Origin of the sequence: Pseudomonas sp. Tri1, from assembly GCF_017968885.1 — a bacterium.
In the GTDB taxonomy this organism is placed as follows: Bacteria; Pseudomonadota; Gammaproteobacteria; order Pseudomonadales; family Pseudomonadaceae; genus Aquipseudomonas.
In genome coordinates this window covers 5377636-5839008 of the sequence record NZ_CP072913.1, presented here as the reverse complement: position 1 = coordinate 5839008, position 461373 = coordinate 5377636, and the positions used below count along the sequence as shown (strand labels likewise).

The following is a 461373-nucleotide window of genomic DNA, read 5'->3' as shown; positions in this document are numbered from 1 at the left end:
TGACCGGCATCAGCAACGCCATGCTGCGCAGCGCACCGTCGGCGGAAAAGGTGATGAACGAGGTCAACGAGTTCGTCGGCATCACGCCGCTGCTGGCCCACAACGCCGCGTTCGACCAGAAGTTCTGGGACTTCGAACTGGGACGAATCAAGCGCACCCGACTACAGAATTTCGCCTGCTCTTTGCTACTGGCTCGGCGCCTGATGCCGACGGCGCCGAACCACAAGCTCGGCACGCTCAACGCGTTCGCCGGCCTGCCCCATACCGGCCAGGCTCACCGGGCCATGGCCGATGCTGAAATGGCCGCCAACCTCACCGCGCACCTGGCCGCGGAACTGCGGCAAAAGCACGGGTTGCGGGAGTTGTCCCATGATTTGCTGTGCAGCTTGCAGAAAGTGCCGGCGGCGAAGATCAATGAGCACCTCAAGCGGCATCGCGGGTTCTAGGCTCGCCGAAAAACAACTGTGGGAGCGAGCTTGCTCGCGATAGCGTCGGATCGGTCAGCCTCTCTGTTGACTGACACTCCGCCATCGCGAGCAAGCTCGCTCCCACAGGGTGGGTCTGTGTTGAGTGGATTATTTGCCGTTGCCTTCCAACTGCCCCAACGGCACGCGCTTTTCAATGGCGCTGGACAGCACGATCGAGGTCTTGCTGAAGCCGAACTTGGCGATGCGGTTGATCAGCTCTTCCAGTTCCGGCATTGAGCCGACCGCTGCTTGCATGATCACGCACGGGTCGCCTGTCACTCGATGGCATTCGGTCAATTGCGGGATTTTGCACAGTTCGTCGTAGGTCTTCTGGTTGCCATGCTGGTTCATCCGCAGTTCGATGACGCACTGTATCGGCAGGCCGATTTTCGCCATGTCGACTTTCGCCTGATAGCCGGTGATCACACCGCTGGTTTCCAGTTTGCTGACTCGCTCGGCCACGGCCGGGGCCGACAGGTTCACTTTGCGGGCCAGTTCGGCGTAGGACGCCCGACCATTTTCCAACAGGGCGCTGAGCAGCATGCGGTCGTATTTATCCACGGTTTGGCTTCCTGTTGGGGTAACTTTCGAAAAAGCGATTTATAGCGCTGATCTCCGTGTTTTGAAAAGTGTATGGGTCGGATAAACAGGTTTTGTAACTTATTTTCCGCCTGTTGCCTTTCTAGAATAATGCCTCTCATTGTCCTGACTTCGAGCCGACCATGCCTGGCCCACGCCGTTTCCCTTTGCCATTGATCGCTGCCTTTTTCGCCTTGTACGTCATCTGGGGGTCGACCTATCTGGTGATTCGCATCGGTGTCGAGCATTGGCCGCCGCTGTTGCTGGCGGGGATTCGTTTCGTGCTGGCCGGCTCGCTGATGTACGGCTTCCTGCGCTGGCGCGGGGCGCCGGCGCCGACCTGGGCGCAATGGAAGGCCGGGGCCATCATTGGTGTGCTGCTGCTCAGTTTCGGTAATGGTGCGGTCAGCGTTGCCGAGCACACGGGCGTGGCGTCTGGGGTGGCGGCGTTGGCCGTGGCGACGGTGCCCTTGTTTACCTTGCTCTGCGGCTATTTCTGGGGCGCGCGTAATACCCGCCTGGAATGGGCGGGGATTGTGCTGGGGCTGATTGGCATTGCCATGCTCAACCTTGGCTCCAACCTGCAATCGAGCCCGCTGGGTGCGACCTTGCTGGTGTTCGCGGCGGCGTCCTGGGCCTTTGGTTCGGTGCTGAGCAAGCACTTGCCGTTGCCGGCGGGGGCGATGGCCAGTGCCGTGGAAATGCTGGTTGGCGGCGTGGTGCTGTTGATCGGCAGCGTGGCCAGCGGCGAGCATCTGGACAGTGTCCCGCCGTTGGAAGGTTGGTTCGCCCTGGCTTACCTGACTTGTTTCGGCTCGATCGTCGCTTTCAACGCCTACATGTACCTGCTCAAGCATGTACGTCCGGCGGCGGCCACCAGTTATGCCTACGTCAACCCGGCGGTAGCGGTGTTGTTGGGGATCGTATTCGCCGGTGAAACCATCGGCATTGAAGAGGCCTCGGCGATGCTGGTGATCATCAGCGCTGTGGTGTTGATCGGGTTGCCCCAATGGCGCAAACCGATGCCCGCGCCGGCCGAATCCTGAATTAGGGTAAACTGCCGCGCATTGCACACCTTGCGCTGATTTTTCCTACGGTACTTCCATGACTTTCGCCACCCTTGGCCTGATCGAACCCTTGCTGCGCGCCCTTGAGACGCTCGGTTACCAGACCCCGACCCCGGTGCAGGCCCAAGCCATGCCGGCGGTGCTGGCCGGTCGCGACCTGATGGCCGCCGCCCAGACCGGCACCGGCAAGACTGCCGGTTTTGCCGTGCCGCTGTTGCAGCTGCTGACCACCGAAGGGCCGAAGGTCGCTGCCAACTCGGTGCGGGCGCTGATCCTGGTGCCGACCCGCGAGCTGGCCGAACAGGTTCATGAAAGCGTGCGCCAGTACGCGCAAAACCTGCCGCTGAGCACGTATGCCGTGTATGGCGGCGTCAGCATCAACCCGCAAATGATGAAACTGCGCAAAGGTGTCGATCTATTGGTCGCCACACCGGGGCGCCTGCTCGATCTGTTCCGGCAGAACGCGCTGAAGTTCAACCAGTTGCAGACTCTGGTGCTGGACGAAGCCGACCGCATGCTCGACCTGGGTTTCTCCGAAGAGCTGGCCAATATCTACAAGGCTCTGCCGAAAAAGCGTCAGACGCTGCTGTTTTCGGCAACGTTCTCCGATGCGATCCGCCTGCTGGCCGGGCAGATGCTCAACGACCCACTGAGCATTGAAGTGAGCCCGCGCAACGTCGCCGCCAACACCGTCAAACAATGGGTGGTAACGGTGGACAAGAAGCGCAAGCCGGAACTGTTCGTTCACTTGATGCGCAAGGGTAAGTGGAAGCAGGTGCTGGTGTTCGCCAAGACCCGCAACGGCGTCGATGCACTGGTGGAAAAACTCCAGGGCATGGGCATCAACGCCGACGGTATCCACGGTGACAAACCCCAGGCCACCCGCCAGCGGGCACTGGACCGTTTCAAGGCCAGTGAAGTGCAGATCCTGGTGGCCACCGACGTCGCCGCCCGTGGGTTGGACATCGAGGATTTGCCGTTGGTGGTGAACTTCGACCTGCCGATTGTCGCCGAGGACTACATTCACCGCATCGGCCGTACCGGCCGGGCGGGCGCTACGGGGCAGGCGATTTCTTTGGTCTGCGCCGACGAAGTGAATCTGCTGTCAGCCATCGAAACCCTGACCCGTCAGACGTTGCCCCGGCAGATGGAACAGGACTTCGAGCCTGAGCATCGGGTGCCGGACACTGACGCCAGCGGCCAGGTCATCAAGAAACCGAAAAAGCCGAAGAAACCGAAAACCTCAGGCAGTGGCGGCAAGCGCAACCTGGGCAAGTGGGTGGACAGCGGCGACGCGGGGCCTGTGGAGCCCTCGGTCAAGCCGGTGCGCAAGGTGCCGGTGTTCAATACTGGGCCACGCAAGCGTAAGCCTTGATGATTCGCGGCGTCTGATACATCGCTATCGCGAGCAAGCTCGCTCCCACAGGGGTTCTCAGGTGTGCACAGATCCGGTGTCCACTACAGACTCCTGTGGGAGCGCGCTTGCTCGCGATGGGCACGCCTGGGTCTTCAATCCAGGCGCCGCAACCACTCCAGCATACCTAGCCCCGCCGCGCGGCCGCTGGCGAAGCAGGCCGTGAGCAGGTAGCCGCCGGTCGGCGCTTCCCAATCGAGCATTTCCCCGGCGCAGAACACGCCGGGTAGTTGCTTGAGCATCAAGCGTTCGTCCAAGGCGTCGAAGGTCACGCCACCGGCGCTGCTGATGGCTTCGTCCAGGGGGCGGGTTTTCACCACGGTGATAGGCAAGGCCTTGATCGCCAGGGCCAGGCGCGCCGGGTCAGTGAAACAATCGGCGGGCGTGAGTTCGCGCAGCAGCGCGGCCTTGACCCCGTCGATGCCCAACTGGCTTTGCAAGTGCTTGGCCATCGAGCGTGAACCGCGGGGCTTGTTCAGCGCTTGCTGGACTTTGTCCACAGGTCGCCCTGGCAGCAGGTCCAGGTGGATCGTTGCGCTGCCGTGTTGGTTGATGGCCTCGCGAATCGCTGCCGACAGCGCGTAGATCAGGCTGCCTTCGATGCCGGTGGCGGTGATCACGCATTCGCCGAGGCGCGGTGCATCGTCGTCCAGGCCGATGGCGATGTTCTTCAACGGGGCACCGGCGAATTTGCTGACCATCAAATCGCTCCAGGCCTGCACGTCGAACCCGCAATTGCTCGGCTGCAGTGGTGCAAGGACTACACCGCGCTGTTCCAGCGGCAGCATCCAGGCGCCGTCGGAGCCCAGTCGCGCCCAACTGCCACCGCCCAGTGCTAGCAGTGTCGCGTCGGGGCGTAGCGTTTTCTCACCTTCCGGACTCGCTATTCGCAAGCTGCCATCGGGGTTCCAACCGAGCCAGCGGTGACGTGTGTGGATCAGCACGCCGGCATCACGCAGGCGCTTGAGCCAGGCGCGCAGCAGCGGGGCGGCTTTCATGTCGGTAGGAAAGACCCGCCCGGAGCTGCCGACGAAAGTGTCGATGGCCAGCCCGTGAATCCATTCGCACAATTGCTCGGCGCCGAATGCCCGCAGCAACGGAGCGATGTTTGGCGCGCGTTCGCCGTAGCGGGACAGAAATGCCGGGAAGGCTTCGGAGTGGGTGATGTTCATGCCGCCGACACCGGCCAGCAGGAATTTCCTGCCCACTGAAGGCATACCGTCGTACAGGTCGACCTGGATCCCGGCCTGGCTCAACACCTCGGCCGCCATCAGGCCGGCGGGGCCGCCGCCGATGATGGTGATGCTTGGGGTGTGGGGTTGGGTGGTCGAGGTCATGGCGTGGGCTGCGGAAGCGGGATTAAGCGCGGCATTCTATCAGCACAGAATTCCTGTGGGAGCGAGCATGCGCGCGATAGCCGTGTGTCAGTTGGTATTGATCTAGCCGATCCACCGCAGTCACGAGCAAGCTCGCTCCCACAGGGTATGGGGTGTTTTTGAAGTGTGTGATCAAAAAACAGTCAGACCTCTGCAGGCTACATGCGGCATGGCCTGTAAGCCGTTTCACTCAGGTTATCCACAGGCCGGCCCACAGGCATTGTGGGTAACGCGCCCAGCGTTCAATGACAACCTGATGACGCCCAGACCTTTTGTGCGCTGTGGTGCAGGATCCCGTGGCGGCGGGCCAGGGCCTTGCGGTCCTTGCTGTAGCCGCCGCCGATCACGCCGACCACCGGGATATCCCGTCCCAGGCAATGGCGCATGACGCTCTCATCCCGGGCGGCGAGGCCTTCGTCGGTCAGCTTCAGGTAACCGAGGGCATCGTCCTTGTGGACATCGACACCGGCGTCATACAGCACCAGGTCAGGCTGGTAGAGCGGCAGCAGGTAGTTGAGCGCATCGTCCACCACTTTTAAATAAGCGGCATCTTCCATGCCCATCGGCAAGGGGATGTCCCAGTCGCTTTGCGCCTTGCGCGCAGGAAAATTCTTTTCGCAGTGCAAGGAAACTGTCACGGCGTCCGGAGTGTCATGGAGTATTCGGGCGGTGCCGTCGCCTTGATGCACATCACAGTCGAAAATAAGCACCCGCGAGACCCGGCCGCTGGCCAGGAAATATCGGCTGATCACCGCCAGGTCGTTGAAAATGCAAAATCCGGCCGGGTGGTCGTAATGGGCGTGATGGGTGCCGCCGGCCAAGTGACAGGCCAGCCCGTGTTCGAGGGCCTGTTCAGCCGCCAGCAGCGAGCCGCCCACGGCGCGTACCGTTCGGCGGGCCAGGGCTTCGCTCCAGGGCAGGCCAAGCCGCCGCTGGTCCTCACGACACAACTCGCCGCCCATATAGCGTTCGATATAGGCGCGGTCATGGGCCAGGGCGAGGATGTCTGGCGGGCACAGTGCCGGGCGCAGCAGGTCGGCGTCGCGGGTCAGGCCGCTGTCCACCAGGTGATCGCGCAGCAGGCGGAACTTGTCCATGGGGAAACGGTGTTCCGCCGGGAATTCGGGGCTGTAGTCTTCGTGATAGATCAGTGGCAGCGGCATGGTGTTTTCAGTGGTGATTATGTGACGGATCCTACCAGCGTTGTAGACTCTGGGGCATGGAAGGGGAGTGAAGATGGAGCCGATACTGGAACTGGAAAGCGCGCGGCTGCTGTTGCGGCAGTGGCGTGACGAGGACTTGCCGGAATTTGCCGCCATGTCTGCCGATCCGCAGGTGATGCGATATTTCCCGGCTCCCTTGAGTCGGCTGGAAAGCGCCGCCTTGATCGGCCGCGTGCGTGGGCATTTTGCCGAGCATGGTTTTGGGTTGTGGGCACTGGAGCGCAAGGACACCGGGGCGTTCATTGGCTTTACCGGGCTGGGCGTGGTCGGGTTCGATGCACCGTTCACACCGGCCATCGAGATCGGCTGGCGTCTGGCGCGGGAGCACTGGGGGCTGGGCTATGCCAGTGAGGCGGCGTGGACCGCGTTGCGCTGTGCCTTCGACCAGTTGTTGCTGGACGAAGTGGTGGCGTTCACCGCTGTGGATAACCTGCCGTCGCAAAAAGTCATGCAGGCGATCGGCATGCACCACGCTGCGGCTGACGACTTTGAACACCCAAAGCTCGCGGTCGGGCATCCATTGCGTCACCATGTGCTCTATCGCATCAACCGTGAACAGTGGCTACAGACCCTGCACGGTTAGCCGACACGGACGTTTACAATGCCCGCCACAATGGCCCGGGCCAACAATCGATCCACCGCCGCAGCGCAGACTGCGCGGTGTTGCGCTGTGTGAGGAAAGTCTGAATGAGCCACGTGTTGGAAGATCTGGTCGACCTGCTGACCCTGGAACCGATCGAAGAGAACCTGTTTCGCGGTCGCAGCCAGGACCTGGGGTTCCGTCAGTTGTTCGGTGGCCAGGTGCTGGGCCAGTCGTTGTCGGCGGCCAGCCAGACCGTGGAAGAGGCGCGCCATGTGCATTCGATGCACGGTTATTTCCTGCGTCCGGGTGACGCCGCACTGCCGGTGGTCTACCAGGTGGACCGGGTGCGTGATGGCGGCAGTTTCAGCACCCGCCGCGTGACGGCGATCCAGAAGGGCAATCCGATTTTTACCTGCAGTGCATCGTTCCAGTACGACGAACAGGGCTTTGAGCACCAGAGCAGCATGCCGCAAGTTGTCGGGCCGGAGAACCTGCCATCCGAGCTGGAGCTGACCCAGCAACGCGCGCACCTGTTGCCCGAGCACATGCGTGAAAAGCTGCTGTGCGCCAAGCCGATCGAGGTGCGCCCGGTCACCGAAAAAGACCCTTACAACCCGCAACCGGCCGATCCGATCAAATACGTGTGGTTCCGCGCCGATGGCGCCCTGGCGGATTCGCCGGCCTTGCACAAATACCTGCTGGCCTACGCCTCGGACTTCGGCCTGTTGACCACTTCGCTGTTGCCCCACGGCAAATCGGTGTGGCACAAGGATATGCAGGTCGCCAGCCTCGACCACGCCTTGTGGTTCCACGCCGACCTGCGCGCCGATGACTGGTTGCTCTACGCCATGGATAGCCCATGGGCCGGCAATTCCCGCGGGTTCTCCCGGGGCAGCGTGTTCAATCGTGCCGGGCAACTGGTGGCGTCGGTGACCCAGGAAGGCCTGATCCGCCATCGCAAGGACTGGGCATGAGCCTGGCCGAAGTACGGCACTGGGTATTCGACATGGACGGCACGCTGACCATCGCCGTGCATGATTTCGCGGCGATCCGCGTGGCCCTGGCGATTCCGGCCGAAGACGACATCCTCACCCACCTGGCGGCGTTGCCAGCGGATGAAGCCGCAGCCAAGCATGCCTGGCTGCTGGAGCACGAGCGGGACCTGGCGCTGGGCTCCAAGCCTGCACCGGGGGCGGTCGAGTTGGTGCGCGAGCTGGCGGCACGTGGTGTTCGCTTGGGGATCCTGACCCGCAACGCCCGCGAGCTGGCCCACGTGACCCTTGAGGCCATCGGCCTGGCGGACTGTTTCGCCGTGGAGGATGTGCTGGGCCGCGACGAAGCTCCGCCCAAGCCCCATCCCGGTGGTTTGTTGAAGCTGGCCGAGGCCTGGAGCGTGGCACCGGAGGCGATGGTGATGGTCGGCGACTACCGCTTCGACCTGGACTGCGGTCGCGCGGCCGGGGCGCGGACGGTGTTGGTGAATCTGCCGGACAATCCGTGGCCGGAGTTGACGGATTGGCATGCGCGCGATTGTGTCGAGTTGCGGCGGATGCTTTCTGCTTGAGATTGATATCGGCTCGCTAGCCGTTATCGCAAGCAAGCTCGCTCCCACCGTGGATTGGTGGCGACTCAGATTTTTTAATCGGCAGCGAACCCCTGTGGGAGCGAGCTTGCTCGCGATAGGGCCCCCTCACGCGCTACAAAATTCACTGACCAAACAACACCTTCAACCCCTCAGGCGAAGTCAACATCCCATCCCCGTTATGCCCCACCCCCGGCACTTCGATCAGCCGCTGGTTCAACCCAACAGGATGGCGCCGGGTCAGGTAGTCAAAAAAGAAATGACCACGCAATAACCGATACGGCCCCTGGGTTTGCGCTTCACAGCCTTTATCCAGGGCCGGATGTTCCGGGTCGATGTCTTGTTGTCCGAGCAAATAGACGATGTCGCGCTTGATGTAGTTGTTTTCCAGCTGCGCGGGTGTTTGCCCGGCTGCATAGGTGGGCAGACCCTGCAGACCGTACTTCCAATGATTGAAGCCTGGACAACTGGCAGGGTCGAAAGCCATGGGCCGTTGTGCATCGAAGTAGGCATAGGACGACGGGTTGGCGATGACAAAGCGTGGCTCGATCCGATATTGGCCGTGGGCGAGCAGGGCATAGCGCTGCACGACCTGGGCGCCGCCGGAATGGCCGGCGATGATGATCTGCTTCACTTCGGGAAACTGCTGCCGGTCGCTGACTCGCGCAATGATGTCGTCGAGGACCTGAAAGGAACTGACTGGATTCGGCCCTGTGGATAAGCCGCCGGCCATCCAGTCGTTGCCTTGCCAGCGCAGCAGGTCATTGGGCAATTGATGGCGCGCCACGTCCTGTTCGTTGAGAAATTGCGGGGCGATGATCAGGGTCGTGGCCAGTTGCCCGGCCTGGCCTGCGGCCTTTTCTGCGCTGTGCAGGTAGGTGTCGGCATTACGCAGCCGACCATGGACAATAATCAGCACGCGCTGGATAGACGTGGGGGGCGGGCTTACGTCGACGGCCATGGCGCCGCCCTTGAACTGCAGGCGCCCTTGGGCGACAACGTTCACGCCGTGTTCGTTTGCCTGGGCGACGGTGCAGCACAGCGCCAGCCCCATCAACGCCGCCCACTTCATCTACAGGTTTTTCGCCGCGAACGTGTCGCACTGGTTGACCTGGCCCTGGGCGAAGCCGGTCTTGAACCAGCGCACCCGCTGCGCCGACGTGCCATGGGTAAAGGAATCCGGTACCACGCGGCCCTGGCCTTGTTGCTGCAAGCGGTCATCGCCGATGGCGTTGGCGGCGTTCAAGGCCTCCTCAATGTCCCCCGGCTCCAGCCAGTTCAGGCGTTTTTGCGCGTGGTTGGCCCACACGCCCGCCAGGCAATCGGCCTGCAATTCCTGGCGGACCAGCAAGCCGCCGTCACCTTCCATCTGCCGGCCTTGTTGGCGGGCTTCCTGGATTTTTGCCGACACACCGAGCAGGGTCTGCACATGGTGCCCGACTTCATGGGCGATGACGTAGGCCTGGGCGAAGTCCCCGGCGGCAGAGAAACGCTGGGACATTTCCTTGAAGAAACTCATGTCCAGGTAGACCTGCCGATCAGCCGGGCAATAGAACGGGCCGGTCGCCGAAGAGGCTAGGCCACAGGCCGAGTTGACCCGGCCGCTGAACAGCACCAGCTTCGGCTGCTGGTACTGGCGCCCGGCTTGCTGGAAGACCTGGCCCCAGGTGTCTTCGGTGTCGCCGAGGATCGAGCGCACGAATTCGGCCTGCTCATCGTTGGCCGGTGGCGCCTGGCGGGTTTGTGAGGAGGCGGGCGCAGAGCTCTGGTCCATCTGCCCGGCCAGTTGCCCGAGGATCTGCATCGGGTCCTGGCCGGTGATCCAGCCGATGCCGACGATCAGGATGATGGCCGTCAGGCTCAAACCCTTGCCGCCGCCGAAGCGCATCCCACCGCCGCCGCCACCGTCGCCGCGGGCGTCCACCACGTTGTCACTGCGGCGACCTTTTTTCCATAACATGTGGGGAATCCTCTGATTGACAGTGTGAAGAGTGCTGCCGATGTTGCGGTGAGTCTAGCTTTTGGGAAGCCTGGATGCGCGTAGTGCTTGAGCTTTCAGGCAATCACCGCGGCTTTTGGTTCATCGACCCATGAAGGGTTTCCAGTTCCAGAATTTGCATTAAACTCTGCATATTTTAGAATCGACTAACATTTCATTTGGATTTCCCATGGCCGGCAGTCAAATCGAACGGGTCTTCAACGTGCTGGAAAGCCTGGCCAGCGATCCCCACGGCTGGCCGCTGCAAGGGCTGGCCGAGCAGTTGCAAATTCCCAAGAGCGCCACTCACCGCCTGCTCGCCGAGCTGATGCGTCTGGGCTATGTACGTCAGAATCCGGAGAACCTGCGTTATCACTTGTCGACCCGCTTGGTCGCCATGGGTTTTCGCTACCTGTCGCGCAGTGGTGCGGACATCGTTCAGCCGGTGCTCGATCGCCTGGCGCGGGACACTGGGGAACTGGTGCGCCTGGGCGTCATCGAGGGGGACCGCCAGACCTGGATCGCCAAGTCCCAGGGCGCGCGCTCCGGCTTGCGCTACGACCCGGACATGGGCCGCGAGGCTCCGTTGTTCTATACCGCCTCGGGGCATGCCTGGCTGGCGTGCATGAGCGACAGTGAGGCGTTGGCCCTGGTTGAGCGGCAGGTGAACCAGGTGCCCACCCAGGAACTGGGGCCGAACGCGCCACGCGACACGGTTGAATTGCTCCAATACCTGCGACAGGCCCGTGAGCAAGGCTATGCCTGCGTCGAGGAAAGCTCGGCGGTCGGCACCTCGGCCATTGCCGCCGTGGTGCGACATCCACTGGACGGTCGGGTCGTCGGCGTCCTCAGCGTTGCCGGGCCCAGCGCGCGAATGCCCCGGGCGCGCTTGCATGAGCTGGCACCGACCTTGCTGGCGTTTGCCGAGGAGCTGTCCCAAGCCAGTCAGGCATCGGAGCTGTTCAGCTGAATCCGTGGTCGCAGATATTGGCTCTTACCTACACACGCAACGCAGGATTCCTACATGACCGTCAGCACCCCGCTTTCCGGCGTCAATCAGGCCTTCAAGGGCATCCTGCTTATTCTCTGCGCGACATTCCTGTTCTCCAGTCATGACGCCCTGTCGAAATATCTCTCGGGTTTCTATCCGATCATCATGGTGGTGTGGGCTCGATACGTGGTGCACACGTTGCTGATGGCCGGTATTTTCCTGCCGCGCTCGGGACTGCGGGTCCTGCGGACCAAACGCCCTCTGTGGCAGCTGGCACGGGCACTGTGTCTGCTGGGCACCAGCCTGTTCTTTACCACGGCCCTGATGTATATCCCGTTGGCCGAGGCGACTGCGGTCAACTTCTTGGCCCCGGTGCTGGTCACCGCGCTGTCGGTGCCATTGTTGGGCGAGCACGTGACGCGTGGCCAATGGATCGCGGTGATCTTCGGTTTTATCGGGGTGTTGATCATCGTCCATCCCGGCGGGGATCTGTTCACGCCGGCGGTGTTGTTGCCGTTCTGCTCGGCGCTGTTTTTCTGCTTCTACCAGTTGCTCACGCGCAAGCTCAGTGAGATCGACAGTCCGACCACCAGCAACTTCTTCGCGGGCCTGTGCAACACGTTGGTGATGAGCGCACTGGTGCCGTTCTTCTGGCAAGTGCCGAGCCTGTTGCACGGGGCGATGATGCTGGCGCTGGGGGCCTGCGGGATGACGGCGCATTTGATGCTGACCCAGGCCTTCCGTTTTGCCGCCCCGGCACTGCTCGCGCCGTTCGGGTACTGCCAGATTGTGTTTGCCGGGCTGCTGGGTTGGTTGCTGTTCAGCCACACGCCGACGTTGACCACGGTGGTGGGTATCGCTCTGATTTGCTTGAGTGGGCTGGCGGCAGCGTGGCAACAGCGGCGGAGCTGATGTGGCCCCCTGTGGCGAGGGGATAAATCCCGTCGCCACAAAGGTGTTCGACTTGATTGCTCGAAACTGGCCCGGTATCAGTTTTCCAGCGTAGGCACCTTGCGCGGCGCCATGAAGTACAGCCAGGTCAGGGCGATGAAGTACATCGCCGGGATCAGGGTGAACAACACGGTGTAGTTGTTATTGGTGATCGTGAGGATGTGGCCCACCAACTGGGTCATGAACATCCCGCCGATGGCTGCGCACATGCCGCCGAAGCCGAACACTGTGCTCATCATGTGTTTGGGCGTGTAGTCCATCACCAGGCTCCAGATGTTCGCGGTCCAGGCCTGGTGCGCGCCGATGGCCAGGGAAATGGCAAACACCGCCATCCACAGGTTGCTTGCGCCGGCGGCCATGATCACGCCGATGATGCAGCAGGCGAACAGCAGCATGGACACCAGTCGCGCTTTGATTGGGTTGAGGCCGCGGCCGATCAGGAATGAAGACAGGATGCCGCCGCCCACACTGCCGAAGTCAGCGGTGAGGTAAATGATGATCAACGGGATGCCCATCTGGGTCACGTTGATGCCCAGGTTGTATTGCTGGTTCAGGAACGGCGGCAGCCAATACAGGTAGAACCAGAACACCGGGGCCGTGATCGAGTAGGCCAGGGCGAACGCCCAAGTGCCACGCATGCGCAGGATCCGGGAGAAAGGCACGCGGACCTGGTCCGGTTCGTCCTGGGCCTGGATGTAATCCAGTTCCGACTGTTTGACGCTGGGGTGATCTTCCGGGTTGAAGTATTTCAGGCCCCAGAACAGCAGCCAGACTCCGCCCAGCGCAGACATGCACAGGAACGCCGCCTGCCAGCCCCACACGTGCAGGATCAGTGGCAGTAGCATCGGGGTGAACATCGCGCCGACGTTGGTCCCTGCGTTGAAAATGCCAGTGGCTACCGCCCGTTCACCGGCCGGAAACCACAGCCGCGTGGTCTTCACGCAGGCCGGGTAGTTGGCCGCTTCGGTCAGGCCCAGGATAAAGCGGCAGACCATGAAACCCACCGCCGAGGTGGCCAGGCCGTGGGCGCCGGTCGCCAGGCTCCAGAGCAACACTGCGCAAAAGAACACGCGCTTGACGCCAATCCGGTCGATCAGCCGACCCTGCAGGATGAAGCCGACGGCATAGCCGACCTGGAACCAGAAGTTGATGTTGGCGTAATCCATCGCCGTCCAGCTCATCTCCTTGGCAAGAATCGGCTGCATCACGCCCAAGGCGGCGCGGTCGATGTAGTTCAGGGTGGTGGCAAAAAACACCAGGGCGAGCATGCCCCAGCGGGTCTTGCCTACGGCCATGGCGCCGCGGATCTTGTCACCGATGCCACTGGTCGAAACACCCAGGCCGGGGGTCAGGCGGGAGCTTTGGGAAGGAATCATAGCGGGTACCCGTTTTGAAATTCTTATGGTTGGTCTGGGTCTGTCCATTGATGCCGGCGGCCAGGGCCTGCGTCAATGTGGGAGCGATGGTGCGCAGTGAGCAAAAAATCGTCAATTCGGCAATCGGCATTTTGTTCGATAATCGCCCAAAAAACTAACCGAATGGTACATATTAAATTGCTCAAAGAAATCGGCAGCCCAATAATCGGCTGACTCTTTCAAAAAACGGCGCACCTTTTGTAGCCGATGCCTGTCCCGGGAGCCGAAGTCATGCAGCGTTCCATTGCCACCGTATCCTTGAGCGGTACCCTGCCGGAAAAACTCGAGGCCATTGCCGCCGCTGGTTTCGACGGAGTGGAGATCTTCGAGAACGACCTTCTCTACTACGATGGCAGCCCTCGGGAAATCAGGCAGATGTGTGCTGACCTAGGCATCGCCATCACGTTGTTCCAGCCGTTTCGTGACTTTGAAGGCTGCCGCCGCGACCGCCTGGCGCGCAACCTGGAGCGAGCCGAGCGCAAGTTCGACCTGATGCAGGAGCTGGGCACCGACCTGGTGCTGGTGTGCAGCAATGCCTCGGCCGACAGCGTCGGTGATGAACAGATTCTGATCGATGACTTGCGGTTGCTGGCCGAACGGGCCGGTGCACGGGGCTTGCGCATCGGTTATGAGGCGCTGGCCTGGGGCCGGCACGTGAATACTTATCAACAGGTCTGGAACATCGTGCGTCAGGCCGATCATCCCAGCCTCGGCGTATTGCTCGACAGCTTCCACACCTTGTCCCTCAAGGGCGATCCGAGTGCGATTGCCGAGATCCCCGGCGAGAAGATTTTCTTCGTGCAAATGGCCGACGCACCGATCCTGGCGATGGATGTGCTGGAGTGGAGCCGGCATTTCCGTTGCTTCCCCGGGCAGGGCGAGTTCGACTTGCCGGGTTTCCTGGCACCGATCATCAAGAGTGGCTACACCGGGCCATTGTCGCTGGAAATCTTCAACGACGGCTTCCGCGCCGCGCCGCCACGGGCCAATGCCGCCGACGGTCTGCGCTCGCTGCTGTACCTGGAAGAAAAGACCCGCCAGCGCCTGGCCGAAGAAGCGCCGTCCACCCGCAATGCCGATATCCTCTTCGCCACACCGCCGGCCAGTGAATACAACGGCATCGAGTTTCTCGAGTTCGCCGTGGACGATAACCTCGGCGCCAAGCTGTCCCACTGGCTGGAACGGCTGGGGTTCGTCAAGGCCGGTCAGCATCGTTCCAAGAACGTGAGCCTGCTGCGCCAGGGCGACATCAACCTGATCCTCAATAGTGAGCCGTACTCCTTCGCCCACAGCTTCTTCGAAGCTCATGGACCGTCGCTGTGCGCCACTGCCGTGCGGGTGAAAAACAGTGCCAGCGCCTTGGAGCGAGCCGTTGCCTACAAGGGCCAGCCCTATCGCGGGCTGGTGGGCCCCAACGAACTGGAACTGGCGGCGGTGCGCGCCCCGGATGGCAGCCTGATCTACCTGGTGGACCAGCAGGCCGATGTCTATGGCACCGATTTCAATTTGCAGCCCGGTGCCGTCATCGGCGCCGGGCTCAAGCGCATCGACCACATGGCGATGGCGCTGCCGGCCGACAGCCTTGATAGTTGGGTGCTGTTCTACAAGAGCTTGCTGGATTTCGAGGCCGACGACGAAGTGGTGTTGCCCGATCCTTATGGCCTGGTAAAAAGCCGCGCCCTGCGCAGCCGCTGCAGTTCGATCCGGCTGCCGTTGAACATTTCCGAGAACCGCAACACTGCGATATCACACGCCCTGTCGAGTTATCGAGGTTCGGGGGTGCATCACATTGCCTTCGATTGCGATGACATCTTTGCCCAGGTCAGCCGCGCCAAGGAGGCCGGTGTGCCGTTGCTGGACATTCCGCTCAACTATTATGACGACCTGGCGGCGCGGTTCGATTTCGACGATGAGTTTCTCAGTGAGCTGGCGTATTTCAACGTGCTGTACGACCGTGATGCCCAGGGTGGCGAGTTGTTCCACGTTTACACCGAGCCGTTCGAGGGGCGGTTTTTCTTTGAGATCATCCAGCGCAAGAACGGCTACGCCGGTTACGGCGCGGCCAACGTCGCGGTGCGACTGGCGGCCATGGCCAAGTCGCGCAGCGGTGGCTTGCGGCATGCCAAGTTGTAGGGAAATCGTAAATGCGGCGGTAATGGGCAATGCCGTGGCTTCCTTCACTGCACGGTGCGGCCCATAATCGCCGATCTGTGCAGTGATGGCCGTGAGCCCCGCAATGACTATGAATTCAGAGCTTTCCGCTGCCCTCGACGAACCCGTCGCCGCGCCGCGCAAGAGTCGCAAGAACAACCCGGAGAAAACCCGGGAGAACATTCTTCAGGAAGCCATCGTCGAGTTCGTCCAGCAGGGCCTGTCCGGCGCCCGGGTCGACGCCATCGCCGAGCGCATCCACACCTCCAAGCGCATGATCTACTACTACTTCGGCAGCAAGGAGCAGTTGTACGTCGAGGTGTTGGAAAAACTCTACGGGGATATCCGCAATACCGAGAGCCGCCTGCACTTGGCCGAGCTGGCGCCGGTCGATGCGATCCGGCGCCTGGTGGAGTTCACCTTCGACCACCACGACCGCAATGTGGATTTTGTGCGCATCGTCTGCATCGAGAACATCCACAACGCCGAATACGTGAAGCAGTCAGGCGCGATCAAGGCGATGACCAATACCATCCTCGATTCCTTGGGCGTGATCTTGCGTCGAGGCGCCGAAGAGGGCGTGTTCCGTCCCGATCTCCAACCGCTGGACGTGCACTTGCTCATCAGTTCTTTCTGCTTTTACCGTGTGTCCAACCGCCAGACGTTCGGTGAGATCTTTCAGATCGACCTGTCGGACGAAGCGATCAAACAGCGGCATCGCGAGATGGTTTGTGAGTCGGTGTTGCGGTATCTACAGCCCTGACCCTGAAACCTTTGTGGGAGCGAGCTTGCTCGCGATAGCAGTCTGTCAGTCACATCAATACTGGCTGATCCACCGCTATCGCGAGCAAGCTCGCTCCCACAAGGAATTATCACCAGGTTTTAGTGATTCATGCTCTGGAAATGCTCGAGCATCCGCTGCGCATCCGGCGCCACGCCGCTGAACAGTTCGAACGCCTTCACCGCCTGGAACACCGCCATGTTGCCGCCATCCAGCGTGCGGCAACCGAGGGCGCGGGCGTTGCGCAGCAGTTCGGTTTCCAGTGGGAAGTAGACGATTTCCGCGACCCACAACTCGCCCCGCAACAGTTCGACCGGCACCGGCATGCCTGGCAGTTTCGCCATGCCCATGGGCGTGGTGTTCACCAGGCCATCGGCATCGGCCATGGCGCTGGCCAAGTCATGCCCGGCCCGGGCCCGGCCTGCGCCGAAGTGTTGGTTCAGGTTGTTCGCCAGGGCCTCGGCGCGGCTGACTTCGACATCAAAAATGCTCAGCGTCTGTACGCCTTCTGCCAGTAGCGCGTGGGCAACCGCCGCGCCAGCACCCCCGGCGCCCATCTGGACTACGTGCCGGCGGGAAACATTGCCCAGCCCGCGACGAAAACCTTCGGCGAATCCCAGGCAGTCGGTGTTGTGGCCGATGCGTTTGCCATCCTTGAGCACCACGGTATTCACGGCGCCAATGCCTCGGGCCTCGGCTGACAGCTCGTCCAGCAGCGGGATGATCGCCTGTTTGCAGGGAAAGGTGATGTTCAGGCCGGTGAAGTTCATGTGCTCGGCGGCCTTGAGCAAATCGGGCAGGGCGCCGCTGTCGAGTTTCAATGCATCGAGGTCGATCAGCCGATAGAGGTAACGCATGCCTTGGGCATCGCCTTCATGCTCATGCAGCGCCGGTGTGCGAGACGCCTGGATGCCCGCGCCGATCAGGCCGGCCAGCACAGTGATATTCGACATGCTCATCAACCCTTTAACCGCTGACTGAAATGTTCCAGGGCCAGGCGATAACCATGGCTGCCAAACCCACATATCACGCCGATGGCGACGGATGAGACAAAGGAGTGATGGCGAAAGGTTTCCCGGGCGTGGACGTTGGACAGGTGAACTTCGATGACGGGGACCTCGCTGGCCACCAAGGCGTCGCGGATCGCCACTGAGGTGTGGGTCCAGGCCGCTGGGTTAATGACGATGCCGGCACATCGGCCGCGTGCGCCATGCACCCAGTCCAGCAATTCGCTTTCCTGGTTGGTCTGGCGAAACTCCACCGCCAGGCCGAATTCTTCAGCGGCGCGGCCGCACAGTGCGGAGATGTCCGCCAGGGTTTCGTGACCATAAGTCGCCGGCTCGCGGGTACCGAGCAGGTTCAGGTTCGGGCCGTTGAGCACCAGAACGATCGGAGGCATCGCAATTTCTCCACATTTTTATTGTTGGCGTCGGCCAGGTTTCGGCCGGTGGAGATAAATTGTACTAGATGGTTAATTTGGTCAAATAAAGCCGCCGTCGCTGGCTAATAAGTGTTCGATGATCGAACACCACCTTGGTCGGGAGGTAAGGGAGGGTAATTGTGGTAAGGGGATAAATCCCCTCGCCACAGATGAAACACAGGGAGTGTTGCAGCGTTCAGCGCCGCGTCAGCAATACCCCGGACTCCATGTGATGGGTCCAAGGGAATTGATCGAACATCGCGCAGCGGGTGATGCGATGGGTGTCGTGCAGTTGCGCGATGTTGGCGGCGAGGGTTTGCGGGTTGCACGAGATGTAGAGGATGTTCTCGAAGCGCCGGGTCAGCTCGCAGGTGTCCGGGTCCATGCCGGCGCGGGGCGGGTCGACGAAGACGCTGCCGAATTCGTAGCTTTTCAGGTCAATGCCGTGCAGGCGGCGGAATGGCCGGACTTCGTTCAAGGCCTCGGTCAGTTCCTCAGCGGACAAGCGCACCAGCGTGACGTTATCCACCGCATTCTCGCTGAGGTTGCTCAGCGCAGCATTCACCGAGGTCTTGCTGATCTCGGTGGCCAACACTTTGCGCACACGGGTGGCCAGGGGCAGGGTGAAGTTGCCATTGCCGCAGTACAACTCCAGCAGATCGTCGTTGCGATCGCCCAGCGCTTCATAGGCCCAGTTGAGCATCTTCTGGTTCACCGCGCCGTTGGGCTGGGTGAAGGCGCCTTCGGGTTGGCGATAGCTGAAGGTGCGGCCGCCGACGTCGAGTTTCTCCACTACGTAGTCATGGCCGATTACTTCGCGCTTGCCCTTGGAACGACCGATGATGCTCACGCCCAGGTCGCTCGCCAGTTTCGTGGCCGCTGCGTGCCAGTGTTCATCCAGCGGGCGGTGATAGCACAGGGTGATCATCGCATCGCCGGCCAGGGTGGTCAGGAACTCCACCTGGAACAGCTTGTGGCTCAACGGCGCGCTGGCCTGCCAGGCCGCCTTGAGTTGCGGCATCAATTGGTTGATGCGCAGGCTGGCGATGGGAAACTCTTCAATGAGGATCGGTGTGCGCTTGTCGTCCTGGGAGAACATCGCGTAATGCCGTTCGCCGGCCTCGCGCCATAGGCGGAATTCGGCGCGCAGGCGGAAGTGCTCCAGTGCTGAGTCGAATACAGCGGGCTCAGGAGCATCGAACGGGGCCAGCAGGTCACGCAAGCGGGTGACCTTGTCCTGGAGCTGGGCGGCGTAGGCTTGGGAATCAAAAGTCATGCGTTGAACCAACCCAACTTGATCACGAACAGAATCGACAGGATGACCAGCGCCGGGTTCAGCTCACGGCCACGGCCGGACACCAGTTTAATGGCGGTCCAGGCGATGAAACCGAAGGCGATGCCGTTGGCGATGGAATAAGTGAATGGCATCGCCAGGGCAGTCACCACCACGGGGGCGGCGACAGTGATGTCGTCCCAATCGATTTCCGCCAGGCCCGAGGTCATCAGCACGGCGACGAACAACAGGGCTGGGGCGGTGGCGAAGGGCGGGACGCTGGCGGCCAGTGGCGAGAAGAACAGTGCCAGCAGGAACAGGATCGCCACCACGATGGCGGTCAGGCCGGTACGGCCGCCGGCACTGACGCCTGCCGCCGACTCGATGTAGCTGGTGGTGGTGGAGGTGCCCAGCAGCGAACCGGCCATGGCGGCGGTGCTGTCGGCGATCAGCGCGCGGCCCATTTTCGGCATGTGGCCGTCCTTGCCCATCAGCCCGGCGCGCTTGGCGACGCCTATCAGGGTGCCAGAGTTGTCGAACAGGTCGACGAACAGGAAGGCGAAGATCACGCTCACCAGGCCGATGTCCAGGGCGCCCTTGATGTCCAGTTGCAGGAACGTTGGGGCCAGGGACGGCGGCATGGATATCACGCCGCCGAACGGGGTGAAGCCCATCAGGATCGAAACAATGGTGACCGCCAGGATGCCGATCAGCACCGCGCCGCGCACTTTCAGCGCTTCGAGGGCGACGATCAGGACGAAGCCGAGGGTTGCGAGAATCGGCGCCGGTTGCTTCAGGTCGCCGAGGCCGACCATGGTCGCCGGGTTTTTCACCACGATGCCGGCGTTATTGAGGGCGATCAGTGCCAGGAACAAGCCGATACCGGCAGCGATGGCCGAGCGCAGGGGCAGCGGGATGCTGTTGATGATCCACTCGCGGATGCGAAAGATCGACAGCATGAAGAACAGTACGGCGGAAATGAACACCGCGCCCAGCGCCACTTGCCAGGTATGGCCCATGTGCAGGACCACGGTGTAGGTGAAGAAGGCATTCAGGCCCATGCCTGGCGCGAGGGCGATCGGGTAGTTGGCGATCAGGCCCATGACGGTGGACCCGATGGCTGCCGCCAGGCAGGTGGCGACGAACACCGCGCCCTTGTCCATGCCGGTTTCGCCGAGGATGCTCGGGTTGACGAACAGAATGTAGGCCATGGCCAGGAAGGTCGTGACGCCCGCCAGGATCTCGGTCCGCACGTTGGTATTGTGTGCCTTGAGTTGAAACAGCCTTTCCAGCATGTCTGCTCCCCGTGGCGCGCCGGGCGCCGTGAATGTATCGACCTCAACAGCAAAGCACAGGTCGCCAGCGGCGCCCGGGAATTTTCTGTGGGTCGGAAAAAGCCGCGCATCATACCAGCAGCATGGCGTTGTGGCTGCGATCGTCGTCGATGTTTTGCCGGCGCGCCAAGTGGGCCATACTGCGCGCGGTTTCGGGAGGTCTCTATGTTTCGCATGAATAAACACGTGGTGACGGCGTTGGGTTGCGCACTGGGCCTGTGGTGGCCCGGGCAGGCCGTCAATGCCGCGTCGGCGCCGCCCTTGAGCGAGGTCAAGGTGCTCAAGGTCGAATCGCCGGCCTGTGGCTTCGAGGACATCGCCCAAGGACAGGCGCAGACCCGTTGCGATCACCGTGGGCCGAACATCAAGGTCTACGTGTTGGAGATCGGTTATGGCCGTGAGCCCCAGGTCACGCTGGACGGTTTCGAGGTCGACGGCACCCGCTCGCCGGTGTGTGCATACAGCAATGGCAACCTCAACGATTGTTCGGCCAAGACCAAGATCGTCGGCTATCTGTACATCTTCGATCTGAAGGGCAAGCAGGAAGGCACCTTCAGCTTCAGCAACATCTCGATCAATGCACCGGGCAACCGGATGTCGACCCAGCTGTACATTAAATAGCCTGTCGGCATGACAAGCCGAACGCGATCCGGCAAACCTGACTAGGCTTCAGTAACCACCCAGTGGAGAGCGCCCATGATGCCTGGAACCAAAATGCCAAGAGCCCTGATTGCCGTCGCCGAAGGTGTCGATGACTTGCAGACGGTCACTCTGGTCGATGTGCTGCGTCGAGCACAGATCGAAGTGGTGCTGGCGAGCATCGAAGGACGGCGGATGCTCACCTGTGCCCGCGGCACGCGCCTGACCGCCGATGGCATGCTGGTGGACATGCTCGTGCAGGATTTCGACCTGATCGTCTTGCCTGGTGGCATTATCGGCGCCCAACATCTGGCGGCCCATCAACCGTTGCAGCAATTGATCAAGAACCAGGCTGGCACCGGACGTTTTTTTGCCGCCATCGCTGAAGCCCCGGCCCTGGTGCTCCAGGCGTTCGGCGTACTGCGCCAGCGCCGCATGACTTGCCTGCCCGCCGTGAGCCAGCAGTTGTCCGGTTGCAACTTCGTGGATCAACCGGTGGTGGTGGATGGCAACTGCATCACAGCCCAAGGCTCGGCCGCCGCCCTGGCGTTTGCCTTGACGCTGGTGGAGCAACTCTGTGGCAAGGGCGTGAGAAACGTAGTGGCGGCGGAGTTGTTGGCCTGACACGCTTCACTGTGGCGAGGGAGCTTGCTCCCGCTCGGCTACGCAGCAGACGTAGGCATCTTGCGTCGTTAACTTGCCTTGAACGCTCACCCCACCCAGAAGTCGTACCCCTTATGACGGCGGTTTCCCAAAACGCCGCGAGTACGACCAACCGTGAGGTGTTCCATGAGCGCGACCCTGTCCGAAGCGACGCCGGCATCCTACGCCCGTCATCCTATCCGTCTGACACTCAATGGCCTGGTGCGTGATCTGCAGGTGCTGCCCTGGACCACGCTGCTGGACCTGCTGCGTGAGCAATTGGACCTGGTGGGCAGCAAGAAAGGCTGTGACCACGGTCAATGTGGCGCCTGTACGGTGCTGCGCGATGGCAAACGGATCAACGCCTGTCTGACGTTGGCGGTGATGTGCGACGGCGCCGAGTTGACCACCATTGAAGGCCTGGCCAGCCATGGGCAATTGCATCCCATGCAGCAGGCGTTCATCACGCATGACGCGTTCCAGTGCGGTTATTGCACACCGGGGCAAATCTGTTCGGCGGTGGGGTTGGTCAACGAAGGCAGGGCGCAGACCCGCGCTCAGATCAGCGAGTTGATGAGCGGCAACCTGTGCCGCTGTGGGGCCTACACCAATATTTGTGATGCCGTCGAAGCGGCATTGCCGCTCTGCCAGCAACCGGGAGGTGATCAATGAATCCCTTCCAGTACAGCAAGCCCGCCACCGTACAGGCCGCCGTCGACTTGTCGAGCCCGGTTTCACGCTTCATTGCCGGCGGCACTAACCTGCTGGACCTGATGAAAGAAAACCTCACGCGCCCCGAGCACCTGATCGACATTACCGGGCTGCCCCTGGCGGACCTCAGCGAGACCCCATCCGGCGGGGTGATGATCGGCGCCTTGGTGAGCAATGCCGACCTGGCTTGGCACCCCTGGATCGAGCGCCGCTATCCGCTGCTGTCCCAGGCGATCCTGGCCGGTGCCTCGCCGCAATTGCGCAACATGGCCAGCACCGGCGGCAATCTGCTGCAACGCACTCGCTGTTATTACTTCTATGACGCCAACGTCGCGTGCAACAAACGCCAGCCTGGCAGTGGCTGCCCGGCTCGGGATGGCTTGAACCGGATCCATGCGATTTTCGGCGCCAGCGATCAATGTGTCGCGACTCACCCCTCCGATATGTGCGTGGCCCTGGCCGCGCTGGAAGCGGTGGTCCATGTGCTGGGCCGAGGCGGGGCGCGGACCATCGAGTTTGCCGATTTTCATCGTCTGCCCGGTGATGCTCCGCAGCGGGATAACCAATTGGCCGATGATGAGTTGATCACCGCCATCGAGTTGCCGGCCCGCGGTTTCGCCGAACATAGTCACTACTTGAAGATTCGAGATCGGGCCTCCTACGCCTTTGCCCTGGTGTCGGTGGCGGCGGCGCTGGAGCTGGACGGGGCAGTGATCCGCCAGGCGCGCCTGGCCCTGGGCGGCGTGGCCCACAAACCCTGGCGCGACCGGGCCGTGGAGAGTTGGCTGACCGGCCAGACCGTCAGCCGCGAGACGTTCGCCGCTGCCGCCGATGCGCTGCTGCAAAGCGCCGAGCCGCTGGCGCACAACGGTTTCAAGGTCAGACTGGCGCGCCGGGCGATTGTCCGTGCGTTGAGCGATGCCGCACTGGGTGCTGCGCAGGGAGGGCAAGCCTGATGAACGCTTCGAGCAAATCCATAGGGCAGCCACTGGACCGGGTCGATGGCCTGCTCAAGGTCACGGGCCAGGCCCGTTATGCCGCTGAATATCCCGAGGACGGCCTGCTACATGGCAGCGTCGTGTCTGGCACGATCGCCCGTGGCCGCGTGCTGCGCATCGATGCTTCGCGAGCCTTGGCGTTGCCCGGTGTAGTTGCGGTGATCGACCATACCAACCGGCCCAGGATCGCCAGCTACGATGAACCTTACCAAGATGCTGACGCTGCGGACGGTTCGCCGTTCCGGCCGCTGTACGACGACCAGGTCCTCTACAGCGGCCAGCCCCTGGCCTTGGTCGTGGCGGACAATCTTGAGCTGGCCCGCCATGCCGGCTCACTGATCGAAATCGAATATGAAGCCCAGGACCATCAGACCGATCTGGCCATCCTGCAAAACGAAGCCCATCGCGCTCCGGCCGAACTGCCCAAGCCCCGTGGGAATTTTCAGGGTGAGTACGCCAGCGCGGCGCTCAGCGTGGATGTGTCCTACAGCACACCGATTGAACACCACAACCCGATGGAGCCGCATGCTTCTACCGTGTTGTTTCAACCCGACGGCAGCTTGCACATCCACGACAAGACTCAAGGCACGCAAAACTGCCAGGCCTATGTGCAAAAAGTGTTCGGGCTCGAGAAAGAGCAGGTGCGCGTGTTCGCCGCATATGTCGGCGGCGCCTTTGGTTCCGGACTGCGGCCACAATATCAATTGCCTTTGGCCGTGATGGCGGCACTGGCGCTCAAGCGCTCCGTGCGGGTCAGCCTGACGCGCCAGCAGATGTTTACCTTCGGCTATCGACCGCGCACCTTGCAGCGTTTGCAACTGGGGGCGGCGGCCAACGGGCGGTTACTGGCCGTGGCCCATACGGCTGTCGCCCAGACTTCGCGCTTCGAAGATTTCACCGAACATGTGGTGGAGTGGAGCGGCATGCTCTATCACTGCGACAACGTGGCGCTGACCTACAAGTTGGTGCCGCTGGACGTCTACACGCCGCTGGACATGCGCGCGCCTGGCGCAGCCCTGGGCCTGATTGGGCTGGAATGCGCCATGGATGAACTGGCCTGCGCCCTGGCGATCGATCCGGTGCAACTGCGGTTGATCAACTACGCCGAGCGTAACGAGAACGAAGGCAAGCCGTATTCCAGCAAGCAATTGCGTGAGTGTTACGCCCAGGGCGCCCGCCGTTTCGGTTGGGACAAGCGCAACCCGGAACCGCGCAGCATGCGTGAGGGCCGGCAACTGGTGGGCTGGGGCATGGCCGGTGGCGTGTGGGAAGCCATGCAGCAGAAGGCCAGCGCCAAGGCTTCGCTGGGGGCTGACGGCAAGCTGACCGTCAGCAGCGCCACCACTGACATCGGTACTGGGACCTACACAGTCATGACCCAGATCGCCGCCGAGGCGTCGGGTGTTTCTCTTGAAGACGTCAGCTTTGTCCTCGGTGATTCGTCGTTGCCTACAGCACCGCTGCAGGGCGGTTCGTTCACCGTCTCATCGGTGGGCACTGCTGTGCAGCAGGCCTGTGAAGCCCTGAAGGAAAAGCTGTTGGCCGTGGCCCGGCAGACGTGCCCGGCCTTCAGTGGCGCGACCCTTGAGCAAGTGACGTTTGCCGATGGCCAACTGCGGTTGGGCGAGGTGAGCGTCGCTTTGGCCGAGTTGGGGCAAAAAAGTGGCGAGACACCGCTGCAGGCCCAGGTCACTGCAGAGCCGGACGAAAAGCGCCAGGCCTACGCCGCCGCCACCCACTCGGCGGTGTTCGTTGAGGTTTGGGTGGATGAAGACCTGGGCACGGTGAAGGTCAATCGGGTGGTCAGCGCCATTGCCGCCGGGCGGGTGATCAACCCGAAAACCGCTCGCAGCCAGATTCTCGGTGGTGTGGTCTGGGGCATCGGCATGGCCCTGCACGAAGAAACCCTGACCGACCATGGGCTGGGCCGCCACATGAACCACAGCCTGGCCGAGTACCATCTGCCGGTTAACGCCGACATTGGCGATATTGACGTGGTTTTTGTCGATGAACACGATGAAATCGTCAACGCCCTCGGGTCCAAGGGCGTTGGTGAAATCGGTATCGTCGGTGTGGCAGCGGCGGTGGCCAATGCGATCTATCACGCCACCGGCAAACGGGTTCGGGACTTTCCGATCACCCTCGACAAGTTGCTCTAGGCTTTTGCGGTTTCCGCCGGTTCGTGCATCCGGTCGCGGTTGGCCAGGGTCGGGAACAGTTTGATCCAGGCCCCGGTTACCAGCAGCGTGCCAACTCCGCCCATGACCACCGCCGGCACGGTGCCGAACCAGTGGGCGGTCAGGCCGGATTCGAACTCGCCCAACTGGTTCGAGGCGCCGATGAACAGCCCGTTCACCGCGCTGACTCGACCGCGCATTCCATCCGGTGTTTCCAACTGCACGAAGGAGGCGCGGATGACCATGCTGATCATGTCCGCCGCGCCCAGTACCACCAACACCGCGAGGGAAAACCAGAACGAAGTGGAGAGGCCGAACGCAATAGTGGCGACGCCGAACACGCCCACGGCGGTAAACATCACCCGGCCCACCTTGCGCTCCACGGCAAATCGCGCCAGCCACAGCGACATCAGCAAGGCCCCGACCGCGGGCGCCGACCGCAACAGGCCCAGGCCCCAGGGGCCGGTGAGCAGGATGTCCTTGGCGAACACCGGCAGCAGCGCCGTCGCACCGCCGAGCAACACCGCGAACAGGTCCAGGGAGATTGCCCCGAGAATGTCCGGACGGCTGCGAATGAAGCGAATCCCGGCCAGCAACGAGTCCATCGTGGCCTTGCCTTTGTTCAGGGGCGTCTGCCGGGCGGGCAGGTTGAGCATCAGGCAGCAAGCGATGAGGTAGAGCAGCACGGTTGGCCCATAGACCCAGGTGCTGCCGAAGGCGTAGAGCAAGCCGCCGAGGGCCGGGGCGACAATGGTGGCTGACTGCTGGGCCGACTGCGCGGCGGCCACGGCCCGGGGAAACAGTGCCGACGGTACGATGCTCGGCAGCAGCGCCTGGGTGGTCGGCATTTCGAAGGAACGGGCGGCGCCCAGCAGGAAGGCGAGGATGAAGATCATCTCCCGCGTGACATGGTCGGTGGCGCTGCCGATCGCCAGCGACAGAGCAATCAACGCCTGTAACGACTGGCAGATGGCCGCGACCTTGCGCCGGTCATAACGGTCGGCCACGTGCCCGGTATGCAGCATGAACAGCACCCGGGGCGCGAACTCCACCAGGCCCACAAGGCCCAGGTCCAAGACGTTGCCGGTCAGTTGATAGAGGTTCCAGCCGATGGCCACGGTGAGCATCTGGAAGCCGCTGGCGGTGAATATCCGGGCCAGCCAGAAGGCGATGAACGGGCGGTGGTGACGGAGCAGCAGCGGTGCTTGGCTGGGCATCTATGACGGGTCCGGAGATGAAGGCAACGAGATTATCACCGAGCTGTAACAGGAAGTTGCGCTACCGGAAAAAATAGTTAGCCAAACATCGATCTCGGGCCAGGTCATCCCGTGGCGAGAGGATTTATCCCTCTGTGGGAGCAAGGCTTGCCCGCGATGAGGGCGACGCGGTCTTTCAGAGATCGGGGAGATCTGTTTCGCGAGCAAGCCTTGCTCCCACAGATCGGGGATAAATCCCCTCGCCATAAAAGTCTTCACTTATGTCCTGAGCCTCTGAGACAACCTGTCACGCGACAAAAGACCACGCCGTTCATCGGCAATAAAGCGGCTACTCTTTGATCATTGCTTGATCCAGATCAACACACTTTCGCAGTGTTGGACTGGCGGCCATCCGGCCAGAGTCCTGCGTTGTGACGGTTTTAAAAAGAACGATTTGAAAAGCATCGCACTCCATATCCCTGGGGATTGTGATGCAGGCCCCGCCCGCAGCCGGTTTTACCTGACAGAGGAAGACTTATGTTCGGTTTGGAGGCGCTCGATCTCGCCCGAATCCAGTTCGCGTTCACCATCTCGTTCCACATCCTGTTCCCGGCCATCACCATTGGCCTGGCGAGTTACCTGGCGGTGCTCGAAGGCCTGTGGCTCAAGACCCGCGACGACACCTACCGCGACCTGTATCACTTCTGGTCGAAGATCTTTGCCGTCAACTTCGGCATGGGGGTGGTGTCTGGATTGGTCATGGCCTATCAGTTCGGCACCAACTGGAGCCGTTTTTCGGACTTCGCCGGGGCGGTGACCGGGCCACTGCTGACCTACGAAGTGCTCACGGCGTTCTTCCTCGAGGCGGGTTTCCTGGGCGTGATGCTGTTCGGCTGGAATCGCGTTGGCCGTGGCCTGCACTTCTTCTCCACGGTGATGGTGGCGATCGGTACGCTGATCTCGACCTTCTGGATCCTGTCTTCCAACAGCTGGATGCAGACCCCGCAGGGCTACGAAATCATTGATGGCCGGGTGATCCCGGTGGACTGGCTGGCGGTAGTGTTCAACCCCTCATTCCCCTATCGCTTGCTGCACATGTCCACGGCGGCGTTCGTCGCGACGGCGTTCTTTGTGGGCTCGTCAGCGGCCTGGCATCTGTTGCGCGGTCGCGATACCCCGGCCATCCGCCGCATGCTGTCGATGGCGATGTGGATGGCCTTGCTGGTGGCACCGATCCAGGCAGTCATCGGCGACTTCCATGGTCTTAACACCCTCAAGCATCAACCGGCGAAAATCGCGGCCATCGAAGGTCACTGGGAGAACGTCGGCAATGAGCCGACCCCGCTGATCCTGTTCGGCCTGCCGGATATGAAGGCGGAGAAGACCCGCTTCGCCGTGGAAATTCCTTACCTGGGAAGCTTGATCCTGACCCACAGCCTGGACAAACAGGTGCCGGCCCTCAAGGAGTTCCCGCCTGAGGACCGACCGAATTCGACCATCGTGTTCTGGTCGTTCCGGGTCATGGTGGGCCTGGGCCTGCTGATGATCTTCACCGGCCTGTGCAGCCTCTGGCTGCGTCGCAAGGATCGGATCTATCAGTCCCGACCGTTCCTCTACATGGTGCTGTGGATGGGGCCGTCCGGGCTGATTGCGATCCTGGCGGGCTGGTTCACCACTGAAATCGGTCGTCAGCCTTGGGTGGTCTACGGCCTGATGCGTACCGCCGATGCTTCCTCCGGGCACAGTTTTGCGCAAATGAGCATCACCCTGGTGCTGTTCGTCGTGGTGTATTTCGCGCTGTTCGGTGCCGGCTTGAGCTACATGATGCGCCTGGTGCGCAAGGGGCCGCAGGCCCACGAAGCCGAGCCGACCGATGGCGGCCCAGGCCAGAAGCGCACGCCGGCCCGGCCATTGTCGGCCGCCGACGACAGCGAAGGCGTGGACCAAACCGACCGCTCGAACAAGGGGAATTGAGTCATGGGTATTGATCTTCCGCTGATCTGGGCCGTGGTCATCATCTTCGGCATCATGATGTACGTGGTCATGGACGGCTTCGACCTGGGGATCGGCATTCTCTTCCCCTTCGTCAAGGGCGAGCGCGACCGAGACGTGATGATGAACACCGTGGCGCCGGTCTGGGACGGTAACGAAACCTGGCTGGTGCTCGGTGGCGCCGGTTTGTTCGGGGCGTTTCCGCTGGCTTATTCGGTGGTGCTTTCGGCGCTGTACCTGCCGTTGATCCTGATGCTCATCGGCCTGATCTTCCGGGGCGTGGCCTTCGAGTTCCGCTTCAAGGCCAAGGCTGAGAAGCGGCACCTGTGGGACAAGGCGTTCATCGGTGGCTCGCTGACAGCCACCTTCTTCCAGGGGGTGGCGCTGGGAGCGTTCATCGATGGCTTCGAGGTGGTCAATCGCCAGTTCGCTGGGGGCTCCTTGGACTGGTTCACGCCGTTCACGATGTTCTGCGGCCTGGCGTTGATCGCGGCCTATGCCTTGCTCGGCTGTACCTGGCTGATCATGAAGACCGAAGGCAGGTTGCAGGAACAGATGCATGACCTGGCCAGGCCGCTGGCGTTCGTGGTGCTGGCGGTGATCGGTATCGTCAGCATCTGGACACCGCTGGCCCATGCCGATATCGCGGCCCGCTGGTTCACCCTGCCGAACCTGTTCTGGTTCCTGCCGGTGCCGATCCTGGTGCTGGTGACCATGTACGGGTTGTTCCGCGCGGTGGCGCGCAACGCCAATTACACCCCCTTCATCCTGACGCTGGTGCTGATCTTCCTCGGTTACAGCGGCCTGGGTATCAGCCTGTGGCCGAATATCGTGCCGCCATCGATCTCGATCTGGGATGCCTCGTCACCGCCCCAGAGCCAGGGCTTCATGTTGGTCGGCACGCTGTTCATCATCCCGTTGATCCTGGTGTACACCTTCTGGAGCTACTACGTGTTCCGCGGCAAGGTGACCCATGACGATGGCTACCATTGATCGACCTGCGAGGTGTTGAGCATGGCCAGACCTGATTTGAAAGACATCGAAGCCGCCGAGCGCAAGCCGCTCTGGCAGCGGCTCGGCTGGCTGGTGGTGATCTGGACCGGCAGTGTGCTGGCACTGTTTGTCGTCGCCAGCCTGATGCGGATGTTCATGAATGCCGCAGGCCTGACCACCCACTGATTTCCCTGTGGGAGCAAGCGTTGCTCCCACAGGGGACAGTTCATTTCCGGGCTTTGAGAATCACGAATTTCGGCGTGGCGGCCACTTGCTCGACACCGCGGAACAATCGCGCCAGTTTGCTGTGATAGCCCAGGTGCCGGTTACCGACGATATAGAGCGCGCCGCCGACCACCAATGCTTCGCGAGCCTGCTGGAACATCCGCCAGGCCAGGAAATCACCCACCACTTGCTGTTGGTGGAAGGGTGGGTTGCACAGCACTACATCCAGGGACTGCGGTTCCTGCCCGACCAGGCCGTCAGCGGCCCGTACGGTCACCTCGCGCTCGCCCAGGGCAGCTTGCCAGTTCTCGGCCGCTGACTGCACGGCCATGTACGACTCGTCCACCAGGGTGTAGCGGGCCTCGGGGTTTTGCAGGGCGCTGGCGATTGCCAGCACGCCGTTGCCGCAACCCAGGTCCGCGACCCGGGCCGCCCCCAGGTTTTTTGGCAAATGCGGCAGGAATGCCCGGGTGCCGATGTCCAGCCCTTCACGACAGAACACATTGGCGTGGTTGAGCAGTTCGATCTTTGGCTCGTCCAGCCAATAACGCGTGGGGTAGGGCGATACGACGGGCGGCTTGGCTTGCGGCGTGGCGATCAACAGGCGGGCCTTTTTCACCGCCAGGGAGGCTTGTACCGGGCCGATGTAACGCTCCATCAGGTCGCCGGCGGCCCGGGGCAGATGCTTGACCATTGCACCGGCAATCACCTGGGCGCCGGGCGCCAGTTGGTCTTGCAGGCGAATCAGTTGCTCTTCCAGCAAGGCCAGGGTTTTCGGCACTTTGATCAGCACGCGATCGAAGGGCCCGGCCAGTGGCGCGCTGGCCGGCACCGTTGGCACCGCGTCGAAGGACCGGCCATTGCGCACCAGGTTTTTCTCCAGCGCTTGCAGGGCCAGGAATGAGTCGCTGCTGCTGATGACGTCAACCTTGCCGGCCAGGCTCGCGGCCAGGGCACCGAAGCCGTCGTTGAGCACCAGCACTCGCGCACCCACGGCCGGGTGTTGTTCGGCCAGATACGCGAGCAGGTATTCGTCGGCTGCATCGAAGGCTTGCAGGGGTTCGTTCTGCTGCTCGGGTTGGCGGATCAGGTCAAGTTGGGCGAAGGGGCTGTCGAGCAAGGGCATGGCTGGGACTCTGGAAATCAACGAATGTCCCGCTGCCTGGGTGTAGGTGTCTGGGCGGGACCGCCTGAATGAACTGCGTCGCGTGCAAGAAGCGGCATCATTCAAGTGGAGCCGTAAATGGTACGTTTTTTTGCGCTGCTTTACTCGCGGGTTTTCAAGATTGGCAATACGGGTCCACTGTTCAGATCACGTGAATATGGGCCGCCTTGGCGACTGCAGAAATTTTGTTGCTGACGTTCAGTTTTCGCATGCAACTGCAGACATGGAAATTCACGGTGCGCTCCGAGAGACAGAGGATCCTGCCCACTTCCGATGCGGTCTTCCCTTCCGCGGACCATCTCAACACTTCGATCTCTCGAGGTGACAGATGATATTTATGCGTGTCTGCGGCGGTGTCGGATAGTTTTTTACTCGCCAGTGCATGCAGCTTTCGACTGGCGAAGATGGCGTAGCCGAGGTTTCCATAATGCTCCTCGATATCGATGGCGCGATGAGTGCGAGCGAGGCTGAACAGGCTGTAATGGGCACCTTGCTCATCATGAACGGCTTGGGTCCAACCATATTTGAGCCCCTGTCGATTAAGTTCGCGCCATAACTTGGGGGCCTGGGCAAAAACGTTTTCATCCCACAGGATGGGGAGAAGGGATTGATTGCAATGTGCTATTACTGGGTCATTCGAAGCATAGCCGTTCTGTTCATAAAACCTGTCCCATCCATACGGGTAGTTGTTCAGGTTCACCTTGTTGGTGTGGTTGTCGGGGCTCCCGAGATAGGCTGCAAATGCGCAATATTCAAACCCCTGATTGTTAAAGAAATTCAGGGCCAACCGATAGGCTGTCTGCAGGTCTTTTTCACAGGATAACTTCCTCAGTTGCAAGTCCTTCCACTTGTCCATCGCTCTCTCCTGGGTTGATTCGTCCATGCGGATCCAATCCATGATGCGAACTTTCAGTGTAGGACTATTCCTAACTTGTAGTTAGATTTTTTGTTTTTGCTTACAGTCGAGTCATCACAGGAACAGTTTGTTTAATTGTTTATTTTTACAAGCATCTTAGACTTGTATAATTCCAGTGAAAGATTTCAGGCGAGTGAGGTGGGCACTTATGACTAAATGCCACTACTCGCTATTGGTGGTTTAGCGGCTCAGTTTGCGGGACACTGTGAGCCTTGTCCCAGTGGAGTGGCTCATGACCGATAGCGCAGAGAAGTTCACCCGCCAAACCCTGCTCGACGTTCAGCCATTGACGTCTCATTTGTTTACTTTGCGTACCACCCGCGATCGCGGCTTTCGTTTTCGCGCCGGTCAGTTCGCCCGGTTGGGCGTCGTCAAGGCGGATGGGAGCACCGTCTGGCGAGCGTATTCCATGGTGTCTTCGCCCTTCGACGAATTCCTTGAGTTTTTTTCCATCGTGGTTCCGGATGGCGAATTCACCAGTGAGCTTAGCCGCCTGAAGCCAGGCGACAGTCTGTTGGTGGATCGCCAGGCTTTTGGCTACCTGACGCTGGATCGTTTCGTTGACGGGCGCGACTTGTGGCTGCTGTCCACGGGCACGGGTGTCGCGCCGTTTCTGTCGATTCTCCAGGATTTTGAAGTCTGGGAAAAATTCGAGCGGATCATCCTGGTGTACAGCGTGCGCGAGGCGCAGGAGCTGGCGTATCAAGACCTGATCAAAGGGTTGACCCAACGCGATTACCTGGCCGAGTACGCCCATAAGTTTCGTTTCATCGCGACCGTGACCCGTGAGCAACACCCCGGTGCGCTCAGCGGACGCATCACCACTTTGATCGAGAATGGTGAGTTGGAGCGGGTGGCTGGCGTCGAGCTGACGCCAGAGCATTCGCGGGTGATGCTATGCGGCAACCCGCAAATGATCGATGACACCCGCAAGCTGCTCAAGACCAGGGGCCTTCAATTGAGCCTCACCCGTCGGCCAGGCCAGGTGGCGGTGGAAAACTATTGGTAAAGCTCAATCAATCAGGCACAGCCCTTGTGGCGAGGGTGTCAGTGTCCGACTGGCATTGATGCGCCCCTCAAGGCCGCTCGTTCTGGGCCTTGAGCAGGTCGCGAATTTCCGTCAGCAGCAGTTCTTCCTTGGTCGGAACGGGCGGCGCGCTCGGGGCTACGGCCTCTTCACGCTTTAGGCGGTTGATGGCCTTCACACCCATGAAAATGGCGAATGCTACGATGATGAAGTCTATGGTGCTCTGGATGAATTTGCCGTAGGCCAGCACGACGGCTGGCGCGTCACCTTGGGCGGCCTTGAGTGTGATGGCCAGGTCACTGAAGTCCACCCCGCCAATCAGCAGGCCAATCGGCGGCATGACCACGTCGCCAACGAACGACGAAACAATTTTGCCGAAAGCGGCACCGATGATAATCCCGACGGCCATGTCGACGACATTGCCTTTGACCGCGAAGGCCTTGAACTCGCTTAGCACGCCCATGTGTTGTTCCTTGTGACAGAAAGTGGATGCTGGCAGTGTAAATCAGCCTGGCGTGTCGCGCTCGAAACGCCTGCTTACAAAGCTCCAGTTATCGACCCGGTCCCTGATGAAAAGTTTACAAAGTGCCACCAATCGCGCGCGATACGCGGTTTCAGAGCAATCCCCCACAACGTTTTTTCTATCGTGGCGGTACGGCATTTCTATTTAGGTTTTCCTTTTTCGGGCACTAGCCTCTGGATGGCGCACATGGATGCGCCCTATAACATCAGAGGAACATGCTTATGAACATCTCCCTTGGCTGCGGGACTTTTCCCCACCGCCGCGCTCTCGTTGTGCTGACCGCCAGCCTGCTGTCCTTATCCGTTAACGCGGCCACCCTGACCCGAGACAATGGGGCTGCCGTCGGCGACAACCAGAATTCGCAAACGGCCGGCCCCAACGGTCCGACCCTGCTGCAAGATGTGCAGTTGATCCAGAAGCTCCAGCGCTTTGACCGCGAACGCATCCCGGAGCGCGTGGTGCACGCCCGCGGTACCGGCGCCCATGGCACCTTCACGGTTTCCGACGACCTCAGCGATCTGACCAAGGCCAAGGTCTTCGCCGCTGGCCAGGTCACGCCAGTGTTCGTACGGTTTTCTGCCGTGGTGCACGGCAATCATTCACCGGAAACCCTGCGCGACCCCCGCGGCTTTGCCACAAAGTTCTACACGGCGGACGGTAACTGGGACCTGGTGGGTAACAACTTCCCGACCTTTTTCATCCGCGATGCCATCAAGTTCCCCGACATGGTTCATGCATTCAAGCCAGACCCGCGAACCAACCTGGACGATGACTCGCGTCGTTTCGACTTCTTTTCCCATGTTCCAGAGTCGACCCGCACCCTGACGGAGCTGTATTCCAACTCCGGTACGCCGGCCAGTTATCGTGAAATGGACGGTAACGGCGTGCATGCTTACAAGTTGGTTAATGCCAAGGGCGAAGTTCACTATGTGAAGTTTCATTGGAAAAGTTTACAGGGCCTGAAAAATCTCGATCCGAAAGAAGTTGTGAAAGTTCAGGGGCAAGATTACAGCCATATGACAAATGACTTGGTCAGTCATATTAATAAGGGCGACTTCCCGAAGTGGGACTTGTACGTTCAAGTTTTGAACCCGCAGGACCTTGCCAAGTTTGATTTCGATCCACTGGACGCGACCAAAATCTGGCCAGGTGTGCCTGAGCGCAAAGTCGGGCAAATGGTCTTGAATCGCAACCCGGCGAATGTCTTCCAGGAAACCGAACAGGTGGCGATGGCGCCGGCCAATCTGGTACCGGGCATCGAGCCTTCGGAGGATCGTTTGCTCCAGGGGCGAGTGTTTTCCTACGCCGATACGCAAATGTACCGGATAGGCGCCAATGCCCTGCAACTGCCGATCAACGCGCCCAAGGTGGCGGTGAACAACGGTAACCAGGACGGTGCGATGAACCCAGGCAGCACCAGCACCGGCGTGAATTACCAGCCGAGCCGCCTGACGCCGCGCGAAGAACCGCAAGCGGCGCGCTATAGCCAGGCCGCGCTGACCGGCAGCACCCAGCAGGCGAAGATCCAGCGCGAGCAGAACTTCAAGCAGGCCGGTGACCTGTACCGCTCGTTCAACCAGAAGGAGCGCAATGACCTGATCGAAAGCTTCGGCGGCTCTTTGGCGACCACCGATGACGAGAGCAAGCACATCATCCTGTCGTTCCTCTACAAGGCTGACCCTGAGTACGGCACTGGCGTGGCCCGTGTCGCCAAGGGCGATCTGGCCCGGGTCAAGGCGCTGGCGGAAAAACTGAGCGACTGATCCACCTGTGGGAGCGAGCTTGCTCGCGATTCAGGCGACTCGGTCTGGCTGTACACCGCAGCGTCTGCATCGCGAGCAAGCTCGCTCCCACAGTCTTGAGTCATGGGAGACGTCATGATGGGTAAATTCTTTTTATCGATGCTCGCAACCTGGTCAATGAGTGTACTGGCCGATCAGCCAATACCCCCCGACCCGGCTGCTGTACAAGAACAGTTGCAAAACTATTATTTCGACGCCGCCCGCCGGGGCGACGTGCCGATGCTCGATACTTTCATCAAGGCCGGTTACTCGCTCAACACCCAGGATGAAAAGGGCTATACCGCGCTGATCCTGGCCGCTTATCACGGTCACGGCCCTGCGGTGGAGCGACTGCTGGCCGCCGGCGCCGATGCCTGTGCCCAGGACAAGCGTGGCAACACGGCGCTGATGGGCGCCATTTTCAAGGGTGAAGTGCAGATTGCCCGCCGTTTGTTGTCCACCGATTGCAGTCCGGACCAACGCAATGGTGCCGGGCAGACCGCGGCGATGTATGCCGGTCTGTTCAAGCGTGATGAATTGCTCGATGCCTTGAAGGCCAAGGGCGCCGACTTGCAGGCCAAGGATCCGTTGGGCAATACCGCAGAGGGGCTGGCCAAGGGTGAAATCAGAATGCCGGCCCCTCAGTGAACCTTGGCTGGGCTATCATCGCGGTTTTGACCCGGAGTTCAGATGGCCAAGGCAAAGCGCATGTACGGCTGCACCGAGTGCGGCTCGACCTTTCCCAAATGGGCCGGCCAGTGCAGCGAATGCGGGGCCTGGAATACCCTGACCGAAACCATGGTGGAAAGCGGCGGTGCGGCGGCGCCCACCGGTCGCACGGGCTGGGCCGGCCAGCAGGCACAGATCAAGACCCTGGCCGAAGTCAGCGTTGAAGAAATCCCACGCTTTTCCACCGCGTCCGGTGAGCTGGACCGCGTGTTGGGCGGCGGCCTGGTGGACGGCTCGGTGGTGCTGATCGGCGGCGACCCAGGCATCGGCAAATCCACCATCCTGCTGCAGACCTTGTGCAACCTCGCCACCCGCATGCCGGCGCTATATGTCACCGGTGAGGAATCCCAACAGCAAGTCGCCATGCGCGCCCGACGACTGGGGCTGCCCCAGGACCAACTACGGGTCATGACCGAGACCTGCATCGAAACCATCATCGCCACGGCGCGCCTGGAAAAACCCAAGGTCATGGTGATCGACTCGATCCAGACGATTTTCACTGAACAACTGCAATCGGCGCCGGGCGGCGTGTCTCAAGTGCGCGAAAGTGCGGCGTTGCTGGTGCGTTATGCCAAGCAGAGCGGTACGGCGATTTTCCTGGTGGGCCACGTCACCAAGGAAGGCGCGCTGGCGGGCCCGCGGGTGCTGGAGCACATGGTCGACACCGTGTTGTATTTCGAGGGCGAATCCGATGGGCGCCTGCGTTTGTTACGAGCCGTGAAGAACCGCTTTGGCGCCGTTAACGAGCTGGGTGTGTTCGGCATGACTGACAGAGGCCTGAAAGAAGTCTCCAATCCTTCGGCGATTTTTCTGACGCGTGCCCAGGAAGAAGTACCGGGCAGCGTGGTCATGGCCACCTGGGAAGGCACGCGCCCGATGCTGGTGGAAGTTCAGGCCCTGGTGGACGACAGTCACTTGGCGAATCCGCGCCGGGTCACCTTGGGGCTGGATCAGAATCGGCTTGCCATGTTGCTGGCTGTCCTGCATCGACACGGTGGGATTCCGACTCACGACCAGGACGTTTTCCTCAACGTGGTCGGCGGGGTCAAGGTGCTGGAAACCGCGTCCGACCTGGCGTTGATGGCGGCGGTCATGTCCAGCCTGCGCAATCGTCCGTTGCCCCATGATCTGCTGGTGTTCGGCGAAGTGGGGCTGTCGGGCGAGGTGCGGCCGGTGCCCAGTGGCCAGGAGCGACTCAAGGAGGCGGCCAAGCATGGTTTCAAGCGCGCCATCGTGCCCAAGGGCAACGCGCCGAAGGAAGCACCGCCGGGGTTGCAGATCATTGCCGTGACGCGCCTGGAGCAGGCGTTGGATGCGTTGTTCGAGTGATGCCGCGGTCCTGTGGCGAGGGGATAGATCCCCTCGCCACAAAGGGATCGGCGTTGATTCAGATCTGGATCAACGCCGCCAGCTCCCGCTCCAGCTCATCATGATCGGCCAGGTTCAGCTCCACCAATCGGCGCAGGTGGGCGATGGAGTCCAGGTCGACATGCTCGCAGACAAAGCCCAGGTGGCCGTGGTCGTCGTGGGCCAACCGAACCTCCATCTGCACTTCCACCTCATTGCTCAGGTGAATGTCGGCAATGAAGGTTTTTTCGGGATTCCCCAGCCAGGGTTCGGGTTTTTTGATCAGCAAGCCCTTGAGGGACAGGTCCAGCAGCTCTACCGGCCATTTGTATGGGGTCTGGCTCAGTTCGGTCCTGGCATGAAATTCGATTCGTACGAAGCGGCGACGATCGCTCATTACGCGTTCCCTCTGAAGATTCACTGACTATAGACCCTGCTGGCGCATCATCGTCACCATTCGGCCGCTGGTAGACGAATGTCAGGTATGGCCTTTGCTCGTGTTAGCGCTAAACTCCGATAGCTACCTTCTTGTCCACCCTGGCTGGAATATAAAAATGAAAAACAATAATAGCCTGCTGCGCCATCTACCCTGGCTACTGCTGGCCGTCGTAGGAGCGTGCGCCCTGGGCGTCGTGGCCTTGCGCCGAGGCGAGGCAATCAACGCCCTCTGGATCGTCGTCGCAGCCGTGGCCATCTACCTGGTCGCCTACCGCTACTACAGCCTCTTCATCGCCAACAACGTGATGCAACTCGATGCGCGTCGGGCCACCCCCGCCGTGCTCAACAACGATGGCCTGGACTATGTCCCGACCAACAAACACATTCTCTTCGGCCACCACTTCGCGGCCATTGCCGGTGCGGGGCCGCTGGTCGGGCCGGTGCTGGCGGCGCAGATGGGCTACCTGCCCGGCACGCTCTGGCTGATCGCCGGCGTGGTGCTGGCCGGTGCGGTGCAGGACTTCATGGTCCTGTTCCTGTCCACCCGCCGCAACGGGCGCTCCCTGGGCGACATGGTCCGTGAAGAAATGGGCCGCATCCCCGGCACCATCGCGCTGTTCGGCTGTTTCCTGATCATGATCATCATCCTCGCGGTGCTGGCGCTGATCGTGGTCAAGGCCCTGGCCGAGAGCCCATGGGGCATCTTCACCGTGATGGCGACCATCCCGATCGCGATGTTCATGGGCATCTACATGCGCTACATCCGTCCGGGCCGCATCGGGGAAATCTCGCTCATCGGCGTGCTGTTGCTGCTGGGTTCGATCTGGCTGGGCGGGCAGATCGCCGCCGACCCGGTCTGGGCCAAGGCTTTCTCCTTCACCGGGATCCAGATCACCTGGATGCTGATCGGCTACGGCTTTGTCGCGGCAGTGCTGCCGGTGTGGCTGATCCTGGCCCCGCGGGACTACCTGTCGACATTTCTCAAGATCGGTACCATCGTCGCCCTGGCGATCGGCATCCTGGTCACCATGCCCGAGCTGAAAATGCCGGCGCTGACCCAGTTCACCGACGGCACCGGGCCGGTGTGGAAGGGCGGGCTGTTCCCGTTCCTGTTCATCACCATCGCCTGCGGCGCGGTCTCGGGGTTCCATGCGCTGATCTCGTCGGGCACCACGCCCAAGCTCCTGGATAACGAAGTCAATGCCCGCTACATCGGTTACGGCGGCATGCTGATGGAGTCCTTCGTGGCGATCATGGCCATGGTCGCCGCTTCGGTGATCGAGCCGGGTGTGTACTTCGCCATGAACAGCCCGGCGGCCATCGTCGGCGGCGACGTGGTGGCCGTGGCGCAGACCGTCAGCAGTTGGGGCTTTGCCATCACGCCTGAGGCGCTGCAAGCGGTGGCCAAGGACATCGGTGAAACCACCGTGCTGGCCCGTGCCGGCGGTGCGCCGACCCTGGCGGTCGGGATCGCGCAGATCCTGCACTCGGTGCTGCCAGGTGAGAACACCATGGCGTTCTGGTACCACTTCGCGATCCTGTTCGAAGCGCTGTTCATCCTTACCGCAGTGGACGCCGGCACCCGTGCCGGGCGGTTCATGCTGCAGGATTTGCTCGGCTCGTTCGTGCCTTCGCTCAAGCGCACCGAATCCTGGCCGGCCAACCTGATCGCCACCGCCGGTTGTGTGGCGATGTGGGGCTACCTTTTGTACCAGGGCGTGATCGATCCGCTGGGCGGCATCAACACCTTGTGGCCGCTGTTCGGCATCTCCAACCAGATGCTGGCCGGTATCGCCCTGATGCTCGCCACCGTGGTGCTGATCAAGATGAAGCGCCAGCGCTACGTCTGGGTGACCATGCTGCCAGCGGCCTGGCTGCTGATCTGCACCACCACGGCAGGCCTGATCAAGCTGTTCGACGCCAACCCGGCGATCGGCTTTTTGGCCCTGGCCCGCAAATACAACGATGCCCTGGCCGCCGGCCAGATCCTGGCCCCGGCCAAGAGCATCGAGCAGATGCAGCACGTGGTGTTCAACGCCTACACCAACGCAACGCTGACGGTGTTGTTCCTGTTCGTGGTCTTCAGCATCCTGTTCTACGCGCTCAAGGTTGGCATCGCCGCCTGGGGCACCAAGGAACGCACGGATAAAGAAGCGCCATTCCAGGCCGTGCCGGACGCCTGAAACGAGGATTGCAACGATGTTCAATGACTTGAGTCGCCTCGGTAAATACCTCGGTCAGGCCGCGCGCCTGATGGTCGGCATGCCCGACTACGACAACTACGTCGAGCACATGCAAACCAAGCACCCGGACAAACCGCTGATGGACTACGAGGCGTTCTTCCGCGAACGCCAGGAGGCCCGTTACGGTGGCAAGGGTGGGCCCAAGTGCTGTTGAAGCACCGCTTGGGTTGAGGTAACTCCTGTGGGAGCGGGCTTGCTCGCGAAGGCGTAGTGTCAGTTGCGATCATGTCGGCTGACCTACCGCTATCGCGAGCAAGCTCGCTCCCACAGTTGTTTTTGGGTGGTCTCAGGATTTGCATACGCCACAGAACCCCTTGTGGGAGCGAGCTTGCTCGCGATGGCGTCGGGTCAGGAGCATCGATGTCGGCTGACCTACCGCTTTCGCGAGCAAGCCCGCTCCCACAGGGGTTTGTGCTTTTCTTTAATTTCGAAACAGGAGAACCATGTTGTCCTCTCCCATCCCGGTCACCATCCTCAGCGGCTTCCTCGGCGCCGGCAAGACCACGTTGTTGCGCCATCTGCTCAAGGCCGAGCATGGCCTGAAAATCGCCGTGATCGAGAACGAATTCAGCGATGCCGGCATCGACACGCAACTGCTCGGCGACGAGCCGGTGCAAGTCATGACCCTGGCCAACGGCTGTGTGTGCTGCACCATCCATACCGACCTGACCAAGGCCCTTTACCTGCTGCTGGAGCGGCTGGACAGTGGTGAGATCGCTTTCGATCGCCTGGTCATCGAGTGCACCGGCCTGGCTGACCCGGCCCCGGTAGCACAGACGTTTTTCATCGACGAGGACCTGCGCGAGCGCTACATCCTCGATGGGATCCTGACCCTGGTGGACGCCGCTCACGCCGATGTCCACCTGGCCCAGGCCATCGCCCAGGCTCAGGTGGGGTTCGCCGATCGCCTGCTTTTGAGCAAGACCGACCTGGTGGACGCCGCCCAGGTCGAGGCCCTTGGCGAGCGCCTGACGCGCATCAACCGACGGGCGCCGATCAGGGTGGTTGAACACGGCAAGATCGATCTGGCCGAACTGCTCGATATCCGTGGTTTCAATCTCAATGCCGACCTGGGCGCGGGGTTCAGTTTGCGCCCGGTCGGCAAGGCAACCCCAGGTGACCGCATCAGCAGCCTCGTGCTGCGCACCGACAAACCGCTGGATATCGACAAGCTCAGCGAGTTCATGAACCAGTTGCTGGAAGCGCATGGCAAGCAGTTGCTGCGCTACAAGGGCGTGTTGAACATCGCCAATGAACCCCGGCGATTGGTGTTCCAGGGCGTGCTCAAGCTGTACGGTTTCGATTGGGACACTGAATGGGCCCCGGATGAGCCTCGGGAAAGCGTTATCGTATTTATCGCCGACGAGCTGCCCGAGGAAAAAATCCGCGCAGGCTTCGACGCCATCCTACTTTGACGACGCTTTGCCTGCGACCATCGACAATGTGCGGCTAAAGAGCATCTCATGGCGAGGGAGCTTGCTTCCGCTGGGAGGCGTAGCCGCCCTCGCTTTTTGGCGGTTGCTGCGCAACCGAGCGGGAGCAAGCTCCCTCGCCACAACAGCTATCTGATCGTCAGCTTTTGCTCCAGATGGTCCAGGTGCTCGTCCATCAGCCGCACTGCCTCATTAGCATTACCGCCTTCCACGGCCTCGACGATCGCCAGATGCTCCTGCCAGGCGCAATGCCTGCGGGACTTTATCTCGTGCCGCGCCAGGGCCAGCGAGGTCAATGGCACCAGGCTGCCGAGGAATTGCGCCAATGGCGCGTTACCGGCCATGGCCGCCAAGTGCAGGTGAAACTCGCCGGACAGGCGTATCGCCGGGCCGCGCTCGCCGCGATCCAGGCAGCGCTGTTCCTGTTCCACCAGCTCTCGCAGGCGCCGTAGATCCTGCGGTTGCGGTGCCTTGCAGGCCAGGCGCACCAGGGTCTGTTCGGCCAGGCGACGGGCGTGCAGGATCTGCCGCGTCTGTTCCAGGTCCGGCGCTGCGACTTGTGGTCGATGGTTCGGGCGCAGGATCACCACTTGCTGGTGAGACAGGCGCGCCAGGACGCGGCGAATGATGCTGCGGCTGACACCGAATACATCCCCCAGGCTTTCCTCGGTGAAACGGCTGGCCGGAGCAATGCGTTGTTCGAGGATGGCATCGAAGATCCGCGGGTAGATATCGTCCACCGACGGTTTGCCGATCCGGCCGGGCAGAGGCAGGCCGGCGAGCACGTTGCAGTTATGTTGATGGGAAACGAGATTGTTCATGGCAGTCTCCGCGGGCCCTGGCTCAAGTGCCGAGGCTGTCGTCCGGAATATTCAGTTCGATGCCCATGCGCTGGCCTTCCCTGAGAATGTGCCGACGCATTTCAGCGCTGGCCTGGGCGCTGTTCTTGCCACGGATGGCGCGCACCACGGCTTCGTTCTCTTCCAGGCGTTCGGCCAGGTGCTCGGGCGAATTACGCAGTACATCAGCGCTTTGCTTGAGCGCGTTGCTGGTCTGCTGGACCACGTTCTGGAAGATTGGGTTGGAGGTCAGGGCAAACAGCTCTTCATGAAAAGCGATGTAGGCGTTGGCGCAGGCGTCGCTGTCGTTGGCTTCCAGGGCTTCGCGCATGTCCATGAGGGTCAGGCGCAACTGGCCGACTTCCTTGCTGCTGATGGACTGGGCCACAAGGCCGACGATGAAGGGCTCCAGGGTGTAGCGCAGTTGCAGCACATCTTCCAGGCTCGCACCGGCCATGGCACTGCTTTCACCGGCCGTATCGCTGAACGTGGCCTCCAGCACCACGACGCCCTTGCCGGGCATCGAGCGCACCAGTCCCAGGGTCTCCAGCACAATCACCGCTTCACGCAGACTTGGCCGGCTGATACCCAGTTGCTCGGCCAGTTCACGCTGACCGGGCAGCATGTCGCCCGAACGCCATTGGCCCCGGGCCAGGGCGGCACGGAGTTTCTCCACCACGGAATTGACGACGGTTGATGAACTGATCACATGTCACTCCTTGAAAATCACTTAGGCGGTGCCGGTTCGCGGGCCGGCACTGCGGTCTTTCAGAATTGCTGATGATGGGCGCTGCCCACCGGTTTTCTCGATTGAAAGGCATAACCTTGTTGGCCCGACAGTACTTTGCGCGCCCGAGGGACATCGATGTCTTTTTCCCAGCGGGCAATCGCCACGGTGGCCACGCAGTTGCCGATCAGGTTGGTCAGTGCGCGACCGATGCCCATGAACCAGTCCACGGCCAGCACCAGCACCAGGCCGACCACCGGGATCGCCGGGATCGCTGTCAGTGTGGCGGCCAGGATCACCAGCGCCGAGCCGGGAATCCCGTGAGCGCCCTTGGAGGTGATCAGCGACACCAGCAGGATGGTCAACAGATCGCTCAGGGCCAGGGGCGTACCGGTCGCGTTGGCAATGAAGACAATCGCCAAGGTCAGATAAATCGAAAAACCGTCGAGGTTGAACGAATAACCGGTGGGAATGACCAAGCCCACGGTGGAGCTGCCGATCCCGAGGTGTTCGAGCTTGCGCATGATCTGTGGCAGCACGGCGTCGGACGAAGCGGTGCCGAGGACGATGAGCAGCTCTTCGCGCAGGTATTTGAGGAACGGCAGCATCGGCAGGCCCGACGCGCGCATGACCAGGCCCAGGATCACCGCGACAAAAGCGATGCAGGTCAGGTAGAACAGCCCGACGAGGCTGCCCAAGTGCTGCAACGAGTCCAGGCCGTATTTGCTGGTGGTGAAGGCAATGGCGCCGAACACGCCGATAGGGGCCAGGCGCACGATCATGCCCATGATGCGAAAAATCACGTGGCTGAGTTCGTTGATCAACCGCGAAATGCCGGAAGCCGCGTCGCCCACCAGATTCAACGCACTGCCGAACAGTACCGAGAACAGCAACACCTGCAGGATGTTGTTATCGGCGAACGCACCGATCACCGAAGTCGGAATCAGGTTCATGAGGAACTGAGTGGTGGTGACCATGTGTTGGCCACGCTGAGCGATATCCCCCATGTCTGCGCTGGAAAACTGCTCCAGATGAATGTTCGCGCCGCTGCCGATGCCGGTGCTGAAGGCCAGCACCAGGCCGAGGACCAGGGCGATGGTGGTGAGCACTTCGAAGTAAATCACCGACTTGAGACCAATGCGTCCGACCTTCTTCAGGTCGCCGGCACCGGAGATACCGCTGACCACCACGCAGAACACGATCAGGCCGATGAGCATCTTGATCAGCTTGATAAAGCCGTCGCCGAGGGGTTTGAGCTGTGCAGAGTATTCGGGAAGGGTAAGCCCGCAGACGATGCCGAGCACCAGTCCGAGGACAACTTGAAGGAAGATCGACCGCGAGCACCATTTGAGCATGGGAGGGATTCCTGGTTCGGTGTCCTTGTTCGTCGGCGCTGGGCCGTTGGCGTCAGGACTTCATTATTGTGGTCTTACCGGTTTGTCCAGTGCAGGCGCAGTCTAGGCGCGGTTTTTCAGGGGATGCAAGCTGAATTGCGGGGTTTTGGCTTTACCGGTCTTACCAGTGGTGACGAAACCCCTGTGCTTGAGCCTTTTCTTCCAATTTAAAAATTTTGCAGCCGGTCAACCTGACGCAGCCCCTGGGGCGAGGGGACAAACCTCTCGTCACAGGGGCTACCTGGTTTCATGTTTTTGGGCGGGCCCTACACTCCTTCACGCAGGCTCAAGATGAAAGTTATCTTTGACTTTTCTTCGGTCTCGGCAAGATAAATATAAGGCGACCCGCGCATTCTTAATCCACCGACATATTTATTAGTCGCGGTCATGAGCGAGATGGGGGTGTGCTGGGTGTTGATACTTTTTCGTGTGATGATGTTTTGTTGATGATCGATAAGGAGGAAACGCGTCGGATTAACAGTGTTTGAATTCTGTGCGCCAAGCACTTCAAGCCAGCTCTTGCTAATCAGTTTGTTATGGTATTCCCCGGGGTTTTTCAGGGTCAGGATGTAGCCATTGGGCGTAGGCTGGAAATGCAGCATCAATGGGGTGCAGTCCACGCCCTGGGCTTCGGCGCGCATGCCGAGCAGGTGTGAGTGATCATGGGTTTGCGGTTTGCCGGTAAAGAATCCACCGCTGAATGAACTGACGGTCGCCATCGCGGGTTTGCCATGCAGCGTTTCAAGTAGATTTACGTGGGCGTCAAACATATTAAGTGTTGCATGAAAAGATTGTTCACTGTCCATGTGATAATTGAATCCTGTATTGAGTTGTGAGGTGGAGCGAGCTGGATATTATTGATTTATTGATTGTCGGTGGTGTTATCTGTATTGCAGAAAGTTAAGTGCGGTGGCGAGCGTTGCATGGGATTGCGGGTAACTTGGTTAATTGGCCTTGTCTGGTTGACGACTAATAAAAAAGGCCCGCATCTTTCGATGCGGGCCTTTTTAACTACGGTCTGGCGGGCTGATTAAGCGCCGTATACCGGCAACTTCTTGCAGATAGCCTTGACCTTCTCACGAACAGCGTCGATCACAGCTTCGTTGTTCAGGTCAGCCAGGATGTCGCAGATCCAGCCGGCCAGTTCCTTGCACTCGGCTTCCTTGAAACCGCGGGTGGTTACGGCTGGGGTGCCGAAGCGCAGGCCCGAGGTAACGAACGGAGAGCGTGGGTCGTTTGGCACCGAGTTCTTGTTCACGGTGATGAACGCCTTGCCCAGCGCCGCGTCAGCGTCTTTACCGGAGATGTCCTGTTTGATCAGGGACAGCAGGAACAGGTGGTTCTCGGTACCGCCGGAGACCACGTCGAAGCCGCGTTCGATGAACACGCCGGCCATGGCCTTGGCGTTTTTCACCACTTGCTGTTGGTAAGCCTTGAACTCAGGTTGCAGGGCTTCCTTGAAGCAGATCGCCTTGGCGGCGATCACGTGTTCCAGTGGGCCGCCCTGGGCACCCGGGAAGACAGCGGAGTTCAGCTTCTTCTCGATGTCGGCATTGGCGCGAGCCAGGATCAGGCCGCCACGTGGGCCGCGCAGGGTTTTGTGGGTGGTGGTGGTGACCACGTCGGCGAATGGCACCGGGTTCGGGTAGACGCCGGCGGCGACCAGGCCCGCAACGTGAGCCATGTCCACGAACAGGTAGGCACCGACCTTGTCGGCGATTTCGCGGAAGCGTGGGAAGTCGAGGATCTGCGAGTAGGCAGAGAAACCGGCCACGATCATCTTCGGCTTGTGTTCCAGAGCCAGGCGCTCGACTTCGTCGTAGTCGATCAGGCCATTGCCATCGATGCCGTACTGGATAGCGTTGTACAGCTTGCCGGAGGAGGAAACGCTGGCGCCGTGGGTCAGGTGACCGCCGTGGGCCAGGCTCATGCCCAGGATGGTGTCACCGGCCGACAGCAGCGCCAGGTAGACAGCGGCGTTGGCTTGGGAACCGGCGTGGGGCTGGACGTTGGCGTAGTCGGCACCGAACAGCTCCTTGGCACGGTCGATGGCCAGTTGCTCGACCACATCGACGAACTCGCAGCCGCCGTAGTAGCGCTTGCCTGGGTAGCCTTCGGCGTATTTGTTGGTCAGTACCGAGCCTTGAGCTTCCATCACCGCAGGGCTGGTGTAGTTTTCCGAAGCGATCAGCTCAATGTGCTCTTCCTGGCGCTGAGCTTCTTGCTCCATGGCGGCAAAGAGATCGGCGTCGTACTTGGCAATAGTCAAATCACGGCTGAACATGGCGGTCCTCAAGGATCGGGGGCAGAAAAGGGGGGCATTCTAACCCAACCGGTTTTGGAAGGCATATGAAAGGACATCATGTCGCGGACGAATGGGGTTCAAGCAGGGCTCGGTGTCACCTGTACCGGCCTCATCGCGAGCTTGCTCGCTCCTACAGGGGGGCTGTGGCGTCTGTGGATTCCAAGGGCAACCAAAAACAATTGTGGGAGCGAGCAAGCTCGCGATGAGGCCAGTCCAGGCAGCACAAATTTCAGTCGAGCATGAACAACGCATCATTGCTGAACTGCGCTTCAAACCGATTAGCCGGCATCGGCCGGCCGAACAGGTAGCCCTGGACCTCGTCGCAGCCGTGCTCGCGCAGAAAGTCCAATTGCTCGTGGGTCTCGACGCCTTCGGCGATCACTGCCAGGTTGAGGCTATGGGCCATGGCGATGATTGCCCGGGCGATCTGGGCGTCCTGCTCGCCGGAGGGCAGGCCGTCGACAAAGGTGCGGTCGATCTTCAGCACATCGATGGGGAATTGCTTGAGGTAGTTGAGCGACGAATAACCGGTGCCGAAGTCATCCACCGCAATGCTCAACCCGAGGTTTTTCAAGCCGTCGAGGATCTGCATCGCCTCGCTGACTTCACGCATCAGGATACTTTCGGTCAGTTCCAGCTCCAGGCAGGCTGGCGGCAGACCGGTGCTGCGCAGGATATTGGCGATGCGCGTGCCGAGCTGGCCGTCGGAAAACTGTCGGGCGGAAATGTTGACCGAGACCTTCGGCACCCGGACCTTGGCCTGGTGCCAGGTCCTGAGTTGGCGACAGGCCTCGCTGATGACCCAGTCGCCGACGTCCACCACCAGCCCGAGTTCTTCGAGCACCGGAATGAAGTCCCCCGGCGGCACCAGTCCGCGTCGTGGATGACGCCAGCGCAGCAGGGCCTCGGTGCCGGTCAAACGTTTGCCATCACCGCTGAACTGCGGCTGGTAATACAGCACGAACTCGTTCTGCTCCAGGGCATGGCGCAGGTCGCTTTCCAGCTCCAGGCGCTCCAGGGCGCTGGCGTTCATGTCGGCCTGGTAGAACTGGAAGTTGTTCTTGCCTCGCTCCTTGGCGTGGTACATGGCGGTGTCGGCGTTTTTCATCAACTGGCTCAGCTCGTTGCCGTCCTGGGGGCTCAGGGCGATACCGATACTGGCGGTGACGAAGAACTCCCGACCTTCGAGCACGAAGGGTCGGACCAGGCTGGCGAGGATCTGTTCGGCCACGGTAATGGCCCGGTTCAATGCCATTTCCCGACTGGCGCGCGGTTGCAGCAGCAGGGTGAATTCGTCGCCGCCCATGCGCGCCACGGTGTCGTCGTCGGCCACGCAGCCGAGCAGGCGCGTGGCCATCTCCTTGAGCATCCGGTCGCCGGCGGCATGGCCCAGGGAGTCGTTGATCGGTTTGAAACGGTCCAGGTCGAGGAACATCAACACGACCCAAGTCTTCTGCCGCTCGGCCGATTGCAGCGCGGTGTGCAGGCGGTCCTGGAACAGCGTGCGGTTGGGCAGGTGGGTCAGGGCGTCGTAGTAGGCCAGGCGATGGATCCGTTGCTCGCTGGCCTTGCGCTCGCTGATGTCGCTGAAAAAACACACATAGCTGGCCAGGTCGCCTTCGTCGTCCAGCACCGCTGTGATGCCGACCCAAGCCGGGTAATGTTCGCCATTGCGGCGCTTGAGCCAGACTTCGCCCTCCCAGGTGCTGTGCTGTTGCAGCTGCTTGAGCACGTAGCGCAAGTGGGCTTCCTGCTGCTCGTCCACGGTCAGCATGTTGGGCAGTTGGTCCAGCACTTGCGACACTGCATAACCACTGACGCGGCTGAAGGCTTCGTTGGCCTGGACGATGTAGCCGGCCGGGTCGGTGATCAGGATCGCCGAGGTCGAATGTTCGAACACCGTGGCGGCCATGCGCAGGTCTTTTTCGGCGCGTCGCTGCTGGCTGATATCGCGACCCACGCCGAGCACGCCTTCGAACGCGCCGTTTTCATCCCACACCAGCACCAGTCGCAGTTCGATGGGGATCTTGCGCCCGTCGGCGCGCAGACAGTCGAACAGGAACAGCTGGGTTTGCATCTGGTTGCGCAGCTCGGCCAATTGTTCGGGCTTGTCGAGGGCCTTGCTGACCCGGTCCATCAGGGTGTAGATGCCGGTCAGCTGCTGTGGATTGGCGATGGTCGATTGCCAGCCGTTCTGGAAGATCCAATCGGCGGTGTAGCCCAGCACTGCCTGTACCGACGGGCTGACATAGTTGAGCGAGAGCTTGTTGTCGGTGGAGAAAATCACATCGCTGATGCTTTCAGCGAGCATCCGGTAGCGTTGTTCGCTGTCACGCAGCGATTCACTGGCCTCGATCTGCTCGGTGATGTCCTTGGCGACGCCGATGATCCGTGTCACCTGGTCGTAGCGGTCCCGGGCCAGGGCCTGTTCACGGATGTCGAAACGCCGCCATTTGCCATTGCGATGACGAAAGCGCAGCTGGCATTGCAGCAGTTGCGCGTAACCGGCCCGGCGTTGTTCCTGGCGCAGGCAATGGTAATGATCGGCGTCTTCGCTGTGCAGCAGGATTTCCCAGAAGTACTCGCCCATCTGTTGCAGCTCGGTGCGGTCGTACCCCAGGGTCTGGCCCAGGTGATGGTTGCTGAAGATCATCCGCTGGCTGATGACGTCCTGCACGTAGAGATGATCCGGTACGGTGCGCACCACGTCGGACCAGAAGCCTTCTCGTTCAAGCAGCGAGAGCTCGATCAGCTTGCGGCTGGTGATGTCGCTGATGCTGAGGATGACGGCGTTATAGTCTTGCTGTCTTTCCGGCAGGCGCAGTACCAGCCACAGGTGCTGATCACGGCCATGGGCGTCCTGGAGCCTGATTTCCAGCTCCAGTTGCTTGTGTTGGTCGAGCAGTGCTTCGAGCAGCTTCGAACCAACGGGGTTGTGGTCCTGCGCACCCTTGCCGACCAGCAGTTGCCAGGCCTGATCGCAGGAGTCGACGTTGAGCAGCTTCAACGCCATCTGGTTGACTTCGGTGACGTGAACTTCCTGGCGCAATTGCTCGATTTGATGAGAGGTTTTCATCCAGGCGCGCAATTGATCGCCATTGTGCAAGCCGGCCCGCTCAAAAAAGGCCTTGAGCCCCGACAGATCGAGCACGCACAGGGCCACGCCAGTGCCTTCGAAAATATCCTGGTAGCGACGACGACCTTCGTGCAGTTGGCGCTGGCGCCGGCGCATGCTCAGCAGGGCAATCACCGGCAACAACGAAAACGCCAGGCCCAGCAGGCATTTGCCGACGAAGGCCGGCAGCAGTTGTTCGATCACCTGGCGACGGTCGAACAGCCCGCGCAGCTGCCAGTCGCTGCTGCTCAAGGGCACGGTCAGCACGGTGTTGTTCAGGTCATCCGGCGATAGACGGGTAGCGCTGGCCGAGGGCAGCCCTTCGTCGCGACTGATGATCTGCTGGTTGAGGCGGTTTTCCACCAGCCACAGCGGGCGCAAGCCGACATCGACCTGTTTGGTCAGGGTCGAGAAAAAGCTTGGGTTCAGGCGCAGGGCCCAATAGCCGCGGGTGCTGCCGGTGGCCTGGTGCAACAGCAGGTGCACCACGGAACCGTCTTCTGCATTGCTGAAATAGTGCGCCTGGGCATGACTTCGGCGTACCAGTTCACCCAGGTAGTCAGCGTCCTGGCTCTGGGCATCGCTGTCACTGAGTACTTTGCCGGAGGGGCTCAGCAATGCCAGGCTACGCAGCTCGGGCAACGATTGCTGGAGTTTGCGCAACAGGGCCTGCTGTTCGTCGGCCGTTTGCGGTTGTTCGACGATGGGTAGCAGGTTGAGGGCGATTTGCGCGTTCAGGGCCATGTTCAGGCTGACTTGCGCGGCCAGATCGGCGGTGTAGTCGATAGTGTATTGGCGCTGTTGCTGCTGGGTTTCGCGCAGTTGGTCGAGTAACTGCCAGAAGAGTAATCCGAGCAACAGCAGCACCAGCGTGGCCAGTGCGCCTTTCAATGTCCCGCGCAGGGGGGAGCCGGGCACAGCAGCCGGTGCGCGTGGGGACAGGGTCGGCGTGACTTTGGACAAGCTGTAATCCTGCAGTTTGCTGGACTGGCGCGACGTGCACTATAAGCCGGACGCCCGAAGGGCGGCTAGCATGCCTTGACTTGTGGCAAAGTGCCAGTCCCTGGCGGCTGGACCTTGACGGACGGTTGAGGTAGCTTTGCCGGTCAAACAAGAGCGCTCCGGCTCCAGACTCCCAGGCTTTAACTGCCCGCAGGCATTGATGACCATCAAGTGCCTGCGCTGTGCATGGCCTGGCTCGTTCTTTTCACCTGTCACTGACGCTAGGTTCACCATGGCTCAATACGTCTTCACCATGCATCGGCTGAGCAAAGTTGTTCCGCCGAAGCGGGAAATCCTGAAAAATATTTCACTCTCGTTCTTCCCCGGCGCCAAGATCGGCGTGCTGGGTCTCAACGGTTCGGGTAAGTCCACGTTGCTGAAAATCATGGCCGGCGTCGATAACGAATTCGACGGCGAAGCCCGTCCGATGCCGGACCTGAACATCGGCTACCTGCCTCAAGAGCCTCAGTTGGACCCGACCAAGACCGTGCGTGAAGTGGTCGAGGAAGCGGTCAGCGTGATCAAGGACGCCCAGGCGCGCCTGGATGAGGTCTACGCTGCCTACGCCGAGCCGGATGCCGATTTCGACAAGTTGGCCGCCGAACAGGCCAAGCTCGAAGCCATCCTGCAGGCCAGCGATGGCCACAACCTGGACCGCCAGTTGGAAGTCGCCGCCGATGCGCTGCGCCTGCCGGCCTGGGACGCTAAGGTCGAACACCTGTCCGGCGGTGAAAAACGCCGTGTGGCCCTGTGCCGGCTGCTGCTGTCCGCCCCGGACATGCTGCTGCTCGACGAACCGACCAACCACCTGGACGCCGACTCCGTCGCCTGGCTCGAACACTTCCTGCACGATTTCCCGGGTACCGTGGTCGCGATTACGCACGACCGTTACTTCCTCGATAACGTCGCCGGCTGGATCCTGGAACTGGACCGCGGTGCGGGTATCCCGTACGAAGGCAACTATTCGGGCTGGCTGGAAGCCAAGTCCGATCGTCTGGCCCAGGAATCCAAGCAGCAGTCGGCCCATGAAAAAGCCATGAAGGAAGAACTGGAGTGGGTGCGCAAAGGCGCCAAGGCCCGCCAGTCCAAATCCAAGGCGCGTCTGCAGCGCTTCGAGGAAATGCAGTCCCAGGAATTCCAGAAGCGCAGCGAAACCAACGAGATCTACATTCCGGCCGGTCCGCGCCTGGGTGACAAGGTCATCGAGTTCAAGAACGTCACCAAGGGCTATGGCGATCGCGTGCTGATCGACAACCTGTCGTTCTCCATGCCCAAAGGCGCCATCGTCGGTGTGATCGGTGGTAACGGCGCGGGTAAATCCACGCTGTTCCGCATGCTGATGGGCAAGGAAACACCGGATTCGGGCAGCATCGAAATCGGTGAAACCGTGCAATTGGCCTGCGTCGACCAGAGCCGCGAAGACCTGGACGGCAGCAAGACCGTGTTCCAGCAGATCTCCGACGGTTCCGACCAGATCCGCATCGGCAACTATGAAATTCCGTCGCGCACCTATGTGGGCCGCTTCAACTTCAAGGGCGGCGACCAGCAGAAGTTCGTCAAGGACCTGTCCGGTGGTGAGCGCGGTCGCTTGCACCTGGCGTTGACCTTGAAGGAGGGTGGCAACGTCCTGCTGCTCGATGAACCGTCCAACGACCTCGACGTCGAAACCCTGCGTTCCCTGGAAGAAGCCCTGCTGGACTTCCCGGGCGCCGCCATTGTGATCTCCCACGATCGGTGGTTCCTTGACCGCGTGGCGACCCACATCCTGGCGTACGAAGACGACTCGCAAGCGGTGTTCTTCGAAGGTAACTACACCGAGTACGAAGCCGATCGCAAGAAACGCCTCGGCGAAGCGGCTGCCCAACCGCACCGTGTACGGCACAAGAAACTGGCCTGATTCGCGGTCAGTTGCATAAAAAACGGAGCCTTCGAAAGGCTCCGTTTTTTTATGCATGCAAATCCATTGTGGGAGCTGTCTATGCTGGTGTCGCGAAATCGAGCGAGAGAATGTTGGGAAGCGTCGGATCCATCTGGTACAGCAAGGCATAGCCCGCCCCTGCGATTCCAGTCAGCAGACTGACATCGGGCACCCGATCACTGTCGAGAGAGGGCCCTTCGAAAAATTGCCGGGAGACTTCGTCCAGTGCCTCTCTGACTCTGTTCATACCCTCGGGGTTATCTGAATGCCGATACAGGTCATACAGGCAGAGCAGATTGCCGAAGTCGCCATGGCACAGGTTGTAGCCCTCGCCAAACCCGTGTTGCCAGAGATTGTTCTCGCATCGCTGTATATCGTCGAGCACGGTCTGCCTGGTCGCTTCGTCCAGGGCGTCCCCCATCGACTCCATGAGCTGTCGTCTGGCGATGAGGATGCCTCCGTCGCCGTGGCACCACTTGGACGTATGGTCCGCCGGCCCGAGGTTGCGCAGGTCCAGCCAGAAACCATCCCGACTCAAGCGGTTTTCCCCCACGAGTACCTGGATGGCCAAAGGCACCAGCGTCGCATCGCCGGTCACGTCATAGGCTTTGCACAGGGCATGGATGACGCCCGAGAGGCCGTGGGACAAGCCTGTCAGAATGACAGAGCGGTCATCGCGTCGTAGAAGCTGGCCGTCTTCAATCAGGATTTGGTCTTTTATGTAGTCGACCATGCGTTGTATGGCCGGCAACACGTCCTCCTGTGCCGATAACGCATGGATATTGGCCAGTAGTGTCACCGCACCACAACAACCTCCCAGGAAGTCGAAATCATAGTGTTCAGGAGGCACTTCAATCAGCTGGGTCAGCAGGCCGGCAATTTTTTCATCGTGACTGGCGTCTCCAGTGACCTGGCGACGATTGATGAGCAGATAGATGTAAGACCCCAGCCCGTGATACGCACTGACCGTCAAATCGGTTTTGAAAAAGCCGAAGCGTTGTTCCAGTGAGTCCAGAACCTGATCCATGCACGATAGAAAGCGCGGTTTGCCGCTCACTTTAAACAGGCTCAGGTAAAACAACCCAATCCCGGCAATACCGGAGTACAGCCCGTGATCCATTGGCGAGGGGTATTTTCTCTGAGTCGTGGGGTGCATATGGAAAGACAGCCAGCTTACATCCTCTGCTGCGCCCACTATCGCGAGTTCCTCGAGGCGTGAACTGATGCTCAGAATCGCGTCGAGGGGCTTCTTTTCAAGGTTCGCCAGCGTTTGCTTGATTAGCGATGGTGGATGTCCATTCGGTTCTGGGAACAAACAGATTTCGAGCAAGGTGCGTTGCAAGGCCCAGTCTTTGTGGGACAGGTTGGCTATTTTCTGTAGGCAGCTTTCCAGCGGGGGCTCCACGGCCGCCATCGGTATTGTTTCACCCTGTGCGCTCGTAAAATAGTTGGCGTTCAGCGGCATGGTAAAGCACGGAATGCTGGATCTTTGCAGGTCGGCTATTTCATAGCGGGGAATGCCCTTTTCCCGATAGGGTTCTTTCAAATCTTTCCACAAGGTCGCGAGCAGGAGTTCTCTGTCGAGCATGTTCTGCATGAAGCGCGGGTGACGGATCAGCCCGATGAAGTCAGCGTAGCGTTGAGAGTTTTTCAGCAACACCCGGGTCGACAGTTCGCCTGCGGCTTGTTCAAGCTTCTGCATGATCGCGTGCCGGTGAACCATGAGTCTGCCATAGGCATATTCAAAGCCTTGGAGAAGCTCTGCTTTATAAGCTTGGGGCCCCTTGCGCTCACTCTGCAAAAGCGGCAAGTGTTTTTGCATCAGGTGGTGTTCGAATTCGACTTTACGCAGATGATAAAAACCACCGTCGAAAACCAGGGAATGGCGGGTTGAGATGAATAAGGCTTGCCGGGTCAGACCACTTTGGTCGTTATTGAGTTGCTGTGAAAAGGGTACGAAGCCGCTGGAACATATCGACCGCTGGACCAATTTAAAGCTATTGGACAGTGCGCAGCCAGCGGGCAGGTCAGTGAGCAGGTCGCTGGTGGAAGCCGTGAACAAGCACTCGAGGTCAATCATGACCGGACTGTTGCCGCACGCGATAATGTTTTCGTAGTGAAAGTCGATCCCATTCAATGCATGGATGACGGCTATTTGTGCCCCCATTTTTTCATAGAACAGTCCAACGTCCGCTTCGCTGTCACAAGGTAGGTTGTCGATTTTCTCTACCCAGCTATGTCGCTCGCGGCTGAGGATCCGTGGGGTGTGGATAGAAAAACAATCCGCGCCTGTCCACTCACGCAACTGTCCAAGAAGACGATAGAAAAAAATCGCCTCCCGGTTTGCTCTTGGCTTGTAGACCAATGAAGTCGTGCTGATCTTGACTTGGCAGACCGTTTCGCCGCGACCATGGGGGTCACCCAGGCCAAGCTCGATAGCCTCGATTTTCCGGGACGGAATCGAAAATTCCCGCACCAGCGCTTCAGCATCGTCGGCGAAGTTGTGAATGACTGCATAAAGGTAATGGAGGGTGTCTTCCAGCAGATCAAACAGCAGTGTCGCTAGAACTGGGTAGGATTCGAAAAATGTCAGCAGCGGCAACGTGCGCAGATGCTCATTGAATCCGTTCAAGTCAATGTCATCACCGTTCGCAATCCGTGTATTCAAATAATGGACCAGGCTCTGCTCCGCCGTGCGTTCAACCCGGGCCAGGACATAGCGTTCAAGGCTTGCAAACAACGCGGGTTCATCAATGTGCGTTGACGCATTCAAATAGCGCTCATCTGCCTTGAAGGCGTCGACGAAATAAAGAAAAAAACGATAGCTGAACCAATAAAAATTATCCGTGCCGCCTGAGCTTTCTTTTGTTTCGACATTAATGCTGTCGAGGCGAGCAAGCTTATCCTTGAGGGCATTCAAGGCGGTTTCGCCAGCGGCGGGCAAGCACTGCTGGTTGATAGGTTCCTTGATATAAGAGACCAGCTGCTCCCTGTTCAACCCAAAGTGATTCAGCAAGGTTTGGTCGTCAGCATGCAGACGAGTCAGGTTGTTTTCAAAAAGGGCGATGTCGCCGTCGGAAGAATATCTGCACTTCCCACGCTGATCCAACTTCAAAGCGTTAACAAGCATGCCGTAGCTCCTGGCATGGATAGAGCAGGCGATGCCTGCTCTATGTTTAAAAGTGTTGCCTGTATGGTGATAAGTTAACCGGGATTAACACATGATTGTTGAGCATTCAATGGCGGTGCACGTTCCAAAGGTATTGCATTCCATTGTTGTTGCCAGCATTCCGCCGATGTTGTTGGCGGGCGCTTGGTAAGCGTCGAATTCGAGATAGAAGTCACCGGACATGTTCAGGATTTTTTCGCTCATGGTATTTCCTCATCAATGATAGGCGATGCCTGCTCTATGTTTATAGATGTTGCCTGTTTCGATGATTAGTTAACCGGAGTTAACAGCCGAGTGTCGAACATTCAATGACGGTGCAGCCGCCAAAGGTGTAACATTCCATCGAGGTTACCAGCATTTCCCCGATGTTGCTGGCGGGCGCTTGGTAGGCGTCGAATTCGAGATAGAAGTCACCGGACATGTTCAGGATTTTTTCGCTCATGGTATTGCCTCATCAATTATGAAACATCACGTACAGTGACTTGTGGTCAATCGGAAGCCAGTCATTGCGCCCGAACTGTAGGATGTGAAATGAAGTTTTTTATGAATGGGATTAGGGATGTCAAAGTCGTGTTACATGGTGACTTTGAAAGGGTAGGGGTTAGCACAAAAGAGCGGTGCACTCGGTGGTGCCGCACTCGACAATGGTCAGCGCTGCTGACTCAATGCCAAGGCTGTTAACTTGTTGGTAGGACTTGAAGTCACCGTCGAAGTCACCTGACATTGCCAGTATTTGTTCGCTCATTATGTTTCTCCTCTACTGTTGTCACGCACCTGTTTTGGTGCGGAAAAAACAGTAGCATGCTCCTGGTTTAACACCAACTTGTCGTTATGACCTTATGTTGCGGTTACATGTTGCTACAGGCATGTAATCTGCTGTCGTCAGGCTCTAGTGCTAGAGGACTTAAACCCTTTATCCAATACTGTTGACGAGGCGAAGAGTTTGAAGTGTTCTATCGCTGCACTTAACAAGCGTCGCTCAAGCAGGCTCTATCGCAATGATTTCAATGGCGAGATTCCCCACCGGTCGTTCCCAGATCACCTCATCCCCGACCTTGGCCCCTAACAACGCTCGCCCCAGCGGCGAGCCCCAGTTGATCAGCCCACTGGCCGCATCGGCCTGGTCTTCACCTACCAATTGCACCCGTTGCTCGTGCTCTTGCTCATCGACAAAGGACACCCAATGACCGATCCGCACTTGGTCGGATGACGTGGGCATAACCACTTGCGCACTTTGCAGGCGCTGATTGAAATAGCGCAGATCCCGTTCAATGTCCGCGATGCGCTGTTTGTCTGCCTGGTCCCCTCTGGCCGTCTGCTGGCTGTGCAGCGTCTGCAATTGGGCAACCCGCGCCTGCAATTGGGCGAGTCCGGCGGCGGTGACGTAATTGGCTTGTGCGCTGACCTGGCGTTCGACCGGCTGATCGGCCTGGGCTGCGGCGTTGTCTTCGTTGACGAAGGCGCGACTCATGGAATTGCTCCTCTGGTTGGAGTTTGGGCCATGGTCGCAGGCTTTTGGTTTCAACGAATGTCCATGCGCGACTCACTGCGAGCGATAAGCCCGCGCGGCGCCCTGGTCCTTCTGTTGCTGCCAGGCCCGTTCGCGCTCGTCCCAGTGACGTTCACGGTAGGCGTCACGCTCCTCGCTCTCGCGCATGGCCTGGCATTGGCGAAAACCATCGCTCCAGCCTTCAGCGTAGCGTGCATCCTTGAGGTAGCGCGGCACGTCTTTCCTGAACTGGCCGGTCATCACTCCAGCGGCTTGCCGGCCACTGCTGCAGCCGTCGTCGTAGCCGTCGGCGAACGCCGGTGGATAACCGCGGGCGATCAGGTCTTCATGGGTGGTTTCACAGCCGCCGAGCAACATCAACACACCCAGTACCACTGCCGCGCGCCTCATTTTCTACCGTCCTGCCGCATCCACTTATACAAGAAGTCTAGAAGCGGATTCGTCAGGCCGATGTGAAAGCGTTGTGATCAATCTGTTCGTGGCTTTGCGCGTGCGCACATGTCTTGATCAATAGTGATACCACTTCACCTCGAGCATCACCTCGTTCTCCGGCGAGGCCAGTTGGCTGAACTCCCGCTGGGCACTCAAGCGCAAGCCGAGGTTGCGGGACAACTCCCACTGTTGATTCAGGCTCAGGCTACGACGCACTTCGCCGTTGACGAAATAATCACCCTTGGCTTCCAGGCTCAGGTTGCCCAGCGGGTTTTTCCACAGCACGCCGCTGTTGAAGCCCGCGGCCGGGGCGATGAACTGGGCGAAGTCGTTGTTGTGCTCGACGCGCACCGTGCCCAGGGCAAAGCCCAGCACATCTTCGCCCAGCGCCCAGGTACCACCGGCGCCGCCGTTGACGTGGCTGACCAAGGTTTCATCGTCGTGTCTGCCCGGCACCCGCTCCAGGCCGCCGGTGACCTGCCAGGACAGCGGTTGCAGCAGCTCGTTGCGCGGGGTCAGGGAGCGAATGGTTGCCAGGTCCAGTTGCTGCACTTGCCAGTCATTGCCTTCGTACTGGCGCAGTTTCAGTTGCAGGATCTCGATCTGCGCGCCCAGTGGGAAGCTCTCGCCGTTGTCGTTGAGGTCGTGGTAGGCCATGCGCAAGCCATACTCGCCAAACGCCCGGTCGCCTCGCGTGCCGAGGCCGGCCTGCCAGGTGCGCGACTCATGGCCATTCTCGGGCAGGCCAGGTTGCGGGATGTCCAGTTCTGGCGCGGGGTTCTGGTTGATCGCCCGCAACAATTCGAAGCTGCGCTGGGAGCGTTGCGGATCGCGCTCCTGGCCGTTGGCGCGATAGCGCTCCAGGCGATAGGCCGCATCGATGATCAGGGCCTGGCGTTCGCGCGCCAGCGCCTTGAATCCGGGCGTTTGCAGTTGCTGCTGGTCGGCGCTGACTTTCAGCACCCATTGCTGTTCGTCGTCGTTGAGCGGCTCGGCGCGGCTGAGCAGTTCCCGTTCACGGGACGGCCGATAGTCGATGCTTTCCACCAGACCGGCTTCTTTCACGGCTTTGACGGTGTCGGTGGGAATGGCTGTCAGCGGGAATTGTTCGGTCAGGTGCAGGCTGGGACGGGCCACTTGCAGCAGTTCGAGCAGGCGATAGGAGCAGTTTTCGTCGAAGAAAAAATAGTCGAACTGAATCTGCTTGAGTTCCCAGACGTGCTCGACCATGCGCTCGGTTTCCGCCTGGCTCAGGTTCAGGCGGTATTCCCACAGGTCGCGGTTCTCCAGGCTGCGGTACTCGGAGAGTTTTTCCTGGTAAGGCACCAGGGCGAACAGGCCCGGATAGCCGCCCATGAGGCCTTTCCAGGCGTAGAGGATGCTGTTGTCCGAGCCTTCGATGTAGGCGCCGAAATTGATCGCATAGCTGAGCAGGGCGGTCTTGTCGGCCTGCACGTCGGCCTGATCGATGCGTAGCAAGGTGTGACCGAACATCGAGGACGGGCTGTTGAGGTACGCCGCGGGGAAAATCATCACCGCGCTGTGGGGCGACACGTCCTTGAACCATTGGTTGAATTCGCTGCAGTTGACCGCTGGCAGATCCGTCAGTTTTAGCTGCGCTTTGAGCCAGCGCGTGCGCGCCGGGTACACGCACTGGGCGTGTTGTTGGCCGGCGCTGGCCGGGCCGTACAAGGCGTTCAGCGTGGCGCTCAGTTCACGGTCGGGGTGTTCGTTGCCGTCGGGGGCGAGGAAGAATTTCTTGTCGCTGACATAGCTGCGCCAGCCACCCAGCTTGGCGGTTTCGTAATGGCCCAGGGAAATCCAGAAGCGGTCATTGGCCAGTTGCTGCAAACGTTGAGGGTCGACATGAGGCGCGGCGGACAGCGGGGCGCAGACACAGAGCGCCAGCCAGGCAAGGCGTTTGAGCATAGTCGGCTACTTGGAAAGTCGAAAATAAAGACCGCAAGGGGGCCCGAAAAAGAAAAACCCGCTCCCCGGAAGGAGCGAGTGGTGTCGAGCTTAAGCTTGAGTGGCGTACTTGGCCAGGCGAGGGTCGCTTTTCAGTACGGCCAGGGTGTTGGTATGCACGTCTTCGGCGGTCACGTCAGCCTTGCTGAAGATCTGCTGGAAGTGCTCGTGAGTGACGGCGGAGAAGTGCGCACGGTCTTCCGGCGCCACGCCGAGCACCACGGCGTAGGTGGTCAGCGCTTCGCCCTGACCCTTGGCCATGTCCTCGGACAGCTCGTTCATCATGCCATTCATGGCCAGCCAGGACTTGCCACCGTAGGTCAGTGCCGCGTTGGTCGAGCAACCGTTGGTGCCGGACGTCATGCCGAAGGTAGCGTTACCGGAGGTGCCGTTGGTGGTGGATGCCAGGAAGTGAGCCGGGGTGCCACGCTGACCTTCAAACAGCATGTTGCCCCAGCCGCAATCCGGGCCGCCCGGCGCCTGGGCCATGGCGTTGATGGATACAGCGGTGAAGAGAGTACCGAGAAGAATCCGTTTCATAGCTATGTTCTCTTTATGTGCATACCAATGGACAGGGTCTGGCACCTCGTTCCTGTTGGGCTAGGCGCCAGTGGGCCGGTTATTGTTCCAGCCGCGCAATTTGGAGTTTAGGCACGATCCAGGGGTTCCGTGACATTTTGCAAAAACTATCCGGCAAGTCATGAATCCACGAAGCCCGGCTCGGGGTTCACGCCTTGACTATGCTTTGGTCTGAGGCGCTCCTTGCCAGTCAGGTACAGGCAGCGCCAGAATGCCGCTATCTGCCCCGCCTGATGTAAGGAAGCCCGATGCCTGATCCTGTTGCTGCCAGCTTGCGTCTAGCGCCCGAAGCGCTGACCCGTCCGTTTTCCGCTGAACAGTTCAGCTTCTCTACCACCAATGATCTGGAGCCCTTCCGCGGTGTGCTTGGCCAGGAACGTGCGGTCGAAGCATTGCAGTTCGGCGTGGCCATGCCGCGCCCCGGTTACAACGTATTCGTGATGGGAGAGCCTGGCACTGGCCGGTTTTCGTTCGTCAAACGTTACCTCAAGGCTGAAGGCAAGCGCCTGCAGACCCCGGCCGACTGGGTCTACGTCAACAATTTCGATGAGCCCCGCGAACCCCGTGCCCTGGAGCTGCCATCGGGCACTGCCGGTGCTTTCATCGCTGACATCAACGGCCTGATCGACAACCTGCTGGCGACCTTCCCGGCAGTGTTCGAGCACCCGTCCTACCAGCAGAAAAAAAGCGCCATCGACCGTGCCTTCAACCAGCGCTACGACCGTGCCCTCGATGTGATCGAGCGCCTGGCACTGGAGAAGGATGTCGCGCTGTACCGTGACAGCAGCAACATCGCCTTCACACCGATGAGCGAAGGCAAGGCCCTGGATGAGGCGGAGTTCGCCCAGTTGCCAGAGGCCGAGCGCGAGCGTTTCCATGAGGACATTTCCGGCCTTGAAGAGCGCCTGAACGAAGAACTCGCCAGCCTGCCGCAGTGGAAGCGCGAGTCGAGCAACCAGTTGCGCCAGCTCAACGAAGAAACCATTACCTTGGCCCTGCAGCCTCTTTTGGCACCGCTGTCGGAAAAGTACGCGGAAAACGCGGCGGTCTGCGGTTACCTGCAGGCCATGCAGGTTTATCTGCTCAAGACCGTGGTCGAGCAACTGGTGGACGACAGCAAGACCGACGCTATCGCTCGCAAGCTGCTGGAGGAGCAATATGCTCCGAGCCTGGTGGTCGGGCATCCGTTCAGTGGTGGCGCCCCGGTGGTGTTCGAGCCGCACCCGACCTACGACAACCTGTTCGGTCGTATCGAATACAGCACTGACCAGGGCGCGCTCTACACCACCTATCGGCAGCTGCGGCCGGGCGCCCTGCACCGGGCCAACGGCGGTTTTCTGATTCTCGAAGCGGAAAAAATGCTCGGTGAGCCGTTCGTGTGGGATGCGCTCAAGCGTGCTCTGCAATCGCGCAAGCTGAAAATGGAATCGCCGCTCGGTGAACTGGGGCGCGTAGCCACGGTAACCCTGACGCCGCAGCACATCCCGCTGCAGGTCAAGGTTGTGATCATCGGGGCGCGCCAGCTCTACTACGCCTTGCAGGACCTGGATCCGGACTTCCAGGAAATGTTTCGCGTGCTGGTGGATTTCGACGAAGACATCCCGATGGGCGATGAGAGCCTGGAGCAGTTCGCCCAGTTGCTCAAGACCCGTACCTCTGAAGAGGGCATGGCCCCGCTGACCGCCGATGCGGTGGCGCGCCTGGCCACTTACAGTGCCAGGCTGGCCGAACACCAGGGGCGCTTGTCGGCGCGTATCGGCGACCTGTTCCAACTGGTCAGCGAGGCGGATTTCATTCGCCAGTTGGCCGGTGACGAAATGACCGACGCCGGCCACATCGAGCGCGCGCTCAAGGCCAAGGCCACGCGCACCGGGCGTGTCTCGGCGCGGATCCTCGACGACATGTTGGCGGGGATCATCCTGATCGACACCGACGGCGCGGCCGTGGGCAAGTGCAACGGCTTGACCGTGCTGGAAGTGGGCGACTCGGCGTTCGGGGTCCCGGCGCGGATCTCCGCCACGGTGTATCCGGGCGGCAGCGGTATCGTCGACATTGAGCGGGAGGTCAACCTGGGCCAACCGATCCACTCCAAGGGCGTGATGATTCTCACGGGTTACCTGGGCAGTCGTTATGCCCAGGAGTTCCCGCTGGCGATCTCCGCCAGCATTGCCCTGGAGCAGTCCTACGGTTATGTGGACGGCGATAGCGCGTCCCTGGGCGAGGCGTGCACGCTGATTTCGGCCTTGTCGAAAACGCCGTTGAAGCAATGCTTCGCCATTACCGGTTCGATCAACCAGTTCGGTGAAGTGCAGGCGGTGGGCGGGGTCAACGAGAAGATCGAAGGCTTCTTCCGCCTCTGCGAAGCCCGCGGGTTGACCGGTGAGCAGGGGGCAATCATTCCCCAGGCCAACGTCGCGACACTGATGCTCGACGAGAAGGTGCTGGCTGCCGTGCGCGCCGGGCAGTTCCACGTCTATGCCGTGCGCCAGGCCGACGAAGCCTTGAGCCTGCTGGTGGGCGAGCCTGCCGGTGAGCCGAATGAAAACGGCGAATTCCCCGAGGGCAGCGTCAACGCCCGGGTGGTGGAGCGGCTGCGGGTGATTGCGGAGATGATCAGCGAAGACGACATCAAGGAAGCGGAAAAGGAACTGGCGCAGCAGGCGTTGGCGGAGGCCAAGCCGGCTTGATGCTTTCCTGATTGCTGTGGGAGCGAGCTTGCTCGCGATAGCGGAGTTTCAGTCACTTTTTTCTCGACTGTCATACCGCTATCGCGAGCAAGCTCGCTTCCACATTGTTTCGGGGTTGAGTTAATAAGTGCCACCACTTTGGCGTCAATATTCACACTATGACCATTCGGCGCATTCTGGTCTCGCTTTCCCTTGAGGCCGGAACTTTTCTTCTATCCTCAGTTCAAGGATAACGAGAGTCATCATTGGATCGAAACAGCCCTCCCTGGGCTGAATACCGGATCTACCGAGGGGCGCCGCCATGTCGCGCAACCTTTGCCTCACTCGTCAATGCCTGGGCCTTGTCACCCGTATCGAATGCGCCATTCGCCCGCTGGCGGGTGATACCGGCATGTGGACCTTGCTCTTCGCCGCCGGAATGGCCGGTGAACAACCTTCCGCGATCAAGGCCCAGGGCCCGTTTCCTGGCCCGAACGCCGCTGAATCCATCCTCGACACCATCGTTCAGAGCCTGACATTGCACGGCTATGAACTGGCCGACGACCCGCAAATCTGGTGCCTGCACATGCAAGCCCAATTGCGTGAAATCAATGGCGGCCGGTGCCGTAGCGTTGATGGTTTCGAGTTTCGTCCACTGCATTGACGCGGCATCTTCGGACGGGCATGTGCAGTAAAGTTTTGAAACAAGGGTCGGAGCCAAGGATCGGCCCGGCGTTTGTGGGGTTGGTCGTGGCTGATATACTCGCCGCGATTTTTCAGCCCTGGTGTGAGATTCAATGGAACGCTTTATCGAAAACGCAATGTACGCCTCCCGTTGGCTGCTGGCGCCGATCTACTTCGGGCTGTCCCTGGGCTTGCTGGCCCTGGCGCTGAAATTCTTCCAGGAAGTCTTTCACGTCATTCCCAACGTGTTTTCCATGGCCGAATCCGATCTGATCCTGGTGCTGCTGTCGCTGATCGACATGGCGCTGGTGGGCGGCCTGTTGGTGATGGTGATGATTTCCGGCTACGAGAACTTCGTCTCGCAATTGGACATCGATTCCGACAAGGAAAAGCTCAACTGGCTGGGCACCATGGACTCTTCATCGCTGAAGATGAAAGTCGCGGCCTCGATCGTGGCCATTTCCTCCATTCACCTGCTGCGCATTTTCATGGATGCCAAGAACGTCGATCCCGAGCACCTGAAGTGGTATGTGATCATTCACATGACGTTCGTGGTGTCGGCATTTGCCATGGGCTACCTGGATAAACTGACCAAGCATTGAGGTCGTTTCATCGCCCTGGCGTAGCGTCCGCCTGTCGAGAAGCAGGCGGGCGTTATCGTTTCTGGCGGCGGCGCTCGATGCGGGGCTCGTCACCCGCCCCGGCATCTGTGCTAGTCTGCTCGCCCTTTTGGTTCCGGGCGCTCCGGGAGGCGCTGTGTCATCCACGGCAATTTCCCGAGCCGTCCGCACAGCGGAGCAGCATCATGTCCGAAGTTAACCTGTCCACCGACGAAACCCGCGTCAGCTACGGCATTGGCCGCCAGCTGGGCGACCAACTGCGCGACAACCCGCCACCGGGCGTGAGCCTGGACGCGATCCTGGCCGGTCTGACCGACGCCTTCGCCGGCAAGCCGAGCCGTGTGGGCCAGGACGAGATGTCCGCCAGCTTCAAGGTCATCCGCGAAATCATGCAGGCCGAAGCCGCTGCCAAGGCTGAAGCCGCTGCTGGCGAAGGCCGTGCATTCCTGGCCGAAAACGCTAAGCGTGAAGGCATCACCACCCTGGCTTCCGGCCTGCAATTCGAAGTGCTGACCCAGGGCGAAGGCGCCAAGCCGACCCGTGAAGACCAGGTGCGTACCCACTACCACGGCACCCTGATCGACGGCACTGTGTTCGACAGCTCCTACGATCGTGGCCAGCCTGCCGAATTCCCGGTGGGCGGCGTGATTCCAGGCTGGACCGAAGCACTGCAACTGATGAACGCCGGCAGCAAATGGCGCCTGTACGTACCGAGCGAACTGGCTTACGGCGCTCAAGGCGTTGGCAGCATCCCGCCGCACAGCGTACTGGTGTTTGACGTCGAGCTGTTGGACGTTCTGTAAGACCCTAAATACCTGTGGGAGCGAGCTTGCTCGCGATGGCGGACTTACATTCAACATCCCAGTTGATTGTCACACCGCTATCGCGAGCAAGCTCGCTCCCACAGGGTTTGGTGCTTCATCCGTGAAACCTGCCATTGAAATCGCTCGTCGGGCGCAACGCCCGGGCGTAGCAGAACAGGAACAGATTACGCACCAGCTCCTTGAGTACCAACGGTTCGCTGGAATTGAGACTGTTGAGGTCCAGATCCCCTTGGTCCTGCAGCTCGCTCAAGGCTTCTTCTTCAAGCACCGCACAGACTTCCCCGGTTTCCCGATGCAGGATCCTGAGATAGGGATGTGGGCGGTCCAGCCAGGCATCGATCAAATAAGTCATGGTTCTCATCTCCTTGATGGGGTTCGATGAGAATAATTCTTATTCGCTAAATAGCAAGTCTCTATTGGTGTTCCGATTGGTTTTCTGACGATGGGTCGTGGCAGCCCAAGATGGCTGGCGCGTGGGGATAGGGCAAAAAAGCGAGGAGGGCCAAGCACCATCCCACGCAGCGCGTGGGATGGGAAATAGCGGCCTCAGACCTTTCTGACAAACTCGGATTTGAGCTTCATCGGGCCAATGCCGTCGATCTTGCAGTCGATGTCGTGATCGCCATCGCACAGGCGGATGTTTTTCACCTTGGTGCCGACCTTGACTACCAGTGAGGTGCCCTTGACCTTGAGGTCCTTGATCACGGTGATGGTGTCGCCGTCCTGCAGGACGTTGCCGACCGAATCTTTCTTCACGGTGTCATCGGACGCCGTTTCGACTTCGCCATTGGCAGACCATTCGTGGGCACACTCCGGGCAGACCAGTTGAGTACCGTCTTCGTAGGTGTATTCGGAATTGCATTTCGGGCAGGGAGGCAACGTGCTCACTAAGGTTCCTTGGGTATCAGGAGGGCAAAAGGGCGCACATTATATAGGGTTTTGTTACTGAAAAGGATGGCTGCCGCCGGAGCATTGTGGAGAGGGGAGAAATCCCCTCTTCACAAAAAAGCCTCTGGTGATCGACTTAATGGGTACGCGCCACCGCAAACTCGCTCAATTCCACCAGCGCATCGCGGTATTCGCTGGCCGGCAGGGCGTCGAGGCATTTGATCGCGCGGGCGACATAGTCACGGGCCAGTTTCGCGGTGTAGTCCAGCGAGCCGGACGCTTCAACCGCTTCACGAATGCTTTCCAGGTTCTCGATCCCGCCTTTCTGGATCGCCTGGCGGACCAGGGCCGCCTGTTCAGGCGTGCCTTCGCGCATGGTGTAGATCAATGGCAGGGTAGGCTTGCCTTCGGCCAGGTCGTCACCGACGTTCTTGCCCAGGGTCTCGGCGTCGCCCTTGTAGTCCAGCAGGTCGTCCACCAACTGGAAGGCCACGCCCAGGTGATCGCCAAAGGTGCGCAGCGCTTCGCTCTGCTCGGCAGTGGCGCCGGCCAGCGCGGCGGCGCTGTGGGTCGAGGCTTCGAAGAGCATCGCGGTTTTGCCACGAATGACTTCCATGTAGGTTTCTTCGGTGGTGCTGGCGTCGCGCACCTTGGACAACTGCAGCACTTCGCCTTCGGCGATGATGCGAGTAGCCTGGGACAGGATCTTCATCACTTGCATCGAGCCCAGTTCGACCATCATTTCGAACGAGCGCGAATACAGGAAGTCGCCCACCAGCACGCTTGGGGCGTTGCCCCACATGGCATTGGCAGTCGAGCGGCCACGGCGCATGCCAGACATGTCGACCACGTCGTCATGCAGCAGGGTCGCGGTGTGCAGGAATTCGATGGTGGCGGCCAGAAGGCGCAGGTCGTCGCCTTCGCGGCCCAGGGCCTTGCCACACAACAGCACCAATAAAGGACGCAGGCGCTTGCCACCCGCTGACGTGATGTAGTCGCCGATTTTCGATACCAGAGGCACTCGGGAAGTCAGCTGCTTCTTGATGATGCCGTCGACGGCGCTAAAATCGTCCGCCACCGCGCGGTAGAAAGCTTGGGGTTGCATCAGCGACAGGTGCTCCAGAAGGGTTGCGCGGCATGCTAGGACCCCCACCCAGGCCTGTCAAGGCGCGATGGACGGCTACTTGCAAGGCTGTTGCGCCTTGCGTACAATCGCGCACCCTGAACTTCCTGGGCAGCACCTGCCTTACGCAATTGCATCCGGGCCTTCCAGCCCATGCAGCCATGCCAGCCAATACCTCTTCTTATAAAGCGCTGGGTGAGCAGGATTATCGGAGAAATACCATGTCGTACGCAGTAATTGTTACTGGTGGCAAGCAATACAAGGTCGCCCCAGGTGAATACCTGAAGATCGAAAAACTGGAAATCGCTACCGGCGAATCCGTGACTTTTGATCGCGTTCTGTTGGTCGCCAATGGCGATGACGTGAATATCGGCGCTCCAGTCGTTGCTGGCGCTACCGTTGTGGCTGAAGTGATCTCCCAAGGTCGTCACGATAAAGTCCGCATCATCAAGTTCCGTCGCCGTAAGCACCACATGAAGCGTATGGGCCACCGCCAGTGGTACACCGAGATCAAAATCACCGGTATTCAGGCTTAATTTCAGCCTAATTCCTCACTAGGAGAATTGAACTCATGGCACACAAAAAAGCTGGTGGTAGTACCCGTAACGGTCGCGACTCAGAAGCCAAACGCCTTGGCGTGAAGATGTATGGCGGCCAGGCTATCAAAGCAGGCAACATCATCGTGCGTCAGCGCGGCACCCAATTCCACGCTGGCTACGGCGTGGGCATGGGTAAAGATCACACCCTCTTCGCTAAAGTCGAAGGCGTGATCAAGTTCGAAGTAAAAGGCGCCTTCGGTCGTCGTTACGTAAGCGTTATCGCAGCTTAATTGCGAGACCGCTGGAAAAGCCCTGTCTTGCGACGGGGCTTTTTCGTTTGTGGGGTGAGTCTCTTGCAAAACTGTTTGTATGGGCTGTCGGCGCTGCGGTTGGGGCGTGTCATCAGGTCGCTGCGCTCATTTTTGCAAGAGTCTTATGTCTTGTTTTTTTGGCTCGTCCGTATGGCGAGAGGCGTGTGTCATGAAGTTTGTTGATGAAGTATCGATTCGAGTAAAGGCTGGCGACGGCGGCAATGGTTGCATGAGTTTCCGTCGGGAAAAGTTCATTGAAAACGGTGGCCCGAACGGTGGTGACGGTGGCGACGGCGGCTCGATCTACATGCTCGCCGACGAAAACCTCAACACCCTGGTGGACTACCGTTACACCCGGCACTTCGATGCCGAGCGTGGCTCCAACGGCGGCAGCACCGACTGCACCGGCAAAAAAGGTGAGGATCTGGTCCTGCGCGTGCCAGTCGGCACCACGGTGATCGACTCCGCCACCCAGGAAGTCATTGGCGACCTGACCAAGGCTGGCCAGCGTCTGCTGGTTGCCCATGGCGGCTGGCACGGCCTGGGCAACACCCGTTTCAAATCCAGTACCAACCGTGCGCCACGCCAGACCACGCCAGGCAAGCCGGGCGAGCAGCGTGACCTCAAGCTGGAAATGAAAGTGCTGGCCGATGTGGGCCTGCTGGGTTTGCCGAATGCCGGTAAAAGTACCTTCATTCGCTCGGTGTCGGCGGCTAAGCCGAAAGTCGCCGATTACCCGTTCACCACCCTGGTGCCGAACCTGGGCGTGGTCAGCGTCGACCGCTGGAAGAGCTTCGTGGTCGCGGACATCCCGGGGCTGATCGAAGGCGCTTCCGATGGCGCTGGCCTGGGGATTCGCTTCCTCAAGCACTTGTCCCGTACTCGCCTGTTGCTGCACCTCGTGGACATGGCGCCGCTGGATGAGACTGATGCCGCCGATGCCGCTGAAGTCATCGTCAGCGAGCTGACCAAGTTCAGCCCGGCCCTGGCCGAGCGTGACCGTTGGCTGGTGCTGAACAAGTGCGACCAGATCCTCGAAGAGGAGCATGACGAGCGGGTCAAGGAAATCGTCGATCGCCTGGAGTGGGAAGGTCCGGTCTATGTGATCTCGGCCATTGCCAAAGAAGGCACCGAGCGTCTGTGCCACGACATCATGCGTTATCTGGAAGATCGTGCCGATCGCCTGGCCAACGATCCGGCCTACAAGGAAGAGCTGGCTGAGCTCGACCAGCGCATCGAAGACGAGGCGCGTGCCCAGTTGCAGGCGCTGGATGACCAGCGCGCCCTGCGTCGCAGCGGCGTGAAGTCGGTCCATGACATCGGTGACGACGATTGGGACGAGGAAGATGTGGATGACGAAGACGGTCCGGAAATCATCTACGTTCGCGACTGATCGTGTGCTGATGTCGCTCGGTTGAAGCCAGGACCTGTGGGAGCGAGCTTGCTCGCGATAGCGGTGTGATAGCCGGTATCAATATTGCTGGCCCAATGCAATCGCGAGCAAGCTCGCTCCCACAGGTTTAAGTGTTTCAACGCGGTGTTATCATCGCAGCCAGCCGGTTTCCAAGGCGCCGCTCATTCGAGCGGCGTTTTGGTATCTGTAAAACGCAAATACGAATAATCCCATGGGCGGCGCTGGGTCGCGCCGTTCGCTGGCAAAGGTTGAAGATGATGCGGAGCAAGGTGACGGGTGCGCGGCGCTGGGTCGTGAAGATCGGCAGCGCACTGCTGACAGCGGATGGCAAGGGCCTGGATCGCCAGGCAATGGCGGTGTGGGTCGAGCAGATGGTGGCCTTGCATGAGGCTGGCGTCGAGCTGGTACTGGTCTCTTCGGGGGCTGTGGCAGCCGGTATGAGCCGTTTGGGCTGGACGTCGCGACCCAGCGCGATGCACGAATTGCAGGCCGCTGCCGCTATCGGCCAGATGGGCCTGGTGCAGGCTTGGGAATCGAGCTTTGCCGAGCACGGTCGCCATACGGCGCAGATCCTGCTGACCCACGACGACCTGTCCGATCGCAAGCGCTACCTCAACGCCCGCAGCACCTTGCGCGCGCTGGTGGAGCTCAAGGTCATCCCGGTGATCAACGAGAACGACACGGTGGTCACCGACGAAATCCGCTTTGGCGATAACGACACCCTGGCCGCGCTGGTGGCGAACCTGGTGGAAGCTGACCTGCTGGTGATTCTCACGGATCGCGACGGCATGTTCGACGCCGATCCGCGCAACAACCCCGACGCCAAGCTGATCTACGAAGCCCGTGCCGATGACCCGGCGCTGGATGCGGTGGCGGGTGGTACCGGTGGTGCGCTGGGCCGTGGCGGCATGCAGACCAAGTTGCGTGCGGCGCGTCTGGCGGCGCGCTCCGGGGCGCACACCATCATTGTCGGTGGTCGCTTGGAGCGTGTGCTGGATCGCCTGAAGGCCGGCGAGCGCATCGGCACCTTGCTCTCCCCTGAGCGCGGCATGCTGGCGGCGCGCAAGCAATGGCTGGCCGGGCACCTGCAAACCCGTGGCACCCTGGTGCTGGACGCAGGTGCGGTGGCGGCCTTGTCCCAAGGCAACAAAAGCCTGTTGCCGGTGGGCGTGAAGCTGGTCCAGGGCAGTTTCCGTCGTGGCGAAATGGTGGTGTGCGTGGCGCCGGATGGTCGCGAGATCGCCCGCGGCCTGGCTAACTACAGCGCGCTCGAAGCGCAGAAAATCATTGGTCAGTCGTCTGATGCGATTGTCGGTCTGTTGGGTTACATGGCTGAGCCTGAGTTGGTTCACCGTGACAACCTGATTCTCGTCTAAGGAAAAATCATGGGTTTGGCAAAAGGATTGATCGGCTTGCTGCTGGCATTGCCGCTGCTGGCTTCGGCCGAAGAAATCGGCCAGGTATCGACGGTGTTCAAGTTTGTCGGGCCGAACGACCGGATCGTGGTCGAGGCGTTCGATGATCCCAAGGTGGACGGTGTGACCTGCTATCTGTCGCGAGCCAAGACCGGCGGCGTGAAGGGCGGTCTGGGCCTGGCCGAGGATCGCGCCGAGGCGTCCATCGCCTGTCGCCAGGTCGGGCCCATCAGCTTCAAGGGTGAACTCAAGGACGGCGAAGAGGTGTTCAGGGAGCGCACTTCGCTGGTGTTCAAGACCATGCAGGTGGTGCGTTTCCTCGACAAGAAACGCAACACGCTGGTGTACCTGGTCTATAGCGACCGCGTGATCGAAGGCAGCCCGCAGAATGCGGTGACAGCCATTCCGATCTTGCCGTGGCGTTAAGTCTCGAATAATGGGCGAGCCGATCGGCTCGCTTTTTTAATTTTCATGGATTTGTTGTGCTTTTGGCGCGAAGGGATTCGTATGCGTTCGTTTTTGCTGCTGTTTGTATTGGGTTGTTCCGTTTGCGCCGGGGCGTTGGCCGAGCCGTTTTATGGCGCAAAGCCGCTGGCGCATCCGGTGATAAAAACTTCCCAGGAAAGTGGGGCGACGCTGGCGTTTATCCGCGAGACGGAGGGTGTCGTCGGTTATTCATGCCTGTGCGATTCGCCGGACGGTGTCCCGCAAGTGCTCGACACTTATGGTGATGCGAGCATCGAGTCGGTGTTTTACGCCAGTCTCGACAGTGATCTGCAGACGTTGATCGTGCTGTCCCGGGCCAAGGGGCGGTCTGCACTTCACGGTTATCGCTTCGTGCCGTCCGTTGGCGGGTATCGCCGGCTCGAGACGCTGCAGCCGGTGTTGGATCGTATTGCCGCTGATCACAAGGTTCTCACTGCCGCGCTGGTCCAGAAAGAACTGGGCAAATTGCCGCCTTACGATTACAGCGCTGTGTTGCCCAAGACCGGTATTGCCGAATTCGACACGCTGGCGCCTGCGAGTGGCACGCTGGTGGGCTATTTCGGTGTCGACGGTGTCCCGGCTTCGGTGGGGCAGCCGGCGGAGGATCCTCATCGCGACACCTACAAGAAGACTTTCCAGCAGCGCGAAGGGCGCTGGCTCACGCTGACTTATGAGCGCGTGCCTCCCCAGGACGAGGATGTTGGTTCTGCCTACCGTGTCAGCAGAATGGCTTGGGAGACCAATCCAAAGGTCTATCAGGGCTCCGAGGATGGGGCGTGGGTGGCCTTGGGCGATGGGCGGCTCTGGGCGCGGGGCTCGTATGTCCAGGGTAAGAGATCGGGTCAGTGGACTGAATTCGACGAGTCGGGCTACGAGTCCACTGGCGCCTATGTAGATGGATTGCGCCAGGGGCCGTGGGTTGTCAGTGATGGGGGCACGGTTTCCAGGGGCATGATCGTCGACGATTTCTATGAGGGGCGCTGGACGATCGAGGGGCGCGACGATGAAGGGGCGATGTCCGGCTTCGATACTTACAAGCATGGTGATTTTGACGGGCCTTCCGAGCGTGTGCGTCAGGGTGAGGTCATCCAGCGTGGCGATTTTGTGGCGGGAATGCAGCACGGGAACTGGATAATGCCCTGGGGTGAGGGGCGTTATGTGCGCGGTGTCCGGGAAGGTCGTTGGAAGCTGAATGTAGAAGGTGGTGGTGTCCAGACCGTGGATTTCGTTGCTGATAAGAAGCAGGGCGAATTGCGTGAAGTGGATGCCGCGGGTGTCTTGCGGCTCGTCGAGCATTACCGTGCAGGCGTGCTGGATGGCTTGAAAGAAACCTACGCGGCCAATGGCAAGCTCACCTATTCGGCCAACTATGCCAATGGCCAGATCGAAGGGCGCGCCCTGACCTACAGTGATGACGGCGCGGTGATGCTTTCGGATATCTCGTGGCGGCATGGTTCGAAAGAGGGCCCGTTTCGCCTCTATCACCCCAATGGTCAGCCCGATACGGTGGCAACCTACGAGGGCGATGAGCCCATTGGTAATCTGCAATCCTTTGATGCGAATGGCGTGCTGATCGCTGACAGGAACTACTGCCATGTGCCTGATGGCAAGTACACCAGCATCAAGCGCTGCGGCAAGCAGCGAGGGGCTTTCAATAACGGCCATTTCGACTCTGAGAGCGAGTACCTGTTCGGAAACGAGCAAAGTGCTCGCCACACCCAGGATGGGCGTAACGTCCGGGAGGTGTTGCTGGAGCCTGATGATCGCGTCATTCACAGGGAGTACTACCCCGACGGTCAGTTAAAGTTCTCCGAGGCCAAGCAGGGCTTTCGTCTGATAACGGTCGAGGGGAGGGAATACAAGGATTACTCATACGCCAAGCGTGAAGGTGAGACGATCTACTATTACCCGACGGGCGTGGTTGAGCGTCGCATGAACTTCAAGGATGACAAGATAGTGGGGTGTTACACCGGCTACGATGAGGCCGGTGTACAGAATTTCCCACCACCTGGCGGCTGCCCTCCACCCAAGCCAGTGGTTTTCAATTTTGGTGAGTAGGCTTCCGCAGGGGATGTGTGCTGGGCGCGGGGCTTATGCCCGCTGAAGATCCAGTGTGGGAGATTCTATGTTGCAGGGGAACCCTGCAACCGTGAATTTGGTTGGTATTCGCTCTGATTTTTCATCAGGGCGAATGCTACCCGACACAACTTGCGGGCGAGGATAACCAAGGCCTGAGTTCTGGCCAGGCCTCGTGCCAAGAAGGCCTCATAGTAAGGTTTCCAGGCAGGAGACCGACAGGCCGCCATCGCGGCGTTGTGCGCCAGGCGTCGTAGCTCCCCGTCCCCTTTTTTGCTCAAGTGACGAGGACTGTGCTTCTTCCCTGAGTCTTTTGGACGCAAATCCATCCCCAAGAAAGCAATGAATGCATCGCCACTGACAAAGTGACCGCGCATGAATGCGGTCGCCAAGCCAATGGCCGTCAGTTCACCAATCCCTTCAATGGCTTTGCAGCGGTTGATGTTTTCAGTGATCCCTACCGCTTGGCTGGCCTCACGCATTAGCTTCTGAATGGCCTGATCGGACTCTTTGAAGACCTCCAACTGCCGGGCCAAGATGTCCTTTAGGCACGGTTCGTTCGAAAAACTCAGCACGATACTGACGCGGGCCTTGATGAGTGCCGCACGTTTTCTAAGCAGGTTTTTTAACACTTTGTAGGCTTCTGGAGGTGGGCTCCAGATACGCAGCCTTGCTTGCTCGTTCGTTAGATAACGAGCCAGCAAACGCGCATCACAAGGATCAGTTTTAGCCCGCAGCCCAATACTTTCACGGTAATGGGCCACCCGATAAGGATCCACAACGTAAACATGAAACCCCATTCCATGGGCCAGCTCAGCTGTGTCCAGGTGATAAAAACTGGTGGCTTCCAGCGCAATCGAGCTTTGGGCTGGTAGCGTTTTGAGCCACCGGCCAAGAGCTTCTCGATTGTTGGCGATGGCTTGAGTGATTTTCAGGTCTTCGCGGTAAACGACGATTTCGGCCTTCGCTACATCGATACCAATAACCGTTGGTGAGTTAAGGATTGTCATGACGAATCCTCGGAGCTAGGGTTTAGGTGCTTGTCGGGGTCTACCTTTGCGCTGGCTTGCCTCTATCGTCGGTTTTACCGATGAATTCCTTATCGGCGCTTTAGGTAGAAAGGGCGGAACGAGAAGTCTCCCACGGTCCGTACTGGCTAGAGTCGGAATCGAGCTTTTAGTCCCGCCCACCCCTTCAAGTCTAAACATACAAGCGAGCTTGCTCGCGATGACGGCAGTGCGGTCACCATTTCCGTCATCTGATCCACCGCCATCGCGAGCAAGCTCGCTCCCACAGGGGAGGGGTGCTCTGGCGTGGGGTAAATCCCAGGCAATAAAAAACCGACCCTAAGGTCGGTTTTTTAACGAGCGCGTCGCTTAGGCAGCAGCGGCAACGTTCAAGGCCTTTACGTGGCCATTCAGGCGGCTCTTATGGCGAGCAGCCTTGTTCTTGTGGATGATGCCTTTATCGGCCATACGGTCGATAACTGGCACAGCCAGAACGTAAGCAGCTTGGGCTTTTTCAGCGTCTTTTGCGTCGATGGCCTTAACTACGTTCTTGATGTAGGTACGGACCATGGAACGCAGGCTGGCGTTGTGGCTGCGACGCTTCTCAGCCTGTTTTGCACGTTTTTTGGCGGAAGGTGTGTTGGCCACCGTCGAGCTCCTCGAAAGACTTTTTAGGAAATAGCAAACAAAATAGGCCGCGAATCATGCCGATGAGTTGAGGTCTTGTCAAGGGCGGGTGACGCGTTCCGCTGAATGGCAGGTGCAGCGCACCGAAGGATTTCTTTCCGGCGTGCGACCTGTAAACTCGCGGGCTTTGGCTCTGTACTGTTTAGCGGCGCGGAGTATCGCATAAGTGGGCGCGTTGTTCGCCTGCTGTTTATCGACAGGCAAAAACTCTTTTCATGAATCTGCTCAAATCATTGGCTGCCGTCAGCTCTATCACGATGCTTTCCCGTGTCCTGGGGTTTGTTCGCGACACGCTGATAGCGCGGATATTCGGTGCCGGAATGGCCACCGACGCCTTTTTCATTGCCTTCAAGTTGCCCAACCTGTTGCGCCGGATCTTCGCCGAAGGTGCTTTTTCCCAGGCTTTTGTGCCAATCCTGGCGGAATATAAAAGCCAGAAGGGCGACGAGGCGACCCGCACGTTCATCGCCTACGTCACAGGGCTGCTGACCTTGGTGCTGGCGTTGGTCACGGCCGCCGGCATGCTCGCCGCGCCGTGGGTGATCTGGGCCACGGCCCCGGGTTTCACCGATACGCCGGAAAAATTCCAGCTCACCTCGGACCTGCTGCGGGTGACCTTTCCTTATATATTGCTGATCTCCCTGTCGTCCCTGGCCGGGGCAATTCTCAATACCTGGAACCGTTTTTCCGTGCCGGCCTTTGTGCCGACCCTGCTCAACGTCAGCATGATCGTGTTTGCGGTGTTCCTCACGCCATACTTCGACCCTCCCGTGATGGCTCTCGGCTGGGCGGTATTGGTCGGTGGCCTGGCGCAGTTGCTGTACCAACTGCCGCACCTGAAAAAGATCGGCATGCTGGTGCTGCCGCGGCTGAATCTGCGCGACAGCGGTGTATGGCGGGTGATGAAGCAGATGCTGCCGGCGATCCTCGGGGTGTCTGTGAGTCAGATTTCCCTGATTATCAACACCATTTTCGCTTCGTTCCTGGTGGCCGGCTCGGTGTCGTGGATGTACTACGCCGACCGCCTGATGGAGTTGCCGTCCGGCGTGCTGGGCGTGGCCCTGGGCACGATCCTGCTGCCAACCCTGGCCAAGACCTACGCCAGCCAGGACCGCCAGGAATACTCGCGCATCCTCGACTGGGGCTTGCGCCTGTGCTTCGTGCTGGTCTTGCCCTGTTCCCTCGCGCTGGGAATCCTGGCTGAGCCGCTGACGGTTTCGCTGTTCCAATACGGTCAATTCAATGCGTTCGACGCCTTGATGACCCAGCGTGCGCTGATCGCATACTCGGTGGGCTTGCTCGGGATCATCGTGATCAAGGTGCTGGCGCCAGGCTTCTACGCCCAGCAAAACATTCGCACGCCGGTGAAAATCGCCATTTTTACCTTGGTGATGACCCAACTGTTCAACCTGTTGCTGATCGGTCCGCTGGCGCACGCCGGCCTGGCCTTGGCGATCAGTGCCGGCGCCTGTCTCAACGCCGGGTTGCTGTTTTACCAACTGCGCAAACAGAAGATGTATCAGCCGCAGCCGGGCTGGGGCAAGTTCGGCCTCAAGCTGCTGGTGGCCGTGGCGGTGATGTCGGCAGTCCTGCTTGGCGCGATGCATTTCATGCCGGCCTGGGGCGAAGGGCAGATGCTCGCGCGTTTCCTGCGTCTGGGCGTGCTGGTCGCCGCCGGCGTGGTGGCATATTTCGGTATGTTGCTGTTGATGGGTTTCCGCCTGCGCGACTTCAATCGCAAGGCCTTGAGCTGAGGGTTTGCCTTCGAGAATCCCTGGCCGGGCAGCGGTTTTGTCGGTTCGATCACTTTGGCTTGCGGTGTTGCCTGTCGTTGGCCGCCGGGTGTGGTTATAATCGGCCACTTTATGAGCAAGAAGCGCGTTATGCAGCTGGTTCGAGGCCTCCACAACCTGCGCCCCCAACATCGGGGCTGTGTCGCCACTATTGGCAACTTTGACGGTGTTCACCGTGGCCACCAGGCTATCCTGGCGCGGCTGCGCGAGCGTGCGCTGGAATTGGGCGTGCCGAGCTGCGTGGTGATCTTCGAGCCGCAGCCCCGGGAATGTTTCGACCCTGCCACCGCCCCGGCCCGTCTGGCCCGTTTGCGCGATAAGCTGCAACTGCTGGCCGCCGAAGGCATCGACCGGGTCCTGTGCCTGGCCTTCAACCGGCGCCTGAGCAAGCTCAGCGCCGCCGCGTTCGTCGAGACCATCCTGGTGGACGGTCTGGGTGTGAAGCATCTGGAAGTGGGCGACGATTTTCGTTTCGGCTGTGACCGGGTAGGGGATTTCAACTACTTGCAACAGGCCGGTATCGCCCAGGGTTTCACTGTCGAGGCGGCGCAGACTGTCGAGATCGACGGCTTGCGCGTCAGCAGCACCCAGGTCCGCAATGCCCTGGCAGCTGGCGACTTCGAATTGGCCGAGCGCTTGCTCGGCCGGCCGTACCGGATTGCCGGGCGGATCCTGCACGGGCAGAAACTGGCGCGCCAATTGGGCACGCCGACGGCCAACGTGCAACTCAAGCGTCGTCGTGTACCGTTGACCGGGGTGTTCCTGGTGAGTGTCGAGATCGACGGCAAGACCTGGCCCGGTGTCGCCAATATCGGCGTACGGCCCACGGTCCAAGGGGATGGCAAGGCCCACCTCGAAGTACATGTTCTGGATTTTGCCGGCGATCTGTATGACCGGCGTTTGACGGTGGTTTTCCACCAAAAGCTGCGTGAAGAGCAGCGTTTTGCCTCTCTGGAGGCGCTCAAGACGGCGATCAATGCAGATATCGCCGCCGCCCGTGCCCTTGTCGCAACCAGCGCCAATCGCTAATGAAGAGCCTTAAATGACCGACTATAAAGCCACGCTAAACCTTCCGGACACCGCCTTCCCAATGAAGGCCGGCCTGCCTCAGCGCGAACCACAGATTCTGCAGCGTTGGGACAGCATTGGCCTGTACGGAAAGTTGCGCGAAATTGGCAAGGATCGTCCGAAGTTCGTCCTGCACGACGGCCCTCCGTACGCCAATGGCACCATTCACATCGGTCACGCGCTGAACAAGATTCTCAAGGACATGATCATCCGCTCCAAGACCCTGTCGGGTTTTGATGCGCCGTATGTCCCGGGTTGGGACTGCCATGGCCTGCCGATCGAGCACAAGGTCGAAGTGACCCACGGCAAGAACCTGGGCGCGGACAAGACCCGCGAGCTGTGCCGTGCCTACGCCACCGAGCAGATCGAAGGGCAGAAGTCCGAATTCATTCGCCTTGGCGTGCTGGGCGACTTCGCCAATCCGTACAAGACCATGGACTTCAAGAACGAAGCCGGCGAAATCCGTGCCCTGGCGAAAATCGTCGAGGGCGGCTTCGTGTTCAAGGGCCTCAAGCCGGTGAACTGGTGCTTCGATTGCGGTTCGGCCCTGGCCGAGGCGGAAGTCGAGTACGAAAACAAGAAGTCCTCGACCATCGACGTCGCGTTCCCGATTGCCGATGAAGACAAGCTCGCCGCCGCTTTCGGCCTGGGCAAGCTGGCCAAACCGGCCGCGATCGTGATCTGGACCACCACCCCGTGGACCATCCCGGCCAACCAGGCGCTGAACGTCCACCCGGAGTTCAACTACGCCCTGGTCGACGTCGGCGACAAGCTGCTGGTGCTGGCCGAAGAGCTGGTCGAATCCTGCCTGGCCCGCTACAGCCTCGAAGGTTCGGTGGTTGCCACCGCGCCAGGTTCGGCGCTGGAGCTGATCAATTTCCGTCACCCGTTCTATGATCGCCTGTCGCCGGTGTACCTGGCCGACTACGTGGAACTGGGTGCGGGCACTGGCGTGGTTCACTCCGCGCCGGCCTATGGCGTTGACGACTTCGTGACCTGCAAGAAATACGGCATGGTCAACGACGACATCCTCAACCCGGTGCAGAGCAATGGCGTGTACGTGCCGTCGCTGGAATTCTTCGGCGGCCAGTTCATCTGGAAAGCCAACCCGGCCATCGTCGACAAGCTGACCGAAGTCGGCGCGCTGTTGCACACCACCGTCATCGAACACAGCTACATGCACTGCTGGCGCCACAAGACCCCGCTGATCTACCGCGCCACCGCGCAGTGGTTCATCGGCATGGACAAGCAGCCCACCACTGGCGACACCCTGCGCCAGCGATCCCTCAAGGCCATCGAAGACACTAAATTCGTGCCGGCCTGGGGCCAGGCGCGCCTGCACTCGATGATCGCCAACCGTCCCGACTGGTGCATCTCCCGCCAGCGCAACTGGGGCGTGCCGATCCCGTTTTTCCTGAACAAGGAAAGCGGCGAGCTGCACCCACGCACCGTTGAGCTGATGGAAGCAGTGGCCAAGCGCGTCGAAGTCGAAGGCATCGAAGCCTGGTTCAAGATGGATGCCGCTGAGCTTTTGGGCGACGAAGCGCCGCTGTACGACAAGATCAGCGACACCCTGGACGTCTGGTTCGACTCTGGCACCACCCATTGGCACGTGCTGCGCGGTTCGCACCCGATGGGCCACGAGAGCGGCCCGCGTGCCGACCTGTACCTGGAAGGTTCGGACCAGCACCGTGGCTGGTTCCATTCCTCGTTGCTGACCGGTTGCGCCATCGACGACCACGCGCCGTACCGCGAGCTGCTGACCCACGGCTTCACCGTCGATGAGTCCGGCCGCAAGATGTCCAAGTCCCTGGGCAACGTGATCGCGCCGCAGAAGGTCAACGACACCCTGGGCGCCGACATCATGCGCCTGTGGGTTGCCTCCACCGATTATTCCGGCGAGATGGCTGTTTCCGAGCAGATCCTGCAGCGCAGCGCGGACGCCTACCGGCGGATCCGTAACACCGCGCGCTTCCTGCTTTCCAACCTGACCGGCTTCAACCCGGCCACCGATCTGCTGCCGGCCGAAGAAATGCTCGCGCTGGACCGTTGGGCCGTGGACCGTACCCTGCTGCTGCAGCGCGAGTTGCAGGAACACTACGGCGAATACCGCTTCTGGAACGTCTATTCCAAGATCCACAACTTCTGTGTGCAGGAGCTGGGTGGTTTCTACCTCGACATCATCAAGGATCGCCAGTACACCACCGGCGCCAACAGCAAGGCGCGCCGTTCGTGCCAGACCGCGCTGTTCCACATCAGCGAGGCGCTGGTGCGCTGGATCGCGCCGATCCTGGCGTTCACCGCCGACGAGTTGTGGCAGTACCTGCCGGGCGAGCGCAACGAATCGGTGATGCTCAACACCTGGTACGAAGGCCTCACCGAGTTGCCGCAAGGCTTTGAGCTGGACCGGGCCTATTGGGACCGGATCATGGCGGTCAAGGCGGCGGTCAACAAGGAAATGGAGATCCAGCGCGCGGCCAAGGCCGTCGGTGGCAACCTGCAGGCCGAAGTGACCCTCTACGCCGAAGAAGCCCTGGGCTGCGACCTGGCCAAACTGGGCAACGAGCTGCGCTTCGTGCTGATCACCTCCACTGCCAGTGTTGCACCTTTCGTGCAGGCACCGGCCGATGCGGTGGTCACTGAAGTCAGCGGCCTGAAGCTCAAGATCGTCAAGTCGAACCACACCAAGTGCGCCCGTTGCTGGCACTGCCGCGAAGACGTCGGCGTGAACCCGGAACATCCGGAAATCTGCGGTCGTTGCGTCGATAACATCAGCGGCAGCGGTGAGGTTCGTCACTATGCCTAACGTGGCGAGCCGTTTCGGACGGCTGGGCTGGTTGTGGTTGAGCGTGTTGGTCCTGGTCATCGACCAGGCCAGCAAGTACTACTTCGAGCACTCGCTGACCATGTACCAGCAGATCGTGGTCATCCCTGACTACTTCAGCTGGACCCTGGCCTACAACACGGGGGCGGCGTTCAGTTTCCTGGCCGACAGTTCGGGCTGGCAGCGCTGGCTGTTCGCCCTGATCGCGGTTGTGGTCAGCGCCGTGCTGGTAGTCTGGCTCAAGCGCCTGGGCCGCGATGAAACCTGGCTGGCCGTGGCGCTGGCGTTGGTGCTCGGTGGCGCGTTGGGCAATCTCTATGATCGGATTGCCCTGGGCCACGTCATCGATTTCATCCTGGTGCATTGGCAGAACCGCTGGTATTTCCCGGCGTTCAACTTTGCCGACAGCGCTATCACCGTGGGCGCCGTGATGCTCGCCCTGGATATGTTCAAGAGCAAGAAAACCGGAGAAGCCGTCCATGACTGAGCAGCGTATCGCTCAAAACACTGAAGTGAAGCTTCACTTCGCCCTGCACCTGGAAAACGGCGACACTGTCGACAGCACTTTCGACAAAGCCCCGGCGGTATTCAAGGTCGGCGACGGTAACCTGTTGCCCGGCTTCGAAGCAGCGATTTTCGGTTTCAAGGCCGGCGACAAGCGCACCGTGGTCGTTCCACCGGAAAACGCCTTTGGTCAGCCCAACCCACAAAACGTGCAGACCATGCCACGCTCCCAGTTCCAGGACATGGAGCTGTCCGAGGGCCTGCTGGTGATCTTCAACGACGCTGCCAACACCGAGCTGCCAGGTGTGGTGAAGACTTACGACGACGCCCAGGTGACCGTGGACTTCAACCATCCGCTGGCGGGCAAGACCTTGAGCTTCGAAGTGGAAATCCTCGAGGTCAAGGCGCTTTAAGGTTTAACGGGCAGTGGCTGCCCCCACAATTCCTGTGGGAGCGAGCCTGCTCGCGATAGCTGAGTCCCAGCCACCGTCGAGTTGACTGATCCACCGCATCGCGAGCAGGCTCGCTCCCACAGACACGAGGCACAGCATGCAAATCAAACTCGCCAACCCCCGTGGCTTCTGCGCCGGTGTGGACCGGGCGATCGAAATCGTCAACCGCGCCCTGGAAGTCTTCGGGCCGCCGATCTATGTGCGCCACGAAGTGGTCCACAACAAATTCGTCGTCGAAGACCTGCGTAGCCGCGGAGCGATCTTTGTCGAGGAGCTGGACCAGGTCCCGGACGACGTCATCGTGATTTTCAGCGCCCACGGGGTTTCCCAAGCGGTGCGCACCGAAGCCGCCGGCCGTGGCCTGAAGGTGTTCGACGCCACTTGCCCACTGGTGACCAAGGTGCATATCGAGGTCGCGCGCTACAGCCGTGACGGTCGCGAATGCATCCTGATCGGCCACGAGGGGCATCCGGAAGTCGAAGGCACCATGGGCCAGTACGACGCCAGGAATGGCGGGGCGATCTACCTGGTCGAGGACGAGGCTGACGTCGCGGCCTTGCAGGTCCGTAACCCCGAGAGCCTGGCTTTTGTCACCCAGACCACCCTGTCCATGGACGACACGAGTCGGGTGATCGACGCACTGCGTGCTCGCTTCCCGGCCATCGGCGGGCCACGCAAGGACGACATCTGCTACGCCACCCAGAACCGTCAGGACGCGGTCAAGCAACTGGCCAACGAATGCGATGTGGTCCTGGTGGTCGGCAGCCCGAACAGCTCCAACTCCAATCGCTTGCGTGAGCTGGCCGAGCGCATGGACACGCCGGCTTATCTGATTGACGGCGCCGAGGACATGCAGCGTAGCTGGTTCGACAGCGTCGAGCGTATCGGCATCACCGCCGGTGCCTCCGCGCCGGAAGTGCTGGTGCGTGGCGTGATCCAGCAATTGCAGGCCTGGGGCGCAACCGGTGCCGATGAATTGGCCGGTCGCGAGGAGAACATCACTTTCTCGATGCCCAAAGAGCTACGCGTCCGTTCCCTGCTTTAAGTCCTTTTCGCATGCGGCCTGCTCGGCTTTTTCGCTGCGTAGGCTGATGCGTCCGGTGCGCGCCAGCACCACCTGATGGTGACTGAGTGGCTCGCGTTTGGCGCACACGTGTAGCGTGCCGGCCTGGAAGGCGCCGCTGGGCAGTAGTGCCTCCCCCAGGCTGCTGAACCGCACCGACCGCTTCACCGGCCAGTTGCCAATCACCCGGGCGCGACTACTGCGTTCCATCAGCAATGTTTTCTCTTTGTCGTCCAGCGTGATCCGCCAGCCCCGGCCCCAATCGTTGTCTATCCCTCTGATCACGACGGTTCGGTTGCGCGCGATGGCTTCGCTGCGAGCGCTGCGCAAGCCGCTGGCCAATAGCAGCGCGGCGTCTTTGCGTTCAGTGGATTCGACCAGCGCTTTGTAGCCGGAGCCGGCCCACGACAGAACAATTGCCGCAATCGCCAGTCCCATGAGCAGCTCGATCAGGCTGAAGCCCTGTTGGTGCATGACATCTCCTCCCTGAAGCGTGTTAAGCGGCGCGATCCGTGCGCCGTATTCCAAAACAACCGTACACGCGGCGGTGGTTTGTTCTAGCGTGTACAAGCAGGTATAGCCGACGGCAACGGAGGGCACCGATGGATCTTCGTACAAAAGGTTTCACGCTGATTGAGGTGGTGGTGGCCCTCGGCGTGATGCTGATCCTGATCACCCTGGCGGTGCCGGCGTTTACCGGATCGATGCAGAGCACCAAGGCCGATACCGAGATCAGCGATCTGCGCCGGGCGCTGAACTTTGCCCGAATGGAAGCGATCGACCGTGGTGTCACCATTCGGATTCGCCCCACGACCCAGGGCGGTGCCTGGAGCGGTGAATTGATGGTGTATGACAACACTGGCAATCCGACCACCCCGACCAATGTATTGCGGGTTGTTCCAGCGATGGGCAGCGGCGTCACTCTGACGCTAACCTCAGAGGTGACCAACATGGATTTCAACAGCCTTGGCGGGTTGTCGGCCCCGGCTACGCCAGTGAGCTTCAATTATGTAAGGGGGGCGCAGAGTCGGACGCTGAGTGTTTGCCTCAATGGAAGAATCGTTTTGGGTGGAAGTTGCGGATGAAGGATTGCAGTAACAAGGCACAGGGGGGCATGACGCTGATCGAAGTGCTGGTGGCGGTGCTGATCCTCGGCGTGGGTTTGCTGGGGGCGGCGATGATTCAGCTCAATGCCCTCAAGTACACCGACAGTTCGCGCATGACCAGCCAGGCCAGTTTCATCGCCTATGACATTCTGGACCGCATCCGCGCCAACTCCGGTGCCGACTACACCGTCACGCCGCCCAGTTCGCCGAACCTCAACGTTGCTCGCGACCAGGACCTCTACGATTTCAAGACCAACATCATTGCCTTCGGCGGCGCCACGGCCACCGGCACCATTCGGCTGAACCAGCGGGTCTACACCATCACCATTTCCTGGGACGACGACCGCGCCGCCAACACGTCCGACGCGGCCGAGGCGCGACGCAGCTTCGTGCTGACCAGTCGTGTCGCTGTCGACCCGGTGGGGACACCGCCTTGAACAAGTATTGCCGGGGATTCGGCCTGATTGAATTGATGATCGCGCTGGTGCTCAGCCTGATCGTCGTGCTGGGCGTGGTGCAGATTTTCATTGCGGCCAAGAACACCTACATCAGCCAGGGGGCGGCGGCGGTGATGCAGGAGGACGCCCGGTTCGCCTTGAGCAAAATGGTCCAGGAACTGCGCATGGTGGGCATGTTCGGTTGCCTGGGGACCATTACCGATGCTTCCTCGGCGGGGGACTTCAATGCCAGCCAGATCACGCCGATCCGCTGGGACAACACCAACCTGAAACTGACCCTGGTGACAACGGATGTCGGCGGTGGTGGTGGCGTACCGACCTGGACCGTCGTCTCCGATTGCCGCACCTCGGCAACCGCCTACACCGGAGTACGGGTACCTGCGGCCGGGCAGACGGCGTTTCCGATACGACGGCTGATCTACAGCTTCAGCAATAACCAGTTGCTGATGGGCACTGGTGCCGGTAACCCGACCCTGGCGGTGCTGGTGGACAACGTCCGAACCTTCAACGTGACTTTCGGCGTAGCCAGCAGCGCGACGGACATCGCGGCGTCGAGCTACAGCAGCAATCCAACTGACCCTGCACTGATTCGCAGCGTGCGCCTGACCCTGACGCTCTTTGATCCGAAGAACGCCGTGCGCGAGCAGACCTTCAACGTGGTTGCCGCTTTGCGCAACCGGCTTTTGTGAGGGGGCGACCGATGAATCCGAACGCCATTGCACACCGCCAGCGCGGCATGGCCTTGCTGGTCAGCCTGGTTTTCCTGCTGCTCCTGACCCTGATTGGCCTGTCGTCGATGCAGAGCGCCACGCTCCAGGAAAAGATGACCAGCAGCGTCATGCTGCGTAACCAGTCTTTCCAGATCGCCGAGGCGGCGTTGAGGATCGGTGAGAGCGCGGTGCAGGTCGAGACCTATTCCTTGCCCGTCTGTACCAGCACGGCCCAATGCGCGCCGCCGCCTGAATCGGCGACCGTTACGGCGGCAGGACGCTATTCATCCTCTGGGGTGACCTGGGTCGCCGCTGGTGGTGGGTTTTATGGCGTGCAGAACATCGGCACCACGCTCGCAGCGGTCAATGTGCCGGTCAATACTTCGGCGACGCTGTACCGGATCACAGCGGTGGCGGTGGTGGGCAACAACCAGCGCAGCGTGGTGGAGAGCATCTATGCGAAATACTGAGGCTCGCCGAGGCTGGAGAGCGATGGTGTGGGGGGCGTTGCTCAGCCTTTACCTGATGACCCCGGCCTATGCGTTCACGCCTTCGGACTCGCCGTTACTGAGTGCCGCCGCCGTTACCCCGAACGTGATGCTGCTGATCGATGACTCGGGGAGTATGAATAATATTATCTGGGCGGCGGGGTTTGATCCGAATGTCTCGCGCCCAGCTGTCAATAACTGTAACTCCAGCAACAGCTGTTCCGGCGGTGTGACGCTGGATCCAGACGATGGCAACGTTCTGTTGGTCAGCCTGTTCCGTGGAGGTTGCACGAGCGGTTGGTATGGTTTCTACCGGGGTAGCCTAGGCCGTGTCTGCCTGCGCTTGCCGGACCCGGTGGGCGGTGGCAACACCCGCTATACCACCAAATACCTGGCGTATCTGCTGACCTTGGCCAACGGCTCGAACCGGGACTTCACCACCGGTACGATTCCCAATGATTATCGAATCAACGTGGCGCGGGATGTGTCCAATGACCTGGTCACTAATAACCGCGCCTTGCGCATTGGCCTCGCGACTTTTAATCCACCCAACAGCAGCAACTCCGGACCTGGGGGCTACATCGCCCGTTCGGTCAGTGACCTTTCGCCGGTCAGCGGCAGCGTGACCCAGACCCAGGCCAACAGCAACTACACTGCCCTGATCAATGCGATCAACGGTTTGGGCGCTGTGGCGAATACGCCGCTGGCCGAGAGCTACTACGAAGTCACCCGTTATTTCAGGGGGATGGCACCGTACTACAACAGCACGCCGACCACCTATACCAGCCCGATCCAGTACCGTTGCCAGAAAAACTTCGGCGTGGTGATCACTGACGGGTTGCCCACCTATGACCGCACGTTTCCCACCAACGATCCGCTGGGCGGCTCCCGCCTGCCGAACTGGGATAGCGGTATCAGCGGCAGCAATAGCGATGGCGCCGATCTCAATGGTGATGGTGAGGGTGACACGCTGTACCTGGACGACATCGCCAAGTTCGCCTTCGACATCGACATGCGCTCCACTGGCACCGACGCCACCGGCCAGAGTTGGAACGCGACGGATTTTCCCCGGCAGTACCTCAATACCTACACTGTGGGTTTTACCGCCACCAACCAGATGCTGTCCGACGCCGCCCGCTATGGCACAGGCAAGTATTACCAGGCGACCGACAGCGAGGGTTTGAACGATGCCCTGTCATCAGCCCTGAGCGACATCACCTCCAAGGCCGGGTCCGGAGGTGCTGGCACCACCAACGCCGCCACGGTGTCCAGCACCTCCAGTTATTATCAGACCACCTATGACCCCAAGGACTGGCGCGGCACCATCCGGGCGTTCGGTTTCACCGCGGCAGGCACGGTCAACAGGGCTGCGGCGCAATGGACCACCGACACGGCCATCGTGCCCGGCGCCACGGCGCCGATTTATCAGTCGTGGAATACCGTGACCAATGCGCCTGTGACCCTGGCCTACGCTAATTTGTCACCCGCCCAGCAAACCAGCCTCAACCAGAACCTGCCCACGGGGATTACCGGCAACGATCTGGTGGAATGGAGCAAGGGCGTCAATAAAACCGGCTTGAAGGTGCGCAGTGTGTTGTTGGGGGACATCATCAACTCGCCACTGGTGCTGGCATCGCCTAATGAGCAGACCGCCGCGGATTTGCTCAACGACACCAGCTACAGCGCGTATCTGACGACCAAGGCGACGAACATGAGCGCCAACCTGGTGGTGAACGCCAACGATGGTTTTTTCAGTGTCATCAACAGCGCCAACGGTACGCGGCGTTACGCCTATATGCCGTCGAGCGTGCTGCCCTCGCTGGTGAACATTGCCGACACCAATTACGTCAATGGCGTGAGCCACAAGTTTTTGGTGGACGGCCAGATCGGCGTATTCGACACGCAGTCGGGGAGCGCTTGGAAGACGGTGGCGGTGGGCGGCACTGGCGCCGGAGGCAAGACGTTTTTCGCGGTCCAGTTGTTCGATGCGGCGGCGGGCAATGCACTTCGGGCGCTGTGGGAAATCAGCGCACCGGCCGTTGCCAACACGGCCAACGTCTTCAATGATCTGGGCTACGCCTACGCCCGCCCCGAAGTCGCCCGCCTGGCGGATGGACGCTGGGCGGCGTTCATCTCTAATGGCTACGGCAGCAACAGCGGCGTGGCGGCGCTGTACGTGGTGGATATCCGCGACGGTTCGTTGATCCGCAAAATCGTCATCAACAGCAGCGACACCAATAACGGCCTGTCGTCGGTCAAGCTGCGGGTCAACTCCCAGAATGTCGTCCAGGCAGCGTACGGGGGCGACTTGAGAGGGCGGATGTGGAAGTTCGACCTCAGTGGTACTTCCCCGACCACATGGGGCGTAGCGTTTTCCGGCCAGCCGTTGTTCACCACGTCCGGTGGCGCGACCCAGCCGATCACCGTTCAACCGTTGCTGGCAGCCAATCCCCAGGGCGGTACCCAGGTGTTTTTCGGCACCGGCAAGTTCAACGAAACGGCGGATAAACTCAACAAGGACCTGCAAGGGTTCTACTCGATATGGGACGCCACCGGCGGTGCCGGGCAAATCACCGTGTCGAACCTGCAGGCCCAGTCGATCACGGGGGTGTTCTCAGGCAGTACGGGGCAGTTCGTGACCACCAGCCAGACCGACGTGGCTTATCCTTCGAAAAAGGGCTGGTACCTGCCCTTGGTGTACAACAACGTGCTGACCGGAGAGCGGGTGATCAACCCGGCCAATCTGGTGAGCGGGCGGGTGGTCTTTACCACCGCTGCCGTCGACACCACCGACCCTTGCGCCAGCTTCGGTACCGGCAAACTGATCGAGTTGGATGCGTTCAACGGTAAGATGCTCAATTATGCGGTGCTCGATACCAACGGTGACGGCACGATCAACAGCTCCGATACGATTTCCAGCGGGGTGGTCTTCACGGGCGGTATCCCGACCTTGAGCGCCGTGGTTAGCGCCAGCGGGGCCACCAACATGATCGTCAATGACTCCAGCGGCAACATCACCGAGCTGCTGGAAAAATCCGTGGGCGGTAGCCGTCGCATCATGTGGCGACAAATACAGTGAGAGGTAAGGCATGCGCAGATCCAACCGGGGTTTCACCTTGATCGAAATCATGATCGTGATTGCGATCATCGGTATCGTGATCACCGTCGGCTATCCGAGCCTGACCGAATACATGAAGAAGGGGCGGCGTACTGAAATCGCTGGGTTGCTGTCGCAGCAGGCGCAGATTCTCGAGCGTTATTACTCGAAGAATAACGTCTACACCAACGCGACCGGTCTGAGCGGCGGCAACGATTTCTATACCATTACCCAGACACTGGCGGACCAGAGCTTCACGCTGACCGCCGTGCGCAAGAGCGGTTCGTCCATGGCCACGGACAAGTGCGGTGATTTCACCATCAACAATACTGGCGTACGGGGCATGATCAACGCCGCCGCCGGGCTGACCGCCAAGGATTGCTGGGGTCGCTGAGTTTCTTTGTTCGGGCGCACCCTTGCGCCCTTTGTCTTATGAGTCGAATCAGAACATGACCAGGCAACAGCAAGTGGTGATTGTCGGCGGCGGAGTCATTGGCCTGCTGACTGCGTTCAATCTGGCGTCCGAAGGGCAGCGTGTGGTGCTGCTGGACCGTTCCAGTGTCGGCCAGGAATCGTCCTGGGCTGGCGGCGGTATCGTGTCTCCTCTGTATCCGTGGCGCTATAGCCCGGCGGTCACAGCGTTGGCCCATTGGTCGCAGGATTTTTATCCACAACTGGGCGAGCGTTTGTTCGCGGCGACCGGGGTCGATCCGCAAGTGCATGTCACCGGGTTGTACTGGCTGGATCTGGACGACCAGGAAGAAGCGCTGGCCTGGGCCGAGCGGGAAGGGCGTCCGCTGCGGGCTGTGGATATCTGCGCTGTCCATGAGGCGGTGCCGGTGCTGGGCACGGGGTTTTCCCGGGCGATCTACATGGCTGACGTGGCCAATGTGCGTAATCCCCGACTGGTCAAATCTCTCAAGGCAGCGTTGCAGGCGCTACCCAATGTCACACTTCATGAGCACTGCGAAGTCAGTGGGTTCATCCGTGATGGCGGGCGAGTGGTGGGTGTGCACAGTTCGGCCGGTGAAATTCGTGGCGATGAGGTGGTACTGGCCGCCGGTGCCTGGAGCGGCGAGTTGCTCAAGACATTGGGCTTGAAGTTGCCGGTCGAGCCGGTCAAGGGCCAGATGATTTTGTACAAGTGCGCGTCGGATTTTCTGTCGAGCATGGTTTTGGCCAAAGGGCGTTATGCGATTCCGCGTCGTGATGGGCACATTCTGGTTGGCAGTACGCTGGAGCGTGAGGGGTTCGACAAGACTCCGACCGATGCTGCGCTGGAGAGCCTGAAGGCTTCGGCGGTGGCACTCATTCCGGAGCTGGCCGATGCTGAGGTGGTCGGGCACTGGGCTGGGCTGCGGCCTGGATCGCCTGAAGGCATTCCTTATATCGGCGAGGTGCCGGGGTTTGCGGGGCTGTGGTTGAACTGTGGGCATTATCGCAATGGGTTGGTGTTGGCGCCGGCGTCGTGTCGGTTGTTTACGGATTTGATGCTGGGGCTTGAGCCGGTGATTGATCCTGTGCCTTATGCGCCGGCGGGGCGCTTATAACGTTCGGTTTTGATACTGCTCCTTTACTCCGATCCAACTGTGGGAGCGAGCTTGCTCGCGATGGCGGCCTGACAGCAGGCCTTGTTGATCGAGTACATATCCATTGCTGCGGTAACGGCTACTTAGGGTTCCGCTCTTACAGCGGGTCACTTTTGGAAGAGCGCCAAAAGTAACCAAAAACGCTTTGCCCCACCACTCGGTGCCTCGCCTAGGCTCGGCATGCCCGAACGAAGGCATTGCTCCGTGGGCCGCCGCGAAGGGCCATCCATGGCCCAGCGCGGCTACCTCGGCATCCATGCCGAGGTGCCCACTGCGCAATACCTTCGTTCGGCCATCGTGGTTAACGGGGCGCCGAGATCAACGTCCACCGCGAGGCGGCCTAGTAGCCGACCTGGTTCTCCTGGTCGTACACCCGTCAAATCTGTGGGAGCAAAGCTTGCTCGCGAAGACGGCGGTACATCCAAGGCTGATGCAAGCTGATCCACCGCCATCGCGAGCAAGTTTTACTCCCACAGGGATTTGCAGTGGCCGAAAATCTGTAGATTGTCACCGACCCAGTGTGGGAGCGAGCTTGCTCGCGAAGGCGGCGTTATAGCCGACCTGTTTCTCCAGCTGTGCCCCCGAACCAATTGTGGGGCTGTTCGCGAAGGTGACAGTACAGTCGATGAATATGTTGAATGCTCCAGCCTCTTCGCGAGCAGGCTGGCTCCCACAGGAGAAACGCGGTCTCACCAAGAGTCAGGTCGGCTATAAGGCCGCCTCGCGGAGGACGTAGATTTTGGCGCCCCGTTAACCACGCTGGCCGAACGCAGGCATTGCGCAGTGGGCATCCCGGCATGGATGCCGGGATAGCCGCGCTGGGCCATGGATGGCCCTTCGCGGCGGGCCCACGGAGCAATGCCGGAGTGAGGGCATGCCGAGCCTAAGCGAGGCACCGAGTGGTGGGGCATAAAGCGTTTTGCTTACTTTTGCGCTTCTCAAAAGTGAGCCGCCGTAAGGGCGGAACCGCCAGCAGCCGTTATCGAAGAAACGGATATACACACCGCCCTTACAGCTGACCAGACTTTGTGGGAATGGTCGGACAAGGTCCTAATTCAAACCGAATTTTCCGACGAGTTCCGGCGGTTGCCGGGTGGGAAGGGCTCTGGCTAACCTTCTCCTGTCGCTGCCAATTCAGCGACCGGGCGTCGCGGCCCGAAAACTTGGTAATCCATTCCCCCTTTGGAGTACCGCAATGTGTGACAAACCTTCATCACCTTCAGAAACCAATAACGCTTCTTATGACACCGGCCTTAACTCGAAAGAACTCGATGAAGCCGCCAAACGCGCCCTCGACTATTACCTCGGCCCAAAGCCTGAAGCCAAAAAGAAACCCGCCTCAAACCAGCTATTCACTGTCGTGGACAGCATCGACACCGAATGCCTCCTCACCAACCTCAGCGAAACCCTGGCCTCCGCTAACGCAACGGTCAGCGACCTGGCCTTCGAGCTCGAAGGCTCGCGGCGACATGTTGCCTTGGGGGTACAGCAGTTGATTGAGCTGAGCGAGTTGTTGGCCAATCGAGTACTGGATAAACAGGTGCCGGTGGCGCAAGGCTAGAAGAGTTGCCAAGGCAAACACAGAACCTGTGGCAAGGGAGCTAGCCCCCTCGTCACAGGGGTTAGCGTGGCTTCAACGCCGCGGCTCAATCCAACCCCAACTTCTTCAACCGATACCGCATCGACCGAAACGACAACTTCAACCGCTGCGCCGCCGCCGTGCGGTTCCAGCGGGTTTGTTCCAGGGCCTGGAGGATGAGCTTGCGCTCGACGTCTTCCAGGTAATCCTCCAGGTTGTCGACCTGCATCAAATCCGGGTTGCCCGCCTCGCTGGCGCTGTTGCCCTCGGCCAGGCGCAGGTCGACGGCTTCGATCTGTTGCTGTTCGCAAAGGGTGTAGGCACGTTCGAGCATGTTTTCCAGTTCGCGCACGTTGCCCGGGAAGCGGTAATTCCTGAGGGCGTCCAACGCTTGGGGATGCAACCTGGCCGGTGGGCTGCCGGTGTTGGCTGCCAGGCGCTGGAGCATGTGGTTGGCCAGCGGCTCGATATCTTCACGGCGCTCACGCAACGGCGGGACCCGCAGTTCGATGACGTTCAGCCGATAGTACAGGTCCTGGCGAAAGCGCCCGGCGGCCACTTCGCCGTCCAGGTCCTTGTGGGTGGCGCAGAGGATGCGTACATCCACCACTTCTTCCTGCTGGCCGCCCACGGCGCGTACGGCCTTTTCCTGGATCGCTCGCAACAGTTTGACTTGCATCGCCAGGGGCAGATCGGCCACTTCATCGAGGAACAGCGTTCCGCCGTGGGCGGCCTGGAACAGCCCGGGTTTGTCTTCGATGGCGCCGCTGAAGCTGCCTTTTCGATGGCCGAAAAACTCGCTTTCCATCAGCTCGCTGGGAATTGCCCCGCAGTTGACTGGCACAAACCCCTGGCTGGAGCGGGGGCCTTGTTCATGGATCAACCGGGCGACCAGTTCCTTGCCGCAGCCTGACTCGCCGCTGATGTACACCGGTGCCTGGCTGCGGGCGAGCTTTTCGATCTGTTTGCGCACGCTGCGCATCGGTGGAGAGTCGCCCAGCAGGCAGCGCTCGATGGTGGCGACCGGCGTGGCGACCGGCGGTAGGCGCAAGGCGCTGGTGACCAGTTCTCGCAGCCGGCCCAGGTCGACCGGTTTGGTCAGGAAGTCGAAGGCCCCGGCCTTGAGGGCGTCGATGGCGGTTTCCAGGCTGCCATAGGCGGTGATCATCGCCACGGGGAGTTGGGGGTAACGTTGCTGGATATGTTGAACCAGTTCCAGGCCAGTGCCATCGGGCAGGCGCATGTCGGTCAGGCACAGGTCGAAGGCTTCGTCCGTCAGCAGGGCTTGGGCCTCGGCAAGGTTCTTGGCGCTGCGGGTGTCGAGTTTCATCCGGCCCAGGGTAATGTCCAGGAGTTCGCGGATGTCCGGTTCGTCATCGACGATCAGGATTCGTTGCCGTGAGCGAATATTCAAATCTGTTTCCGTCCGTGAGCAAAAGTGATGCGAAAGCAGCCGCCGCCTTGGCGTGGTTTGAAGTCTAGGCGGGCCTGGTTGCTTTCGCACAGCTCACGGGACAGATAGAGCCCAAGGCCGGTGCCCTGGCTGCTGGTGGTAAAGAAGGGTTCGAACAGATGCGCCTGTTGCTCTGGCGTCACACCAGGACCGTTATCGATGATGTCCAGGGTGGACAGCTGGCTGTGGGGATCGATAAACAGTTTCAGCCAGGCCTCGGCCTGTTCATGGGCCATTGCACTGTGGCGCCAGGCGTTGCGCAGCAGGTTGTCGAGCACTTGGGTGAGTTGGTCGGGGTCCATCAGCGTGGTGTAGTCGCCTGGGTCGATGCTCAAGTGCAACTGCTGGTGCTCGGCAGCGTTTTCGCGGGCCTGACGGACAAACTGCTCGAGCCAGGCCCGCAGGTCCAGGCGTTGGGGCGTGGTCTGCTGGCGGCGGGACAGTTGCAAGACGTTTTCAATGACGCGATTCATTCGTTGGGAGTGATCTTGAATAATCTGCGTCAGACGTCGATCCGCGTCGTTCAGTTCCTCGGATTCGCGCAGCAATTGCGCTGCATGGCTGATCGCCCCCAAGGGGTTGCGGATTTCATGGGCGATGCCCGCGGTGAGGCGCCCGAGGGAGGCGAGTTTCAGTTGCTGGGCCTGCTGGGCAACCTGGGCCAGGTCTTCAAGGAATACCAGGATCTGCTGCTGATCGTGATGCCCCAGGGCGATGAAGCTCGGTTGCAGGGTCAGGCCTGTGCCAGCCACGGTCAGGCTGGGTGGGCGCAGGCTGGGGTTGTTCAACCACAATTGCAGGCGTTCGACCAGGGCGGTGCAATAGTCATCGATCCGCTGGCCGACCAGGTCATGCATGTCTAGCAGGTTCAAAGCGCTTTCGTTGGCCAATTGCACGCGCCGCTCGCGGTCGAGGACCAGGATGCCGGTGCGCATGCGTTGCAGGATCAGTGCATTGAGCGCTTCGAGGCCGATCACTTCGCTGGCCCGTTGCTCGGCCAGGGTTTCACTGGCTTCCAGTCGCCGGGTCAGGCCTTGTACCAGCAGGGCGGCGGCAAAACACAGTGCTCCCAGGGTGCCAGCTTGCAGATAGCTGCTGGGACGGTTTGAGTCGCTCAGGCCGAGGAAGAACGTCGACCCGACGATACCGATCGTGGCGACAGCGGCGATCAACAGGCCGACCCGGCCTCGCAATAGCGTATTGCCGATGGCTACCGAGACGATGAGCAGGTTGCCGATGGCACTGGGCACACCGCCTGCGGCGAAGAACAGCCACGAAAGCAGTAGTACGTCGGTGAGTGCCAGGCCGAACAGTCGGGCAGGGCGGCGAGTGTTCTCAAGGAACACCACCAGCAGGATGTTCAGCACCAGGTACAACCAGCTACCGCTGTGCAGCAGGTCGTCGTTGGCGAACTCCAGCAGGCGATTGTCCAGTTTGCTGGAGATCAACAGCACCAGGGTGATGCCGATGCTCAGGCGATACAGGTGATAGAGGCGCAGCAGGCGCTGCGCCTGTTTGACGCGGGGGCTCGAGGCCTCAGCGATCACGACTGCCCGGGCCTTGCTCGAGATGAGCCTGGCTGCAGTACCACTGTTGTTCGAGAGCCAGGGCCCGGTCACGTGGCAGGTGTACGCCGCAATGGGCGCAACGAACCATGGGCGGTGCGTCTTGTTCCTGGGTAGGACGTGAGGTGCGACCGTTGTTTTTCATCCCGCGAAAGATCCATATGGCGGAGGCAACGACGGCGAACAGAATCAATAGACGAAGCATGATGGGCGGCTTTTTGGCGAGTGATCAGGCAGTTTAGCCAAGGACTGGAACGGCGCACAGCGCAATAAAAGCCAGGCACAAAAAAGGGAGACCGCTGGGTCTCCCTTTTTGCTGATGGCTTGGCCTCAGTCGAACAGGCCGAAGGTCAGGTGGCTGAACCAGGAGCGGTCGCCGGACTCTTTCTCAGGCTCTTCTTCTTCGATCACGTCGCCATTTTCGTCCTTGGGCTTGAGCTCGTTCGGAATGGCTTCCTTGGCATCCTGGAACTGACGCTGCACGTCCTGGTTGGCGCGGGTTTCGCCCGGCGGCAGGGGTGGGCGGGATTCGATCAGGCCCAGGGTCGCCTTGCTCAACCACGAACGGTTGTCGGCTTCGTCGACCCGTGGGGTGAACTGGCCATCAACCAGGGAAGGGTGATCCGGGTAGTTCAGCTTGAGGGTTTCCAGGCTGGTGGCCGCCAACTCGTCCAGGTGCAGGCGCTGGTACGCTTCGGTCATTACTGCCAGGCCGTCGCCCACCGAAGGGGTTTCCTGGAAGTTCTCTACCACGTAGCGGCCACGGTTGGCGGCGGCGACGTAGGCCTGACGGGTCAGGTAGTAGTCGGCCACGTGGATTTCGTAGGACGCCAGCAGGTTGCGCAGGTAGATCATGCGCTGCTTGGCATCCGGCGAGTAGCGGCTGTTGGGGAAGCGGCTGGTCAGCTGGGCGAACTCATTGTAGGAGTCGCGCGCGGCACCCGGGTCACGCTTGGTCATGTCCAGCGGCAGGAAACGCGCCAGCAGGCCAACGTCCTGGTCGAAGGAGGTCAGGCCCTTGAGGTAATAGGCGTAATCGACGTTCGGGTGCTGCGGGTGCAGGCGAATGAAACGCTCGGCGGCGGATTTTGCAGCTTCCGGCTCGGCGTTCTTGTAGTTGGCGTAGATCAGCTCCAGTTGGGCCTGATCGGCGTAGCGACCGAACGGATACCGCGACTCCAGGGCCTTGAGCTTGGCCGTGGCGCTGGTATAGCTGTTGTTGTCCAGGTCGTTCTGCGCCTGTTGGTACAGCTCGACTTCGCTCAGGTTTTCGTCTACGACTTCCTTCGACGAGCAAGCAGCAGTCAATGCGAGGATGGCGATCAGCAGCAGGTGTTTCACTTGCATGGCGGCTTGCGTCCCTATGACGGCCGCTGTCTTGGGCGGGGCCGTCCTGTTATGATGAGCGCCCCGTTGAAAAGCCTCGGGGCAAAAGACGCCGTATTTAACCACAAGCGCGCAGCCGAAACCAAAGGCTGTGCCGACGCCCAGTCCGAGCATGTCCGATAAAATAGAACTTCGCGCAGAGGTGCCGTCCGAATTGGGCGGCCAACGCCTCGATCAAGTCGCCGCACAACTCTTCGCCGAGCACTCTCGCTCGCGCCTTTCCGCCTGGATCAAGGACGGCCGCCTGACTGTGGATGGGGCGGTGATCCGCCCGCGCGACATCGTCCACGGCGGCGCCATTCTCGAGCTGACTGCCGAACAGGAGGCCCAGGGAGAATGGGTCGCCCAGGACATTGCCCTGGACATCGTCTACGAAGACGATGACATCCTGGTGATCAACAAGCCAGCGGGCCTGGTGGTGCATCCGGCCGCCGGTCATGCCGACGGCACCCTGCTCAATGCCTTGTTGCACCACGTCCCGGACATCATCAACGTGCCGCGTGCCGGCATCGTCCACCGCCTGGACAAGGACACTACCGGTCTGATGGTGGTGGCCAAGACCATCCAGGCGCAGACACAACTGGTCACTCAGTTGCAAAGCCGCAGCGTCAGCCGTATCTATGAGTGCATCGTGATCGGCGTGGTCACCGCCGGTGGCAAGATCAACGCCCCCATCGGTCGGCACGGCCAGCAGCGCCAGCGCATGGCGGTGATGGAGGGTGGCAAGCAGGCGGTCAGCCATTACCGCGTGCTCGAACGCTTCCGCTCCCACACTCACGTGCGGGTCAAGCTGGAAACCGGCCGTACCCACCAGATCCGTGTGCACATGGCCCACATCAACTTCCCGTTGGTGGGTGACCCGGCCTACGGCGGTCGCTTCCGCATTCCGCCGGCTGCCAGCCAGACCATGGTCGAATCGCTGAAGAATTTCCCGCGCCAGGCGCTGCACGCGCGTTTCCTGGAGCTGGACCATCCGACCACCGGCAAGCGCATGAGCTGGGAGTCGCCGTTGCCGGATGACTTTGTCTGGCTGCTGACGCTGCTCAAGCAGGACCGCGAGGCGTTCATCGGATGAGTGACTGGCTGATACCCGACTGGCCCGCGCCGGCCTGGGTAAAGGCCTGTGTTACCACCCGTGCGGGCGGCGTCAGCCTGGCGCCGTTCGACAGCCTGAACCTGGGCGATCATGTGGGTGACGACCCTGGGGCCGTCGCCGAAAACCGTCGCCGCCTCACCGATCGATTCGCCATGCGTCCGGCCTGGTTGCAGCAGGTCCATGGGGTTGCCGTGGTCGAAGCCGACCCGACCCAGGTGGCCACCGCCGATGCCAGCTGGACCGCCACGCCGGGTATCGCCTGCACAGCGATGACGGCGGACTGCCTGCCCGTGCTGTTCTGCAACCGTGCCGGCACCCGCGTCGCGGCGGCCCATGCGGGTTGGCGGGGGCTGGCCAACGGCGTGCTGGAGGCCACTCTCGACAACCTTGAAGTGCCTGTGGGTGAAGTCCTTGCCTGGCTCGGTCCGGCCATTGGTCCGCAAGCCTTCGAGGTCGGGCCTGAGGTGCGCGAAGCTTTCATTGCGCAACTGCCTCAGGCGGCACAAGCCTTTGTACCGAGCCACAACGTTGGCAAGTTCCTGGCTGACATCTATGCGCTGGCCCGTCTGCGGCTGGCGGCACGCGGTGTCACGGCCGTGTACGGTGGCGGTCTTTGTACCGTGACGGATCCGCGCTTCTTTTCCTACCGCCGCAATCCGCGCACCGGTCGCTTCGCCTCCCTGATCTGGATTGATCGCTAGACTTCTCTGATCTGTATCAAGGGCGCCCGGCTTGAATCTTCCAGAATCGACCACATCTATAACGGTATCTGGCAGGTTTCTTCATTCAGGATGTGTCCAAGGTCCGGCCTGCTCATTAGGAAGGTGACCCATGCGTATTGATCGTTTAACCAGCAAATTACAGTTGGCCCTGTCCGATGCCCAGTCGTTGGCTGTCGGTCTGGACCATCCCGGTATTGAACCGGCGCATTTGATGCAGGCCATGCTCGAGCAGCAGGGCGGCTCCATCAAGCCACTGCTGATGCAGGTGGGCTTCGACGTGAGCAGCCTGCGTAAAGAGTTGGCCAAAGAACTCGACCAACTGCCCAAGATCCAGAATCCGACCGGGGACGTGAACATGTCCCAGGATCTGGCGCGGCTGCTCAACCAGGCCGACCGTCTGGCCCAGCAGAAGGGTGATCAGTTCATTTCCAGCGAGCTGGTGCTGCTCGCCGCCATGGACGAGAACAGTAAGCTCGGCAAATTGCTGCTTGGCCAAGGCGTGAGCAAGAAAGCCCTGGAAAACGCCATCAACAACCTGCGTGGCGGCGAAGCGGTAAACGACGCCAATCACGAGGAATCCCGCCAGGCGCTGGACAAATACACCGTCGACCTGACCAAGCGTGCCGAAGAGGGCAAGCTCGACCCGGTGATTGGCCGCGATGACGAGATTCGCCGCACGATCCAAGTGCTGCAACGCCGTACCAAGAACAACCCGGTGCTGATCGGTGAGCCTGGCGTGGGTAAAACCGCCATCGCCGAAGGCCTGGCCCAACGCATCATCAACGGCGAAGTGCCGGACGGCCTCAAGGGTAAGCGCCTGCTGTCCCTGGACATGGGGTCGTTGATCGCTGGCGCCAAGTACCGTGGCGAGTTCGAAGAGCGGCTCAAGGCCCTGCTCAATGAATTGTCCAAGCAGGAAGGGCAGATCATCCTGTTCATCGACGAATTGCACACCATGGTCGGTGCGGGCAAGGGCGAAGGCTCGATGGACGCCGGTAACATGCTCAAGCCCGCGCTGGCCCGTGGCGAGTTGCACTGCGTCGGCGCGACCACGCTCAATGAGTACCGCCAATATATAGAGAAGGACGCGGCGCTGGAGCGGCGCTTCCAGAAAGTGCTGGTGGAAGAACCGAGCGAAGAAGACACCATCGCGATCCTGCGCGGCCTTAAAGAACGCTACGAAGTTCACCACAAGGTGGCGATCACCGATGGCGCGATCATCGCGGCGGCCAAGCTCAGCCATCGCTACATCACCGACCGCCAGTTGCCGGACAAGGCCATCGACCTGATCGACGAAGCGGCCAGTCGCATCCGCATGGAAATCGACTCCAAGCCGGAGGTACTCGATCGATTGGAGCGGCGCCTGATTCAACTCAAGGTCGAGTCCCAGGCCCTGAAGAAAGAAAGCGACGAAGCGGCGAAGAAACGCCTGGAAAGGTTGCAGGAAGAGATTGTTCGCCATGAGCGCGAGTATTCCGACCTCGAGGAAATCTGGAACTCGGAGAAAGCCGAAGTCCAGGGTTCGGCGCAGATCCAGCAAAAGATCGAACAGTCCCGCCAGGAACTGGAAGCGGCCCGCCGCAAAGGCGACCTCAACCGCATGGCCGAGCTGCAGTACGGGGTGATCCCGGACCTGGAGCGCAGCCTGCAAATGGTCGACCAGCACGGCAAGAGCGAAAACCAGTTGCTGCGCAGCAAGGTCACCGAGGAAGAAATTGCCGAAGTGGTCTCCAAGTGGACCGGCATTCCGGTGTCGAAAATGCTCGAAGGCGAGCGTGACAAGCTGCTGAAAATGGAAAGCCTGCTGCACCAGCGTGTGATTGGCCAGGAAGAAGCGGTGGTGGCGGTGTCCAACGCCGTGCGCCGCTCGCGTGCCGGGCTGTCGGATCCTAACCGGCCGAGTGGCTCGTTCATGTTCCTTGGCCCGACCGGTGTCGGTAAAACCGAGCTGTGCAAGGCCTTGGCCGAGTTTCTCTTCGACACCGAAGAGGCCATGGTGCGTATCGACATGTCCGAGTTCATGGAGAAGCATTCCGTGGCACGGTTGATCGGTGCGCCACCGGGTTATGTCGGTTATGAAGAAGGCGGCTACTTGACCGAGGCTGTGCGGCGCAAACCGTACTCGGTAATCCTGCTCGATGAGGTCGAGAAGGCCCACCCGGATGTGTTCAACATTCTGCTGCAGGTGTTGGAGGATGGTCGCCTGACCGACAGCCATGGGCGTACGGTGGACTTCCGCAACACGGTGATTGTGATGACCTCCAACCTGGGCTCGACGCAGATCCAGGAACTGGTCGGTGATCGCGAGGCGCAACGCGCTGCGGTGATGGACGCGATTTCCACCCACTTCCGGCCTGAGTTCATCAACCGGGTGGATGAAGTGGTGATCTTCGAGCCGCTGGCCCGTGATCAGATTGCCGGCATTACCGAGATCCAGCTGGGTCGTCTGCGCAGCCGCCTCACCGAGCGCGAGCTGAAGCTGCAGTTGAGCGACGAAGCCTTGGACAAGTTGATCGCAGTGGGTTACGACCCGGTCTATGGCGCACGACCGCTGAAGCGGGCGATCCAGCGCTGGATCGAAAACCCGCTGGCGCAGTTGATTCTGTCCGGTCGCTTCATGCCAGGCGAAACCGTGACGGGCACTGTGGAGAACGACGAAATCGTCTTCAACTGAAAGCCCGCGTATCGGGTGATTGGAATGGCCTCGCACTGCGAGGCCATTTTTTTCATCAGGCCGTTGAACTCAAAGGAAAAGGCTTGTAAAGTGCGCCCCGCAGTACGTCACCCCCTAGGGTCACTTCTCTTTGGGAAGCAACCCGAAACAAGTTGCAAATCATTGTCTTGAAAGCAATTTAAGGGGTTGACAGAGGTTTTTAAGATTGTAGAATAGCGCGCCTCAGACACACGAACGCAGCGATGCGTAAGGGTAGAAGAGGTTGAAGCTAGCTTCAACGTTGTAACTTGAAATATCAGTTCCGTGATAGCTCAGTCGGTAGAGCAAATGACTGTTAATCATTGGGTCCCAGGTTCGAGTCCTGGTCACGGAGCCATTTCAATCGGGGTATAGCGCAGTCCGGTAGCGCGCCTGCTTTGGGAGCAGGATGTCAGGAGTTCGAATCCCCTTACCCCGACCATTTTTGGGTCGTTAGCTCAGTTGGTAGAGCAGTTGGCTTTTAACCAATTGGTCGTAGGTTCGAATCCCACACGACCCACCATTTTTGAAACCAGTTCGCTGGAATCGAATCTTAAGATCAGAGGCCAAAAGCGCTGATCGAGAAGGCGACTTGCGAAGGTCGCCTTTTTTTTACCGGGGTATAGCGCAGTCCGGTAGCGCGCCTGCTTTGGGAGCAGGATGTCAGGAGTTCGAATCCCCTTACCCCGACCATATTGAAAATCCTCGTATCGAAAGATACGGGGATTTTTTTTGCCTGCGAAAAAGCAAATGGTGTTAAGTCATCGTACAAGTTGCCGATAACCCGCCAACAGGGGCCTAGCCCCACCTCAGGCCAACAATAAAAAAGGCACCTCGTTATGTTTCTTCGTCAGCTGAATATCGCCCCGCGCGCGGCGCTGGGTTTTGCCTTGATCGCCGTGCTGGTGGCGTTGCTCGGGGTGTTTGCGCTGGGGCAGATGTCGAGTATCCGCGACAGCGAAGTGGCGGTGGAAACCCAGTGGCTGCCGAGCATTCGCGGTGGTGATGAGATCCGCGAGTGGATGTTGCGCATCCGCACGATTTCCTTGCGCATGGCCCTGGATCAGGATCCGAAGAACATCCCGGTATACCGTGGGCAAATGGACACTCGCGACAAGGAGCTGAGCGAAAAAATCGCCAGTTACGAAAAGCTGGTCGTCACGCCTGAAGGCAAGGCGCTTTATGACCAGTTCAAGCAGACCTTCGCCGCTTACCGTACGGGCATCGCCCAATCCTTCACCCTCGCAGAACAAGGGCGCCGGGACGAGCTGATCAAGCTGCTGCTGGTGGACATGAAGACCGTGGTGGATGGTTCCGGCAAACAGCTCAACGACTTGGCGGAGCTGTTCTCCAAGCAAGTCTCCATCGAGAGCCAGAAATCCCAGGAGCATTACGTCAATTCCCGGATGATCGTCAGCCTGTTCGTGGTGCTCGCCGCCCTGGCTACGGTTGCCCTGGCCATGCTGCTCACCCGTAGCATCGTCAAGCCCTTGGGCGAGGCGCTGGGTGCCGCAGAGAGCGTGGCCAAAGGTGACCTGACCCGTGCGATCGAGACCCATGGCAGCGATGAAGTGAGCCGCTTGCTCAAGGCGCTGGCGACCATGCAGCAGAACCTGCGTGAAACCTTGCAGGGCATTAGTGGCTCGGCTGCGCAGCTGGCGACCGCTGCCGATGAGTTGAACGCAGTCACCGTCGATAGCACCCATAGCTTGCAACAGCAAAACAACGAAATCGAACAGGCCGCCACTGCTGTCACTGAGATGACCACTGCCGTGGAGGAAGTTGCGCGCAATGCGGTTTCCACCTCCGATGCCACGCGTCAGTCCAGTGAGTCGGCGTCTATCGGGCAGCAGCGGGTCAGTGACACGGTCGATGCCATTGGCGCCCTGGCCAGCGATGTACAGGTGACTGGTGGTCTGGTGCAGTCCCTGGCCAACCAGTCGCAGGATATCGGCAAGGTATTGGATGTGATTCGGGCCATCGCCGAGCAGACCAACTTGCTGGCCCTCAACGCGGCCATCGAGGCGGCCCGGGCTGGGGAAAGCGGTCGTGGGTTTGCGGTGGTGGCCGATGAGGTGCGGGCGCTGGCATATCGCACGCAGCAATCGACCCAGGAAATCGAGCAGATGGTCCAGGGCATGCGCAGCGGCGCCACCCAGGCGCTGGACTCCATGCAGGCCAGCTCCAGTCGCGCCGCCAGCACCCTGGCGATGGCGGAGCGGGCAGGGGAGGCGCTACAGACCATCACGGCGTCGGTCAACGAGATTCACGAACGCAACCTGGTGATCGCCAGCGCCGCCGAAGAGCAGGCCCAGGTGGCCCGTGAGGTGGATCGCAACTTGGTGAACATTCGGGATTTGTCCGTGCGCTCGGCCACCGGTGCGAACCAGACCAGCGCGTCCAGCCATGAGTTGTCGCAACTGGCGAATTCGTTGCGCACGATGGTGCAGCGGTTTCAGGTGTGACTGAGGGTTAAGTACTGGCTGTGCTGCCCTCATCGCGAGCAAGCTCGCTCCCACAGTTGATCGCGGTCATTCTGTGGGAGCGAGCTTGCTCGCGATAGCGATGGATCATTCGGCATCAATGCCGCTGGTTCACCGCAATCACTGGCAGGCCCGGTTTCCTCAGTGCAACTTCAGCCTTGGCTCAGTCCCACGCCCGATCTTGCTGCCCAGCATCAACATCGCCGTGCGGAACATGCCGTACAGCGCCATCTGGTGCATGCGGTACAGCGACACATAGAACATCCGCGCCAGCCAGCCTTCGAGCATCACGCTGCCGGTCAGGTTGCCCATCAGGTTGCCCACCGCCGAAAAACGCGACAGCGAGATCAGTGAGCCGTAGTCGGTGTATTTGTATTCGGGCAGGGCCTTGCCTTCGATTCGCAGCTTCACCGATTTGGCCAGCAACGAGGCCTGCTGGTGCGCCGCTTGGGCACGCGGTGGAACATTACGCTCGCTGCCCGGTTGCGGGCAGGCGGCGCAGTCACCGAAGGCAAAGATGTTCTCGTCGCGGGTGGTTTGCAGGGTAGGCAACACTTGCAATTGGTTGATTCGGTTGGTTTCCAGCCCGTCGATGTCCTTGAGGAAGTCTGGTGCGCGAATCCCGGCGGCCCAGACTTTCAGGCTCGCGTCGATCACTTTGCCATCTGCCGTAATCAGGCTGTCGGCGGTCACCTGGCTGACGGCGGCGTTGGTCATGACATTGACCCCGAGTTTTTCCAAGGTCTTGTGCACCGGCCCGCCGATGCGCTCCGGCAGTGCTGGCAAGACGCGTGGGCCCGCCTCGATCAGGGTGATGTGCATGTTTTCCGGCTTGATGCGGTCCAGGCCGTAGGCGTGCAGTTCATGGGCGGCATTATGCAGCTCGGCCGCCAGTTCGACCCCGGTCGCACCGGCGCCGACGATAGCGACGCTGATGCGCTCAACGACATCGGTCTGCCCGGCGTGGGCACGCAGATAGTGGTGAAGCAGCTGCTGATGGAAGCGCTCGGCTTGCTTGCGGGTGTCGAGGAACAGGCAATGCTGCGCCGCGCCTTCGGTGCCGAAGTCGTTGGTGGTGCTGCCGACGGCAATCACCAGGGTGTCGTAGCCCAGTTCCCGGGCCGGCAACAATTCGACGCCGGCCTCGTCATAGGTGGCGGCCAGTTGGATTCTCTTGCGCTCGCGATCCAGGCCACTCATGCGTCCCAGCTGGAACTCGAAGTGGTTCCATTTGGCCTGGGCGACATAGTTGAGTTCGTCTTCGGAAGAGTTCAGGGAGCCGGCGGCCACTTCGTGCAGCAGCGGTTTCCAGATGTGGGTCAGGTTCGCGTCGACCAGCATCACACTGGCCGTACCGCGCTTGCCCAGAGTCTTACCCAGACGGGTAGCCAACTCCAGACCGCCGGCGCCGCCGCCAACGATGACAATACGATGAGTCATGGGGATATCTCGCAAGGCTAAAGGAAATCGGTGCCGTTACCCGAGCGAGTGCAATGCAACTCATAGCGTCAGGTAACTGATCAATCGGCTCAACAGGCCCAGGCCAATCGTGATGGCCAGTACCACCACCAGGAGCATCCACGGCCGGAAGGGTCGGCGCTCGACTCGGTGCTGGGACAGTTGCAGGTACTCTTCGACATGCTTCTGGTCTTCTGGGTTCAGGCGGCTGGTCATAAAGGCCTCGTCAGGTAGACGTTGCGAAATGTGTAGACGCTACAGCGTCAGGCTATCCGGCATTGAAAGCAGCGTAGCCGCTCGCCGGAACAGGTTCGACACGCAGGCTGTCGTCCAGGCGAATGATTCCACTTTTTAACACCCGTGCAGTGATTCCGCCATGGCCGCGCACGGCCTGGAACGTCCCTTCGCCGAGGTTGCGCTCCAGTCGCGCACACGGCTGGCACCAGCCGGTGGTTTCGAAGATCGCCTGGCCGATGCGAAAGCGCCGGCCCTTGAGGCTGAACAGGTTGATGCCGCTGATCACAAGGTTGCGTCGCAGTTCTTGCGGCAACACCGGTTGATCCGCCGGGCGGCCCATCAAGGCGCTGATCACGGCCAGGTGTTCCCACTGAATCAAGGTGACTTGCCGCGCATTGCGCACGCCGGGGCGGGCATGATCACCCGTCAGGCCGGCTTCCAGGCGGGCCTCCACGGCGTCCAGTTCAACCATTGGCGCATGGCCCTGGGGGCGCACGCCGATCCAGCGTACACGGCCTTGCTGGGGCACCGCGGCAATCAGTTCTTGCAGGGGGCTCACAGGCTGATCCCGACATCGAACACAATGCTGCGCCCCAGGTTACTGCGCAGAAAATCCGGCGCGTCGGGATGGGCGAACAATACCCGGGCAAACGTCGGCCCCACCAGCGACAGCGAACGCCAACCCTGGCGCAGGTATTCGGTCGGCGGTGGGAAATGACTGTTGAGGTCCAGCACTTCACGCTTGAGGCTGGCGAAGGCGATGATGTCCAGATCGCCCAGGTCCATGCCGCGCTCGGTGTAGTTGTGGGCTTTCTTGCGTAAGGTCGGGGCCAGCCGCATCAGGAACTCGTTGGCCGGGATCCGCCTAGGCTTGGCTTCGCGGCGCACCAGTTGGCTGAGGGAGAACGCGCTGCGGCGACGTTGCAGTTCGTCGCGCCATTCGTCATTGAGGCGACGACCTTCGTCGAGGACGAAAAACACCTCGAAGTTGGCGTCGCGAAACAAGACGTCCGGCGGCTCCCCGGCAGGGGCGAATTCGTCGGCGCGATAGGGCACGTTCAGCCCTTGCAGCAGGCGCTGGCAGACCCAACGCTCACGCTCCCATTTGCGTGCATTGGAGAGAAAGGCGTTGGCTTGCTCGGCCGCGATGGTCAGCAGGCGTAAATAATCGGAGTCATCCATGAGCCCAAGCTTAGCGTCCAAATGTGATCAAAAAAAATAAAGCTTGCCGTGAAGGGGCAAATTTTCGATCAGGTAGGGCCCGCTAACCCGTCCTGCTCAACCTGGCGCACCAACCAGGCGCAGAACAGCTCCAGTTTCTTGCTGTGTTGGGCACTTCGCTTCGCGATATAGGCGTAGCGGCTTGGGTGGAATCCGAACGGTGCCACCAGGCGGCCCAGGCGAATGTCGTCGGCCACCAGATGCCACGGGGCGACGCAAATCCCCAAGCCGGCAATGGCTGCCTCCAACGTAAAGTAATAGTGCTCGTATTCCAGTCCGGCCGGCGGAGTGCCCCGATATCCAATCGCATCTCCCCAATTTGTCCAGGCATCCGGGCGGGTTTTCGTATGCAGGAGGGGATGGCTGAAAATCGAGTTCAAGTCAGTTAATTGAATGCGCGCGGATAATGTGGGCGACAAAACGATGCCCAAGCGTTCAGGAAACAGCAGGACGGTGTTTTTTTGTTCTGCAACGACACCTTGTTCAGCGGTGATCATGACGTCGTATCGGTCCCGGCCCGGATCGGTCCCGTGGACCGGGGAGCTCAGGCGAATCTTGATGTCGGGGTAAGTCGTATTGAAGTCGAAAAGGCGGGGTATCAGCCACTTGACCGTAAATGTGCTGAAGCAGGACACGTCCAAGGTGCCGGTCGCCGTGTCTCGGACCCTGCCCACCGCAGCCTCGATATGATCCAGCGCGGCTGTCAAATCCGGTAGGAGTTCTTTTCCGGCAGCGGTGAGCTGCGGTTTGTTTTTTGGGCCTTCAAACAGGTCCACGCCAAGACTCAGCTCCAGCTGGCGTACCTGGCGACTCACCGCGCCAGGCGTGACAGACAGCTCCTCGGCGGCAGCCGTCATTTTTCCCAGTCGAGCAGCAGCCTCGAAGGTACGCAGTGCATTCAGTGGAGGGAGTCGACGTCTCATAAAGTGACTTTAACTCAATTAGATGGGGCGCATAAATCGATATCAGGCAGCGCCTGGATTTTGCAGAATTCCCTGGTTCCCCAAGTATCTGCTGACTGCTCAGGATCGGCAGGATTGCGGAGTACTCCAAATCAAATTGAGAGCCCCTCACATGCCATTCGTTCGTACAGCCGTTATCAAAGGTACCAGCCAGCAGCAACGCCAGCGCATTGTGGACGCGATACACCAAGCGTTGGTCGAGAGCATTGGTATGCCCGAGGACGAATTGTTCAACCTGGTCGCGGACTATGATCCGGAGCAGTTTTTCTACAGCCGCACGTTTAATGGCGTGGCTCGTTCGGACAATTTGATCGTGATTGAGATTACGATGCGCAGAGGCCGCAGTGATGCGATGAAACGGGAACTCTACAAAAAAATTGCTGACAATCTGGGTGTCCAGGCTAAGGTTCGTCCGCAAGACGTTTTCATCTTCATGCATGAGAATGACTATTCGGATTGGTCGGTGGGCTTTGGTCAGTTTGCAATGGCATTGGTACAGCAGGCAGGGAGTGTCGCTACGGAGTAGCGAACGAACTGCGTTTTGAGGTCCGTCGCTCGATTAAGCGCAGTGCCGTTTTCAAGTTCTCGCAGGAGTCGTCCATGATCGGTGCCGAACTGCTCTCACCGCAGACCCTGGCATGCGGCTGGCTGATTTATGTGCCGGTGTTGGTCTGGGCGGTGTCGAGGGCGCCGTGGGTCGAGTTGTTCACCGACAGTCGTCGCCAGCACTTGCTGTTTGGCACGGTGTTGGCGCTATTCCTGTTGTGGCTGGTACGGCGGGATTTCGACACGGGCGTTTCGTATCACTTTATCGGCATGACCGCCGTGACCCTGCTGCTGGATTGGCCGTTGGCGATCCTCGGCGGCCTTTTCGCCCAGCTTGCGCTGGTGCTGCTGGGCCGCCAGGACATGGCAGCGGTGGGCGTCAACGGCGTGTTGCTGATTCTGTTGCCGGTGCTGGTCACCGAGTGCTGCGCGATCCTGGTGGAGCGCGCGCAACCGCGCAATCTGTTTGTGTATATCTTCTGCTCGGGGTTTCTCGCCGCCGCGCTTTCGGCGTTGTTGTGCCTGCTGCTGGGGCTCGGTCTGTTGTGGTACGACGGCGTGTTCGCCATGCCTTACTGGCTGGAGGACTTCGTCGGCTACCTCTGGCTGATCATTTTCCCCGAGGCCTTCATCAACGGCATGGTGGTCAGTGCGCTGGTGGTGTTCAGCCCAGAATGGCTGGAGACGTTCAACCGCACGCGCTATCTGTCGGCCCCCTGGAAGGATGACGACAAGCCTTGATTCACATCAAGGCTGCACCCGCGCAGGCCCTTCATGCTCTGGAAAACTTCCAGGAGTACAACCATGAGTGTTTATGAATGGGCGAGGCAAGAGATCAAGCGTAGTCACGATGCCGCAATGGAGATCGGCTTCGACCCGGGCTTGAGTCTGCGTGCCTTGCTCAGTGCGATCGTGCAACAGAGCAAGACAGTGCGCAGCCCTGAAGACCTGGCCGATGAGTTGAGTTTCCTGGCGGAAAACCTCGACGATGAACAGGACTACGGTTTCATGCGGCCTTAGGGGGGCTCAATTAGTTTCCCCACCGGAAACTAATTGAGAACGCCCCCTAATGATGTGAGCGAGGCTCGAAATCTTCACTGAACAGCTCATCCTCGGCATCGGGGCTGACCGGGATCTTGTGTTCTTCCGACGCCCAGGCGCCCAGGTCGATCAGTTTGCAGCGATCGGAGCAGAATGGCCGGAATTTGCTTTCCGGGCTCCATTCCACAGGGGCGCCGCAGGTTGGGCAATCAACGGTTGGGGTTTGGCTCATGACTGGCCTCCACGCAAAGTAAGGTAAAAGTGATGCAGGCGCTCGACCTCGCTGTGTAGCCAGGCGAGGTCGCGGTCGTTGACCACCACGTCGTCGGCATGGCTCAGGCGATCCTGGCGGCTGGACTGGGCCTTGAGGATCGCCTGGACCTGTTGTTCGCTGATCTGGTCGCGCTGCAAGGTGCGTTCGATCTGTAGTTGTTCCGGCACATCGATCACCAGGATCCGTTGCGTCATGGCGTACTGCCCCGACTCGATCAACAGCGGCGATACCAGAATCGCGTAGGGCGATTGTGCCTGGGCCAGATGATGGGCGATCTCTTCGGCGATCAATGGATGCAAGAGCGCCTCGAGCCAACGGCGCTCCTCGGCATTTTCGAAAATCAGTTTGCGCAGGGCCGCCCGGTCCAGCGTGCCGTCGGCCTGCAATACGCCAGGGCCGAAGTGTTCCGCTATCTCAGCCAGCGCCGGGCGCCCTGGTTCGACCACCCAGCGCGCCGCGTGATCGGCGTCGATGACATGCACGCCCAGGTCGATGAAGTGCTGGGCCGCCGCGCTCTTGCCGCTGCCGATGCCACCGGTCAGGCCGAGAATCCAGGGTTTTTTCACGGAGCTATTCATAAACATCGACATTAGAAACCGACAGACCGCCAATAGAAGTCGGTTATTTGACCACCCCAGAGCAAGGCAATCCAGCCAGCAATTGCCAGATAGGGTCCGAAGGGGATCTGCGTCGATCCCGGAGCGTCACGCAGGCGCAGCACAATAACCCCGACAACGGCCCCCACCAGCGACGACAGCAGCAAGGTCAGTGGCAGGATCTGCCAGCCACCCCAGGCCCCCAGCATCGCCAGCAGCTTGAAATCCCCGTAGCCCATGCCTTCCTTGCCGGTGATCAATTTGAATACCCAGAACACCGACCACAGCGCCAGATAGCCGGCTACCGCGCCCCACATCGCCTGATTCAAGGAAACGAACAGCCCGAAGCTGTTGACGATCAAACCCAGCCACAACAACGGCAGCACCAGGGTATCGGGCAGTAATTGATGTTCGGCATCGATCAGGCTCATGCCCAGCAGGCCCCAGCTCAATACCATCACCATCACGGCCTGCCAGCCAAAGCCGAAGTGCCAGGCGACGAACGCTGACAAGGCGCCGCAGGCCAGTTCGGTCAGCGGGTAGCGCCTGCCAATGGGGGCGGCGCAGTTGGAACAGCGACCGCGCAATATCAGGTAGCTCAGCAACGGGATGTTTTCCCAGGCGCGGATGCGATGGCCGCAGTGGGGGCACTGGGAATGGGGCAGCATCAGGTTGTAGACCGGGCCGGGGGCTTCGGCCGGCAGGCCCAGCAGGTCGTGGGCTTGCAGGCGCCATTCGCGGGTGAGCATCTTTGGCAGGCGCCACACCAGGACATTGAGGAAACTGCCGACGATCAATCCAAGCAATAACGCAGTGAGCACGAAGGCCAGGGGATACAGCACGAAGAAGTCAGTCAGGGGCATGTCAGATCGCTGAGCCGAGTTGAAAGATGGGCAGGTACATGGCAACCACCAGGCCACCGACGACCACCCCCAGGACCACCATGATGAAGGGTTCCATCAGGCTGGTGAGGTTGTCCACCAGATTGTCCACTTCGGCCTCATAAAAACTCGCCACCTTGTCGAGCATGTCATCCAGCGCACCGGATTCTTCACCGATGGCGGTCATCTGGATCGCCAGGTTCGGAAAGATCCCTGAGGTACGCATGGAGAAATTCAACTGCATGCCGGTCGAGACGTCTTGCTTGATGCGCTGCACCGCGCGCTTGAACACCACATTGCCGGTGGCGCCCGAGACCGAGTCCAGGGCTTCCACCAGCGGCACGCCGGCGGCGAATGTGGTGGAGAGCGTGCGGGCGTACCGGGCCACGGCGGATTTGTACATCAGGGTGCCTATCAGAGGCAGCTTGAGCAGCCATTTATCGCGCCAGTCGCGAAAGGCCTCGGAGCGCCTGAGGGCGTATTTCACCGCAAAAAAACTACCCACCAGCCCGCCGAGCAGCATCCACCACCATTGCTGCATGAACTCCGAAAGGCCGATGACCATCACCGTGAAGGCCGGCAACTGCGCACCGAACCCGGAGAACACCGACTCGAACTGCGGCACCACCTTGACCAGCAGGATCCCCGTGACCACCGCGGCGACGAGAACGACGGCCGCTGGATAGGTCATGGCTTTCTTGATCTTGGCCTTGAGCGCTTCGCTCTTTTCCTTGTAAGTCGCGACCCGGTCCAGCAGTGTGTCCAGGGCGCCGGCCTGTTCACCGGCGTCCACCAGGTTGCAGTACAGGTCGTCGAAATATTGCGGGCACTTGCGCAGCGATGCGGCGAAGCTGTTGCCAGCGGCGACTTCCTGTTTCACCTCTTCCACCAGCTTGCGCATGTTGGCGTTGTCGAAGCCTTCGCCAATGATGTCGAACGCTTGCAACAGAGGTACGCCGGCCTTGAGCATCGTGGCCATCTGGCGGGTGAAGAGGGCGATATCCAACGGCTTGATGCGTTTGCCCTTGCTGAAAATCGAGGTGGACTTCTTGCGTACCTTCTCCGGGTTGATGCCCTGTTTACGCAATTGAGCCTTGATCAGGGCCGGGCTCTGACCGGTCAGCTCGCCGCTCATTTTTGTGCCTTTGCGGTCTTTGCCTTCCCAAGTGTAGACATCGGTTTTGACTGCTTTGACCGCCATGTTCAATCCTTGGTGACCCGGTTGATTTCCTCGAGGCTGGTCATGCCCTGCATCACCTTGAGCAGCCCCGATGTGCGCAGGTCATTGAAACCGTCCTTGCGCATTTGCAGGTCGATTTCCAGCGAGTTGCCCTCGGCCATGATCAACCGTTGCAGCTCAGGTGTGTTCTTGACCACTTCATAAACCCCCACGCGCCCTTTGTAACCGTGGTTGCACTGTTCGCATCCAACCGGCTCATAGATCGTGAATGTGCCGATGCGTTCCCGGGGGAAACCTTCCTTGAGCAGGGTCTCCTCAGGCACCTCGATGGTTCTCTTGCAGTGGTTGCACAGCTTGCGCGCCAGCCGTTGGGCGATGATCAGGTGTACAGCGGTGGCGATATTGAAGCCCGGAATGCCCATGTTCTGCAGGCGAATCAAGGTTTCGGCGGCGCTGTTGGTGTGCAGCGTGGAGAGCACCAGGTGCCCGGTCTGTGCTGCCTTGATGGCGATTTCGGCGGTTTCCAGGTCGCGGATCTCGCCGACCATGATCACATCCGGGTCCTGGCGCAGGAACGAGCGTAGGGCTTGAGCGAAATCCAGCCCCTGGCGTGGGTTCACGTTGACCTGGTTGATGCCTTCCATGTTGATCTCCACCGGGTCTTCGGCGGTGGAAATGTTGATGTCCACGGTGTTGAGGATATTCAGACCGGTGTACAGCGACACGGTCTTGCCCGAGCCGGTCGGCCCGGTCACCAGGATCAAGCCTTGTGGTTGTTTGAGGGCCGCCATGTACAGGTCTTTCTGATCCGGTTCGTAGCCCAGGGCATCGATGCCCATTTGTGCGCTGGACGGGTCGAGAATCCGGATCACCACTTTTTCGCCCCAGAGGGTGGGCAGGGTGTTGACCCGGAAATCGATCGATTTGCTTTTCGACAGGCGCATTTTCAGGCGCCCGTCCTGGGGTTTGCGCCGTTCGGAGATATCGAGGCTGGCCATCACCTTGAGGCGTGCGGCGATACGGGTGGCCAACTGGATCGGTGGCCGGGCCACCTCCCGCAACATGCCATCGGTACGCACCCGCACCCGGTAGATTTTTTCATAGGGCTCGAAGTGCAAATCGGAGGAGCCGCCCTTGATCGCGTCCAGCAGCATCTTGTTGACGAACCGCACCACCGGCGCGTCGTCGGTGTCCTGGCCAGCGATGGAATCCTGCTTGTGCTCGTCGATCGACTCGATGTCCAGGCCATCGAGGTCGACATCACCCATACCTTCCAGGCCCGTGCTGCTGGATTCGAAGAACTTCTCGATGGCGTCGCTGAGCTTGTCGTCCTCCACCAGGATGGCTTCGGTGGTCAGGCCGGTGCTGAACTGGATGTCATTGATGGCCTGGTGGTTGGTCGGGTCGGAGATGCCCACGAACAATTTATTGCCACGCCGCCACAGTGGCAGGGCGTGGTGCTGGCGCACCAGTTTTTCGCTGACCAGGCCCGTGGGTTGGGTCTCTTTGTCCAGGCTGTTGAGGTCCAGCAGGGCGACGCCAAAATGCTCCGAGGCGATCTCCGCCACCTGGCGGCTCTGGACCAGTTTGTTCTGTACCAGATAACTGACCAGGGGCGTGCGACTGTGCTGGGCCTGTTGGTACGCCTGCTGCGCACTTTGCTCGGTGAGCAGTTCGGCCAGCACCAATTGCTTGGTCAGGCCGCTGAGGGCGATGTCATTCATGGGAATCCCGACGGCGAACAGTTCATGACTTATAGCCTAGTCAAGCGTAAGCGCCTAACCAGCAAGCAAGGGTGACAAAAAACGTCAGATAGTGCGGTTGTTGGGGTAGGACGCAGGGTTTTTTAAGACTCAAACCTGCTGCTGGCTGGGCTGTGAGGGTTGGCATGTGCCGTGCAGTGGCTGCTTCAGGTCATGAGATTTCGCCTCATGCTATGGAGATATCTATGAATAAGCACAAGGGTTTTACGCTGATCGAGCTGCTGATCGTCGTGGCGATCATCGGCATTCTGGCAACGTTTGCGTTGCCGCAATATTCCAAGTACCAGGCGCGAGCCAAGGCTACGGCCGGGCTTGGGGAAATTTCTGCGTTGAAGGTACCGTACGAGGACATGATGAATCAGGGAACTAACCCAACAGCGGACAACATGAACATCACGACGCCTACCAGCAACTGCGCAATAGCAGTCACGGGTACTGCTTCGGCAGGCACAGGCACCATCGTTTGTACCCTCTCAAATGCTCCTGCTGCTGTAGCGGGTAAGACGATCACCCTTAGCCGAGACGCCGCCGGTGCCTGGACATGCGCATCTAACGCTGCCAAGGAATTCCTGCCGGCTGGCTGCCCTGGCGTCTGATACGTGACGAGGTGAGGGGGCTTGCTCCCTCACTAAAAGAAAATCTTCGTAATTCATAAGCTTAGCGGGAAGCCAAAACCCGCAAGTTGCATGTCCAGAATCACCGCTTCATGCATTTTGCATGATTGTGAAAATCGCCGCTTCGCTTAACCAATTGATTTAAAACAAATTAATGGTTTTTCAAAAACTGGCACAGCCTTCGCACTACTCCTGATAACCCTGCCGGGATGCACGTCCGGCAGTTTTTGAGAAAAACAGGAGTTACTCGTATGAAGAAGTTCGCTATCACTGCCGCCGCTGCAACCGCACTGACCTTGACCATGGCTAGCGCATTCGCCGAGACCACTCAAGCGACTCAGGCGCCGATGATGCTGGCTGCTGGCGAAGTGACAGAGGCCAAAGAGGACGTTTCCGATACCTGGATCACCACCAAGGTCAAAGCTGACCTGGTCACCGAAAAAGGCATTCCAGGCACTGATATCAAAGTCGAAACCAACAAAGGTGTTGTGTCCCTATCTTCGATGACCAAAGTCACTGATGCACAAAAAGACACCGCTGTGGCGATCGCCAAGAAAATCAAAGGCGTCAAGGCCGTATCGGCTGACGGCCTGAAAGCCGAGTAAGGCTAAGACTTCTCGCCTGGGCTGGGAGAAGGCGCGGCAAGCGGGCCAGGATATACGTTTGCCGTCGCTTTGGAGTTCATGCGAAAGGCCACATGGATGTGGCCGTTACAGGCCTCCGGCATTCGTGCCGGGGGCCTGTTCTATTGCGGGATTAATCTGTGGGGCAGCGTTTGCGCCCGAATCAGAAGCGAGTCGCCGCCATCGCGAGCAAGCTCGCTTGTATGTTTAGACTTGAAGGGGTGGGCGGGACTAAAAGCTCGATTCCGACTCTAGCCAGTACGGACCGTGGGAGACTTCTCGTTCCGCCCTTTCTACCTAAAGCGCCGATAAGGAATTCATCGGTAAAACCGACGATAGAGGCAAGCCAGCGCAAAGGTAGACCCCGACAAGCACCTAAACCCTAGCTCCGAGGATTCGTCATGACAATCCTTAACTCACCAACGGTTATTGGTATCGATGTAGCGAAGGCCGAAATCGTCGTTTACCGCGAAGACCTGAAAATCACTCAAGCCATCGCCAACAATCGCGAAGCTCTTGGCCGGTGGCTCAAAACGCTACCAGCCCAAAGCTCGATTGCGCTGGAAGCCACCAGTTTTTATCACCTGGACACAGCTGAGCTGGCCCATGGAATGGGGTTTCATGTTTACGTTGTGGATCCTTATCGGGTGGCCCATTACCGTGAAAGTATTGGGCTGCGGGCTAAAACTGATCCTTGTGATGCGCGTTTGCTGGCTCGTTATCTAACGAACGAGCAAGCAAGGCTGCGTATCTGGAGCCCACCTCCAGAAGCCTACAAAGTGTTAAAAAACCTGCTTAGAAAACGTGCGGCACTCATCAAGGCCCGTGTCAGTATCGTGCTGAGTTTTTCGAACGAACCGTGCCTAAAGGACATCTTGGCCCGGCAGTTGGAGGTCTTCAAAGAGTCCGATCAGGCCATTCAGAAGCTAATGCGTGAGGCCAGCCAAGCGGTAGGGATCACTGAAAACATCAACCGCTGCAAAGCCATTGAAGGGATTGGTGAACTGACGGCCATTGGCTTGGCGACCGCATTCATGCGCGGTCACTTTGTCAGTGGCGATGCATTCATTGCTTTCTTGGGGATGGATTTGCGTCCAAAAGACTCAGGGAAGAAGCACAGTCCTCGTCACTTGAGCAAAAAAGGGGACGGGGAGCTACGACGCCTGGCGCACAACGCCGCGATGGCGGCCTGTCGGTCTCCTGCCTGGAAACCTTACTATGAGGCCTTCTTGGCACGAGGCCTGGCCAGAACTCAGGCCTTGGTTATCCTTGCCCGCAAGTTGTGTCGGGTAGCATTCGCCCTGATGAAAAATCAGAGCGAATACCAACCAAATTCACGGTTGCAGGGTTCCCCTGCAACATAGAATCTCCCACATTATTCAGGGTGATCCCCAAATCGATGTTCACCGTGTCCCCCCTGTGGGAGCGAGCTTGCTCGCGATGGCGGCGGCACATTCAACACAAGCTCAGCGCCCGCGCTTGCTGGTGATTTGCACCAGCCGATTCCCCTCGAAACGCAGGTACTGGTACATGCCGCTGTTGGGGCCGTAGGTCCATTCTTCCACCGGGTATTCTTCCCGGCGATTGACACTGCGTTTATAGCCCAGGTCATCCCGCGCTACCGGCTCCCCGCACTTTTGCAGCACTTCGCTCGAGCGGTCTCCGACGCTGATCAACTGGCTGCCGCAGCGCAGCGTATCGGCTGCCGCCATTTGGCCAGCGGCCAGCAATAAAGCCAGGCTGAGGCCGTACAGGTACTTCATCTTATTCGGCATCCAGATGCATAGGCGTGATCACACTGCCGTCGCTCTCGGCCTGGCCGAGGCTGGCGTCGATGAAATACACACGGTCGTCGGCCAACTGCCCTTTGTCTACCAGGAAGTCCTTGATGCTGCTAGCCCGCTCCTGCCCCAGTTGGCGCAAGAGCACGTCACTGCCGCTCCAGAACTTGATCACGCCCTCGCGCAGTTTCTCGATTCGTGCCTTTTTATCCAATTGCGTCCATTCGGCGGGCGGCTGGGTCTTGAGGCGGGTGCGGTAGATGCCTTCGAGCAGCGGTGGCTTTTCATCCTCGGGCACCTGTATCAGCGAGGCCTGAGCCGGTACTTTGTCGCCCCGACGTTGCAGCATCTTGTAGTAGTTGTACTGGTATTCACGTTCCAGGCGCTGGGCGGCGAGCAACGGGCCATCGCTGCTCTCGGCGGCAGTCCCTTCGATCTCCAGGCGCAGCTCGGGACGTTTACCCAGGGCCTCGGACAGCTTGAGCAGTACACCTTCGTTTTCTTTGCTCAGATCGCTGGAACCCGGAGCGAACGACACACTGCCCAAGTCTTCCGAACCGCCACCGGCCACCAACCCACCGATGAGTTTGAACGGCGCCTGGGCCGCTCGTACCACCAGGTTGCGCAGGGTCTGCCAGATGATCGGCATGACGCTGAATTGCGGATCGTTGAGATCACCGGAAACCGGTAGTTCGATGGAAATCCTGCCGTCTGAATCCTTCAGCAATGCAACGGCCAATTTGAGTGGCAGGCTCACGGCATCCGGGCTGTCGACTTTTTCCCCCAGTTGCAGTTGCTCGACCACCACCTTGTTCTCCGCCTGGAGCTTGCCCTGGGTGATCCGGTAATGCAGGTCGAGATTGAGCCGGCCCTTGCGGATGCGATAGCCGGCGAACTTGCCAGAGTAGGGCGTCAGGGTGGTCAGCTCGACCCGTTTGAAGCTGGTGGCGATGTCGAGGCTGGCCATTGGGTCGAAGGGGTTGACTGCCCCCTTGATGGTGACCGGTGCATAGCGATCGACCTTGCCCTTGATGTCCACGCTGGCCGGTTTGGCCTGGCGGCTGTCGATGGTGCCGATCTGACCGTTGAGCTGTTGGATGGCGGTGGCGAAGTTGGGGGTCAGGCTGAAGTCGGCGAAGTTGGCCGAGCCGTCGTTGATGGCGATGCCTCCGATGTGGATACCCAGCGGTTTCTCCTGGGAGGCCGATTTTGCCGCGGTTTTCTTCGTGCCGCTGTCGGCCGGTTGCGGGATCAGCAGGTCATCGACGTTGGTGGTGCGGTCGTCGTTGATCATGAAGCGCGCGTACGGCTGGAACAGGTTGACCTTGTCGATGGACAGGCTGTCACCGTGCTGGTAGTTGAGGCCCTCGAGGACCAGGCTCTGCCACTTGAGGAAATCTCGGGTCTTGAGGGTGTCGAGGGTGTGTAGCTGATCGACCTGGGCGCGACCGGTAACGGCGAATGCCAGCGGCTCGGTGCTTTTGAGATCTACCGCCAGATCGCTGCCGAGCATCCCGGAGCGCAATTCCAAGCGAATGAACGGGTTGATATACGACTGGGCCACCCGCAGGTCGACATCCTGGGTCTTGACCTTGAGCCGGGCGGTGATCGGGTTCAGGTTGACCTCGCCGTCGGCCAGGATCTTGCCTTGTTTACCCAGCCCGGTGTCCAGCTTGAGGGTAAAGGGTGAGCCGTTGAGGGTGTCGTAGTTCTGCAGGTCGAGGTTCAGCGGGCCGACCTCAAGTGCTACGGCGGGCTGGGCCTGACGGTCAGCCAGATGCACTTGGTAATTGCGCAGTTGCACATCCTTCAACACCACCTGCCACGGTTTGCTGGGCGCCTGGGGGGCCGGCTTCGGCGAATCGGCGGCAGCCGGGGCTGAGGCAGGCTCGGCCTTTACCTGGGGTTTGGCTGGCTGGCTGGCGAAGAGTTTCTGCCAGTCCAACTGCCCGTCCGCCTCGCGCGCGGCCCAGGTTTCCAGTTTCTGGCTGCGGATCTTGCCCACGATGACTTGCTGCTTGGCCAGGTCCACCGTGGTTTCACTGACATCCAGGCGTTCGAGTTTTACCAGTGGACGGCCATCGGGGGCCTTGATGGCGAAAGGTGCGACACTGACGGCGACGTTGTTGAGCAGCAGCTCGGTGCCCTTGGCCAGGTTGAGCTTGTAGTCGGTGCTGAGATTCAGGATGCCGTTTTCCAGTACCAGGGGTACCGCATCGCGGACATAGGGCCACCAGGCTTTCATCTGGCCGCCGGTGACTTTGAGTGTGCCTTGGGAGGCAATCGGCGTGAGGCTGAAATTGCCGCTCCAGTCGATATGCCCGCCTTCGGGGCCGGCGGCCACCAGGGTCATGTCGGCATTGTCGTCGGGCAGGGTGCTGAGGTTTTTCAGCTCGAAATCGAGGGTGTCGTAAAGAAATTCGATGGGTTCACTGGGGCGCAGGTCCTGGAAGTGCAAATAACCGCCGGCCAGCTTGATCCGATCGACCCGCAGCGGGAAGGGGTGGGCTTCGGGATCGGCGGGCGTCGGTTCGCTGGCCGGCAGCTTGAACAGGCCCAGCAGGTTCAACTGACCGTCCTTGGTGAACACGACTTCGGTCTTTGGCTTGTCCAGTTCGATGTCGACCAGGTGCAGGGCGCCGGACCACAGACTATCGAGTTGCAAGTTGGCGTAGAGCCGTTCGAAGCCGACCTGCTCCTTGCCCGGTTCGCCGATATTCAAACCCCAGAGGGTGACTTCCAGGCTGAAGGGATTGAGTTCTATACGCTGGATCTGGGCCGGCACCGTCGCAAGGGCGGCCAATTGCTGGTTGGCGATGCGCAAGGCGATGCCCGGCACTATCAGGAAACCCAACAGGCTGTAGAGGGCCAGTGCGGTCAACAGAGCGCCGATAGCGCGAATCAATCCTTTGGGCATGTGCGGCTTCATCTTGGTGTGAATTCGGAATGCCTTGGAGTATGGCATGCGTTTACGGTTCCGAAGCCACTGTGATTTATGAGATTTGTCTGTTTTCTGCGTGAGAATTGCGGTGCGCGTTTAGAGCTGGAGGATCAATGTCTTGAGCGGTGGCTGCTGATCCAGGGAGGGGAAATCACGGCCGGGTGTCAACACGCTCCATTCGCGCACCGGGCGGCCGGCCTTTTGCGCGCAACGCAACACCTGCTCGCGCCAGTCGTCCATGGGCACTTTTGCCAGGTTGTTGCAGCAAATCAGCACGCCATTGTCGGCGGTGGTGAGCAGCGCCGGTTTCAGCAGGCTTTGGTAGTCGCGCAACAGGTCGACGGTGCCGAAAGCACTCTTGGCCCAGGCCGGCGGGTCGAGCAGTACCAGGTCGTATTGACGTTGCTCCAGGCGCGTATAAGCCGGCAGTTTCTGCCCGCGTCGCTGGCTGATAGGCAGACCGGCCAGTTGGCGGATCGCCGGGAAGTAATCCGATTGCACGAATTCCATGGGTGGCAAAGCGGGGTTGAGCAGGCCGTTCTCGCGACCCACCGCCAGGTTGCCTTCGGCGAAGTCCAGGTTGCACACCTCGCGCGCTCCACCGGCCGCAGCGCTCAAGCCAACGCCGCAGGTGTAGGCGAACAGGTTCAGTACGCTTTTGTCACGGCTGTGTTCCTTGACCCAGCCCCGGGCGTTGCGCAGGTCGAGGAACAGCAGCGGATCCTGCCCGGTATGGCGCCCGCGCACGCGATAGTTCAGGCCCCATTCATGGCCGATCAGGTCTTGCAGGGCGGCTTCGTCAGCTTGGTACACCGTGTCCTGGCGGTCGATGCGCGAATTGCCCCGGGCGCGGTCGTTATAGACCAGCAGGGTGTCCTGGCCCAGGCGTTCGTTGACGATGCCGTGCAGTTGCAACAAGGCATCGCGTTCCAGGGACTGATGGAAACTCTGCACCAACAGTTGCGGGCCGTAGCGGTCGACGGTCAGCCCGGGAGCGCCTTCCTGGCTGCCGTGGAACAGGCGATAGCAATCGGTGCCTTGCTGATGCAACTGGCCAAGCAGGTCCTGGCGTTGGTCGAGGGCGGCGCGCAGCGCCTGATTCAAGGAAGACATGCCGGGCGCGCCTTAGAGAAATGAGGCGCGGGAGTTTAGCAGTTATGGACCAGACGCCCATCTGCGGCGAGGGATTTATCTGTGACGAGGGGATAAATCCCCTCGCCACAGGGACTCGGTGCCTTAGGGGTACCGAGTCGTTTGGCTCAGCGATTCAGGCGCTTGTCGATCAAGCCCTCCACCACGCTCGGATCGGCCAATGTCGAGGTATCACCAAGGCTGTCGAGTTCGTTGCAGGCAATCTTGCGCAGGATCCGCCGCATGATCTTGCCTGAACGGGTCTTGGGCAGCGCCGGCGCCCACTGGATCAGATCGGGTTTGGCGAAGCTGCCGATTTCCTTGCTGACGTGGGCCAGCAATTCTTTCTTCAACTCGTCGTTGGCCTCCACACCGTTCATCGGCGTGACAAAAGCATAGATGCCCTGGCCCTTGAGGTCGTGGGGGTAGCCGACGACCGCCGCTTCGGCGATGTTGTCATGCAACACCAGGGCGCTTTCCACCTCGGCGGTGCCGATACGGTGCCCGGAGACGTTGATCACATCGTCGATGCGCCCGGTGATCCAGTAGTCGCCGTCTTCATCGCGGCGTGCACCGTCGCCGGTGAAGTAATAGCCGGGGTAGGGCTTGAAGTAGGTGTCGACCATGCGCTGATGGTCGCCGTAGACGCTGCGAATCTGCCCCGGCCAGCTGGACTTGATCGCTAGCACGCCGCTGCCGGTGCCGCTGATTTCCTTGCCCGTTTCATCCAGCAAGACCGGTTGTACGCCGAACATCGGCCGGGTCGCGCAGCCGGGCTTGAGCCGTGGCGCACTCACCAGCGGGCTGAGCATGATGCCGCCGGTTTCGGTCTGCCACCAGGTATCGACAATCGGGCAGCGCTGTTCGCCGACCACGTTGAAGTACCATTCCCACGCTTCCGGGTTGATCGGCTCACCGACACTGCCGAGCAATCGCAGGCTTTTGCGCGACGTTTCCTGCAACGGTCCGGAACCTTCGCGCATCAGCGCCCGCAGGGCCGTCGGCGCGGTATAGAAGATGTTGACCTGATGTTTGTCGATCACCTGCCAGAAGCGCGAACTGCTGGGGTAGCTCGGCACGCCTTCGAAGATCAGGGTGGTGGCGCCGTTGGCCAACGGACCATAGACGATGTAGCTGTGGCCGGTGACCCAGCCGACGTCGGCGGTGCACCAGAACACTTCGTCATCGCGGTAATCGAGCACGTACTTGAATGTCATCGCCGCTTGCAGCAGGTAACCGCCGGTGGTGTGCAGCACGCCCTTGGGTTTGCCGGTGCTACCGGAGGTGTAGAGGATGAACAATGGGTCTTCGGCGTCCATCGGTTCGGGTGGGCAGTCGTCGCTCATCTCGTGCATGGCCTGGTGGTACCACAGGTCACGCCCTTCAACCCAGCCCACCTCGCCTTGGGTGCGCTCGACCACCAGCACGGTGCTGACGTTCGGGCAGCTCTCCAGCGCTTTGTCGACGTTGCGCTTGAGCGGTACGAAGCGCCCACCGCGCACGCCTTCGTCGGCGGTGATCACGGTGCGGCAATCGGCATCGAGGATTCGGTCGCGCAGCGAATCCGGCGAAAAACCGCCGAACACCACCGAATGCACTGCACCGATGCGGGTGCAGGCGAGCATGGCGTAGGCGGCTTCTGGAATCATCGGCATGTAGATGCAGACCCGGTCGCCTTTCTTCACCCCACGGTTTTTCAGCACGTTGGCCAGGCGGCAAACATGGTTGTGAAGTTTTTTGTAGGTGATTTCTGCCGATTCGGTGGGGTTGTCGCCTTCCCAGATGATTGCCGTCTGGTCACCACGTGTTTGCAGGTGACGGTCGATGCAATTGGCGCTGACGTTCAGCTTGCCGCCGGCGAACCAGGTGGCGTCACCCATCTTCAGGTCATACCGTTGGACAGTTTGCCAAGGCGTCATCCAGTCGAGAAAGCGCGTGGCCTGTCCGGCCCAGAAGGCGCTGGGGTGCTCGATGGATTCTTTGTAGAGCCGCTGGTACTCGTCCTGACTCAGTTGCGCAGCCCGGCGGACGGCATCGGCTTGGGGGTACTGGCTGATATCGAACATGACGGTTCCTTATTCTTGTTTTTGCGACAAGTCATAAAGATGCGCCCAGTGGCCGGAGGGTTCAAGTCATGTACAAAGCAACTGTGGGAGCGGGCTTGCTCGCGATAGAGGTTTGTCAGTCAACATAGGTATCAACTGATCTACCGCCATCGCGAGCAAGCTCGCTCCCACAGGGGTAATGCAAAGCCTAAGGGTCAGCCGCGATGACGCCCACGGAAGTAGTTGATCAAACCTTGGGTCGAAGCATCTTCGGCCGGGCTTTCTTCACTGCCCACCAGCCGGTTGTAGACGCCCTTGCCCAGCTCCTTGCCCAGCTCCACGCCCCATTGGTCGAAGGCGTTGATGCCCCAGACCACGCTTTGCACGAACACCTTGTGTTCATACAGTGCCACCAGCGCGCCAAGGCGCCGTGGGCTGATGCGTTCGACCACCAGCGTGTTGCTCGGACGATTGCCCGGGATCACCTTGTGCGACGCCAGTTTCTGCACCTCTTCTTCACTGGCGCCCTTGTCCCGCAGTTCGGCTTCGGCTTCGGCGCGGGTCTTGCCCAGCATCAGCGCCTGGCTCTGGGACAGGCAGTTGGCGTACAGCCACTGGTGATGGTCGGAAACCGGGTTGAAGCTGACGATAGGCACGATGAAGTCGGCCGGGATCAACTGGGTGCCCTGGTGCAGCAACTGATGGTAGGCGTGTTGACCGTTGCAACCGACGCCGCCCCAGATCACCGGGCCCGTATCGGTAGACACGGGCGTGCCGTCCTGGCGCACGCTCTTGCCGTTGGATTCCATGTCCAGTTGCTGCAAGTGTTTGGTGATGTTGCGCAGGTAGTGGTCGTACGGCAGGATCGCGTGGCTTTGCGCACCCCAGAAGTTGCCGTACCACACGCCCAGCAGTGCCAGCAGTACCGGCATGTTCTGCTCGAACGGCGCGCTTTGGAAATGCTGGTCCATGGAATAGGCCCCGGAGAGCAATTCCTTGAAGTTCGACATGCCGATGGCCAGGGCGATTGGCAGGCCAATGGCCGACCACAGCGAGTAACGCCCGCCGACCCAGTCCCACATCGGGAAGATGTTTTCTTCGCGAATGCCGAAGGCCACGGCGGCAGCGTTGTTGCTCGATACCGCGATGAAATGGCGATACAGCTCCGCTTCGGAGCCGCCCTGGGCCAGGTACCAGGCACGGGCAGCCTGGGCGTTCTTCAGGGTTTCGAGGGTGTTGAAGGATTTCGACGAGACAATGAACAGCGTGGTCTCGGCGCGCAGCTTCATCGTCAGTTCGTGGAACTCGCTGCCGTCGATGTTCGCCAGGTAATGGCAGCGCACGCCTTTATGCGCGTAGGACAACAGCGCTTCGGACACCAGCTCCGGGCCGAGGAAGGAGCCACCGATGCCGATGTTCACCACATCGGTGATCGGCTTTTCGGTGTAGCCGCGCCACAGGCCGTCGTGAATGCGGCCCACCAGGTCAGTGATCTGGTTCAGCACTTTGTGCACGTCCGGCATCACGTTGACGCCGTTCACCAGCAACTTGTCGCCCACCGGCCGACGCAGGGCGGTGTGCAGGGCTGGGCGGTTTTCGGAGGCGTTGACGATTTCACCTTCGAACAGCGACTTGATCGCGCCCTTGAGGTCGACTTCGTTGGCCAGGCCCACCAGCAGGTCGCGGGTCTGGGCGTTGATCAGGTTTTTTGAATAGTCGAGAAACAAGCCGCAGCTCGACAGGGTGAATTGACTGAAACGCTGCGGATCGGCATTGAACGCTTCGCGCATGCTGAAATCCTGCATGGCTTTGCGGTGGTCATTCAGCGCTTGCCAGGCAGGCAGAGCGGTCACGTCATGAGGGGTTCGGTAATACGCCATCGCTGCGGGTTTCCTTTTTACTTGAACGACCTTTTGTACACTAAAAATTCCGGCCCGGCCCAAGGTGGGCGTCCGGACAACTGCGTCGACACGATCTCTGGGCGCAGGGCGACTACAGTAAACCTCGCGTTGCGATCTGTCTTGACTTTGTCAGACCGGTTGCCGGTACTTTTTTATACAAATGGGCCGGGAATGGTCCGACAGACGGAAGGTCGGTGGATGACAATGATCAACTGTGGGAGCGAGCCTGCTCGCGATAGCGGTGTACCTGCCAGGCCATGTATCGACTGATCGACCGCATCGCGAGCGGCTCGCTCCCACAAGGTAAGGGGGACTCAGGCAACCTGAACCGGGATGGCATTGCTGGTGTGGCTCAGTTCGTTGCCCGGAGCCATGTACAGCATGCGGGGCTTGAAGTTGACCAGTTCGGCTTCGCTGTAATGAGCGTAGGCGCAGATGATGACGCGGTCACCGACCTTGGCCTTGTGCGCGGCGGCACCGTTGACCGAGATCATCCGCGAACCTTCCTCGCCACGGATGGCGTAGGTGGTGAAACGCTCGCCGTTGTCGACGTTGTAGATCTGGATCTGTTCGTATTCACGGATACCCGACAGGTCCAGCCATTCACCATCGATGGCGCAGGAGCCTTCGTAATCGAGCACGGCGTGAGTGACTTCGGCGCGGTGCAGCTTGGCCTTGAGCATGATGGCGTGCATGAGTGTTTCCTCTGGTCGGGTCCGAACGGCGGGCAGTTTGCCCGAAGGCTACCGAAGCGGCAATAACACCGCAGTACCCTTGTGGGAGCGGGCTTGCTCGCGAAGGCGTCGACACATCCAACGTCAATGTGACAGATACACCGCTTTCGCGAGCAAGCCCGCTCACACAGGGGGTGGGGTGTTCAGGCGGGCGCGTCGAGGTCCAGGTGCAGGTTGTCGATCAACCGCGTTGTACCCAGGAATGCCGCCACCAGTATCACCAGGTCACGATCCTCGGCTGTGGCCGGGCGCAAGGTCCGGGCATGGCGGATTTCCAGGTAATCGGGGCGCAGGCCGGCGGCGTCCAGTTGCTTGAGCTGCTCGGCAATCAACGCCGGGAAATCCCGTTGTCCCTGGCGGATCGCCTCGGCGATCTGGTTCAGGCTGCGGTATATCGCGGGTGCGACGGCGCGCTGCTCAGGGCTGAGGAAACCGTTGCGCGACGACAGCGCCAGGCCGTCCTCGGCGCGCACGGTGGGTTCGCCGATGATCTGGATCGGCATGTTCAGGTCATGGACCAGCGCACGGATCACCGCCAGTTGCTGGAAGTCTTTCTGGCCGAACACCGCCAGGTCAGGCTGGACCATGTTGAACAGCTTGCTGACCACCGTCGCCACGCCCTCGAAATGCCCGGGCCGGCTAGCGCCGCACAGGCCTTCGGACAATTGCGGGACGCTGACCCGCGTCTGCCCGGCCATGCCGTCGGGGTACATCTCTTCGACGCTGGGGGCAAACAGCAGGTGGCAACCGGCCTGGAGCAGTTTCTCCTGGTCGGCCGCCAGGGTGCGGGGGTATTTGTCCAGGTCTTCGCCGGCACCGAATTGCAGTGGGTTGACGAAAATGCTCGCCACCACGAAGTCGGCTCGTTGCGCGGCTTTGGTGACCAGCGCCATATGGCCGCTGTGCAGGTTGCCCATGGTTGGTACGAAGGCGATGCGTTTGCCTTCGCTACGGGCGCGGGCCACGGCGGCCCGCAGTTCACGCACGGTTTTGACGGTGTTCATGCAGAGAATCCGTGTTCAACGCCTGGAAAGGTCGCTGCTTTGACTTCAGCGACGTAGACGCTCAAGGCCGCCTGAATAGAGGTTTGCCCGGCCATGAAGTTCTTCACGAACTTGGGTACTCGGCCGGTGATCGACAGTCCGAGCATGTCGTGCAGCACCAGTACCTGGCCGTCGGTGGCGTTGCCGGCGCCGATCCCTATCACCGGTATTTTTACCGCTTGGGTGATTTCTTCAGCCAGTTCGCTGGGTACGCATTCGAGCAGCAACATCGCGGCACCGGCCTGTTCCAGGGCAATGGCGTCGGCGCGCATCTGCCGTGCCTGGTTCTCATTGCGCCCCTGGACTTTGTAACCACCGAGAATGTTTACCGACTGTGGGGTCAAGCCCATGTGCGCGCACACTGGGATGCCGCGTTCGGCCAACAGCCGAATCGAATCGGCCAGCCACAACGCGCCTTCGACTTTGACCATGTGGGCACCGGCCTGCATCAGCATGGCGCTGTTGGTCATGGTTTGTTCGAGGGTGGCGTAAGCCATGAACGGCAGGTCAGCGAGGATCAGCGCATCGGTGTTACCGCGTTTGACGGCGGCTACATGGTAGGCCATCTCGGCAGTGGTCACCGGCAGCGTGCTGTCGTGACCTTGCAGCACCATGCCGAGGGAATCGCCCACCAGCAGCACTTCGACACCCGCCTCGTTGCAGGCGTGGGCGAAGGTTGCGTCATAGCAGGTCAGCATGGCGATTTTCTCACCTTTTTGCTTGAGACCTTGCAGCGTGGTCAGGGTAATAGCTGGCATGAAAAAGTCCTCATTAGGCGCTCTTGAGCTACTGCGAGTAACGCGCATGAATCGTCATCTATACAGGCGCACCCTCTATGTGTGGTGCTTGTAAGGCCTGGATTGCGCCCTTTAAACGCCGCGTTGGCGGCAGCGGGACGCCTATAGTCGTGAGGAGCTCTCGGGAAGTCAATTGGATGTGTTACCGCTGAGTGTTACCGAGGTTACTGATGCGTTTCAGCTTGGATGAGCGTCCCAGAATGACTGTCTGGTGCTGGAACCTGTGGGAGCGAGCTTGCTCGCGATCGCGGTATGTCAGTCGCATGGGGGGCAACTGATCCACCGCCATCGTGAGCAAGCCGCTCCCACAGGGGGCTTGCATCAGTTAGGCGGCAGGCGTTCCAAGCCGACAAACGGGCACGCCGCAAGCAGGTCCTCGAGCAGGCGTCCATCGGCCAGATGCAGGTTGGCGGGGGCCAGTTCTGCGAGGGGGTAGAGTACGAAGGCGCGCGCCTGCATGTGGTAGTGCGGGACCTTGAGGCGGGGTACGTCGATCAGATGGTCGCCAAACAGCAGAATGTCCAGGTCCAGCGTGCGCGGCCCCCAGCGTTCCAGGCGTTCGCGGCCTTGCCCGGTTTCGATGGCTTGCAGCGCATCGAGCAAGTCCAGCGGCGCCAGCCGGCTGTCCAGCGCAGCCACCGCATTGGTATAGCGTGGCTGGCCGGGCAACAGGGAATCACTCTGGTAGAACGCTGAAACGCCTACCAGCTGGGTATCGGGCAATTGCGCCAGCGCCTGGACGGCACTGCGCAATTGTTCAGCGGGTTCGGCCAGATTGCTGCCCATGCCGATGTAGATGCGCTCCATCTATCACTCGCCCGAAGCGCTCGGCACACCGGCGCGCTTACGCTTGGCGCCACTGCTGCGCCGCCGCTTGCGCGGGCCGGTGGTCCCGTCATCCTTGCCGCTGAGCTCGCGAATCATGTCGCGACGCTCGCTCTCGTTGGCGTCCTGGTAATCGGTCCACCATTCACCCAGGCCGTCGGTCTGTTCGCCGGCGCTTTCGCGTAACAGCAGGAAGTCGTAGCCGGCACGGAAACGTGGGTTGTCCAGCAACAGGTCGGCACGTTTGCCGCTGCGCCGTGGCAGGCGTTCCTGCATGTCCCAGATCTCGCGGATCGGCATCGTGAAGCGTTTTGGAATCGCGATGCGCTGGCATTGTTCGCTGATCAGCTCGTGGGCGGCTTCCTGCATCGCCGGGATCGGCGGCATGCCACGTTCCTGCAGGCGCAGTACCCGGGCCGGCAGGGCAGGCCAGAGCAGGGCGGCAAACAGGAAGGCCGGGGTTACCGGCTTGTTCTGCTTGATGCGCAGGTCGGTGTTGATCAGCGCTTCGCTGATCAGGGTGTGGGTGTACGTCGGGTTGTGCTCCAGCGCCTCGGCACTGGCGGGGAACAGCGGGTCGAACAGTTGCAGGTCCACCAGCATCTCGAAGGTGTCCGCCGCGTTGCCCGACAGGAACAGCTTGAGCACCTCTTCAAACAGGCGAGCCGAAGGAATTTCCCGCAGCATCGGGGCCAATTCGCGAATCGGCAAGGCGCTGTGCTTTTCGATGCCGAAATCCAGCTTGGCGGCGAAACGCACTGCCCGCAGCATCCGTACCGGGTCTTCCTGGTAGCGTTGTTTAGGGTCGCCAATCAGGCGGATCAAGCGATTGCGGATGTCATGTACGCCGTTGGCGTAATCGAGGATGCGCTCGCTGACCGGATCGTAATACAAGGCATTGATGGTGAAGTCGCGGCGTTGCGCGTCTTCTTCCAGCGTACCGTAGACGTTATCGCGCAGGATGCGCCCGCTCTCATTGCGAGAAGATTGGTTGCTGTCTTCTTCGTCATCGTTTTGCGGGTGGTTGGCGCGGAACGTCGCCACTTCGATGATTTCGCGACCGAAGTGGATGTGGACCAGCTTGAAGCGCCGGCCAATGATCCGTGCGTTGCGAAATTCGGCCCGTATCTGTTCCGGCGTGGCGCTGGTGGCGACGTCGAAATCCTTGGGCGTGATGTTGAGCAGCATGTCGCGCACGCAACCACCGACCAGGTAAGCCTGGTAACCGGCGTTCTGCAGGCGTTCGACGATGTTCACCGCATAACGGCTGAACTGGGCCTTTTGCAGCGAATGCTGGCTGCTGTTGAGCACTTCAGGCGTGCTGCGAATGTGTTGCGTACGACGCAAGGGGGAACGGAATGACTGGAACAGCTTCTTCAGCATGGGATGCACTGTTTGAAGGAATATTCGGCCAAAAACGAAGAATGACCGCATGATGGGCGGGGATTCTAGCATTTAGTCGAGGGATGGTGTAGGACGGAGCAGTTTTGAGCTGCAAGCTTCAAGCGACAAGCTCTGTAGGCTTCAAGGAAGGGAATGACAGAAACCACAAGGGGAGCCGAAGCTCCCCCAGAATTAGTTACGTGCTCTATTTTTATTATTGATTTCGGGCTTCTTGTTTTTGTTGAGTGCCCGCGCCACAAGGTTTTTTCCTTCGTGACCCTCCCAATCGGGAGTCAAGAGCAAACGGATTGCTTTGGTCGCTGTGTTGCAGTGATCAATCGATCCAACCAGTTCAGGCACCTGTCTTGAGACAGTTTTTATTGTTCTCGGCCTGGTTGTGGGGCAAGCCCCAAATACAACGCCTCTCCAAAAGAATCAGTTAGCTGCGCCTCTCGCCGTCTTGTTTTTATTGTGCGTGAGTCGATTCGTCTTATTTTTATTGTCTTTTGCATTGCTTGTTATTGTTCTTGTACCAAAGCTATAGCAGGGGGCGTGCCAACTTTTGCTAAACCCCGGAAACCGGGGGTTCTAAGGATAGAGTGGTTTTTTCAGGCCGAAAAAAAGCCGGGGTTTCGTTACCGTAAACCCCGGCTTCTGTTACGTGAAAAAGCTGAGGTAACAGTTTTTTCACATTCATGGCTATTCGAGCCGTTCCTCCTGTGGGGTGAGCAAGCGCGCTCCCACAAATCAGCTTTCGCTGGCTACCCCGGTCTTGCGCCGTGGGATGCCCAGGCGCTGGCGGCGTTCCCACAGGCACTTGCGGCTCACGCCGAGCTTGCGGGCCAGCTCGGTCTCGGTCATGTGATCCTGATGTTCGAGGACGAAATGCTGGAAGTAGTCCTCCAGGGACAGGTCTTCGGTAGGCTCGTGGCTGGTGTTGTTGGCAGCGCCGCCTTGTTGTGGGGCCAGGCCGATGAACTCTTCGTCGTCCAGGTCACTCAGTTCGATGTCGATGCCCAGCAGGTCCGCAGAGATTTCCGGGCTTTCACACAGGATCACTGCCCGCTCGACCGCGTTTTCCAGCTCTCGAACGTTACCCGGCCAGGCGTAATGACGAATGGCCTGTTCGGCGTCCGGGGCGAACTTGAGGTCGGTGCGGTTGACCCGCGCGCTCTGGCGGGCGAGGAACGCCTGGGCGATTTCGTTGACGTCCGCGCCGCGCTCGCGCAGGGGCGGCAGTTTCAAGGCGATGACGTGCAGGCGGTAATACAGGTCTTCGCGGAACTGGCCGATCTTGGCCAGGCTCTTGAGGTCACGGTGGGTCGCCGCGATCAGGCGTACGTCGACTTTCTGCGACTGTACCGACCCGACTCGGCGGATCTCGCCTTCCTGCAGCACGCGCAGCAAACGCGCTTGGGCTTCCAGCGGCAGTTCGCCGATTTCGTCGAGGAACAGTGTGCCACCGTCCGCCGCTTCCACTAATCCGGCACGCCCGGCGCTGGCGCCGGTGAACGCGCCTTTCTCGTGACCGAACAGCTCGGACTCGATCAGGCTTTCCGGGATCGCCGCGCAGTTCACCGAGATCATCGGCGCCTTGGCCCGGCGAGAGAGGTTATGCAGGGCGCGGGCTACCAGTTCCTTACCGGTACCGGACTCGCCCTGGATCAGGACATTGGAGTCGGTCGGCGCCACTTTGCGGATCTTGCTGTACAGGTCCTGCATGGGCGGGCAGGAACCGATGATACCGATTTCGCCGTTATGGTTGCTGGCGCCGGCTTTCGCCGCGGCGGAAGTCTTGCCCGCGGGCTCCGACGCAGTGCCGGCTGCTGTCTGTCGATCGCGCAGGATACGGGCCACGGCCTGGAGCATCTCGTCGTGGTCGAACGGTTTGGCGATGTAGTCCACGGCGCCCATTTTCATGGAGTCGACCGCCGAGCGCAGGCTGGCGTAACTGGTCATGATCAGTACCGGCGTGCCCTGGCCGAGCTTGATCAGCTCGGTGCCGGGAGCGCCAGGCAGGCGCAGGTCGCTGACGATCAGGTCAAACGTTGGGATGCTGAAACGCTCTTGTGCTTCCTGCACTGAACCGGCTTCGCTGACCTGGTACTGGTTGCGTTCCAGCAGGCGGCGCAAGGCGGAGCGGATAATTGTTTCGTCTTCGACGATCAAAATGTGCGGCATTGATTCGATTCTCTCGACGGTCTCAGTTCACAGCGGACGTCGCTTCGACATGACGCGGCAAGGTCACCCGGATACGGGTGCCGCGTTGGCTTTGTACATCGGCCGGGCTGTCGATGGTGATTTGTCCATAATGCTCTTCAACGATGGAATAGACCAGTGCGAGGCCCAGACCGGTGCCTTCGCCAGGATCCTTGGTGGTGAAGAAAGGTTCGAACAATCGGTCCATGATGTTCTGTGGGATACCGCTGCCTTCGTCCTCGACGATCAGGTCGACCGTGTGTTCGAAGGCTTCGCTCTTGACCCGCACCGCGCTGCCGGCCGGTGAGGCGTCCCGCGCGTTGGATAGCAGGTTGATCAACACCTGGGCGAGCCGTTGGGGGTCGCCATCGACCCAATGATCCGGGTCGCACAGGTTGAAGAATTGCACTTCGAAATTGCGCCGGTTCAGTGCCAGCAGACCAATGGCATCCTGGGCCACTTCGGCCAGACAGACGGGCTCATCATTATGCTGGTGACCGCCGGCATGGGCGAAGCTCATCAGCGACTGGACGATGCGCGACACGCGCTTGGTCTGTTCGAGGATCTGGCCACTGATTTCCGTCAGTTCGCCGTCGTCCTCGCGCTCTTCGCGCAGGTTCTGCGCCAGGCAGGCGATGCCGGTGATCGGGTTGCCGATCTCGTGGGCCACCCCGGCGGCCAGTCGGCCAATGCTCGCCAGCCGTTCGGAGTGGACCAGCTTGTCTTCGAGCATCTGGGTGTCGGTCAGGTCTTCCACCAGCAGCACCAGGCCGCTGTTACCCGGCGCCAGCGGCTCGTCGATCGCGGCCTTGTGCAGGTTCAGCCAGCGGGTCTGGCCGTCGAGGGCCAGGTGCTGTTTGTGCAGGTGCTCGTCCGGCAGGTCGATGAAACCCTGCAGCAGGCCTTTCCACGGCTCGCCCAAGGTACTCAGGCGGGAGCCGACCACGCGCTGGGCGGCGATCCCGGTCAGCTCTTCCATGGCTTTGTTCCACATCAGGATTTCCTGATCCTTGGCCAGGGAGCACACGCCCATCGGCAACTCCTGCAAGGTCTGGCGATGATAACGGCGCAGAGCGTCCAGCTCGGCGGCCAGGCCGGTGAGGCGCGAGTGATAGTCCTCGAGGCGGCTTTCGATGAAGTGGATATCTTCAGTGACGTAGTTCTCGCCACCGGCCTTGTAGGGCAAGAATGTCTCGACCATATCCTGGGCCACGCTGGGGCCCATAAGGCCGGACAGGTTGGCTTCGATGCGGTCCCGCAGGCGACGCAAGGCATAGGGACGGCGCTCATCAAAGGGCAGATAGAGGTCGCGCAGGGCCTGTTCGACTTCCTTTTGCGCGGCCTTGGCGCCCAGGGGTTTGGCCAGCTGTGTGGCGAACTCCTGGGGCGAGGCAGCGTGAAGCTCTCGGCGCTGCGGGCGGCGTACGTTGTCTACGGCACAGGCTTCGGCGGCGCTGGCTTCTTCGCTGCTGGCGTTGGTGAACAGTGAAATCAGGGTGAACATCAGCACGTTCGCCGCCAGCGAGGCGATGGCTGCCATGTGCCAACTGGTGTCGTCGAGCACATAGATCATGTTCAGCAGCGGAATATAGAAACCCTGCAAGTTGCCCAGCAGCGGTAACAGCATGGCTACCAGCCACACCAGGATCCCTGCCAGCAAACCGGCGATAAAGCCGCGGCGGTTGGCGGTCGGCCAATACAGCACCGACAGCACGCCGGGCAGGAACTGCAGGGTGGCGACGAAGGCGACGATGCCCAGGTTGGCTAGGTCCTGGCCTTCGCCGAGCATCAGGTAGAAACCGTAGCCGGCCATGATGATCGCGACGATCAGTGCGCGACGGGTCCATTTCAACCAACGGTAGATATTGCCTTCCGCCGGCGGCTGATAGAGCGGCAGCACCAAATGGTTGAGGGCCATCCCCGACAGCGCCAGCGTGGTGACGATGATCAGGCCACTGGCCGCCGACAGGCCGCCGACATAAGCCAGCAATGCCAGGGCCTTGCTGTTGGCGGCGATGCCGATGCCCAGGGTGAAATACTCTGGATTGGTGTTGGCCCCCAGCTTCAAGCCCGCCCACAGGATCAGCGGTACCGCCAGGCTCATCAGCAGCAGGAACAGCGGCAGCCCCCAGCTCGCGCTGACCAGCGAACGCGGGTTGAGGTTTTCGGTAAAGGTCATGTGGTACATGTGCGGCATCACGATTGCCGAAGCGAAGAACACCAGCAACAGCGTGCGCCATGGGCCTTCCTGCAAGGGTGTGTGCAGGGCGGCCAGGGCTGTCTGGTTCTGCAGCAGCCACACTTCCAGCTGTTGCGGGCCATCGAACACGCCGTACAGGGCATAGAGCCCGACACCACCGATGGCGATCAGCTTGATCACCGATTCGAAGGCAATGGCGAACACCAGACCTTCGTGTTTCTCCCGTGTGGCGATGTGCCGGGAACCGAAGAAAATCGTGAACAGGATGATCAATACGCAGAAGCTCAGTGCCACGCGGTGCTGCACCGGCTCTCGGGTCAGGATGCCGATGGAATCGGCCACGGCCTGGATTTGCAGGGCCAGCAGCGGCAACACGCCGACCAGCATGAAGATGGTGGTCAGCGCGCCGGCCCAGGTACTGCGGAAACGAAAGGCGAACAGGTCGGCCAGGGACGACAGTTGATAGGTGCGGGTGATTTTCAGGATCGGGTAGAGCAACACGGGTGCGAGCAGGAACGCGCCCGAGACACCGAGGTAACTGGACAGGAAACCATAGCCGTACTGATAGGCCAGCCCGACGGTGCCATAGAACGCCCATGCGCTGGCATAGACACCCAACGACAGGGTGTAGGTCAGCGGGTGGCGGATGATCGCCCGGGGAATCATGCCCCGTTCGCTGATCCAGGCCACGCCGAACAGTACAGCCAGGTAGGCTGCGCTGATCAGGACCATCTGGGTCAGGCTAAAGCTCATCGGCATCTTTTTGGCTCTGCAGGATGAAGGTCACGACGATCAGGATCAGCCAGAGCAGGTACGGCCGATACCAGGCACCCGTGGCATCGATCCACCAATCCATGATGGCCGGGGAGAACAGATAAATCCCCACTACCAGGAGCAGGACCAAGCGATAGATATACATCCCGGCCTCTCTTATTTATGCGCGTGCCCGAAAACGTGCGGCGATGGTAACGGATGGGCGCCAAGCTGCAAGGCCCGTCAACGTATTTGCGCTTCGGGCAGGCTCAGTGTGCGCGGGATCTTTGTTACATCCCAGTGGCGAATACCCCACTCGAGCAATTGCGGTGGGCTGGCATCGACCAGCTCAGGGCCCGGTTGCTGGCCCAGCGCGCGCAGGGCCCGCAACAACAATGGCGAGGCCTGATCAGCCGCCAGCGGTGGCGAGCGATAGGACTTGCCCAGTTTGTGCCCGTCGGGTTGGGTGATCAACGGCACGTGCAGGTAACGCGGTTGCGGCAGCCCGAGCAGCTCTTGCAGGTAGAGTTGGCGTGGCGTGGAATCCAGCAGGTCGGCACCGCGCACGATATCGGTCACCCCTTGCCAGGCGTCGTCCAGTACTACCGCCAGCTGATAAGCGTAGAGCCCGTCGCGACGGCGAATCACGAAGTCACCGACCTCACGTCCCAGGTGCTGGCGGAACTGGCCCTGTACGCGGTCGGTGAAGTGGTATTCGAGTTCAGGGACACGTAGGCGAATGGCGGCGTTTTCAGCGCCATGCCCGGCGTTGCGGCACAGCCCCGGGTAGATGCCGTGGTACGCCTCCAGCTGTTTGCGCGAGCAGGTGCACGCATAGGCCAGGCCCTGGCTGAGCAGTCGGTTGATGACTTGGTCGTAGGCCTCATGGCGCTCGCTCTGGCGGACCATCTCGCCATCCCATTCAAACCCGTAGCTTTCCAGTGCCTTCAAAATCGCCGTTTGCGCGCCAGGTTCTTCCCTTGGCGGGTCGAGGTCTTCCATGCGCAACAACCAGCGCCCTCCCACCGCCCGGGCATCCAGGTACGACGCCAGCGCGGCGACCAGTGAACCGAAGTGCAGGTGGCCGCTGGGTGTGGGGGCGAAGCGGCCGATGTAGGGGGCGGTGGCAGTCATGGGGAGAATGTTACTGAGTCTGAGCGGTAGGGATATAGCGTTTGCTGACGAAACCTGATCCCTGTGGGAGCGAGCTTGCTCGCGATAGCGGTGGGTCAGCTTGCACCCGTATTGAATATGCCGCCGTCATCGCGAGCAAGCTCGTTCCCAAAAGGGTATTGGGCGTACAGAGGGTGCCAGAAACAAAAAACGGAGCGTGTGAACGCTCCGTTTTCGTTACAGCCCGGGCAATTACTTGCCGACCTGTTTTTCCTTGATTTCCGCCAGGGTCTTGCAGTCGACACACATGTCGGCGGTCGGACGGGCTTCCAGCCGCTTGACGCCGATCTCGACGCCACAGGACTCGCACCAACCGTATTCTTCGTCTTCGATCAGTTGCAGGGTCTTGTCGATTTTCTTGATGAGCTTGCGCTCACGATCACGGGCGCGCAGTTCGAGGCTGAATTCCTCTTCCTGGCTGGCACGGTCGGCCGGGTCAGGGAAGTTGGCCGCTTCGTCTTTCATGTGATCCACGGTGCGGTCGACTTCCTGCATCAAGTCCTGTTTCCACTTATTCAGGATCTTGGTGAAGTGCGCGCGCATGGGGGCGCCCATGTACTCTTCGCCAGCTTGCGGGACGTAAGGCTCAAACCCGCTGAGCGTCTGATTTTGATTTTGCTTTGCTTGGGTGGGCATGAATGGACCGCCTCTACTCTTGTAATCCACTACGCAGGATTGCTCCATCACCGACACCTGCCGGCCCTGCGGCTGCAAGCGGGCGAACTTACCAGATCAAATCGGGCCGCGCTACTCCCGGTTGTCGAGCCTGCAGCGGCCGGGGACTTTGCAAAGCGTGGTCGGGTTCGGTTCGGTGCGGATGTAAACCTGCTCAATGCTTGATTCTAGTCAAGCCTGGGCCAATCGCCGGAGTCATTTCCTGCAATCCGAGGGCTCTGACCGCTTCAGGTTCGCGCTCGTTCCCGCACGGGTTCCTGAGTTGGGTAGAATCGGTTCTTTTTCTTACGTAAGGAAGGCCAATGGCTCAGCCCTACAGTGCGCGCAGCCGCGCTATCGAACCTTTTCATGTGATGGCGTTGCTGGCCCGTGCCAATGAATTGCAGGCTGCGGGGCACGACGTCATTCACCTGGAGATCGGCGAGCCGGATTTCACCACGGCTGAGCCGATCATCCAGGCCGGCCAGGCGGCGCTGGCGGCGGGCAAGACCCGTTACACCGCCGCCCGTGGCATTCCTGAGTTGCGCGAGGCCATCGCCGGTTTCTACGCCCAGCGCTACGGCGTGGACATCGATCCGCGGCGCATCCTGGTCACCCCGGGCGGGTCCGGTGCGTTGCTGCTGGCCAGCGCGTTGCTGGTGGACCCGGGCAAGCATTGGCTGTTGGCCGACCCTGGCTATCCGTGCAACCGTCATTTCCTGCGGTTGGTAGAGGGCGCGGCGCAATTGGTGCCGGTAGGCCCTGAGGTGCGTTACCAGCTGACTCCGGAGTTGGTGGACCGCCATTGGGACCAGGACAGCGTCGGCGCGTTGGTGGCGTCGCCGGCCAACCCGACTGGGACGATCCTCTCCCGAGACGAGTTGGCCGGGTTGTCCAAGGCAATCAAGCGGCACAATGGTCATCTGGTGGTGGATGAGATCTACCACGGCTTGACCTATGGCACCGACGCCGCCAGCGTGCTGGAAGTCGACGACGATGCCTTTGTCCTGAACAGTTTTTCCAAGTATTTCGGCATGACCGGCTGGCGGCTGGGCTGGCTGGTGGCGCCTTCGGCAGCCGTCGGCGAGCTGGAAAAACTCGCGCAGAATCTCTACATCAGTGCGCCGAGCATGGCCCAGTACGCGGCGCTGGCCTGTTTCGAACCCGCCACCATCGCGATCTTCGAGCAGCGTCGGGCCGAGTTCGCGCTGCGCCGCGACTTTCTGCTGCCTGCCTTGCGTGAACTGGGCTTCGGTATCGCGGTGGAACCGCAAGGGGCGTTTTATCTCTACGCCGATATCAGCGCGTTCGGCGGTGATGCCTTCGCGTTCTGCCAGCATTTCCTGGAAACCGAACACGTGGCGTTTACGCCGGGTCTGGATTTCGGCCGCTATCAGGCCGGCCATCATGTACGTTTTGCCTACACCCAGAGCCTGCCGCGGCTACAGGAAGCGGTGGAGCGAATCGCACGTGGACTGCGGAGTTGGCAAGGCTGATGCGTTTTTCCCCTGCTTTGGAAGAAGGTCGGCTGATTCGACGTTATAAGCGTTTTCTCGCCGATATCGAGACCGTTCATGGCGAATTGCTGACCATTCATTGCCCGAACACTGGTTCGATGCTCAATTGCATGGCGCCGGGCGCACGTGTCTGGTTCAGTCGCTCCAGCGACCCCAAGCGCAAGCTGCCCGGTACCTGGGAAATCGGCGAAACCCCTCAGGGGCGCTTGGCCTGCATCAATACCGCGCGGGCCAATGCCTTGATCGAAGAGGCCCTGCGGGCCGGGGTCATCAGCGAACTGAACGGGTTTACCGGGCTCAAGCGTGAAGTGGCTTATGGTCAGGAAAACAGTCGGATCGATTTCAGGCTGGACTACGAAAACAGCTCGGCCTGGGTCGAAGTCAAAAGCGTCACACTGGGTTTCGATGGCACGAACGTCGCGGCATTTCCCGATGCGGTGACCCTACGTGGGGCCAAGCATCTGCGCGAACTCGCTTGCCTGGCCCGCGAGGGCGTGCGGGCGGTGCAGCTGTATTGCGTGAACCTGAGTGGCATTGACGCGGTACGCCCGGCGCAGGAAATCGACCCAGTGTATGCGGCCGCCTTGCACGATGCGGTGGCGGCCGGGGTGGAGGTGCTGGCCTATGGGGTCACGCTGACGCCGGATGAGATGTGGGTGGCCCATTCGTTGCCGGTGCAGCTCGAACCGCTACAGTGCCACCCAGATGCCTTGCTCATCCTCCCTGCTGTCTAACGCAGCAAGGAACTGACCGGCGCAGGGACCGGCCACGCATTCTCCGCTCTCGATCAGAAACAGTGCGCCGTGGGTGGCGCACTGGATCAGACTGGCGCTGGGGTCGAGAAACTGGTCGGGTTGCCATTCCAGCGGCACGCTGCGATGCGGGCAGCGGTTAAGGTACGCATAAACCTGGCCCGCGCGGCGCACCGCCAGCACCTTGCGCCCATCGATGTCGAAACCGCGACTGCCGTTGTCGGGCAATTGGGTGGCGGTACAAAGAAACTTCATGTGTGTCTCGATATTTGTCGGAGTGAACCCGTTATGGGAGCGAGCTTGCTCGCGATGACGACGACACATTCAACATCTCAGTGACTGACACGCCGCTATCGTGAGCAAGGTTTCGTATGGCAAAAGGTTCATGCTTGACGGTCAAATGAAAACAATTATCAAATGGCCGCTCCTGCGCAGGTGACTGAGGATACTTGGCCTGGCGAGTCCATGCCCGGTCCTGCGAACAACTTCTTTGAGGAAACGGCCTGATGCGCCTGAATATCCGCATTGTTGCGCTCTGTATCGCACTGCTGGCCAACCAGGGAGTCGCTGCGGCCGATTTGCCGCAACGCTGGGTCAGCGTCGGCGGCGCCTTGTCGGAGTGGGTCAGTGCGTTGGGTGGCGAGTCGAAACTGGTGGGGGTGGATACCACCAGCCAGCATCCCGAATCCTTGCGGGCCCTGCCCAGTATCGGTTATCAGCGACAGTTGTCGGCGGAGGGTGTGCTGAGCCTGCGCCCGCAGATTCTGGTGGGCACCGAAGAAATGGGGCCACCACCGGTCCTGGCGCAGGTTCGCAGCGCCGGGGTACAAGTCGAACTGTTCTCGGCCACGCCGGACCTGCCGACCCTGCAAGGCAATCTGCGGCACCTGGGTCAATTGCTGGGCAGCGAGGCCCTGGCTGCGCGGCTGTTCGAGCGCTATCAGCAGCAGCTCGCTCAACAAAACGCCCGGGTGAGTGAAATCCAGCTCAAGCAAAAGGCTCCTGGGGTTTTGCTGTTGGTCGGGGGCGCGGGTGGCAAACCCCTGGTTGCCGGCAAGGGCACCGCCGCCGACTGGCTGTTGCAGCAGGCTGGTGGTCATAACCTGGCGACTCACAACGGTTACAAGCCATTCTCCATGGAAAACCTCGCCGGCCTGAATCCTGAAGTGCTGGTCTTCGCCGACCGCGCCTTGAAGGGGGAAGAGGCACGCGCGGCGTTGTTCAAGGACAACCCGATCCTTGCCTCGACCCGGGCGGCCAGGGATGGGCGAGTCATGGAGCTTGACCCGACGCTGCTGTTGGGTGGGCTGGGGCCGCGGTTACCGCAAAGCCTGGTGGAACTGACGGATGGGTTCTATCCGACCGCACCGGCCAAGGCACCATGAGGCCGGTGGTCAAGCCGCGGTCCTTATTCATTGGCTTGAGCGTGATGTGCCTGTTGGCAATCTGGTTATCCCTGGCCTTGGGGCCGGTGAGTTTGCCGCTGTTCGACACCGCGCGCGCGGCTTTGCGCCTGTTGGGGTTGCCGGTGAGCGCCGAGGGTTTGGAGCAGGCCGAACTGATCCTTGGCCAGATTCGTTTGCCGCGCACTTTGCTCGGGCTGGCGGTGGGTGGGGTGCTGGCGTTGTCCGGTGTGGCGATGCAGGGCCTGTTCCGCAACCCGCTGGCCGACCCGGGGTTGGTGGGCGTGTCCAGCGGCGCGGCGCTGGGCGCGGCTTTCGCGATTGTCGCGGGTTCAGCGTTGGGCGGGTTGCCCGAAGCTTTCGGCCCTTATGTGTTGTCGTTGTGTGCGTTTCTTGGTGGGCTTGGGGTCACGGCGCTGGTCTATCGCCTCGGCCGACGTAATGGCCAGACCCACGTCGCGACCATGCTCCTGGCCGGTATTGCCCTGACGGCGTTGTCCGGTTCGGCGGTCGGCCTGTTCACCTACCTGGCGGACGACGCGACCCTGCGCACACTGACGTTCTGGAACCTGGGCAGTCTCAATGGGGCCAGCTATGCACGGCTGTGGCCATTGCTGCTGGTCAGCGCTGGCGTGGCGCTATGGTTGCCACGTCGGGCCCGGGCGCTCAATGCGCTGCTGTTGGGAGAATCCGAGGCGGCCCATCTGGGCATCGACGTCGAAGGCCTCAAGCGTGAACTGGTGTTCTGTACCGCTCTGGGTGTTGGCGCGGCGGTGGCGGCAGCGGGCATGATCGGTTTTGTCGGGTTGGTGGTGCCGCATCTGGTGCGTCTGGTGGCTGGCCCCGACCATCGGGTACTGCTGCCGGCGTCAGTGCTGGCAGGGGCAAGCCTGCTGTTGTTGGCCGACTTGGTGGCGCGCTTGGCATTGGCGCCGGCGGAGTTGCCGATCGGTATCGTCACGGCCTTTATCGGGGCGCCTTTCTTTCTTTATTTGCTGCTGCGAGGGCGCGCCTGATGTTGCAAGCGCAGAACCTGCACATTCAACGTGGTCGAAAAGCCGTGCTGGCGGCGGTCGATCTGGTCCTTCATCCCGGCGAAGTGCTCGGCGTGCTTGGGCCTAACGGTGCGGGTAAAAGTACCTTGCTGGCGGGGCTTTGCGGCGAATTACGCCCGGCCCAGGGGCAGGTTTTGCTCGATGATCGACCTCTGAGTCAGTGGGAGGGCGCCGAGCGTGCCCGTCGCCTGGCGGTGTTGCCGCAATCTTCGACCCTGGATTTTGCCTTTCGTGTCGAGGAGGTGGTCGGCATGGGGCGCCTGCCGCATCAGAGTGGTCGCGTGCGTGATGGACAAATCGTCGAGTTGGCGTTGCAAGCCGCGGACGCGACGCATCTGCACGGGCGCAGTTATCTGGCCCTGTCGGGTGGCGAGCGTCAGCGGGTGCATCTGGCGCGGGTATTGGCACAACTGTGGCCGGGTGAAGCGGGACAAACGTTGTTGCTGGACGAGCCAACCTCGATGCTCGACCCGCTGCATCAGCACACCATCCTGCAGGCGGTGCGCGAGTTCGCCGATCGTGGCGCTGCGGTGCTGGTGATCCTGCATGACCTGAACCTGGCGGCGCGTTACTGTGATCGCCTGTTGCTGCTCGCGTCCGGTCGGCCGGTGGCCCTGGACACGCCGCAGCAGGTGCTGCGCCCGGAACCGCTCAAGGCCGTGTTTGGCCTGGAAGTGCTGGTGCAACCCCATCCGGAGCGAGGGCATCCGTTGATCATTGCCCGTTGAGGGCGTCTTGAGGATGTACACGTGCGGCTGATCCTGATTTTGGCATTGAGTGTCCTGACGGCTTGTCAGAGCATCGCACCGCCGCCGGCCGGTGGGCAGATCCGTGATTTGCACAATGGCCAGGCCCTTACGCCGCAAGCGTTGGTCGAGCGCTTGGCGAAGGCACAGCGGTTGGTGGTGGGCGAGCAGCACGACAATCGAGATCACCACGCCCTGCAGCTATGGTTGCTGCAAACCTTGGCCGGGCAGCGGGCCCAAGGCAGCTTGTTGCTGGAAATGCTCACCCCATCCCAGCAGCCGCGGGTCGATGCGTTGCGCCAGTTACCCGCCTTGCCCAAGGACCTGCCTGGCGCACTGGACTGGTCGCCGGGCTGGGACTGGAGCCTGTATGGACCCGTCGTCGAGTTCGCCCTGGCGCAACCTTACCCCTTGCTGGCGGCCAATCTGGATGCCGTCGAGATCCAGCGCTTCTACCGGCAAGCACCGGCGTTGAGCGGGGGACGCACGAATGCGGCGGCGGTGAAGGATGAGCTGCTGGGGCAGATCCGCGAATCCCACTGCGGCCTGCTGCCGGAAGCGCAAATGCCGGCGATGCTGGCCGTCCAGCAGCAGCGTGACCGGCGCATGGCTGAACGTTTGCTGGGCGCGCCGACACCGGCGGTGTTGTTCGCTGGCGCTTGGCATGGCCGAAAGGATGTCGGCGTACCGCTGCATGCGCTGGATCTTGGCGCCAGCGAAGCTCCGATCGTCTTGATGCTGGCCGAGGAGGGCAGCGACGTGACATCAACCATGGCTGATTACGTGTGGTACACCCCGGCCACGCCGCCTCAGGATTACTGCGCACAGATGCGTGAATCCATCAAAACCCCGTAGGAGCCTGCGATCTTTTGATTTTGATCTTTCGCTCTTGACTCAATTGACGGTGGAAAGATCGCAGCCTCGTTGCACGGCAGCTCCTACCATGGCGTGGCGTCGGAGCTGTTTTTTTGCAGGCAAAAAAAGACCCGGCAAAAGCCGGGTCAAATAACCGTGATTAGCCTGATGAGGAGATATCTGAGAGTCCGAACCAAGGGCTTTTCAAATATCGACCAGTCTCGCGACCGGATGTGGTAATCATAGCGATTCTCATTACCATGTCAAACATTGTTTTTCGATCCGCTGAAATAACCTGACCGGTTATGACGCCATTCGATAAAACAAGGGGGCAGTCAGGCTTTATGACGCGTTGAAATAGCGTCCAGCTGCTTATTCAGGGCTTCCTTGCGTTCGGCAGGGATATCGTTCCAGTGCACATCCATCAACGCGCCTTCGATGGCGTACAACAACACCTTGGAAGCCCGGAAACCGCGCGTGCGCACGGCCCGATAAGCGTCTACCGCACCAAGCCGGCGTAGATCCGAGGCACTGTGAATACCGACGGCGTGCAGCCACTGGGCTGATGTCTTGCCCAGATTCTTCAGGTGTTGCAATTCATCATTCATCGAGCCTCCTTGCGACGGCCGACTGGTGCATTGGGCAAGCTTCTGAGCAGTGTAGCGGTCAGTAGGAAAAGCGTGATTCTTTGGTGTGAATCGACGCAAAAGCTTCTAATGCATTACGCACGATAGAGGGAAATATGCAGCAAGGTGCATCGTCCAGCGCGAGCGGGGGCGCTGGAGCTCAGTTCGGTCTGTGGTGGGTTCGCGGCATATTGGCTAGCCCGTTCTCCACAGTGTCAGCGGGTGCGGTAGCGCAGGCGGGTGCCGAAATTCATCGACATCAGGATCTCGTCGGCAGACAGCTCAGGCGGAAAGTAGGCGCCGGATATTTGCGCGTGGGCCAAGCTCGCGCCTTCCAGTGACGACTTGCGGAAATCGATGCCGCGTAAGTCGGCGGAGCGAAAGTAAGCGTCGCTGAAATCAACGTCGTCGGCGTTCAGTTCCCGCAGATCGAGGCCGCGAAAATCGCCGCCGCGCATGTCCACCGGACCTTGAGGGCGCTCACTGTTGAAACCTGCGATATCGTCTTTGCGCAGCAAGGCATAAAGCGGGGTATTGAGAAGCTTGGGAAGGCTCATTTCATATCACCTGTTGGTTTTATGACGCCAGTATAGTGCCACTATTTAGCGGTCGTGAAGCCGAGGATTGCTTCACGACCGAAATAATTCCTACAGGCCTGGCAGGCGTTGACGGATCTGCGCGACCACGATATCGAGCGTGCCGCTTTCGTTGGTCTGGACCCGTTTGCTGCAGAGGATTTCCGCCGGGGTGAGAGCTTCGCGGTTGGCCTGTTGCGCCGCGATAACGGCCAGGTTCGCGTCCGAGGGGTCCTTCTGGTCGGCCTGACGCTGCGCCAGCCTGGCTTCGATGACTGCTTGCGGTGCGTTGCAGTCAAGGATCAGGAACGGTGCACCCGTGGCTTCGGCGACTTTCGCTGCCGCGTCGCGCTGGTCACGCTTGAGGTAAGTGGCATCGACCACCACCGGGAACCCGGCGCGCAGGATCACGTCGGCGATTTCGTGCAGGCGGGCGTAGGTGGCGTTGCTGGCATCGCTGCTATAGATGCCGGCCTGTGGATCATTGGGAACTTGCTGCTCGCCGAACAGGCGCTTGCGCTCTACGTCCGAACGCAGGCGAATCGCCCCCAGCGCTTCCACCAGGCGCATGGCAACGTGGCTTTTGCCGACGGCCGAAACACCGTGGGTAATAGCCAGGAAGCGCGACGGAATGGTGCTGTAGCTTTCGGCCAGGTTGGCGTAATTACGGTATTGGCGCAGGGTGGTGGCGCGCTGCACTGGATCGGCTTCGGCCGGCATGCTGAACAGCGCGACCTTGGCGCGGACCAGGGCGCGATAGGCTTTATAGAAGTTCAGCAGTTCCAGGCCCCGGTAGTCGCCGGTCAGCTCCAGGTATTGGCTGACGAATCGCCGCGCCAGCGACTTGAGGCCACGGTCCTCCAGGTCCATCGCCAGGAACGCGGTGTCGGCGTAGACGTCGGTGAAGCGGAACGGTTCGTTGAATTCGATGCAGTCGAAAATCACCACCTTGCCGTCGATCAGCGTGATGTTACCCAGGTGGATATCGCCATGGCATTCGCGGATGAAGCCTTCGGCCTTGCGCTGGGTGAACAGCGGCTTGAGACGATCAAAGCTGCTCTCGGCCCAGGCTTGCAGGGCTTCGAGTTGCAACAGGTCAGCCTTGTCGCTGAGGAACGGGCGGATCTGCTCGAAGTTCTGCCGCACGGGAGCCATCACGCTGTCCGGAGTACCAGCTGCGTTCTCAGCCGGCACTTGAGGCGTGGAGAGGTGGAACTGGGCAATCTGCGCGGCCATTTCGTCGATGTGCGCGGTGGTCAGTTCGCCGTTGGCTTGTAGCGTGCTGAGCAGTTGGCTCTGTGGGAACTGACGCATCTTCAGGGCGTATTCGATGGCCGGGCCATCGCCTGCCAATTGGGGTGCTTCGGCACTGCCGGTAATCGGCAGGACTTCCAGGTACAGGTCCTGGGTCAGGCGTTGGTTCAGACGCAGCTCTTCGCCACAGAAATGTTTGCGCGCCTCGAGGCTGGTGAAATCGAGGAAGCCGAAATTCACCGGCTTTTTGAATTTGTAGGCGTAAGGCCCGGTGAGCAATACCCAGGAAATATGAGTTTCGATGACCTGGAACCCTTCGACGGGATGCGGGTAGAGGGCCGGGTTTTGCAGGGCAGCGATCAGGGATTGGCTCACGGGCGGTCCTTCAGAGACTGGAAAATTCAAGGCCGTCATTATGGCCGCAAGCCGCGTTAACGCAAACCTCGTCGGGCTCATGTTGAACCGCAGCAAAGTGCGTATAATCCGCCGCCATGACTCGTACCCGATCCTCCCGTACCCCCAAGAAACCACCCGCCAGCCGTCTGCGGCCCTGGCTGGGCTGGGCCCTTAAACTTAGTCTGGTGGGCCTTGTCGTGCTCGCCGGTTTTGCGGTCTACCTCGATGCGGTGGTCCAGGAGAAGTTCTCCGGCAAGCGCTGGACGATCCCGGCCAAGGTCTACGCCAGGCCGCTGGAGCTGTTCGTCGGACAAAAGCTGAGCAAGGATGATTTCCTGACCGAGCTCGATGCCTTGGGTTATCGCCGTGAAAGCGTGGCCAATGGTCCGGGTGCGGCCTCGATCAATGGTAATACCGTCGACCTCAATACCCGCGGTTTCCAGTTCTACGAGGGCATGGAACAGGCGCAACCGGTGCGGGTGCGTTTCTCCGGCGACTATGTGGCTGCACTGACCGGCGCCAACAATGCGAGCCTGTCGGTGGTGCGCCTCGAGCCGCTGCTCATTGGTGGCCTGTATCCCAAGAACCTTGAAGACCGGATCCTGATCAAGATCGATCAGGTGCCGCCGTTCCTGCTCGATACGCTGATCGCCGTCGAAGACCGCGACTTCTATCATCACTTCGGCGTCTCGCCCAAGTCGATTGCCCGGGCTATCTGGGTCAACACGTCCTCGGGCCATATGCGCCAGGGTGGCAGTACCTTGACCCAGCAGTTGGTCAAGAACTTCTACCTGACCAACGAGCGCAGCCTCACCCGCAAGCTCACCGAAGCCATGATGGCGTTGCTGTTGGAGTTGCACTACGACAAGCAGGAGATCCTGGAGGCCTACCTCAACGAGGTATTTATCGGCCAGGACGGTCAGCGGGCGGTGCACGGCTTCGGCCTCGCCAGCCAGTTCTTCTTCAGCCAGCCGTTGTCCGAACTCAAGCTGCATCAGGTGGCGTTGCTGGTGGGCATGGTCAAGGGACCTTCTTCCTACAACCCGCGGCGTAATCCGGAGCGTGCCCTCGAGCGGCGCAACCTGGTTCTCGACCTGCTGCAACAACAAGGCGTGGCCACCGCAGAGCAAGTCGAAGCGGCGAAGAAGATGCCATTGGGCGTGACCAAACGCGGCAGCCTGGCGGACAGTTCGTTCCCTGGCTTCATGGACCTGGTCAAGCGCCAGTTGCGTGAAGACTACCGCGATGAAGACTTGACTGAAGAAGGCTTGCGCATTTTCACCAGCTTCGACCCGATCCTGCAGATGAAGGCCGAAGCGTCGGTCGAGGATACCTTCAAGCGGCTGGGCGGGCGCAAGGGCGCCGACGAAGTTGAAGCCGCCATGGTGGTGACCAACCCGGAAACCGGCGAAGTCCAGGCCATGATCGGCAGCCGCCAGGCCAGCTTCGCTGGCTTCAACCGGGCGCTGGATGCGGTGCGGCCGATCGGTTCCCTGATCAAGCCGGCGGTGTACCTCACCGCCCTGGAGAAACCGAGCCAGTACACGCTGACCAGTTGGTTGTCGGACGAGACCTTCTCGGTCAAGGGCGCGGATGGCCAAGTCTGGAAGCCGCAGAACTATGATCGCCGCTCCCACGGTACGGTGTTCCTGTACCAGGGCCTGGCGCATTCCTACAACCTCTCGACGGCTCGCCTTGGGTTGGAAGTCGGCGTCCCGAACGTGCTCAAGACCTTGGCGCGCCTGGGGGTAAGCCGCGAATTCCCGGCTTTCCCGTCAATGTTGCTGGGGGCTGGCGGCCTCACGCCAATCGAAGTGGCCGCCATGTACCAGACGCTGGCCAACGGCGGTTTCAATACGCCGATGCGCGGGATTCGCAGTGTGCTGACCGCCGATGGCGAACCGCTCAAGCGTTATCCGTTCCAGATCCAGCAGCGTTTTGATCCGGCTTCTATTTATCTGATCCAGAGCGCCATGCAGCGGGTCATGCGTGAAGGTACCGGCAGCTCGGTTTATAACGTGTTGCCCAAGACCCTGAACCTGGCGGGCAAGACCGGCACCAGTAACGATTCGCGCGACAGTTGGTTTGCCGGTTTCAGTCAGGATCTGCTGGCGGTGGTCTGGCTTGGGCGTGATGACAACGGCAAGACCCCGTTCACCGGTGCCACTGGCGCGTTGCAGGTCTGGACCAGTTTCATGCGCAAGGCCGACCCGTTGCCACTGGACATGCCGCAACCGGACAATATCGTTCAGGCCTGGGTCGATTCGCGTACAGGCCAAGGCTCCGATGCCAATTGCCCGGGCGCGGTACAGATGCCGTATATTCGCGGCAGCGAACCACCACCCGGTGCGGCCTGTGGCGGCACGAATCCCGCCGAATCGGTGATGGATTGGGTCAAAGATTGGATGCGTTAAGCAAAGAGGGTTTCAAGTGAACAAGTGGTTGATTCCAGCGGTAACTGCCGTGGCTTTGCTCAGTGGCTGTTCCACCGTACAGCGTGGTTCGATTCCGGTCGTTGACTCCGGCACCGCCGTTTCCAACAGCGAGCGGATCTCGGCCAACGGTGGTTTCCGGCAAACGACGGTGAAGCGGCCGGTGCAGGGCCAGGCCCAGGCGATTCCCCAGGGCGACAGCGGTGTCGTCGTGATGGTACCGGGGGGTGGCGCCACGACCTCGGCACCGATCAGCAGTACGCCGATCACGCCAGGTCCCATCACGCCTGGCCCTATCGAGACCTCGCCGATCGATCAGGGTAGTTACAGCATGCCTTCGACGCCGAGCAGTATTCCGCCGGCCAGTGCGGGTGGTTTGTCCGCCGATGAGCAACTGGACGGTCCGGTGCTGGCCCTGCTTACCACGGCACAACAGCAGCAGGCCGGAGGGGACCTCAACGGTGCTTCTTCGAGCTTGGAGCGTGCCCAGCGGGTAGCGCCGCGCGAGCCGCAGGTGCTTTATCGCTTGGCCCAGGTGCGCATGGCCCAGGGGGATGCGCCGCAAGCCGAACAGCTCGCCCGTCGTGGCCTGACATTTACCAGTGGGCGTCCGGCACTTCAGGCCAGCCTGTGGGAATTGATCGCCCAGGCTCGTGAGAAGCAAGGCGATTCTGCGGGTGCGGCGCTGGCACGCCAGAAGGCCAAGGTTTCGCTCTGATGGATACGCGTTTTCCCCTGATAGCCGATCAGTTGCTGCTGATCGAACGGGAGCTGCGGGTTCAGGGCTGGTGGAGCAGCGTTTCGCCTTCGGCCGAGGCCTTGGCCAGTGTCGAGCCGTTCGCGGTCGACACCTTGGACTTCGAGCAATGGCTGCAATGGATTTTCCTGCCGCGGATGAAAGCCATCCTGGAAAATGACCTGCCGCTGCCCAACGCCTCGGGCATCCTGGCCATGGCTGAAATGGTCTATGCCCAGCGGCCAGGGCAGGGTATGGAGTTGCAGCGGCTGTTGGCGCAGTTCGATCAGATGATCAGCAGCGTCGGCTGACCGACGTTACTGGCAGTGCTCTTCGATCTGCTTGCGCGTTTCATCGATGCGCTGGCGTCGCTCTTCGTCAGATAGGCGGCGCATTTCCCCCTCAACGTCCTCGCGAACTCTTGGGTTGTTTTGCAACTGCGCCAGGTTGGTCCTGGCCTGTTCGCAAAATGCCTTGAGCTGAGCTTCCTGCTCGGCAATCTGTTTCTTCACCTCTTTATCGATCGCCTTCTGGTCGCCTATGGGCCCACCAGAAGGCGGTGCTGGCGGTTTGGCGACGGACGGTGAAGACTTGATCACGGTCGAGGCCTCGGTGCCCTCGGGTGGCTGGGCCCCGAAGTGGGTCACGCCCTGGGCGTCGACCCATTTGTAGACCTGGCCGGCCATGCACATCGGGCTCAGGCCAACCATCAGGCTGGCCGTCAAGAAGAACATTCGCATGCTGTTTCCTTGTCATGGGTTGCGCAATTGAAGCTAACACAGTTGCCGTTTAAAGGTTTTTTCTTGCGTTCTCATGCGGTTACTTCGAATAAAGCACATTGACGACTTGACTTGCACAGGGCGAAACAGAAGAATCCAAAGTCCGCTGTAGAGGGACTGCCAGAAGCAGACCCACTCGGCAGATCATGAGGCGCACATCCGCGCCGACCTGTTACACCCGCAACGCGTTACCTCGCGCTGGGTGGGAAAGGCCCGCAACACTTGGGACGATCCCAATACTTGCTCAGTCAGTGCTGACGTAGTCGGCGACCACCGTCGCTCATGCTCTGCCGAGAAGTAAACCTATTAAGACCCGTCCCTGTTGAGGGGCGGTATTCTGGCGTTTTAGAGGTGAACAACGTGGAGCTTTTATCTGGCGGTGAGATGCTCGTCCGCTTTTTGCGTGACGAAGGCGTCAAATATATCTACGGGTACCCGGGTGGTGCTCTTCTTCATGTCTATGATGCTCTGTTCAAAGAACCGGAAGTGACCCACATTCTGGTTCGTCACGAGCAAGCAGCGACCCATATGGCTGACGGCTATGCCCGTGCCACCGGCAAGGCCGGCGTGGTACTGGTGACTTCCGGTCCAGGCGCCACGAACGCCATCACCGGTATCGCCACGGCGTACATGGACTCCATCCCGATGGTGATCATCTCCGGCCAGGTGCCTAGCACCATGGTCGGCACCGATGCATTCCAGGAAACCGACATGATCGGTATCTCCCGGCCGATCGTGAAGCACAGCTTCATGATCAAGCACGCATCGGAAATCCCGGAAGTCATGAAGAAGGCCTTCTACCTGGCTGAATCCGGTCGTCCGGGCCCGGTCGTGGTCGATGTTCCAAAAGACATGACCAACCCGGCCGAGAAGTTCGAATACATCTTCCCGAAAAAAGCCAAGCTGCGTTCCTACAGCCCGGCCGTACGCGGCCACTCCGGGCAAATCCGCAAGGCAGCCGAAATGCTCTTGGCGGCCAAGCGCCCGGTGCTTTACTCGGGTGGTGGCGTGATCCTCGGCGGTGGCTCTGCGCCGCTGACTGAACTGGCAAAGATGCTCAACCTGCCAGTGACCAATACTCTGATGGGCCTGGGTGCCTATCCGGGCACTGATCGTCAGTTCATTGGCATGCTCGGCATGCACGGCAGCTACACCGCCAACCTGGCGATGCACCATGCCGATGTGATCCTGGCGGTCGGCGCGCGTTTCGACGACCGTGTCATCAACGGGCCGGCGAAGTTCAGCCCTAACGCCAAGATCATCCACATCGATATCGACCCGGCGTCCATCTCCAAGACCATCAAGGCAGACGTGCCGATTGTCGGTCCTGTTGAGAGTGTACTGACCGAAATGGTCGCCATCCTCAAGGAAATCGGCGAGGCTCCGAACAAAGAGTCCGTGGCCAGTTGGTGGAAGCAGATTGATGAGTGGCGCGGTGATCGCGGCCTGTTCCCCTATGACAAGGGCGATGGCAGCGTAATCAAACCGCAGACCGTGATCGAAACCCTGTGCGAAGTGACCAAGGGCGATGCCTTTGTGACCTCCGACGTGGGCCAGCACCAGATGTTCGCCGCGCAGTACTACAAGTTCGACAAACCCAACCGCTGGATCAACTCCGGTGGCCTGGGCACCATGGGCTTCGGTTTCCCGGCGGCCATGGGTATCAAGTTGAGCTTCCCGGATGCCGACGTTGCCTGCGTCACGGGCGAGGGCAGCATCCAGATGAACATCCAGGAACTGTCCACCTGCCTGCAATACGGATTGCCGGTGAAGATCGTGATCCTGAACAACGGTGTGTTGGGTATGGTTCGCCAGTGGCAAGACATGAGCTACGGCAGCCGCCACTCGCACTCCTACATGGAATCGCTGCCTGATTTCGTCAAGCTGGCAGAGGCTTACGGTCACGTCGGCGTACGCATCACCGAATCGAAAGATTTGAAGTCGAAGATGGAGGAGGCGTTCGCCATGAAGGATCGCCTGGTGGTGATCGATATTGCGGTCGACACCAGTGAGCACGTCTACCCGATGCAAATCAAAGACGGCTCCATGCGCGATATGTGGCTGAGCAAGACGGAGCGTACCTAATCATGCGACATATTATTTCCCTGCTTCTGGAAAACGAACCGGGTGCTCTGTCTCGTGTTGTGGGCCTGTTTTCGCAGCGCAACTACAACATCGAAAGCCTGACCGTGGCGCCAACCGAAGACCCGACCCTGTCGCGTCTGACGCTGACCACTGTGGGTCACGATGAAGTCATCGAGCAGATCACCAAAAACCTGAACAAGCTGATCGAGGTGGTCAAGCTGGTGGACCTGTCGGAAAGCGCTCACATCGAGCGCGAGCTGATGCTGGTCAAGGTCAAGGCCACCGGCGCCCAGCGCGCCGAGATCAAACGCACTACCGATATTTATCGTGGGCAGATCGTCGATGTCAGCGCCAGCGTCTATACCGTTCAGTTGACCGGTACCAGCGACAAGCTCGACAGCTTCATTCAATCGATCGGCACTGCCTCGATTCTGGAAACCGTACGCAGTGGCGTCACCGGGATTGCCCGTGGCGACAAAGTACTGAGCATCTAACCAAATTAGCGAATGGCCTGAACGGCCGGATATAGGGGAAATTCATGAAAGTTTTCTACGATAAAGACTGCGACCTGTCGATCATCCAGGGTAAGAAAGTCGCCATCATCGGCTACGGTTCCCAAGGTCACGCCCAGGCGTGCAACCTGAAGGACTCCGGTGTTGACGTGACCGTAGGCCTGCGTAAAGGCTCTGCCACCGTAGCCAAGGCCGAGGCCCATGGCCTGAAAGTCACCGACGTGGCTTCTGCCGTTGCTGCAGCCGACCTGGTCATGATCCTGACCCCGGACGAGTTCCAGTCTGCCCTGTACAAAAACGAAATCGAGCCGAACATCAAGAAAGGCGCCACCCTGGCCTTCTCCCACGGCTTCGCGATCCACTACAACCAGGTTGTGCCACGCGCCGACCTCGACGTGATCATGATCGCGCCGAAGGCTCCAGGCCACACCGTACGTTCCGAGTTCGTGAAGGGCGGTGGTATCCCTGACTTGATCGCGATCTACCAGGATGCGTCCGGCAACGCCAAGAACGTGGCTCTGTCCTACGCTGCTGGCGTTGGTGGTGGTCGTACCGGCATCATCGAAACCACCTTCAAGGACGAGACCGAAACCGACCTGTTCGGCGAACAAGCCGTTCTGTGCGGCGGTACCGTCGAGCTGGTCAAAGCCGGTTTCGAAACCCTGGTTGAAGCGGGCTACGCGCCAGAAATGGCCTACTTCGAATGCCTGCACGAACTGAAGCTGATCGTTGACCTCATGTACGAAGGCGGTATCGCCAACATGAACTACTCGATCTCCAACAACGCCGAATACGGCGAGTACGTGACCGGTCCGGAAGTGATCAACGCCGAGTCCCGCCAGGCTATGCGCAACGCCCTGAAACGTATCCAGGACGGCGAATACGCCAAGATGTTCATCAGCGAAGGCGCCACTGGCTATCCTTCGATGACCGCCAAGCGTCGTAACAACGCCGCCCACGGTATCGAAATCATCGGCGAGCAACTGCGCTCCATGATGCCGTGGATCGGTGCCAACAAGATCGTCGACAAAGCCAAGAACTAAGTCGCGAGCCTGATCGAAAAACGCGGCCTTGGCCGCGTTTTTTCGTTTGGGCGGTGGCTTCTGGTATAAAGCTGCATCGTTTGCGGCCGAACCGTCGTCCCAGACACCTGTCGAATTTTTTCACACCGTTGCAAGGTACTGTCCATGAGCGAACGTCCCGACGAGCCAAACCAGGCTCCTGACGCTGAAAGCCTGCTACCCATCGATGAGCACGTCGAAGAAGGCCATGACGCTGAAGGCCGTAAGGTCCGGCATCGTGGCATCTATCTGCTGCCGAATCTGTTCACCACCGCGAACCTGTTCGCCGGTTTCTATTCCATCATCAGTTCCATGAGCGCCCAGGCCGCCTTGAGCGCTGGCGACAGTGCCGGGGCGAGTCGTTACTTCGCCTTCGCTGCCATTGCGATCTTTGTCGCCATGGTGCTTGACGGTCTGGACGGCCGCGTGGCCCGCATGACCAATACCCAAAGCGCGTTCGGCGCCGAATATGATTCGCTGTCCGACATGGTCGCCTTTGGCGTGGCGCCGGCCTTGCTGGCATTCGGCTGGGCGCTGGGGGATATGGGCAAGGTCGGCTGGATGGTCGCCTTCATCTACGTGGCGGGTGCGGCACTGCGTCTGGCGCGTTTCAATACGCAAGTAGGCAAGGCTGACAAGCGCTACTTCATTGGCTTGGCCAGCCCGGCTGCGGCAGGTGTGGTGGCGGGTGTGGTCTGGGCATTCAGCGACTATGGCATCCAGGGTTCGAAAATGTCCTTCCTGGTGGCGCTATTGGTTGCGGCGGCCGGGATGCTGATGGTCAGCAACATCAAGTACAACAGCTTCAAGGAGTTGGATCTGAAGGGGCGCGTGCCGTTCGTTGCGATTCTGGCGGTGGTGCTGGTGTTCGCGGTGGTCTTCAGTGATCCGCCACGTATTCTGTTGCTGGTGTTCCTCGCCTACGCTGCATCGGGTCCGGTTCAATACCTGTTGCGCCTGCGTCGCCACAAAAGCGCCGAGTGATGTAATTTCCCCCATACTCCGCAGTCTATTGGTGCACCTACCCTCCAATACTGCGGAGTTGCCATGCTGATCAAGATCCCCAAGTCGTCCGACTGCAGTGAATCGGACGTCACGCCTGAATCCTTCTATTTATCGCGTCGTCAAATGCTGGGTGCGACGATGGCTGGCCTCGCCGTAGGCAGCCTGCCGCGTTGGGCCGGTGCTGCCGATGCGGCGCGTTATGCTGATGTCGAGCCTGGCAAGGCGCCATCCTGGTTTGCCGAGAAATTGCCGGCCACCCAATGGGGGGCGGTCACGGTCAAGAATGAGCCCATCACTCCGTTCAAAGACGCCACTCATTACAACAACTTCTATGAGTTCGGGACTGACAAGGGGGATCCGGCGGCGAATGCCGGATCCTTGAAAACCGAACCTTGGAGTGTGGTGGTGGACGGGGAGGTGGGTAAGCCAGGGCGCTATGGGTTGGAAGACTTCATGAAGCCCTATCAGTTGGAGGAGCGTATCTATCGTCTGCGTTGTGTCGAAGCCTGGTCGATGGTCATTCCTTGGCTCGGCTTTCCCATTTCCGCGCTGCTCAAGCAGATTGAGCCGACCTCCAAAGCGAAGTACATCCGCTTCGAAACCTTGCAAGACCCCAAGACCATGCCGGGGCAGCGGTCTGGCTTTGCCTTGATCGACTGGCCTTATGTCGAGGGCTTGCGACTGGATGAGGCGATGAACCCGCTGGCTATCCTGGCGGTAGGGATGTACGGACGGGAGTTGCCCAATCAGAACGGCGCGCCGTTGCGATTGGTGGTGCCGTGGAAATACGGTTTTAAAAGTGTGAAGTCGATTGTGCGTATCAGCCTGGTGAGCGAGCAGCCGAAGACGACCTGGCAAAGCATTGCGTCCGACGAGTACGGTTTCTATGCCAACGTCAATCCGACGGTCGACCACCCGCGCTGGACCCAGGCACATGAGCGCCGTTTGCCGAGTGGGCTTTTCAGCCCTAATGTGCGCGATACGTTGATGTTCAACGGCTATCAGGATGAAGTCGCTTCTTTATATGCAGGGATGGACTTGAGGAAGGACTACTGATGCGTTTCCCAGCATGGCGGGTCGGCGTCTTTCTCGCTGCGGCGGTCTGGCCGTTGCTCTGGCTTTACCAGGCATTGACGAGCTCGTTGGGGCCAGATCCCGGCAAGGTGCTGGTGGATCGGCTTGGGTTAGGGACTTTGATCCTATTGTTGATCACTCTGAGTATGACTCCGCTGCAAAAACTGACGGGGTGGGCAGGGTGGATCGCGGTCCGGCGCCAGTTGGGGTTGTGGTGCTTTACTTATGTGGTGCTGCATTTGAGTGGGTATGCGGCGTTCATCCTGGGGTTCGACTGGTCGCAACTGGGCGTTGAATTGAGCAAACGGCCTTACATTATTGTCGGGGCGCTTGGGTTTCTCGGCTTGTTAGCGCTGGCGATCACCTCCAATCGCTACAGTCAGAGGCGACTCGGCACGCGCTGGAAGAAGCTGCATCGCCTGGTTTATCTGATCCTGGGGCTTGGGCTACTGCATATGTTGTGGATCGTGCGGGCGGATCTGAAGGAGTGGTCGATTTACGCCTTTATAGGCGTCGTATTATTGATGTTGAGAGTTCCGCCGGTGATGCGCCGGATCCCGCGATTAATGGGTAAGAAAACTTCTTGTGCGACAAAAGCGTAATTAAGGGTTGACGGCAAATTCTGGACGTCTATAATTCGCCCCACTTCCGACGCAGTCGAAACGGAAAACTCCTTGAGTTTCAATGAGTTAACCATGTTTTGAAGGTGCCGGGCTTCAGTTCATCGAAGCCAGGAAGCAGTTGATAAGGTAGTGTTTATTTGGCCTTGTCAGCGATTCGATCTTCTCGGTCGAAAGCGGAGAAAAAGAGGTGTTGACAGCAGCGAGTAACGCTGTAGAATTCGCCTCCCGCTAACGAGAGATCGGAAGCGCAAGTGGTTGAAGTTGTTGATGTTTCCCAAGCGAAACTTTGGAAACTTCTTAAAATAACCGCTTGACAGATACACCGGGCGCTGTAGAATGCGCGCCTCGGTTGAGACGAAAGCTCTTAACCAACCGCTCTTTAACAACTGAATCAAGCAATTCGTGTGGGTGCTTGTGGGGTCAGACTGCTAGTCAACAGATTATCAGCATCACAAGTTACTCCGCGAGAAATCAAAGATGTAACCAACGATTGCTGAGCCAAGTTTAGGGTTTTCTCAAAACCCAAAGATGTTTGAACTGAAGAGTTTGATCATGGCTCAGATTGAACGCTGGCGGCAGGCCTAACACATGCAAGTCGAGCGGTAGAGAGGTGCTTGCACCTCTTGAGAGCGGCGGACGGGTGAGTAATGCCTAGGAATCTGCCTGGTAGTGGGGGATAACGCTCGGAAACGGACGCTAATACCGCATACGTCCTACGGGAGAAAGCAGGGGACCTTCGGGCCTTGCGCTATCAGATGAGCCTAGGTCGGATTAGCTAGTTGGTGGGGTAATGGCTCACCAAGGCGACGATCCGTAACTGGTCTGAGAGGATGATCAGTCACACTGGAACTGAGACACGGTCCAGACTCCTACGGGAGGCAGCAGTGGGGAATATTGGACAATGGGCGAAAGCCTGATCCAGCCATGCCGCGTGTGTGAAGAAGGTCTTCGGATTGTAAAGCACTTTAAGTTGGGAGGAAGGGCAGTTACTTAATACGTGACTGTCTTGACGTTACCGACAGAATAAGCACCGGCTAACTCTGTGCCAGCAGCCGCGGTAATACAGAGGGTGCAAGCGTTAATCGGAATTACTGGGCGTAAAGCGCGCGTAGGTGGTTCGTTAAGTTGGATGTGAAATCCCCGGGCTCAACCTGGGAACTGCATTCAAAACTGTCGAGCTAGAGTATGGTAGAGGGTGGTGGAATTTCCTGTGTAGCGGTGAAATGCGTAGATATAGGAAGGAACACCAGTGGCGAAGGCGACCACCTGGACTGATACTGACACTGAGGTGCGAAAGCGTGGGGAGCAAACAGGATTAGATACCCTGGTAGTCCACGCCGTAAACGATGTCAACTAGCCGTTGGGAGCCTTGAGCTCTTAGTGGCGCAGCTAACGCATTAAGTTGACCGCCTGGGGAGTACGGCCGCAAGGTTAAAACTCAAATGAATTGACGGGGGCCCGCACAAGCGGTGGAGCATGTGGTTTAATTCGAAGCAACGCGAAGAACCTTACCAGGCCTTGACATCCAATGAACTTTCCAGAGATGGATTGGTGCCTTCGGGAACATTGAGACAGGTGCTGCATGGCTGTCGTCAGCTCGTGTCGTGAGATGTTGGGTTAAGTCCCGTAACGAGCGCAACCCTTGTCCTTAGTTACCAGCACGTTATGGTGGGCACTCTAAGGAGACTGCCGGTGACAAACCGGAGGAAGGTGGGGATGACGTCAAGTCATCATGGCCCTTACGGCCTGGGCTACACACGTGCTACAATGGTCGGTACAGAGGGTTGCCAAGCCGCGAGGTGGAGCTAATCCCACAAAACCGATCGTAGTCCGGATCGCAGTCTGCAACTCGACTGCGTGAAGTCGGAATCGCTAGTAATCGCGAATCAGAATGTCGCGGTGAATACGTTCCCGGGCCTTGTACACACCGCCCGTCACACCATGGGAGTGGGTTGCACCAGAAGTAGCTAGTCTAACCTTCGGGGGGACGGTTACCACGGTGTGATTCATGACTGGGGTGAAGTCGTAACAAGGTAGCCGTAGGGGAACCTGCGGCTGGATCACCTCCTTAATCGACGACCGCAGCTGCTCCATGAGCTCCCACACGAATTGCTTGATTCATTGAAGAAGACGATAGAAGCAGCTTTAAGCTCCAAGCTGATAGCTCACGCTAACAGTTACAAGCTCGAAATTGGGTCTGTAGCTCAGTTGGTTAGAGCGCACCCCTGATAAGGGTGAGGTCGGCAGTTCGAATCTGCCCAGACCCACCAATTTTGTTATGGGGCCATAGCTCAGCTGGGAGAGCGCCTGCCTTGCACGCAGGAGGTCAGCGGTTCGATCCCGCTTGGCTCCACCATAAACTGCTTCTGAAAGCTTAGAAATGAGCATTCCATCAAGGCGATGGTGAATGTTGATTTCTAGTCTTTTGATTAGATCGTTCTTTAAAAATTTGGGTATGTGATAGAAAGATAGACTGAACGTTACTTTCACTGGTAACGGATCAGGCTAAGGTAAAATTTGTGAGTTGCTCTTTGAGCATGCATGCGAATTTTCGGCGAATGTCGTCTTCACAGTATAACCAGATTGCTTGGGGTTATATGGTCAAGTGAAGAAGCGCATACGGTGGATGCCTTGGCAGTCAGAGGCGATGAAAGACGTGGTAGCCTGCGAAAAGCTTCGGGGAGTCGGCAAACAGACTTTGATCCGGAGATGTCTGAATGGGGGAACCCAGCCATCATAAGATGGTTATCTTGTACTGAATACATAGGTGCAAGAGGCGAACCAGGGGAACTGAAACATCTAAGTACCCTGAGGAAAAGAAATCAACCGAGATTCCCTTAGTAGTGGCGAGCGAACGGGGACTAGCCCTTAAGCTTATTTGATTTTAGCGGAACGCTCTGGAAAGTGCGGCCATAGTGGGTGATAGCCCTGTACGCGAAAGGATCTTAGAAGTGAAATCGAGTAGGACGGAGCACGAGAAACTTTGTCTGAATATGGGGGGACCATCCTCCAAGGCTAAATACTACTGACTGACCGATAGTGAACTAGTACCGTGAGGGAAAGGCGAAAAGAACCCCGGAGAGGGGAGTGAAATAGATCCTGAAACCGTATGCGTACAAGCAGTGGGAGCCCACTTTGTTGGGTGACTGCGTACCTTTTGTATAATGGGTCAGCGACTTATTTTCAGTGGCGAGCTTAACCGAATAGGGGAGGCGTAGCGAAAGCGAGTCTTAATAGGGCGTCTAGTCGCTGGGAATAGACCCGAAACCGGGCGATCTATCCATGGGCAGGTTGAAGGTTGGGTAACACTAACTGGAGGACCGAACCGACTACCGTTGAAAAGTTAGCGGATGACCTGTGGATCGGAGTGAAAGGCTAATCAAGCTCGGAGATAGCTGGTTCTCCTCGAAAGCTATTTAGGTAGCGCCTCATGTATCACTGTAGGGGGTAGAGCACTGTTTCGGCTAGGGGGTCATCCCGACTTACCAAACCGATGCAAACTCCGAATACCTACAAGTGCCGAGCATGGGAGACACACGGCGGGTGCTAACGTCCGTCGTGAAAAGGGAAACAACCCAGACCGTCAGCTAAGGTCCCAAAGTTATGGTTAAGTGGGAAACGATGTGGGAAGGCTTAGACAGCTAGGAGGTTGGCTTAGAAGCAGCCACCCTTTAAAGAAAGCGTAATAGCTCACTAGTCGAGTCGGCCTGCGCGGAAGATGTAACGGGGCTCAAACCATACACCGAAGCTACGGGTATCACGCAAGTGATGCGGTAGAGGAGCGTTCTGTAAGCCTGTGAAGGTGAGTTGAGAAGCTTGCTGGAGGTATCAGAAGTGCGAATGCTGACATGAGTAACGACAATGGGTGTGAAAAACACCCACGCCGAAAGACCAAGGTTTCCTGCGCAACGTTAATCGACGCAGGGTTAGTCGGTCCCTAAGGCGAGGCTGAAAAGCGTAGTCGATGGAAAACAGGTTAATATTCCTGTACTTCTGGTTATTGCGATGGAGGGACGGAGAAGGCTAGGCCAGCTTGGCGTTGGTTGTCCAAGTTTAAGGTGGTAGGCTGAGATCTTAGGTAAATCCGGGATCTTAAGGCCGAGAGCTGATGACGAGTTACCCTTTGGGTGACGAAGTGGTTGATGCCATGCTTCCAAGAAAAGCTTCTAAGCTTCAGGTAACCAGGAACCGTACCCCAAACCGACACAGGTGGTTGGGTAGAGAATACCAAGGCGCTTGAGAGAACTCGGGTGAAGGAACTAGGCAAAATGGCACCGTAACTTCGGGAGAAGGTGCGCCGGTGAGGGTGAAGCATTTACTGCGTAAGCCCACGCCGGTCGAAGATACCAGGCCGCTGCGACTGTTTATTAAAAACACAGCACTCTGCAAACACGAAAGTGGACGTATAGGGTGTGACGCCTGCCCGGTGCCGGAAGGTTAATTGATGGGGTTAGCTAACGCGAAGCTCTTGATCGAAGCCCCGGTAAACGGCGGCCGTAACTATAACGGTCCTAAGGTAGCGAAATTCCTTGTCGGGTAAGTTCCGACCTGCACGAATGGCGTAACGATGGCGGCGCTGTCTCCACCCGAGACTCAGTGAAATTGAAATCGCTGTGAAGATGCAGTGTATCCGCGGCTAGACGGAAAGACCCCGTGAACCTTTACTATAGCTTTGCACTGGACTTTGAATTTGCTTGTGTAGGATAGGTGGGAGGCTTTGAAGCGTGGACGCCAGTTCGCGTGGAGCCATCCTTGAAATACCACCCTGGCAACTTTGAGGTTCTAACTCAGGTCCGTTATCCGGATCGAGGACAGTGTATGGTGGGTAGTTTGACTGGGGCGGTCTCCTCCTAAAGAGTAACGGAGGAGTACGAAGGTGCGCTCAGACCGGTCGGAAATCGGTCGTAGAGTATAAAGGCAAAAGCGCGCTTGACTGCGAGACAGACACGTCGAGCAGGTACGAAAGTAGGTCTTAGTGATCCGGTGGTTCTGTATGGAAGGGCCATCGCTCAACGGATAAAAGGTACTCCGGGGATAACAGGCTGATACCGCCCAAGAGTTCATATCGACGGCGGTGTTTGGCACCTCGATGTCGGCTCATCACATCCTGGGGCTGAAGCCGGTCCCAAGGGTATGGCTGTTCGCCATTTAAAGTGGTACGCGAGCTGGGTTTAGAACGTCGTGAGACAGTTCGGTCCCTATCTGCCGTGGACGTTTGAGATTTGAGAGGGGCTGCTCCTAGTACGAGAGGACCGGAGTGGACGAACCTCTGGTGTTCCGGTTGTCACGCCAGTGGCATTGCCGGGTAGCTATGTTCGGGAAAGATAACCGCTGAAAGCATCTAAGCGGGAAACTTGCCTCAAGATGAGATCTCACTGGGACCTTGAGTCCCCTGAAGGGCCGTCGAAGACTACGACGTTGATAGGCAGGGTGTGTAAGCGCTGTGAGGCGTTGAGCTAACCTGTACTAATTGCCCGTGAGGCTTGACCATATAACACCCAAGCAATTTGCTGACCCGAAAGGGCACCAGATTGCGGTGTGTGAAGACGACATGAACCGAAAGTTCGCAGCAAACACACAAACTATCGCATACCCATTCGCTGGAACGTGACCGTAAGGCACGCGCTGGCTACCGAATTTCTTGACGACCATAGAGCATTGGAACCACCTGATCCCATCCCGAACTCAGCAGTGAAACGATGCATCGCCGATGGTAGTGTGGGGTTTCCCCATGTGAGAGTAGGTCATCGTCAAGATTAAATTCCGAAACCCCTATCTGCTGACGCAGGTAGGGGTTTTGTTTTGCCCGCAATAAAAGCACGCGAAAGCTTGATAAATTTGCACAGTTATTTTCGAGCTGGAGCACTAGAATAGCCCCAACTTAGCTGAGCCAGAGCTCTTTTATGTCCGATCCGTCAGACACTCATCGATTGTCAGATTTACCTCTGAATGATCTGGTGGCATGTCATGAGTGCGACCTGTTGATGCGCAAGCCACAACTGGCCCACGGCGAAAAAGCCGAGTGCCCCCGTTGCGGGTATGAGCTCTACGCCCATCGGCACAACGTGGTCGAACGCAGTCTTGCCTTGGTCATCGCCGCTCTGCTGTTATATGTGCCGGCTAACTTTTTACCCATCATGCAACTCAATTTGCTCGGGCAGTCTTCCCAGGACACCGTCTGGAGTGGTGTGATCGGTCTGTTCGATACCGGCATGCAAGGCATATCGGCAGTGGTGTTCCTTTGCAGCATGGGCATTCCGTTACTCAAGCTGCTTTGCCAACTGGCCGTGTTACTGACCATCCGTTGGAACATCGGCCGTAGCTACGGGTTATTGCTGTATCGCATTTACCACCATTTACGAGACTGGGGAATGCTCGAGGTCTACCTCATGGGCGTCCTGGTAGCCATCGTCAAGTTGGCAGATATGGCGGCTATTACCGTAGGTCTTGGCCTGGTGTGTTTCATCAGTTTGTTGCTGGTTCAGGTCTGGCTGGAGGTCGTCATGTCGCCGCACCAGATCTGGCAGGCGTTATCAGGAGAGGATGCCCATGCGGGCGATTGATGCGGGCATTCTGATCTGTACTGAATGCCATGAGCTGAACCGACAGGACGCAGACGCAGACAGACAAACCTGTACTCGTTGCGGCGCACTGGTTCATCCCCGTCGCCCGGACAGCTTGATGCGCACCTGGGCATTGTTGATCACTGCGGCGATTCTCTACATTCCGGCCAACATGTTACCGATCATGACTATCAACTCGTTGGGCCAGGGCGCTCCGAGTACCATCATGTCCGGGGTCATCGAGTTGGTCCAGCACGGCATGATTCCTATTGCCGCTGTGGTGTTTATTGCCAGTATCGTGGTGCCCACGTTCAAATTGGTGGGCATTGCGTTGTTGCTGTTTTCCGTTCAGCGACATCAGCCCATGTCTGCCCGACAACGTATCTTCATGTACCGCTTTATTGAGTTCATTGGCCGCTGGTCGATGCTGGATATTTTCGTGATCGCCATTTTGGTGGCTGTGGTGAATTTCGGACGGCTCGCCAGTGTCGAAGCCGGTCTCGGCGCGATCGCGTTTGCCAGCGTAGTGATTTTGACAATGATTGCCGCAGTAACCTTCGATCCCCGACTGATTTGGGATAACACGGAGTCGGATAACGACCATGACTGATTTGCCTACCGCTAAAACCCGACCGGCTTCGAACTGGTCGGCCATCTGGGTTCTACCGCTGATTGCCTTGATCATCGGTGGCTGGCTCGGCTGGCGGGCTTACACCGAAACCGGGATCGAGATCAGCGTGCGCTTTGAGAGCGGTGAAGGCATTCAGGTCAACAAGACTGAAGTCGTCTACAAAGGCATGCCAGTCGGCAAAGTAAAGGCTCTCACGCTCGATGACGAAGGCAGCTCCAAGGGCGTGGTTGCGACCATCGAGATGAATAAGGAGGTCGAGCAATACCTCAAGACCGGAACGCGTTTCTGGCTGGTCAAGCCGAGCGTGAGCCTGGCCGGGATCACCGGCCTGGAAACCCTGGTGTCGGGTAACTACGTGGCGATTAGTCCAGGTGAAGGAGAATCGACCCGTAAATTCAAAGCCCTGGCCGAAGAGCCGCCGCTGTCGGACGCCAAGCCGGGTCTACACCTGACCCTCAAGGCTGACCGGCTGGGCTCCCTCAACCGTGGCAGCCCGGTATTCTACAAACAGATTCAGGTCGGCCAGGTGAAGAGTTACCTGCTGTCCGAAGACCAGAGCAAGGTCGAGATCAAAGTCTTTATCGAACCGACCTACGCCAACCTGGTGCGCAAGCACACGCGTTTCTGGAACGCCAGTGGCATCAGCATCGATGCCAACCTGTCGGGCGTCAAAGTGCGCAGTGAATCCCTGGCCAGTATCGTGGCCGGCGGCATTGCTTTCGCTACGCCAGAAAGCCGCAAAGACAGCCCGCCAACGGACCCGAGCCTGCCGTTTCGTTTGTACGAGGACTTTGATGCGGCCGCTGCCGGTATCCGTGTGAAGGTCAAACTCAGCGACTTCGAAGGATTGCAGTCCGGTCGTACACCGGTGATGTACAAAGGTATCCAGGTCGGCAGCCTGAAGACCCTCAAGGTCGATCCGGACCTGTCCAGCGCTACCGCTGAATTGACCCTGGACCCATTGGCCGAGGACTACCTGGTGACCGGCACTCAGTTCTGGGTCGTCAAGCCATCGATTTCCCTGGCGGGCATTACCGGTCTGGAAGCGCTGGTCAAGGGTAACTACATTGCCGTGCGTCCAGGTGATAAAGGCGGTGCGCCACAACGGGAGTTTGAAGCCAGGGCGAAGGCGCCGCCGCTGGACTTGCGTTCACCAGGCCTGCACCTGGTCTTGCTCACCGAAAATCTCGGGTCACTGGAGGTCGGCAGTCCGATTCTCTACAAGCAGGTCAAGGTCGGATCGGTGCAGAGCTACCAGTTCTCCCGCAAGAAAAAGCAGTTGATCATCGGCGTTCACATCGAGAAGGAATACGAAGGGTTGGTCAACGGCTCGACGCGGTTCTGGAACGCCAGTGGCATTACCCTCACCGGAGGTTTGACGGGCGGGATCCAGGTCAAGAGTGAGTCCTTGCAAAGCCTGATGGCCGGTGGCATCTCCTTCGAGACACCGGAGCCCAATGTGCCGTTGAAAAGGCGCATCCCCCGGTTCCGCTTGTTCGAGGACCGCGAGGCTGCGCAACAGAAGGGCACTTTGGTGACGATCAAGGTCGATCGCGCCGACGGTTTGCGCAGCGGTACGCCAATCCGTTTCAAGGGGCTGGATGTCGGCAAGATCGAGGATGTGGACCTCAGTGGCGATCTGCAATCGGTGCTGCTCACCGCGCGGATCACCGAAGTGCCAGAGCGCATTGCCCGGGTCGGTTCGCAGTTTTGGGTGGTCAAGCCTGAGTTGGGGTTGATCAAGACGTCCAACCTGGAGACGTTGGTGACCGGCCAGTACATTGAAGTGCAGCCCTCGGCGAAAAACCTCGGGCCGCAGAAAAACTTCGTGGCCCTGGCCAGTCCTCCGGAAAGCGCTGCGCCCGAAGCAGGTTTGAGCCTGGTGTTGAGCGCAGCACGCCGTGGTTCCTTGAAGACCGGCGTGCCGGTGACCTACCGCGAGATTACCGTGGGCAAGGTCACCGGTTATGAACTGGGCCAGACGGCGGATCGGGTGCTGATCCATATCCTGATCGAGCCTAAATATGCGCCATTGGTGCGCAGCGGCACGCGATTCTGGAATACCAGCGGTTTCGGTCTGGACTTCGGCTTGTTCAAAGGGGCAACGGTGCGGACCGAGTCCTTGGAAACACTGATTCAGGGTGGCATTGCCTTCGCAACGCCGGATGGCGAAAAAATGGGCGCTGCTGCGCGGCCTCAGCAGACCTTCCCACTGTTCGATAAGTTTGAGGATGAGTGGCTGACCTGGGCGCCGAAAATCAGCCTCGGCAAGTAACCGTTATTTTGTGCTGCCCAGCGGGAGCAAGCTCCCTCGCCACAGGTTGTGCATAACCACAAAAAAGGCCGCGATCCAATGATCGCGGCCTTTTTCATGTCCGGTAATTCACCTCATACCGGATCCAGCTCCGGCTCATCAGCCTGTACATTCACCGTAGCTCTCACTGCATCGTGACGACGGATGTATTTCCAGTCCGCTTCGTCGATGTAGATGCCGTTCGGGCCGCTGCCGCCTTCCAGGTCGATGGCGACACTGGCGCAGACTTGCGGCTTCACGCTGGCCAGGATCGGCACGAAGCCCAGTTGCAGGCTGGTTTCCAGCAGCGCGGCCTGGTTTTTCTCGTCGATGTCCGCCGCTTCGTCGAGGTAGTACGGCAGGCGCACGCGGCCGGCTTGTTCGCGGTCCATCAGGTGCAGCAACAAATACATGTTGGTCAGCGCCTTGATGGTCATGGTGGTGCCGTTGGAGGCCGCGCCGTCGATGTCGGTGTGGATCACGGGCTGGCCGTTGACCTTGGTGATCTCGAACGCGAGTTCGAACAGGTCCTTGAGACCGAGCTGGTTGTGGTTCGCCGCCACCAGCCGCGCCAGGTATTCCTTGGCTTCTTCGTTCTTGTTGTCCTGCTCGGCGCTCTGGCTGAGGTCGAACACCGACAGCGTCTCGCCTTCTTCGTACTGGCCGGCGCTGTGGATGATCTGGTCGATGTGCTTGAGCGCTTCCTTGTTCGGCGCCAGGACGATCCGGAAGCTCTGCAGGTTGGACACCTGCCGCTTGTTGATCTCGCGGTTGAACAGCGCCAGTTGGTGCTCGAGGCTGTCGTAGTCGCTACGGATGTTGCGCAGGGTCCGGGCGATATCGGTCACGGCCGCACGGCGCGCCTTGCCCAGGGTCAGGGCTTCATCGGTGCGGTGGGCATAGGCGTTGATCAGCAACTGCAGACGCCGCTCCATGTCGTCCTCGCTGTCGAACTTGGCCACGCCCTTGAGGCGCACCTGGGCATACAGCGCTTCGATCTGGCCATCGACCCGCAACAGGCCTTGCCAACTGTCCTGGTAGTCATTGAGCAACGGCAGCAAGTTGTCCATGGAATCGTCGACCGGGTCCATGAACGGCGTGCCGAACGGTAGGTCGGCCGGCAGCAATTGGCGACGGCGCAGGGCATCGTCGAGGGTGCGTTGCTTGGCCTCCATGTCGGCGATCTGCCGGCCCACCAGTTGCAGCTTGGCCGACAGTTGCTGGACGCGCTCGGTGAAGGCATCGCTGGAGCGCTTGAGTTCGTCCTGGGCGGCTTCCATCTGTGCCAGTTGTTCGAGCTTCTCGCCTTCTTCGGCGCTCAAGGTCTGGCTGCGGCGGAAGTCTTCCAGGGCTTTTTGCGCATCCAGCACTTGTTGGTACAGGGCTTCGGTCTGGGTTTTGCTCGCGGCGCGGTCGGCGGCCACGGCTTGCTGGGTCTTGAGCTGCTTGAGTTCTTTTTCCAGGCGCTCTTTCTGGTCCCGCAACGCGGCACGGTCAGCCAGGGCTTGCAGGGCAGGCGGTTCGATGTGGGACAGGTCGATGGACAGGCCCGGCACTTCGAAACGTTCACCCTTGAAGCCGTCGAGGATCAGCTCCATGGATTTGACCCACTCGCCATTCTCGTCCAGCGCGATGCCGTGTTCACCCAGTGGCAGGCTGAACAGGGCGCTGTTGAACAGGCGCATCAGGCGCTCGACGTCCTGCTGCGAGAACTCTTCGCGCAGGCGGGCGTAGCTGTTGTTGTCGGCATGATCGAGTTGCTGCTTGACCGACTTCAGACGTTTTTCCAGATCCCGCAGGCGCTCTTCCAGGTCTTCGGCGCTGAACTGCCGGGACTGGGCCAGGGCACCGGCCAGTTCGTCGTGGGCGTCCTTGGCGGCGAGCAGTTGTTGCTCCAGGACCTTGACGTCATCCACCAGGGCAAAGCGGTTCTTGAGCACCGACAGCTCGCCGATCCAGCGCTGGATGCCGCTGATTTCCCGCTCCAGACGCATCAGCTCTTGAGTGCCGCCGCGCTGGTCGTTCTGCAGCGAATCCTGTTCGTTGCGATAGTGTTCGGCCTGGATGGTCAGCTCTTCCTTGCGCGCACTGGCGTAGTCCGACCAAGTGCCCAGCAACGAATCGAGCAACGGCGAGAGGCGATGCAGTTTGCCGCGCAGAATGTCGCGCTGCTTCACGCCATTGGCCAGGGCTTCCACCAGCGGGCCGGCGGCGACCAGGGAGTTGTAGTCCTGTTCCATGCGTCGTACGTCGCGGAAGGCTTCTTCGCACGCCGCAATGTAATCCACGCTGCCGGAGCGCAGGCTGTGCTCGAACGCGTCGAGGAACAGTTGCTTGAGTTTGGCCGCAGTGATTTCACGCATGTGCAGCAGGTTGATGAACAGCGCGCGGAAGGTCTTGAGGCTTTGTTCGCTGGTGGAGCGCAGCGGGATCAGCGTCAGGTCGAGCGGAATGGACGTATGACCGCCTACTAACAGCCGCCGCAGTTCATCCGGTTTGAGTTCGTAGGCTTTGAGGCCTTCGCGCTCCAGGTTGGTGAACAGTTCTTTCTGACGCAGGCAGGTGTCGTCTTTCTGGTAGTGGGCCAGGTCCAGTTTGCCGGCGTAGGCGAAGAACTGGTGACCGAAACCGCCGCCGGGGCCGCGACCGACCACGCCGATCACGTGCGGGCCGTGGGGCAGGGCGACTTCCACCAGGATGTAGCTGGTGTCCGAGGCAAAGTAGAAACGCCGGGATTGTTCCAGGCTGTACTTGCCAAAGCTCATGTCCGACATACGCGCCAGGATCGGGAACTGCAAGGCGTTGATCGAGGCGGATTTACCGAGGTTGTTCGCGCCGTACACCGACAGCGGTTCTTCCAGCGGGAACAGGCCGAGGCTGTAGCCGGCGGTGTTCAAAAGGGCAAAGCGGCGGATGCCGTAGCGTTCCTTGCTCATGCGTCGGTCTCCTGTTCTTCGGCGATGGCACGGGCCAGCGCGTCTTCTTCGCTTTCACCCTCGAATTCACTCAAGTCCAGCGGGTCATCGGTTTGCAGCAGCTTCTCGTCGCTGTCTTCGTCGATCAGCACCGGCGCCGGCAACGGCAGCACGCTGTGCAGGCTGGCGGCCAGGTCGCGGTCCTGCTGGACCGACAGGCAAACATCGAGGAAGCGGTGCATCGGCGGCAGGAAGCGATACACGCCGTTCTCTTCGCTGGCAAAACCCAGTTGGGTCATGCGCCGCATGATTTTTTCTTCCAGCTCTTCCTGGGTCTGTACTTCGGCCTGGATGAACAGGTCGCGGTACTTTTCCAGCAGCGAAGGCAGCTCATCGCGGCCCAGGCTGCCCCCGTCGAGCACGGCGATCGGGTCGCGGCCCTGGTCGGCCAGGTGTTCGACAAGGATGAAGGTGAACAGGGCCAGGCGCTGAGCGGTCTTGTTCACCGCGGCGGCGGCCAGGTCCGGGACGAAGTAGTAGAAGCCACGGGTGTCGCACACCAGCTCAAAACCCAGGGCCTTGAACAGCGTGCGGTACTGGTCCTGGAAGTTGGACAGTTGCGCGTACAGCTCCGGGTCGCGGCGGCTGACGTGGTAACCCTTGAACAGCTCGCGGAAGATCGGCGCCAGCTGGGACAGTTCGGATAAATCAAGATGCATGGGGGATGCTCGCAGAATCCTCGGCAGCGCTGTCGCGGGCCGAGAGCAGGGCGAAGGAGCGCAGGCTGACCTGATGCTCGTGAGTATGGTATTCGCGGCGTTCCAGACGCTCGCGTTTGAAGCGTTTTTCCCGCGACAGGCGCGAGAACCAGTACAGCAATTCGTCGGTGGCGCCGTCCGGTTCCTGCTCCAGCAGCCAGGTCATCAGGTCCGGCATCGGCAGGGCGTCTTCGCAACGCTCGACCATCTCGCGCACGGTACGCGGCGCACGCGGTGCTTCGCCGCCCTTGTGGGTCTTGTGGGACTTGGGGAAGCGCGCCGGTTTCGGCTCGAAACGGGCCAGAGCGTAGACATAGGCTTCGACTTGGCTCGCACTGCCCAGGAAGGTGCTTTGCGGCCGGGTGAACAGCGGCATCGCGGCCTGTGGCACGGCATCGATGCCTTTGCGGCGAATGGCGGCCAGGGCCAGGGCGGCGCCACGGGTCACGGCGTTGTGGCGGCGGGCTTCTTCGCGCAGCGGCAGGAGCAATTCACGGGCGTGGCGCAGGGTCAGTTGGGCACTGGTCTGCATCTCGAGGATGCGCGCGTGGGTGCGCAGCAGCATGTCGTCGTCCACCAGGTGGCCGAGGCGCTGCTGTTCGGTGAGCATGCGCAACAACACGTTCTCGACCTTGCGCACGCCCTGCTCGAACGCGCCGTCGGCGTTCACCAATTGGATCATCGGCTCGACGTATTCGTCCCAGGTCGCCAGCACTTCGGCGTAACGCTGGCGCAGCGGGATCTGCCGGTCGCTGGTCTTGGCCCGTTCGGCGACGGCCACCAGGGCCTGTTCGTCGTTGGCGAGTTTCTTGAGCACGTCGCGTACGCGCATGTCCAGCAGGCGCAGTTGGCGAGCCAGGTCGTTGCCGTCGCGAATGTCGAAAGCGTCCTGGATATAGCCGGCCAGGCGCTCGAGGTGGCGCAGGTAGGCTTCGATCTCCAGGCACAGGCCCAGGCGATGTTCGCGGCGCAGGTAGGCGAGGAAGTCATGGATCTGGGCGTTGAGCTCGAAGCGGTTCGGGCTTTTCGCCACCGGCACGAGGATGTCCAGGCGGATCCACACGTCCAGCAGGTTGGTGATGTCCTGGGGCGTGCTGTCCAGTTGTTGGGCGGCCAGCTGTGAACGCAATTCGTTGAGGCTCAGGGTGCCCTGGTCGAAGTGCTCGCACAAAGGTTCCAGCAATGCCCAGTGTTCAGCGAGGGCGCGCAAGACGCGCTTGGGTTCGATCATCGCAATGGCCGTCGGGTTGGCAATTAAAAGCGGCGATTGTACTGCATCGGGCCGCTTGCGATTCACCCCTTGGACGGACTGTCGTTCGCTATCGACCAACTATTGGCTCAACAGGGGAGCGATCCGTCTCGAAGGGCGGTAGAATCCCTCCCACTTTCAGTTATCCACAAGTGGCCGACCTTTGCTTATCGAGTCCCGTCGCCGCGCTTATCTGAGCGCCATGCAGGTGGTCAGCTGGCTGCCGCGTACCGAATTGCCGTTCGCCGCCCCGTCGCGGCCCGAGCTGCTGGAAACGCCCGAGCCCGAGTACATCGCGCCGGTCGTGACGCAGCCCGTGGCCAAGAGCGTTGCCGAGCCGGTGGCGCCGGTGGTCGAGCGACCGAAAATAGACGTGCCGCGTCCAAGCCTGGCCTCGACCCGTACTAACGCCAAACCGGTGGAGGACACCGTTGAAGCGCCGGCTGCGGTCAAGGTGCCCTATGTCGCGCCGCCGCGTTTCGCCCTGCAGTTGCTGCGGGCCGGGCGTTGTTTATTACTGGTGGAGCTGCCCACGGGCGATCCCTTCCAGAGCCGCGACCCGGCGTATCTGCTGCTCAAGGACATGCTGCGCGCTGCCGGCCTGCCAGACAGCCCGCAAATCATCGGCGAGCCGGTGCGCTGGCCGCTGTTGTCCCGCGGCACGATGGACCAGGGGCCGGAAGCGGCGCGGGATTTCGTCCAGGGTTTTGTTTCGGCGCGGCTCGAAGATGAACCCTGTGCGTGCCTGTGGTTGATCGGCTTGCCGGCGGTGAAGTTTGCCGGCGAGGCGGATGCCGAAGCGTTCAATCGTGAATTGCAGGTCGAAGGCCTGGGCTCGGCCTGGGCATTGCCCGGGCTGGAATTGTTAATGGAAACGCCACAGCGCAAGGCTGATGTCTGGCAAGCCATGCGCCGGCTGATGGCGCGCTGGAAAGAATCGAATGAGTGACGCTGTATCGTTCCGCCCGATGACCGAGGCGGATCTCGACGCTGTGCTGAAGATCGAATACGCCGCCTACAGCCACCCCTGGACCCGGGGAATCTTTCTCGACGGGCTGGGCAAATACCAGATATGGCTGATGTTCGAAGGCCAGCAGCAAGTGGGCCATGGCGTGGTGCAGATCATCCTGGATGAGGCGCACTTGCTCAATATCACCGTCAAGCCGGAAAACCAGGGCCGTGGCCTGGGCCTGCGCCTGCTGGAGCACCTCATGTCCATTGCCTACAAGGCCGAGGCCCGGGAATGCTTCCTGGAAGTGCGCGACAGCAACCGCACGGCGTTCCGGCTGTATGAGCGCTATGGCTTCAATGAAATTGGCCGGCGCCGGGATTACTACCCGGCGGTGGGCGGGCGTGAAGATGCGGTGGTCATGGCGTGTACCTTGGTGGACTGAACTGCCTACCGAGGTTGACCGCAACGCCGCCATCGCGAGCAAGCTCGCTCCCACAGGGGGCGACGGCGGTGCACATCAGATTTGCGCTCGAACACAAAACCATGTGGGAGCGAGCTTGCTCGCGATGACGGCGTCACATTCAACATCAATGCAACCTGGCCCACCGCTATCGCGACCAGGCTCGCCCCCATAAGAGATCAGCTGCGCTTGCCATCCAGTGGATCGAGATCCGCCATTTCCGCTTCATCCAGCCCATCGCCCCCACCAATATCATTTTCATCCACCACGCTCAGGTCCCAGTCCGCCCGTTCGTCGCCGCCGGCTTCGTGGGCGTCCCGCGCGCCGTCCTCGCGAATGAGCGTTTCCGGGCTCATGTCGTCGTCGGTCGGTTCGTGATCATCCGTCGAAGCCCCTGTCATGCCCGCCTCGCGCACACGTTCAGGCGGCATCAACTGTTCGCGTTCGTTGTCCGGCAGTTCGTCGCCGATTTTCGCGCTGGGCTCATCCTCCTCGAATTCCAGCTCATGCATCGAGCCCATACGGTCCTCGTTGTCGTCGATGGGTTCCGGTTGCGCCGCATCGAAGGGGCGTCGTGAATCATTCATGGCAATTCCTCATACTGTGGGCCTTACTGGGTGGACCCGCAGCCGTGCCGAGAATTCCAACGGCATCATCGAAGTGACCTCGACAGGCGGTCGATTGTCAAAGTTGCGCACTATTCTCGAGGGCTAGAAGCATGAACGAATTACAAGATCTGATTGATAACAACGCGCGCTGGGCCGATGCGATCAAGCAGGAAGATCCTGACTTCTTCTCCAAGCTGGCTCGTCAGCAAACCCCGGAGTATCTGTGGATCGGCTGTTCCGATGCGCGGGTGCCGGCCAACGAGATTGTCGGCATGCTGCCGGGCGATCTGTTTGTACACCGCAATGTGGCCAACGTAGTGCTGCACACGGACCTCAACTGCCTGTCGGTGATCCAGTACGCGGTGGACGTGCTCAAGGTCAAACACATTCTGGTCACCGGCCATTATGGCTGTGGCGGTGTGCGGGCCTCGATGCAGGACCGGCAACTGGGCCTGATCGACGGCTGGTTGCGCTCGATTCGCGACCTGTACTACGAGCATCGCGAGGCGTTGGGCCAATTGCCGACCGAAGAGGAACGCGTAGACCGCCTGTGCGAACTCAACGTGATCCAGCAGGTGGCCAACGTCGGCCATACCAGTATTGTGCAGAACGCTTGGCACCGTGGACAGAAACTGTCGATTCATGGCTGCATCTACGGCATCAAGGACGGACGCTGGAAGAGCCTGGACACCACGATCAGTGGTTTCGAGCAATTGCCGCCGCAGTATCGGCTGCGTCCGGTCGACGCGTCCTGAGTGCAATAACCTCAAGGACTATGCGTTGCCCCGCGTCAGCCCAGGCTGACGCGGGGACACCCTGAGTTTTTACGCCGCCTCGGCCGGCAACGGCATGGGCACTTTCAGTTGTGGAAGTTGCGACTTGATCGCCGGCGTTTCGCATTTTTTCGCCGCGTCAGCCGGGGAAAGGTTGCGAACCGAGGTGTAGAACAACTCGCAGGTCTGTTCCTTTTGCGTCACCTGCCAAGTCTGGGTGCATTGGTTCAGCAGTGTGCTCGGATCGCTGCCCGGCTTGCTGCCCATGCCGGCCTGCCAGCACGCCGCACTCAGGTCCTGGCCCATGACTTTCAAGCCAGCGGCATCTGCCTTGGCTTCGTCACCGTCGTAGTTGTCCTTGTCAGCGGCGTACCAGATATAGCTCGGGTGGTTGGAGCCCAGCACCGGGACCTTCGCACCTCCAGTCGGCGTGATGGTCGCCAGGCCGAGCACACCCACGGTCTGGCCATACTGGGTCTTGATCCAGTTCCTCACGGGAGCGCCGAAGGCCACCATCGGCAACGTGGCCCCGCTTGTGCCTTGGGTGATCTGCTTGACCATGGTGGTCTGGTAGTCGTTGAAATAATCGTAGAGTCCTTCCAGCGTGCTGCCAGCATTGGACGGGGCCGCGATTGGCGCGATATCGATGATGGTCTGGTAGGCGGGCGTCTGTTCAGCGGCGATACCGTTGACGGTCAGCAGCGTGGCCCAGCGATCGGTGGTCGCCGACTCCAGGTAATCCTGGGCCTGGGTCAGGGAGTAATCCGGCGGGAAGTGCAGCAACTCGACACTTTTGCGGTTTTCCAGGGCCATGCCCAGCGGCAGGAACAGGTACCAGTTGTAGGACCATTTCTTGTCGGTGTTGAGTTTGCTGGCGCCGTTGTACGCCAGGTCCCCGGCGTCGAGCAGTGCCTTCAGCGGTTGGCCGTAGCTCTTCGGTACGCCGTCGATGCTGGCATAAACCTTATCGTTATCGATTTTGACCTGGACCTTGGCTGTGTCATAGCCGTCGCGCTGTACGCTTTGGGTCAGGTAATGCTCGACGGTCTGCTCCAGGGTCCAGTCGCGAAAGCAAATCACGTTGCAGTTGTTGGGGTAGGCGAAGAGGCGAGTGACGCGTTCAGTGCTGCCAAGTTGTACGTCAATGTCGGCGGCTTGAGCGGTGCTGCTCAAGGCCAGGGCGGCAAGAGGAAGTACTGCGAATTTGAACATGCTCAGATCCTTTTCAGCGTGAGGGACCCTTGAAACAGGGCGCCCCCATACTGAAACAGACCGGGCCGAAGAAAAAGTGGGCCGACGGAAATATCGGCGCTTTTTTATGGCTTTATGGCATCACTGGCGGTAAATAGCTCAACGTCTTCCCCAACGCCCACAGCAGCGCCAGCACCAGTGGTGTATGCACCAGCAATTGCACGAAGGAAAACCCGATCAAATCCCTGGCCTTCAGCCCCAACACACCCAACAGCGGTAGCATGTAGAACGGGTTGATGAGGTTGGGCAGCGCTTCGGCGGCGTTATAGATCTGTACCGCCCAACCCAAGTGATAATTCAGGTCGTTGGCCACTTGCATGACATAGGGGGCTTCGATGATCCACTTGCCGCCGCCCGACGGAATAAAGAAGCCCAACACCGCCGAATAGACGCCCATCAACAGGGCGTAGGTGTCATGGGACGCGATCTGTACGAAAAAGGTCGAGATGTGATGGGCCAATGTCTGGGCGTCGCTGCCCTTGACCGTGGTCAGCAAGGCGGCGATCGAGCCGTAAAGCGGGAACTGGATCAATACGCCCGTGGTGGTCGGCACCGCGCGGGCCACCGCATCGAGAAAACTGCGCGGCCGCCAATGCAGCAGCGCGCCGAGCATCAGGAACAGGAAGTTGTAAGTGTTGAGCCCGGAAATGGCGCTGATCGCCGGTTTGGTCGAGAACTCATGGAACAGCCAGCCGGCCGCCAACAGCACCAGGGCGATGGTCAACAACGGGCTGTGCTCCAACCATTCTCCAGGACGGGTGCGCGGTTGCAGCGCCGGCATGCTGAAACTGGGGTCGATCCCGCAGGCGGCGGCGTCACGGGCGCTGCTGGGACCGGGGGCGGTGGCGTAGGCAATGATCAACGAGATCACAATCAGCGCCAGCAACATCACCCCGGACTGCCAGAGAAAGATGGTCTGGGTGAACGGAATGACGCCAGTGATCGACAGGATCGACGGCGGCAGGCTGGCCGGGTTGGCCTGCAATTGCGCGGCCGACGAAGACAACCCCAAGGCCCACACAGCGCCCAGGCCAAGGTATGCGGCGGCGCCAGCGGCGCGATAGTCCATCTTCAGGTCGGTGCGACGGGCCAGGGCTCGTACCAGCAAGCCGCCAAACACCAGCGACAGGCCCCAGTTGAGCAGCGACGCAACCATGGAAATCAGCGCCACCCAAGCCACGGCGGAGCGGCCGTTCTTCGGGATCCGCGCCAGGCGATCGATCAACTTGACGGCCGGCGGCGAACTGGCCACCACGTAGCCGCCAATCACCACGAAGGCCATTTGCATGGTAAAGGGGATCAGGCTCCAGAAACCATCGCCGAATGCCATGGCGGCGGCTGTGGGCGTGGCGCCGATCAATTGCGTCGCCAACGCGACCACCAGCACTGCCAGCGCGGCAAAGACCCAGGAATCGGGGAACCAGCGCTCGGCAAAACTGGAGCAGCGCAAGGCGAAGCGGGCGGAACGGCTGTCTTCGATGTCGGTGGTCACGGCAATTACCTCGTTTTTATGGTTATGGTTACGGGTATTGGTGGCGGCAAGGCCTCAGTGGTCAGGCCTCAACAGTAGAGCAATCCAGTGACCATGGGAGGTCTACCAGGGTTTCGAGAGCGCTCATGATTATTTTCAGCAACCGGCCAGGGATGCTCTTTAGAAAAAAATCGCCGGGCCGATGGCAAGGAAACGAGCCACTTAACTCTCCTGCCTGCCGGAGCATGTCCATGTTCAATAAACGCTTGAAGCAGGAGCTGTCGGCTCTTCGCCAAGAACTGTCCAGCCTCATGCAAGTGAAAGAAAGCCTGGACCGCGAAATGCTGGCCCTCATGCTTGATGCCGATGGACGTGTGCAAACGGTCAATCAGAATTTTCTCGACGAAATGCACTACAAGAGCCAGGACCTGATTGGCCGATCTGTCGAGGACCTTGTTCCGGCTTACCTGAAGTCCAACGAATTCCAGCTTCGCTTCAAGTCGGCGCTGACCCGTGGCGAGCACTTTTCCGGTGCGGTGCGCCTGGTTCGCGGCAATGGCCAGGAGGCCTGGTTGCGTTCGATCCTTCAGCCAGTACGCAATGCTGACGGGCGAATCCGCTTCTTTTCGATGTATTCCAATGACCTGACCCGCACCATCGAGGGTTCCCGCGAGCATGAAAACCTCATCGGTGCATTGGTGCGCTCAACGGCGGTGATCGAATTCGACCTGAGCGGTCACGTACTGACGGCCAATGACCGCTTCCTCAACGCCATGGGTTACAGCCTGGCGCAAATCAAGGGCAAGCACCACCGCACATTTTGTGAACCGGAAGAATACAACAGCGCGGCCTACCAGCAGTTCTGGCAGCGCCTGAACAGCGGTGAGTTCGTGGCCGGCCGCTTCAAGCGCATCGACAGCAACGGCCGCGAGGTCTGGCTGGAGGCTTCCTACAACCCAGTGCTCGATGCCAACGAGCGACTTTATAAAGTGGTCAAGTTCGCCACAGACATCACTGACCAGGTCAACCAGGAAAAAGCCGTCGCCGAGGCGGCCAATATTGCCTACAGCACTTCATTGCAAACGGACAGTTGCGCCCAACGCGGGACCACGGTCGTGACTCAGGCGGTGGATGTGATGCACGACCTGGCCCGGCACATGCAGACCGCCGGCGAGGGGATCGAGGCTCTGAATGAGCAGTCCCAGGTAATCGGTACCATCGTCAAGACCATCAGCGGCATCGCCGAACAGACCAACCTGCTGGCCCTCAACGCAGCCATCGAAGCGGCCCGGGCCGGAGAGCAGGGTCGAGGCTTCGCCGTGGTGGCCGATGAAGTGCGGCAACTGGCGTCACGAACCAGCCAGGCGACCGATGAAATCGTCAGCGTGGTCCGCCAGAACCAGGACATGGCCCGCAATGCCGTGGCGCTGATGACCGACGGCCAGCACCAGGCCGAACAGGGCCTGGCCCTGGCAGCCGAAGCGGGGACGGTGATTGTCGAGATCCAGGACGGGGCGAAAAAAGTGGTTGATGCGGTGAGTCAGTTTGCTAACCAATTGTCGACCTGATCGCTATAAATTATCGTTTATTACAAATTAATTATTGCCATTAGATAATTTGATGACTATGTTTTCGGCTCCTCTTGTTCTATTGGAGCCTCACATGCATTCGAATCGTCTCGCCCTTTACAGTCAGCGCATGGCTGCCATAACGCTTGTTTTCATTGTCGCGATGATGGTCATCAACGCCGCAGCCTGGCTGTTTCCTTCGGTGGCGTCGCAATACGGCTTGGGGTTTGCCCTGACCGAACGACAGTTGTCGAGCCTGTCTGACGGAGCGACGGGGGCGACTGGCTGGCAATGCCTTGGTGGGATCTTTCTATCGAGTATTCCTTTGCTGGCCCTGGCATCTGGGCTGGCGAACTTACGGAAATTGTTCAAGCGGTATGCCCAAGGCCAATACTTTTCCAGCGAAGCGGCGGTTTATCTGGGGAAGGCAGGTCGCGCGGTTGCGCTGTGGGTGCTGCTGGATTTCCTGTGTGAGCCGTTTCTCAGCCTGCTGATGACGATCAATGCGCCGGTTGGCCAACGATTGCTGACCCTCAGTATTACCGCCCCATCCTTTGTGGCTTTGTTTCTTGCGGCCTGTATTGCGATCATTGCCCGGATCCTGTCCCAGGCCAGTGAAGTCGATTCAGAAAACCGAACTTTCGTTTGAGAACCTCATGCCTATCGTGATTCAACTTGATGTAATGCTGGCGACACGCAAGGTCAAATCCAAGGACCTGGCCGCCGCCATAGGTATTACCGAAGCCAACCTTTCCTTGCTCAAGCAAGGAAAGGTCAAGGGTATACGGCTGGCGACCCTCGAAGCCATTTGCAGCTATCTGCAATGTCAGCCAGCCGATCTGCTGGTCTATCAACCCCAGAGCGAGATTGATCAATCCCCCAGTGCTTGACCCTCGCGCCGTGGGTCCGCCCCGCCAGCCAGTGACACTTTTCCTTGCCCGTCACGCACCCGGACGATTGCCTGGGTGCCACTGTTCATGTCGATCTCGCTCACGGTGTGGCCTTTATCCTTCAATGCCTGGATCAACGCCGGGCTGAACTGGCCCTGTTCCAGTTCGGTGGGGCCGTTGCGGCTGCCGAAGTTGGGGAGGTTGATGGCGGTTTGCGGGTCCAGGCCCCAATCCAGAAGGCCAATGACTGACTTGGCGACGTATTCGATGATTTGCGAGCCGCCGGGGGAGCCGACAGCGGCCAGGAGTCTACCCTGATGATCGAAGATCAGCGTCGGTGCCATGGACGAACGTGGGCGTTTGCCCGGCTCGACGCGGTTGGCGACTTTTTGCCCATTCTCTTCGGGGATGAATGAGAAGTCGGTCATCTGGTTATTGAGCATGAAGCCCTGGACCATCAAGTGTGAGCCGAACGCCGATTCCACCGTCGTGGTCATGGACACCGCGCCACCCTGGTCATCCACGGCCACCACTTGCGAGGTGGAAATACGCAGGGGCGAACGGTCCGGGGCGTAGGCCACCTGGATGCCCGGTGGTGTGCCGGGCTTGGCGACACCCATGCTGCGAGGGCCGATCAGGCTGGCGCGGCTGGCAAGGTAACCCTGATCGACCAGGCCTTTGAGCGGCACGGCTACAAAATTTGGATCGGCAATGTATTGGGCGCGGTCGGCATAGGCCAGGCGCTCGGCCTCGGCGATCAGATGCACCGCTTCGGGTGCGGGTTCAATGCCGGCGGGTTTAGCGGTCTTGAGGGGCTTCAAGGACGCGAGGGTCGCGTTGCTGTCGCGCTGTTCGAGGGCCTGCAACGTCCCGAGGATCTGCGCCACGGCAACCCCGCCCGAAGACGGTGGTGGCATGCCGCAGATTTGCCAGCGCTTGTAGTCGGTGCATAGCGCTGGCCGCTCCCGTGCGGTGTAGCCCTGGAGGTCCGCCAGCGAAAGACTGCCGGGGTTGGCGTGGCCCTGCACCTTGGCGACGATCTCCTCGGCAACCGGCCCTTTGTACAAGGCATCGGGACCTTCGTGGGCGATGCGCTTGAGCACGCCGGCCAATGCCGGGTTTTTCAGCACAGTGCCGACCGCCTTTGGGCTGCCATCGGCATTGAGAAAGTAGGCCGCCATATCTGGCGAACCCGGCAACGACGGGTCGGACGCGATCAAGGCATGCAGCCTGGGAGAGATCGCGAAGCCCCGCTCCGCCAGCGCGATGGCCGGCTCGAACAGCGTCGCCCATTCGAGACGGCCATGTTTGCGATGGGCCAGTTCCAGTCCGCGCAACACCCCCGGGGTACCCACGGAACGACCGCCGATCTGTGCGGCCGTAAACGGCATGGGTTTGCCGTCAGCCTGCAGGAAAAGTCTTTCGGTGGAGCCAGCCGGTGCCGTTTCGCGACCGTCATAGGTGCGCACCGCCTTGCCGTCCCACAACACAATGAACGCCCCCCCGCCGATGCCGGAGGATTGCGGCTCCACCAGGGTCAGCACCGCTTGCATCGCAATGGCTGCGTCGATGGCCGAACCTCCGCGCCGCAACATTTCCCGTCCGGCCTCGGCCGCCAACGGGTTGGCTGCAGCGGCCATGTGTTTGTCGGCGTGGCGGGTCTGCAGGTCGGTGCGGTAGCCGGAGACGACCTCCGGAGGGGCAGGCAATGCAGGCGTGGTGGTGGAGGAGGGTGGGGCCTTACAGGCAGCGAGCGTTAGAGCAACAGCCAGCAGCGAAACAGCTGACAGGTGATGAAGACTCGGTTTCAGATCTGTAAGCATGTGTCGCTCCATCCGTGGGCCAAGGGTATGGAGGTCGACTGTAGCGATGCGAGGCGTCTGGCGCAAATCAACGGGGCCCTGAACAAAAAAATCGGTGTCAGCGCAATGTTGTTCATTTAAAGAAGTTCAAAGAGTCCGTGGCGAGAGGGCTTGGGTACGAATCCGTCACAAAAGGGCGCCTGCTCCGTTGCGACCTCTCACCTCGGACAGGCCGCGCCATTTATTGCTGCGAAGATCGTTCAGCAAAATAGTCGCCATGTTCCCCTGCAATAAACTCTGCATAAGTCAGTTGCTCGGATAGCTGAATGGCGCCATCGGGATGAAGAAATGGCATAAGCCGGCGAATAGAAAAACCTTCAGATCTCAACAGCTCCCACATATCATTGACGGCTTCCCGATAGTCGTCCGTACCGTAGTCGAAGCTGTAGCTTGACCACTCGAAGATGATCTTCAAACGAGGAGAATTTTTTATCATGGCTTGTGCGCCCGCGATGACATAGGGCTCAGCTGCTTCGACATCACAATGAAGTAAGTCAACTTGGCTTTCGCTCATAACGTCGTCCAACGCCAATGTCTTGGCGTTGAATTTATTCATGATTCCTTTGCCGGGAGACCACTGGCCGTTACGATCGAGAATAGACGCTATAGAGTCCTTCGACCAAAAGGGGTCTCCAGAGCTCGCTTGTTCTGTTGCATTGAGTTCAAGGTGACCTCCTCCAGCAAACTGATAATCAAAGGCAAAGCCGAAGTGCTCTCCTGTTTCTCGATACACTGCACGATTGAACACCATCGTTCGATCGGGGATACCTGCATACATTATCGTTTTTAGCAAAATGGCAAAAACTACCGGATTCGCTTCAAATGAGAACACTTTGCCCTTGTTACCGACAATTAAGCCCCCCAGGCTGGTGTAGTAGCCAAAATTTGAACCCACGTTGACATAGGTATCGCCGAGCTTCAGAGTTTCTTGCACTAACCGAGTTGTCCAAGGCTCATGCACACCGTCACGAATAATCCCTACTGCCACATCAACATTGTAGGATGGCACGACAACGTACCCTCCCCACCGGGTTCTAACCAGGCAGAGATCACGACCCAGATAAGAAACGGTATGATTGTTCGGAAGGCCCGAGCGTATTTCGTTCAGTTTTCGATCGATCTCCCGAACGGAGAGGTCTATTTTGTCGATGGCATCTCGTCCGTGCCGCGCAAACCTCGCGGCGTTTTTCAATCCTTCAATTAGTATTTTTATCCGGTTGCCGACCAAGTCGTTCCCCTCGTTTCTCGTCGATTAGTTCATGAAATTCACACTTCAAATGCTTCTTCGGCTTGGGCTCCGTCCCACCTGACATTCCAAATCCTGATGGGCTTCCAACCTACCGTTGACTAGACGGATGGTGCGGCTGGTCATACGTTTCAACAGCTCTTCATTATGTGAGGCAAATAGAAAGCCTTCGTTTCTCTGAATATAATTTTCCAGGCGATTATTTGCCTTGTCTTGGAAGGCTTGGTCAGCAACGCCAATCCATTCGTCTAACAGAAGGATATCTGCCGGTTCTACCGTGCTCATGGCAAACTGGAGGCGGCTGTACATGCCAGGGGAGTAGGTCCCCAAGGGCATGTCAAAGAACGCACCTATATCGGAGAACGCTTCAACGTCGGCAACATATTCCGACTCCGTGATACTTTTAATCCCAAGAAGGGCGTAGCGCATCTTGACATTCTGTCGACCTGTCAGCGCAGGCACCGTACCTGCACCGATTGTCAGCAAAGTACGTATCGAGCCGTGGACCTCTACCGAGCCTGAAGCTGCGGGCAGCATCCCACCGATTAGTTTGAGAAGAGTGGTTTTTCCGTTACCGTTTCCACCAACAATGCCAATGCGTTCACCCCGGCGGACTTCAAGGGATATGTTTTCCAGTGCCCTAAGTACGATGGACCCGTTCTTCCGGCGGATGATCCGGGGGTCAGTACCTACGACCTCCTGCTTGACCCCTCTCAAAGGAATTTCGACAGTGGCGTTACAAATCCGAACGACGATATCTGCAATAGGCATGTTAGGACATCCATCTGTAGACAACGAGACAACGGTTTGCCGGAAAAAGAAGATACGACATGATGATTCCCATCGCTATCAAGCCGAGGCTAACTAAGATCGAGGTCAGGGGAAAGCCTCCATCAATAATCGGGGCTCGAGCCAACTCTATGAGATGATAGATTGGATTAAAATCTACAAGCCACCTGTGAGACTTAAGACGATCGGGGGCCCACAGAATCGGCGTCAATAGGTATATCGCAAATAGGATTTGCGGCAAAAATCCCCGAAGGATTCTTACCCTGTCGAAGAGGTACGCGAGGGGAAGGGACCAAGTGAACAAAACCAGCGTCAGCAAAATTAACCCTGCCACGAACGCTAAATAGTTAGCGGCGAATACGATTTCCGGGTTCACAAAAAAAATAATGACAAAAGATCCGCAGATCTTGAGCAGCAGAGCAACGGTAAATTCGTATGTTGAAACAAGATTGCTTATGAAGCCTGAGATGTTGGGGAACGATATGTAACGCATGGCCTTATCGTTGGAGTAGGATATGTCTGAGACGAAAATCGAAATACCTTGCCAGATGGAAAATGATACGGCGAAGAATGGAATGAACTCTACCAAGGGTTCGTTAAAAACGAGCCCCATGACTGAGCCCAAAAGGAGAACGTGGATTAATACCGAGATGAAGGGCGCAATGAGCCCCAGTCCCGAATTGCGTTTGTTTTCCGCAACGTCCGCCAAATAAAGCTGCCACGCCAGTTTTCGTTGTGACACGAGAACACGCACATCTGTGAAGAAGTCACGTTCAATCCATCGCCATTGGTTGCGCTTTAACATGGAGTTTAGTTCTCCATGATCAGCTGCTTCGCGGCAGCTAGGTAACTGGCTGAACGATGCTCGACGCTAAATTTTTCAAGATAACTTTTCCGAGCGTTGATGCGACTGGGGCTGTCACCGTCGGCCAGCAACAGCTTCTCCGCCAACTCCATATGGTTGCCGATTTCAAAAAAAGAAACCGCACCGGGCTGATACCGATTCAGCTCACCGAAACACTTCGTGTGGGAGCAATATAGGGGACGGCCCATGTCCAGTGCCAGAGCCGCTGGGCCTGACGACGTCTGACCCACCTCCGCGTACGGCAGCACCACCGCGTCGCAGGCCAACATAACCTGATTGAATTCTTCATTATCAAGTGCACCGCAAAAATGAACTCGTTTGCTCAATCCCGGATGCTTCCTGATGACTTTGAGTAGTTTCTGGATATAGGGTGCTTCAACGCTTCCCTTGTCGATTCCCTCGGGATGCAAGCCACCTACCACGAGTAAATGGTGGTCATCGGATAATGCGCTCAAGGCTCTGATTGCGATTTCGATGCCCTTATAGGGTGACAAAAATCCGAAGCAACCCACCAATGTAGCGCTGCTGCTGATGTTCATCTGCGCCAGAATTCCTGACTTGGCGTCATCGTGATCCATGTGTTCTCTAACGTCCTTACTGATGAAGGCAAGGGGCTGGTGCGTAATGCTGTCTTTGCGAACACCCAGTAATGCAAAGTTCTTTGCTTCGCGCGCGGTTTGAACAATGTGGTGAAATTTTTCGGGGTTCTTTCGGACTTTTGCAAGCAGCCTGTCAAATACGTAGTTGCCGCGCCACGCCCGCAAATAGTCAATCACGCCCCGTCGACTGAACTGAAACTTCGGGCTGTCCAAAGAAGGGACTGTGTGGTAAGTAATAATCACTTTTTTACTTTTGCTAATGATGGCGTTCAGGTTGCTCCAAATCTGGGTTGGTGCGAAACCCAGAAGGCCGGGTTCGAATTGAATGTTAACAACCTGTGCGCTCTCAATTTTTTGCAGAAGGACATTGAATTCAGCTCGCGCGGCCCGTTTTGCATAGGGGGATTGGGACCTGAGAAGATCAACAGGCAGCGGCGCGATTTCTATATCGAAGTCATTCTGTTGTCGTAAAGGAAGCTCCAGGAATTCAACGTATTGGGCTATTCCACACGCGCGATGATAACTGGAGATGATTAAAAGCTTGGGTCGCTTCTGCGCTTGATCAGTCCGCGATTTTATATTCAAGTGTTCCATAAAATTCCACACAGCTGGATGGCTGTTACATTGGATAAGTCGATGGGCTACGGCCTGCCAGTGTTAGCTCTTTTGGCTTTCCACCAGACATCATGTCCTGGTACATCTCGGCGTACGCGCGGCTCATCATCATTCCCGAGAAAGTCTCTTCGAAGCGGCGGCGAGCGGCCTTCCCAAAACATTCTGATTCGGTCGTTTCGTGAGCGAGTCTATTTATAGCGTCGGCGAGCGCTTGAACGTCATTCGCTTTGACCACCAGGCCCGTTTTTCCATGCAGATTTATGAAGCTTGTACCTGTGCCTATTTCGCAAGTGATCATCGGCTTGCCGAACATGGCAGCCTCAACCAGCGAGAGACCAAAGGCTTCCGAACGCATGTTTGACGGGAAGACGAATGCGCTACATTGTTCAAGTAATGCAATTTTTTCTCGATCAGAAAGCGCGCCGACAAAGTGTATGTTTCTCAGTCCGAGTGTCGCGGCCTGTCTCTTCAGATCCCTTTCCATCGGCCCGTTTCCAACTATGATCACGTCGGAATCAATCTTGGTCGCGGCCTCCAAGAGAATGTGCAGTCCCTTATAATAGCGAAGCACGCCAACAAAGAGGAAAAACGGCCTCGGGAAGCGAGAACGCCACTTTGCTTTTTCTTCCGGCGTAGCCGCAGGATAGTCGGCTTCATCCAATCCAAGGGGGATCGTCGTTGTTTTTGAAGTGTAGCGCTGCAGTACCGTACTCGTTTCGATATAGCGGGGTGATGTTGCGACAATGCGGTCAACGCTTGATAAAAATCGATGCATCAGTGGCGTATAAAGTCGCAGCAATAACTTTTGTTTCACGATATCCGAATGATAAGTGACTACGGTCGGCTTGCCAGGAGGGGATGCCAGATGAACGATATCCATCATCGGCCAAGGGAAATGATAGTGAATGATGTCAGCCTTTGCGGCCAACTCACGGAAATGCTCGATCACTTCCCGCGAAAAGCCAGTGGAGGCAAATTCAAAGTCGAGCTTTGACTTATGGGCTATATGACCGCCAAACTCGACGGTGCCACTTTCGGGGTTTTTACTGAGAGAAAGCACGTCGGATTTTATTCCGTAATTCGCCGCCCCGTTGGTAATCGCGTGGATCGAACGTTCGATACCACCAAAAGTATCCGGCCAATACGTTTTATAGAAATGCAGAATCCGCATAACACTCCACTGCTGGCCTTGGATGGCGAGCGACTCTTTCCAACGGTTTATTCAGTGTCAGATTTCCCTGGCGCAAGCTCAGGGGCACGCCACGAGGGAGATTGGTGGGTCGCTGGGAGCAGTCAGGGGCTTTACGGCTGGCGATGACCCAGGAGCCGCCCTGATCAGGTGCTCGTCGAAAGGGGAGTCGTGTCTCAGCGGGCGGAGTTGAGTTCTTGCCACGTAATCGAGATATTGCGTAAGGGCGCTGACGAGATGATAGAAAATCGAGGCGGGTACATCTTTGGCCCTTGGCCTGCCTTTTTCATCGATCACGTCAATCCACAGGCCCTTTGGGGCTTGTTCGATATGCCAGCGGAATAGACGTCCCACCCGTGCCTCGACTTCCGGCTTGAGGTCTGGTCCACCATTGCCATCGAGTGCGATAGCCGCCTTTACAGCTTCGCTCTGGGGCCAGCTGCGCGAAAGGGTGTCAAGCGGCAGGCCATGGCGGGAAACCGCGCCATAGGCGAGTTCCGTGGTGCGGTTCAGCCCGTTGGCAATCGCCGAGGCATACAGTTTGCGCGCGTGGCGCATCACATCTTTCTGGCCGGATGCTGCGGCAAAATTGGATAGAAGATAGGCCCATTCAAAATGGTGTCCCGGCTCCGTCCACTCGCCTTTTTCGCCCGGTGCGCGCTCCCAGTCATCGGTAAAATACTCGCCGAGTGTCCATGTTTCCGCATCGAAGAAGTGTTGCCGGAAGAGGTCGACAATCCGCGCGGCCTGTTGCAGATAATCCCGGTTTCCCGTCACGTCGTACCAGGCAAGGAACGACTCCAGTAGATGCATATGCGGGTTGGATCGGCGCAAGCCAGTATCCCCTGGCACCCCCAGGAAACCGCGCAGTTTGGAGTCGGCAAGATTCTGTTCGAGGAAGGCAAAGGTTTGCGTGGCGAGACCAAGCGCCTGCGGATGACCTGCCCGATGGGCATGCGCCAATGCCAAAAGCACGAAGGACTGATCGTAGGCATCCTCTGCGCCATCGAGAACCGTGCCATCAGGATTGAAGGTCTTGATCCAGCCGCCACGATCCGTCCGGCCGTTGGTGGTGATGAACTGTATGCCGTGATCAATCAGATCATAGGCCGGTCCATCCCAGCCCATTTCATGCGCCACTGCGAAGGCGTAGATCTGCCGCGCCGTGGTGCGCATCCGTTTGGGTCTGGTGATGGGGGTGGCATCAAAGGTCAGTGCCTCGTGAAAACCGCCGTAGAGCCGGTCAACACCGATTGTCGACCAGAGCGGCAATGTCTCCTCGAACAGCCAATGGCGAACCCGCTTCTCATAGGCACCAATCTGCGGCAGGCGGTCCTGCGCTGGCGTGAACTTGGTTTCAAGGCGGCCGGTTTTCTCCAGCTGTTCGACGATCTTGCGAACATTCTGACTTTCGGCGACAGGAGCGACGAATGTGGCATCGCAGGTTGACACAACAGCGAGATCACGAAGGCCTATGGCGGAAAGCAGGCGGCCATTGCTGTGCAAATAGCTGTTCTCACAATCGATGGCGATGACATCGCCAACAATCACATTACCGTTGCCGTCGGTTGAGCTGACTTCGAGGAGCGATTGCCACGATCCGAGATCGTTCCAGCGAAAGCGTGCCGGAACCAGCGCAATGTCCTTGGATTTTTCCATAATGGCGTAGTCGACGGAAATGGACGCCACATCCGCATAGAGGTTATGCGGCAGATAGGTGCCAAAGACATTGCTTGTCGCATTGTCGAGCGCGGCCACGGCTCCCTCCCAGATCGTCGACGCATGCGCTCGGAATGCATCGCGCATCGTGCTGGCGCGGAAAAGAAAAATGCCGGAGTTCCAGAGGAAATTCTTTGATTCGAGGTACTGGGTCGCAGTTTCCTCATTGGGCTTTTCTACGAACCGTATAACGTCACGGGTGTTCCCGGTCTGCGGGCCGACCTCAATATAGCCATAACCGGTTTCTGGCCTGTCCGGCTGGACGCCGAAGACAACGATACGACCGGCCATGGCCGCATCTGTGCCAGCCTCCACCGTGTCCCAGAAACCGCGATCCGTCGTTATTTCATGATCGGCCGGCACGACGAGAACCAGATCATCACCATGCTCGCGCAGCGTAATCTCTGTTGCCAGCACAATGGCGGCGGCGGTGTTGCGTCCCACCGGCTCGAAAATCGCTCGCCCGCCTGACAGGTTGACACCGCAAAGGTCTCGGCTGATGCGGTCCGCATGACGTTCTGAGGTGAGTAGATAAACCGGAACAGAGGTATCGCCTCCTCGTGCCCCCATACGTTTGACTGTCCGCAAGAGCATGGAGCCCTGGCCGGACAGGTTGTGAAACTGCTTGGGGAAATCTTCACGCGACAAAGGCCACAGGCGTGAGCCAACCCCACCACTCATGACAAAGCTTATGATCGTTGTTTTTTTGGTCATTTTTACTTTTAACAGCAATCAAATTAGTTGAGATGGAGTCAGGATCACAGTTGCCGTCTTTTTTGCCCCGAGGTATCGAGCCGTCTGATCTTCGGGGCCTGGGCCAAGTGTTTACGGAAAACCACACATCCTGGCTTCCACCATGGACAAGTTATATCCCTTACTTGTCTGCCTCTCGGCGTTACCCTTCAGATCGTGGGTGTTTGTGAAGTAAGTCAGGAGGCCCGAATTATCACCGCTAAAATGTGTCCGGACCTTTGTGAGAGCGGCTGGTGCTTTTGCTGGAGGGGATAAAAAATAAAAAAAACTTCACGGAATGTCGAAAATAGCTCTTGATCTTCATGAAGAAGAACTCGCTGTCACAATACCCATGAGGGGAACAGGATTTTCGGCCGCCGCTACAAGAAGGAAATCGGCTGGCGTGGGGAGTCGGATCGATCTGCAGGCATCGCCATCAGTCTTGATCGTGACAGCAGAAAAACCTTCCCCAAAAAAGGAAGGAAAGTATTAATATCGCGCACAGGGACGCTGGTTTGTTAGATGGATTTGTTCACACGAACATTCATCAATCAAATCGGCGTTTTTTTTTCTGTGTTCTCGGGATTCCATACAGAGCCATTTGGCCCGGGGGCGTGGTATTCAGCGTTGCCTGATATTTTCCAGGATCTGGATAGGCGCAGCCATCCGGGCCCACGGCTCACAACATCTTTGCTTTCCCTGCTGATGACAGACTAAGAGAATGTAGCTAATGGATGACGGACGATACGAAAGACCGGCGGCTATGGTGGAGGGGGCGGTTCCGTCATCCAACCAGATGCCGCATATCCTACTTATCGACGATGCCCCGGAAGATATCCGCGCGACGCTCATTCTGCTAAAGACACAATCATGGCGCCTTTCGGTGGCCAGCGATGCCTACAACGGCTATCAGCGGGCGTTGGCACTGCGTCCGGATTTGATTGTTCTGGATGTACTTATGCCGCAGATGGACGGTTTCAGCCTGTGTCGACTACTGCGCGAGGCACCGTCGACTCGGCAGATACCCATCCTCTTCTTGTCTTCGGCAAACAGTTCTGTCGAGCGTCTGGAAGGGCTGACATTGGGCGGCGTCGACTACATATCGAAATCCTGCGAACCCGAGGAGGTGCTGGCGCGCATCCGGATCCATTTGCAGTTGACTTGGCGCGAGCCGCCGGCCAACCAGTGCGAGCTGACAGGCCCAGCCTTGCAAGGCGATGAGATCGTTCTACGGGCGGCGATGCGCCTGATTGGAAATCAACTGGACGACATGCCCTCTCTGGCCAAGATTGCACAAAAAGTCGGCACTCATGAGAAGCGCCTCTCTCGTATATTCCGCGAGCATCTGGGAATGACCGTGTTCGCCTACATTAGCGATGCACGATTACGTCGCGGTCAGGAGCTGCTGGCCGTAAGTTCCATGAGCATTCAGGATATCGCTGAACTGGTCGGTTTTCGCAGTGCCTGCAATTTCACCACGGCGTTCGGACAGCGACTAGGTATGACGCCCAGTCAGTTCCGTCAGCAAGCCCAAGGCATGGCTGATGCAGAGTTGGCTGAGTGCACATAATGCTGCCTCTACAGTCGCTGTTGCTGATGGTTGGCTTGTTGGTCAGCGGCCTCCTGCAGGCGGCTCCGGTAGAGGTCTGCCATGCGGATCACCTGAATTTGATGTCCGCTACGCAGATTTTCGAAGACCCGCAAGCAAGGCTGAGCCTGGAAGACATAACGCAGCTTCCCGTAGCGAGTTTCAATGCCGCGACCCCTGACTGGCCGACACAGGGTTACACCCAGTCCGCGTTCTGGTTGAGGCTGCAACTGACTAATTCGAGCAATAGGGCATGCTCGCGCTTGCTGGTGGTCGGCGCGCCACGCCTGGAAGATATCCAGGTATACCAAAGGAAAGCGGGGCGCTGGAGTCGTTCGCATGGGGGAAGCGCCTATCCCTTGGATGAATGGCCACTGCCGGCGGCACGTCAGCCCGCGTTCCAGCTCTCGCTGCCGGCGGGGGAGACCGTCATGCTGTTGGTCCGGGTGACCAGCACCTCACAGCTATTCCTGAGTCCGCAACTCTGGGCAGAGCGAGAGCTTCTTCGAAGTCAGCAACATACCTATCTGACCGATGGGCTGACGCTCGGCATTGTCTTGTTGATCGTCCCGTTCGGTCTCATCGTTGGCTGGATTTTGCATTCTCGACTGCTGGTGATAAATGCGGCCGCGGTACTCGGCAATATCCTGCTGACCTGTATCTTGAACGGCTATTTGGTGTTCTGGCCCGCGGCGCTCGGCTGGTCGCGGGAGTTACTGACGTTCGCCAGTGTGGTTACGTTCGCACTTTTTCTTGCCTACATGCGCGTGCTGTTACAGGTCTCTCGCCTGCCTAGAATCATTGGCTGGATATATTGCGTGCCTCTGTTGGGATACGCGCTTGGCCGACTTTGGTGGTTGAAGGTCGATCCTGCTCAGGGAGCATATTTTTTACAGCTGTTCCTGTTTAGTTTCTACGGGGCGCTGCTCCCTACGTTATTCATGGCGTGGCGAAGAAGGCTTGCCTACAACTGGATGGCTTGTCTGGTCCCGGGGCTGCTGCTCCTGCAGTTGGCTATTCGATACTTTTTCCCGCAGGAGCAGTTGCCCTGGCAGTCGCCCGAAAACAAATACAACTTATCGTCCACCTTGCCCGGCGTGGCGTTGTTGGTGTGTACGTTAATCATGGAGGTCAGCCGGAGCCGAATCCGGGAAAGGCACGCCCTGTCCAACCTGGAGTTACAACGACAAGCCGAGCATGAGCGCCTCGAAAGTACCGTGGCACTGCGCACCGCGCAGTTGCGTGAGTCGCTGGCGGCACGTAGCGGGTTGATGGCTCGGATCAGTCATGATCTGCGTTCCCCGCTGGTGCGCATCATTGACTACGCGCGCCTGTTGCATACAGGGTCGAACCGGGAATATCAGGCCAATATCGAGCGCAATGCTCGCCAGCAACTGGAGTTGATCGACGAAATGCTGGAGTTCTCCCATGGAGAACTGGAGCAGATGCAGTTAACCCTCGCGCCAGGTTATCTGTATGGCTTCCTGCAGGAGATCGAAGGCGAGGCGGGCTTTCTCGCATCGCGACAGGACAACACCTTTGAGGTTGTTCTGTCGGATGATCTGCCGGTACTGGTGCAGGCAGATTTCAAGCGTCTTCGGCAGATACTGATGAACCTCTTGGCGAACGCGGCGAAATTCACCCGTAACGGACACATCCGCTTCGAAGTGACCTGTTGCCCAGGAGCGGCCCCTGAAACAGTGGAGCTGTGTTTCAACGTGGTCGACACAGGAATCGGCATTGATCCGGAGGAGGTCGAACAGTTACTTCTGCCGTTCCGCCGCGGACGCAATGCGCAACGCTACGAAGGCAGCGGGCTGGGTTTGTCGATCGTCACTCAGTTGCTGGAGTGTATGAACAGCCGGCTGGAACCGCAGGCCACGGAGCGGGGCGGCAGCCGATTCACTTTTCGTCTCCAGCTGGAATACGCTCGGGAACAGGACCTGGAGAGCGGCATCGTCGATAACAATGTTGCTCCCTTTGATGGCCAGGGCAAACATATCCTGTTGGTCGATGATATCGAGCAGAACTGTGAATGGCTGTACGACCTGCTGGCCGGTTATGGCTTTGACGTGAGCATGGTGGCGACCGGAGAAGATGCCTTGGTATGTCTGGGAGAGCAGCGGGTCGATCTATTGATCAGCGACCAGATGATGCCCGGTATGGACGGTTGGGAACTGCTGCGACGTGTGCGTGACCGGTGGCGGAATGTGCCTGTGATGCTTTATTCGGCGGTCCCGGCACGCCGCCCGAACGCTCATCCGACGGACCTGGTATTCGATGCGGTATTGCTCAAGCCCGCTGACAGCCGCGAATTGCTGGCTTGCGTCAAGACACTGACCAGCTCAGAGACCGCGCGCCGAACGATGGCCTTGGAGCAATAACAGGCTCGGTTTGGGTTGTAGGCTGCTCTGGAGTGCGAAGCGCTCGCGAAAAGGGGCCGCTCCCCAGCGAGAGTGTGGTGGATCCCAGCTACAGTGCTTTTCTCAAGGCATAAAAAAACGGCTTATCTTTCGATAAGCCGTTTTTAGTACTTGGTGGCTACACAGGGACTTGAACCCCGGACCCCAGCATTATGAATGCTATGCTCTAACCAACTGAGCTATGTAGCCAAGTGGCGCGCATTATTCGCCGGTAGCGAAGATGTGTCAAGCGTAAATCTGAAATATTTCTCTGCGCTTTCAACCGCTTATCAATCCTCGCTACAAATACCCGTCAACCGAGTTGAAATCTCCCCGTATTGGCACTCAAGGCCTGGCTTCCCTTGCTCAGGGTATCCGCCGCCAGGTTCACGGCCCGTGCGCCATCGAGCAAGCGCATGGCCGCTTGATCGACCTGCTGGATATTGCCGCTGACCTCGTCGGCGGTGCTGGCTTGTTCATCCACTGCGGTGGCGATTTGCGCCAGGGTGTCGGTGACGTTTTGCACGGCGCCGGCGATTTCTGCCAGGCGTTCACCCAGGCCCGTGACCGCTTGGGCGTCGGTCTGGGCCTGGCCGCAGGCGGCTTCCATCAGGCTGACCGCTTCATTGACGGTGGCGCGCAGGCTGTCGACGGTGCCGGCAATCTGTTGCGTGGAAGACTGGGTACGTTGCGACAGGCTACGCACCTCATCGGCTACCACCGCGAAACCACGACCCTGTTCCCCGGCGCGAGCGGCTTCGATGGCGGCGTTGAGGGCCAGTAGGTTGGTCTGCTCGGCCACGCCACGAATGGTGTCGACCACCAGCTGGATCTGCTGTCCCTGCTCGCTGACCCGGCCCAGTGCGGCGGCGGTTTCGTTGAGCCGCTGGTTGAGCTGCTGGATGCTCGCCGTGGTGCGTTGGCTGTCGCGGCTGCTGTCGGTGGCGATGCGTCGGGTCTGTTGGGCGCTGTCAGAAGCCTGTTCACAACTTCTCGCCACGCCTTGAGACGTGGCGGCCAGTTGTGTCGCGGCGGCAGCAATCTGGCTGATCTGCATCTGCTGGGCTTCGACTTCGTCAAGCGCGCCGCTGGAGTGGGTATTGAGAGTGCGCACGGCATTGCTCAACTGCAAGGTTTCGTGGTCCACCCCCAGCAGGCTGTTGCGCAACTGCACCACGGCGACGTTGAGGGCGGTGCTGATGGCCGCCAGTTCGTCGCGTCCCTGCACCGGCACTTGCAGGCTTAGATTGCCGTCACGCAGGGCTTCGGCCAGCAGGGTGATGCCGCTGGCGCTGCGCCGGATCGACGCTTGCAGGCAGATGAAGAGGTACAGCGCGGCCAGCAACAGGCAGCCGAGCACCGTCGCCACCAGCGTGAACTGGCGGATCGCCGAGCCGTGGTAGTGATCCAGCCGGGTGTCCAGTGCTACCAGGGATTGTTGGCGCAAAGTGGCGAGATCTGTCAGGAGGGCATCCATGTGTTTCTCGAAGTCTTCCGGCTTGAGATTGATAGAGCCGCCGAACACGCCGTCATCCAGCACTTTAAGCCCAGCGTCCAGGTGCTTGAGGCTGCCCTGGAATTGTCCGGCCCAGGTTTGCAGATCACTGGGCAGGCGTGTTTCCAGCAAGGTACCGGTTTTGATCAACTGGTCCCGGGCGTCACCGATACGGCTGCGCAGGTCCCTCAGTTGCAAGCGGCTCTGCAAGGTGAACTGGCCTGATACCACGGAGGCCTGGCCGACGCTGGTCAGGCGGCCGACCCGTTCGATCAGGTCCGGTGTCTGTTGGGTGGAAATCTGCGTCAGCAAATACGTCTCCAACCAGGAGGCGAGGGTCAGGCGGTTGTCCATAACCATTTGCTCGCGCAAGGCTTGCAGTGCGCTCAGGGCCGTGGTGAAGCGGTCGTAACCGTCTGGCCACCAGCCCACGGCGCCCAGGCTCTTCGAATCCAGGCCGTTGAGGCTGGTTTGCAGGGTTTGATAGCGGGCGAGCGTGTCGGCTTCGGCGCCCTCGGCTTGCAGGGTACTGCCCAAGTCGTTGGCGGCCTGGTTGAGGGCCGGTTGCACTGCGTCGAAAGCCGCCATTGCGGCAAGGGTTGCCGGCGTCGGTTGTCGATTGGTTTCGGTGGCACGCCAACGGGCCGCACGGTTGCGCTGGGCGGTGAGCAGGTTGTCCAGGTTATCCAGGGCCAGCAACTGGCGTACCCCGGCGCGTTCCCCGGAAATCAGGCTGAGTTTGTCACGATAGTCCTGGCCGATCAGCCACAGGCTGCCCATGAGTGGCAGGATGAAAAGCAGGAACAACAGCTGGAATTTACGGGCGAAGCCGAAACGTCCCAGCAATCCGATGCCCGGTGATAGAAAAGCCTGCATGCCCATACTCCCCTGAACACCCTTGCACTGTTTTTGTGCGTTTCTACACAGTGTAGAAGCAGGTGCCCTTTTAAAAGGCCTCGAAAGTTTGTCCAAATCGGCTCGGTAGGCCAGCTCTGTAGCGAAACTTCCCATTCTCGGTCCCCTTTGTAAGAGGCCGCGTTCTAGGCCATTAACAAGGCAAGATTCAGACCATGGCGTTGCGCTATCACCTTGGATTCCGACAATTTTCTAGTTCGATAGCAAGCTAAGGGGATAGCCTGGCTGCACCGAAAAATGGCACATTGATGAACCTGCCCGTGTGCACCCATCTGCCGTATGGAAACTCCCATGGCTATCAGCAACACCCACGCCGATACGAAGTCGGTCCCCGCCACGCCTCAAAGCAGCCCGCTGGTCATGCGCATCATTGGTGCCGTGGCGTTGGCACACTTGATCAACGACCTGATCCAGGCGGTGTTGCCGTCTATTTACCCGATGCTCAAGGCCAGTTATGGCCTGACCTTCACCCAGGTTGGTTTGATCACGCTGACGTTCCAGCTGACGGCATCACTGCTGCAGCCCTGGGTCGGTTATCACACGGATCGACACCCCAAGCCCTGGCTGCTGCCGGCGGGGACGGTGTGCACGCTGATCGGCATCGTGATGATGTCCATGGTCGGCAGTTTCCCTCTGATTCTGTTGGCCGCCGCGCTGATCGGCATCGGCTCATCGACCTTTCACCCTGAAGCCTCGCGGGTCGCACGATTGGCCTCGGGCGGGCGTTACGGCTTGGCGCAGTCGACCTTCCAGGTCGGCGGGAACGCTGGTTCTGCTTTCGGCCCTTTGCTGGCGGCCGCAATCATTATTCCCTACGGGCAAGGCAATGTGGCCTGGTTCGGGTTGTTCGCCCTGTTTGCGCTGTTCGTGCTGTACCGCATCAGCCGCTGGTACGCCAACCACCTGAACCTGTTCAAGCTCAAGCAAGGCCAGGCGGCCACTCACGGTTTATCCAAAGGGCGGGTCTTGAGTGCGCTGGTGGTGCTGGGGCTACTGGTGTTTTCCAAGTATTTCTACATGGCGAGCTTTACCAGCTACTTCACCTTTTACCTGATCGAAAAGTTCGACCTGTCGGTGGCGTCCTCGCAGTTGCACCTGTTCCTGTTCCTCGGCGCGGTGGCGGCGGGAACCTTCTTCGGCGGCCCGATCGGCGACCGGATCGGGCGCAAGGCGGTGATCTGGTTCTCGATCCTGGGCGTGGCGCCGTTCACCTTGATCCTGCCCCACGTTGACCTGCTGTGGACCAGCATCCTCAGCGTGGTCATCGGCTTTATCCTGGCTTCGGCATTCTCGGCCATCGTGGTGTACGCCCAGGAGCTGGTGCCGGGCAATGTCGGGATGATCGCCGGCGTATTCTTTGGGTTGATGTTCGGTTTCGGTGGGATCGGCGCCGCGCTGCTGGGGCACCTGGCGGACATCCGTGGCATCGAGTACGTGTATTGGTTGTGCTCGTTCCTGCCGTTGTTCGGGGTGTTGGCGATTTTCCTGCCGAGAACCAAAAAAGTCTGATCTACATTCAGATGGCCGTGACCTATGAATATTTGATTTCATGCTGAAAAATCTTTGGATCAGAACGGTGACCGCCGCCATGGGTAAGCGTAAACGCAAGACATTGCCGAAGGACTTCGGTCAGTTGCTGGAGCGGGCCTCGTTTGCCGAACTGGTCGCCGTGTTCGATGAATGCGAGCTTGGAGCCACCGGCGGTTACAGCAAGAGCACCGCGCTGGGCTTCTACAACTGCCCCGACGAACTGGTCCGCTGGCTGGTGGAGCAGAGCGCCGACATCAATGCCCGTGACACTTACCAACGCACGCCCCTGCATCATCGCAGTTCGAGTTGGATCGGCGGTGTCGACCTGCTACTGGATTTGGGCGCCGACATCGAGGCGCAGGATTACCAGGGCTACACGCCGCTGCATGCCGCGGCCAACAGTCACAAAGCTGACGCCATCGCTGCCCTGATCCGCCGTGGCGCCAATGTCGAGGCCAAGAGTCGGCAGGGACAAGGTGTGCTGCATATCGCCCTGGCAACTACCCGCAACGCCGATATCGAGGCCACCGCGAAAATTGCCCAGATTCTGCTGGCCGCGGGGCTGCAGCGCGATGACGGCATGCTCGCTGAAGTGCAGCGCATCGGCCGTGAGTTCGAGTTTCACCGGGCCTCCTTCAACCCGGACTATCTCGAGGCAACGGACGCTGCCCTGGCCAGTCTTTATCGTCTTTTCGACGTCACTCCCGTTGCCTCCCGCAAGGTTCACGACGGTCAGGCCGCTATCGTCGTCACGGCCAGTGGCTGGCCTGACCAGCATCAGCAACTGTGGGAGCTGCTGGTGCCATCTTCTGGCGCCGCAGCGACGGCGCAGGGTGAGGTGATCCGCATCAGTGGCCGTATATCCCGAGAGATTCACCACAACGGCTCGGCCAACTGGGACGCGGATTTCAAAGCGATGTTGGCGGCCCTGGTTAGCCACGTGGGCAGCGCCGTGCCCTTGCCGGCGGCCGAACTCGCTGAAGCACGGGCGCTGGCTGCCGCTCTGCGCAATGGCAACGATGACGCCGAGCACACGGATCGTCTTTGTGAATTGGCTGTGCGCTGGGTCATCGCCAACCCGCAGCCGGTGCCATTGACGATGCCCTCCTACAGCCGATAACGCGACGGCGCGCCCAGCCCTTCCAGGATCAAATAGCCCGGCGTGATGCCTCGCGCGCGCCGCAGGTCTTTCCGGCACCGTGTGGTGTACACAACACTCGCGGGGGCACTTTCCCCTCGGGTGTCGGGCCTGCTGAATTACGACTAAAGCACTATTTTGTATAAGTCCTAAGTTCGATTTTGTATAAAAGTCGACGGTGTTAACTTGCTGTCGTGGTTATTGGTCTGAATGGATTCTGCGGCATTATTCAAGGGTGACCCAATGGTTACTGGACAAGCAGGCTTTCGCATTCTTTCCACCTATCGCCCTTATTGTCCAGGTACATAAGGCCTTTGGTTCCTGACTTGAATACCCCTTACTGCTTTTTTGCCCCCAACCCGCCACGTTTCAAATACTTATAAAGCAGCTGTATCGCCGTGCCCTTTCAAGACGCTTGTCTTGTGGGCCGCGTAAACAGCCGTGATCGATGGTTATTCGCCGCGTCGTGCATGAGTTGGAGACCGTCGTCTTTAACGCTGGCAATAAATAGAATCAGGCAGGGGATGATATGAAGTTCAAGTCATTGCAGGCACGCATTTGTGTCACGGCAGGCGTTTGCCTGTTTGTTTCATCGGTCAGCCTGATTATCTACGGGCTCTTTACCGCACGGGCCAATGAGCAATACGTGGCCACTGAAGTCTCGGCACTGGTGGAAAAATCCACCATCCGGGAAATTCAGAACCTGGCCGAATCCCGGGCCAACGCCATTCAGGCCAAGTTGCAAAATGCCCTGGATGCGGCCCGCACCATGGCCAATACCTTTGCCGCCAGCAAGGCCACGCAAAGCCCCCTGGCATTGGGCCGGGAACAGATCAATACGGTGTTGCTCGGCGTCCTCAAGGACAACCCTGATTTCAATGGCACCTATTCCTGCTGGGAACCGGATGTGCTGGACGGACAGGATCTGGCATCGCGCAATGCCCAGGATGGCAGTAATCCACAGACGGGGCGCTTCACGCCTTACTGGACACGCAGCGCCGGTGGCCATGTCGCGGTGCAGCCGTTGGTCGAATACGACTCGCCGGATCGTCACCCCAATGGTGTGCCTAAAGGCGGGTGGTACAGCGGCCCGCGCGACAGCCTGAAGGAAAGCGTGCTGGACCCCATTCCTTACGTGGTCCAGGGTAAAAACGTCTGGCTGACCACCTTGTCGGTTCCAATCGTCGCCAATGGCAAGTTCTACGGTGTGGTCGGGGCGGACTACGATATCGCCTTTATCCAGAAACTCAGCGAGCAGATGTCCGCCGAGCTCTACGGCGGCAAGGGTACGGTGTCGATCCTGAGTAACCAGGGCCTGGTGGTCGCAGACAGCCAACGCACTGACCTGATTGGCCAGTCCATCAAGGCCTTGCTGCCTGAGTCCTGGGAAAAAGTGCTGGGCGATATCCAGGGCGGTCGCAGTGACGGCTTGCTCAACCCACAAACCCAGAACATCGAAGTGCTGATGCCCATTACGCTCGGTCGTACAGGCAAGCCCTGGGCGGTACTGATTCGCCTGCCCAAGGCCGTGGTCATGAGCCAGGCCATTGCCCTGGAGCAGGAGTTGCAGGCGCGCAGTATCAGCAACAGCATCTGGCAAGTCTCGGTGGGCCTGGGCATTTCGCTGCTGGCCCTGGCCGCCCTGTGGTTTGCCGCCGCGAAAATCGTCGGGCCGATTCGCGAGGCCGCGGCCTTGGCCGCCAACATCAGCCTGGGGGATTTCTCCCGTCGTTTGGTGCAGAAGTCCGAAGATGAAGTCGGGCAGTTGTCTGTCGCGCTCAACGACATGTCTGAAAGCCTGCAACGGCAAGTGCGAGTGGCCGAGCGCATTTCCGAAGGAGACCTGGACCTGGAGGTCCGCTTGTCTTCGCCCCACGATACCCTGGGCAAGTCACTGGAGAAGATGGTCAGCAACCTCAACCAGCTGATTTCCGAGGTGCAGACCAGCGCTACCCAGATTACCGGGAGCTCGGCGCAGGTCACCGACCTGAGCCAGTCATTGTCTGATGGCGCGTCCAATTCCGCGTCGTCCATTACCGAAATCAGCGCGGTGATGACGCAAATGGCCGCGCAGACCCGGGACAACGCCGCCAACGCCAAGAAGGCCGATGAGCAATCCCAGGCATCCCGTGCCGATGCGGGGGAGAGCGATAAATTGATGAGCGAGCTGATTGCCGCCATGGCCGAAATCGACAACTCGGGCAAGGACATCACCGCGATCATCACCACCATCGACAATATTGCCGCTCAAACCAATCTGTTGGCGCTGAATGCGGCCATCGAAGCCGCCCGGGCGGGTGAGCTTGGGCGCGGTTTTGCCGTGGTGGCCGATGAAGTGCGCAGCCTGGCCGCCCGCAGCGCCGAGGCCGCCCAGCAAACGGCCGCGCTGATCGCCGACTCTTCGAGCAAGACGCAACGCGGCATGATCATCGCCGGCCGGACCGCCGAATCGCTGAAAAACATCGTCACGGGAACCAGCGCGGTTTCCAACCTGGTTTCGCTGATCTATCAAGCCTCCAGCGAGCAGGCTTCGGGTTTGCAGCAGGCCAGCATCGGCTTGGAGCAGATCGATGAGGTGACGCAGAAAAACCAGTCCAACTCGCAAGAATGCGCGGTGGCGGCCAAGGACCTTTCGGAGCGCGCCTCGCTGATGCAACGCGTGCTGGGACGCTTCAAGGTCAAAAGGGGTTAGTTTTTTTCAGCCCGCTCCAGACGCGAGCCTGGAGCGTTATCACGTAAAATCCCCGTATCCACGAGTGATACCGGGGATTTTTCATTTTAGGTTAGCGGCCAGGCTGGATTTATCCGCTAACGGCAGATGATCGCAATTGCATTGCTTCGCCCAGTGGGAGCTCGATAACGCCCTTGAGGGTGTACTATCGAAGCTTGCCCATCGGATATCAGTTAGCTATGTCCACGCTAAGCGAAGAGAGCCGTCAGATCGTAGCTTCTCTGACGCACCGCGTTGGCCCCAACGCTGACATTGACAAGACCGCCCATGCGGTCATTTCGATTTTGCAGGATATCGAGGCGGCCCTCACGCCCGTCATTGGCCAGCAAGGGGTTGTCGCGCTTTATCGCCGCAGCCTGCACTTGTGTGGGGCTACCCATCCGCGCCTGACCAGCACCTGCGATAGAGTGCAGGCCGGCCAGGTTCTGACGGCCCTTAAATCCGTACTCGTCGAGCAAAGCGAAGCCGATGCGCTGTTTTTCGGTGAAATGTTGCTGAGCATTTTCTACGAGTTGCTGACCACGTTGATCGGGCCTTCGCTCACCGCACGTTTGCTTCGTGGCGTGTGGGAACCTTCCTTGAGCGACACCCCTTCGCAGGAAAATTCGCCATGAGCACCAAAGTGACTATCAACCGCTTGGCCACCGGCGTGCCAGGGCTGGACGAGGTCTTGGGCGGAGGATTGCCGGAGTTTTCCTTCAATCTGATCGCCGGCCCGCCCGGTTGCGGTAAGACCACCCTCGCACACCAGATGATGTTTGCCCTTGCGACCCCCGAGCGTCCCGCGCTGTTTTTTACCGTGCTGGGCGAGCCGCCACTGAAGATGCTGCGTTATCAGCAGCAGTTCGATTTCTTCGACAGCGACGCGATCAATCAGTCGATCCGCTACGTCAATCTGGCTGACGACACCCTGGCCGGGGATCTGGACGAAGTGCTGCGGCGCATTGTCAGCGAGGTGGAGGCTCACTCCCCGGCGCTGGTGTTCGTGGACTCGTTCCGTTCGGTGGTGCTGGCCAGCCAGACCCAGGACAACCCGAATAACAACCTGCCGCAGTTCGTCCAGCAACTGGGCATGTTGATGACCACTTGGCAGGCCACGACTTTCCTGATCGGCGAGTATTTCACCGAAACCGATACCAACCCGATTTTCACCGTGGCCGATGGGCTGATCTGGCTGCGCCAGAGCGTTCAGCGCAACTCCATGGTGCGCAAGATGGAAATCATGAAAATGCGCGGCCAGCCGACGCTGCCGGGCCTGCACACCTTCCGTATCGCTGCGTCGGGAATCAAGGTATTTGCCCCTGCACCTTTCAACCCGGGCGAAGCGCCACTGGAATTTCCGATCAAGCGCCTGGCCATGGGCGTACCGCAGCTCGATGAAATGCTCGGCGGTGGCCTGCCGCGCGGGTATTCCTTGTTAGTAGCGGGCCCGTCCGGTTCGGGCAAAAGCATCCTGGCGGCGTCCTTTCTCGCCGAAGGTGCGCGCAATGGTGAGACCGGCGTGATCGCGGTGTTTGAACAGCGCCCCAATCACTCCCAGAACGCCACGCTCGCCGACTTGATTCAATCTGGAAAAGTCGGGCTGGTGGATAGCCGCGCGCCGGACCTGTCCATCGACGAAATCGTGCACTTGCTGCTCAGTGAGATCGCCCGCCTGAAAGCGACCCGGGTGGTGATCGATTCGCTGTCGGGCTTCGAACTGGCGCTGGCGCCGACCTTCCGCGAAGACTTTCGCGAGTCGCTGTCGCGCATGGTCACGGCGTTGACCAGCGCCGGTGTCACGGTATTGCTGACGTCGGAGCTGGAGGACCGCTACACCGACCTGCGTTTCAGTCCTTATGGCACGGCGTTTCTCACCGACGCCATCATCGTTCAACGCTACATTGAAGTGCAGAGCCGTTTATTGCGCATCATGGCCGTGGTCAAGGTCCGCGCCAGCGCTCACTCCGATGAATTACGCCTTTATCGCATCGACGACAACGGTTTGCAGATCGGTGAAATGTTGCCGGATCAGGAGGGGTTGCTTGGAGGTCGCCCCACCCGGCGGCTTTCTGGCAAAGGCGCTGGATGAGTCACGATCATGGATGAAACCCATGGCAAGGATGAACAAGCGAAGGCCACGGTCGCTCGCGAGCTGTTCCTGCTAGGCCAGAAAACCGTCGAGGCGCGGGCGGTGCTGGCGGCGTTGCATAAGGAACTGAACGACGCCAACACCCAGCTCGCCGATAAGCAACAGATCGAGCAATTGATCGAGGCCAACCAGCAGTTGGTCCTGGCGATCCTGTCGGCCCAGTCCGAGGCTGAAAAGCCAAAGACCTCACAGGCGGCAGAACAACAGCAGCTGTATCTGGATATGCGCGAAGCCAATGAGTTATTGGTCATCGCCGCCCTCAGCGCGCAACACCTGAAGGCCTCGGCCGAACGCGCGCTGGAACGCCAGCGTAGCGTCCTCGCCCTGGTGGCCCATGAGCTGCGCAATCCGCTGGTCCCCATCAGCATGATTGCCGGTCGGCTGTCGCGGGTGCCCAGTGAGGAACTGCCGCGCATGCAGAAGTTGATCGAAGGCCAGGTGTGGCACATATCTCGATTGGTCGAAGACTTGCTCGACGTCTCTCGGGTCAAGACCGGTAAGTTTCGCCTCGATTGCCAGGTTGTCGATATCGTTCAGATCATTCACGAGTCCATCGACAACTGTCGGCCGGTCATGCTCGCGCGTGACTTGCATTTGAGGACCGAATTACCCGAGTGTGCTTTGTTGATGAACGGCGACCCGGTGCGGCTCGCGCAGATTTTCGGTAACTTGCTGGGCAATGCCACCAAGTACACACCCGCTGGCGGTACTGTCAGGCTTTCGGCTACCGTCGAGGCCGGCCTGTTGGAGATCAGCATCCGCGACAGCGGCATCGGTATATCGGCCCAGGCGTTGCCGTTCATTTTCGAGCCATTCGTGCAGGACGTTCACGCCGTCGGCTTCAGCGGCGCAGGCCTGGGCATTGGCCTGACGGTGGTGCGCGAATTGGTCGAAAGCCACGGTGGCACCGTGATTGGCAAGAGCGCGGGGGATGGCCTGGGGAGCGAGTTCATCGTGAGGTTGCCGTTGGTAAGTCAAGCCACGTAAGGCGACATTCACCGTGACGCTTCCACGTTCCAGGCGTCTACGACTTTAATGGCCAGTGTTGGCGCTCTACATCCTGGAAGAGGCAGATCCTTTTATGATCATCAAACCGCGCGTTCGTGGCTTTGTCTGTGTGACGACCCACCCCACTGGCTGTGAAGCCAACGTCAAGAGTCAGATCGACTACGTGACCGCCCAAGGCCCCATCACCGATGGGCCAAAGAACGTACTCGTGATCGGTGCATCGACCGGCTACGGGCTGGCTGCGCGGATTACGGCCGCTTTTGGTTGTGGCGCCAAGACCCTGGGTGTGTTTTTTGAACGTGAAGGTGATCCAGGCAAGCTCGGCACCGCCGGTTGGTACAACACCGCGGCCTTTCACTCGTTCGCCGAGTCAGAGGGCCTCTACGCCAAGAGCATCAACGGCGATGCGTTTTCCGATGAAATCAAACAACAGACCATCGACGTCATCAAGCGCGACTTGGGCAAGATCGACCTCGTTGTCTACAGTCTGGCCGCGCCACGCCGCACGCACCCCAAGACCGGTGCCGTACTGAGCTCTACCCTCAAGCCGCTCGACAAGGCCGTGACCTTGCGCGGGCTGGATACTGATAAAGAAGTGGTCAAGGAGACCACCCTGGAGCCGGCGACCCAAAGCGAAATCGATGGCACGGTGGCCGTGATGGGCGGCGAAGACTGGCAGATGTGGATCGATGCCCTGCACGAAGCGGGTGTCCTGGCTGATGGGGCGAAAACGACTGCGTTCACCTACTTGGGCGAAAAGCTGACCCATGACATCTACTGGAATGGTTCCATTGGCGCGGCCAAGAAAGACCTGGACCAGAAAGTCCTTGGTATCCGTGAACGATTGGCTGCCCTGGGGGGCGATGCGCGGGTCTCGGTATTGAAAGCCGTGGTGACCCAGGCCAGTTCAGCGATCCCGATCATGCCGCTGTACCTGTCATTGCTGTTTAAAGTCATGAAGGAGCAGGGCACGCACGAAGGGTGTATCGAGCAGGTCCATGCGCTCTACAAAGACAGCTTGTACGGCCATTCTCCTGTGATGGACGAGGAGGGGCGTCTGCGCGTGGACTACAAGGAACTGGCACCTCAAGTGCAAGACCGCGTCAAGCAACTCTGGGATCAGGTCAGCACGGATAACCTTTATGAGCTGACGGACTTTGTCGGTTACAAAGCGGAGTTCCTGCGTCTCTTCGGTTTTGGGGTAGAAGGGGTGGACTATGAGGCTGACGTCGATCCGGACGTCAAGATTGCCAATCTGGTCCAGGCATAGGGCATAAGTCTGGACGCTGCCTCGACGCTTCATGCAAGAGGCAGCGGCTTCTCCTGTCCTCAATCATTTTGCGCACGGGATGGGGAGTCGCGAAGCTTCTTTGTTATCCTGACGCCCCTCTTTCATGGACGAACGCCGAGACACACCATGGCTAACGACACCCCGTCACACATCGGGAAGATACTGCTGGGTCTGCTGTTTGCCCTGATTGGTATCGTCCTGTTGGGCATTACCGTCAATCTCACGCTTGAGCGCCGCGAGTTCCTCGCCCGCGCCCAGACCGCCGATGGCATCGTCAGCCGCCTGAATGCCGGCGGTTCGCATCCTGAGATCGCCTTCACCGCTGGCACTGGCGAGAAAATCTCTTATCCCCAGGGCGGCTTGATCTTCGGCTATCGAGAGGGGCAGTCGGTACGCGTGCATTACTTGCCCGAGCAGCCGGCCAGCAGCGCTATCGTCGATGATCCGGGTGCACTGTGGGGGCCTTCCGGGCTGCTGGGTTGCCTGGGTCTGATGTTTACCATTGCTGGTCTGGCAAAAGCCATTCGTCAGCGTGGTCACGGTGCAGTTCACTCACATAAAGGACTTTGAGCGTATGAGCTTCAACATCCCAATCCCGGTCAATGAAAGTCGCTGGCAGTATCAGACCGCCAGCGGCGGTGGTCTGACCGTGGTCATGGTGGCGGGCAGTGGCGGTTCGATCATCCTGCGTTCGCCCCAAGGTGAGGACGTCAGCTACCGCTACGGCGGCGTCGGGGTAGGGGCCGGATTCGGCGCGCGGCTGCCGCGTTTCGGCAAGATCAATATCCAGGTCAAGGGTAAGAGCGTGGCTGGCGTCGGCGCAGCGGAGGCGTTTCCCAGCTTCGGCAAGGTGTTTGTCAGCGACGCCTTGGCCAGTCGCGACCTGACCAGCGATGACATCACCGGCCCCTGCATGTATACCGAAGTGGGCGGAGGCCTGGTGGTCGGTGCTTCCGCCACGGCCCTGTTGTTCGGGCTCGATCCCAAGCTGCTGGCATTGTCGATGGCGCTGAACGCCAACCCGGCGACCGCGCTCATCGCGTCCACCACGGTCAACCGGCAGTTGGCGAAGTCGGCCAAGGGTGCGCTGGTCATGGCAGGCATGAACGCTGGTGTGCAGGCCGGTGGTGGCGGGGCGATCTATATAGGCTATCTGTTCTAGGCCGTATCGAATCTCAGGTACCTCCAAACCACGCCCATGAAAAAGCCGCGAACCAACGCGGCTTTTTGCTATGCGCACTTTTTTCAGCCCACCAGCGAGGCCAGACGGCTACAAAAAACCATCGGTCGGCCGCTGCTCGTGTCAGCGATGGGGCGGCGTGCAAATCCTTCCTGCTCCACTAAAGTGACGGATCCAATGCCCTTAAAGGATTAAACCCATGGCAACCACCGACAACACGATGGTCAGTACTCATACCGTGAGAACTGGCCCGGGCACAGTCCAGGTCGACCTCACCGGCCAGTTCGATGATAACCAGAGCATCGTTATCCAGCCGGACGGCAAGATCCTGGTCGGTGGCTATACCGAGTACCTGGCCTGGGGCTACCCCGGGGCGCCAGGCGAGGAAAGCTATGGCTACGAACAGAACCATAGCGTTATCCGCCTGAACGCAGATGGTAGTCTGGACACCAGCTTCCATGAAGGCGGTGTCGACATCGTACCTGCCGCGATAGCCCCGGCGTCGCGCTACGAGCTGACGGCGGTGCAACCTGATGGCAAGGTACTGATCGCCACAGCGCTGAATACGGGCGTTCAGGTGGAGCGCTTCAACAGCGACGGGACGCACGATGCTAGCTTTGGTCAAAACGGCGCTATCACGGTCGACATCAGCCATGACTTCAAGGACATCGACCTGACGGCCAATACGGATGGCACGTTCCAGATCAGCGCCCGTGGATTCGACCAGGCCACAGTGACCAGGCTCGGCAATGACGGCACTCTCGTCGATGGCTTTGGCGACCATGGCGTGCTGACCGTCAACATTCCCGAAGACGAATATTACAACGGCGGAATTTCTACTGCGGTACAGGCCGATGGCGGTGTTGTGGTCGGGGCTGCGTACAATGCCGCCGGCGCGGGTGATCCGACGTATGCCTTGCAGCACTTCAATCCCGATGGTCAGCTGGATACCCATTTCGGTGACAACGGTGTCCTCTACTTGAGTGCTGCCATGGGGTTTGGCGAAGACTCAGTGGTCACCGTGCAGGCTGACGGCAAGATCATCGTCATGGGCCATGGCGAAAGCTCCACCTCGGCGACTGTAGCGCGGCTTAACGCTGACGGTTCCTTTGACACCAGCTTTGGCTCCAATGGCATGGTGACCTTCGAGGCCGACACGCCTGTGGCTGTGACGGTCCAGGCAGATGGCAAGATCCTGGCGGCCGGCACGAGCAACGGGGATTTCAGCGTCATCCGCTGGAACGCTGATGGTAGTGTGGATACCCGCTTCGGCAGCCAGGACGGTAAGCTCCATGTGGATGGCTACGCCGGTGAAGACATCTTGCAGGGTACCGATGCCGCCGAAATTATCCAGGGGCTGGCGGGTGATGATGTGCTTCAAGGCAGCGGCGGGCGCGACCTTCTGCAAGGTGGCGTTGGCGCTGACATTTTCCGCTTTACCGAACTGAGTGACAGTTTCCGCACTGCGACGCAAAACCACAGTGACCGGGTCCAGGACTTCGACGCCTCTGGGGACCGCATCGACCTGATTGCCCTGGGTTTCACCGGCATTGGCGACGGCCATGACGGCACCTTGGCCGTCCGGGCCAGCGCGGACGGTACTCTCACCTACCTCAAGAGTTACGACGTCGATGCCTCCGGGCAACGGTTTGAACTGGCCTTGGACGGCAACCTGGTGGGGCAATTGAACAGCACCAACCTGGTGTTCACCGCGCCCACTGTTGAAGGCACCTCTACCAAGGATACGATTACTGGTTCTGCCTTGTCGGAAATCATCTATGGCCTGGACGGCAATGACCGTATCAACGGCGGCGCTGGGGCTGATGTAATCATAGGCGGCGCGGGCGCCGACCGTCTCAACGGCGGAGATAGAGCCGACATCTCGTTGTGGACTGATAACCGGGAAAACGCCGACGTGTTCCGCTACACCTCAACCCAAGACAGCTATCGCACTGACAGCCAGAGCTTTGCCGACCTTATCGAAGGCTTCACGGTTGACGACAAGATCGATGTGGCGACCCTGGGCTATACCGGCTTCGGAGATGGTACGGGCACTACGCTGAAGATGGTTTACAACCAGGAGCTGGACCGCACTTATCTGGCGGATGTGGAAGCAGACGCCCAAGGCCACTGGTTCCAGATCGCGCTGGCCGGGGACTGGCGGGAAAACCTCGACGAAGATGACATGAGCTTTGCTCCCGACGCCGGGATAGGGCTGATCGGGGTAGCGGCAGAGGTCGATCAAGGGCATCTATTGACGTGACGTCTGCTTGAGAAGGTCGCGTGGCAGTGAGTAGCTGCCACGCGATAGGCTCAGGAAAGTTAGACGTTAAAACGGAAGTGCATCACGTCGCCATCCTTGACGATGTATTCCTTGCCTTCCAGACGCCATTTACCGGCTTCCTTGGCGCCGGCTTCACCCTTGTACTGGATGAAATCGTCATAGGCGATGACTTCGGCGCGGATGAAGCCTTTTTCGAAGTCGGTGTGGATCACGGCCGCGGCTTGTGGCGCAGTGGCGCCGACGCGAACGGTCCAGGCGCGGACTTCTTTTACGCCTGCGGTGAAGTACGTCTGCAGGTTGAGCATTTCATAGCCGGCGCGGATCACGCGGTTCAGGCCAGGTTCTTCCAGGCCCAGGGCCTCGAGGAACATGTCCTTCTCTTCGCCGTCTTCAAGCTCGGCGATTTCCGCTTCGATCTTGTTGCAGACCGGTACCACGATCGCACCTTCTTCTTCGGCGATGGCTTTTACCACGTCCAGCAGAGGATTGTTCTCGAAGCCGTCTTCGGCAACGTTGGCAATGTACATGACCGGCTTGGTGGTCAGCAGGTGGAAGCCGCGAACGATCTGCTTCTCATCGGCGCCCATGTTCTTGATCAGGCTGCGGGCCGGCTTGCCCAAGGTGAAGTGGGCGATCAACTGCTCGAGCAGGGCTTTCTGGGCGACGGCGTCTTTGTCGCCACCCTTGGCATTGCGAGCGACTTTTTGCAGTTGCTTCTCGCAGCTGTCGAGGTCGGCGAAGATCAGTTCCAGGTCGATGATCTCGATGTCGCGTTTCGGGTCGACGCTGTTGGAGACGTGAATCACGTTCTCGTCTTCGAAGCAGCGGACCACGTGGGCGATGGCGTCGGTTTCGCGGATGTTGGCCAGGAACTTGTTGCCCAGGCCTTCACCCTTCGACGCGCCGGCTACCAGGCCGGCGATGTCGACGAATTCCATGGTGGTCGGCAGCACGCGCTCCGGGATCACGATGGCCGCCAGGGCCTCCAGGCGTGGATCGGGCATCGGCACGATGCCGGTGTTCGGCTCGATGGTGCAGAAGGGGAAGTTCTCAGCCGCGATACCGGACTTGGTCAGGGCGTTGAACAGGGTGGACTTGCCGACGTTAGGCAGGCCGACGATGCCGCAATTGAATCCCATGGTGTTTCCCCTAGGAGTGAGTGTCAGGCCTTCTGGCTGTGCAGGTTTTTCATCGCGCGGTTCCATTCCCCGGCGAGGATATCCGGCAGCACGCCGAGGGCAAAGTCGATGCTGGCATCGAGTTTTTCCTGTTCGGCGCGTGGCGCACGACCCAGGACAAAGTTTGAAACCATACTGGCAACGCCCGGGTGGCCGATGCCGAGCCGCAGGCGGTGAAAGGTATTCTGATTACCCAGTTGCGCGATGATGTCGCGCAACCCGTTGTGACCGCCATGGCCGCCGCCCTGCTTGAGCTTGGCAACGCCCGGAGGCAGGTCGAGTTCGTCGTGGGCCACCAGGATTTCTTCAGGCTTGATGCGAAAGAAACCGGCCAATGCCGCCACGGCCTGGCCGCTGCGGTTCATGTAGGTGGTGGGAATCAACAGACGAACATCCTGACCCTGATGCGAGAAGCGCCCGGTCAGGCCGAAATATTTGCGATCGGCCGCTAGGCTGACGCCTTGTGCGTGCGCGATGCGCTCAACAAAAAGGGCCCCTGCGTTATGCCGGGTCTGTTCGTATTCGGCGCCTGGATTTCCCAGGCCAACGATCAGTTTAATGGCAGTCACGATAGGGGCCCTTCCTGGAGTGTGGATAACAACGTCGCGCTCAAACGGTATTGCGACAGTGGACGAAAAATGCGGATCTACCGTTAGGTAAACTTCGCGTTCTCGCCCGCTGCCTCGCTACGTTCCAGTCCGCGATGTTTCCGCTCACCCCGGCGACAGAGTGAAATTACTCTGCAGCGCCTTCTTCAGTAGCTTCTGGAGCAACACGTGGAGCGTGGACGTTGGCAACAGCCTTGTCATCGCCGTGTGCCAGAGCAACAAACTCAACGCCTTTAGGAGCCTTGAGGTCGGACAGGTGAATGATCGTGCCGACTTCGGCGTCAGCCAGGTCGACTTCGATGAATTCAGGCAGGTCTTTCGGCAGGCAGGTCACTTCGATTTCCGAAACAACGTGCGAAATTTCGCCGCCTTTCTTGATCGGAGCAGCTTCGCCAACGAAGTGCACAGGCACGATAGCGGTCAGTTTCTGGCCAGCTACTACGCGTACGAAGTCAGCGTGCATCACGTGGCCTTTGGCCGGGTGACGTTGCAGGGCCTTGATCACGACGTTTTGCTTGGCGCCACCGATGTTCAGCTCGATGATGTGGCTGTAGGCCGCTTCGTTTTCGAGCAGTTTGGCAACTTCTTTGGCCAGCATGCTGATGGACTCAGGGGCTTTCTCGCCACCGTAGACTACAGCTGGAACCAGGCTTGCGAGACGACGCAGGCGGCGGCTCGCACCTTTCCCCAGGTCGGAACGCACTTCAGCATTCAGGGTAAATTCGTTCATGTTGTATCTCCAAAGTAACCACATTCACCCCAGCGCTTGCGACCAGCGCTAAAGGCGATATGGGCAAAAAAGCCCCGCCCCGACAGTGAATGTCGGGGCGGGGCGCTTTTCGTCAACGAGATGTCGCGGTGAGGGCCGGGCCCTTAGCGGAACATCGCGCTGATCGATTCTTCATTGCTGATGCGGCGAACCGCTTCGGCAACAACCGGTGCGATATCCAGTTGACGGATACGTGCACAGGCTTGTGCTGCTGCGGACAATGGGATGGTGTTGGTCACCACCAGTTCGTCCAGCACGGAATTTTCAATGTTTTCGATCGCTCGACCCGACAGCACAGGGTGTGTGCAGTAGGCAAAGACCTTGGCAGCGCCATGCTCTTTCAGGGCCTTGGCCGCGTGGCACAGGGTGCCGGCGGTATCGACCATGTCGTCGACCAGAATACAGGTACGCCCTTCGACGTCGCCGATGATGTGCATCACTTCGGAGTGATTGGCTTTCTCACGGCGTTTGTCGATGATACCCAGATCCACGCCCAGGGATTTGGCAACGGCCCGTGCACGCACGACGCCACCAATGTCCGGGGACACGATCATCAGGTTTTCGAAGCGCTGATCTTCAATATCATCCACCAGGACCGGGGAGCCGTAGATGTTATCCACGGGAATATCGAAGAAGCCCTGAATCTGGTCAGCATGCAAGTCAACCGTGAGGACACGATCGATGCCGACTACGGTAAGCATGTCAGCCACGACTTTCGCGCTGATTGCCACACGTGCGGAACGCGGACGGCGATCCTGACGGGCATAACCAAAGTAAGGAATAACAGCAGTGATACGAGTAGCCGAGGAACGGCGGAAGGCATCAGCCATCACGACGAGTTCCATCAGGTTATCGTTGGTCGGAGCGCAAGTCGGCTGAATAATGAAGACGTCTTTACCGCGAACGTTTTCATTGATCTCGGCAGTGATTTCGCCGTCGGAGAACTTACCGACAGAAATGTCACCGAGAGGGATATGCAGCTGACGTACTACACGCCGAGCCAGATCGGGGTTGGCGTTCCCCGTAAAGACCATCATCTTGGACACGCGCAGTACCTGAAGGCTGAGGGTATACCTGGATGAGTATAGGAAAATGGCAGGGGCGGCTGGATTCGAACCAACGCATGGCAGGATCAAAACCTGCTGCCTTACCGCTTGGCGACGCCCCTGTATCTGTTGCTGCGAGTGCCGAGCACTCGATTCCTTTTAGAGCAGACTTTGCAGCTTGCGATGCAACATCGAAACGTTGCTTCCTTTTGCTACAAACCCTGTAAGGGTCTCTGTCAGAAGGGCCGAGACTTTATCAGCTTCAGCTTTGCTTGGGAAGCCCCCAAACACACAACTTCCAGTTCCGGTGAGTTTTGCTTCGGTAAATTTACCTAACAAATTCAAAGCGTTACGAACATCTGGATAACGCCTTGCTACCACCGGTAAGCAGTCATTTCGACTGTTTCCCTTGGGAACGGGGCGCACTTTAATGGGAGGAGAGTTACGTGTCAACAGCGGATCTGAAAAAATTTCTGCTGTACTTACAGATACTTGCGGCACCAGCACCAAGTACCAGGGTTCCTCGGGGTCTACCGGGGTGAGTTTTTCCCCGACGCCCTCGGCGAAAGCGGCGTGGCCACGCACGAAAACCGGCACGTCGGCGCCCAGTGTCAGGCCCAGTGCTGCCAGGCGATCCGTGTCCCAGTCCAGCTGCCAGAGGTGGTTGAGCCCCAGTAAAGTCGTCGCTGCATTCGAGCTGCCGCCACCGATACCGCCGCCCATGGGCAGGATTTTCTCGATCCAGATATCGATGCCCAGCGAACAACCGGATTGTTCCTGGAGTTTTTTCGCGGCCTTGACGATCAGGTTGCTGTCGTGGGGCACGCCTTCGAATTCGGTGTGCAGGCGAATCGCGCCGTCGTCGCGCACGGCAAAAGTGATTTCATCGCCGTAGTCCAGAAACTGAAAAATCGTCTGCAATTCGTGATAACCATCCGGGCGACGACCGAGGATGTGCAGCATCAGGTTGAGTTTGGCCGGGGAGGGCAGGGTCAGGCGTGCAGCGCTCATGTCATTGCCCCAGCTTGCGCGGCTGCCATTGCTTGATCACCAGCGTAACGTCGAGGTTGCTGCCGTGCAGCTTGATTCGCTCGGGCAGCCAGTAGCCGTTCTGCTGGGCATAGCTTAGGTATTCGATCTGCCAGTCATCCTGTTCCAGGTTGGACAGGCGGCTGTCGGCGTCGAGGACCAGGCGGCTCTTGCTGTCCGGTGCCGGCAGCCCGCGAACCCACCAGGTCAGGTGGGAAACCGGCAATTTCCAACCCAGTTGTTCTTCCAGCAACGCTTCGGGAGTGGGCGCTTCATAGCGACCCTGGTTGGCGACTTCCAGCGAGACCTGGCCCGGCCGGCCAGTCAATCGTGCCGCACCACGGCCCAATGGACCGGACAGGCGAATGTCGTAGTAGTCCTGGCGTTGCAACCAGAACAGCGTACCGCTGCCCGAGTCTTTTGGTGCGCGAATGCCGATCTTGCCATCGATCTGCCAACCGTCGAGGCCGATCAGTTGTTGTTTGTGTTCGCGCCACTGGGCCTGGTTGCCCTGGCCCTGGACGGATTCACGGGCGCCGAAGCCCGCGCAACCGGCGAGCAGGGCGATAAAGCTGAATACGATGAAGTGGCGCAAAAACATAATCTTAAAGGGTCTCTGATCCGGTCAGGCGTTTGATGGTGCTGCGCAAAACAGGGCTGTCGGGCTGGTCCTTGAGGAAGCGGCTCCAGATCTGCCGGGCCTCGCGCTGTTTACCGTTGGCCCACAAGACCTCGCCCAGGTGAGCGGCGACTTCCTGGTCGGGAAAGCGTTCCAGGGCTTGGCGCAACAAGCGTTCGGCTTCATCGAGGTTACCCAGGCGGAAATTCACCCAGCCGAGGCTATCGAGCACTGCCGGGTCTTCCGGATTGATCTGGTGGGCCTGTTCGATCAGCAGCTTGGCTTCGTCGTAGCGGGTGGTGCGATCCGACAGCGTGTAGCCCAAGGCATTGAGGGCCATGGCGTTGTCCGGGTCACGCTGGATGATCAGGCGCAGGTCTTTTTCCATCTGGGCCAGGTCATTGCGTTTTTCCGCCAGCATGGCGCGGGTGTACAACAGGTTCAGGTCGTCCGGGTACTGCTTCAAGGCTTGCTGCAGTACGTTCCAGGCTTTATCGCCCTGATTGTTGGCCGACAGGGTTTCGGCTTCGATCAGGTAGAGCTGGATTCCATAATCCGGCTGGGAGTCGCGCTGCACGGCGAGGCGACTCTGGGCCTCGGCCGTCTTGCCATTGCTCATCAGGATATCGGCCTGGCGTAACTGCGCCGGCAGATAATCGTTGCCCGGGCCAACCTGGGCATACTCGATCAGCGCGCTCTCGGGGTCGTTGCGCTCTTCAGCGATGCGACCCAGGTTCAGGTGGGCTGAGTCGACGTGGCTTTCCCGGGCGATCAGGTCTTCCAGATAACCCTTGGCCTCGTCCCAGGCCTTGGCTTCCAGGCAAACCAGCGCCAGGGAGTAACGCAACTCGTCGTCTTCAGGGTATTGCTGGACCAGGCTGGAGAACTCCACCTTGGCATCGTCCATGCGGTTGTTTTCCACCAGCATGCGGGCGTAGGTGAGGCGCAGGCGTTTGTCGTCCGGGTACTTCTTGATGCTTTTTTCCAGCAGCGGCAGCGCTTCGTCACCGCGGTTCAAACCTTGCAGCAAGCGCGCGCGCAGCAGGATCGGCGCCACTTCGCCGGCTTCCGGCGGGTTGTCTTCCAGCAAGGTCAAGGCACCTTGGGAATCGCCGTCCTGTTGCAGCAGCAGGGCCTTGCCGAAGATCAGTTGCCCGTTGTTCGGATGACGCTGCAACAGGCGGTCGAAGCTTTTCATCAGGCCGCTGCGGGTTTCCTGATCGGTATCGGCGGCGGACAGCGCCAGAAAATCGAAATGGGTGTCGCCCTTGCCCTGCAGGACTTTCTCCATGTACGCCATGGAGTCGTCGTAGCGCCCGGCGCGGGCCAGCTGGACGGCAGCGGCGCGTTGCGCCTCGAGGTCGTCCGGGGCATTTTTCGCCCAGATCAATGCCGTATCCAGTGCGGCCTGGTCGGCCCCCAGGTATTCGGCGATGCGAAACGCACGTTCCGAGATGCCCGGGTCCTGGGTGTTGATGGCCTGGGTCACGTAATTGTCCAGCGCAATGTCGAAACGATTGCGCTGGCCTGCCAGTTCGGCGCTCAACAGGCTGAAGATGGTTTCTTCGCTGAACGAGCCGTAGACCTTGGGCTTTTCGGGAGCCTGCGTGCTGTCTTCGACCGGCGGCGTACCGTCCGTCGACACGGGAGCCATGGACTGGCAGCCGCTGAGCAAGGCAAAGGCGAGGAGCAACGCGGAAGATCTATTCATATAGGAAGAGGACGACTAACCTGCGGTCGGATCATCATGACACAAGCCTTCGGTCAAACATAACCGCCCCGTCGATTTACGGCACAGGCCAAGGCGATAGAGATCGAGTGGTTGTTCTGAATCTGGCGAAGTAGGACAATTGCCGGCTTCACGTCACTATCAGCGACCTTGAATGGCCTTCCTTGCACTTGGTATTAACCATAAGACTGCGTCAGTAGACGTCCGCGAGCGCGTGGCCTTTACGCCTGAGCAGTTGGTTGAGGCCCTGCAGCAGCTCTGCCGACTCACCGACAGCCGCGAAGCAGCGATCCTCTCCACCTGCAATCGCAGCGAGCTTTATATAGAACAGGATCATGTTTCGGCCGATTCGGTGCTGCGCTGGCTGGCCGAATATCACAACCTGAGCCTTGAAGAGCTGCGCGCCAGTGCCTATGTGCATGAGGACGATGCGGCCGTTCGTCACATGATGCGTGTCGCCTCGGGGCTCGACTCGCTGGTGTTGGGCGAACCGCAGATCCTCGGTCAGATGAAATCGGCCTACGCCGTGGCGCGGGAGGCCGGTACCGTCGGCCCGCTGCTGGGGCGGCTGTTCCAGGCTACGTTCAACGCCGCCAAGCAGGTGCGCACCGACACCGCCATCGGCGAAAACCCGGTGTCCGTGGCGTTTGCCGCCGTCAGCCTGGCGAAACAGATTTTCAGCGATTTGCAGCGCAGCCAGGCGTTGCTGATCGGCGCTGGCGAGACCATCACCCTGGTCGCCCGTCATTTGCATGACCTGGGGGTCAAGCGCATCGTCGTCGCCAACCGGACCCTGGAGCGGGCCAGTACCCTGGCCGAGCAGTTTGGCGCCCACGCGGTGCTGCTCTCGGACATCCCGGCCGAGCTGGTGCACAGTGACATCGTCATCAGTTCCACCGCCAGCCAGTTGCCGATCCTGGGCAAGGGCGCGGTGGAAAGCGCCTTGAAGCTGCGCAAGCACAAACCGATTTTCATGGTAGACATCGCCGTCCCTCGGGACATCGAGCCGGAAGTCGGTGAACTGGACGACGTTTACCTCTACAGCGTCGACGATCTGCACGAAGTGGTTGCCGAGAACCTCAAGAGCCGACAAGGCGCGGCCCAGGCGGCCGAAGAGATGATCACTGTCGGCGCCGACGATTTCATGGTGCGCCTGCGCGAGCTGGCGGCAGTGGATGTGCTCAAGGCCTATCGGCAGCAGAGCGAACGCCTGCGCGATGAAGAGCTGCAAAAGGCCCAGCGCCTGCTGGCCAACGGTGGCAACGCCGAAGAGGTGCTGGTGCAACTGGCCCGCGGCCTGACCAACAAATTGCTTCACGCCCCCAGTGTCCAGCTCAAGAAGTTGACCGCCGAAGGCCGCCTCGACGCGCTGGCCATGGCCCAGGAACTCTTTGCCCTCGGTGAGGGTTCACCGGATAGCTTTTCGGATAAAAAACCGCAATGAAAGCGTCACTGCTCAATAAACTGGACATCCTCCAGGACCGTTTCGAAGAACTGACCGCCTTGCTGGGCGATGGCGAAGTCATTTCCGACCAGAACAAATTCCGCACCTATTCCAAGGAATACGCGGAAGTCGAGCCGATTGTCGCCACCTATAAACAGTTGCTCAAAGTGCAGGGCGACCTCGAGGGCGCGCAGGCGCTGCTCAAGGACAGCGACCCGGACATGCGCGAAATGGCGGTGGAGGAAGTCCGCGAAGCCAAGGAACAATTACTCGAGCTGGAAGGCAATCTGCAGCGCATGCTGTTGCCCAAGGACCCGAACGACGGGCGCAACGTGTTTCTCGAGATCCGTGCCGGTACTGGTGGCGACGAGGCAGCGATTTTCTCCGGCGACCTGTTCCGCATGTATTCGCGCTACGCCGAACGCCGTGGCTGGCGCGTGGAGATTCTTTCGGAGAACGAAGGCGAACACGGTGGCTATAAAGAAGTCATCGCCCGGGTCGAGGGTGACAACGTCTACGGCAAGCTGAAGTTCGAGTCCGGTGCCCACCGTGTGCAGCGTGTGCCAGCCACCGAATCCCAGGGGCGCATCCATACCTCGGCCTGCACCGTGGCGGTATTGCCCGAGCCGGACGAGCAGGAAGCCATCGAGATCAACCCGGCGGACCTGCGGGTCGATACCTATCGTTCCTCCGGCGCGGGTGGCCAGCACGTCAACAAGACCGACTCGGCGATCCGCATCACTCACTTGCCTTCGGGCATCGTGGTCGAGTGCCAGGAAGAACGTTCCCAGCACAAGAATCGGGCGCGGGCCATGGCCTGGCTGTCGGCCAAGCTCAACGACCAGCAGACCAGCGCCGCGGCCAATGCCATCGCCAGCGAACGCAAATTGCTGGTGGGTTCGGGTGATCGCTCCGAGCGGATCCGTACCTACAACTTCGCCCAGGGCCGGGTCACCGACCATCGTGTCAACCTGACCCTGTATTCCCTCGACGAGATTCTTGCCGGTGGTGTCGATGCGGTGATCGAGCCATTGCTGGCCGAATACCAGGCCGACCAGTTGGCTGCGATTGGCGAGTAAGCACAGGTGAATAAATGACCATCATCGCCAGTTTGTTACGCGCCGCCGAGCTGCCGGATTCGCCCACGCCGCGATTGGATGCCGAGTTGCTCCTGGCTGCTGCGCTGGGCAAGTCCCGCAGTTTCCTGCACACCTGGCCCGAGCGGATCGTGCCGAGCGAGGCGGCGTTGCTGTTCTCCGAGTACCTGCGCCGACGTCGTTCCGGCGAGCCGGTGGCCTACATCCTCGGGCAACAGGGCTTCTGGAAGCTCGACCTGGAAGTCGCGCCCCATACGCTGATCCCGCGTCCCGACACCGAGTTGCTGGTGGAAACCGCGCTGGCCTTGTTGCCGGCCACCCCGGTCCGGGTCCTGGACCTGGGCACCGGCAGCGGCGCGATTGCCCTGGCCTTGGCCAGCGAGCGCCCGGCCTGGAAGGTCACGGCGGTCGATCGGGTGCTGGAGGCTGTGGCCCTGGCCGAACGCAATCGCCAGCGCCTGGACCTGGGTAACGTCACGGTGTTGAGTAGTCACTGGTTCAGCGCCTTGGAGGAGGAGCGTTTTGCATTGATCATCAGCAATCCGCCTTATATCGCGGCCGCCGATCCGCATCTGGCCGAGGGCGATGTGCGTTTCGAACCGAGCAGTGCGTTGGTCGCAGGGCCGGACGGCCTGGATGACTTGCGCCAGATCATTGCCCAGGCCCCCGGTCACCTCGAACCGGGCGGTTGGTTGATGCTTGAGCACGGTTACGATCAGGCCGGCGCAGTACGTGATTTGCTGCAAGCCCAAGGCTTTGCTGAAGTTCACAGCCGCAAGGACCTGGGCGCTCATGAACGCATCAGCCTGGGGTGCCTGCCGTGCTGAACGATCAGGAGCTGTTGCGCTATAGCCGGCAGATTCTGTTGCAGCATGTCGACATCGATGGCCAATTGCGCCTCAAGCAAAGTCGCGCGTTGATCGTCGGTCTTGGTGGGCTCGGCGCACCGGTGGCGTTGTACCTGGCCGCCGCCGGCGTCGGCGAGTTGCATCTGGCGGATTTCGACACGGTCGACTTGACCAACCTGCAACGCCAGATCATTCACGACACCGACAGCATCGGCCTGAGCAAGGTCGATTCGGCGATGCGGCGCCTGGCGGTGATCAACCCCGAGATTCGACTGGTACCGCATCCGCTGGCCATGGATGAAGACAGCCTGGCCGCCGCGGTCGCGATGGTGGATGTGGTGCTGGACTGTTCCGACAATTTCTCGACCCGCGAAGCGGTGAACGCAGCGTGTGTCGCTGCGGGCAAACCGCTGGTCAGCGGTGCGGCGATTCGCCTGGAAGGACAGTTGTCGGTGTTCGATCCGCGCCGCCCCGAAAGCCCTTGCTACCACTGCCTCTACGGCCACGGCAGCGAGGCCGAATTGACCTGCAGCGAAGCCGGTGTGATCGGCCCGCTGGTGGGTTTGGTGGGCAGCCTGCAAGCCCTTGAAGCCTTGAAGTTGTTGGCCGGCTTTGGTGAGCCGCTGGTGGGGCGCCTGTTGTTGATCGATGCCCTGGGCACGCGTTTTCGCGAGTTGCGCGTCAAGCGCGACCCAGGTTGCAGCGTCTGCGGTGGTCAACATGAGTGAAGCGCCGATCGGTGTGCTTGACTCGGGGGTCGGCGGGCTTTCGGTGTTGGGGGAAATTCGCCAGCTGCTGCCCAATGAGTCGCTGTTGTACGTCGCTGACTGTGGGCATATTCCCTACGGCGAGAAAACCCCGGAATACATCCGACAGCGCTGCGCGATAATCGCTGACTTTCTCCTGGGGCAGGGCGCCAAGGCGCTGGTGGTGGCCTGCAATACCGCAACGGTCGCCGCCGTGGCCGATCTGCGCCGCGATTTCCCCCACTGGCCCATCGTCGGCATGGAGCCGGCGGTCAAGCCGGCCGCCGCCGCGACCCGTAGCGGTATCGTCGGTGTGCTGGCCACCACCGGTACCTTGCAAAGTGCCAAGTTCGCCGCGTTGCTCGACCGTTTTGCCACGGATGTGCGGGTCATCACCCAACCGTGCCCGGGGCTGGTGGAACTGATCGAAACCGGTGACCTGCACAGCTCGGCCTTGCATCAATTGCTGCAACATTATGTCGATCCCTTGCTGGCAGCCGGTTGCGACACGCTGATCCTGGGCTGTACGCACTATCCCTTTCTCAAACCGTTGCTCAAGCAAATGATTCCGGCACACATCAGCCTGATCGACACCGGGGCCGCCGTGGCACGGCAACTTCAGCGGCTGTTGGCCGAACGAGCGCTATTGGCCGAAGGGCCCGCCCGCGAAACGCAATTCTGGAGTAGCGCGGATCCGATACATTTAAGAAAAATCCTACCAGTCCTATGGCATTCGTCTGGCGATGTGCGAAGCTTTGATCTGTAAATAAAACGTGAAAATTGTGTAAAACGGGCTGAACTTCTGTTTTAGCGCAGATTTCTATAGCTTTGTCTGTTTGTAACAAAACTTACTAAGTCTGTTCAGAAAAGGATGTTTCTAATGAAGCGTTTATTCTGCTTTGCCGCGTTTGCGGCTGCATTGTTGGGGCACACCTACACCGCACAGGCGGCGGGTGTGGAATTTGGGGTCGGGCAAACCAGTGATTCGACCATGACCTATCGCTTGGGGATGCAGTTCGACTGGGACAAGAGTTGGTTGCAGAGCGACATGGGCCGCCTGACCGGTTACTGGAGCGGCGCCTACACCTATTGGGACGGGGACAAGACCTCCAGCAACCACAGCCTGTCGTTCTCGCCGGTCTTTGTGTATGAGTTTTCCGGTCAGAACGTGAAGCCCTACATCGAGGCGGGTGTAGGTGTTGCGTTGTTCGCCAATACCGAAGTGGAAGACAACAAGCTCGGGACGGCTTTCCAGTTCGAGGATCGCATCGGTTTCGGCCTGCGCTTCAATGGCGGACATGAAGTGGGTATTCGCGCCACTCACTATTCCAATGCTGGCATCAAGTCGACCAACGATGGCGTGGAAAGCTACGCGCTGCACTACACGATGCCGCTGTAACACCTCAAAAACCTTGGGAGCGAGCCTGCTCGCGATAGCGGTGGTCAGCCAATGTGATGTTGCCTGTTGCGCCGCTAGCGCGAGCAGGCTCGCTCCCACAAGAGATCAGGTCCGTCAGGTCAGCGCTTTAGCGATACGCCGTCGCAATCCCCAAGCGCTCTTCAATGCACTCCGGTGCCCCCATCTCGAATTCCCGGCAGATCAGCGGGCGTTTTTCGTAGATCGTGCACATCATGCTGTTGCGATCCAGGGCCGCGCACCAGCCGTCGTCAAGCCGCAGCATGACTTCCCCGCCCCAATCATCCGTGTCGATAAACCGTTTCGGAACGCCGGTGTCGGTGATCAGCATGACTTCCAGCTGGCAGCAGCATGCCGCGCACGTCGAGCATGTGACGGCCGGTGCGGTGATTTCATGGAGGGGGATGATTTTCATGGCGCGCAGTGTAAGGCAAGCGGACCGCTCAGGGTCGACCCTTGATCGGTGACCAGACACTTGCTTGGCAGGGGGCCACGTTTGTCTGCTCGGTTTCGGTCGATGACGGCAATGGCCAGAGCACTGTCATGGACGCGACGGGGAGCGCTATCTCATGGGGACGCTCGACCAACTGCGACAGTATGTGGTTCGCCGCCGTTTCAGCCGACCACTGGACCGGGGCCGGAAAGCTGTCGTCGACACTCGTCGACCGGCTGTCGAAACCAGGGTGGACCAATGTCACATCAATGTCGTTGGGGGCGAGGTTGAGGCGGGCCGATTCGAACAATTGACGCATCCCGTTGCCATCGTTCTTCGCTTGTGACGGTGGCAGGTAAGTTGCCGGGCTGACGATACCCGCCAGATGAGGCACGGCACCTGCCTGTAATAGTGATGAGGCTGTGTCGATGCAGAGACTGGCGGCTAGCAGATTGCTACGCACGATGTGTTCGATGATGGAGTGGGCAACGGGCTGGTCGCCGGCATATTCAGCAGTTCCGGCGTTGAGAATCACAGTATCCAGGGCACCCCACTGTTGGGTGATTCTCTCGCCGATCTCGCGCACGGTCTGGCTGTCGGTCAAATTGCCGGGCAGCGCCAGTACTTGCCCCGGATACCGTACCGAAAGGGCCTCACAGGATCGAGCCGAACGAGAACTCACGGCCAGGTGCGCACCGGTCTTGAGTATCGCTTCGGCCAACGCAGCGCCGATTCCGTTTCCTGCACCGGTCAGCCAATATCTCCGTGGCGGTCTTGGACCCATTCCATACTCCTTCGATCAAGCCCGGCTCTGATACTCCGCTTTCAGGAAGAGCCGCTGCTATGAGTCAGACTATATGCTAGCGGGTTGATAACACATCCTGCGGGGCGGCAATTTCATGTTCGCTCACCGCCCAGCTTTTCAATCGCAACATCCTGGCGCGCCGGCAAATTTCGGAACGCCTCCAATGCACGTACCCGGGACTGGCTCAAATTGACGATCGGGCGAGGGTAAGCCACCCCTTCGAACAATCCACCCTGGGTATTTGGGCTATGGACCTGTCGCCTGTCGAGATCGTTCAGTTCGGGTAACCAGCGCTTGATGAACAAGCCCTCGGGATCAAATTTCTCCGACTGGCTCAGCGGGTTGAATATCCGGAACCAGGGCGCTGAGTCGGTGCCGGTGGAGGCGCTCCATTGCCAACCGCCATTATTGGCGGCCAGGTCGCCGTCGATCAGGTGCTGCATAAAGAAACGCTCGCCTTCGCGCCAGTCGATCAACAGGTTCTTGGTAAGAAACATCGCCACCACCATCCGCAAGCGGTTGTGCATCCAGCCGGTTTCCAGCAGCTGACGCATGGCCGCATCAATAATGGGCAAGCCAGTTCGGGCCTGCTTCCAGGCCTCCAGTTCCGCGGGGGCCTTGCGCCAGGCCAACGCTTCGGTTTCCGGGCGAAACGCGCGATGGCGCGATACGCGTGGATAGCCCACGAGAATATGTTTATAGAACTCGCGCCAGAGCAATTCATTGATCCATGTCACAGTACCGGCACTTCCGCTCTCGAATTCGCCCTGATTGGCTTGCAGTGCAGCGTGCAGGCACTGGCGTGGTGAGACAACGCCGGCCACCAGGTAAGCCGAAAGCTGGCTGGTGCCCGGTTTGGCCGGAAAGTCCCGTGCGTTCTGGTAATCATCGAGGTGTTGCTCGGCAAAGCTGTCCAGACGCCGACGGGCTTCGTTTTCGCCAGCGGGCCAGAGGGCACGCAGCGCTTCATTGGGCTGCGCGAAGCCTTCGACCTGCGTCGGGATCGGATCGCTGTCGATGCCGGTGGGGGCTTGCCGGGCGGGCAGGGCGACCAGGCTCGGCAGCGAGAGGTGCAGGCGGCTATAACAAACCTTGCGGAACTGGCTGAACACCTGGAAATAATTCCCGGTCTTGGTCAATACGCTGCCAGGCTTGAACAGCAGTTGGTCGAGGTGGCGGTGAAACTCGATGCCCTGGCCGTATAAAACCCGGGCGACCTCGGCATCACGGTGGGTTTCGTTCAGGCCGTATTCTTCGTTGACGTGAACGGCGCTGATCTTCAATTCGCGGCACAGCGTAAGGAGCACTTCAGGCGCCTGATTCCAGCGCGGCGCGGGGCGGATCATCAGTGGGATGTTCAATGTGGCCAGGGCCGCGCCCAGCGATGCGAGATTGCGCAGCCAGAAATCAATCTTGCACGGTGCATCATCATGGGCACGCCATTGCTCTGGGCTCGGCAGGTATACCGCCACACATGGCCCACGCTGTGCGGCGGCCGCGAGAGCGGTGTTGTCGTGCAGGCGCAAGTCGCTGCGCAGCCAGATCAGTTGCATGCTGTTTACCCTTAAAGGAGTTTTTTGCGGCTCAGTTCTCGGTGAGCCGATAACGGATCCTCGGCCCAGGAGACGTCACTCATCGATAGGCCTGTGGATAACTGGCTGTGGTGGATTGCAGCAGCCGGCCCGGCAATGATGATCGGGCAATCGATCCCATTCAGTAGCTTCGGCAGTTGGGACAGGTTCAGCGCGTGACTGGAATACAGCAGCACGCCGCGAGCCTTGAGGTGCTCGACCGCCAAGGCCAGCTCGCCCGCCGGGATCGGCCCGTCGAATACCTCCACCGGGCAATCGGCGCTGCTGGCCAGCCAGGCGATGAGCCACAGGTGCGGTTCCTGGGGCAGTTGCGAATGGTTGACCAACAGCAACGGCGCGCCGCGTAACTGACGGTTGTTGTGGTAGATCCGGCTGCCGAATTTGCTGCGCAGCCAGGAGAACAGGAACACACGCTCCAGCTGTGCACCGAACTGCCCTTGCCAGCGCAATTGCAGCTCGGCCAACAAGGGCAACAGCAACTGCTCGCACACGGTCCACGGCGGATACAGCGCCATCGCCTGGTTGACCAGGTCATCAATCTGACGCTCGGCCAATTGCGTCACCGCCAGCACAAGGGCGTGGCGTTGACGCTGCCAGTCATTTTCCAGCGGTTCGGCAGGTGGCTGCGGTGCATCGAGCAAGGGCTTGATCTTGCTCACCGCCATCCCGCGATTGATCCAGGTGAGGATGCTCAGGATCCGCTGCACATGTTCGGCGTTGAACAACCGATGGCCCTTGGGCGTGCGGTGCGGGACGATCAAACCGTAACGGCGCTCCCAGGCCCGCAGCGTGACGGCGTTGACACCGGTTTGCCGGGCGACTTCGCGGATGGGCAGCCAGCCTTCTGCCAAGGCTTTGGCGAAGTCGGGTCCCAGGTCTTCGCTGGCACTGGAATCGGGTTGACGGTCCATCAGATAGCGTTACGCAAGCTGAGGTTCTCCGGATGCGGTTGCAGGTAGACCTGCTGCGCCAGGTAGGGATCGGGGTGCTGACGCAAGTGATGCTTGAGCAGGGTCAGCGGCACCACCAACGGTACGATGCCGAGGCGATACTGCCCGATGAGGTGCTGCACTTCCTGTTTGTCTTCGGCATCGATGGCGCTCTTGAGGTAACCGCTCAGGTGCTGCAGTACGTTGGTGTGCGTGCGGCGGGTGGCACATTTTTTCAAGGCGGCCATCAGTGCGCTGAAATAGTGGGGGCCCAGTTCATCGGGGTCGGCCTTGCCCATGTTGCCCAGTAAGTTACCCAGGGTTTTGTATTGCACCGGGTTGTGGGCCATCAGCAGATATTTGTAGCGCGAGTGAAATTCGATCAGGCCGCGTCGAGTCAGGCCCTGGCGGCGCAACGTCTGCCAGGCGGCATAGGCAAACACCCGGGTCAGGAAGTTCTCCCGCAGAACCGGATCGTTGAGGCGACCGTCTTCCTCCACCGGCAGGTCGGGATGGCGCTCGCAAAATGCCTGGGCATAAATACCGCGACCACCGCTGTCCTGGGGCATGCCCTTGTGGTCGTAGACTTTCACCCGCTCCAGTCCACAGGACGGCGATTTCTGCATGAAGATATAGCCGCAGATGTCACCCAGTTCGCCAGCCATCTGCTGTGCATAGTCGGCCAGTGGCTGAGTCACGTTAAGGTCGCGATTCACCGTGCCCACTGCTTCGGGGTGCTCGGGATCGCCCACCAGTCGGATCGGCTCCCGAGGGATGCCCAGGCCAATGGCGACTTCAGGGCAGACCGGCACAAAATCGAAGTAATCGATCAAGGTGCGACTGCACAGCTGGGATTGTTTATGCCCGCCGTTAAAGCGAACTTCATCACCCATCAGGCAAGCGCTGATGGCGATTTTCGGTTTGACGACGTTTTCATTGGGCATAGGAGGACCTCTGCTGGATCAATATTGTACAAGAAATGAATTTTGTACAATATTTTTATCATAGGTCCGAACCTGCACAAGTCAATCGCTTTCGTGCGGGGAAGCGCTTTGGTTTTTTTTTCACGGATGGGCTGCTGTCTTTTTCGACAGCAGCGGGTGATGCGGGTGATGCGATTTACTGCAGGCTGGCGTGCAGGCGCCGCGCGGCTTCCTGGCCACTGAGCCAGGCACCTTCGACTCGCCCGGACAGGCACCAGTCGCCGCAGACATACAAGCCCAGGTCGGCATCGGCCAGGGCGCCCCATTCATGGCTGCCCGCAGGGCGAGCATAGAGCCAGCGGTGGGCCACGCTGAAACTTGGGGCGGGCATTGCGCTATGCAGCAGTTCGGCGAAAGCACCGTGAAGCTGTTCGATCACCGCTTCCTTGGACAGGTCGATGTGCTGCCGACTCCACTCGCTGGTGGCGTGCAGCACCCAGGTGTCGAGTTTATTGTCGCGCCCCGGTTTGCTGCGGTTGCGGGCCAGCCAATCGAGCGGGCTGTCCTGTACGAAGCAGCCTTCCATGGGCGTATCCAGCGGTGTTTCGAAGGCCAGGGCAACCGCCCAGGTCGGGTCCATCTTCACCCCTGCGGCCACGCCGGCCAGCTTCGGTACGGCCGCCAGCAAGGCTGTGGCCTGAGGTGCAGGCGTGGCGATTACCACTTGGCCGAAGGGACCGTGGGTGAAACCTTCCGCGTCTTGCAGGTGCCAGTGTTCCTGGCCACGGTAGACCTCGGTGATTCGGCAAGAGAACTGCACTTGCAACTTGCCAAGCAGGGCGCGGGTGATGGCGCTCATGCGCGGGGTGCCGACCCAGCGAGTCTGCTCGTCCGGTGAAGGGCTCAGGTGCCCACCCTGGAAATTATAGAGTTGTGGGTTCCATTCCGCGGCCCAGCCGTTGGCTTGCCAGCGCTGGACCTCCATGACAAAACGGCGATCGCGGGCGGTGAAGTATTGTGCGCCCATGTCCAGGGCGCCGGCGTCGCTGCGTTTGCTCGACATACGTCCGCCGCTGCCATGGCTTTTATCGAAGAGTTGAACAGTGTGCCCGGCCTCCGTCAGGGCCTGGGCGGCTGAGAGTCCGGCGATGCCGGTGCCGATGATTGCGATAGGTACAGTCATGAGGGCCTCGTTTACCTTTCTGTACAGACTACGCCGTCGTTTAAACCTGTACAATTCGGGTTTTTGGTATAAGTTTTACCGTTCGCGTTTGGACAGGTTGTCCTATTGTTAAACACAGACCCTGTCCGATACGAAAAATCCCTGCTTATAAAAATAGACTAACGGGCCGATTAAAACGCGATGCGAGGAACATCTCATGCACATATTGCTGACCGGCGGTACTGGTTTGATCGGACGTCAGCTCTGCCGCCTCTGGTTGGAGCAGGGACATCGCTTGACGGTATGGAGTCGTCGACCCGAAGAGGTCGCAAAAATATGCGGTGCACAGGTGCGGGGAATTGCCCAGCTCGATGAGCTTGGCGAGCCGGTGGATGCGGTGGTCAACCTCGCTGGCGCGCCGATTGCCGACCGGCCCTGGAGCCACAAACGCAAGCTGTTGCTGTGGAGCAGCCGCATCACCCTCACGGAAATTTTGCTGGCGTGGATGGAGCGTTGCGAGCAGAAACCGCAGGTGTTGATTTCAGGTTCTGCGGTGGGGTGGTACGGCGACGGCGGCGAGCGTGAGTTGACCGAGGAGTCGGGGCCGGTCAGTGAGGATTTCGCTAGCCAGTTGTGCATCGCCTGGGAGGAAACCGCGCAACGGGCCGAGGCCATGGGCATACGTGTGGTATTGGTTCGCACCGGCCTGGTCCTGTCCGCCGAGGGCGGCTTTTTGTCGCGGCTGTTGCTGCCATTCAAACTGGCGCTGGGCGGGCGTATCGGCAATGGTCGGCAGTGGATGCCGTGGATTCACATTGACGATCAAATCGCCCTGATTGATTTTCTTCTGCACCGCTCCGATGCCAGCGGTCCTTATAATGCCTGCGCGCCGAATCCGGTGCGCAATCGCGATTTTGCCAAGGCCCTGGGGAAGGTGTTGCATCGGCCTGCCGTGGTGCCGATGCCGGAGCTGGCGCTGAAAGTTGTGCTGGGGGAATTGTCATTGCTGTTGCTGGGCGGCCAGCGGGCCATGCCGGCCCGATTGCAGGCTGCGGGTTTCACTTTTCGGTTTACTGATTTGCCTGCGGCCCTGGACGACTTGTCGGGCCGCCTTTGAAATAGGACGTTGCATGACCGATCACGCGTTGCTTCTGGTGAATCTGGGTTCGCCTGCTTCCACCTCGGTGGCCGATGTGCGCCGCTACCTCAATCAATTTCTGATGGACCCGTACGTCATAGACTTGCCATGGCCGGTGCGGCGCTTGCTGGTGTCGCTGATCCTGATCAAGCGTCCCGAGCAATCGGCCCACGCCTATGCCTCGATCTGGTGGGACGAGGGCTCGCCGCTGGTGGTGCTCAGCCGTCGGCTGCAACAGGCCATGACAGCTCAATGGACCCGAGGCCCGGTGGAACTGGCGATGCGTTATGGCGAGCCATCCATTGAAGCGGCGTTGGTGCGCCTGGCGAGCCAGGGGCACAAGAACATCACGTTGGCGCCGCTGTATCCGCAGTTCGCTGACAGCACCGTGACCACGGTGATCGAGGAAGCTCGGCGGGTGTTACGGGCCAGGAAGCTCAACGTGCAGCTCTCGATTCTCCAGCCGTTCTACGATCAGCCCGAATACCTCGACGCCTTGGTCGCCAGCGCCAAGCCGTACCTGATGCAGGATTACGATCATCTGCTGCTGAGTTTCCATGGCTTGCCGGAACGGCACCTGACTAAGCTCGATCCGACCGGTTTCCATTGCTTCAAGGATGCCGATTGCTGCAAGAACGCGCCGCCGGAGGTCATGGCAACGTGTTATCGAGCACAGTGCATTCGCACCGCCAACCTGTTCGCCCAGCGCATGGGGCTCAAGGATGGCCAGTGGTCGGTGTCGTTCCAGTCGAGACTGGGCCGCGCCAAGTGGATCGAACCCTACACCGAAGCGCGCCTGGACGAACTGGCCAAGAGTGGCGTAAAGAAAGTGCTGGTGATGTGCCCGGCGTTCGTGGCCGACTGCATCGAGACCTTGGAGGAAATCGGTGATCGCGGGCGCGAACAGTTCCGTGAAGCGGGCGGGGAGGAGTTGGTGCTCGTGCCGTGTCTCAATGACCAGCCGCAGTGGGCGAAGGCGTTGAGCACGCTATGTGAACGGGCGCCGATCGCTTTGTAAAATTCAAGGGCCCCATCGCGAGCAAGCTCGCTCCCACACAGGATCTGCTGTGTACACAAATTTTGTGACCAATCGAGATCCACTGTGGGAGCGAGCTTGCTCGCGATGGCTATCTGGCTGACAACAAAATATCCAGCTTGAGTCAGATCAGCGGCTCATCCGCCTGCTTCTGCTTCCAGCTGTCGTTGCCCGGCAGCAGCAGGTTCAGCGTAATCGCCACCACTGCGCACAGCGCGATGCCTTTGAGGCCGAAGTCGTCCGGGCCGGTACCGGTACCCACCAGCACGCCGCCGATGCCGAACACCAGCGTCACCGAAACGATCACCAGGTTGCGCGCTTCACCCAGGTCGATCTTGTGGCGGATCAGGGTGTTCATGCCCACTGCCGCGATCGAGCCAAACAACAGGCACAGGATCCCGCCCATCACCGGCACCGGGATGCTCTGCAGCAGCGCGCCGAACTTGCCGATGAACGCCAGGCTGATGGCGAAGATCGCCGCCCAGGTCATGATTTTCGGGTTGTAGTTCTTGGTCAGCATCACCGCCCCAGTCACCTCGGCGTAGGTGGTGTTAGGCGGGCCGCCGAACAGGCCGGCGGCGGTGGTGGCAATGCCGTCACCGAGCAGGGTGCGGTGCAGGCCGGGTTTCTTCAGGTAGTCACGACCGGTCACACTGCCCACGGCAATTACCCCGCCGATGTGCTCGATGGCTGGCGCCAGGGCCACCGGCACAATGAACAGGATTGCCTGCCAGTTGAATTCCGGTGCAGTGAAATTTGGCAGGGCGAACCACGGCGCGGCGGCGATCTTTGCGGTGTCTACGACACCGAAGAAAAACGCCATGGCAAAACCCACCAGCACGCCGGAAATGATCGGCACCAGGCGGAAAATACCTTTGCCGAACACCGCGACGATCAGGGTCGTGAGCAGGGCAGGCATCGAGATCAGCATCGCGGTCTGATAATGAATCAGCTCGGTACCGTCGCCGGCCTTGCCCATCGCCATGTTGGCGGCAATCGGTGCCATTGCCAGGCCGATGGAGATGATCACCGGGCCGATGACCACCGGCGGCAGCAACCGGTCGATGAACCCGGTGCCCTTGATCTTCACCGCCAGGCCCAGAAACGTATAGACGAAACCGGCCGCCATCACACCGCCCATGGTCGCCGCCAGGCCGAACTGGCCCTTGGCGAGAATGATCGGGGTAATGAACGCAAAGCTCGATGCCAGGAATACCGGCACCTGGCGCCCGGTGACGATCTGGAACAGGATCGTCCCCAGGCCGGCGGTGAACAGCGCCACGTTCGGGTCCAACCCGGTGATCAGCGGCATCAGGACCAGCGCGCCGAAGGCGACGAACAGCATCTGGGCGCCGGACAGCACCTGGCGCCAGAGCGGATCGTTGAACTCGTCCTGCATGCTCAAGCGTCCTTCTGCTTGGTGCCGAAGATCTTGTCGCCGGCATCGCCCAGGCCCGGGATGATGTAGCCATGCTCGTTGAGTTTCTGGTCGATGGACGCGGTGTAGATGGTCACATCGGGGTGGGCGTCCTGCACGGCCTTGATGCCTTCGGGGGCGGCGACCAGCACCATGGCGCGGATGTCCCGGCAGCCGGCTTTCTTCAACAGGTCGATAGTGGCAACCATGGAACTGCCGGTGGCGAGCATCGGGTCGATGATCATGGCCAGGCGCTCGTCGATTTCCGGTACCAGTTTTTCCAGGTAGGTGTGAGCCTGCAGGGTCTGCTCGTTGCGCGCCACGCCCACGGCGCTGACCTTGGCCCCGGGGATCAGACTCAGCACGCCTTCGAGCATGCCGATGCCGGCGCGCAGGATCGGCACTACGGTGATCTTCTTGCCAGCGATTTTCTCAACCTGGACCGTACCGGCCCAACCGTCGATCTCGTAGGACTCCAGCGGCAGGTCCTTGGTGGCTTCGTAGGTGAGCAGGGCACCGACTTCCTGGGCGAGCTCGCGGAAGTTCTTCGTGCTAATGTCGGCGCGGCGCATCAGGCCGAGTTTGTGTCTGATCAGCGGATGGCGGATCTCGAGGATGGGCATGGGGGAAGGCTCCGGCGGCGGGCAAAAAAACCGGCCTAGATTAATCTATCCGAGGGTGTTGTCCTATAGACAATACAGAACGTTAGTCCACAAACGCTTGATCTGGCCTCGCTTGATGCGTACCTTTGCCCGTTTTTCCGATCCGCCACCCCTGGAGAGCGCCATGTCCGCTGATCTCGAGCATATCCGTCAAATCATGCGAGAGGCTGACTGCCTGTACACCGAAGCCGAAGTCGAAGCGGCCATTGCCCGTGTCGGTGCACAAATCAATGATCAACTGGCCGATGCCAACCCGGTGGTGTTTTGCGTCATGAACGGCGGGCTGATTTTCTCCGGCAAATTGCTGACCTATCTGAACTTCCCGCTGGAAGCCTCCTACCTGCACGCCACCCGTTATCGCAACGAAACCAGCGGCGGCGACCTGTTCTGGAAAGCCAAGCCGGAAGTCTCGTTCATCGACCGCGACGTGCTGATCATCGACGACATCCTCGATGAAGGTCACACCCTGGGCGCCATCATCGACTTCTGCAAACACGCCGGCGCTCGTGCCGTGCACACCGCCGTGCTGATCGACAAGGACCACGACCGCAAGGCCCGTCCTGACCTGAAAGCCGACTTCGTTGGCCTGCCGTGCATTGACCGCTACATCTTTGGCTACGGCATGGACTACAAAGGTTACTGGCGCAACGCCAATGGCATTTTTGCCGTCAAGGGGATGTAATCGATGAGTCGGCCGGGCTTTCTGGATCAGGCGCTGTTCGCTGAATTGGCCGGCAAAGCTGCGGCTAATCCACGCGGGCGCCAGCATCACAATTTTCATCAGATGGACGAGCCGTGCCATCGCATGGTGGTTGGCTTGCAACCCTCCACCTACATCCCGCCCCATCGCCATTTGAGCGCTGACAAGGCTGAAACCTTGCTGGTGCTCAAGGGCCGGCTCGGTGTGTTGATCTTTGATGACACCGGTGCCGTGCAGGACAAGCGCGTCTTGCACGCCGGCGGCGATTGCCTCGGTGTCGACCTGCCGGCCGGTGTGTATCACGGCCTGGTGGTGCTGGAGGCCGACAGTCTGATGTTCGAATGCAAGGCCGGCCCTTACCGGCCCGTGGGTGAGGGTGAACTGGCCCACTGGGCGCCCCGTGAAGGCGAGGCCGGTGTGGCCGAGTACCAAGCCTGGATGCGTGCGCAGTTCGATTGACCTGTGGCGAGGGGGTTCATCTACCTTCTTAAGTGAACAGCATTGCCTCAATGAGCGGCGCTGCTAGCGGCCAGCCACTGCTCGCTTTTGATCCGCGCCTGCTCCAGGGTTTGCACATACGCCAATTGGCGCTGCTCGCGATGAATGCCGGCGCGGCGCAATTTCAGGCGCACCCGTGGCGCGGTCGCCACCAGGATCAGGCCGATGCCCTGCTTGCGATAGTCCTTCAGGATATTTTCAAAAGCGGCCAGCGCGGTCATGTCCAGCATCGGCACGGCGCTCATTTCCACCACCACCACCCGCACCCCCGGATCGAACTTGCGCAGCACATCGAGGGCTTTTTCTGCCGCGCCGAAGAACAGCGGCCCGCGAATTCCGTAGCAGCGCACATGCTCGGGCATGTCCAGCAAGGCTTGATGGAAGTGCCGGGGCAGTTCAGCGCTATCCGTCAGCTCGCTCATGCGCTTGATGAACAGCCCGGCGGCCAGCAGCAGGCCGACGGCAACCGCCATGACCATGTCGAACAAGACGGTCAGGCTCAGGCAGGTCAGCAGCACCAGTACATCGCTGCGCGGGGCGATGCGCAAGGTATGCAGCACGTGTCCGGCTTCGCTCATGTTCCAGGCCACTATCACCAGTAGCGCCGCCAGGGCAGCCATCGGCAGGTAGCTGAACAATGGCGCCAGCAGCACCATCGCCAGCAGCACCACCAGGCTATGAATGATTGCGGCCATCGGTGAGGAGGCGCCACTGCGCACATTGGTCGCGCTGCGGGCAATGGCGGCGGTGGCGGTGATGCCGCCAAACAGCGGCGCCACCAGGTTACCCAGGCCCTGGCCGATCAGCTCGGCGTTGGGGTCGTGCTTGCTGCCGGTCATGCCGTCCGCCACCACGGCGCACAACAACGACTCGATGGCGCCGAGCATGGCTATGGCGAAGGCCGGACCCAGCAGTTGGCGGATCAGGTCGTAGGAAAGCGCCAGGGAATGGCCCTGGCTGTCTGGCAGATTCCATGGCCAGTCAAAACTCGGTAAAAACGGCGGAATGCCAGGGTAGCTGATGCCATCGACCACGTAGCTGAAACGCTCGCCCAATGTCGCAACCGGCCATCCGCTGCGTTCCAGCGCCAGCCCCAGTAGCGCTCCGACCAGCAAGGCCACCAGATGCCCGGGAACCCGGGGCACCCAGCGTGGCCAGGCAATCAGCACGGCCAGGCAGGCGACGCCGATAATGCCATCGCCGAGTCGGGCACTGGGCAGCGCCACGATCAGTTCGCCCAACTGTTCGATGTAGTGCTTGGCTTGCCCGACGGTGGTCAGCCCCAGCAGATCCTTCAGTTGCAAGGTGGCGATGACCACGCCGATCCCGGCGGTAAAACCGAGGATCACCGGATAGGGGATGTATTGGATCAGCCGTCCGGCGCGCATCAATCCCAAGGCGATCAGGATCAGGCCAGCGAGCATGGTGCACAACAACAGGCCGCCGAGGCCGTATTGTTGGGTAATGGGCAGCAGGATCACCACGAACGCCGCTGTCGGCCCGCTGACGTTGAAGCGCGAGCCGCCGGTGAGAGCGATCAAGGGCGCGGCCACCAACACCGTGTACAAGCCGTGTTGCGGCGGGACACCGACGGCAATTGCCAGGGCCATGGCCAGTGGGATGGCGATAATGCCGACGGTCAGGCCGGCCACGAGATCGCCACGCAGACGCTCAAGGGTGTAACCGGCGCGCCAGGCCTGGCGCCAAGCGGCGAATAACGGTGGGGCGGAGAAAGACATGGGCACTCCACGAAATTAATGGGGCAAAAACCGAATTCCCTGCAAACACCCAACCTGTGGCGAGGGGATTTATCCCCGTCGGGCTGCGTAGCGGCCCCATCGGGTTGGGGTGGCCTGTCTGATTCACCGAGTATCCGGTTCAGGTCTGCTTCACAGCCCAGCGGGGATAAATCCCCTCGCCACAAGAGGCATCACATGATGCGAGAGCTGATGGCTCTTTGAGTATGCCGTGCTCGTCGTGTGTAAGTATTGACCTGGGTCGTTATTTTTACTGCGCAGGCTCATGCTAGAGTGCCAGGCCAAGACCCTGGAGCCTGTCATGAGTGTATCGATCCGCCGTTGTGCCGCGTTGCTGCTGATCTCCAGCCTGCCCTTGGCAGCCGTTGCCGCGCCGATGCACAGCCAGTTTCTGCCGGCCGATGACCTGCTGTTGCGCCAGGAGCCACCGCAACAGCAACAATTGCTGCGAGTGACCGAATACTCGGTGGTGCTGGGCAATCAACGCCAGTCCAACCAGCAACCGATCCCCGTCACTTCCCCGCTGCTGGTGCGCCTCAAGGGCCAGCCCATGAACAAAGGCGCCACCATCAGCCAGGTGATCCTTAACTTCGACGGTGAGAGCAAAAGCCTGAAGAAACCGGTTTTCGACGAAGCGAGCAAGACCCTGACCCTGTCTTATCCACAGGCGCAGTACCGGGTGGTCATCGACCTACTGCGCAACGACACGGTATACGTGCAGTTTCTCAGCTACGCCAACGGCCATATCTGGGCCGACCTGCACACCGGTGCCGAACGCTCGCGTTGAGCCCCGGGGCCTGCCGGGGGTAAACTGCCCGCCCCGTGAACTGTGCGAGCTGGAGCCGGCAATGCGTAAAGACAAGAAACAAGTGATTGGTGACGAGATTGGCGATGAACAGATCAAGCTGTTTCTCAATTTCGAGCCGGTCGATGCCACTTCGCCGTCGCTGCACAAACTGATCAAGGCCTACCGCGGCCTGCGGGTCGACGATTTCGAGCGGTTCCTGACGTTCTTCGTCGAAGCCGGTTACGACCTCGATGGCAAGGATGAGCACGGCAACGATTTCGTGGCGCTGATCCAGGACCAGCGTAATGCCGAGGAATATATTGAGTTGATCAATAAGGCGCGCGGCTGAGCGCGTTAGAGTCCATGTCAGCGCCCTTCGGGGCGCTTGAACGTTCTTGTTAAGTATCCCCATGACTTGTTCAAGGAAGTCCGAAAGGTTATGTCACCATTCGGGCTGTTCTGTTTTATTCGGGTTTCCATTACTTTTGCGTTGAAACCAAGTGGTTTCAGTTCAATCGTTTAAATGGAGTTGTGTTCATCATGGAAGATAAAAATACATATATCGTCGGCGCGTTATTGGCTCTGATCGGCTGTTTGGCAAGTTCGGTTTCCAGTGCGTTCGATGAGGTCGTCAATGTGGAAATATTCAACGCGACATCAGCAGTCATTGTCCCGGGCAGCGACTTCACGTGGTCTCAAGCCCCGGAAAATGCAGGCCACGGCTTTTTTGTAGGCCCCGGTGAGAGCCAGGAACTAACCTATTATCTGCCCCAATCGCGCGCCGAGCGGGAGTCATTTACCTACACTCAAGGAAGCCGCGCCTGTCATTTCAGTTTCGGGCATATCGCTAAAGCGCCGGTGAGTGATGAGCAGACAATGCCCTATCGTCGCTGGGCTGAAGCGAAGCCGGCAGGTTCCTGTGTCGCAGAGTTGTTGGAAGTTGAAGATAACGATGATTATGTTCGTCATGGCGGAACACGCGTCAAGTTCAGCATGAAATAACAGTGTGGAAATTAAAAAGCCTCCCGTTTGTACGGGAGGCTTTTTTATACGTACGCGGTGTCAGGCGTAACTTTGAGCCTTGTTGTCTTCGACCAGTTCCAGCGCGATGTTGTTCTGCGTGCTGATCTTGTGATACAGCGCCGCGTCGGTTTCCAGCACTTTTTCCCGGGCCGGGAAGATGTGTGCGAGCTTGGCCGCCCACTCACCCTTGGCCTTGTCCGGGAAGCAGCGCTCGATCAGTTCCAGCATGATCGAAACGGTCACCGAAGCGCCTGGCGAGGCGCCGAGCAGGGCGGCGAGGGTACCGTCCTTGGCCGCCACCAGCTCGGTGCCGAACTGCAGGACTCCGCCTTTCTTCGGATCCTTCTTGATGATCTGCACACGTTGGCCGGCCACTTCCAGGCGCCAGTCCTCGGCTTTCGCTTCGGGGTAGAAGCGCCGCAGGGATTCCAAACGTTGTTCCATGGACTGCATCACTTCGCTGATCAGATACTTGGTCAGGTCCATGTTGTCCCGGGCCACGGCCAGCATCGGGCCGATATTGCCGGCGCGTACCGACAAGGGCAGGTCCATGATCGAGCCGTGCTTGAGGAACTTGGTGGTGAAGCCGGCGTAGGGCCCGAACAGCAGGGATTTCTTGCCATCGACCACACGGGTGTCCAGGTGCGGCACCGACATCGGCGGCGAGCCCACCGCGGCCTGGCTGTAGACCTTGGCCTGGTGGTGCTTGACCACTTCCGGGTTGTCGCAACGCAACCACTGGCCGCTGACCGGGAAGCCGCCGAAACCCTTGCTCTCTTCGATGCCCGAGGCTTGCAGCAACGGCAACGCCGCGCCCCCGGCGCCAAGGAACACGAACTTGGCATCGACTTCGCGGCTGCCGCCGGAATTGACGTCCTTGATGCTCACGGTCCAGCCACTGCCGTTGCGCTTGAGGCCGGTGACGCGCTTGCAGTACTTGACCTGGGTATCCGGAGCGCTGGTCAGGTGCTTGAGCAACTGATTGGTCAGGGCGCCGAAGTTGACGTCGGTGCCCTTCATGACGCGGGTGGCGGCGATGACTTCGTCAGTCGGCCGGCCTGGCATCATCAGCGGCATCCACTCGGCCATGGTGGCCTTGTCTTCGGTGTACTCCATGTCGGCGAAGGCGTGATGCTGGCGCATCAGTTCGAAGCGCTTCTTCAGGAACGCCACACCTTTCTCACCCTGCACGAAACTCAGGTGTGGCACCGGGGCGATGAAGGATTTGGATGAGCCGAACGTGCCTTTTTTAGTCAGATACGTCCAGAACTGCTTCGACACCTCGAACTGGGTGTTGATGTGCACGGCTTTCTTGATGTCGACACTGCCATCGGCAGCCTGGGGCGTGTAATTGAGTTCACACAGCCCGGCGTGGCCGGTACCGGCGTTGTTCCATGGGTTGGAACTCTCCGCGGCACCGGAATCCATCAGCTCGACGACTTCCAGCGAGATCGCGGGGTCGAGCTCCTTGAGCAGTACGGCCAGGGTGGCACTCATGATGCCGGCCCCTACCAGAACTACATCGACTGCTTCGTTATGCGCCATTTAACGCGTCTCCAAAATCTGCAGCACCAAATTGTCGGCATAGCGGCCAGGATTGGCGGGGCAGGTCAGTTGCGCCCCAGGTACCCATGGCCAGGATCGCCATGTCCGAATCTTCGCAATTTTTCGCAACTACTGCGGATGCATGCAGCCTGGCCTCAAGAGTCACATGAACTCATTTAAGCGCCGGGCAAGCAATTCGACTTATGGCCGAGACATCCGTTCGTGCAACCAAATCCGTAGCGGACAGGCTTCAGGCGCCGGTTCTTGAGCGATATCCGGTCCTGTGTCGTTGGGCTGTTTCAGACGCTAATGGTGCTTGTTCAGACGCAAAACTATTCATTTGCTCGCCACACTCTCGTGAAGTTGTGAAAACCCGTTTTTTCACGCTCTTTTGAAGACGTGAACCTCAAAAAAGGGCTGTCCCAGCCTGGCACCGTGCCCGGTTTGGTTGCCCCCATGTAGTACATGACAGGCAAAACGGGCAGACAGCTCAGTGACCGAGCGTAATGACAGCTCTGCAGATTCGCGAAAAGTGGTGATTTGCCCGGGAACAGCAGGCGCGCCAGCTTCACTCGATCTGTGTGGGCGGCTCTCTGTGGGCGTTGCGGGGTGCCAATACCAGCGCATCAGCGGTGTTGCGAGGCCCGATCAGGAGACGTCCTTATAATCGGGGGGAGATTGTATCGAAGAAACGCAGGGAAATGGTCGTGTTTAATGACTTTTATTAGCCGTCTGGTCAGATGGTCAACAGCTGCCGGTTGCGTGGGCGAGCACGAAGCGGTTGCACGCGGGCGCTGGCAGGCAATGGCTGGTGCAACCAGTTGAGACGGATCTCGTCGATTTCCACCCAGCCTTCGCCCATGGGCTGCAGGTTGCATTGCTTGAAGGCCTGGCAGCGGCCGTCGCGATCGAGCAGGGCGAAGCTGCGGTGGTGTGGGCGCGGAGTGAACAGAGAAATAAGAAAGCGCATGATCGGATACCAGGTCAGGGTGCTTGCGATAAGCCTGACAGCCGGCCATGACATGTCGGTGTAAGGACCATGACAATGGGGTGACAGGAACCGGCGATCGTGGCCCGTGTCAGACATTTCAGTATTCATCCTAAGGCGCTAGTTCACCGCGATGGCGCACCGCTATACTGCCGGCCTGTTTGTGCCCGATTCTGGAGAGAAGAGCATGTTGCAACGCCTGTTGTTCGGTTTGATCGCTGTGACCAGTCTGACCCTCGTCGGCTGCGCCCACAGCCCGCAACAACTTAACCCGGAGCCCACCCTCAATGCCCAACTGGCGCCTGTAGGTCGTGGCCAACCGGTGGTGGTGCGGGTCGTGGATGGTCGTCCGTCGCCGACGCTCGGTACTCGCGGCGGGTTGTATCCGGAAACCAGCGTGATCACGGTGCAAGGCGCGCAGATCCTGCCCAAGTTGCAGGCCCAGGCTGAAGCGGCGGTGCGTTTGCTGGGCTTCACCCCCACCGCGAACGCCATGAATGCACCGCAGTTGACCGTCACCCTGGCTGAACTCAAGTACCAGTCGCCCAAGGAGGGCATGTACGTGACCGAAGCCACCATCGGCGCGACCTTCCGCTCCGATGTGCAGAACGCCAACCGCCGCTACAGCGGTCGTTACGGTGCTTCCCTGGACCAGCGTTTCGGCATGGCACCTAACCAGGAAACCAACACCAAGCTGGTCAGCGATGTGTTGAGCGATGCCCTCACCCGGCTGTTCAAAGACCCGACCATTGGTCAGGTGCTGGCTGAGTAAGTAGCAAGCCCCGTATCCCCTGTGGGAGCGAGCTTGCTCGCGATAGCGGAATGTCAGCCACTTCAATGTTGACTGAACCACCGCCATCGCGAGCAAGCTCGCTCCCACAGGGGTTTTTTATGGGCGAGATCTTCACGCTGCCTGGGAATAGAATTCCAGCACGCTGATCCCAGTCAGCAGGTCGGTTTCGGGCAGGTCGGCGTGCTGATGGCCGCCGAGGGCGCAATACACCAGCCAGTGTCGATCCTGCACGTTGAAGGACAGGCTGCCGACGAGGTTCTGTTGTTCTTCGCTCGGGCTGATGAGATAGAGACGATCCTGGTTTTCGGCGTGCAGCATGACGGGTTCCGTGCAGGTTTGAAGGGCGACAGAGTGGCCTGTTCAGATGACGAAACCGTGACATGAAGAATTACGATCGATTGAAAGCTTCCTCCTGTGGCGAGGGGATTTATCCCCGCTCGAGTGCGCAGCACTCGCAGATTCTCAAGCAATACAGAAATCCCAAGGGGCGCTTCGCAGCCTGGCGGGGCGGTGCGACGTTTCGATAAATCCCCTCGCCACAAAAGAACCCAGCGCTACGGCGGGATCGTTACTGGTCGGAAAAAACGGCGCAGGACGCCGGGCTTTCGGTAGAATCCGCGCCCTGTTCGTAGGTCCCGGGCGCGTCCTGTCCGTTTTTGCTTGAGGTTTGTGATGTCGTTGCATCTGCTTTCGCTGTTCGCTGCCCACCCCGCCAAACTGATCAACCTGCTCGCGTTGCTGTTTGCCTGCCCTGGTGGCTGGGTCCTGCACGCGACGCGACGCCGTGAACAACGGGCGCGGGCCTGCCTTGAAGCGCGCAATCGCGAAGGTAACGAACGATTCGAAGCACTGCTGGACCTGGCCACCCAGCGCATGAACCGGTTTTTCTATCGGTTCGGTTTTGGCTGTCTGGCGCTGGCGTTGCTGGTTTCGTGGATCAGCACGCAGTTCTGATGAGGTCGCTGTTTTGATCGGGGCATGGTGACCTGTGGCGAGGGGATAAATCCCCTCGCCACAGGGAGTTTCACAGATAGTCTTACAGCGCCAACCCCGCCTTGACCCGATACTGATTACGCACCGGTGTCGCGTATTGCTGCACCAGGTACGGCCGGTGTTCTTCCGGACAAGCATCCAGCCGGCGTTGCCATTCTTCCTGGGCCTTGGCCAATTCCTCGGCGTCAAACACTTCGGCTGCCGTTGGCACCTGCAATTGCGGGTCGGCGTTGGCCCATTGGGCGTAGGCCAGGTAGTGCACCGGGAACAGCCGATAACCGCCGAGAATCTGCCGGTCCATCTCCAGGGCCAATTGCTTGGTGTCCTCGAAGAGCTCGGTGATCGGCGCGGCGAAGTTCACGTGGACACGCCCCTTGTAGCCGGTGATGCCCTTGGCGATGCTCACGTCGTCCTCGCCCGGCGCCTTGGTGTAGGTGCCGGTGGTGGCGCGGATGTACAACTCGCGGGCCTTGGCCTGGTCGCACGGGTCGTATTCGTAGCTGATCGACACCGGTGTGAGGTTCAGCGACCGAATCACCTCGCCAAACGGCTCGTCCTTGCGGCTCATGTGGAACATCTTGAGGATCGCCGACTCGGTACGGTCGTCGCCGTCCTTGGCCCGACCTTCGGCCTGGGCGATCCAGATGGACGCGCAATCGTTGCGGATCGAATGGTTGATGTAGGCCGACAGCAACTGGTACGCCGCCATTTTTTCCCGCCGTCCGGTGATGGAGCGGTGCACGATGAAGCTCTTGTTCAGGCGCATCAGGTCGCTGACAAAGGGCTTTTGCAGCAGATTATCGCCAATGGCGATGCGCGGCGTCGGCAGGCCAGCGTGGTACACGGCGTAGTTGACGAAGGCCGGGTCCATCACGATGTCGCGGTGGTTGGCGATGAACAGGTACGCACTGCCGGACTTGAATTGCTCCACTCCGGTGTAGGTCACGCCATCGGTGGCGCGCTCAATGGTGTGGTCGACATAGAACTCCACCTTATCCTGCAAAGTGGCGACTGAAGTCACACCGGCGAACTCACGACGCAATCTTTGCGCTATAAGAGGTTTGAGCATCCAGCCGAAGGGGCCGGCCAGGCGCGGGAAGCGGAAGTGGGTGAGGATATCTAGAAACGCCTTGTCGCCGAGCAGCCGTGCCAGCACCGCTGGGACTTCGCTGTCGTCGTAAGGTCGGATGGCATCGAATTCGCCCATCATGCTCTCTTGTTGGAAACGGCTAGGGTAAGTAAAGGTTCGATCAAAAAACGACGGGGCACGGCCTGGAAGACAAGCCAGACAAAAATAGCCCTGCAAATAGACCGGCGATTATACGCACAAGTCACCTGGGAGACCGCGATGCTGGAAACCGCTCTGTATGAATGTCCGTATTGTGGCGAGGAAGTGGAGACTTCGGTGGATCTGTCCGGTGGCGATCAGACCTACATCGAGGACTGCCAGGTCTGCTGCCGCCCGATAACCTTCGTGTTGCAGGTCCATGGTGAAGAGTGGCATCTCGAGGTCTTTAGCGAAAACGAGTGATGGGGGGCGCCCATGCGACGAATCTACGAGCTGGAAAATCTGATGGAAGGCGAGTTGCTGCAAGGCATGCTCGCCAGCGAAGGCATCACGGCGCACCTGGTGGGCCGCGATCTGCTGGGCGGTGCCGGGGAACTGCCGATGCAGGGGTTGCTGGGGCTGGCGGTGGAGGATGATCAGGCGCAATACGCCCGGGAGTTGATCGCCGAGTACAATGCCGCGCTGCCGTTGCCAGGCGATGAACCGGACAGTTACCCCGGCACGCTGGTCTGCTAGGCTGGCGGCCGTTTGATCAAGAGTCGTGTTGCCCCATGTGTGGACGTTATGCCCTGTTTCGCTGGAACCCCGCCTTCGCGGCCTTGCCCGGCTTTCCTGCCGATCAGAAGGCCCAATGGAATATTTCGCCCAACGATTCGGTGCTGATGCTGCGCGCCGGCGTCGAGGGGCGGCGCGAATTGGCCCGGGCTCGTTGGGGGCTGACGCCGCCGTGGTTGACCGACCTGTCCCGCACCCCGGCCCATGCCCGGGCCGAAACCGTGGCCGAACAACCGATGTTCCGTGAAGCCTTGCGTCAGCGTCGTTGCCTGCTGCCGGCCAACGGTTTCTACGAATGGCGCGGCGGCACGCGCAAGCGGCCGTACTGGCTGACGCCGGGGGAGGGTTCGTCGTTGTTTTTCGCGGCGATCTGGGAGGCCTATCCGGTGCAGGAGCAGGTGTGGCTGAGCACAGCGGTCATCACCCAGACGGCGGCGGGTCAGCGCCGGCCATTGATCCTGGACGAAGAGGGCCAGCGCCTGTGGCTCGACCCCGAGACGCCACTGCATACCTTGCAAGGGCTGCTGGCCAGTGAACCGGCGCCATTGCGTGAGCGGGTGCTGGCCAACATGGTCAATGACCCGAAGCTCAATGGGCCGGAGTGCCTGACTCCGGCTTGAGTGTTGAGGCGCCTGTGCTGGCCCTCATCGCGAGCAAGCTCGCTCCCACAGTGGGCTGCGGGTGTTCACAAAGTCTAGGTACACCGTAGATCCCCTGTGGGAGCGAGCTTGCTCGCGAAAGCGGTCGACCAGACAAAGCCAGATTGCCTGACACGCCCTCATCGCGAGCAAGCTCGCTCCCACAGTGGGCTGGGGGTGTTCACAAAGTCTAGGTACACCGTAGATCCCTGTGGGAGCGAGCTTGCTCGCGATGGGGCCCTTGGATCAGACCCTGAACTGATTGATCAACCGTCGCTGCTGCTCCGCCAATTTGGTCAACCCGGCACTGGCGGCGCTGGACTCGTCGGCGCCGCTCGCCACTTCGTTCGCCACTTGCCCGATGTTGATCACGTTACGGTTGATGTCATCGGCCACGGCGCTTTGTTCCTCGGCGGCGCTGGCTATCTGGGTGTTCATGTCGTTGATTACCGACACCGCCTGAGTGATGGTTTCCAGGGCCTGGGCCGCTTTCGCCGCGTGCTGCACGCTTTCATCGGTGCGCTGCTGGCTGTCTTCCATTACCCGCACCACATCGCGGGTGCCTTGTTGCAGTTGCTGGATCATCGACTGGATTTCTTCCGTGGCTTGCTGGGTCTTTTGTGCCAGGTTGCGCACTTCGTCGGCGACCACCGCAAAACCACGCCCCTGTTCACCGGCCCGGGCGGCTTCGATGGCGGCGTTGAGGGCCAGCAGATTGGTCTGTTCGGCGATCCCGCGGATGGCGGTGAGGATTGCGTTGATGTTCTCGCTGTCCTTGGCCAGGGTCTGCACCACGCCGACGGCCTTGCCGATCTCCACGGCCAGGGCACCGATGGAGGTGGAGGTATCCCGCACGATCTGCATGCCCTGGCTGGCGGCCTGGTCGGCGTGACTGGCGGCCTGGGCAGCCTGGGTCGCGTTGCGGGCCACGTCCTGGGCGGTGGCGGTCATTTCGTGGACGGCGGTGGCGACCTGATCGATCTCCGACATCTGCTTGTGCACGCCCTGGTTGGTGCGGATCGCGATGTCGGCGGTGTGCTCGGACGAGTCACTGACGCTCTGCACCGAGGTCACTACCTGGGTAATCATCCCCTGCAACTTGCTCAGAAAGGTGTTGAAGCCCCTGGCAATCGCGCCCAGTTCGTCGGCGCGGTCGCTCACCAGACGGCGGGTCAGGTCGCCTTCGCCCTGGGCGATGTCATCGAGCATCGCCACCATTTGCTTGAGCGGTCGGGCAATGCCGTGGCCCACCAGCCAGATCACCAGCAGGCCGATACCGGCAATCACCAGGCCCACCATCGCCATGCCAAAGATGTCGGCCTGGCGCTGATGGTCAAGGTCCTGCTGCAACGCCTGCAGGTCGGCCATCACCGCATTCAGTGGCAGTTGCAGCATCAGCGTCCAGCGGGCGGTGGTCTCGCCGATGCCAAACGGCATGTACACCTCGATATGCCCGTGCTCTTCATCGATGTCGTAACGCACTTCGCCGACGCCGAGTTTGGCCAGGTTATCCAACTCGCTGGTGTCGAGCAGGTCGCTGGCCTTTTCCCCCAGTTTGCTCGGGTCCTTGGTAAAGGCCACCAGCCGGTTATTACTGGAGAGCAGGGCCATTTCCCCAGCACCGCCGTACAGCTTGCCGTCAGCGGCAACGAGCATGTCCTGGATGAAGTTCACCGACAGGTCGGCCCCGACGATGCCTTGGAACTTGCCATCGATCATGATCGGCTCGATGAACGAGGCGAGCATGGTCATGGTGTCGCCGACGCGGTAGGGCGCCGGGTCGATCACACAGGCTTTCTTGCTGTCCTGGGAGCACAGGTAGTACTCGCTGGCGCGGATGCCGGTGGAGAGCAGTTTCTGGTCGGTCACGTCGGCGAGTTTTTCCAGGCCCAGGGTGCCGTCCTGATTGCGAAACCACCACGGCAGGAAGCGCCCGTTGGTTTCCATGCCCAACACCTGGCTGTTCACATAACTGGCGTCGTCGTGGTCGATGGCGTTCGGCTCCCAGGCGATGTAGGCGCCGAGGATCTTCGGATTGCGCACCACGGTTTCGCGCAGCAGGCTGATCATCTGCTCGCGGGGCACCTTCAGTTGCGGGTTGCCATCCTTACCGTTCATGCCCATCAAGGCATTGCTGGTGGCCAGGCCACGGGCGAGCAACAGCGGCGCCTCCAGCTCCCGTTGGATCAGGCTGGCCTGGGTGCGGGCCAGTGCGCTGAGGCGTTGCTCGATGAGCTGCTCGAACTGCGCCTTGGTCCGCTGTTGCACCATGTCCTGGGTGCGGGCGCCGGCAAACAGCGCGTATAGCACCAGAGCGCCGACCACGCTGAGCACGATGGCACCGGCCAGGGCGGCCACGGAAGACTGGATCGATTTGAATTTCATAAGGGCTCCGGACGCGGAAATGACGTCTGGAGCCTGTATCGGCGTTTCTACAGCTGAGCATGAGGCGTTGTTCGTCGGATGACTGTTTTGGCTTTGTCGGTGTCGTAAATGGACTGGGTGGATTTGTCGCAAAAAAATGCAGTCCCTGACTGCTGTGTATCTGGCGCGGATACAAATCACCGCCTAGGATACGCCCACGTTTCCAGGGAGCTTCTAAATGAACAAGATTTTGATGGTGAGTGCATTGAGCGCAGGGTTGCTGCTTGCCGGTTGCCAGTCGGTCAACACCACCAGCGGTGGGGCCGTGGGCGTTGAGCGCAAACAGTACATGTTCAGCATGCTGTCGACTGATGAGGTCAACCAGATGTATGCGCAGTCCTATCAGAAGACCATGGGCGAGGCGAGCGCCAAGGGTGTGCTGGACAAGACCAGTAGCGATGCCAAGCGTATCCAGGTCATCGCTGACCGGCTGATTGCCCAGGCCCCGATATTCCGTCCGGATTCGGCGCAATGGAACTGGGAAGTGAACCTGATCAAGAGCGACGAGCTCAACGCCAACTGTGGTCCTGGCGGCAAGATCATGTTTTACACTGGCTTGATCGACCAGCTTAAGCTGACTGACGCTGAAATCGCGGCGATCATGGGCCATGAAATCGCCCACGCCCTGCGTGAGCATGGTCGTGAGGCGATGTCCAAGGCCTATGGCATCGAGATGGCCAAGCAGGGCGCCGGTGCCTTGTTCGGCCTGGGCCAGGATAGCCTGGCGTTGGCCGACACCGTTGCCAACTACGGCATGACCCTGCCCAACAGCCGCGGCAACGAGAACGAAGCCGACCTGATCGGCCTTGAACTGGCCGCCCGGGCCGGTTACGACCCGAATGCCGCGATCACCTTGTGGAACAAGATGAGCAAGGCATCGGAAGGGGCGCCACCGGAGTTCATGAGCACTCACCCTTCGTCGAGCAGCCGGATCGCTTCGTTGCAGGCGGCGATTCCAAAGGTGATGCCGCTTTATCAGCAGGCCAAGAAGTAAGCTTCACCCTGCGGTGAGGCGGCAGGCCTCATCGCGAGCAAGCTCGCTCCCACAGAGCTCCGCAGTGAACACAACTCTGTGAACACCCGCAGCCCCTGTGGGAGCGAGCTTGCTCGCGATGAACGATAACGCGGTATCAGATCAAACCCACCCACTGCTCTGCATCGCCTTGTACACCGCCACGATTGCCAGGACGAAAAATGCCGAGGCGGCCAGGCGGCGGATCAGCGTCAGGGGCAGCTTCTCGGCGGCGAAATTGCCCGCCAGTACTACCGGCACGTTGGCAATCAGCATGCCCACGGTGGTGCCAATGATCACCAGCCACAGCTCCGGGTATTGCGCGGCGAGCATCACCGTGGCGATCTGGGTCTTGTCGCCGATTTCCGCGAGGAAGAACGCAATCAGCGTGGTGACGAAGGGGCCGAACTTGCGCGCCGTATTGGCTTCTTCGTCGTCCAGCTTGTCCGGGACCAGGGTCCATAGCGCGGTGGCCGTGAAGCTTGCTGCCAGGATCCAGTGCAAGACCGCGTTGGAGAAAAACCCGCTGACCCAGGCCCCCACCGCCCCGGCTGCGGCATGGTTGGCCAGGGTCGCGGCAACGATGCCGGCAATGATCGGCCAGGGTTTGCGAAAGCGAGCCGCAAGGATGAGCGCGAGCAATTGCGTCTTGTCGCCGATTTCGGCCAGCGCAACGATAGCGGTAGGTACGAGGAGAGAGTCCAGCATCAGGTGATTCCTAAAGGGGCGGGTCGACACGGCTATGACACGTACAGCCTTCCCGCCCCGGGTAAGGTGTGCGTGTCATAGGTCTTGTCAAACCCAGCGGCCATCTGTGTGGACGCTTGGGCCGCATACGCCATGGTCTGCTGACCAAGTATGTTGACGTATGCCGGGCGAGCATGGCGCTCGCGGGAGACTACTCCCCTAGGACGGAGCGGATTCTGCCTAGGCAAATCCGATTGGGCAAGTGCTGTTGCTTAAAAAACGTCAGCCGCGCTTGGCTCGGTAGATACGAAAACCCTGACCCTCGGCCTTGATCGCACACACGCCCAAATGCTCCTCGATCAGAGGCTGGTACTTGAGGAAGCTGTTCGCCACCAATCGCAGTTCGCCGCCGTTTTTCAGATGTTTGGCCGCTTTTCGCAACAGGTTTTCCGTGGCCTGGTAATCGGTGTGCACGCCGACATGAAACGGTGGGTTGCTCAGGATCGCACTCAAGCCCATCGGTGCGGCGTCGATACCGTCGCCGGTCAGCACCTCGGCTTCCAGGCCGTTGGCGGCCAGGGTCAGGCGGCTGCTGGCGGCGGCGAACGCGTCCACATCCAGCAGCGTCACAGTGTTGTGCGGGTAGCGCCGCTTGACCGCCGCCCCCAGTACGCCAGCCCCGCAACCGAAGTCCAGCAAATGGCCGCTGGGCAGTTTATCCAGGTGCTCCAACAGCAGTGCACTGCCGCGATCCAGGCGGCCATGGCTGAACACCCCCGGCAGGCTGATGACCTTCAGTGGGCCTTCGGCCAGGGGCAACTCGTAGGTTTGGGCCAGGCTTTCCAGCGGCTTGGCCTCGGGCGCATCGGCGACGGTGACCTGCCATAACTGGCAATGCCGTGCGCTGTCGAGCTTGCGCGGCTTGCCGAACGGGTTGAGTTGCTTGGACGCGCCCTCGATGCCGCTCCGTTTTTCCCCCACCAGGTACACCTCGCGCCCGGCCAGGCGCGCGGCCACGGCATTGAGGATGTAATCGGTCAGGTCCTTGGCCTTGGGCAGGAACACCACGGCGGTGTCGAACCCACGCTCTGGGACGTTCACGCCAAACTGGCTGCGCTCGGGAAAACGGGCGTCCAGCGCCGCCTGATCGCCGGCGTGCCAGCACCAGCCATGGGCCTCGGGCAGGCGACCGAGCAGATCGTCGGCGGGCAGGCCGGCCAGCAAGACCGAACCCTGGAATAACTCGGCCTGACGAAGCAGTACTTCACTGCGCGGATCCATGGTCTGCTCCTTGAAAAAAAGTGCGGCAGTTTATCAACTGACGACCCGCCGCGCTGCAGCGCTGAAAAAGCCCTGGGCGTTTTCGGTCAGTTGACCGACGATCCGTTGCCGCGCCTCGCGGCTGCCCCAGGCGTTGTGGGGCGTGACGATCAGTCGGGGAATGTCGGCGGCCAGCAACGGGTTGCCCAGGGTCGGCGGCTCCACGCTCAGCACGTCGGTGGCTGCGCCGCCCAGATGGCCGTTGCGCAGTGCCTCGGCCAGGGCCTGTTCGTCGATCAGGCCGCCACGGGCGGTGTTGACCACAAAGGCGCCGGGTTTGAGCAGCGCCAATTCCCGGGCACCGATGAAGTGTCGGGTGTGTTCGTTGAGTGGGCAATGCAGGGTCAGCGCATCGACTTGCGGCAGCAGTTGCTCCAGCGGCACGCGGTCAGGGCGGGCAGGGCGCCCGGGAACCTGCCCCAGCAGCACGCGCATGCCAAAGGCTTCGGCCAATCGCGCGACGGCGCTGCCCAGTTCGCCATGCCCCAGCAAGCCAAGGGTTTTGCCTTGCAGTTCGACAATCGGATAGTCCAGCAGGCAGAACTGCGAGGCCTGTTGCCAACGACCTTCGCCCACGGCTTTCTGATAGTCGGCCAGGCGCGTCGCGAGGTTCAGCAGCAACATGATTGTGTGCTGGGCCACCGACGGCGTGCCGTAGCCCTGGCAATTGCACACCGTAATGCCGTGTTGGCGGGCGGCGACCAGGTCGACATTGTTGGTGCCGGTGGCGCTGATCAGGATCAGTTTCAGCTCAGGGCTGGCGGCCATCGCAGCCGCGTCGATCACGACTTTGTTGGTGATCGCCACTGTGGCGCCCTTGAGCCGTTCGGTCACCTGATCCGGTGTGGTCCGGGCAAACAACTGCAGTTCGCCGAAGCAATTGCGCAACGGGGCCAGGTCTAGATCGCCAAGGTCCAGGGAAGGGTGGTCGAGGAAAACTGCGCGGGCGGTATTCGTCATCAGCTGTACCTTTTATCTGAAGAATCGAAAGCGTAATGTGGCGAGCCTATCAGATGGACTGTGGTCGGTCGGGCTCGAATGTTGGGGTCCATTTGCCCCAGGAATTGATGTTCGTTTCAAGATTGAGTCAGCCAAGGAGCCCCCCATGTACCTCGCCGAATTCCTCACCGTCGCCCTGATCCACCTGCTGGCCGTCGCCAGTCCCGGCCCGGACTTTGCCGTGGTGGTGCGTGAAAGCGTGACCCATGGCCGACGTGCCGGGACCTGGACGGCGCTGGGCGTCGGCACGGCGATCTTCCTGCACGTGGGGTATTCGCTGCTGGGTATCGGCCTGATCGTGTCCCAATCGATCGTGTTGTTCAACGCGTTGAAATGGGCCGCTGCGGCCTACCTGCTGTACATCGGCTTCAAGGCGTTGCGCGCGCAACCGGCCAAGCCGACGGCAGACAACCTGCACCAGGAGGTTGGCGAACGTACCGCCCGCGGCGCGTTCACCTCGGGCTTTGTCACCAATGGCCTGAACCCCAAGGCCACGCTGTTCTTCCTCTCGCTGTTCACCGTGGTGATCAACCCTCACACACCCCTGGCGATCCAGGCCGGTTACGGCGTGTACCTGGCGGTTGCGACGGCGGCCTGGTTCTGCCTGGTGGCCATGTTGTTCAGCCAGCAGCGGGTGCGCGCCGGCTTTGCCCGCATGGGCCATTGGTTCGACCGGACCATGGGTGCGGTACTGGTGGCTATCGGCGTGAAGCTGGCGTTTACCGAGATGCACTGACGGGGCCCCATCGCTGCACGGGGATGGCTCAAGGCTAGTATTTGCACGCTGATCAAATCATTCCTTTGGCTGATTTGATCCGTGTATAAGCACTCTAGAGTGCTTCACTCCAGCCAAGACCGTGCAGTCAGAAAAGGGACTCTTATGTTGCAGACTCGCGTTATTCCTCCAGCCGAAGGCGCTTATCAATACCCGCTGCTGATCAAGCGGCTGCTGATGTCCGGGGCGCGCTACGAGAAAACCCGCGAGATCATCTACCGTGACCAGTTGCGCTACAGCTATCCAACGCTGATCGAACGGGTCGCGCGGCTGGCCAATGTGCTGACCGAGGCTGGGGTCAAGGCCGGTGATACCGTGGCGGTGATGGACTGGGACAGCCATCGTTACCTGGAATGCATGTTCGCGATCCCGATGATCGGCGCGGTGATTCATACCATCAACGTGCGCCTGTCACCGGAGCAGATCGTCTACACCATGAACCACGCCGAGGACCGCTTCGTGCTGGTCAACAGCGAGTTCCTCGGTTTGTACCAGGCAATCGCCGGGCACCTGACCACGGTGCAGAAGACCCTGCTGCTGACCGACCTGCCGGAAAAAACCGCCGACCTGCCGAACCTGGTGGGCGAATACGAACAACTGCTCGCCGCTGCCAGCCCCGTCTACGATTTCCAGGATTTCGACGAAAACTCCGTCGCCACCACGTTCTACACCACCGGCACCACGGGTAACCCCAAGGGCGTGTATTTCACCCATCGGCAACTGGTGCTGCACACCATGGGCGTGGCGACGATCATGGGGTCCATCGACAGCGTGCGCCTGCTGGGCACCAACGACGTGTACATGCCGATCACGCCGATGTTCCATGTACACGCCTGGGGTTTGCCCTACGTGGCGACCATGCTCGGGCTCAAGCAGGTCTATCCCGGCCGCTACGATCCCGAGTTCCTGGTGCAGCTGTGGCGCAAGGAAAAGGTCACCTTTTCCCATTGCGTCCCGACCATCCTGCAAATGGTCCTCAACGCCAAGGGTGCCCAGGACACCGATTTCGGTGGCTGGAAAATCGTCATCGGCGGCAGCGCCCTGAACCGCAGCCTGTACGAAGCGGCCAAGGCCAAGGGGATCCAGCTCACTGCCGCCTATGGCATGTCGGAAACCGGCCCGCTGGTGTCCTGCGCTCACCTCAACGACGAACTGATGGCCGGCAGCGAAGACGAACGCACTACCTATCGGATCAAGGCTGGCGTGCCGGGGCCGTTGGTGGAGGCGGCGATCGTCGACGCCGAGGGCCGTTTCCTGCCCGCCGACGGCGAGACCCAGGGCGAACTGGTGCTGCGTGCGCCGTGGCTCACCGAGGGTTATTTCAACGAGCCGCAGAAGGGCGCCGAGCTCTGGGCCGGGGGCTGGCTGCACACCGGTGACGTCGCCACGCTGGACAACATGGGCTTTATCGACATCCGCGATCGCATCAAGGACGTGATCAAGACCGGTGGCGAATGGGTCTCCTCCCTGGACCTCGAAGACCTCATCAGCCGGCACGTGGCGGTACGTGAAGTAGCAGTGGTGGGTATTCCCGATCCGCAGTGGGGCGAGCGGCCATTTGCCTTGCTGGTGATTCGCGAAGGGCACCAGATCGGGGCTCGTGAGCTCAAGGAACACCTCAAGCCGTTCGTCGAGCTGGGGCACCTGAGCAAGTGGGCGATCCCGAGTCAGATCGCTCTTGTTACGGAAATTCCCAAGACCAGCGTCGGCAAACTCGACAAGAAGCGTATCCGCGTTGACATCACCGAATGGCAGAGCAACAACAGCACCTTCCTCTCGACGCTTTAAACGCGTTTACCGCGCCCGAAAGGGCGCGGTAGCCCCACCAAGCAAGCGCTTGTCTTGTTAAATCGGAAATTTCAGCCATCCTTGCCGTGCCGACATCTGTCGGCCTGGCAATGGACTGTTCCAGAGTGGTCGAGGCGATAAATCACACTTTAGAGGGATCAAGCCGTACTACCTGCTGGCTATAGTCCGCGTAAGAATTTTCAAAAACGGGACGCACGTACTAAACGGGCGCTGCGACTTTGAACGGAGGGCGGGAGGTGTCGTTTCCAACCGTTGAAAGGGTTCTTTGAAAATCCTGTCTGCCATAACAATAAAGCACATGGAGTAGCGTCGATGACCACAGCAAATACGTTCTGGCGCCGGGCAAAACTGCCTTTGGCGGTCAGTCTTGCCTCTTCGCTCGCCGGCCCAGCATTCGGCGTCAGTTTCAACATCGGTGAAATCGAAGGCCAGTTCGACTCGTCCCTGTCGGTGGGGGCGAGCTGGTCCACGGCCAATGCCAACAAGGACCTGATCGGCGTCAACAACGGAGGTCGCGGTCTGTCGCAGACCTCCGATGACGGTCACTTGAACTTCAAGCGCGGGGAAACCTTCTCGAAAATCTTCAAGGGTATCCATGACCTGGAACTGAAGTACGGCGATACCGGCGTGTTTGTGCGCGGCAAATACTGGTACGACTTTGAGCTCAAAGACGAAAACCGCCTGTACAAGGACATCAGCGACAGCAACCGCAAGGAAGGCGCCAAGTCGTCCGGCGGGCAGATCCTCGATGCGTTCGTCTACCACAATTACTCCATTGCCGATCAGCCAGGGGCGGTCCGCCTGGGCAAGCAGGTCGTCAGTTGGGGGGAAAGTACCTTCATCCAAGGCGGCATCAACTCCATCAACCCGATCGATGTGTCCGCGTTCCGTCGCCCTGGTGCCGAGGTCAAGGAAGGGCTGATCCCGGTCAACATGTTCTACGTGTCCCAGAGCCTGACCGACAATCTGTCGGCTGAAGCTTTCTACCAGTTGGAGTGGGACCAGACGGTTGTCGATAACTGCGGGACGTTCTTCTCCCAGCCGGATGTTATTGCCGACGGCTGTACGGATAACCTGCGGGTGTTGAATAAACGCTCTAGGATCCCGGCGGCAGCGTTGCCAGCCTTGACTGCATTTGGTGTAGACGCGAACGAGGAAGGGGTCCTGGTTCGCCGGGGCGCCGATCGTGATGCCCGTGACAGTGGACAGTGGGGCGCGTCCTTGAAGTACATGTTCGAACCGCTGGACACCGAGTTCGGCGCCTACTTCATGAATTACCACAGCCGTGCGCCGATTTTCAGCGCCACGGGAGCCGCACAGCGATTCTACTCTACGCCGTTGGGACCATTGGCCGCACTGCGTCCTCTGATCGTGGCGGGTAACTCCAAGTACTTTGTTGAATACCCGGAAGACATCCGGCTCTATGGCCTAAGCTTCTCCACCACCCTGCCCACCGGCACGGCCTGGAGCGGCGAGCTGAGTTATCGGCCGAACGCGCCAGTGCAATTGAGTACCACCGATATTCTTTTTGCAGGTGTTACTCCAATCCCGGGCTTTGGTAATGCCTCGGTGCTCGACGGCACCCCGGGCCAGGATCTGCACGGCTATCGCCGCAAGGAAATCACCCAGTTCCAGACCACATTCACCCATTTCCTCGATCAGGTCATGGGCGCCAGTCGTCTGACTCTCGTGGGTGAAATCGGCGTCACCCACGTCGGTGGCCTGGAAAGTAAATCCGAGGCTCGCTACGGTCGTGACCCAGTGTTCGGTCCGGGCGAGCTGCCCAATGGCTTCTGCAGCACGCTGAACGCCTCGACCGCCGCAGGTGGCGGCCAGACCAGCAGCGGCGTGAACAGCAACTGCAACAACGACGGCTTCACCACCGCGACCTCCTGGGGCTACCGCGCTCGTGCCATCTGGGAATACCCGGACGTCTTCGCTGGTGTGAACCTCAAGCCTAACGTGGCCTGGTCCCATGACGTCAAAGGCTACTCCCCAGGCCCTGGTGGCAACTTCGAAGAAGGCCGCAAGGCCGTCAGCCTCGGGCTGGATGCCGAGTATCAGAACACCTACAACGCGAGCCTGGCCTACACCAACTTCTTTGGTGGCGACTTCAGCACCGTGGACGATCGCGACTTCCTGGCGCTTAGCGTCGGCGTGACCTTCTAAGCACCGTATTTCAGGACGAACACTATGAAAATAACCAAGAATATGTTGCAGGTCGGTGTTTTGGGGCTATCCCTGCTGGCGGCCAGTGTCATGGCGGCGGTGCCTGCCGCCGAGGCCGACAAACTGGGCAAGAGCCTGACGCCGATGGGCGCGGAAATGGCTGGCAATGCCGATGGGTCGATCTCGGCCTGGAAACCCATGGCCAAGAACGCCGGCGCCGTGGACAGCAAGGGCTTCCTTGCCGACCCATACGCCAGTGAAAAACCGCTGTTCACCATCACCGCGCAGAACGTCGAGCAGTACAAAGCCAAGCTCGCGCCGGGCCAGTACGCGATGTTCAAACGTTACCCGGAAACCTTCAAGATGCCGGTCTACCCGACCCATCGCGGCGCCACCGTGCCGGATGAAGTGTTTGCTTCCATCAAGAAAAACGCGGTCAACACCAAGCTGGTGTCCGGTGGCAACGGCCTGGAGAACTTCGAGACGGCCGTGCCGTTCCCGATTCCCCAGAGCGGTGTGGAAGTGATCTGGAACCACATCACCCGTTATCGCGGTGGCAGCGTGACCCGCCTGGTGACCCAGGCCACGCCGCAACCCAATGGCTCCTACAGCCTGGTGTACTTCCGCGACCAGTTCGTGTTCCGCGACAAGATGAAGGATTTCGATCCGGCCAACCCTGGCAACATCCTGTTCTACTTCAAGCAGCAAGTGACCGCGCCGGCGCGCCTGGCCGGTGGCGTGCTGCTGGTGCACGAAACCCTCGACCAAGTGAAGGAACCTCGTTCGGCCTGGGTCTACAACGCCGGCCAACGCCGTGTGCGCCGTGCCCCGCAAGTGTCCTATGACGGCCCGGGGACCGCCGCCGATGGCCTGCGTACCTCCGACAACCTGGACATGTACAACGGTGCGCCGGACCGCTACGACTGGAAGCTGGAAGGCAAGAAAGAGCTGTACATCGCGTCCAACAGCTACAAGATCGATTCGCCGCAGCTCAAGTACGACGACATCATCAAGGCCGGCCACATCAACCAGGATCTGGCGCGCTACGAGCTACGTCGGGTCTGGCATGTGACCGCGACCTTGAAGGAAGGCCAGCGCCACATCTACGCCAAGCGTGACTTCTACATCGACGAAGACACCTGGCAAGCGGCGGTGATCGACCATTACGACGGTCGTGGCCAACTGTGGCGCGTCGCCGAGGCCCATGCCGAGAACTACTACGACAAGCAAGTGCCGTGGTACGCCCTGGAAACCCTCTACGACTTGCAGTCGGGCCGCTACCTGGCCCTGGGCATGAAAAACGAAGAGAAGTCGGCCTACGACTTCGGCTTCACCGCCACCACCGCCGACTTCACCCCGAACGCGCTGCGTCAGGACGGCATCCGCTAAATCGCTTTACCCGAGGCCGCATCCTCGAAGAAACGCCCCGACTGGTTCGGGGCGTTTTTTTGTCCCATCAGCCAACACAAACTCCGTGGCGTGGGAGCGGTGCCTGGCATTGGCCTTTCAAGTGAACCGTGTTGTAGTCTTTTTGTAGCCATTTGTAGCACTCCCTTCAATACCTCCTCGTTTACGGCTAGTCTGCGGACATCTGCAACGCCGCCACCCGCCTTTCAACAAGAGCCGGCCATGACTGATCTGTCTTCACTTCCGGATTATGCCCGCGCAGCCATTGCGGTACAGGACGGACGATTCTACCGCCCGCCCTTGCCCGACGGTCATGTTGTGCGGCCGCGGTTGTGCGAGCGTTTGAGCGCGGGGCTGGGTGGCCGGTTGCTGTTGGTAAGCGCCCCGGCGGGGTTTGGTAAAAGCTCCCTGGCGGTGGAATTCTGCCAGGGCCTGCCGCCTCACTGGCAAAGCCTCTGGTTGGGGCTCAGTGCCCGGGACAACGACCCAGGGCGTTTTCTGGAGCGGCTGCTCGAAGGCCTCCAGGCGTTCTTTCCGCAGTTGGGAGGGCGGGCGCTGGGGTTGCTGAAAATGCGCCAGCGTCATCAACCCTTCGCTTATGAAGAATGGCTCGACGGTTTGCTCGATGAACTGTCCACGCATCTTTCGCCCGACAAACCCTTGTTGTTGGTGCTCGACGATTACCACCTGGCCCAGAGCTCGGTGCTGGATCGTTGCCTGCAATTCTTCCTCAATCACCTGCCCGATGGCCTGCTGGTATTGGTCACCAGCCGCCAGCGCCCGGACTGGCATCTGGCGCGCCTGCGACTGTCACGGCAGTTGCTCGAACTGAACGAACAGGATCTGCGCCTGACCCACGATGAGGCCCTGACCCTGCTCCAGCATCACAGCAGCTCGCTGCGTGGGGAAGCCCTGGAAAATCTGATCCAGCGCAGCGAAGGCTGGGTGGCCGGGTTGCGTTTCTGGCTGCTGGCGGCCTCCGAAGCCGGTACCGAAGGCTTGCTGCCCCAGGCCTTGCATGGGGGGGAAGGGTTGATTCGCGATTACCTGCTCGAAGAGGTCATCGACTGCCTGCCCGCCGAGGTGCAGGCGTTTCTCTACGATACCGCCCCCCAGGACCGCTTTTGCAGCGAACTGTGCGATGCCGTGCGTGAAGCCCATGACAGCGCGCAAATCCTGGGTTACCTGGCCGCTCATCAAGTGTTCCTGGTGCCGCTGGACGAGCATGGCCACTGGTATCGATATCACCACTTGTTTTCCGACCTGCTGCGCAGTCGGCCCAGCGCGCCGGTCATGGTGCCGGCCGCGACCTTGCACCTGCGGGCCTGTCGCTGGTTCAACGCCCAGGGCCTGATCGACGAGGCCGTGGAGCAGGCCCTGCGGGCCGGGCACCTGGACGTGGCGGCGAACCTGGTGCAGAACCTCTCGGAGGAGCAACTGCTGGCCGAGCAGAACGTCGGCATGTTGCTGCGCTGGAAAATGGACCTGCCCGACAGCCTGCTCATCAGCACACCACGGTTGATCGTGCTCTACAGCTGGGCGCTGGGGCTGGCTTGCCAGCTGGACGCCGCCGAAGAGCTGGCCGCCTACTTGAGTCGCTTCTTGCCAGCCCCCTCGGCCACTGCGCAAAAGTCCATGCTTGCCCAATGGCTGGCCCTCAGCGGGATCGTCGCCCGTGGCCGCGGCGATCGTGAAGCCACCGTGCGGTATTGCACCGAAGCCCTGGAGAGCTTGCCGCACAAACGCTACGGCCAGCGCCTGATGTGCCTGTCCACGCTGTCGAACCTGGCGATTGCCGACGGTGACTTGTGGCGCGCGCGAAACTTGAACCGTGACTCCCTGGAGCTGGCTCAACGGGTCGGCAACCCGCTGTTCGAAGCCTTGGCCCATTACGATCGCGCCCGAGTGTTGCAGGCGCGGGGGGAAATCCTGCGGGCACTGGATGAAGTCCACCAGGGCCTGCAACGTTTGCACAAACTGTCGCCCCAACGGCTCTATGCGGTGCGGGCGCGCCTGACCCTGTACCAGGGCTTTCTGCTCACTTTGCGCATGCAGCCCCAGGCCGGGGTGGCGCGGTTGCAGGCTGGCCTCACCGAAGCCCGGGCTTGCCGCGACATCAGCGTATTGATCGGTCACTGCGTGATCGCCCGTATCGAGGGCTACAACGGCGAATTCGCCCGGGCCTTTGCCGAACTGGCCGAAGCCGAGCGCCTGATGCACATTTGGGACGTTCCACCGATTTACTACCTGGCGATGATTACCCTGGTCAAATGCGAACTCTGGCTGACCCAGGGGCGTACTGACCTGGCCGAAGCCTGGTTGATGCGGTTGGGGCAGACCTATACCGGCGAACAGGCCGCTGCGCCGCCGGAGTTCCACCCGCAATTGCCGCTGCATGTCGAACTGCAGCGGGCGGTGCTGGAGGCCATCCGGGGCCAACCGATGTTGGCCGAGGGGCGGCTCAATGCCTTGCTTGAACACGGCCAGCAGACCGGTCGACAGATGCTCTGCGTGATGGCGCTCAATCAGAAAGTCGCCTTGTTGTTGAGCGTCGGACGCGAACCTGAAGCCCGCCGCACCCTGGCCCAGGCGTTCGAGGCCGCCGCCGGCGGTGTGTTGCAACCCTTTGAATGGTTGCTGGGCGAAGAGCATGGTGAATGGCTGCGCGAACAACTGTTGCAGGCACCACCCAGCACCTTGCGCGAGCATCTGCTCGAGCGCTTGCCCTCGACGGCGGTGCAAGCGGCTGACCCATTGGCACCTGTCGAAACCCTCAGTAGCCGCGAGCGAGCGGTACTGCAACTGATTGCACAAGGCTGTTCGAACCAGGAAATCAGCGAGCAGTTGTTCATCTCGCTGCATACGGTCAAGACGCACGCCAGCCACATCAATAGCAAACTCGGCGTGGAGCGGCGTACCCAGGCTGTGGCGCGGGCGAAGGCGTTGGGGTTGTTAGCGTAAGCGAGGTTCTTGATCCGCAGGGAAACCTGTGGCGAGGGAGCTTGCTCCCGCTGGGTTGCGCCGCAACCCTCCAGGCAGCGAACATGTTTGCCTGACACGCCGCGTCCTCAGGTTTTCAGGGGCGCTTCGCCTCCCCAAGCGAGAGCAAGCGCCCTCGCCACAAAAGTGCTCGGTCTACGATAAGGATGCTCGATGCTACCCCAGTACAAAACCATCCAATCCCCCGTGGGCCAATTGATCCTCGTGGCCCGGGATACAAAACTGGCGGCTATCCTGTGGGAAAACGAGCGGCTCAACCGGGTGCGCCTGGGACCCTTGGAGGAGGACAACCACCATCCGACCCTCAAGGAAACCGAACGCCAGCTCATGGAGTATTTCGCCGGCCAGCGCAGGCGCTTCGATCTGCAATTGGATTTCGTCGGTACGGACTTCCAGACCCGGGTCTGGCAGGCCCTGTTGACTATTCCCTTCGGCGAAACCCGCAGCTACCGCGACATCGCCATCCAGATTGGCCAACCGACTGCGGTACGGGCAGTGGGCGCGGCCAACGGGCGTAACCCCATTTCGATCATCGCCCCGTGTCACCGCGTCATCGGTACCGGCGGCAGCCTCACCGGCTTCGCTGGCGGCTTGGCAGCCAAGCAGTTCCTGCTGAGCCTTGAAGGGCAGCAGAGTCTGCAACTGGCGTTCTGAGGCGACGGTGGGAGTTGTGCTGGCTTTTGGTTGGCGCAGAGTCTGTGAACACCGCGATCAAAAACTGTGGGAGCGAGCTTGCTCGCGATGATGGTTGGACCTTCAACATCGCCGGCCCAGACAGACCGCAATCGCGAGCAGGCTCGCTCCCACAGGGCTCTGTGGCAGGCATGGAATCTGTGCGCACTCGCTCCACGGGGACTCTGTACTGGGCGCAGAATGTCTGCAGACCTGACTCCTGGATAACCCAAGCCAAAAAAAGCCCGCCCGATCATGGGATCGGGCGGGCTTTTGGTGTCGCTGAAAATTACTTCTTCAAACCGTAATGCTCATCGAGCATGCCGGGCGAATTGGGGGCCTTAGGGGCATAGTCCCGGGGCGGTTCCTGATCCTTTGGCGGGGTCAGGCGTTCCCGTGGCGCCTGCGCCGCGTCGGCGTGCAGGGCAGCCAGCAGGCGTTGGCGAGTCTGTTCGTCCAGGGCCAGGCGATTGGCACCCTCGGACAAATGATCCTGGACGTCCTGGTAGCTCTGGGTGAGTTTCTTCACCAGAGAAGCGGTGCTGTTGAAATGGGTGACCACTTCATTCTGATAACTGTCGAAACGTTCCTGAATGTCGTCCAGCTGACGTTGCGTGCTGTTGGGCACCGCGTTGGGCAGCAGTCGGGCAAGCAGGAATCCAATGGCGACACCGGCAACCAGGGCAAGAGTCGGCAACAACCAAACTAAGAGCGAGTGTTCCACGAGTCCTTCCTCTATAAACGGCTTTGCTTTACGTTAACGGCTCGGACCTGCGCTGTATACCGCGAAGAACATCGCAATCATGCCAGGCACAGACTTTAGCTAGACGAGTCGACCCTATTCAAGGTCACGGAGTTCTTTACCTTGCTTATGCGCGAAACCCCTGTATTCATCGATGGCCCGGTGGGCCAACTGGAAGCCTTGTACCTGGACAGCGAGGCACCCCGTGGCCTGGCGCTGATCTGCCACCCGAACCCGGTGCAGGGTGGAACCATGCTCAACAAAGTGGTCTCGACCCTGCAGCGCACTGCCCGTGATGCTGGCCTGGTTACGTTGCGTTTCAATTATCGTGGCGTCGGCGCCAGTGCCGGCAGCCATGACATGGGCACTGGTGAAGTCGACGACGCCCAGGCCGCTGCCGATTGGCTGCGGGAAAAATACCCGCAACTACCGCTCACCCTGTTCGGTTTTTCGTTTGGTGGTTTTGTTGCCGCAAGCCTTGGCGGACGCCTGGAAGCCCAGGGCCAACCGCTCAAGCACCTGTTCATGGTGGCCCCGGCGGTGATGCGCCTGGACGAGCAATCGCCCTTGCCGATGAGCGGCGAATTGACCGTCATCCAGCCGGAAGCCGATGAAGTGGTCGATCCGCAATTGGTTTACGAATGGTCCGACACGCTCCAGCGCCCCCATGAGCTGCTGAAAGTGGCAGAATGCGGACACTTTTTCCATGGCAAGCTGACCGATCTCAAGGATCTGCTCCTGCCGCGTCTCTCGAATTGACTGCAGTCTGACAAGCGATAACCCATGACGACTCGTACCCGTATCCTGACCGGCATCACCACCACCGGCACGCCGCACCTGGGCAACTACGCCGGCGCCATCCGCCCGGCGATCCTCGCCAGTCGCGACACCAACGCCGATTCGTTCTACTTCCTGGCCGACTACCATGCCCTGATCAAGTGCGATGACCCGCTGCGCATCCAGCGTTCTCGCCTGGAAATCGCTGCGACCTGGCTGGCCGGTGGCCTGGACGTGGACCGCGTGACCTTTTATCGCCAGTCCGATATTCCCGAGATTCCCGAGCTGACCTGGCTGCTGACCTGCGTTGCCGCCAAGGGCCTGCTCAACCGCGCCCACGCCTACAAGGCCTCGGTGGACAAGAACGTCGAGGCCGGCGAAGATCCGGACGCCGGTATCACCATGGGCCTGTACAGCTACCCGGTACTGATGGCCGCCGACATCCTGATGTTCAACGCCCACAAAGTGCCGGTCGGTCGTGACCAGATTCAGCACGTGGAGATGGCCCGGGACATCGGCCAGCGCTTCAATCACCTGTTCGGCCAGGGCAAGGAGTTTTTCACCATGCCCGAGGCGCTGATCGAAGAAAGCGTCGCCACGCTGCCGGGCCTGGATGGCCGCAAGATGTCCAAGAGCTACGACAACACCATCCCGTTGTTCAGCAGCGCCAAGGACATGAAAGACGCGATCTCGCGGATCGTCACCGATTCCCGCGCCCCGGGTGAGGCGAAGGATCCGGACAACTCGCACCTGTTCACCCTGTTCCAGGCCTTCGCCACACCGGCCCAGGCCGATGAGTTCCGCAGCGAACTGTTGCAGGGCCTGGGTTGGGGCGAAGCCAAGAACCGTTTGTTCCAACTGCTCGACAGCGAGCTGGGTGAGGCGCGCGAACGTTATCACCAGTTCATCGAGCGCCCGTCGGACCTTGAAGACATCCTGCAATTGGGCGCGAAAAAAGCCCGGGCCGTGGCGACGCCGTTCCTTAACGAACTGCGTGAAGCCGTTGGCCTGCGGTCGTTTGTCAGCCAGGTCCAGGTTGCGACCAGCACCAAAAAGAAAGCCGCCAAAGCCGCACGCTTCGTGAGCTTTCGTGAAGACGACGGCAGCTTCCGCTTCCGTCTATTGGCGGCCGATGGCGAGCAACTGTTGTTGTCCCGTCACTTTGCCGATGGCAAGACTGCCGGCCAGGTCACCAAGCAATTGCAATCCGGTGAGCCATTGGACGTTCGTAACGATGCGCTGAGTTTCAGTGTCTGGCTGGGCGGCGAGTGCGTGGCAGACAGCCCGGCTTTCGCAGACAGCGCCGCTCGCGACGCGGCCATTGATGCGTTGCAAGTCGCCCTGACACCTGTCCAAGACTGATCCAGCGCGTAACCCGACCATCGGCTCGAATAAGGGCCGATTGCCATTCCTCTGGGCCATCGCTACAGTGACGGCCCGTTTTTGTTGCCTTGCTAACGAATATGACGCCCCTAGAACGATATCAAGCTGATCTGAAACGCCCGGAGTTTTTCCACGACGCAGCCCAGGAAACGGCGGTGCGGCATTTGCAGCGCCTGTACGATGACTTGGTTGCCGCCTCGAACAACAAACCGGGTCTGTTGGGCAAACTGTTCGGCAGAAAAGACCAGACTCCCGTCAAGGGCCTGTATTTCTGGGGCGGCGTGGGCCGTGGCAAGACCTACCTGGTAGACACTTTCTTCGAAGCGTTGCCGTTCAAGGAAAAAACGCGGACGCACTTCCACCGCTTCATGAAGCGCGTGCACGAAGAAATGAAGACCTTGGGTGGCGAGAAAAACCCGCTGACCATCATTGCCAAGCGGTTTTCTGACGAGACCCGGGTGATCTGCTTCGATGAGTTTTTCGTTTCCGACATCACCGACGCCATGATCCTCGGCACCTTGATGGAAGAACTGTTCAAGAACGGCGTGACCCTGGTCGCCACCTCGAACATCGTGCCCGACGGCCTCTACAAGGATGGCCTGCAACGGGCGCGTTTCCTGCCGGCCATCGCGCTGATCAAGGAACATACCGAGATCGTCAACGTCGACAGCGGCGTGGATTATCGCCTGCGTCACCTTGAGCAAGCCGAGCTGTTCCACTTCCCCCTGGACGCCGCCGCCGAAGAAAGCCTGCGCAAGAGCTTCCGTGCGCTGACCCCGGAATGCACCCAGGCGGTGGAGAACGATGTACTGATCATCGAGAACCGCGAAATCCGCGCCATCCGCACCTGTGACGACGTGGCCTGGTTCGATTTCCGCGAACTGTGCGATGGCCCTCGCAGCCAGAACGACTACATCGAACTGGGCAAGATCTTCCACGCCGTGCTGCTTAGCGGCGTCGAACAGATGAGCGTCACCACAGACGACATCGCCCGCCGCTTCATCAACATGGTCGACGAGTTCTACGACCGTAACGTGAAGCTGATCATCTCGGCCGAAGTCGAACTCAAGGACCTCTACACCGGCGGTCGCCTGACGTTCGAATTTCAGCGGACCTTGAGTCGTCTGCTGGAAATGCAATCCCACGAATTCCTGGCTCGGGCGCATAAGCCGTAGGGGATTGGGAGCGCAAAAAAAGGCCTGCGATTGCAGGCCTTTTTTGTATGTGCTGATTCCCCGGCTGACCCTGTGGGAGCGAGCTTGCTCGCGATGGCGTCGTGTCAGTCAACATCAGTGCTGCTGAACCACCACCATTGCGAGCAAGCTCGCTCCCACAGTGGGTCGTTGCCAAGTCCTCGGGCTACGCCGCCTGCTGAAACTGCTGCCGATACTGGTTCGGCGACAGGTCGGTGTGTTGCCGGAACAGTCGGGCGAAAAAGCTCGCGTCGTCGTACCCGACCTCGTAGCTGATGGTCTTGATGCTCTTGCGGCTGCCGGATAGCAGGCCCTTGGCGGTTTCTATCCGTAGTCGTTGCAGGTAATGCAGTGGTTTGTCGCCGGTGGCGGTCTGGAAGCGGCGCATGAAATTGCGGATGCTCATGCCGTGTTCGCGGGCGACGTCTTCGAAGCGGAACTTGTCGGCGAAGTGTTCTTCGAGCCATTGCTGGATCTGCAGGATGATCACGTCCTGATGCAGTTTCTGACCGCCGAAGCCGATTCTTCCCGGCGAATAATTGCGTTGCACTTCGTACAGGATGTCCCTCGCTACGGCCTGGGCCACGTTGGCGCCGCAGAAGCGTTCGATGAGGTAAATGTACAGGTCGCAGGCCGAGGTCGTGCCGCCGGCGCAGAACAGGTTGTCAGCGTCGGTCAGGTGCTTGTCCTGGTTCAGATGCACCTGGGGGAAGCGTTCCTTGAAGGTGTTGAAGAAACGCCAGTAGGTGGTGGCTTCCTTGCCGTCGAGCAGCCCGGACTCAGCCAGCCAGAATACCCCGGTGGCTTCGCCGCAGAGCACCGCTCCGCGAGCATGCTGTTCCCGCAGCCAGGGCAGGACCTGGGGGTAACGTTGGCAAAGGTTGGCGAAATCGTCCCAGAACGCTGGCAGGATGATCACATCGGTATTTTCCAGGCCGCCATCCACCGGCATGATCACATCGCTGAAGCTGTTCACTGGCCTGCCGTCAGGACTGACCAGGCGGGTTTCGAAGGCCGGTGTCAGGCCGTGGCCCAATTGTTTGCCATAACGCAGGCTGGCCAGATGGAAGAAATCCTTGGCTTGCATGAGGGTGGAAGCGAAAACCCGGTCGATCGCCAGGATGCTGACGCGCCGCAAAGGCGTAGAGGCGTGCATAGACATAATTCATCTTGTTTTTATAGGGGAAAGTGGTCACCAGACGGCTGGATCGTCTTATTTTTTGTCGGATGTGTCCAGTGTCCTGTCGTACATCGCAGGCATAGGCTCTGTTGGATAACCACATTCAACAATAACCAAAGGTGCGCCATGATCCCAAGAACCTTGTTCGCTCCCGAGCACGAATTGTTTCGCGACAGCGTACGAACCTTCCTCGAAAAAGAAGCGGTGCCGTACCACAGTCAGTGGGAAAAACAGGGTCATGTCGATCGCCAACTCTGGAACAAGGCGGGGGAGGCGGGCATGTTGTGCTCGCACCTTCCAGAGGCCTATGGCGGGCTCGACGCAGACTTCCTCTACAGCACGGTAGTGATCGAGGAAATCGGACGCCTGGGGCTGACGGGGATCGGCTTCTCGCTGCATTCCGACATTGTCGCGCCCTACATCCTGCATTACGGCAGTGAAGCGCTGAAGCACAAGTACCTGCCGAAACTGGTGTCTGGGGAGATGGTCACGGCCATCGCCATGACCGAGCCGGGCGCCGGTTCCGACCTGCAAGGCGTAAAGACCACGGCGGTGCTGGACGGTGACGAATACGTCATCAACGGCTCGAAGACCTTCATTACCAACGGTTTCCTGGCTGACCTGGTGATCGTGGTCGCCAAGACTGACCCGAAGGCTGGCGCCAAGGGCACCAGCCTGTTCCTGGTGGAGGCGGGCACGCCTGGCTTTGAAAAGGGCAAGCGCCTGGAAAAAGTCGGAATGAAGGCCCAGGACACGTCGGAATTGTTCTTCCAGGATGTCCGCGTGCCGAAGGAAAACCTGCTTGGCCAGGCAGGAATGGGCTTCGCCTATTTGATGCAGGAGCTACCCCAGGAACGCCTGACCGTCGCCATCGGTGGTCTGGCTTCGGCCGAAGCGGCGCTGCAGTGGACCCTGGACTACACCCGTGACCGCAAGGCGTTCGGCAAATCCATCGCGGACTTCCAGAACACGCGCTTCAAGCTGGCGGAAATGGCCACCGAGATCCAGATCGGCCGGGTTTTCGTCGACCGCTGCCTGGAACTGCACCTGCAAGGCAAGCTCGACGTGCCGACGGCGGCAATGGCCAAGTACTGGGGCACGGACCTGCAATGCAAGGTGCTCGACGAATGCGTGCAGTTGCATGGCGGCTACGGCTTCATGTGGGAATACCCGATTGCCCGGGCGTGGGCGGATGCACGGGTACAGCGGATCTATGCCGGGACCAATGAAATCATGAAGGAGATTATTGCGCGGTCGCTTTGAATTCGCTGTGAGCCTGAGGCCGCCATCGCGAGCAAGCTCGCTCCCACATCGATTTATGCCTGTTCACGATTTTGTGATCGGCACAGAACCCTGTGGGAGCGAGCTTGCTCGCGATTGGGTCTATGAATCAATCAAGGCGCCGGGTTCGGCTGATCCTTGTGAATCGCCTCGATCCCCGCCAGCACGTCGTCCGACAGCTTCAGGTCGAAGCTGGCGATGTTGCTGTCCAGTTGCTCCAGCGTGGTGGCGCCAATGATGTTGCTGGTGACGAATGGCTGCTGGGTGACGAACGCCAGGGCCATCTGTGCCGGGTCCAGGCCATGTTCGCGGGCCAACGCCACATAGCGGCTGCACGCCGCTTCCGATTGCGGGTTGAAGTAGCGCATGAAGCGGCTATAGAGGGTCAGGCGACCCTTGGCTGGTCGTGCGCCGTTTTCGTATTTGCCCGACAGGAAACCGAACGCCAGGGGCGAATAGGCCAGCAGGCCGCACTGTTCGCGGATGGCGATTTCCGCGAGGCCGACCTCGAAGCTGCGGTTGAGCAGGTTGTAAGGATTCTGGATCGACACGGCTCGCGGCCAGCCACGGGCTTCAGCCAGGGCGAGGAATTTCATGGTGCCCCAAGGCGTTTCGTTGGACAGGCCGATGTGGCGGATCTTGCCGGCCCGGACCTGTTCGTCCAGGGCTTCGAGGGTTTCCTCCAGGGGGGTGAAGTCCTCGTCGGCCTTGTGCTTGTAGCCCAACTGGCCAAAGAAGTTGGTGCTGCGCTCCGGCCAGTGCAATTGGTAAAGATCGATCCAGTCGGTCTGCAAGCGCTTGAGGCTGGCATCCACGGCTTCGACGATGTGCTGGCGGTTATGCTTGAGGTTTCTGTCGCGGATGTAGTCGATGGTGTTGCCGGGGCCGGCGATCTTGCTCGCCAGGATCCAATCGGCGCGGTCGCCGCGGCTCTTGAAGTAATTGCCGATGTAGCGCTCGGTGGTGGCGTAGGTCTGGGCCTTCGGCGGCACCGGATACATCTCGGCGGTGTCGATGAAATTGATGCCGGCACCCTTGGCGCGTTCGATCTGGGCGAAGGCCTCGGCCTCGCTGTTCTGCTCACCCCAGGTCATGGTTCCGAGGCACAAGGCGCTCACGTTCAGATCGGTACGGCCTAGCTGGCGATAGTCCATCGGTGACTCCTTGGGCAAAACAATCATAAAAGCAGGTTGAATTATTTTTCGCAATCTGCATAATTGCGCACCTCTTTCTGCAGTGGAAGTGATGCGCCGCCGCCGAAGAATCTTGCCGTTGAACGGACGCGCCGACCCGAGCCCCCGAAAGCGTCTGTATCCGGCTGCCTTTGACTTGTCAAAGTACGCACTATTCAGTAAGATCCGCCGTCTAATTTACAGGGCGGCCCCTGAGGCTATAAAGAATGAAAACTTTTACTGCTAAACCGGAAACAGTAAAGCGCGACTGGTTTGTCGTCGACGCTGCTGGTCAGACCCTGGGTCGTCTGGCCACCGAAATCGCGAGCCGTCTGCGTGGCAAGCACAAGCCTGAGTACACCCCTCACGTTGACACCGGTGACTACATCGTCGTGATCAACGCTGAGCAAGTACGTGTTACTGGCGCTAAAACCACTGACAAAATGTACTACTCCCACTCCGGTTTTCCTGGCGGCATCAAGTCGATCAACTTCGAAAAGCTGATCGCCAAAGCCCCTGAGCGCGTGATCGAGACCGCGGTTAAAGGCATGCTGCCTAAGAACCCACTGGGTCGCGACATGTATCGTAAGCTGAAAGTATATGCGGGCGCTGCTCACCCTCATACTGCTCAGCAGCCCCAAGAACTGAAGTTTTAACGGAATAGTTCATTATGTCGGCGACTCAAAATTACGGCACTGGCCGTCGCAAGACTGCAACCGCACGCGTTTTCCTGCGTCCGGGCACTGGTAACATCTCCATCAACAACCGCTCCCTGGATAACTTCTTCGGCCGCGAAACTGCCCGCATGGTAGTTCGTCAGCCGCTGGAACTGACCGAGACCGTCGAAAAATTCGACATCTACGTCACTGTTATCGGTGGCGGTGTAAGTGGTCAAGCTGGCGCAATCCGCCACGGCATCACTCGCGCCCTGATGGATTACGACGAGACTCTGCGTGGTGCTCTGCGCAAAGCCGGCTTCGTAACTCGCGATGCTCGCGAAGTTGAACGTAAGAAAGTCGGTCTGCGTAAAGCGCGTAAGCGTCCGCAGTACTCGAAGCGTTAATTCGCTTTCGCGTTCAAAAAGCGCCCAGTTCCTTACGGAGCTGGGCGTTTTTTTATGGGCGAAATATTTATGCTGTGACAACTTGCCACATCCGTAGAGGCCCTATACTACAAGGCTTGGCGGTTTGGCCGCTTGGTAATTACCTTGTCAATATTGGGGCTTTTCATTACCATTCGGCAAAATTTTTATAAGTTCAGATTTTTACTTAGTAGACGCCTGATTTAACAGGCCACAAAGCTGATGGGAGAGGACTGAATGAGCAATGACGGCGTGAATGCAGGCCGGCGTCGCTTCCTGGTAGCAGCCACATCCGTGGTGGGTGCTGCAGGAGCGGTGGGGGCTGCGGTCCCGTTCGTGGGGTCATGGTTTCCCAGTGCCAAGGCGAAAGCTGCAGGTGCACCGGTGAAAGTGAATGTCAGCAAGATCGAGCCAGGCCAGCAGATGATTGCTGAGTGGCGCGGCCAGCCGGTGTTCATCGTCCGCCGTACCGAGGAAATCCTGGGGAATCTGAAAAAGATCGAGGGCCAGTTGTCTGACCCCACCTCCAAGAACTCGACGCAACCGACCTATGTCGACCCAGAGACGCGTTCGATCAAGCCGGAAGTCCTGCTGCTGATCGGGATCTGCACGCACTTGGGTTGCTCGCCAACGTTCCGCCCTGAAGTGGCTCCAGCCGACTTGGGCAAGGACTGGGTCGGTGGTTATTTCTGCCCTTGCCACGGCTCCCACTACGACCTGGCGGGTCGCGTCTACAAGTCTCAGCCTGCACCTCTGAACCTGCCAGTTCCCCCGCATTCCTATGAGTCGGACGACATCATTGTCATCGGCGTCGACACGGAGAAAGCGTGATGAGCAAATTCATGGATTGGGTTGATGCGCGCTTTCCCGCGACCAAAATGTGGGAAGACCATCTCAGCAAGTACTACGCCCCAAAAAACTTCAACTTCTTCTACTTCTTTGGCTCCCTGGCATTGCTCGTTCTGGTCAACCAGATCGTCACCGGTGTATGGCTGACCATGAGCTACACCCCTTCGGCGGAAGAGGCGTTTGCTTCGGTCGAATACATCATGCGCGACGTCGAGTACGGCTCGATCCTGCGTCTGCTGCACTCCACTGGCGCTTCGGCGTTCTTCATCGTGGTTTACCTGCACATGTTCCGGGGCCTGCTCTACGGTTCGTACCAGAAACCTCGTGAGCTGGTGTGGGTCTTCGGCATGCTGATCTACCTGGCGCTGATGGCCGAAGCCTTCATGGGCTACCTGCTGCCGTGGGGCCAGATGTCCTACTGGGGTGCCCAGGTGATCATCTCGCTGTTCGGTGCGATCCCGGTCATCGGTGACGACCTGACCCAGTGGATCCGTGGTGACTACCTGATCTCCGGCATTACCCTGAACCGCTTCTTCGCCTTGCACGTCGTGGCCCTGCCGATCGTGATCCTCGGTCTGGTGGTGTTGCACATCCTGGCGCTGCACGAAGTCGGCTCGAACAACCCGGATGGCGTGGACATCAAGAAGCACAAGGACGAGAACGGCGTACCGCTGGATGGCATCGCCTTCCACCCGTACTACACCGTGAAAGATATCGTCGGCGTGGTGGTCTTCCTGTTCATCTTCTGCTCGATCGTGTTCTTCTTCCCGGAAATGGGTGGTTATTTCCTCGAGAAGCCGAACTTCGAGCAAGCGAACGCCTTCAAGACCCCTGAGCACATTGCCCCGGTCTGGTACTTCACACCGTTCTACGCAATTCTGCGGGCGATTCCAGACAAGCTGATGGGCGTTATCGCCATGGGCGCGGCCATCGCCGTGCTGTTTGTCCTGCCGTGGCTGGACCGCAGCCCCGTCAAGTCGATGCGCTACAAAGGCTGGCTGAGCAAGATCTGGCTAGTGGTGTTCTGCATCTCGTTCGTGATCCTGGGTGTGTTGGGTGTACTGGCGCCGACCCCGGAGCGTACGTTGCTGTCGCAGGTCTGCACCTTCCTGTATTTCGCCTACTTCATTCTGATGCCGTTCTATACCAGGCTCGAGAAGACCAAACCGGTTCCGGAAAGGGTGACTGGCTGATGAAAAAGCTATTTGCTGTACTGATTCTTGCTGCTATGCCTGTATTGTCCTTCGCGGCCGAACACGGTGGCCCAGAGCTGGAAAAAGTCGACATCGACGTTTCCGACAAAGCTGCCATGCAGGACGGCGCACGGACGTTCGCCAACTACTGCATGGGTTGCCACAGTGCCAAGTTCCAGCGTTACGAGCGAGTGGCCGATGACCTGGGCATTCCTCACGAACTGATGCTCGAGAAGATGGTGTTCACCGGTGCCAAGCTGGGTGATCACATGACCATCGGCATGCAGCCAGCAGACGCCAAGACCTGGTTCGGCGCTGCGCCGCCTGACCTGACCCTGGTAGCCCGTGTACGTGGTACCGACTGGCTCTACGGTTACCTGCGTTCGTTCTACGAGGATCCTGCGCGTCCATGGGGTGTGAACAACAAAGTCTTCCCGAACGTCGGCATGCCGAACGTTCTGGTCGGCCTCCAGGGTCGTCAAGTGGTAGGCTGCAAGCAGGTGCAGATCGTCGAGGATGGCAAGAAGCAATTCGACCCGTTGACCGGCACCGCTTTGACGCATGAAGCCTGCGACCAGCTGACCGTGTTGCCGAATACCGGTAGCCTGACTCCAGAGCAGTTCGACGAGAAGGTCAAGAACCTGGTGACCTTCCTGGCCTATTCGGCCAACCCGGTGAAGCTGGAGCATCAGCGCATCGGTACGTATGTATTGCTGTACCTGGCGTTCTTCTTCGTATTCGCTTACCTGCTCAAGCGTGAATACTGGAAAGACGTGCATTGATAAAGCTGTAATCCGTTGCTGTTAATCGTGCGCGCCCAAGGGCGTCTCTGAAAGTGTAACGAGCCTGGTCAGCCAGGTGTTACGGGAGGCGCCCTTCGGGCGCGCTCGTTTTTCCGTTTTTCGATAATTTCAACAAGCGAGGAGGACCGCCATGGGCGTGACCAATCGGTTGGCCTGTTACTCCGACCCCGCCGACCACTATTCCCACCGGGTACGCATCGTACTGGCAGAGAAGGGTGTCAGCGCCGAGATCATTTACGTCGAAGCGGGTCGTCAGCCGCCGAAGCTGATCGAAGTGAACCCTTACGGCAGCCTGCCCACACTGGTCGATCGTGACCTGGCATTGTGGGAGTCGACCGTGGTGATGGAATACCTGGATGAGCGTTATCCGCATCCGCCTTTGCTGCCGGTGTACCCTGTCGCACGCGCCAACAGTCGTTTGCTGATCCATCGCATCCAGCGTGACTGGTGCGGGTTGGTGGATCTGATCCTGGATTCACGAACCAAGGAGCCGGCGCGGGTCGTGGCGCGTAAAGAGTTGCGTGAAAGTCTGACTGGCGTGTCGCCGTTATTCGCCGACAAGCCGTTTTTCCTTAGTGAGGAACAAAGTCTGGTGGATTGCTGCCTATTGCCAATACTCTGGCGTTTGCCGATTCTGGGTATCGAACTGCCGCGGCCTGCCAAGCCGCTGCTTGATTATATGGAGCGCCAGTTTGCGCGCGAGGCTTTCCAGGCGAGTCTGTCTGGTGTCGAACGCGACATGCGCTAAGGCTTAAGGAGCCGCTATGAACTCCAGTCGACCTTATCTGGTCCGCGCGCTCTACGAGTGGATTGTGGATAACGATTGCACCCCGCACATGCTGGTCAACGCCGAGTATCCATCGGTACAGGTGCCGCAGGGTTTTGCCAACGACGGGCAGATTGTCCTGAACGTATCGCCGGCCGCCGTGCGTCACCTGCACATGGACAACGATGCGGTCAGCTTCGAAGGGCGCTTCGGTGGCGTGCCGCACACTCTGTACGTGCCTGTGGCCTCGATCCTGGGGATTTATGCCCGGGAGAATGGCCAGGGCATGGTGTTTGAGCTGGAGGCGCCGTTGGACGGCGACGACGAGCTCGAGCCGGATGATGATCTGCCACCACCGGATGACGAGCCGCCACGTCCTAGCGGCCGGCCGAGTCTGAAAGTGGTGAAATAGCGGGTTGTGCAAAAAGGCCATCCAGTCATGGACTGTGTGAAAGCCTGGCAGCTTGGTTAGGAAAATGCCTGTGTCGCGAGATGCGGGCATTTTTTTGGGTGTCGTTGGTGTGCATATCCGTTTCTGCGGTAACGGACATACACACTGGCCAAACTCCCTCCAAAAAACGAAGCCCAAAAAAAACGGCGCTTTCCGTCTCGGAAGAAGCGCCGTTTCTCTTGAGCGACAGGAGCTCAGTATCAGTCAATGTACTCAAACAACTTGACGATCTTCTGCACCCCGGAAACCCCCTGCACCAGGTTGGTCGCCTGCGCGGCCTCCTTCTTGGTCAGCAAGCCCAGCAGATAGACGATGCCGTTCTCGGTCACAACCTTGATGCGCGAACCGGGAATGCTGGCGTCGGTGAGCATCTGGGTCTTGATCTTGGTGGTCAGCCACGCATCGTTCTGACGTGCCAGCAGCGAGGAGGGTTGCAGGACCTGCAACTCGTTATGCACGGTCTTGACCCGTTGCACAGCGCTGGCTTCCTGCTCGGCCTTGGCCTTCAGGTCGGCGCGTGGGGTCTGGCCGGCCAGCAGCACCACACCGTTGAAGCTGGTCACGACGATGTGCGAGTTGTTGTCCAGGTCAGGGTCGGCCTTGGCGATGTTCACTCCCACCTTGGTTTCGATCAGGGAGTCGTCGATCTTGCTGCCGAAGGTGCGGGTGCCGCGGTCATCTTCAATCGGCTTTTCCCGGCTGGCGTTAACCACCGATGTACAGCCGCTGATGCCGAGGCACAGGGTCAGGGCCAGAAGGCCTAGGCGATTAGGGGTCATTCTTCACTCCCGAACAGTTGGCTGTCGATCAAGTCGCAAAGGCAATGGATCGCCAGCAGGTGGACTTCCTGAATACGTGCAGTGACATTGGCCGGTACGCGGATCTCGACGTCTTCAGGCAACAACAGTGACGCCATGCCTCCGCCGTCACGACCGGTCAATGCTACGACAATCATTTCGCGATCATGTGCGGCTTGGATCGCTTGAATAATATTGGCCGAGTTGCCGCTGGTGGAAATCGCCAGCAGCACATCGCCAGGTTGGCCCAGGGCGCGGATCTGTTTGGAGAATATCTCGTTGTAGCTGTAGTCGTTGGCGATCGAGGTGATCGTCGAGCTGTCGGTGGTCAGTGCGATGGCCGGCAGGCTCGGGCGCTCGCGTTCGAAGCGGTTGAGCAGCTCCGACGAAAAGTGTTGCGCGTCGCCGGCAGAACCGCCGTTGCCGCACGAGAGCATTTTGCCTTCGTTGAGCAGGGCGTTGACCATCACTTGGCTGGCTTGCTCGATGTGCGGTGCAAGTACGTCCATCGCCTGTTGCTTGGTGTCGATACTGGCCTGAAAAAGCTGGCGAATTCGCGATTGCATGTCCATCTGTGTGACCTTAAGTAGCGCGGCTTATCGGCACAAACATGTGCGGCCCGCAAAGCAAAGAGCAAAAAAGTTAAGTGAAGGTGTCCGGTTCGGCATGGGGGTCAGCTGTCGAAGGCGTTCTGCAGCCAGTTCAACTGATCGGCGTCGCTGTCGATGGCAACGACGTCAAAACGGCAGGGATAATCGGCCCAGCGAGACTCCTTTTGCAGGAAGTACTGCGCGGCGAAAATCAGCTTCTGGCGCTTGCGCCCATCGATGCTGTCGAGCGCACCGCCCCATTGGGTATTTTTTCTGTAGCGGACTTCGACGAATACTACTGTATCGCCGTCAAGCATGACCAGATCAAGCTCGCCGCGTTTACACAACCAGTTCTGCGCCAACAGGCGCAGACCTCGTTGCTGAAGATGCGCGAGGGCCTGGCCCTCGGCATCCCGTCCGCTTTGCTGGCGTGATCGGTCAGGCATCAGCGCTGAGTGTCCGGCAGGCGCTGTACCTGGCCGCTGACGAACTCGGCCCAGGGCAATTGGCGCTGCACACGCTGGGATGGCGACACTGCCAGGCTGCCTGTCAGGCCTTCGATGCGGCTGTCCGGCAAGGTCTTGAGCTGACCCAGGCGCGGTGCCAGGCGGTAGGCATCTGCCCCCATTGCATACAAGCGGCCCATGCTGCCTCCGGCCTGGGGCCACTGGGCGGTGACCTGCTTGCGCAGAGGGTCGTTGGCGTCGAGCAACCACGGGGTTTCGCAAAAGCGAATGCCGTTCATGTCGTTGTACTGGTTCTGGTCGCCGCTGGCGCTGAACACCTGGGAAGTCGCGTAAACCGGCACGTCGCCTGCGTATTGGAAATTCAGGGTTGGCTTGATCTGCTGGGCCTGTTGCGGAGTTGACGCCAGGAAGATGAACTCGATGTCCTGGCGACGGGACGGCTGGGCCGCGACTGTGGTGCCCACGGTGCTTTGCAGGCTTTTGGCGCGACCTTCGCTCTGGCGCAACTGGAACATGTCGGCGATCTGTTGTGCCAGTTGCACCGGCTGGTCGACCCGCTCCACAGCGACGATAGTGCCACCGTTTGCCTGCCAGTCCTGGCTGAAGGCTTTCAGTACGCGATCGCCCCATTCGCTCTTGGGTACCATGACCGCGGCGCGATGCAGGCCATCGGTACGGGCGCGGCGGGAGACTTCGCGGGCTTCATCCTCGGCTGCCAGACCGAACTGGAACAGTTGGGGTGGGCCTTGTTCGCCTTCGCTGTAGTTCAGCGCCAGGGTGGTGATCGGCAGTTGCGGGCGGGAGCTGATCTGCTTGACCAGTGGTTTTTCCAGCGGGCCGACGACCATTTGCACGCCGTCAGCCTGGGCCTTGCGATAGAACTCGTCCATGGAGGTCAGGCTGGCGCTGTCGTAGAACTGAATGCTCGGCGGCTTCTGCCCGGCCTGTTGCGCCTGGTAGTGCGCCGCCATGAAACCTTCACGCAGGGCTTTGGCGACAGTGGCCAGCGGGCCGCTTTGTGGCAGCAGCAGGGCGATTTTGCTCAGCGGCTGGCTCGCCAGTTCCTTGAGCTTGACCAGCGGTGTTGGCAATTGGAGAGCGGCCGGGTGCTTCGGGTTCTGTTCGCGCCAGCTGTCGATGGCGGCTTGTTGCTGCTCCAGGGTACCGGCGGTTTTCACTGCCTTGGCCAGGCCCAGCCAGCCGCCGAGGTCGTCGGTGGTGGTCGGTTGCAGTTGGTCGGTGGGCAGCGAGGCGATCAATGTCCAGATCGCTTCGTGGTTCTTCGCCGCGGCTTCGTTCTGCAGCAGCGGTGCGATGAAGATGCGTTCCTTGGCGGCCGCCAGGGTCTGGCCATCGGCCTCGAGGGCGCGGGCGCGGACGGTGCCGGTGCGCACTTGCTGCTCTACCGGCATTTCGCTCAGGTGTTGCAGGCTTGGGTGGCTCAGGGCGGTCAGCGCCGCCTTGGGTTGGTTGCGCGTCATTGCCAGTTCGGCCGCCAGGGTGCTGGCGAAAATCTGTTGGCCGGGCTTGAGTTGCTCCATGGGCACTTGTTGCAGGATCTGCGCGGACTGGCCGGCATTGCCTTGGCGGTAGGCCAGGTCTGCCGCGCTCAGGCGCAACAGGGCGGCTTTTTCTGGGTCTTTGCTTTGGACGGCCTGTTCGAGCAACTGCTCGATACTGGCATCCGGGGTCCGGGGAAGTTCGCCAAGGCTGGACGAGGGCGAGCTGGCGCAGGCCGCCAGGAGGGCAGCGAGGCAGAGGGCGGAGAGCAGCCGCAGGCAAGCGATCATGTAAGTGTTCCTGATACGAGATCAAATTAGCGTCGAATTGTACCCAAGCACTGGCCGGGGCGCGATGTTAGTGGCGTGAATCGATCAATTTAGGTATTTCAAAGAGTGCGGCGTAGCACAAAAGACGCTGCTCACTCAGGTGACGGCACTAAACCTGTGGCGAGGGGGTTTATCCGCGCTGGGCTGCGCAGCAGCCCAGAAAAGGCTGAAAACCATTCCACCTGACACACCGAGGCGCAAGGTCTTGGGGGCGCTACGCAGCCCAGCGGGGATAAATCCCCTCGCCACAATGGTTGATGTGATCAGCTGAGGCGGCCGGCACACGCTACAATGGCGGTTTTTACCGATCATGAGGTATGTGTCTTGACTGCTCCAGGCGCTTTGAATTCCGCTGCCGGCTCGCTGTATGTGGTGGCGACGCCCATCGGCAACCTGGACGATATCAGTGCTCGGGCGCTGAAGATTCTGCAGGACGTTGCCCTTATCGCGGCCGAAGACACGCGCCATTCCCAGCGCCTGTTGCAGCATTTTGGCATTTCCACGCCGTTGGCGGCCTGCCACGAACACAACGAGCGTGACGAAGGCAGTCGCTTTATCACCCGTTTGCTGGCGGGCGATAACGTGGCGCTGATTTCCGACGCGGGGACGCCGTTGATTTCCGATCCCGGTTATCACCTGGTGCGCCAGGCCCGGGCAGCCGGTATCAGCGTGGTGCCAGTGCCGGGGGCTTGTGCGTTGATCGCAGCGCTGTCGGCAGCAGGCTTGCCGTCGGACCGTTTCATCTTCGAAGGTTTCCTGCCGGCCAAGGCGGTGGGGCGGCGGGCGCGTCTTGAGGCCATAAAGGAGGAGCCGCGCACGCTGATCTTTTATGAAGCGCCGCACCGCATCCTGGAATGCCTGCAGGATATGGAGCTGGTGTTCGGCCCCGAGCGTCCGGCCTTGCTGGCCCGTGAGCTGACCAAAACCTTCGAAACCCTCAAGGGGCTGCCCTTGGCCGAGCTGCGGGCGTTTGTCGAAAACGATAGCAATCAGCAGCGCGGCGAATGCGTGGTACTGGTGGCCGGTTGGACCGCGCCAGAAAGTGAGGAGGCCGTCAGCGGCGAAGCGATGCGCATCCTGAACCTGCTGCTTGAGGAGATGCCTCTCAAACGCGCCGCTGCCCTTGCCGCGCAGATCACCGGCGAGCGTAAGAACGTGCTGTATCAGGTCGCGCTGGAAAAACAGAAGGACCAGTGAAACCGGGACACGGGGCTGGCCAAGGGCTTTTAGCGCTTGTTCTTCAGGCCCGCTACCGTTAACCTTCGCGGCGGAGAGTCGATCGGACAGTCGCTGCCCTCTATGAGAATTAGGGGGGGGAGGAAAGTCCGGGCTCCATAGGGCGAAGTGCCAGGTAATGCCTGGGAGGCGTGAGCCTACGGAAAGTGCCACAGAAAATAACCGCCTAAGCGTTTCGGCGCCGGTAAGGGTGAAAAGGTGCGGTAAGAGCGCACCGCACGTCTGGCAACAGTTCGTGGCTAGGTAAACCCCACTTGGAGCAAGACCAAATAGGGTCCCAAGGCGTGGCCCGCGCTGGGACCGGGTAGGTTGCTAAAGATGTCCAGTGATGGCCATCGTAGACGAATGACTGTTCAAGACAGAACCCGGCTTACAGATCGACTCTCCACCTTTTTCCCTCCCTGCCGGAATCACTGGCAGACGCAGTTCCTAATACCAAAAAAATCTTACTCTTAATAAATCACTTTAACTTGTGCGCGCAGCCTCCTGTGCTCATTCGGGTTGAGGCGAATTTTCCTACGTCAGATTCTTGTTACCCCTCCTGAAACGCTCCTAAATCTCCGATCTATAAGGCTTTTCCTTCAATCCGCGCCTTGACGGTGCGGTGGGCGCATTCCTATAGTGTGCGCAAGTGGCGGAAAGTGGCATGAAGTGGGTTTTTTTGAAGGTAAAACGCCAAAAAGTGGAGAAACGCTGACGTGTTTCGCGGAGCTAACGCTATCAGTCTCGATGCAAAAGGCCGTCTCGCCATGCCGAGCCGGTATCGTGACGAGCTCGTTTCGCGAAGTTCGGGGCAATTAATCGTCACGATCGACGCCGTTGATCCTTGTTTGTGTGTTTACCCCCTTGATGAGTGGGAAATCATCGAAACCAAACTGCGCGCATTGCCTTCGCTACGAGAAGAAAACCGCCGCCTGCAACGCTTGCTGATCGGTAATGCCGTCGACCTTGAACTCGATGGCAGCGGTCGTTTCCTGGTGCCACCGCGTCTGCGCGAATACGCCAAGCTGGACAAGCGCGCGATGCTGGTAGGCCAACTGAACAAGTTCCAACTGTGGGACGAAGATGCCTGGAATGCGGTTTCTGCCGCCGACCTCGCTGCTATTCAACAACCGGGCGCCATGCCTGATGAACTGCGTGATTTGATCCTGTGACTATTGATAGCGGCTTTAACCACATCACCGTACTGCTGGACGAGGCCGTCGAGGCTCTCGCCGTACGTCCTGATGGCTGCTATCTGGACGGTACGTTCGGGCGTGGCGGGCACAGCCGGTTGATTCTCAGCCAGCTCGGTCCGGACGGAAGGTTGTTGGGCTTCGACAAGGATCCTCAAGCGATTGCCACAGGGCAAGCGCTGGCGGCCGAAGACGGCCGCTTTGTCATTGTGCAGCGCAGCTTTGCCGAGCTGGGTTCGGAAGTCGCCGGACGCGGCCTGGCCGGCAAGGTCAGTGGCGTCCTGCTCGACCTGGGCGTGTCTTCGCCGCAGCTGGACGACCCGGAGCGCGGCTTCAGTTTTCTCAATGACGGCCCGCTGGACATGCGCATGGACCCGTCCCGTGGAATCAGCGCTGCCGAATTCGTCAACACTGCCCCGGTGGAAGAAATCGCTCGTGTCTTCAAGGAATACGGCGAAGAACGTTTCTCTGGCCGCATGGCGCGCGCCGTGGTCGAGCGTCGCGACATCAAGCCGTTCGAGCGCACCGGCGATCTGGCCGAAGTGCTGAAAGTCGCCAACCCGGCCTGGGAGAAGGGCAAGAACCCGGCGACCCGTGCTTTCCAGGGCTTGCGCATCCACGTCAACAATGAGCTGGGCGACCTCGAGGCGGGCCTTGAAGCGGCCCTCGAAGCGCTTGAGATCGGTGGTCGGTTGGTGGTGATCAGCTTCCATTCCCTGGAAGATCGGATCGTCAAGCTGTTCATGCGCAAGCTCACCAAGGGCGAAGCCGATAACCTGCCGCGCAACCTGCCGGTGCGTTTCGAAGCCTTCGTGCCGAAAATCAAGATCCATGGCAAGGCGCAGTTCGCCTCCGAGGCGGAACTCAAGGCCAACCCGCGTGCCCGTAGCGCGGTCATGCGTGTCGCGGAGAAGTTGCGGTGAGCAAGCTCTTCGCCAAGCCTCTGCCGGGCGGCAGCTTTTTCATGCTGCTGCTGTTTATCGGCGTGCTCGTGTCGGCCATCGCCGTGTCCTATAGCGCGCACTGGAACCGTCAGCTTCTCAATACCCTCTACAACGAGTTGAGCGTGCGCGACAAGGCGCAGGCCGAGTGGGGCCGGTTGATCCTGGAACAGAGCACCTGGACCGCCCATAGCCGCATCGAAGTATTGGCCACCGAACAGCTGAAAATGCGCATCCCTGGCGCTGCCGAAGTGCAGATGGTGACGCCATGATGAAGCTTGAAGGGGCACTGTTCCCATGGCGGTTCCGCCTGGTCCTGGGTTTGCTCGGGATCATGGTGGCGGCCATTTCCTGGCGCATCATCGACCTGCAGGTAGTCGACCGTGACTTCCTCAAGGGGCAGGGCGATGCCCGTAGCGTGCGGCATATTCCGATCCCCGCTCACCGTGGCCTGATCACCGACCGCAATGGCGAACCGTTGGCCGTGAGTACGCCGGTGACCACCTTGTGGGCGAATGCCAAGGAAATGCAGCTGGCCAAGGAAAAATGGCCAGCACTGGCGGCCGCTCTTGGACAGGATCCCAAGGCCCTGGCCGAGCGTCTCGAAGCCCAGGCCAACAAAGAATTCATTTACCTGGTGCGCGGGTTGACCCCCGAGCAGGGCCAGAGCGTGCTCGACCTGAAAGTCCCGGGCGTCTATGGCATTGAAGAGTTCCGGCGTTTTTACCCGGCCGGTGAAGTCACGGCCCACATGGTCGGGTTTACCGACATCGATGACCGGGGGCGCGAAGGCGTCGAGCTGGCCTATGACGAATGGCTCGCCGGGGTTGCCGGCAAGCGACAGGTCATCAAGGATCGGCGCGGCAGGCTGATCAAGGATGTCCAAGTCACCAAAAACGCCAAGGCCGGCAAGCCCTTGGCGTTGTCTATTGATCTGCGCCTGCAATATCTGGCCAACCGCGAGTTGCGTAATGCCATCGTCGAGAACGGTGCCAAGGCCGGCAGCCTGGTGATCATGGACGTGAAGACCGGCGAGATCCTGGCCATGGTCAACCAGCCGACCTACAACCCGAACAACCGTCGCAACCTGCAACCGGCGATGATGCGTAACCGCGCGATGATCGACGTGTTCGAGCCGGGTTCGACCATGAAAGCCGTGTCCATGGCCGCTGCCCTGGAAACCGGGCGCTGGAAACCGAGCGACACCGTCGAGGTGTATCCGGGCACGCTGCAGATCGGCAAGTACACCATTCGCGACGTGTCCAAGACCGAAGGCCCGGTGCTTGACCTGACCGGCATCCTGATCAATTCCAGTAACGTGGGCATGAGCAAGATTGCCTTCGACATCGGCGGTGAGACGATCTATCGCCTGGCCCAGAAGATCGGCCTCGGCCAGGACACCGGCCTGGGCTTCCCAGGCGAACGTGTCGGCAACCTGCCGAACTACCGCGACTGGCGCAAGGCCGAAACGGCTACCTTGTCCTATGGCTACGGGGTATCCGTGACGGCGATCCAACTGGTCCACGCCTTCTCCGCGCTCGCCAACAATGGGCGCATCGCACCGCTGACGCTGATCAAAACCGACAAAGCGCCGCAGACTACCCAGGTGATCCCGGAGAATGTCGCCAAGACCATGCAGGGCATGCTGCAACAGGTGATCGAGGCGCCGCGCGGTGTCTATCGCGCCCAGGTGCCGGCCTATCACGTGGCTGGCAAGTCGGGTACGGCCCGTAAGACCTCCGTGGGCACCAAAGGCTATGCCGAGAATTCCTACCGTTCGCTGTTTGCCGGCTTCGGCCCGATGAGCGACCCGCGCTACGCCATCGTCGTGGTCATCGACGAACCGAGCAAGGCGGGCTATTTCGGTGGCCTGGTTTCGGCGCCGGTGTTCAGCAAAGTGATGTCCGGCACCCTGCGGCTGATGAACATTACCCCGGATAACCTGCCACCGACCCAGCAGGCCAATACCGCACCGGTCGTTCCCCTGAAAGCCGAAGGAGGGCGTGGCTGATGTCCCTGAGCCTGAACAAGATTTTTGCCCACGCCGGTCACGATCTGCTGATTCGCGAGCTGGCCCTGGATAGCCGCAATGTACGTGCCGGGGACTTGTTCCTGGCGGTGCCGGGCGCCAGGTTCGATGGTCGCTCCCATATCGCCGACGCCTTGAAGCGCGGTGCGGCTGCCGTGGCTTATGAAGTGCAAGGCGCAACCGTACTGCCGATCACTGACGTCCCCCTGATTCCGGTCAAGGGGCTGGCAGCGCAGTTGTCGGACATCGCTGGGCGTTTCTATGGCGACCCGAGCCGTCACCTGAACCTGATTGGCGTGACCGGCACCAACGGCAAGACCAGCGTCACCCAGTTGGTGGCCCAGGCCTTGGACCTGCTCGGCCAGCATTGCGGCATTGTTGGAACCTTGGGTAACGGCTTTCATGGCGCGCTGGAAAGTGGCCTGCACACCACGCCGAACCCGATTGCCGTGCAAGCGACCCTGGCGGATCTGAAAAAGGCCGGTGCCAAGGCCGTTGCGATGGAAGTCTCTTCCCACGGCCTGGACCAGGGGCGAGTGACTGCTCTGGCCTTTGACGTCGCGGTGCTGACCAACCTGTCCCGGGATCACCTGGATTATCACGGCACCATGCAGGCCTACGGCGAAGCCAAGGCCAAGCTGTTTGCCTGGAACGACTTGAAATGCCGGGTCATCAACATCGATGACGAGTTCGGTCGGCAACTGGCCGCCGACCAGCGCGAATCGCGGTTGATCACCTACAGCCTGGAAGATGCCAGCGCCTACCTGTATGTGCGCCAGGCGCAATTTACTGACGAAGGCGTGCGTGCCACGCTGGTCACGCCCCAGGGCGAACACCATCTGCGCAGCAGCTTGCTGGGTCGCTTCAACCTGAGCAACGTATTGGCCGCCATCGGCGCCTTGCTTGGGCTGGACTACGCGCTGGATGAAATCCTCAAGGTCCTGCCGAAGCTCGAAGGCCCGGCCGGTCGCATGCAGCGCTTGGGTGGCGGAACGCAACCGTTGGTGGTGGTCGACTACGCCCATACCCCCGATGCCCTGGAAAAAGTCTTGATGGCCCTGCGACCTCACGCCAAAGGCAAGCTGTTGTGTCTGTTCGGCTGCGGCGGCGATCGCGATCGCGGCAAGCGCCCGCTGATGGCTGAAGTGGTAGAGCGGCTGGCCGACGGCGTGCTGGTTACCGACGACAACCCGCGCAGCGAAGATCCGTTGCAGATTTTCGACGACATCCGTGCCGGTTTCTCGGCGGTGGATAACGTCACATTCGTGGCCGGTCGTGGCCAGGCCATCGCCCAGTTGATTGCCAGCGCTTCGGCGGAGGATGTCATCGTCCTGGCCGGCAAGGGCCACGAGGACTATCAGGAAATCAACGGCGAACGCCATGCGTTCTCCGATCTGGTGGAAGCCGATCACGCCCTGACCGCGTGGGAGGTGGCCCATGCTTAAGGCCCTGAAACTCAGCGAGCTGACCAACGCCCTGAATGCACGCCTGCTGGCTGCGGATGCCAGCTTCGACGGGGTCAGCATCGATAGCCGGGCCATTGTCCCTGGGCAGTTGTTCGTCGCCCTGGCCGGGCCGCGTTTCGACGGCCACGACTACCTGAATGAAGTCGCCGCCAAAGGTGCGGTTGCAGCATTGGTCGAGCGGGAAGTGACCAACAGCACGCTGCCGCAGTTGCTGGTCGATGACACTCGCCAGGCCTTGGGCCAACTCGGCGCGCTGAACCGCGCGGCGTTTGGCAACCCGGTTGCGGCCATCACCGGCTCCAGCGGCAAGACCACGGTCAAGGAGATGCTTGCCAGCATCCTGCGCACCCGCGGCCCTGTGCTGGCGACCCGGGGCAACCTGAACAATGACCTCGGCGTACCGCTGACCCTGCTGGAACTGGCGCCGGAACACAGCGCCGCCGTCATCGAGCTGGGTGCTTCGCGGCTCGGCGAGATTGCCTACACCGTAGCCATGACCAAACCCCACGTGGCGGTGCTCAACAATGCCGGGACCGCCCACGTCGGCGAATTCGGCGGGCCGGAAAAAATCGTCGAGGCCAAGGGCGAGATCATCGAAGGGCTCGATGCCGATGGCGTCGCCGTGTTGAATCTTGACGACAAGGCTTTCGAAACCTGGAAGGTCCGGGCGGGTGAGCGCAAGGTGTTGACCTTCGCCCTGAGCAATCTTGCCGCGAATTTCTACGCCAGCGACCTGGACCGTGACGCCCGTGGTTGCCCGGCCTTCAACCTGCATGGCCCGGATGGCGCCGAGCGGGTCCAGTTGAACCTGCTCGGCACCCATAACGTCGCCAATGCCCTGGCCGCTGCCGCTGCCGCCCATGCCCTGGGCGTGTCGCTGCCGGGCGTCGTCGCCGGGTTGAATGCGGTGCAACCGGTCAAGGGTCGCAGTGTTGCGCAATTAGCCAGCAACGGCATGCGCGTGATCGACGACACCTACAACGCCAACCCGACGTCCATGTGCGCGGCGGTGGATATCCTCGCCGGTTTCTCCGGCCGTACCGTGCTGGTACTGGGGGATATCGGTGAACTGGGCGAGTGGGCGCAACAGGGCCATCACGATGTCGGTGCCTATGCGCGCGACAAAGTCGATGCGCTGTATGCCGTTGGCCCGATGATGGCCCACGCGGTCGCTGCGTTTGGCGAACACGCACAGCATTTCACCACTCAGGCCGAGCTGATCCAGGCCCTGGGGGCCGAGCAAGACCCGAACACCACCTTATTGATCAAGGGCTCACGCAGTGCAGCGATGGAAAACGTCGTCGCGGCGCTGTGCGGCACCCGTATGGAGAAACATTAATGCTGCTGCTGCTAGCGGAGTACCTGCAACAGTTCCACAAAGGCTTCGCGGTCTTTCAGTACCTGACCCTGCGCGGGATCCTGGGTGTGCTGACCGCGCTGTCGTTGTCGCTGTTCCTGGGCCCGTGGATGATCCGCACCTTGCAGAACCTGCAAATCGGCCAGTCGGTGCGTAACGACGGCCCGCAGTCCCACCTGTCCAAATCCGGCACCCCGACCATGGGTGGTGCGCTGATCCTGTCGTCCATTGGCATCAGTACTTTGCTTTGGGCTGACCTGGCGAACCGTTACGTCTGGGTCGTGCTGCTGGTGACACTGCTATTTGGCGCCATCGGCTGGGTCGACGATTACCGCAAGGTGATCGAGAAGAACTCCCGTGGTCTGCCGAGCCGCTGGAAATATTTCTGGCAGTCGGTGTTTGGCCTCGGCGCGGCAATCTTCCTTTATATGACTGCCGCCTCGCCGGTGGAAACCACCCTGATCCTGCCGATGCTCAAGGACTACAGCATTCCGTTGGGCGCAGGTTTCGTTGTGTTGACCTACCTGGTGATCGTCGGTTCGAGCAACGCGGTCAACCTCACCGATGGCCTCGATGGCCTGGCGATCATGCCGACGGTGATGGTGGGCGGCGCGCTGGGGATCTTCTGCTACCTGTCGGGTAACGTGAAATTCGCCGAATACCTGCTGATTCCTTACGTGCCCGGGGCGGGCGAGCTGATCGTGTTCTGCGGTGCGCTGATCGGTGCCGGCCTGGGTTTCTTGTGGTTCAACACCTACCCGGCACAGGTCTTCATGGGCGACGTCGGCGCACTGGCGCTGGGCGCGGCCCTGGGCACCATCGCGGTCATCGTTCGCCAGGAAATCGTCCTGTTCATCATGGGCGGTGTGTTCGTGATGGAGACCCTGTCAGTCGTCATTCAGGTTGCTTCCTTTAAATTGACCGGCCGCCGCGTATTCCGCATGGCGCCGATTCACCACCACTTTGAACTCAAAGGCTGGCCCGAGCCGCGTGTGATCGTCCGTTTCTGGATCATCACCGTGATCCTGGTGCTGATCGGCCTTGCCACCCTGAAGCTGAGGTAGAACGAGTGTCTCTGATCGCTTCTGACCACTTCCGCATCGTTGTCGGCCTCGGCAAGAGCGGCATGTCCCTGGTTCGCTTCCTGGCGAACCGGGGCGTGTCGTTTGCTGTGGCCGATACGCGGGAAAATCCACCTGAGCTGGCCACGCTGCGGCGTGACTATCCCCAGGTGGACGTGCGTTGTGGCGAGCTGGATGTCGAATTCCTGTGCCGCGCCGATGAGCTCTACGTGAGCCCCGGCCTGGCCCTGGCGACTCCGGCCCTGCAGGCGGCGGCTGCCCGTGGCGTGAAATTGTCCGGCGACATCGAGCTGTTCGCGCGCAACGCCAAGGCGCCGATCATTGCCATCAGCGGTTCCAACGCCAAAAGCACCGTCACCACCCTGGTGGGCGAGATGGCGGCAGCGGCCGGCAAGCGCGTCGCCGTGGGCGGCAACCTCGGTACTCCGGCGCTGGACCTGCTCAATGACGACGTCGAGCTGTACGTGATGGAGCTGTCGAGCTTCCAGCTGGAGACCACTGACCATCTGGGCGCCGAAGTGGCGACCGTGCTCAACGTCAGTGAAGACCACATGGACCGTTACAGCGGCCTGCCGGCTTACCACCTGGCCAAGCACCGGATCTTCCGTGGCGCCCGGCAAGTGGTGTTCAACCGCCAGGACGCCCTGACCCGGCCATTGTTGGGCGAGGGGTTGCCGTGCTGGTCCTTCGGCCTGGGGGTTCCGGATTTCAAAGGCTTCGGGCTGCGCGAAGAGAATGGCGAGAAATACCTGGCCTTCGAATTCCAGAACCTGATGCCTGTGCGCGAGCTGAAGATTCGTGGCGCCCATAACCAGGCCAACGCCCTGGCTGCCCTGGCCCTGGGGCACGCGGTCGGCCTGCCGTTCGATGCCATGCTGGCGGCCCTGCGCACGTTTGCCGGTCTCGAGCACCGCTGCCAGTGGGTTCGCGATCTCGATGGCGTGGCTTGGTACAACGATTCCAAGGCCACCAACGTCGGTGCTGCACTGGCGGCCATTGAAGGGCTGGGCGCGGATATCGAAGGCAAACTGGTGCTGATCGCCGGTGGCGACGGCAAGGGTGCCGACTTCAAGGATTTGCGCGATCCGGTGGCGGCCAACTGCCGTGCCGTGGTGCTGATGGGCCGCGACCGCGAATTGATCGCCCAGGCGCTCGGCGATGCCGTGCCGCTGGTGCGTGTCGCTTCGCTGGATGAAGCGGTGCAGCAGTGCCGCGCCCTGGCTCAACCGGGCGATGCAGTCCTGTTGTCGCCGGCCTGCGCCAGTTTCGACATGTTCAAGAACTATGAAGAGCGCGGGCAGCTGTTCGCCCGGGCCGCGGAGGACTTGGCATGAGTCTGATGAACATCATCAAGCCGTACCCGTCGCCGCTGATCACCGGGCGCGGCATCGACCTGGATTTCCCGATGCTCGCCGGTTGCCTGGCGCTGCTGGGCCTGGGTCTGGTGATGATCACGTCCGCGTCGTCGGAAGTGGCGGCCGTGCAGTCAGGCAATACGCTTTACCACATGATCCGCCACCTGATTTATCTGGTGATCGGCTTGGGCGCGTGCATCGTCACCATGATGGTGCCGATCGCCACTTGGCAGCGCCTGGGCTGGATGATGTTGCTCGGTGCCTTCGGCCTGTTGGTGATGGTGCTGTTGCCTGGGATCGGCCGCGAGGTCAACGGCTCGATGCGCTGGATCGGTTTCAGCTTCTTCAACGTACAGCCTTCGGAAATTGCCAAGGTCTTCGTGGTGATCTACCTCGCCGGTTACCTGGTGCGGCGCCAGAAAGAAGTACGCGAGAGCTGGATGGGCTTCTTCAAGCCATTCATCGTGTTGCTGCCGATGGCGGGCCTGCTGCTGATGGAGCCGGACTTCGGCGCCACGGTAGTGATGATGGGTGCGGCGGCGGCGATGCTGTTCCTCGGAGGCGTCGGGCTGTTCCGTTTCACCCTGATGGTCGCGCTGGCGGTTGCGGCGGTAACGGTGCTGGTGCAGGCGCAACCCTACCGGATGGCGCGCCTGATCACCTTTACCGACCCGTGGGCGGACCAGTTCGGTTCCGGCTATCAATTGACCCAGGCGCTGATCGCCTTCGGTCGCGGCGAATGGCTGGGCGTAGGCCTGGGCAACAGCGTACAGAAGCAGTTCTACCTGCCAGAAGCCCATACCGACTTCGTGTTCTCGGTCCTGGCCGAAGAACTGGGCGTCGTGGGCTCGTTGTGCACCGTGGCGCTGTTCGTGTTCGTCTGCGTGCGTGGCATGTACATCGGCCTGTGGGCGGAGAAGGCCAAGCAGTTTTTTGCCGCGTACGTGGCGTATGGCCTGTCGTTCCTGTGGATCGGCCAGTTCCTGATCAACATCGGCGTGAACGTCGGCCTGTTGCCGACCAAGGGCCTGACGCTGCCGTTCCTCAGTTATGGCGGCAGTTCCCTGGTGATCTGCTGTGCCTGTCTCGGCTTGTTGCTGCGTATCGAATGGGAGAGTCGAACCCATTTGGGCAGCGAAGAGATGGAGTTCCAGGAGAGCGACTTCGCCGAGGAGCCGACTCATGGGCGCTAACGTGCTGATCATGGCCGGCGGTACCGGCGGACATGTGTTCCCGGCGCTGGCCTGTGCCCGGGAGTTCCAGGCGCGCGGCTACACCGTGCACTGGCTGGGGACGCCACGGGGTATCGAGAACGAACTGGTGCCTGGCGCGGGCCTGGAGCTGCACCGGATCGACGCCAGTGGCCTGCGCGGCAAAGGCAAGTTGTCGTTGCTCAAGGCACCGCTGATGCTGCTGCGGTCGGTCTGGCAGGCGCGGGCGATCATCCGTCGGTTGCGACCGATATGCGCAGTGGGGTTTGGCGGTTATGTGACCGGTCCTGGCGGTGTTGCGGCGAAATTGGCCGGTGTGCCGGTGATCGTTCACGAACAGAACGCCGTGGCCGGTACCGCCAATCGGTTACTGGTGCCGTTGGCCGCCCGGGTCTGTGAAGCCTTTCCCGACACCTTTACCCTGTCGGGCAGCCGCCGCACCACCGGTAATCCGGTGCGAACCGAGCTGTTCCTCGATACACCGCGCCCGGCCCTGGCCGGACGCAAGGCGCGTTTGCTGATCCTGGGCGGAAGCCTGGGGGCAGAACCGTTGAACAAATTGCTGCCCGAAGCCTTGTCGCAGGTCGCCCCCGAACTGCGCCCGGAAGTGTTTCACCAGGCCGGCAAAAACCACGATGAAGTGACCGCCGAGCGCTATCGCGCCGCAGGCGTGGAGGCGCAAGTGCAGCCTTTCATCAAAGACATGGCCCAAGCCTATGGCTGGGCCGACCTGGTGGTCTGCCGCGCTGGCGCGCTGACTGTCAGTGAACTGGCTGCCGCCGGTCTGCCCTCGATGCTGGTGCCTTTGCCCCACGCCATCGACGATCACCAGACCCGCAACGCCGATTATTTGGCCCGTGAAGGCGCTGCCTTCCTGATGCCGCAAAGAACGACTGGCGCCGCGGATCTTGCCGCGCGCCTGACAGAGGTTTTGATGCAGCCGCAAACACTCGAAGACATGGCCCGTGCCGCCCGCCGCCTGGCCAAACCCGATGCCACGGCCCAAGTGGTCGATACCTGCCTGGAGGTGGCCCATGGTTGAGAATCGCAAAGCCATGCCGCAACCGGAAATGCGCCGTATCCGCCGTATCCACTTCGTCGGTATCGGCGGCGTGGGCATGTGCGGGATCGCCGAAGTGTTGCTGAACCTGGGCTATGAAGTCTCTGGTTCCGACCTCAAAGCGTCCCCGGTGACCGAGCGCCTGGAGTCCTTCGGCGCCCACATCTTTATCGGTCACCGTGCCGAGAACGCCGCCAATGCCGACGTGTTGGTGGTCTCCAGTGCCGTGAACACCTCCAACCCGGAAGTCGCCACCGCCCTGGAACGCCGTATTCCCGTGGTGCCTCGGGCCGAGATGCTGGCCGAGCTGATGCGCTATCGACACGGCATCGCCGTCGCCGGTACCCATGGCAAGACCACCACCACCAGCCTGATCGCTTCGGTGTTCGCTGCCGGGGGCCTGGACCCGACCTTCGTGATCGGTGGGCGCCTGAATGCCGCGGGCACCAATGCCCAGCTGGGCACCAGCCGCTACCTGATCGCCGAAGCCGATGAGAGCGACGCAAGCTTCCTGCACTTGCAGCCGCTGGTGGCCGTGGTCACCAACATCGATGCCGACCACATGGCGACCTACGACGGTGACTTCAACAAACTGAAGAAAACCTTCGTCGAGTTCCTGCACAACTTGCCGTTCTACGGTTTGGCGGTGGTGTGCCTGGACGACCCGGTGGTGCGCGAAATCCTGCCACTGATCAAGCGCCCGACCGTGACCTACGGTTTTGGCGAAGAAGTCGACGTGCGCGCCATCAACGTGCGCCAGCAGGGCATGCAGACGTTCTTCACCGTGTTGCGTCCGGATCGCGAACCGTTGGACGTGTCAGTGAACATGCCCGGCAATCACAACGTGCTCAACGCCTTGGCGACCATTTGCATCGCCACCGACGAAGGTGTCAGCGATGAAGCCATCGTCCAGGGCCTGTCCGGGTTCCAAGGTGTGGGCCGACGCTTCCAGGTCTACGGCGAACTGCCGGTGGAAGGTGGCAACGTGATGCTGGTGGACGACTACGGCCATCACCCGACCGAAGTCGCGGCGGTGATCAAGGCTGTGCGTGGTGGCTGGCCGGATCGGCGCCTGGTGATGGTCTACCAGCCGCACCGCTACAGCCGCACCCGCGACCTGTACGACGATTTCGTCCAAGTGCTGGCCGACGCCAACGTACTGCTGCTGATGGAAGTCTATCCGGCCGGTGAAGAACCGATCCCCGGGGCCGACAGCCGTCAGTTGTGCCACAGCATCCGCCAGCGTGGCCAGTTGGACCCGATCTACATCGAGCGCGGCGTGGAGCTGGCGCCACTGGTCAAGCCGCTGTTGCGCGCTGGCGACATCCTGTTGTGCCAGGGTGCCGGTGACATCGGCGGCCTGGCCCCGAAACTGTTGAAAAGTCCGTTATTCGCCGGGGCAATCGTGGCTTCCAGCGAGGGGAAACTGAAATGACTGCTGCCTACGCCAACCTGGTCTCGACCCTTGAGCCGAAAGCCTTCGGCCGCGTTGCCGTATTGTTCGGCGGCAAGAGCGCCGAGCGCGAGGTGTCCCTCAAGTCCGGCAATGCCGTGCTGCAAGCCCTGCAAAGCGCCGGTGTCGACGCATTCGGCATCGACGTGGGCGACGACTTCCTGCAACGCCTGTTGAACGAAAAGATCGACCGCGCATTCATCATCCTTCACGGCCGCGGCGGTGAAGACGGCAGCATGCAAGGCTTGCTCGAATGCCTGGGCATTCCCTACACCGGTAGCGGCATCCTGGCGTCTGCCCTGGCGATGGACAAGCTGCGCACCAAGCAGGTCTGGCACAGCCTCGGCATTCCGACGCCGCGTCACGCCGTGCTGGCGTGCGAGGCCGATTGTATTTCGGCGGCCACGGAACTGGGCTTCCCTTTGATCGTCAAACCGGCCCATGAAGGTTCAAGTATCGGCATGGCGAAAGTGAATTCGCTGCCTGAGTTGACCGCGGCATGGAAAGACGCCAGTTCCTACGATTCGCAAGTGTTGGTGGAACAGTGGATCAGTGGTCCCGAGTTCACCATCGCCACCCTGCGTGACCAGGTGTTGCCCCCGATTGCGCTGGGCACCCCGCACACGTTCTACGACTACGACGCCAAGTACGTCGCCAACGATACCCAGTACCGCATTCCCTGCGGGCTGGACGCCGCCAAGGAAAAAGAACTGATGGACCTCACGGCCAAGGCCTGTGAGGCGCTGGGTATCGCCGGCTGGGGTCGGGCGGACGTGATGCAGGACGCCGATGGGCAGTTCTGGTTCCTGGAAGTCAACACCGCCCCCGGCATGACCGATCACAGCCTGGTACCGATGGCGGCCCGCGCCGCCGGCCTGGATTTCCAGCAACTGGTGCTGTCGATCCTGGCCGCCAGTGTCGGCCATCAAGAGCCAAGAGGTTAAGCCATGCAAGGCGCATCGCTTCGTCATCAGCCATCCGCACCCGGTCGCAAGCCGGTGCCGCGGGGTGCCAGCCGGATGGTGGCCAAGGAGCCGATGTCGGCGCGTCTGCCGAAAGCCAATTTTGGCTTTCTCAAGAGCCTGTTCTGGCCAGTGCTGCTGGTGGCGTTGGGGTTCGGTACTTATGAAGGCGCCCAACGGCTGTTGCCATATGCCGACCGGCCGATTGCCCGGATCAACGTCCAGGGCGACCTGAGCTACATCAGCCAGCAGGCGGTGCAGCAGCGGATCGCCCCGTTCGTGGCCTCGAGCTTCTTCACTATCGACCTGGCGGGCATGCGCACGGAGCTGGAACAGATGCCCTGGATCGCCCATGCCGAAGTCCGCCGGGTATGGCCCGACCAAGTGTCGATCCGCCTGGAAGAACAACTGCCGGTGGCCCGTTGGGGCGACGAGTCGTTGCTGAACAACCAGGGCCAGGCGTTTACGCCGCGGGAACTGGCCAACTATGAACATTTGCCACAACTGTTCGGCCCGCAGCGGGCCCAGCAGCAAGTGATGCAGCAGTACCAGGTGTTGAGTCAGATGTTGCGGCCACTGGGCTTCTCCATCGCGCGCCTGGAGTTGCGTGAGCGCGGCAGCTGGTTCCTGACCACTGGCGCGGGCAGCTCGGGCCCGGGCATCGAGCTGTTGCTCGGTCGCGGCAACCTGGTGGAAAAGATGCGCCGTTTCATCGCCATCTATGACAAGACGCTTAAAGAACAGATTACGAACATTGCGCGCATCGATCTGCGCTACGCCAACGGCCTGGCTGTTGGCTGGCGGGAACCTGTAGCGCCCACGACGGCCGCACCCGCCGTCGCGAAGAATTAAGAAGAGGCAGGACCATGGCAAACGTGCAAAGCGGAAAAATGATCGTCGGTCTGGATATCGGCACTTCCAAGGTGGTAGCGCTGGTAGGCGAGGTCGCGGACGACGGCACGCTGGTCATCGTCGGGATCGGTACCCACCCGTCCCGTGGCTTGAAAAAGGGCGTGGTGGTGAACATCGAGTCCACCGTGCAATCGATCCAGCGCGCCATCGAAGAAGCGCAGTTGATGGCCGGTTGCCGGATCCACTCGGCGTTCGTTGGCGTGGCGGGTAATCACATCCGCAGCCTGAACTCCCACGGTATCGTGGCGATCCGTGATCGCGAAGTCAGCTCCGCCGACCTCGAGCGTGTACTCGACGCGGCCCAGGCCGTGGCGATCCCGGCCGACCAGCGGGTGCTGCACACCCTGCCGCAGGATTACGTGATCGATAACCAGGAGGGCGTTCGCGAGCCCCTGGGCATGTCCGGCGTGCGCTTGGAAGCCAAGGTCCACGTGGTCACCTGCGCAGTGAATGCAGCGCAGAACATCGAAAAGTGCGTGCGCCGCTGTGGCCTGGAAATCGACGACATCATCCTCGAGCAACTGGCCTCGGCCTACTCGGTGCTGACCGACGACGAGAAAGAGCTGGGCGTGTGCCTGGTGGACATCGGCGGCGGTACCACCGACATCGCGATCTTCACCGAAGGCGCCATTCGCCATACGGCGGTGATCCCGATTGCCGGTGACCAGGTGACCAACGACATCGCCATGGCGTTGCGCACTCCGACCCAATACGCGGAGGAAATCAAGATCCGCTACGCCTGCGCCCTGGCGAAACTGGCCGGTGCCGGTGAAACCATCAAGGTGCCAAGCGTTGGCGACCGTCCACCGCGCGAGCTGTCGCGCCAGGCCCTGGCCGAAGTGGTCGAGCCGCGTTACGACGAGCTGTTTACGCTGATCCAGGCCGAACTGCGCCGCAGTGGCTACGAAGACCTGATCCCGGCCGGCATCGTGCTGACCGGCGGTACCTCGAAGATGGAAGGCGCGGTCGAACTGGCCGAAGAGATCTTCCACATGCCAGTGCGCCTGGGCGTGCCCCATGGCGTCAAGGGCCTGGATGACGTGGTCCGCAACCCGATTTATTCCACCGGCGTGGGCCTGTTGATGTACGGCCTGCAGAAGCAGTCCGACGGGATTTCGTTCTCGGGCATCGGCAGCCGCGACAGTTATAGCAATGACGAGCCGAAGGCGCCGCTGTTCGAGCGGCTCCAGGCTTGGGTCAAAGGCAATTTTTAAACCAGATTCAAAGCTTCACGCGGCAAGCCCGGCTTGGCGCAGGAAGATGCAGCAAACGCAGTAGGCGAAAAAACTAGAGAATGAAAGGAGAGGGAAAATGTTCGAACTCGTAGACAACATCCCCGCTAGCCCGGTTATCAAAGTAATCGGTGTCGGCGGTGGCGGCGGCAACGCTGTCAACCACATGGTCAAGAGCAACATCGAAGGCGTCGAATTCATTTGCGCCAACACTGATGCCCAGGCGCTGAAATCCATCGGCGCGCGGACCATCCTGCAACTGGGCACTGGCGTGACCAAAGGCCTGGGCGCCGGCGCCAACCCTGAAGTCGGTCGTCAGGCCGCTCTCGAAGACCGTGAGCGCATTGCTGAAGTCCTGCAAGGCACCAACATGGTGTTCATCACCACGGGCATGGGCGGCGGTACCGGTACCGGTGCGGCGCCAATCATTGCCGAAGTGGCCAAGGAAATGGGGATCCTCACCGTTGCGGTGGTGACTCGTCCGTTCCCGTTCGAAGGCCGCAAGCGCATGCAGATCGCCGACGAAGGTATCCGTCTGCTGTCTGAAAGCGTCGACTCGTTGATCACCATCCCTAACGAGAAGCTGCTGACCATCCTCGGTAAAGACGCAAGCCTCTTGTCGGCTTTCGCCAAGGCCGATGACGTACTGGCCGGTGCCGTTCGCGGTATCTCCGACATCATCAAGCGTCCGGGCATGATCAACGTCGACTTTGCCGACGTACGGACTGTCATGAGCGAAATGGGCATGGCGATGATGGGCACTGGCTGCGCCAGCGGTCCGAACCGTGCACGCGAGGCCACCGAAGCGGCCATTCGCAACCCGTTGCTCGAAGATGTGAACCTGCAAGGTGCACGCGGCATCCTGGTGAACATCACCGCCGGTCCTGACCTGTCCCTGGGTGAGTACTCCGACGTGGGTAGCATCATCGAAGCCTTCGCTTCCGAGCACGCGATGGTCAAGGTCGGTACTGTTATCGATCCGGACATGCGCGACGAGTTGCACGTCACCGTGGTTGCCACTGGTCTGGGCGCGAAAATCGAGAAACCTGTGAAGGTCATCGACAATACCGTTCACACTTCCATGGCTTCGCAACCGCAACAACAAGTGTCTGCCCGTCAGGAAGCGCCTGCGGTGAACTACCGTGACCTGGACCGTCCGACCGTCATGCGCAACCAGGCCCAGGCCGGTACTGCGACTGCCGCGAAGATGAATCCGCAAGACGATCTGGATTACCTGGACATCCCGGCATTCCTGCGTCGTCAGGCCGATTGATGAAATGTATCAGGGGGATACGGGTGATTGGTGTTCAGCAAAGGTCTGGTCTGCTATCATCGCCAGCCTTTGTTGATACCAGTTCGCAATTTGCGCTGAAGCGGCCCATGCCATGATTAAACAACGCACCCTGAAGAATATTATCCGTGCCACAGGTGTCGGCTTGCACTCCGGCGAGAAGGTCTACCTGACCCTCAAGCCCGCGCCTGTCGATACCGGCATCGTGTTTTGTCGTGCCGACCTCGACCCTGTGGTGCAGATTCCTGCTCGCGCGGAAAACGTTGGTGAAACCACTATGTCGACCACGTTGGTCAACGGTGACACCAAAGTGGACACGGTGGAGCATTTGCTCTCGGCCATGGCTGGCCTGGGCATCGATAACGCCTACGTCGAGCTCTCCGCGTCCGAAGTCCCGATCATGGATGGCAGTGCCGGACCCTTCGTATTCCTGATTCAATCGGCTGGCCTGGAAGAGCAGGACGCCGCCAAGAAGTTCATCCGCATCCTGCGGGAAGTGACAGTTGAAGACGGCGACAAGCGCGCCACTTTCGTCCCTTTCGAAGGTTTCAAGGTGAGCTTCGAGATCGATTTCGATCACCCGGTTTTCCGTGACCGCACCCAGAGTGCAAGCGTGGATTTTTCCAGCACTTCGTTCGTAAAAGAAGTCAGCCGCGCCCGTACCTTTGGTTTCATGAGTGACATCGAGTACCTGCGCAAGCACAACCTCGCACTCGGCGGCAGTGTTGAAAACGCGATCGTGGTTGATTCCGACGGTGTGCTGAACGAAGACGGCCTTCGTTATGAAGACGAATTCGTCAAGCACAAGATCCTCGATGCAATCGGCGACCTCTACCTGCTGGGCAATAGCCTGATTGGTGAGTTCAAGGGCTTCAAGTCCGGCCATGCGCTGAACAACCAGCTGCTGCGCAAGTTGATTGAGCAGAAAGATGCTTGGGAAGTCGTGACGTTCGAAGATGCCAGCACCGCACCAATCTCTTACATGCGTCCTGTAGCGGCCGTGTAAGCAAAAAACCTCTCTAGTTTTTTAAGGGCTGCCTTTGGGTGGCCTTTTTTTATGGCTGCTTTCTGGGGCGTCTGTGGCGATAGGGGGTAATGCTGTTTTTTTGGGTTGGGTTGGTTGGGGTACATATCCGTTGCTGCGGTAACGGCTGCTTATGGGTGTACACCAATCAGAGCTGTTTGGGCTGGACCTGTGGGAGCCGTCTTGCTCGCGAAAGCGGCGGGTCAGTTTGCGGTGATGTTGGACCGCCAGTGGCCGTTACCGCAGCAATGGATGTACACACCTACCCAAATCGAATAGCCACAGGAAGGGGGCCGTTACATCGCACAAACCACACGATTACGCCCACTGGCCTTGGCCTGGTAAAGCGCCTTGTCCGCGGCGAACATGAGTTGTTCGAGTTCGCCATACGGCCCTTTGGCCCAAGTGGCGATGCCGATGCTGACCGTCATGGGAGCATCACCATCGAGGGCGGGTGGCAATTGCTCCACCGCTTCGCGAATGTTCTGGGCCATGGTAAAGGCTCCGGCGGTGGTGGTTTCCGGCAGTACCACCGAGAACTCCTCACCGCCGTAGCGCGCTGCCAGGTCGGCCGGTCGGCGGACGTGCCTGCTGATCAACTGCGCCAGGGTGCGCAAGGCCTCGTCACCGCGTTGATGGCCAAGACGATCGTTGAAGGCCTTGAAGTGATCGGCATCGATCATCATGACTGACAGTGGTTGACCGGAGCGCTGGGCGCGCAGCCATTCCTGTTGCAGCGTATCGTCCAGGGTCCGGCGGTTGGCCAGGCCCGTCAGAGAATCGATGGATGCCAATTGGGCCAGTTCCCGCTCAGCGGCGTGGCGGCGCCGCAGTTCGTGGCGCAGCAGCCAAGTGAGCCAGAGTAGACCGATGCACAGTGCGCCTGTAGCGCCGCTGACCAGCAGCGCCGTACGTTGCCACGAAGCAAAAACTTCCTGGGCCGAGAGCGCGACCACAACGATCAACGGCAAGTCGCCTACCTGGGAAAAGGTGTACAGGCGCAGCGTCTGGTCCTGGCCAGACAGGCTGGTGAAACTGCCATTGCCTTCGCGCAGGATGCGCACGAAGTTCGGTCGGTTACTGAAGTCCCTGCCTGTCAGGTCTTCGGCCAAGGGCGGTTCTTGGGCCAATAGAATACCGTCTCGGCTGACCAGGTTGACCGTGCCGCCATGACCGATGTTCAGGCTCTTGAACAATTGGTTGAAGTAGTTCAAGCGCATCGCCGCCTCGGCAACGCCTATGAATTCGCCCCGTTCATCGCTCAGCCGACGACTGAAACTGATGCGCCAGTCCTGCGCGTGACTTCTGGACCGAAACGGGCGGCTGATCATCATGTCCAGGCTCGGGTCTTGGACGTGGGATTGGAAATACTCCCGGTCGGCGTAATTGCCTTTGCGCGGTTCGATCGAGGCGGAGTCGGCGACCACGTCGCCATGCTTGTCGAGCAGCAGGATGTCACCCTTGTAGGGCGCGGCGGTGGCGCGGTCGAACAGCGCCAGATGGCGAATCGTCGGCGAAACGTCTTTCAGGTCGTCGCGTTTGGCTGCGGCGACCAGACCTTGCAGCGACAGATCGTAGAGCTCCACATTGCGCAGTACATCGGCGTCGATAAGTTGCACGATATTGGTCGCCGCACGTGTCGCTGCCTGCTGGGCGGCGGCATGTTCGCGGATCAGCAGAAAAGTCACGATGCTCAGGATGGCAATGACAACCAGCGAGCTGGCCAGTACGAGTACCCGCTCCGAACGTATCGAAAACGGGGTGTTGCCGGGTGTCGCACTGCTCGCGCTCATGGTTCCGATGTCTGTAGTGTCATGTGGCTGGGATCCGTCCCAAAGGATGCATCACGGGCAATGAACCAGATGCTGGCCTTTTGCTGATTGTGCTTGGATCGGAGGGAGTGGGCAATCGGTGTTCGCGTTATAACTGTAGGCGCCGACGCAGGCTGGGGCCGCATCCTGATGCTCTTTTTATTTTGATCCAGTTGGCTTTCGCCCAGCATTCAATGGCCTGGAAAAGATCGCATGAATGCGGTGCCGGCTTTCGGGGGTCAGGCTGGCAAACGGATCCCGAAGGTATTGACGCCCCGGTCACTGCGCACGAACACATCCCCTCCATGCATCAGTGCAATGGCCTTGACGATGGCCAGTCCCAGTCCGTGGTTGGCGCCACTGTTGCTGCGGGAGGCATCGACCCGATAGAAGCGTTCGAACAGGCGCGGCAAGTGCTCGTCGGCAATCGGCTCGCCGGGGTTGGTGACGCCGAGACTGATCTGGTCGCCAAGGGCTTCGATGCGCACCTCGATCAATTGCCCTGGCGCGGTGTGCTGTACGGCGTTGCTCAGCAGGTTGATCAACGCCCTGCGCAGATGGGCTATCTCGATGTTGGCCTGGGCGTCGCCGCTGACCCGGACCTGGACCTGGGCGTCTTCGAGGATGAAGTCCAGGTAGTCGAGGGTGGTTGCCACTTCACCGGCCAGTGAGGCACTGGTCAACTTGGTGGCTTTGCTGCCCTGGTCTGCACTGGCCAGGAACAACATATCGTTGATGATCGAACGCAGCCGCTCCAACTCCTCGAGGTTTGATTGCAGCACTTCGAAGTAATGCTCGGCCGAGCGCCCACGGGTCAAGGCCACCTGGGTCTGGCCGATCAGGTTGGTCAGAGGCGAGCGCAGTTCATGGGCGACGTCGGCGTTGAATGACTCCAGTCGCGAATACGCCTGTTCGACCCGGTCGAGGGTGGCGTTGAAGGAACTGACGAACTGACTGAGTTCCGGTGGCAGCGGTGACAGCCGCAAGCGCCCGGACAGGCGGGGTGGGGTCAGGCGCCGGGCTTCATCGGACAGCTTGATCAATGGTTTGAGGCCAATGCGCGCCACCCAGTAGCCCAACAGGGAGGCCAGCAGGACGCCGACAATCGCCAGGCTCACCAGTGCCACCAGCAGACGATGCTGGGTCTGGTAGAACGTCTCGGTGTCGATGCCGATCATGAAGCGTAGCGGTGGACGTTGGTCCTTGGCCGGGAACTGGCTCACCAGCACTTTCATCGGGTAGTGCCGATGGGGCAGCTTCAAGTCGCGTTTGCCCAATGGTCCTTCGGCAAAGGTGCGGATCTGCGGATCGAGGGCGCCATATTCAAAGCGCGGATCGCCGCTGACGATCCAGAAATGGATGCGTTTGTCTTCCTCACCCAGCAGCCGCAGTTTGTTATTGATCTTCACCCAATGCTCGGGCGTGCCATAACGGCCAACTGTCGATTCGAGCACGCTGTAGCGGGCGTCGAGTTCGGCCTCGGGCAACAGGCCCAGACCCTTTGCAACCTGCTGGTACAAGGCACCGCCGATCAACAGGAACACCAGCGCCGCCACCAGCGTGAACAGGCCACTCAGGCGCAAGGCGATGCTGTTAGGCAAGGTCATCGCTTCGACTCTCCAGCACATAGCCCATCCCACGGATGGTGTGCAGCAACTTTTGTTCGAACGGCCCATCGAGCTTGGCGCGCAGACGTTTGATCGCCACTTCCACCACGTTGGCGTCGCTGTCGAAGTTGATGTCCCAGACCATTTCGGCGATGGCGGTTTTCGAAAGTATTTCACCCTGGCGGCGGGCCAGGACGCTGAGCAGGGAAAACTCCTTGGCCGTCAGGTCCAGGCGTTGACCCGCTCGCGTGGCTTTGCGGCTGATCAGGTCGATCCACAGGTCGGCGATACTCACCTGTACCGGTTCATGGCCGCCGCTGCGACGGGTCAGGGCTTGCAGGCGGGCCACCAGCTCCAGGAAGGAGAAGGGTTTGCCCAGGTAGTCGTCGGCGCCGTCGCGCAGGCCCTTGATGCGGTCTTCGACCCGCTCCCGAGCGGTGAGCATGATCACCGGTGTCTGCTTGCGGGCCCGCAGCGCCCGCAGCACGCCGAAACCGTCCAGGCCCGGCAGCATCACGTCGAGCACGATCACGGCGTAGTCGCTTTCCAGGGCCAGGTGCAGTCCCTCGATGCCGTCCCGTGCGACGTCCACGGTGTAGCCCTGTTCGGTCAGGCCGCGATGCAGGTAATCCGCGGTTTTTTCTTCGTCTTCGATGATCAGAACGCGCATGGCCCCGCCTCAGTCTGTGCTCGCCAGCGCCGCTGTCGGCGCAACCCCTGGCTGATGGGGCGGCCGATGGAACAGTCGCTCCAGCCACAAGTATATGATCGGTGTGGTGAACAGCGTCAGCGCCTGGCTCACCAGCAGGCCGCCCACCACCGCGATGCCCAGGGGCTGGCGCAGCTCCGCGCCAGGGCCATAGCCGAGCATCAACGGCAGGGCGCCGAGCAGGGCGGCCAGGGTGGTCATCATGATCGGCCGGAACCTGGTCAGGCAGGCCTGGAAAATCGCTTCCTGGGGCGTCAGCCCGCCTTTGCGCTGGGCGTCGAGGGCAAAGTCGATCATCAGGATGCCGTTCTTCTTGACGATCCCTATCAGCAGTACCAAACCGATCAGCGCCATGATCGAGAAGTCCTGGCCCAACAGCCACAGCATGATCAGTGCGCCGAGGCCGGCCGAGGGCAGGGTGGAGATGATCGTCAACGGGTGCACGAAACTCTCATAGAGCACACCGAGGATGATGTAAACCGCCACCAATGCGGCGAGGATCAGCCACGGCTGGCTGGCCAGGGAACTCTGGAATGCCTGGGCGGCGCCTTGGAAGCTACCGGCGATGGCGGCCGGCATGCCGATCTCGTTCTTGGCCTGGTCGAGCATGCGCACTGCATCTCCCAGGGCCACGCCTGGCGCCAGGTTGAACGACAGGTTGGCGGCCGGGAACATGCCGTCGTGGGCGATGGAGAGCGGGCCGTTGCTCGGAGGATCGAAGCGTGCCAGGGCTGAGAGCGGCACCATTTCCCCGCTCAGCGGCGAGCGCAGGTAGAAATACGCCAGGCTCTCGGCCTTGCCCCGTTGTGCGGTATCGAGCTCCAGGATCACGTTGTACTGGTTGGTCTCGGTCTGGAATTCGTTGATCTGCCGCTGGCCGAAGGCGTCGTACAGGGCCTGGTCGACGTCGCTGGCGGTGAGGCCGAAGCGCGCCGCCGCGCTGCGGTCGATGTTGATGTGGGTGATGCTGCCGCCCAATTGCAGGTCATTGGAAATATCGCGGAATGCCGGGTTGCCGCGCAGTTTGTCGGTGAGTTTTTGCGTCCAGGCGTTGAGGCTCGGCCCGTCGTTGCTCTTGAGTACATATTGATATTGGGCGCGGCTGGGGCCTGAGCTGAGGTTGATGTCCTGCCCGGCCCTGAGGTATAGCACCACGCCGGGGATTTTCAGCAGTTTGGGGCGTATCCGGTCGATGAACCCGCTGGCCGAGACATCCCGCTCGCCCCGAGGCTTGAGGGCGATCCAGAAGCGGCCGTTGGCGATGGTCTGGTTGTTGCCCGAGACGCCGACGGAATGGGAAAAGGTCTGCACCGCCGGGTCGGCGGCAACGATTTCGGCCAGGGCCTTGTGCTTGGCCACCATGTCCGGGAATGACACATCGGCGGCGGCTTCGCTGGTGCCCAGCACCAGGCCGGTGTCCTGTACCGGGAAGAACCCCTTGGGGATGAACACGTAGCCCACCACGGCCAGCGCCAGGGTCAGGCCGAACACGCCGATCATCAGCTTCTGATGAGCCAGGGCCCGACGCAGACCCCGTTCATACCAGCCCAGCAGACGTTCGCCGAACCCGGTCTTGCCATGGGCATGATGCACCGGGGCGCGCATGAACAGCGCGGCCAGTGTCGGCGCCAGGGTCAGCGATACCACCACCGAAATCAGGATGGTCGAGGTGGCGGTCAGGGCGAACTCCTTGAACAGCCGTCCGACCACGCCGCCCATGAACAGCAACGGAATGAACGCGGCGATCAGCGAGAAGCTGATGGAGATCACGGTAAAACCGATTTCGCCGGCGCCCTTGATCGCCGCTTCGCGCATGTCGTCGCCGGCTTCCAGGTGGCGGTGGATGTTCTCCACCACCACGATTGCATCGTCTACCACGAACCCCACCGAAATGACGATGGCCACCAATGTGAGATTGTTCAGGCTGAAGCCCATCACATACATCAGGGCGAAGCTGGCGGTCAGCGACACCCCCAGCACCGCCGAAACAATCAGGGTCGCGGACAACTGGCGCAGGAACAGCGCCATCACCGCCACCACCAGTAGCACAGCGATCAGCAAGGTGATTTCCACTTCGTGCAGAGAGGCGCGAATGGTCTGGGTACGGTCGATCAGCACCTTGACCTGTACAGCGGCAGGCAGCATCGCTTGCAGGGTCGGCAAGGCTGCCTGGACGCGGTCGACGGTCTCGACGATGTTCGCTCCGGGTTGCCGGAAGATCACCAGGTTGACCCCGGGCTCGTTGTCGGACCAGGCCTGGACGTAGGCGTTTTCCGAACCGTTGATCACCTTGGCGATGTCCTTGAGGTGAACCGGTGCCCCGTTCTTGTAGGACACAATCAACTCACCGTATTCCTCAGGTTGGAACAACTGGTCGTTGGTGGACAGGGTGGAAACACTTGAGTCGCCGTACAGGGCGCCCTTGGCCAGGTTAAGGCTGGCTTGCTGGAGCGCCACGCGGATATCCGCCAGGGTCAGGCCGATGGCGGCGAGCCGGTCAGCGGAGGCCTGGACGCGGATTGCCGGTCGTTGCTGGCCGGTGATGTAGATTTGTCCTACGCCGTCGATCTGACTGATCTGACGGGCCAGCAGGGTTTCGACGTAGTCGCTCAGTTCGGTGCCCGGCATCAGGCTGGAGCTGATGCTGAGGATCAGCACCGGGCTGTCGGCCGGGTTGACCTTGCGCCAGGTGGGCAGGTTCGGCATGTCATTGGGCAGTTTTCCAGCGGCGGTGTTGATGGCCGCCTGGACTTCCTGGGCCGCGGTGTCGATGCTTTTATCGAGGCTGAATTGCAGGATCAGGTTGGTCGAGCCCAAGGCGCTGCTGGAGGTCATCTGGGTGATGCCGGGAATGGCACTGAATTGCACCTCCAGCGGCGTCGCCACAGATGAAGCCATTGTCTCGGGGCTGGCACCGGGCAACTGGGCGTTGACCTGGATCGTCGGGAATTCCGCCTCCGGCAACGGCGCAACTGGTAGCCGGGGAAAAGCGATAAAACCCAGCAGTACCACGGCGAACGTCAGCAGCACCGTGGCGATGGGGTGGTCGATGCACCAGGCTGAGATCGAACCCCGGCCCTTCATGGCTGCGGCTCCGAAGACTTGGCCACGGCCGGCGGATCACTGAGCACCTGGATACTGGCCCCCGGCTTGAGCCTCGACTGACCGTCGCTCACCAATTGATCGCCAGCGTTCACGCCTTTGATGATGTGCATGCCGCTGTCCTGATAAACCATCACCACCGGCACGCTTTCGACCTTGTCGCCGTTGACCCGATAGACGAAGTGCTGCTCCAGGCCCCGTTGGACCACCGTCGGGGGGACCACCAGGGCGTCCTTTTCGATGGCGGTCTGGATTTTCAGGGTCACCAACTGCCCGGGCCAGAGCCGTTGCGCGGCGTTGTCGAATTCAGCCTTGGCCCGCAAGGTTCCGGTGTTGGTGTTGATCTGGTTGTCGATGAGGCTCAACCGCCCCTCGCCGAGCAGCTCCCCGGGGGCGCCATCGGCGCCGATATAGGCCTTGACCAAGGCTTGCTCGGGTGCGGCGATCAACCGTTGCAAGGTGGGCAGCATTTGCTGGGGCAGGGAGAACTCCACGGCGATCGGATCGATCTGGGTCACGGTGAACAAACCTTCGGCGTCGCTGGTGCGCAGGAAGTTGCCTTCGTCCACGTTGCGAATGCCGACGCGACCGCTCACGGGGGAGCGGATCTGGGTGTAGGACAATTGCACCTGCGCCGAATCGATGGCCGCCTGATTGCCCTGGGCCGTGGCCTTGAGCTGATTGACCAGTGCCTGTTGCTGGTCATAGGTCTGTTTCGACACGCCGTCATCGACACTGAGCAATTTGTAGCGCTTGAGATTGACCTGGGCCACTGCCAGTTGCGCCTGGCTCTCGCCGAGCTGGGCCCGGGCCTGGTCGAGGCTGGCGCGGATGGAGCGGTCGTCGATGGTCGCCAGCAGGTCACCCTTCCTGACCAGTTGCCCTTCCTTGACCATCAGCTTGGTGAGGATGCCATCGATCTGGGGGCGGATCACCACGCTGTGCAGTGACAGCACCGTGCCGATACCGCTGGCAAAGCGTGGCACATCCTTTTGCACCACGCTGACGACCCTTACCGGAACGGCGGCGGGAGCACCGGGCTTGGCGGTGACAGGCTTCATGACATACCAGAGGACGAGGGCCGCCAGGGCGACCAGGAGCGCGACGAACAGGACGGTTTTTTTCTGGATGTGCATGGATGCGAAGAGCCGGTTCAGGACGGAGGGATTTCTATCATTCTTATATAGCGTTGCGAGACGGTCAGGAAGGTGACGCCCAACTGACAGGCTTGTCAGTTTTGTCCCCGATGGCTGTCAGACCAGTGGTGACGCTGATCGAATCTGCCCTGCGCGCCCCGATGGCGGGCAGGTATACTGCCGCCTTTCGCGGCTCGCTCTCCGGGCCCGACTTGCATGCATTACCCGGAGCTTTACATGACTTCCCCAACACCTTCGCCCGCGCACGAAAGCTCGGACGGCGACCAGGCCGACCGAGCCGACAGCGATGTTTCCAGCGCCGAGAACGTCAACCCGGCGATCCCGGCTTTCAAATTCCCGTTCAAACCTGGTGAGCTGGCGGCAGCCAAAGGTGCCGGGCAACAGCCGTGGTACAAGAACGGCGCGAAAAACGGTCATACCAAGACGCCGGGCGCTGCGCCTCCCGGCACGCGCCGTTCGATGGGCAAGCGCTGAATATCATCCTCGGCGCACGGCGGTGACTTCAGATCGCTGCCCGTGCGCCCGCCAGGCTTCCACTCAGTTCATAAGCCGTCAGCTCGGCCTGGTGCGCCGCCAGGATTTCCGGCAATGAACCTCGCAGGTACTCGACCCAGGTCTTGATCTTCGCATCCAGGTATTGGCGCGAAGGGTAGATGGCATAGAGGTTCAGCTCCTGGGAGCGGTAGTTGGGCATGACCCGCACCAGCGTGCCGTTGCGCAGGCCTTCGATGGCGGCGTACACCGGCAATACCCCTACGCCCATGCCGCTGGTGATCGCGGTTTTCATCGCATCGGCGGAATTCACCAGGAACGGTGAGCTGTTGATAGTGACCATTTCCTGGCCTTCCGGGCCGTCGAATACCCATTTTTCCAGCGGAATGACCGGGCTGACCAGGCGCAGGCAGGCGTGGTTGAGCAGGTCGCCGGGTTTTTGCGGGCAGCCGCTGGCTTTCACGTAGGCGGGCGATGCGCAGACGATGCTGTAGGTGATGCCCAGGCGCTGGGAAACGAAGCCCGAATCCGGCAACTCGCTGGCGAGCACGATGGACACGTCGTAGCCCTCGTCGAGGATGTCCGGTACGCGGTTGGCCAAGGTCAAGTCGAAGGTTACGTCTGGATGGGTCTTGCGGTAACGGGCGATGGCGTCGATCACGAAATGCTGGCCGATGCCGGTCATGGTATGGACCTTCAACTGCCCGGCGGGACGGGCGTGGGCATCACTGGCCTCGGCTTCGGCTTCCTCGACATACGCCAGGATCTGCTCGCAACGCAGCAAGTAGCGTTTACCGGCCTCGGTCAGGGCAATGCGGCGGGTGGTGCGGTTGAGCAGGCGCGTTTGCAGATGGGCTTCCAGGTTGGAAACTGCGCGCGAGACGTTGGCTGTCGTGGTGTCCAGTTGCGCGGCGGCGGCGGTGAAACTGCCAGCTTCGGCAACACAACTGAACGCGCGCATGTTTTGCAAAGTGTCCATGGAGGGCTCTCTTGGGCGGTGGCAAATTGTGACATGAAGTTACAGCGCTACGGGACCCCGACTAATGGATTATCGCGTTAACGGTAACAAAGATTCACAGAAAGGTCGGCTTATCGCCGGCGAGGGCGATGCCTAGAATTGCCGCCAAAGCAGGAGCGGGCCTTGGCGGGCACCTGTGGGAGCGAGCTTGTTCGCGATGAGGCCGTCACATTCAACATTTGAGATGAATGGCCGGGCGCTATCGCGAGCAAGCTCGCTCCCACAAGTTTTGCGTTAACAGGCAGCCATCCTCGTCGTCATGCCCCCCCTCTCAGGAATTTTGCGCAAGTGCCGCGTTGCATCAGCAGAGAGCTGAAGACTCTCAGTGTTTGGGTTCTGACATTAACCATCAGTGGTTGCATCGGGACAGGAGGGATTGGGCCGCAAAGCCAGGTATTACCGGCCAACCAATTGGCTACCGATGCGGCCATCCGCGAGGCCGCCCGCGACGCCCACTGGCCCACCCGCCAGTGGTGGAGCGCCTATGGCGACCCGCAGTTGAATCGCTGGATCGACCTGGCCGTGCACGATAGCCCGAGCCTGGCCATGGCGGTGGCCCGGGTGCGCCAGGCCAAGGCGCTGGCGGGCGTGGCCGAGGCTGCAGAGGCGCCGCAGATCAATGGCCAGGCGACCCTCAAGCGTCACAACTGGCCCGCCGATCAGTTCTATGGCCCTGGCGAACTCGCCGACACCACCACCTGGGACAACAATGCCGGCCTGGGCTTGAGCTATGCCCTGGACCTGTGGGGGCGCGAGCGCAACGCCAGTGAGCAGGCCGTCGACCTGGCTCACGTCAGCGTGGCGCAGGCACGGCAGGCGCAACTGGAGTTGCAGAACAACATCGTGCGCGCCTACATCCAGTTTTCGTTGCACTACGCCCAGCGCGATATCGTTGCCGCAACGCTCCATCAACAAGAGCAGATTCTCGAGCTGGCGCAAAAGCGCCTGGACGGCGGCATTGGCACCCATTTCGAAGTCAGCCAGGCCCAGGCGCCGTTGCCTGAGACCCATCGCCAACTCGACGCCCTCGACGAAGCCATTGCCTTGAGCCGCAATCAGTTGGCGGCGCTGGCGGGCAAGGGACCAGGAGAGGGCGCGCGGTTGCAGCGTCCGACCCTGGCCCTCGGCGCACCCTTGAAACTGCCGTCGGCATTGCCCGCCGAACTGCTCGGCCAGCGTCCGGATGTGGTGGCCGGGCGTTGGCAAGTGGCCGCTCAGGCGCGGGGCATCGATGTGGCTCGCGCCGGTTTTTATCCCAACGTCGACCTGGTCGCCAGCATCGGCTACATGGCCACCGGCGGCGGGGCGCTGGAGTTCTTGACCGGCAAGAAGCTCACCTACAACGTCGGGCCGGCGATTACGTTGCCGATCTTCGACGGTGGGCGCTTGCGTTCGCAGTTGGGCGAGGCGGCGGCCGGCTATGACATCGCCGTGGCCCACTACAACCAGACGTTGGTGGAGGCTCTCAAGAGCATTTCCGATCAGTTGATTCGTCGTGAATCGATGGACAAACAACAAGCCTTTGCCACCGAGTCGGTGGCGGCCGCCCAGCGCACCTACGACATTGCGCTGGTGGCGTTCCAGCGCGGGTTGACGGATTACCTCAACGTGCTCAATGCCCAAAGCCTGTTGTTCAAGCAGCAACAGGTGCAGCAGCAAGTGGAGGCGGCGCGATTGAGTGCCCATGCCGACCTGGTGACGGCGCTGGGCGGTGGGCTGGAAGCCGGCACCGACACTCCTGACTTGAGCCATGCCGAGTAGGTCTATTGTGATGTCTTTATTCGCCCCTGCCCGCAGGTTGTATCGCCTTGAATGGCGTCGTGGGTTTTTTGACTGGGCCCGCAGCGATGGGGTGACCTGGGTCTATATCTTCAAGGTCCTGTTCGCCGCATTCCTGACGTTGTGGCTGGCGATGCGCCTGGAACTGCCGCAGCCGCGCACGGCCATGATCACCGTGTTCATCGTCATGCAACCCCAGAGCGGCCAGGTGTTCGCCAAGAGCTTCTATCGCTTCCTCGGCACCTTGGCCGGTTCGACGGTGATGGTGGCGTTGATCGCCCTGTTCGCCCAGAACACCGAACTGTTTCTTGGCAGCCTGGCCATTTGGGTCGGGGTCTGTTCGGCTGGTGCCGCGCGTTATCGCAACTTCCGGGCCTATGGTTTCGTGCTGGCTGGCTACACCGCGGCGATGATCGGCCTACCGGCCCTGGCCCATCCGGAAGGCGCGTTCATGGCGGCGGTCTGGCGGGTGCTGGAGATTTCCCTGGGGATTGTCTGTGCCACCCTGGTCAGCGCCGCGATCCTGCCGCAGACCGCCAGTGCTGCCATGCGCAATGCCTTGTACCAGCGCTTTGGGGTGTTTGCCCTGTTCGTGACCGATGGCTTGCGCGGGCGCAGCAAACGAGAGGCCTTCGAGGCGCGCAACGTGGGCTTCATCGCGGAAGCCGTAGGCCTGGAAAGCCTGCGCAGCGTGACCGTGTTCGAAGACCCGCACATGCGTCGGCGCAACGGCCGGCTCAGCCGCCTGAATAGCGAATTCATGGGTATCACCACCCGCTTCAATGCCTTGCATCAGTTGCTCGAGCGCTTGCGCAGCAGCGCGGCCGATCATGTGGTCAGTGCCATCAAGCCTGGTTTGCAAAACCTGGCCGAACTGCTGGACAGCTTTAGTGCGCGAGCCTTGACCGACGCCGATGCGGCGCGCCTGGCGGTGGCGTTGGCCGACTATAAGGCCGAGCTGCCGGCCCAGGTGCGACGGCTGCGGGCGTTGTTCCAGGAAACGGCGCCCAGTGATGCGCAGCAACTGGATTTTCACACGGCCTACGAACTGCTTTATCGCTTCGTCGACGACTTGCATGGCTACGCCTTGACCCACGCGTCCCTGGCCGATCATCGGCACGAACGCGAGCGTTGGGACGAACCGTTCGTGCCACAGACCAATGGTTTGGCTGCGGCGGCTTCGGGGTTTCGCGCCGCCTTCATCCTGTTGGTACTGGGCAGTTATTGGGTCGCCACGGCCTGGCCAAGCGGCGCGACCATGACGATGATCGCCGCCGCTACGGTGGGCTTGTCGGCCGCGACGCCGAACCCCAAGCGCATGGCGTTCCAGATGGCCTGCGGCACCTTGCTCGGGGCGCTGATCGGCTTCGTCGAGATGTTTTTCGTCTTCCCGTTGATCGATGGCTTCCCGTTGCTTTGCGTGATGCTGGCGCCGGTGATCATGCTCGGTTCGTTCCTCAGTTCCAGGCCGCAATACGCCGGAGTCGGGCTGGGGCTGCTGATCTTTTTCAGCACCGGTTCGGTGCCGGACAACCTGACGGTCTACAACCCCTATGCCTTCATCAACGACTACATCGCGATGATCCTCGGCATGCTGGTATGCGCCGCCGCCGGGGCGATCATCCTGCCGCCCAACAGCCGCTGGTTGTGGCGCCGGCTCGAACAGGACCTGCGCGAGCAAGTGGTGTATGCCATCAGCGGCAAGCTCAAGGGCCTGGCGTCAAGTTTCGAAAGTGGTACCCGAGACTTGCTGCACCAAGCCTACGGGCTGGCGGCGGGGCAGCCCCAGGTGCAACGCGGGTTGCTGCGCTGGATGTTCGTGGTGCTGGAGGTTGGCCACGCGATTATCGAGTTGCGCAAGGAGCAGGCGATTTTGCCCGTGCATCCGGCTTATGCCGAAAGCCAGCCGTGGCGCCAGGCGATCCGCGTGATGGGGCGGGCGCTGGTGCGGCTGTTCCGCCAGCCGAGCCCGAGCAACCTGGAGCGCGCCCTGGTGGCAGTGGATCACGCCATCAGCCGCGTGCAAGCCACCGACGAACCTTTTGCCCCGCATTTCGATACCTCGGCCTTGCGCCGGGTGAAAAGCTATCTGCATTTCATCCGTACTTCGTTGCTTGACCCGCAATCGCCATTGGCCGGCTATGCCATGCCGCCTGCCACACCGCTTCCCCAGGAACCTGAACATGCCCCGTGAGATCGCCTTCCACGGCGTGTACATGCCCACCATGACTCTGATGTTTTTCATCGCCGCCGCCCTGGCCTGGGCGTTGGATCGCTTCCTGTCGGGGCTGGACCTGTACCGCTTCTTCTGGCACCCGGCGTTGCTGCGCCTGAGTCTGTTTACCTGCCTGTTCGGCGCGCTGGCGCTGACGGTCTACCGTTGAGATCGATGCGATGAAAAAGTTTTTCAGCCTGCTGGCGACACTGTTGGTGCTGGCCCTGGCGCTGTGGATTGGCCGTACGTTGTGGGTGCATTACATGAACACCCCCTGGACCCGCGATGGTCGGGTGCGGGCCGACATCATCAACGTCGCTGCCGATGTCAGTGGTGAGGTGGTCGAGGTGCCGGTGCGCGACAACCAAACCGTAAAAAAGGGTGACCTGCTGCTGCGCATCGACCCCGAGCACTACCGCATCGCGGTCAAACAGGCGCGCGCCCTGGTGGCGTCGCGCAAGGCCACCTGGGAAATGCGCAAGGTCAACGCCCATCGCCGAGCCGACCTGGACAGCCTGGTGATCTCCCGGGAAAACCGCGACGACGCCAGCAACATCGCCGACTCGGCCCAGGCCGATTACCAGAACGCCCAGGCGCAACTGGAGGCGGCCGAGCTGAACCTGGCGCGCACCGAAGTCCGCGCGGCGGTGGACGGCTACGTCACCAACCTCAACGTGCACCGTGGCGACTACGCGCGCATCGGCGAGGCGAAGATGGCGGTGGTGGACATGAATTCGTTCTGGGTTTATGGCTTCTTCGAAGAGACCAAGTTACCCAAGGTGCGGATCGGTGATGCGGCGCAATTGCAGCTCATGAGCGGTGAAATGCTCAAGGGGCATGTGGAAAGCATCTCCCGTGGCATCTACGACCGTGACAACCCCGAAAGCCGCGAACTGATCGCCGACGTGAACCCGACCTTCAACTGGGTGCGCCTGGCCCAGCGGGTGCCGGTGCGGATTCATCTCGATGAAGTGCCGCAGGGTGTGCTGCTGGCGGCGGGGATGACGTGTACGGTGGTGGTCGAGCCCCAGGGCGAGCGTTGAGGCCATTCAGCTTGTATTGATGTTGACTGTGCCGACGTCATCGCGAGCAAGCTCGCTCCCACATTTGATTTGTGGTGAGCTTGGATTTTGTGATCACTGCAATTCCCCTGTGGGAGCGAGCTTGCTCGCGATAGCGGTGGGTCAGCTTGCGAATATGTTGGTTGTGCCGACGCCTTCGCGAGCAAGCCCGCTCCCACATTGGAGCTTCGGTGGGCATTTTTTTTGTGTCCGCCACAGAAATAGCGCCTGCTTTTCCAGCAGCTACAGCGACCCGCCCAGCCCAAACCGCTTCATCAACCCCTTCTCCAGCAACCCCTTGGGCAGCAATCCGGCCATCAACGGCAAGGCCCGGCTGCCATTGCCCAGGCGCAGCAGGCGCGGTGGCTTGGGATGTTGTACAGCCTTGAGCAGCCCATCGGCGAATTCGCTGGCCGGGGTGGGGTTGTCCTGGGAGGCCTTGGCCCGGGCGCGGATGCCGTCGCGCAGGGGCCACCAGGGCGATTGCTCGCTGATCAACTGTTCGGCCTCATGCCCGGCATTCTTGGCGAAGCTGGAGGCAATGGCGCCGGGTTGGACTTCCATCACGCGGATGCCGAACGGTGCCAGTTCCATGCGCAGCGCATCACTCAGGGCGTGCACCGCTGCCTTCGAGGCGCAATAGGCACCCGCAAACGGCGTGACCAGCACACCGGAAACGCTGCCGATGTTCACCACCAGGCCTTTGGCCCGGCGCAGCACCGGAAACAGTGCACGCGTTACGCCGACGAGGGCGAATACGTTGGTCTCGAACTGGCGCTGCATGGCCGGTACGCCGCCGTCCAGCAGCGGCCCCATGGCGCCGTAGCCGGCATTGTTGATCAGCACATCGAGGCCACCGTGCTGTTGGTTGATCCGCTCGCTCAACTGCTCCAGGGCCTGACCGTCATTCACGTCCAATTGCACCGCCGTGAACCCGGCAGCGTTGAGCACTGCCACGTCCTCGACTTTGCGCGCAGTGGCCCAGACCTGGTAGCCGGCAGCCTTGAAGGCGTCGGCGAGGGCGCGGCCGATGCCGCTGGAACATCCGGTAATCAACGCAACGGGCATGGCGCGTTCCTTGTGCAAAAGTGGTGGAGGCAATCACTTGGAGAAACTACCTTGCAACCGCTCGGCGCGAAACTCCAGGGTTTGCGGGCGATAGCCAGGGCGCAGCGCTGGCAGGGGCAGACAGTCCTGCCAACTGGCGCCGGCTTGCAGTTCGCCCGGACCCCGGTAGCGGGGCGCGGTGTAGGGGTTGTCGGCCAGGTTGATGGTATCGCCGGGCGCGTAGGCGGCGATCCGCCAACGCAGTTCGGTCAACGGCACATCGTTACCATTGTTCATGTTCAGCAGCAGTGGACGGTCGGCGGGGCAGTGTTCGGGGGCGTAGGTGAGGCGCAGTTCCAGGCGCTCCAACTGCCGGGTTTCACGGTTTTCCTGCCAGAGCACCCACGCGGCCACCAGGCCCAGGCCGACGAACGCCGCCAGGGAGACCGGCAAGGCCTTGGCCGGGTAGCGCAACAGCAGGATGAGCCAGGTGATGACCAGCAGGACGCCGATGAGCATATCTGAACGCTCCGGGGATGAGTGGACACCATCCTACCTAAGGGGCAAGGCAATGAACATTCAATGTGCCGGTGGATGATCCGCCAGCAGCGTCAAGGCCCCTGATGATGCATGGCGACCTTATTTCGAACTTCGCAATGACTCTGCATCTTATTCTGGCGTAGCTCATTTGTGATGGCTTTATATTGGGCTTTATGTTTTGTCAACTATCTGTTCTGTTAGTTGACAGTGTGATCGTTTGGAAGGCAAATGCTGTGGTGGGGCTGAGAGTGTGCAGTAACTAAATAGAGGAAAAAATATGAGCGGCTCAACAGGCAGTAAGTTTAAAGTTTCCGAAAGTGAAAATTCTTTATCCATCGCTTCTTTACCTATGGTCGTTTACGCTGGGACAAAGGTCAACTTTAAGGCACTAGATAATAGACACGAACCCGTTGATGTAACTTGGTCGTTGATCCCAATGATGGCAGGGAATATCGGTACGATTGGGCCCGATGGGGTGTATAGAGCTCCCGAGGCTGGGTCTTATAATCGTACTTTACCCTTTATGGTCAGGGCTATGGCCAAGGATCAAAGTATTGCCACTGAAGTTTTTGTGGAACTGGTTCATATGCTTTCGATCCTTAGTCAGGAACACACATCCAATCAGGAAGAGCGTAGTGGTTTCTCGGTTGTAGACTCTCAATCCACGAATATTACTCCTGGCGGAACGGTACAGCTTTCAATTAGAAAGCAGAATGGCCTTCCCGTTGTTGCGAAGTGGTCTGTGCATTATGTCGGCCTACCGCCAGAGCCAGATAATTTGGGTTCCGTTGATTGGAACGGGGTTTATTATGCGCCACTGAATATTGATCATGAACTGGAGGTGGCTTTGCTAGCTGAAGATCTTTTTAGCGGAGAGTCTCTTGGTGGCGGAGTTGTACGCGTTCGGACCATGAGTTGGGATCAGTGAAGTCTGCACTTGTTTGATAAAAGCCCCCACCCAACCCACTGCGGATAGGGGACGCAGTGGGCTGGACGGGGGCTTCTCTTTTGCGAAGGTTTACTGCGCGATGGTTTTCACCGAGACGCCGCGCTCAACCGGGGTGGAGCGACCGTAGATGTCTTCGAAACGTTCGATGTCGTCTTCGCCCAGGTAGCTGCCGGACTGCACTTCGATGATTTCCAGCGGGATCTTGCCCGGGTTGCGCAAGCGGTGGACCGACGCGATCGGGATGTAGGTCGACTGGTTTTCGCAGAGCAGGAACACGTTCTCGTCGCAGGTCACTTCGGCGGTGCCGCTGACCACGATCCAGTGTTCGGCGCGGTGGTGGTGCATCTGCAGTGACAGGCACGCGCCCGGCTTGACCGAGATGTGCTTGACCTGGAAGCGACCGCCCATGTCCACCGAATCATAGGAACCCCATGGGCGATAGACTTCGCAGTGGTTCTGGGTCTCGGTACGGCCCTGTGCGTTAAGGGTGTTGACCATCTGCTTGACGCCTTGGACCTTGTCCTTGTGGGCGATCATCATGGCGTCCTTGGTTTCGACCACCACGATGTTGTCCAGGCCGATCACCGACACCAGTTTGCCGTTGCCATGGATCATGCAGTTGCGGCTGTCCTGGACCACCACATCGCCCTTGGTGACGTTGCCGTTGGTGTCTTTTTCATTGACTTCCCACAGCGACGCCCAGCAACCGACGTCGCTCCAGCCCGCCGACAGTGGTACCACGCAGGCGCGCTGGGTTTTTTCCATCACGGCGTAGTCGATGGAGTTGTCCGGGCAGCAGGCGAAGGTGGCTTCGTCGAAGGTGATGGTGTCTGCGGTCTGCTCACTGCGCTCCAGGGTCAGCAGGCAGGTGTCGTAGATGTCCGGATCATGCTTTTTCAACTCTTCGAGGAAACGGCTGGCGCGGAACAGGAACATGCCGCTGTTCCAGAAATAACCGCCGGCGTCGACGAACTCGGTGGCGCGCTTGACGTCGGGTTTTTCGACGAAGTGCGAGACGCGGCTCACGCCTTCAGGCAGTAGCGCATCGTTGGTCGACTTGATGTAGCCGTAGCCGGTTTCCGGTTTGGTGGCCGGTACGCCGAACAGCACCATTTCGCCACGCTCGGCGGCCACGGTGGCCAGGGCCAGGGCACGTTGCAGGGCTTTCTGGTCTTCGATCACGTGGTCGGCCGGCAGCACCAGCATCAGTTCGTCGCGACCTTCATTGACCAGCATCATCGCGGTCAGCGCCACCGCCGGTGCGGTGTTGCGGCCGAACGGTTCCATCAGGATGCGCTGGGCTTCCAGTTTGCGGTTGCTCAGTTGCTCGTTGACGATGAACCGGTGGTCTTTGTTGCAGACCACGATCGGCGTGTCCATGCCTTCGAACACCAGGCGCTCGAGGGTCTGTTGGAACAGGGTGTGTTCGCCGGTCAGGGCCAGGAACTGTTTAGGGAATTGCTTGCGCGAAAGCGGCCAAAGACGTGAGCCGCTACCACCTGACAAGATCACCGGAATCATGTTTGTTACTCCTACAAATCGAAATGGTTTTAGAGCTACTGCGTTCTGTCGTTTCACTCTCTTGTTGTTGTTCCGTGCCCGAATGACGCCGCGCTCCCACAGGAGGAAAGCGTCAGTCAGGAAAACTCATCAGCGGGTCGATACCGGGCGTTTCACCCACACTGGCGACAGGCTGCTGCCACTGCCTGTGACGTACAGTACGGCCGCTTCGCCGCGCTCCAGGGCTACGGGCTTGAGCTCGCCGACTTTCTTGTCGCCTTCGAACAAAGCCAGGGTCACTTTCACCGGGTTGATTTCACGCTCGCCACGGCCTTTGGCCGCTACGTTCGGCACCACTTCGGTCTTGCCATCGGCAGTCTTGAGGGTCAGTGCCTTGTCGGTGAGATTCTGCACGCGTACCAGGGACTTCTGCTTGTTTTTGAACGGCGGCTCTTCGATCAGTTGAGGTTGGCCGCTGACGTTGTTGACCAGGGTGTAGTAGTGATCGGAAGCCAGTTTCACCGGCACGGTCTGGCTGCCGACCTTGGCGCTGTAGTCACCACCGGGCATGAAGCTGAAGTCGCTGCTGGCCAAGGGGGCTACGTCGCTGATGTTGGTGCTGCCAACGGTGGCGCTGACTTCGGCGTTGCTGGCGTTGTAGACACGTACGAAGCTCGAACCTTTTGGTGCGACTGGGCCATACAGGGCCGAATCACCTGCAAAGGCGGACAGTGAAAGGGCGCTCATGCTGGCGACGAGGGCAAGGGCCTTGAAGGAGCGAGCAGCGAGACGGCGAGGAGTAGTGTTGAAAGTCATGGTGGACCTCTCTTTCAGTTTTGCGCCCGGTCGGGCGTCTCGGATTGAGTGTTAGCTGCGACGTTCTGTTGACGAGCGCCGGCTTGTTTGAGTTCTGCGACCCACTGTGGGTCGGCGTCACCGATTTCGTTGTTCACGGGCAGATAACGTTCAGGAAACTCCCAGATCAGCACCTGTGGCGGGCTGTTCTTGAAGGCGTCACTTTTGAGGTAGCTGAGCATCGGCAGAATCGGGCCATGGCCGTCTTCGGCGTAGTTCACGACGTCGCTGTGCAGGGCTTGCTTGAGTGCACCGACGAAGTTCCAGGTCGGGTTGGCGCTGTAGCTGGTGCCGATCAGGGCCACGGGCACCTGGGTGTCAGCGAACAGCGCGTCATCGCCGGCCGGCTGGTCGTCGGCTTCGCGGGTGTTGCGCTTGACCAGCGGCTCCTGGGCTGGCATCAGGTTTTCGAACAATGGGTCCAGGGGCAGGAACTGGCGCAGGTCGCCCTTGTGGGTGATTTTCTCCGCGGGCTCCGTGACGAAACGTTGCGGCTCACCGTTGAGTGGCGCCTTCTCGGCAATCGCCTTGGCCAGGTTCTCGGCGGCCACTTGCGCGCCTTCCGGGGTCCAGTGGGTGTCGGTGCGCAGGAACACTTGCTGGCCGTTTTGCTTGGCCTCTTGCAGCGGGCCGAGCAGGTCAGGGGCGAGGATCTTGTCTGCCGCCACGCGAGCGTGGAAATCCTGGTACAGGTTGGCGTGAATGCTCGATGGCTTCACTTCACCCATGTGCTCCGGATACAAGCGCGCCTTGGCCGGCACGATCGCCATCACCAGGGTGATGCCTTGTTCCTTGAGCTTCTGGCGCACGCCTTCGACCAGCGCGTAGTTGCCTTGCAGGTTCAGCTCTTCATTGACGATCGGGTTGAACTCCTCGTCGCTGTACAGCCACTGGTCGCGGCCCAGGACCACGCCTTTGCGGCCTTCGTTGAACAGCTTGTAGTCCAGTGCCGCCCAGATATTGGTGCCCAGGCGCTTGATCGGGAACTCGTCGTCGTAGTGCGTTTCCACGGCCTTGGCCCAGCGCCCGTTGAGTACGGTTGCGTCAGGGTTGGTGCTGAAGCCGAAGAAGCTGCGCATCGACCACAGGCCCAGTGCTGTCAGCAGCAGCAGGAACAATGCGATGTAAAAGATGCGTAATGAGCGGGTCATGTTCAGATCCCTCAGAACTGGAAGTAAAGGAACGGCGAGAAGCTTTGCGCCGAGAGTTTGAGAATCGAGGCGATGAACAACAGCAGCACCAGGGCGCGCATCGCGTAGCGTGACCAGTCCGCGGTCCAGTAGGCCGGTTGCACCTGGGCTTCGACACCCACGGTGTAGCCTGGTTCGTGGATAGCCGACGGGTTGTCACCCGGTACCGCTTTGATCAGCCCCGGTTGGGCCGTGGCCGGGCCATTGGCTTCGGTATTGACCTCAGGCTTGGTCTTGACCGGCGGACGGTTGGTGTAGAAGTCCCGCAGGCCGAAGAAGGCGAGGGTGATGTAGGCCACCACCAGCGTGGCGATTTGCAGGCCGGTCAGGTTGGCGCGGGTCAGTTCCGACAGCGACCAGTCGCCAAAGCTGAACATGGCGCCGTACATGCGACCGGCCACGTGCAGGTTCTCGGAGCGGAAGATCACCCAGCCCATGACCACCAGCAGGAAGGTCAATGCCCAGCGGATCGGGTTGATGCTGCGTGGCGAGGTGTTGATGCCCACGGCTTTTTCAATGGCCAGCCAGATACCGTGCCAGGCGCCCCAGATCACGTAGGTGATGTTCGCACCGTGCCACAGGCCACCGAGCAGCATGGTCAGGAACAGGTTGCGATAGGTCATCAACGTGCCTTTGCGGTTACCGCCCAGGGTGATGTAGAGGTAATCGCGCAGCCAGGTGGACAGGCTGATGTGCCAGCGCCGCCAGAACTCGGTGATCGACTGGCTGATGTAAGGCTGCTTGAAGTTTTCCATGAAGCGGAAACCCATCATCAGGCCCAGGCCGATGGCCATGTCGCTGTAGCCGGAGAAGTCGAAGTACAGCTGTGCGGTGTAGGCCAGGGCACCGAGCCAGGCATCGCCGGTGGTCGGGTTCTGCAGGGCGAAGCAATGGTCGGCCACCACCGCCAGGGTGTCGGCGATGAACACTTTCTTGATGAAACCCTGCATGAAGCGCGTGCAGCCTTCGGAGAACTTGTCCAGGGTGTGGGTACGGTTGTTGAACTGATCGGCCAGGTCGCGAAAGCGCAACACGGGGCCGGCGATCAGGTGCGGAAAGATCGCCACGAACGCTGCGAAGTCGATCAGGTTGTGGGTCGCCGGGGTGTCACCGCGATAGACGTCGATGATGTAGCTGATGGACTCGAAAATGTAGAACGAGATCCCGATCGGCAACAGCACGTGGGTCAGGATGAACGGCTCGAGACCGAAGCTGGTCATGATCGCGTTGAGGCTGTCCACGCCGAAGTTGGCGTACTTGAAGTAGCCCAGGATGCACAAGTCTACCGCCACGCCGAGCAACAACCAGCGCTGGGCCGGTTTGGTGCGCACGCCAGCGGCACCGACTTTCAGGCCGATCCAGTAGTTCCACAGGGTCACGCCGGCGAACAGCAACAGGAAGTCCACCCGCCACCAGGCATAGAACACATAACTGGCGACCAGCAGCAGCAGGTTGCGATAGCGTTGCCCGCTCAAGTAGTACAAGCCGAGAAAGATCGGCAAGAACAGGAACAGGAACACGTTGGATGAAAATACCATCCCGATCTCTCCATGTTGAATCAACAGTCAAGGGCCAGAGCCCCCCCAAACCCCCCCATGAAAACCGGGGGGCTTCATTACATTCGAAACAGACCACATTCCCTGTGGGAGCAAGCTTGTTCGCGATGACGGAGTGTCAATCGACATCCATGGTGAATGTCAGACCGCAATCTCGAGCAAGCTCGCTCCCACAAGGTTCCCTGCCAGGCAGGGATACGGCATCAGCTTCCTTTTTCGCCTTTCTCATGCGAAGGGTCATACACCTTGGTCAAGTCCCCGCCGAGGCGGAAAGTCTTGAACGGTTGCATTTCATGCTTGCGTTCCAGCACGTCTTCGGAGCAGGTGTAGAGGCTGCAGAACGGTTCGAGCCAGGCGAATTTCGAATCGATCTTCAGATCCTTCATTTCCTGTTCGTCGCCGTTCTTCTCTTCGAAGATGTCCGGATCCTTGACGCCGGCCAGTACGCGGTCACCCAGGCGCTTGAGCGCGCCGTTGTTTTCCTGGCGCAGGTCCACACCGTTGACCTGGGCAAAACTGGCGATCATCGCCAGCGGCGGCAAGGCGTAGTTGTGGTAGGACAGCGCCCGTTGCTTGCGCTTGAGCTCGTTGGGCAAGAAGCCTTCGGAGTCGATCTGATTGACGCCGACCTTGTATTCCTTGACGGCCCAGTCGAACAGGTCGCGGCGGTTGGTTGCCACGGAGGTGGCCATTACCGACCAGGCGGCCCAGTAGGAATGGTTGTTGGTCTTGTCCAGTGGCAGGTTGTCCCAGTCGCTGACCACCTGATCGGCCATCCGGCTGAACCAGCTTTCGATCAGTTGCGCCTGTTCCGGGTGGTTGGCCAGTGGGTGAGAGTCGGAGAACTTCAAGCGTACATAGGCCGAAGCCATGCTGCCCAAGGCCCATTTGCGCATGGACTTGCCGGTGTGGTTGAAGTCCTTGGACATCAACGCGTCGGCCTTGGCCCAGGCAGTCAGCCAGTTCAGGGTGCATTCCAGTTGCTCGGGGCGACCGTCCCGCATGAATTGCATCACTTGCTTGCTGACGCCGCGCTCGATCTTGGTGATGTCGGCGGTGCTGTCACGGAAGGCTTTTTCCGACTGCACGTTCAGGGTCGCACGGGCCTTGTCGGAGCCCTCGTACTTGCTGCGAAACTGCAAGGAGCCGGTATAGGGCGTCGGTGTCGCGTCGCAGCCTTGGGCTGCGTCGCCCGTCTTGATCTTTTCGATCGGTGCGAAGTAACCCTGTGGCGGGCGCAGCGGGGCTGCCGCCTGCGTGGCCCCGGCGAATATCGCCAGGGTCAGCAGGGACGGCGCCAGCAGCGTTTTCAACGTTCGGGTGCGCATGGTTCTAGTCATGAGACGAGACCTCATTGTCCGATTTGAGCCGTTTGTTCGGCTTGCGGAGATACGTTGCGTTTGCAGACTTTCGCCTCGACTTGCAGTGGCTCCTTACCGGCTTCAGGCCCCTGGACTTCGATAGCCAGCAGGTTCTGCGAAGCCCAGTCCTCGTCGGTGCGCAATTGGAAGGCGAAACGTCCGTCGGTGTCGGAGGTATCCGGTTTCTCGATCTTGATATCCTCGTGGCGCCCATTCATGTACCAGAGGGTGGCTTGCAAGGTTTTCACCGACGTATCGGCGAAGCGGATGTCGATCTGGTGACTGCCGTTACGCAGGTCCATATTCTTGCTATTGACCATCAATTCGTTCTTGCCAGGCTTGAGGGCAGTCTTGCTGCTCATTTGTGCCGGCTTGCCTTCGCAACCGTTGTTGTCCAGCAGCGCCATCATCTGGCGATAGATGGTTTCCTGGTCCAGGCGATACAGCGGCGAGAATTCCCAGATCAGGATCTTCGGTGGATTCTTCTGGAATTCCTCACTGCCCAGGTACTGGATCATCGCGCCTTCCAGACCGCCGCCAGGGAAGGCAACGTTGAGGATGTCGGCGCCGATGGCTTCTTCCAGGAACCCAGCGAAGTTGTAGTTCTTGCCGCTGTGGCTGGTGCCCACGAGAGTGATCTGCGGGTTGCCGGAATCGCCGAACAGGTCGCCGTCGCCAGCCTCGCCTTTGGGCTCGGTGGTGAACTGGTCCATGTACTGGATCGCGTAGCTGGTACCGCACAGTTGCCCGGCCATGTTGTGCAGGGTGCCGGTCTTGCCCATGCGGCCGGACTTCTTGGTCTCGAACTCACGCTTGGGGATGTCGGCGAAGGCCGGGATCTGCTTGACCTTCTCGGCGACGATCTTGGCGGTGCGTTGGGCGCCGTACGGCGTCCAGTGCTGGTCGCCACGGAAATAGAAATCGTGGGCCGGCAGGGTCTCGGGCAGGTTTTCGTTGGTCAGCGGTGACAGGTCCGGCACCACATAACCCATCTGGGCGAAACGACCGAGCATGGACTTGTAGTTGCCCAGGGCCTTTTCGTAGTCGAAAGCGGCCTTTTCCTGTGGGTTGAGCTTGTTGCGGTTCACCAGGCCACGGGTCGGCTGGTAGACGAGTACCAGCTCGATGCCTTTTTCCTTGAACGCATCGTGCAACTGCTGCATGCGCTTGTAGCCGGCCGGGGTGGTATTGAATTCGGTACGCAGGTCTTCCTGGGTCCGGAACAGCCAGTCGCCCTGGGCTTGCACCAGCGTAGTGAAGTTCTGCTGGTAGCGCGTGGTGTAGTTCTTCGCATCATGGGCCGCAGGGCACAGGTTGCAGCACGGTTCGGCGGTGAAGGTCGGCGCCTTGATTTCGTCGGCGCGCGCGCCGCTGGTAGCGGCGAGAATGCCGGCAGTCAGGGCGGACAGGCCCAGAAGTTTGATCATCTGTGGGTTCATAAAGGTCATCCTCAGTCCCGCAATTCGGTCTGGCGTTCGACAGGGTCGATCAGCACGGCTTTCTGCTGGCGCACCAGCAGGTCGAGAATTTCATCCTGGCGATCGCCGAGGATTCCCGTGAAGCTGATGCCGCTGGATTTGGTCGGCGCGAGCATGGACACGCGGTACAGTTCGACGCTCAGGGGCGAGTCGATGGACAGCGGGCCGCTACCGTTGGCAGCCAATTCGCCGCCGACCACGATCAGCGAGACTTGAGCGTCGAACGGGTCGAGCTTGATGTTCCGGTCGGTGTCGGACAGGTCCTTGATGTGGCCGTAGATACCAGTCAGGCCGTTGGCCATGGACACGTTTTCGTAAAGGCGGATGTTCACGCTGTTACGAATCCGGATCCCGTGGCGTCGGTTGCTGATCACTTTGTTGTCCCACAACAGGTTGTCACCACTCTCATAGAGCGTGATGCCGTCGGTGTGGTTCTTGTAGATCTCGTTGTAGGCGATCAGGTTGTTCACGCTGTTACGGTCGATCACCAGGCCCGAGAGTTTGTTGTCGTAGCTTCTGTTGTTGATGATGAAGCTGTCGTTGACCTCACGGGAAATAATGATCCCGTGCTTTTTCTTGGTCCCGTAGACGGTGTTGTCGGCGATGATCAGCCGATGGGAACGGTCGTGGGGGTCGATGCCGTAGACGATGTTGTCTTTGTAGGTGTTGCTCTTGACGACAAAGTCGCGGGTCTCGTAGCAGTAGAAGCCGTACCACATGTCAGAGAACTCGGAACCGATGATCCAGCCGGTCGGTTCCGGGCGCTTGAGGACCTTGGCCATGTTCGGCGTGTACTGGGAAATACTCACCCCGTACGACTTACTGTTGGCGTAGCCGAAGCTGGCCATCTTGGTGTTGACGATGTAGGTCTCGGTCCCGCCCCATGACAGCAGGAACGGCCGGAATTCCTTGGGCGAGCGGAACGTGGCGGGGCCATTGTCCTTTTCGCGCCAGCCGGTGACCTTGGTGTCGCGAATGAACATCTGGCCATCGTTGACCAGGAACGCGCCGCCCTCCTGGGACAGGCGCAGTTCTTGGGTTTGCTTGTCGATTTCCAGGATGCCTTTCTGGCCGACGACGATCGGAATCTTCGCCAGGTAGACACCTGGCGAAGATTCGATGACGTACTTGGGCGCCTTCTTGGCCAAGTCCTTGAGGTTCATGTAGCCATCGTCGAGGAAGATGGCCTGTGGGATGCCGTGCTGACGCACGACCCACTCGGCCATCTTGTTATCGCCGCCGATGAAGTCCTTCAAGGCGTTTTCCTGCATCATCCGGCGCACACTGATCTTGCCGGGCTTGGTCCGCACGATTTTCTTCTCGGCCGCTTCGGCGGTGAAGCCGGAGAGGTCGGGCAGGGTCGGCTTGGCCAGTTCCAGCGGTGCGGTCGGTGCGGTGCTGACGGTGTAGGTCTTGGCTTGTTGCAGACCTTTGACCACGTTGCCCGGCTTGACCACCGGTTCAACGTTGGCGAACGCCGGCGAGCCGGCCAGCAGCATCGCTGCGACCAACAGGCTGATCGAACCTTTCATCGCCTGGCTGTTCCTGAGGTAGCGGTTCATATCGGGCACTCCCATGGCCATTCGCATCAGAAGCGCCAGATCACGTCGACAAAGGCGCGATGCATGTACGAATCGACCTCTTTGCCGTAGGCGTCGCCTGGCTTGAACACCCCACCACGCAAACGCACCAGCGCCGACGGCTCGTCGATGGACTGGCTCAGCGCGGCTGGTAGCAGGCCTTGTTTGAAGTACTTGGTGACTACCAGATCGACTTCCTGGCCCAGGTCCTTGTTACCGTCACGCAGCGGCAGGGACGAGGTGGACAGAATTGCGCCTGTCACGTCGTCGGTGTTGTTCTCCACGGCGTTGATGCCGTTGCTGCCCACTGGCTTGTTGCCGTCCACGCGCCAGAACTTGTGGTACACAAGGCTGGCGTCGTATTCGTCACGCAGCTGCCAGGAGCCGAACAGGCTGGCGCTCTGGGTGTTGGCCATTTCGCCGCGGAAAGCCTCGCCGAAACGGTGGACCCGCGAGCGAGTGCCGGTGAAGTTCGAGCGGTTGCTCTGCAGGCCGTTCTGTTGGTACTCATCGCTGGCGCGGGCATAGGCCGCACCGACTTGCCATTGCGGGTCGAGCCGCAGGCGAATACCCAGGTCAGTGGCCCAGCCGTCCACGTCATCGCTGTGCTTGGCTTCTGTCGGGCGCGTGCCGTCGGCGTTGAGCGGGTTGACGGTGTCGCGCTCGCCGCTCATGCCGGTGATGCTGGCCCAGTAGTTGACGGTGTTCGTGTTGCGCCAGTTATAGGCGTCGCTATTGGCTTCCAGGCCCAGCCAGGAGATGTCACCGTTCTGGGTCTTGTCCAGGGTATCGGTAGGTTCGCCCGGGGTCGGATAATCGAGGCTGCCATTGTCATGGGAATGGTGGGCACGGATACCGGCCCATTGGCCGGGCATCCATTGGTAACCCACGTCGCCGTAGACGTGCAGGCGATCCTTGTCCTTGGGGGACAGTTCCTTGAGATCGGTGCGGTATTCGCTGAAACGTTCGGCGACGCCGAGGTTGGCGCGCAATAGCGTGGTATCGAAGGTCCAGTTCAGAGCCTCGATGTTGGTGTCGCGCCATTGGCCGTCGTCGTTACGCAGGCGCTGGCGACCGAACTTCAACTGCTCGCCAGGGTAAGGGGTCAGCCCCCGGTAGCCAATCCAGAATTCGCGCATCGCCAGGTAGCTTTTCTTGGCTTCGCGGTCGCCGCTGTCAGTCTGTTGGGTGGCGTCATCGGACTGTTGCAGGGTGTCGGTCTCGATGATGTCGGTAGACGTCACGGCCTGGGCCATGGCGTAGGCGCTCCAGGCGCCGCTTTCGCCGTAGACCCAAGGACGCAGGTCCAGGCCGATACCGTTGACGTCGCCACCGCTCTGGGTGCCGAGGTCGCGGTCGTCTTCGGATTGGCCAGTGATTTTCACTTCCAGGCCAAAGTTCTTGTCATCGGTCAGGGCCGCCAGGGTGGGGCAGGACCACAACAGGGCAAACGACAGGCCAATACCGGCCTGAACAAAAGGATTGAGCTTCAAAGGCTTCATAGAGGTTCCTCGCCGTCATCTTCTTTTAGGGCTTGCAGTTCCAGCGTATCGGGGCTCATGGCGCCGCGAATGGCCTGCTCTTGTTTTAGCAGGCGTTGGGCTTGTGCAAGTTGTTCCGGCGGTAATTGTGTTTCGAGTGTCTGGGCAAGTTCAGTCGCTTGCGGGGTGTTCTGCGCCTTGGCCAACTGGCTGAACACATAGGCGTTGACCGGGTTGGGCTTGGTCCCCTTGCCCTGGGAGAACAGCTGGGCAATGGCAAAGTCGGCACTGTTCTGGCCGTTGCGGGCGGCCTTGAGCAGGTGGTCCAGGGCTTTTTGCGAATACACCTGGCCCAGGTAACCGCGGCGATAGATCTGGCCAAGGTAATAATCGGCGGCCACTTCGCGGTCGACGGCCTTCTGGAAATGCGCCTCGGCAGCCTTGGCGTCAGCCGGTACCCACTTGCCTTCGTAATAGAGCTTGCCCAACAGCAGTTCGGCACGAGGCTGGTCGGCTGCGCGACCGTTTTCCAGGTACTGCATCATCTTGTCGACGTCGCCCAGCTCGGGGAAGTCGTAGAGCAGTTGCGCCAGGCTGACCCAGGCGGCGGGGTAGGCCGGGGCGATTTCTTCGAGCAGCGACTGGGCGGTTTTCTCGTCGGTCTTGCCCAGGCTGGCGTCGGCCAGTACCCGGGCGACGCTGTCTACGCGCCGGGCGGATACCACGCCAGTGCGGTGGCCGGCCTGCAACTGCTTGAGCAACTCGGCCTGCTGGTCTGGCTGACCCCGTTTCTGATAGACCGTGGCCAGTTCGACGTAGCAGATATCGGTGGTGGCCAGTGCAGCCTTGCAGACCTTTTCCACTTCATCCAGATGCTGGTCGTAAGTGCCTTGGGTGCGATACAGCAGAATCTGCGCCAGGCCCGCTTCCGGGTAACCGGCGCTGCGCCATTGGCTGATCTGCTGCTGGGCATTGACGTTCGGGAAACTGTGGGGATATTGCAGGTACAGCATCGCCAGGGGGATGAGGGTACCGCTTTCACCGTTGGCGAAGGCCTTCTTCAACAGGCCCTCGGCTTCGTGTTTTTCAGCTTCGGTGGAACCAGGCTTGGCCACCAGCAGGCGACCCAGGCGAGCCTGGGCACGTGGCGAAATATCGGCCGCGGCGCGGTAAGTCGCCTCGGCTTTTTTCATCTGCTCGGGATCACGACTGTCCACCTGGATATCGGCCAGGCCCACCTGGGCTTCGCTATAGCCCAGGTCTGCCAGTTGCTGATAGTTCTGTTGCGCCAGCGCCGTGTCGCCGCGCTTGAGCGCTTCGTTGGCCAGGCGCTGGTCGGGCAAGCCGGCGCAGCCGCTGAGGCTGACTGCCAGCGCCAGTGCGCACATCGCAAACCCGGTGTGGGAGTTTCGCGAGCGAGCTCGCTCCCACAGGGTCTGCGGCGTGTTCAGGATTTTTGTAATGGTCACGGGCATATCCTCGACTTAAAGACCGACGGCCATGGCTTTGGCGATCAGCCAGCTCAGGTTCGGGCCACGGTCGCTGTTGACTTCTACCGGACGGCCGGACAGGGAGCTGTCCAGAGGTTCGTCAGGCTTGATCAGCACACGGATATCGGAGGACAGGTCTTCGCTTTTCAGGCTGGTGCTGCTGACGATCTTGCCGGTGCGGATGGCGTCTTCGCCGGCCACCTGGAAGCTGACCGGGGTACCTGGACGCACGTCGCCGAACTGGCGATAGGAGAAGCGCGCCTCGACGTTGGCTTCGGCGCCTCGTGGAACCAGTTGGAAGATCACGTCGCCCTTGCTGGCGTACTGACCGTTGGACACCAGTTGCTGAGCCACGATGCAGTCGCACGGAGAGGTCAGGGTGCCGGTCATTTGCTTGCCGAACAGTTCCTCGACCTTGGCCGGTTGCAGCTGGTTGTCGTCCAGGTGACCTTTGAGCACATCGAGCATGCTGGTGCTGAAGGTCGCCAATGGGGCGCCCTTGGCGGCCACACCGTCAGCCTTGACCAGGCTCTGTACGGTGCCGTCGCGCGGCATGGTGATGGCCATGCCTGGTACGTTCACCAGGCCCGCCTGGGCGTGGCTGACGAAGTACATGCCGTACACCGACTTGAAGATGAAACCGAACGCTGCCAGGCCGACGAGGAAGATCGCCAGGCTGAAGGTCACGGCCCGCAGGCGGGCGAGGGCGCTCATGCCACCGTTCTCGTCCTTTTGCTTGCGCGCCTTGGTGAAGTTGTCGCGCTGCAAGGTCGCCAGCACGTCGCCGACGCCGACGATGTCACCGGCCAGGTGCGAAGTGATGATGTGGCGCAGTGTCGAGATGTCCCGAGGTTCCAGGTTCTGGAACTGGCAACCGGTGCGGCCGGTCTGGCGATCGTAGGAGCGGATCTGCAGTTCCACGTCCATGGCCAGGCCAAGGTTGTCGATCACGAACTGCAGGCGACCCTTGTAGGACTCGCCGACCTTGAGCGGCATCTGGCCGGCGTTGAAGCACAGGCCACCGGCGGACAGGTCCAGGACCTTGACTTCCATCGGCGTTCGGTCGGGGCCGAAGAAACGCAACTTGGCCGGGATTTTCACTCGGGCGTGTTGGCGCTGGGCTTCGGATTCATGCACTACGTTGACATTCACGGCGGTGTTCATAGGGGCGATTTCCTAGTTAATTCATTCAAGTCCGGTCAGACCATCGTCAGCAGCACGGCGACAAAAATGCTGCCGGCGGAGAAGGTCATGGTCCGAGACGACCAAGTGTTGAACCAACGTTGAAAGCTGGCGAGATCACGGGTCAGATGGGTGGGCTGGCGAGTCCAGGACTGTTGGTCGAGGCGGAAGAACACGTAAATCTTCACCAGTGCGCCGACGATCTGGTTGTAATAGAGAATCGCCGGGTAGGCAGGGCCGATCCGGTGTCCGGAGCACGACAGCAGCAAGGTCAGGATCAACCGAGTGATGCCGATCCACAGCAGGTACACCAGGATGAACGCGGTGCCGTATTTGAAGCTGGCGATCAGTGCCACGGTCAGGCCCAGCAGCGAGGTCCACATCGACACGCGCTGATCGAACAGCACCACTGAGGTAAACAGGCCCAGACGCCGCATGCCCAGGCCCAGGGCCCGGGAGTTCTGCCGCAGGTTGTTGCCGTACCAGCGGAACATCAGTTTGCGACTGGCCTTGATAAAGCTTTTTTCCGGCGGATGCTCGACGGTGTTGATCGCCGCATCGGGCACGTAGAAGGTGTCGTAGCCCAGGCGCATCAGGCTGAACCAGCTCGACTTGTCATCACCGGTGAGAAACTTGAAGCGACCCAGGCGCCAGTGTTGCAGCGAGTCGCTTTCCACATCGGCGATGAAATCCGGGTTCGTCACCACAGTGGCGCGAAACACCGACATGCGTCCGGTCATGGTCAGCACGCGCTTGGACAGGGCCATGGAGCACATGTTGATATGGCGCTGGGCGAAACGCAGCTTGTGCCATTCGCTCATGATGTAGCCGCCGCGCACTTCGCAGAACTCGTTGGTGGTCAGGCCGCCGACGTTGCCGAACAGCTGGAACCACGGCACGGTCTTGCGTACCACGCCTTCGGCGAGCACGGTGTCACCGTCGATCACGGCAACCACCGCACGGTCGTCCGGCAAGTGCCGGGAAATGGCGCGGAAACCAAAGGCCAGGCCGTCACGCTTGCCAGTGCCGGGGATGCGTACGAAGTCCAGCTTGACCCGTTCTGGTGGGTTCATGCGGGCCCAGAGGCTCTTGACCAACAGTTCGTCGGACATTTCCACGATGGAGCAAACCACAGTAGTGGGCAGCCCGCAGTCGATGGCTTCGCGGATCACCGAGCTGTAGACCTGGGCGGTGGTGAGCGCGTCGATCCGGAAGCTGGTGACCATCAGGTACACGTGGGACGGATCCGCCGCGTTGCCCAGCTTGCGAACCTTGCGGCGCAGGTGTGGGTAGACGATGTACAGGAAGATCATGCCGCGCACGAAATGCGTCGCTCCCATGGAGTAACGCCAAATGCCCACGGCGCCGATCAGGAAGATAAAGTCCTTGGATTCGGAGTCGAACGTGGACGCAGGCAACGCCGTGGCGATGCCCATCAATAAACTCAAGTAAAACAGCCAACCGGCGGCCTGAAGCAGGCCGTGCTTTAGCCTGTGCATAATCTGCATCCGTCTCTATTCTCGGGCGGGCCTTGTGGGCGGCCCGATGGGTTAAGGCAGGCGAAAGGCCGGTCGGGCCTGAGCCCGACCGGCAAACAGACTTACCAGCAGATGCCTTCGGTCCGGCCACTCGCGGAGGTGGCCTTGGACATGAAGCCAACCAGGTCGATGACCTGCTTGCCTTCCGGTACGTTCTCGGTCAGTGCTCGGAACTTCTCATCGCGGTTGCCCAGGATGATGATGTCGGAGCTATCGATCACTGCGTCGAAATCGGAGTTGAGCAAGGACGAGACGTGAGGGATCTTCGACTCGATGTAATCCTTGTTCGCACCGTGGACGCGGGCGTATTCGACGTTGCTGTCGTAGATTTTCAGTTCGAAACCCTTGCCGATCAGCATTTCTGCCAGTTCTACCAGCGGGCTTTCACGCAGGTCGTCGGTGCCGGCCTTGAAGCTCAGGCCCAGCAGGGCGACCTTGCGCTTGTCATGGCTGGAAACGATGTCGAAAGCGTTCTGCACTTGGGATTCGTTGCTACGCATCAGCGAGTTGAGCAGCGGCGCTTCCACGTCCAGGGAGCCGGCGCGGTAGGTCAGGGCGCGGACGTCCTTGGGCAGGCACGAGCCGCCGAAGGCGAAGCCAGGGCGCATGTAGTACTGGGACAGGTTCAAAGCCTTGTCCTGGCAGACCACGTCCATCACCACACGGCCATCGACGCCGACTGCCTTGGCGATGTTGCCGATTTCGTTGGCGAAGGTCACCTTGGTGGCGTGCCACACGTTGCAGGTGTACTTGATCATCTCGGCGACAGCGATGTCCTTGCGAATGATCGGCGCATCGAGTTCTTCGTACAGCGATTGCAGGACGTCGCCAGAGGCTTTGTCGAACTCGCCGATCACGGTCATCGGAGGTTGATCGTAGTCTTTGATCGCGGTGCTTTCGCGCAGGAACTCAGGGTTGACCGCGACACCGAAATCAACGCCGGCTTTCTTGCCGGAGCAGTCTTCGAGGATCGGGATGACCACGTTTGCCACGGTGCCCGGCAGTACGGTGCTGCGAACTACGATGGTGTGACGGGTGGTCTTGTCGCGCAGGACAAAACCGATCTCGCGGCACACGGCTTCGATGTAGTTCAGTTCCAGGTCGCCGTTCTTTTTACTCGGTGTGCCGACACAAATCATCGACAGGTCAGTATCGCGAATAGCTTCGGCGAAGTTGGTGGTGCCGCGCAGGCGGCCTGTTTCGATACCTTGTGCCAACAGCTCGCCAAGACCTGGTTCAACGATAGGAGATTTACCGGCGTTGATCATGTCGATTTTGTCTTTGGCGACATCTACGCCAACTACATCATGGCCCCGTGCAGACAGGCAACCGGCACATACTGCACCGACGTAACCCAAACCAAATATGCTAATGCGCATCGCATTTACCTCTGTTTTCACGCCATTAAATGGCCGGAGTTAATAGTGTTCAGCGGTCATCGAGCACTCGGAAGTGTGGAATGCAGGCGCCACAGTGCCGTGTGCAGGCATACTAAGTTCCGAGTGTCTAAATAAGTGCACTCAAGTTGTGCGCAAAGCGGCCTAGTTGTTATGACCTGCCCTGTTATGCAGCCAGTCCCTGTTGATCAAGAACGCTCGTGCAAAAAGTCTCTCACCTCTGATCCCTGGCAAAAGCCCACAAAATCAGAAGCTTGTGTGCTCAGGTGAGCACGTTATAGGGGCGCAGCCTTGGCCTTGTAGGGGATAGTAATGGTGCGTTATCTCCTGTCCTTTATAAGATGGATCCAAATAGGCGACCGTTTCGCTAAATTGCCATGACAACTTGGTTACTTGGATCGACGGCCTATGTAAGTCATCTCTTACACGCACGGCGAGAATCGTTACGGGTGGTATGAGCCGTGCAATTTCACATAGTTCCGATCCGCTCATCGCGATTTTCGAAATTTTTCGAAATATTTGCAAAGATGGCACTGGTCTCAAGATGATGGCACTTGCCATTTCATCCTTTATTAATGGGGAGTTAAGAGGGATAGATGTTTTTGTGCCACTACGGTTGAAAATTTTTTGTGCCACTACGCAAAAAACTGACGAGTGTCGAGTGAAAGAAAAGTTAGCGAAGGGGTAGGACGATTTGTTGACGCCATGGAACCGGCGAAGAGGGAGGGGAAGATAGATGACAAGTTGTAGTTTGATCGAGGCCCCCGATGCGGGGGCGGTTATATAGTTATGCTTTATTCAGGGGCATGGTCACGCAGGAATATCAGCTTGTCCGGGCTCGATTGTTCTGCGTTGAAGCGGTAGCCCTGCACATCGAATTGTTTGAGCGCCGCGGGATCGTTGATCCGCTCCTGAATGACAAACCGGCTCATCAAGCCCCGGGCTTTTTTGGCGTAGAAGCTGATGATTTTGTACTGACCGTTTTTCAGGTCCTTGAACTCGGTATCGATGATGCGCGCTTTCAGTGCACTGCGCTTGACCGCCGAAAAGTACTCGTTGGAGGCCAGGTTCAACAGCACGTCATCGCCTTGTTCCGCCAGGGCTTCATTCAGCCATTCGCTGATGCGCGTTCCCCAGAAGGCATACAGGTCCTTGCCCCGGGCGTTGGCCAACTTCGTGCCCATTTCCAGGCGATACGGTTGCATCAGGTCCAGCGGGCGCAGCAGGCCATAAAGGCCGGAGAGCATGCGCAGGTGCTGTTGCGCGTAGTCGAAATCGGCTTCACCAAAGCTCTGTGCATCAAGACCGGTGTACACATCCCCCTTGAAGGCCAGCAGGGCCTGTTTGGCATTGTCCGGGGTGAACGCCGGCGTCCAACTGCCGAACCGCGCGGCATTCAGGCCGCCGATCTTGTCGGAGACGTGCATCAGCGCGCTGATCTGTGCCGGAGAGAGTTCACGCAGTTGCTCGACCAGTTCCTGGGAGTGGTCCAGGTATTGCGGTTGGGTAAAGCGTTCGGTGGCCGGCGGTGTTTCGTAATCGAGGGTCTTGGCGGGGGAAATCACCATCAGCATGCAATCATCTCCTTCAAAGGTGCCGCGATTCTAGGGGGTTGTCTGGGTGGACTCCAGCTATTGGGGCGATAGGTGATCGGTGGTGGCGGGTGTTGCACGAGCTGTATCCCTACGGCGAGTGCTTTATGGGGCTATAGGGCGAGGCGCTTTTGTGGCGAGGGAGCTTGTTCCACTCGATCGCGAAGCGGTCGCTAGCTTGCTTTTGGGGCTGCTTCGCAGCCCAGCGGGAGCAAGCTCCCGCGCCACACAAACCCTCTAGCCACAGTCGCGCCTTTGCCGCGAGGCATTCGCAGGCGGGGGGTTGCCTGGATCGGCTATGATGCCGCGCGGGTTTCGTTATGGAGACATCCCTTTGCGTATCGCTCTTCTGTTATCGGCCTGGCTGTTGAGCCTCGGCGCCATTGCCGCGCCCAACGACGTCGCGACACTGGATCGCCACACCTGGCCGGAGCAACTCACCAGCCCGACCTTGTTCGACGTGGCGTCGCGGGCCGAGATCCTGATGTTCGCCCGGGTCCTGCTGGACACCGACGCCATGGACGAAATCGCCCTGAAGCAGTACCTGGGGCTACGCACGGTCAATATGGCGGCGATCGGGGTTCTTCGCGCGCGGCTCTGGCAGCGTTTGCTGACCAACTACAACTTCGCCCAGCAAAGCTGCGACCAGGATGCTTCCTTCTGCTACCTGGTCGAGGACATGGCCACCCTGCGCGAAGAAGCGGGCAGGTTCCAGCTCGATGACAATTCCTACTACATCAAGTGGGCCGAGCCGAGCCGGGTTTTCCACACTCAATACCGCGATGAATTGCTGCGCAAGGCTGCGTTGTTTCCGCAAACCAGCAGCGAAATCGAACGCTTCGGCGATTATGAGCGTAACGGCGATGGCATGAACGACCGGCTGTTCCTGCTGACCTTCGACAGCGGTGCCAACGTGGCGCCGGACAATACGCCGTGGCTGACCGACTACTTGCGCAAATCGAACATGAGCGGCACCTTCTTTGTGCTGGGCAAAGACATTCAGGCACGGCTGGCGGATAGCTCGGTCAACGATCTCCAGACTTTGTATTCAGGCCAGTGCGTGGGGGTGCAGGGCTGGGAATTCCGTTCCCACAGTTATTGGCAGGACTGGCAAGACTCGATAAAGCGCAGCGTCGAGTTGGTCAAAAGCAAGCTACCGGAAAATTATGTGCCGCTGTTCCGCCCACCCCAGGGCCAGCGTCGTGGCGATGCCGAGGCGTTTTTCAGGACCCAGGGCCTGCAAGTAGCCCTGTGGGATATCGATCCCCAGGACAGCAATCGGCTCAAGCCCGAGCAAAGCGCTCAGCGCGCGCTGACACTGATGCTGTTGTGGCGCCACGGGGTGATCAACTTCAACGCCAAACAGGACGCGGTGAAAACGGCGATACCCTGGCTCATCACGCAAACGGCGCAAAGTGGGATCGGTTGGGAAGATTGTCAGGACGCGTTTCGCTGATATCGCCAAAGGCCTGTAAATGCTGGGGGAGGGGAAAAATCCGGAGCACTTTCATGGCGAGCGGACTTCCGACTTTAACGGTGCAATGGTGGTACGCCAAGGGTTATTCGTCACTCTGAAAAATAAACTTCAAAAAAACGTCAAAGTACTTTTTCCTGTCATCGTTTTTGGAGTATCAAGAAGACAGACCGCCGAAACCTGCAACACAGGTGGCGTCTTCCAAGACCCAGATTGTGTGCAGTTCACCTGATCCTCGCGGGTGAATTCGGTGGCTACCTCGAGGCGCAGCACTGTCACGGTATTGCGTCGAATGGCCCCCACATAGGTGACCGAGTATGGATGACCACGGACGTAGCCTTTCCTCCAACCAGCCAATCCTCTATGTACTCGATACCAACGTATTGATCCACGATCCAAACGCACTGCTGAATTTCGAAGAACACCACGTTGCCATTCCGATGACCGTGCTTGAGGAGCTGGACAAGCTCAAGAGCGGGCACCACAGCGTTGCGGCCGAATGCCGGCAGGCGATCCGCCTGATCGACAAGACCCTGGGCGATGCCTCTCCTGAGGATGTAGAGCTTGGCGTGCCGATCCAGCGTGGCAAGAGTGGTCCCAAGGGCCTGCTTTCGATTTTGATGAGCAAGCGCACCGAACCCAACCTGGTGCTGCCTGAACACCTGAACGACAACATCATCATCAACCAGTTGATCGACCTGCACGCGCGCAACAAGGATCAAGCCGTGGTGCTGGTGACCAAAGACATCAACATGCGCCTCAAGGCCCGCGCTTGTGGGATTGCGGCGGAGGACTACAGCACCGACCAACTGGTTGATGATGTCTCGCTGCTGCCCAACGGCTACCACAACATGACCGGCTCCTTCTGGGACCGTGTGAGCAAGGTCGAGACCCGCCAGGACCATGGCCGCACCTGGCACCAGGTGCAACTGATCGACAACCTGCCGGCGGTACACATCAACGAGTTCATCATCGACGAACAAGGATTTGTCGGCTGGATCAAGGAAATCCACGTCGACAAGCTGCTGATTCTCGACCTGCACCAGGAACCCTTGTTGCATCAGGAAGCCTGGGGCCTCAAGCCGCGTGACATCTACCAGAGCCTGGCCCTGTTCGCCTTGCTCGACCCGGACATCCACCTGGTCAACCTGTCCGGCGCCGCCGGTTCCGGCAAGACCATCCTCGCCTTGGCCGCCGCCATCGAGCAGACCATGGTCAGCAAACGCTACCGGCGCATCATCGCCACCCGCAGCGTGCAAGGCCTGGATCAGGAAATCGGCTTCCTGCCCGGCACCGAAGCGGAAAAAATGGAGCCTTGGCTGGGCGCCATCACCGACAACCTCGAAGCCTTGCACATGGATGACGAAAGCACCCATGGCAGCGTCGACTACATCCTCAGCAAAGTGCCGTTGCAGTTCAAATCCCTCAACTACATTCGAGGCCGCAGCTTCCAGCAGAGCCTGATTCTGATCGACGAGTGCCAGAACCTCACCCCGCACCAGATGAAAACCATCATCACCCGTGCCGGTGCCGGTTCCAAAGTGGTGTGCCTGGGTAACCTGGCGCAGATCGACACCCCTTACCTGTCCGCGACCAGTTCCGGGCTGACCTACCTGACCGAACGCTTCAAGGATTTCCCCAACGGGGTCCACATCACCCTGCAGGGCGTACCGCGCTCGATCCTGGCCGAATACGCCGAATCGCACCTGTAACCCCACCCAAACCGGGCGACCTCAAGGTCGCCCGGTTTTTTACCCTGTCACCATAAGCCCCTGTGGGAGCGAGCCTGCTCGCGATGACGGTGTGCCAGCCACATATTTTTATCTGATACACCGCCATCGCGAGCAGGCTCGCTCCCACAAAGGGATCTACGGTGTTCAGCAAATTACAGGCCGCCGTGGGTGCGACAATCAGCCCTGCCGGAATCTGACCCACAGGTTTACAATCGACGCTCCCGATCAGGAGTAACCCTGTGCTGACTCATCTCGATTCCCAAGGTCGCGCCAACATGGTCGACGTGACCGACAAGGCCGTGACGTTCCGTGAAGCCACGGCCGAAGCCTTTGTGCGCATGCTGCCCGACACGCTGCAGATGATCGTCAGCGGCGGCCACCCCAAGGGCGATGTATTCGCTGTTGCGCGTATTGCCGGCATTCAAGCCGCGAAAAAAACCAGCGATCTGATTCCGCTCTGTCATCCGCTGATGCTCACCAGCGTCAAGGTCGAGCTCAATGCCGAGGGCGAGGACCGGGTGCGCATCGTTGCCTGTTGCAAGCTGTCGGGGCAGACCGGGGTGGAGATGGAAGCCCTCACTGCCGCCAGTGTTGCCGCGCTGACTATCTACGACATGTGCAAGGCCGTTGATCGGGGCATGACCATCGAGGGCGTGCGGGTGCTGGAAAAACTCGGCGGCAAGAGCGGCCACTTCCAGGCGGATGCACGATGAAAATCACGGTGAAGTTCTTTGCCCGTTACCGGGAAGCGCTTGGGGTGGATTCGGTAAAGGTGGAGGGTGATTTCGCCACGGTCGACGATGTGCGCGTGCTGCTCGTTCAACGTGACGGTGCCGAGGTGCTGAGCGAGCAAAACCTGATGTGCGCGCGTAACGAAGACCTGTGCCAGCTCGATGAGCCGCTGGTGGATGGCGACGAAGTGGCGTTCTTTCCCACCGTGACCGGAGGCTGAGCCATGGCGATTCGTGTGCAGGCCGATCCGTTCGATCCGGGCGCCGAAGTCAACGCGATGCACGCGGCCAACGTCGGCGTGGGGGCGGTGGTGAGTTTTGTCGGCTACGTGCGTGACTTCAATGATGGCCTCGAGGTGTCCGGGATGTTCCTGGAACACTACCCAGGCATGACCGAAAAGGCCCTGGGCAAGATCGCCGCCGAGGCCGAGCAGCGCTGGCCGTTGCTAAAACTGGAAGTCCTGCACCGCATCGGTACCCTGGAGCCTGGCGAGCCGATCGTCTTCGTCGCGGCCGCCAGTGCCCATCGTCAGGCCGCGTTCGACGCCTGTGCTTTTGTCATGGACTACCTCAAGACCCGCGCGCCGTTCTGGAAAAAGGAAAACACCGCCGACGGCCCGCGCTGGGTTGAAGGGCGCGACAGTGATCATGCGGCGGCGGATCGCTGGAAGCAGTAATTCCCATGCAGTTTCATCGGTCGTTAGGCCGTCATCGCGAGCAAGCTCGCTCCCACAATGGTTCTTTGTTGTGCACAACATTTGTGTTCGACACAGACCCTCTGTGGGAGCGAGCTTGCTCGCGATGAGGCCATCAGCCTCCCGTCACATTCCTCAGCCTACCGATTGACGATGTGTACATTAAAGTCCAGTATGGATTTATAAGTACATAAAATAGCTGCGCCCACCTTTCTCTGCCAAACCAACAACAACCCGCGAGAGATTGACCATGAACAAATTTCCCCTCATCACCGGCCTGGCCTTGAGCCTGCTGGCCTCCAGCAGCCTGTTCGCCGCGGAGAAAACCTTGCGTATCGGTATCGAGGCGGCGTACCCGCCGTTTGCTTCCAAGACCTCGGAAGGGAAAATCGAGGGGTTTGACTACGACATCGGTAACGCCCTGTGCGCGCAGATGAAGGCCAAGTGCGAGTGGATCGAGGGTGAGTTCGACGGGCTGATTCCATCGCTCAAGGTGAAGAAAATCGACCTGGCGCTGTCGTCCATGACCATCACCGAAGAGCGTAAGAAATCGGTGGATTTCACCCACAAGTACTATTTCACCTCGTCGCGACTGGTCATGAAGGAAGGCGCGGTGGTCGATGACCAGTACGCTAGCCTCAAGGGCAAGACCGTGGGCGTGCAGCGCGCCACCACCACTGACCGCTACGCCACGGAAGTTCTTGAACCCAAGGGTGTGACGGTCAAGCGCTACAGCAATAACGAAGAAATCTACATGGACCTGGCCTCGGGTCGCCTGGACGCGATTTTTGCCGACACCATCCCGCTGGAAGACTTTCTGTCGATGCCCCGTGGCAAGGGCTATGCGTTTGTCGGGCCGGAGCTCAAGGACCCGAAATACGTCGGTGAAGGCGCGGGTATCGCGGTGCGTAAGGGCAATACCGAATTGGTGGCGGACTTGAACAAGGCCATCGATGGAATTCGGGCCAGTGGGGAGTATCAGAAGATCCAGGCCAAGTATTTCAAGTCGGATATCTACGGCGATTGATCAATCGCCATCGCGAGCAAGCTCGCTCCCACAAGGGATTTGCGGTGGACACAGTTTTTGTGTTCAACGAGATCCACTGTGGGAGCGAGCTTGCTCGCGATGAGGCCAGGCCAGGCAACAAAAAACCTCAGCCCTTCAACTCCTTCAAATGCTTGTACACCGTCGCCCGCCCCATGTTCAGCACATTGGCCACATAGTTGGACGCGCTCTTGCCCTTGAACGCACCCTCGGCATGCAGTGCCAGTACCAGCTCGCGTTTGTGGTCGCGGGTCAGCAGATTCAGGCTCAATTGGCGCTCGCGCATCCAGGCATGCAGAAAGGTATTGATCCGCTCCTGCCAGTCATCGCGAAACAGTGAGTCCGGCTGCGGGATCAACTTGTTCGGCGACAGGAACAGGTCCAGCGCTGCCTTGGCATTCTCGAACAGTGAAATATTCAAGTTGATGCATAGCACCGCCAACGGATGACCGTCGGCGTCGCGCAGTACGCTGCTGAGGCTGCGAATCTTCTGCCCGTCCCAATTCAGTTTTTCGTACGGCCCGATGTTACGTTCGCTGACGTCTTCGCTGAGCATGTCTTCCAGGGACGAATCATCGCCAATCTCGCGCTTGGACAGGTTGTTAGCGATGTAATCGACTTTCTGCGAGCGCAGGTCGTGCAGCACCACTTCGGCGTGGGGGTAGAACAGCGTGGCGATGGCATCGGCGATGGTGCGGAAATTATCCAGTGCCGGATCGGGTTGCGGGGCGTTCATGACAGGGCTCCAGGCAGCGTCAGCGCCCCGTGAAGCGGGGGCGCGGGGGAGTGTGCCGCAATCGGGACGATGCGTCACCTGGGTGGGTTCAACCCAGGCGTGTCGGCGACAGCATCGCGCTGCTCAGGCCGAAACGGGCCAGGGTCTCGGGCAGCGGCTCGCCACGCACCAGCGCCGCGCTGGCCTGGCCCATGGCCGGGGAGGTCTGGATGCCGTAGCCGCCCTGGGCCGCGACCCAGAACAGCCCAGGTACTAGAGGATCAAAACCGGACACCAGGTCGCCGTCGTGAACAAAACTGCGCAACCCGGCCCAGGTGCGGGTCGGCCGGCGGATGCTCAGGGTGGTGGCCTCTTCGATCTGATAGATGCCCATGGCGATATCCAGCTCTTCGGGCTGTACGTCATGAGGCTCAACCGGATCGGCGTTGGCCGGCGAGCCGAGAAACATGCCTGCGTCGGGCTTCATGTAGAACGATTCGTCCAGGCTTACCAGCATCGGCCAGTCGTGGATGTCCACGCCCTCGGGACCGGCAAAGATGAAGGCCGCGCGCCGCTTGGGTTGCAGGCCCAGCTTCCGGGCGCCGGCCATTGTGGCGACCAGGTCGGCCCAGGCGCCGGCGGCGTTGATCAGTACCGGCGCACTGAAGGTCTGGCTGGCGGTTTTCACCTGCCACAATCCCTGATCGTCGCGGCTCAATTCCAGCACTTCGCTGTCGGTGTGTACTTGGCCGCCGCTGCGCCGGATCCCGCGCAGGTAGCCCTGGTGCAGCGCGTCGGTGTCGATGTCGCAGGCCGTGGGGTCGTAGATTGCACCGTGGACCTTGTCCCGTCGCAGGATCGGCAAGCGCACACAGGCTTCTTCGGCGCTGAGCAGTTGCATCTGCGGCACCGTGGCCTTGGCGCTGAGGTACTGGTTGTTCAGTTCGGCCGGGTCGCCGGTGAAGTCCACCGTCATTTCGCCCCGTGGGGTCAGCAATGGATGCTCGCAGAAGCCGCTTGGCGGGGCGTCGAAAAAATCACGACTGGCCTGGGTCAATGCCCGCACCTGAGGGGTGCCATAGGCGGCGGTGTACAGCGCCGCCGAACGCCCGGTGGAGTGGTAGGCCGGATGGGATTCGCGCTCGAGCACAATGACCCGGCCATGGGGGGCCAGCCAATAGCCGGTGGAAGCACCGGCAATGCCGCCGCCGATGATGATGAAGTCTGCTGAGGTCATGTAGCTCTCCTGTCGAGCACGGTGCCGGGAGTTCGTAGGAACTTGGGGGAGCGAGCCTCTTGCGATGAGGTCAGCACATCCAATATGGATGTTGACCATAAGGCCGCTATCGCGAGCAAACTCGCTCCCACAGGGGACTGGGTGTGTCAGCCAATTTGGTGATTGAGGTGATAAAGCGCCTTCGCCAGCGCGACGTCTTCCAGCCCCAGGCCGATGGAACGGAAGAACACATGGCGTTCGTAGCTCGGGCGCGTGGCCTGCTCGCTGAGCAGTTCGGGCAAATCGCCGACGATTTTCGAGACGTCCCAGCCGAACTGTTCAGCGGCTATCAGCATTTCACCGGCCGAACCTGGGGTGGTCTGACGATAGTCGCAGAACACATCCATGTCATTGAGGCTCTGTGGCTGTACTTCATGAGCGCGTGGGGCGTTGGTACTGATAGAGGTGATCAGGGCCGGTTTGCTCAAGCTCAGCGGGTCGAGCAGCGCTTTGGCGGACGAGGTGCAGAGCATCACCACGTCGGCGTCATGCAGCGCCGCTTCAAGGCTGTCGGCGATGTGCAGGCGTGGGTCCAACTCAGTGATCAACGTGAGCGCTTGCGCCGTTTTGCCCTTCAGGCTCGGCGAATAGAGGTTGATGTCTTGCCAGTCCCGCAGGCCCTTGACGTACTGCACGTGGGCTCGCGCCACCGCACCGCTACCGATGACCGCCAGGCGTCTGGCCTCGCGTGGGGCGAGGGCATCGATGGCGACCGCGGTGGTGGCGGCGGTACGGGCGGTGGTCAGCTCGGCGGCATCACACAGCAGCAACGGCTGGCCGGTCTGCATCGACATCAGCAAGGTCCAGGCGGTTACCAGCGGGCCTTGCTCGCGCACGATGTAGGGCGAGGTCTTGATCCCGTAGACCTGATCCTCAGCCAGCACGCCCAGGTAGTTGATGAAGTCCCCGGCGCCCTGGGGAAATTCCACAAGCTGCTGAGCTGGCTGGACTGCTTGCCCGGCGGCGAGGTCGCGGAACAGTTTGCGCAGGATCTGCGGCACATCGACCTGCGCGAGCAGTTCGCGGGCCTGGGCTTGGGTCATCACGTAGGGCGTGCTGGGCATCGGGAGCTCCGAAGTGTTCTGATTGAACTAATTTGTCTATTATGGACTTTTAGTTTAATCGAGCAATATCCCGGGCCAAAAAAAACGCAGCCTTTCGGCTGCGTTTTTCTGTGCTCTGTAGAGACTGTTAAGGGCGCTTGCGCTCAACCGGCCGAAGCAGATGAGTCGGCGGCGTTTCGCAATTGATCTTTTTCCCCAGCAATGCCTCGATGGATGGCAACTGATAGGAATCATCCTCGCCGGCGAAGCTGATCGATACACCCGCAGCCCCCGCACGCCCAGTGCGCCCGATCCGGTGCACATAGTCATCCGGCACTTCCGGCAGGGTGAAGTTGATCACATGGCTGATCCCGTCGATGTGAATCCCACGGCCGGCCACGTCAGTAGCCACCAGCACACGAATCTTGCCTTCGCGGAAACCTTCCAGCGTCTTGATGCGCTTGTGCTGCGGCACGTCGCCCGACAGTTGCGCGGCGTTGACGCCATCGCGTACCAGGCGTTCTTCGATGCGGCGTACTTCGTCCTTGCGGTTGGCGAAGACCATCACCCGCTCCCAACCGTTGTCGTTGACCAGGTTGTAGAGCAGTTTGTACTTGTCGGCACCGGCCACCGCATAGATGTGCTGTTCGACGTTTTCGCTGGCGACGTTCAGCGCCTCGATCTCGACGATGGACGGGTCGGTGGTCCATTGCTTGGCCAGGTTCATCACGTCTTCGGTGAAGGTGGCGGAGAACAGCAAGGTCTGGCGTTCGCTTTTCGGTGGGGTCTGGCGAATGATCTGGCGCACCTGGGGGATGAAGCCCATGTCGAGCATGCGGTCGGCTTCGTCCAGCACCATCACTTCGACCATGTCCAGGTGCACGTCGCCGCGCTGGTTGAAGTCCAGCAGGCGGCCCGGCGTGGCGACCAGGATGTCGCAATGGCGGGCTTCGAGGTGCTTGAGCTGTTTGTCGAAGTCCATGCCGCCCACGAACGTCATCACGTTCAGGCCGGTGTACTTGGTCAGGTCGGCGGCGTCCTTGGCGATCTGCACCACCAGTTCGCGGGTCGGGGCGATGATCAGTGCCCGTGGCTCGCCCATGTAGCGCTCTTTGGGCGGAGGGGTCTGGAGCAACTGGGTGATGATGGAAATCAGGAACGCGGCGGTCTTGCCTGTGCCGGTCTGGGCGCGGCCGATGGCGTCTTTGCCAGCGAGGGTGAAGCCTAGCACCTGGGCCTGGATGGGCGTGCAGTACGGGAAGCCCAGGTCCTGGATGGCGTGCATCAGTTCAGGGGCGAGCTTGAAATCGTGGAAGCGGGTTTTGCCTTCCTGGGGTTCTACGACGAAGTCCTCGAGCTTCCAGGCGACGACCGGCGGTTTCGGTGCGCGTTCGCGGCGTGGCTTTGGGGCTTCGTGACGTGGTTTTTCCGGTTCAGGGGCCGTAAGAGGCTGGGCGGCGGGCTCTTTATTTGCCTGTGCAACGGGGGCACTCCGGCGCGGTTGTGGCGCATCGGTACGGCTTGGACCGTGGACAGGGGCGCTTGCGCCAGGCGCGAGCTGCTCGGCCTCGCTTTTACCGAACATCTTCTTGAGTGCTTTGAGCACGGTTATCTCATCGATTGGTTAAGGAATGTACGCCGGCCAGTGTAATGCAAGAAACGGGCGCGGCGTAGTGTGATGATCAATGCGTTGACCTGGCAATCAGGCCTTTAGCGCAGCCGTTCGGTCAGCCAGGTGCCGATGTCGCGAATCTCTTCGGGTAACACTTCGTGGCCCATTGGGTATTCCTGCCATATCACGGTGACACCATGCTGCTTTAAATATTCTTTAGCGGTACGTCCCATCGGGTTGAGTACCACTTCGTCGTATTGACCGTGCAGCGCCAGGACCGGAATGCGTTGCTGGCTGGCCGACAGTTGCAGTTCGTCGCTGAATGTCGGTGCATAAGTAGACAGCGCGATCACGCCGCCCAGTGGGCCCTGCCATTTCACGAATGCGGTGTGATAGACCACCGCGCCGCCCTGGGAGAAACCGGCGAGGAAAATCCGCGAGGCGTCTATTCCGCTGGCTCGCTGGGTGTCGATCAAGTCAATGACCCGTTGCGCCGAGGCTTCGAGTTGCTGTTCATCGATGGCCCGCGCCGGGCTCAGAGCGCGGATGTCGTACCAACTGGGCATGGCGTAGCCACCGTTGATCGTTACTGGTTGGGTCGGTGCCTGGGGTAGAACGAAACGCGTGGTGAGCAGGTTTTGCTGCAGCATTTCGGCCACTGGCAGGAAATCATAACGATCGGCGCCCAGGCCGTGGAGCCAGATAACGCAGGCATCGGCGGTGCTGCTGGGCTCGAGAATCAAGGGGTCGGTCATGGTGTGCTCCAAATGTGTGCGGCCGCGCTCAATCAGTGCGTGATTACAGTGCGCGACTGGTGTCTCAGTTAATTAGATGTCGCAAACTTACAACTTTTTGTCTTGACGTGTTTCACAAGGGCTAAGCGCAGCGGTGTGGTACGGGCTTTGCTATGAGGAACCCTGAGTGATGATTCTTACGCTGCGCGGTAACACTATCAGCTAGACGCGACGCATGGGATATCAGAAATCCGGTGATGGATGTTCGCCAATAGCCGCTACGGGCTTCGCGAACGTGAAGGGCTACAGCCCGTTCGGCCGATTGGTGAGAAGTGGGCATGACCACTGTTTGTGGACGTTCTCATTAATAGACTCATAGCGAAGGTCCAAGCGTCGGTTGACCCGAAAAAAAGCCAACAAGGGTCGGCAATGCCTCAAAAGGGTGCGACAGGGCTCGAGCTCCGACACAACAAGAGCAAAACTGGAGGTTTGAATGAAGTTACTGAAATCCACCCTGGCCGTCGTGACTGCAGCGGCAGTGCTCGGTGTCAGCGGGTTCGCTCAGGCGGGTGCAACCCTGGATGCCGTACAGAAGAAAGGCTTTGTGCAATGCGGTGTGAGTGATGGCCTGCCGGGTTTCTCGGTGCCTGATTCGACCGGCAAGATTGTCGGTATCGACGCTGACTTCTGCCGTGCCGTGGCCGCTGCTGTATTTGGCGATGCGACCAAGGTCAAATTCAGTCAGTTGAACGCCAAGGAGCGCTTCACCGCGCTGCAATCGGGCGAAATCGACATGCTCTCGCGCAACTCCACCATGACCAGCTCCCGTGATGCTGGCATGGGCCTGAAGTTTCCAGGTTTCATCACCTACTACGACGGCATCGGCTTCCTGGCCAACAACAAGCTGGGCGTCAAGAGCGCCAAGGAACTGGACGGTGCAACCATCTGCATCCAGGCCGGTACCACCACCGAGCTGAACGTTTCCGACTACTTCCGTGCCAACGGCCTGAAGTACACCCCGATCACTTTCGACACCTCCGATGAAAGCGCCAAGTCGCTGGAATCCGGTCGTTGCGACGTGCTGACCTCCGACAAGTCCCAGCTGTTCGCCCAGCGCAGCAAGCTGGCCTCGCCGAAGGACTACGTGGTCCTGCCGGAAACCATTTCCAAGGAGCCACTGGGTCCGGTCGTGCGTAACGGGGACGACGAGTGGCTGGCTATCGTGCGCTGGACTGGCTACGCCCTGCTCAACGCTGAAGAAGCCGGTGTGACCTCGAAAAACGTCGAGGCCGAAGCCAAGTCCACCAAGAACCCTGACGTCGCTCGTATGTTGGGCGCCGACGGTGAATACGGCAAAGACCTGAAACTGCCGAAAGACTGGGTCGTGCAGATCGTCAAGCAAGTCGGTAACTACGGCGAAATGTTCGAGCGCAACCTCGGCAAGGGCACTCCGCTGGAAATCGATCGCGGCTTGAACGCTCTGTGGAACGCCGGCGGCATTCAATACGCACCACCAGTGCGCTGATGGTTCTATCACCCGGTGGGCCAACCACCGGGTGATGTTCTGTTCCATTCTTTGCGGGGCACTTCATGCAAAATTCAATCGGCGCACCTAAGCAGAGGCTCAGCCTCAGCGATCCACGAGTGCGTGCGTGGGTATTTCAGATCGTCACGGTCGTGGCGGTTATTTCGCTGGGCTGGTTTCTGTTCGATAACACGCAGACCAACCTCCAGCATCGGGGCATTACCTCCGGTTTCGGCTTCCTGGAACGCAGTGCCGGGTTCGGCATTGCCCAACACCTGATCGACTACACCGAAGCGGACAGCTATGCCCGCGTCTTCGTAATCGGGTTGCTCAATACGCTGTTGGTGACCTTCATCGGCGTGATCCTGGCGACCATCCTCGGGTTCATCATCGGCGTGGCGCGACTGTCGCAGAACTGGATCATCTCCAAGCTGGCGACTGTTTATGTCGAGGTCTTCCGTAACATTCCACCGCTGCTGCAAATCCTGTTCTGGTACTTTGCGGTATTCCTGAGCATGCCGGGACCGCGCGCTGCCCATAACTTCGGCGACACCTTCTTTGTCAGCAGCCGGGGCTTGAACATGCCTGCCGCGCTGGTGGCCGAAGGCTTCTGGCCGTTCGTGATCAGCGTGGTGCTGGCCATCGTTGCCATCGTGCTGATGACGCGCTGGGCCAACAAGCGTTTCGAAGCGACCGGCGAGCCGTTTCATAAGTTCTGGGTCGGCCTGGCGCTGTTCCTGGTGATCCCGGCCCTGTGCGCGCTGCTGTTTGGTGCCCCGGTGCATTGGGAAATGCCGAAGCTGCAAGGCTTCAACTTCGTCGGTGGCTGGGTACTGATCCCGGAACTGCTGGCTCTGACCCTGGCCTTGACCGTGTACACCGCGGCGTTCATCGCCGAGATCGTGCGTTCGGGCATCAAGTCGGTCAGCCATGGCCAGACCGAGGCGGCCCGTTCCCTGGGGCTGCGCAACGGCCCGACCCTGCGCAAGGTGATCATCCCGCAGGCCCTGCGAGTGATCATTCCACCGTTGACCAGCCAATACCTGAACCTGGCGAAAAACTCGTCCCTGGCAGCCGGTATCGGTTATCCGGAAATGGTTTCGCTGTTTGCCGGTACGGTGTTGAACCAGACCGGCCAGGCCATCGAGGTGATTGCGATCACCATGAGCGTGTACCTGGCGATCAGTATCAGCATTTCCTTGCTGATGAACTGGTACAACAAGCGCATTGCGCTGATCGAACGGTGAGGAAACGCGCATGACGACTCATACTTTCAAACCTGACATGCCCCCGCCGGGCAGCAGCATCGGCGTGGTGGCGTGGATGCGCGCCAACATGTTCTCCAGCTGGATCAACACGCTGCTGACGCTGTTCGCGTTCTACCTGATCTACCTGATCGTTCCACCGCTGTTGCACTGGGCGATCCTCGATGCCAACTGGGTCGGTACCACCCGCGCCGACTGCACCAAGGAAGGCGCTTGCTGGGTGTTCATCCAGCAGCGTTTCGGTCAGTTCATGTACGGCTACTACCCAGCGGACCTGCGCTGGCGTGTAGACCTGACCGTGTGGCTGGCGGTCATCGGTGTGGCGCCGTTGTTCATCTCGCGCTTCCCGCGCAAGGCGATCTACGGCCTGAGCTTCCTGGTGCTGTACCCGATCATCGCCTGGTGCCTGCTGCACGGCGGCGTGTTCGGCCTGGACGCCGTGGCGACCAGCCAATGGGGCGGCTTGATGCTGACCCTGGTAATCGCCACCGTCGGTATCGTCGGCGCACTGCCGTTGGGCATCGTCCTGGCGTTGGGCCGTCGCTCGAACATGCCGGCGATTCGCGTGGTCTGCGTGACCTTCATCGAATTCTGGCGCGGCGTGCCGTTGATCACGGTGCTGTTCATGTCCTCGGTGATGCTGCCGCTGTTCCTGCCCGAAGGCATGAACTTCGACAAGTTGTTGCGGGCGCTGATCGGGGTGATCCTGTTCCAGTCGGCCTACATTGCCGAAGTGGTGCGGGGTGGCCTGCAAGCCATTCCCAAGGGCCAATACGAAGCGGCTGCAGCGATGGGCCTGGGCTACTGGCGCAGCATGGGCCTGGTGATTCTGCCGCAAGCCTTGAAGATGGTGATCCCGGGGATCGTCAACACCTTCATTGCGTTGTTCAAGGATACGAGCCTGGTGATCATCATCGGCTTGTTCGACCTGCTCAACAGCGTGAAACAAGCTGCCGCCGACCCGAAATGGCTGGGCATGGCCACCGAAGGCTATGTGTTCGCCGCCCTGGTGTTCTGGATTTTCTGTTTTGGTATGTCCCGCTATTCCATGCATTTGGAACGCAAGCTGGACACTGGCCACAAGCGTTAGGAGTTGACTCATGAGTGAAGCGATCAAACAGCCTGTGAGCCCTGAAGGCATTATTCAGATGCAGGGCGTGAACAAGTGGTACGGCCAGTTCCACGTGTTGAAAGACATCAACCTGAACGTCAAGCAGGGCGAGCGTATCGTGCTGTGCGGCCCGTCGGGCTCCGGTAAGTCGACCACCATCCGCTGCCTCAATCGCCTGGAAGAACACCAGCAGGGTCGCATCGTGGTCGACGGTGTGGAACTGACCAACGACCTCAAGCAGATCGAAGCGATCCGCCGCGAAGTCGGCATGGTGTTCCAGCACTTCAACCTGTTCCCGCACCTGACCATCCTGCAGAACTGCACTCTGGCGCCGATGTGGGTGCGCAAGATGCCCAAGCGCAAGGCCGAGGAAATCGCCATGCATTACCTGGAGCGCGTGCGCATTCCAGAGCAGGCGAACAAGTACCCTGGCCAGCTTTCCGGCGGTCAGCAGCAGCGTGTGGCCATCGCCCGTGCCCTGTGCATGAAGCCGAAAATCATGCTGTTCGATGAGCCGACTTCGGCACTCGACCCGGAAATGGTGAAAGAGGTTCTGGACACCATGATCGGCCTGGCCGAAGACGGCATGACCATGCTCTGCGTGACCCACGAGATGGGCTTTGCCCGCACCGTGGCCAACCGCGTGATCTTCATGGACAAGGGCGAAATCGTCGAACAGGCCGCGCCGAACGACTTCTTCGACAACCCGCAGAATGACCGCACCAAGCTGTTCCTGAGCCAGATCCTGCATTGATCCAGCCTTAGGCAGTGAAATGAACCCGGACTTGTCCGGGTTTATTTTTTCTGCTTCGGCTGCTCAGGAAGCCGTGAGGGTTTCGTGCTCCCTGTGCACCGTCGTCTTGAAACCTCTCAAGTCCGCGTCTTCGGCCAGGGCTCGCGCATCTGCAAGCAGATGCGGGTAACGGTCAAGCAGACGCATCAGCAAGATCAACGCCTTGGATGGCACTACCTCGCCGCGCTCGTAGCGGGAAAACGCATTGTGTCCACCGCCCGATAGCAGCAGTACCGCTTCCTTTTGCGATAGATGCAGTTTGCGCCGGACACGTTTGATCTCTTCGCCGATCATTCGCCTGGCCGCATTGACCAGTTCATCACCTGCGTGGTCGTAGCGATCCGAGCAGCTTGAATCGAGTTCGACTTCGCCGCACATCTGACATTCCCAGCCAGACAAGTCATCGACCCGGCGTTCCAGTCCCTTGACGCTCATGGTTTCGCCGCGACCTTCGAAATGCAACATGCCCTCCGAGGCACCACAGCTGAAGCATTGCTGGTGTTTCATGAGCTTTTCTCCTTGAAGGAAATTACCGGTGGGCCTCCGCTGGGGCGGTACGTCACCTTCAGGTAAATCTGCAGACCGTGTGAATTGGCGTGGTAGACGTCACGCCAGACCCGATGATCGTCATAGGTGGTCATCGATTTGTAGAACTGTTTTCGCTCAAGGCCGTGGATGACCTGTTGCATGTCCGAGACGTTTAAACCAAGTGTTCGAGCAGTGTTCTTCGCGGTGCTGGTGAAAGCTTTCCCTTTAAGCCGTCTGACATCCGCCTGTATCGCCACCAAGGCGTAATGGGGTGTGTTCTTTTCCATGGAACGGTGTGCCTTGTCCTTAAAATTACCCTTAAAGGGTAATTTTGGCTAATCGAAAATTTCGCTCCTTTTCCGTCCCATTGACCCTAGGCGGTTGCCGTCCTACATGAAGCTGACTAACATGTCAGAAAATTCATCCTATGATTGGATGAAAAGGCGAATCCAATGTCAGATAGCTCTCCGTTAATAAAGCGCTCCCTGGTCGATCAGGCCCTGGAACAATTGCGTCGGCGCATCAGTGATGGGGTGTGGGTCATCGGCCAGCGCCTGCCTACCGAGCCGGAGCTGGTGGCGGAGCTGGGGATCAGCCGCAACACCGTGCGCGAAGCCATGCGTGTGTTGGCGTTTTCCGGGTTGATCGAGATCCGTCAGGGCGACGGCAGTTACGTGCGGGCGGTGGTTGATCCGCTGGATACCCTCAAGGTGTTGTCGCGCTGTTCGTTGGAGCAGGCCCGGGAAACCCGGCATATCCTGGAAGTCGAGGCCATCGGCCTGGCCGCGCTGCGACGCACCGATGAAGACTTGATTGCCTTGCGCCAGGCGCTGCAAGACAGCGGTGAGCATTACCACGGCGACCTGGAGCACTACATTGCCTGCGACCTGGTGTTCCATCGCCTCCTGGTGGATGCCGCGCACAACCCTGCGCTCAGCGAGCTCTATCGCTACTTTTCCAGCGTCATCGGCGCACAGTTGCGCCAGAGCCTCAACATCACCCCGCGCCATCAACATGTGTTCGACCTGCACGTCGAAATCCTTGAAGCCGTCGAGCAACAGGATCCGCAACGGGCCAAGGCCCTGTGCCGCCAGTTGATCAATGAACCCTGAGCTCTTGAAATCCTGAGCCCCGAACTCGAGTTTTCCATGTCCCGCGATCTGCTTGACCGTACCCACTCGACGACGCCCAAACGCACCGCCGAACTTGAACAACTGTTGATCGACGCCGAGGCCGATGATGAGCAGGCCCAGCGGAGCCAGCCCTTGGTGTGCAGGCCTTGGCTGTTGCTGCTGGGGTTGATCCTGGTGGCGCTGAACCTGCGTCCGGCGCTGTCGAGCATGGCCCCGTTGCTCGGCGAGGTTTCACAAAGCCTTGGCCTGTCGGCTGCCCAAGCCGGTTTGCTGACTACGCTGCCCGTGCTTTGTCTGGGGCTGTTCGCGCCGCTGGCGCCGGTGTTGGCGCGGCGCTTCGGGGCTGAGCGCGTGGTGCTGGGGATCTTGCTGACGCTGGCTGGCGGGATCATTTTGCGCAGCTCATTCGGCCAGGTCGGCCTGTTCGCGGGCAGCATCCTGGCCGGTGCGAGCATCGGTGTGATTGGCGTGCTGCTGCCGGGCATCGTCAAGCGCGACTTCGCCAAACAGGCCGGTGCCATGACCGGTGTCTATACCATGGCGCTGTGCCTGGGCGCGGCGATGGCGGCCGGGGCAACGGTGCCATTGAGCGAGCGCCTGGGCCACAGCTGGACCCTGGGCCTGGGTTTCTGGGTGGTTCCGGCGCTGCTGGCAGCGCTGTTCTGGCTGCCGCAAGTGGGGCAGAAACACGGTGCGCATCAGGTGGCGTATCGGGTTCGCGGCTTGCTGCGCGATCCCCTGGCCTGGCAGGTGACGTTGTACATGGGGTTGCAATCGTCCCTGGCCTACATCGTGTTTGGCTGGCTGCCGTCGATCCTCATTGGCCGGGGCCTGAGCCCGACCCAGGCCGGGTTGGTGCTGTCCGGCTCAGTCATTGTGCAGTTGATCAGTTCTCTGGCGGCACCCTGGCTGGCGACGCGTGGCAAGGACCAGCGCCTGGCCATCGTGATCGCCATGCTCATGGCGCTGGGGGGGCTGTTCGGTTGTCTTTATGCGCCGCTCGAAGGTTTGTGGGGCTGGGCAATCCTGCTCGGCCTGGGGCAGGGCGCGACGTTCAGCTTGGCGCTGACGCTGATCGTGCTGCGTTCGCGAGACGCCCATGTGGCCGCGAACCTCTCCAGCATGGCCCAGGGCTTTGGTTATACGCTGGCGTCGCTGGGGCCGTTCGCGGTGGGCGTAGTCCACGACGTGACCGGCGGCTGGAATGCCTTGGGCTGGATCTTCGGTCTGGTTGGCCTCGGTGCGATCATCGCGGGCATCGGCGCAGGTCGGGCGTTGTACGTGGGGGTCAGCAGCGAAAAAGTTACCGATCTTCGTTGATGTCATTTTCATGGCGAATGACGATAGTCTTCCCTGCTGTGGCAGATTATCGTGCAGGCCTATTGAAGCGAATTTCGGAGTCTGTCCATGAGTGATGCCCATAACGCCTTGATCACCCGCTTTTACCAGGCCTTCCAGCGCCTGGACGCCGAAGCGATGAGCGCTTGCTACACCGACGATGTGGTGTTCAGCGACCCGGCGTTTGGTGAATTGCGTGGACGTGATGCCGGTGACATGTGGCGCATGCTCACCACCCGGGCCAAGGATTTCTCCCTGACCTTCGATAACGTGCGCAGCGATGAGCGTACCGGTGGAGCTCATTGGGTGGCGACCTACCTGTTCAGCCAGACGGGTAACGTCGTGATCAATGACATCCAGGCGCGGTTCGTTTTTCGCGACGGCAAGATCTGCGAGCACCATGACAGCTTTGACCTGTGGCGTTGGTCCCGTCAGGCGTTGGGCACCAAAGGGCTGCTGCTGGGCTGGACGCCGCTGGTGCGCAACGCCGTCAGGGCCCAGGCGCTCAAGGGGCTGCGGGCGTTCCAGGCCAGTCGCTGATAAGATCGCGGCTTGTTTCCTTTGCGCCCGTTGAACCTGTCGTGACGACCACCAATCCATCTTCCGATCTGCCTGTGCAAGCCACGACCGAACCGGGCAAGCCCTGGTTCGTCTACTTGGTGCGGGCCGCCAACGGCTCGCTGTATTGCGGCATCAGTGATGACCCGGTGCGGCGTTTCGCCAAGCATCAAAGTGGCAAGGGCGCGCGCTTCTTTCTCTCGAGCCCGGCGGTGGCGCTGGTGTACACCGAAGCCTGTCGCGACAAGGGCGAAGCCCTGCGCCAGGAGCGACTGATCAAAAAGCTCAGGAAAAGCGCCAAGGAATGCCTGGTGGCGAGTGCCACGCAGCTCCATCAGCCGCACTGATAAGTCTTTATCAGGAGGGTGGGCGCTGCGTCCATGGCGCGCTAAGCTGCGGGACTTCCTTCCAGCAGTGGCCAATCCCATGCCAGAGTTGATTCTTCATCATTACCCGACGTCTCCTTTCGCGGAAAAAGCCCGGCTGTTGCTGGGCTTCAAGGGCCTGTCCTGGCGTTCGGTGAGTATCCCGCCGATGATGCCCAAGCCTGACCTGACGGCACTGACGGGTGGCTATCGCAAGACACCGGTATTGCAGATCGGCGCGGATGTCTATTGCGATACGTCGCTGATCGCCCGTCGGTTGGAGCAGGAAAAAGCCTCGCCGGCCCTGTTCCCCGAAGGTCGGGAGATGCTGGCTGCATCCTTTGCTGCCTGGGCCGACTCGGTGGTGTTCCAGCATGCCGTGAGCCTGGTGTTCCAGCCTGAGTCGGTGGCGGTGCGTTTCGCCAAGCTATCGCCTGAAGCCATCAAGGCGTTCATCAGCGACCGCGCCGGGCTGTTCAGTGGCGGCACGACCACGCGCTTGCCCGCCGATCAGGCCAAGCACCAGTGGCCGACGATCATGGCCCGCCTGGAGCAACAGTTGCAGCGCGAGGAGGGCGATTTCCTGTTGGGTGATCCGTCGATTGCCGACTTCGCCATGGCCCATCCGCTGTGGTTCCTCAAGGGCACCCCGGTAACTTCGCCGCTGGTGGACGCGTATCCGGCTGTTTCGGCGTGGTTCACGCGAGTGCTGGGTTTCGGCCATGGCGCGTCGAGTCAGATGAGTGCCGAAGAAGCCTTGGACGTTGCCCGCAACGCGACACCGGCAGCGCTGCCGGATGAGTCGTTCGAAGAGCCGAACGGGTTTGCGCCGGGGCAACAAGTGAGCATCGCTGCGACTGACTACGGCGTCGATCCTGTGGTCGGGGAGTTGCTGTTTGCCGGTCGCGAGGAGCTGATCCTGCGCCGCGAAGACGCGCGCGGCGGGGTGGTGCATGTGCACTTTCCGCGGTTTGGGTTTCGGATCGAGGCTCGATGAACGACCAATGACCCTGTGGGAGCGAGCTTGCTCGCGATGGCGACAGATCAGTCAATATTGATGTTGAATGTCAGTCCGCTATCGCGAGCAAGCTCGCTCCCACAATGATTCACGGCGGACATGAATCCTGTGGCCACCACAATTTCACTGTGGGAGCGAGCCTGCTCGCGATGAGGAAATCAGACCCCAACATCCCCGTTAGCGAACAACCCTATGTCGCGGACAACGCCTTGAGAATATTCTCCGGCTCAAACCCACGAATCAACGTGCCGTTCACATCGAGAATCGGAATCCCTCGACCGCCCAACGCCTCATAGGCCTTGCGCGCCTCGGCATCCTTCTCGATATCGAACTCGCGAAACGGCACGCCTTTCTCATCCAGGAATCGTCGGGTCGCCTTGCAGTAGCCGCACCAGTCGGTGGCATACAGCACGACCCGGGCATCGGCCCGGATCTGTTCAGGCAGCATCTGCGACGGGTTGAACACCCGCTCGATCTTGCCCCAGTTCTGGTAAGTCACCACCACCAGCAGAACCAGCAGAAACTTCTTCAGTACCCCACCGAGCATCAATTACGCCGCTTGAGCTGATCGGTCAGCGACGTCGGCAGGCCCTTGATGATCAACGTACCGGCTTCTTCGTCATACTCGATCTTGGAGCCCAGCAGGTGCGCTTCGAAGCTGATGGACAGGCCTTCGGCGCGGCCGGTGAAACGGCGGAACTGGTTGAGGGTGCGTTTATCCGCCGGGATCTCCGGCGACAGCCCGTAGTCCTTGTTGCGGATGTGGTCGTAGAAGGCTTTCGGGCGATCCTCGTCGATCAGCTCGGACAGTTCTTCCAGGCCCATCGGCTCGCCGAGCTTGGCCTGGCTGCTGGCGTAATCCACCAGGGTCTTGGTTTTTTCCCGGGCATCGTCTTCCGGCAGGTCTTCGCTTTCGACGAAGTCACTGAAGGCCTTGAGCAGGGTGCGGGTCTCACCGGGGCCGTCGACGCCTTCCTGGCAGCCGATGAAGTCGCGGAAGTACTCCGAGACCTTCTTGCCATTCTTGCCCTTGATGAAGGAGATGTATTGCTTGGATTGCTTGTTGTTCTGCCATTCCGACACGTTGATCCGCGCCGCCAGGTGCAATTGGCCCAGGTCCAGGTGCCGGGATGGGGTCACGTCCAGCTCATCGGTCACCGCCACGCCTTCGCTGTGGTGCAGCAGGGCGATTGCCAGGTAGTCGGTCATGCCCTGTTGATAATGTGCGAACAGCACGTGACCGCCCACCGACAGGTTGGACTCTTCCATCAGCTTTTGCAGGTGTTCCACCGCCACGCGACTGAACGCGGTGAAATCCTTGCCGCCGTCGAGGTACTCCTTCAGCCAGCCGCTGAACGGATGCGCCCCGGACTCGGCATGGAAAAAGCCCCAAGCCTTGCCTTGTTTGGCGTTGTAGCTCTCGTTAAGGTCGGCGAGCATGTTCTCGATGGCCGTGGACTCTGCCAGTTCGGAGTCACGGGCGTGGAGCACTGCGGGCGTGCCGTCGGGTTTTTTGTCGATCAGGTGGACGATGCAATGACGGATCGGCATGGGTTTCTCGGCTGATGAAAGAGAGGAGGAGGGCGCTCCCCAAAAAAGGCCCAGTGTACCGCAATCACTGGTTTTGGAACCCAGCAAAGCCCCTTTCAGGGCCTCGCGACAGGTCATATGCAATTTTTTACCGTTTTAGCGCAAGAAAGCTGACCAAATGGGTAGCTAGAAGCGGATATTTCAGAGGCGTTGTGCTAGTTTTGCCCGGTCTTACGCGAAGTCACTGCGTTAAGCGTGCATTCAGCATCTGTCAGGTCGAACCAAACCCGGTTTTCGGCATCTATTACCCCGATCCGTCGTGGTGATTGCCGAGGGTGCCTGATCCAGAAAGATCGGGCTCGATGGCTGACACTGCACTCTGCAATCCATATGAATTTGATAGGGAAGGAACACTACATGGCTCTTACTAAAGACCAACTGATCGCTGACATCGCTGAAGCAATCGACGCGCCGAAAACCACCGCGCGTAACGCTCTGGACCAACTGGGCCAAATCGTTGCCGATCAGCTGGAAAATGGCGGCGAAATCACTCTGCCAGGTATCGGCAAGCTGAAAGTCACCGAGCGTCCTGCCCGTACTGGCCGCAACCCTTCGACTGGCGCTGCCATCGAAATCGCTGCCAAGAAAGTGATCAAGCTGGTTGTGGCCAAAGGCCTGACCGACGCGGTCAACAAGTAAGATCGCTGCAAAAAAAAACCGTGCTGCGGAGCGATCCGGGCACGGTTTTTTGTTGCCTTGGATAAAGTGGCCTGTGGTGAGGGGATTCAGCCCTTGCGGACCCAGCGCGACTGGCGCCACGCTTGTTGTTGCGCCTCGGTTTGAAAGGTCCAGGCCACGAAACGGCTTTGCTTCTGCCCCTGGGACATTTCCACCACCTGGCTGTGCAGCGCGCCGGCCTTTTTCAACGCACCCTGGATCGCCGGCAGGTTCGACGCCTTCGACACCAGTGTGCTGAACCACAGCACCTGGTTGGCAAGTTGTGCGCTTTCGCTGATCAGTTGTGTGACGAACCGCGCTTCCCCACCCTCGCACCACAGCTCCGCCGCCTGGCCACCGAAGTTCAGCACCGGCAGCTTGCGTTTCGGATCGGCCTTGCCCAATGCTCGCCACTTGCGCTGGCTGCCCTTGGTGGCTTCCTCCAGGGACGCGTGGAACGGCGGGTTGCACATGGTCAGGTCGAATTGCTCGGCGTCCTCCAGCAAGCCCAGCAGGATCTGCTTGCGATTGGCTTGCTGGCGCAACTGGATGACCTTGTTCAGCCCGTTGGACTGGACAATCGCCTTGGCCGAGGCGATGGCCGTCGGGTCGATCTCCGAGCCCAGGAAGTGCCAGCGGTAGTCGCTGTAGCCGATCAGCGGATAGACGCAGTTGGCGCCGGTGCCGATGTCCAGCACCTTCACCGCGGCCCCGCGAGGGATTTCACCGTTGTTGTGGCTGGCGAGCAAGTCGGCGAGAAAGTGCACGTAGTCTGCACGACCTGGCACCGGAGGGCACAGGTAATCGGCCGGAATATCCCAATGGGCGATGCCGTAGAAGGATTTGAGCAGCGCCCGGTTGAACACCCGCACGGCCTCGGGGCTGGCGAAATCGATGCTTTCCTTGCCATAGGGGTTGATGATCACGAACTTGGCCAATTCAGGCGTGGACTTGATCAACGCCGGGAAGTCGTAGCGGCCCTGGTGGCGGTTGCGCGGATGCAGGCTGGCCTTCTCCCGCGGCGCCACGGCTTTGGCCTCGGTGGCGGGTTTGGGCTTTTGCCGGGCGGGTTTGGGTGTGCGGGGGGCAGTCATGGGCGGGTCGATTCGGGGAGGGTTCAAAAAGTGGCGGGTATTGTCCCACATCCGGCCCCTGTGAACCCAACTGCAACGCTCAACACTATCTACTGTGGGAGCGAGCTTGCTCGCGATGGCGGGGCTACATTCAACATTGATGCATGCTGACCCTCCGTCATCGCGAGCAAGCTCGCTCCCACAGTGGGCCACATTGGTTGTAAGAAAGTGCCAGGCATAAAAAAGGAGGTCCATCAGGACCTCCTTCTTCATTGCGAGCCACCGTTACAGGCTGGCAATCCGCGCGTGCTGCTCGGCCAGCTTGCCCAAGGCCTGTTCGGCCTCGGCCAGTTTGGCCCGTTCCTTCTCGATGACTTCGGCCGGGGCCTTGTCGACGAAGCCGGCATTGGACAGCTTGCCGCCGACCCGCTGCACTTCGCCTTTGAGACGCAGGATTTCCTTGTCCAGGCGCGCCAGTTCCGCTGCCTTGTCGATCAGGCCGGCCATTGGCACCAGCACTTCCATCTCACCCACCAGGGCGGTAGCGGACAACGGCGCTTCTTCGCCAGCCGCCAGGACGGTCACCGATTCGAGCTTCGCCAGTTTCTTGAGCAGCGCCTCGTTTTCGTGGAGACGACGCAGGTCTTCGGCGCTGGCGTTCTTCAGGAACAGGGTCAGCGGCTTGCCCGGGCCGATGTTCATCTCGGCGCGGATGTTACGCAGGCCCAGCATGAAGGTCTTGAGCCATTCGATGTCGTCTTCGGCCGCCGGATCGATACGTGTTTCGTTGGCCACCGGCCAAGGTTGCAGCATGATCGTCTTGCCTTGGGCGCCGGCCAGTGGTGCGATGCGCTGCCAGATTTCCTCGGTGATGAACGGCATGAATGGATGAGCCAGGCGCAGGGCCACTTCCAGTACGCGTACCAGGGTGCGACGGGTGCCGCGCTGGCGTTCGACCGGTGCGTTTTCGTCCCACAACACAGGCTTGGACAGTTCCAGGTACCAGTCGCAATACTGGTTCCAGATGAACTCGTACAAGGCCTGCGCGGCCAGGTCGAAACGGAACTGATCAAGCTGGCGCGTCACTTCGGCCTCGGTGCGTTGCAACTGCGAGATGATCCAGCGATCGGCCAGGGTCAATTCGTAGGCTTCGCCGTTCTGGCCGCAGTCTTCGCCTTTGTCGAGCACGTAGCGCGCGGCGTTCCAGATCTTGTTGCAGAAGTTGCGGTAGCCTTCGACGCGGCCCATGTCGAACTTGATGTCACGACCGGTGGATGCCAGCGAGCAGAAGGTGAAACGCAGGGCGTCGGTGCCGTAGCTGGCGATGCCCTCGGCGAATTCTTCGCGGGTGGCTTTCTCGATTTTCTTCGCCAGTTTGGGCTGCATCAGGCCGGAGGTGCGTTTTTGCACCAGGGTTTCCAGGTCGATACCGTCGATGATGTCCAGCGGGTCCAGTACGTTGCCCTTGGACTTGGACATCTTCTGGCCCTGGCCATCGCGCACCAGGCCGTGGACGTAGACGGTCTTGAATGGGACTTGCGGTGTGCCGTCTTCGTTTTTCACCAGGTGCATGGTCAGCATGATCATCCGGGCGACCCAGAAGAAAATGATGTCGAAACCGGTGACCAATACGTCGGTGGAGTGGAATTTTTTCAGGAACTCGGTCTGCTGCGGCCAGCCCAGGGTGGAGAAGGTCCACAGGCCCGAACTGAACCAGGTATCGAGAACGTCGTTGTCCTGTTGCAGCGCCACGTCCGGGCCGAGGTTGTGCTTGGCGCGGACTTCGGCTTCATCGCGGCCGACATAGACCTTGCCCGACTCGTCGTACCAGGCCGGGATGCGATGGCCCCACCATAGTTGACGGCTGATGCACCAATCCTGGATGTCGCGCATCCACGAGAAGTACATGTTTTCGTATTGCTTGGGCACGAACTGGATGCGGCCGTCTTCCACGGCGGCAATTGCCGGCTCGGCCAGCGGCTTGGTGGACACGTACCACTGGTCGGTCAACCACGGCTCGATGATGGTACCGGAACGGTCGCCTTTCGGGACTTTCAGGGCGTGGTCGTCGACGCTGACCAGCAGGCCGGCGGCATCGAATGCCGCGACGATCTGCTTGCGCGCTTCGAAGCGGTCCAGGCCGGCGTATTCGGCCGGAATCTGGCCATCGACGCTGTCGTTCAGCGTGCCGTCGAGGTTGAACACCTGGGCGGCGGGCAGGACGTTGGCATTCTTGTCGAAGATGTTCAGCAGCGGCAGGTTGTGGCGCTTGCCGACTTCGTAGTCGTTGAAGTCGTGGGCCGGGGTGATTTTCACGCAGCCGGTGCCGAATTCAGGGTCGCAGTAGTCGTCGCCGATGATCGGGATGCGCCGGCCAACCAACGGCAGTTCGACGAACTTGCCAATCAGGGCCTTGTAGCGCTCATCATTCGGGTTCACCGCTACGGCGGCATCGCCCAGCATGGTTTCCGGACGCGTGGTGGCGACGATCAGGTAATCCTTGCCTTCGGCGGTTTTCGCGCCATCGGCCAGTGGATATTTCAGGTTCCACAGGAAGCCTTTTTCGTCGTGGTTTTCCACTTCAAGGTCGGAAATGGCCGTGTGCAGCTTGGTGTCCCAGTTGACCAGGCGCTTGCCGCGATAGATCAGGCCGTCTTCATGCAAGCGCACGAAAGCTTCTTTCACCGCTTCCGAAAGGCCATCGTCCATGGTGAAGCGCTCGCGGCTCCAGTCCACGGACGAGCCGAGGCGACGGATCTGGCGGCTGATGTTGCCACCGGACTCGTCTTTCCATTCCCAGACTTTCTCAAGGAATTTCTCGCGACCCAGGTCATGGCGATTCTGGCCCTGGGCTTCGAGGCGCCGTTCCACCAGCATCTGTGTGGCGATACCGGCGTGGTCGGTGCCCGGTTGCCACAGGGTGTTACGGCCTTGCATGCGGCGGAAACGGATCAGGGCGTCCATGATCGCGTTGTTGAAACCGTGACCCATGTGCAGGCTGCCGGTGACGTTCGGCGGCGGAATCATGATGGTGTAGGAATCGCCCGCGCCTTGCGGAGCGAAATAATTCTCGGACTCCCAGGTGTTGTACCAGGAAGTTTCAATGGCGTGCGGCTGGTAGGTCTTATCCATGCGCGGCGGGACCCTATTGGCATTTATTCAGGAAAAGCCGGGAAGTATAGCGGGCGGGGGAGATGCAAGCCACACGCAGCGAGCGGCAAGTGGGGCATATGTGTGGGCACTGTGAGCCCTGTGGGAACGAGCTTGCTCGCGATCGCAGTGGTTCAGCCTGCACCGATATTGGATGTGCCGGCCCCATCGCGAGCAAGCTCGCTCCCACAGGAAGTGCATTCAATCAGGCGTCGAATATTACTCGTACTGACTCAACAACCGCTCCATTCGCGCATCCAGCCGGCGCTTGATCTCGGTCTCGATGTGCGGGGCGAAGTCGTCGATGACGTCTTGCATGATCAATTGCGCGGCTGCGCGCAGTTCGCTGTCCAGGTGCAGCAGGGCGTCAGGACCCTTGGCCTCGGTCTTGGCGGCAGGCTTGGGTTCGGGTTGGCCGGTGATCGGTTCGAACAACAGCGGGATCTGTTCGTCGTGTACGGGGGCGTGCTCCACCGTATCGGTCAACAGCGGTGGTTGCAGGTTGTCGTCGCCGAGCAGTTGGCGAATCGACTCGAGGTCGTCCAGCAGGTGCGTGGGCTTTTGCGGCGGTTTTGGAGTGTCCATCGTAGGCTCAGAGTCGCTGTAAACGGTGGTCTTGCAGAGGATAGCCTTGTTCGCGGTAGAAGCGGAAACTCTCCCGCGCGGCTTGACGGATGGCCGGGTCTTCCACCACCACTTCCGCCACTCGGGCGAAGCGCTGGGCGAAGGCCGGCACCTTCAGGTCAAGGTTGACCAGCAGGTCCTGGTGGTGACCGCAGTCATCCCCCAGCCCCAGCACGATCAAGCCCTCGGGCTCGCTTTCGGCCGGGCCGTGGGGCACGAAGCTTTCGCCCTTGAAGGCCCAAAGGCGTGCATCCAGATCCTCGCGCTGGGCGGCATCGCTGCAATGCAGGTAGATGCGATGGCCCATGCGCCAGGCCTTTTCGGTGAGCTTGCAGGCGAAGTCCAGCCGCGCCGACGGATCGGCGCTGGGCAGGATGTAGAAATCGACTTTGGTCATTGCGGTTCCTGAGTCGCCGATGGCGCCACCGGCAGGCGACGCCATCGGCGGTCATCGGTGTCAGGCCTTGGCGCGGTCCAGCAGGTACTGGGTCAGCAGGGGCACCGGACGGCCGGTGGCACCCTTGTCCTTGCCGCCGCTGGTCCAGGCCGTGCCGGCGATGTCCAGGTGCGCCCAGTTCAGGTTCTTGGTGAAGCGCGACAGGAAGCACGCCGCGGTGATGGTCCCGGCTTTCGGGCCGCCGATATTGGCGATGTCGGCGAACGGGCTGTCCAGTTGCTCCTGGTACTCGTCGAACAGTGGCAACTGCCAGGCGCGGTCGTCGGCTTGCTGGCCGGCGCTGAGCAGTTGGCCGATCAGTTCGTCGTTGTTGCCCAGCAAACCCGAGGTGTGAGCGCCCAGGGCGACGACGCAGGCGCCGGTCAGGGTGGCGATGTCGATCACCGCTTGCGGCTTGAAGCGCTCGGAGTACGTGAGGGCGTCACACAGCACAAGGCGGCCTTCGGCGTCGGTGTTGAGGATTTCCACGGTCTGGCCGCTCATGGTGGTGACGATGTCGCCCGGACGCGAGGCTGTACCGCTTGGCATGTTCTCGGCGCAGGCCAGAATGCATACCAGGTTGATCGGCAATTGCAGTTCGAGCACGGCCCGCAGGGTGCCGAACACGCTGGCGGCGCCGCCCATGTCGTACTTCATTTCATCCATGCCGGCACCGGGCTTGAGGCTGATGCCGCCGGTGTCGAAGGTGATGCCCTTGCCCACCAGCGCGTAAGGCTTCTCGGATTTCTTGCCGCCGTTATATTGCATGACGATCAGGCGCGGCGGCTGGGCGCTGCCCTGGCCGACGGAGTAGAACGAACCCATGCCCAGGTCTTTGATTTTCTTTTCGTCGAAGACTTCGACTTTCAAGCCCTTGAATTCCTTGCCCAAGGCCTTGGCCTGTTCACCCATGAACGTCGGGTGGCAGATGTTCGGCGGCAGGTTGCCCAGATCGCGGGTGAAGGCCATGCCATTGGCAATCGCGGTGGCGTGGGTCACGGCGCGCTGGACTTCGGCCTGGGCGGCCTTGATGGTCAGCAGGGTGATTTTTTTCAGGGCGCGGGGTTCGGCTTTCTGGCTCTTGAACTGGTCGAACTGGTATTCGCCATCCACCAGGGTCTCGGCCAGCAGTCGGTTCTTGCCGTAGCTGTCACGACCCTTGACCACCAGTTCGTCCAGCGCCAGTGCGGCATCAACGCCACCCAGGCCCTTGAGGGTGCTCAGCACGCCGGCGATGATTTTACGCAAGGGACGGTCGCCCAGTTCGGCATCCTTGCCCACGCCTACCAGCAGCACGCGTTCGGCCTTGAGGTTGGGCAGGTTGTGCAGCAACAGGCTCTGGCCGACTTTGCCGGCCAGGTCGCCGCGCTTGAGCACGGCGCTGATGGCGCCGCCGCTAAGGGTATCGAGCTGGGTGGCGACCACGCCGAGTTTGCGGTTTTCACCGACGGCGACTACCAGTGTGGCGGTTTTCAACGTTTCTGGGCTGACGCTTTTTACAACCAGTTCCATGTCCGGATCCCTGAGTCAATGGTCAAGATGCCAGGCGCCTAGACAATGGCGCGCTGAGCGAGCTTCTTCTATATAAAAGAAGCGCCGGTATTGCCGGCGACAAAGGCCGCAGTTTGAACCCCGGCGCCCGAGCCTGACAACCCCACTAGCAATGCTACTTTGCGGCTTTAAGCGGCGGTTTAAAGCGTGCGCAGTGACAGGCGCCTCCAATCACAGGATAATGCGGCTCTTTTTTCGGCGGTTCGCGTTGGCGGACCGGCTCGATACGTTTGCTTGTTTGGCCGCCTTAGCCTGACAACCTTGGAGTGTCTGGTTTGATTGTCTTTCGTTATCTATCCCGTGAAGTCCTGCTGACCCTGAGCGCCGTGAGCGCCGTGCTGCTGGTCATCATCATGAGCGGACGCTTCATCAAATACCTCGCCCAGGCGGCCTCTGGCGCTCTGGATCCGGGCTCCCTGTTCCTGATCATGGGCTTTCGCCTGCCCGGCTTCCTGCAACTGATCCTGCCGCTGGGGTTGTTCCTTGGCATTCTGCTGGCCTATGGTCGCTTGTACCTGGACAGCGAAATGACCGTGCTGTCGGCCACCGGCATGAGCCAGCAGCGCCTGTTTCGCATCACGCTGTTCCCGGCCACGCTGGTGGCGTTGGTGGTGGCCTGGCTGAGCCTGAGCCTGTCGCCCCAGGGTGCCAACCAGTTCCAACTGCTGATCAACAAGCAGGACGCCATGACCGAATTCGACACCCTGGTGCCTGGGCGCTTCCAGGCGTTGCGCGACGGTACCCGCGTCACCTACACCGAGCAGCTGTCGGACGACCGGATCGACCTGGGCGGTGTCTTCATCACGCAAAAGAACCTGTCTTCCGATACCAAGAAGGATCGCGGCATTTCCGTGCTGGTGGCCGAGAAGGGCCGCCAGGAAATCAACCCGGACGGCAATCGTTACCTGATCCTGGAAAACGGCTACCGCTATGACGGCAAGCCTGGCCAGGCCGACTATCGAGCCATCAAGTACGACACCTATGGCGTGCTGCTGCCCAAGCCCGAGGCCAGTGACGAAGTCACCGACCGCGATGCCATGCCTACCGCCAGTTTGCTGGGTAGCAACGACATCCGTGCGCGCACCGAGCTGCAATGGCGCCTGTCACTGCCGCTGCTGGTGTTCATCGTCACCCTCATGGCGGTCCCGCTGGCGCGCGTCAATCCGCGCCAGGGGCGTTTCCTCAAGCTGTTGCCGGCGATTCTTCTCTATATGGCCTACCTGACCATCCTGATTTCCGCCCGCAGTGCGCTGGAGAAAGGCAAGATCCCGCCAGCCCTGGGCTTGTGGTGGGTGCATTCGATCTTCCTGGCCATCGGCCTGGGGTTGCTCTACTGGGAGCCGCTACGCCTGAAGCTGGCCAGTCGCCGTAGCGCGCTGGAGGTGGCCCGTGGTTAAACTCGACCGCTACATCGGCAGCAGCGTGTTCATGGCGATCCTTGCAGTGCTGGGGATCATTCTTGGCCTGGCGACCCTGTTTGCCTTCATCGATGAAATGAGCGACGTCAGCGACACCTATACCCTGGCGGACGTGGCGAGCTACGTGCTGCTGACTGCGCCGCGGCGTTTGTACGACATGCTGCCGATGGCCGCGCTGATCGGTTGTCTGATCGGCCTGGGCAGCCTGGCCAGCAACAGCGAGTTGACCATCATGCGCGCCGCTGGCGTGTCCATTGGTCGGATCGTCTGGGCGGTGATGAAGCCGATGCTGGTGCTGATGTTGGTGGGGGTGTTGATCGGCGAATACATCGCCCCGGCCACCGAGAATACCGCCCAGGCCAACCGCTCCCTGGCCCAGGGCGGTGGCGATGCGCAAAGCGCCAAGCACGGCCTGTGGCACCGCCAGGGCGATGAGTTCATTCACATCAACTCGGTCCAGCCCAACGGCATCCTGTATGGCGTGACCCGTTATCGCTTTGACGGGCAGCGGCACATGTTGTCGTCGAGCTTCGCCAAGCGCGCCAAGTTCGCCGACGATCACTGGCAACTGAGCGATGTCACCACCACCCTGTTCCACGACAAGCGCACCGAGGTGGTCACCGCCCCGCAAGAGCGATGGGATGTGTCGATCAGCCCGCAATTGCTCAGCACCGTGGTGATGGCGCCGGAGTCCCTGTCGATTACGGGGTTGTGGGGGTATATCCACTACCTGGCGGACCAGGGCCTGAACAACGGCCGCTACTGGCTGGCGTTTTGGGTCAAGGTGTTGCAGCCGCTGGTCACCGCTGCCCTGGTGCTGATGGCGATTTCCTTCATCTTTGGCCCGCTGCGTTCGGTGACCCTTGGCCAGCGCGTGTTTACTGGTGTGCTGGTGGGCTTCACTTTCCGTATTGCCCAGGATCTGCTGGGGCCATCGAGCCTGGTGTTCGGTTTCTCGCCGCTGTTTGCGGTGCTGGTGCCGGCCGCTGTCTGTGCCTTGGCAGGGCTCTGGTTGCTGCGTCGGGCCGGTTGACCCCAATTTCCTGTGGCGGGGGAGCTTCTGTGGCGAGGGGATTTATCCCCGGTGGGCTGCCAAGCAGCCCCCTGCGTTCTGCCTGATACCTCGCAATGGCTGATAGATCCTGGGACTGCTACGCAGTCCAGCGGGGATAAGTCCCCTCGCCACAAGTGCTCATCGACAGGCGAACGTGACGCTTGCGCGCTGTATCAGGTACAATTCCCGGCTATTTTTCGGCGGGCCATGCCTGCAGCCTTTTTGAGTGTTGATCCGTGAGTGATTTGAGTCATATCCGCAATTTCTCCATCATCGCCCACATTGACCATGGCAAGTCGACGCTGGCTGATCGCTTCATCCAGATGTGCGGCGGCCTGGCCGAGCGTGAAATGGAAGCCCAGGTCCTGGATTCCATGGATCTGGAGCGTGAACGCGGGATCACCATCAAGGCCCACAGCGTTACCCTCTACTACAAGGCCCGCGACGGCATCACCTATCAGCTGAACTTCATCGATACCCCGGGCCACGTTGACTTCACCTATGAAGTCAGCCGGTCGCTGGCGGCCTGTGAAGGTGCCTTGCTGGTGGTCGACGCCGGCCAGGGCGTCGAAGCCCAGTCGGTTGCCAACTGCTACACGGCCATCGAGCAGGGCCTGGAAGTCATGCCGGTGCTGAACAAGATCGACCTGCCCCAGGCTGATCCGGACCGCGTGAAGGAAGAAATCGAGAAGATCATCGGCATCGACGCCACCGACGCGGTCACCTGCAGCGCCAAGACCGGCCTGGGCGTGGACGAAGTGCTCGAGCGCCTGGTGCACACCATTCCCGCGCCGACCGGCAACATCGAAGATCCGCTGCAAGCGTTGATCATCGACTCCTGGTTCGACAATTACCTGGGTGTGGTGTCCCTGGTTCGTGTGCGCCATGGCCGCGTGAAGAAGGGCGACAAGATCCTGGTCAAATCCACCGGCAAGATCCACCTGGTGGACAGCGTCGGTGTATTCAATCCGAAACACACCGCCACGGTCGACCTGAAGGCCGGTGAAGTAGGCTTCATCATCGCCGGCATCAAGGACATCCACGGGGCGCCGGTCGGTGACACCCTGACCTTGAGCTCCACTCCCGACGTCGATGTGCTGCCCGGTTTCAAGCGGATCCAGCCGCAGGTCTACGCCGGCCTGTTTCCGGTCAGCTCCGACGATTTCGAAGACTTCCGCGAAGCCCTGCAAAAGCTGACGCTGAACGACTCGTCCCTGCAATACACCCCGGAAAGCTCCGACGCCCTGGGCTTCGGCTTCCGTTGCGGGTTCCTGGGCATGCTGCACATGGAAATCATCCAGGAGCGCCTGGAGCGCGAGTACGACCTGGACCTGATTACCACGGCACCGACCGTAATCTTCGAGCTGCTGCTCAAGAACGGCGAAACCATTTACGTCGACAACCCGTCCAAGTTGCCAGACCTGTCCGCTATCGAGGATATGCGCGAGCCGATCGTGCGAGCCAACATCCTTGTGCCTCAGGAGCACCTGGGCAACGTCATTACCCTGTGCATTGAAAAGCGCGGCGTACAGCACGACATGCTGTTCCTTGGCAGCCAGGTCCAAGTGACCTACGACCTGCCGATGAACGAAGTGGTGCTGGACTTCTTCGATCGCCTGAAATCCACCAGTCGCGGCTATGCTTCGCTGGACTATCATTTCGATCGTTATCAATCGGCTAATCTGGTGAAGCTGGATGTGCTGATCAACGGTGAGAAAGTCGATGCCCTGGCATTGATCGTGCACCGTGACAACGCGCATTACAAAGGTCGTGCATTGACCGAAAAGATGAAGGAACTGATTCCGCGGCAGATGTTCGACGTGGCAATCCAGGCCGCCATTGGCGGGCAGATTGTGGCGCGTACAACCGTCAAGGCGCTCAGAAAGAACGTATTGGCCAAATGCTACGGCGGCGACGTCAGCCGCAAGCGCAAGCTGTTGGAAAAGCAGAAGGCCGGTAAAAAACGCATGAAGCAGGTCGGTAACGTGGAAATTCCACAGGAAGCCTTCCTTGCGGTGCTCAGGTTGGATAGTTAGGTCCTATGTCGCTAAATTTCCCGCTGTTGCTGGTAATCGCCGTGTTCGTCTGCGGCCTGTTGGCGTTGCTTGATCTGTTGTTCCTGGCGCCTCGGCGCCGGGCAGCCATCGCCTCCTATCAGGGCAGCGTCAGCCAGCCTGATGGTGTGGTGATCGAAAAGCTCAACAAGGAACCGCTGCTGGTCGAATACGGCAAGTCGTTCTTTCCGGTGTTGTTCATCGTATTGGTGCTGCGCTCGTTCCTGGTGGAGCCGTTCCAGATCCCATCCGGTTCCATGAAACCTACCCTGGACGTGGGCGATTTCATCCTGGTGAACAAGTTCTCCTACGGGATCCGCCTGCCGGTGATCGACAAGAAAGTCATCGAGGTCGGTGACCCGCAACGCGGCGATGTAATGGTGTTCCGCTTCCCCAGCGACCCGAACGTCAACTACATCAAGCGTGTGGTCGGCCTGCCGGGCGACAAGATCCGCTACACCGCCGACAAGCGTCTGTTCGTCAACGGTGAACTGGTGGCCGAACAGCTGATCGGCTCCGAGCCGGGCACACTGGGCAGTGCCGAGCTCTACCAGGAAAAACTCGGTGAGGTCGAGCATTTGATCCGCAAGGAAATGAGCCGCTACCGTGCTACGCCGGACCATTCGTGGACCGTGCCGGCCGGGCACTATTTCATGATGGGCGACAACCGCGACAACTCCAACGACAGCCGTTACTGGGATGATCCAAACATTCCCAAGGACATGCTGGGCATGGTCCCCGACCGGAATATCGTCGGCAAGGCCTTTGCGGTCTGGATGAGCTGGCCGGAACCCAAACTCAGTCACCTGCCGAATTTTTCGCGGGTTGGCCTGATCAAGTAATCACACACGGCGCTGTTGAACACAGCGCCGAATGCATTTCTGGAGCCTGCACAAGGCTGCCCGAAGGCATGAAGCCAACGATAGTCAGGACGTCATTTTTGAACACAGCGTTAATTGTCCCAAGCCAACGGCGCCTTGCCGCCGTGGCGGTGGAATCCAGCCACGAACTCAGCGTGGGTAAACCGTGAGCGTTTCTCTCAGTCGTCTCGAGCGTCAGCTCGGCTACACCTTCAAGGACCAGGAACTGATGGTCCTGGCCCTCACTCACCGCAGTTTTGCCGGGCGCAACAACGAACGCCTGGAATTCCTCGGTGATGCCATCCTCAACTTCGTGGCTGGCGAGGCGTTGTTCGAACGTTTCCCGTTGGCCCGCGAAGGCCAGTTGTCGCGTTTGCGCGCGCGCCTGGTAAAAGGTGAGACCCTGGCCGTACTGGCCCGTGGTTTTGACCTGGGTGAATATCTGCGCCTGGGCTCCGGTGAATTGAAGAGCGGCGGTTTCCGTCGTGAGTCGATCCTGGCTGACGCCCTGGAAGCGTTGATTGGCGCGATCTACCTGGATTCGGGCATGGAAATGGCGCGCGAGCGCGTGCTGGCCTGGCTGACTTCCGAGATCGACAGCCTGACGCTGGTGGACACCAACAAGGACCCGAAAACCCGTTTGCAGGAATTCCTGCAATCACGCAGTTGCGAGCTGCCGCGCTACGAAGTCGTGGACATCCAGGGTGAGCCGCATTGCCGAACCTTCTTCGTCGAATGCGAAGTGGTCTTATTGAATGAAAAAAGCCGAGGTCAGGGTGTGAGTCGTCGTATTGCCGAACAGGTAGCGGCCGCCGCAGCACTGATTGCCCTGGGCGTGGAGAATGGCAATGACTGATACAACCGTCACCCGCTGCGGCTATGTCGCCATTGTCGGCCGGCCGAACGTGGGCAAGTCCACGCTGCTGAACCACATCCTGGGCCAGAAGCTGGCGATCACCTCGCGCAAGCCCCAGACCACTCGCCACAACATGCTGGGGATCAAGACCGAAGGCGCCGTGCAGGCGATCTACGTCGACACCCCGGGCATGCACAAGGGCGGTGAAAAGGCCTTGAACCGCTACATGAACAAGACCGCTTCGGCGGCGTTGAAAGATGTCGATGTAGTGATCTTCGTGGTCGATCGCACCAAGTGGACTGACGAAGACCAGATGGTTCTCGAGCGCGTCCAGTACGTCACCGGTCCGCTGATCGTGGCGCTGAACAAGACCGACCGCATCGAAGACAAGGCTGAGCTGATGCCGCATCTGTCCTGGTTGCAGGAACAGCTGCCGAACGCCCAGATCATCCCGATTTCTGCCCAGCATGGGCATAACCTCGACGCGCTGGAGCGGGTGATTGCCGAGCACCTGCCGGAAAACGATCACTTCTTCCCCGAAGACCAGATCACCGACCGCAGCAGCCGTTTCCTCGCCGCGGAACTGGTGCGCGAAAAAATCATGCGCCAGATGGGCGCCGAGCTGCCGTACCAGATCACCGTGGAAATCGAAGAGTTCAAGCAGCAGGGCAAGACCCTGCATATCCATGCGTTGATCCTCGTCGAGCGTGACGGCCAGAAGAAAATCATCATCGGCGACAAGGGCGAGCGCATCAAACGCATCGGCACCGAAGCGCGCAAGGACATGGAGCTGTTGTTCGACTCCAAGATCATGCTCAACCTGTGGGTCAAGGTGAAGGGTGGCTGGTCCGATGACGAGCGGGCGTTGCGTTCGCTGGGTTACGGCGACCTCTGATCGCATAACCGGATACACCGAGAACCATTGTGGGAGCGAGCTTGCTCGCGATGAGGGCCTGATATTCAACATGGATGTTGACTGAAAGTCCGTTATCGCGAGCAAGCTCGCTCCCACATTGGTTTGGGGTTGCTTGTAAAACTGTGCTCGCTCATTGAGAACTGCGATTCCCATGTCCCCCACCCAACCCATCGCCCAACCCGCCTACGTCCTGCACTCGCGCGCCTACCGTGAAAGCAGCGCCCTGGTGGACTTCCTCACGCCGCAAGGGCGGTTGCGGGCGGTGTTGCGCGGGGCGCGGGGCAAGGCCGGGACGCTGGCGCGGCCGTTCGTGCCGCTGGAAGTCGAATTCCGGGGGCGGGGCGAGCTGAAGAATGTCGGGCGCATGGAAAGCAATGGCGTGGCGGCGTGGCTCAACGGCGAGGCACTGTTCAGTGGCTTGTACCTCAATGAATTGCTGATCCGCCTGCTGCCCGCCGAAGATCCTCATCCTGCCGTCTTCGACCACTACGCTGCCACGCTGTTGGCCCTGGCCGAAGGCCGTGCGCTGGAACCGCTGCTGCGCTCGTTCGAATGGCGGCTGCTGGACGACCTCGGCTATGGCTTTGCCCTGAACACCGACCTGCATGGCGAACCCATCGCCGCCGACGGCCTGTACCGCTTGCAGGTGGATGCGGGCCTGGAGCAGGTCTATCTGCTGCAGCCCGGGCTGTTCAACGGCGCTGAGCTTCTGGCCATGGCCGAGGCCGACTGGAGTGCGCCGGGCGCTTTGTCGGCGGCCAAGCGCCTGATGCGCCAGGCCTTGGCGGTTCATTTGGGTGGCCGGCCGCTGGTCAGTCGCGAGCTGTTTCGCAAGCCCTGATCAACCCGTATGCTGTGGGCCGACTATTTGTCCCTTCAGGAGTCTTTTCGTGAGCACCAGCAATCGCATTCTTCTCGGCGTGAACATCGACCATGTCGCCACCCTGCGCCAGGCCCGCGGTACGCGCTACCCGGATCCGGTCAAGGCTGCACTGGATGCCGAAGAGGCGGGCGCCGACGGCATCACCGTGCATTTGCGTGAAGACCGTCGCCACATCCAGGAGCGCGATGTGCTGCTGCTCAAGGACGTGCTGCAAACCCGCATGAACTTCGAAATGGGCGTGACCGAAGAAATGATGGCGTTCGCCGAGCGCATCCGCCCGGCGCACATTTGCCTGGTGCCGGAAACGCGCCAGGAATTGACCACCGAAGGCGGCCTGGACGTGGCAGGGCAGGAAGCGCGGATCATGGCGGCGGTGGAGCGACTGTCGAAGATCGGTGCCGAGGTATCGTTGTTCATCGATGCCGACGAGCGGCAGATCGCAGCCTCCAAGCGTGTTGGCGCCCCGGCCATCGAACTGCACACCGGCCGTTACGCCGATGCCGAAACGCCAACGGACGTGGCTGATGAGCTGCAGCGCGTAGCCGACGGCGTCGCCTTCGGCCTGGCCCAGGGCCTGATCGTCAATGCCGGCCATGGCTTGCACTACCACAACGTTGAAGCCGTCGCGGCGATCAAGGGTATCAACGAACTGAACATCGGCCATGCACTGGTGGCCCATGCGTTGTTCGTCGGGTTCAAGTCGGCGGTATCGGAAATGAAAGCGCTGATCCTGGCTGCCGCCAAATCCTGATCCCGCCATCAACCTCCTGTGAGAGCGAGCTTGCTCGCGATAGCGGGCTGACAGTCAACATCAATGCTGAATGTCAGGCCCTCATCGCGAGCAAGCTCGCTCCCACAGGGGGGTATGACTTAAAGTGGCGGGGTTTCCTGGTTCGGCTTGCTCTTGTCGACGCCCGGCACGTGCAGGTTGCCCTCGGCCACCTGGTTGCCTTCGAGTTGCGGCTGCGTGACCCAGGTCAGGATGTCGTAGTAGCGACGGATGTTCGCCACGAAATGCACCGGCTCGCCGCCCCGGGCGTAGCCGTAGCGGGTCTTGCTGTACCACTGTTTCTGGGACAGGCGCGGCAGGATCTTCTTCACATCCAGCCACTTGTTCGGGTTCAGCCCTTCCTTGGCTGCCAGTTTACGGGCGTCGTCCAAGTGACCGCTGCCCACGTTGTAGGCGGCGAGGGCGAACCAGGTGCGGTCCGGCTCCTCGATGCTCTCGTCCAGTTGATCCTTCATGTAGGCCAGGTACTTGGCCCCGCCCATGATGCTCTGCTTCGGATCCAGGCGGTTGGACACGCCCATGGCCTGGGCGGTGTTCTGGGTCAGCATCATCAGGCCGCGCACCCCGGTCTTGGAGGTCACAGCCGGTTGCCACAGCGATTCCTGATAGCCAATCGCGGCCAACAGGCGCCAATCGACTTTCTCTTTCTTGGCGGAGGCCTTGAAGTGTTGCTCGTATTTGGGCAGCCGTTGCTGCAAATGCTGGGCGAAGGTGGTAGCGCCCATGTAGCCGAGGACATCGACGTGCCCGTAATAACGGTCTTTCAAGCGCTGTAGCGTGCCGTTCTTCTGCACCTTGTCGAGGTAGGCGTTGATTTCGTTGAGCAGGCTGTTGTCTTCGCCGGGCGCCACTGCCCAGCTCTGGCTGCGGGCGTCGCCCAGGTCGAAGGCCACGCGCACGTTGGGGAAATACACCTGGTTCATCGCCACTTCGTTGGAGTCCACCAGGGTCAGGTCGATCTGGCCCTCATCGACCATGCGCAGCAAGTCGACCACTTCAACCGCGTCGGACTCTTCGTATTCGATGCCTGGATATTGCTGTTTCAACTGCGCCAGCTGTTCGGCGTGGGTGCTGCCCTTGAGCACCATGATCTTCTTGCCGGCCAGGGCGGCGGCATCGGTAGGGCGGGACTGACCGTTGCGGTAGATGACTTGCGGGGTCACTTCCAGGTAGGGGTGGGAAAACCGCACCTGTTTCTTGCGCTGCTCACTGCTGACCAAGCCGGCAGCCGCCAGCACCGGGCCATTGGGTTTGCCGATCTGGTTGAACAGGTCGTCGAGATTGTCGGCGGCCTCGATTTTCAGCTCTACCCCCAAATCGTCGGCGAAGCGCTTCACCAGCTCGTATTCGAAGCCGGTTTCACCGTTGCGATCCTCAAAGTAGGTGGCAGGGCTGTTTCGGGTAACCACCCGCAGCACGCCATCCTCCTTTACGCGCTCCAGTGTGTTGGGTTTCTCAACACAACCACCGAGCACCAGGAAGAGTCCGGTAGCGATCAGCCATTTGGCATATCGCGGACGCAAAGCCGTTGGGGAAAACATCTGCGCAGTATACGCAAACGGCCCCTGCCGCCATATCTCGACAGCAAAAGGCCAGTCTGCTAGCCGTTGCAAAACATGTCCGTAACGCAGGCGGGCCGGCGTGGGACGAGCTTTGCACCGCTGAAAAATATCTCGCCAGGATCAGGGTAATAGGCTCCCGACAGGGCCGTTGGCGCAAAGACCGACATTCGGCCTGCACCGCGCGTGCCGTTTCGGGTGCCGTTGCCGGCGGTTTAGGCTAGAATGCACGGCCTCAAAGCACACCCCCTTCCCGAGGCTGTCCCGAAGATGTTGATCCTGCGCGGCGCTCCTGCCCTTTCTGCCTTTCGCCACAGCAAACTCCTTGAGCAACTGAGCCAGAAGGTACCGGCTGTCAGTGGCTTGTATGCTGAATTCGCTCACTTCGCCGAAGTCACCGGCGGTTTGACCGGCGACGAACAGCAGGTGCTCGCGCGCCTTCTGAAGTACGGTCCCAGTGTTCCCGTCCAGGAGCCGACCGGTCGCCTGTTCCTGGTGCTGCCACGTTTTGGCACCATTTCGCCGTGGTCGAGCAAGGCCAGCGACATTGCCCGCAATTGCGGCCTGGCGAAAATCCAGCGCCTGGAGCGCGGCATTGCCTTTTATGTCGCCGGTGAGTTCAGCGAGGCTGAGGCCCAACTGATCGCCGACGGCTTGCATGACCGCATGACCCAGGTCGTACTGGGTAACCTGGAGCAGGCAGCCGGCCTGTTCAGCCACGCCGAACCCAAGCCACTGACCGCCATCGACGTGTTGGGCGGCGGCCGCGCCGCGCTGGAAAAAGCCAACGCCGAGCTGGGCCTGGCCCTGGCCGAAGACGAGATCGATTATCTGGTCAACGCCTTCCAGGGCTTGAAGCGCAACCCCCACGACATCGAACTGATGATGTTCGCCCAGGCCAACTCCGAGCACTGCCGCCACAAGATCTTCAACGCCAGTTGGGACATTGACGGCCAGAGCCAGGAAAAAAGCCTGTTCGGCATGATCAAGAACACCTACCAGATGCACAACGAAGGTGTGCTGTCGGCCTACAAGGACAACGCGGCGGTGATCGTCGGCAACGTCGCCGGTCGCTTCTACCCGAACCCTGAGACCCGCCAGTACGGTGCGGTCCAGGAGCCGGTGCACATCCTGATGAAAGTCGAGACCCACAACCACCCGACCGCCATCGCGCCGTTCCCGGGCGCGTCCACCGGTTCCGGTGGCGAGATCCGCGACGAAGGCGCCACCGGTCGCGGCGCCAAGCCCAAGGCTGGCCTGACCGGCTTCACCGTGTCGAACCTGCAGATCCCGGGCTTCGAACAGCCGTGGGAAAAGCCGTACGGCAAGCCTGAGCGTATCGTCAACGCCCTGGACATCATGATCGAAGGCCCTCTTGGGGGCGCTGCGTTCAACAACGAATTCGGCCGTCCGGCCCTGACCGGTTACTTCCGTACCTTCGAACAGTCCATCAGCACCCCGCGCGGTGAAGAAGTTCGTGGTTACCACAAGCCGATCATGCTTGCCGGCGGCATGGGCAACATCCGCGCCGACCACGTGCAGAAAGGCGAAATCCTGGTTGGCTCCAAGCTGATCGTCCTCGGTGGCCCGGCCATGCTGATCGGCCTGGGCGGCGGCGCGGCTTCCTCCATGGCTACCGGCACCAGCTCGGCAGACCTGGACTTCGCCTCGGTCCAGCGGGAAAACCCGGAAATGGAACGCCGTTGCCAGGAAGTCATCGACCGTTGCTGGCAGTTGGGCGAACACAACCCCATCAGCTTCATCCACGACGTCGGCGCGGGCGGTCTGTCCAACGCCTTCCCGGAACTGGTCAACGACGGTGGCCGTGGCGGCCGCTTCGAACTGCGCAACATTCCGAACGACGAGCCGGGCATGGCCCCGCACGAAATCTGGAGCAACGAATCCCAGGAACGTTACGTCCTGGCGGTCGGCCCGGCTGACTTCGAACGCTTCCAGGCCATTTGCGAACGCGAGCGCTGCCCGTTCGCCGTGGTCGGTGAAGCCACCGCCGAGCCGCAACTGACCGTCACCGACAGCCACTTCGGCAACAGCCCGGTGGACATGCCACTGGAAGTGCTGCTGGGCAAGGCCCCGCGCATGCACCGTTCGGCCGTCCGTGAAGCCGAGCTGGGCGATGATTTCGACCCGTCGACGCTCGACGTTGCTGATTCCATCGAACGCGTACTGCACCACCCGGCCGTGGCGAGCAAAAGTTTCCTGATCACCATTGGCGACCGCACCATCACCGGCCTCGTGGCCCGTGACCAGATGGTCGGCCCGTGGCAGGTGCCGGTGGCCGACGTTGCCGTGACCGCCACCAGCTTCGACGTCTACACCGGTGAAGCGATGGCCATGGGCGAGCGCACGCCGCTGGCATTGCTGGACGCTCCGGCGTCGGGCCGCATGGCGATTGGCGAGACCCTGACCAACATCGCGGCCTCGCGCATCGGCAAGATCTCCGACATCAAGCTGTCGGCCAACTGGATGTCCGCCGCTGGCCACCCGGGTGAAGACGCCCGTCTGTACGACACCGTCAAGGCCGTCGGCATGGAGCTGTGCCCGGAGCTGGGCATCACCATTCCGGTCGGCAAGGACTCCATGTCCATGGCCACGCGCTGGAACGATGAAGGCGTGGACAAGAGCGTGACCTCGCCACTGTCGCTGATCGTCACCGGTTTCGCCCCGGTCACCGACATCCGCCAGACCCTGACCCCGCAACTGCGCATGGACAAGGGCACCACCGACCTGATCCTGATCGACCTGGGCCGTGGCCAGAACCGCATGGGTGCCTCGATCCTGGCCCAGGTGCACGGCAAGCTCGGCTCGCAAGCGCCGGACGTCGATGATGCCGAAGACCTGAAGGCGTTCTTCGCCGTCATCCAGGGCCTCAACGCCGACGGTCACTTGCTGGCCTACCATGACCGTTCCGATGGTGGTTTGCTGACCACCGTGGTGGAAATGGCTTTCGCCGGCCATTGCGGCCTGAGCTTGACCCTCGACAGCGTTGCAGAGTCCACCGCAGAAATCCCGGCCATCCTGTTCAACGAAGAACTGGGTGCGGTGATCCAGGTTCGCCAGGACGCCACCCCGGACATCCTCGCTCAGTTCAGCGCCGCTGGCCTGGCCGACTGCGTCTCGGTGATCGGTCAGCCGATCAACAACGCCCACATCAACATCACCTTCAACGGCGACACCGTCTTCGAAGGCCAGCGCAGCCTGTTGCAGCGCCAGTGGGCGGAAACCAGCTACCAGATCCAGCGCCTGCGCGACAATGCCGACTGCGCCGAGCAGGAATTCGACGCGCTGCTGGAAGAGGACAACCCAGGCCTGAGCGCCAAGCTCAGCTACGACGTCAACCACGATGTGGCCGCGCCTTACATCAAGAAAGGCATTCGCCCACAAGTAGCGGTACTGCGCGAGCAGGGCGTCAACGGCCAGGTGGAAATGGCGGCGGCATTCGACCGCGCCGGTTTCAGCGCGATCGACGTGCACATGAGCGACATCCTGGCTGGCCGTGTCGACCTGAACGACTTCAAGGGCATGGTCGCCTGTGGCGGTTTCTCCTACGGCGACGTGCTGGGCGCCGGTGAAGGCTGGGCCAAGTCAGCGCTGTTCAACAGCTGCGCCCGTGATGCGTTCCAGGGTTTCTTCGAACGGACCGACAGCTTCACCCTCGGCGTGTGCAACGGTTGCCAGATGATGTCCAACCTGCACGAGCTGATCCCGGGCAGCGAGTTCTGGCCGCACTTCGTGCGTAACCGTTCCGAGCAGTTCGAAGCCCGCGTGGCGATGGTCCAGGTCCAGGAGTCGAACTCGATCTTCCTGCAGGGCATGGCCGGTTCGCGCATGCCGATCGCCATCGCCCACGGCGAAGGCCATGCCGAATTCGAAAGCGAAGAAGCCCTGCTCGAAGCCGACCTGTCCGGTTGCGTGTCGCTGCGTTTCGTCGACAACCACGGCAAGGTCACCGAAACCTACCCGGCCAACCCGAACGGCTCGCCGCGCGGGATCACCGGCCTGACCAGCCGCGACGGCCGCGTCACGATCATGATGCCGCACCCCGAGCGGGTATTCCGCGCGGTGCAGAACTCGTGGCGTTCGGACGACTGGAACGAAGACGCGCCATGGATGCGCATGTTCCGCAACGCCCGCGTCTGGGTGAACTGAGGCGGTGTACAAGCTCTGCTTCTTCGTCCCGGCCAGCCACCTGGACGTGGTCAAAAGCGCCGTATTCGCCGCCGGTGGCGGGCGGATCGGCGACTATGACCACTGTGCCTGGCAAGTGCTGGGCCTGGGCCAGTTCCGCCCGTTGGACGGCAGCCAGCCGTTCATTGGCGAGGCGGGGCAGGTCGAGCAGGTCGAGGAATGGAAGGTGGAGCTTGTCGTTGCCGATGAGTTGATCCGTTCGGTGGTGGCGGCGTTGAAGCAGAGCCATCCCTACGAGACACCGGCGTATGAGGTGTGGCGGTTGGAGGATTTCTGATCCTTCTGGCGCTTGAATGAAAAACCCGCTGATTGATTCAGCGGGTTTTTTATTGTTGTGGCGAGGGGTGGTCTGTCAGATGTGTTGGGTGTGTGCCGGCCTCATCGCGAGCAAGCTCGCTCCCACAGTGGATGGGTGTTGTTCACAGAACAAGTGATCGACACCGAACCCTGTGGGAGCGAGCTTGCTCGCGATAGCGGAGTTTCAGGCAACGAACACTCAGGCTTTGACATCCGCCCTACGATTCAGCACCACCGCCTCCAACGCCTGCCACAACCCCGGCGCTTTCTCCCCAAGCAGCAAGTGCCAGACTCCCCCCTCCAACGGACTAACCCCCTGGCAACCCAGTGTCTTGAGTTGGCTTTCCGACAACCCTTGGCCATCGGCCAGTCGCACCCGTAACCGGCTCGTCGCCACGCAATCGAGCTGCAACACATTGCCAGCGCCACCCAGCGCATCCAGCCACTGCTGCGCTTCGTCCCCGGACACGGCGGTCGGTTCAGCAGGTTCAGCCAGCGCAACCACGGGCGCAGTGGCTGGACGCTCGGAAGAGGGCAACGCCAAGCGGATTTCATCGGCAATGCTGTCGGCCATCGGCCCGACCACTACCTGCAAGCTCCCGCCATTGCCGGGACGCACCACGGCCATGGCGCCAAGGGCTTTGAGTTGCGTGTCGGACGCTTTGTTGCGATCGACCATGTCCAGGCGCAGCCGTGTGGTACAGGCGCCGACGGTGATCAGATTGTCCGCACCACCCAAGGCCTGGATGTAGGCCTTGGCGCGCTGGTTCTGGGCGATGACCGGTTTGTCCCCGGCCGGCACGTCTTCACGCCCCGGGGTCTTCAGGTCGAAGCGGCGAATGCAGAAGTCGAATACAACGTAATAGATCACCGCATAGACCAGGCCCACTGGTACCACCAACCAGCCGTTACTGGACTTGCCCCAACCCAGGACCATGTCGATGAAACCGCCGGAGAAGGTGAAGCCCAGGCGGATGTTCAGCAGATCGGTGATTGCCATCGACAGCCCGGTGAGCAAGGCATGCAACAGGAACAACAGCGGCGCGAGAAACATGAAGGCAAATTCCACCGGCTCGGTGACCCCGGTGAGAAACGACGTCAGCGCCATGGACAGCAAAATACCGCCCATGACTTTGCGCCGCTGGGGCAGGGCATTGCGGTACATCGCCAGGCACGCGGCGGGCAGGCCGAAAAGCATCACCGGGAACATGCCGGTCATGAACTGGCCGCCATTGGGATCACCGGCAAAGTAGCGGGTCAGATCGCCCGTGACCACCGCGCCGGTTTGCGGGTCGGTGAAGCTGCCGAAGATGAACCAGGCCATGTTGTTGAGGATATGGTGCAGGCCGGTGACGATCAGTAGCCGGTTGAACACGCCGAACACAAACGCACCGACGCTGCCGCTTTCCATCAGCAAGGCGCCGAAGCTGTTGATGCCCTGCTGGATCGGCGGCCAGATCAGGCCGAACACCACGCCGAGGCCGACGGCGCTGAAGCCGGTGACAATCGGCACGAAGCGCCGGCCGCCAAAGAACGCCAGGTATTCCGGCAGCTTGATGTCCTTGAAACGGTTGTACAGCGCACCGGCCAAGAGGCCACTGATGATCCCGGCGAGCATGCCCATGTTGATGCTGGCATCGAGAACTTTCAGGGTCGCAATCATCACCAGATAACCGATGGCCCCAGCCAGCCCCGCCGTGCCGTTATTGTCCCGGGCGAAACCCACGGCGATGCCGATGGCGAAGATCATTGCCAGGTTGGCGAAAATCGCCTGCCCGGCATCGTGAATGATGGCGATGTTCAAAAGGTCGGTGTCGCCCAGGCGCAGCAACAGGCCGGCAATCGGCAGGATCGCGATCGGCAGCATCAGCGCGCGGCCGAGGCGTTGCAGCCCTTCGATAAAATGTTGGTACATGGTGTCCCTTCCTTATCGTTCTTCGATGTGGGCTCAGGCCTGGGGCCAGTGTTGATGACAGGCCTGGCGCACGGCGGCGGCACTGCCCAGGTTCAGCAGTTCGGCGCTGAGGCAAGCGCACTTGACGGTGTCGAGCTGGCGCACGCGCGCCTTGATTTCAGCGATCTGCGGCGGGCTGACCGATAGCTCGCGTACGCCCAGCCCGATCAGCACGGGCGTGGCCAACGGATCGGAGGCCAAGGCGCCGCACACGCCGACCCAGCGTCCATGCTTCGCCGCGCCAGCGCAGGTCTGGGCGATCAGCCGCAGCAGTGCTGGGTGCAGGGCATCGACCCGGGCGGCGAGGCCCGCGTGGTCGCGGTCCATGGCGAGGGTGTATTGCGAGAGGTCATTGGTGCCGATGGAGAGGAAGTCCGCGTGTTCGGCCAGTTGTTCGGCCAGCAACGCGGCGGCCGGTACTTCGATCATCACCCCCAGTTGCGGGCGCTCGCTCAGGCCCAGCTCGCTGCCCAAGGCTTCGAGACGCTGGCGGATATGCAGTAACTCGTCGACCTCAGTCACCATTGGCAACAGGATTCGGCAGCGGTTCAGCGGGCGGGTTTGCAGCAAGGCCCGCAATTGCTGATCGAGCAGTTCCGGCCGCAGTTGGGCCAGGCGAATACCGCGTAGGCCAAGCACTGGGTTGGCTTCGGCCGGCAGCGGCAGGTAATCCAACTGCTTGTCGCCGCCGACATCGATGGTGCGGATGATCACCGGCTTGTCGCCCATGGCATCGAGCACGGCTTGATAGGCCTGGCGTTGTTCTTCTTCATCGGGCGCGGTGTGACGGTCGACGAAGAGGAATTCAGTACGCAACAAGCCAACCCCGTCGGCACCGCTTGCCAACGCCTGGGCCGCATCGCCACTGGAGGTGACATTGGCCGCCACTTCTACATTCACGCCGTCGCGGGTGTGCGCCGGTGTGTGGGCGAGGGCCTGTTGTTGCGCGTGTTGGGTCGTTCGCCGCATTTGTTCTTGCTGCACTTGGGCCAGGCGCTCGGCGGTTGGCGCGAGTTCGAGACGGCCGCCATCGGCATCCAGCACCACCGATTGCCCTGGCACCTGTACCAGCAGTGCATCGCCCAGCGCCACCAGGCACGGCAGGCCTTTGCCGCGGGCCAGGATCGCTACATGGGAGGTTGCCCCGCCCTCAACCATGCACACGCCGGCCACGCCTTGGGCACTGAGTTGCAGCAGATCCGACGGGGTCAGTTCCTGCGCGGCAACGATGGCGCCCGCAGGCACGTCGAATTGCCAGGCCTCGCCCAACAGCGTCCGCAAGACCCGCTGGCGCAGGTCGCGCAAATCATTGGCGCGCTCGGCCAGCAGCGTGCTGCCCAGTTGCTGCAACACCTGGCATTGGACGTCGATGGAACGGCTCCAGGCGTGGGTCGCGGCACTGCCCTGGTCGATGGCAAGGTGCGCGGCGTCCAGCAAAACCGGGTCTTCCAGCAGCGCCAGATGGGCGCTGAAGATCGCTTCTTCGTCGCGCTGGCGGCGGGCTTTGGCGTTTTCCAGAGTGAATTGGATTTCGCGACGGACGTGGACCAAGGCATTGCTCAGCCGCTGTCGTTGTTCTTCGACGTCGTGGCGGCCAGCGTCCTCGGGCAATTGAATGCCATTCAGCCGAACCAACGGCCCGGCCACCAGACCGGGAGCGGCACACACACCGTGTAGCACGCCGTCTTCGGCGCTACGGTTTTGTGCTTTTACCGCAGGCGCCACCGCATGGGCTTCTTCAATCAGGGCTGTGGATAACGTGCTCAGCAAGGCATGCAACGCCGCCTCCGCATCGCTGCCCCGGCAACTGACATGCACCTCGGCCTGCTCGGTAATGGCCAGGCCCATCATCCCCATCACGCTGTCGCAGGACGCCGATTTGCCTTGGAAATGCAGTTGCGAGCGGCTTTTGAAACCCTGGGCGGTCTGGCGAATCAGCGCTGCCGGGCGGGCGTGCAGGTCGCCGCGATGGGCGATGCGGACCTGGCCGAAGACTTCGTTGCCAATGTCCTGGTCTTCGTCTTGCCTCTCACTCGGGGTCTTGGCGACCACATGCAACAGCGGCTCGCCGACCTTCACCCCTTTGAGGGTGATGGGCCGCGCCAGGAAATGCTCGCCGTTGGTGATGACTAACAGGCTGACCAAGCTCTTGCAGCGCAGCGCCACTTTGTCCACGTCATAGCGCAGCAGCGCTTGGCCGTTGCTGACCCGCGCACCTTCCTTGACCAGCATGGAAAACCCCTCGCCTTGCAACTCGACCGTGTCCAGGCCCAAGTGCAGCAGCAGTTCGGCGCCGTTGTCGGCCCGCAGGGTCACGGCGTGGCCGCTGCGGGCGACGTGGATCACTTCGCCGGCGCAGGGCGCGTAGAGGGTGTCATTCAGCGGGTCGATGGCAATCCCGTCACCCATCGCGCCGCTGGCGAACACCGCGTCCGGGACGTTGGCGAGGGTGAGCACCGGGCCGCTGAGCGGGGCGCTGAGGATCAGCTCTTTATTATTGTTGGGCATGGGCTCGCTCTCATCATCAGAAGAACTGTCGGTTCAGTGCGTACGGGTGACCTTGCTCAAATGCCGTGGCTGGTCCGGATCCAGGCCTCGGGCCACGGCCAGGCTCGCGGCCATGCCGTAAAAGCTCTGGATCGCCAGGATCGGGTCCAGGGCCGGGTGTTCGGCGCGGGTCAGCGTCAGGTCGCGTTCGGCGATGTCATCCGGTGCCGCCAGCAGTACCCGGGCGCCGCGTTGGCGCATGTCCGCGGCCAGGCTCAACACTCCGGCCTGCTCGGCACCGCGCGGGGCGAACACCAGCAGCGGGTAGTCGGTGTCGATCAGTGCCATCGGCCCGTGGCGGACTTCGGCGCTGCTGAAGGCTTCGGCCTGGATCGCCGAGGTTTCCTTGAACTTGAGCGCGGCTTCCTGGGCGATGGCGAACCCAGCGCCCCGGCCGATCACCATCAACCGCTGGCAGTTGCGCAGGGCTTCGACGGCAACGCTCCAGTCCTGACGGGCGGCATCGCGCAAACCTTCGGGCAGGGCATTGCCGGCTTCGAGCAACTCGGCGTCGTCCTTCCAGTGGGCCACCAGTCGCGCACTGGCGCTGAGGGTGGCAATGAAACTCTTGGTGGCGGCGACGCTGCTTTCGACGCCGGCGCACAGCGGCACGCTGAATTCACACGCCGCTTCCAGCGGTGAATCGGTGGCGTTGACCAACGCCACGCTCAAGGCGCCACGCTTGCGCAGCAGGCGCAGGCTGTCGACCAGGTCCGGGCTCTGTCCCGACTGGGAAAATGCAAAGGCCACTTGGCCGCTGACCTTGAGCGGCGCCTGCTGCATGGTCACCACCGACATCGGCAACGATGCCACCGGCAAGCCCAATAGCTGCATGGTCAGGTAGGCGAAGTAGCTGGCGGCGTGGTCGGAACTGCCCCGGGCCACGGTCATCGCCACTTGCGGCGGCTGACGGCGCAGGCGCCCGGCGATTTCCTGCAGCGCCGGGTCCAATAGCTGCAACTGGCGCTCGACGGCTTCGAACGAGCTCAGGGCCTCTTCAAGCATTTTGCAAGTCAATGGCTTCTCCTTCGACCATCACGTCGGTCAGCGTCAGGGAACGGTCAAGGCGCACGCAGTCGGCCCAGGCGCCGGGTTGCAGGCGTCCGCGCTCGTGCAGGCCGAGGTAGTCGGCAGGGAATTGGGACAGGCGTTGCGAGGCCTCGCGGATGGGCAGGCCGATTTTCACCAGGTTACGCAGGGCCTGGTCCATGGTCAGGGTGCTGCCGGCCAGGGTGCCATCGGCCAGCCGTACGCCGCCCAGGCACTTGGTCACGGTGTGGCTGCCCAGCTTGTATTCGCCATCGGGCATGCCAGCGGCGGCGGTGGAATCGGTCACGCAGTACAGGCACGGGATCGAACGCAGGGCCACGCGCATAGCGCCGGGGTGTACGTGCAGCAAGTCCGGGATCAGCTCGGCGTATTGCGCATGGGCCAGCGCCGCGCCGACGATGCCCGGTTCGCGGTGGTGCAACGGGCTCATGGCGTTATACAGATGGGTGAAACTGCTGGCCCCGGCCGCCAGCGCGGCGACGCCTTCCTCGTAGCTGCCCAGGGTGTGGCCGATCTGCATGCGCACGCCCCGGGCGCTGAGGGTGCGAATCAGGGCGTCGTGGCCGGCGATTTCCGGGGCGATGGTGATCACCCGGATCGGCGCCAGGGCCAGGTAACTTTCCACCTCGGCCAGCAACGCGGTGTGGGCGAAATTCGGTTGCGCGCCCAGTTTGCCCGGGTTGATGTAAGGGCCTTCCAGGTGCACGCCGAGGACCCGGGCGTTGCCGTGGCGCCGCTGCTCACAAAACTCGCCGAGGCCCTTGAGCACGCTGGCGATCTCGTCGCTGGGCGCGGTCATGGTGGTCGCCAGAAACGACGTCGTGCCGAAACGCACATGGGTGCGGGCGATGGTTTCGAACGCCGGGGCGCCTTGCATGATGTCCATGCCACCACCGCCGTGGACGTGCAGGTCGACGAAGCCGGGCAGCAGGTAGGGCAGGTCGTTGCTCGCCGGATCGCAGGGCTGGCCTTCGATGCGCGCGACTTTGCCGTGTTCATGGATCAGGCGGCCGCGAACCCAGCCATGGGCGGTGAGGATGTTGTCTTCGGACATGGGCACTCTCTAGTCGTCTAACGCCGCAGCTCTGCGACAAAGTCGTAGTAGTCGTTGCGGCAATAGGTGTCGGTGACTTCGATGGGGGTGTTGTCTTCCAGGTAGCCGACCCGAGTCATCAGCAACATCGCGGTGCCGGGGGCGATGCCCACCAGGGCGGCGAATTCGTCCGAGGCGTTGATCGCCTGGATGTGCTGCAGCGCGCGCACCACCGGTTTGCCAATGCCGTCGAGGAATTCGTAGAGCGAATCGCCCACCGCTTGCGGCTTGGGGATGATGCTGGCGGGCAGGGTGCTCATTTCGATGGCCATGACCGTGTCGTCGGCTTTGCGCAGGCGCTTGAGCCGCGCGACTTTGTCGGTGGGCGACAGGCCCAGGCGGATCAGTTCTTCGTGGGTTGGCGGAGTGATTTCCCGTTCCAGCCATTGCGAACCGGGCACGAAGCCCTTGAGCCGTAGCATCTCGCTGAAGCCGCTGAGGCGTGACAACGGTTGTTCCAGACGCGGGGTGATGAACGTGCCCGAGCCCTGGTTGCGGCGGATCAGGCCTTGTTCGAACAGCACTTCCAGCGCTTTGCGGGCGGTGACCCGGGAAATGCCCAGTTGCTCGCTCAAGCTGCGTTCGGATGGCATCGCTTGCTCGGCTTTCCACTGGCCGGCGTGGATGGCGGCTTCCAGGTTGCGGGCCAGTTGCAGGTAGAGCGGGGTGGGTTGGGTGTCGTCGGGGCGCAGGGCCAGGATGTCGTTCATTGATGTATCCGATGCGGATTTGTAGGAGTTTTCGCTCGGTGAGTGGGGTGAAAACTAATACCACTTGAATACCATGTCAACGTTGGTTCTGGTGGGTTGCGCGTGTTTATGGGGTGTTTTTAGAAGGGTTGTTTGAAGTGGTATTAGGGTGGTGGGGATAGTGCGTGAAATTACTTGCTTTGGGCTGGGGGGTTAGAGGTCAGTGGTATGCATGGGGCGCGGGTTTTGAAATTTGATATTTATTTTTGTGGTGACCGGCGGTTGTTTGTTTTGTGTGTATATCCGTTGCTTCGGTAACGGCGGCTTAGGGTTCCGCCCTTACGGCGGCTCACTTTTGAGAAGCCCGGAAGCCGGCCCAGTCAAAAGTAAGCAAAACGCTTTTGCCCCACCACTTGGCACCTCGCTTAGGCTCGGTGTGCCCTCACTCCGGCATTGCTCCGTGGGCCCGCCGCGAAGGGCCATCCATGGCCCAGCGCGGCTACCTCGGCATCCATGCCGAGGTACCCACTGCGCAATACCTGCGTTCGGCCAGCGTGGTTAACGGGGCGCTGAGATCAACGTCCACCCCACCACGAGGCGGCCTGATAGCCGACCTGGCGCACCCAGTCGTACACCCGTCAGATCTGTGGGAGCAAAGCTTGCTCGCGAGGCGGCCTGACTGCCGACCTGGCTCTCCCGGTCGTACTCCGATTCCCCTGTGGGAGCGGGCTTGCTCGCGAAGGTGGCATAACAGCCAACGAGGATGTTGAATGTACTGTCCTCTTCGCGAGCAAGCCCGCTCCCACAAGGTGTTTGCGGCGTATATGAGTGTTGTGGCTGCTGAAAATCCAATGTGGGAGCGAGCTTGCTCGCGATGGCGGCGGTTCAGTCACATGGATATTGGGTTTGCTGGCCTCATCGCGAGCAAGCTCGCTCCTACAGGAGAAACGCGGTCCCACCAAGAACCAGGTCGGCTGTCAGGCCGCCTCGCGGTGGACGTTGATCTCAGGCGCCCCGTTAACCACTATGGCCGAACGCAGGCATTGTGGAGTGGGCATCCCGGCATGGATGCCGGGATAGCCGCGCTGGACCATGGATGGTCCTTCGCGGCGGGCCCACGGAGCAATGCCGGAGTGAGGGCATGCCGAGCCTAAGCGAGGCACCGAGTGGTGGGGCAGAAGCGCTTTGGTTACTTTCGACTGGGCCGGCTTCCGGGCTTTTCGAAAGTGACCCGCCGTCAGGGCGGAACCCTAAGTGGCCGTTACCGCAGCAATGGATATGTACCCAATTCAAACCAAAAAAAGCCTATCTGGGATTTTGTCTGAAACATCCTTGATCAAGTGGACGGTCTGTCAGACGCACCGAAGTTTCTGACAAGCTTTTAAGGTTGTCCCTCGGAAGCGGGGACTTCAGCCTTTGGATACCGCTGTCGATGCGGCAGTTTTCAAATTATCAAGGAATCAAATGGAGAAGGTTGTGAACAGCCCAGGCCTCTTGTTTGCTCTCGATACGTTGGTCAAAAAACCATTAAATAGAGCAAATGATGCGGCACTTGTGAATGCAGCGAATGCTGTCTGGTATTCCCATTCGGACTTGATAAATGCGGCTCAGGTTTTCTTGAGCCAGCACACTGATGAACTCGAGATTCGTCGCGCAGGTTATTTACTCGAACGCTTCACCCGTTTTTCATGCGTAACGGATATCCGCGTGTCGGAAGTCTTTAAGGCTCTTGACCTGTTCTTGCGTTCGGCGCCCAAACAAGAAGTGACTCCACAAACCGCTGCTACGCTTCGCAAACGCCGCGATGAACTCGCTCTCTCTTGGGGACTGAATGAAGGTCTTGGCTTGAAGGTGCAAACCCTCTTGCCTTTTCAAACTCGGCATTATGAGGCTGAGCAGCGCGCAGCGTTTGTGTAAACCCAAATGTCATCATCGAAAACCGGCTTAGGCCGGTTTTTTGTTGTGCGAATGATCATCCCTTGGTCTGTCAGACGCCCCGAAGTTTCCGACATGTTTTTAAGGTTGTCCCTCGGAAGCGAGGGCTCTAGCCTTTGGGTGTCGCTGCCAATTCAGCGACCGGATTTGACCGTCCGAACTCACAAGACGCACCAGCGCACCAGGCCCTATTTCAGGCGTTTTTCTTTCGTCTGAGGTATCGTGTCGCGGCGGCTGTGCGCGGGACGTCTTCGGACGTGCCGGTTTCCTTGTGAATCGGTCGGTCAACCCGCGTACAGCTGCCACTTTTTTGTTTGACCGCGAAATGGTGGTGGCTCCATCAACACAAGGAGCTGCACATGATCAAAGAAACCCCCAACCCTCCAAAACCCGCTTCCACCTTCCCCTACGGCGACTACGCCCCCGACAAGCTGAAAGAAGCCGCCGACCGTGCAATGGACCATTACCTAAAGCCTGACGACAGCGAACCAGAACCCCAACCCTCGATGCAATTGTTCACCGTATCAGACAACGTCGATACCGAAGCCCTGCTAGCCAACCTCAGTGAAACCCTGGCCTCGGCCAATGCGATGCTCAGCGACCTTGCTTTCGACCTGGAAGGCTCGCGGCGGCACATGTTGTTGGGAGTGGCGCAGATAATTGAATTAGGGACGTTGTTGGCGAACAAGGCTTTGGACCGGGTAGAGCTTCGGACCTGATGCAGTAAGTGCTGGCCTCATCGCGAGCAAGCTCGCTCCCACAAGGGACGGGGTGTCGACCACAAGTTCTGTGAACACCACAAATCCACTGTGGAAGCGAGCCTGCTCGCGATAAATCGAAAGACGAATACAACAATCCCGGCAGAGCACTGAACCTGTGGCGAGCAAGCCTCAAGTGACAGCATCAGCCACTCTGCCGGGCAGATGGCATGGGTTTGAAAATTACTGGTGGATGTTTTCGAGCCGGCAAGCTTCTTTCTCGATGCCAATGCACTCGACCGGTTCACTCACGCCTTTCTCGAAGCGGCGTGCATTCATCAACAGGCCTCCCTTGATACCGCCGATGAACGCGAAGGCACCTTCACGGGAACCAGCGTTACGTACCGACAAATCCACCGCCACGACATTGGGCCTGACCTCATACACCCAAGCGCCGTTTGTTGATTCCTGGGTTGCCCAGAGCTTGGCTTCGCTATAGTCGCGAAATGCCAAAACAACCGATTTGGCCTCGGGAGATTCCGGACGCCTCACCGATCTCAAATTCGCCGGCAAAGAGTTCCAGCTCCGTAATCCATGGGCAAGCGCATCGGCGCCCTGCACGGGGTTGATCGTCGTGGAGCCGATTGCCCAGAGGGATTGCTTGGTCGTTACCCATGTCAGCCCCACTGGAGGCGTCAGCCGGTTCCAGTTAATGGAAATCGCGGCGATGTCCTGCATCGACTCGCGGCCGGTGGGTTCTCGGTAGTTTGGGTTCGGCCTGCATTTGGAAAGATCGTCTTTGTGGCAGGCCTGCTTGATGAAGTGCGCCTTGACCCCGCCTGGGAAGCTGATTTCCTGCTCTTTTGGAAACGGCCCTCCCGATGTCACCTGATCGACTCCGTGGGGAGCGGTGAACTCGTACACCCACTCGATGGCGTAGTGTTGGGCCCAGATCAGGCTGCGCGTTGTGCTGCTGAACACCGACCCCGCGCTTGCGCTTGCGTGGTTGAACCAGTCATATTTCCATTCGCTTTCGGGGATATCCACGGCTTTGGGCAACAGCCCTTTCTCGAAGGCACCGAGGCCTTGACCTGTCGTATCCCCCCGGTAGAGCGTGTCCATGTCGGTACGCCAGCGCAACGAGGGCGTGGTTTTGTGGATATCCACGCTTGGATCCGCCGTGACCTGAAGCCAGGCGGTATACCACTGCTCCTGTTTTTCATCGGCCCCCCACGCGTTGGAGCCCGACTGCCACACACACGCGCACGCTACCGCGACGACAGCTGTCGCCCGGGTAAAACCGTTATGAGTTGTCATGATTTGATGTCTCATCTGGAACGGTGAAGCCCTGTCGAATCACATACGTCATGACTACCTATGCTTCGACGTGACACGTCTCACTTTGAATTCTGCGGGGCGACCTACTGGGCAGAGCCTCGACCCACCGCATCAGTTCTGAGAGTAGATCAAGGCTGGGGGAGGGATTACGTTGCGGTGCCTGGACTTGTAACAAAAGGCTGATAGCCACCGACTTCTGTGGCGAGGGGATTTATCCCCTCGCCACAGGGAACTCATGTGTGGTCGGGTGCTACGGGCGGATCTCGATCATCGTCCCATCCGGCACCAGGTTCCAAACCTCGCGCATGTCCACATTGCGCATGGCAATGCAGCCATCGGTCCAATCCAGCGTGTGGAACAGCTGCTCGGGGTTTTCTTCCGAATCCGGGGTGCCGTGGATCATGATCATGCCCCCCGGTTCCACGCCTTCACGGCGGGCGCGGGCGGAGTCGCTGATGTTGGGGTAGGAGATGTGCATCGACAGGTAGAAACGGTCGCTGGTCTTGCGCCAGTCGATCCAGTAGAAACCCTCGGGAGTGCGCTTGTCGCCTTCGATCAGCTTGGGGCCTTTCTTGGCGCCCTTGCCCAGGGAGATGCGATAGGTCTTGAGCGGTTTGCCGTCGTTGATCAATTGCAATTGATGGGCGGACTTGAGCACCAGCACTTTTTCGATGGTTTTGCCGTTGTAGGTTCCCAACGCAGAGGCCTGGGACACAGCGGTGAACGACAAGCAGAACAGGACAAGCAACCAGCGCATTGAAACGATATCCCTAGAGGTGTCGCGGCTATATTGATTTTTTATGTATTGGCAGGCTGAGCCAGCGGCGGGATCGATTCGGATCGCACCGGGTAATCCTCGGCTCGTCGGTCCGCGTAGAAATATTCCAAGGTGCGGCCCACCGTGCGGAACGCCAGTTCATCCCAGGGAATCTCCGCTTCTTCGAACAGTTTCACTTCCAGGCTCTCGGGGCCGGCGGCGAAATCCTCGTCTACCAGCTCGGCGCGGAAGAATACATGCACTTGGCTGATGTGCGGTACGTCGATCAGCGTATAAATGCTCAAATTTCGCACGCGGGCGCAGGCTTCTTCGGCGGTTTCGCGCACGGCAGCCTGTTCGACCGTTTCGCCGTTCTCCATGAAGCCCGCCGGCAGGGTCCAGTAACCGCGCCGTGGCTCGATGGCGCGTCGGCACAACAAGACTTTGCTGCCCCAGGTCGGCACGCAACCGGCGACGATGTTGGGGTTCTGGTAATGGATGGTGTGGCAGGTGTCGCAGACAAAGCGCAGGCGCGAGTCGCCTTCGGGTATGCGCTGGGTCACCGGGTTACCGCACTGGCTGCAGAATTTCATGCTTGGATTCCTGAATGCTGCGCCTATCTTGGCGTGCGAGGGCGGGGTCGGCAAGTTGTCGTTTCGCGACACGACGCGGTGCGGGGGTTGGGCACCTTGCTCGATTGGTGCATGATGCAAGGTAGCGAATGAATCGAGAAGTCTCATGCTGGACGAGCTACTGCATCGAGTAAGCAACCATACCCCGCGAACCCTGGAGACCGACCGACGTTTCCCTGAAGCGGCGGTGCTGGTGCCGATTACCCGCAGTGACGAACCGGAACTGGTCCTGACCCTGCGCGCCAGCGGTCTCTCGACCCATGGCGGCGAAGTGGCGTTCCCCGGCGGGCGCCGCGACCCGGAAGATCCGGACCTGATTTTCACCGCCCTGCGCGAAGCCGAGGAAGAAATCGGCCTGCCCCCCGGCCTGGTGGAAGTGATCGGTCCCCTCAGCCCGCTGATCTCACTGCACGGCATCAAGGTCACGCCTTATGTCGGGGTGATTCCCGATTACGTCGAGTACCAGGCCAACGATGCCGAGATCGCCGCAGTGTTCAGCGTGCCGCTGGAGTTTTTCCGCAAGGATCCCCGTGAGCACACGCACCGCATCGATTACCAGGGTTGCAGCTGGTACGTGCCCAGCTATCGCTTTGGCGAATACAAGATCTGGGGCCTGACGGCGATCATGGTGGTCGAGCTGGTGAACCTGTTGTACGACGCTGGCATCGATCTGCACACACCGCCCAAGAGTTTCATCAATACCTGAAGCCCCGAGGATTCCCATGAAATACCGCCTGGGCGATGCCCGTGTCGAAACCCACCCACAAAGCTGGGTCGCGCCCAACGCCACGCTGGTGGGCAAGGTCCGCCTCGAAGAGGGCGCCAGTGTCTGGTTCAACGCCGTACTGCGTGGCGACAATGAACTGATCCTGATCGGCAAGCACAGCAACGTGCAGGACGGCACGGTGATGCACACCGACATGGGCTACCCGCTGACCATCGGCACTGGCGTGACCATCGGCCACAACGCCATGCTCCACGGCTGCACGGTGGGCGACTACAGCCTCATTGGCATCAACGCGGTGATTCTCAACGGGGCGAAGATCGGCAAGAACTGCATCATCGGCGCCAACGCGCTGATCGGCGAAAACAAGGAGATCCCCGACGGTTCCCTGGTGATGGGCTCACCTGGCAAGGTGGTGCGGGAATTGACCGAGGCTCAGAAAAAAATGCTCGAGGCCAGCGCGGCCCACTACGTCCACAACGCGCAGCGCTATGCCCGCGACCTCGCTGAGCAAGAACAATGAATGCCCCCGAACGCCCGGTGCCTTCGCCCTGCGTGAACATCTGCGCGCTGGACGATGACGACATCTGTACCGGCTGCCAGCGCACCGTGGCGGAAATCACCCGTTGGAGCCGGATGGACAACGAGGAGCGGCGCAGCGTCTTGGCGTTGTGTCATGAGCGGGCCAAGAGCAGTGGGTTGGTGTGGATGTTGCCGGCCAGACGCTGATGTCCATTTGTGAACACAACCTCCTGTGGGAGCGAGCTCCCACAGTGGATCAGCGATTTGGCTTAACTGAGGCGTCGGCCCAACCACCGATCAACCCCCATCACCGCCAACGCAATCCCGATAAACCCCACCAATATCCCCCCGGCATTGATGAACACCTGTGGATAACCCAGGGTCGCTACGTCGATGAAAGGGTAGGGGTAGGCCGCCAATAAGTCCCCGCGTAGCAGCAGATAGGCGAAATACACCAAGGGGTAGATCACCCATAGCCCGATGTGGCCCAGGCGCAAGGTGCCTTTGGGCACGTACAGCCACCAATAGGCGAGGTACAGCAGCGGCATCACATCGTGCAGCAACTCGTCGGCCACGAACTGCCAGCCCTCGGGTTGCCACAGGTGCCGCAACAGCAGGTTATAGGCCAGACTGACCAGGGCGATGCTCACGGCGATGCCGCTGCGTACGCCAGGCTGCAGGAACCAGCGCCGCGCCGCAGATTCGCGAGGGGTCAGTTCCCAGGTCAACACCACCGCCACCAAGATGTTGGTCAATACCGTGAAGAAGCTGAAGAAGTTCACCAGCCCGCCCAGCAGGCTCGCCCCCAGTTCCCATCGGCCCAACAGAATCAGGTACAGCTGGACGCTCAAACCCGTCCAGCCGAGCAGCGCCGCCACCGCCACGAGCCGTGCGGGAGGAAGACGCAGATCCATGCCCACCGCTCAGACTGGCCGCTTGGTGCGCATCAACTTGATGTACAGGCGCTCGACTTTTTCCCGCGCCCACGGCGTCTTGCGCAGGAAGGTCAGGCTCGACTTGATGCTCGGGTCGCTCTTGAAGCAACGGATATCGATGCGCTCGGCCAGGCCCGACCATTCGTAGTGTTGCACCAGGGCGTTGAGGATCTGCTCCAGCGTCACGCCGTGCAGCGGGTTGTTGTTCGGTTCGTTCATGGCAGGCCTTTGCGCGAATAGGGATAAAACCGCGCACCTTAGCCGAGGTGCCCTCGTGGTGGAAGCATAGCCTTCATAGGCTCGTCTCAAGGCCAGGATCGTGCCTGGCACACTGTTACCAAAACCGAAATGATCCATGTCAGCAAAAGCGCTTTCTCTATTGATAACAGGCCATTATCCTTGCGCGGCCTGCTGAAACGCTTCTGCTGTTGTGGTGAAGCTTCTGCGCTCGGCTCATTCCCAGTCAAATATCAACGAAAGCCCGATGTTCGGATTCTGAAAGACAGCGCTGTCTTCGAGTGTATGACGAACTGGTTTTCTGTGGGAGCGAGCTTGCTCGCGATAGCGATTGCACATCCAGCATTGAAGCCAACTGATACACAGCCATCGCGAGCAAGCTCGCTCCCACAAGGGATCGTGGCAACGAATTGCCTATTGCAACTGAACCATGCCCCCGCAAGATCGTCATCTACAGTGACTACTTGCGCGGGACTCCTTAAAACGTCACGGAGAATCACACTATGAGCACTGAGGGTGCTTTGAGTCGAAGCCGTCTGCTACCGAGCCTGCTCGGCATTCTGCTTCTATTGATGGGCCTGGCCCTGTTGGCCGGGGGAGTCAAGCTGAGCACGCTTGGCGGCTCGTGGTATTACCTGCTGGCCGGTATCGGCCTGGCGCTGACCGGTGTGCTGCTGATCATGGCCCGTCGCGCAGCCCTGGGCCTGTACGCGCTGGTGCTGTTCGCCAGCACCGTGTGGGCGTTGTGGGAAGTGGGCCTGGACTGGTGGCAACTGGTGCCGCGCCTGGCGCTGCTGTTTGCCTTGGGCATCGTCATGCTGCTGCCATGGTTCCGCCGCCCGTTGTTGACCGCCGATGCCCCGGCCATGGGAACCCGCGCATTGGGCGCCGCCGTGGTCATCGCCGGTATTGCCGCACTGGCCAGCCAGTTCACCAACCCGGGCGAGATCAAGGGCCAACTGGACCGCGACAGCGTGCCGGGCATGGCCAACACCGCACCGACGATGCCCGATGGCGACTGGAATTCCTACGGCCGCAGCGCCCATGGCGACCGTTATTCGCCGCTGGCGCAGATCACCCCCGAGAACGTCAGCAAACTGGTGCCGGCCTGGACCTATCGAACCGGCGACCTGCCAGGGCCGAACGACCCGGGTGAGACCACTGCGGAAAACACCCCGCTGAAGGTCAACGGCATGCTCTACGTGTGCACGCCCCACAGCCAGGTGATTGCCCTGGAGCCGGAAACCGGCAAGGAAATCTGGCGTTTCGATCCGAAGCTTTCCACGCAAAAAGCGGAAAACTTCAAAGGTTGGGCCCACATGACCTGCCGTGGCGTGACCTATCACGATGACGCCGTCTACGCCTCGGCCGAACAGAGCCCTACCGGCACCGCCAGCGCCACACCGGCCAGCAGTGTGTGCCCACGGCGGATTTTCCTGCCAACCGCCGACACCCGCCTGATCGCCCTCAACGCCGACACCGGCAAGATGTGCGAAGACTTCGGCGACAAAGGCCAGGTCGACCTGACCGCCAATATCGGTGGTTTCACGGCGGGTGGTTACTACTCGACGTCGCCACCGGCAGTCACCCAAAACCTGGTAGTGATCGGCGGTCACGTCACCGATAACGTTTCCACCGACGAGCCAAGCGGTGTGATCCGCGCCTACGACGTGCACACCGGCAAGCTGGTGTGGAACTGGGACAGCGGCAAACCGGACGACACCACGCCGATTGCCGAAGGCCAGACCTACACCCGCAACTCGCCGAACATGTGGTCCATGTTCAGCGTCGATGAAAAACTCGGCATGCTCTACCTGCCGATGGGCAACCAGACCCCCGACCAGTTCGGTGGTAATCGCACGCCGGAATCGGAGAAATACTCCGCCGGCCTGACCGCCCTGGACATCGCTACCGGCAAGGTGCGCTGGTACTTCCAGTTCACTCACCACGATCTGTGGGACATGGACGTCGGCGGTCAACCGACCCTGATGGACATGAAGACTGCCGACGGTGTGAAGCCGGCTGTGTTGGCTTCCACCAAGCAAGGCAGCATCTACGTGCTTGACCGTAGTAACGGCCAGCCGATCATCCCGATCAAGGAAATCCCGGTGCCACAAGGCGCGGTGGAAGGCGATCACACCTCGCCGACCCAACCGATGTCTGACCTGAACCTGGTGCCGCCGGTCCTCAAGGAGCGGGACATGTGGGGCGTGACCCCGTTCGACCAGATGCTGTGCCGGATCGACTTCAAGTCGCTGCGCTATGAGGGCATGTTCACCCCACCGTCGTTGCAGGGTTCGATCGTTTACCCGGGCAACTTCGGCGTGTTCGACTGGGGCGGCATTTCGGTCGACCCGCTGCGCCAGATCGCCTTCGTCAACCCGAGCTACATGGCGTTCAAGTCCAGGCTCGTACCGGCGGCAGAAGTGGCCGGTGGGCCGGGGCGCAAGAGCGAAACCGAAGGCGTGCAGCCGAACAAGGGCGCACCGTATGGCGTGATCCTCGAAGCGTTACTCTCGCCCATGGGCCTGCCTTGCCAGGCTCCGGCCTGGGGTTATGTCGCCGCAGTCGACCTGACCAACAACAAAATCCTGTGGAAGCACAAGAACGGCACCGTGCGTGACAGCTCGCCGGTACCAATCCCGCTGAGCATGGGCGTACCGAGCCTGGGCGGCACCTTCACCACCGCCAGCGGCCTGGCGTTCCTCAGCGGCACCCTCGACCAGTACCTGCGTGCCTATGACGTGAAAAACGGCAAGCAACTGTGGGAAGGCCGCCTGCCTGCCGGCGCTCAGACCACGCCGATGACCTACACCGGCAAGGACGGCAAGCAATACGTGCTGGTCGTCGCCGGTGGTCATGGTTCCTTGGGCACCAAGCAGGGTGATTATGTGATTGCGTACAAGCTGCCGGATTAAGCAAAACCGGCGCTCATGAAAAAGGCGACACCTTTGCGGGTGTCGCCTTTTTTTGCGCCAATTTCACTCAGGTTGAGGTTGCACCCGGCTTTGTGGCGAGGGGACTTATTCCGCCCCAGGTTTTACAACTCGATCTTGACGGCCTGGGACGCCCGGGTCGCCTTGGCGCGGGCAGCGTCGATGGATTCGTCACGGGCCAGGGCCACGCCCAGGCGGCGCTGGCCGTTGACTTCCGGTTTGCCGAACAGGCGCAGGGCGGTGTCCGGTTCGCTCAGGGCGGCGCCGAGGTTGGCAAAGGCGGTCTGGGTCGACTGGCCTTCCACCAGGATCACCGCCGAGGCCGATGGGCCGAACTGGCGGATCAGCGGGATCGGCAGGCCGAGGATGGCGCGGGCGTGCAGGGCGAACTGCGACAGATCCTGGGAAATCAACGTCACCAGCCCGGTGTCGTGGGGGCGCGGCGAGACTTCGCTGAACCACACCTGATCACCCTTGATGAACAGCTCGACGCCAAACAGGCCGCGACCACCCAGGGCCTCGGTCACCGCCTTGGCCACGCGCTCGGATTCGGCCAGGGCCGCCGGGCTCATCGCCTGTGGCTGCCAGGACTCCTGATAGTCGCCTTTTTCCTGACGGTGGCCGACCGGCGCGCAGAAGGTGGTGCCGCCGACATGGCGCACGGTGAGCAGGGTGATCTCATAGTCGAAATCGATGAAGCCTTCGATGATCACCCGGCCCTTGCCGGCACGGCCGCCTTCCTGGGCGTAGTCCCAGGCTTTCTGCACGTCATCGGCACTGCGCAGCAGGCTCTGGCCTTTGCCCGACGAACTCATCACAGGCTTGACCACGCAGGGGAAACCCAGGGTTTCGACGGCTTTGCGGTAGTCTTCGACGGTGTCGGCGAAGAAGTACGGCGAAGTCGGCAGGCCCAGCTCTTCGGCGGCCAGGCGCCGAATGCCTTCGCGGTTCATGGTCAACTGCGCGGCACGGGCGGTAGGGATCACGGTGAAGCCTTCGGCTTCCAGTTCCACCAGGGTAGCGGTGGCGATGGCTTCGATTTCCGGCACGATGAAATGCGGCTTCTCGGCCTCGATCACCGCACGCAGGGCGGCACCGTCGAGCATATTGATCACATGGCTGCGGTGGGCCACTTGCATGGCCGGCGCGTTGGCATAGCGATCCACGGCAATCACTTCAACGCCCAGGCGCTGCAGCTCGATTACCACTTCCTTGCCCAGCTCACCGCTGCCACACAACAAAACGCGGGTCGCGGTGGGCGACAATGGAGTTCCGATACGGGTCATCTGAAGGTCCTCAAACAGGAGCGGATCATCGCGGGTTGCGCGCCGGGCGTGCTTCCCATAGGGAGAAAGCGCGGCATTTTACATGAACCACGGGGTTTGGCTTCAGCCGGCGACGGTTTGCTTGCGTAAACGCCAGGCCATGATCAGCCAGACCACCGTGACCCCGGCGAACTTCGAGGCCAGGGCAGTGACCACCACGGGCGGCGTCAGGGCGTCGATCAGACCGAAGAAGATAAAGGTGTCCAGGGGAATGCTCAGGGCTGAACTTATCCACAGCCGATCGTGCAGCGGACGCTTGGTGATGGTGAACACCAGCCAGTCGATGCACTCGGACACTGCGAACGCCGTGGCGCTGGCCAGGGCGATGGTCGGATCCGAGGTGAGGTAGGACAACACCAGCGCCGCCAACATCGCCACGATGGCGCCATGGCCGAAGCGGGTCTGCACCATGTCCCGCAGGATAAACACCAGGCCACCCCAGGCCGACCAGATGATGTCCAGGTGTGGCGCGGCGGAGAACGCGAAGTTGATCAGCACGACGCTGGCGATGTAGGCGAGCAGGAAAAGCATGGGGGTGGGGTACCTGGTGAGATGTTTGATCAAGACATTAAAGGACAGCGATTGCCCTGTGGTGAGGAGATTCAACTCTGGCGAGGAAATTTATCCCTGCTGGGCTGCGAAGCAGCCCAAAACCAGACAACTCGGTAGATCAGATAGAGTGAGGTAACTGTTGGGGGGGCTGCTTCGCAGCCCAGCGGGGATAAATCCCCTCGCCACAGGGGGGCGCTCAGTGGATGAAGGGTACTTCAGCCACTGCCAGTCCCTCAATCTTCCTCACTGTCATCGGCCTTCCAATACCCCACCGCCTTCAAGAACTCCTGATTCAACCCCTTCTCCTCGAGCAACACCTTGCGAATCTGCCGCGATACCTTGCTCTCGGTGGCGACCCAGGCGTACAGCTTGCCACTGGGCATTTCCAGTTGTTGAACGGTGGTCAGCAGGTTGTCCTGACGACCTTCGCGCAGCACCCATATCACCTGCACGTGTGCCGGGCTCTGGAGAATCTGCTGCTCGGCACCGTTTTCCACTTCCACCACCACCAGCGCCCGGCGGTTGGGCGCCAGGCCTTCGAGGCGGCGGGCGATGGCGGGGAGGGCGGTTTCGTCGCCGATCAGCAGGTAGCTGTCGAAGATGTCCGGCACGATCATCGAACCTCGTGGCCCGCCGATGTTGAGGTATTGCCCGGGCGTCGCCTGGGTCGCCCAGGTCGCGGCAGGGCCGTCGCCGTGGAGCACGAAATCGATGTCCAGCTCCAGGGTGTCCAGGTCATAACGGCGCGGAGTGTAGTCGCGCATTTCCGGCATCGGGCCCTGGGCCTTGCCGGCGCTTGGGTCGATGGTGTCCAGGGCGGCGCGTTCCTCGGCGTTCTGCGGGAAAAACAGCTTCACGTGATCATCCGTGCCCAGGCTGACGAACCCGGCCAGTTCCGGCCCGCCGACGGTGATGCGGCGCATGCGTGGGGTCAGGTCTTGCACGCGCAAGACTTCCAGGCGGCGGCGTTTGATCTCGTGGTTGACGCGGTGAATGGTGTTTGGATCGACTTCAGTCATTGCTTGACTCCGAAACAGGTGGACGGTCGGGGCCGTCGATGATGGCTTTGGCGGTGTCGTTGAGCAGGTCGCGCACCCGCTGGGTTTCTTCCGGGCTCCAGCGGCCGTGGTGCTTTTGCAGCGCATGTCGCAAGTTATACACCGCTTCGTGGATTTCCGGGGGGCGATCCTGCCCGCGCAACGTGCGCTTGCTGGTTTCAATGCGCATCCGCACCTCCTCCAGCGCCTCGGCCTGGTCTTCAAGGGATAGACGTCCGGCGTCGGTCACGCTGTAGCATTTTTTTCCGTCGTCGACCCCGCAGGTGACCATTGAGCTCATTTCCAGGAAGGTCAGGGCCGGATAGATCACGCCGGGGCTGGGGCTGTAGGCGCCGTCGAACATCTGCTCGATCCGGCGGATCAGGTCATAACCATGGCAAGGCTGTTCGGCAATCAGCGCCAGCGACAGCAATTTCAGGTCACCGGAGGCGAAGATCCTCGGTCCACGGCTGCCACGCTCACGGACTGCCGGGCGACCTTCGAAGCCATCGTGTTTGGGAAGGGAATAAGTAACTGTCATATGCCTGTTCTCCATTCTGCATAAGATAGAAGTGAGATATATCTTTATCCAAAGATGTATCTTCGATATATTCTGGAACTAAGATGTATTTTTATTTACCGGGGCTTACTTCAGGTTTGCAAAAAAACCTTACACGAATGCTCTATGTCCGGGGTCGCCGGGAATAGGGGTTGCATAGATTTGTAATGATTAAGTCCCGTGTGGCCTGGTTATGTGGGTTGTTTCTGACATCCAAACTTCTTTTTTATCAAACTTAGTGTCTTTTTCTCTGTTTTATATGCCGGATGTACTACATGCTTGTGGGAAAGTGCCTGCTTATTTTTTATTAAAGAGAGCCGATCATGCCCCGGCGTTGAAGGGGCAGGCCAAGCGGTTGTTGGGCTGCAACTTCAACCCTCTCTTTATGCCAAGAACAGGTGTTAACAACATGCTCAAACAATTCGTAACCGCTGCTTCCCTGACCGCCGCTGCCTTGAGTTCCTCGTTGGTCTTCGCGCTCGATGATGCACGTTCCTCCATCCACATCACCGCGAACATCCCGACCCTGCAGTTCCACGTGCAGCCACGTGACCCGAACTTCGGTAAAGACGAGGTCATGAGCTACAACACTGTCAGCGGCACCTTGACTTCGCTGCGCCAGACCTTCGACGTGAAGAACACCAACGGTTCGGTTCATGCCTACATCGAAGGTGGCCCGGCATCGCTGTACAACGGCAGTGATGCCATCGCCCTGACCACCAAGTTCAACGGTGTCACCCTGACCGCCACCTCTCAAGAAGTGGTGGATGACGCAACGTCCACTCCAGGTACCCAGGCTGACATGACCATCGTCGCAGCCAAGCCTCTGGATACCCAGAACGGCCTGTACACCGCCGACATGACCGTGATCTTCGACGCCGTGCCTCGTCCGTGATGCTGTTCGATGCCCGGTGAGTTTCACCTCATTCCACGGGCATTGCCGCAGGCCGTCCGGCGCTCCCCTGCCGGGCGGCCCGCACCTGAAACGCCCTGATCGTTCGCTGATTATGAGAATCCGTTGATGTTTCCGATGACACCCATCGCGGGTGCCCTCGCGCTATTTTTGTGCGCGAGTGCATTGGCTGCGCCGACTGCCCCCGGTACCACTCCCAGAAGTCTGCTAGCCCAGGCCAAGGGGCTGCCGGCCGAGTTTGAATCGCACTTTTTCGATGTGCCTCTGGCGGTTCGTGTCGAACTCAATCAACAGTATCTCGGTGAAGCCATGGTGGTCTTGACCCGGGATGATCGTATTACCCTGCTCGAATTCAACGACACCCAGGACAGCCCGATAAAAGCTGTCGAGCGCGAGCAATGGGAACAGCATCTCAAGCAAGGACAAAAGCTGGGCGCCTGTGAAGGCAAATGCCCGGCCGGGCTGTTGGCTGTGCACTACAGCCTGGAAAACTCATTGGTGTCGATCCTGACCAGGGACGTGGAACGAGCCAACGAAATCAAGCGTTACCACGATCAGCCGGAAGGCGGCAGCCTCGGCCTGATCTTCAACAACCAACTGAATATCAATGGCGGCCAGGAGCAGGACACGGGCGGGCGTTATGGCCTCAACGCCAGTTCCAGCCTGGGCAACTGGAGCCAGTCACTGGACCTTCAGCTTTCGCGCCTTGGCGGCCCGGACGACAAGCTGTACCACGCCGTCCATGAGCTTTACACCCAACGGGAGATGGAAGGGAGTTTTTTCCGCCTGGGTTATTTCACTCCCAGTTCCGATGGCTTGAACCGTCAGATCCGTTCGTTCGGTGCCAACCCGGACACCGCACTCGGCGTGATGTACGGCAGCTCCGACAGCCTGGTGGTCGAAAACCCCAAGCCCAGCGTCTACCCCATTTATGTCACCGCCAGCCGTCAGGCTTCGGTGGAGATCTATCGCAACGGTCTGTTGATCAATACCCAGGCGGTCAGCGCCGGCTTGCAGAGCCTGGACACCCGGCCCTTGCCTGGCGGCATCTATGAAGTGGAAGTGCGCCTGGTCGAGGACGGGCAAACAACCGCCACCAGCCAGGAGCTGGTCTACAAGCCCAATAATTGGAGTAATTCCGAGGATCGCTGGCGCTACAACCTGTTCGCCGGGCGCGAAACCAGGCTCTGGAGCAACTGGGAAGACCAGCCCTCGGGTTTCACCACGGCAGGCGTGGGCCTCAATTACCTGCTGCATCCCCGGGTGATCCTCGGCGCCTCCACGCGCCAGGTGCAGGACAAACTGCAAGTGGGCACCTCGGTGGACTGGACGCTAGGCAGCAACACCAGCCTGTACGCCAACGTCTATCAGACCCAGCAGTACGGCACCGGCATGGACGTGCAAGGCCTGTACAGCTATGGCCAGGGCAGCGTCGTGGCGAGCCACAACCGCAGCTGGCTGGACACCCGCAACACCTATGAAACCCTGGCGGACGGCACCCGCATCCGCCAACGCAACGTGTTCGTCGGCCAGACCAGCAACTCCTCGCTGTCGGTCAACCATCGCTTGAGCAACAAGACCTCCATCAATGGACGATTGGCCTACAGCGAAGGCAACGTCCAGGGCACCGGCCTGGATCTGGGCTGGACCCAACGCGGCAAGTTGCGTGGCAGCGATGCCAACTGGCGGGTGTCGGTGTTTGACCGCCCTGGTACGTCGAGTACCGCCGAGCGGCGTAATCGTGGCATCGACCTGAGCGTCAGTGTCGCGTTGGGCGGGCCGGGCGAGTACTGGTCGGGCAGCATTGGCACCCGCACATCACGGGACGGGGATCGGGACAACAATGCCTCGGTAACCTATCGCCGGGACCTGCAGGACCACGTATTGCAAAGTGTCTCCGCCACGGCGTTGGCCGACACCTATGGCGTGGGTCTGTCCGGCATCGCCAGTTTCATGACTGACTCGCTGTACGGCGACGGCTTCGTCCAGCGCTCGTCCTATAACGACAACCTTACCGGCGGCTTGAACCTGAGCAGCACCGTAGCCGTGGGCGGCCAGAAAACCGCCTTCACCGGGGTGCCCCAAGGGCGCGGCGCGGGGATGATCGTCGACGTGGAAACCGACCTGGACGATGTCGCCTTGCGTGCCGACGACTTGACCGGTGGCAGCACGACATTGCGCCCGGGCCGCAACTTCATCCCCATCACCGCTTACAAGAACAGCATGGTGACCTTCGACTTCGACGGTGTGCATCCGCCGGCGGCGAATATCGAGCCCTCACGTACCCGTTATCACCTGAATAAAGGTGGCGTGGACTACCGCAAGATCCAGGTGATGAAAACCGTGACCGTGCTCGGGCGTCTGGTGGACGAACAGGGCGAGCCGCTGCGGGGCCATCACGTGATCAACCACGCCAGTCGTGGAGTCAGCGAGGCGGACGGATTCTTCTCCATGGAAATGAATGCCAGCTCGCCCACCCTGGAAGTGCGCTACGGCAGCGAATTGTTTTGCCGGTTCCGCCTTGACCCGGACAACGCCGAGCGCGAAGGCGATGTGTTGATGATCGGCGACTTGCGCTGCACCCCGGACACCCTGGCCGATACGACGGTGGCCGGCGCCGACAGTGCGAAACAGCGCTCATGAAGCTGTGGGAGCAAAGCTTGCTCGCGATGAACGATAAAGCGATTCAGTTGAAGACCGGGGCGCCTGCATCGCGGGCAAGCCTTGCTCCAACAGGTGAGTCTCTCACCGCCTATTTGCCGTGATTTGTCTTGATGTATGAGGTTGTATAAATGAAACCCTTTTCGGTTGCGGTGCGCAGTATGGCCTCGGTGTTGTTGTTTGCCTGCGTACCGGTGGCCAATGCCTTGACTCGGGATATCACTGCGGTCTTCAGACCGGATCCCTCGAAACCCCAGGAAAATAAATTCCTGAATACCACGCCGGTCAGTGGCTACTGTTCAACCTACCCGGGGCAGTGCGGGCAGACGATGTTCAGTATTCGATTGCCCATCACCTTCAGTTCAGCCGGCCCGATCGAGGCGAACCATGGAGACGTCCGGCAAGGTGCGATGTTCAAGGTGCCCACCGACTGGCGCACCACAGAAGTAACCCATGCAAGTACCGGCGAGACCGAAGTTGTCCAAATGCGCGTGACCGCCATAGGTTCGATGTATGAACTTCCTCGCTCCGCGGTCGAGTTGGTAGGCGGAGGGGTCAGCGACAGACAAGCCCATGGCATGTTGTGGGGCTCAACATGGGTCACTCCTCCATCGCCATGTCAATTCGGGGGAAACTCACCCATGACCTCCGTTAAGTACGGTTTTTTCTGGAAAACCCCGGTTGAAGGTATATGCGCCAAAAGGGCTCGCTACCATATTCCCAGCATGATGTACCGCCACTTGGATTACACCTATGAGCTGCGTACCCCCAATCCTTTGAACATGTCGTCCGGCCAGTACACAGGAGCGCTGACCTATAGGGTTGGTCCGAGACAGGACTTCGACATGGGCGATGTCATGCTTCCCAGTGATTCGGTTATTACATTCAATTTCAAGCTCGACGTCGAGCATACGCTCAAGGTGGATGTTCCTCCCGGCGGTAACCGCGTGGAACTTGTCCCCCAGGAAGGTTGGCAGTCCTGGCTCAACAGCGGTCGCAAACCGACCCGGCTGTTCCGTGACCAACGCTTCCATATCTCCGCTTCTTCGCGTTTCAAGATGGCGCTCGAATGCCAATACGTCAGTGGCAATACCTGCGCGATCGCCGAAACCGCCACCGGCCACGCCGTGCCGGTGGATGTCAGCGTCAGCCTGCCCGAGGGCTTGACCGACGCCGCTGGGCAACCGGTCAACCAGCGTCGGCTACTGCGTGATGGCAGCGGCACCGAACTGTTCCAGCCAAGTTTTTATGTCGATCGTCGATCAGGGACCCTGCACTTCGAAGTAGGGCGCAGCCAGGTCGAAGAGATGCTCGACAGTGGCGCCAAGGCTTATAGCGGCAATGTCACGGTGATCTGGGATTCCGAGGTATAGGCCATCCCCTGTGGGAGCGAGCCTGCTCGCGATAGCGGTGGGTCAGCTTGTATCGATTTTGAATGTGCCGCCGTCATCGCGAGCGGGCTCGCTCCCACAGTTGGGTGGCTTACCTGTCGCAGTTTTATTGGAGTGAACATGAGTCGTTCAAACATCCTCAAGCGAGGTGTTTCTCTATATCGAGTAGCCACGGTATTTGCCTTGTTGTTTGCGGGCATGCCGACGGCCTATGCCTTGAGCCAGGACATCAGTGCAGTCTTCAGGCCGGATCCTTCCAAGCCCAACGAGAATACCTTTCGCAATACCACGCCTGTCAGTGGTTATTGCGCAGATAGGCCGTCGGATTGCAGGGCGACGGGAATGTTCAGCATTCGATTGCCTCTCTCTGCCAATTCGATCAGCGCTATCCAGGCCGGTCATGAGGATCCACGGCAAGGTGCCATGTTCAAGGTGCCTGCCAATTGGCGCCCGATACAAGTTACCCATACGGGTACGGGTGAAATAGAAGTCGTTGAAGTGCGCTGGTCCGGCCTTGGGGCGAGACAATGGTTTCCCGATAGGGATGTGGTCCAGTTGGTTGGTGGTGGCGTAAGTAGTTTAAGAGCCCACCAGATATTATGGACCGGCCTTGATTGGGTATATGCGCCCTCGCCATGTCGATACAGCGGGGTTGGAATCTATGGCATCAGAAGTTATGCCTTTTTCTGGAAGACGCCAACGGAGGGCGTATGTGCGAAGAAGGCCAATTACGAGATCCCTCTCGGAGGTATGGACTACAACTATCTGGACTTCGCTTACGAACTACGCACTCCTAACCCCTTGAAGATGTCGTCCGGGCAATACACTGGGTCGCTGACCTATAGCATCGGGCCGGGGCAGGACGTGGACATGGGCGATGTCATGATCCCGAACGATTCGACGCTTACACTCAACTTCAAACTTGACGTCGAACACACCCTCAAGATCGAAGTACCCCCCGGCGGCAACCGGGTCGACCTGGAGCCCCAGGAAGGCTGGCAATCCTGGCTCAACAGCGGGCGCAAACCGACCCGGCTGTTCCGCGACCAACGCTTCCATATCTCGGCGTCCTCGCGTTTCAAGATGGCGCTCGAATGCCAATACGTCAGCGGCAATACCTGCGCGATTTCCGAAACCGCCACCGGTCATGCCGTGCCGGTGGATGTCGGCGTCAGCCTGCCCGATGGCTTGACCGACGCCGCCGGGCAACCGGTCAACCGTCGCCGGTTACTGCGCGACGGCAGTGGTACCGAACTGTTCCAGCCGGGTTTTTATGTCGATCGCCGATCCGGAACCCTGCACTTTGAAGTTGCCCGCAACCACGTCGAAGACATGCTCGACAGTGGCGCCAAGGCGTACAGCGGCAATGTCACGGTGATCTGGGACTCGGAAGTCTAAAACGATCTATTCAACGGATTTGAATACGAGGTTGTACCCATGAAAGGAACACCGACAGTTGGTATCTGTGTGGTTTCAACAACGTTGTTTGCCTGCATGCCCGTGGCCCAGGCCCTGACTCGGGATATCAGCGCGGTATTCAGGCCGAACCCCTCGAACCCCCGGGAGAATATATTTCTCAATACCACGCCGGCCACTGGTTATTGCCAGCGATATCCGGAGCAATGCAGGGCCTCGGGGATGTTCAGCATCATGTTGCCCATAGCCGTTAATTCGACCCAGCCTATCCAGGCCAATCATGGCGATCCCCGACAAGGTGCGATGTTCAAGGTGCCGGCCAATTGGCGCCCGATCCAGGTCACCCACTCCGAAACGGGCGAAACCGAAATCGTTGAAGTGCGCTGGTCGGGTGTCGGTGCGCAACAACGACTCCCTGACGGCGTGGGCAACCTGGTCGGTGGCGAGCCTAACGCCGCTGTCGCTCATCGAATGTTATGGGGCGGGGCTGCCTGGGACGAGGCTCCCTCGCCCTGTCGATACAGTGGCCTGGGCTTTTACTCCGATGTGACCTACGACTTTTTCTGGAAGACGCCTTCGGAAGGAGTGTGTGCCAAAACAGCCCATTACCCGATCCCCAGGATGAGTTACTACAACATGGATTTTGCCTACGAGCTGCGCACCCCCAACCCGCTGAAGATGTCGGCCGGCCGTTACACAGGGATGCTGACCTACAGCATCGGGCCGGGCCAGGATGTAGACCTGGGCGATGTCATGGTTCCGGATGATTCGGCGCTCACGCTCAATTTCAACCTTCTGGTCGATCATGCCCTCAAGGTGGAAGTGCCTCCGGGCGGGAACCGGGTGGAACTGGTGCCTCAGGAGGGCTGGCAAGCGTGGTTGAACAGCGGGCGCAAGCCGACGCGGTTGCTTCGGGACCAGCGCTTCCATCTTTCCACGTCCTCGCGTTTCAAGATGCAGCTTGAGTGCCAGTACCCCAACGGCAATACCTGCGCTGTGTCGCAAGCTGGCTCCGGCCATGCCGTACCGGTGGATATCAGCGTCAGCTTGCCCGATGGCTTGACCGATGCCGCCGGGCAACCGGTCAACCGTCGCCCGCTACTGCGTGACGGCAGTGGTACCGAGCTGTTTCAGCCGGGTTTTTACATCAATCGTCAGGCGGGCACCCTGCACTTTGAGGTGGCTCGCAGTGGCGTCGAGGAAATGCTGGACAGTGGCGGCAAATCCTACAGCGGCAATGTCACGGTGATCTGGGATTCGGAAGTTTAAGTGGGCCAGCCGGCAGCCATATTTGGTGAGTTGTGTTTAATGCATGAGGTTGAAAAAGTGATGAAACATTTATTGGCATGGGTTGGGTTGTATCTGTTTTGCGGCGTGGCCCAGGCCGGGCCGCAGATTGGTGTCGGGGTGGTCTACGACTACCTCGATGGTGACAAAAGTACCTACATGAAGCGGGTGTTCAACGGGGGAACCTCCACGGCATTCGTCAAGGTCAACATCCTCGAGATTATCTACAACGAGGATGGCAGCTATCAGGAAGTGCCCCTGCAGGACCAGGCCAGCGCCACGGCCAAGGATGGCCTGATGGCCAGCCCGGCCCGGCTGATCGTGCCGGCCAACGGTATGCAGGGCACCCGGTTGCTGTTCATGGGCAACCGCGACAAAGAGCGTTACTTCCGGGTGCGTTTCGTGCCGGTGGTGCCCGAAGCCGAGGATGAATTTGCCGTCAGTGCCGAGGAGCGCGAAGCGTACAAGAAGGAACGCGTGGCGGCGGGGGTCAAGGTCCTGGCGGGCTACGGCACGGTGTTTTTCGTGCGGCCCAAGGACACCCGTTTCGAGACGGTGATCGATGACAGCGCCAATCGTTACCTGATGCGCAACAACGGTAATAGCGTCGTGGTGATCGATGAGTTCAAGGATTGCGTAGCGAAGCAAGAAAACGACTGCCGGCCGACCACCAAGCACCATGTCATGGCCGGTCGCACGTTTTCCTTCGACAAGGAGGCGGGGCGTGAATATCGCTTCACGCTGATCGAGGGCGGCAAGAGCAAAGCCGTCGAGATCAAGGGTTGACGGTTGCCGTCGCCCAACCGTCGCAGACGCCACAGGTAATCAATATGTCCAAGACACTGCTATGCCCCCTTGCGTTGACCGCCCTGATGTTGCCCTGGGTCCCGGCCTGGGGCGCGGTCGAGCGGGAAACGTTCGAACTCCACGTGACCATCCCGACGAACGATTTTTATGTGCTGCCCCTCGATCCGCAGCTGGTCCAGCGTGAGCAACGCTTGCCTTTCAGCACCATCACCAGCGAGCTCAGCGCGCTACGGGCCACCTACGAGGTGAAGAACACCAACGGCGCCATCGGTGCGCGCTTGGGGCAAGAGGCCTATTTATCCAATGGCCGTGAGCGTATCGATTTGAAGGTGAAGTTCAACGACGTCGAACTGACCCTGGACTCGACCCAGGTGGTGTCGGCCCTCGACGCCAGACCCGGCCGCCAGGTGCCGCTGGAAATCGCCGCGATCAAGCCCGATGACGGCTATAAGACCGGTGATTACTACGGCACGGTGCACATGGTGTTCGATGCGGTTGCGCCGTGAGCCAGGTTCCCCGAAGGCGTCAGGGCAACGAGTCTCCTGTGGCCAGGGGATTTATCCCCGCTCGGCTTCGAAGCAGTCGTAACACAGGCGATGCGGTTTATCTGTTGCACCGCGCTGCCTGGGTTTTTGGGGGCTGCTGCGGTGCGACGTTTCGCTAAATCCCCTCGCCACGGAATCTGTCTTTCGTTTTATTACTAAAAAGAGGTGTCAAAAATGTTAAAAAAAATGATATCCGCTGTGGCCTTGGGCGTTGCAGTCCTGAGTCCTACATGGGCATTGGCGGCTGATGATGCTCGCGCAGCCATCCATATCACCGCGAACATTCCGAACAAGCAATTCCATGTGCAGCCACGCAACCCGGACTTTGGCAGGGATGAGGTGATGCATTACGACCCGGTGAATAACTCCCTGAGTTCCGTACGCCAGACCTTTGATGTGAAGAATACCGACGGCTCGGTCCATGCCTACATCCAAGAGGGCAGGGTCTATTTGGACAATGGCCTGGATCGCATTCCCCTGAGTGTTACGTTCAACGGCGTATATCTGGATGGCACGCCTCAAGAAGTTGTGGACGATGCTTCATCCACGCCAGGTACCCAGGCCGAGATGCTCATCCGTCCGAATGCAATGTCGGTCGATCGCTACCCGGGCTTGTACACCGGCCAATTCACCGTGATCTACGACGCAGTTCCTCGGTCGTCAGCGCTTTAACTCGCATTGCCCCGCCATGATTCATAGATCGTTCCCTCTCTCTGCGTGGGAAGGCATCCCATGACGCTTTGCGTCACCTTCCGGAAGCGGAACGCGGAGCGTCCCTGGCGGCATTCCCACGCGGGAGCGTGGGAATGATCGAGCCCTGTAGCTCGTAGTGCCACGGGTATTTTTTGTCTATTACTTAGAAGAACAAATATGTTTAAAAAAATAGTGTTCGTTACGGCCTGGGCTGTTGCAGCCCTGAGTCCTTCATTAGTATTGGCCGCTGATGATGCACGCGCCGCCATCCATATCACCGCGAACATTCCGAACAAACAATTTCATGTGCAGCCGCGGGATCCGGAGTTCGGTAAGAACGAGGTTATGCACTACAACCCTGTGAATAACACATTATCCTCGGTGCGTCAGATCTTTGATGTGAAGAACACCGACGGTTCGGTCCATGCCTACGTTGAAGGGCGACGATCGCTGTACAACTCTGCCCATCATACTGCGATTCCCCTTCAAGTCGTGTTCAACAACGTTTTCCTGACCAGTTTGCCGCAGGAAGTGGTGGATGACGCAACGTCCACGCCAGGTATGACGGCAGAGTTGCACATCTTGTCGTGGTACCCGATTAATCCCGACGGACATAATGGTTTGTACACCGGGAATTTCACCGTGATCTTCGATGCGGTCCCTCGGGTAACCCTGTAACTCACTGCGCCACACCGTGACTCATTGCCGTGCCACCAACGGCTTGCACTGGGTATGACTCCCCGGTTGCAGATAAGGCGATAGAAACGGCGCCATGCCCTTGAGCACTTGCACCGGCAGGGCCGAGGTGAACTTGAAGTTCTGCGCCGAAGCCCCCGGGACAAAGGCGGTGAGGGTGCCGAAGTGGCTGTCGCCGATGTAGAACACGAAGGTGGCGGTGCGGTTGATCGATTTTGAGCTGATCACCCGCCCACCGGAACCGACGGCTTCGATACGGTTGTCGCCGGTGCCGGTCTTGCCACCCATGGCCAGCGGCGTCCCGTCGGCCAGTTTGAAACTGCCGGCAACGCGTTTCGCGGTGCCGGCATCCACCACCTGGGACAGCGCGCCGCGCAGGGCCTGGGCCACTTCCACCGGCATCACTCGCTTGCCGTTATCCGGGTTGCTCACCAGCCGTGTCTCGTAGGGCGTATCGACGGCAAAGTCCAGGCTGTCAACGCGCAGGGCGGGTTGGCGGATGCCGTCGTTGAGGATGGTGCCGACCAGTTCCGCCAGTGCAGCAGGGCGGTCGCCGGAGCTGCCGATGGCGGTGGCCAGCGACGGCACCAGATGGTCGAACGGGTAGCCGACTTTTTGCCAGCGCTGGTGGATGTCCAGGAAGGCTTCGATTTCCAGCATGGTGCGGATGCGACTGTCGCGAGCGCTCTTGTGCCGGCTCTTGAACAGCCAGCTGTAGACTTCCTGACGCTCGAACTCACTGGCCTTGACGATCTGGCTGAACTTGGCGTCGGGGTTGTTCAGCAGGTAGCCCATCAACCACAGGTCCAGCGGGTGGACCTTGGCGATAAAACCCTGGTCCGGCAGGTCATAGGCACCGGGGCCGTAGCTTTGGTAGAGCCGTTCCAGGCGTTCGTCGGTGATCTTTTCGGTGCTCTTGACCGACTTGAGGTGCGAGCGCACGAAGAGGTTGAAGCTCTCCTGGCTGTCGCCGGGAAAGAAGTAGCGGTGCACGGCGGCCAGGCGGATCGCGGTGGGGCGCATGCCGTCGAGAAAGGTTTCAAGGCGTTGGCCGGTGTCTTTCTTCTGGTACTTCTTCCAGAACTTGAGCAGAAACGACGTGCCTTCGCGGTCAGCGAACTGGGCCAGGTATTCCTGGCGGCGGGGGTCCTGGTCGTCCTTGAGCAGTTCGGAGCTGTTGCTGGGCCCGGCGTAAGTGGCGTAGCGCACCAGGTCGCGCATCAGGCGGATGAACGGCAGGTTGATCGATTCGCGCAGGGCGTCGCGCAGGGTGGGAATCCGGCCGTTGTCCTCGTTGCGGAAGTTATGGAAGGTGTGCAGCCCGCCACCGGTGAAAAACGCCTCGCCGGGGCTGGCGGAATAAGTACGATCCAGCGCGGCCTCAAGCATTTTCGGCAGGCTGCGGTCGCTGTTCTGAATCAGGTAGTCGACAGCCCAGCGCGAGAGGTGGTCTGGCTCGGCGATCTCGATTTTTTTCAACGCCGCCGGGGTCTCCTGGGCATAGCGTTCATGCAGTTCGGCGATGATCTGCAGGTAAGTGGTGAGTACCCGCAATTTGGCGGTGGAGCCCAGTTCCAGTTTGCTGCCTTCGTTGATATCGAAAGGTTGGTCGGTGCTATCGGTTTGCACCCGAACCCGCGAACCATCCGGGGTCAGCTCCAGCAGGGTGAAGCTGTAGCGCACCTGGGTGGTGCTGGTGGGGGTCAACAGACGCTCGCCCATCAGGCCGATCTCGGCGGCGAACGCCGGGTCGGCCAAGCGCTTGAGGTACTCGGTGGCCTGGGCCTGCAAGTCGCTTTGCAAGGTGCTGGTGGCCGAGAGGTCCAGGCGATCGAGGTCGTACAGCGGGCGGTTGAGCAGCGTGGCGAGGCGACTGCGGGCGGCGCTGATGCCTTTGTTGGTTTCGTTGGGCTGCACCGTCGGGTCCTGGACCCAGTCGCGATAACTGACCTTGCTCGCCAGGGCCGCCTCGGCCAGCGCGGCGTCGATCACGCCGTTCTGCGCCAATAGCCGGACGTGGCTGTCGGTCAGGCGCGCCAGTTCTTCGCGGCCCTTGGACAGGTAATGGGAGGGCCGGCGCTGGGCGATCATCAGCGACAGCATTTCCCGCAGGGCCAGGCCTTTTTCCGCCAGGCTCTGGGGATCCGTCGCGGTGCTGAACAAGCGTTCATTGGCGCGGTTGAAATCGGCGCCGTACCAGACCCGCAGGCCCTCAGCCATGCCATGGACCTCACCATGCCCGGGCACGGCGGAGAGCGGCACGCTGTTGAGGTAGTCACGCACGACCCGCTGCCGCGCTTCGAGGGTTTGCGGGCCGGCCTGATAGGCGCGCACGCTGGCGGAAATCATCTGGCGGATTTTCTCCGCGCCCGACACGGTGAGGCCTTCGGGGGAGTGGCGGTATTTTTCCAGCTGCGTCGCCAGTGTGCTGCCGCCGGCGGACTGACCGGGCAAACTCAACAACTTGGCCACTTGCGACCACGCCGCCATGCCGAAACGCGGCCAGTCCACCGCCGGGTTGGCCAACGGTTGCTTGGGGTCGAGCAGAAAGCGGTTTTCGATAAACAACAGGCTTTGCACCACCACCGGCGGGATCGTTTCGAAACTCGCATACAGCTGCTGCGGGTACTTGAACTGGTACACCGGCGCTGCGCGGCAGTCAGTGATGGTCAGCCCGGCCTGGATTTTCTCCGCATAGGGCACGAACAGACCTCTTCCGACGTAATCCATCAAGGCCGGCGAAAAACGCGCCTGGGCCTGGATCACGTAATCGCGCTTGAGCAGGCGCGGCAGGAACTCCCCCAGCGAGCTGTAGCCCAACCGCCGGTCGAACGGCCCCGTACCCGGATAGACGATGGCATCGCTGGCCCCCGGCTGCACTGAATAACTCAAGGACGCGGCGTACTTGCTGATCTCCCGGGCCTGAAATCGCGACGTGCGCATTTCCTTGGCCACAGCCAGGCCGACCACCACGACGATAATCAACAGCAACAACCAAAACGCTCGCCAGCCATGTCGTGCGCGGCGTTTTTTTGGGGGTAAAGGCGCTTCTTCCATACGTTCAGTCGGGACCACAGGTGTATTCGAATCGGTTTGCCACAAAGCGCCCATAGTCGACTGATCCATTCACGCAGATTGATCGGACTTGCTTGAAGCTTAGACGGTGGTTGGCGTGGGGGGAGGGGAAATTATGGACAAGCCCATACACGGATATTTGTTTGAACGCAGAGCATGGAAACGATCAAAGCTGTGGGAGCGAGCGGCAGGGGAGTGATCTCTGAAAGCCTTGCACTAGAGCCATCGGTCCATGCTGAAGCATGACGCTGCACCATCACTGTGCAATACTTGGCGGCGTTTTCTGAATGACCTGGTTCCCAGACAACACCTCTCAAAAAACCGATCCTGGCTGAAGCTTTCCCTGGATTTACCAGGTTTTACAGTGAAACTCTCTATCCCTGGCTTTTTATACTGCACGACCCGCTGATCCTGAGGGCGTTGTTCTACAGGGCGGTCTGTCCACGAAGCAGACCGGTTTCGGCAAGGCGGCAGGTTTACCCACCTGCGGCTTTGGAGACTCGGTGGCTAATCCAATAACAAGACGAGGTTATCCCTATGCCTGTAGGCAATCATCTGCCCCATGGCGAGACCGCCCAGGGTGGTCCGCTCAAACGTGAACTCGGTGAGCGGCATATCCGCCTGATGGCGCTCGGCGCCTGTATCGGTGTCGGGCTGTTCCTCGGCTCGGCCAAGGCCATCGAAATGGCCGGTCCGGCGATCATGCTGTCCTACATCATTGGTGGCCTGGCAATCCTGGTGATCATGCGCGCCCTCGGTGAGATGGCCGTGCACAACCCGGTGGCCGGTTCGTTCAGTCGTTATGCCCAGGATTACCTCGGTCCGCTGGCCGGCTTCCTGACCGGTTGGAACTACTGGTTCCTGTGGCTGGTGACCTGCGTGGCGGAGATCACTGCGGTGGCGGTGTACATGGGCATCTGGTTTCCCGACGTGCCCCGCTGGATCTGGGCCTTGGCCGCACTGGTCAGCATGGGCTCGATCAACCTGATCGCGGTCAAGGCCTTCGGTGAATTCGAATTCTGGTTCGCCCTGATCAAGATCGTCACCATCATCGCCATGGTCATCGGTGGCGTCGGCATCATCGCCTTCGGCTTCGGCAATGACGGCGTGGCCCTGGGCATTTCCAACCTCTGGTCCCACGGCGGCTTCATGCCCAACGGCGTGCAGGGTGTGTTGATGTCCCTGCAAATGGTGATGTTCGCTTACCTGGGCGTGGAGATGATCGGCCTGACTGCCGGTGAGGCGAAGAACCCGCAGAAAACCATCCCCAACGCCATCGGCTCGGTGTTCTGGCGGATCCTGCTGTTCTACGTCGGCGCGTTGTTCGTGATCCTGTCGATCTACCCATGGAATGAGATCGGCACCCAGGGCAGTCCATTCGTGATGACCTTCGAACGCCTGGGCATCAAGACCGCCGCCGGTATCATCAACTTCGTGGTGATTACCGCGGCGCTGTCGTCCTGCAACGGCGGGATCTTCAGCACCGGGCGGATGCTCTACAGCCTGGCGCAGAACGGCCAGGCCCCGGCCGGTTTCGCCACCACCTCGGCCAACGGCGTGCCGCGCCGCGCGTTGCTGCTGTCCATCGCCGCGCTGCTGCTGGGCGTGCTGCTCAACTATCTGGTGCCGGAAAAAGTCTTCGTCTGGGTCACCTCCATCGCCACCTTCGGCGCGATCTGGACCTGGGTGATGATCCTGCTGGCCCAGCTCAAATTCCGCAAAAGCCTGAGCGCTTCGGAACGTGCGGCCCTGAAATACCGCATGTGGCTGTACCCGGTCAGCTCGTACCTGGCGCTGGCGTTCCTGGTGCTGGTGGTGGGCCTGATGGCTTACTTCCCGGACACTCGCGTGGCCTTGTACGTAGGCCCGGCGTTCCTGGTGCTGCTGACGGTGTTGTTTTATACCTTCAAGCTGCAACCGACCGGTCACGTGCAGGGAGCGGTGCGTTCAGCGTCGTAAGTTAACCGCGATGTAAAACAGAGCCCCGGTCGAATGATCGGGGCTTTTTGTTGGGGCGGCCGATGAGCCCGCAAGGGGGGGCACCTGTTAGTTCTTACAGTAGACCGGGTACCGACAGAACCCTAGATTAAGTACCGCCTGAAACGCCGACCCGTTCGGGAGCGTGTATGAAAGCGATATGGAAAGGTTTTCTCAGCTACGCACTGGTTGGACTGGCCAATACGCTGATCCATTGGCAGATATTTTTCGTGCTGCGGGTGGCTGTCGGCCTTAGCCAGGCCACGAGTAATTTCGCTGCTTTTTGCGTGGCTGCCTCGTTCTCCTTTTATGTCAACGCGCTCTACACCTTCGAAGCCAAAGTCTCAGCGTTGGGCTATGTTCTTTTCATAGGCGTCATGGGCGCCCTCAGTTTCATCGTCGGTTTTCTGGGGGATCGCTGGCATGTCCACGGCCTGCTGACCGTGGCGGCTTTCTCGCTGTTGAGCCTGGTGATCGGTTTCCTGTTGTCCCGGTTTGTGGTGTTTCGCGGGCATCGCCAATGAACGTTTCGTTGATCGTTCCGGTATTCAATGAAGAACAGGCCATCAACCTGTTTTACGAAGGTGTCCGTCAGCATCCGGCATTGAAAGACCATGTCGTCGAGATTGTGTTCATCAACGACGGCAGCGCCGACCAGACCGCATCCATCGCCCGGGATATCGCACTGATGGACAGCCGGGTCCTGTTGATCAGCTTCTCCCGTAACTTTGGCAAGGAGCCGGCCCTGTTTGCCGGCCTCGAGTAATTTACGAAGGTTTTAAGGGGGACTATCTGAATAACCTGGAGACACTAAAGTGTCACGGGCGCAGGGTTTGGTGGGTCGCCTTCAAAACTGATTCCAAGCCGTTTTCAGCACAAGATTGGGAACAGACTCTAATCCTTGTTGATGGGGAAATGGCTGCTTCTCTATTCACCCTAAAAACGCCACCAGCCTCAGATGAGGCTGGTGCTCAAGTGACTATTACGCAGCCACCACCTCCCGCGGCTCAAAACTGTCCGCCCGCGCCATCTGCCACATCCGCGAATAAAACGCCCCATTGACTTCTCCGGTCAGTAACTCCCCCGGCTGCAAAAACACATGCAACTGTGAAAACAGCTTGATCTCAGTGGCTGACATACGCCGCACCAAATGCTTGGGCTGCAATTGCGACGGATGCTCGAGGCCGGCGGCGGCGAGCATTTCGGCCAGGGCCTTGAGGGTGTTGCGGTGAAAGTTGTAGACCCGCTGGGCCTTGTCCGGGACGACCAGGGCGCGCTGGCGCAGGGTGTCCTGGGTGGCGACGCCGGTGGGGCATTTGTTGGTGTGGCAGCTTTGGGACTGGATGCAGCCGATGGCGAACATGAAGCCGCGCGCGGCGTTGGCCCAGTCGGCACCGATGGCCAGAACGCTGGCGATGTCGAAGGCGCTGACGATCTTGCCGCTGGCGCCGAGCTTGATTTTGTCTCGCAGGTTCAGGCCCACCAAGGTGTTGTGTACGAACAGCAGGCCTTCGCGCAGCGGCACGCCGATGTGGTCGGTGAACTCCACCGGTGCCGCGCCCGTGCCGCCTTCCTTGCCGTCCACCACGATGAAGTCGGGCAGGATCCCGGTTTCCAGCATGGCCTTGGCGATGCCCATGAATTCCCACGGGTGGCCCAGGCAGAATTTGAAGCCCACCGGTTTGCCGCCGGACAGTTCACGCAATTGCTGGACGAACTGCATCAGTTCGATCGGCGTGGAGAAGGCGCTGTGGCGTGACGGTGAAACGCAATCCTCGCCCATGAGGATGCCGCGGGTTTCGGCGATTTCCCGGGTGACTTTGTGCTTGGGCAGAATTCCGCCATGGCCGGGTTTGGCGCCTTGGCTCATCTTGATTTCAATCATTCGCACCTGAGGATTCTGCGCCTGGGCGGCGAAGCGTTCCGGGTCGAAGCGCCCGTCGCTGGTGCGACAGCCGAAATAGCCGCTGCCCAGTTCCCAGGTCAGGTCGCCGCCATGTTCGCGATGGTAGGGGCTGATGCTGCCTTCACCGGTGTCGTGGGCGAAATTGCCCAGCTTCGCGCCCTGGTTCAGCGCCCGGATCGCGTTGGCGCTCAGGGAGCCGAAGCTCATCGCCGAAATGTTGAACACCGACGCTGAATACGGCTGGGTGCATTGCGGGCCGCCAACCGTCACGCGGAAACCGCTGGGGTCGCTCAAAGGGGCTGGGCGCATGGAATGGCCGATGAATTCGAAGCCGGTCTGGTAGACGTCGATCAAGGTCCCGAACGGTTTGTCGGCGCTTTCGTTCTTGGCCCGGGAATACACCAGCGAGCGTTGGGCGCGGGAAAAGGGCAGGGCGTCGCTGTCGGATTCGAGCAGGTACTGGCGGATCTCCGGACGGATGCCTTCGACCAGGTAGCGGATATTGCCCAGGATCGGGTAGTTGCGCCGCACGGCGTGACGGCTTTGCAGCAGGTCGAACAGCCCCAGCAGACTCAACAGCCCGGTCACCAGTGTGATTGGCCAGAGCCAGTCGTGTTGCAGAAACGGCAGGCTGGCGAGGGTGAAGATCACACAGCCAGCAAAGAAGGCGTAACGGCTCAACAGAGACAGGCTCATACGGGTTCCTTGGGTTTGAGCGTTGGATAGGGGAGCAGGCTCCCTCGCCACGGTGATGTGTGGGTCGTGGCATTCTGCGCTGCTGGCGAAACGGCGGGCAACCTGTGGCGAGGGGATAAATCCCCTCGCCACAGGTTTGTGCCTTTCAGCTGGCCTGTTTCATTTGGCGCATCGGCAACTCAACGCGGAACGTGGTGCCGACGCCGACTTCGCTGCTAACCGTTATCTCGCCATGGTGTTTTTTCACGATGCCGTAGGACAACGACAGCCCAAGCCCCGTGCCCTGGCCAACGGGTTTGGTGGTGAAGAAGGGGTCGAAGATTTTTTGCAGGGTTTCCGGCGGGATGCCCGAGCCATTGTCGGCCACTTCGATCCACACGGTGTCACCCTCCACACCGTTGCGCAGGGTGATGGTGCCGCGCTCCGGGCCGATGGCCTGGGCGGCGTTGACGATCAGGTTCATGATCACCTGGTTGATCTGCGACGGCAGGCATTCCACTTCCGGCAGCGGCGTGTATTGCTTGACCACGTCGGCCTTGTATTTGATTTCGTTGGCAACGATGTTCAACGTCGAATCGATGCCTTGCTGCAGATTGGCCATCTGCCATTCCTGGTTGGAGTCCACGCGCGAGAAGTCCTTCAGGTCCTTGACGATCTGCCCGACCCGGCCAATGCCATCCTTGGATTCCTTGATCAGCAAGGGAATGTCTTCGACGAGGAAATCCAGCTCCACCTGTTCGCGCAGCCGTCTCAATTGCACGACCAGTTCCGGCGACGCAATGGCCTCCTCGGCGCTGCCATAGGCCGTGAGCATTTCCTGGAGTTTGCTGAAGTAACCGTCCAAGGCTCCCAGGTTGGAAGAAATGAAGCCGATCGGATTGTTGATTTCGTGGGCTACCCCGGCCGCCAGCTGACCCAGCGAGGCGAGTTTTTCCGACTGCACCAACTGGCTTTCCAGCATCTTGCGTTCGTCGATTTCCATTTGCAGCAGCTCGCTGGCCTGTTTGAACGCCAGGGTCCGTTGTTCCACCAGGTCTTCGAGCTTGTTCATTTTCAACTGCGCGCGGGAGGTCATTTCCCATTTTGTGGTCAAGGTGTTGGCCATCTGCTGGACTTCGATGTTGTCGAAGGGCTTTTTCAGGATCAGCAACCGATCATGGCCGTTCAGGCGGTCCAGCAGTTCATCCCAGGAATAATCCGAATACGCGGTGCAGACCACCACCTGCAACAGCGGGTCGCGCTTCCAGAGCTCTTCGATGGTCTTGGCGCCATCCCAGCCTTCGGGCATGCGCATGTCGACAAAGGCCAGGGCATAGGGCCGCTCTTTGGCGGCCGCTTCCAGCAATTTGTTCAAGCCTTCCTGGCCGCCGTAGGCCGAGTCGAGCTCGAACACTGTGGTGACAGGTTTCGGCGCATCGCCGAACAGTGCGCTTTCCATGTCTTGCAGGTCGGCGTTGCCCTCATCCTCCGGCGTGAGGATCTTGCGGAAATCTTCATGAATGGCGGGCGTATCGTCGATCAGCAGGATGCGGCGGTTACTCATGCTATTCATGGTTCACCTTCTGCGAGTTTCAGGGGCACTTGCAATTGGAACGTCGCCCCCTTCCCTGGCCCCTCACTGTGGGCAGTGAGCTGGCCGTTCATTTCAATGGCCGCCAATGCGCAGCTGTGCAAGCCAAAACCGTGGCCTTCCTTACGGGTCGTAAAACCGTGGGCGAAGATGCGTGTCATGTTTTCCTCCGGGATGCCTTCGCCTTCGTCCTTGACGCTGATTTGCAGGGTCTCGCCATCAATGACAGCGGCCTTCAGGGTCATGTTCCGTGCATGGTTGGAAATCCCCGCCATGGCGTATTTGGCGTTGCTGATCAGGTTGATCAGGATCAACAGCAAGCGGTGCTTGTCGCCCATGATCCGCGGCACGTCACCGTATTCCTTGATCACCGTAACATGATGGCGGGTCAGGGCGCCGGAGTTCATGCGCAAAGCGTCTTCGAGCAATTCGCTGACCACCAGCGGCTCGAGCAGGCTGCTGGCGCCGGCATAGGATTGCTGGGTGGAGACGATGTCCTTGATGTGGTCGACGCTCTTGCTCAGTTGAGCCAGTTCGTCGGTAAGGCTTTGCTGCTCGAGCGCGATGGCCTCCACCAACTGGTTGAGGTAACCGGGCAGCAGCTTGCCTTTCTCGTCTTCGGTGAGGAAGTGCCCCAGGTCATGGGGATGCTCGTTGATCAACTGCATTGCCTTGCCCAGCCCCAGGGACTTGCTGGTGCGCAGTTTGCGGCTGACCAGGTCGGCGGAGATGTTCACACTGTTGAGCACATTACCCACGTTGTGCAGCACGTTGGTGGCGATTTCCGCCATGCCGGCCTGGCGGGCGGTGTCCATCAGTTCGCTCTGGGTGTCCTTGAGCTGGCGGGTGCGTTCCTCGACCCGTTGTTCCAGTTCGTCGTTGGCGGTTTGCAGGGCGTTGTTGACCCGCTTGATCTCGGCGAAGCTGCGTATCAGCCGGATCGCCAGCCAGATCAGGATCAGCACCAGGAACGTGGCGAACACCAGCAGGTAAACGTGGTTGCGCTGGTACTTGGCGGCGGCTTTTTCCTGGTCTTTTTCGAGCAGGTTGGTGATGGTGTCCAGGCTATCGGCCAGGGGGACCGCTTCGATGCCCAGTAACAAGGCATTGACCTGTGGCTGTTCGCGCAGGATCACCCCGATGTGCCTGCGCAGGATTTCAACGGAGTTGCGCAGCCCTTCAGGCAGGCGCTCCTTGTTGACATCCAGCTGGTTCAAACCCAGCAGGACCTCGGCGGCTATGTCGCTGGTGCTGAGCTGGGCGAACTCCATGCTGCTGAGCAACAGGTCGTAGGTGTCGATGGCAACGTTCTGCAACTCCAGTCTGTAGGTGTCGGGCAGCCGGGCGAACTGGCCCTGGATGTCGTCCTCGGCGGTGGGCAGGAAGTGCAGGGAGTTGCGCAATATCGCGTTGTGAGACTTGAACTGTTCCACCAGACGGGTTTTTTCCTTGACCGCCTTGAGGTATTCGTCGCGCTGGGTCTCCCAGGCCGAAGACGCGTGGCGACCCGGCTCCGACTCTATGGCGTCCAGGCGTTGCCAGAGGCGCGCCATCTCGTGCAGCGGCGAGACGAGGGGATCGTAATTGTGGCTCAGGGCAATCCGCGCCTTGAGCACTTCGTTGTCCCAGATAGCATCCTGTTGCTTGAGCAGGCGGATAAGGTCCCGGGATTCGATGTAAGAGGCCGCCTGCTGGGCACCCGAATTGATGTACATGAACAGCAGGACGGAAGCCAGCAACAGGCCGATGAATGCCAGGCCGGCGCGACGAAGGAGTGTCATAGGGGCTTGCCCTCCCGCTCTCCGGTCAGGGTCTTGAGGAATTCGACGATCAACTCCGTATCGTTCTTCATCGGTTCACGCCCGAGTTGGTACTTGAACATGACCTCCACCGCGTGCTCCAGGGTCGACGCGGAGGCATCATGGAAATACGGGGCGGTGACGGCCACGTTGCGCAGGCTGGGCACTTTGAACACCTGGCGATCGGCTTCATCGCCGGTGACGTTGAAGCGCCCCTCATCGGCCCGGGAGGGGTTGCCCCGGTCCTTGAAGTAATCGCCCATGACGCCGAATTTCTGGAACATATTGCCGCCGATGTTCACACCCTGGTGGCAAGTGATGCAGCCGTATTCCTTGAAGCGCTGGTAACCGAATTTTTCCCGGGGCGTCAGGATGTCGGTATTGCCCAACAGGTATTGGTCGAAGCGCGAGTTGGGGGTCAGCAGGGTGCGTTCGTAATCGGCCAGGGACGCCTGGATGTTGAGTTTGGTTACGCCGTCGGGGTACGCATCCTTGAAATCCTTGGCATAACCCGGGTCCTCGGCGATGCGCTTGACCACCGTTTCCCAGGTATTGCCCATTTCCGTGGGGCTGGTGACCACGGCGTGCACCTGGTCTTCCAGGGTGTCGACGCGGCCATCCCAGAATTGATGAAAATTCAGGGCGGCGTTGAACACGGTAGGCGTATTGACCTCCACCGGTTTACCGTCAAAACCCAGGGAAAACGGCTTGTCGTCGGCTCCGCCCCTGTCCAGGCGATGACAGCTGGCGCAGGACAGGGTGTTGTTGACCGACAGGCGCGGGTCATTGAACAGCCGCAGGCCCAACTGGACGCGCTTGGGGTCCAATGATGGAACAGGCGGCAGCGGTTTGAGAGGTTCGTCCAGCGGCGCAGCATGGGCGGCCACGCTTGATCCCAAGAACAGGCCGAAAGCCAGAATCAGTCCATGTGATGCCATGGGATGTTTTCCTTGAAACCTTTGGTTTATGAAACTCGGATGTTCATGAGAACGGGTTCTGGCGTGTTTCCCATTCAGTCACCCATTCAAGGAAGGCTTGCGGTTCCACTGCCTTGCTGAAGTAATACCCTTGGGCTTCCTCGCACTGGTGAATCTTCAGGAACTCCAGTTGCTCACGGGTTTCTACGCCTTCGGCAATGATGTGCAGGTTCAGGCTCTTGCCCAGGCTGATGATGGTGCTCACCAGTTTGGCGTCGTTGCTGTCGATGCTCAGGTCGCCAACGAAGGATTGGTCGATCTTCAGCACGTCCACCGGAAACTTTTGCAGGTAGCTCAGGCTTGAGTAGCCGGTGCCGAAATCGTCGATGGCCAGCCGTATCCCCAGGTGCTTGATGGCCTTGAGGGTGGCGACGGTGGTGTCGATGTTCTGCATCAGCACGCTTTCGGTGATCTCCAGTTCTAACTGTGTCGGGTCGAAGCCGGTTTCCTTGAGCGTGCGTGCGATGCCTTCGACGAAGCCGCGCTGGCGAAAATCGATGGCCGAGATGTTGACCGATAGGTAGAGCGCTCGCATGCCCTGCGCTTGCCAACGGCAGGCCTGCTGGCAGGCTTCCTGGAGCACCCATTGGCTCAGCGGCACGATCAGCCCGCTGTCCTCGGCCACCGGGATGAAATCCGAGGGGAAAACCAGGCCGTGGTTGGGTCGGTTCCAGCGCACCAGCGCTTCGACGCCGACCACTTTGCCGCTGGTCAGGTCAAGCTTGGGTTGGTAGTGCAACACGAACTCCTTGCGTTGCAGCGCCAGGCGCAAGCCGGATTCGATGGTCTGCTGGTGCCGGGCCCGGCGGTTCATGTCTTCGGTGAAAAAACGGTAGTCGTTGGGGCCGTTTTCCTTGACGTTACGCATTGCTGTCTCGGCTTTCTTGATCAGCGCCACCGCATCGAAACCGTCGGTCGGGTACACGCTGATCCCCAAGCTTGCGGTGACGCTCAGGTCATGGCCGTCAATGGGCTGGGGCATGCTGATGGCCGCCAGGAGTTTTTCGGCCACGCCTTTGGTTTGCTGCGCGTCGACGATGTCCCCCACGATCACCACGAATTCATCGGAACCGTAGCGAAACACCGAATCGGACTCACGCACCACGGTTGACAGTGCCCGGGCCACCCGCTTGAGCATTTCGTCGCCCACCGGATGCCCCAGCGCGTTATTGACCCGCTTGAAGCGGTCCAGGCCGATGAACATCACCGCCAGTTGCCGGTCATGCCGGCGGCACTGGGCCATGGCCTGGGTCAGGCGATCACCCAGCAACATGCTGTTGGGCAGTTCGGTGAGCACGTCGTATTGCAGCAGGTGGGACACCTTGAGCAGTTCCTGGACGCGTTCTTCAATCGTGCGTTCCAGGCTGCGCATTTTTCTCGCCGCGTCCTGGGCCAATTGCCATTTCCAGGTCATGGCGCTGGCCATCTGGCGTATTTCCAGGGTGTCGAACGGTTTCTTGAGGATCAGCAACTGGTCATCGAACTCGATCCGCTCGGACATGGTTTCCCAGGAGTAATCCGAGAACGCCGTACACAGGGCGATCTGCAGGCGCGGGTCGGCTTTCCACAGTTGCTCGATGGTTTGCAGGCCGTCCCAGCCCGGGGGCATGCGCATGTCGGCGAATACCAGTGCATAAGGCTGGCCTTCGGCCTGGGCACGCTTGACCAGTTCCAGCGCTTCTTCGCCCTGGTAGGCCGAGTCGATTTGAAATTGCAGCCGGTTGATCTGGGGCGTGCCGAACAGCAGGCTCTCGGTATCGTCCAGTGAATCATCGCTGTTGACAGGGGAGCTGAGGATCTTGCGAAAGTCCTGGTGAATCGCCGGCGTATCGTCCACCACCAGGATCCGCCGGTTGGCGGGTACCGACATGGGATTCATGGGTTGCTCTCCGATAGCTGGCTCGCAGGCCGAGTCCAGTGGTCCGTTACCGGGACGATGGTGCCGGCCTTGAGCAGTTCGGCGGCCTGGCCGCTGTCGACCACAGTGCTGAAGTAATGCCCCTGGGCCTGCATCGCCCCGCCGCTGGACATCAACGTGGAGCGTTGCTCCTGGGTCTCGACGCCTTCGGCGATGATGCCGATACCCACATCCTTGGCAAAATTGATGATCGCCCGCAACGTCACGGCGTTCTCGGGATCGTCGTTGGCGCTGTCAAGAAACCGCTGGGCGAGCTTGAGGTGGTTGACCCGGTAGGTCTTGAGGTAATCGAACGAGGAATACTCGGTGCCGAAATCATCGATGGCGATCTGCACGCCCAGTTCGCAGAGGCGTGGAAGCACGTCGTTGTGGGTCCATTTGGTCTGGGCCAGGGTCGCTTCGGTGACGTCGAAACGCAGGTCCCACGGCGCCAGTTCCCAGCGCGCGGTGGTGCGCAGCACGTCGTAGATCAGTTCCGGGCCGGTCTTGAGTTGGGTCAGGGACAGGTCGATGGCGATCACCGGAGGCGCCATGCCCTGGTCGCGCCACTGGCGCATCTGTTGGCAGGCCTGGTCCAGTACCCAATGACCGAGACCGACGATGATCCCGGTTTTCTCGGCCGCCGGCATGAACGCCGCCGGTTCCAACCAACCTCGCTGCGGGTGGTTCCAGCGTACCTGCACACCCATGCCGAGGATTTTTCCGGTGCCCAGGTCGACTTCCGGCAGATAGTGCAGTTGCAGCTCGTTATTTTCGAGGGCCTGGCGCAGGTCGTTGGCCAGGGCGACGCGGTCCGTGACCTCCTGATTGATTTCTTCATTGTGGAAATGGTACTGGTTGCGGCCCTTTTCCTTGGAGCGGTACAGGGCCATGTCGGACTGCGCCATCAGGCTATCGGCACTCAGGCTCTGGGGGGTGTACAGGGCGATGCCGATGCTCACGGAGATCCGTACGTCGTTACCATCCAGGGAGTAGGGCGCCACCAGGGTGTCGCGGATCTTGGCCGCCAGCGCAGCGCAATGGGTCGCTTCATGGACATCCAGCTGCAGGATGGCGAACTCGTCGCCACCCAGGCGTGCCACCACGTCGTTTTCCCGGGTACAGCCCTTGATGCGCATGGCGACTTCCTGCAACAACAGGTCGCCGATGGGGTGGCCCAGGGTATCGTTGATGCGTTTGAAGTGGTCCAGGTCCAGGTAAAACATCGCAAACCGCGCCGCCCCCCGGCGAGCGGCGGCGAAGGCCTGGTGCAAGCGCTCGACCATGGTGGCGCGGTTGGCCAGCCCGGTCAGACCGTCGGTGCGGGCCAGCAGGGCGATTTTTTCTTCGGCCAGCTTGCGCTCGGTGATATCGAGAATGATGCCTTCCACTTCCAACAACAGGCCCTGCTCGTTGCGCACCGGTATGTAACGGTTTTCCACCCAGCGGAAGTTGTCATCGCCGGTGCGCATGCGGAACTCGATGGAAGCCCCCGCCGTATCACGGTCCAGGACGCGCACCATGGCTTCCTGGACTTTGCCCTGGTCGTCAGGGTGGATCAGGATTTGCGCCCAGTCCGGCGAGCTGATCAGTTGCGATGCGACATGGCCGAACTTGGTGATGTTGTGGGAGATGTACATCAATGGGAACGGCGGCTCGCCCCGCAGGCGATAGAGAATGGTCGGGCTGTTCTGCACGATGATGTTGGCGTCGGCCAGTTCCCGGGTGCGTTCTTCCACCGCCCGTTCGAGCATGTCCATTTTCAGCGCCGCGTCTTCGGTCATTTGCCATTTGACGGTCAAGGCGCTGGCCATCTGGCGGATCTCGATGGCGTCGAAGGGTTTTTTCAGGATCAGCAGGCGGTCGCCCAGGTCCAGGCGCTCGGAGATGTCTTCCCAGGAATAGTCCGAGTAGGCGGTGCACAGGGCCACTTGCAGCTTGGGATCGGCACGCCACAGCCGCTCGATGGTTTCCAGGCCATCCCAGCCCGGCGGCATGCGCATGTCGATGAAGGCCATGGCGTAGGGTTGCCCCTGGGCCAGCGCCGACTCCACCTTGTTCAGGGCTTCCATGCCCTGGAAAGCCGAGTCGAGCACGAAACTCTGGGCGGAAACCGCCACCGGCGCGCCGAACAGGGCTTCTTCGGCGCTGCTCAGGCTGTCTTCGCTGGTCACCTGGGGGCTGAGGATCTTTCGGAAATCCTCATGGATTGTCGGGGTGTCGTCGACGATCAGGATCCGCCGATTGCCTTTCTCCATCGGCAGGCTCATGGCCGTGCACCGTGAAGATGCTGACTATAGAACCGTGGGAACATCTGATATCCCTTTCTGTGGCATGAGTCTTCTGGCCTGTACATGGCCCTTCATGGGGTACAGCATAGACGTCTCATTGGGATGCGCTCGGCCAGTAGTGGCAAATTGTGTCTAAATTTACGCTATCTACTAGCCTGTGCTTCAGGGGTGCGGTAGAACGGTTGTGGTTAAGAGGAGGGGGCAGAAATGGAAGATCAATCGCCGGACGTTCCGGTCAATAAACCCACGGTGCTGCTGGTCGATGACGAAGAATCGATTCTCAATAGCCTTCGTCGGCTGCTGCGCAGCCAGCCGTATGAAATCCTGCTGGCCGACAGCGGTGCCAAGGCCCTGGAAATCCTCAAGGAGCGGCCGGTCGACCTGGTGATGACCGATGCGCGCATGCCGAATATGGATGGCGCCACGTTGCTGGCGCAGATTCGCAAGCTCTATCCGTCGACCTTGCGCATCCTGCTCACCGGTTATGCCGATGTGGAAATGATGACCAAGGCCATCAACGAGGGGCAGCTCTATCGCTACCTCAGCAAGCCCTGGAACGATGAGGAACTGGTCCAGGCCCTCCGGCAGGCCTTGGCCCACCAGCATTCCGAAAGCGAGCGCCAGCGTCTCGAAGCGCTGAACCGCGAACAGAACCAGCAACTCAAGACCCTCAACGCCACCCTGGAAAAGCGCGTGGCTTCGCGCACCTCCGAGTTGCAGCAGACCGCCGACATGCTCGACCTGGCCTATGACGAGCTCAAGCGCAGTTATGTGACCAGCACCGAAGTGTTTTCCTTGATCGCCAACCTGCGCCTGCCCAAGGCCAAGCAGACCAACCGGCAGATCATCGAGTTGATCAGGGTCTACAGCCGGCTGCATTTTTTGGATGAATCCACCGACCGCGACCTGACCATGGCCGCGGCGCTGTACAACATTGGCAAGCTGAGCTGGACCGACAACATGATGGTCACGCCCGCTGACATGCTGCACCACACTGAACTCGAGCTGTACCGCGCCTATCCGAAGCAGAGTGAGTCACTGCTGATGACCCTGGACCCGATGAAGGACGCGGCGCGGATCATCCGCCATCACCAGGAGCGCTGGGACGGTAGCGGTTTCCCCGAACACCTCAAGGGTGAGGCCATTCCGTTCGGTTCGCGGCTGTTGAAACTGGCGGTGGACTTCATCGAGCTGCAACGCGGCTTGATCCTCGAACGGCAGATGAACAGCGACGAGGCACTGGTCTACATCCGCAAATACGCCGGCAAGCTGTACGACCCGGATATGATCGAGGACTTCATCAAGGCCTGTGGCGAATACCTGGACGACGTGACCTTGTCCGACCCGACGGTGCAGGTCATGAACACCCGCGAGCTGGTGGCCGGCATGGTCCTGGCGCGCAACCTCAACGCCGACAACGGCATGCTGCTGCTGAACGCCGGCAAGGTCCTGAGCGGTCCATTGGTGGAAAAACTCATCGCCTTCGAAGCGATGGAGGGGGCCCGCTACAGCGTGTTCGTCAAAATTCCCGAGGAGGCGGACCCTGCGGTGCCGAAGCCGATTTTGGGCTGACACCACAAATCCCCTGTGGGAGCGGGCTTGCTCGCGATGGCGGTCTTCCAGTTAGTGCATTGTTGACTGACAGGATGCTATCGCGAGCAAGCTCGCTCCCACAGGTGAATGTGCTGCTTTTGAGATAGGCCCCAGGCTTTGCCCTCGCTCCCCCTGGCCTGTAATCTCCCCGGCATTTTCCCGCCCAAGGCTTCGATCACCCATGACCACTTCCCTTATCCGCATAGCCGCCGCCCTGTTGATCGGGCCTGACGGTCATACCCTGCTGGTGCGCAAGCGCGGCACTCGGGCCTTCATGCAGCCGGGTGGCAAGATCGAGGCCCATGAACAACCGGTCCAGGCCCTGGCGCGGGAGCTGGAAGAGGAACTTGGCCTGACGATCGACCCGGCACAAGCCCGTTACCTGGGCCTGTTCAGCGCCCCAGCCGCCAACGAGCCGGGTTTTACCGTGCAGGCCGAAGTGTTTTTGCTGAGTATCGACGTCCCGGTGTCTCCTGCTGCTGAAATCGAGGAAGTGCGCTGGATCGACCCGGCCGGCGACAGCGATCTTGTGTTGGCGCCATTGACAGGCGAGGTGATCCTGCCGTTTTATCGAGCCACACATCTCGTGACCTGCTGACTCAAGGATTGATGCTCATGATTCCATTGCCGGACCTGCTGGTTTTTGCCGCCGCGGCGTTGTTGATGGTGCTCACGCCCGGCCCGAACATGATCTACCTGATTTCCCGTTCGATCTGCCAGGGCCGCAAGGCCGGCGTGACTTCCTTGCTAGGGGTGGTGGCCGGATTTTTCGTGCACATGTTCGCCGCGGCGGTGGGGCTGACGGCGGTGTTCCTGGCAGTGCCGGTGGCCTATGAAGTGTTGAAATGGGCCGGCGCGCTGTACCTGCTCTGGTTGGCTTGGCAGGCCGTGAAGCCCGGGGCGCGTTCGCCTTTCGAGGCCCAGCAACTGCCTGCGGACTCGACGCGTAAGTTGATCACCATGGGTTTTCTTACCAGTGCCCTGAATCCAAAGATCGCGGTGTTTTACCTCTCGGTGTTCCCGCAATTCATCAGCCCGGAACACGGTTCGCTGTTCACCCAGAGCATCATTCTGGGGCTGACCCAGATCAGCGTCAGTTTCAGCGTCAACCTGCTGATTGCCCTGTTCGCCGCCGGCATTGCCTCGTGGTTTGTCCACAACCCTACCTGGCTGGCCGCCCAGCGTTACTTCATGGGGTTTGTGCTGGGTGCACTGGCGTTGCGCCTGATGCTTGAGCAACGGCGTTCGGCGTGAACATTCGACGGCTGCGGGCGGGCGATGCCCAGGCGTATCGCGAGCTGATGCTCCAGGCTTACGCGCTTCACCCGCAGGCCTTCACCTCCCATTTCAACGAACGGGCGGCGCTGCCCATCAATTGGTGGGAGTCGCGCCTGACCAGCCGGTTTGATGTGTTGTTGGGGGCGTTTGTCGAGAGTGAACTGGTCGGCATTGTCGGGTTGGCCCTGGAGTCTCGGGAAAAGGCCCGGCACAAGGCAATGCTGTTCGGCATGTACGTCACCGCTACCCATTGCCATCGGGGGCTCGGTTTCCAACTGGTACAGGCCGCCCTCGACGAAGCCCGTCGCCACAGCTTTTTGCGCCTGGTGCAACTGACCGTCACCGCCGGCAACGACCCGGCCGTCAAGCTCTACCAGCGCTGCGGTTTCGTACTGTACGGCCTCGAACCCATGGCGATACGGGTGGGCGATGAATACCTCGACAAGATCCACATGTGGCTCGAGCTCTAACCCCACCGACACACCGCCATCGCGAGCAAGCTCGCTCCCACAGGGATTTGCTGGGTGGCATCGATAGTGTTCACAACACAAATCCCCTGTGGGAGCTTGCTCGCGATAGGCGCAACGCGGTATCACCGAACGGCACTGACCCCGTCCAACGTGGAAAACGACGTGTCCTTGGCCGTCAGCAAAAAGTCGCGCATGTATGGCGCGTCGAGCATGTCGGTACGCACCGCCGCATACAGCGTGGCAAACAAGCCTTTCTCCCCCAGCCGCTTGGCCTTCACATAACCCCGTGAGCTGTATTCATGCAGCGCCCAGTGCGGCATGCCGCACACACCTCGGCCGCTGGCCACCAGTTGCATCATCATCACCGTCAGTTCGGAGGTGCGCACCTGGGCCGGTTCGATGTCGGCCGGCTCCAGGAAGCGGGTGAAGATGTCCAGCCGGTCCCGTTCCACCGGATAGGTGATCAGGGTTTCGCTGATCAGGTCTTCCGGCACGACGTAGGGCTTGCCCGCCAGGCGATGCTGGTTGGCCACGGCCAGCATCGCCTCGTAGGTGAACAGCGGCACGTAGGTGATGCCGGCCAGTTCCAGCGGGTCGGAGGTGACCACCAGGTCCAGGTCACCCCGGGCCAGGGCCGGCAGCGGGGCGAAGGCAAAGCCTGAAGCCAGGTCCAGTTCAACTTCCGGCCAGGCGTCGCGAAACTGGTCGATGGTCGGCATCAGCCACTGAAAGCAACTGTGGCATTCGATCGCCATGTGCAAACGCCCGGCGGTGCCACCGGCCAGCCGCCCGATGTCTCGCTCGGCGCTGCGCAGCAGCGGCAGGGTGGCGTCGGCCAGTTGCAGCAGGCGCAGGCCGGCGCTGGTGAAGCGCACGGGTTTGGTCTTGCGCACGAACAACTGCATGCCCAGGCGTTCCTCCAGTTCCTTGAACTGGTGGGAGAGGGCGGACTGGGTAAGGTGCAGGCGTTCGGCGGCTTCCACCAGGCTGTCGGCCTCGCGCAATGCGTGCAGGGTCTTGAGGTGGCGGATTTCAAGCACGGCGGCCTCCATGAGGAAAACTTGTGATCAACACGAAAAGGTTGAGTTTGTCTCATGTAGGCTCGGCTGTCGACAATGGCGCCATCTTTTACAGGAGGACACACACCATGGCCCTGGCCCATACCCTCGGTTTTCCCCGCATCGGCGCCGACCGCGAACTGAAAAAAGCCCTCGAAGCCTATTGGAAGGGCGATCTGGCGCCGGCCGCGTTGCAAGCGGTGGGCCGCGAGCTGCGGGCCCGGCACTGGCAACTGCAAAAAGACGCTGGTATCGATCTGCTGCCGGTTGGCGACTTTGCCTGGTATGACCAGGTGCTCGGCCACACCTTGACCCTGGGCGCCGTTCCGCCGCGTTTCCACAGCACCCTGGATACCCAGGGTAAACCGACCCTCGACACCTTGTTCGCCATGGCCCGTGGTGCCACGACCGCCTGCTGCGGCGCCGAGCACGGTCAGGCGCAATACGCCCAGGAGCTGACCAAGTGGTTCGACACCAACTACCACTACCTGGTCCCGGAGTTTTCCGCCGACCAGACTTTCGCCCTGAGCTGGGAGCAACTGTTCGACGAAGTCGACGAGGCCCTCGCCTTGGGACATCAGGTCAAGCCTGTAATCATCGGCCCGCTGACCTACCTGTGGCTGGGCAAGGCCAAGGGGGTGGAGTTCGACAAGCTCGAGCTGCTGGAGCGTCTGCTGCCGGTCTACGGTGAAATCCTCAATCGCCTCAAGGCCCAAGGCGTGGAGTGGGTGCAGATCGACGAACCGATCCTCACCCTCGACCTGCCCCTGGCCTGGAGAAGCGCGTTCGAACGGGCCTATCACATTCTTCAGTACTCGCCGCTGAAAAAACTGGTGGCGACTTATTTCAGTGGCCTGGAAGACAACCTCGGCCTGGCGGTGAGCCTGCCGGTGGACGGTTTGCACATTGACGCCGTGCGTGCGCCGGAGCAACTGGGCCAGGTACTGGACCGCCTGCCGACCTACAAGATTCTGTCGGTGGGCCTGGTCAATGGTCGCAACGTCTGGCGCTGCGAACTGGAACAGGCGCTGGCGCAGTTGCAACCGGCCCAGGAACGTTTTGGCGACAACCTCTGGGTCAGCACGTCTTGCTCATTGCTGCATAGCCCGGTGGATCTGGAGCGTGAAGACCGGCTCGATCCCGAGCTCAAGAGCTGGCTGGCCTTCGCCGTGCAAAAGTGCGGTGAAGTGGCGGTGTTGCGCGATGCGCTCAACGATCCGCAGGCCCCCGGCGTACAGCAGGCCCTGGCCATCAGTCGTGACGTGCAAACCCGCCGTGCCGGCTCCCCGCGGATTCACAAAGCCGAGGTTCAGGCTCGTCTGGCGGCTATCGGGCCACAGGACAGCCAGCGGCGTTCGCCGTTTGCCAAGCGCATCGAACAGCAGCGTGCCCGGTTGCAACTGCCTACGTTTCCCACCACCTCTATCGGCTCCTTCCCGCAGACCCCGGCAATTCGCCTGGCGCGTCAGGCCTATAAGCAGGGCAAGCTGTCGGCCAATGATTATCAGGACGCCATGCACACCGAGATCCGCCATGCAGTGCAGATCCAGGAGCGCCTGGGCCTGGACGTACTGGTGCACGGTGAAGCCGAGCGCAACGACATGGTGGAGTACTTCGCCGAGCAACTGGACGGCTACGCCTTCACCCGTTTCGGTTGGGTGCAGAGCTACGGCTCGCGTTGCGTGAAACCGGCGATCATCTACGGCGACATCAGCCGGCCGAGCGCCATGACCGTCGACTGGATCCGCTATGCGCAAAGCCTGACCGACAAGGTCATGAAAGGCATGCTCACCGGTCCCGTGACCATGCTGATGTGGTCGTTCCCGCGCGAGGACGTCTCGCGTCAAATCCAGGCCCGCCAACTGGCCCTGGCCTTGCGTGACGAAGTGCTGGACCTGGAAAAGGCCGGGATCAAGATCGTGCAGATCGACGAGGCGGCGTTCCGCGAAGGTTTGCCGCTGCGTCGCGGGCAATGGCAGGAGTACCTGGACTGGGCCGTGGAGGCTTTCCGCTTGAGTGCATCGGGAGTGGCTGACGAAACCCAGATCCATACCCACATGTGCTACAGCGAATTCAACGACGTGATCCAGGCCATCGCGGCCATGGATGCCGACGTCATCACCATCGAAACTTCGCGTTCGGACATGGAACTGCTCGAGGCGTTCGAGGCGTTCGATTACCCCAACGACATTGGCCCGGGCGTCTACGACATCCACTCGCCACGGGTGCCGGACACGGCGGAGATGGTCGCGCTGATGAGTAAGGCAGTGAAGCGGATTCCCGCCGAGCGGTTGTGGATCAACCCTGATTGCGGGCTGAAAACCCGGGCGTGGCCGGAGACGGAAGCGGCGTTGGTGAACATGGTGGCGGCGGCGCGGCAACTGCGTAGCCAGCTGGCTTGAAGCCCTAATACTCTTATAGGCACTCCTCTTGTGGCGAGGGGATAAATCCCCTCGCCACAAGAGGAGTGCCTGGCTTCATTGCGTCATTCAACCACGGCTCGCAACCCTAGGGGCTGGAACACACCCATCACGCGGTCCGCCCCCAAGCACTTCAGCGACCCAGTCGGCGATGTAATGACCGGCATTGATACTGTTATCGAAGCTCGAATGTTGGACGCCGCCTTCGCGTTCGGTGAATATTTTCAGCTCGCGCTTAGGGCTGTTGACCAACTGCTCGTAGGTACGGTGCGCCCACTTCAATGGAATCTGCGAGTCCTTTTCACCGTGGGTGACGAGGAACGGCACCTTGATGCGATCCAGTATGCCGTCCAGGTGGACATTCTCGGCGATGGCCATGAATTGCTCGGTGTCCTTGGCGCCCCATACCCAGGCCACATGCGACCAGTAATGCGGAACCGGGAAGCTGCCTTCTTTTTCCATGCGCCGCTTCTGTACATCACGCCAGTCATGGTTGGCCCCCCAGACAACCCCGCAGGCGAAGCGCGGTTCGAAGGCTACCGCGCGCGGGCAGTAATAGCCGCCGAGCGACACGCCTTCCATGCCGATGCGTTTGGCGTCGACATCGCTGCGGGTTTCCAGCCAGTCCACTACCCGACTGGCCCAATGTTCGCTGTCAAAACGCGCCGTCAGGTTATGCAGGCGCAGGGCTTCGCCGGTGCCCGGCTGGTCGATGACCAGCGACGACACGCCACGTTTGGCCAGCCAGGCGGGTAGGCCGACGCGATATTTCATTTCTTTGGTGGAGTCCAGTCCATTGACCTGCACCAGAATCGGCGCCGGGCCGCTGACGCCTTCGGCGCGAACCAGCAACCCGGAAATGTGTTTGCCTTCGTAAGGGATTTCAACGCGCTCGCAGTTTTCTTGCGCCAGTTCGATACCGCGCTGGAAGGTGTGAAGAAAGCGCTGGTACAGCTCCGTCCGGCCGGGGCACCGTGGGCCTGCAGGCGTTCGCAGCTCAGGTAATAGGTCGCGGCGCGGTTGTATTTTTCGCCGGCTGACAACATTCGGCCTTTGGCTTCGTCTTCTTCAGCCAAGCCGCAAAGCTTGTCGGCCATTTTTGCCCAGGTATCACGGAAGGCCTTGCTGCCGGCGGCGTCCGGCTGCTTGGCGGCCTCCTGTAGCGGCGCGCACATTTCTTCGATTTCGCCGATGCGGGCACCCATTTCAATGGCGAGGTCGACGGAAAGATTCCACACGTAGTTGGTCGGGAAGTAGCGGAACATGATTGTTATTGTCCTTGTGCAAGCAAAGGCAGGCAGCCAGGTCCGGAGCGGGTGACAGCCCGACCTGGCGGTTCGAAGCAGGCTAAGGGGAGGGCAATTGTTTGGCCAATCGCAAGTCGGGATGGGTGGTATTGCGAACGGCGATAGAGCGTCTGTGTCATTGGCCTAAGGGTTTTCTACTCACAGCTCAAGCAGCAAATCCAGATACCTATCATCGTACTTTGCGATTGCTCATAACGCGGGATGCGATTGGTGTCGTTGAGGGACGACTCACTAGAGTTGGCGCTACACCGCGCGATTGGCTGGAGCCCTGGGCGCGCATAACAACAAGAATAAGGTATCGGCAAATGAGTGAGTCTAATTGCGGCCCAGCGATCAGCCTGGGTGCCAAGGGCTGGACGTGTTTGCACTACCGTGGGAGGAGTTGGACATGCCTGTACTGAGCCGTGTGCTTGGCGATTTATCGGTGGGCGCCAAGCTGTCGCTGGGTTTTGGCCTGGTGTTGCTGGTTACCCTGGGGGTAGCGGCCACTGCTTTTCGTTCTTTGGGTGTGTTGCAGCAGCGTGCTGAGCAATCGCGCCAGGAGTCATCGATCCAGGCATTGATCCTGCGTGCCCGCATCGACGAAAAAGCCTTCGCCCTGGACCTTGCTCCGCAGCATCTTGAGCAGGTGCGCGAGACGATCGGGAAACTGAGCCAGCATCTGGATGAAGAACCGGCCAATAGCGCATCGCACGCCACCGTGCGCACGGCCGCCAGCGCTTATCTGGAGCAGTTTCTCGGCTATGCCGATTCGTTGCGTCGGGCTCGCGAAGCCCGCCTGCGCATGCAGACGCTGGCGCAGACCGCAGGCGACAGTTTCACTCTGCTGTTTCTCGATCAACTGGATGCGCTTAACACCCGGTTGGGGCAGGGCACACCCCCGACCAGCAATCAGATGGTGCTGCTCGAGCAGACCGCTGCATTGCGCGACAAGCTCGCCAAGCTGCGTGACAGTGAACTGTATTATTCGCTCGATGGCGAGGAACGTTACCGCAGTGACTGGGAAATGAGCATGAGTGACCTGCTGGCCGCCATGCAAGCGCTTGATCTTGGCGAGCTGCAAGGCGAGTCGCTGCAGGAGGCAAGCACGGCCCTGGGCGACTACCGCAAGGCTTTCGTCGAGTTCGTCGGCAGCCGTGGGCAAAGCACGCAGAGCAGTGCAGCGATGAACGCGCAAACCGAGCAGGTGAGCAAGCTGTTGGCCCTGGCTGATGAACAGCAAAGGCAGGCGGTACTGGACGATAATCGCAATGCCGATCGCCAATTGGGCTTGATCACTTTTCTGGCGCTGGCCTTGGGGATCGGGGCCAGCCTGCTGATCCGCCATTTGATTGTGCAGCCGCTGCGCCAGGCCGTGCAGTTGGTCCAGCGCGTGGCAGCGGGGGATCTGAGTGATCCGCCACCAGACAGCGTTCGTCGTGATGAACTGGGGCAGCTGTTGGGCACAGTGGGCAGCATGCTAGGCAGTTTGCGTGCCTTGGTCGGGCGCATCGACCGTGGTGTTGGCTCGCTCAACGGCATGGCCGGCAGCCTGGCCGAGGTGACCCAGAACAACAGCCGAGGTGTCGAGCACCAACGCCAGGAAACCGAACTGGCCGCCACCGCCATGCAACAGATGGCCGCCACGGCGCAGGAGGTTGCCCGCAATGCGGGTGAGGCCAGCGCAGCGGTGGCGCATGCCGACGAGCAGGCGCGTGAGGGCGATGAGCTGGTGCGCCAGGCGGGTGACAAGATCGACCATCTGGCCGTGGAAATGAGTGGCTGCGCGCAAGCCATGCGCTCGTTGCTGGTGGAGAGCGCAGCGATCGGTGGTGTGCTCGATGTCATCAAGGCGGTGGCCGAGCAGACCAACCTGCTGGCCCTCAACGCCGCCATCGAAGCGGCGCGTGCTGGCGAACATGGTCGTGGTTTCGCCGTGGTTGCCGATGAGGTGCGCGGCCTGGCACGGCGCACCCAGCGTTCGACCACGGAAATCGAAGGGTTGATCGTTCGTCTGAGCAGTGTCGCCCAACAAGCCGCCGAGCGTTTGCAAGGCAGCCATGTGTTGAGCGATGAAACGGTGGTGCTTGCCGCGCAAGCTTCCCAGGCGCTGGCGCGGATCACCCGGGCGGTGTCCAGCATCGAGCAGATGAACCAGCAGATTGCCGCGGCTGCCGAACAGCAGAGCGTGGTGGCCGAGCAAGTCAGCCAGAGTATGACGCGGGTGCGTGAAGTGGCCGAGGGCAGCGCCAGGGAAAGCCAGCAACTGCAAGTCTCCACGGCCGACTTGCAGCAGGTTAGCGGTGAGCTCAAGGCGGCCGTCGGGCATTTCCGAACCTGATCCGGTTCCGGGCAAGGGAAGCGGCTACTGCTCCAGCTCATTGATGATTTGACTGATTTTCGCTCGCAGCCAACGGTGCATCGGATCCCCGTCCATGGTGCGATGCCAGAGCATGAACTCACGCATCACCGGGATTTTCACCGGCGGCTGCAAGATGCGCAGTGGCAGGTAGTTGGCGTAGAGCCTGGCCATGCGCTGGAGCATGGTGGCGACGCGTTGGGTGCCGACGATCAACTGCGGCAAGGTGTTGAAGTCGTGGGTCACCACTTCCATGCGACGCGTGAAACCGTACTGGGCCATCAGCCATTCTTCGACGCTCAGTTGTCGGTTGCGACCAAAAATCACCGAGACATGACCCATCTCGATGTACTGATCGAGGGTGATGCTGTCGCCCACTTGGGTGTTGCCGTCCCACACCACGCAAACGTGCTCTTCTTCGAACAGTAAGAGCGATGGGTGGCCTTCGATGAGGTAGTGCTCAGGCACGATCATCATGTCGGCCTCGCCGCGCATCAGCAGCTCGGTGGAGGTGTCGCCGGGGCCCAGCAGTTCGAAGGTGATGTGCGGGGCTTCCAGGTAGATCTTCTGGATGACCCGGGCAAACAGGACGCTGATCAGGTAGTCCGAGGTGATCAGGCGGAAATGGCGCTTGCTGGTGGCGGGGTCGAACACCGGTTTGGCGGTGATCGAGGACTGGATCGTCAGCAGTATCTGGCGCACTGGCGCCGCCAGTTCACGGGCATAGGGCGTGGGCTGCATCTTGCGCCCGACCTGCGCCAGCAGTTCGTCTTCGAAGTAGAGGCGCAACCTGCCCAGTACGCCGCTGGTGGCGGATTGGGTCATGTGCAGGCGTTCGGCGGCGCGGGTGATGTTCTGCTCTTCCAGTAACACATCAAGCGCCACCAGGAGATTGAGATCCAGGTGGTTAAAACGCATGGCGGTCTCGATTCTTGTATTTATTTTGTAAATACCTTCCGACCTTCCTATCGCGCAGTCAAGCCCCCTGACGAGATGTGTCGATCGACGTCTTTGTGTTTTTTCGCGTCGTTTGGCGCTGCGCAGCCAGGTATTGCGTTTGCCGATAGGTCACATCCTGACAAGCGATTAGTCAGTGAGTTTTCGCCCCTTCAGTATCGGCCCACAGTCGGTTGGCCGTGACGCTTGATCGACTCCAAGACCCGCCTCGGCAGCGCTTCGCCTGGCACGGCTCTCGTAAACGGGGTGCTGGCCTGCGCTGAATAATTACAATGGAGTGGTAACTCAATGAACATCATTGGCCTTGATGCCTTGATTTTTGGCGTCGACGACATTCAAGCCTGTACCCATTGCCTGCGTGACTACGGCCTGCAACCTGTCGATGTCGACAGCGAGGGCGGTCGTTTTGAAGCCCTCGACGGCACTGCCGTGATTATCCGCCGGGCTGACGATGCCAGTCTGCCGGCGGCCATCGGGCCTGCACCCTCGATTCGTGAAACCATTTATGGCGTGGCCAGCGGGGCGGATCTCGAGGCCATCGCCGATGAGCTGGGGCGCGATCGCCTGGTGACCCGCGGTGCCGATGGCTCCGTGCACAGTGTTGACGACATGGGGTTCGCCATTGGTTTTCAGATCAGTGTGCGGCGCCCGTACAGCGCGCCAGCCGACTTGACCAATGCACCGGGCCATGCCCCTCAGCGCCCGGTCAACCAACCGGGCATCACCCCCGACATGCAGGCCCTGCCACGCACCCTTTCCCATGTGGTGTATTTCGTGCCGGATGCGCTGAAGGCCGAAGCCTTTTACAAGCGCCTGGGCTTCATGACCACCGACACCTTCGTTGGCGCTGGCCCGTTCATGCGTCCGGCCGGTTCCGATGACCACCATTGCCTGTTCATGATCCAGACGCCACCGCACATGAAGGGTTGCGAGCATTTCACCTTTCACATGGGCAGCGGCACGGAAGTGCTGCTGGCCGGGCGCCGTTTCGAACAGCAAGGCTGGACCAGCTTCTGGGGCCCGGGCCGTCACCTCTTCGGCTCCAACTGGTTCTGGTACTTCAACAGCCCGTTGGGCTGCCACATCGAATACGACGCCGACATGGACAAGCACGATGACGCCTGGCAAGCGCGCCAGGCGCCGTTGTCGGCGGACAACTCGCAATTGTTCCTGTTCACGTCCAGGGAAAAATGGTTCCCGAGCGGTCCGCCGCCCAAGCAGGCCTGAGTGCGGAGTTCGTCCATGAGTCACGACGCCCTTGCGCTATGTCGCCTGGATGAATTGCTCGAAGGGCAGGCCCGCGGATTCGATCCTCTGGACACAGGGCAGGACAGCGTGTTTGCCCTGCGCCATGGCGGCGAGGTGCGGGTCTATCGCAACAGTTGCCCGCATCTGCAGGTGCGCCTGGAGTACCGCAAGGATCGTTTTCTCAGTGTCGATGGCAGCCAGATCGTCTGTTACGCCCACGGTGCCCGGTTCCTTCCGGACAGTGGCCTGTGCGTCTACGGGCCGTGTCTGGGCGAACGCCTGAGTGCTTTGAAATGGCAGGCGCAGGCCGACTGGCTGGTGCTCGAGGCGGGTCAATTGGAGGCGTGTGCACCTTAGTTAACGTATCGCGGTTGCTGATACATCGTATCCCTACATGCGATTAGTCAAACGCCTGCTTTGCCGAGAAAGTGAACACAACGCGGTAGCGAATGCGTGCAGAAACAGCCGTGGGTGCAGCCTGGGATCGCTCCGGCAGAACGCTTGCGTGAATAACAAGAATAAGAGTGAGACAAGCATGAACTCAGTGAAAAAAGTGCTTATTGTCGGTGGTGGTATCGGTGGTCTATGCGCCGCAATCGCTTTGCGTCGCCAGGGCATCGAAGTCAATCTTGTCGAGCTCAAGACACAATGGACTGTCTACGGCGTCGGCATCATCCAGCAGAGCAATGTCGTGCGCGAGATGGCCAAGTTGGGTGTGTTGGACGGCTATCTGGATGCCGCCTACGCGTTCGAAGATGTGACCATCTATAGCACTGCCGGTGAACAGCGGGCGCGAATTCCCGGCCAGCGCCTGGCTGGCCCGGAATATCCGGCCAACGTTGGCATCTCGCGCCTGGCCCTGCATCAAGTCCTCAGCCAAACCACCATTGCCCTGGGCGCCTCGATTCGCCTGGGCTTGAGCGTGCAAACCCTGGAGCAGGTGGACGAGGCTGTTGATGTGCTGTTCACCGATGGCAGTCGCGGCCGTTACGACCTGGTCGTGGGAGCCGATGGCCTGTACTCCCAGGTACGCGGTTTGCTGTTCGGCGAGCAGTACCAGCCGCGTTTCACCGGTCAAGCGGTGTGGCGCTACAACTTGCCGCGTCCAGCTGGAATCGATCATCTGGCCACCTTCCAGGGGCCCGCCGGCAATGCCGGGCTGGTGCCGCTGGGGCGCGATCAGATGTACATGTTCGTCACCTCCCATGAACCCGCCAACCCCAGGATGGATCCCGCCACGCTGGCGACCCAGATGCGCCAGCGCCTGGATGGTTTCACCGGCCTGATCGGCGAGTTGCGCGAGCAGATCCGCGACAGCGAGCAGGTGATCTACAAGCCGTTGGAGGTGGTGTTCGTCAGCGAGCCCTGGTACCGCGGCCGTGTCGTGCTGATTGGCGATGCGGTGCACGCCACGACGCCACATCTGGGCCAGGGTGCCGGCATGGCCATTGAAGATGCTGTCGTGCTCGGCGAAGAGCTGGTTGCCGGTGGCAGCGTTGAGCAGCAGCTCGAACGCTTCATGGCGCGCCGTTATCAGCGCTGCAAATTCATCAGCGAAGCCTCGGTGCTGGCCGGTGAAAAGGAAATGGCCCACGACAGCGGCTTCGACCGGATCGGCCTGGTCCGGCGGATGCTCGAGGTCACGGCCGAGCCCATTTGAGGCACCGCTAGGACTGATTTCGCTCTCCCATGGATGTTTCATGCCCGTGCAGGCTTGGCCTGGCTCGACGGCGGGCGCTGTTCATCAGAAGAGCTGACATACAACAACAATAAAGAGGGTTACTTCGATGGCTACTCGCAAGATCGCTGCGTCACGGCGCGTCCCCTTCACTCTGACCCTTGCGGCCAGCCTGGGGCTTGGCGCTTCAACTGCCCAGGCATTTCAGATCGATACCGGCAATCCCGACCTCAGCTTGCGCTGGGACAATACGCTCAAGTACAGCGCGGCCTGGCGCCTGAAGGACCCCAGCAGCAAACTCAGCGAGGGCCAGACGGCGCTGAACCAGAATGACGGCGATCACAACTTCAAGAAGGGGCTGATCTCCAATCGCCTGGATATTCTTTCCGAACTGGACATCGGTTTTCACAACTTCGGTGCCCGTCTGAGCGGTGCGGCCTGGTACGACACCGTCTACCAGGACCGCAACGACAATAACGACGCGGCCAGTGCCAACCAACGTTCGGTGGGTTTTGACGAATTCACCAGCGACACCCGTCAACTGCACGGTGGTGACGGTGAACTGCTGGATGCCTTTGTCTACTGGAACGGTGAACTGGCCGAGCGTGCCTTATCGGTTCGCGCGGGGCGCCACGGCCTGATCTGGGGCGAGAGCCTGTTCTTCGGCGGCAACGGCATCGCCGGAGCCATGGCGCCGGTGGACGTGGTCAAGGCGCAATCGGTGCCCAACACCCAATTCAAGGAAATCACCCGGCCGGTCAACCAGCTCTCGACCGCCTACCAACTGACCGATGACGTTTCATTGGGCGCCTTCTACCAGTTGGAGTGGGAAGCCACCCGCTTGCCGGGCGCCGGCAGCTACTTCTCCACCAGCGATACCATCGGCGACGGCAATGAACGGCTGATCACTGGCGGGCCATTCCCGGATTTCCTGGGTGGGAATGCCAACAGCCCGGCCGCGTTTTTCCATGGCAAGGACAAAAAGGCCAGGAGCTCCGGCCAAGGTGGCCTGCAGCTCAAGTACAACACCGGGACGACGGATTACGGTCTGTACGCGCTCCAATATCACGAGAAAACCCCAACGTTGTACTTGAAGCCGAATGCCACCGGGCCGAATTTCAGTACCGGGCAAGTCGGCGAATATTCCTGGGTCTACCCGGAAGATATCCGTGTCCTGGGCGCCAGCTTCGCGACCTCCGTGGACGAGTACAGCTTTGCCGGCGAGGCATCGATGCGCTGGAACATGCCGCTGGTGTCCAACGCCCAGACCGTCCTGCCGGGCGTCGCGGCGGACAACAACGATGACGCCCTCTATGCCGTCGGCCGTACGGCTCACGTCAACCTCAACGTCCTGGCATCGCTGGGCCCTTCCTTCGTCGCCAATGAAGCCAGCCTGACAGGGGAAGTGGCCTGGAACCGCCTGCTGGCCGTGACCAGGAACCGCGCAGCCCTGGACCCTAACGCCACCGATGACGGCCTCGGTCTGAAGCTGGTTTACACGCCCACCTATCGCCAGTTCTTCCCGGGCGTGGATATCAGCGTGCCGCTGGGCATCAGTTATTTCCCCATGGGCAAGTCGGCTGTGATCAGCGGGTTTGGCCCGGATAGAGGAGGGGATATGAACATCGGTGTCTCCGCCACCTACCTGGACCAAGTGACCGTGGGACTGACCTACACCCACTTTTACGGGCCCGAGGACACCAGCCTCAACGCCGCCAGCCAGTTCAATTACAAGCAGTCGTTGAAGGACCGGGATTACCTGGCTTTCTCCGTCAAGACCACGTTCTAAGAGGATTTGCGCATGACCATTCAGTTCACTCTAAAGGCCTTGTGCTTAACCCTGCTGGCCGCTGCCGCGCCGATGGTCTTGGCCGCCAGCGCCGAACAGGCTGCCGCGCTGGGCAAGACCCTGACGCCTTTCGGTGCCGAGAAAGCCGGTAATGCCGATGGCAGCATCCCGGCCTGGGACGGTGGCTACACCAAGGTCGATCCGGGCTACGTTCCGGGGGTAAGCGCGGCGATCCGTTTGCCGCGGACAAACCCTTGTTCAGCATCACCGCGCAAAACGTGGCGAAGTACGCCGACAAGCTCAGCGACGGCACCAAGGAGTTGTTCAAGCGCTTCCCGGACACCTATCGCATCGACGTCTATCCAACCCGGCGTACGGCGGCCGCGCCGCAGTGGGTCTATGACAACACGCTCAAGAATGCGACCCGCGCCAAACTGGTCGACAGCAGCGCTGGCCTGATCCCCGACGGCGCCTTTGGCGGGATTCCGTTTCCGATTCCACAGAACGGTACCGAAGCCATTTGGAATCACTTGTTGAACTGGCGCGGCACCTCGGTGGCGGGACATTTTCGCCACTATCTGATGACGGCCGACGGCAACCAGGTGATGACCAGCGACGGCCTGTTGACCCAGGAAATGCCCTACTACTTCCAGGAAGGCGGCCCTGAAAATTACTCGGGTGATTATTGGCAGGTGCGCTTTGTCAATCTCGGCCCGGCGATTCGCGCCGGTGAGCAGATCCTGGGGCGTGAGAACATCAACGGCGACAAATCCCAGGCCCATGTCTATCTGGCCGGTCAACGCCGGGTGCGCACGCTGCCCAACGCCTGCTGCGATACCCCTACGCCTTCCACTGCCGGGGTCATGTCCTTCGACGAACTGTTCGTGTGGCAGGGACGTACGGACCGGTTCGACTGGAAACTGGTGGGCAAGCAGGAAATGTATGTTCCGTACAACACCAACAAGATGCAGGCCGCCGCCCAGCCGCAAGACCTGTTCGCCAAGCACCATCTGAATCCTGACTACGTGCGCTGGGAGTTGCACCGCGTCTGGGTCGTCGAGTCGACGTTGGCTGCCGGCAAGCGTCACCAGTTGCCCAAAGGTCGCTACTACCTCGACGAAGACAGCTGGCAAGCCCTGCTCGGCGACCGTTGGGACGCCAGCGGCCAACTGGCCAAGACCCTCTGGTCCCTGCCTTCCGTACTGCCCGACTTGCCAGCCGTGGTGCAACTGTCTGCCGGTTTTTATGACCTGACTTCGGGGGCCTGGTTTATCCAGAACGTCTACGCCGGATTGCCGGAGCAGTATCACGAGGTCGATCGCTACAAGGCCTCGGAGTTCTCGCCAGCGGCGATGGCCGGGCGCGGCGTGCGTTAAGTCTGAGCGCAGAGTGAAGGGCAGGCCTGTCGGCCTGTCCTTGGGATGCGAGTGTTTTTCCGAGGTAGGTTATGAACAGAATTCGTCAGGCGGGCGCTGTGCTCTTGGCCCTGTATTTGCCCTTCGCCACGAGTGAGTGCCTGGCAGGGCCGACTGCCGTGGGCGCGCCACTGAGCACCCCGGCCATGCCGGTGCCGGCCGCGCAGAAAAGCGTATTGATCGATCTGGCGCGGGCCGGCACACGTCTGGTGGCCGTGGGCGAGCGCGGCCTGGTGCTGCTCTCCGATGACAACGGGCAAAGCTGGCATCAGGCCTCGGTGCCGGTATCGGTGAGCCTGACGGCAGTGCAGTTCGTCGATGCACGCAATGGCTGGGCAGTCGGTCACGCGGGCGTGGTATTGGCCACGCACGATGGTGGCGAGCACTGGGCGCTGCAACTCGACGGCGCGCGTGCGGCACAGCTCGAACTGGACGCGGCCAAGGCCGACCAGGCCACGGCAGCCAACCCGGATGACGCATCGGTACGAGTACAAAATGCCGAGCGTCTCGTCGCCGATGGGGCGGACAAACCCTTCCTGGCACTCGAATTCATCGATGCCCAACACGGGCTGATCGTCGGCGCCTACGGCCTGGCACTGTGGACCACCGATGGCGGTGCCACGTGGCAGTCGCTGATGGGGCATATCGCCAACCCGAACGGGATGCACTTGTACGCCATCAGTCACCAGGGAACGCGCTGGTTCCTGGCTGGCGAGCAGGGTTACCTGGCGCGCTCGGACGACGATGCAGTTTCGTTCAGCCCATTGGAAAGTCCCTATGAAGGCAGTTTCTTCACCTTGCAGAGCCGCGCCGATGGCGCCCTGCTGGTTGGCGGCCTGAGGGGCAACGCCTTTATCTCCAATGATGGGGGCGAAAGCTTCCAGCACCTGTCCGTCCCTCTGCCGATTTCCTTCAATGACGCTACGCGCCTGGCCGACGGCCAGGTGCTGCTGGTCAACCAGAGTGGTGCGCTGTTTCTCAATGGCGAGCAGACCGGGGCGGCGCTGCTGCCACTGGGCAAGCCCCTGGGGAGGCCCGTTTCAAGTCTGGTCGAGGCCGCCGATGGCAGCCTGATCGTTGCCGGTTTCACCGGGCTGCAGCGTATTGCGCAGCCATCGATTGCCGTTGCGGAGTGAGGTTATGACGTCCCCTAGCAAATTCCCCCAGCCCCCTGCGAATGCGTTCGAAGACTTTGATCCGCGTTCCGGCTCGGTGCTCGAACGAGCACTGTTCAATCATCGCCTGTGGGTGTTGCTGCTGTGCCTGGCGACCACGCTGGTACTGGGTTGGCAGTCCAGTCGTGTCGAGCTCAATGCCAGTTTCGAAAAAATGATCCCCACCCATCATCCCTATATCGCCAACTACCTTGAGCACCAGCAGGAGCTGAGTGGGCTGGGCAACGCGGTGCGCATCGCGGTGGTCAACAAGCGGGGCGACATCTACGACAGCGCCTACCTCAAGACCCTGCAGGCGTTGAGCGACAAGATCTATCTGTTGCCCGGTGTCGACCGTGCGTACATGAAGTCGCTGTGGACGCCGGCCACGCGCTGGGTGGCGGTGACCGAAGCGGGCCTGGACGGTGGGCCGGTCATTCCGGACAACTACGATGGCGGCGCCGCCAGCCTCGCGGCATTGCGGCGCAATGTGCAACTGTCCAACGAGATCGGCCAGTTGGTGGCGTTCGATCAGGCATCGAGCATCATCCATGTGCCCCTGCTGCAGCGCACCCCCGACGGCCAACCGTTGGACTACACCAGGCTGTCGCAACAACTGGAGTCGCTACGCAGCCAATACCAGAGCGACAGCATCGACATTCGTATCACCGGTTTCGCCAAGAAAGTCGGTGACTTGATCGCCGGTCTGCGGCAGATCCTGATGTTCTTTGCCGTGGCCATTCTGATCACCGCCGTGGTGCTCTACTGGTATACCCGCTGCATCCGCAGCACCTTGCTGGTGGTGTTCTGCTCACTGGTGGCGGTGGTCTGGCAGCTTGGCCTGCTGCCGCTGCTGGGCTATCAACTGGATCCCTATTCGGTGCTGGTGCCGTTCCTGGTGTTTGCCATTGGCATGAGCCATGGCGCCCAGAAGATGAACGGCATCATGCAGGACATCGGTCGTGGCATGCACCGCGTGGTCGCCGCGCGCTTCACCTTCCGCCGCCTGTTTCTCGCCGGCCTCACCGCGCTGCTCTGCGATGCGGTCGGCTTTGCGGTGCTGATGATCATCAAGATCCAGGTGATCCAGGACCTGGCGATGATCGCCAGTATCGGCGTGGCGGTGCTGATCTTCACCAATTTGATCCTGCTGCCGGTATTGCTCTCCTATGTTGGTGTCAGCCGCCGCGCCGCGCGTCTGAGTCTCAAAAGCGAGCATGCTGAACAGGCCGGCCTGAGTCGCCACGGCTTCTGGCGCTTTCTCGACCTGTTCACCCAGCGGCGCTGGGCGGCGTTGTGCATTGCCCTGAGCCTGGCACTGGCGACGGTCGGCTTCGTGGTCAGCCTGCAATTGAATATCGGTGATCTCGATGCCGGCGCGCCCGAGTTGCGGGCCGACTCGCGCTACAACCAGGATGATGCGTTTCTGACCCATCACTACGGTGCCAGCAGCGATCTGTTCGCAGTCATGGTCAAGACGCCAGCCAGCGCTTGTTCGCGCTACGACATCCTGCGCAAGGTCGACGCCCTCGACTGGCAGTTGCGCACCTTGCCAGGGGTCGATTCGACCAACTCGCTGGCGCTGCTTAACCGCCGGATGCTGGTCGGCCTCAGCGAAGGCAGCCCGAAGTGGTATGAGCTACAGAACAACCAGGCGATGCTCAACATGGTCACCGCCGGTGCGCCGCGCGGGCTCTACAACGAAGACTGCAGCCTGCTGACACTGTACGTCTACCTCTCCGACCACAAGGCGCAAACCCTCAACCGCCTGGTGGATCACGTCGAACAGTTCGCTGCGGCGAACAATACCGACGAGGTCCAGTTCCTCCTGGCCGCTGGCAATGCCGGGATCGAGGCGGCGACCAACATTGTCGTCAAGCAGGCCAATCGCGAAATGCTGTTCTGGGTCTACGGCGCAGTGATCCTGCTCTGCCTGATCACCTTCCGTTCCTGGCGCGCCACGATTTGTGCGGTGATTCCGCTGATGCTCACATCGATCCTCTGTGAGGCGCTGATGGTCTGGCTGAACATCGGCGTCAAGGTCGCGACCCTGCCGGTGATCGCCCTTGGCGTGGGCATCGGCGTCGACTATGCGTTGTACGTGATGAGCATCCTGCTCGGTCATATGCGCCAGGGCACAAGCCTGTCGCAGGCGTATTACCGGGCACTGCTGTCCACCGGCAAGGTGGTGATGCTGACCGGTGTGACCCTGGCGATCGGCGTGGCCACCTGGATGTTTTCGCCGATCAAGTTCCAGGCCGACATGGGCGTGCTGCTGGCCTTCATGTTCGTCTGGAACATGGTCGGTGCGCTGGTGCTGTTGCCGGCCCTGGCCCACTTCCTGTTGCCGAGCAAGCGTATGAGCAAGGGGCCGGTTGGGCACAAATCCTCGGAGGAGCCCCGTTGCCTGGTGAGTGCGGTGCTGACGCCCGCCACCGCCGAGGAACCCACCAGTGGGCAGCACTCATCGTGCAAGAAGACAGTTTCTGCGGCGGCTAATCCGGTCGCGCCATAACAACAAGAAAGGACGTTGCCATGCCTCGTATGTATCTGTTCCAGCAGCCTCTATGGCTTGACCTTATCGCCGGCTTGAGCGCCTTTGGCATGGCGTTCTGCGCGGCCCAACCATCGGAGGTGCACGATGAGCGTTGAACGCCAGGCAGGTTTGCCACAGTCGTTGTTGCTGTTGCTTGGCAGTTGCCTGCCGGTGCTCGGCGCGGTGCTGCTGGCCCCCATACTGCCGCGTATGCAGGAGCACTTCGTTGACTCTGCGGGTGTGGCCGTGCTGGTGCCCATTGCCCTGACGCTACCGGCGTTGATGATTGCGCTGTTGGCACCTGTGGCCGGGATCATCGCCGACCGGCTCGGGCGCAAGCCGTTGCTGATCGGTGCGATGTTTCTCTACACCCTTTGTGGCGTGTTGCCGCTATGGCTGGACTCGCTGCAGGTCATCGTTATCAGCCGGGCCGGCATCGGCGTGGCGGAGGCGGCGATCATGACCTGCTGCACCACGATGATGGGCGACTACTACAGCGGCGCGCGGCGTGAACGCATGTTCGCCCTGCAAATGGTTGCGACCTCGTTGTCGGCGGCGATTTTCATTGCTGTGGGCGGCGTGCTCGGCGAGCACGGCTGGCGCACCCCGTTTGCCCTGTATGGGCTAGGGCTGGTGTTTCTGCCGCTGATGGTCTGGTTGCTGTGGGAACCGCGCGCCCAGGTCGTCACGGCGACAGCGGCGGTGAAGAGCGCATTCTCCTGGCGCCCCCTGGCTCCGTTGTATGCCCTGTCATTCCTGGCTGGCTTGAGCCTGTTTATCGTGCCGGTACAAGTCGGTTACCTGCTCAACCTGCTGCATGTCGAAGGGTCGCAGCAGATCGGCATGACCATGGGCGCCAGTCAGTTCGGCGTACTGATCGGCGCCCTGAGTTTCCGTTTGTTCAGGGGGGTAGCGGCGTACCGACAGGTATTCCTGGCCTTCGTCGCGGCCGGTATCGGTGGCGGGCTGCTGGCGGTGGCCGACAGTCATGGACTGGTGGTGATCGCCGTGCTGATCAACGGCCTGGGCATCGGCTTGATGATGCCGACCCTGCTCACCTGGATCATGGCCCAGATCGACTTCCAGCAGCGCGGTCGCGCCGTCGGCGGCTTCACGGCGATGTTCTTTGCCGGTGAGTTCTCCAGCCCGCTGGTGGTGCTGGCGATTACCGGTGGGGTGAGCAGCGCTTTGCCAACCGCGCTGGGGATCGTTGCGGGCCTTCAACTATTGGTGGCCTTGGCGTGCATTCGGCTGCGTGGCCGCGGGGTAGCTTTTCCCGCCACTGTCGCCGTGGACCCTGATAGCTGATCCGGCCCATTCGACGTTTATCAAAATAAGAAAACGAGGAGAACATCATGAGTTATTTGCTCAACACCTGGTACATCGCTGGGTGGGCGGACGAGCTGGCGCAAGGCGAGATGCTTGGCAGAACCATTGTCGAGCGCCCCATTGTGTTCTTTCGCGATAGCCAGGGCGCCATCCAGGCTCTGGCTGATCGCTGCCCTCACCGTTTTGCCCCGCTGCACATGGGCAAGATTGTCGGCGACAGCGTTCAGTGTCCGTACCACGGCTTGCGTTTCGATGGCAGTGGCCAATGCACTCACAACCCCCATGGCGATGGGAATATCCCCAAGGCCGCCTGTGTTCGCTCCTTCCCCGCCGTTGAGCGCCATGGGGCGATCTGGGTCTGGCCTGGCGAGCCAACCCTGGCCAGCGATGCGCTGATCCCCGACTTTTCCTTTTTTGAACAGGCGCTACCCCATGCCAAGGGGCATGGATATTTGCCAACCCGCGCGCACTACGAGCTATTGGCCGACAACATCATGGACTTGAGCCACGTTGACTTCCTGCACCCCGATACGCTGGGTGGTGGAGCGTTGTCACGCACGCGCGCCAGCATCGAGGAGTTGCCCAACGATCGCGTGCGCATCAGTTGGTGGGCGCCTGATGACGTCCCTCCACCGGCTTTCGGCGCTCATCTTGAAGACCCGACTCGAGCGGACGTCTGGGCCGAGGTCATCTGGCACGCACCTGGCCTGATGCTGCTGGGCAGCGGTGCCACTGCGCCAGGGCGCCCGAGGGAGGAGGGGGCCGTGACATGGAACCTGCATCTGATGACCCCGCAGGACGCGGCGAACACCCATTACTTCTTTGCCAATACGCGCAATTTCGAGCAGCACAATGAGCAGTTGAATGCCTTCGTCCAGAACATGTTGATCGGTATTTTCGCCGGTGAAGATAAACCCATGGTCGAAGCTCAGCAGCGTCAGATTGGCGAGGTTGAATTGCTGGGCCTCAACCCTGTGCTGCTGCCAGTCGATGCAGGGGCCGTGCGTTGCCGGCGTGTCCTGCGTCGGTTGATCGAGTCGGAGCGGGTGGCCGCACAACAGTCAGTGGGTACCCGGTGATGATCGATGTCGTTGTGACCCGCAAGCGTCGCGAAGCCGAAGGCATCTACAGTTTTGAACTGGCTCCGGTCGAGGGTTCCATGCTGCCTGCTTTCAGTGCCGGCTCGCATATCGACGTGCACCTGCCCAATGGCCTGGTGCGCCAGTACTCACTGTGCAATCACCCGGAAGAACGCCACCGCTACCTGTTGGGCGTATTGCTCGACCCGGCGTCTCGTGGCGGTTCGCAGGCCATGCACGAGCACGTGCACGAAGGCAGCCGGCTGCGTATCAGCGAGCCACGCAACCTGTTCCCGTTGGAGCATGCGGCGGGGTACAGCGTGCTGTTCGCTGGCGGTATCGGTATTACGCCGATCCTCTGCATGGCCGAGCGCCTGGCGCGGATCGGCGCACCTTTTGAGCTGCACTACTGTGGTCGTTCGGCCGGGCGCATGGCTTTTATCGAGCACATCCGCCATTCGGCGTTCGCCGATTGCGTGCACGTTCATGTGGACGATGGCGAGGAATCCCAACGCCTCGACAGCGCTTGGGTTTTATCCGCGCCAGCCAGTGACCGTCATCTGTATGTCTGTGGCCCCAATGGCTTCATGGAGCACGTGCTCGGCACTGCGCGTGAGCAGGGTTGGGCCGAGGCGCAACTGCACCGTGAGTACTTTACCGCCGCCGCCGTCCCGGCGGGTGAGGCGGGCGGCTTCGAGGTGCAGCTGGCTAGCACCGGCCAGTGTTTCCAGGTGCCCGCCGCGCTTAGCGTTGCCCAGGTACTGCTGGAGGCCGGTATCGACATCCCGTTGTCTTGCGAGCAGGGCATCTGCGGCACCTGCATCACGCGCGTGTTGGCGGGCGTGCCGGACCATCGCGACATGTTCTTGACCGATGCCGAGCGAGCCCGCAACGACCAATTCACGCCTTGCTGCTCGCGTGCCAGGAGCGCTCGACTGGTGCTCGATCTTTAAGGTTTTTCCATGAATCCATCTCTACCCGCTGTCGCGTCATTCTTTCGCCAAGCCCGTTGGCAAACTGATTGAGGAGTCGAATATGCAACAACTTCCTGGTTTCAAACGCGTGGTCACTGGGCACGATGCCCAGGGCCTGGCGGTGGTCGCGCTCAGCGGGCCGACGCCCAATAGCTTCCCGCTCAAGGCGGTACCCGGCACGGTCTTCCATGAGATCTGGAACAGTGGCGCCAGCCCGGCCGTGCTGGATAACGGTGACGACCCCACCAGCAAGCCGCTTCAATTGAGCCCGACACCGCTGGGCAGTGTCATTCGCGTGGTGGATATTCCGCCTGACAGCGTGCAGAACCAGGTCAGCGCCGAGGATGCCGCGGCGGCTTTCGCCGAAATAGGCCAAGCCCATGCCGGTACGGGACAGGCGGATTCCAAGCACAAGCTGATGCACCGCACCGAAACGCTCGATTACGGCGTGGTCACCGAGGGCGAGGTCTGGCTGGTGCTCGATGGCGAGGAGGTGCATCTCAAGCGCGGTGACATCGTCGTGCAGCGAGGCACCAACCACGCCTGGAGCAACCGCACCGAGCAGATGGCACGCATGCTGTTTGTCCTGCTCGATGGGCGCTTCGCCCCCGAGCTGCAAGGAGAACACGCATGAAGCTCGGTACCCTCAAGCATCACAGCCGCGACGGTCGCCTGCTGGTGGTGTCGCGCGACTTGGCCTGGGCGGTGGATGCCAGCGATATTGCCGCGACGCTGCAGGATGCCGTCGATCGTTGGTCCGACGTCGAGAGCGCTTTGCGCGCTCGCTATGCCGCCTTGAATGCGGGCTCCCAGGCCGGTGCCTTCGCTTTCGATCCGCAGCAGGCCGCTGCGCCGTTGCCGCGTGCCTGGCAATGGTTGGATGCCTCGTCTTTCCTCAGCCATGGGGAGCGGATGCAGAAGGCTTTCGGGCTCGATCCGATCGAAGGCGTTGAACACACCCCGCTGATGTACCAGGGCTGCGGCGATGATTTCCTGGGCCCCCACGACGACATCGTTTTACCGAGTGAAACCCATGGCATCGACTTTGAAGGGGAGTACGCGGTGTTGGTCGATGACGTGCCCATGGGCTGCTCGGCTGAACAGGCCGCAAGCCATATCCGGCTCATTGTGCAAGTCAACGATGTCAGCCTGCGAGCGCTCGCACCACGTGAAATGAAGACCGGCTTTGGTTTTATCCAGGCCAAGTCCTCATCAAGTTTTGCCCCGGTGGCGGTAACCCCTGACGAGCTGGGCGAAGCCTGGCGTGATGGGCGTGTGCATCTGCCGTTGCGGGTGGATTGGAACGGTCAGTGGTTTGGCCACGCCAATGGCGGTGCCATGCATTTCGGCTTTCATCAGTTGATTGCTCATGCGGCACTGACCCGGCGCCTCAGGGCCGGCTGCCTGATCGGTTCCGGCACCGTTTCCAATGCCGACCCCAGCGTGGGCGCCGCCTGCATCGCTGAGCGTCGTGCGGTTGAGATGATTGAGCATGGTGCGCCACAGACGCCATTCATGTGCTTTGGTGATCGCGTGCGCATGGAAGTCTTCGATCTGCAAGGGCAGTCGGTATTCGGCGCGATAGACCAGCGTGTCGTGCGCGGAGACCTCCCATGCGCGTGATGATTACCGGGGCCAATGGTTTTGTCGGGCGGGCGCTGGTGAAACGATTGCTCGAAACCAATGAATTACAAGGCCGGCCGATCAGCGCGTTGATACTGCTGGATAAAGAGTTGGTGGGGTTTGCGGAGGATAAGCGTCTGCGCCGGCATTGCGGCAGTGTGACCGACGCTGCGTTGTTGCGTCGCGCCCTGGCCGATGGCATCGATGTGGTTTTTCATTTGGTCAGTATCCCCGGTGGGGCGGCCGAGCAGCACTATTCATTGGGCTACCAGGTCAACCTGCTGGCCAGCCTGGAGTTGCTTGACCAACTTCGAGTGCAACCCGGCCGGCCGGTGCTGGTGTATGCCAGCAGCGTGGCGGTGTACGGCGGCGACCTGCCGGCACGCATGGATGAGCGTGCCGTGCCCAGCCCGCAGTTGAGCTACGGTACGCACAAGGTGATGGTGGAAATGGCGCTCAACGACCTGGCCCGCCGGGGCGAGGTGGACGGTCGAGCGGTGCGCTTGCCCGGCATTGTCGCGCGGCCACGTGAACCCAATGGACTGCGTTCGGCGTTCATGAGCGATCTGCTGCACGCCTTCGCTGAAGGCCAGCCATATTGTTGCCCGGTTTCGCCGCAGGCGCAGGCGTGGTGGATGTCCGTGCGGTGTTGCGTGGATAACCTGTTGCGGGCCGCCGAACTGCCGGCCGCCGAACTCGGCGAGTCACGGGTCTGGCAGTTACCGCTGTTGCACTTGTCCATTGCCCAGGTCATCGATGCCCTGGCCGCTGCCTATGGCCAGGAGCGCCGCGCGTTGATCAGCTTCGCACCGGATGCTGGTCTGCAAGCGTTGTTCGGCAATTTCCCAGCGATGAAAACGCCCCAGTCCCGTGCCCTTGGCTTTCGTCATGACGGCTCTGCCGGTGCCTTGATACGTAACAGTTTGAACGCTGCTACCCCTGCGCGCCGTGCGCGTGGGCGGGTGGGGCTTGGAGTGAGCGAAAATGCAATCGACTAAACGTCGTCTGGTGGACCTGTCCGTGACCCTGGACAACAACCCATACACTGATCCTCCGCCATTGCTGCCGAAAATCGACTACATGGACCACCAGCAAGGTTGGCCGGAGATGGCCGCGATGTTTCCCGGGCTGTCCAAGGAACAACTGCCGGGCAATGAGTCCTGGGCCGCCGAGCGCCTGCAGATCACGACGCACAGCGGTACGCATATGGATGCCCCCTGGCATTACGCCTCGACGACCGACGGCGGCAAGCCGGCTTTCGGCATCGACGAGCTGCCGTTGGACTGGTGCCTGCAACCGGGCGTGAAGCTGGACTTTCGTCACTTGCCGGATGGCCATGTGGTCAGCGCCGCCGAAGTGCAAGCAGAGTTGGAGCGCATCGGCCACGTGCTCCAGCCGCTGGATATTGTCCTGGTCAACACCCGCGCCGGGGCGCTGTTTGGCCAGCCGGGCTATCTGGATGCCGGGGTTGGCATCGGTCGCGAGGCCACGTTGTTTCTGCTGGAGCGCGGTGTGCGCGTGGTCGGTACCGATGCCTGGAGTTGGGATGCGCCCTTCAAGTACACGCGCGAACGCTTCGCCGCCAGTGGCGATGCCTCGATCATTTGGGAAGGGCACAAGGCCGGGCGCGATATCGGTTACGGTCAGATGGAGAAACTGGCCAACCTGGAATGTTTGCCGGCCCATGGTTTCCAGGTGTCCTGTTTCCCCTACAAGATCAGGCACGCTTCGGCCGGTTTCGTCCGCGCCGTGGCGATTTTCGAAGAATGAGCGTGCCTGCGGCCACTGCGCTGACGATTGTCGATCCTCGATGGATATTGTTCGTGCGGGTCGCGGCGGCCGGCAGCCTGAGCAAAGCGGCGGTTTTACTGGATATGCCGCAGTCGATGGTGAGTCGAAATATCGCTCAGCTCGAATCGCAGTGTGGCGAGCGGCTGTTCCAGCGTACCGGACGTGGAGTGGTCCTGACCGAGTTTGGCGAGCAGTTGCTGCCTTGCGTATCGAATCTGCTCGCAGACGCTGAAGGCCTGGCCGACGATATTCGTACCCGGCGTGGCAAACCGGTGGGGGAGGTGGTCGTAGGGATGCTGCCGTCCGCGGTACGGCGGTTTGCCGGTACGCTTTTTGCGGCGGTGCAAGCACAGATGCCGGGCGTAAGGTTGCACCTGATCGAGGGCGCGAGTGCGCAACTTGAAGAGCAGCTGCACGATGGTCGTCTCGATATGGCGCTGGTCCTGCGCGAGAGTGAAGCAAGCATCGGCGAGGCGTATCTGCTGGCCAGGTTGCCTCTGCATTTGATCGGGCCGGCCAGTGATCCAGTCCTCGCTGACCGGGACATTGCATTGAAGCAGCTATCTGGATTGCCATTGGTGGTCCCAGGGCGTCCCCATTTGTTGCGAGCCAGGCTCGATCACCTGGCGCTCGAGCATTTCATGGAACTGAGCGTTGCCGTGGAAGCAGACTCCGTCCAGCTCCAGTACGAAGTCGTTGCGGCAGGCGGAGGCTATGCGATTGCCTCTGTGCTACCGGGCTCGCTGGATCAACGATTGATTTCATCGCGCATCGTCGAGCCCGTTCTCGAGCGTTTTGTCGTGCTTGTCGAGTCTCCCCGTCGTCCTGTAACGCGTGCCTCCCGTGAAGTGCGACGGTTGATCTGCAATCTGTCCATGCCATCGACTTGAGCGATAGCTGCTTTCGATTCCCAGCAGTATTCGGCGTGGTGCGCGGCTCGTAGGGTGTCAGTCAATCAATGGCTGATACCCGATTGCGAGGTTAGCGACATGCATGACTCCCCAGTGCCCCTGTAATTGCCCCGACGCTTTTTCTCAGCGACGCCGATGTGGCCGCGCTCGCCGACTGGAGCACAGCCGTTGCCGCACTCGCGCAGGCGTATGCCTGCACCACCTCGGATGCCATGGTGCCGCCGCGGTCCATGGCGCGCGGCGACGGCATCTGGCTGCGCAGTTTGACTGCCGTCCCCCCACTGGCGGCCATATGGGATGCAAGTTGATCGCAGCCTCCATGCGGGCCCGCTGCGCCAGCTACCTGATCGCCTTGTTCGATCAGCAAACCATGGCCCTCAGTGCGCTAATCGACGGCAATCGGGTGACGGGTTTGCGCACCGCTGCAACCGCTGCGCTGGCGGTCGATTTGCTGGCGCCTCAACGCGCGCTGCGGGTGGGAGTGATTGGCGCGGGGTTTGAAGCACGTGGCGCGCTGGACTGCCTCAAGTCCGTACGCGATGTGGCCCATGTCCGGGTGTTCAGCCCAACGCCCGCGAGCCGTGAGCGGTTTGCCGAAAGCTTCAGGCCGGGGCTGGATATCCACGCAGTGAACACTGCGCAAGAGGCCGTGCAGGGCTGTGATGTGGTGATTTGTGCCGCACGCAGTCGTGACGAGTCTCCCGTACTGCAAGGGGCATGGCTTTCTGCGGGTACCACGGTCGTGTCATTGGGTTCCACCCTGCCTGAGCAAAGGGAGGTTGACCCGGCCACGATGGATCGAGCCGTCTGCATCGTCGCGGATATGCCGCAGGAGGTGCTTCACGACACCGGCGACGCCATTGCTGCGATCAATGCCGGTGTCTATGTCGCCGACAAATTAGTCGCGCTGGCGGATCTGGTGGCGGGTCATGTCACTGCGCGCCAAAACGAAAGCGACATCGTCCTCTACAAGTCGGTTGGCTCGGCTTTGCAGGACGTCGTCATTGCGCAGGCGCTGTACGAGCGCGCCAGGCAACAAGGCCTTGGCATCGAGCTACCCGCCAGCATTGTCCCTGTCTCGAAATAACCCCTCCACTGAACGAAGGAAATCATCATGGCCACTTACAAGAAAGCTGATGCCCGTGCCTGGGCGCGTGAAAACCTGGTGGGCTGCTCGGCAGTCACCATTCCAAGCTTCAGTGCTGATCTCAAGCGGCTCAATGAGCGCGGCATACGCCACGACGTAGAACACACGGTTGGGCTGGGCTACAGCAGCACATTGCTGTGCAGCGAGCTGGCGATCTCTGCCCAGGAAAACGCGCAATTCACCGCTTGGGCCCGTGAGTCGGGGAAAGACCTGATCCTGTTTTTCCACGCGGCGTTTGGCACGCTGGCGGAGAACATCGAGGCAGTGAAGCTCGCCGAGAATGCCGGTGCCGACATCGTCCTGCTCTCTTATCCACCGCAGTTCTGGCCGACCAACGAGCAGGAAATCTACGACTACACCAAGTCATTGTGCGACGCGACAGAGCTTGCCGTCATGCTGTTCCCGATTCCGCTATGGGGCTTTGAGCGCGTGCATCCAGCGGGGATGTCGTTGGAGTTGGTCCGTCGTCTGTTGGCCGATTGTCCGAATATCGCGGCTATCAAATCGGAGCAAGGGTTTCCGCTGCCGGCGGGCATTTGCGAGATGTATTACCACTTCCGTGATCAGGTCGTGATCAGTTGCCCGATCGAAGGTGATGCCATTCCCTTGATGAGCCTGATGAAGCTGCAGTTTTCCGGCACCAGCAACACCGCCTGGATGAGCGATTACTACCCGAAGGCTTTCGAACTGGCGCGCACCGGGCGATTCGAGGAGGCGATGGAGTTGTATTGGAAGGTCAATCCGGCACGCAGCGCCAACGGCGCCGCCGCACAAACCTATGCCGGCGGTACCGGGGTGCTCAACCGCACGATGTGGAAATACCAGGACTGGCTCGCCGGTTTCAACGGCGGCCCACTGCGTGCCCCGGCGATGCGTGTGCCGGATCGCTTGATGAAATCCCTGCGTCAAGGGCTGGTTGCCGCGGGCCTGCCGGTGACATCCGATCCCGATAGCGCCTTCATGATCGGGCGTCACCCTTGCTGATGATGAGGATTGCCAAATGAAGCATTTATTGAAAGATCCCACGCTGTGGCGTACTGGTGCCTACATCGCGGGTGAGTGGTTGAACGAGACGCCGCACGGTCAGTACACGCTGCGTAATCCGGTGGATCAAACGGTGCTCGCCGAGCTGCCGCGCTGCCGCGTGCCCGAGGTCCGCCGGGCAATCGATGCAGCGCATGAGGCCTTTGGTCCGTGGCGACGCTTGACGGCCAAACGCCGTGGCGAGGTGTTGCGCCGCTGGTATGAGTTGATGGTCGAACACCGTGAGGACATCGCCACGCTGATTACCCTGGAGGAGGGTAAGCCACTGGAGGAGGCCCGTGGTGAAGTCGATTACGCCGCCTCTTTCGTTCGCTGGTTTTCGGAAGAGGCCACGCGTGTGCGCGGTGACATGATCCCCGGTGTGAAAGACACCCAGCGTATCGTCTCATTGCGCGAGCCCATCGGGGTCTGCGCCGCCATAACGCCGTGGAACTTCCCGGCCGCCATGATCACCCGCAAGGCCGCTCCGGCGCTCGCTGCGGGCTGCACGATGGTGGTGAAACCGGCAAGCCAGACGCCGATGACGGCGCTAGCCCTCGCCGAGCTTGCCCAACGTGCCGGAGTGCCGGCGGGTGTCTTCAGCGTGATCACCGGTAATGACACCCGGGATATCGCCGGCGAACTCACCGCCAACCCACTGGTGCGCAAGCTTACGTTTACCGGTTCCACTGAAGTGGGCCGGCTGCTGTTGGCGCAAGCGGCGCAGACCGTCAAGAAATGTTCGATGGAACTGGGCGGCAATGCACCCTTCATCGTCTTTGACGATGCTGACCTTGATGCGGCTGCCGACGGAGTGATGTTGGCCAAGTTTCGCAACAGCGGCCAGTCGTGCATCGGCGCGAATCGGGTGTTGGTGCAGGCCGGGGTTTATGACGCACTGGCCGAGCGCATTGTCGAGCGCGTGGCACGGCTTACAGTAGGCAACGGTCTGGAACCCGGTGTGCAGGTGGGGCCGTTGATCGACGAAGCTGCGGTACAGAAATCCCAAGCGCTGGTCGACGATGCGCTGGCGCAGGGGGCGCGGCTGTTGGCCGGCGGTAGCCGTTATGCAATCGGTGGCGGGTTCTTCCAACCCACGGTGCTTGCGGATGTGACGCATACGATGAAGGTTGCCCGGGAGGAGATCTTCGGCCCGGTCATGCCGCTGTTGCGTTTCGAGACGGATGACGAGGCGATCACCATGGCCAACGACAGCGAGTATGGCCTTGCTGCCTACTTGTTCAGTCGTGATGCGGCGCGAATCTGGCGTAACGCTGCACGCATTGAATCAGGCATGGTCGGGATCAACTGCGGGTTGATCTCGAATGAGGTCGCCCCCTTCGGTGGCGTGAAGCAGAGCGGTCTTGGGCGGGAAGGATCTCATCTGGGTATCGACGAGTTCCTTGAGGTGAAATACCTCTGCTGGGATGGCTTGGAAAGCGTTTGAGCCAACGCAGTTAAAGCCCCTGGAGGCTCGCTCCCACATTGGGTTCACGGGTGCTCACAACAGCTGCACACGACACAAAACCTGTGGGAGCGAGCTTGCTCGCGATGGCGTAGGCACATCCAGCATCACCTCAAGCCGACCCTCAGCTTTCGCGAGCAAGCCCGCTCCCACATTGGGTTCACAGGTGTTCAGAGCATTTGCACCCGACACAAAAACCTGTGGGAGCGAGCTTGCTCGCGAAGGCGTAGGCATATCCAACACCACCGCCACCTGATTCTCCGATGCCCCCGCGATACCCATCTTCTCCAGCGATACCTCGGATTGTGGAAAGCGATTTCAGCGCGGATAGCCGATTCGATAGTCTCGTTGTTGCTCCGGCTTTGTCAGTCGGAATTTTATGAACTTGCGGCAGTGAGTCGATAGCGCTGCAGAGCTCGTCGGTGCGCCATGCAATGTCAGCCCGATTGAAATAAGAATAATTAGGAGAGCGTGATGAGTGCAGCAGTCAATAAGGTCCTGATCGTCGGAGGCGGTTTTTCCGGCATGACCGCGGCGATCCAGCTTGCCCGTCAGGGCGTCGAAGTCGACCTGGTCGAAATAGATCCTTTGTGGTGTCCCCTGGGGGCAGGTATTACGCTCAGTGGGCCGACGTTGAGAGCGCTCGATACAGTCGGAATCCTTGAAAGGGTGGCCAGCGAAGGGTATCTGTCGACCGATTTCGATGTGTTTTCACCCGCAGGCGACCTGATCGTACAGTTGGCGCTGCGACCTCCGGTCAGCCATAAACCGATTCCCTGTGGTGGCGGCATCCTGCGCCCGGTGCTGGCGCGAATCTTTGCCGATAAGACCCGGGAAGTCGGCACCAACGTGCGCCTGGGCATTACGTTCGCCAGCGTCGTCGAGCGTGGTGATGGCGTTGACGTGTCTTTCACCGACGGCACCTGCGGTCGCTATGACCTGGTCATTGCCGCCGATGGCGTGCATTCGCATATGCGAAAGGACTTTTTTCCAGAAGCACCCTCGCCAAAACCCATTCACCAGAGTGTCTGGCGTGCGGTGCTCAAGCGTCCGCCGGAAATCGTACGCCCCAGTCATTGGTTGGGACGCACCAAGGTCGGCGTCAATCCGATATCCGAAACGCACATGTACATGTTCCTCATGGAAAACCGCGAGTTTTCCGAGTGGATTGATCCGGCCAATTGGGCAAGCGAAATGGCGCGTCTTCTGGCTGAGTTCCCCGCACCGATCCTGCAAACGCTCGTGCCGCAACTGTACGAGCCGGGCGCCAATATCGACTACCGTCCACTGGCCAATCTGTTGGTTCCGCTGCCCTGGCATAAAGGCCGCATCGTGATGATCGGGGACACGGTGCATGCCACCACGCCACATCTGGCTTCCGGGGCTGGGATTGGAATCGAGAGTGCCATCGTGCTTGCCGAAGAACTGTTCGCCGATAGCGATCTACAGGCCGCCCTGAGCCGGTTCGAAGCGCGGCGTTGGGAACGTTGCCAACTGGTGGTCGAGAATTCCGCACGGCTGTGCGAGATAGAAAAAAGTGCCGGTGACAAGGAAGAGCATGCTCAGATCATGCGAGATTCCACGGCTACGTTGGCTGAGCCTATCTGAGTCAAATGAGTCGCTGTTCTACATCCGCTGCGCAAAACCCGCGTTGAAGTGATGTAGAACAGCCGCCCCATCGATCAAGTTGTTACTGGCTCAGGTCCATAATGACCACTTCTTTGACATACACAAAAAAGGACTCTGATGCCAGCGCGACCCCTTCGTCAGAAAGTTGTTGGAACAGTGCTCGCTGATACTGGCGAAAGATAGAGAAGTCGGCTTCATGTTCAAACCACATGCTGCTAGCCCCTTCGTATACCGCGATGTTTGGCCCGAAATAGGAGGTCACTCTGTCACCTTCGGGCAGGTACCTGGAACGAACATGCCGGCGTAGGACATTTTGAAAGTTTGGGTATTGATTGGCGATCGCATCGTGCGCCACATCCCATGCGGTGAAAAAGCTATCCAGGTTCACCGCGGGGTTCTTTTTCAGAAAGATCATCGCCTTCCATTGGAGGGGCGTGGTACCTGTGCTGGAGGTCTCTACTTCATCCATCAACTGAGCGGCCTGGTTGGCCAGGTCAGCGAAATTTTTTGCGTCAGGTCCAACGGTTTGTTGGGTATAGGGATCACTGAAGGTTTGGATCAAACCTGACATGTCGTCAAAAAATAACTCGGTGATGGAGTCTCTGTGAAAGCCTGTTGCGTAGGTCATGTCGGCGTCAACGCCGAAAGCAGAGTCGATGACATGATTTTGCACGTATCGTTTGACACCTAAAGGTTTGGCTCGGGCGATTTTTCCATGCTGGTGCTCTATATAATCCAAAAACTCAGCATGTGTCATTCCGGGCTTCCGGCGTACGGCGGCTAGCATTTTAATCATGATGACTCTCGCGTCTGGGAGGGTTTAATTGAATTGTTCTTGTCGTTCTAAACACCGAGGCGTGTGGTTTTCTAGAGGTTGGCTCCACCTTAGGTTTTTTAGAAATAAAAGATAAGGCCAACGTTGCCTGGCAAACCAATCGGTGTTTCTGCTGGCAGGTATCACTAAAAAACATGCATGACGATTGAGTTGCTGGTGTGGGCCTGCCGCGCCGTCCGGCGGGGCGCTGTGACGTTTCGCTAAATCCCCTCGCCACAGCAGCAATGCCCGGCTCGCTGCTTCATTCGTCCGGAGGAAGGCAACCGCTCGGCAATCTTCATCAAACTGTCACGTAACTGTGGCAGCGCGCTTGAACAAACTTCATCAGACTCGCGCTCTACTGGGGTTCTGCGTTTCGGTGTTTCTTCATGCGTGTATTCATTTTCCTGGCCGCGTTGTTGTTCGGCCTGCCGTCGATGGCGGCTTCTCGGTGTGACGTCAACGTTGCGACCCAACGGGTCGATCTGGATCAGGTCAGCCTGGCGTACCAGAGCATTGGTCGTGCCTCGGATCCGGCGTTGCTGCTGGTGATGGGGCTTGGCGGGCAATTGATCCATTGGCCGGATGAGGTGGTGGTTGCCCTGTGCGAGCAAGGTTTCCGGGTGATCCGCTACGACAACCGCGATGTCGGCTTGTCCACCTGGCGCCAGGCGCCCGGCAGCGCCAACCTGACCTTCGAAGCCTTGCGCTACAAGCTCGGCTTACCCGTGGCCGCGCCTTATACCTTGACCGACATGGCTGACGACGGGTTGGGGCTGATGGACGCCTTGCACGTGCAAAGCTTCCACATATTGGGGGCCAGCATGGGCGGGATGATCGCCCAGCACATGGCGGCCATGGCGCCCGAGCGGGTCGAAAGCCTGACCTTGATCATGACCAGCTCCAGCGCCGCCGGCCTGCCCGCACCCAGCGAAAGACTGGTGCAACTGTTGTCCCGGCGCGGTGCGCCGAATCGCGAGATGGCCCTTGAACAGCAGGCCGACCTGCTGGCCGCCCTGGGCAGCCCGATGGTGGTCGACGACCGTCAGGCGCTGCTGCATCAGGCGGCACTGGCCTATGACCGGGCTTTCAACCCTGAGGGCGTGAAGCGCCAGATCATGGCAATCATGGCTGAGCCGAGCCGGGTGGCGTTGCTCAACCAGCTGCGGGTACCGACCCTGGTCGTTCACGGCACTGCTGACCCGCTGCTGCCGGTGATGCATGGGGTGCATCTGGCGGCGCATATCCAAGGCAGCCAGTTGAAGTTGATCCCGGGCCTGGCCCATCGTTTCCAGGATGCGTTCAAGGCGCCGTTGCTGGGGGCGGTGTTGCCCTATCTGAAGCAGCACCGCGAAGACACCTCGCATTGGGCGCAGATCGAACCGGTGCAGGCGCCGAATTTGCTCTGATTTGATCGTTCCCACGCTCTGCGTGGGAACGCATCCCTTGACGCGCTGCGTCACCTTCCAGAAGCGGAACGCGGAGCGTCCCTGGCAGCATTCCCACGCGGGGCGTAGGAACGATCGAGATCCCTGCCTCTACCGCGCCTGAGCCTGCTCCACCAACCACTCCATCAATTCCTGCAATTGCGCCGAGGCCTGGGGTTTGCGCGGGTACACCAGGTGATAGCCCAAGCCGGTCTTGACCTTCAGCTCGAACGGCATCACCAGCCGCCCTGCGCTCAGGTCGTCGCCGATCAGCGACCAGTCGCCAATCGCCACGCCCGTGCCCTGGGACGCCATGGACATTGCCAGGTCCAGGGTTTCGAAATGCTGGCCTTTGTTGAGATTGCTCAAGTGCACGTCGGCAACCTCCAGCCAGGCGTTCCAGTCGCGCTCGTCACGGGTGGGGTGCAACAGCAGGTGTTGTTGCAGGTCGGCGGGTTCACGCAGCGGCACGGCGCCCTCCAGGACCGGGCGGGAACACACGGGCGTCAGTTGTTCGTCGAACAGGTGCAGGCACCCCAGTGAGGCGTCGGGTGGCGGGCCATAGATCACTGCGGCGTCGAAGGCTTCGCGCTGGAAGTCCACGCCGTGCCTGGCCGTGGTAGTCAGTTCCACCGGCACGTCCGGGCGTTCCTTCTGCCATTGCAGCAGGCGTGGCAGCAACCAGCGCATCACGCAGGTCGGGGCCTTGAGTTGCAGGCTCTGACGCTTTTCGCCGATCTGCTCCACCGCCTCGCCGATCAGGCTGAACACCTGCTGCACCCGAGGCAGCCACGCCTGGCCCTCGGCGGTCAGGCTCAGTCCGCGGGCCTGGCGCTGGAACAGTGCATAACCCAAGTGATCTTCCAGCCCGGCGATCTGCCGGCTCACCGCGCCCTGGGTAATGTGCAGCTGTTCGGCGGCCCGGGTGAAGTTGCAGCATTGGGCCGTGATCAGAAACGTGTGCAACGCCGGCAGTGGGGGAAGTCGTTTCATTTCGGATCCAAGCCATGACGTGAAGACATGGCTAGTATGACTTTTTATCCATTGTTGCCGCTATGGTCGGACCGTTCCAATAACGCCATTACCAAAGATAAAAAGGGCTCGCAGCGCATTGCGCGGGGCCCCGTCCAAGACAAGAAAAAGGGCAGTGGCAATGGCAACGTGCGGCGAAGTATTGGTCAAGTTACTCGAAGGCTATGGCGTGGAGCAGGTGTTCGGCATCCCTGGCGTGCACACCGTCGAGTTGTACCGCGGGCTGGCCCGTTCCAGTATCCGCCATGTGACCCCGCGTCATGAACAGGGCGCAGGCTTCATGGCCGACGGTTATGCCCGGGTCAGCGGCAAGCCCGGCGTGTGTTTCATCATCACCGGCCCCGGCATGACCAACATCACCACCGCCATGGGCCAGGCCTATGCCGATTCGATCCCGATGCTGGTGATCTCCAGTGTGCAGTCGCGCAGCCAGTTGGGTGGAGGACGCGGCAAGTTGCATGAACTGCCGAACCAGAGTGCATTGGTAAGCGGGGTGGCGGCGTTTTCCCACACGCTGATGTCCGCCGCTGAATTACCCGCCGTGCTGGCCCGGGCTTTTGCCTTGTTCCAGGCTGGGCGTGCGCGGCCAGTACACATCGAAATTCCGTTGGACGTTTTGGTCGAGGACGCCGATGCCTTGCTCGCCAGCGTGCCGGTGAACATCAGCCGCGCTGGCGCTGCACCCAATGCCGTGGAGCAAATGACGGCCATGCTGGCATCGGCCAAGCGGCCCTTGATCCTGGCCGGTGGCGGCGCCCTTGACGCGGCGGTCGAATTGAGCGAACTGGCCGAACGCCTCGGCGCGCCGGTAGCGTTGACCATCAATGCCAAGGGGCTGTTGCCATCCCGACATCCTTTGCTGATCGGCTCGACCCAGAGCCTGGTCGCCACCC

At 60.3% G+C, this 461373-nt stretch carries 398 protein-coding genes, 8 tRNA genes, 3 rRNA genes, 1 other RNA gene, 4 pseudogenes and 1 riboswitch (2 of these 415 cut by a window edge); of the genes and pseudogenes, 236 read left to right on the top strand and 178 right to left on the bottom strand.

What is annotated here, in order from left to right:
- On the top strand, positions 1-446 hold the 3' portion of the coding sequence (locus J9870_RS25415; protein WP_210641151.1) for a 3'-5' exonuclease. The gene continues 166 nt to the left of window position 1, outside the view; only the last 446 of its 612 coding nucleotides appear in the window; its start codon lies beyond the left edge, outside the window; it ends in the stop codon at positions 444-446.
- A 129-nt stretch (positions 447-575) separates the two neighbouring features.
- On the opposite strand, the gene J9870_RS25410 is transcribed toward J9870_RS25415, so the two are convergent.
- Positions 576-1028 carry an Lrp/AsnC family transcriptional regulator gene (locus tag J9870_RS25410; protein ID WP_210641149.1) on the bottom strand — a complete coding sequence of 151 codons (453 nt, stop codon included), beginning with the start codon at positions 1026-1028 and terminating at the stop codon, positions 576-578.
- A gap of 161 nt (positions 1029-1189) precedes the next feature.
- Here J9870_RS25410 and yedA point away from each other — a divergent pair, with 161 nt between their 5' ends.
- Together yedA and J9870_RS25400 are read left to right on the top strand one after the other, a co-directional pair.
- Positions 1190-2092 carry a drug/metabolite exporter YedA gene (yedA, locus tag J9870_RS25405; protein ID WP_210641147.1) on the top strand — a complete coding sequence of 301 codons (903 nt, stop codon included), beginning with the start codon at positions 1190-1192 and terminating at the stop codon, positions 2090-2092.
- A gap of 58 nt (positions 2093-2150) precedes the next feature.
- Complete coding sequence (locus J9870_RS25400; RefSeq protein ID WP_210641145.1) at positions 2151-3488, top strand: DEAD/DEAH box helicase; 1338 nt, start codon at positions 2151-2153, stop codon at positions 3486-3488.
- Positions 3489-3622: 134 nt separating this feature from the next.
- On the opposite strand, the gene J9870_RS25395 is transcribed toward J9870_RS25400, so the two are convergent.
- Positions 3623-4864: a TIGR03862 family flavoprotein gene (locus J9870_RS25395; protein ID WP_210641144.1), complete on the bottom strand. Its 1242-nt coding sequence runs from the start codon at positions 4862-4864 to the stop codon at positions 3623-3625.
- A gap of 281 nt (positions 4865-5145) precedes the next feature.
- Positions 5146-6066 (bottom strand): histone deacetylase, encoded by a 921-nt coding sequence (locus J9870_RS25390; RefSeq protein ID WP_210641142.1) that lies wholly within the window; start codon positions 6064-6066, stop codon positions 5146-5148.
- Between the two features lie 73 nt (positions 6067-6139).
- On the opposite strand from J9870_RS25390, the gene J9870_RS25385 reads away from it, so the two are divergent.
- The 3 genes from J9870_RS25385 to J9870_RS25375 all read left to right on the top strand — a co-directional run bounded on the left by J9870_RS25385 (position 6140) and on the right by J9870_RS25375 (position 8273).
- Positions 6140-6709: a GNAT family N-acetyltransferase gene (locus J9870_RS25385; protein WP_210641140.1), complete on the top strand. Its 570-nt coding sequence runs from the start codon at positions 6140-6142 to the stop codon at positions 6707-6709.
- A gap of 104 nt (positions 6710-6813) precedes the next feature.
- A complete protein-coding gene (tesB, locus tag J9870_RS25380; protein WP_210641138.1) occupies positions 6814-7683 on the top strand; it encodes an acyl-CoA thioesterase II in 870 nt (289 codons plus the stop codon).
- Positions 7680-8273 (top strand): HAD family hydrolase, encoded by a 594-nt coding sequence (locus J9870_RS25375; protein ID WP_210641136.1) that lies wholly within the window; start codon positions 7680-7682, stop codon positions 8271-8273. Before tesB ends, J9870_RS25375 begins: the two co-directional genes overlap by 4 nt.
- 142 nt (positions 8274-8415) lie before the next feature.
- Here J9870_RS25375 and J9870_RS25370 read toward each other — a convergent pair whose 3' ends face one another.
- Both J9870_RS25370 and J9870_RS25365 read right to left on the bottom strand, forming a co-directional pair.
- The gene (locus tag J9870_RS25370) at positions 8416-9363 is read right to left on the bottom strand and encodes an alpha/beta hydrolase (RefSeq protein ID WP_210641134.1); all 948 of its coding nucleotides are present in this window, start codon (positions 9361-9363) and stop codon (positions 8416-8418) included.
- Entirely contained in the window at positions 9364-10251 is an 888-nt protein-coding gene (locus J9870_RS25365) for a neutral zinc metallopeptidase (protein WP_210641133.1), read from the bottom strand. It abuts the gene before it with no gap.
- Between the two features lie 208 nt (positions 10252-10459).
- Between J9870_RS25365 and J9870_RS25360 the strand changes: the two genes are divergently transcribed.
- Positions 10460-11239: an IclR family transcriptional regulator gene (locus J9870_RS25360; RefSeq protein WP_210641130.1), complete on the top strand. Its 780-nt coding sequence runs from the start codon at positions 10460-10462 to the stop codon at positions 11237-11239.
- A gap of 54 nt (positions 11240-11293) precedes the next feature.
- The gene (locus J9870_RS25355) at positions 11294-12172 is read left to right on the top strand and encodes a DMT family transporter (RefSeq protein ID WP_210641128.1); all 879 of its coding nucleotides are present in this window, start codon (positions 11294-11296) and stop codon (positions 12170-12172) included.
- Between the two features lie 77 nt (positions 12173-12249).
- Here the strand turns inward: J9870_RS25355 and J9870_RS25350 are convergent, their stop codons facing one another.
- Positions 12250-13587 carry an MFS transporter gene (locus J9870_RS25350; protein WP_210641126.1) on the bottom strand — a complete coding sequence of 446 codons (1338 nt, stop codon included), beginning with the start codon at positions 13585-13587 and terminating at the stop codon, positions 12250-12252.
- Positions 13588-13857: 270 nt separating this feature from the next.
- Here J9870_RS25350 and quiC point away from each other — a divergent pair, with 270 nt between their 5' ends.
- A complete protein-coding gene (quiC, locus tag J9870_RS25345; RefSeq protein WP_210641124.1) occupies positions 13858-15759 on the top strand; it encodes a 3-dehydroshikimate dehydratase QuiC in 1902 nt (633 codons plus the stop codon).
- 103 nt (positions 15760-15862) lie between these two features.
- Positions 15863-16540: a TetR/AcrR family transcriptional regulator gene (locus J9870_RS25340; RefSeq protein WP_210641122.1), complete on the top strand. Its 678-nt coding sequence runs from the start codon at positions 15863-15865 to the stop codon at positions 16538-16540.
- A 119-nt stretch (positions 16541-16659) separates the two neighbouring features.
- On the opposite strand, the gene J9870_RS25335 is transcribed toward J9870_RS25340, so the two are convergent.
- The 4 genes from J9870_RS25335 to J9870_RS25320 all read right to left on the bottom strand — a co-directional run bounded on the left by J9870_RS25335 (position 16660) and on the right by J9870_RS25320 (position 20546).
- Complete coding sequence (locus J9870_RS25335) at positions 16660-17517, bottom strand: shikimate dehydrogenase (RefSeq protein ID WP_210641121.1); 858 nt, start codon at positions 17515-17517, stop codon at positions 16660-16662.
- Positions 17517-17957 carry a type II 3-dehydroquinate dehydratase gene (aroQ, locus tag J9870_RS25330; RefSeq protein ID WP_210641119.1) on the bottom strand — a complete coding sequence of 147 codons (441 nt, stop codon included), beginning with the start codon at positions 17955-17957 and terminating at the stop codon, positions 17517-17519. The genes J9870_RS25335 and aroQ overlap by 1 nt, the downstream gene beginning before the upstream one ends.
- Positions 17958-18174: 217 nt before the next feature.
- A complete protein-coding gene (trmA, locus tag J9870_RS25325) occupies positions 18175-19254 on the bottom strand; it encodes a tRNA (uridine(54)-C5)-methyltransferase TrmA (RefSeq protein WP_210641117.1) in 1080 nt (359 codons plus the stop codon).
- Positions 19251-20546, bottom strand: coding sequence for an NCS2 family permease (locus J9870_RS25320; protein WP_210641115.1), 1296 nt, complete (start codon positions 20544-20546; stop codon positions 19251-19253). Before J9870_RS25320 ends, trmA begins: the two co-directional genes overlap by 4 nt.
- 204 nt (positions 20547-20750) lie before the next feature.
- Here J9870_RS25320 and J9870_RS25315 point away from each other — a divergent pair, with 204 nt between their 5' ends.
- From J9870_RS25315 to J9870_RS25295, 5 genes are all read left to right on the top strand, one after another.
- A complete protein-coding gene (locus J9870_RS25315) occupies positions 20751-21206 on the top strand; it encodes a DUF4879 domain-containing protein (protein ID WP_210641113.1) in 456 nt (151 codons plus the stop codon).
- A gap of 75 nt (positions 21207-21281) precedes the next feature.
- A complete protein-coding gene (locus J9870_RS25310) occupies positions 21282-21848 on the top strand; it encodes a DJ-1 family glyoxalase III (RefSeq protein WP_210641111.1) in 567 nt (188 codons plus the stop codon).
- A 165-nt stretch (positions 21849-22013) separates the two neighbouring features.
- On the top strand, positions 22014-22538 hold the full coding sequence (locus J9870_RS25305; protein ID WP_210641110.1) for a (2Fe-2S)-binding protein: 525 nt from the start codon (positions 22014-22016) through the stop codon (positions 22536-22538).
- Positions 22535-23533 (top strand): xanthine dehydrogenase family protein subunit M, encoded by a 999-nt coding sequence (locus tag J9870_RS25300; RefSeq protein ID WP_210641108.1) that lies wholly within the window; start codon positions 22535-22537, stop codon positions 23531-23533. The genes J9870_RS25305 and J9870_RS25300 overlap by 4 nt, the downstream gene beginning before the upstream one ends.
- Entirely contained in the window at positions 23533-25734 is a 2202-nt protein-coding gene (locus J9870_RS25295) for a xanthine dehydrogenase family protein molybdopterin-binding subunit (RefSeq protein WP_210641106.1), read from the top strand. The genes J9870_RS25300 and J9870_RS25295 overlap by 1 nt, the downstream gene beginning before the upstream one ends.
- Here J9870_RS25295 and J9870_RS25290 read toward each other — a convergent pair.
- Positions 25731-26969 carry an MFS transporter gene (locus tag J9870_RS25290; RefSeq protein ID WP_210641104.1) on the bottom strand — a complete coding sequence of 413 codons (1239 nt, stop codon included), beginning with the start codon at positions 26967-26969 and terminating at the stop codon, positions 25731-25733. The genes J9870_RS25295 and J9870_RS25290 overlap by 4 nt on opposite strands.
- Before the next feature lie 516 nt (positions 26970-27485).
- Here J9870_RS25290 and J9870_RS25285 point away from each other — a divergent pair.
- Genes J9870_RS25285 through J9870_RS25275 form a run of 3 tightly spaced genes read left to right on the top strand, consistent with a single transcriptional unit; the run spans position 27486 to position 30119 of the window.
- Positions 27486-28922 carry a cytochrome ubiquinol oxidase subunit I gene (locus J9870_RS25285; protein WP_210641102.1) on the top strand — a complete coding sequence of 479 codons (1437 nt, stop codon included), beginning with the start codon at positions 27486-27488 and terminating at the stop codon, positions 28920-28922.
- 3 nt (positions 28923-28925) lie between these two features.
- Entirely contained in the window at positions 28926-29933 is a 1008-nt protein-coding gene (gene cydB / locus J9870_RS25280; protein WP_210641100.1) for a cytochrome d ubiquinol oxidase subunit II, read from the top strand.
- Positions 29934-29954: 21 nt separating this feature from the next.
- Positions 29955-30119: a DUF2474 domain-containing protein gene (locus J9870_RS25275; RefSeq protein WP_210641092.1), complete on the top strand. Its 165-nt coding sequence runs from the start codon at positions 29955-29957 to the stop codon at positions 30117-30119.
- Between the two features lie 40 nt (positions 30120-30159).
- Here J9870_RS25275 and J9870_RS25270 read toward each other — a convergent pair whose 3' ends face one another.
- Together J9870_RS25270 and J9870_RS25265 are read right to left on the bottom strand one after the other, a co-directional pair.
- A complete protein-coding gene (locus J9870_RS25270) occupies positions 30160-31284 on the bottom strand; it encodes a methyltransferase (protein WP_210641090.1) in 1125 nt (374 codons plus the stop codon).
- A gap of 181 nt (positions 31285-31465) precedes the next feature.
- Positions 31466-32206: an autoinducer binding domain-containing protein gene (locus J9870_RS25265; protein WP_246883053.1), complete on the bottom strand. Its 741-nt coding sequence runs from the start codon at positions 32204-32206 to the stop codon at positions 31466-31468.
- A gap of 265 nt (positions 32207-32471) precedes the next feature.
- Between J9870_RS25265 and J9870_RS25260 the strand changes: the two genes are divergently transcribed.
- Positions 32472-33248, top strand: coding sequence for a ferredoxin--NADP reductase (locus tag J9870_RS25260; protein WP_210641088.1), 777 nt, complete (start codon positions 32472-32474; stop codon positions 33246-33248).
- 67 nt (positions 33249-33315) lie between these two features.
- On the opposite strand, the gene mscL is transcribed toward J9870_RS25260, so the two are convergent.
- Positions 33316-33729 (bottom strand): large-conductance mechanosensitive channel protein MscL, encoded by a 414-nt coding sequence (gene mscL, locus J9870_RS25255; protein ID WP_072411386.1) that lies wholly within the window; start codon positions 33727-33729, stop codon positions 33316-33318.
- Between the two features lie 281 nt (positions 33730-34010).
- On the opposite strand from mscL, the gene J9870_RS25250 reads away from it, so the two are divergent.
- From J9870_RS25250 to radA, 3 genes are all read left to right on the top strand, one after another.
- Positions 34011-35552, top strand: coding sequence for a catalase (locus J9870_RS25250; protein WP_210641086.1), 1542 nt, complete (start codon positions 34011-34013; stop codon positions 35550-35552).
- Positions 35553-35690: 138 nt separating this feature from the next.
- The gene (locus tag J9870_RS25245; RefSeq protein ID WP_246883162.1) at positions 35691-36218 is read left to right on the top strand and encodes an ankyrin repeat domain-containing protein; all 528 of its coding nucleotides are present in this window, start codon (positions 35691-35693) and stop codon (positions 36216-36218) included.
- 42 nt (positions 36219-36260) lie between these two features.
- A complete protein-coding gene (radA, locus tag J9870_RS25240; protein WP_003185644.1) occupies positions 36261-37628 on the top strand; it encodes a DNA repair protein RadA in 1368 nt (455 codons plus the stop codon).
- Positions 37629-37686: 58 nt separating this feature from the next.
- Here the strand turns inward: radA and J9870_RS25235 are convergent, their stop codons facing one another.
- Entirely contained in the window at positions 37687-38043 is a 357-nt protein-coding gene (locus J9870_RS25235) for a PilZ domain-containing protein (RefSeq protein WP_210641084.1), read from the bottom strand.
- Between the two features lie 157 nt (positions 38044-38200).
- Between J9870_RS25235 and J9870_RS25230 the strand changes: the two genes are divergently transcribed.
- The 3 genes from J9870_RS25230 to yjiA all read left to right on the top strand — a co-directional run bounded on the left by J9870_RS25230 (position 38201) and on the right by yjiA (position 41742).
- Positions 38201-40267 carry a carbon starvation CstA family protein gene (locus J9870_RS25230; protein WP_210641076.1) on the top strand — a complete coding sequence of 689 codons (2067 nt, stop codon included), beginning with the start codon at positions 38201-38203 and terminating at the stop codon, positions 40265-40267.
- Positions 40268-40283: 16 nt separating this feature from the next.
- The gene (locus J9870_RS25225) at positions 40284-40481 is read left to right on the top strand and encodes a YbdD/YjiX family protein (protein ID WP_003201656.1); all 198 of its coding nucleotides are present in this window, start codon (positions 40284-40286) and stop codon (positions 40479-40481) included.
- Positions 40482-40773: 292 nt separating this feature from the next.
- Complete coding sequence (gene yjiA, locus J9870_RS25220) at positions 40774-41742, top strand: GTPase (RefSeq protein WP_210645422.1); 969 nt, start codon at positions 40774-40776, stop codon at positions 41740-41742.
- A gap of 146 nt (positions 41743-41888) precedes the next feature.
- Here yjiA and J9870_RS25215 read toward each other — a convergent pair whose 3' ends face one another.
- From J9870_RS25215 to J9870_RS25190, 6 genes are all read right to left on the bottom strand, one after another.
- Positions 41889-42581, bottom strand: coding sequence for a GntR family transcriptional regulator (locus J9870_RS25215; RefSeq protein WP_210641074.1), 693 nt, complete (start codon positions 42579-42581; stop codon positions 41889-41891).
- A 22-nt stretch (positions 42582-42603) separates the two neighbouring features.
- On the bottom strand, positions 42604-43308 hold the full coding sequence (locus J9870_RS25210) for a FadR/GntR family transcriptional regulator (protein WP_210641073.1): 705 nt from the start codon (positions 43306-43308) through the stop codon (positions 42604-42606).
- A gap of 59 nt (positions 43309-43367) precedes the next feature.
- Entirely contained in the window at positions 43368-44681 is a 1314-nt protein-coding gene (locus J9870_RS25205) for a C4-dicarboxylate transporter DctA (RefSeq protein WP_210641071.1), read from the bottom strand.
- A gap of 305 nt (positions 44682-44986) precedes the next feature.
- Positions 44987-45526, bottom strand: coding sequence for a hypothetical protein (locus J9870_RS25200; protein ID WP_210641070.1), 540 nt, complete (start codon positions 45524-45526; stop codon positions 44987-44989).
- A 224-nt stretch (positions 45527-45750) separates the two neighbouring features.
- The gene (gene glyA / locus J9870_RS25195; protein WP_047230150.1) at positions 45751-47004 is read right to left on the bottom strand and encodes a serine hydroxymethyltransferase; all 1254 of its coding nucleotides are present in this window, start codon (positions 47002-47004) and stop codon (positions 45751-45753) included.
- Positions 47005-47254: 250 nt separating this feature from the next.
- Positions 47255-51103 carry a bifunctional diguanylate cyclase/phosphodiesterase gene (locus J9870_RS25190; RefSeq protein ID WP_210641068.1) on the bottom strand — a complete coding sequence of 1283 codons (3849 nt, stop codon included), beginning with the start codon at positions 51101-51103 and terminating at the stop codon, positions 47255-47257.
- Between the two features lie 271 nt (positions 51104-51374).
- On the opposite strand from J9870_RS25190, the gene ettA reads away from it, so the two are divergent.
- A complete protein-coding gene (gene ettA, locus J9870_RS25185; RefSeq protein ID WP_123344840.1) occupies positions 51375-53039 on the top strand; it encodes an energy-dependent translational throttle protein EttA in 1665 nt (554 codons plus the stop codon).
- Between the two features lie 79 nt (positions 53040-53118).
- Here ettA and lanM read toward each other — a convergent pair whose 3' ends face one another.
- From lanM to J9870_RS25145, 8 genes are all read right to left on the bottom strand, one after another.
- Positions 53119-56190, bottom strand: a complete 3072-nt coding sequence (lanM, locus tag J9870_RS25180) for a type 2 lanthipeptide synthetase LanM (protein WP_210641066.1) — start codon at positions 56188-56190, stop codon at positions 53119-53121.
- 84 nt (positions 56191-56274) lie between these two features.
- Positions 56275-56433: a hypothetical protein gene (locus tag J9870_RS25175; RefSeq protein ID WP_210641063.1), complete on the bottom strand. Its 159-nt coding sequence runs from the start codon at positions 56431-56433 to the stop codon at positions 56275-56277.
- 79 nt (positions 56434-56512) lie between these two features.
- Complete coding sequence (locus J9870_RS25170) at positions 56513-56671, bottom strand: hypothetical protein (protein ID WP_210641062.1); 159 nt, start codon at positions 56669-56671, stop codon at positions 56513-56515.
- Between the two features lie 159 nt (positions 56672-56830).
- Positions 56831-56974, bottom strand: a complete 144-nt coding sequence (locus J9870_RS25165) for a hypothetical protein (protein WP_178084280.1) — start codon at positions 56972-56974, stop codon at positions 56831-56833.
- Between the two features lie 234 nt (positions 56975-57208).
- Positions 57209-57700: a GreA/GreB family elongation factor gene (locus J9870_RS25160; RefSeq protein ID WP_210641060.1), complete on the bottom strand. Its 492-nt coding sequence runs from the start codon at positions 57698-57700 to the stop codon at positions 57209-57211.
- 72 nt (positions 57701-57772) lie between these two features.
- Positions 57773-58129, bottom strand: a complete 357-nt coding sequence (locus tag J9870_RS25155; protein WP_210641058.1) for a hypothetical protein — start codon at positions 58127-58129, stop codon at positions 57773-57775.
- Between the two features lie 117 nt (positions 58130-58246).
- On the bottom strand, positions 58247-60100 hold the full coding sequence (locus tag J9870_RS25150) for a DUF4105 domain-containing protein (protein WP_210641055.1): 1854 nt from the start codon (positions 60098-60100) through the stop codon (positions 58247-58249).
- A 90-nt stretch (positions 60101-60190) separates the two neighbouring features.
- Positions 60191-60679 (bottom strand): DUF3015 domain-containing protein, encoded by a 489-nt coding sequence (locus tag J9870_RS25145; RefSeq protein WP_003185616.1) that lies wholly within the window; start codon positions 60677-60679, stop codon positions 60191-60193.
- Positions 60680-60966: 287 nt separating this feature from the next.
- Between J9870_RS25145 and J9870_RS25140 the strand changes: the two genes are divergently transcribed.
- From J9870_RS25140 to J9870_RS25125, 4 genes are all read left to right on the top strand, one after another.
- Positions 60967-63405, top strand: coding sequence for an ATP-binding protein (locus tag J9870_RS25140; protein ID WP_210641053.1), 2439 nt, complete (start codon positions 60967-60969; stop codon positions 63403-63405).
- Between the two features lie 301 nt (positions 63406-63706).
- Positions 63707-64048, top strand: a complete 342-nt coding sequence (locus J9870_RS25135) for a hypothetical protein (protein ID WP_210641051.1) — start codon at positions 63707-63709, stop codon at positions 64046-64048.
- 133 nt (positions 64049-64181) lie between these two features.
- On the top strand, positions 64182-64670 hold the full coding sequence (locus J9870_RS25130; protein ID WP_003185611.1) for a TIGR00645 family protein: 489 nt from the start codon (positions 64182-64184) through the stop codon (positions 64668-64670).
- Between the two features lie 203 nt (positions 64671-64873).
- The gene (locus J9870_RS25125; protein WP_003205746.1) at positions 64874-65491 is read left to right on the top strand and encodes an FKBP-type peptidyl-prolyl cis-trans isomerase; all 618 of its coding nucleotides are present in this window, start codon (positions 64874-64876) and stop codon (positions 65489-65491) included.
- A 115-nt stretch (positions 65492-65606) separates the two neighbouring features.
- Here J9870_RS25125 and J9870_RS25120 read toward each other — a convergent pair whose 3' ends face one another.
- The 3 genes from J9870_RS25120 to J9870_RS25110 all read right to left on the bottom strand — a co-directional run bounded on the left by J9870_RS25120 (position 65607) and on the right by J9870_RS25110 (position 67505).
- The gene (locus J9870_RS25120) at positions 65607-65864 is read right to left on the bottom strand and encodes a hypothetical protein (protein WP_210641050.1); all 258 of its coding nucleotides are present in this window, start codon (positions 65862-65864) and stop codon (positions 65607-65609) included.
- A 194-nt stretch (positions 65865-66058) separates the two neighbouring features.
- Positions 66059-66400 (bottom strand): zinc ribbon domain-containing protein YjdM, encoded by a 342-nt coding sequence (locus J9870_RS25115; RefSeq protein WP_210641048.1) that lies wholly within the window; start codon positions 66398-66400, stop codon positions 66059-66061.
- A 136-nt stretch (positions 66401-66536) separates the two neighbouring features.
- The gene (locus J9870_RS25110) at positions 66537-67505 is read right to left on the bottom strand and encodes a polyprenyl synthetase family protein (RefSeq protein WP_210641046.1); all 969 of its coding nucleotides are present in this window, start codon (positions 67503-67505) and stop codon (positions 66537-66539) included.
- A gap of 239 nt (positions 67506-67744) precedes the next feature.
- Between J9870_RS25110 and rplU the strand changes: the two genes are divergently transcribed.
- The 6 genes from rplU to J9870_RS25080 all read left to right on the top strand — a co-directional run bounded on the left by rplU (position 67745) and on the right by J9870_RS25080 (position 73746).
- A complete protein-coding gene (rplU, locus tag J9870_RS25105) occupies positions 67745-68059 on the top strand; it encodes a 50S ribosomal protein L21 (RefSeq protein ID WP_003176051.1) in 315 nt (104 codons plus the stop codon).
- Positions 68060-68094: 35 nt separating this feature from the next.
- Entirely contained in the window at positions 68095-68352 is a 258-nt protein-coding gene (rpmA, locus tag J9870_RS25100) for a 50S ribosomal protein L27 (protein WP_003205738.1), read from the top strand.
- A gap of 190 nt (positions 68353-68542) precedes the next feature.
- On the top strand, positions 68543-69766 hold the full coding sequence (cgtA, locus tag J9870_RS25095) for an Obg family GTPase CgtA (RefSeq protein ID WP_210641045.1): 1224 nt from the start codon (positions 68543-68545) through the stop codon (positions 69764-69766).
- A gap of 278 nt (positions 69767-70044) precedes the next feature.
- On the top strand, positions 70045-71163 hold the full coding sequence (proB, locus tag J9870_RS25090; RefSeq protein ID WP_092333957.1) for a glutamate 5-kinase: 1119 nt from the start codon (positions 70045-70047) through the stop codon (positions 71161-71163).
- 9 nt (positions 71164-71172) lie between these two features.
- Complete coding sequence (locus tag J9870_RS25085) at positions 71173-71628, top strand: CreA family protein (RefSeq protein WP_135847245.1); 456 nt, start codon at positions 71173-71175, stop codon at positions 71626-71628.
- An 81-nt stretch (positions 71629-71709) separates the two neighbouring features.
- Entirely contained in the window at positions 71710-73746 is a 2037-nt protein-coding gene (locus J9870_RS25080) for a hypothetical protein (RefSeq protein ID WP_210641038.1), read from the top strand.
- Positions 73747-73811: 65 nt separating this feature from the next.
- On the opposite strand, the gene J9870_RS25075 is transcribed toward J9870_RS25080, so the two are convergent.
- Both J9870_RS25075 and rpsT read right to left on the bottom strand, forming a co-directional pair.
- Positions 73812-74774 carry a transposase gene (locus J9870_RS25075; protein WP_210639263.1) on the bottom strand — a complete coding sequence of 321 codons (963 nt, stop codon included), beginning with the start codon at positions 74772-74774 and terminating at the stop codon, positions 73812-73814.
- A 366-nt stretch (positions 74775-75140) separates the two neighbouring features.
- Positions 75141-75419 (bottom strand): 30S ribosomal protein S20, encoded by a 279-nt coding sequence (rpsT, locus tag J9870_RS25070; protein ID WP_003185593.1) that lies wholly within the window; start codon positions 75417-75419, stop codon positions 75141-75143.
- Between the two features lie 254 nt (positions 75420-75673).
- Here rpsT and murJ point away from each other — a divergent pair, with 254 nt between their 5' ends.
- From murJ to ispH, 6 genes are all read left to right on the top strand, one after another.
- Positions 75674-77212, top strand: a complete 1539-nt coding sequence (gene murJ / locus J9870_RS25065; RefSeq protein WP_210641036.1) for a murein biosynthesis integral membrane protein MurJ — start codon at positions 75674-75676, stop codon at positions 77210-77212.
- A 129-nt stretch (positions 77213-77341) separates the two neighbouring features.
- A complete protein-coding gene (gene ribF / locus J9870_RS25060) occupies positions 77342-78280 on the top strand; it encodes a bifunctional riboflavin kinase/FAD synthetase (RefSeq protein WP_210641034.1) in 939 nt (312 codons plus the stop codon).
- A 13-nt stretch (positions 78281-78293) separates the two neighbouring features.
- Entirely contained in the window at positions 78294-81125 is a 2832-nt protein-coding gene (gene ileS / locus J9870_RS25055) for an isoleucine--tRNA ligase (RefSeq protein WP_210641033.1), read from the top strand.
- Positions 81118-81630, top strand: a complete 513-nt coding sequence (gene lspA, locus J9870_RS25050) for a signal peptidase II (RefSeq protein ID WP_210641031.1) — start codon at positions 81118-81120, stop codon at positions 81628-81630. Before ileS ends, lspA begins: the two co-directional genes overlap by 8 nt.
- A complete protein-coding gene (gene fkpB / locus J9870_RS25045) occupies positions 81623-82060 on the top strand; it encodes an FKBP-type peptidyl-prolyl cis-trans isomerase (protein ID WP_210641029.1) in 438 nt (145 codons plus the stop codon). The genes lspA and fkpB overlap by 8 nt, the downstream gene beginning before the upstream one ends.
- A gap of 136 nt (positions 82061-82196) precedes the next feature.
- On the top strand, positions 82197-83144 hold the full coding sequence (ispH, locus tag J9870_RS25040) for a 4-hydroxy-3-methylbut-2-enyl diphosphate reductase (RefSeq protein ID WP_210641027.1): 948 nt from the start codon (positions 82197-82199) through the stop codon (positions 83142-83144).
- On the opposite strand, the gene J9870_RS25035 is transcribed toward ispH, so the two are convergent.
- Complete coding sequence (locus tag J9870_RS25035) at positions 83121-83636, bottom strand: GspH/FimT family pseudopilin (RefSeq protein WP_210645420.1); 516 nt, start codon at positions 83634-83636, stop codon at positions 83121-83123. The two genes, ispH and J9870_RS25035, sit on opposite strands and share 24 nt — an antisense overlap.
- Before the next feature lie 128 nt (positions 83637-83764).
- On the opposite strand from J9870_RS25035, the gene J9870_RS25030 reads away from it, so the two are divergent.
- From J9870_RS25030 to J9870_RS24995, 8 genes are all read left to right on the top strand, one after another.
- Positions 83765-84247 (top strand): GspH/FimT family pseudopilin, encoded by a 483-nt coding sequence (locus J9870_RS25030; RefSeq protein ID WP_210641025.1) that lies wholly within the window; start codon positions 83765-83767, stop codon positions 84245-84247.
- Complete coding sequence (pilV, locus tag J9870_RS25025; protein ID WP_210641022.1) at positions 84244-84705, top strand: type IV pilus modification protein PilV; 462 nt, start codon at positions 84244-84246, stop codon at positions 84703-84705. The genes J9870_RS25030 and pilV overlap by 4 nt, the downstream gene beginning before the upstream one ends.
- Positions 84702-85415: a prepilin-type N-terminal cleavage/methylation domain-containing protein gene (locus J9870_RS25020; protein ID WP_210641020.1), complete on the top strand. Its 714-nt coding sequence runs from the start codon at positions 84702-84704 to the stop codon at positions 85413-85415. The genes pilV and J9870_RS25020 overlap by 4 nt, the downstream gene beginning before the upstream one ends.
- An 11-nt stretch (positions 85416-85426) precedes the next feature.
- A complete protein-coding gene (locus J9870_RS25015) occupies positions 85427-85906 on the top strand; it encodes a PilX N-terminal domain-containing pilus assembly protein (protein ID WP_210641018.1) in 480 nt (159 codons plus the stop codon).
- Complete coding sequence (locus tag J9870_RS25010) at positions 85893-89003, top strand: PilC/PilY family type IV pilus protein (RefSeq protein WP_210641016.1); 3111 nt, start codon at positions 85893-85895, stop codon at positions 89001-89003. Before J9870_RS25015 ends, J9870_RS25010 begins: the two co-directional genes overlap by 14 nt.
- 10 nt (positions 89004-89013) lie before the next feature.
- Positions 89014-89415 (top strand): type IV pilin protein, encoded by a 402-nt coding sequence (locus J9870_RS25005; RefSeq protein WP_210641014.1) that lies wholly within the window; start codon positions 89014-89016, stop codon positions 89413-89415.
- A 55-nt stretch (positions 89416-89470) separates the two neighbouring features.
- Positions 89471-90571, top strand: a complete 1101-nt coding sequence (gene thiO / locus J9870_RS25000) for a glycine oxidase ThiO (RefSeq protein ID WP_210641012.1) — start codon at positions 89471-89473, stop codon at positions 90569-90571.
- Positions 90572-91805: 1234 nt separating this feature from the next.
- Positions 91806-92171, top strand: a complete 366-nt coding sequence (locus tag J9870_RS24995; RefSeq protein WP_210641011.1) for a DUF6124 family protein — start codon at positions 91806-91808, stop codon at positions 92169-92171.
- An 85-nt stretch (positions 92172-92256) separates the two neighbouring features.
- On the opposite strand, the gene J9870_RS24990 is transcribed toward J9870_RS24995, so the two are convergent.
- From J9870_RS24990 to J9870_RS24975, 4 genes are all read right to left on the bottom strand, one after another.
- Entirely contained in the window at positions 92257-93603 is a 1347-nt protein-coding gene (locus J9870_RS24990) for a sigma-54 dependent transcriptional regulator (RefSeq protein ID WP_210641009.1), read from the bottom strand.
- Positions 93600-95189, bottom strand: a complete 1590-nt coding sequence (locus J9870_RS24985; RefSeq protein WP_210641007.1) for an ATP-binding protein — start codon at positions 95187-95189, stop codon at positions 93600-93602. Before J9870_RS24985 ends, J9870_RS24990 begins: the two co-directional genes overlap by 4 nt.
- On the bottom strand, positions 95179-95412 hold the full coding sequence (locus J9870_RS24980) for a PP0621 family protein (RefSeq protein WP_135847227.1): 234 nt from the start codon (positions 95410-95412) through the stop codon (positions 95179-95181). Before J9870_RS24980 ends, J9870_RS24985 begins: the two co-directional genes overlap by 11 nt.
- 125 nt (positions 95413-95537) lie before the next feature.
- The gene (locus J9870_RS24975; protein ID WP_210641005.1) at positions 95538-96554 is read right to left on the bottom strand and encodes an outer membrane protein assembly factor BamD; all 1017 of its coding nucleotides are present in this window, start codon (positions 96552-96554) and stop codon (positions 95538-95540) included.
- 151 nt (positions 96555-96705) lie between these two features.
- Here J9870_RS24975 and rluD point away from each other — a divergent pair, with 151 nt between their 5' ends.
- The 8 genes from rluD (at position 96706) to J9870_RS24935 (ending at position 103568) form a co-directional block, all read left to right on the top strand.
- Entirely contained in the window at positions 96706-97668 is a 963-nt protein-coding gene (gene rluD, locus J9870_RS24970) for a 23S rRNA pseudouridine(1911/1915/1917) synthase RluD (RefSeq protein ID WP_003205696.1), read from the top strand.
- Positions 97665-98390: a peptidoglycan editing factor PgeF gene (gene pgeF / locus J9870_RS24965; RefSeq protein ID WP_210641003.1), complete on the top strand. Its 726-nt coding sequence runs from the start codon at positions 97665-97667 to the stop codon at positions 98388-98390. Before rluD ends, pgeF begins: the two co-directional genes overlap by 4 nt.
- A 130-nt stretch (positions 98391-98520) precedes the next feature.
- On the top strand, positions 98521-101085 hold the full coding sequence (gene clpB / locus J9870_RS24960) for an ATP-dependent chaperone ClpB (protein WP_210641001.1): 2565 nt from the start codon (positions 98521-98523) through the stop codon (positions 101083-101085).
- A gap of 300 nt (positions 101086-101385) precedes the next feature.
- Positions 101386-101461 (top strand) — tRNA-Asn (locus J9870_RS24955).
- Positions 101462-101468: 7 nt separating this feature from the next.
- Positions 101469-101545 (top strand) — tRNA-Pro (locus J9870_RS24950).
- 5 nt (positions 101546-101550) lie between these two features.
- Positions 101551-101626 (top strand) — tRNA-Lys (locus tag J9870_RS24945).
- A 93-nt stretch (positions 101627-101719) separates the two neighbouring features.
- Positions 101720-101796, top strand: a tRNA-Pro gene (locus J9870_RS24940).
- 146 nt (positions 101797-101942) lie between these two features.
- On the top strand, positions 101943-103568 hold the full coding sequence (locus J9870_RS24935) for a methyl-accepting chemotaxis protein (RefSeq protein WP_210641000.1): 1626 nt from the start codon (positions 101943-101945) through the stop codon (positions 103566-103568).
- A 159-nt stretch (positions 103569-103727) separates the two neighbouring features.
- Here the strand turns inward: J9870_RS24935 and J9870_RS24930 are convergent, their stop codons facing one another.
- From J9870_RS24930 to J9870_RS24910, 5 genes are all read right to left on the bottom strand, one after another.
- Positions 103728-105026: an NAD(P)/FAD-dependent oxidoreductase gene (locus tag J9870_RS24930; protein ID WP_210640998.1), complete on the bottom strand. Its 1299-nt coding sequence runs from the start codon at positions 105024-105026 to the stop codon at positions 103728-103730.
- A gap of 60 nt (positions 105027-105086) precedes the next feature.
- Complete coding sequence (locus J9870_RS24925; protein WP_076386361.1) at positions 105087-105260, bottom strand: DUF3094 family protein; 174 nt, start codon at positions 105258-105260, stop codon at positions 105087-105089.
- A gap of 52 nt (positions 105261-105312) precedes the next feature.
- The gene (locus J9870_RS24920; protein WP_210640996.1) at positions 105313-105840 is read right to left on the bottom strand and encodes an MOSC domain-containing protein; all 528 of its coding nucleotides are present in this window, start codon (positions 105838-105840) and stop codon (positions 105313-105315) included.
- Complete coding sequence (locus tag J9870_RS24915; RefSeq protein ID WP_003205682.1) at positions 105837-106463, bottom strand: DUF1780 domain-containing protein; 627 nt, start codon at positions 106461-106463, stop codon at positions 105837-105839. The genes J9870_RS24920 and J9870_RS24915 overlap by 4 nt, the downstream gene beginning before the upstream one ends.
- Positions 106464-106531: 68 nt before the next feature.
- Complete coding sequence (locus J9870_RS24910) at positions 106532-107359, bottom strand: LysR substrate-binding domain-containing protein (protein ID WP_246883052.1); 828 nt, start codon at positions 107357-107359, stop codon at positions 106532-106534.
- A gap of 217 nt (positions 107360-107576) precedes the next feature.
- Here J9870_RS24910 and J9870_RS24905 point away from each other — a divergent pair, with 217 nt between their 5' ends.
- From J9870_RS24905 to J9870_RS24895, 3 genes are all read left to right on the top strand, one after another.
- The gene (locus J9870_RS24905; RefSeq protein WP_210640992.1) at positions 107577-107990 is read left to right on the top strand and encodes a tautomerase family protein; all 414 of its coding nucleotides are present in this window, start codon (positions 107577-107579) and stop codon (positions 107988-107990) included.
- A 74-nt stretch (positions 107991-108064) separates the two neighbouring features.
- Positions 108065-108751: an energy-coupling factor ABC transporter permease gene (locus J9870_RS24900; RefSeq protein WP_210640990.1), complete on the top strand. Its 687-nt coding sequence runs from the start codon at positions 108065-108067 to the stop codon at positions 108749-108751.
- A 63-nt stretch (positions 108752-108814) separates the two neighbouring features.
- On the top strand, positions 108815-109030 hold the full coding sequence (locus tag J9870_RS24895) for a hypothetical protein (RefSeq protein ID WP_210640988.1): 216 nt from the start codon (positions 108815-108817) through the stop codon (positions 109028-109030).
- A gap of 46 nt (positions 109031-109076) precedes the next feature.
- Here J9870_RS24895 and yacG read toward each other — a convergent pair whose 3' ends face one another.
- The 5 genes from yacG to pilB are packed head-to-tail and all read right to left on the bottom strand — an operon-like array spanning position 109077 to position 113706.
- Positions 109077-109283 (bottom strand): DNA gyrase inhibitor YacG, encoded by a 207-nt coding sequence (gene yacG / locus J9870_RS24890; protein WP_003205675.1) that lies wholly within the window; start codon positions 109281-109283, stop codon positions 109077-109079.
- Complete coding sequence (gene coaE / locus J9870_RS24885) at positions 109280-109903, bottom strand: dephospho-CoA kinase (RefSeq protein ID WP_210640986.1); 624 nt, start codon at positions 109901-109903, stop codon at positions 109280-109282. Before coaE ends, yacG begins: the two co-directional genes overlap by 4 nt.
- Before the next feature lie 11 nt (positions 109904-109914).
- Positions 109915-110784, bottom strand: a complete 870-nt coding sequence (locus J9870_RS24880) for an A24 family peptidase (RefSeq protein ID WP_210640984.1) — start codon at positions 110782-110784, stop codon at positions 109915-109917.
- Position 110785: 1 nt separating this feature from the next.
- Complete coding sequence (locus J9870_RS24875; protein WP_210640982.1) at positions 110786-112003, bottom strand: type II secretion system F family protein; 1218 nt, start codon at positions 112001-112003, stop codon at positions 110786-110788.
- A 2-nt stretch (positions 112004-112005) separates the two neighbouring features.
- Complete coding sequence (gene pilB / locus J9870_RS24870; RefSeq protein ID WP_210640980.1) at positions 112006-113706, bottom strand: type IV-A pilus assembly ATPase PilB; 1701 nt, start codon at positions 113704-113706, stop codon at positions 112006-112008.
- A gap of 224 nt (positions 113707-113930) precedes the next feature.
- On the opposite strand from pilB, the gene J9870_RS24865 reads away from it, so the two are divergent.
- The 3 genes from J9870_RS24865 to J9870_RS24855 all read left to right on the top strand — a co-directional run bounded on the left by J9870_RS24865 (position 113931) and on the right by J9870_RS24855 (position 116346).
- A complete protein-coding gene (locus J9870_RS24865; protein WP_210640979.1) occupies positions 113931-114341 on the top strand; it encodes a pilin in 411 nt (136 codons plus the stop codon).
- Between the two features lie 269 nt (positions 114342-114610).
- Positions 114611-114964: a BON domain-containing protein gene (locus J9870_RS24860; RefSeq protein WP_003205664.1), complete on the top strand. Its 354-nt coding sequence runs from the start codon at positions 114611-114613 to the stop codon at positions 114962-114964.
- A gap of 419 nt (positions 114965-115383) precedes the next feature.
- On the top strand, positions 115384-116346 hold the full coding sequence (locus tag J9870_RS24855; RefSeq protein ID WP_210639263.1) for a transposase: 963 nt from the start codon (positions 115384-115386) through the stop codon (positions 116344-116346).
- Between the two features lie 102 nt (positions 116347-116448).
- On the opposite strand, the gene J9870_RS24850 is transcribed toward J9870_RS24855, so the two are convergent.
- The 15 genes from J9870_RS24850 to dksA all read right to left on the bottom strand — a co-directional run bounded on the left by J9870_RS24850 (position 116449) and on the right by dksA (position 136524).
- Complete coding sequence (locus J9870_RS24850) at positions 116449-116745, bottom strand: DUF2845 domain-containing protein (protein WP_210640977.1); 297 nt, start codon at positions 116743-116745, stop codon at positions 116449-116451.
- A gap of 1 nt (position 116746) precedes the next feature.
- Positions 116747-119680: a DUF748 domain-containing protein gene (locus tag J9870_RS24845; RefSeq protein WP_210640975.1), complete on the bottom strand. Its 2934-nt coding sequence runs from the start codon at positions 119678-119680 to the stop codon at positions 116747-116749.
- A 120-nt stretch (positions 119681-119800) separates the two neighbouring features.
- Entirely contained in the window at positions 119801-120817 is a 1017-nt protein-coding gene (locus J9870_RS24840) for a class I SAM-dependent methyltransferase (protein ID WP_210640973.1), read from the bottom strand.
- A gap of 146 nt (positions 120818-120963) precedes the next feature.
- Positions 120964-122901: an acetate--CoA ligase gene (acs, locus tag J9870_RS24835; RefSeq protein ID WP_210640971.1), complete on the bottom strand. Its 1938-nt coding sequence runs from the start codon at positions 122899-122901 to the stop codon at positions 120964-120966.
- A 194-nt stretch (positions 122902-123095) separates the two neighbouring features.
- The gene (gene pgi / locus J9870_RS24830; protein WP_210640969.1) at positions 123096-124760 is read right to left on the bottom strand and encodes a glucose-6-phosphate isomerase; all 1665 of its coding nucleotides are present in this window, start codon (positions 124758-124760) and stop codon (positions 123096-123098) included.
- 335 nt (positions 124761-125095) lie between these two features.
- Positions 125096-125476 carry an aspartate 1-decarboxylase gene (panD, locus tag J9870_RS24825; RefSeq protein WP_007963888.1) on the bottom strand — a complete coding sequence of 127 codons (381 nt, stop codon included), beginning with the start codon at positions 125474-125476 and terminating at the stop codon, positions 125096-125098.
- Positions 125477-125658: 182 nt separating this feature from the next.
- Positions 125659-126519, bottom strand: coding sequence for a pantoate--beta-alanine ligase (gene panC / locus J9870_RS24820; RefSeq protein ID WP_210640968.1), 861 nt, complete (start codon positions 126517-126519; stop codon positions 125659-125661).
- A complete protein-coding gene (panB, locus tag J9870_RS24815; protein ID WP_210640966.1) occupies positions 126516-127316 on the bottom strand; it encodes a 3-methyl-2-oxobutanoate hydroxymethyltransferase in 801 nt (266 codons plus the stop codon). The genes panC and panB overlap by 4 nt, the downstream gene beginning before the upstream one ends.
- 360 nt (positions 127317-127676) lie before the next feature.
- Complete coding sequence (gene folK / locus J9870_RS24810; RefSeq protein WP_210640964.1) at positions 127677-128162, bottom strand: 2-amino-4-hydroxy-6-hydroxymethyldihydropteridine diphosphokinase; 486 nt, start codon at positions 128160-128162, stop codon at positions 127677-127679.
- Between the two features lie 3 nt (positions 128163-128165).
- Positions 128166-129563 (bottom strand): polynucleotide adenylyltransferase PcnB, encoded by a 1398-nt coding sequence (locus tag J9870_RS24805; RefSeq protein WP_210640962.1) that lies wholly within the window; start codon positions 129561-129563, stop codon positions 128166-128168.
- A gap of 747 nt (positions 129564-130310) precedes the next feature.
- Positions 130311-131744: a sigma-54 dependent transcriptional regulator gene (locus tag J9870_RS24800; protein WP_210640960.1), complete on the bottom strand. Its 1434-nt coding sequence runs from the start codon at positions 131742-131744 to the stop codon at positions 130311-130313.
- A 22-nt stretch (positions 131745-131766) separates the two neighbouring features.
- On the bottom strand, positions 131767-134721 hold the full coding sequence (locus J9870_RS24795) for a sensor histidine kinase (RefSeq protein ID WP_210640958.1): 2955 nt from the start codon (positions 134719-134721) through the stop codon (positions 131767-131769).
- Positions 134705-134881 (bottom strand): hypothetical protein, encoded by a 177-nt coding sequence (locus J9870_RS24790; protein WP_003176118.1) that lies wholly within the window; start codon positions 134879-134881, stop codon positions 134705-134707. The genes J9870_RS24795 and J9870_RS24790 overlap by 17 nt, the downstream gene beginning before the upstream one ends.
- Positions 134882-134958: 77 nt before the next feature.
- Positions 134959-135849: a tRNA glutamyl-Q(34) synthetase GluQRS gene (gene gluQRS, locus J9870_RS24785; protein WP_210640957.1), complete on the bottom strand. Its 891-nt coding sequence runs from the start codon at positions 135847-135849 to the stop codon at positions 134959-134961.
- 231 nt (positions 135850-136080) lie between these two features.
- A complete protein-coding gene (gene dksA / locus J9870_RS24780; protein WP_186709115.1) occupies positions 136081-136524 on the bottom strand; it encodes an RNA polymerase-binding protein DksA in 444 nt (147 codons plus the stop codon).
- Between the two features lie 341 nt (positions 136525-136865).
- Between dksA and J9870_RS24775 the strand changes: the two genes are divergently transcribed.
- The gene (locus J9870_RS24775) at positions 136866-138038 is read left to right on the top strand and encodes a pyridoxal phosphate-dependent aminotransferase (protein ID WP_210640955.1); all 1173 of its coding nucleotides are present in this window, start codon (positions 136866-136868) and stop codon (positions 138036-138038) included.
- Positions 138038-138793, top strand: a complete 756-nt coding sequence (sfsA, locus tag J9870_RS24770) for a DNA/RNA nuclease SfsA (RefSeq protein ID WP_210640953.1) — start codon at positions 138038-138040, stop codon at positions 138791-138793. Before J9870_RS24775 ends, sfsA begins: the two co-directional genes overlap by 1 nt.
- Here the strand turns inward: sfsA and J9870_RS24765 are convergent.
- Positions 138749-139066, bottom strand: a complete 318-nt coding sequence (locus tag J9870_RS24765; protein WP_210640952.1) for a Rieske (2Fe-2S) protein — start codon at positions 139064-139066, stop codon at positions 138749-138751. The genes sfsA and J9870_RS24765 overlap by 45 nt on opposite strands.
- Before the next feature lie 251 nt (positions 139067-139317).
- Between J9870_RS24765 and J9870_RS24760 the strand changes: the two genes are divergently transcribed.
- The 4 genes from J9870_RS24760 to J9870_RS24745 are packed head-to-tail and all read left to right on the top strand — an operon-like array spanning position 139318 to position 142870.
- On the top strand, positions 139318-140196 hold the full coding sequence (locus J9870_RS24760; protein ID WP_210640950.1) for an ABC transporter substrate-binding protein: 879 nt from the start codon (positions 139318-139320) through the stop codon (positions 140194-140196).
- Between the two features lie 50 nt (positions 140197-140246).
- A complete protein-coding gene (locus J9870_RS24755; RefSeq protein WP_210645418.1) occupies positions 140247-141230 on the top strand; it encodes an iron ABC transporter permease in 984 nt (327 codons plus the stop codon).
- Positions 141230-141997 carry a heme ABC transporter ATP-binding protein gene (locus J9870_RS24750; RefSeq protein WP_210640948.1) on the top strand — a complete coding sequence of 256 codons (768 nt, stop codon included), beginning with the start codon at positions 141230-141232 and terminating at the stop codon, positions 141995-141997. Before J9870_RS24755 ends, J9870_RS24750 begins: the two co-directional genes overlap by 1 nt.
- Positions 141998-142018: 21 nt before the next feature.
- Complete coding sequence (locus J9870_RS24745; RefSeq protein WP_210640945.1) at positions 142019-142870, top strand: ChaN family lipoprotein; 852 nt, start codon at positions 142019-142021, stop codon at positions 142868-142870.
- 335 nt (positions 142871-143205) lie between these two features.
- On the opposite strand, the gene J9870_RS24740 is transcribed toward J9870_RS24745, so the two are convergent.
- The 3 genes from J9870_RS24740 to J9870_RS24730 all read right to left on the bottom strand — a co-directional run bounded on the left by J9870_RS24740 (position 143206) and on the right by J9870_RS24730 (position 145700).
- The gene (locus J9870_RS24740; protein WP_003205623.1) at positions 143206-143478 is read right to left on the bottom strand and encodes a TfoX/Sxy family protein; all 273 of its coding nucleotides are present in this window, start codon (positions 143476-143478) and stop codon (positions 143206-143208) included.
- Between the two features lie 233 nt (positions 143479-143711).
- Complete coding sequence (locus J9870_RS24735; protein ID WP_063324353.1) at positions 143712-144053, bottom strand: pentapeptide repeat-containing protein; 342 nt, start codon at positions 144051-144053, stop codon at positions 143712-143714.
- Between the two features lie 90 nt (positions 144054-144143).
- The gene (locus J9870_RS24730) at positions 144144-145700 is read right to left on the bottom strand and encodes a bifunctional aminoglycoside phosphotransferase/ATP-binding protein (protein WP_210640943.1); all 1557 of its coding nucleotides are present in this window, start codon (positions 145698-145700) and stop codon (positions 144144-144146) included.
- 116 nt (positions 145701-145816) lie between these two features.
- On the opposite strand from J9870_RS24730, the gene mrcB reads away from it, so the two are divergent.
- Genes mrcB through J9870_RS24715 form a run of 3 tightly spaced genes read left to right on the top strand, consistent with a single transcriptional unit; the run spans position 145817 to position 149200 of the window.
- Positions 145817-148135, top strand: a complete 2319-nt coding sequence (gene mrcB, locus J9870_RS24725; RefSeq protein WP_210640940.1) for a penicillin-binding protein 1B — start codon at positions 145817-145819, stop codon at positions 148133-148135.
- Positions 148136-148151: 16 nt separating this feature from the next.
- Positions 148152-148871, top strand: coding sequence for a hypothetical protein (locus J9870_RS24720; RefSeq protein WP_210640938.1), 720 nt, complete (start codon positions 148152-148154; stop codon positions 148869-148871).
- Positions 148871-149200 (top strand): YqcC family protein, encoded by a 330-nt coding sequence (locus J9870_RS24715; RefSeq protein ID WP_210640936.1) that lies wholly within the window; start codon positions 148871-148873, stop codon positions 149198-149200. The genes J9870_RS24720 and J9870_RS24715 overlap by 1 nt, the downstream gene beginning before the upstream one ends.
- A 6-nt stretch (positions 149201-149206) precedes the next feature.
- Here J9870_RS24715 and J9870_RS24710 read toward each other — a convergent pair whose 3' ends face one another.
- Positions 149207-149623 (bottom strand): DUF4124 domain-containing protein, encoded by a 417-nt coding sequence (locus J9870_RS24710; protein WP_210645416.1) that lies wholly within the window; start codon positions 149621-149623, stop codon positions 149207-149209.
- A gap of 405 nt (positions 149624-150028) precedes the next feature.
- Here J9870_RS24710 and J9870_RS24705 point away from each other — a divergent pair, with 405 nt between their 5' ends.
- From J9870_RS24705 to J9870_RS24640, 14 genes are all read left to right on the top strand, one after another.
- Entirely contained in the window at positions 150029-151753 is a 1725-nt protein-coding gene (locus tag J9870_RS24705) for an acetolactate synthase 3 large subunit (RefSeq protein WP_210640934.1), read from the top strand.
- A 2-nt stretch (positions 151754-151755) separates the two neighbouring features.
- On the top strand, positions 151756-152247 hold the full coding sequence (gene ilvN / locus J9870_RS24700; RefSeq protein WP_003176102.1) for an acetolactate synthase small subunit: 492 nt from the start codon (positions 151756-151758) through the stop codon (positions 152245-152247).
- 44 nt (positions 152248-152291) lie between these two features.
- Positions 152292-153308: a ketol-acid reductoisomerase gene (gene ilvC / locus J9870_RS24695; protein WP_003185459.1), complete on the top strand. Its 1017-nt coding sequence runs from the start codon at positions 152292-152294 to the stop codon at positions 153306-153308.
- Positions 153309-153452: 144 nt separating this feature from the next.
- Positions 153453-154310 (top strand): CDP-diacylglycerol--serine O-phosphatidyltransferase, encoded by an 858-nt coding sequence (gene pssA, locus J9870_RS24690; protein WP_210640932.1) that lies wholly within the window; start codon positions 153453-153455, stop codon positions 154308-154310.
- Between the two features lie 63 nt (positions 154311-154373).
- Positions 154374-155387 (top strand): protein-methionine-sulfoxide reductase catalytic subunit MsrP, encoded by a 1014-nt coding sequence (msrP, locus tag J9870_RS24685; protein WP_210640930.1) that lies wholly within the window; start codon positions 154374-154376, stop codon positions 155385-155387.
- A complete protein-coding gene (gene msrQ / locus J9870_RS24680; protein WP_210640928.1) occupies positions 155387-156007 on the top strand; it encodes a protein-methionine-sulfoxide reductase heme-binding subunit MsrQ in 621 nt (206 codons plus the stop codon). The genes msrP and msrQ overlap by 1 nt, the downstream gene beginning before the upstream one ends.
- Before the next feature lie 555 nt (positions 156008-156562).
- A 16S ribosomal RNA gene (locus tag J9870_RS24675) occupies positions 156563-158099 on the top strand.
- A gap of 122 nt (positions 158100-158221) precedes the next feature.
- Positions 158222-158298: transfer RNA gene (locus J9870_RS24670), tRNA-Ile, on the top strand.
- A 10-nt stretch (positions 158299-158308) separates the two neighbouring features.
- Positions 158309-158384 (top strand) — tRNA-Ala (locus tag J9870_RS24665).
- Positions 158385-158627: 243 nt separating this feature from the next.
- Positions 158628-161519: ribosomal RNA gene (locus J9870_RS24660) — 23S ribosomal RNA — on the top strand.
- 149 nt (positions 161520-161668) lie between these two features.
- A 5S ribosomal RNA gene (gene rrf / locus J9870_RS24655) occupies positions 161669-161784 on the top strand.
- The 16S, 23S and 5S rRNA genes sit together here with 2 tRNA genes alongside, the layout of an rRNA operon.
- Positions 161785-161931: 147 nt before the next feature.
- Positions 161932-162591 carry a paraquat-inducible protein A gene (locus J9870_RS24650; RefSeq protein ID WP_210640926.1) on the top strand — a complete coding sequence of 220 codons (660 nt, stop codon included), beginning with the start codon at positions 161932-161934 and terminating at the stop codon, positions 162589-162591.
- Entirely contained in the window at positions 162578-163201 is a 624-nt protein-coding gene (locus tag J9870_RS24645) for a paraquat-inducible protein A (RefSeq protein ID WP_210640924.1), read from the top strand. The genes J9870_RS24650 and J9870_RS24645 overlap by 14 nt, the downstream gene beginning before the upstream one ends.
- Positions 163194-165497 (top strand): MlaD family protein, encoded by a 2304-nt coding sequence (locus J9870_RS24640; RefSeq protein WP_210640922.1) that lies wholly within the window; start codon positions 163194-163196, stop codon positions 165495-165497. Before J9870_RS24645 ends, J9870_RS24640 begins: the two co-directional genes overlap by 8 nt.
- A 113-nt stretch (positions 165498-165610) precedes the next feature.
- On the opposite strand, the gene mksF is transcribed toward J9870_RS24640, so the two are convergent.
- From mksF to mksB, 3 genes are read right to left on the bottom strand one after another with little or no spacing between them, the layout of a single operon-like run.
- A complete protein-coding gene (gene mksF / locus J9870_RS24635; protein WP_210640920.1) occupies positions 165611-168451 on the bottom strand; it encodes an Mks condensin complex protein MksF in 2841 nt (946 codons plus the stop codon).
- Entirely contained in the window at positions 168448-169149 is a 702-nt protein-coding gene (mksE, locus tag J9870_RS24630; protein ID WP_014340217.1) for an Mks condensin complex protein MksE, read from the bottom strand. The genes mksF and mksE overlap by 4 nt, the downstream gene beginning before the upstream one ends.
- Entirely contained in the window at positions 169139-170419 is a 1281-nt protein-coding gene (gene mksB / locus J9870_RS24625) for an Mks condensin complex protein MksB (RefSeq protein WP_109754932.1), read from the bottom strand. The genes mksE and mksB overlap by 11 nt, the downstream gene beginning before the upstream one ends.
- Positions 170420-170600: 181 nt before the next feature.
- Here mksB and J9870_RS24620 point away from each other — a divergent pair, with 181 nt between their 5' ends.
- A complete protein-coding gene (locus tag J9870_RS24620) occupies positions 170601-171386 on the top strand; it encodes an energy transducer TonB (protein WP_210640919.1) in 786 nt (261 codons plus the stop codon).
- Positions 171379-171831, top strand: a complete 453-nt coding sequence (gene rimI, locus J9870_RS24615; protein WP_003205585.1) for a ribosomal protein S18-alanine N-acetyltransferase — start codon at positions 171379-171381, stop codon at positions 171829-171831. Before J9870_RS24620 ends, rimI begins: the two co-directional genes overlap by 8 nt.
- A gap of 197 nt (positions 171832-172028) precedes the next feature.
- Here the strand turns inward: rimI and J9870_RS24610 are convergent, their stop codons facing one another.
- A complete protein-coding gene (locus J9870_RS24610) occupies positions 172029-172436 on the bottom strand; it encodes a serine kinase/phosphatase (RefSeq protein WP_210640917.1) in 408 nt (135 codons plus the stop codon).
- Positions 172437-172567: 131 nt separating this feature from the next.
- Between J9870_RS24610 and can the strand changes: the two genes are divergently transcribed.
- Positions 172568-173212, top strand: coding sequence for a carbonate dehydratase (gene can, locus J9870_RS24605; protein WP_210640915.1), 645 nt, complete (start codon positions 172568-172570; stop codon positions 173210-173212).
- A gap of 69 nt (positions 173213-173281) precedes the next feature.
- Here can and J9870_RS24600 read toward each other — a convergent pair whose 3' ends face one another.
- On the bottom strand, positions 173282-174442 hold the full coding sequence (locus J9870_RS24600) for a hypothetical protein (RefSeq protein WP_210640913.1): 1161 nt from the start codon (positions 174440-174442) through the stop codon (positions 173282-173284).
- Between the two features lie 112 nt (positions 174443-174554).
- Positions 174555-175973 (bottom strand): TIGR00366 family protein, encoded by a 1419-nt coding sequence (locus J9870_RS24595; RefSeq protein ID WP_210640911.1) that lies wholly within the window; start codon positions 175971-175973, stop codon positions 174555-174557.
- Positions 175974-176203: 230 nt separating this feature from the next.
- Between J9870_RS24595 and J9870_RS29720 the strand changes: the two genes are divergently transcribed.
- The 3 genes from J9870_RS29720 (at position 176204) to J9870_RS24580 (ending at position 178410) form a co-directional block, all read left to right on the top strand.
- Positions 176204-177520 (top strand): PAS domain-containing methyl-accepting chemotaxis protein, encoded by a 1317-nt coding sequence (locus tag J9870_RS29720; protein ID WP_210640909.1) that lies wholly within the window; start codon positions 176204-176206, stop codon positions 177518-177520.
- Between the two features lie 94 nt (positions 177521-177614).
- On the top strand, positions 177615-178169 hold the full coding sequence (locus J9870_RS24585) for a DUF2975 domain-containing protein (protein ID WP_210645414.1): 555 nt from the start codon (positions 177615-177617) through the stop codon (positions 178167-178169).
- Between the two features lie 7 nt (positions 178170-178176).
- Complete coding sequence (locus tag J9870_RS24580; RefSeq protein WP_210640907.1) at positions 178177-178410, top strand: helix-turn-helix transcriptional regulator; 234 nt, start codon at positions 178177-178179, stop codon at positions 178408-178410.
- On the opposite strand, the gene ggt is transcribed toward J9870_RS24580, so the two are convergent.
- From ggt to J9870_RS24545, 7 genes are all read right to left on the bottom strand, one after another.
- Positions 178392-180233, bottom strand: a complete 1842-nt coding sequence (gene ggt, locus J9870_RS24575; protein WP_210640905.1) for a gamma-glutamyltransferase — start codon at positions 180231-180233, stop codon at positions 178392-178394. The two genes, J9870_RS24580 and ggt, sit on opposite strands and share 19 nt — an antisense overlap.
- A 220-nt stretch (positions 180234-180453) precedes the next feature.
- The gene (locus tag J9870_RS24570; protein ID WP_246883051.1) at positions 180454-181500 is read right to left on the bottom strand and encodes an FkbM family methyltransferase; all 1047 of its coding nucleotides are present in this window, start codon (positions 181498-181500) and stop codon (positions 180454-180456) included.
- A gap of 45 nt (positions 181501-181545) precedes the next feature.
- Positions 181546-182289, bottom strand: coding sequence for an ATP-binding cassette domain-containing protein (locus J9870_RS24565; protein ID WP_210640903.1), 744 nt, complete (start codon positions 182287-182289; stop codon positions 181546-181548).
- Between the two features lies 1 nt (position 182290).
- Positions 182291-183112 (bottom strand): ABC transporter permease, encoded by an 822-nt coding sequence (locus J9870_RS24560; protein WP_210640901.1) that lies wholly within the window; start codon positions 183110-183112, stop codon positions 182291-182293.
- A 5-nt stretch (positions 183113-183117) separates the two neighbouring features.
- Complete coding sequence (locus J9870_RS24555) at positions 183118-184365, bottom strand: glycosyltransferase (RefSeq protein WP_210640899.1); 1248 nt, start codon at positions 184363-184365, stop codon at positions 183118-183120.
- Between the two features lie 25 nt (positions 184366-184390).
- On the bottom strand, positions 184391-185557 hold the full coding sequence (locus tag J9870_RS24550) for a glycosyltransferase family 4 protein (protein ID WP_210640897.1): 1167 nt from the start codon (positions 185555-185557) through the stop codon (positions 184391-184393).
- A 78-nt stretch (positions 185558-185635) separates the two neighbouring features.
- Positions 185636-188008 carry an AGE family epimerase/isomerase gene (locus J9870_RS24545; protein ID WP_210640895.1) on the bottom strand — a complete coding sequence of 791 codons (2373 nt, stop codon included), beginning with the start codon at positions 188006-188008 and terminating at the stop codon, positions 185636-185638.
- Between the two features lie 748 nt (positions 188009-188756).
- Here J9870_RS24545 and J9870_RS24540 point away from each other — a divergent pair.
- Together J9870_RS24540 and J9870_RS24535 are read left to right on the top strand one after the other, a co-directional pair.
- Positions 188757-189596 (top strand): DNA-binding response regulator, encoded by an 840-nt coding sequence (locus J9870_RS24540; protein ID WP_210640887.1) that lies wholly within the window; start codon positions 188757-188759, stop codon positions 189594-189596.
- Positions 189596-191998, top strand: coding sequence for a hybrid sensor histidine kinase/response regulator (locus tag J9870_RS24535; protein ID WP_210640885.1), 2403 nt, complete (start codon positions 189596-189598; stop codon positions 191996-191998). The genes J9870_RS24540 and J9870_RS24535 overlap by 1 nt, the downstream gene beginning before the upstream one ends.
- A 151-nt stretch (positions 191999-192149) precedes the next feature.
- Here the strand turns inward: J9870_RS24535 and J9870_RS24530 are convergent.
- Positions 192150-192226: transfer RNA gene (locus J9870_RS24530), tRNA-Met, on the bottom strand.
- 103 nt (positions 192227-192329) lie between these two features.
- A complete protein-coding gene (locus J9870_RS24525; RefSeq protein ID WP_210640883.1) occupies positions 192330-194387 on the bottom strand; it encodes a methyl-accepting chemotaxis protein in 2058 nt (685 codons plus the stop codon).
- Between the two features lie 330 nt (positions 194388-194717).
- Here J9870_RS24525 and J9870_RS24520 point away from each other — a divergent pair, with 330 nt between their 5' ends.
- The 10 genes from J9870_RS24520 to J9870_RS24475 all read left to right on the top strand — a co-directional run bounded on the left by J9870_RS24520 (position 194718) and on the right by J9870_RS24475 (position 207698).
- Positions 194718-195935, top strand: coding sequence for an MFS transporter (locus tag J9870_RS24520; RefSeq protein ID WP_210640881.1), 1218 nt, complete (start codon positions 194718-194720; stop codon positions 195933-195935).
- A 79-nt stretch (positions 195936-196014) separates the two neighbouring features.
- Positions 196015-197076: an ankyrin repeat domain-containing protein gene (locus J9870_RS24515; RefSeq protein WP_246883050.1), complete on the top strand. Its 1062-nt coding sequence runs from the start codon at positions 196015-196017 to the stop codon at positions 197074-197076.
- Between the two features lie 547 nt (positions 197077-197623).
- On the top strand, positions 197624-199786 hold the full coding sequence (locus J9870_RS24510) for a methyl-accepting chemotaxis protein (RefSeq protein WP_210640879.1): 2163 nt from the start codon (positions 197624-197626) through the stop codon (positions 199784-199786).
- A 218-nt stretch (positions 199787-200004) separates the two neighbouring features.
- Entirely contained in the window at positions 200005-200439 is a 435-nt protein-coding gene (locus tag J9870_RS24505; RefSeq protein ID WP_246883049.1) for a hypothetical protein, read from the top strand.
- Positions 200436-201896 (top strand): ATPase domain-containing protein, encoded by a 1461-nt coding sequence (locus J9870_RS24500; protein ID WP_210640876.1) that lies wholly within the window; start codon positions 200436-200438, stop codon positions 201894-201896. The genes J9870_RS24505 and J9870_RS24500 overlap by 4 nt, the downstream gene beginning before the upstream one ends.
- Before the next feature lie 9 nt (positions 201897-201905).
- Positions 201906-202943, top strand: coding sequence for a HAMP domain-containing sensor histidine kinase (locus J9870_RS24495; protein ID WP_210640874.1), 1038 nt, complete (start codon positions 201906-201908; stop codon positions 202941-202943).
- 94 nt (positions 202944-203037) lie between these two features.
- Positions 203038-204234 (top strand): enoyl-ACP reductase FabV, encoded by a 1197-nt coding sequence (gene fabV / locus J9870_RS24490; RefSeq protein ID WP_210640873.1) that lies wholly within the window; start codon positions 203038-203040, stop codon positions 204232-204234.
- Between the two features lie 147 nt (positions 204235-204381).
- A complete protein-coding gene (locus J9870_RS24485; protein WP_210640871.1) occupies positions 204382-204825 on the top strand; it encodes a DUF3592 domain-containing protein in 444 nt (147 codons plus the stop codon).
- A gap of 4 nt (positions 204826-204829) precedes the next feature.
- A complete protein-coding gene (locus tag J9870_RS24480; protein WP_210640869.1) occupies positions 204830-205417 on the top strand; it encodes a hypothetical protein in 588 nt (195 codons plus the stop codon).
- Between the two features lie 217 nt (positions 205418-205634).
- Entirely contained in the window at positions 205635-207698 is a 2064-nt protein-coding gene (locus J9870_RS24475; RefSeq protein WP_210640867.1) for a calcium-binding protein, read from the top strand.
- 59 nt (positions 207699-207757) lie between these two features.
- Here J9870_RS24475 and ychF read toward each other — a convergent pair whose 3' ends face one another.
- From ychF to J9870_RS24435, 8 genes are all read right to left on the bottom strand, one after another.
- Positions 207758-208858, bottom strand: a complete 1101-nt coding sequence (gene ychF / locus J9870_RS24470) for a redox-regulated ATPase YchF (RefSeq protein WP_003205534.1) — start codon at positions 208856-208858, stop codon at positions 207758-207760.
- A 23-nt stretch (positions 208859-208881) separates the two neighbouring features.
- The gene (gene pth / locus J9870_RS24465) at positions 208882-209466 is read right to left on the bottom strand and encodes an aminoacyl-tRNA hydrolase (RefSeq protein WP_003185374.1); all 585 of its coding nucleotides are present in this window, start codon (positions 209464-209466) and stop codon (positions 208882-208884) included.
- Positions 209467-209632: 166 nt separating this feature from the next.
- Positions 209633-210235, bottom strand: a complete 603-nt coding sequence (locus J9870_RS24460; protein WP_210640865.1) for a 50S ribosomal protein L25/general stress protein Ctc — start codon at positions 210233-210235, stop codon at positions 209633-209635.
- A 143-nt stretch (positions 210236-210378) separates the two neighbouring features.
- Positions 210379-211320, bottom strand: a complete 942-nt coding sequence (locus tag J9870_RS24455) for a ribose-phosphate pyrophosphokinase (RefSeq protein ID WP_003171603.1) — start codon at positions 211318-211320, stop codon at positions 210379-210381.
- Between the two features lie 47 nt (positions 211321-211367).
- Positions 211368-211442: transfer RNA gene (locus J9870_RS24450), tRNA-Gln, on the bottom strand.
- A 37-nt stretch (positions 211443-211479) separates the two neighbouring features.
- Positions 211480-212331: a 4-(cytidine 5'-diphospho)-2-C-methyl-D-erythritol kinase gene (ispE, locus tag J9870_RS24445; RefSeq protein ID WP_210640863.1), complete on the bottom strand. Its 852-nt coding sequence runs from the start codon at positions 212329-212331 to the stop codon at positions 211480-211482.
- A gap of 1 nt (position 212332) precedes the next feature.
- Positions 212333-212950 (bottom strand): lipoprotein insertase outer membrane protein LolB, encoded by a 618-nt coding sequence (gene lolB / locus J9870_RS24440; RefSeq protein WP_210640861.1) that lies wholly within the window; start codon positions 212948-212950, stop codon positions 212333-212335.
- Positions 212951-212954: 4 nt separating this feature from the next.
- Positions 212955-214679: a tetratricopeptide repeat protein gene (locus J9870_RS24435; protein WP_210640858.1), complete on the bottom strand. Its 1725-nt coding sequence runs from the start codon at positions 214677-214679 to the stop codon at positions 212955-212957.
- Positions 214680-214851: 172 nt separating this feature from the next.
- Here J9870_RS24435 and hemA point away from each other — a divergent pair, with 172 nt between their 5' ends.
- From hemA to J9870_RS24405, 6 genes are all read left to right on the top strand, one after another.
- Positions 214852-216141, top strand: a complete 1290-nt coding sequence (gene hemA / locus J9870_RS24430) for a glutamyl-tRNA reductase (protein WP_135847144.1) — start codon at positions 214852-214854, stop codon at positions 216139-216141.
- Positions 216138-217220: a peptide chain release factor 1 gene (gene prfA, locus J9870_RS24425; RefSeq protein ID WP_210640856.1), complete on the top strand. Its 1083-nt coding sequence runs from the start codon at positions 216138-216140 to the stop codon at positions 217218-217220. The genes hemA and prfA overlap by 4 nt, the downstream gene beginning before the upstream one ends.
- Before the next feature lie 14 nt (positions 217221-217234).
- Positions 217235-218065 carry a peptide chain release factor N(5)-glutamine methyltransferase gene (prmC, locus tag J9870_RS24420; RefSeq protein ID WP_210640854.1) on the top strand — a complete coding sequence of 277 codons (831 nt, stop codon included), beginning with the start codon at positions 217235-217237 and terminating at the stop codon, positions 218063-218065.
- The gene (locus tag J9870_RS24415; protein WP_210640852.1) at positions 218059-218814 is read left to right on the top strand and encodes a molybdopterin-synthase adenylyltransferase MoeB; all 756 of its coding nucleotides are present in this window, start codon (positions 218059-218061) and stop codon (positions 218812-218814) included. Before prmC ends, J9870_RS24415 begins: the two co-directional genes overlap by 7 nt.
- The gene (murI, locus tag J9870_RS24410; protein WP_210640850.1) at positions 218807-219598 is read left to right on the top strand and encodes a glutamate racemase; all 792 of its coding nucleotides are present in this window, start codon (positions 218807-218809) and stop codon (positions 219596-219598) included. The genes J9870_RS24415 and murI overlap by 8 nt, the downstream gene beginning before the upstream one ends.
- Before the next feature lie 114 nt (positions 219599-219712).
- The gene (locus J9870_RS24405) at positions 219713-220231 is read left to right on the top strand and encodes an acyloxyacyl hydrolase (RefSeq protein ID WP_210640848.1); all 519 of its coding nucleotides are present in this window, start codon (positions 219713-219715) and stop codon (positions 220229-220231) included.
- A 127-nt stretch (positions 220232-220358) separates the two neighbouring features.
- Here the strand turns inward: J9870_RS24405 and J9870_RS24400 are convergent, their stop codons facing one another.
- The 6 genes from J9870_RS24400 to J9870_RS24375 all read right to left on the bottom strand — a co-directional run bounded on the left by J9870_RS24400 (position 220359) and on the right by J9870_RS24375 (position 226114).
- Complete coding sequence (locus J9870_RS24400) at positions 220359-220664, bottom strand: YkgJ family cysteine cluster protein (RefSeq protein WP_210640846.1); 306 nt, start codon at positions 220662-220664, stop codon at positions 220359-220361.
- A gap of 28 nt (positions 220665-220692) precedes the next feature.
- Positions 220693-221466: an SDR family oxidoreductase gene (locus J9870_RS24395; protein WP_210640844.1), complete on the bottom strand. Its 774-nt coding sequence runs from the start codon at positions 221464-221466 to the stop codon at positions 220693-220695.
- Positions 221467-221579: 113 nt separating this feature from the next.
- Positions 221580-223040: a deoxyribodipyrimidine photo-lyase gene (gene phrB, locus J9870_RS24390; protein ID WP_210640843.1), complete on the bottom strand. Its 1461-nt coding sequence runs from the start codon at positions 223038-223040 to the stop codon at positions 221580-221582.
- Positions 223041-223051: 11 nt separating this feature from the next.
- Positions 223052-223990 (bottom strand): MerR family transcriptional regulator, encoded by a 939-nt coding sequence (locus J9870_RS24385; RefSeq protein WP_210640841.1) that lies wholly within the window; start codon positions 223988-223990, stop codon positions 223052-223054.
- A complete protein-coding gene (locus J9870_RS24380; RefSeq protein WP_210640839.1) occupies positions 223990-224952 on the bottom strand; it encodes a DUF523 and DUF1722 domain-containing protein in 963 nt (320 codons plus the stop codon). The genes J9870_RS24385 and J9870_RS24380 overlap by 1 nt, the downstream gene beginning before the upstream one ends.
- 175 nt (positions 224953-225127) lie before the next feature.
- Complete coding sequence (locus tag J9870_RS24375; RefSeq protein ID WP_210640837.1) at positions 225128-226114, bottom strand: NAD(P)/FAD-dependent oxidoreductase; 987 nt, start codon at positions 226112-226114, stop codon at positions 225128-225130.
- A 196-nt stretch (positions 226115-226310) separates the two neighbouring features.
- Between J9870_RS24375 and J9870_RS24370 the strand changes: the two genes are divergently transcribed.
- The gene (locus tag J9870_RS24370; protein WP_210640835.1) at positions 226311-227210 is read left to right on the top strand and encodes a TIGR01777 family oxidoreductase; all 900 of its coding nucleotides are present in this window, start codon (positions 226311-226313) and stop codon (positions 227208-227210) included.
- Positions 227211-227223: 13 nt separating this feature from the next.
- Positions 227224-228249: a ferrochelatase gene (gene hemH, locus J9870_RS24365; RefSeq protein WP_210640833.1), complete on the top strand. Its 1026-nt coding sequence runs from the start codon at positions 227224-227226 to the stop codon at positions 228247-228249.
- A 142-nt stretch (positions 228250-228391) separates the two neighbouring features.
- Here the strand turns inward: hemH and J9870_RS24360 are convergent, their stop codons facing one another.
- Together J9870_RS24360 and upp are read right to left on the bottom strand one after the other, a co-directional pair.
- Positions 228392-229666 (bottom strand): uracil-xanthine permease family protein, encoded by a 1275-nt coding sequence (locus J9870_RS24360; RefSeq protein ID WP_210640831.1) that lies wholly within the window; start codon positions 229664-229666, stop codon positions 228392-228394.
- Positions 229667-229668: 2 nt separating this feature from the next.
- Positions 229669-230307 carry a uracil phosphoribosyltransferase gene (upp, locus tag J9870_RS24355; protein WP_003185330.1) on the bottom strand — a complete coding sequence of 213 codons (639 nt, stop codon included), beginning with the start codon at positions 230305-230307 and terminating at the stop codon, positions 229669-229671.
- Positions 230308-230470: 163 nt separating this feature from the next.
- Here upp and J9870_RS24350 point away from each other — a divergent pair, with 163 nt between their 5' ends.
- Together J9870_RS24350 and J9870_RS24345 are read left to right on the top strand one after the other, a co-directional pair.
- Positions 230471-231028, top strand: coding sequence for a hypoxanthine-guanine phosphoribosyltransferase (locus J9870_RS24350; protein ID WP_003205500.1), 558 nt, complete (start codon positions 230471-230473; stop codon positions 231026-231028).
- Between the two features lie 3 nt (positions 231029-231031).
- The gene (locus tag J9870_RS24345) at positions 231032-231505 is read left to right on the top strand and encodes a WbuC family cupin fold metalloprotein (RefSeq protein WP_210640829.1); all 474 of its coding nucleotides are present in this window, start codon (positions 231032-231034) and stop codon (positions 231503-231505) included.
- A gap of 47 nt (positions 231506-231552) precedes the next feature.
- On the opposite strand, the gene dauA is transcribed toward J9870_RS24345, so the two are convergent.
- A complete protein-coding gene (gene dauA / locus J9870_RS24340) occupies positions 231553-233283 on the bottom strand; it encodes a C4-dicarboxylic acid transporter DauA (protein WP_210640827.1) in 1731 nt (576 codons plus the stop codon).
- 319 nt (positions 233284-233602) lie between these two features.
- On the opposite strand from dauA, the gene J9870_RS24335 reads away from it, so the two are divergent.
- The 3 genes from J9870_RS24335 to J9870_RS24325 all read left to right on the top strand — a co-directional run bounded on the left by J9870_RS24335 (position 233603) and on the right by J9870_RS24325 (position 235090).
- Entirely contained in the window at positions 233603-234088 is a 486-nt protein-coding gene (locus J9870_RS24335) for a hypothetical protein (RefSeq protein ID WP_210640825.1), read from the top strand.
- Between the two features lie 61 nt (positions 234089-234149).
- Positions 234150-234437 (top strand): PA4642 family protein, encoded by a 288-nt coding sequence (locus J9870_RS24330; protein WP_210640823.1) that lies wholly within the window; start codon positions 234150-234152, stop codon positions 234435-234437.
- A 191-nt stretch (positions 234438-234628) separates the two neighbouring features.
- Positions 234629-235090, top strand: coding sequence for a hypothetical protein (locus J9870_RS24325; RefSeq protein WP_210640821.1), 462 nt, complete (start codon positions 234629-234631; stop codon positions 235088-235090).
- A 60-nt stretch (positions 235091-235150) separates the two neighbouring features.
- Here J9870_RS24325 and mqo read toward each other — a convergent pair whose 3' ends face one another.
- Both mqo and J9870_RS24315 read right to left on the bottom strand, forming a co-directional pair.
- A complete protein-coding gene (gene mqo, locus J9870_RS24320; RefSeq protein ID WP_210640819.1) occupies positions 235151-236656 on the bottom strand; it encodes a malate dehydrogenase (quinone) in 1506 nt (501 codons plus the stop codon).
- A gap of 736 nt (positions 236657-237392) precedes the next feature.
- Complete coding sequence (locus J9870_RS24315) at positions 237393-237626, bottom strand: hypothetical protein (protein ID WP_210640817.1); 234 nt, start codon at positions 237624-237626, stop codon at positions 237393-237395.
- 205 nt (positions 237627-237831) lie between these two features.
- On the opposite strand from J9870_RS24315, the gene J9870_RS24310 reads away from it, so the two are divergent.
- Positions 237832-238416, top strand: coding sequence for a YajG family lipoprotein (locus J9870_RS24310; RefSeq protein ID WP_210640815.1), 585 nt, complete (start codon positions 237832-237834; stop codon positions 238414-238416).
- Positions 238417-238548: 132 nt separating this feature from the next.
- Here J9870_RS24310 and J9870_RS24305 read toward each other — a convergent pair whose 3' ends face one another.
- Positions 238549-238755, bottom strand: coding sequence for a hypothetical protein (locus J9870_RS24305; RefSeq protein WP_135847120.1), 207 nt, complete (start codon positions 238753-238755; stop codon positions 238549-238551).
- A 354-nt stretch (positions 238756-239109) separates the two neighbouring features.
- Here J9870_RS24305 and J9870_RS24300 point away from each other — a divergent pair, with 354 nt between their 5' ends.
- Positions 239110-239391 (top strand): hypothetical protein, encoded by a 282-nt coding sequence (locus tag J9870_RS24300; RefSeq protein WP_210640808.1) that lies wholly within the window; start codon positions 239110-239112, stop codon positions 239389-239391.
- Between the two features lie 82 nt (positions 239392-239473).
- On the opposite strand, the gene J9870_RS24295 is transcribed toward J9870_RS24300, so the two are convergent.
- Positions 239474-240640 carry a 1-acyl-sn-glycerol-3-phosphate acyltransferase gene (locus J9870_RS24295; RefSeq protein WP_210640806.1) on the bottom strand — a complete coding sequence of 389 codons (1167 nt, stop codon included), beginning with the start codon at positions 240638-240640 and terminating at the stop codon, positions 239474-239476.
- 138 nt (positions 240641-240778) lie between these two features.
- Between J9870_RS24295 and J9870_RS24290 the strand changes: the two genes are divergently transcribed.
- The 3 genes from J9870_RS24290 to J9870_RS24280 are packed head-to-tail and all read left to right on the top strand — an operon-like array spanning position 240779 to position 241893.
- Complete coding sequence (locus J9870_RS24290; RefSeq protein ID WP_109754890.1) at positions 240779-240961, top strand: CPXCG motif-containing cysteine-rich protein; 183 nt, start codon at positions 240779-240781, stop codon at positions 240959-240961.
- A 12-nt stretch (positions 240962-240973) separates the two neighbouring features.
- Entirely contained in the window at positions 240974-241234 is a 261-nt protein-coding gene (locus J9870_RS24285; protein ID WP_210640804.1) for a DUF2007 domain-containing protein, read from the top strand.
- A gap of 35 nt (positions 241235-241269) precedes the next feature.
- Positions 241270-241893, top strand: coding sequence for an SOS response-associated peptidase (locus J9870_RS24280; protein ID WP_210640802.1), 624 nt, complete (start codon positions 241270-241272; stop codon positions 241891-241893).
- A 264-nt stretch (positions 241894-242157) separates the two neighbouring features.
- Here the strand turns inward: J9870_RS24280 and J9870_RS24275 are convergent, their stop codons facing one another.
- The gene (locus J9870_RS24275; RefSeq protein ID WP_210640801.1) at positions 242158-244296 is read right to left on the bottom strand and encodes a methyl-accepting chemotaxis protein; all 2139 of its coding nucleotides are present in this window, start codon (positions 244294-244296) and stop codon (positions 242158-242160) included.
- A gap of 217 nt (positions 244297-244513) precedes the next feature.
- Here J9870_RS24275 and J9870_RS24270 point away from each other — a divergent pair, with 217 nt between their 5' ends.
- Positions 244514-245329 carry a M48 family metallopeptidase gene (locus J9870_RS24270; RefSeq protein ID WP_210640799.1) on the top strand — a complete coding sequence of 272 codons (816 nt, stop codon included), beginning with the start codon at positions 244514-244516 and terminating at the stop codon, positions 245327-245329.
- 141 nt (positions 245330-245470) lie between these two features.
- Here J9870_RS24270 and J9870_RS24265 read toward each other — a convergent pair whose 3' ends face one another.
- The 3 genes from J9870_RS24265 to J9870_RS24255 all read right to left on the bottom strand — a co-directional run bounded on the left by J9870_RS24265 (position 245471) and on the right by J9870_RS24255 (position 248314).
- On the bottom strand, positions 245471-246055 hold the full coding sequence (locus tag J9870_RS24265) for a TMEM165/GDT1 family protein (RefSeq protein ID WP_210640797.1): 585 nt from the start codon (positions 246053-246055) through the stop codon (positions 245471-245473).
- A 90-nt stretch (positions 246056-246145) separates the two neighbouring features.
- A riboswitch (yybP-ykoY riboswitch) is annotated at positions 246146-246266 on the bottom strand.
- Between the two features lie 50 nt (positions 246267-246316).
- Positions 246317-247315 carry a class I SAM-dependent methyltransferase gene (locus tag J9870_RS24260; protein WP_210640795.1) on the bottom strand — a complete coding sequence of 333 codons (999 nt, stop codon included), beginning with the start codon at positions 247313-247315 and terminating at the stop codon, positions 246317-246319.
- 33 nt (positions 247316-247348) lie between these two features.
- Positions 247349-248314, bottom strand: coding sequence for a 2-hydroxyacid dehydrogenase (locus J9870_RS24255; protein ID WP_210640793.1), 966 nt, complete (start codon positions 248312-248314; stop codon positions 247349-247351).
- A 145-nt stretch (positions 248315-248459) separates the two neighbouring features.
- On the opposite strand from J9870_RS24255, the gene J9870_RS24250 reads away from it, so the two are divergent.
- From J9870_RS24250 to J9870_RS24225, 6 genes are all read left to right on the top strand, one after another.
- Positions 248460-249089: a LysE family transporter gene (locus J9870_RS24250; protein WP_210640791.1), complete on the top strand. Its 630-nt coding sequence runs from the start codon at positions 248460-248462 to the stop codon at positions 249087-249089.
- 144 nt (positions 249090-249233) lie between these two features.
- Positions 249234-250916 (top strand): fatty acid--CoA ligase, encoded by a 1683-nt coding sequence (locus J9870_RS24245; protein WP_210640789.1) that lies wholly within the window; start codon positions 249234-249236, stop codon positions 250914-250916.
- Between the two features lie 333 nt (positions 250917-251249).
- Entirely contained in the window at positions 251250-253106 is a 1857-nt protein-coding gene (locus tag J9870_RS24240; protein ID WP_210640787.1) for a DUF1302 domain-containing protein, read from the top strand.
- Between the two features lie 24 nt (positions 253107-253130).
- The gene (locus J9870_RS24235) at positions 253131-254495 is read left to right on the top strand and encodes a DUF1329 domain-containing protein (protein WP_210640785.1); all 1365 of its coding nucleotides are present in this window, start codon (positions 253131-253133) and stop codon (positions 254493-254495) included.
- 240 nt (positions 254496-254735) lie between these two features.
- Positions 254736-257474 (top strand): LuxR C-terminal-related transcriptional regulator, encoded by a 2739-nt coding sequence (locus tag J9870_RS24230; protein ID WP_210640783.1) that lies wholly within the window; start codon positions 254736-254738, stop codon positions 257472-257474.
- Between the two features lie 192 nt (positions 257475-257666).
- Positions 257667-258167: a methylated-DNA--[protein]-cysteine S-methyltransferase gene (locus tag J9870_RS24225; protein WP_210640781.1), complete on the top strand. Its 501-nt coding sequence runs from the start codon at positions 257667-257669 to the stop codon at positions 258165-258167.
- 307 nt (positions 258168-258474) lie between these two features.
- Here J9870_RS24225 and J9870_RS24220 read toward each other — a convergent pair whose 3' ends face one another.
- Positions 258475-258909, bottom strand: coding sequence for a DUF1043 family protein (locus J9870_RS24220; protein WP_025215418.1), 435 nt, complete (start codon positions 258907-258909; stop codon positions 258475-258477).
- Between the two features lie 147 nt (positions 258910-259056).
- Here J9870_RS24220 and J9870_RS24215 point away from each other — a divergent pair, with 147 nt between their 5' ends.
- From J9870_RS24215 to zapE, 3 genes are all read left to right on the top strand, one after another.
- Positions 259057-259686, top strand: coding sequence for an alpha/beta fold hydrolase (locus tag J9870_RS24215; protein WP_210645405.1), 630 nt, complete (start codon positions 259057-259059; stop codon positions 259684-259686).
- Positions 259687-259710: 24 nt separating this feature from the next.
- Positions 259711-261066, top strand: coding sequence for a tryptophan--tRNA ligase (locus J9870_RS24210; protein WP_210640779.1), 1356 nt, complete (start codon positions 259711-259713; stop codon positions 261064-261066).
- Between the two features lie 101 nt (positions 261067-261167).
- A complete protein-coding gene (gene zapE, locus J9870_RS24205; protein WP_210640777.1) occupies positions 261168-262262 on the top strand; it encodes a cell division protein ZapE in 1095 nt (364 codons plus the stop codon).
- Between the two features lie 184 nt (positions 262263-262446).
- Here the strand turns inward: zapE and J9870_RS24200 are convergent, their stop codons facing one another.
- Entirely contained in the window at positions 262447-263343 is an 897-nt protein-coding gene (locus tag J9870_RS24200; protein WP_210645403.1) for a GlxA family transcriptional regulator, read from the bottom strand.
- 243 nt (positions 263344-263586) lie between these two features.
- On the opposite strand from J9870_RS24200, the gene J9870_RS24195 reads away from it, so the two are divergent.
- The gene (locus J9870_RS24195; RefSeq protein ID WP_210640775.1) at positions 263587-264723 is read left to right on the top strand and encodes an acyl-CoA dehydrogenase family protein; all 1137 of its coding nucleotides are present in this window, start codon (positions 263587-263589) and stop codon (positions 264721-264723) included.
- A gap of 131 nt (positions 264724-264854) precedes the next feature.
- On the opposite strand, the gene J9870_RS24190 is transcribed toward J9870_RS24195, so the two are convergent.
- Complete coding sequence (locus tag J9870_RS24190; RefSeq protein ID WP_210640773.1) at positions 264855-265895, bottom strand: NADP(H)-dependent aldo-keto reductase; 1041 nt, start codon at positions 265893-265895, stop codon at positions 264855-264857.
- Positions 265896-266140: 245 nt separating this feature from the next.
- Here J9870_RS24190 and rplM point away from each other — a divergent pair, with 245 nt between their 5' ends.
- The 7 genes from rplM (at position 266141) to J9870_RS24155 (ending at position 271017) form a co-directional block, all read left to right on the top strand.
- Positions 266141-266569 carry a 50S ribosomal protein L13 gene (gene rplM, locus J9870_RS24185; protein WP_003205365.1) on the top strand — a complete coding sequence of 143 codons (429 nt, stop codon included), beginning with the start codon at positions 266141-266143 and terminating at the stop codon, positions 266567-266569.
- 14 nt (positions 266570-266583) lie between these two features.
- Positions 266584-266976: a 30S ribosomal protein S9 gene (gene rpsI, locus J9870_RS24180; RefSeq protein ID WP_003205364.1), complete on the top strand. Its 393-nt coding sequence runs from the start codon at positions 266584-266586 to the stop codon at positions 266974-266976.
- Between the two features lie 255 nt (positions 266977-267231).
- The gene (gene petA, locus J9870_RS24175) at positions 267232-267825 is read left to right on the top strand and encodes a ubiquinol-cytochrome c reductase iron-sulfur subunit (RefSeq protein WP_109754820.1); all 594 of its coding nucleotides are present in this window, start codon (positions 267232-267234) and stop codon (positions 267823-267825) included.
- Positions 267825-269036 (top strand): cytochrome bc complex cytochrome b subunit, encoded by a 1212-nt coding sequence (locus J9870_RS24170; RefSeq protein WP_003205362.1) that lies wholly within the window; start codon positions 267825-267827, stop codon positions 269034-269036. Before petA ends, J9870_RS24170 begins: the two co-directional genes overlap by 1 nt.
- Positions 269036-269818 carry a cytochrome c1 gene (locus tag J9870_RS24165; RefSeq protein WP_210640771.1) on the top strand — a complete coding sequence of 261 codons (783 nt, stop codon included), beginning with the start codon at positions 269036-269038 and terminating at the stop codon, positions 269816-269818. Before J9870_RS24170 ends, J9870_RS24165 begins: the two co-directional genes overlap by 1 nt.
- Positions 269819-269969: 151 nt before the next feature.
- A complete protein-coding gene (locus tag J9870_RS24160; RefSeq protein WP_210640769.1) occupies positions 269970-270587 on the top strand; it encodes a glutathione S-transferase N-terminal domain-containing protein in 618 nt (205 codons plus the stop codon).
- Between the two features lie 16 nt (positions 270588-270603).
- A complete protein-coding gene (locus J9870_RS24155; RefSeq protein WP_210640767.1) occupies positions 270604-271017 on the top strand; it encodes a ClpXP protease specificity-enhancing factor in 414 nt (137 codons plus the stop codon).
- Positions 271018-271256: 239 nt separating this feature from the next.
- On the opposite strand, the gene J9870_RS24150 is transcribed toward J9870_RS24155, so the two are convergent.
- The 4 genes from J9870_RS24150 to J9870_RS24135 all read right to left on the bottom strand — a co-directional run bounded on the left by J9870_RS24150 (position 271257) and on the right by J9870_RS24135 (position 274700).
- Positions 271257-271835: a BON domain-containing protein gene (locus J9870_RS24150; protein ID WP_003178201.1), complete on the bottom strand. Its 579-nt coding sequence runs from the start codon at positions 271833-271835 to the stop codon at positions 271257-271259.
- A complete protein-coding gene (locus J9870_RS24145; protein WP_007904374.1) occupies positions 271832-272425 on the bottom strand; it encodes a phosphoheptose isomerase in 594 nt (197 codons plus the stop codon). The genes J9870_RS24150 and J9870_RS24145 overlap by 4 nt, the downstream gene beginning before the upstream one ends.
- A 101-nt stretch (positions 272426-272526) precedes the next feature.
- On the bottom strand, positions 272527-272889 hold the full coding sequence (locus tag J9870_RS24140) for a YraN family protein (RefSeq protein WP_210640766.1): 363 nt from the start codon (positions 272887-272889) through the stop codon (positions 272527-272529).
- A complete protein-coding gene (locus J9870_RS24135; RefSeq protein WP_210640764.1) occupies positions 272889-274700 on the bottom strand; it encodes a penicillin-binding protein activator in 1812 nt (603 codons plus the stop codon). The genes J9870_RS24140 and J9870_RS24135 overlap by 1 nt, the downstream gene beginning before the upstream one ends.
- Before the next feature lie 330 nt (positions 274701-275030).
- Between J9870_RS24135 and rsmI the strand changes: the two genes are divergently transcribed.
- The 18 genes from rsmI to lpxC all read left to right on the top strand — a co-directional run bounded on the left by rsmI (position 275031) and on the right by lpxC (position 294507).
- A complete protein-coding gene (gene rsmI, locus J9870_RS24130) occupies positions 275031-275936 on the top strand; it encodes a 16S rRNA (cytidine(1402)-2'-O)-methyltransferase (protein ID WP_210640762.1) in 906 nt (301 codons plus the stop codon).
- Positions 275937-276010: 74 nt separating this feature from the next.
- Positions 276011-276364: RNase P RNA component class A (gene rnpB / locus J9870_RS24125), an RNA gene on the top strand.
- Positions 276365-276673: 309 nt separating this feature from the next.
- Entirely contained in the window at positions 276674-277129 is a 456-nt protein-coding gene (mraZ, locus tag J9870_RS24120) for a division/cell wall cluster transcriptional repressor MraZ (protein WP_003205355.1), read from the top strand.
- A gap of 2 nt (positions 277130-277131) precedes the next feature.
- Complete coding sequence (gene rsmH / locus J9870_RS24115; RefSeq protein ID WP_123344356.1) at positions 277132-278073, top strand: 16S rRNA (cytosine(1402)-N(4))-methyltransferase RsmH; 942 nt, start codon at positions 277132-277134, stop codon at positions 278071-278073.
- Positions 278070-278363, top strand: a complete 294-nt coding sequence (gene ftsL / locus J9870_RS24110; protein WP_210640760.1) for a cell division protein FtsL — start codon at positions 278070-278072, stop codon at positions 278361-278363. Before rsmH ends, ftsL begins: the two co-directional genes overlap by 4 nt.
- Positions 278363-280102 carry a penicillin-binding protein 2 gene (locus J9870_RS24105; protein ID WP_162893922.1) on the top strand — a complete coding sequence of 580 codons (1740 nt, stop codon included), beginning with the start codon at positions 278363-278365 and terminating at the stop codon, positions 280100-280102. The genes ftsL and J9870_RS24105 overlap by 1 nt, the downstream gene beginning before the upstream one ends.
- A complete protein-coding gene (locus J9870_RS24100; RefSeq protein ID WP_210640759.1) occupies positions 280102-281565 on the top strand; it encodes a UDP-N-acetylmuramoyl-L-alanyl-D-glutamate--2,6-diaminopimelate ligase in 1464 nt (487 codons plus the stop codon). Before J9870_RS24105 ends, J9870_RS24100 begins: the two co-directional genes overlap by 1 nt.
- Complete coding sequence (murF, locus tag J9870_RS24095) at positions 281558-282925, top strand: UDP-N-acetylmuramoyl-tripeptide--D-alanyl-D-alanine ligase (RefSeq protein ID WP_210640757.1); 1368 nt, start codon at positions 281558-281560, stop codon at positions 282923-282925. The genes J9870_RS24100 and murF overlap by 8 nt, the downstream gene beginning before the upstream one ends.
- Positions 282925-284007: a phospho-N-acetylmuramoyl-pentapeptide-transferase gene (gene mraY / locus J9870_RS24090; protein WP_210640756.1), complete on the top strand. Its 1083-nt coding sequence runs from the start codon at positions 282925-282927 to the stop codon at positions 284005-284007. The genes murF and mraY overlap by 1 nt, the downstream gene beginning before the upstream one ends.
- A 5-nt stretch (positions 284008-284012) precedes the next feature.
- Entirely contained in the window at positions 284013-285359 is a 1347-nt protein-coding gene (gene murD / locus J9870_RS24085) for a UDP-N-acetylmuramoyl-L-alanine--D-glutamate ligase (protein WP_210640754.1), read from the top strand.
- A 2-nt stretch (positions 285360-285361) separates the two neighbouring features.
- Positions 285362-286573, top strand: a complete 1212-nt coding sequence (ftsW, locus tag J9870_RS24080) for a putative lipid II flippase FtsW (protein WP_176689625.1) — start codon at positions 285362-285364, stop codon at positions 286571-286573.
- Positions 286563-287633, top strand: coding sequence for an undecaprenyldiphospho-muramoylpentapeptide beta-N-acetylglucosaminyltransferase (gene murG / locus J9870_RS24075; RefSeq protein ID WP_210640752.1), 1071 nt, complete (start codon positions 286563-286565; stop codon positions 287631-287633). Before ftsW ends, murG begins: the two co-directional genes overlap by 11 nt.
- The gene (murC, locus tag J9870_RS24070) at positions 287626-289086 is read left to right on the top strand and encodes a UDP-N-acetylmuramate--L-alanine ligase (RefSeq protein ID WP_210640750.1); all 1461 of its coding nucleotides are present in this window, start codon (positions 287626-287628) and stop codon (positions 289084-289086) included. Before murG ends, murC begins: the two co-directional genes overlap by 8 nt.
- Positions 289083-290048, top strand: coding sequence for a D-alanine--D-alanine ligase (locus J9870_RS24065; protein WP_210640748.1), 966 nt, complete (start codon positions 289083-289085; stop codon positions 290046-290048). Before murC ends, J9870_RS24065 begins: the two co-directional genes overlap by 4 nt.
- Before the next feature lie 3 nt (positions 290049-290051).
- Complete coding sequence (locus J9870_RS24060) at positions 290052-290918, top strand: cell division protein FtsQ/DivIB (RefSeq protein WP_025215394.1); 867 nt, start codon at positions 290052-290054, stop codon at positions 290916-290918.
- 14 nt (positions 290919-290932) lie between these two features.
- Positions 290933-292192: a cell division protein FtsA gene (gene ftsA / locus J9870_RS24055; protein WP_003178237.1), complete on the top strand. Its 1260-nt coding sequence runs from the start codon at positions 290933-290935 to the stop codon at positions 292190-292192.
- A 97-nt stretch (positions 292193-292289) separates the two neighbouring features.
- The gene (gene ftsZ, locus J9870_RS24050) at positions 292290-293483 is read left to right on the top strand and encodes a cell division protein FtsZ (protein ID WP_063324491.1); all 1194 of its coding nucleotides are present in this window, start codon (positions 292290-292292) and stop codon (positions 293481-293483) included.
- Between the two features lie 112 nt (positions 293484-293595).
- The gene (gene lpxC, locus J9870_RS24045; protein WP_030139673.1) at positions 293596-294507 is read left to right on the top strand and encodes a UDP-3-O-acyl-N-acetylglucosamine deacetylase; all 912 of its coding nucleotides are present in this window, start codon (positions 293596-293598) and stop codon (positions 294505-294507) included.
- 314 nt (positions 294508-294821) lie between these two features.
- Here lpxC and J9870_RS24040 read toward each other — a convergent pair whose 3' ends face one another.
- From J9870_RS24040 to J9870_RS24020, 5 genes are all read right to left on the bottom strand, one after another.
- On the bottom strand, positions 294822-296318 hold the full coding sequence (locus tag J9870_RS24040) for a sensor domain-containing diguanylate cyclase (RefSeq protein WP_210640746.1): 1497 nt from the start codon (positions 296316-296318) through the stop codon (positions 294822-294824).
- Between the two features lie 257 nt (positions 296319-296575).
- Positions 296576-297943 (bottom strand): heavy metal sensor histidine kinase, encoded by a 1368-nt coding sequence (locus J9870_RS24035; RefSeq protein WP_210640744.1) that lies wholly within the window; start codon positions 297941-297943, stop codon positions 296576-296578.
- Positions 297930-298613 (bottom strand): heavy metal response regulator transcription factor, encoded by a 684-nt coding sequence (locus J9870_RS24030; protein ID WP_210640742.1) that lies wholly within the window; start codon positions 298611-298613, stop codon positions 297930-297932. Before J9870_RS24030 ends, J9870_RS24035 begins: the two co-directional genes overlap by 14 nt.
- 9 nt (positions 298614-298622) lie before the next feature.
- Positions 298623-301736: a multidrug efflux RND transporter permease subunit gene (locus J9870_RS24025; protein ID WP_210640733.1), complete on the bottom strand. Its 3114-nt coding sequence runs from the start codon at positions 301734-301736 to the stop codon at positions 298623-298625.
- Positions 301733-302890: an efflux RND transporter periplasmic adaptor subunit gene (locus tag J9870_RS24020; RefSeq protein WP_210640732.1), complete on the bottom strand. Its 1158-nt coding sequence runs from the start codon at positions 302888-302890 to the stop codon at positions 301733-301735. Before J9870_RS24020 ends, J9870_RS24025 begins: the two co-directional genes overlap by 4 nt.
- Positions 302891-303127: 237 nt before the next feature.
- Here J9870_RS24020 and J9870_RS24015 point away from each other — a divergent pair, with 237 nt between their 5' ends.
- Positions 303128-303385: a hypothetical protein gene (locus tag J9870_RS24015; RefSeq protein WP_210640730.1), complete on the top strand. Its 258-nt coding sequence runs from the start codon at positions 303128-303130 to the stop codon at positions 303383-303385.
- A gap of 28 nt (positions 303386-303413) precedes the next feature.
- Here J9870_RS24015 and J9870_RS24010 read toward each other — a convergent pair whose 3' ends face one another.
- Positions 303414-304382: a LysR family transcriptional regulator gene (locus J9870_RS24010; protein WP_210640729.1), complete on the bottom strand. Its 969-nt coding sequence runs from the start codon at positions 304380-304382 to the stop codon at positions 303414-303416.
- 327 nt (positions 304383-304709) lie between these two features.
- Here J9870_RS24010 and J9870_RS24005 point away from each other — a divergent pair, with 327 nt between their 5' ends.
- From J9870_RS24005 to J9870_RS23990, 4 genes are read left to right on the top strand one after another with little or no spacing between them, the layout of a single operon-like run.
- On the top strand, positions 304710-306182 hold the full coding sequence (locus J9870_RS24005) for an efflux transporter outer membrane subunit (RefSeq protein ID WP_210640726.1): 1473 nt from the start codon (positions 304710-304712) through the stop codon (positions 306180-306182).
- 7 nt (positions 306183-306189) lie between these two features.
- On the top strand, positions 306190-308394 hold the full coding sequence (locus J9870_RS24000) for an FUSC family protein (RefSeq protein WP_210640725.1): 2205 nt from the start codon (positions 306190-306192) through the stop codon (positions 308392-308394).
- Entirely contained in the window at positions 308384-308584 is a 201-nt protein-coding gene (locus J9870_RS23995) for a DUF1656 domain-containing protein (protein WP_024617598.1), read from the top strand. The genes J9870_RS24000 and J9870_RS23995 overlap by 11 nt, the downstream gene beginning before the upstream one ends.
- 10 nt (positions 308585-308594) lie before the next feature.
- On the top strand, positions 308595-309458 hold the full coding sequence (locus J9870_RS23990) for an HlyD family secretion protein (RefSeq protein ID WP_210640723.1): 864 nt from the start codon (positions 308595-308597) through the stop codon (positions 309456-309458).
- A gap of 261 nt (positions 309459-309719) precedes the next feature.
- On the opposite strand, the gene J9870_RS23985 is transcribed toward J9870_RS23990, so the two are convergent.
- Positions 309720-310544, bottom strand: a complete 825-nt coding sequence (locus tag J9870_RS23985) for an SDR family oxidoreductase (protein ID WP_210640722.1) — start codon at positions 310542-310544, stop codon at positions 309720-309722.
- Positions 310545-310577: 33 nt separating this feature from the next.
- Positions 310578-311042: a multidrug transporter gene (locus J9870_RS23980; protein ID WP_210640720.1), complete on the bottom strand. Its 465-nt coding sequence runs from the start codon at positions 311040-311042 to the stop codon at positions 310578-310580.
- Positions 311043-311340: 298 nt separating this feature from the next.
- Here J9870_RS23980 and J9870_RS23975 point away from each other — a divergent pair, with 298 nt between their 5' ends.
- Positions 311341-311991 (top strand): hypothetical protein, encoded by a 651-nt coding sequence (locus J9870_RS23975; RefSeq protein WP_210640718.1) that lies wholly within the window; start codon positions 311341-311343, stop codon positions 311989-311991.
- 90 nt (positions 311992-312081) lie between these two features.
- Here the strand turns inward: J9870_RS23975 and J9870_RS23970 are convergent, their stop codons facing one another.
- The 13 genes from J9870_RS23970 to yaaA all read right to left on the bottom strand — a co-directional run bounded on the left by J9870_RS23970 (position 312082) and on the right by yaaA (position 330194).
- On the bottom strand, positions 312082-313533 hold the full coding sequence (locus tag J9870_RS23970; RefSeq protein WP_210640716.1) for a mannose-1-phosphate guanylyltransferase/mannose-6-phosphate isomerase: 1452 nt from the start codon (positions 313531-313533) through the stop codon (positions 312082-312084).
- Positions 313534-313662: 129 nt separating this feature from the next.
- Positions 313663-314328 (bottom strand): alginate O-acetyltransferase AlgF, encoded by a 666-nt coding sequence (locus tag J9870_RS23965; protein WP_210640714.1) that lies wholly within the window; start codon positions 314326-314328, stop codon positions 313663-313665.
- A 14-nt stretch (positions 314329-314342) separates the two neighbouring features.
- Positions 314343-315518: an alginate O-acetyltransferase gene (locus J9870_RS23960; protein WP_210640712.1), complete on the bottom strand. Its 1176-nt coding sequence runs from the start codon at positions 315516-315518 to the stop codon at positions 314343-314345.
- 11 nt (positions 315519-315529) lie between these two features.
- Entirely contained in the window at positions 315530-317095 is a 1566-nt protein-coding gene (locus J9870_RS23955) for an MBOAT family protein (protein WP_210640711.1), read from the bottom strand.
- Between the two features lie 221 nt (positions 317096-317316).
- Complete coding sequence (locus tag J9870_RS23950) at positions 317317-318441, bottom strand: mannuronate-specific alginate lyase (protein ID WP_210645401.1); 1125 nt, start codon at positions 318439-318441, stop codon at positions 317317-317319.
- Positions 318442-318464: 23 nt separating this feature from the next.
- The gene (locus J9870_RS23945) at positions 318465-319913 is read right to left on the bottom strand and encodes an alginate O-acetyltransferase (protein WP_210640709.1); all 1449 of its coding nucleotides are present in this window, start codon (positions 319911-319913) and stop codon (positions 318465-318467) included.
- A gap of 11 nt (positions 319914-319924) precedes the next feature.
- A complete protein-coding gene (gene algG / locus J9870_RS23940; RefSeq protein ID WP_210640707.1) occupies positions 319925-321514 on the bottom strand; it encodes a mannuronan 5-epimerase AlgG in 1590 nt (529 codons plus the stop codon).
- A 26-nt stretch (positions 321515-321540) separates the two neighbouring features.
- Entirely contained in the window at positions 321541-323025 is a 1485-nt protein-coding gene (locus J9870_RS23935; RefSeq protein WP_281728985.1) for an alginate export family protein, read from the bottom strand.
- A 5-nt stretch (positions 323026-323030) separates the two neighbouring features.
- A complete protein-coding gene (gene algK / locus J9870_RS23930) occupies positions 323031-324488 on the bottom strand; it encodes an alginate biosynthesis TPR repeat lipoprotein AlgK (protein WP_210640703.1) in 1458 nt (485 codons plus the stop codon).
- Between the two features lie 9 nt (positions 324489-324497).
- On the bottom strand, positions 324498-325667 hold the full coding sequence (locus J9870_RS23925) for an alginate biosynthesis protein Alg44 (protein ID WP_210640698.1): 1170 nt from the start codon (positions 325665-325667) through the stop codon (positions 324498-324500).
- A gap of 35 nt (positions 325668-325702) precedes the next feature.
- On the bottom strand, positions 325703-327187 hold the full coding sequence (gene alg8 / locus J9870_RS23920; RefSeq protein WP_210645399.1) for a mannuronan synthase: 1485 nt from the start codon (positions 327185-327187) through the stop codon (positions 325703-325705).
- Between the two features lie 98 nt (positions 327188-327285).
- The gene (locus J9870_RS23915) at positions 327286-328602 is read right to left on the bottom strand and encodes a nucleotide sugar dehydrogenase (RefSeq protein ID WP_210640696.1); all 1317 of its coding nucleotides are present in this window, start codon (positions 328600-328602) and stop codon (positions 327286-327288) included.
- Positions 328603-329414: 812 nt separating this feature from the next.
- Positions 329415-330194: a peroxide stress protein YaaA gene (yaaA, locus tag J9870_RS23910; RefSeq protein ID WP_210640694.1), complete on the bottom strand. Its 780-nt coding sequence runs from the start codon at positions 330192-330194 to the stop codon at positions 329415-329417.
- 352 nt (positions 330195-330546) lie between these two features.
- On the opposite strand from yaaA, the gene J9870_RS23905 reads away from it, so the two are divergent.
- The 6 genes from J9870_RS23905 (at position 330547) to J9870_RS23880 (ending at position 335872) form a co-directional block, all read left to right on the top strand.
- Positions 330547-331668, top strand: coding sequence for a polysaccharide deacetylase family protein (locus J9870_RS23905; protein ID WP_210640692.1), 1122 nt, complete (start codon positions 330547-330549; stop codon positions 331666-331668).
- A 335-nt stretch (positions 331669-332003) separates the two neighbouring features.
- The gene (locus tag J9870_RS23900) at positions 332004-333398 is read left to right on the top strand and encodes a PhoH family protein (protein ID WP_210640691.1); all 1395 of its coding nucleotides are present in this window, start codon (positions 332004-332006) and stop codon (positions 333396-333398) included.
- Positions 333399-333658: 260 nt separating this feature from the next.
- Positions 333659-334132: a cyclic pyranopterin monophosphate synthase MoaC gene (gene moaC / locus J9870_RS23895; protein WP_210640689.1), complete on the top strand. Its 474-nt coding sequence runs from the start codon at positions 333659-333661 to the stop codon at positions 334130-334132.
- A complete protein-coding gene (locus J9870_RS23890) occupies positions 334129-334371 on the top strand; it encodes a MoaD/ThiS family protein (RefSeq protein WP_210640687.1) in 243 nt (80 codons plus the stop codon). Before moaC ends, J9870_RS23890 begins: the two co-directional genes overlap by 4 nt.
- A gap of 3 nt (positions 334372-334374) precedes the next feature.
- Positions 334375-334827: a molybdopterin synthase catalytic subunit MoaE gene (gene moaE, locus J9870_RS23885; protein ID WP_210640685.1), complete on the top strand. Its 453-nt coding sequence runs from the start codon at positions 334375-334377 to the stop codon at positions 334825-334827.
- Between the two features lie 268 nt (positions 334828-335095).
- The gene (locus tag J9870_RS23880; protein ID WP_210640682.1) at positions 335096-335872 is read left to right on the top strand and encodes an ABC transporter substrate-binding protein; all 777 of its coding nucleotides are present in this window, start codon (positions 335096-335098) and stop codon (positions 335870-335872) included.
- Positions 335873-335999: 127 nt separating this feature from the next.
- Here the strand turns inward: J9870_RS23880 and J9870_RS23875 are convergent, their stop codons facing one another.
- The 5 genes from J9870_RS23875 to J9870_RS23855 all read right to left on the bottom strand — a co-directional run bounded on the left by J9870_RS23875 (position 336000) and on the right by J9870_RS23855 (position 341291).
- Positions 336000-336626, bottom strand: coding sequence for a PAS domain-containing protein (locus J9870_RS23875; protein WP_210640681.1), 627 nt, complete (start codon positions 336624-336626; stop codon positions 336000-336002).
- Between the two features lie 88 nt (positions 336627-336714).
- Positions 336715-337842, bottom strand: coding sequence for an FAD-binding oxidoreductase (locus tag J9870_RS23870; RefSeq protein ID WP_210640679.1), 1128 nt, complete (start codon positions 337840-337842; stop codon positions 336715-336717).
- A 146-nt stretch (positions 337843-337988) separates the two neighbouring features.
- The gene (locus tag J9870_RS23865) at positions 337989-338945 is read right to left on the bottom strand and encodes an ornithine cyclodeaminase family protein (RefSeq protein WP_210640677.1); all 957 of its coding nucleotides are present in this window, start codon (positions 338943-338945) and stop codon (positions 337989-337991) included.
- A gap of 127 nt (positions 338946-339072) precedes the next feature.
- Complete coding sequence (rhlB, locus tag J9870_RS23860) at positions 339073-340536, bottom strand: ATP-dependent RNA helicase RhlB (RefSeq protein WP_210645397.1); 1464 nt, start codon at positions 340534-340536, stop codon at positions 339073-339075.
- Positions 340537-340634: 98 nt separating this feature from the next.
- Positions 340635-341291, bottom strand: coding sequence for an alpha/beta fold hydrolase (locus J9870_RS23855; protein WP_210640676.1), 657 nt, complete (start codon positions 341289-341291; stop codon positions 340635-340637).
- 472 nt (positions 341292-341763) lie between these two features.
- Here J9870_RS23855 and J9870_RS23850 point away from each other — a divergent pair, with 472 nt between their 5' ends.
- The 4 genes from J9870_RS23850 to J9870_RS23835 all read left to right on the top strand — a co-directional run bounded on the left by J9870_RS23850 (position 341764) and on the right by J9870_RS23835 (position 345925).
- On the top strand, positions 341764-342795 hold the full coding sequence (locus tag J9870_RS23850; protein WP_003178326.1) for an amino acid ABC transporter substrate-binding protein: 1032 nt from the start codon (positions 341764-341766) through the stop codon (positions 342793-342795).
- Positions 342796-342860: 65 nt separating this feature from the next.
- Positions 342861-344042: an amino acid ABC transporter permease gene (locus tag J9870_RS23845; RefSeq protein ID WP_210640675.1), complete on the top strand. Its 1182-nt coding sequence runs from the start codon at positions 342861-342863 to the stop codon at positions 344040-344042.
- Between the two features lie 10 nt (positions 344043-344052).
- On the top strand, positions 344053-345150 hold the full coding sequence (locus J9870_RS23840) for an amino acid ABC transporter permease (protein WP_210640673.1): 1098 nt from the start codon (positions 344053-344055) through the stop codon (positions 345148-345150).
- Between the two features lie 10 nt (positions 345151-345160).
- Positions 345161-345925: an amino acid ABC transporter ATP-binding protein gene (locus J9870_RS23835; protein WP_003205299.1), complete on the top strand. Its 765-nt coding sequence runs from the start codon at positions 345161-345163 to the stop codon at positions 345923-345925.
- Between the two features lie 63 nt (positions 345926-345988).
- On the opposite strand, the gene J9870_RS23830 is transcribed toward J9870_RS23835, so the two are convergent.
- Entirely contained in the window at positions 345989-346471 is a 483-nt protein-coding gene (locus J9870_RS23830) for a type II toxin-antitoxin system MqsA family antitoxin (RefSeq protein ID WP_210640671.1), read from the bottom strand.
- Positions 346468-346779: a type II toxin-antitoxin system MqsR family toxin gene (locus tag J9870_RS23825; RefSeq protein WP_210640669.1), complete on the bottom strand. Its 312-nt coding sequence runs from the start codon at positions 346777-346779 to the stop codon at positions 346468-346470. The genes J9870_RS23830 and J9870_RS23825 overlap by 4 nt, the downstream gene beginning before the upstream one ends.
- A 165-nt stretch (positions 346780-346944) precedes the next feature.
- On the opposite strand from J9870_RS23825, the gene J9870_RS23820 reads away from it, so the two are divergent.
- From J9870_RS23820 to J9870_RS23800, 5 genes are all read left to right on the top strand, one after another.
- Positions 346945-347604 (top strand): FadR/GntR family transcriptional regulator, encoded by a 660-nt coding sequence (locus J9870_RS23820; RefSeq protein ID WP_210640668.1) that lies wholly within the window; start codon positions 346945-346947, stop codon positions 347602-347604.
- Positions 347605-347640: 36 nt separating this feature from the next.
- Positions 347641-348945: a CynX/NimT family MFS transporter gene (locus J9870_RS23815; RefSeq protein ID WP_210640666.1), complete on the top strand. Its 1305-nt coding sequence runs from the start codon at positions 347641-347643 to the stop codon at positions 348943-348945.
- An 87-nt stretch (positions 348946-349032) separates the two neighbouring features.
- Positions 349033-349503, top strand: coding sequence for a nuclear transport factor 2 family protein (locus tag J9870_RS23810; protein ID WP_003178340.1), 471 nt, complete (start codon positions 349033-349035; stop codon positions 349501-349503).
- Positions 349504-349544: 41 nt separating this feature from the next.
- On the top strand, positions 349545-349868 hold the full coding sequence (locus J9870_RS23805) for a GIY-YIG nuclease family protein (RefSeq protein WP_135847039.1): 324 nt from the start codon (positions 349545-349547) through the stop codon (positions 349866-349868).
- 79 nt (positions 349869-349947) lie between these two features.
- The gene (locus tag J9870_RS23800; protein WP_210640664.1) at positions 349948-350883 is read left to right on the top strand and encodes a glutathione S-transferase family protein; all 936 of its coding nucleotides are present in this window, start codon (positions 349948-349950) and stop codon (positions 350881-350883) included.
- A gap of 211 nt (positions 350884-351094) precedes the next feature.
- On the opposite strand, the gene J9870_RS23795 is transcribed toward J9870_RS23800, so the two are convergent.
- Together J9870_RS23795 and yejK are read right to left on the bottom strand one after the other, a co-directional pair.
- Positions 351095-351451, bottom strand: a complete 357-nt coding sequence (locus J9870_RS23795; RefSeq protein ID WP_210640662.1) for a glutaredoxin family protein — start codon at positions 351449-351451, stop codon at positions 351095-351097.
- Positions 351451-352455: a nucleoid-associated protein YejK gene (yejK, locus tag J9870_RS23790; RefSeq protein ID WP_014340016.1), complete on the bottom strand. Its 1005-nt coding sequence runs from the start codon at positions 352453-352455 to the stop codon at positions 351451-351453. Before yejK ends, J9870_RS23795 begins: the two co-directional genes overlap by 1 nt.
- Positions 352456-352851: 396 nt before the next feature.
- Here yejK and J9870_RS23785 point away from each other — a divergent pair, with 396 nt between their 5' ends.
- Positions 352852-353133: an HU family DNA-binding protein gene (locus J9870_RS23785; RefSeq protein WP_007905514.1), complete on the top strand. Its 282-nt coding sequence runs from the start codon at positions 352852-352854 to the stop codon at positions 353131-353133.
- An 86-nt stretch (positions 353134-353219) separates the two neighbouring features.
- On the opposite strand, the gene rlmF is transcribed toward J9870_RS23785, so the two are convergent.
- The 5 genes from rlmF to J9870_RS23760 form a co-directional block, all read right to left on the bottom strand.
- Positions 353220-354245 carry a 23S rRNA (adenine(1618)-N(6))-methyltransferase RlmF gene (rlmF, locus tag J9870_RS23780; RefSeq protein ID WP_210640660.1) on the bottom strand — a complete coding sequence of 342 codons (1026 nt, stop codon included), beginning with the start codon at positions 354243-354245 and terminating at the stop codon, positions 353220-353222.
- Positions 354246-354509: 264 nt separating this feature from the next.
- A complete protein-coding gene (locus J9870_RS23775; protein ID WP_210640658.1) occupies positions 354510-357356 on the bottom strand; it encodes a valine--tRNA ligase in 2847 nt (948 codons plus the stop codon).
- Between the two features lie 237 nt (positions 357357-357593).
- On the bottom strand, positions 357594-357959 hold the full coding sequence (locus J9870_RS23770) for a DNA polymerase III subunit chi (protein WP_210640651.1): 366 nt from the start codon (positions 357957-357959) through the stop codon (positions 357594-357596).
- A 7-nt stretch (positions 357960-357966) separates the two neighbouring features.
- Positions 357967-358395 (bottom strand): DNA polymerase III subunit chi, encoded by a 429-nt coding sequence (locus tag J9870_RS23765; RefSeq protein WP_210640648.1) that lies wholly within the window; start codon positions 358393-358395, stop codon positions 357967-357969.
- A gap of 60 nt (positions 358396-358455) precedes the next feature.
- The gene (locus J9870_RS23760; protein WP_210640646.1) at positions 358456-359946 is read right to left on the bottom strand and encodes a leucyl aminopeptidase; all 1491 of its coding nucleotides are present in this window, start codon (positions 359944-359946) and stop codon (positions 358456-358458) included.
- A 314-nt stretch (positions 359947-360260) separates the two neighbouring features.
- Here J9870_RS23760 and lptF point away from each other — a divergent pair, with 314 nt between their 5' ends.
- From lptF to pdxJ, 8 genes are all read left to right on the top strand, one after another.
- Entirely contained in the window at positions 360261-361382 is a 1122-nt protein-coding gene (gene lptF / locus J9870_RS23755) for an LPS export ABC transporter permease LptF (protein ID WP_210640644.1), read from the top strand.
- Positions 361375-362436 carry an LPS export ABC transporter permease LptG gene (lptG, locus tag J9870_RS23750; protein WP_210640642.1) on the top strand — a complete coding sequence of 354 codons (1062 nt, stop codon included), beginning with the start codon at positions 361375-361377 and terminating at the stop codon, positions 362434-362436. Before lptF ends, lptG begins: the two co-directional genes overlap by 8 nt.
- 257 nt (positions 362437-362693) lie before the next feature.
- Positions 362694-364493, top strand: a complete 1800-nt coding sequence (gene lepA / locus J9870_RS23745; protein WP_210640640.1) for a translation elongation factor 4 — start codon at positions 362694-362696, stop codon at positions 364491-364493.
- 5 nt (positions 364494-364498) lie between these two features.
- Positions 364499-365353, top strand: a complete 855-nt coding sequence (gene lepB, locus J9870_RS23740; protein ID WP_210640632.1) for a signal peptidase I — start codon at positions 364499-364501, stop codon at positions 365351-365353.
- 184 nt (positions 365354-365537) lie between these two features.
- The gene (gene rnc / locus J9870_RS23735; RefSeq protein ID WP_210640630.1) at positions 365538-366227 is read left to right on the top strand and encodes a ribonuclease III; all 690 of its coding nucleotides are present in this window, start codon (positions 365538-365540) and stop codon (positions 366225-366227) included.
- Complete coding sequence (gene era, locus J9870_RS23730; RefSeq protein ID WP_063324534.1) at positions 366220-367122, top strand: GTPase Era; 903 nt, start codon at positions 366220-366222, stop codon at positions 367120-367122. Before rnc ends, era begins: the two co-directional genes overlap by 8 nt.
- Positions 367123-367294: 172 nt before the next feature.
- Positions 367295-367984: a DNA repair protein RecO gene (gene recO, locus J9870_RS23725; RefSeq protein WP_210640629.1), complete on the top strand. Its 690-nt coding sequence runs from the start codon at positions 367295-367297 to the stop codon at positions 367982-367984.
- Positions 367985-368033: 49 nt separating this feature from the next.
- On the top strand, positions 368034-368777 hold the full coding sequence (gene pdxJ / locus J9870_RS23720) for a pyridoxine 5'-phosphate synthase (protein WP_210640627.1): 744 nt from the start codon (positions 368034-368036) through the stop codon (positions 368775-368777).
- Between the two features lie 119 nt (positions 368778-368896).
- Here the strand turns inward: pdxJ and mltF are convergent, their stop codons facing one another.
- Positions 368897-370357, bottom strand: coding sequence for a membrane-bound lytic murein transglycosylase MltF (gene mltF, locus J9870_RS23715; RefSeq protein ID WP_210640625.1), 1461 nt, complete (start codon positions 370355-370357; stop codon positions 368897-368899).
- Positions 370358-370645: 288 nt separating this feature from the next.
- On the opposite strand from mltF, the gene purL reads away from it, so the two are divergent.
- Complete coding sequence (gene purL / locus J9870_RS23710) at positions 370646-374542, top strand: phosphoribosylformylglycinamidine synthase (RefSeq protein ID WP_210640622.1); 3897 nt, start codon at positions 370646-370648, stop codon at positions 374540-374542.
- A gap of 4 nt (positions 374543-374546) precedes the next feature.
- Positions 374547-374858: a YqfO family protein gene (locus J9870_RS23705; protein WP_210640620.1), complete on the top strand. Its 312-nt coding sequence runs from the start codon at positions 374547-374549 to the stop codon at positions 374856-374858.
- Between the two features lie 219 nt (positions 374859-375077).
- Here J9870_RS23705 and nagE read toward each other — a convergent pair whose 3' ends face one another.
- From nagE to J9870_RS23680, 5 genes are read right to left on the bottom strand one after another with little or no spacing between them, the layout of a single operon-like run.
- On the bottom strand, positions 375078-376793 hold the full coding sequence (nagE, locus tag J9870_RS23700) for an N-acetylglucosamine-specific PTS transporter subunit IIBC (RefSeq protein ID WP_210640618.1): 1716 nt from the start codon (positions 376791-376793) through the stop codon (positions 375078-375080).
- A 33-nt stretch (positions 376794-376826) separates the two neighbouring features.
- Positions 376827-379340: a phosphoenolpyruvate--protein phosphotransferase gene (ptsP, locus tag J9870_RS23695; protein ID WP_210640617.1), complete on the bottom strand. Its 2514-nt coding sequence runs from the start codon at positions 379338-379340 to the stop codon at positions 376827-376829.
- 33 nt (positions 379341-379373) lie between these two features.
- Positions 379374-380396, bottom strand: coding sequence for an SIS domain-containing protein (locus J9870_RS23690; RefSeq protein ID WP_210640615.1), 1023 nt, complete (start codon positions 380394-380396; stop codon positions 379374-379376).
- Entirely contained in the window at positions 380377-381483 is a 1107-nt protein-coding gene (nagA, locus tag J9870_RS23685; protein ID WP_210640613.1) for an N-acetylglucosamine-6-phosphate deacetylase, read from the bottom strand. Before nagA ends, J9870_RS23690 begins: the two co-directional genes overlap by 20 nt.
- Before the next feature lie 17 nt (positions 381484-381500).
- Complete coding sequence (locus J9870_RS23680; protein ID WP_030139601.1) at positions 381501-382232, bottom strand: GntR family transcriptional regulator; 732 nt, start codon at positions 382230-382232, stop codon at positions 381501-381503.
- Positions 382233-383627: 1395 nt separating this feature from the next.
- Between J9870_RS23680 and J9870_RS23675 the strand changes: the two genes are divergently transcribed.
- Positions 383628-384128 carry a hypothetical protein gene (locus J9870_RS23675; RefSeq protein ID WP_348772628.1) on the top strand — a complete coding sequence of 167 codons (501 nt, stop codon included), beginning with the start codon at positions 383628-383630 and terminating at the stop codon, positions 384126-384128.
- A 377-nt stretch (positions 384129-384505) separates the two neighbouring features.
- On the top strand, positions 384506-384865 hold the full coding sequence (locus tag J9870_RS23670) for a DUF6124 family protein (protein WP_210640612.1): 360 nt from the start codon (positions 384506-384508) through the stop codon (positions 384863-384865).
- A gap of 222 nt (positions 384866-385087) precedes the next feature.
- On the opposite strand, the gene J9870_RS23665 is transcribed toward J9870_RS23670, so the two are convergent.
- From J9870_RS23665 to J9870_RS23655, 3 genes are all read right to left on the bottom strand, one after another.
- On the bottom strand, positions 385088-386161 hold the full coding sequence (locus J9870_RS23665) for a hypothetical protein (RefSeq protein ID WP_210640610.1): 1074 nt from the start codon (positions 386159-386161) through the stop codon (positions 385088-385090).
- 271 nt (positions 386162-386432) lie between these two features.
- Entirely contained in the window at positions 386433-386939 is a 507-nt protein-coding gene (locus J9870_RS23660) for a L,D-transpeptidase family protein (RefSeq protein WP_135847018.1), read from the bottom strand.
- A 41-nt stretch (positions 386940-386980) separates the two neighbouring features.
- Positions 386981-387532 carry an NUDIX hydrolase gene (locus J9870_RS23655; RefSeq protein WP_210640609.1) on the bottom strand — a complete coding sequence of 184 codons (552 nt, stop codon included), beginning with the start codon at positions 387530-387532 and terminating at the stop codon, positions 386981-386983.
- A 145-nt stretch (positions 387533-387677) separates the two neighbouring features.
- On the opposite strand from J9870_RS23655, the gene J9870_RS23650 reads away from it, so the two are divergent.
- The 3 genes from J9870_RS23650 to J9870_RS23640 are packed head-to-tail and all read left to right on the top strand — an operon-like array spanning position 387678 to position 389024.
- Complete coding sequence (locus J9870_RS23650) at positions 387678-388277, top strand: CoA pyrophosphatase (RefSeq protein ID WP_135847016.1); 600 nt, start codon at positions 387678-387680, stop codon at positions 388275-388277.
- A 16-nt stretch (positions 388278-388293) separates the two neighbouring features.
- A complete protein-coding gene (locus J9870_RS23645; RefSeq protein ID WP_210640607.1) occupies positions 388294-388818 on the top strand; it encodes a gamma carbonic anhydrase family protein in 525 nt (174 codons plus the stop codon).
- Positions 388815-389024, top strand: a complete 210-nt coding sequence (locus J9870_RS23640; protein ID WP_210640605.1) for a DUF1289 domain-containing protein — start codon at positions 388815-388817, stop codon at positions 389022-389024. The genes J9870_RS23645 and J9870_RS23640 overlap by 4 nt, the downstream gene beginning before the upstream one ends.
- Before the next feature lie 62 nt (positions 389025-389086).
- Here the strand turns inward: J9870_RS23640 and J9870_RS23635 are convergent, their stop codons facing one another.
- Entirely contained in the window at positions 389087-389731 is a 645-nt protein-coding gene (locus J9870_RS23635; RefSeq protein ID WP_210640603.1) for a Pr6Pr family membrane protein, read from the bottom strand.
- 9 nt (positions 389732-389740) lie between these two features.
- The gene (locus tag J9870_RS23630) at positions 389741-389971 is read right to left on the bottom strand and encodes a VF530 family protein (protein WP_135847012.1); all 231 of its coding nucleotides are present in this window, start codon (positions 389969-389971) and stop codon (positions 389741-389743) included.
- A 521-nt stretch (positions 389972-390492) separates the two neighbouring features.
- Here J9870_RS23630 and J9870_RS23625 point away from each other — a divergent pair.
- On the top strand, positions 390493-392907 hold the full coding sequence (locus J9870_RS23625) for a glucose/quinate/shikimate family membrane-bound PQQ-dependent dehydrogenase (protein WP_210640602.1): 2415 nt from the start codon (positions 390493-390495) through the stop codon (positions 392905-392907).
- A 122-nt stretch (positions 392908-393029) separates the two neighbouring features.
- On the opposite strand, the gene purT is transcribed toward J9870_RS23625, so the two are convergent.
- The 4 genes from purT to J9870_RS23605 all read right to left on the bottom strand — a co-directional run bounded on the left by purT (position 393030) and on the right by J9870_RS23605 (position 396380).
- Positions 393030-394211, bottom strand: coding sequence for a formate-dependent phosphoribosylglycinamide formyltransferase (gene purT, locus J9870_RS23620; RefSeq protein WP_210640600.1), 1182 nt, complete (start codon positions 394209-394211; stop codon positions 393030-393032).
- 102 nt (positions 394212-394313) lie between these two features.
- Positions 394314-394781: a VUT family protein gene (locus J9870_RS23615; protein ID WP_210640598.1), complete on the bottom strand. Its 468-nt coding sequence runs from the start codon at positions 394779-394781 to the stop codon at positions 394314-394316.
- 254 nt (positions 394782-395035) lie between these two features.
- Positions 395036-395821, bottom strand: a complete 786-nt coding sequence (locus J9870_RS23610; protein ID WP_210640597.1) for a siderophore-interacting protein — start codon at positions 395819-395821, stop codon at positions 395036-395038.
- The gene (locus J9870_RS23605) at positions 395814-396380 is read right to left on the bottom strand and encodes a PadR family transcriptional regulator (protein WP_210640595.1); all 567 of its coding nucleotides are present in this window, start codon (positions 396378-396380) and stop codon (positions 395814-395816) included. The genes J9870_RS23610 and J9870_RS23605 overlap by 8 nt, the downstream gene beginning before the upstream one ends.
- A 427-nt stretch (positions 396381-396807) precedes the next feature.
- Here J9870_RS23605 and J9870_RS23600 point away from each other — a divergent pair, with 427 nt between their 5' ends.
- From J9870_RS23600 to J9870_RS23560, 9 genes are all read left to right on the top strand, one after another.
- Positions 396808-397293, top strand: a complete 486-nt coding sequence (locus J9870_RS23600) for a CS1 type fimbrial major subunit (RefSeq protein WP_210640593.1) — start codon at positions 396808-396810, stop codon at positions 397291-397293.
- Positions 397294-397419: 126 nt separating this feature from the next.
- Positions 397420-399954 (top strand): CS1-pili formation C-terminal domain-containing protein, encoded by a 2535-nt coding sequence (locus J9870_RS23595; RefSeq protein WP_210640591.1) that lies wholly within the window; start codon positions 397420-397422, stop codon positions 399952-399954.
- Positions 399955-400103: 149 nt separating this feature from the next.
- On the top strand, positions 400104-401345 hold the full coding sequence (locus J9870_RS23590; RefSeq protein WP_210640589.1) for a hypothetical protein: 1242 nt from the start codon (positions 400104-400106) through the stop codon (positions 401343-401345).
- 216 nt (positions 401346-401561) lie between these two features.
- On the top strand, positions 401562-402761 hold the full coding sequence (locus J9870_RS23585; RefSeq protein WP_134926688.1) for a hypothetical protein: 1200 nt from the start codon (positions 401562-401564) through the stop codon (positions 402759-402761).
- 39 nt (positions 402762-402800) lie between these two features.
- Positions 402801-404048, top strand: coding sequence for a hypothetical protein (locus J9870_RS23580; protein WP_246883048.1), 1248 nt, complete (start codon positions 402801-402803; stop codon positions 404046-404048).
- Positions 404049-404108: 60 nt separating this feature from the next.
- Complete coding sequence (locus J9870_RS23575) at positions 404109-404852, top strand: molecular chaperone (protein WP_167659351.1); 744 nt, start codon at positions 404109-404111, stop codon at positions 404850-404852.
- 44 nt (positions 404853-404896) lie between these two features.
- On the top strand, positions 404897-405379 hold the full coding sequence (locus tag J9870_RS23570; protein ID WP_210640588.1) for a CS1 type fimbrial major subunit: 483 nt from the start codon (positions 404897-404899) through the stop codon (positions 405377-405379).
- Between the two features lie 213 nt (positions 405380-405592).
- Positions 405593-406090: a CS1 type fimbrial major subunit gene (locus J9870_RS23565; RefSeq protein WP_210640586.1), complete on the top strand. Its 498-nt coding sequence runs from the start codon at positions 405593-405595 to the stop codon at positions 406088-406090.
- 198 nt (positions 406091-406288) lie between these two features.
- The gene (locus J9870_RS23560) at positions 406289-406789 is read left to right on the top strand and encodes a CS1 type fimbrial major subunit (protein ID WP_210640584.1); all 501 of its coding nucleotides are present in this window, start codon (positions 406289-406291) and stop codon (positions 406787-406789) included.
- Between the two features lie 21 nt (positions 406790-406810).
- Here J9870_RS23560 and J9870_RS23555 read toward each other — a convergent pair whose 3' ends face one another.
- On the bottom strand, positions 406811-409918 hold the full coding sequence (locus J9870_RS23555) for a transglycosylase domain-containing protein (RefSeq protein ID WP_210640582.1): 3108 nt from the start codon (positions 409916-409918) through the stop codon (positions 406811-406813).
- 501 nt (positions 409919-410419) lie between these two features.
- Between J9870_RS23555 and J9870_RS23550 the strand changes: the two genes are divergently transcribed.
- The 3 genes and pseudogenes from J9870_RS23550 to J9870_RS23540 all read left to right on the top strand — a co-directional run.
- Positions 410420-411841 (top strand): amino acid permease, encoded by a 1422-nt coding sequence (locus J9870_RS23550; RefSeq protein WP_210640580.1) that lies wholly within the window; start codon positions 410420-410422, stop codon positions 411839-411841.
- Between the two features lie 167 nt (positions 411842-412008).
- Positions 412009-412383 (top strand): GtrA family protein, encoded by a 375-nt coding sequence (locus J9870_RS23545; protein WP_210640578.1) that lies wholly within the window; start codon positions 412009-412011, stop codon positions 412381-412383.
- Positions 412380-412622, top strand: a pseudogene (locus tag J9870_RS23540) (glycosyltransferase); the annotation flags it as partial. The gene J9870_RS23545 and the pseudogene J9870_RS23540, both read left to right, overlap by 4 nt.
- Positions 412623-412841: 219 nt before the next feature.
- Here J9870_RS23540 and J9870_RS23535 read toward each other — a convergent pair.
- The 6 genes from J9870_RS23535 to J9870_RS23510 all read right to left on the bottom strand — a co-directional run bounded on the left by J9870_RS23535 (position 412842) and on the right by J9870_RS23510 (position 422974).
- Positions 412842-414461, bottom strand: coding sequence for an FMN-binding glutamate synthase family protein (locus tag J9870_RS23535; RefSeq protein ID WP_210640574.1), 1620 nt, complete (start codon positions 414459-414461; stop codon positions 412842-412844).
- 145 nt (positions 414462-414606) lie between these two features.
- Positions 414607-416013 (bottom strand): ATP-binding protein, encoded by a 1407-nt coding sequence (locus tag J9870_RS23530; protein WP_210640572.1) that lies wholly within the window; start codon positions 416011-416013, stop codon positions 414607-414609.
- Complete coding sequence (locus J9870_RS23525) at positions 416010-417812, bottom strand: DAHL domain-containing protein (protein ID WP_210640570.1); 1803 nt, start codon at positions 417810-417812, stop codon at positions 416010-416012. The genes J9870_RS23530 and J9870_RS23525 overlap by 4 nt, the downstream gene beginning before the upstream one ends.
- The gene (locus tag J9870_RS23520) at positions 417809-418768 is read right to left on the bottom strand and encodes a cytochrome c peroxidase (RefSeq protein WP_210640568.1); all 960 of its coding nucleotides are present in this window, start codon (positions 418766-418768) and stop codon (positions 417809-417811) included. Before J9870_RS23520 ends, J9870_RS23525 begins: the two co-directional genes overlap by 4 nt.
- 43 nt (positions 418769-418811) lie before the next feature.
- The gene (locus J9870_RS23515) at positions 418812-420686 is read right to left on the bottom strand and encodes an EAL domain-containing protein (RefSeq protein ID WP_210640566.1); all 1875 of its coding nucleotides are present in this window, start codon (positions 420684-420686) and stop codon (positions 418812-418814) included.
- Positions 420683-422974: an EAL domain-containing protein gene (locus J9870_RS23510; RefSeq protein WP_210640563.1), complete on the bottom strand. Its 2292-nt coding sequence runs from the start codon at positions 422972-422974 to the stop codon at positions 420683-420685. The genes J9870_RS23515 and J9870_RS23510 overlap by 4 nt, the downstream gene beginning before the upstream one ends.
- Positions 422975-423202: 228 nt before the next feature.
- Here J9870_RS23510 and J9870_RS23505 point away from each other — a divergent pair, with 228 nt between their 5' ends.
- The 4 genes from J9870_RS23505 to J9870_RS23490 all read left to right on the top strand — a co-directional run bounded on the left by J9870_RS23505 (position 423203) and on the right by J9870_RS23490 (position 426336).
- A complete protein-coding gene (locus J9870_RS23505; protein ID WP_210640561.1) occupies positions 423203-424567 on the top strand; it encodes an HD domain-containing phosphohydrolase in 1365 nt (454 codons plus the stop codon).
- Between the two features lie 202 nt (positions 424568-424769).
- Positions 424770-425186, top strand: a complete 417-nt coding sequence (locus J9870_RS23500; RefSeq protein WP_210640559.1) for an NUDIX domain-containing protein — start codon at positions 424770-424772, stop codon at positions 425184-425186.
- Positions 425187-425203: 17 nt separating this feature from the next.
- Positions 425204-425842 (top strand): LysE family translocator, encoded by a 639-nt coding sequence (locus J9870_RS23495; RefSeq protein WP_210640557.1) that lies wholly within the window; start codon positions 425204-425206, stop codon positions 425840-425842.
- Entirely contained in the window at positions 425839-426336 is a 498-nt protein-coding gene (locus J9870_RS23490) for a GNAT family N-acetyltransferase (RefSeq protein ID WP_210640555.1), read from the top strand. Before J9870_RS23495 ends, J9870_RS23490 begins: the two co-directional genes overlap by 4 nt.
- 122 nt (positions 426337-426458) lie before the next feature.
- Here the strand turns inward: J9870_RS23490 and metR are convergent, their stop codons facing one another.
- On the bottom strand, positions 426459-427376 hold the full coding sequence (gene metR, locus J9870_RS23485; RefSeq protein ID WP_210640553.1) for a transcriptional regulator MetR: 918 nt from the start codon (positions 427374-427376) through the stop codon (positions 426459-426461).
- 107 nt (positions 427377-427483) lie between these two features.
- Between metR and metE the strand changes: the two genes are divergently transcribed.
- Positions 427484-429796, top strand: coding sequence for a 5-methyltetrahydropteroyltriglutamate--homocysteine S-methyltransferase (gene metE / locus J9870_RS23480; protein WP_210640552.1), 2313 nt, complete (start codon positions 427484-427486; stop codon positions 429794-429796).
- Between the two features lie 87 nt (positions 429797-429883).
- Here metE and J9870_RS23475 read toward each other — a convergent pair.
- A pseudogene (locus J9870_RS23475) lies at positions 429884-431079 on the bottom strand (prolyl oligopeptidase family serine peptidase).
- Between the two features lie 430 nt (positions 431080-431509).
- Here J9870_RS23475 and J9870_RS23470 point away from each other — a divergent pair.
- Positions 431510-433441, top strand: a complete 1932-nt coding sequence (locus J9870_RS23470) for a methyl-accepting chemotaxis protein (RefSeq protein WP_210640550.1) — start codon at positions 431510-431512, stop codon at positions 433439-433441.
- Between the two features lie 24 nt (positions 433442-433465).
- On the opposite strand, the gene J9870_RS23465 is transcribed toward J9870_RS23470, so the two are convergent.
- A complete protein-coding gene (locus J9870_RS23465; protein ID WP_210640548.1) occupies positions 433466-434377 on the bottom strand; it encodes a LysR family transcriptional regulator in 912 nt (303 codons plus the stop codon).
- A gap of 327 nt (positions 434378-434704) precedes the next feature.
- Here J9870_RS23465 and J9870_RS23460 point away from each other — a divergent pair, with 327 nt between their 5' ends.
- From J9870_RS23460 to J9870_RS23370, 19 genes and pseudogenes are all read left to right on the top strand, one after another.
- A complete protein-coding gene (locus J9870_RS23460; RefSeq protein ID WP_210640546.1) occupies positions 434705-435643 on the top strand; it encodes a VOC family protein in 939 nt (312 codons plus the stop codon).
- Positions 435644-435658: 15 nt separating this feature from the next.
- Positions 435659-436021, top strand: a complete 363-nt coding sequence (locus J9870_RS23455) for a Rieske 2Fe-2S domain-containing protein (RefSeq protein ID WP_210640544.1) — start codon at positions 435659-435661, stop codon at positions 436019-436021.
- 178 nt (positions 436022-436199) lie between these two features.
- Positions 436200-437324, top strand: coding sequence for an FAD-dependent oxidoreductase (locus J9870_RS23450; RefSeq protein ID WP_210640538.1), 1125 nt, complete (start codon positions 436200-436202; stop codon positions 437322-437324).
- A 127-nt stretch (positions 437325-437451) separates the two neighbouring features.
- Positions 437452-439131, top strand: a complete 1680-nt coding sequence (locus tag J9870_RS23445; RefSeq protein ID WP_210640536.1) for a DUF1302 domain-containing protein — start codon at positions 437452-437454, stop codon at positions 439129-439131.
- A gap of 12 nt (positions 439132-439143) precedes the next feature.
- Positions 439144-440507, top strand: a pseudogene (locus tag J9870_RS23440) (DUF1329 domain-containing protein).
- 71 nt (positions 440508-440578) lie between these two features.
- Positions 440579-441682, top strand: a complete 1104-nt coding sequence (locus tag J9870_RS23435) for a YCF48-related protein (RefSeq protein ID WP_210640534.1) — start codon at positions 440579-440581, stop codon at positions 441680-441682.
- A 4-nt stretch (positions 441683-441686) separates the two neighbouring features.
- The gene (locus J9870_RS23430) at positions 441687-444215 is read left to right on the top strand and encodes an MMPL family transporter (protein WP_246883047.1); all 2529 of its coding nucleotides are present in this window, start codon (positions 441687-441689) and stop codon (positions 444213-444215) included.
- 126 nt (positions 444216-444341) lie between these two features.
- The gene (locus tag J9870_RS23425) at positions 444342-445544 is read left to right on the top strand and encodes an MFS transporter (protein WP_210640532.1); all 1203 of its coding nucleotides are present in this window, start codon (positions 444342-444344) and stop codon (positions 445542-445544) included.
- Positions 445545-445591: 47 nt separating this feature from the next.
- A complete protein-coding gene (locus J9870_RS23420) occupies positions 445592-446644 on the top strand; it encodes an aromatic ring-hydroxylating dioxygenase subunit alpha (protein ID WP_210640530.1) in 1053 nt (350 codons plus the stop codon).
- A complete protein-coding gene (locus J9870_RS23415; protein ID WP_210640529.1) occupies positions 446644-447597 on the top strand; it encodes a PDR/VanB family oxidoreductase in 954 nt (317 codons plus the stop codon). Before J9870_RS23420 ends, J9870_RS23415 begins: the two co-directional genes overlap by 1 nt.
- Before the next feature lie 82 nt (positions 447598-447679).
- Complete coding sequence (locus J9870_RS23410; RefSeq protein ID WP_210640527.1) at positions 447680-448252, top strand: cupin domain-containing protein; 573 nt, start codon at positions 447680-447682, stop codon at positions 448250-448252.
- Complete coding sequence (locus tag J9870_RS23405; protein ID WP_210640526.1) at positions 448249-449241, top strand: fumarylacetoacetate hydrolase family protein; 993 nt, start codon at positions 448249-448251, stop codon at positions 449239-449241. The genes J9870_RS23410 and J9870_RS23405 overlap by 4 nt, the downstream gene beginning before the upstream one ends.
- Positions 449232-450239: an NAD-dependent epimerase/dehydratase family protein gene (locus J9870_RS23400; RefSeq protein WP_210640524.1), complete on the top strand. Its 1008-nt coding sequence runs from the start codon at positions 449232-449234 to the stop codon at positions 450237-450239. The genes J9870_RS23405 and J9870_RS23400 overlap by 10 nt, the downstream gene beginning before the upstream one ends.
- The gene (locus J9870_RS23395) at positions 450226-451011 is read left to right on the top strand and encodes a cyclase family protein (RefSeq protein ID WP_210640522.1); all 786 of its coding nucleotides are present in this window, start codon (positions 450226-450228) and stop codon (positions 451009-451011) included. The genes J9870_RS23400 and J9870_RS23395 overlap by 14 nt, the downstream gene beginning before the upstream one ends.
- A complete protein-coding gene (locus J9870_RS23390; RefSeq protein ID WP_246883046.1) occupies positions 451008-451922 on the top strand; it encodes a LysR family transcriptional regulator in 915 nt (304 codons plus the stop codon). Before J9870_RS23395 ends, J9870_RS23390 begins: the two co-directional genes overlap by 4 nt.
- Positions 451923-452247: 325 nt before the next feature.
- On the top strand, positions 452248-453030 hold the full coding sequence (locus J9870_RS23385) for an NAD(P)-binding domain-containing protein (protein ID WP_246883045.1): 783 nt from the start codon (positions 452248-452250) through the stop codon (positions 453028-453030).
- Between the two features lie 27 nt (positions 453031-453057).
- The gene (locus J9870_RS23380) at positions 453058-454074 is read left to right on the top strand and encodes a dihydrodipicolinate synthase family protein (protein WP_210640520.1); all 1017 of its coding nucleotides are present in this window, start codon (positions 453058-453060) and stop codon (positions 454072-454074) included.
- A gap of 16 nt (positions 454075-454090) precedes the next feature.
- Positions 454091-455560: an NAD-dependent succinate-semialdehyde dehydrogenase gene (locus tag J9870_RS23375; protein WP_210640518.1), complete on the top strand. Its 1470-nt coding sequence runs from the start codon at positions 454091-454093 to the stop codon at positions 455558-455560.
- 492 nt (positions 455561-456052) lie between these two features.
- Positions 456053-457186, top strand: coding sequence for an FAD-dependent oxidoreductase (locus J9870_RS23370; protein WP_210640516.1), 1134 nt, complete (start codon positions 456053-456055; stop codon positions 457184-457186).
- A gap of 82 nt (positions 457187-457268) precedes the next feature.
- On the opposite strand, the gene J9870_RS23365 is transcribed toward J9870_RS23370, so the two are convergent.
- Positions 457269-458003 (bottom strand): EthD domain-containing protein, encoded by a 735-nt coding sequence (locus J9870_RS23365; protein WP_210640513.1) that lies wholly within the window; start codon positions 458001-458003, stop codon positions 457269-457271.
- A 407-nt stretch (positions 458004-458410) separates the two neighbouring features.
- Between J9870_RS23365 and J9870_RS23360 the strand changes: the two genes are divergently transcribed.
- A complete protein-coding gene (locus J9870_RS23360; protein ID WP_210640512.1) occupies positions 458411-459430 on the top strand; it encodes an alpha/beta hydrolase in 1020 nt (339 codons plus the stop codon).
- A gap of 129 nt (positions 459431-459559) precedes the next feature.
- Here J9870_RS23360 and J9870_RS23355 read toward each other — a convergent pair whose 3' ends face one another.
- Positions 459560-460441 carry a LysR substrate-binding domain-containing protein gene (locus J9870_RS23355; protein WP_210640505.1) on the bottom strand — a complete coding sequence of 294 codons (882 nt, stop codon included), beginning with the start codon at positions 460439-460441 and terminating at the stop codon, positions 459560-459562.
- A 160-nt stretch (positions 460442-460601) separates the two neighbouring features.
- On the opposite strand from J9870_RS23355, the pseudogene J9870_RS23350 reads away from it, so the two are divergent.
- A pseudogene (locus J9870_RS23350) lies at positions 460602-461373 on the top strand (5-guanidino-2-oxopentanoate decarboxylase) (it continues 865 nt past the right edge of the window).

Bases quoted from the DNA above. Each gene is read 5' to 3' on its own strand.
- J9870_RS25130 (WP_003185611.1), top strand. From the start codon at position 64,182: ATGGAACGCTTTATCGAAAACGCAATGTACGCCTCCCGTTGGCTGCTG.
- J9870_RS24030 (WP_210640742.1), bottom strand. From the start codon at position 298,613: ATGCGCGTTCTGATCATCGAAGACGAAGAAAAAACCGCGGATTACCTG.
- J9870_RS23995 (WP_024617598.1), top strand. From the start codon at position 308,384: ATGCCCCGTGAGATCGCCTTCCACGGCGTGTACATGCCCACCATGACT.
- J9870_RS23435 (WP_210640534.1), top strand. From the start codon at position 440,579: ATGAACAGAATTCGTCAGGCGGGCGCTGTGCTCTTGGCCCTGTATTTG.
- J9870_RS25270 (WP_210641090.1), bottom strand. From the start codon at position 31,284: ATGCCCTTGCTCGACAGCCCCTTCGCCCAACTTGACCTGATCCGCCAA.
- J9870_RS23980 (WP_210640720.1), bottom strand. From the start codon at position 311,042: ATGCTCATCGGCGTCCTGCTGGTCATCACCTGGCTCATCCTGCTGTTG.
- ftsA (WP_003178237.1), top strand. From the start codon at position 290,933: ATGGCAAACGTGCAAAGCGGAAAAATGATCGTCGGTCTGGATATCGGC.
- J9870_RS25120 (WP_210641050.1), bottom strand. From the start codon at position 65,864: ATGACTTATTTGATCGATGCCTGGCTGGACCGCCCACATCCCTATCTC.
- panB (WP_210640966.1), bottom strand. From the start codon at position 127,316: ATGCCAGCTATTACCCTGACCACGCTGCAAGGTCTCAAGCAAAAAGGT.
- rimI (WP_003205585.1), top strand. From the start codon at position 171,379: ATGAGTGACGCTGTATCGTTCCGCCCGATGACCGAGGCGGATCTCGAC.
- J9870_RS24370 (WP_210640835.1), top strand. From the start codon at position 226,311: ATGCACATATTGCTGACCGGCGGTACTGGTTTGATCGGACGTCAGCTC.
- J9870_RS24895 (WP_210640988.1), top strand. From the start codon at position 108,815: ATGAGTGTTTATGAATGGGCGAGGCAAGAGATCAAGCGTAGTCACGAT.
- gluQRS (WP_210640957.1), bottom strand. From the start codon at position 135,849: ATGACTGCCACCGCCCCCTACATCGGCCGCTTCGCCCCCACACCCAGC.
- J9870_RS25400 (WP_210641145.1), top strand. From the start codon at position 2,151: ATGACTTTCGCCACCCTTGGCCTGATCGAACCCTTGCTGCGCGCCCTT.
- J9870_RS23795 (WP_210640662.1), bottom strand. From the start codon at position 351,451: ATGCTCGGTGGGGTACTGAAGAAGTTTCTGCTGGTTCTGCTGGTGGTG.
- J9870_RS25335 (WP_210641121.1), bottom strand. From the start codon at position 17,517: ATGAGCATGTCGAATATCACTGTGCTGGCCGGCCTGATCGGCGCGGGC.
- J9870_RS24170 (WP_003205362.1), top strand. From the start codon at position 267,825: ATGAGCAAATTCATGGATTGGGTTGATGCGCGCTTTCCCGCGACCAAA.
- ispE (WP_210640863.1), bottom strand. From the start codon at position 212,331: ATGAGCGCTGCACGCCTGACCCTGCCCTCCCCGGCCAAACTCAACCTG.
- J9870_RS24900 (WP_210640990.1), top strand. From the start codon at position 108,065: ATGATCGGTGCCGAACTGCTCTCACCGCAGACCCTGGCATGCGGCTGG.
- J9870_RS23870 (WP_210640679.1), bottom strand. From the start codon at position 337,842: ATGACCTCAGCAGACTTCATCATCATCGGCGGCGGCATTGCCGGTGCT.
- J9870_RS24560 (WP_210640901.1), bottom strand. From the start codon at position 183,112: ATGTTAAAGCGCAACCAATGGCGATGGATTGAACGTGACTTCTTCACA.
- J9870_RS25015 (WP_210641018.1), top strand. From the start codon at position 85,427: ATGAATCCGAACGCCATTGCACACCGCCAGCGCGGCATGGCCTTGCTG.
- J9870_RS24645 (WP_210640924.1), top strand. From the start codon at position 162,578: ATGCGGGCGATTGATGCGGGCATTCTGATCTGTACTGAATGCCATGAG.
- J9870_RS25360 (WP_210641130.1), top strand. From the start codon at position 10,460: ATGGCCGGCAGTCAAATCGAACGGGTCTTCAACGTGCTGGAAAGCCTG.
- J9870_RS24310 (WP_210640815.1), top strand. From the start codon at position 237,832: ATGTTGCAACGCCTGTTGTTCGGTTTGATCGCTGTGACCAGTCTGACC.
- J9870_RS24040 (WP_210640746.1), bottom strand. From the start codon at position 296,318: ATGAGCGCGAGCAGTGCGACACCCGGCAACACCCCGTTTTCGATACGT.
- J9870_RS23590 (WP_210640589.1), top strand. From the start codon at position 400,104: ATGAAACCCTTTTCGGTTGCGGTGCGCAGTATGGCCTCGGTGTTGTTG.
- J9870_RS23515 (WP_210640566.1), bottom strand. From the start codon at position 420,686: ATGAATCCCATGTCGGTACCCGCCAACCGGCGGATCCTGGTGGTGGAC.
- J9870_RS23425 (WP_210640532.1), top strand. From the start codon at position 444,342: ATGAGCGTTGAACGCCAGGCAGGTTTGCCACAGTCGTTGTTGCTGTTG.
- dksA (WP_186709115.1), bottom strand. From the start codon at position 136,524: ATGCCCACCCAAGCAAAGCAAAATCAAAATCAGACGCTCAGCGGGTTT.
- J9870_RS23605 (WP_210640595.1), bottom strand. From the start codon at position 396,380: ATGACAGTTACTTATTCCCTTCCCAAACACGATGGCTTCGAAGGTCGC.
- J9870_RS23555 (WP_210640582.1), bottom strand. From the start codon at position 409,918: ATGGGCGCTTTGTGGCAAACCGATTCGAATACACCTGTGGTCCCGACT.
- J9870_RS25320 (WP_210641115.1), bottom strand. From the start codon at position 20,546: ATGCTGGAAAGGCTGTTTCAACTCAAGGCACACAATACCAACGTGCGG.
- J9870_RS23960 (WP_210640712.1), bottom strand. From the start codon at position 315,518: ATGACCCGCTCATTACGCATCTTTTACATCGCATTGTTCCTGCTGCTG.
- J9870_RS23840 (WP_210640673.1), top strand. From the start codon at position 344,053: ATGACGACTCATACTTTCAAACCTGACATGCCCCCGCCGGGCAGCAGC.
- J9870_RS25395 (WP_210641144.1), bottom strand. From the start codon at position 4,864: ATGACCTCGACCACCCAACCCCACACCCCAAGCATCACCATCATCGGC.
- J9870_RS24225 (WP_210640781.1), top strand. From the start codon at position 257,667: ATGCTACCCCAGTACAAAACCATCCAATCCCCCGTGGGCCAATTGATC.
- J9870_RS24330 (WP_210640823.1), top strand. From the start codon at position 234,150: ATGCGTAAAGACAAGAAACAAGTGATTGGTGACGAGATTGGCGATGAA.
- mrcB (WP_210640940.1), top strand. From the start codon at position 145,817: ATGACTCGTACCCGATCCTCCCGTACCCCCAAGAAACCACCCGCCAGC.
- J9870_RS23550 (WP_210640580.1), top strand. From the start codon at position 410,420: ATGCCTGTAGGCAATCATCTGCCCCATGGCGAGACCGCCCAGGGTGGT.
- J9870_RS23500 (WP_210640559.1), top strand. From the start codon at position 424,770: ATGACCACTTCCCTTATCCGCATAGCCGCCGCCCTGTTGATCGGGCCT.
- rplM (WP_003205365.1), top strand. From the start codon at position 266,141: ATGAAAACTTTTACTGCTAAACCGGAAACAGTAAAGCGCGACTGGTTT.
- J9870_RS24505 (WP_246883049.1), top strand. From the start codon at position 200,005: ATGTCCACGCTAAGCGAAGAGAGCCGTCAGATCGTAGCTTCTCTGACG.
- ilvC (WP_003185459.1), top strand. From the start codon at position 152,292: ATGAAAGTTTTCTACGATAAAGACTGCGACCTGTCGATCATCCAGGGT.
- J9870_RS25010 (WP_210641016.1), top strand. From the start codon at position 85,893: ATGCGAAATACTGAGGCTCGCCGAGGCTGGAGAGCGATGGTGTGGGGG.
- mscL (WP_072411386.1), bottom strand. From the start codon at position 33,729: ATGGGCGTGCTAAGCGAGTTCAAGGCCTTCGCGGTCAAAGGCAATGTC.
- J9870_RS23655 (WP_210640609.1), bottom strand. From the start codon at position 387,532: ATGAAATTCTGCAGCCAGTGCGGTAACCCGGTGACCCAGCGCATACCC.
- J9870_RS24865 (WP_210640979.1), top strand. From the start codon at position 113,931: ATGAATAAGCACAAGGGTTTTACGCTGATCGAGCTGCTGATCGTCGTG.
- J9870_RS23460 (WP_210640546.1), top strand. From the start codon at position 434,705: ATGAACATCATTGGCCTTGATGCCTTGATTTTTGGCGTCGACGACATT.
- J9870_RS25080 (WP_210641038.1), top strand. From the start codon at position 71,710: ATGCGTTCGTTTTTGCTGCTGTTTGTATTGGGTTGTTCCGTTTGCGCC.
- acs (WP_210640971.1), bottom strand. From the start codon at position 122,901: ATGTTCGATATCAGCCAGTACCCCCAAGCCGATGCCGTCCGCCGGGCT.
- J9870_RS24600 (WP_210640913.1), bottom strand. From the start codon at position 174,442: ATGTTCAAATTCGCAGTACTTCCTCTTGCCGCCCTGGCCTTGAGCAGC.
- J9870_RS24795 (WP_210640958.1), bottom strand. From the start codon at position 134,721: ATGCCGATGAGCTTTAGCCTGACCCAGATGGTCCTGATCAGCGCAGCC.
- J9870_RS25290 (WP_210641104.1), bottom strand. From the start codon at position 26,969: ATGCCCAGCCAAGCACCGCTGCTGCTCCGTCACCACCGCCCGTTCATC.
- J9870_RS23395 (WP_210640522.1), top strand. From the start codon at position 450,226: ATGCAATCGACTAAACGTCGTCTGGTGGACCTGTCCGTGACCCTGGAC.
- J9870_RS24980 (WP_135847227.1), bottom strand. From the start codon at position 95,412: ATGCTTCGTCTATTGATTCTGTTCGCCGTCGTTGCCTCCGCCATATGG.
- coaE (WP_210640986.1), bottom strand. From the start codon at position 109,903: ATGAATAGCTCCGTGAAAAAACCCTGGATTCTCGGCCTGACCGGTGGC.
- J9870_RS24025 (WP_210640733.1), bottom strand. From the start codon at position 301,736: ATGAAGGGCCGGGGTTCGATCTCAGCCTGGTGCATCGACCACCCCATC.
- J9870_RS24515 (WP_246883050.1), top strand. From the start codon at position 196,015: ATGGGTAAGCGTAAACGCAAGACATTGCCGAAGGACTTCGGTCAGTTG.
- J9870_RS24230 (WP_210640783.1), top strand. From the start codon at position 254,736: ATGACTGATCTGTCTTCACTTCCGGATTATGCCCGCGCAGCCATTGCG.
- J9870_RS23610 (WP_210640597.1), bottom strand. From the start codon at position 395,821: ATGACTGAAGTCGATCCAAACACCATTCACCGCGTCAACCACGAGATC.
- rsmI (WP_210640762.1), top strand. From the start codon at position 275,031: ATGGCGGTTTTTACCGATCATGAGGTATGTGTCTTGACTGCTCCAGGC.
- J9870_RS25230 (WP_210641076.1), top strand. From the start codon at position 38,201: ATGAAAAACAATAATAGCCTGCTGCGCCATCTACCCTGGCTACTGCTG.
- J9870_RS23410 (WP_210640527.1), top strand. From the start codon at position 447,680: ATGCAACAACTTCCTGGTTTCAAACGCGTGGTCACTGGGCACGATGCC.
- J9870_RS24910 (WP_246883052.1), bottom strand. From the start codon at position 107,359: ATGACGGCTGCCGCCGAGGAGCTGTCTGTCACGCCTGGCGCGGTGAGT.
- J9870_RS23530 (WP_210640572.1), bottom strand. From the start codon at position 416,013: ATGAATAGCATGAGTAACCGCCGCATCCTGCTGATCGACGATACGCCC.
- J9870_RS24235 (WP_210640785.1), top strand. From the start codon at position 253,131: ATGAAAATAACCAAGAATATGTTGCAGGTCGGTGTTTTGGGGCTATCC.
- J9870_RS24315 (WP_210640817.1), bottom strand. From the start codon at position 237,626: ATGCGCTTTCTTATTTCTCTGTTCACTCCGCGCCCACACCACCGCAGC.
- J9870_RS25085 (WP_135847245.1), top strand. From the start codon at position 71,173: ATGGGTTTGGCAAAAGGATTGATCGGCTTGCTGCTGGCATTGCCGCTG.
- pgeF (WP_210641003.1), top strand. From the start codon at position 97,665: ATGAGTGACTGGCTGATACCCGACTGGCCCGCGCCGGCCTGGGTAAAG.
- mltF (WP_210640625.1), bottom strand. From the start codon at position 370,357: ATGTTTTCCCCAACGGCTTTGCGTCCGCGATATGCCAAATGGCTGATC.
- rpmA (WP_003205738.1), top strand. From the start codon at position 68,095: ATGGCACACAAAAAAGCTGGTGGTAGTACCCGTAACGGTCGCGACTCA.
- J9870_RS23800 (WP_210640664.1), top strand. From the start codon at position 349,948: ATGCCAGAGTTGATTCTTCATCATTACCCGACGTCTCCTTTCGCGGAA.
- J9870_RS23445 (WP_210640536.1), top strand. From the start codon at position 437,452: ATGGCTACTCGCAAGATCGCTGCGTCACGGCGCGTCCCCTTCACTCTG.
- pilB (WP_210640980.1), bottom strand. From the start codon at position 113,706: ATGAATGACATCGCCCTCAGCGGCCTGACCAAGCAATTGGTGCTGGCC.
- J9870_RS24500 (WP_210640876.1), top strand. From the start codon at position 200,436: ATGAGCACCAAAGTGACTATCAACCGCTTGGCCACCGGCGTGCCAGGG.
- J9870_RS25265 (WP_246883053.1), bottom strand. From the start codon at position 32,206: ATGGACGAATCAACCCAGGAGAGAGCGATGGACAAGTGGAAGGACTTG.
- J9870_RS23890 (WP_210640687.1), top strand. From the start codon at position 334,129: ATGAAAATCACGGTGAAGTTCTTTGCCCGTTACCGGGAAGCGCTTGGG.
- J9870_RS24300 (WP_210640808.1), top strand. From the start codon at position 239,110: ATGTCGTTGCATCTGCTTTCGCTGTTCGCTGCCCACCCCGCCAAACTG.
- J9870_RS25375 (WP_210641136.1), top strand. From the start codon at position 7,680: ATGAGCCTGGCCGAAGTACGGCACTGGGTATTCGACATGGACGGCACG.
- J9870_RS24905 (WP_210640992.1), top strand. From the start codon at position 107,577: ATGCCATTCGTTCGTACAGCCGTTATCAAAGGTACCAGCCAGCAGCAA.
- J9870_RS24765 (WP_210640952.1), bottom strand. From the start codon at position 139,066: ATGAAGTTTCTTTGTACCGCCACCCAATTGCCCGACAACGGCAGTCGC.
- zapE (WP_210640777.1), top strand. From the start codon at position 261,168: ATGACGCCCCTAGAACGATATCAAGCTGATCTGAAACGCCCGGAGTTT.
- prfA (WP_210640856.1), top strand. From the start codon at position 216,138: ATGAAAGCGTCACTGCTCAATAAACTGGACATCCTCCAGGACCGTTTC.
- J9870_RS24190 (WP_210640773.1), bottom strand. From the start codon at position 265,895: ATGGACTATCGCCAGCTAGGCCGTACCGATCTGAACGTGAGCGCCTTG.
- murI (WP_210640850.1), top strand. From the start codon at position 218,807: ATGAGTGAAGCGCCGATCGGTGTGCTTGACTCGGGGGTCGGCGGGCTT.
- J9870_RS25370 (WP_210641134.1), bottom strand. From the start codon at position 9,363: ATGAAGTGGGCGGCGTTGATGGGGCTGGCGCTGTGCTGCACCGTCGCC.
- panD (WP_007963888.1), bottom strand. From the start codon at position 125,476: ATGCACGCCATCATGCTCAAGGCCAAGCTGCACCGCGCCGAAGTCACT.
- J9870_RS24195 (WP_210640775.1), top strand. From the start codon at position 263,587: ATGATCCCAAGAACCTTGTTCGCTCCCGAGCACGAATTGTTTCGCGAC.
- J9870_RS23950 (WP_210645401.1), bottom strand. From the start codon at position 318,441: ATGCGCACCCGAACGTTGAAAACGCTGCTGGCGCCGTCCCTGCTGACC.
- J9870_RS24735 (WP_063324353.1), bottom strand. From the start codon at position 144,053: ATGAGCCTTCCCAAGCTTCTCAATACCCCGCTTTATGCCTTGCTGCGC.
- J9870_RS24280 (WP_210640802.1), top strand. From the start codon at position 241,270: ATGTGTGGACGTTATGCCCTGTTTCGCTGGAACCCCGCCTTCGCGGCC.
- J9870_RS23850 (WP_003178326.1), top strand. From the start codon at position 341,764: ATGAAGTTACTGAAATCCACCCTGGCCGTCGTGACTGCAGCGGCAGTG.
- J9870_RS23875 (WP_210640681.1), bottom strand. From the start codon at position 336,626: ATGAACGCCCCGCAACCCGATCCGGCACTGGATAATTTCCGCACCATC.
- hemA (WP_135847144.1), top strand. From the start codon at position 214,852: ATGGCCTTCCTTGCACTTGGTATTAACCATAAGACTGCGTCAGTAGAC.
- J9870_RS23900 (WP_210640691.1), top strand. From the start codon at position 332,004: ATGGATGACCACGGACGTAGCCTTTCCTCCAACCAGCCAATCCTCTAT.
- J9870_RS23640 (WP_210640605.1), top strand. From the start codon at position 388,815: ATGAATGCCCCCGAACGCCCGGTGCCTTCGCCCTGCGTGAACATCTGC.
- J9870_RS23390 (WP_246883046.1), top strand. From the start codon at position 451,008: ATGAGCGTGCCTGCGGCCACTGCGCTGACGATTGTCGATCCTCGATGG.
- J9870_RS23955 (WP_210640711.1), bottom strand. From the start codon at position 317,095: ATGGTATTTTCATCCAACGTGTTCCTGTTCCTGTTCTTGCCGATCTTT.
- mksE (WP_014340217.1), bottom strand. From the start codon at position 169,149: ATGCATCTTGATTTATCCGAACTGTCCCAGCTGGCGCCGATCTTCCGC.
- J9870_RS23660 (WP_135847018.1), bottom strand. From the start codon at position 386,939: ATGCGCTGGTTGCTTGTCCTGTTCTGCTTGTCGTTCACCGCTGTGTCC.
- J9870_RS23645 (WP_210640607.1), top strand. From the start codon at position 388,294: ATGAAATACCGCCTGGGCGATGCCCGTGTCGAAACCCACCCACAAAGC.
- J9870_RS25170 (WP_210641062.1), bottom strand. From the start codon at position 56,671: ATGAGCGAAAAAATCCTGAACATGTCCGGTGACTTCTATCTCGAATTC.
- J9870_RS24255 (WP_210640793.1), bottom strand. From the start codon at position 248,314: ATGACGAATACCGCCCGCGCAGTTTTCCTCGACCACCCTTCCCTGGAC.
- ptsP (WP_210640617.1), bottom strand. From the start codon at position 379,340: ATGCCCAACAATAATAAAGAGCTGATCCTCAGCGCCCCGCTCAGCGGC.
- fkpB (WP_210641029.1), top strand. From the start codon at position 81,623: ATGACTGAGCAGCGTATCGCTCAAAACACTGAAGTGAAGCTTCACTTC.
- pilV (WP_210641022.1), top strand. From the start codon at position 84,244: ATGAAGGATTGCAGTAACAAGGCACAGGGGGGCATGACGCTGATCGAA.
- J9870_RS25005 (WP_210641014.1), top strand. From the start codon at position 89,014: ATGCGCAGATCCAACCGGGGTTTCACCTTGATCGAAATCATGATCGTG.
- J9870_RS25295 (WP_210641106.1), top strand. From the start codon at position 23,533: ATGAACGCTTCGAGCAAATCCATAGGGCAGCCACTGGACCGGGTCGAT.
- J9870_RS23855 (WP_210640676.1), bottom strand. From the start codon at position 341,291: ATGACCGACCCCTTGATTCTCGAGCCCAGCAGCACCGCCGATGCCTGC.
- J9870_RS23470 (WP_210640550.1), top strand. From the start codon at position 431,510: ATGCCTGTACTGAGCCGTGTGCTTGGCGATTTATCGGTGGGCGCCAAG.
- J9870_RS24265 (WP_210640797.1), bottom strand. From the start codon at position 246,055: ATGCTGGACTCTCTCCTCGTACCTACCGCTATCGTTGCGCTGGCCGAA.
- J9870_RS24065 (WP_210640748.1), top strand. From the start codon at position 289,083: ATGACTGCTGCCTACGCCAACCTGGTCTCGACCCTTGAGCCGAAAGCC.
- J9870_RS24305 (WP_135847120.1), bottom strand. From the start codon at position 238,755: ATGCTGCACGCCGAAAACCAGGATCGTCTCTATCTCATCAGCCCGAGC.
- petA (WP_109754820.1), top strand. From the start codon at position 267,232: ATGAGCAATGACGGCGTGAATGCAGGCCGGCGTCGCTTCCTGGTAGCA.
- lpxC (WP_030139673.1), top strand. From the start codon at position 293,596: ATGATTAAACAACGCACCCTGAAGAATATTATCCGTGCCACAGGTGTC.
- J9870_RS25245 (WP_246883162.1), top strand. From the start codon at position 35,691: ATGCTCGCAACCTGGTCAATGAGTGTACTGGCCGATCAGCCAATACCC.
- J9870_RS23365 (WP_210640513.1), bottom strand. From the start codon at position 458,003: ATGATTAAAATGCTAGCCGCCGTACGCCGGAAGCCCGGAATGACACAT.
- J9870_RS25225 (WP_003201656.1), top strand. From the start codon at position 40,284: ATGTTCAATGACTTGAGTCGCCTCGGTAAATACCTCGGTCAGGCCGCG.
- J9870_RS23665 (WP_210640610.1), bottom strand. From the start codon at position 386,161: ATGACAACTCATAACGGTTTTACCCGGGCGACAGCTGTCGTCGCGGTA.
- algK (WP_210640703.1), bottom strand. From the start codon at position 324,488: ATGCCCGTGACCATTACAAAAATCCTGAACACGCCGCAGACCCTGTGG.
- J9870_RS23965 (WP_210640714.1), bottom strand. From the start codon at position 314,328: ATGACTTTCAACACTACTCCTCGCCGTCTCGCTGCTCGCTCCTTCAAG.
- trmA (WP_210641117.1), bottom strand. From the start codon at position 19,254: ATGACTTTTGATTCCCAAGCCTACGCCGCCCAGCTCCAGGACAAGGTC.
- quiC (WP_210641124.1), top strand. From the start codon at position 13,858: ATGCAGCGTTCCATTGCCACCGTATCCTTGAGCGGTACCCTGCCGGAA.
- ychF (WP_003205534.1), bottom strand. From the start codon at position 208,858: ATGGGATTCAATTGCGGCATCGTCGGCCTGCCTAACGTCGGCAAGTCC.
- prmC (WP_210640854.1), top strand. From the start codon at position 217,235: ATGACCATCATCGCCAGTTTGTTACGCGCCGCCGAGCTGCCGGATTCG.
- J9870_RS23830 (WP_210640671.1), bottom strand. From the start codon at position 346,471: ATGAAACACCAGCAATGCTTCAGCTGTGGTGCCTCGGAGGGCATGTTG.
- clpB (WP_210641001.1), top strand. From the start codon at position 98,521: ATGCGTATTGATCGTTTAACCAGCAAATTACAGTTGGCCCTGTCCGAT.
- J9870_RS24395 (WP_210640844.1), bottom strand. From the start codon at position 221,466: ATGGGTCCAAGACCGCCACGGAGATATTGGCTGACCGGTGCAGGAAAC.
- J9870_RS23520 (WP_210640568.1), bottom strand. From the start codon at position 418,768: ATGGCATCACATGGACTGATTCTGGCTTTCGGCCTGTTCTTGGGATCA.
- J9870_RS25110 (WP_210641046.1), bottom strand. From the start codon at position 67,505: ATGCAACCCCAAGCTTTCTACCGCGCGGTGGCGGACGATTTTAGCGCC.
- J9870_RS25285 (WP_210641102.1), top strand. From the start codon at position 27,486: ATGTTCGGTTTGGAGGCGCTCGATCTCGCCCGAATCCAGTTCGCGTTC.
- J9870_RS24375 (WP_210640837.1), bottom strand. From the start codon at position 226,114: ATGACTGTACCTATCGCAATCATCGGCACCGGCATCGCCGGACTCTCA.
- J9870_RS24210 (WP_210640779.1), top strand. From the start codon at position 259,711: ATGACGACTCGTACCCGTATCCTGACCGGCATCACCACCACCGGCACG.
- J9870_RS23865 (WP_210640677.1), bottom strand. From the start codon at position 338,945: ATGCCCAGCACGCCCTACGTGATGACCCAAGCCCAGGCCCGCGAACTG.
- J9870_RS23825 (WP_210640669.1), bottom strand. From the start codon at position 346,779: ATGGAAAAGAACACACCCCATTACGCCTTGGTGGCGATACAGGCGGAT.
- J9870_RS24535 (WP_210640885.1), top strand. From the start codon at position 189,596: ATGCTGCCTCTACAGTCGCTGTTGCTGATGGTTGGCTTGTTGGTCAGC.
- J9870_RS24215 (WP_210645405.1), top strand. From the start codon at position 259,057: ATGCGCGAAACCCCTGTATTCATCGATGGCCCGGTGGGCCAACTGGAA.
- J9870_RS24975 (WP_210641005.1), bottom strand. From the start codon at position 96,554: ATGCAAGTGAAACACCTGCTGCTGATCGCCATCCTCGCATTGACTGCT.
- yejK (WP_014340016.1), bottom strand. From the start codon at position 352,455: ATGCCGATCCGTCATTGCATCGTCCACCTGATCGACAAAAAACCCGAC.
- J9870_RS23650 (WP_135847016.1), top strand. From the start codon at position 387,678: ATGCTGGACGAGCTACTGCATCGAGTAAGCAACCATACCCCGCGAACC.
- J9870_RS24285 (WP_210640804.1), top strand. From the start codon at position 240,974: ATGCGACGAATCTACGAGCTGGAAAATCTGATGGAAGGCGAGTTGCTG.
- J9870_RS23495 (WP_210640557.1), top strand. From the start codon at position 425,204: ATGATTCCATTGCCGGACCTGCTGGTTTTTGCCGCCGCGGCGTTGTTG.
- glyA (WP_047230150.1), bottom strand. From the start codon at position 47,004: ATGTTCAGCCGTGATTTGACTATTGCCAAGTACGACGCCGATCTCTTT.
- thiO (WP_210641012.1), top strand. From the start codon at position 89,471: ATGACCAGGCAACAGCAAGTGGTGATTGTCGGCGGCGGAGTCATTGGC.
- J9870_RS25175 (WP_210641063.1), bottom strand. From the start codon at position 56,433: ATGAGCGAAAAAATCCTGAACATGTCCGGTGACTTCTATCTCGAATTC.
- J9870_RS24585 (WP_210645414.1), top strand. From the start codon at position 177,615: ATGCATTCGAATCGTCTCGCCCTTTACAGTCAGCGCATGGCTGCCATA.
- J9870_RS25075 (WP_210639263.1), bottom strand. From the start codon at position 74,774: ATGACAATCCTTAACTCACCAACGGTTATTGGTATCGATGTAGCGAAG.
- J9870_RS23565 (WP_210640586.1), top strand. From the start codon at position 405,593: ATGTTAAAAAAAATGATATCCGCTGTGGCCTTGGGCGTTGCAGTCCTG.
- J9870_RS24540 (WP_210640887.1), top strand. From the start codon at position 188,757: ATGGATGACGGACGATACGAAAGACCGGCGGCTATGGTGGAGGGGGCG.
- J9870_RS24875 (WP_210640982.1), bottom strand. From the start codon at position 112,003: ATGGCGGTCAAAGCAGTCAAAACCGATGTCTACACTTGGGAAGGCAAA.
- J9870_RS25365 (WP_210641133.1), bottom strand. From the start codon at position 10,251: ATGTTATGGAAAAAAGGTCGCCGCAGTGACAACGTGGTGGACGCCCGC.
- J9870_RS24140 (WP_210640766.1), bottom strand. From the start codon at position 272,889: ATGCCTGACCGATCACGCCAGCAAAGCGGACGGGATGCCGAGGGCCAG.
- J9870_RS24015 (WP_210640730.1), top strand. From the start codon at position 303,128: ATGACTTCCCCAACACCTTCGCCCGCGCACGAAAGCTCGGACGGCGAC.
- J9870_RS23430 (WP_246883047.1), top strand. From the start codon at position 441,687: ATGACGTCCCCTAGCAAATTCCCCCAGCCCCCTGCGAATGCGTTCGAA.
- J9870_RS23625 (WP_210640602.1), top strand. From the start codon at position 390,493: ATGAGCACTGAGGGTGCTTTGAGTCGAAGCCGTCTGCTACCGAGCCTG.
- J9870_RS24275 (WP_210640801.1), bottom strand. From the start codon at position 244,296: ATGAAATTCAAATCGATCCAGTCTTCCGTGGCCGCCCTGGCCGGTGCC.
- metE (WP_210640552.1), top strand. From the start codon at position 427,484: ATGGCCCTGGCCCATACCCTCGGTTTTCCCCGCATCGGCGCCGACCGC.
- J9870_RS23680 (WP_030139601.1), bottom strand. From the start codon at position 382,232: ATGAACGACATCCTGGCCCTGCGCCCCGACGACACCCAACCCACCCCG.
- J9870_RS23845 (WP_210640675.1), top strand. From the start codon at position 342,861: ATGCAAAATTCAATCGGCGCACCTAAGCAGAGGCTCAGCCTCAGCGAT.
- J9870_RS23355 (WP_210640505.1), bottom strand. From the start codon at position 460,441: ATGAAACGACTTCCCCCACTGCCGGCGTTGCACACGTTTCTGATCACG.
- J9870_RS24460 (WP_210640865.1), bottom strand. From the start codon at position 210,235: ATGAACGAATTTACCCTGAATGCTGAAGTGCGTTCCGACCTGGGGAAA.
- rluD (WP_003205696.1), top strand. From the start codon at position 96,706: ATGTCCGATAAAATAGAACTTCGCGCAGAGGTGCCGTCCGAATTGGGC.
- rpsI (WP_003205364.1), top strand. From the start codon at position 266,584: ATGTCGGCGACTCAAAATTACGGCACTGGCCGTCGCAAGACTGCAACC.
- J9870_RS24710 (WP_210645416.1), bottom strand. From the start codon at position 149,623: ATGTTCTTCTTGACGGCCAGCCTGATGGTTGGCCTGAGCCCGATGTGC.
- J9870_RS23970 (WP_210640716.1), bottom strand. From the start codon at position 313,533: ATGATTCCGGTGATCTTGTCAGGTGGTAGCGGCTCACGTCTTTGGCCG.
- ilvN (WP_003176102.1), top strand. From the start codon at position 151,756: ATGCGACATATTATTTCCCTGCTTCTGGAAAACGAACCGGGTGCTCTG.
- J9870_RS24145 (WP_007904374.1), bottom strand. From the start codon at position 272,425: ATGGACATGCAATCGCGAATTCGCCAGCTTTTTCAGGCCAGTATCGAC.
- algG (WP_210640707.1), bottom strand. From the start codon at position 321,514: ATGAACCGCTACCTCAGGAACAGCCAGGCGATGAAAGGTTCGATCAGC.
- J9870_RS25140 (WP_210641053.1), top strand. From the start codon at position 60,967: ATGCCTGATCCTGTTGCTGCCAGCTTGCGTCTAGCGCCCGAAGCGCTG.
- J9870_RS25205 (WP_210641071.1), bottom strand. From the start codon at position 44,681: ATGCTCAAATGGTGCTCGCGGTCGATCTTCCTTCAAGTTGTCCTCGGA.
- radA (WP_003185644.1), top strand. From the start codon at position 36,261: ATGGCCAAGGCAAAGCGCATGTACGGCTGCACCGAGTGCGGCTCGACC.
- J9870_RS23370 (WP_210640516.1), top strand. From the start codon at position 456,053: ATGAGTGCAGCAGTCAATAAGGTCCTGATCGTCGGAGGCGGTTTTTCC.
- J9870_RS24565 (WP_210640903.1), bottom strand. From the start codon at position 182,289: ATGCCTATTGCAGATATCGTCGTTCGGATTTGTAACGCCACTGTCGAA.
- J9870_RS24640 (WP_210640922.1), top strand. From the start codon at position 163,194: ATGACTGATTTGCCTACCGCTAAAACCCGACCGGCTTCGAACTGGTCG.
- J9870_RS23580 (WP_246883048.1), top strand. From the start codon at position 402,801: ATGAAAGGAACACCGACAGTTGGTATCTGTGTGGTTTCAACAACGTTG.
- msrP (WP_210640930.1), top strand. From the start codon at position 154,374: ATGCTGATCAAGATCCCCAAGTCGTCCGACTGCAGTGAATCGGACGTC.
- J9870_RS23820 (WP_210640668.1), top strand. From the start codon at position 346,945: ATGTCAGATAGCTCTCCGTTAATAAAGCGCTCCCTGGTCGATCAGGCC.
- J9870_RS25260 (WP_210641088.1), top strand. From the start codon at position 32,472: ATGACCGATAGCGCAGAGAAGTTCACCCGCCAAACCCTGCTCGACGTT.
- J9870_RS23760 (WP_210640646.1), bottom strand. From the start codon at position 359,946: ATGGAACTGGTTGTAAAAAGCGTCAGCCCAGAAACGTTGAAAACCGCC.
- mksF (WP_210640920.1), bottom strand. From the start codon at position 168,451: ATGAGCAAGGAACGCTACGGCATCCGCCGCTTTGCCCTTTTGAACACC.
- J9870_RS25340 (WP_210641122.1), top strand. From the start codon at position 15,863: ATGACTATGAATTCAGAGCTTTCCGCTGCCCTCGACGAACCCGTCGCC.
- J9870_RS24520 (WP_210640881.1), top strand. From the start codon at position 194,718: ATGGCTATCAGCAACACCCACGCCGATACGAAGTCGGTCCCCGCCACG.
- J9870_RS23575 (WP_167659351.1), top strand. From the start codon at position 404,109: ATGAAACATTTATTGGCATGGGTTGGGTTGTATCTGTTTTGCGGCGTG.
- J9870_RS23880 (WP_210640682.1), top strand. From the start codon at position 335,096: ATGAACAAATTTCCCCTCATCACCGGCCTGGCCTTGAGCCTGCTGGCC.
- J9870_RS24325 (WP_210640821.1), top strand. From the start codon at position 234,629: ATGGAAGATAAAAATACATATATCGTCGGCGCGTTATTGGCTCTGATC.
- J9870_RS23785 (WP_007905514.1), top strand. From the start codon at position 352,852: ATGGCTCTTACTAAAGACCAACTGATCGCTGACATCGCTGAAGCAATC.
- J9870_RS25030 (WP_210641025.1), top strand. From the start codon at position 83,765: ATGGATCTTCGTACAAAAGGTTTCACGCTGATTGAGGTGGTGGTGGCC.
- J9870_RS24800 (WP_210640960.1), bottom strand. From the start codon at position 131,744: ATGCCGCACATTTTGATCGTCGAAGACGAAACAATTATCCGCTCCGCC.
- J9870_RS24345 (WP_210640829.1), top strand. From the start codon at position 231,032: ATGAGTCGGCCGGGCTTTCTGGATCAGGCGCTGTTCGCTGAATTGGCC.
- J9870_RS24855 (WP_210639263.1), top strand. From the start codon at position 115,384: ATGACAATCCTTAACTCACCAACGGTTATTGGTATCGATGTAGCGAAG.
- J9870_RS24270 (WP_210640799.1), top strand. From the start codon at position 244,514: ATGAACAAGATTTTGATGGTGAGTGCATTGAGCGCAGGGTTGCTGCTT.
- rplU (WP_003176051.1), top strand. From the start codon at position 67,745: ATGTCGTACGCAGTAATTGTTACTGGTGGCAAGCAATACAAGGTCGCC.
- J9870_RS25215 (WP_210641074.1), bottom strand. From the start codon at position 42,581: ATGAACAATCTCGTTTCCCATCAACATAACTGCAACGTGCTCGCCGGC.
- J9870_RS25035 (WP_210645420.1), bottom strand. From the start codon at position 83,636: ATGCACCAACAGGGCTTCAGCCTGATCGAGCTGCTCATGGGACTGGCG.
- purL (WP_210640622.1), top strand. From the start codon at position 370,646: ATGTTGATCCTGCGCGGCGCTCCTGCCCTTTCTGCCTTTCGCCACAGC.
- J9870_RS25385 (WP_210641140.1), top strand. From the start codon at position 6,140: ATGGAGCCGATACTGGAACTGGAAAGCGCGCGGCTGCTGTTGCGGCAG.
- J9870_RS23505 (WP_210640561.1), top strand. From the start codon at position 423,203: ATGGAAGATCAATCGCCGGACGTTCCGGTCAATAAACCCACGGTGCTG.
- pgi (WP_210640969.1), bottom strand. From the start codon at position 124,760: ATGGCGTATTACCGAACCCCTCATGACGTGACCGCTCTGCCTGCCTGG.
- J9870_RS25390 (WP_210641142.1), bottom strand. From the start codon at position 6,066: ATGCCGCTGCCACTGATCTATCACGAAGACTACAGCCCCGAATTCCCG.
- J9870_RS23990 (WP_210640723.1), top strand. From the start codon at position 308,595: ATGAAAAAGTTTTTCAGCCTGCTGGCGACACTGTTGGTGCTGGCCCTG.
- msrQ (WP_210640928.1), top strand. From the start codon at position 155,387: ATGCGTTTCCCAGCATGGCGGGTCGGCGTCTTTCTCGCTGCGGCGGTC.
- J9870_RS23600 (WP_210640593.1), top strand. From the start codon at position 396,808: ATGCTCAAACAATTCGTAACCGCTGCTTCCCTGACCGCCGCTGCCTTG.
- J9870_RS23630 (WP_135847012.1), bottom strand. From the start codon at position 389,971: ATGAACGAACCGAACAACAACCCGCTGCACGGCGTGACGCTGGAGCAG.
- moaE (WP_210640685.1), top strand. From the start codon at position 334,375: ATGGCGATTCGTGTGCAGGCCGATCCGTTCGATCCGGGCGCCGAAGTC.
- J9870_RS24580 (WP_210640907.1), top strand. From the start codon at position 178,177: ATGCCTATCGTGATTCAACTTGATGTAATGCTGGCGACACGCAAGGTC.
- J9870_RS23535 (WP_210640574.1), bottom strand. From the start codon at position 414,461: ATGAGCCTGTCTCTGTTGAGCCGTTACGCCTTCTTTGCTGGCTGTGTG.
- J9870_RS23420 (WP_210640530.1), top strand. From the start codon at position 445,592: ATGAGTTATTTGCTCAACACCTGGTACATCGCTGGGTGGGCGGACGAG.
- rlmF (WP_210640660.1), bottom strand. From the start codon at position 354,245: ATGACTGCCCCCCGCACACCCAAACCCGCCCGGCAAAAGCCCAAACCC.
- J9870_RS24850 (WP_210640977.1), bottom strand. From the start codon at position 116,745: ATGAAGTACCTGTACGGCCTCAGCCTGGCTTTATTGCTGGCCGCTGGC.
- ribF (WP_210641034.1), top strand. From the start codon at position 77,342: ATGCAGCTGGTTCGAGGCCTCCACAACCTGCGCCCCCAACATCGGGGC.
- cgtA (WP_210641045.1), top strand. From the start codon at position 68,543: ATGAAGTTTGTTGATGAAGTATCGATTCGAGTAAAGGCTGGCGACGGC.
- aroQ (WP_210641119.1), bottom strand. From the start codon at position 17,957: ATGCCTCCGATCGTTCTGGTGCTCAACGGCCCGAACCTGAACCTGCTC.
- mqo (WP_210640819.1), bottom strand. From the start codon at position 236,656: ATGGCGCATAACGAAGCAGTCGATGTAGTTCTGGTAGGGGCCGGCATC.
- J9870_RS23945 (WP_210640709.1), bottom strand. From the start codon at position 319,913: ATGAACCCACAGATGATCAAACTTCTGGGCCTGTCCGCCCTGACTGCC.
- J9870_RS24360 (WP_210640831.1), bottom strand. From the start codon at position 229,666: ATGCAGGACGAGTTCAACGATCCGCTCTGGCGCCAGGTGCTGTCCGGC.
- J9870_RS23835 (WP_003205299.1), top strand. From the start codon at position 345,161: ATGAGTGAAGCGATCAAACAGCCTGTGAGCCCTGAAGGCATTATTCAG.
- J9870_RS24020 (WP_210640732.1), bottom strand. From the start codon at position 302,890: ATGCACATCCAGAAAAAAACCGTCCTGTTCGTCGCGCTCCTGGTCGCC.
- J9870_RS24105 (WP_162893922.1), top strand. From the start codon at position 278,363: ATGAAGCTTGAAGGGGCACTGTTCCCATGGCGGTTCCGCCTGGTCCTG.
- J9870_RS29720 (WP_210640909.1), top strand. From the start codon at position 176,204: ATGTTCAATAAACGCTTGAAGCAGGAGCTGTCGGCTCTTCGCCAAGAA.
- J9870_RS24995 (WP_210641011.1), top strand. From the start codon at position 91,806: ATGTGTGACAAACCTTCATCACCTTCAGAAACCAATAACGCTTCTTAT.
- ftsZ (WP_063324491.1), top strand. From the start codon at position 292,290: ATGTTCGAACTCGTAGACAACATCCCCGCTAGCCCGGTTATCAAAGTA.
- J9870_RS24925 (WP_076386361.1), bottom strand. From the start codon at position 105,260: ATGACCAGCCGCCTGAACCCAGAAGACCAGAAGCATGTCGAAGAGTAC.
- J9870_RS23635 (WP_210640603.1), bottom strand. From the start codon at position 389,731: ATGGATCTGCGTCTTCCTCCCGCACGGCTCGTGGCGGTGGCGGCGCTG.
- J9870_RS24290 (WP_109754890.1), top strand. From the start codon at position 240,779: ATGCTGGAAACCGCTCTGTATGAATGTCCGTATTGTGGCGAGGAAGTG.
- J9870_RS23450 (WP_210640538.1), top strand. From the start codon at position 436,200: ATGAACTCAGTGAAAAAAGTGCTTATTGTCGGTGGTGGTATCGGTGGT.
- J9870_RS25315 (WP_210641113.1), top strand. From the start codon at position 20,751: ATGTTTCGCATGAATAAACACGTGGTGACGGCGTTGGGTTGCGCACTG.
- purT (WP_210640600.1), bottom strand. From the start codon at position 394,211: ATGACCCGTATCGGAACTCCATTGTCGCCCACCGCGACCCGCGTTTTG.
- J9870_RS24250 (WP_210640791.1), top strand. From the start codon at position 248,460: ATGTACCTCGCCGAATTCCTCACCGTCGCCCTGATCCACCTGCTGGCC.
- J9870_RS25165 (WP_178084280.1), bottom strand. From the start codon at position 56,974: ATGAGCGAACAAATACTGGCAATGTCAGGTGACTTCGACGGTGACTTC.
- murF (WP_210640757.1), top strand. From the start codon at position 281,558: ATGCTTAAGGCCCTGAAACTCAGCGAGCTGACCAACGCCCTGAATGCA.
- yacG (WP_003205675.1), bottom strand. From the start codon at position 109,283: ATGAGCCAAACCCCAACCGTTGATTGCCCAACCTGCGGCGCCCCTGTG.
- J9870_RS23615 (WP_210640598.1), bottom strand. From the start codon at position 394,781: ATGCTTTTCCTGCTCGCCTACATCGCCAGCGTCGTGCTGATCAACTTC.
- cydB (WP_210641100.1), top strand. From the start codon at position 28,926: ATGGGTATTGATCTTCCGCTGATCTGGGCCGTGGTCATCATCTTCGGC.
- J9870_RS24165 (WP_210640771.1), top strand. From the start codon at position 269,036: ATGAAAAAGCTATTTGCTGTACTGATTCTTGCTGCTATGCCTGTATTG.
- J9870_RS24400 (WP_210640846.1), bottom strand. From the start codon at position 220,664: ATGAAAATCATCCCCCTCCATGAAATCACCGCACCGGCCGTCACATGC.
- J9870_RS25310 (WP_210641111.1), top strand. From the start codon at position 21,282: ATGATGCCTGGAACCAAAATGCCAAGAGCCCTGATTGCCGTCGCCGAA.
- J9870_RS23915 (WP_210640696.1), bottom strand. From the start codon at position 328,602: ATGCGCATTAGCATATTTGGTTTGGGTTACGTCGGTGCAGTATGTGCC.
- J9870_RS24155 (WP_210640767.1), top strand. From the start codon at position 270,604: ATGAACTCCAGTCGACCTTATCTGGTCCGCGCGCTCTACGAGTGGATT.
- J9870_RS24475 (WP_210640867.1), top strand. From the start codon at position 205,635: ATGGCAACCACCGACAACACGATGGTCAGTACTCATACCGTGAGAACT.
- J9870_RS24480 (WP_210640869.1), top strand. From the start codon at position 204,830: ATGAGCTTCAACATCCCAATCCCGGTCAATGAAAGTCGCTGGCAGTAT.
- J9870_RS24160 (WP_210640769.1), top strand. From the start codon at position 269,970: ATGGGCGTGACCAATCGGTTGGCCTGTTACTCCGACCCCGCCGACCAC.
- J9870_RS24295 (WP_210640806.1), bottom strand. From the start codon at position 240,640: ATGATGGGCGAATTCGATGCCATCCGACCTTACGACGACAGCGAAGTC.
- J9870_RS23585 (WP_134926688.1), top strand. From the start codon at position 401,562: ATGCCGACGGCCTATGCCTTGAGCCAGGACATCAGTGCAGTCTTCAGG.
- J9870_RS24750 (WP_210640948.1), top strand. From the start codon at position 141,230: ATGTTGCAAGCGCAGAACCTGCACATTCAACGTGGTCGAAAAGCCGTG.
- mraY (WP_210640756.1), top strand. From the start codon at position 282,925: ATGCTGCTGCTGCTAGCGGAGTACCTGCAACAGTTCCACAAAGGCTTC.
- lepB (WP_210640632.1), top strand. From the start codon at position 364,499: ATGTCGCTAAATTTCCCGCTGTTGCTGGTAATCGCCGTGTTCGTCTGC.
- J9870_RS25355 (WP_210641128.1), top strand. From the start codon at position 11,294: ATGACCGTCAGCACCCCGCTTTCCGGCGTCAATCAGGCCTTCAAGGGC.
- J9870_RS23380 (WP_210640520.1), top strand. From the start codon at position 453,058: ATGGCCACTTACAAGAAAGCTGATGCCCGTGCCTGGGCGCGTGAAAAC.
- ggt (WP_210640905.1), bottom strand. From the start codon at position 180,233: ATGCTTACAGATCTGAAACCGAGTCTTCATCACCTGTCAGCTGTTTCG.
- J9870_RS23525 (WP_210640570.1), bottom strand. From the start codon at position 417,812: ATGACACTCCTTCGTCGCGCCGGCCTGGCATTCATCGGCCTGTTGCTG.
- J9870_RS24150 (WP_003178201.1), bottom strand. From the start codon at position 271,835: ATGACCCCTAATCGCCTAGGCCTTCTGGCCCTGACCCTGTGCCTCGGC.
- J9870_RS23545 (WP_210640578.1), top strand. From the start codon at position 412,009: ATGAAAGCGATATGGAAAGGTTTTCTCAGCTACGCACTGGTTGGACTG.
- J9870_RS23465 (WP_210640548.1), bottom strand. From the start codon at position 434,377: ATGCGTTTTAACCACCTGGATCTCAATCTCCTGGTGGCGCTTGATGTG.
- murC (WP_210640750.1), top strand. From the start codon at position 287,626: ATGGTTGAGAATCGCAAAGCCATGCCGCAACCGGAAATGCGCCGTATC.
- J9870_RS25300 (WP_210641108.1), top strand. From the start codon at position 22,535: ATGAATCCCTTCCAGTACAGCAAGCCCGCCACCGTACAGGCCGCCGTC.
- J9870_RS23455 (WP_210640544.1), top strand. From the start codon at position 435,659: ATGAGTCACGACGCCCTTGCGCTATGTCGCCTGGATGAATTGCTCGAA.
- J9870_RS25155 (WP_210641058.1), bottom strand. From the start codon at position 58,129: ATGAGGCGCGCGGCAGTGGTACTGGGTGTGTTGATGTTGCTCGGCGGC.
- sfsA (WP_210640953.1), top strand. From the start codon at position 138,038: ATGCGTTTTTCCCCTGCTTTGGAAGAAGGTCGGCTGATTCGACGTTAT.
- J9870_RS23810 (WP_003178340.1), top strand. From the start codon at position 349,033: ATGAGTGATGCCCATAACGCCTTGATCACCCGCTTTTACCAGGCCTTC.
- murG (WP_210640752.1), top strand. From the start codon at position 286,563: ATGGGCGCTAACGTGCTGATCATGGCCGGCGGTACCGGCGGACATGTG.
- J9870_RS24260 (WP_210640795.1), bottom strand. From the start codon at position 247,315: ATGGATCCGCGCAGTGAAGTACTGCTTCGTCAGGCCGAGTTATTCCAG.
- J9870_RS24550 (WP_210640897.1), bottom strand. From the start codon at position 185,557: ATGCGGATTCTGCATTTCTATAAAACGTATTGGCCGGATACTTTTGGT.
- fabV (WP_210640873.1), top strand. From the start codon at position 203,038: ATGATCATCAAACCGCGCGTTCGTGGCTTTGTCTGTGTGACGACCCAC.
- nagA (WP_210640613.1), bottom strand. From the start codon at position 381,483: ATGTCCGAAGACAACATCCTCACCGCCCATGGCTGGGTTCGCGGCCGC.
- J9870_RS24715 (WP_210640936.1), top strand. From the start codon at position 148,871: ATGGATACGCGTTTTCCCCTGATAGCCGATCAGTTGCTGCTGATCGAA.
- murJ (WP_210641036.1), top strand. From the start codon at position 75,674: ATGAATCTGCTCAAATCATTGGCTGCCGTCAGCTCTATCACGATGCTT.
- J9870_RS24740 (WP_003205623.1), bottom strand. From the start codon at position 143,478: ATGAATGATGAATTGCAACACCTGAAGAATCTGGGCAAGACATCAGCC.
- J9870_RS24495 (WP_210640874.1), top strand. From the start codon at position 201,906: ATGGATGAAACCCATGGCAAGGATGAACAAGCGAAGGCCACGGTCGCT.
- proB (WP_092333957.1), top strand. From the start codon at position 70,045: ATGCGGAGCAAGGTGACGGGTGCGCGGCGCTGGGTCGTGAAGATCGGC.
- J9870_RS24385 (WP_210640841.1), bottom strand. From the start codon at position 223,990: ATGGACCGTCAACCCGATTCCAGTGCCAGCGAAGACCTGGGACCCGAC.
- J9870_RS25160 (WP_210641060.1), bottom strand. From the start codon at position 57,700: ATGAGTCGCGCCTTCGTCAACGAAGACAACGCCGCAGCCCAGGCCGAT.
- can (WP_210640915.1), top strand. From the start codon at position 172,568: ATGAACGAATTACAAGATCTGATTGATAACAACGCGCGCTGGGCCGAT.
- J9870_RS24545 (WP_210640895.1), bottom strand. From the start codon at position 188,008: ATGACCAAAAAAACAACGATCATAAGCTTTGTCATGAGTGGTGGGGTT.
- J9870_RS24485 (WP_210640871.1), top strand. From the start codon at position 204,382: ATGGCTAACGACACCCCGTCACACATCGGGAAGATACTGCTGGGTCTG.
- J9870_RS23770 (WP_210640651.1), bottom strand. From the start codon at position 357,959: ATGGACACTCCAAAACCGCCGCAAAAGCCCACGCACCTGCTGGACGAC.
- yedA (WP_210641147.1), top strand. From the start codon at position 1,190: ATGCCTGGCCCACGCCGTTTCCCTTTGCCATTGATCGCTGCCTTTTTC.
- J9870_RS24915 (WP_003205682.1), bottom strand. From the start codon at position 106,463: ATGGATGACTCCGATTATTTACGCCTGCTGACCATCGCGGCCGAGCAA.
- phrB (WP_210640843.1), bottom strand. From the start codon at position 223,040: ATGCAACTGATCTGGCTGCGCAGCGACTTGCGCCTGCACGACAACACC.
- mksB (WP_109754932.1), bottom strand. From the start codon at position 170,419: ATGATCGAACCCAAGCGCGTCTTGCGCGCCCTCGCTGAACACTGGGCA.
- J9870_RS24845 (WP_210640975.1), bottom strand. From the start codon at position 119,680: ATGCCCAAAGGATTGATTCGCGCTATCGGCGCTCTGTTGACCGCACTG.
- J9870_RS23975 (WP_210640718.1), top strand. From the start codon at position 311,341: ATGAGCGGCTCAACAGGCAGTAAGTTTAAAGTTTCCGAAAGTGAAAAT.
- J9870_RS24840 (WP_210640973.1), bottom strand. From the start codon at position 120,817: ATGTCTTCCTTGAATCAGGCGCTGCGCGCCGCCCTCGACCAACGCCAG.
- J9870_RS23595 (WP_210640591.1), top strand. From the start codon at position 397,420: ATGTTTCCGATGACACCCATCGCGGGTGCCCTCGCGCTATTTTTGTGC.
- J9870_RS23405 (WP_210640526.1), top strand. From the start codon at position 448,249: ATGAAGCTCGGTACCCTCAAGCATCACAGCCGCGACGGTCGCCTGCTG.
- J9870_RS24555 (WP_210640899.1), bottom strand. From the start codon at position 184,365: ATGGAACACTTGAATATAAAATCGCGGACTGATCAAGCGCAGAAGCGA.
- J9870_RS24350 (WP_003205500.1), top strand. From the start codon at position 230,471: ATGTCCGCTGATCTCGAGCATATCCGTCAAATCATGCGAGAGGCTGAC.
- J9870_RS25275 (WP_210641092.1), top strand. From the start codon at position 29,955: ATGGCCAGACCTGATTTGAAAGACATCGAAGCCGCCGAGCGCAAGCCG.
- panC (WP_210640968.1), bottom strand. From the start codon at position 126,519: ATGAACACCGTCAAAACCGTGCGTGAACTGCGGGCCGCCGTGGCCCGC.
- pssA (WP_210640932.1), top strand. From the start codon at position 153,453: ATGAGCGAACGTCCCGACGAGCCAAACCAGGCTCCTGACGCTGAAAGC.
- ettA (WP_123344840.1), top strand. From the start codon at position 51,375: ATGGCTCAATACGTCTTCACCATGCATCGGCTGAGCAAAGTTGTTCCG.
- J9870_RS24760 (WP_210640950.1), top strand. From the start codon at position 139,318: ATGCGCCTGAATATCCGCATTGTTGCGCTCTGTATCGCACTGCTGGCC.
- lspA (WP_210641031.1), top strand. From the start codon at position 81,118: ATGCCTAACGTGGCGAGCCGTTTCGGACGGCTGGGCTGGTTGTGGTTG.
- J9870_RS25150 (WP_210641055.1), bottom strand. From the start codon at position 60,100: ATGCTCAAACGCCTTGCCTGGCTGGCGCTCTGTGTCTGCGCCCCGCTG.
- J9870_RS24650 (WP_210640926.1), top strand. From the start codon at position 161,932: ATGTCCGATCCGTCAGACACTCATCGATTGTCAGATTTACCTCTGAAT.
- lolB (WP_210640861.1), bottom strand. From the start codon at position 212,950: ATGTTTTTGCGCCACTTCATCGTATTCAGCTTTATCGCCCTGCTCGCC.
- J9870_RS23670 (WP_210640612.1), top strand. From the start codon at position 384,506: ATGATCAAAGAAACCCCCAACCCTCCAAAACCCGCTTCCACCTTCCCC.
- era (WP_063324534.1), top strand. From the start codon at position 366,220: ATGACTGATACAACCGTCACCCGCTGCGGCTATGTCGCCATTGTCGGC.
- J9870_RS25200 (WP_210641070.1), bottom strand. From the start codon at position 45,526: ATGGACAGTGAACAATCTTTTCATGCAACACTTAATATGTTTGACGCC.
- recO (WP_210640629.1), top strand. From the start codon at position 367,295: ATGTCCCCCACCCAACCCATCGCCCAACCCGCCTACGTCCTGCACTCG.
- J9870_RS25125 (WP_003205746.1), top strand. From the start codon at position 64,874: ATGTCCGAAGTTAACCTGTCCACCGACGAAACCCGCGTCAGCTACGGC.
- J9870_RS25235 (WP_210641084.1), bottom strand. From the start codon at position 38,043: ATGAGCGATCGTCGCCGCTTCGTACGAATCGAATTTCATGCCAGGACC.
- yaaA (WP_210640694.1), bottom strand. From the start codon at position 330,194: ATGCTGATGGTGATTTCCCCCGCCAAGACCCTCGATTACGAAACACCG.
- J9870_RS23985 (WP_210640722.1), bottom strand. From the start codon at position 310,544: ATGCCCGTTGCGTTGATTACCGGATGTTCCAGCGGCATCGGCCGCGCC.
- upp (WP_003185330.1), bottom strand. From the start codon at position 230,307: ATGCCCATCCTCGAGATCCGCCATCCGCTGATCAGACACAAACTCGGC.
- J9870_RS24405 (WP_210640848.1), top strand. From the start codon at position 219,713: ATGAAGCGTTTATTCTGCTTTGCCGCGTTTGCGGCTGCATTGTTGGGG.
- J9870_RS24335 (WP_210640825.1), top strand. From the start codon at position 233,603: ATGAGTGTATCGATCCGCCGTTGTGCCGCGTTGCTGCTGATCTCCAGC.
- hemH (WP_210640833.1), top strand. From the start codon at position 227,224: ATGACCGATCACGCGTTGCTTCTGGTGAATCTGGGTTCGCCTGCTTCC.
- J9870_RS25250 (WP_210641086.1), top strand. From the start codon at position 34,011: ATGAACATCTCCCTTGGCTGCGGGACTTTTCCCCACCGCCGCGCTCTC.
- J9870_RS24935 (WP_210641000.1), top strand. From the start codon at position 101,943: ATGTTTCTTCGTCAGCTGAATATCGCCCCGCGCGCGGCGCTGGGTTTT.
- J9870_RS23925 (WP_210640698.1), bottom strand. From the start codon at position 325,667: ATGAACACCGCCGTGAATGTCAACGTAGTGCATGAATCCGAAGCCCAG.
- J9870_RS24930 (WP_210640998.1), bottom strand. From the start codon at position 105,026: ATGACTCATCGTATTGTCATCGTTGGCGGCGGCGCCGGCGGTCTGGAG.
- J9870_RS23775 (WP_210640658.1), bottom strand. From the start codon at position 357,356: ATGGATAAGACCTACCAGCCGCACGCCATTGAAACTTCCTGGTACAAC.
- J9870_RS25350 (WP_210641126.1), bottom strand. From the start codon at position 13,587: ATGATTCCTTCCCAAAGCTCCCGCCTGACCCCCGGCCTGGGTGTTTCG.
- J9870_RS24880 (WP_210640984.1), bottom strand. From the start codon at position 110,784: ATGCCCCTGACTGACTTCTTCGTGCTGTATCCCCTGGCCTTCGTGCTC.
- J9870_RS23815 (WP_210640666.1), top strand. From the start codon at position 347,641: ATGTCCCGCGATCTGCTTGACCGTACCCACTCGACGACGCCCAAACGC.
- J9870_RS24805 (WP_210640962.1), bottom strand. From the start codon at position 129,563: ATGCTGAAGAAGCTGTTCCAGTCATTCCGTTCCCCCTTGCGTCGTACG.
- J9870_RS23415 (WP_210640529.1), top strand. From the start codon at position 446,644: ATGATCGATGTCGTTGTGACCCGCAAGCGTCGCGAAGCCGAAGGCATC.
- J9870_RS24510 (WP_210640879.1), top strand. From the start codon at position 197,624: ATGAAGTTCAAGTCATTGCAGGCACGCATTTGTGTCACGGCAGGCGTT.
- J9870_RS25145 (WP_003185616.1), bottom strand. From the start codon at position 60,679: ATGAAACGGATTCTTCTCGGTACTCTCTTCACCGCTGTATCCATCAAC.
- dauA (WP_210640827.1), bottom strand. From the start codon at position 233,283: ATGTCTTTCTCCGCCCCACCGTTATTCGCCGCTTGGCGCCAGGCCTGG.
- J9870_RS23360 (WP_210640512.1), top strand. From the start codon at position 458,411: ATGCGTGTATTCATTTTCCTGGCCGCGTTGTTGTTCGGCCTGCCGTCG.
- tesB (WP_210641138.1), top strand. From the start codon at position 6,814: ATGAGCCACGTGTTGGAAGATCTGGTCGACCTGCTGACCCTGGAACCG.
- J9870_RS24775 (WP_210640955.1), top strand. From the start codon at position 136,866: ATGGCTCAGCCCTACAGTGCGCGCAGCCGCGCTATCGAACCTTTTCAT.
- J9870_RS24060 (WP_025215394.1), top strand. From the start codon at position 290,052: ATGCAAGGCGCATCGCTTCGTCATCAGCCATCCGCACCCGGTCGCAAG.
- J9870_RS24610 (WP_210640917.1), bottom strand. From the start codon at position 172,436: ATGAATGATTCACGACGCCCCTTCGATGCGGCGCAACCGGAACCCATC.
- J9870_RS24380 (WP_210640839.1), bottom strand. From the start codon at position 224,952: ATGCCCAATGAAAACGTCGTCAAACCGAAAATCGCCATCAGCGCTTGC.
- J9870_RS24035 (WP_210640744.1), bottom strand. From the start codon at position 297,943: ATGACCTTGCCTAACAGCATCGCCTTGCGCCTGAGTGGCCTGTTCACG.
- J9870_RS24010 (WP_210640729.1), bottom strand. From the start codon at position 304,382: ATGGACACTTTGCAAAACATGCGCGCGTTCAGTTGTGTTGCCGAAGCT.
- J9870_RS23510 (WP_210640563.1), bottom strand. From the start codon at position 422,974: ATGAGCCTGCCGATGGAGAAAGGCAATCGGCGGATCCTGATCGTCGAC.
- lanM (WP_210641066.1), bottom strand. From the start codon at position 56,190: ATGCTTGTTAACGCTTTGAAGTTGGATCAGCGTGGGAAGTGCAGATAT.
- J9870_RS23570 (WP_210640588.1), top strand. From the start codon at position 404,897: ATGTCCAAGACACTGCTATGCCCCCTTGCGTTGACCGCCCTGATGTTG.
- J9870_RS24860 (WP_003205664.1), top strand. From the start codon at position 114,611: ATGAAGAAGTTCGCTATCACTGCCGCCGCTGCAACCGCACTGACCTTG.
- J9870_RS25135 (WP_210641051.1), top strand. From the start codon at position 63,707: ATGTCGCGCAACCTTTGCCTCACTCGTCAATGCCTGGGCCTTGTCACC.
- J9870_RS24100 (WP_210640759.1), top strand. From the start codon at position 280,102: ATGTCCCTGAGCCTGAACAAGATTTTTGCCCACGCCGGTCACGATCTG.
- J9870_RS23765 (WP_210640648.1), bottom strand. From the start codon at position 358,395: ATGACCAAAGTCGATTTCTACATCCTGCCCAGCGCCGATCCGTCGGCG.
- J9870_RS25305 (WP_210641110.1), top strand. From the start codon at position 22,014: ATGAGCGCGACCCTGTCCGAAGCGACGCCGGCATCCTACGCCCGTCAT.
- J9870_RS24245 (WP_210640789.1), top strand. From the start codon at position 249,234: ATGTTGCAGACTCGCGTTATTCCTCCAGCCGAAGGCGCTTATCAATAC.
- folK (WP_210640964.1), bottom strand. From the start codon at position 128,162: ATGGAGCGCATCTACATCGGCATGGGCAGCAATCTGGCCGAACCCGCT.
- ispH (WP_210641027.1), top strand. From the start codon at position 82,197: ATGCAAATCAAACTCGCCAACCCCCGTGGCTTCTGCGCCGGTGTGGAC.
- ileS (WP_210641033.1), top strand. From the start codon at position 78,294: ATGACCGACTATAAAGCCACGCTAAACCTTCCGGACACCGCCTTCCCA.
- J9870_RS24525 (WP_210640883.1), bottom strand. From the start codon at position 194,387: ATGCAGGCTTTTCTATCACCGGGCATCGGATTGCTGGGACGTTTCGGC.
- J9870_RS24240 (WP_210640787.1), top strand. From the start codon at position 251,250: ATGACCACAGCAAATACGTTCTGGCGCCGGGCAAAACTGCCTTTGGCG.
- J9870_RS24435 (WP_210640858.1), bottom strand. From the start codon at position 214,679: ATGAATAGATCTTCCGCGTTGCTCCTCGCCTTTGCCTTGCTCAGCGGC.
- J9870_RS23560 (WP_210640584.1), top strand. From the start codon at position 406,289: ATGTTTAAAAAAATAGTGTTCGTTACGGCCTGGGCTGTTGCAGCCCTG.
- J9870_RS24135 (WP_210640764.1), bottom strand. From the start codon at position 274,700: ATGATCGCTTGCCTGCGGCTGCTCTCCGCCCTCTGCCTCGCTGCCCTC.
- J9870_RS23375 (WP_210640518.1), top strand. From the start codon at position 454,091: ATGAAGCATTTATTGAAAGATCCCACGCTGTGGCGTACTGGTGCCTAC.
- nagE (WP_210640618.1), bottom strand. From the start codon at position 376,793: ATGTACCAACATTTTATCGAAGGGCTGCAACGCCTCGGCCGCGCGCTG.
- J9870_RS23400 (WP_210640524.1), top strand. From the start codon at position 449,232: ATGCGCGTGATGATTACCGGGGCCAATGGTTTTGTCGGGCGGGCGCTG.
- J9870_RS24790 (WP_003176118.1), bottom strand. From the start codon at position 134,881: ATGTATATCTATCGCTTGGTCCTGCTCCTGGTAGTGGGGATTTATCTG.